Raw genomic sequence first — 440,475 nt, forward strand, 5'->3', positions numbered from 1 at the left:
GTGCTCGTCTTCGAGATATGTGACGTCGACCGGCGCGACCTCGTCGGCGACGATATCGGCGATTTCGGCTATCCGGTAGTTCCCGGCCGCCGAGCCGACGTTGTAGACGGGTTTATCCCAGGACTCGGGCTCGCATGCGGCCGCCGCGTAGGCGCGGGCGGCGTCCCGGACGTGGATGAACGGCCGCCAGTTCGAGCCGTCGCCGTAGACGGTGAGCGGGCGACCGGTGAGCGCGCGGAACACGAAGTAGTTCACGACGAGGTTGAACCGGATGCCCGGCGAGTGGCCGAAGTTCGTGGCCATCCGCAGGGCGGTGCCGGTCATGTCGAACTCCTCGCAGTACTCCCGGAGCAGCGTCTCGGACTCCAGTTTCGTCTCCGCGTATGGGTTGATGGGGTCAGGGTCAACCGTCTCGTCGATGTCGGTGCTGGTCGCGCGGCCGTAGACGTTACACGAGGAGGCGAAGACGACGTGATCAACGCCGAGCTTGCCCGCCGCGGTCAGGACGTTCTCGGTGCCGTCGTAGTTGATGGCGAACGTCTCATCACGGCGTTCGTGGGTGCTCGACGCGCCGGTGATGGCCGCGAGGTGGATGACGCGGTCCACGCCGCGCATGACGCTCTCCACGTCGCCGTACTCGCGGACGTCGCCCCGCCGAAATTCGAGGCCGTCCCCGAGCGTCCCCAGCAACGCGCGCGGCGACCCTGAGGAAAGGTCGTCGAAGACCACGACGCTGTCGACACGGTCGTCGTCGCGCAACAGCGGGAGCAGCGCGCTACCGATGTAGCCACAGGCTCCGGTGACCAGCACGTCCATCGTCAGTCCTCGCTGAGAACGCCCGGCAGGAACCGGTCCTCGTGGGCCTCGATGGTGTCGGCGTAGCGGGTCAGCGTCTCGAAGATGTCGGCGACGCCGTCCTCGAAGGACTGTGACTGGCCGCCGATGAGGTCGGCATAGCGGTCGTTCTCGATTTCCATCTTGTGGGTCTCGTCCTCGTCGCGGGGGTTCTCGAAGTGCTCGACGGCGACGTCGAGGTCGAACTCGCTGCCCACGTCCGCGATGGTCTCGGCGATTTCGACGATACTAATCGCGCGCGTGACCTGATTATAGACGGTCAGCCCGTCCGGTCGGTCGTCGGGGTCGGCCAGCGCGACTTCCGCCAGCCCCTCGACGGCGTCCTCCAGCGAGATGAACGGCTTGCGCTGCTCGCCCTTGCCGTAGACGGTGACCGGGTAGCCCGCAACCGCCTGCGCACAGAAGCGGTGCGTGACGGTCCCGAAGTAGTAATCGAAGTCGAAGCGAGTCTTGAGCCGGTCGTCCGCGCGGGTCTCCTCGGTCTCAGTCCCGTAGACGATGGCCGTGCGAACGTCCGAGATCGGGATGTCGAACTGCGTGTGGGCAAGCCGCATGTTCTGTGCGTCGAAGCCCTTCGTCGCGTGGTACCAGCTCCCGCCCATGTTGGGGAAGGGCACGTCGTCGCGCTCGTCCTGGTTCTCCATCGTCGCGCCGCCCTCGGGGATGGGGAACTCCGGCGCGCCGTAGACGCCGGTCGTCGTCGTCTCGACGAAGTGGGTGTCCGTGAGGTCGTGCTCGTCGAGGCCCCACAGGAGGTTCCGCGTCGCCTGAAGGTTGTTGTGCTGGGTGTAGTTCGCCCGTTCGCCGTTGATCTGGGAGTACGGCGCGGAGGGCTGGGCGGCGGTGTGGACGACGACCTCGGGTTCGTGGACCGCCAAGAGTTCGTCGACAAAGGACTTCTCGGCGAGGTCGCCCTCGACGAAGGAGAGGTTCGTCAGGCCGTGGACCTCGCGGGCCGCGTCGAGGCGCTCATCGATGCTGGCCACCGGTGTCGCGCTCGTCGCGCCCACGTCTTCGACCCACTCTCTTCGGGCGAAGTTGTCGACAAGCAGCACTCTGTCGTCCGTCCGGTCTGCGATTCGCAGCGCGGCCGGCCACCCGACGTAGCCGTCGCCGCCAGTGATGAGGATGGTCATGGTTACTCAGATAGTGAGTAACTGCGGCGCGTAATCAATCTTCTGTTCGGTTGCCTGCTAGTCTTGTACAGCCTGCCCGCTCATCAGACACGCATTCGTCCTCAAAACAGCAATTCCTCCTCTACTGGCCGACGTCGAACCGTTCGAAGTACTCTGTGACGTACTGGTTCGCGTCCGCCGGTGGTTCCGTGACGACGCGATAGGCGTCATGCTGGTCGTCAAGTGCTATCTCTGCTCCGTCCTCGGGTACGACTCGATACACAACCGGTATCGTGTGCCGGGAGGCGACGCCATCGACGGACGACGCGTCCCAGAAGTGTTCGCTGACGCCGAGCCGTTCCGTCGCAACCGATGTGAGACCGAGTTCCTCTTCGGCGATGCGCACCGCCGCGTCGTCCAGTCGCTCTCCTTTGTAGAGGCGACTCCCCGGCCAGAACCACTCGCCTTTGGCTGGTTCGTTCTGTCGCCGTGTGAGTAAGATACCCTCCTCGTACTCAACGACGAGGTCGACACAGGGCTGGGGCATGTTGTCGAGACAGGTGGCGAACGTCTCCGTCGGAATGCGTTCGTCGTGCCGGTCCATACTTCGCCCTTGCGGGCTACCGGTGAAACCGCTCCGCTTCTCGCTGTTTCGCAACCGTTAAAACCGACCCTGTCCTCTTTCCGATTGCTATCGCACGGGCCGGTGGGGTAGCCTGGTATCCTTCGGCCTTCGGGTGGCCGTAACCGCGATTCGAATTCGCGCCGGCCCACTTTTTCAACTACGGTACTGAGAAGCAAAGAGGTCACCACACTCGTATCAGCTGTCGACCCGGCCCCGCGTGGCCTCGTACGCCTGTCCGCGGAACTGGAACCGTCGACTGTTGGAATCGTATCCGAGAACGTCGTCCACAGCCCGCTCGTCAGTCTCGACAACGACCCGGGATACATCGTCTGTTAGGAACGGGAGTGCGTTGCGAAGCCCGCCGTCCGACGTGGCGAACCGATCGCTCGCCATCACCTGTTCGGCGAGAACCCGCTCGCCCGCGCTGTCGGTGCGAGTCAGCGAGAACGTCGCGTCGGCAGGACGCGCCCTATCGCCGTGATGGTCAGTCGTCACGGTGACAGTGTCGCCGTCGCGCGCCGTCGACACGCTGTCGGTTGGCGTCACGGTAGCGCGGTCGCCGACCAATTCGAACAGCGCACCGCTGTTGGCAGTCGCGTGGCCGTAGCCGGCGACGACGGCGTACTCGCCGCCGCCGAGGTAAGCCTGCGTGAGGCCGTCACAGTGGCAGTCGCCGGTGCTGCATCCGACTGCCTGGCCGTTGAACGCCCGGAGTCCCCACTGTTCTTGGCGGCCCGGTGACAGGAGGCGACAGTCCGTGGTGTGGACTGTTGGTGCGATGTGGAACCATTCGGCATCGACGAGTTTGTAGAGGTTCCAGTGGCCACATTGCAGTCGTTCGTGGCTGTTATTGACCATCTCGAAACCGACCTGTGCATCAAGTTCCGCCCGCTCAGTACTGGGCCGAACGAAGGCCGGGGTCGTCTTATCTGCGTTGTGGAACCACTGGATACCGTCGTCGTCGGGAAACGACGGGAGCGAGCGGCCAGTGAACCTGGACTCTGTTTCCGGGCCGGGTCTTTGCGTATCCCAGACGGAGAGCGAGAGTGGGCCGTCCCGGCCGCGGAACTCGTAGGTCCCGGTCGGCCGCTCGAACTGACCCGGCTCGCCGACAAGGGCGTACTCCAGTTGGACCCAGTCTCCAGGGGCCAGTCGGTGGGTGTCAGGCATCCACGGCCCGACGTCGTTGACGCGCCAGTATCCCTCGTCTGTTCGGCCGAGTGAGGGCACTTCGTCGGCGAGGTCGTTGTTATCCGTGGGCGCGAAATGGAGGCGGGCTTCGTGGCTGTAGCTGCCGGGCTGGCGGCTGAGTGTCTGTCCGACGCCCGGGATCCACTCAATCCTGAACGTGTTCTCGAACTCGTTGCCGTTCTGGAGCCAGCCGCGAATCGTGGCCGGATGGTCGTCGGTCGCCGTCTGGTCGAACCAGAGTCCGACTCGCGCCCCGTCGTCGGTGTGGAGTCCCGGCGAACTGAGGGCGTAGGTTCGCGGCCCGGTTTCCAGTTCGATGACAGTCGTCGGGTCGTCCGGTCGCGGCGGGTCGCCGGCGTCTGTCGGCGTCGCTGTCCCGCTGTCGTTCGCATCGGTCGCTGACTGCGTCGGGCGCGGGGCGGGCGTTACGTCACCAGTCTCGTCTGAGTCAAGAGTGCCGAACGAACAGCCGGTGAGTCCGGCCAGCGCTCCCGGGACCGACGCGAGGAGGGCACGTCTGCGCACAGGTAGCGATTCGCCGCTCCTGATAAACCCTTTCTGGACGCTTAGACAGCGTTTGTAGCGTTTCCGGTATCTGGATCCGTCGATACTCGCCCGCCGCATCGATGGCGAGGACTGTGACACTTCTCACTGACGTTACCTACAGTGCCCTCTGTGTGACCGCCAGACGGTGCGGCTTCGAAACACGTCGGACAGCGGTTGACCATGCTCGTGAGACGCTGTATCTCGCGGTACGGGTGGCAACACTGGACACAGACGTTCGCCTGCCTGTCGCCGGTCCAGCATGGGTGCCAGTCATTGCGACCGCTACGCGCTGGCTAGCTAAACGATTCCCACACCTCTCGACCTGTGACTGTCACCCTTCGGCGAACATCTCGACGACGCGGTCCAGGTCGGGCGACAGTTCCTGCATCACGTCTGTCGTCGTGAGGATACCGACGCCGTCGGTCTGTCCGTCGATCACGAGTCGCTTGATGCTATGCTCGACCATCGTATCGATTGCCTCCTCTAGCGGGGCACCAGCTTCGATGGTTTTCACGGGCGTTGTCATCAGGTCACCGACCGGCGTCGTATCCGGGTCGATGCCATCGCGGAGGCCGGTAATGATGTCCGTTTTCGTGAGTATGCCCTGCCCGTATTCGGTTTCGACGACGACAGAACCGACCGCCTCCGACGCAAGGAGTTTCGAAACGTCTCGGACGGAAAGCTCGCGGTCGACGGTTTTTACTGGCTTTGTCATCACCTGCTCGACAGATGTGTCAAGTGAATTCATACCATTAGTTAGCAAACGCACATCATAAGTCATTTGACTCCCGCAATCGGTGCCGAACTGGCCTTACCAGTCAAAGTCCTCGTGAATTGCCAGTCCTTCCTATTGACATATTGGCCCCACGACCTCGGTGACGCCGGAAAGAATTTACCCAGAGCGAACCGACACCTCGTGGCCGCTGAAACGGTTCATCTCCTCACTGCTGACGCTGTACACGACTTTGCCGAGGCCGGCGTACCGGAGTCCGCCGGCGCACATCGGGCACGGCTCGTGTACAGCACTCTCTTCGCGGGCTCGTCTGAGTCACACTCGCGCATTGCTCGGTGCGCCAGTTGGAGTTCCGGATGGCGTCGCACATCCGATTCAGTGCGGACGCGGTTCGACGCCTCCATGACGATCTCGTCGTCACGAACGAGCACAGACCCGAACGGCCGGTCGCTGCGGTCGACAGCGGCCCGAGCCCGCTCGAACGCGCGTTGCATATGCGCTTCGTGGTCGAACTCGTCGAACGCTGAAACGGGCATAACGGCGTTTCGACCCGCAGTGGAAAATCGGCACGGCAGGGTGACCTCAACAGTGGACACACGCGGTCTCTGACCCCTCGTCGACACGAATGGGTGCAGCCGGCTTCGCGGTCGATGCACGTAAGTCTCTGACCGGCTTCGGACCCGTATGCGCCAGTTCGTCATCATCGGCCACGACGCCCCGACGACGCCGGAGTTCTCGCTCGACGACTTGGCCGGCGCTGCCGGCCGGCTCGACGTGCTCTGTCGGTGTGTCACCAGCGCGTTCTTCCTGAGCCACGCCATCCGCGAAGACGTTCGAGTTCACCTGATCCTGGCGGATGAGTACACTGTCACGTTCGACGGGAGCGACCTCCGCCGGCTGAACCCCGACGAACGGTCCACGGCAGCGCTGATGCGCAAGGCCCTCGAAGAGCGCGCGGAAGCAATCGGTCACATCCCGGTCGAAACCTCGCCCGGCGTGTCGCTCACACGCCGGGGGTTCGAGGGGACACTCGACGACGTGGCACGCCGCGGAACCGTCGTCCAGCTGCACGAAGACGGCGACCCGGTCGTCGACGTTGCACCGCCGTCGAACCCGGTGTTCGTCCTCTCGGACCACCACGACTTCCGGGATGAGGAAGCGGCGCTGTTGGCCGACCGGGCCGACGAGCGCGTCTCACTCGGGCCACAGGCCCTCCATGCCGACCACTCGATTACGGTCGCGCACAACTACTTGGACACGGCGGGGTTTGAGCAGTACTGACTGGACACCGGGAGACCGCCAGAAGGGTTTTTATCCGCGGTTCGCTGAATGGCGTATGGAATTCTTGGGTTCGGAGACAGCGACGGGTCGCGCTGTCCGACGACGTATCGAAGCGGTGAGGGACCGATGACCGACCGGGAACATCTGTCCCGTCGTGCGGTTCTGCAGACCGTCGCCGGGACCGGTGTCGCGTCGGTCGCCGGCTGTTCGGCGCTCGAAAGCGAAAGTGACGACGCGGCCTCGACAGTCGAGGGCGACCGTGCCGCGGAGCTCGCCCAGCGGTTCGCGCCGACGCTATACTTCGACCGGGCGGAGCCGTGGTTCCCGACGGACCCGCGGCCCTACACCAGCGAACAGGACGGGGAGACCGTCGTCAACGGGTTCGACGCCTTCGACGGGTACCATGAGCGGATGACCGACGGCGAGCCGCCGGCCCCGACGGTGTTCTACCACGTCGTTGAGTACGAGCAGTCGCCGCTTGCCGTCGTCCAGTTCTGGTTCTACTCGGCGTTCGACCAGTTCACGACGAACTTCCACTGGCACGACTGGGAGGTCCTGCACGTGTTCGTCGACACGGAGACGGACGACCCGCAGCTGTACGTCGCCAGCTCCCACTCCCGGAAGGTGCCCAACAACGAGTTCCTGGACCCGGACCCGGAGATGGTGCCGCGCATCCTCTCGGAGCTGGGATCACACTCCAGCGCGCTGTCGGTCAACGACGCCCGCGACCGGTTCACCCGGCTGCCGGAGGGCGACCGGTTCGCGGACATCACGAACAGCGCCGTCGAGACCATCGAAGACCTCGCGGAGATTCCGGTCGCCTACGGGCTCCCGCGGGACGAGGGCTCGCGGCTCCCCTACCTCGTGCCGGAGTACGAGGGCGCGCCGCTGTACGAACACGAGCGGCTGCCGTCGGTCAGCCGCGAGGACCTCGTTCCCGAGCGGCTGACCCTCCGCTCGTTCGACAGCCTCTCGGCACCGCCGACGGACCTGCCGACGCGGGAGACCGGCCTCGTCTTCCAGCACACCGACCGCGGCGAGGCCGACCCGGACATCGAGTACGACCTCGTATCGAGCAGCGAACTGGAGCACATCGCCGATTTCACCGGGCCGCAGTTGAGCTTCGAGTTCGCCGTGCCCCAGTTCGCCGAGGACGCCGTCGCGGGCCACATCACGACGACCGGCGCGCCCTGGGACCAGCCCCGGTACGACAACCCCGCCGCGGACATCTCCGAGCCGAACCACCGGGCGGCGCTGGCCGAGCGCTACGACGCCATCGGCGCGCCGGCGGAGATACGCACCGTCGTCGCCAGCCTCTCGGAAGCTGTCTCGAACGACGACGCGCCCGAGAACGAGGGGCTTACGACCGAGGACACCGCCGTTGAGTCCGTCGCCCTACTGGAGAGCGACCCCGAGGCCGTCCCGACCTTCGCGGGCCTGGCCGTGGTGCAGGACGTGCCCGCGGGCGAACATCGGTTCACCGTCAACGGGGCCGGTGTCGCGCCACACAGCGAGTCGGTGTCAGTTCCGGAAACCGGCGACGCAGAGGGGCCGACGCGGGCCGGCGTCGACGGCGAGGTGCCGCTCGTCGCCCGCGAGAACGCCACCCGTCTCGAAGTCGACCCGTCGGGAGCCGACAGCGACCTCACGGACCTCGCCGTCGAGGACGACTTCGCCGGTCGGCTGTACGACGCCCCGCTGTCGGAACCCGACGCCGTCTACGTCCACGGCGGTGGCGCGTACACGACGGAGGTCCGGGACCGTGACGACGAGATCGGTGCGTTCCGGGTGAACCCCGACCCCGCCGCGGACGTTGCCGCCCGAATCGAACAGCCCCGGACTGGCAAAGCCTCGTTAGCGTCGTTCCTTGTCGACATCGCAGCGGAGACGCGCCAAGCGGTCCTCGACGAGATGGACGATGACGACAACAACGACGACAGCCCCGGGAACGGCGGTGGCTCCGAAAACGCTATCCAGGGCCTCGAACGGGCGCTCGCCGCTGTCGTCGAGGCTGCTCGGCGGGCGACGGAACGCGCCGAAGCGGGTGACCGCGGGAACGCTGACAAGCAACTCCAGACCGTTGCCGACCGGCTCCAGCGCGTCGCGGCCAGAATCGAGGACGCCAGCGACGACCTCTCGGACCCGCTGTCGAACGCGGCCCGGCGACGCCTCGAACAGGCCGACCGTCGGGCTGGGCAGGCACAGGCTGCCGACAAACTGTAAGCATCCGTCCCGTTCTCAGAGGCCGACCCACCGCGCTAGCGCGCCCGCGACGAGTACCAGTCCCCCGGCGATGAACGTGCCAGGCACTGGGAGAACAAACAATACGACGCCGAGCAAGAGGCCGATGGTCGATATCCTCATTTCAAATACATTGCCACACCACGCTGTATCGGTCTAGTGCCTGCATACTCGTGGACCCCTGCTGATTTTGGCGGTGGGGGTCACACTGCTGGTATGGACGACGAACTCACCTGGGAGACGCTCGATGCCGAAACCGCCTACGCCTGTCCGGGGTTCGATGTCATCCGTGAGGACGTGCGCCTGCCCGACGGCACGGAGGGAGAGTTCGATTACGTACAGCACGGCGAGAGCGTCATCGTGCTTCCGTTCACCGCCGACGGTGACGTGGTCGTTATCGAGGAGTGGCGACAGCCGGTCCACCGGGTCAATCGCGGCCTGCCGGCCGGGACGATGGAAGACGGAGATGACGACCCGAGCGTCGCCGCTGCCCGCGAACTCCGCGAGGAAACCGGCTACGAAGCGGCGTCGCTCGACCACCTCTACACAGGCGAACCGGCCAACGGAAACACCGACTACGTGTTCCACTACTACGTCGCACGCGGCTGTGAGTCCACGGCCGATCAAGACCTCGACCACAACGAATCGATTCGGGTCGACACTGCCGACTTCGACTCGCTGGTCCAGTCAGTGCGAGACGGTACGCTCCGTGACAGTCGGTCCGCCGTCGGTATCATGTACTATGCCCTGTTCGAGCGCTGAACTGACGACAGTTTGAAATCCTGTGGAGTGGTATCGTCTATCATATGGCTTCGATTGCACTCGACGAACAGACGGAGCGCCGGCTGGATAAACTGCGCGCGGCCGTCCGCCGTCGGACCGGGCAGCCGATTTCGCGGGCGGAGTTGCTCAACCAACTCGTCGAAGACGCCTACGCGTCCCGCAGTGAGGTGGTCGATATGTTCCGGACGTCACAGGCGTACGTCGCCGACGAAGACTCCGGGACCGTCTACCGGCCCGAGCGTGAACTGGTACCCGGCGGGGCGGAACAGCCCGACGAATAGCGGCGCTGTGCCAGCTGGGGCGTCGCTCGACCCTCCCGCCGTTCTGGCCGCTGCCAGCGACGAATAGCCAGTCACGGGCGAACACAACGCTTAGGCGCGCCGACCGACGACGACGTGTAATGACGAATTTCGAGGTCCGCCAGTACGACGCAGCGGGCCGGCTGGGCGAGCTAACGGTGCCACGGGCCGGCGTCACCGTCGAGACGCCGACTATCCTGCCGGTGGTCAACCCCCACGTCCAGACGGTCGAACCGGCGACGCTGGCGTCGGAGTTCGGGGCGGAGATACTCATCACGAACAGTTACATCCTGCATGGCTCTGACGACCTCCGCGAGCCGGTGCTGGAGCAGGGCTTGCACGGTCTGCTCGGGTTTGATGGGGCAATTATGACCGACTCGGGCTCCTTCCAGCTTGCCGAGTACGGCGACATCGACGTGACCACCGAGGAGATTCTGGAGTTCCAGCACGAGATCGGCTCGGACATCGGGACGCCGGTAGATATCCCGACGCCGCCCGATGTGGACCGCAAGCAGGCGACTGAGGAACTCAAAACGACACAGGAACGGCTCGAACACGCTGCCACCGTTGACACCGGCGAGATGCTCGTCAGCGCGCCAGTCCAGGGGGCGACCTACCCGGACCTGCGAGAGCGGGCCGCAGCGGACGCTGTCTCAACGGGACTTGACGTGTTCCCGCTGGGAGCCGTCGTCCCGCTGATGAACGAGTACCGCTACGCCGACCTCGCCGATGTCGTCGCGGCCTGCAAGCGCGGGCTAGGGGAGGTCGGCCCGGTCCACCTGTTTGGCGCGGGCCACCCGATGATGTTTGCGATGGCAGCGGCGCTGGGCTGTGACCTGTTCGATTCGGCGGCGTACGCGCTGTACGCCCGCGACGACCGGTATCTCACGGTGCAGGGAACGGAACTGCTTGACGAACTGAGTCACTTCCCGTGTCACTGCCCGGTCTGTACCGACCACACGCCGGCTGAACTCGACGCGATGGACGCCGACGGGCGCGAGGAACTGCTCGCCCGGCACAACCTGCATGTCACCTACGGCGAAATCCGGACGGTCAAGCAGGCGATTCGCTCGGGCAACCTCATGGAACTGGTCGACAGTCGCGCCCGCGGCCATCCGGCGATGCTCGACGGCTACCGCGCGCTGCTCGACCACGCCGAGCAACTCGAACGCACCGATCCGGTCTCGAAGGACGCGTTCTTCTACACCTCGAATGAAAGCGCTCGCCGGCCCGAGGTCCGACGCCATCAGGACCGACTGGAGCGCCTCCCGGTCGAGGGCGACGAGGTCCTGCTGACCGAAGGAAGCTCCAGTGCACAGTACGACGAGAGCTGGGGCATCCTGCCGCCGTTCGGCCCGTATCCCCGCGAACTCGCGGACACGTATCCCCTGACCGCGGAGGTCCCGGACCGGACCGACCGGGCGGCCTACGAGGCCGCGGCGGACGGTGTTCGGTGGCTGGTCGACCTCCACCCCGACGTGTCCTTCACGCTGGTCCACGACGACTGGCCGGCGACGGCGCTCGACCGCGTGCCCGACCGCGTCCGCCTGCGGGACCTGCACGCCCGCGACTGAGCGCCACCCGCCTCAGACTGTCGGCACGTCTACGTCTTCGTCGGCCGCCTCGCGCCAGGAACGGGTCGGCTCCCAGCCCAGCATCGCTGTGGCTTTCGCCGTCGCGTACGCTGCAGCGTCCCCCTCGACCGTGCAGTCGTCCGGAACCCTGCCGTAGTGCTCCCGCATGAGTTCGACCAGCGGCCGACCGAGCGCGTTGTCCGGGCCGACGCAGTTGAACGCCTCGTGGCCCTCGACCGCGCCCGCGAGCGCGGCCTCGACGAGGTCGACCACGTCCCGCACGTCGACGTACGACCAGTAGTTGCCCGCGCCGGCCGCCAGGTCGTCGACGTACTCCGGGGCCCGACAGGGGTACTCGCCGGGAATCTGTATCCACGAGGGGCGAATCGAGGCCACCGAGACGCCGTCACGGCGGGCGATTGCCTTCCCGATCTCCTCGGTGACGACCTTCGAGAGCCCGTAGTCATCTTCGGGTCTGCGCGCGTGGGCTTCGGTAATCGGAAGCTCGTCCGGCACAGGGGTCTCCTCGGCGAAGAAGAAGCCGTACGCGCCGTCGGAGGAGCCCTGGACCACGTCAGCGCCGACGCGGCCGGCCGCCGAGAGGACGGTGTGTGCCGCGAGCGCGTTGTTCCGGAACAGGTCGACGCCGGGGTGGGTCCCGGCCACCGGAATCGCCGCCCAGTGGACCACCGCGTCGGGGTCGATGGCGGTGAGCGAGTCGAAGACGCTCCCGGCGTCGGTGAGGTCAAGCGCCCGGTAGTCGACCTCCGGATGGCCCCCGCCGTCCGGGAGGCGGCGGTCGAGTACGGTCACGTCGTGCGGTTCGGCGAGCCGGTCGACGACCCAGCGCCCGGAACTCCCCCGGCCGCCGGTCACGACAACATCCATACCGGACTTGTCGTCGCTGGCATCCAAAACGTGGCGGTGTCGCCGTGTCACCGGGCACGGTGCTTATTTGACTCGCTACAGGTCGAGCCGGAACCGCTCACCGTGCGTGAACGTCGTCCAGCCGAGGATACGTTCGTCCCGATGCGGTCGGTCGGGGTTGTCGATTGCCGCCTGTTGCGCCGAGACGTACGTCGGGACGTTCTTGACCGGCTGGCCGCTCTGTTTGAGTGCTTCCAGATACGTGTCTTTCTCGTAGTACGAGTAGGCTACCTCGTACAGCGAGGACGCAGCTTCTTGCTTTCTGGCGGGGAAGCCGTCACTGTTGACGAACCGGTCGGGGTCGTCCTCGCCCATCGCCTCCCAGGCCGCCGGGTCGGCCACGTATGGCGCGTGGGCGTCGAGAATACGCTCGATAGCACCCCTGTCGCCTGCGAACTTCTGATACTCGTACAGTGTGGGCCCGTCGAGCCTGTCGGCATAGAGACGGCTGAGTTCCGCGGCGGTGACCAGTGCCTTCGCCGCGTACAGTGAGTACGCCAGGCTCGACGCGCGAATGATTTCGTTTTCCAGCAGACCGTCTTCGCGGAGCTGTCTGAAACCGTCTTCGCGGTTCCGCTGTATCGCGTCCCGAAACCGGTCCCAGTCCCGGAGATACACCGACCCGGCGGCGTGGGTCATCTCCTTCCAGTTGAAGATGTTCTGCTGGCCCATCGCCGTCGGGATGCCGTGGCCGACGTCGTCGAGGAACGTCCGGACCCACGCCCGCAGGTCGGCCTCCGTGCCGACGCTGTCGCTGTTCCACGCTTCATGGCCTCGAACGAGTTCCGCGCCCCACCACATTTTCGGGAGCGTGATGAACTGTTCGATGCCGTTCGTTTTCACCGGTGCCATGTAGGTCTCCGAACGCAGGAACCAGTGGTCCAGCAGCTCGATTGCCTTCTCGGCGTACTGGTCCGCGCCGGTGTACTGGTAGGCGAGGCCGAGGTCACGGATGCGGTCACCCGTCCTGATGGCGGCAACGTAGTCCTTGCGTTCCGTGGGGTCTTCGGGTCCTTTCGTTTTGAACTCGTGGCCGTCGCCGTTGTCCGTGACGCTCTCCGGGGCGGCGGCCATCGCCTCGCGAACGTCTTCCATGAAGGCTTCGTGGGCCTCCGTCCACGGGCTGTCGCCGTCCTCGACGCGGGACTGTATCGCAGACAGCGTGTCGAGGTGGACGAACATCGCGGGCCGGCTGTCATCTGTCGGTTCGGTGACCGCTGCCGGTTCGGTCGGCGTCGGTTCGGTCTCCTGCGGGGCGGCTCTGGCGTCCGTGTCTCCCGAGGAAAGGTCGGTCGAACAGCCACTCAGCGCCACGGCTGTCCCCGAGAGGGCGAACAACACGTCTCGTCGAGTCTGTCGCTGCACGGGTGTCCCACCGTCCCCGACATGGTTAGTTAGGATGCGGTTAATCGGCAGATAGCGCCCCGTTTGGGTGACGCGTGCCGACCGGGCTGACACGGCGACATGAGAGCTACGGGTCCCGTCGACGGCGCTGGCCCAAAGGCAAGATAGTTGGTTGCGCGTGGCCGACGCCATTGCATGACCGACTACTTCGAGGTCCACGAGCGCGACAGCGCCGCGCGAGTGGGTGCGTTGCGCCTCGCCGACCCCGTGACGACGCCGGCGCTGGTCGACGACGTGGACACGGCGACGCCGGGCGACTGTCGACACGTCCTCGATGACGCCGGCAGCCGCTGGCCGACGCCACAGGACGACCCCGAGGGCGACGAGTCCCTGCTCACCGTCCTCCCCCACCGCGGCCTGCCCGCCGGCACGCCGGACGAAGTCGCAGAGGCTTTCGCCGTCGACTATCCCGATGTCGCGTTCCCGAGCGCGGCCGTCGTCTCGCCCGACACCGCGGCCGACCACGGCAGCGACGCCTACGTGCTCGCCGGCGCACCCGGCTACGTCGGGCACGCGTCGGCGTTCGTCGACGCCGTCACGACCGTCCGGAACCGTATCCCGGCTGATACCGCGCTCTACCTGCCCGGCGTCGCCACGCCGCGAAACGTCGCGACACTCGTCTACGCCGGCGTCGACCTCGTGGACCCCGACCGCGCCGTCATCCGCGGGACCGAGGGCCGGTATCTCACGACTGACGAGGCGTATTTCCTCGAAGACCTCGATGAACTGCCGTGTACCTGTCCGGCCTGCCAGCAGCCACGCGAGGCGTTCGACCGCGAGGACTGCGTCGAGCACAACGTCAACGCCTTGGCCGCGGAACTCCGGCGCGTCCGCCGCCGGATTCGCGACGGTCGCCTCCGCGACTACGTCGAGGGACAGGCCAGACAGGACAACTGGCTCACCGCGACGTTCCGGCGGCTTGACCAGGAGTACGGCTACCTCGAAGAGCGCACGCCGCTCATCCGGCGGGCCGACCTCTCGGCGGCCAGCGACGACTCGCTCCGGCGGGTCGAAATCCAGCGGTTCGCCGAGCGGATCACCGACCGCTACGTCCCGCGGTTCGACGACCGCCCGCTCGTGCTGGTGCCCTGCTCGGCGCGCAAGCCCTACAGCGACTCCCAGAGCCACAAGCAGTACCACGACGCCATCAAGTGGCGCGCCCACGTCGTCTCGATGACCTCGCCAATCGGCGTCGTCCCGCAGGAACTCGAACTCACCTACCCCGCCCAGCACTACGACTCCGTCGTGACGGGTAACTGGACCGCCACCGAAATAGAGTTCGTCAGCCGCGTGCTCGAACGCTATTTAGAAGGCACTGATTACCCCGAGATTATCGCCCACGTACCCGGCGAGGGCTACCGCGACATCTGCGAGCGCGTCGCCGACTCGCTGGGCCGCGAGTTTACCTACACCGTCACCGACCACCCGACGACGGCCGACTCCCTCGGCAACCTCGCCGCCGAACTGGAGGGGTGGGACCGCTACCCCAAGCGCGAGCGCGAGCACAACACCATCCGCGCTGTCGCGGACTACCAGTTCGGCGAAGGCGCGGGCGACGAACTGTTCGACGACCTCTCGACGCAGGGCCGGTATCCCCAACTGCGGGCCGACGACGCCGACGGCGAGCAACTGGCGGCCCTGGCCCAGCAGTACGGCGTCCTCTCTTTGACCACCGCTGGGGCGCGCCGCTGGGTCGAGAGCGATGTGCCGACCAAAACCGTCGAAATCGAGCCGTTCGTGCCCCACGGTTCCGTGCTCGCGCCGGGCATCACCGACGCCAGCGACGACATCCGCGTCGGCGACGACGTGGTGATTCAGGGCGAGGCGGCCTTCGGCGTCGGCCGCGCCCAGATGAGCGGGCCGGAGATGCGCTCCTCGACGCGGGGCATCGCAGTGCAGATGCGCCACGTCGAAGAGCAGTGAGCGGCGGGCTGACCGCCCGACTTATCTGCCGAGCACCCCTCTCGCCGGTATGGAACGGTCGCGTCTGTGCCGGTACCGACGCTACCTGCCGGCGGCGGGGTTCGCGCTCGTCTTGCTTGCCACCTCGCTGCTCCCTGTTCCCGAGGGTGCGAGCGAGCAGGTCCCCGCGCTGCTCGGCGTCGCACTCGACAAGTGGGTCCACGCGCTGAGCTACGGGGTTCTGACGGCGCTGCTCGCGTGGGGCCGCCGCGCCCGCTCGGTCCCCCTCGTCGCGGCGCTCGTGGCAGTCGCCGTCTGCTACGGGGCCGGCATCGAACTCCTGCAGGGACTCGTGCCCTCACGCGGACTCAGCGGCGCTGACTTCCTCGCCAACGCCGTCGGGGCGGTGCTCGCTGGCGCGCTGTGGCTGGCGCTCGGGCGCGCCGACACCGCTCCGGACGGAAGCGAACCGACCGCTCGGCGGTAACGAAGCGGCTTTACGCGGCCGTCGGCTACCCCGCCCTAATGAGCAAGCCCAGTCCCGAGGTCTACGAGGAGGGCAAGGGCATGGACGCCCACAACTCCGTGATGCGTGACATCCGGTCGCGCAACGACTCGACGTACGACCCTCGCGAGCCGACCCGCGTGTGGCTCGACGAGGACAACACCCCCGACGGCGTCTACCAGAGCCTGACCATCATCCTGAACACCGGCGGCTGCCGGTGGGCCCGCGCCGGCGGCTGTACGATGTGTGGCTACGTCGCCGAGAGCGTCGAGGGCGGCAGCGTCGCCCACGAGGACCTGATGGCCCAGATTCAGCACTGCCTCGACCACGAGGCCGAGAACGCCGACGAGCCGTCGGGACTCATCAAAATCTACACCTCCGGGAGCTTCCTCGACGAGCGCGAGGTGCCGGCGGAGACGCGTCAGGCTATCGCCGAGACGTTCGCCGACCGCGAGCGCATCGTCGTTGAGTCCCTGCCCGACTTCGTCGACGAGGAGACAGTCGGTGACTTCGTCGACGTAGGCCTAGAGACCGACGTGGCGGTGGGCCTCGAGACCGCAACCGACCGCGTCCGACACGACTGCGTGAACAAGTACTTCGACTTCGCTGACTTCGAGGACGCTTCCGAAGCGGCACAGGCGGCCGGCGCTGGCGTCAAGGCGTATCTGCTGATGAAACCGCCGTTCCTCTCGGAAGCCGAGGCCGTCGAGGACATGAAGCGGTCGGTGCGTCGGTGTGCCGCCGTCGACGGCTGTCACACCGTCTCGATGAACCCCTGTAACGTCCAGCGATACACGATGGTCGAGGAGCTGTATCACGACGGCGGCTACCGACCGCCGTGGCTCTGGTCGGTCGCCGACGTGCTAGAATCGACCGCTGACGAGGACGTCATCGTCGTCTCCGACCCGGTCGGCCACGGCAGCGACCGCGGCCCGCACAACTGCGGCGAGTGCGATGACAAGGTCCAGCGGGCCATCAAGGACTTCGACCTCCGGCAGGACCCGTCGGTGTTCGAGCAGGTGTCCTGTGAGTGCGAGGCGACGTGGGACGCTGTCATCGAACGCGAGCGCAGCTACTCGCTTCCGCTCGCTCGATAGGGCCTCCGAGCACCGGAATCCGTGTGACGCCCTGTCGACCAACGCTTATCCGTCTTTCGCGCATAATACTGTTCGATATGACCCCGAACGGTGACCCGGACAGGCGCAGCTTCAACACGCGCGGGACGGTCACAGAGTGTGATCTGTGCGGTGAACAGCGACAGTGTATCGACGGCGATGGGATGGTCGCCTGCAGTACCTGTCAGTCCGACCTGCTGCCGTCCGGCTGGGGTCTCTGAGGCACCCGCTGGAGCCACCGCACCCCGCTCGCTCACGATGACCCATCCGCCCGTGACTGGTCGAGAGCGGAAATGACGCCAACGGTCGCGGTTGCTTTGAACGAGGCGACAAGCTCCGAGCCGGCAGTGATGTCGAGCTTCTCGAGGCTTGTGTCGGTCACAAGTGCCGACAGCGTCGTGTCGGGGTCGACGGCCAGATCGACCAGCGCGATAGCGGTTCCCTCGTCGATACGCTCGACGGTGCCCGCGAATTGATTCCTCGCACTCGTCCCCGCTGGCTCGGGAGCCTCGTGCGGTGCATTCAGCGTCACCGAGTCAGCGCGGATGCCGACCTCCACCGCGTCGCCGGGACCCGCCTCGGTGTCGACGATAGCCCGGACCGTCCCCGACGGGGTCTCGACGGTCGCCAGTTCCCCGTCCCTGTCTACGACCGTCCCCTGCAGGACTGTCTCCGCTGCCGTCGCTACCCCGTCGAACTCCGCTTGCAGTCGCTGAAAGCGGGCCAGCAGTTGCTCGGCGGCGTCCGTGAGTTCGCTGCCGCCACCCCCGCTCCCGCCGCGACTGCGGTCGACCAGCGGGCCGAACGCGTCTTCCAGTTCCACGATGCGGCGCTGGGCGTGGGCGTAGGACCGGCCCAGCGCGTCAGCGGCGGCGTTCAGCGACCCGTGGGCGGCGACCGCTTGCAGGAGCGTCCGGTCGCGGGCGGTCAGCGCCACGTCGCCCTGCCCCAGTTGCACTTCGACGTCCGCAGTCGCGTCCATATTTTGACATAGTCGTTCCCTGATAAAGGTATTGCCACCGATCAGCGCTGCCTCCCACCGGGGATCGGAGTAGGGTACGAAGCGGTCAGTAGACCAGTTCGCCGGAGATGAACTTCCGTGTGCGGTGGTCCGACGGGTTCTGGAAAATCTCTTCTGTCGGGGCAATTTCGGTTATCTGCTCGTTGAGTAGCACTGCGACCCGGTCGGCGACCCGCTCCGCCTGGTGCATATCGTGTGTCGCCACCACGACACCGATACCCCGGTTCCGAGCTTCTGCAATCGCGTCCTCGATAACTGCGGTGTTTCGCGGGTCGAGGTCCGATGTCGGCTCGTCGAGCAGGAGCAGGTCCGGGTTGTAGGCCAGCGCACGGGCGAACGACACCCGCTGTGCCTCCCCGCCCGAGAGTGAGTCCGCGTGTTGATCCATCTTCTCGCGTAGCCCGACAACATCGAGGGCCTCACAAACGGCGTCCGCGGTGCCGTTCGAGCGAACTACCGACTGGAGTTCGTGCCGGAGTCGGGCGGCCCACGACCGGCGGACTCGAAGCCCGTATTCGACGTTCCGAGCGACTGGCGCGTCGAACAAGCTCGCCTCCTGAAACACCATTCCGATGCGTCGGCGCAACGACAGCCGTGTCGCCTCGTCGACGGCCCACACGTCCGTGCCGTCGAAGGTGATCGTCCCCTGGTCCGGTTCCAGTGAGAACGCGAGCAGTCGGAGCAACGTCGTCTTCCCGACGCCCGACGGGCCGATGACGGCGACGACCTCTCCGGGATTGACCCCGACAGAGAGGTCTCTGAACACGTCGTTGGCCCCGTAGGCGTGGGACACGTCCGTGACTTCGAGCATTATCGCTGGACCCCCTGATCGCCGAGTCGGATGACAATAGCGTTGATCGTCAACACGAGCGTGACCAGCACGGCCCCGAGAATCATCGCCGTCTCGTACTGTCCCTGCCGGGCTTCGAGTTGAATCGCGGTCGTCAGCGTCCGTGTTTTCGAGATGCCGCTCGCGCTCGTGATGTTCCCGCCGACGATGAGCACGGACCCGACTTCGCTGATGGCGCGGCCAAAGCCCGCAAGCACTGCCGTTGCGATACCGTATCGGGCTTCCTTGAGCACGACCAGCGCCACGTCGAGGCGTGTTCCGCCGAGGACGTGTGCGGCGTCGCGGACGTTGTCGTCGACGCTACTGATGGCGGCGAGACTGATGGCGGTAATCGGCGGCGTCGCGAGGACGAACTGAGACATGATCATCGCCTCTTTGGTGAATATCAGCTCCAACTCCCCCAGCGGCCCCTGGTTCGAGACGGTGAACAGCACGACGAGGCCGACGACCACGCTGGGAAACCCCATCCCCGTGTTGATGACTGACTTCACGAACTGCTTGCCGTGAAAGTCGGACAGCCCCATCACGATAGCAATCGGGATGCTGAACAGCGTGCTCAGCGTCACAGCTATAATGCTCACGTACAGCGACACGTACGTGATACTCGACACGTAGCCGTCCCGGAACGGAAGGTCGACCACGGCCATCGGCAGGTATCCGACTGACTCGAGGGGCACGCTTACTCGTCAGACGAGTTGCTACTCCAGCCTTCTGGAACGTACTGCTGGAAGTCTGGGTTTTCGGAGACGGCTTCAGGGAAGAACAACTGCTCCCCGTTGACCTGATAGTTCGAAATCGCGTCCTGGGTGTCTGGGCTGGTAATCCACCCGATGTATGCCATCGCCAGGTCGTAGTTCGCGTTGTCGTGGATGCCGGGGTTGACTGCCATAATCCCGTATGGGTTTGCGAGGATTTCTGGTCCATCTTCGATTGGCCCCTGCACCAGAATAACGAGGTCGATCTCCGAGCGCTGGGAGATGTACGTCCCGCGGTCCGAGAGCGTGTACGCGCCTTGCTGGTTGGCGATGTTCAGTGCCTCCCCCATCCCAGTCCCGGTCTCCTGATACCAATCCCCGCCCGGCTCGGTCCCCGCGGCCTCCCAGAGATTGAGTTCCTTCGTATGGGTGCCGGAGTTGTCCCCGCGTGAGACGAACTGGGCCTCCGACTCGGCGATAGCAGTCAGCGCCTCGGTCGCCGAGCCCATGCCCTGAATCCCTGCCGGGTCACTTTCAGGCCCGACGATGACGAAGTCGTTGAACATCAGGTCTCGGCGGTTGACCCCGTACCCGTTGCGCATGAACTCGTCTTCGAGGCCGCGGGCGTGAACCATCACTATGTCCGAGTCACCGTTACGGGCCGACTCGAGGGCCGCACCGGTCCCCTGTGCGACCGCGTCGACGGACACCCCGTACATTTCTTCGAAATCGGGGTGAATCTCGTCAAGCAGGCCCGTGTCGTACGTGCTTGTTGTCGTCGTAAGCGTCAGGGTCTCGCCCGACACGCCTGGCTGACTGCCCCCTCCGGACTCCGCTGCCGCTTCGGTCTGGCCACTGCTTTCCCCGGACTGGGCGCACCCGGCGGTAGCTGCTAACGCCCCGGTCCCTATCGCCGCAATGAACTCTCTTCGTTGTATCGGCATAGATACATCGTTGACCTAATAGCAAATATAATTTATGCTGAATAAACCGTTGCATCCGTTCTGTTAGGTCCACCTGTGCGAAAGCGATAGCGGCCCCCCGTGGCTCGTCGTCCTACAAAGCACCTGCGACAATGTAGCCACTTGCGGTAGACACGAATCGAGTGGTGACCGCTGTTCCGTCAGCGATGAACAGTTGAGCAGAGCGGATGCGAGTGGCTGACGCACTCGACTGCCATCAACCGCAGCCAAATGCTTTGTCCGCTTGGATTTCACTTCCACTCCGGTACGCGTGTATTTATACGGCTTGACCTCCAAAGCCACTATAGGGGCCGCCGGACGATGTCACACGCTCCGCTGGTCCCTTCCCCTTTGAAACAACCCCAGATAGCTACACGGCTGTTCGAGCCCGGAACAGTCGCATCGGAAACCGTCGCGATGACAGGCGGGTCCGTGAACGTTACTCGGCGAAGCCCGCGAGCACGCCCTGGCCGTCAGTCCGACCGAGGTCCGACAGTGTTGCCCGCTCCGGATGGGGCATCATGACAGCGACGTGTTCGGCTTCGCCGGTGACGCCGGCCACACTGTGCTTCGAGCCGTTCGGGTTCGCCTCGGGTGTGACATCGCCGTTCTCGTCGCAGTACTTGAACAGGATCCGGCCCTCGGTTTCGAGTTCATCCAGCCGTTCGTCGGAAATCTCGTACCGACCCTCGCCGTGAGCGATGGGGAGCTCCACGACTTCTCCCTCTTCGTACTGGCTGGTCCAGGGCGTGTCGGCGTTCTCGACGCGCAGGTGGACGTGTTCACACTGGAAGCGAGCGCTCTCGTTCGTCGTGAACGCGCCGGGAGTCAGCGATGACTCACAGCCGATCTGTGCGCCGTTGCAGATGCCAAGCACCGGCGTTCCTTCGCTCGCGGCTTCGCGGACTTCTGCCATGATGGGCGAGCGGGCGGCCATCGCGCCGGCACGGAGGTAATCGCCGTAGGAGAAGCCGCCGGGGAGGACAACGCCGTCGATGTCCTCGGGAAGCCCGTCTTCGTGCCAGACGAGTTCGGCGTCGAAGTCCAGCGACTCTAGCGCTTGGACGGAGTCACGGTCGCAGTTCGAGCCGCCGAACTGGATGACGGCGATAGTCACAGTGACCACTCCGTGTGAGAACAGAGCATCGCCGTCAGTTGCGAGGCGATGCTCATTCTGTCTCAGTCACCTCGATGTCGTAGTCGTGGATCGTGGGGTTCGCGAGGAGTCGCTGGGCCATCTCCTCGGCGCGTTCGGCCGCGTCCTCGGTGCTGTCGGCGTCGAGGTCCAGTTCGAACACGTCCGCCGAACGGAGGTCGTTCAGCTCGAAGCCGAGGCGTTCCAGCGAGCGCTGTGTCGTCTCGGCCTCGGGGTCAAGGACGCCCCGCTTGAGCCGGACTGTGACGGTCGCGGTAAAGGCAGTCATTACTGGCAAGCGAGCGGGCAGTAGAGAAAACGCTTGTGTTCTCCCGACACTCAGGTCCCGGCACTGAGCGGCGTCCAGTCGGTCGACTGGTCGCGCAGGCCGGTCACGCGGAGTTCGAAGTCTTCCCGGTCGGCGCGAACGTCGACTCGCCCGTCGAAGAACTGTGCCACGCTTTCGACGACCTGCTCCCCGTGAGCGTCCGGGTCGAGCACGCAGACGCCGAGACCGTCTGCGGTTCCGATCCGACCGGTGATGGTGTTGAGGAACCGGTACACCGCCCGCACGTCGTCGCTGTACACGAGCAGCGGCGTCAGCGTGATGATACCGGTCCGGACCCGCGTGTAGCCGCTGGCGTACGTCGACTCGTACTGGCCGGAGTACTCGATACCGATGCCGGTCAGGTCCGCCGGCGTGTTGACCGCCGAAACGCTGTCTTCCGGCAGCTCGCCGCTTTCCTGTGCGCAGTCGATGACACGGACCCGGTCGCGGTCGAGGATGCCGCCGTGGCGCTCGAAATCCTCCAATATCGTCGTGGCGTCGCTGTCCGTCGCGACGAGGACGGTCCCGCCGTCGGCGTCGGAGCTACAGAGCAGTCGCAGTCCCATCTCCCGCGCTCCGCTCAGAACAGGGCCGGTTACGAGCAGGCTCGTCCCCGGTTCGACCGGATTCAGCGGCAGTCCGTCGAACGCGTACAGCTCGTTCTGTTGGTGTGACATCAGGCATCCCCCTGCAGCTGGCGTCGCAACAGCAGTTGTTCCTCGACCTCGTCAGCGAACCGCTGGAGGTCGTCTAGTTCTGCCTGCGTGTAGCGCCGTGGTTCGCTGTCGGTGCAACAGACGGCACCGATTGCATTCCCCTCCCTGTCTGTAAGTCGGACGCCGGCGTAGGACCTGATATCGAGCTGTTTCAGCGCGTCGACTTCGGCGAAGCGTGGGTCTTCGTGGGTGTCTTCGACGACCATCGTCTCGTCTGTGAGAATCGTGTGGGTGCAGATGGTGTCCTCGCGGGCGAGAGTCCGCCAGTTGGCTCCCTCACACGCCACGAACCGCTCCTCGTGTTCGTCCATGAGGCCAACGAAGGCCACGTCGATGTCGAAGTGGCTGGTCATAAGTGCCGTCAACCGGTCAAACGCGTCGGTCGCTGCCAGCTGGTCGACATCGTACCGCTGGACGGCTGCCAGCCGTTCGGTCTCGGTCTCTGGAACTGGATAGGCTGCCTGCGTTATCTCGGCGGCAGCCATGGCCGCAACATCTGCAAGCCGCTCTCGGGATTCTGGGACCGTTCGCGGAACGTATTCGACGACCTGCTCGGGACTGCCGCGGGGGAGGTCTGACGGTGCGTGTTCCGTATAGAGAGCCACTACACAGGCCGGGTTTACCGAACGGACCGCGTCTACTACGTCGAACCCGTCGCCGTCCGGGAAGTCGAAGGCCGTCACAACACAGTCAACCGACCGGTCAAGTGCTTCGGTCAGCGTCTCGACGGACCCGACTTCCTTGACAGCGAGTCCGGCGTCGGCAAGTGCGTCGGCCGTCTCTGCGCGCTCGCCAGCGTCCGGCTGGGCACAGAGAACGGTCGGCGAATCACTCATCACGACCGTACACTCACAGACGGATACACAAAGGATTGGTGTCCACGCTCGGTGGAAAACGAAGGCTTTTGCCGTGGGACTGCCGACTCTGCGTCAAATGAATCACGACGCTGTCCGGAGGTGGGTATCGTGACGCGCGATTTGACTGAGATTACGGTCGTCGGTGAGGACGACACGGGCCTCATCGCCGAAGTGACCTCGCTGCTGTTCGAGCGCAGTATCAACATCGAGGACCTCGACCAGGCTGTCCGGGAGGGGGTCTTCCGGATGACCATGCGCGTCGACACGTCCGAGATGGTGACAACGGAGGAGAAACTCCGCGAGGACCTCACAGAACTCGGCGACGAACTCGGCGTTGACGTGCAGGTCCGATTCCCGGCCGACCGCGAGACACAGACCATCGCCGTTCTCGTCACGAAGGAGTCACACTGTCTGGAAGCGCTGTTCGAGGCGTGGGCCAACGGTGATCTCGGAGCCGACATCGAGGTGGTCATCGGGAACCACGACGACCTCGAACCGCTGGCCGCGAAGTACGACGTGCCCTTCCACGACATCGGCGACGAGAAGGGCACGCCCGACGAGGACCAGTTGCTCGACCTGCTGGCGGAGTACGATGCGGACCTCATCGCGCTGGCCCGCTACATGCGCATCCTCTCGCCGGACGTGGTCTTCCGCTACGAGAGCCGCATCATCAACGTCCATCCGAGCCTGCTGCCCGCCTTCCCTGGCGCGTCGGCGTACATGCAGGCCATCGAGGAGGGCGTCCGCATCGCCGGCGTCACCGCCCACTACGTGACGACCGACCTGGACCAGGGACCGATTATCACTCAGCGAGCGTTCAACGTCCCCGACGACGCCACTGAGGCGGAACTCCAGCAGATCGGTCAGCCGCTGGAAGCTGAGGCGCTCATCGAGGCGATCAAGCTCCACCTCAACGATGAAGTGAGCGTCCACCGCGGCCGGACGAAACTGCGGGATCCCGAGGAAACCTCAGCCCAGCTCGGCGCGCCGGAGAAACTCGACCAGTTGAACCCTGACCGTCCCATCGACGGCCTCGGCGAGTTCATCGCCGAGGACGACGGCGAGATAGAGGCTGACGACTAAAAACGCGCTACCTTTTTAAATCACTCAGAGTTCGCTCGCGGCGCTGACGGCCTCGTCGAGTGATGGCGCGTCGAACACGCTCCCCCCGACATAGGCGTTCGTGCCGGCACAGTAGAGGTCCCGCGCGACCTGAATCACGTTCTCGTCGAGCGGCTGTGGCGACTCCGCACAGAGGGATTTCCAGTCGGCGACGCCGTCCGTGTCGGCTTGCTGTTTGGCATCGCTTACAGCCGCGACCCACTCGGGCTGTGTGCGCTTGTGGTACTGGCGGATGACTTCCTTCGAGACCTGCTGGCCCTCGTAGGAGAAGCGGTTCTCGTCGAACGTCCCGACCACGTCGGCGACGCGAATCTCCCCGTCGTAGTACAGGCACTCGATCTTCCCGTCTTCGTGGACCAGATCGGCCTCGGCGGCCTGCTGGGTGACGATGTGGTTGACCGCCCGGGCCAGTTCTTCCAGCCGATCGATGTCGGCCGTCCCGGCGATGCGGTCGGCCGCTTCGCGGTCGAGGTAGCGGTCCTGCTCCTCGTATTTCGTCGAGAACTCGACGATTGGCCTGTCCAGGTCAACGACCTCCTCGGGCCAGGTGTCGTAGTCGAGGCCGTGGTCTGCGGGCTCGGTCCGAGACCGAAGTGACGACCCGACGCCCACGCGGTTCCGGAAGACGATTTCCAGGGGAATGAGGTAGTTCTCGTTGGCCCCCCGGTGGTAGGCGTCGTAGTCGTAGCGACCGCCCTCGAACGGGAGGTCCGGGACCTGCGTGAGTTCGATGACCATCTCTTCGGGGGCGGCGTCGGCAGACAGCGCCTCGCCGAGGTCTACCACTTCGTCGTTGCCGGGGAGCCTGACGCCTTCGTAGTGTGTCGGAACGTGGTTCTCCTCCAGTAGCTGGAAGTTGTACGCGCCCATCGTACACAGCGACGCGCCCTTGTCGGGGATCTGGTCCGGCATCTTCCCCCAGTCGAATACAGAGTAGTCGTCCGTGAACACGAACGCACCGCGGCCCAGTTCCTCGGCCGTCGCCGGTTCGTCCACGCGGAAGTCCTTGACGCTCGTCATTGTGCCCGCCTTTCGCGCCGGGGACAAAGACGTTTCTCATACTGTTGGCTGTAACTATTTTTAAGGTATTCGCGGTAGCGAAATTCGCTACAGGCAGTATCACTCGCGCTCGGAAGGCAACGTTTTCCGTCGGGCCATCGACTGATTGGCTGATGGCTCCCAGTCTGTTGGTCGAGGCTGCGATCATCGTCGCCGCGACGGTCGCAATCTGGAAAGGCAGTGACTGGCTCGAATCGTCGAGCGAACGGCTCGCGACGTACTACGGCCTCCCCGAAGTCGTCCAGGGTGCGATAATCGTTGCTGTCGGGTCGAGTTTCCCGGAGGTCGCGACCGTCGTCGTCGCGGCGCTTGGCGGGTCGATGCCGCTCGGCGTCGGCGCAATCGTCGGTTCAGCTATCTTCAACATCCTCATCATCCCCGCTGCTGCGGGCATCGCCACGGACGACCAACTCGAAGCGAGCCGGACGCTCGTCTACAAGGAGGCGCAGTTCTACATGCTCGCCGTCTCGGTCCTGCTCATCACGATGGCGCTTGCGGTCATCTACTACCCCGGCGAGGCCACACTCACTGGCGTCATCACGCGGCCGCTGGCGGCGATTCCGCTCGCGCTCTACGGCCTGTACGTCTTCATCCAGTATCAGGATACGGCCGACCACGACCCTGAAAAGGACTGGACTGCCGACATCTCGGTCAGGCGGGAGTGGCTCTTCCTCCTGCTGGGCCTGGCTGTCATCCTCGTGGCCGTGGAGAATCTCGTCCACGCAGTCGGCGTCATTGGCCGGGCCGCCGGCATTCAGGAGTTTCTGCTCGGCGTGACGATTCTCGCGGCGGCGACGAGCCTCCCCGACACGCTCGTCAGTGTTAAAGCAGCCCGCGACGACCGCGGGGTCACGTCGCTCGCAAACGTGCTCGGCTCGAACACCTTTGACCTGCTCGTCGCCATCCCGCTTGGCGTTCTCATTGCCGGTACGTGGACCGTCGACTTTGCGATGGCCGTGCCGATGTTCGGCGTCCTGACCGGGGCGACGATTCTCCTGTTTACCGTCCTCCGGACCGACCTCGTGTTGAGCGAACTCGAATCGTATGCACTGCTCGGCGCTTATGCGGTTTTCGTCGCCTGGGTTATCGTCGAGACTGCGGGCTGGGTCGGCGGCGTGTTACCGACTTGATGCAGCGGTCCCGGAACCGCAGCCCCGTGTGGCCCGAAACACGGGGTCCTGCCGACCCTGTGGACCGTGTGCGTACCCATACGCTTTTGACCGTTCTTTCCCTCCTGTCCAGCAATGCCGGACGTCCCAGAGACCGTCGGTACCCCGGACGGCTCCACCGAGTTCGAGTACCGTCCGACGACTGACCAGTCGTTCGAGAACGCGCTCGCCAAGGCGAGAAACGGGACGCGACTGACAGTCGACGACGCAGTCGAACTCTTTACCACGGGCACCGACCGGGACGGCATCGACCACGACCGGAAAGAGCAGGTGCTCGAAGCGGCCGACCGACGCCGGGCCGAGGTCGTCGGCGACGAGGTCACCTTCGTCGCGAACCTCAACAACAACGTCACGACGGCCTGTAACACGGGCTGTCTGTTCTGTAACTTCAAGGACCGCTCCGAGCAGTTCCGGAGCGAGTATCAGGAGGACCACGGCGGCTTCACGAAGACGCCGAGCGAGTCCCGCGAAATCGTTCGGGACGCTCTCGACCGCGGCATCTACGAGGTCTGTTCGGTGTCGGGACTCCACCCCGCGCTCGCGCTGGACGACGAACACAGAGAGATACTGGAGACCAGCGACCGCGGCGACCTGAACTACCGCTCGCCGGCGGAGTACGAGAAAGACCCGGCCACCTACTGTGAACAACTCAGCGCGATGAACGTCGGCGACGTCCACCTCCATTCAATGACGCCGGAGGAGGCCTATCACGCCCGCCGCGGCACCGACTGGTCCTACGAGGAGGTGTACGGCCGGCTGAAAGAGGCCGGGCTCGACAGTGTCCCCGGCACCGCCGCCGAAATCCTCGTCGATGAGGTCCGTGACGTTATCTGTCCGGGTAAGATTGGGACCGACGAGTGGCTCGAAGCGATGGAGGCGGCCGCGTCGGTCGGTCTCGATATGACCTCGACGATGATGTACGGCCACGTCGAGAACGAACGCCATCGCGCGCTGCACCTGAAGCGTATCCGCGACCTGCAGGACCGGACCGGCGCGATTACGGAGTTCGTCCCGCTATCCTTTGTCCACGAGGAAACGCCGCTGTACGAGCGCGGCATGGTTGACGGCGGCGCAACGGTCGACGAAGACGAACTGCTGATTGCCGTCTCCAGACTGTTCCTCGACAACATCGACCACATTCAGGCCTCGTGGGTCAAATATGGCGACACGCAGGGACTGAAGATGCTCACCTGCGGTGCCGACGACTTCATGGGGACAATCCTCTCTGAGGAGATTACCAAGCGCGCCGGCGGCGACTACGGCGAGTTCCGCTCGTTTCAGGAGTACGCCGATATGATTTCCGCTATCGGCCGGACGCCCGTCGAGCGCTCGACGGACTACGAACAGCGCCGCGTCATCGACCCTGACGCCGACGTGCTCGGCCCGCAACTCGGACCACAAGCTGACGGAACGCCGTTACTCGACTGAAGTAGTAGACCACGGCTGGGCACTGGCCGTGGCCATTGTGGTAGAGTATTTTGCCTGGAACTGCTGTCAGAGGCACGTCCAGGCATGATATATATTGGTGTGCCAGTGTATGTGTAGCTATGGCCTAGACGACTAGGTGATTGGTGTCCGGGATCTGCTCCGACTGTAACGGCAGTTCACGCGAAGAAACCGACAGGCAGTCTCAGGAGGCTCCCGGATTCTCGCCCCGGTTCAGTATCGACCGGAACCGTTCGCCGGCGTCGGTATCAGCCTCGATGGCCGCCTCGATGGGATCCGAGAGCCAGCCGTTATCAACGAACCGGTCGTAGACCGGTAGCCGCTCTGTCAGTGGCACCTCGGCGGCCTCGGCGACGGCAGTCAACTCCTGTAGAGCGGGCCACTCGTACTCTGGGTTGATGTGGTCGACCGTCACTGGGGAGACGCCGCCCAGGTCGTCGATGCCACAGTCGGTCAGGTCACGGGCGGGCGCAAGGTTCGGGGGGACCTGAACGGACACCGCCTCGGGCAGGGCCGCACGGGCCATCGCCGTCACCCGGCGCATCGTCGCCAGGTCGGGGGAGCCGCTCCGCCATCGCTCGTTCTCGACGACAGGCTGGACGATAACCTCCTGAATGTGACCATACCGCTCGTGCATTTCGCGGATAGCGAGCAAGCTCTCGGCGCGGTTGTGCCAGTCCTCGCCGATCCCAACGAGGATACCCGTTGTGAACGGGACGCCGAGTTCGCCAGCCACTCGGAGGGTGTTGAGCCGCTGGCCGGGGTTTTTTGCTCGTGGACCGCCGTGGGCCTGCACCTCGGTGGTCGTCTCCAGCATGACGCCCATCGAGGCGTTCAGGTCGGCGACGTGAGCCATCTGGTCGCGCGTCTGGTCACCCGGGTTGGCGTGGGGGAGCAACCCCTCTTCCAGCGCGATTTTGCAGGCTTCGCGGAGATACTCGTGGATGGAGTCGTAACCCCACGCGGCGAGCTGGGCGTGTATCTCGGTGTAGCGGTCGTCCGGGTCGTCGCCGAAGGTGAACAGCGCCTCGGTGCAGCCGGCGTCGGCCCCCCGGCGACACGTCTCCCGGATTTCATCTGGGTCCATCAGTTCGGCCTCGCCCGGCGGATCGTAGTACGTGCAGTAGGTACAGGTGTATCGGCACGCGGTCGTCAGCGGCACGAACACGTTCCGGCAGTAAGACAGTGCTGACGCCGCCCCGACGTCCTCGGGCATCACCGACAGCAGGCGCTCGACGTCATCGTCCGGAATGTCGATGGCGATGTCGTACGCGTCCGTGCCGGGTATCACGTTCCGGGGTCTGCACCCTATGGATAAAAAGTTTCAGTCGTGTGTGATAGCCTGTGACAGTAGTTGTAGGCGGTCGAAACAGGGCGCGCGGCAACAGAATCAGTGTGTCGCTACACGCCGAGCACCTGTGAACCGGTATCCGCGCCGAAGTACCGCGTGGTCGACGATACCTCTGTGGTCGTACCTGTTCAGTCCGCCGGCGTTACTGTGGCGTCGCCCGACTCCCGAAGCAGTTTCGTGGCGAACACCTGCCGTCGGGCGTAAAAGAAGTACACGTAGGGGACCTTCGCCAGCAGGTCGAGGAATGCATAGGTGATGCTGACACCGACGTAGGTCGCGAACCCAAGTCCTTCGGGGCCAGCAAGCCAGACGAGCGGATACGCGATCCACAGCAGCCCGACGTGGTTCTTGAGGAGGCTAAACAGACCGATACGCTGTGGGTCGTCCGGAACTGAGCGCGGGAAGACGAGGTACAGGTAGGCAAACAGCGAGACGTGGAACATCGCCGAGACGCCGAACAGCGCCCATTTCAGTGTTCCAGCAGTGACAACCGCCCCGACGCCTGCAAGTATCATCAGGGCGTCCGCCGCCATAACCCCGACAATCGCCCGTCTCGACGCGCCCGCAGTATACCCGATAAATCCGACGAGCAACGGCGTCGTCACCACCCAGTCGAGATATCGGAACCCGACAAGCGTCGTCTCACCAATGGTTACGGTGCCGATACCGAACGCCATCGCAACGTACGAGAGGCCTGCAACTGCCGGTATAAGCGCCAACGCCCCCAGAACCGACCGTTCGTCGGACCCCTCAAGCGACGCATAGAGGAACCCGACGATAGCGACACCGACCGCAAAGCCCGCGGCGGTTATCCCGTACACGACTGCAACGGCGTCCATCAGTCGTCACCCCCGACTGACGGCGACCCTGCGACGCGTCTGTGGCTCGCCGCCGTAGTATCTGTGTCAACAGTAAATAGTCGCACCCGGGATTCGAGGTCGTCAACCGCGGTTTCGCGGAAGGAATCGAGTGAGTCGGAGATCGACTTGACGACGTCCCGCTGCCGACGGATCTGTGTCGACATTTCCTCTGCAGTAGTCGCCGTCTCCGCACTTGCTTCAGTGACAACCTCTATCGAGTCGGCCGTCGCCTGCACGGTGTCTGCCTGTTCCGAGGTCGTCTGTCGCATCTCCTCGATGGATGCTGAGATGTCGTCGACGGCCTCCGCGATTGTCGCAATCTCCGACAGGGCCGACTCAACGGTCTCAGTACCAGTTTCGACTCGCGTTTCGGTCGCCTGTATCGAGGCTGTCACCTCTTCTGTCTGCTCAGAGACCTCAGCGATGACCGTTGCTATCTCGTCAGCCCGTGACTGCGTCTCTTCAGCGAGTGACTTGACTTCGTCGGCAACGACGCTGAACCCATCCCCGTCCGCGCCGCTGCCCTGTCCACCAGCGCGAGCGGCCTCTATCGACGCATTCAACGCCAGCATATTCGTCTGCTCTGCGATCTCGGAGATGATGTCCGCGATGTCGGTTATCTCGGCCATTCGCTGCTGGAGGGTCTCGACCTGTGTGACAGCTTCAGCTGCATCAGCCTGTATCCGGTCCATCTCTGTCAGGGCTGTTTCTGAGGCTGCCCGGGCGTCGTTGCTGGCCTCCTCGACCTCACGGCTCCGGTCGGCAAGGTTGTCAATTGTCGCGGCGATTTCCTCTGCCGACGCGCTCACGTCCTGAATATCGGCTGCAGCTGATTCGAGCTTTGTCTGCTGATCGGTTGCCTGCGTCTGGATATCGGCAACCGTTTCCACAGCCGCGTCTACCTCCTGTTGGACTTGCTGACTCGTTTCGGTAATCTCGTCAGTTTCGGTTGTGATACGCTCGGAAACGGCGGTGACCGTCTCGATTGTCTCCTGTAGCTCGTCCATCATCCTGTTGAACGACTGGCCGACGGTTTCCATAGCGTCGTACTCAGTGGCCACATCGACACGCTGCGTGAGATCGCCGTCTGCGGCGTCTGCCATGACCGTCCCGTACGCTGTTGCAATTTCCTGGTAGGCTGTGGCGAGTTCCCGTGCTTCCTCCTCAGCGGCCTCTGCTTCGGCCTGTGCCTCGTTTGCGTCAATCTGTGCCTGTTCGAGGTCCGCCCTCGCAGCCTCCATCTCTGACAGTCGGTCGCGCAACGAGACGCGCATTTGCTCGATGGAGTCAGCAAGGTCACCGAACTCATCGGTCCGCGTCGAGACGATTTCGGTATCGAGGTCCCCGTCTGCCACCCGCTGTGTCTGTGCTGATAACTCGGTGATGCTCGCGACCGTTTCGGCTGCGTTGATCGAGCCAAGTGTCAGTAAGCCGGCGATGCCGGCGACGACTGTTGATGCGACATCTTGTGTTACCACCCCGACGGTAATAAGGAGGGTAGCCGTTGCGATGTACCCGACACCGAGCTTGGCCCCATAGCTCTGTTTGACACTAGAAACAGTCACATGTGGATAGTAGTCTGAAACTACCTAAATGTAAACTCGGGAGTATCAGGATTGATATTACGGCGGCGGAGACTGGTCCAAACTACCGAGATCGCTGCACGTCGACTCGCCCATCGGTGGCTGTCAGTTCGAACCCTGACTGTGTGAGCCAATCTGCGGCCGCGCCCTCGCTGTGTAACAGCACCTCTGCGAGATCATCCGGTTCGTCGATATCGGTCGCGAGCCGCCGCGAGTCAATTTCGGTAACGCTGGCTCCCACGTCGCGTGCGGTCTCTCGGTGGTCGCGGATAGACGCGCCGTGGTAATCGACCCTGAATTCGGGGTGCCGACAGACGAAGGCGTTCGTCCCGCCGCCCAGGCCCGGGGCCAGCACCACGTCGGCTTCGGGAGCGAGCAGTCGCTCGATGCTCTCACGAGTTACGAGCGGGAGGTCGGCCATCACGACGGCAAGCGCTCGTTCGCCGTCAGTCACTGTCGACGCGAGCAGGTCGTTGACGAGCGCGTCGAGTCCGCGGTCGTCGACGGTGACCGGCACGGCACAGTCAAGCGGTGCTGTCGAGATGATCTCGGGTTCGTGGCCCGCCGCTGTCACTGCGTCGACGACGTCTGAAAGCATGGCTTCAGTAAAATCACGGCGTTCGGCTGGAGACAGAACAGACGCAAGCCGCGTTTTGGGGGCAGACCCCGAGACGGGGACGACAAGACGCATTACAGCTTGGAGTACTCGTCCTCACTCATCTGCGTGTACGCGTAGTAGCCGCCACCGACCAGCAACAGGAGGACGACAAGTCCGCCGCCGACCAGCAGGAGCGTTCGCTGGGTCTGGGCGCTCTGCTGGGCCTGCTGTGCCTGACTCTCAGCCTGCCCGGCGAGGTCCTGGGCGTTCTGGAAGTTCCCGTTCTCGTATGAGGAGATGGCGCTACTGACCAGTTCTTCGGCGTTTTCGTTCCCACCGGCCGCGTCGATTGCAGCCTGTGCGTCGTCGATCGCTTGCCTCGCGGCCTGACTCTCTTCGGTGTAGTGGTGAGCGGTGTCGCTGCGGAACTCCTCTTCGTTGTTGCCGCTGATTCGACTGAGCGAGGCGACCTGATAGTTCTGTGCCGGGTCGTACGTGTAATTCGAGATGGCTGGCGTCGTGCCGACGAGTTCGACGCGGACTTGGTCACCGTTGTTATCGATTTCCAGATCCTGTTCGAAAGACTGGTCGCCGTAGGTCTCTTGATTCACCTGATTCCCAGCACGCAACACGGTGACCGTCCAGCTAACGTTCTGGAGTTCGGTCGAACCGGCAAGTGTCCATTCGTTCGGCGCATCGGTAAACGGGTCGTCTATCGTGTACGTCACCGACACCTCTTCGCCGACGGCACTCTCGGTCGGCACCCCGTCGGCAGAGACAGAGAACGCACTTGCTGTGCCGGCAGTCGCGAGCAGCGCGACAACACAGAGGAGTGCGACGGTCTTGTTAGAACAGCGGATCAAGTTCATCTTCGTCGTCTTCGACCAAGTCCTCTAAGTTATCTTCGCTTTGGTTACGGATGTCGTCGATGTTGTCCTGGGCCTCGATGGCGACCTGCTGGAGTTCCTTGATTCGCGGAACGTTGTGGACGCCGGCCAGCAGGATGGATGCGGCCACTTTCGGGGCGTTGGTCGGATAGTCGCCACCGCGGACCTCCATCGAACCGGTTTGCTCCTCAAGCCACTTCCGGCCGCGCTCAATTCCCTTCCGGTTCAGGTGCTCCGGCGGCCCTGCCATCACGAGGAGGGCACGCTCTGCACCCTCGATCTCACAGGGGAGTGTCAGTCGGCCGAGCGCGGCTTTCCGGACGAGCGACGTGATACGATTCGTGGTGTTGGCCGTATCCATTCCGTCGTCGGACGAGTCGTCGCCCTTGAACCGCGAGAGCAGGCCGCCGCCGCCAGAGGACACCTCGACGTCCTCGGAGGCGTAGCCGACGGTGGAGACGCCGCCGCCGTCGAGCGTATTGATGATTTCCGAGGAGTCGACGACACTTTCGGCGACGTTGTCGCCGGCCTCGATCTCACCGGCTCCGAACAGTACGCCGAAGCGGCGGACGATTTCCTCGTTTATGTGGTCGTAGCCCCCCTCAACGGACTCGCCGGTCTGTCGCCAGGCGTCGTTGTCGAACACCATGAGGTTGTCCACCTCGCGCACGAACGTCTGGAACGAGCGGGCGGCGTTGAGGGTGTAGATACCACCCTCGTCGCTGCCCGGCAGGACGCCCAGACCGTACACCGGTTCGGTGTAGATGCGCTTGAGGTGTTTTGCGACGACCGGCGACCCGCCCGACCCCGTCCCGCCGCCGAGGCCGGCGACGATGAGGAAGGCGTCGACTTCGTGGACGGGGATGTTGTCAATCGCACCCTGCACTTCGTCGATGTCCTCTTCGGCGATTTCCGCGCCGAGTTCGTTGTCCGCGCCCACGCCATGGCCCTTGACGCGAGCCTGGCCAATGAGCACTCGATTCTCTTCCGGAATGTGTTCTAGCCCAAGCAGGTCTGCTTTTGCTGTATTGACCGCAACAGCCGAGCGGACGATTCCCGAGCCGGTTTCCTTGTCGTACTCGAGGAATTTGTCCACAATTTTGCCACCGGCCTGCCCGAAGCCGATCATCGCCAGTTTCATTATATGGTTCTCCGCTTAAAGGGTCAAAGAGCGATGGCGAGTATAAGTGTTTTGCCCGGCTCTCAGCCCTGAAAGTCAGGATTGAAAATCAATACTATATAACACAATTCTCTTTAGGAAGTGGCTACTGCTGGCGCTTCTCCCCTGAGATATCCGCTGAGTGTCGTTAGAGAGTCACTACTGACACCGAATGCATCTATTTCGTTGGTCGCTGGCGTGTTATCGAATTTGAGTGACCGGTACTGGTCGGCACCCATCGGGAACCCGACACTTCCCAAGACAGAGAGCCCGACCTTCGCTAGTGGCATCGGAAGGGGGACGACGCTTACTGACGACCCCTCGGCATCGTACACCTGATTGGTCACGTCTCTGAGCGTCAGTACTTCCGGCCCACCGACCTCGTAGGTCTCGCCGACGTGGTCTTCGGATTCGATACTGTCGACGAGCATCGGCACGAGGTCACCGACCCAGATCGGCTGGAACGTCGTCTGTCTGCCGCCGCCGGGAAGCGGATACAGCGGGACACCCGGCGCGAACATCCCCTTGAGGCGCTTCGTGAAGGAGACAAACTCACCGCCCTCACCGAAGACGACCGACGGGCGGAAAATGGTCCAGTCCAGCGAAGACTCCGTAACAACCTGCTCAGCCTCTCCCTTCGACCGGATGTAGTGTGTGTCGCCGGTGGGGTCTGCACCCAGTGCGCTCAGCTGGACGAACCGGTCGACGCCGTGCTCTTCTGCGGCCTGTACGCTGTTTTCCGTCCCGCCGAGATGAATGCGCTCGTGCATCTTGTCGCCGCCGTCCGGTTTGAACAGGGGCGACAGTGCGACCAGATAATACACCGCGTCCTGATTTTCGAACGCGCTCTCGATACCCCCGTAGTCTGTGACGTCCCCGGAGACGGTTTCGACACCGTCCGGTAGTGTTGCGTCTTCTGGTGACCGAGACAGCGCAGTGACGGTGTGCCCTCGCTCGTCGAGCTCACGGCATAGGTGTTGTCCGATGAATCCGGTCCCGCCGACGACAAGTACATCCATGGACTCCAATACAGTTGGTAGAACCGTAAAGGTGAGCGTATTTGTTTGGTCGACGGGCCCGCAGTCCGGTCACTTGTGTCAGGCTACGGATGCACCGTTCAGGTCGGGGCGCTTACGTCCCCCCACACAGATTGTGAGGTATGCTCGTCACGCTCGAAGGACTGGACGGGAGCGGCAAGACGACCGTGTGGGAGCGGCTCCAGCGCGACAACGCCGTCCCCAGCGAGGCTGTGTTCACGCGCGAGCCGACCGATACCTGGTACGGCGACGCCGTCCAGCGCTCTATTAACGACGACGACGCGGACTCGCTGGCCGAACTGTTTCTCTATACGGCTGACCACGCTGCACACCTCTCGGACACGGTCCGACCGGCACTCAGCGAAGACCGGCTCGTTGTCTCCGACCGCTACAGCGACTCTCGGTACGCCTATCAGGGTGCGACACTCGAAGCGAGTGAGACCTTGGACGACCCGCTGTCGTACGTTCGCGAGGTCCACGCGCCCTGGACCCGGCCGCCGGACCGGACTGTGTATCTCGATCTCGATCCAGAAACCGCCGCACAGCGAAGCGGCGCGACGAACAAGTTCGAGACGGCAGAGTATCTCACAACGGTGCGTGACAACTACGAGCGACTAATCGAAGCCGACCCGGAGCGGTTCGTTCGCGTCGACGCAACCGCCGACCCGGATGCTGTGTACGAACAGGTCCGAGCAGCGATTCTCGATTAGTCCATCGACGCCGGTAGTTCGACTTCGTCGGGAGCGGGCATCCAGAAGTAATCGAACGTCATCCCGGTAGCGAGTGGAATAACGATAGTTACGAGGAGGACAGCGGTCTGACTCCCGAGGTTCGCACCGAGACTGAACACGCCACTCAACACCAGCAGGATGACGACCATGACTACCGGACAGAGGAGCAGCGAGTAGATGAGGCTCCCCCACCGAGTGTGCAAGCGGACGCGGAAAAAGCGCGTCATGAGCGCCGTCACAGCACTGTTGACCAGCACGATGACGAGCAGGCCGATAATACCGGCGACACTGACCATGTTCGCCGTAGGGCGGCAAGTCCCTTTGCGGTGTCGGAACAACGCGGGGCGCTCACTCCAAACAGATGTACGTGCGCGTGTCGTCGACGCCGTTGAGGTCTCGGATGTGACCCGAGACCGACTGCATGATGTCGTACACCTCGGTACCTGTCGCTTCGGCGATGATGTCGTACTGCCCGGCGACGATGTGTGCCTCAGTGATGCCTTCGGCGTCTCGAACTGCCGCAAGGAGGTCTTCGGATTTGCCGGCAGCCGTCTTGACCATAATGAACGCGCTAACCATATTATGGTGTGTCGTGTCATGGCACGAAAAAGGTTCCGTCAGGAAAAAACAACGGCTGTATTGTTTGACGGCGTGGTCAAGGCGTCTGGTGGTTCCACCGGGTGGGTACTTTTATTCACCCCCGCCCCATAGGAGGGTGTATGCGATTCGTTATCGTGGGTGCAGGTCGTGTCGGACTGCGGACGGCTCGCGTCCTGCAAGAGAGTGGCCACGAAGTTGTCCTCATCGAGCGCGATGAGAACGCAGTCGAGCGCGCGCGAACGGCTGGCTTCGAGGTGATTGCGGGCGATGGCGCTATCGAGGAGACGCTCGGCAGCGCTGATCTCGAAGCTGCCGACGCACTCGGCGCGCTCACCGGCGACCTGAACGACAACTTCGTTGCCTGTATGATCGCCAAAGAACACGGCTGTCGAACCGTCATGCGCATCGACGAGGACTACCGCGAAGAGATCTACCGGCGCTACGCTTCCGAGGTCGACGAGGTAATCTACCCTGAACGACTGGGCGCTATCGCCGCCAAGAATGCGCTGCTGGGCGGGAACATCCGCGCAGTCGCCGATATCGCACAGAACCTCCAGCTCGTGGAGTTTACCATCCAGCGGCAATCGCCGATGGAGGGGTACACGCTGTCGGAACTGGAACTGCCGTCGGATTCCCGGCTGATGGCACACGGGAAAGGCGAGGCCCCGCTCGCCATTCCCAACCCGGACGAAACGCTAGAGGCCGGTGACCGAGTCGTGATACTGGCCGACTTCGAGACGCTTTCGGATGTCCGAAGCATCGTCGTTGGCGAATCAGAGCGCGCAACCGCGCTTGGAGGTGCCTGAACATGGTCATTGCATACGTTATGGTCAAAGCCCACACCGGTGACGCGGACCGCCTGAAGGATGATATCGAAGCCGTCGACGGTGTTGTCGAGGCACACATCGTTGCCGGTGACGTCGACTTTATAGCGAAAGTGAACGTGGAGACGCCCGCTGAAGTCAAGGATGTCGCAGCGACGCACATCCAAGAAATTCAGGGCGTCGAAACGACACAGACGTATATCGCGATGGATTGAGACAGAGCGTTATCTGTATGCCGTACTCGGCACGGCCCCACTATAGCGGTGTCCCGCCACGAGAGCCGTCACTGCCACCGGTACTCGCCGAATTGAGCAGGTCAGCCACGACACCGACGTAGTCGTAACCGGGTATGACGCCCTCAACGTACGTCCCTTCGACGTACTCGACGAAGGTCTTTGCGACGTCTGCGGCCTGCCGTTCGCCACCCATTGTGTACTCGAACGCGACCACGACCTGCTCGCCGTCCTCGACGACGCTGTACTCGTCCAGTTCGACAGCAGTTCGGGTCGCTTTCGGCGCGTCCTCCAGCCGCCGCTCCAGCGTCTCAAGCCAGCCATCGACGACGGCAGCACCGACCTCGTCGCTTGTCGCGGCCTGCAGCGACGGCGCTCTGACCGTCACCTCGTAGTTCGTCCGCCACTCTTCGCCCTCGGTCGCAGTTACGCGAGCGTCGAAGTTCGTCGTCTCGACAGCGTAGCTATCCCCGGCCGGGACGAGCGCATCGTGTCGGTCGAACGCTTCGGCAACGTCGTCTGGCACGTCAGTCATTACGCCGGTATAGGCCACAGACGTGCAAAAACGCGTCGTGTCCGCCCTCTCTCCGTTCGAAGCATCTGTCATCGCCGCACCCGGATCTGTGACCGACACGGCTGTGCCACATAGACTGTCGAGTGTGTCACACATAAGCGGTCAGCGTTGCTCCTGTGAAGTCTGTGGCCAACTGTGCACAAGCCACAGCGTCCGGTGAACAGCGCACTCTCCTCACCCGAATCGCTCTCCCGTCCGTAGTTCGCATCCCGTTTGCACCGCTCCTCGTGTTCACTCGTCGCAGAATGCGAGGGATGGGATTCGAACCCACGGACCCCTACGGGAGCGGGTCTTAAGCCCACCGCCTTTGGCCAAGCTCGGCTACCCTCGCGCAGATTGAACTCTGCGGGGGCTAGTGAATGGTCCTTTCGGTCTTGGACTGCGAGGTGGGCCATCGTGTCCTATCGTAGGCACGCCGGTGAAGTTCGATAGCGACCGTGACACACTGTTCAACTGTCGCGTACTCTCTGACGCCTGTCCCTACTCCTCGACCGGGAGCCTGTCGGTCGGGAGGAACTTCGTCCGGTCTGCGTGGTCGAACGATGCGACCGGCGTCCCGTCCAGTTTCCTGAGCAACGTCTGGAACGTCGCCCCGTCGTTCGCAGCAGTCACCGCGTTACCGGCGTCCCGGAGTTCGTACGCGCCAGCGATGAACAGCGAAGCGGCGTCCGGATCGAAATACTCGACGGCCAGAAACACCTGCTCTCCGACTGTTCGCCGGTACACGTCGTACGCTTCGAGGGGATTCGATTCGACCAGTCGCGTCACGCCTTCGGCCTTGTTGCCCGGAATAACGAACACGAGTTCGAGGCTGTCACCGTCGTCGACTGTCCGTAGACCCGCATCCCCGGCGGGGACGACGACTGCCTCGCGGCCGTCAGAACGCCGCTGGTCCGCCAGCGCCTGTGTCTCCTCTAACGTCTGTTTCCACGATGCCTTGCGGGCGTCAGAACCAGCGGCAAGCCGTTCGAGGTCGTCTGTCCCCTCGCCACCTGTCTTTACCATACCCTGTCGTTACGCCCGCGGGAGGTAAATGGTGGTGTCACTGGACGCCGAAGATGACTTCCATGCTCAGGGAGAGCCCGAGGACGAACAGACTCGCAACGAAGAGCTTCACCGGCGGCGAGAGCCGGTCTTCGGGCGGAGCGAGCGTATCGAGGGGCGGGACGACACGAGCCAGCATCGACTCGAACGGTGTCCGCTCCCGTGCCGACACGCCAAACGACACGGCGGAGTCGTCCGAGTCGTCGGAATCGAGAGACGGCGCACGCCACAGCGTAACCGAAGCGTAGCCAAACAGCGCGAAGCCGATAAAAAACAGCACGAACTTCACTGTCACCCAGCCGCCGCCGCGAAGCGGTGAGAGTACGCCGCCGATAAGCGTCGCTGTGAGCGTTACGCCGATGGCGTACCACAGCAGATCGAGTACCTTTCCCGCCAGGTTATCCATCGTGCGTGTCGTAGCCACGTTGGCGCAGTTCGTCGCCAGGGGAGACGTGCTCCTGTGCGTGCCGGTGACAGAAGCTCATCCGTCTGTCGTCGACATCGTAGTACTGCGGTGTTTCGGTGTCACACCGACCGCCGAACACTTCCTTGAGGTACGCCCGTGCAGCATCGGGGTCCCCATCACTGAGATACGTCGCAGCCTGTTCGACGTGCTCTCGTACGTCCGGCGGGAGGTCCACGTCGCTGAACTCTTCCTCGACGATTTCCTCGCCGTCAGCCAACGCGGTGTCGAACCCGAGCCGTTCCTTGAGCCGCTCACCGAGCGACTGTTCCGCGCGGGACCGCTCGCGAATGACATCACGGAACTCTCGGATCCGGTCCCACACCGCATCGCTAGCGTCTATGTCTTCGGGCCGTATCCGGACGGGGCACCGCGTTGCGAAGGGACACCCTTCCGGTGGGTCCCGTGGACTCGGTGGCGAGCCGGGCAGGGTAATCCGGTCTGCCTGAACCGTCGGGTCCGGTTCCGGAATCGCCGACAGCAACGCGCGTGTGTAGGGGTTTTCTGGGCGCTGGAACAGCTGCTCCGTCGGCCCGACCTCCATGAGGTTCCCGAGGTACATCACTCCGACGCGGTCACAGATGTGCCGGACCACACTCAGGTCGTGCGCGATGAAGAGGTACGTGAGGCCGAACTCTTCTTGCAGGTCTTCCAGCAGATTGAGTATCTGGGCTTGGACGGACACGTCGAGCGCCGAAACGGGTTCGTCGAGGACGACGAACTCCGGCTCGAGTGCGAGCGCCCGTGCGATGCCGATACGCTGTCGCTGGCCGCCGGAGAACTGGTGGGGGTACCGGTAGTAGTGTTCCGGCATGAGTCCGACCTGATCGAGCAGTGTCCGCACCTTCTCCCGACGCTCGCGAGCCGTGCCCTGCTCGTGGACGTCCAGCGGTTCGCGGATAATCTCACCGACAGTCATCCGGTCGTTGAGGCTCGATTCGGGGTCCTGAAACACCATCTGGGCGTTGCGGCGCCACTCCTTGAGGTCGTCGCCGCTGAGTTCGGTTATATCCGTTCCATCGAAGGAGACTGTCCCGGAGGTAGCCGTTTCCAGTTGGATGAGTGTCCGACCGAGGGTTGTCTTGCCACAGCCGGATTCACCGACCAGCCCGAACGTCTCGCCGCGCGAGATCTCGAAGTTCACGCCGTCGACGGCTTTCACTGGGTCCCCGCCGAGCAGTCCACCGCCTTCGTAGTACGTCTTCAGATCCTGCACATCGAGCAATGTCTCGCCGGTCTGGTGGGACGCGGTCTCGACGACAGATTCACTCATCTGGGTCACCTCCCTCCCGCTGGCCGCCGGTGTCCACGGCACTGCTGCCGTGGCCACCATCAGCCCGTGCGTCGCTGTCTTCGGACCCGGCCGGGCCGGTGTCTTCACCGGCTGCTCGGCGCTCAACTGGCCAGTCGTCCGCCGACAGTGCTTCGTCTGCTTCGACGCCTGTCTGGTCCGCGTTCGCTTCGTGCTGTGTCACAGTGTCGTCGGTAGGCATATCTTCGGGGTACAGGAGACAGGCGGCCGTGTGGTCCGCTGATTCGCTGACTTCGACGTGGGCGGGATGGACCCGCTCACACTCGTCAAAGGCCTTCGGGCACCGGCTGACGAACCGACAGTACGACGCCGATTCGTGTGGCGTCGGCACGTCCCCTTCGATAGTGGGTAGCCGATCTGTACTGGGGTTCCGGCCGGGAATACTCTGCAAGAGTCCCTGTGTGTAGGGGTGGTATGGGTTCGCGAACAGTTCCTCTACGGGTGCCTGCTCGACGACTTCGCCAGCGTACATCACGGCGACGCGGTCGGCGACCTCCGCGATGACGCCCATGTCGTGCGTGATGAACATGATACCGATGTCACGCTTCGTCTGAATCTCCTGTAACAGGTCCAGAATCTGGGCCTGAATGGTGACATCGAGTGCTGTCGTCGGCTCATCACAGATGAGCAGGTCTGGGTCACAGGCCAGTGCCATCGCGATGACGGCTCGCTGGCGCATCCCGCCGGAGAACTCGTGGGGGAACTCATCGACACGGCGTGCCGCGTCGGGGATGCCGACTGCACGCAGCAGTTCGATGGCCTCCGACTTGGCTTCGGCCCCTTCCATACCGCGGTGGAGCTCCAGCGCCTCGATGATCTGGTTCCCGACAGTGTACACCGGATTGAGCGAGCTCAGCGGGTCCTGAAACACCATCGCGATGTCGCCGCCACGAACTGATCGGTATTGCTTCTCCGAAAGCGTCGTCAGCTCTCGCCCGTCTAACCGTATGGACGACTCCTCGCTGATTTCGCCCGGACTATCGACCAGTCCCATAATCGAGCGTGCGGTGACACTCTTGCCCGAACCGGATTCGCCGACGATACCGAGCGTCTCGCCGCGTGCAATATCGAATGAAACGCCGTCGACAGCGCGAATTTCCTCTTTGTCGCTGTGGAACACGGTCCGGAGGTTGTCAACGGCCAGCAGCGGCTCGCCGTCTTCGATGTGGCTCATCCGCCACCACCTCCGGCGGCCGCGCCAGTTGCACCGCCTTCAGCACCCTCGCTCTGTGGGTCAATCGCGTCCCGAATCCCGTCGCTCAACGCGTTGAAGCCGGTGACGACCAGCGTAATCAGGATACCCGGAATGAGCGAGATGTGCCAGGACTGACTGGCGATGTACTGTTGCCCGATGTTAATCGCCCGCCCCCACTCGGGAGTCGGGGCGGTAATCCCGAGTCCGAGGAACGACAGGGCAGAGACGGAAATAATGACGCCACCGAGCGTCAGGGAGGCGTAAACTAGGAGATAACCGAGGATATACGGTGCCATGTGTTTCCGCATAATCACAGTGGGTCGCTGGCCGTAGCTCTTTGCCGCGTCTACCCATTCCTGTTCGCCGACCTGTAACGCAGGACCACGTACCGCCCGCCACAGCCCCGGCCAGCGTATCAGCGCAAACAGGAGGATGAACAGCATCGCCCCGTTGTAAATCTCTGCTATCCAGTGGTTCTTGAACACCACTGTCGCAAGAATCACCAGCAGCAATGCTGGCATCGCCTGCACGGAGTCACTGGTCAGGACCACAATGAGGTCAGTTACCCCCTTGTAATAGGCGGTAACTAACGCCAGCGTCGTCGCAATAAAGCCCGCAATCGCCATCGATCCGAGGCCGATGAACAGCGACACCCGTGCGCCGAAGGCGAGGAAGGTGAACAGATCCTTACCGCTGACGAGCGTTCCGACAGGGTGGAATCGCCCGAAGTCGTCGTAACTCCATATCCCGACGTTGCTGTCCCCGCTCCCGCGCGACGCGGACCCGAGATTCGCCTCGCCGATGGTAATCGTTTCGACCGTCTCCGTGTCCTCGTTGAAGTACTGCATCTCGTGGGAGTACGGCCCCTGGATATTCTCTTCGGCTGTCGTTGGGCCGACAACGGGAGCGAACACGGCCATTGTGACGAAGAAGACGACGACAGCGAGTCCGAACAGGCCCCAGTAGTGACCTCGAAGCCGGTCGATGACGTCGTCAGTCGGCGTCCAGTCAGCAGCGCGATAGTGCCGTCGGAAGAGCACGTACCCGTACCACAGCCACGCCAACAAGACTGCGACGTATGCATACACCAGCAGGAAGCGAATGAGCCATGCGTACTTCGGCTCAAGGCCGAGGAACGTGCCCTGCCAAGCACTCCCGTCGTAGTACCCTCGGTTGGGTATCAGTTCTCGGCTCAGCAGATGCGGCAGGTCGCTGCAGAAGGCTGACGCACTGGCGAACGCCTCAGCGCCGGGCGACCCCGGGAATAACGCGAGCACGTAGCTTATCGCGCCGAACAACCCATCGAGGTACGTCGGTCCCTCAAGCAGTAACAGGGCACAGAGCACGACACCCCACAGTAGTGCCGGTCTAGGGTGTGCCTTGAGTCGGTCCCTCAGCGGCTGATCGATGTCTTCGGTGGGTTCTGTCTCTCTCATCCGTCGTACCCCACGCGTGGGTCGATGATTGTGTACGCGAAGTCCTGTACGATATTCAGCCCGACGATAAGAAGGATGAACAGATACATAAGTGTTCCAACAAGTGGGAGGTCACCCTGCTCCGCTGCCCGGAAGAACAGGAGACCGATACCGTTGATCGAGAAGACGGTCTCGACGAGCACTGACCCGCCGATCAAGATGAACGCCTCCGCAGTGATCACCGGTACGAGCGGAATCAGGGCGTTCCGGAAGATGTGCTTCCAGACCAGTACCCGCGGTGAGACGCCTTTGGCCTTGGCTGTTTCGACGTATTTCGAGTTGATCGTTTCGAGAACGGCAGTTCGGCCGATCCGCATCTCTGTGCCCATCGATGCGGATCCGAGCACCAGTGCGGGCGGCAGTATCTGTTTTGTCGCTTTCGCGAGGTTGGTCCATGCCTGTCCCGGATCGGTTATCAGTCTCGTGGGATTCTTGAGCACGGCGAGGTTCGGCGAGGTCACGACGTTGGTCTCGACAATAAAGCTGGTCCAACTGAACCCGAACAGCTGTTCCGTCTGTGACAGCACCGTCACCAGAATGACCGCGAGCCAGAAGTTCGGCATCGCCCGCCAGACAATCCCACCGAAGGAAGCGAAGTAATCCGAGAACGTATTGGGATTCAGGCCGGCGTAGAAGCCGAGCGGAATGCCGATCCCGAGGGCGATCAGGACCGCCCAGAATCCGAGCCAGATCGTCCGTGGTGCGTAGCTGATGATGAGGTCGATTGCCGGTGTCCCGGAGTTGACGACCCACGACTGGCCCAGATCGAACAGGAACAGGTCTCGCATAAAGTCGAAGTACTGTTCCCAGAGCGGTTCGTTCAGTCCCAACCGTTGCTCGATCTGTCGAATCGCACGAGCGTCACCTTGGGGGCCGAGGATCGCCGCTGCAGGACTGAGCGGCCCCAGCCGGATAATTGCGAACGTTACTGTCGTCCCGAATATGATAACAGGGATCGACAGTACCAAGCGCTTGAGCAGATACGTAGCGCGGCTCATGGCTTAGCTTGTCTCCGTTGTACGGGTACTTGTGAGTTCATAATCTCTGAGGGCTGCGAAGTCGTTCCCGTCACCAACCGTGGCGGGGACGATCACGCCAGCAGGGACGCGATTACTGTCTGTCTCCGAGCGACACGGTGTTCATCTTCTGTCGGCTCGGCCCCATTCCGGCTGGCGGCGTGAAGTCGACGTGGTCGTACCAGAACAGCTCAGTCAGCTCGTGATACACCGGCAGCATTGCGACGTCTTCCCAGTTCGCGTTCTCCATCTGGATGTACGCGTCGTTCCGGGCGGCCTGATCCTCCTCCGTCGGTGCCGGGTTGTCAGCAATCGACTGGTACGCCTCCGCGGCCTGCTGGGCAGCGTCGCCGTTCTCCGGCTGCCAGTTGACATACGAAATCGGGAAGTCAAGACTCGTATCGGTCTGTGGCGGGTTCAGCAGCTGGAGGAAGTTATCCGGCGCGGGCCAGTCAGCGACCCAGCCAAGCGAGTACATCTCTAGTTCGCCGTTGCGACCACGCTCGAGGAGCGTGTTGAACGGCGCCTGGTTGACTTCGAGGTCGATGTAGACGCTCTGCAGCTGGTCTCGAAGAATGCTTGCAGTTTCGCTCCAGACACCGGACTCGTAGATCGTCAGCTCGACGGCGACGCGCTCGTTTTCGCCGTAGCCAGCCTCTTCCATCACCGATCGGGCCTTTCCGAGCTGGCTGTCGTCGTAGCCGTACGGGTACTCGTTTTCGGCGCGGTCGTTGTAGTTCTGGGCACCACCGGGGAAGATGGATTTCGGCGTGAAATTGTACGCAGGCTCGCCGCGCTGCTTGAACACCTGCTCGACAACGGTGTGCTGGTTCATCGCGTACGCGACCGCCTGACGGACCGGCTTGGGTACGCTGGCCATGTTAAACCCAAGGTAGAACACCCCGATGTTCGACACGGCGGAGTAATTAGCCGTGTCGCCGTTGCGCAACTCGCCGTAGGTCCCGATCTGGCGACCCTCGTCGTCTTCCTCCTCAACGGACACCTTCCCGGGGTCGTACTGCGCCGTGGGGAGTTCGAAGATATCGGCGTTCCGGTTCATCGCATAGTTGTAATTGGCCGAGTCGTTCTCGATAACCGCAAAGTGGACGCCGTCGACGCTCGGACTCTCGCCATAGTAGTCGTCGTACGCGCTGACTCTGGCCTCTGTTCCGGAGTTCCACGTATCGAACTCGAAGGGGCCGTTTCCGATCGGGTTCGAACTGGAGAACTCGGCCTGGGTCATCTCGCCCTCGTACCCTTCGATGTCGCCAACCATGCCCTCAGGAACCGGTGAGAAAGATGAGTACGCGAGCATCTCCAGCGTGGAGGCAAACGGCGCGTCTAGCTGGATCTCGAGCGTTGTTTCGTCAACGGCCGTGACGCCGAGTGTCCCGGGCTTGTACACTTCCTGTTCCTCGCCGTCGACCGTCTCAGTCGTCGTCTCGTGTGTCACGCCCAGCGAATCCAGAACGAAGTAGGCACGACTAGAGTTGTCAGATGCAGTCAACCGCTCGAACGCGTAGACGAAGTCACTAGCGGTTACGGTGTCGCCGTTGTGGAAAGTCGCGTCCTTCAACTGGAACGTGTAGGTCGTGAAGTCATCAGATACCTCGTAGTCCGCAGCCATAAGCCCCTCTACAGCGGGCTGGCTGTCGGGATAGTTCATCAGCGGATCGAACATCTGCTGGATGACGATTCCCGACTGGGTGTCGGTCGCCTCGATCGGGTCCATCGTCGTCATCGTCCCCGTGTTGACCCGCCAGAGGTCCCCGTCCTGTTTCAGATCGGTCCCGACATCGCCACCACTGGAGTCTGTCGAGTCCGTGCCGCCGCCGGTCTCCTCCGCTGCGCCCTCAGTCTCGTCACTATCACTGGAACATCCCGCCAGCGCTGCGGCGGCCGCAGCACTGCCCGTTGCTTTCAGAAACGATCGCCGTTCCATGCTACTTGAACGTGGCATATTGATACCCAAATTGCCCCCCACAAATAGAAGTTATGTCATACAGTAGCTTGAAATATTAAACTGCTCGCATGAAGAAATTCAGTTTATTATCTATAGTAATCTTACATGATATATACTGCGACGGCTGTTTTCTGTATTCTGGAGCCTTGCCTTCTCGCACTGAATTCTCGGTGACATTGACAGCGCACATCGGTGTCTACGCGGACTGATAGGAGGTGGTAAAACTGCCGCTAGTAGGCACTGCGCTACCAGTCGACGGAGAGCGTCCCGTCGCCGTTCGGGTCCGGGGCGATCTCCTCGTTGGTCCGCCGGTCGACGACGTGGATGATGCCGCGGTCTTTCTTCGCCGGGCAGGCCTCGGCGGCCGCGATGTTATGATCGAGATCCGATTCGTCGATGAAGTAAGTCTCGGGCTTGGCGATACCAGTATCCAGGTCGAGCGTCCAGTTGCGCGACTTCTCGGCGCACTTGCCCGCCCCGAAGCATTTGTTGGCCTCGAAGATTATCTTGTAGGGCTTCTCCTCGACCGGGGGGCCGTCCTGTTCGCCGATTTCGCTCGGGTCGACGTGTTCGTCCGCGTCTGCCATCACTCCGTGTTCGTGGCCGACCGTCTTTCGATTGTCGGTCTCGCCGTCGGGGGTTCACTACGTTTCGGCCGCCGGCACGACTTCGACGGGGTCCCCGACGGCCAGTTCCGCGCCGCGGTCGGCCTCGGGGACGTGGGTGATGAGCATCACGGTATAGAAGTGATCGAAGGCGTCCTGGTCGGCCCACTCCGGGAACGTCGCCTGCCGGCGCTTGACGAACTGCTCCCGGAACCCCGGCGTTGCCTCGCCGGTGTCGGGGTCCCGCTGGGGGACGACACAGCGACCGCAGGGGGTCACTCCCTCGAACCGGACGCCGCCGGCCCGGAAGGCGGGGGCGTCCGCGCCGACAAATCGGTCCTCCCAGAACGCCGGGACCCCGCCGATTTCGACGTTCGCCCGGAGCCGCCGGCGCAGGCCGTCGACGGTCACGTCGTCGAACCACGACGCTACGGTTTCCAGCGTCGCGGTGCTGATGACCGACGGCCCCATCTCGCGGCGGTCGACGTAGCCCAGCGTCTCGTCGCGCTCGACGGTCAGGTCCACGCCGAAGAACACGCCGAGCCAGTCGGCCGCCCGCGAGCGGCCGCGCTCGTCCCGGAGGTCGAACGACGCGCTGTCGTCGTCGGTCGTGACCGACAGCGTCCCCGACTCGGGGTCGTAGCCGGTGTCGATGTCGTGGACGCGGCTGGTCCGCTTCCCGTTGACCACGTCTCCGGCGTCGTCGAACATGGCGAACTCGCGGTCGTGGGCCAGTGTGCCGCCCGGGCGGATCGATACCGATTCGCAGTCCATGCCGTCCAGCGCCTTGACGGGGTAGACGGTGAGTCGCTCGACGTGTGCCACTGCCATTAGCTTCGGCGGCCGGGCCTATAGCAGTGTCCCGTTCTCGGCCGCAGGCGAAGCCGACGCGGCGGCCGCCTGTCCGAAACCGGGGCGAAAACGAGGATATCCGGGGACGCGCCTGAACGATACTATTACGTATCGACTGGGGTAATCAGTCGCCAGACGAATGGTCGAACACACTCGAACGCTGGATTTCAAAATCGCGTTCGCAATCGGGCTGGGGACGATGATCGCGGCCGGAATCTTCTCGCTGTCCGGCACCGCCGTCGCAGCAATCGGATCGAGCGCCGTCATCGCGTTCGTCATCGCCGCCGTCATCGCGGGCGTCACCGCCGCCGCGTACTCCGAGTTCGCGTCGGTCTACTCAGAAAACGGCGGCGGCTACCTCTTCTGTTCGCGGACCTTCGAGGACCGGGACCTGCTGACCTACAGCATCGGGATGTCGCTGTTTCTCGGCTACACCGGCACGACGGCGTTCTACCTCGCGACGATGGACGAGTGGGTCGTCCGCTTTCTCCTTCCCGAGGCGCTTCACTTCCTGCCACACGGGACAGCCGGCGTGGCGACTGCGGTCCTGCTCGGCGTTCTCAATGCCCGCGGGACCGAGGAAAGCGGGAGCTTCCAGCTCCTCGTCACGGGCGCGAAGGTCGCCGTTCTGCTCGCGTTCATCGGCGGTGCGTTCGCCTTCCGCGGGCCGTCGGTGGCCGTCAGTAAGTTCGCTGGAAACTTCGGCGGCGGCCCCGTCGATATCCTGACTATCTCTGCGCTGGCGTTCATCACGTTCTTCGGCTTCTCGGCCATCGCGGCCAGCGCGGGCGAGATAATCGAGCCGAAGCGGACCGTCCCACGGGCCATCGCCGCGAGCATCCTCACAGTCACTGTCCTCTACGCGCTCGTCATCGTCGCGATGGTGAACTCCCCGATTCCAGCAGAGGTCATCGCACAGGAGGGCGAGACGGCGATGGGGCGGGTCGCCGCTTCGTTCCTCGGGAGCATCGGCGAGAGCCTCATTGTCGCCGGGGCCATCTTCTCGATGGTGTCGGCCTCGAACGCGTCGATACTCGCCGCGAGCAGCATCGGCTCGCTGATGGGGACCCGCGGGCAGGCCCCCCGGCGGTTCTCGCGCATCCACCCCGACTACGGGACGCCGTCCTGGAGTGTGGCGACCGCGACGGCGACCATCGTCGCGCTCATCGTGTTCTTCATCGCGCTGTTCCCGGCTGAGGGCGGCCTGTTCAGCGGGCTCGGCCTCCATCTCGGGCTGAACGCCCTGACCGGGTTCGCAACGCTGAACCTCCTGTTGCCGCTCGCCGTCGTCAACGTCGCGCTCATCTACTCCCGGCGGCGGTTCCCGGATATCACGCGGGGCTTTCGCGTCCCCGGCGTCCCGGTGGTCCCGGTCATCGGCGTGCTGGCGAACCTCGGGCTCATCTACAACCTCCCGCCGAAAGGCGTCGTGACCGGGCTCGTACTGACGGGCGCGATGGTCGTTGTGTACCTCGCCTGGGGCGGCGCGCCGGAGACCGAGGACCTGCTTCGGGAGGTGGTCCCGGAGACGCCGGCGTCGGGTGCAGCGGGGGCTGAAGCGGCCGCCGAGACCGGCGGCTTCCGCGTCCTCGTCCCAATCGCACGTCCGGGCCGGGCCGCTCGCTACGTCGAACTCGCCGCGGCGCTGGCGAAGGTGTCCGACGAGGACCCCGTCATCCACGTCCTCAACGTGACGCAGGTCCCCGACCAGACGCCCTGGGAATCCGTCCAGGACACCGCGAAAGCACGGACCGAGCGCATCCGGTCAGAACTGGGGGATGACTACGGCGTCGACCTCCTCATCGAGGGCCACACCTGCCGGGACGTGGCCTTCGATATCCTCCAGACGGCGCGCGACGACGACGCCGACCTCATCCTAATGGGGTATCCCGAACGCCATCAGGACGTGACCGAGACCGTCGAGCGCGAAGCACCCTGTGACGTGTTCTTCGCCGACAAGACTGCGTCTGCGGACGCCCTCGACGTTATTAACATCGGCGCAGGCGGCGGCCCCCACCATCAGGCCGTGCTCCCGCTGGTGAACGCGCTCGGGCAACTGGGGAGCGACCTCCACCTCATTAACGTCAGCACCGACGACGAGGGGGCAAACGAGGCGTCGGGGACGACGCTTGACGCGCTTGAGGGCGTCGAGACGACCCAGGTCCACAACGTCCGTGCCGGCACCGTCGCCGACGGCCTCGTCGAGACCGCGGCGGAAAACGGCGGCGTGCTGGTCATCGGCGCGTCGCGGGACCGCTGGCTCAGGCAGGCCCTGTTCGGCAGCACTCCTGACGAGGTCATCGCACTGGCCGCCGACCGGGATGTGCCGGTCCTCGTCTACGCCAGCCAGACCGGCGTCTCGGGCCGGCTGAGCGAGCGGCTGTTCCCGGTCACGCGGTACCTCAGAAAGCGGCTGTCGCGGTCGGGCCGGAAACAGGGGTCTAGCCCCGACTGGAACTAAGTCGTCTCGCAGCCGGCGCGCTTATCGGTGGATGTCGACCGATTCGAGCAGCATTTCTTGGGTCGGCGCGTCGTTGCGGTCGGTGTCGACGCTGCCAATGGACTCGACGACGTCCATCCCGTCGACGACCTTCCCGAAGACGGCGTGTTTGCCGTCCAGGTGGGGCTGGGCGTCGAGGGTGATGAAGAACTGCGAGCCGTTGGTGTTCGGGCCGCTGTTGGCCATGCTGAGGACGCCCGGGCCGTCGTGAGTGAGGTCGTCGTGGAACTCGTCGTCGAAAGAGTAACCGGGGCCGCCGCGGCCGGTGCCGGTCGGGTCCCCCATCTGGATCATGAAGTCCTCGATGATGCGGTGGATGTCGATGTCAGTGTACAGCGGATCGATCCGCTTCTCGCCGGATTCAGGGTCCTCCCACGCGCCGGTCCCCGGAGCGATTTCGGTCCCGTCGTAGTCGTTGGCGCCTTCGGCCAGGCCGACGAAGTTATCGACGGTGGTCGGCACGCGCTCGTCGTACAGTTCGACTTCGATGTCGCCCTCTGTCGTGTGCAGGGTCGCGGTCAGGTCGCTCATACTCGGTCGGAAGGAAGCCCGGCAGAAAAGCCTGCCCACTGACCGAGGGTTCTTGTGCCAGCACCGGACCACCCCCGCCGTGTCCTGACGACTGACCGCGTGGCGTCCAGCGGGTGTCCGACACGCCGCCACGCGCCGGTGAGTGTCGGCTGTTCGTCGTACCAGGCTACGGCAGGTGTGACAGCAGCAGGTCCGATACCTGCTCGGGGGCATCGAACTGGACCCAGTGGCTTGCCGCCGGGAGCCGCTCGACTCGACAGTTCGGGACCCACTCGCCGAGGTCCTGCGTCAGCGCCAGCGAGAGCGCGTCGTCTTGCACGCCCCAAATAAGGAGCGTTGGCGCTGTCACCGGGTTGTCGCCGACGCCGCCCACAGTGAGCGTCAGCTTTGCGTTCCGCCGGGCGAGCGCCCGGTAGTAATTAACTGCGGCCGTGCGTGCGCCCGGTTGCCCGAGTGCCCGCTTGTACCGCCGCACGTCGGTCTCTGTGAAGGCGTCGGGTCGGGTTGGCCCGTCAGTCAGGATACGCTCCAGCATGGCGAAATCGTTCCAGCGGAGGCTAGCCTCGGGAAGGACGGGGAGCTGAAAGAACAGCACGTACCAGGACCGAAGTAACTGGTCGACCGAGCGGCGGATCTCGCGCTCGTATGCTGACGGGTGGGGCGCATTCAGGACCGCGAGTTGGTCGACTACGTCCGGTCGGTCAATGGCGGTCTGCCAGGCAACGACGCCGCCCCAGTCGTGACCGACGATGTGGGCCTGCTCGCGGCCGAGCGCCGAGACGAGTCCGGCCACGTCGGCGACCAGTTCGTCGATGTGGTACGCGGCGACGCCGTCGGGCTTATCAGAGTGATTGTAGCCCCGAAGGTCCGGCGCGACCACACGGTAGCCGGCGTCTGCGAGCGCCGGTATCTGGTGTTTCCAGGCGTACCAGAACTCCGGAAAACCGTGCAACAGGACGACGAGGTCGCCGTCCGACGGGCCAGCGCTCACGGTGTGGAGCCTGATACCGTTGGCGTCGGCCAGCTCGTGGACTCCGGGCGTCTCCGATGCGGGTACCGTCCACGCAGTGCTGTCACGAGCGCTAGCGTGTTGTCCCATCAGAATGCCTTCGCCCGCTCGGTAGAAATCGGTTCCGCTCTGCTCGTCGTCGGATTAGAAGGCCCGGAGGTCGTCGAGTGTCTCCGCTGCACTGCCGTCGGCAATCGCGCCACGGGCCCGTTCAAGCCCGTCCTGAATGCTGTCGGCGTCCTCGCGGGCGTAGATCCGGAGCGCGGCGTTGAGCGCGACAGCGTCGGCGAAGCCGTCCTCGCGTTCGCCGGTCAGTACGGCTTCGGTTATCGCCGCCGACTCTTCGGCCACGTCATCGACCTGCAGGTCCTCGCTCTCGATGTCCATCCCGTACTCGCCGGTGCGGATCTCGAAGTCCGCGATGTCCTCGTCGTCGGATTCGTCGCCGGTGACGGGCCATTCGGCGACGATGGTCTCGCCGGGGCGGACGTCGTCGTAGCCCTCCATTCCCTGGAAGAACAGCGCCCGCTCGACGCTGCTGGTCTCGGACTGAGCAAGCGTGCGGACCATCTTCTTCGCGAAGGCCAGGTGGTAGAAACTGCCGAGGTGGACGCTGGCGTCGGCCGGGTTCGCCAGCGTCTCGACAGTGTTGACGAAGGTCCGGACGCCCATGTTGTCGCGGCGCTCGAACAGGGCGTCGATGCCGGGGTTGAACGCCGGCTGGTAGTAGAAGCCAAAACCGCTCTCGTCGACCATGTCGGCGCTCTCGCTCGGCTCGAGTTCGGTTCGGACGCCGAGTTCGTCCAGCACGTGCTTGTAGGCGTCCTGTTTCTGCGTCGGGACGCGGTCGCCGGAGTGGACGACGACGGGTGTGCCGGCGGCAGCGGCAACAACACCCGCGGCGACGCCGAGAATCGCCGACCGGCCCTTGCCGTCGTAGTTGGCCCCGCAGTCGACCGGGTCAGCGTCCGGCGTGGCTGTCTCGACCGACTCCTCGGACATCACGTCGACGTACGCACCCAGTTCCTCGGGGGTGTTGCGTTTCCAGCGGTTGGCGAGCCAGAACGCACCAAGCGTCGTGTGGTCGGGTTCGCCGCCGAGGATGCGCTGGAACGCCTCCCGGGCTTGCGTGCGGGACATATCGTCGGCAGATTTGTGACCGGAGCCGACGACTTCCGTCATGAGTCGTTTGAGCGGCCATTCGCCGTACTCCCGGGTCGCTTGCGCCATGGAAACGTGTTCGGGCCAGAGTTCAAAAGCCCCTGCGTTTCGTTCTCAATTTGTGGGAACTGACCGCCTTCCCGAAAGGGATACACGACTACGCTCCTAATCGTGTACAATGAGTCTCAAGTCGGGTGAGTGGCGCGAGCAGATCGACGAGGTAGACGCTGCGCTCATCGACGAGTTCCAGAGCGATTTCCCGATTCAGGAACGTCCCTTCGAGGCTGTCGGTGAAGCGTTGGGAGTCTCGGCGGGGGAAGCACTCGACCGGGTCAGAACACTCCGTGACGACGGTATCTTCCGTCGGTTCGGCCCAGTCCTCAATCCGCCGGTCATCGGCTCTTCCACGCTGGCGGCTGTCAGTGCACCGGAAGACCGGTTCGACGAGGTCGCAGAGATAATCAACGGGTACCGACAGGTGAATCACAACTACGCTCGCGACCACGAGTGGAATATGTGGTTCGTTGTCACTGCAGGCTCTCGACAGCGGCGCGACGAGATCCTAGCCGAGATTGAGGAGCGAACCGGTTGTTCGGTACTCGTCTTGCCGATGTTGACCGACTACTACATCGATCTTGAGTTCCCGGTTGTCAACGGGGACCGGTTCGCCCGGGAGAGTCTGGAGACGACCGACGCCACTGCGACCCGCATAAGCGAAGATGCCGCCGCGGACCTCTCGGAGCTGGACCGACAGTTGTTGCTCGAAATCCAGACCGGCTTCCCGCTTGTCGCAACACCCTACCGCAACGTGGCAGACGCTCTCGATGCCGACGTGTCGGACGTACTCTCGGCGATCAAGCGCCTCCAGCAGACTGGCTGTATCAAGCGTATCGGCTGTGTCGTGAATCACATCGTTACCGGGTTCGACAACAACTGCATGGTTGTCTGGGACGTGCCGGACGACGCTCTTGACGAGCGCGGGCAGGCAGTCGGCGAACTCCCCTACGTCACGCTCTGCTACCATCGGCCACGCCGCCCGGAGCAGGACTGGCAGTACAATCTCTTCACCATGATTCACGGGCGCGAAGCGGCCATTGTCGACCAGAAGATCGACGAACTCGCGACCGAACATCTGCCGTACGACCACGACCGACTGTACTCGACGGAGACGCTCAAACAGACTGGGGCACGATACGACGATATTGTCGGCCAGTAACCATTTTCAGTCAGGTCGTCTCGGGCAAGATGGCCGGAATCCTTTTGCAATTCTGTGGTATATATGCTAGCTAATGACAGAGAGGCGACGAGCGACGATCCTCGTTGTCGATGACGAGCCAGCGGTGGCTGACGTGTACGCGGACCAGTTACGTGACCGGTACGCAGTCGAAACGGTGTACAGCGGTGAGGCAGCCCTTTCGAAGCTAGATTCCACAGTCGACGTTGTCCTGTTAGACCGGCGGATGCCGGACCGCTCCGGCGACGAGGTACTGTCGGCGATCCGTGAGAAACGCTACGACACACGCGTGGCAATGGTGACCGCAGTTGACCCCGATTTCGACATCATCGAGATGCCCTTCGATGATTACGTCATCAAACCGGTGTCGAAAGAGGACCTCTTCGGGACAATCGAACAGTTGCTTCGGTACGCCGATTACGAGGAACGCCTGCGTGAGTGCTACTCGCTCACGGCGAAATACGCTGCACTGGAGTCGTCAAAACCACAGGCGGTCCTCGATGAGAGCGAGGAGTTCACTGCACTGAGAGCCGAGCTTACCGAAGTCCGTGCGGAACTTGACGAACTCACGGGTTCGTTCGACGCCACTGACTTCGAGTTGCTGTTCCGAAACTTTGAGACGGACGAGTCAATGCCGGACAGCACACAGTTTTGATCCGGCTCGGAGTGGTCGCTTCGGGACTCACGGCGACCCGCCCACCCTTTCGAAAGCACTAACCGATTCTCTTCCATAGAGAGGGCAATGAGTCAACAACTCCCGGACGTGCAGGCGTCGAGTCCGGACGTAACGGTCGGTCTCAATCGCGTCGGTGTGACGGGCGTCGAGAAGCTCGTCAAACTGGGGCGTCGTGACCGCGACCCCATCGTACTCATGGCGGAGTTCGAAGTGTTCGTCGACCTGCCGTCTTGGCGAAAGGGTGCCGACATGTCCCGCAATATGGAGGTCATCGACGAGACGCTGGAGACCGCCGTCTCCGAGGAGGCCTACCGGGTCGAGGACGTCTGTGGCGACGCCGCCGAACTCCTGCTTGAGAAGCACGACTATACGACGAAAGCGGAGGTTCGGATGGAAGCCGAGTACGTCACACACGAGAAGACGCCGGAGTCGGGGATGGCCACCCAGTCGACGGCCGATATCATCGCCTCGGCGACAGCGACCGAAGACGGGACGAGCGAGGAAATCGGTGCCCGCGTCACCGGGATGACCGTCTGCCCGTGTTCGCAGGGGATGTCAGCCTCTCGCGCCCGTGAAACACTCCAGCAGCTCAACGTCGAAGACGATGTCATCGAAGAGTTCCTCGAAACCAACCCACAGGCCGGCCACTCACAGCGCGGCCACGCCACGCTCACCGTCCAGAGCGACGGCGCGCCTGAGGTCGATCTGAACGAACTCATCGAAGTCGCCCGGGATTCGATGAGCGCCCGCATCTACAACCTCGCGAAGCGGCCCGACGAGGACCACATGACCTACGAGGCCCACAAAGACGCCAAGTTCGTCGAGGACTGCGTCCGCGCCCTCGCCGAGGGCGTCGTCGAGACGTTCCCGGACCTGCCGGACGACGCCGTCGTGACGATGAAACAGTCGAACGACGAGTCCATCCACCAGCACAACGCCCACGCCGAGCGCGTCGCGCAGTTGGGCGATTTGCGGCAGGAAGTCGGCGAGTAGCGAGGACTGAGCGAAGCGAAGTCCTCGGAACGTCGAGCGGGGAGCGTAGCGACCCGCGAGACTACCTTAGTTGTTGAACGAAGCGAAGTCCTCGAACCGTCGAGCGAGGTGCACGAGACGCGCCGCGTCTCGATTGCGAGCGGTGAAGCCGCGAGCGCCGTCTCGCGGTCGCTGTCTGTGACTCTGTTTCTCACTCACCGATGACCCAGTTACGGCGGGCCGACCGGCTTTGCTTCTGCCCAGTGTTCTTCGAACGCCTGGCTGATATCGGCAGTGAAATCGGAGTCCTTCATGTCGATGACGCCGAAGGTTTCCTCGCGGCCCAGCGGGTGCGGGACCTCGATACAGACCTCGACCCCATCGAGTAGCTCGAACGTGGTCCTGATGTTGGGGCTGGCGCGGGCACTGTAGTTGTCGTAGTGGAAGAGGCGCTCGTAGTACTCGCGGTTGGCTTCTTCAGGAAGGCTCTCGAACAGATCCGGCCGAACGAGCAGAGACACTTCGACGCCCCGTTCCAGCGCCGCTTCGAGTTCATCCACGATTCGCTCGGTCCCGGAGAGGATGTCGACCTGCCGGGCGGGTGCCGAGCCGACCATGATAATCTCGTCGTCGGCGGCGGCCAGCCGCTCAAGCAATAGGTCAAGCGAATTGTCGGGGCCAACGGCGGCTGTCCAGAACGGCTCCTCGACGGGCTCTGCCGACTCCAACTGTGTCGAGAGGTCGTCGACGATTTCCTCGTACTGGCCGACCTTCTCCTGGAGTTCCCGCTTCTTGTCCTCGAGCAGGCGGTCGAGAGCCGTGTCCGGTTCGACGGCGACGTATTTTTTGGGTCGGCTGGCGGTCTGGCTGCGGACGAGATTGTACGTTTCGAGGCTGTTTAGCACGTCGTAGATGCGGCCCATCGGAACGTCGCTGGCCCGCGATAGCTCCTTGGCCGTTGTCGGCCCTGTTTCCAGCAGTGATCGGTATGCTCTGGCTTCATATTCGGAGAGTCCGAGATCTCTGAGACTGGACATACCCATACATCAAGGTACGTGTGCAAAAACTTGTCGGGGGTTTACCGTTTGTCCACGTTTGCGGCCGTTGTTCGTGTCAGTGCTCGCCAGTGAGTGCGGCTTCGAGTTCGGCCGGGGTCGTCCCCTCGGCGACGATAGCATCCCCGTCGAGGAGTCGTGCCGTGCCGTCGCCGTCCGGCTCCGGGACGACGGTGATTTCGTGATCAGCCAGTCGAAGCGCCGCGCGGTGGAGATCGGTCCCTGCCTCGGTCCCGACCGTGAGCGTCTGGGGCTGCTGGAGACGCGCCGCAACACCGGCGTAACCAGCGACTTCGACGCCCATGCGCTCGGCCGCGCCGGCGAAGGACTCGACCGCTGAAAGCGCTGCGTTGCGGTATCGGTCCTCACCGGTGAGCGCCGCGAGGTCGACCAGTGCGTCGGCCAGTTCCACCGTCGCGTCGAGTGGGTGAAGCGAGCGGTCACAGAGCCCTGGCCCGCTTGCAGGCCCGTCACGGAACGCACCTCCGTCCTGCTGGCGGTTTTCGATCGTCCAGTCCGCGACAGCTTCGGCTGGCCCCGGCTCACCGAGGACCTGCCAGCTCGTCGTCAGCCCCTGGAGGAGCTGTGCCTGGTCCAGCAACAGGCCGGTGTCACTGTCCGTGCCGTCGTAGTGGGTTACCTCGCCGCCGTGGACGAGGGACTCACAGACCGCGTCCCGTGCGCGAGTCGCGTACTGCCGGGCGCGCTCGTCGTCGGTGTAGGCCGCCACCCACAGCAGGGCGTCGATGGCGAGGCCGTTGCGGTCGGCGAACACCGTGTCGTCGATGTTCGGAGGTACCGTTCCCTCCCGCTCGCTCGGTTCGAGCCGGTAGTACTCGTCGGAGCCGGCCTGGCTCGCGGCGAAGGCGTCGTCGGCCCACAGCGTCGTCGTGAGGTAGTCGACAGTCCGCTGGGCGGCGTCCCGGTACGCTTCGGTCCCGGTGTACCGGTAGCCGTGGGCGAACGCCCGGACCAGCGCAGCGTTCTCGTCCAGTAGTTTCTCCCGTCGCGGGTTCCCCCAGTTGCGCTCCGTGGCGTACCGAAAGAAGCCGCCGTCGTAGGTATCCAGCAGGTGGGTCCGAATCGCCTCCAGCGTCCGGGTCGCCTGGTCGCGCGCCCGGACGAGGGCGAACTCCACGGTCCGTGGCAGCGGGAACTTCACGTCGGTTCCCCAGCCGCCGAACTCGTCGTCGAACGCGCCTAGCAGTTGCTCGACCATGTGCTCCTCGATGCGCGGGCGGAGCTCGCCAGCAGGGGGTGATTCGTCCTGTAGCTGCCGTGGGACCGACCCCGCCGCCGCGCCTTGGGCGTCCCACGATTCCCGGACAGAGTCCAGAATACCGCGGAACCCGTCCGGTCCGAGGAACGTCGCGCCGGTAATGACCTCGCCTTCAGGTGTCAGGAACACCGTCGACGGGAACCCGCCCATCGTGTACCGCTCCCGGACGCGGGGATTGCGGTCGGCATCGACACGGACCGGGATGAACCCGTCGTTGATGTTGGCCGCGATGCGGGGCTCGCCGAACGTCCCGCGGTCCATGGCCCGGCACTCAGCACTCCACGGGACCGTCAGCGCCAGCAGCACCGGCTTCCCCGACTCGGCGGCGTCCTCGAAGGGGTCCGGTCCCCACTCGCGCCACTCGACCTTCGTGTCGCGTGCGTACTCGTCCATACCTGCCCTGGGCGGTGAGCGTACAAAGGCTCTCTCACTCGGCGAAAGACCGATTGTCGGGGCGACCCAAGCGTCGGCGATGGATACCCCGCAGGCGATTCCCGAAACACCGGAGCCGGTCACGCCGGGTGACCGGCCGCCCCGACTCGGCCGCGTCCCGTTCATCGACAACACCGCCGCGATGCTACGTGACCCGCTCGGGTTTTACGACCGTGCCGGGGCCCACGAGGCCGACGTGGTGGGGTACAGCGTCGCCGGGACGACGGGCTGTTTCGTCTGCCACCCGGACCTCGTCGAGCAGGTGCTGGTGACCGACGCCGACGCCTACGAGAAGGGGCAACTCCTCCAGGACACGCTCGGTCAGTTCATCGGCGAGGGGCTGTTCCTGCTGGAGGGCGAGGAGTGGCAGCGCCAGCGGACGGCGCTCCAGCCGGCGTTCTACCGGGAGCGCATCGCCGCCTACGGCGACACGATGACCGCGTTCGCCGACCGGACGGCGACGGGATGGCGCGACGGCCAGCGTCTCGACGTGCGCCCGCACATGCAGTCGCTGACGCTGAACATTCTCGGCAAGACCCTGCTCGACGTGGACATCGAGACCACTGCGGACGCGCTGGAACCGCTGCTGGACGCGCTGCGCGAGCGCCTGGACCCGCGGTCGCTGTCGGCGTACCTCCCGCTGTGGGTCCCGACGCGGACGAACCGCGCCGTCAATCGCTCGCTGTCCGAGTTCCAGTCCACGCTCGACGACGTCATCGCCGCCCGCCAGCGCGAGGCCGACCGCGCCCGCGAAGCCCGCGACGACGTTCTCTCCCTGCTGCTCTCGCTCGACGACGAGACGATGGACCGCGAGCGACTGGGCCACCAGCTGCTGACCTTTCTGGTCGCCGGCCACGACACGACGGCGCTGACGCTGACCTACGCCTGGTTCCTGCTGGCGAATAATCCGAAGCGCCAGCAACGCCTGCACGAGGAACTTGACGCAACACTGGGAAACAGACAGCCGACGCCCGAGGACCTGTTCGACCTGCCGTACCTCGACGCCGTGGTGAACGAGGTGCTCCGGCTGTACCCGCCCGCTTTCACCGTGTTCCGTCAGCCGACGGAGCCGGTGACCCTCGGCGGATACGAACTCTCGACGGACGCACAGCTCACCCTCCCGCAGTGGCTCATCCACCGCGACGACCGCTGGTACGACGCGCCCGACGCGTTCCGCCCTGAACGGTGGGACGACGACCTCGAAGCGTCGCTCCCGGACTACGCCTACTATCCCTTCGGCGGCGGCCCGCGCCACTGCATCGGCATGCGCTTCGCCCGGATGGAGGCCAAACTCGCGCTGGCGACCATCGCCCAGCGGTACGCCGTCGAAGCGGTCACCGAACCGCCGCTCTCACTGGCGATGCAGATTACGCTGAGTCCCGCAGAGCCAGTCGAAGTCCGATTACGAGAGCGGTGAGCGCCTGACCGGGCGGCCGACAGTCCGGTCTCGCTCTCGAAAGGCGTTTGGGGGCGGGCCTGCAAGCAGTCGTATGCTCCGGGTCATCGGGCTGTTGCTGCTCATCCCGCTGTTCGACATCGTGTTGCTGGTGACGGTCGCGATACCGTTCCTCGGCCCGCTCGTGACGGTCGCGCTCGTCGTCCTGACGGCGCTGGTCGGCATGCTGCTGGTCCGTGCCGAAGGCCGTGCGACGCTCCGGCAGATACAGCAGCGGCTCGCGGTCGGCGAACTCCCGACCGACGAACTCATCGACGGCGGCCTCCTCATCGCCGCCGGCGCGTTCTTCCTCACGCCCGGCCTGGTGACGGACTTCGTCGGCCTGCTGCTCGCGGTCCCGTTCACCCGCTACCCCGTCCGGGCCGCCACGCGCCGCTGGGTCGTCCAGCCCTACGTCGACGCCAAGACCGGCGGCTTCGCCAGCGGCCAGGTGTATGTCGGCGGCTTCCCCAACGACGAGAACGGGCCCACTGGCCCCGGCCCGACTGGTCCCGACGGCGGCTCCGGCACCGGCTCCAGCGGCGGCGGCTCCTTCGACCCCGACGAAGCCACCGACGTCGACTTCGACGACAGCGACGAAAACTGAAGCCCTGACGCGGTTTCACATCCCCAACCGGCCGCGAAACGTTACCCTTTTCAATACCCCTCGGGTACAACTGAATGCGTTGGGCCAATAGCTCAATCAGGTTGAGCGCTCGGCTGATAACCGGGAGGTTCGCGGTTCAAATCCGCGTTGGCCCACTATTCTCGAACCGTCCTGACACCGTGAGAGAGTCGACTGCGTCGTGACGGCGTCAGGCTGGCCGGGCTAGTCGGTGTACTCGTCGAACAGGTCGGCGACGCGCTCCGCTATCTCGTCTCGGATTTCCCGCACGCGCTCGACGGACTGACCGTGGGGGTCGTCCAGCGCCCAGTCGCGGACTGCCACGTCGGCATCGAGGTCGAGCGTCGAACACCCCATCGTCGCAACAACGGTGCAACTGTTGAGTTCGTCGTTCGAAACAGCTTGCGGGACCCGGTCAGATAGGTCGATGTCGAGTTCGGCCATTGCCTCGACGACTTCCGGATGCACTTCGTCTGCGGGGTCCGTGCCCCCGGTCAGGATTTCGACCTCGTCTTCGAGCCCGCGGCGGGCTCGCTCTCGTTCGGCGAACGCTGCGGACATCTGACTCCGGCCGGCGTTCTGGACGCAGACGAACCCGAATCGCAGTGGCGTAGTCATACCTGAGCGTTCCGGGCGAGCGGAATAACCCTTCCTAAGACCGCTATTGTGGGCTATATAGTCGGCGGCCACCGCCCGCTCTGGACCGGTCAGGCGGGAGGACTGCGAGCCAATGAGTGGGAGCCGTCCGGCCGGTGACAGGTCGGCGAACCTATATACCCTTCAGATTGAGGGGCAGTCCCTTCGGTCGTCCCCGTCCCTGCCTGCCACATGCCGGAGTACCGCTTCGCGTGTCCCAACTGCGGTGCGTGTACGACGGTCGACGGCGGCGTTCGGGAGCGCTTGCTGGCGGTCGGGTGTCCGGTCTGTGCCGAACCGGTCGACGCCCGAGCGTTCGTCGAAGTCCCGGCACACACCGACACCTGACGGGCGGGCCGCTAGAAATCGCTCAGTTGCGACTGGAGTCCGGCGACGAGTTCGGACTTGCGCCGCAACGCCCCGAGGCTGACGGGGAGTTGGTCGGCGATAGCTGTCAGCGTCTCCCGGAAGGACTGGGCGGTCCCGGGTTCACCGTCGAAGGCATTCCGGACCCCTTCGCGCACCTGCCAGACGCCGACGGGTGCCCAGTAGTCGTCGGTTATCTCCCGCAGCACCAGACACTTCGCCTGTCTGTCGCGCTCCTGCAGATGTTCGAGGACGCCGAGCCGCGCCGCGTAGTACGCCCCCGCAGTCTCCTCGACGTAGGCCGTCCGACCCTCGTAGCCCTCGTGGGCACTCGACATGTAGTAGCCAGTCTCCGGACGTGGGTTCCAGACGCTCTGAGGCGCTTTCATTTCGACGAGTTCGAACTCCCAGCGGCCGGGCGCGAGCACGACCCAGTAGCGGTTCCCCATGTACTCGTTGTACCACAGCTCCGGCTTGTCGATGGTGTCGGCGTTGCGCAGCGTCCCGCGGACGTACTGGCCGACCGTGTCGTCGACCGCCGTAATCGACCACCGCGTCGGCACCAGCGACCGTTCGCTGGCCTGGCCGAGCGCGCCCGCCGAGAGGATAGTGTTGATGTCGTAGACGTCGAAGCCCCGACGGTACAGGTACGCCATCGCGCCCTCCGCGCGCCAGTCGTCGTCCGACAGCGTCTTCTCGACGGGCCGGGGGACGTGGGGGTTCTCGGCCAGGTCGGCCCCTGTCGCGTGTGCCCGCGGCCCCGTCGGCGTACCCACGTCGTCGAACTCCACGTCCAGTTCCGGCGTGCCGTCGAGTCCGACCTCCACGTCGACGGGATGGTCCGCGATGGCGACCTCTCGTTGGACGCCGACGAAGCCGTTCCAGACGTCGTGGACGCCGCCGCCACGTCCGCTACCGGCGCTGACCGAGTCGACCGACGCCGTCTGCGTGGAGTTGACCATCCCGGTCCGGCGCTGGAGCACGTCCTCGATGCCCAGCCCCTCCTGGTACCACTCGCCGCTGGTCGCGAACCCGGCCGCGGCGGCGTCGGTGTCGACCGGGGAGAGCAGGCCCGTGGAAACGTTGGGGTATCCCGAGCGACCGACGAATATCTCCGGGGCCGTCGACCCGAACAGCGAATCGCCCTGCACCGCCGCCTCGAACTGGCGCTCGACGTCTTCGAGGTGGTCCGTGATGGCGTAGGACTTCTCCGCAGCGAGCCGCCGCCGCTGTGCGGCTTCGTCCTCTTCGAACCCCTCGATGAACTCGTCGAGTTGCATCTGTCACGCCTTCGGCCCTCCCCGATAAGAACCTTTCCGGGGGTCCGTGGGAGAGCAACTCTTACAGGGTTGGATTGAGTAACAACAGGTGATATAAATCATGGCAAATACAACGAAGTGGTTCCTCCTCGGCGCAACGCTGGTCAGCATGGTTGTCGTATTCGTCTCGGCGCTTATTCCGGTCGCGTACCAGCAGGCGCTGGTCAACCTCCTTGTTGGGGAACTTGCGGCACTCACGCTCGCCCATTCCACGTACCGCGTTTCGTCGGGGAAACAGGTAAGCCCAGCCGCAGCGGCGATAACCATTCTGTCCGGGATCGTTCTGTTTCTCTCACCCATTTTCATCGAGCCTGTCGACCCCATCCTGTCGATAATGTTTGCCGCCGGAGCCGTTGTCACCATCGGCGGGCTGGTCGGTGTCCTGGGTCGGTTCTTGGGCGGTGAAGAGGGCCGACAGACCGGTGCCGAACGCATCAGAAGCAAAGCCGGGAACTGATAGACCGACCACAACGTCTATATCGACGGGTCAGCCACCCTCGGACAATGCCGGTTATCGAATGTGACGAGACGACGGCCCGCGAGCGACTGTCGGATGCGGGGCTCGACATCCGACAGGGAAACACTGATCACGAGCGCTGGCGCGTCGAATATGGCGGCGCGACGGCGGTCGCCTATGACGGAAAAGTCGTTGTTCAAGGTGAGGGGACCGCACAACTTGAGGCCCTGCTGCGCGGCAATGACGGCGGGCGCGTCCATGCGTATTTTGACGGCGCATCGCGGGGCAACCCGGGACCGGCCTCGGTCGGCTACGTACTGGTCGACGACAGCGGGATTGTCACGGAAGGCGGCGAAACGATTGGCACGGCGACGAACAATCAGGCGGAGTACAAAGCGCTCATCCGCGCGGTCGAAGTCGCACGCGATTACGGATTCGACGACGTCCATATCCGAGGCGATTCTGAGCTTATTGTCAAACAGGTCCGCGGTGAGTGGGATACGAACGACCCAGACCTGCGCGAAAGCCGTGTCCGCGTGCGCGAACTGCTGACCGACTTCGACGACTGGCAGATCGAGCATGTTCCGCGGGAAATAAACGACCGTGCGGACGAACTAGCAAACGACGCACTCGACGATGACTGACCTGCCGACAGACGTGACCGAACGGGCCGAACGGCTGACCAGACTCGCTCGCGAGGCGGTCGACGATGCCGAGGCCGACGCCTACAGGACCGAACGCGACGAAATCCTCGCCGGGTACGACTACACTGCCCGCATCAGGAACGATGAGACGGGTGACGTGCTCGTCTGCCATCCCGTCGAATGGGTCGATGACGGCGTCATCCGTCCAGAGCGGGTCGACGACATCGACCGCGGCGTGGAAATACAGCTCTCAGGTCCCGGTGACCCGGACGAGTGGGCGGAGATCGACGCTGCAAACCGGGCTGTCGTCGAAGCTGTGACCGACGCACACGGTGAGACACACGGCGCGAACGCGGAGTTGCTTGCCGACTTCATGGGTAACCACTACGCGAAACCTATCTCCGAGGCGACGCCAGACGAAATCCAGGAGTTTCGGGACGAGTACGTCCGGCGAAATGCGTGGCCAACTGCGGAACAACAGTCGGTGCTCGAGCAGTCGATCCGTCTCACTGTCGAAGAAGCCGGTGGCCGCGTTCCCGATGCGTAACTGCTCGGTACACCTGTCGGTAATCAGTATTTATTCTGCGTTAAGAATTGATTAACAGTAGTTCGCAGGTGCCCAGGTGCGAGTCTACTGCTGTGCCGCGATCAGGTCACGGAGTTCGTCGGCTCGACCGTCATCGGAGATGAACTTTCCGAACACCCAGCCGAGCTGGTCAAGGACTGCGTCCTTGCCCGACTCTGTCAGGGAGTACTGGTTCGTTCGCTTGTCGAGTTCGCTTTTCTCGACGAGACCCATCTCGACGAGGTCGTCGAGATTCGGGTACAGGCGACCGTGGTTGACTTCGTCGTCGTAGTACTCTTCGAGTTCGCGCTTGATAGCGAGACCATACCGCGGCTCTTCAGCGAGTATTACTAGGATATTCTGCTGAAAAGCGGTAAGCTCTTTTGCGATGCCCGGACTGTCAGTAACTGTTTGTGCCTCTGACATAGTTGGGTAAATGTCAGCAAGCTATTTAACACTTGTTAACTCTGGTGCACAACGCCTGCTGTGGGGCATTAACCACCACACAACTAGCAGGTACAATAGTGTTATTTTCGTTATATTATGTGCTCTCGACCGAATGGCTTTTCCGATTAATTTGCTTTCAGATTGTCGTTTACAGGCGGTAAGTGTAATCTAAGAATATATCTGTAGTTAGATATTATTGGGTTATATAGCGCATAATACCGAATAGCTATGGCTATTACGAAAGGATTTTTTGACGGCGTCGCGCAGTCGGCGATGATGACGAACCTCTGGGAAGACCTCGAAACTGGACCGAACCCACCTGAAGAAATCTACGCTGTTGTTGAGTGCCTGAAAGGCGAGCGTAACAAGTACGAATACGAGAAGGACATCCCCGGTGTCGTCCTCGACCGCGTTCTTCACTCGAACGTTCACTACCCGTCTGATTACGGCTTCATCCCGCAGTCGTACTACGACGACGAGGACCCGTTCGACGTGCTCGTGCTTGTCGAGGACCAGACGTTCCCCGGCTGTGTCATCGAGGCCCGCCCCGTTGCCATGATGAAGATGGACGACGACGGCGAGCAAGATGACAAGGTCATCGCAGTCCCGACCGAGGATCCGCGCTACGACCACATTGAGGACCTCGACGACATCCCACAGCAGACCCTCGACGAGATCGACGAATTCTTCGCGACCTACAAGAACCTCGAAGAAGGCAAAGAAGTTGAAACGCTGGGCTGGGAGGACAAAGAAGCCGCAAAGGACGCTATCGTCCACGCGCAGGAACTGTACGACGAAGAGTTCAACTGACGCTCCCGGGACTACCTTTCGCGGTTTCGCTCCACTGGCAGTGTATTTCCAGAGGTAATACCGACAGGCGCCTCCGATTATGTATGAGCATGGGTAATTTTTTGCCCGTGTGAACACTATGAATACGCGTATGGCTACTGACGACACCGACACGGCGCTGGACCACACGACTGTCGTTCCGCGAATCGAGCGACGGTCTACACCCGGAATCGCACATCTAACCGTGGTTCCGGAGAACGCGGACCGGTCGTCCTGACCAGGCTGCTGTGACGATGATTTTGCCGCTTTCGGTGACGCGGTCCCGAAAAGAAGTTTCTTGTTCCTGACCTGACTAACGGGTCGTATGGGATTATTCGACCGGTTGAAGGGCGACGACGCACCGCGTGTTGCCTTCTTCGGCATTGACGGCGTACCGTTCAGCCTCATTGACGAACACCCTGACGTGTTTCCGAACCTTACGGAGATGGCGTCGGACGGAAGCGCCGGCCCCATCGACAGCATCGTTCCGCCCGAGTCTAGCGCCTGCTGGCCAGCGTTGACGACCGGCGTCAACCCCGGACAGACCGGCGTGTACGGCTTCCAGGACCGGGAAGTTGGTTCATACGACACCTACGTCCCGATGGGGCGTGACGTGCAGGCGACGCGGCTCTGGGACCGCGTCACCGACGACGGCCGCAACGCGACGGTGCTCAACGTCCCTGTGACCTTCCCGCCACAGCGCAACGTCCAGCGGATGGTGTCAGGCTTCCTATCGCCCGGCGTCGACAAGGCCGCTTACCCGGACGAACTCCGGGACCACCTCCAGGAAAACGACTACCGCATCGATGTCAACGCCAAACTCGGCCACGACGACGACAAGAGCGACTTCGTCGAAGACGCGCACAAGACGCTCGAAAAGCGCTACGAGACGTTCAAACACTACGTCGAACAGGACGACTGGGACCTGTTTTTCGGCGTGTTCATGACCACGGACCGGGTCAACCACTTCCTGTTCAAAGACTACGAGCGCGACGGCGAGAACCAGGAGGCCTTCTTTGAGTTCTACAAACAGGTCGACGCCTACCTCGGCGACCTGCGCGACCGACTCCCCGACGACGTGACAATGGTCGTCGCCTCGGACCACGGGTTCACCTCGCTTGACTACGAGGTCCACTTCAACGAGTGGCTCCAGCAGGAGGGGTGGCTCGACTACGCGGACGACGACCACTCTGAACTCGGCGATATAAGCGAGGGCACGAAGGCCTACTCGCTCATCCCCGGCCGCTTCTACATCAACCTGGAGGACCGTGAACCGAACGGCGGCGTCCCGCGGGACATGTACGAGTCCGTCCGCGCCGACCTCAAACAGCGTCTCGAAGAACTCGAAGGCCCGGACGGCAAGAAGGTCGCTGACCGCGTGGTCACCAAAGAGGACGCCTTCCGCGGCGACCACGACGACATCGCGCCGGACCTTACCGTCGTTCCGAACCACGGCTTCGACCTGAAAGCCGGGTTCAAGGGCTCCGAGGACGTGTTTGGCGTCGGGCCGCGAAACGGCATGCACAGTTTCGACAACGCGACGTTGCTCGTCGATGACCCGGACGTCCGCATCGACGACGCCGACCTCTACGACATCGCGCCGACAATTCTCGACCTCCTCGACCACGACTTCGACCGCGCCCAGTTCGACGGTAGCAGCCTCGCCTGAGGCCCCTGCTGCGGTCGGGTGATTCTGAGGCCCGGAGCAGTCAGAACAGGCCGTCCAGCTCGTCGTTCGTGAACTCGTCCGGATCGGTCGTTGCGCCCTGTGAGTTCGCTGCTTCTTTAGCGCGGTCCATAAATTCGTTAACCCGTTCGGACCGTTCGACGCCCGAAAGAACGATGAGCGACGCGACTTTATCCGAACCGAGTGGGAAATCCCCGCCCCGGACCTCCATACTCCCGGTCTCGTCTTCCACCCAGCGGCGCGCTCGTTCGATACCCTTTCGCGAGAGGCGTTCGGGGTCACCCGCGACGACGAGGAGGGCCGAGTCGGCCTTGACCGCGTTGGGCAGGCTCATGCTCGTAAGGAGGGCATTCCGTGTCACGCTGGTGATAGTATTGACGTTCTCGCCGGCGTCCTCGCTGGCCTCTGCGCTGGCGTACCCGATAGAGGCGATGCCGCCGCCTCTGAGCGTGTTGATGATTTCCGAGGAGTCGACGACACTTTCGCCGACCCCCTCGACTGCCTCGCCGGAGGCGAACAGCAGGCCGACGCGCTGTGAGATAGCGTCGTTGACGCGTTCGAAGCCGGCGGCGACGCTGTCGCCGCTGCCCCGCCAGGCGTCGTTGTCGACGAGCAGGAGGGAGTCTGCCTCGCGGGCAGCGGTCTTGAGCGACCGACCGGCGTTGGCCTGGTAGAGGCCACCCTCGTCCCGGCCGGGGAGGATGCCGAGGACGTACACCGGCTTCTCGTAGATACGCTTGAGTTCGCGGGCGAGCATCGGTGCGCCACCTGAACCAGTGCCACCGCCGAGGCCGGCGACGACGACGATGGCCTCGGCCTCGGTCGTGATGCGGCCGTCGAGTTCGTCGAGCACTTCAGTGGCGTTCTCTTGCATAATCTGGGCGCCGAGTTCGTTGTCACCGCCGACGCCGTGACCTTTCACGCGGTCCTGTCCAATGAGGGCCGTGTCTATATCGAGGTTCTGGAGGTCTGCTCGTGCCGTATTAACGGCGAGGGCTCCCCGAACAGCATTGAACCCCATGTCGTAATCGAACTGGGCAAGCGACTGGGTCACTTTCCCACCAGCCTGCCCGACACCAATCAGGACGACTTTCATACCAGATGTCTTGTGAGGCTGACTAATCAACGTTGTCCTCACACTGTGAACGGGCGACAAGGCAGGGTAAAGCGGTTCTTGACCCAGAATACAGGGTGCGCTTACTCGACCTGAAGCGTGTAGATCCGTTTGCGAGCGTCGGCGAAGGAAAACCGGGACTCGATGACGCCGACATCTTCGAGACGGGAGAGGGCGTACCGAACCGTCCGTGGCGGCAGTAGCGTCTCCTCGGCGAGCTGGCTCTGCGTCAGGGTCTCGTTGTACTCCAAGACTTTTGCGACGAGTTTCGCGCTCGGCGGGAGATCGCGGACGGCTTCCCATCCGCCACTCTCATATTCGCTGTCGGTATCAGCAGATTGGATATCGGATGCACTCATGGTACTACCACTGTACCCAATACAGGATGATAATATTTTCTGTTCGATATTATGCTCTGTGGAAATGTTACGGCAAAAATCGCTGCCACGGACCCGGCTCTATGCCCGAAAGTTTACGGTCAGTACATCCGGTGTCACAGACGTGGACGAAGTCGAGGTCAGCACAGTCGTGTATGTCCCACCCGAAGAAGTCTACGAGTTTCTGCTGGACTTCCCGGGCTACGCACAATACTCGGAGTATCTCGACCGCGTGGTACAGGACGGCGACGGCTCGCCGGGGACGAACTACGACCTCGTGTTTTCGTGGTGGAAGCTCTCTTACACTGCGCGCTCGGAGGTAACTGACGTTTCGCCGCCGACGCGCATCGACTGGCGGATCGTCAAAGACATCGACGCCGAAGGACACTGGGCAGTCGAACCGGGTCCGGACGGCGTCCCGGCGAACGTACAGTCGGCGTCACGGGTGCGGTTTCACGTCGCGTTCGACCCCGGGTCGGCCTCGAGCAGTGCCATCGACCTCCCCCGACTGGTTTCGATGGACTGGGTTATCGAGAAAGTCAAGCCGCTCATCCGCAAGGAAGCGACCAAAATCGTCGAACGTGTCGTGGAGGACCTCGAAGGACAGAAACGGGACGTCGATTTGGAGATTCACGCCGGCCCGGATTCGGTGTAACGCGGTGACGGAGCGTTACTCGGGCGTCTCGTAGTCGCCGCCGTACCGGATGAAAAAGTACGCGAGGCCGAGCGTCGCGACCATCACGAACGAGGTCGCGACACCGAGCGTTTTCGCGCTGTTTGGCACTTCCGGCGGGCCGGAGCTCCCACTACCACCACCGCCGCCACCGGAGGACTTCGTCGGGTAGTCGGTGCCGACGACGATAGCTCCTTTCATCCCAAGCCCTTCGTGTGGTACGCAGACGTAGGGATAGATGCCGTCCTCCTCGAAGGTGTGTTCGTAGTTGACGCCGGCGCTGGAGACAGCGCTCCCGGAGTCAAGCGGGCCCTCGCCGTCCGAGACGACGTTGTGGCCGCCGCCGTTGCCCGTCCACTCGAACTGGACGGTCGCGCCGTTGTCGACGTGGATCGCGGCCGGGCCGAAGCCGAAGGCGCCGCCGTTTGCCTGCACGCCGACTTCCACTGTCGCCGTGTCCTGTCCGGTCGCATCGACGACCGAGCCATCGTAGTTTCCAACCTGGTCGAGGAATCCGCCGAAATCCGGCGGCCCCCCGCCGCCACCGCCGTCGCCACCTTCGGTGCCTTCCTGTGCGGTCGCGGTGCCTGCTGCGGCCGACGCAGCCGTGGCCCCTGCCGCCGTCCGCAGGAAGCCCCGACGGGACACGTCCGCTCTACCGTCTGTCATACCTGACCGTTTGGGACTCCCCGTCCTGAATATGTCGGTTTCGAATCGGGGCAGAGCAATCACACACCAGTCACAGGTGCCGTGAAACATTTAACGCCGGTAGAACGAAACCACCGGTATGTCTACCGGAAGCCACGGGGTCGTCGGCGGGATTCGTATCGACCTCAATAGATTACACGAAACGTGGATGGAACTCGTGTATCCGCGTCAGCGAAACGCTAGCGACACCGTCCTCGGCACGTGGACGCCAGACACCTCTATCGGGGTGGCTCTCTATCACCTCTGGTCTGCGCTCGGGGTCCCAGTCATCGCGCTGGTGTATCCGCTAGTACTGTGTGGCGTCGTCCTGCGCTACCAGACCCGTCGCATCGACGGCACGGCGACCCGTCTGGGCGTTGTTGGTGTGGTTCTCCTTTCGGTCCTCGCCTGGGGCGGTCTGGCGGCTCTCGCGCGACTCGAACCGGGGAGCATCAACCTCGTGTCAGGTGGGTTCACCGCCGTCGCTGTCGCCGGCGGCGTTGCGACACTGTCGGCTGCACTGGCTGTCACGTTCCGGCGGGTCGGTGGCCGCGGGACGACCGTCGCGCTGGCGTATCCGTTCGCTATGACCGCTATCTTCCTGCCGCCGGTCGTCGCCGCGCTGTACTCGACGACTGTCGCCTCGGTCGTCATTCCCGCAAGCGACTCGCTGTCCCGGTGGTTCCTCTATGAGGTGCTGGCCGCCGTCGGCGTCGCGGAGTTCTTCATCGAAAACTTCGACCGGGAAGGCATCGCCTACGTCATCATCTGGCTCGGCATCTCCATCCCACTGGGCTGGCTGCTCGGCCTACTGGTGACGCTCGCGGACTTCGTCCGCCCGACTGAGTGACGGCAAAGCCACCGTGTAGACGACCCCGTCTCCAGCGACAGCCCGGTGTTACGTCCGACGAAGTACTTTCCGAAAATAATGTGGTTTTGTCGTCTGACAGAGGGTATTCAGACAGGCCTATACACCAGCCAACACGCAGCCCTGCCGGTAACCGAGTGGCGTTGAAATCGGAGGAACTCAGGCCGTTGTTCTGTGACCACGCGGACTGAGAGCGGCTGTTACGGACTGGCGCGGAACTCGCCGTGTTTCATTCCGAAGAAGAACGCGATGACCGAGAAGACGATCATCGAGGGCAGCACCATCATGAACACTGTCGAGGAAGTCATTACCCTCGTGAGCGCGACCGCCGCGACGGCAACAATCACGACGAGTGGGGCAACCGCTGACACGAAGTCAAAATCCATACGCCCGCTTGTGGCCGGACAAATATATTCTTTAAGAAAGCAACAGCGGCCTCCAACTGACTGCCGGGCGGTTCCGTCTCTTGTCCACACCAACACGGCGAGTGCCGCGTACCCGCTGAGGATATCAATGACGAACGTCCGCCCGGTTGCTACGACGGCGTCGCGTCGCCCGGTCGAACAACGATCTCCTCAGGTACGTTCCGGTCAGCAACAGCGATATCGGCTTCCTCGTCGCCGCCGAACACAACTGTCGCACCGGCCCGCATCGGCGCGAGCAATCCGGCGACGACCGCGCCTGCAGTCGTCATCGGTGCCCGAAGCGCGACAGTCGTCTCTGCGTCGATGTCGTAGTCGGCGACGACACGGCCGCTCTCGGCCATGAGCTCGCCGTGCGTGTAGGTCCTGTCGGCCGCCAGCACCGCGTCGTCAGGCGCGACCTCGCCCGGTGGCTGAAGCGGGTTCTCGCTCCACAGTTCTCGCTCGAATTGGGCGATTGTCGGGTCATCGACCGGACCACCGTAGGCCAGTCCCTTGGTTCCTGGTCCCTGCGTGTAGCGGTCGAACCACGCTGCCGGCGCGACGAGCGCTGTCGCGTCGACCGCATTCGGCGGGTCCATATCCACAATCGCCCCGTCGAGCGCCGCCGCGAGGAAGGCAAGTAGTGCGTCCGGGGCGTCTCGAAGGTAGCCCGGTCGGTCCCCGTCTGTCGGCTCTTTCGGACCCACGACGACGGCGACCCGCGTCCCGTGCCGGACGCCGTAATGCCGCAGCAGATTCCCGCCTTTCCAGGCGTTCGTGGCGAAATCGGAGTAGCTGTACGGCGTCGCCCGCTCCGGCGAACGAAAGAGGACGCCGTCGCGGTCGCGGGCCTGCGCGACAAGGTCACCGAGTACCTGCATACGTTGTCGTTCGGCTCCACCGATGAAAAACAGCGCGGCCACAAAGCGGATGTGGATAGGGTCCTCCACTGCCTATAAATGAAACGACAGCAACAAATCGCTGACGTACTCAGCCGGAGCGACATCGACACGCCGCCCGCCTACCGACTGCTCGATGTCGTGACTGAACTCGGTGACATTGCGGCCGCAGTCAACGAGACGACCGGCTACGGCACTGATTCGGCGGCACTGTCGGTACGGGAAGCGGAACTCGGCGACGCTCTATTTGCACTGCTTGCGCTGTGCGTGCAACTCGACATCGACGCCGATGCCGCGCTCTCGTCGGCGCTTGCGAAATACGAGGGCCAATCCGGAGCAAACGGGACATCGGCGAGCGACGGCTGACTACAGCGAGTTCTTCAGCTTCTCGAAGAAACCTTCCTCGACGTCGACCTCCTCGCCACCGGCCTCCGCGAACTGTTCGAGGGCCTCCTTCTGCTCGGCGTTGAGGCTGTCGGGCGTGACGACTTGCACCTGCACGTAGAGGTCCCCCCGGCCGCGGCGGCGGAGGCGGGGCATTCCCTTGCCCTCTAGGCGGAACACCTCACCGCTCTGGGTACCGCTTGGCACGTCGACCTCGACATCGCCGTCCAGCGTCGGGACGGTGATGGTGTCGCCGAAGACGGCCTGCGGGAATGAGATGGCCTGCTGGTGTTGCAGGTCGTCGCCGTCGCGCTCGAAGTTCGGGTGGTCGCGGACGTTCACCTCGATGAGCAGGTCGCCGTTCGGGCCGCCGTTCTCGCCGGGCGCGCCCTCGCGCTCCATCCGGAGCGTCTGTCCGTCGGCGATACCGGACGGAATCTCGACCTCGAGCGTCGCGTCGTTCTGGACCACGCCATTACCCCGGCAGGTCGAACACGTCTCATCGTATAGCGTCCCCTCGCCCTCACACCGGCGGCAGGTCGTCGTCTGCTGAACCCGACCCATCGGTGTCTGCTGGACCTGCGTCGTCTGGCCCTGCCCGTTACACTCCGGACAGGTCTCCGAGTCGGCCCCCGGCGGATGACCGGTCCCGCCACAGTCGTCACAGGCTTCCGGCCGAGTGACGTTCAGTTGCTTCGTCGCGCCGTTGTAGGCCTCCTCAAGGTCGATTTCCAGCCGCGTCTGGAGGTCCTGTCCCTGTCGCCGTCGACTGCCACCGCGCCCGCCGCGGCCGCCGCCACCGAAGAACTGGTCGAAGATATCCTGCATATCGAAACCGCCAGCGCCGCCACCGAAGGGGTCTCCACCCATCCCGCCGCGGCCGCCGCCACCGCCAGCGCCGCCGCGCTTCTCGGCCTGCTCGAAGCGCTCGTGGCCCATCTGGTCGTACATCTGGCGCTTCTCCTCGTCGGTGAGGACCTCCTTGGCCTTCTTGGCCTGCTTGAATTTCTCCTCGGCGTCGGGGTCATCGCTCACGTCCGGGTGGTACTCCCGGGCTTTCTCTCGATAGGCCTCCTTGATCTCGTCTTCGGAGGCGTCCCGAGAGACACCCAGTATCTCGTAGAAATCCTGACTCATTCGTTGTACAAGGCTTAGACGATTGAGCTACTTCAAAAGAACGGGTTGCCGACTAGTAGTGTTCGACCCGTACCGGGGCGCTTATTTCCGTGCCGAGGGAGGATTCTGGCAATGAGTCCTGAGTCGTCGCGCGGTCACCGGGGTCTCGTCACGGTCGAGCGAGTCGCAGTCTGGGGGCTCGCGGCGCTGGCCGTCGTCGGGCTGGTCGCCCTCGTCGTCGGCCCCGGCGCTGATCTGCGGACGGCGTCCCCGTCGGTTACCATTGAGGGTGAGTTCGACGCTGAGGCGGGAGCGGTCACGCTCACCCACACCGGCGGGGACCGGCTTACCGACACCAGTACGCACGCGCTGGAGCTTGTCGTTACCGACGCCGACCAGAACCGCTCGATAACGTTGACGTGGGCCGGGCCGGACCAATTGCCCGTCGACTCTAGCGATACGGTCGTCGTTGACGACCCGCGCGTGGACTCGAACGGTGACGGTAACTACCTTGATGGCGACGTCTCGGTCGGCTTCTACCTCGACGCTGGCGACACCGTCGCGGTCCGCTGGACCGGCCGCCCGCTCGGCGCGCCGGCCGAACGGACAACGACGCTCGATACAGTAACGCTCGGGAACGAGACCGGCTGACTGCTTCCTCACAGGGAGGGTCGCCAGAGCGTTTCGGAGATGCGTTTTTGGGCTTCGACGGTGGTGTTCATTCTCCCGCGCAGTCACAGACGGACAGACTCAGTGCGGACATACACGTCCCCGGTTCCGGTCATGGTTACTGCGTACTTGCCCAACTGAAACGAGAGTGAGACGGTACTGTCCGGCCCTGACGACTGAACAAATAGTTGATCGAGTGCGTCCGGATCGAGCGTTTCGATGAGGGGCGACAGCTCTGTTGCCTCTCGGTCAGCCGCGATCGCGACCGTTTGTACGACTGCTACTGACGGCGAGACTGCGTTCCAGTCGAACTCCGCATGGAGGGTGTCAGGGTCGTCAGATGGCCGGTCGGGCTGGCTGTCGGACCCACTCATTACTAGAACTGTGTTGGTCAAACGTATTAATTCTACGCTTAATTTACAGGTCAGGTTACTTATATATGGGTCGAAAACTCAGTTTGCTTGACTAGAACATCGGCCCTCTCGTCGAGGCTGTGGCTGCTTCGATGCAACGCCGTACGGACCGTGATATCCTACACGCAACTGTGCTCCTGTCGCAACTGGACTGGCTCCACAGCACAGTAACTTCTGCGGGGGCGTTCCGGTCAGACGATTCTCGCTCGTCAGTTCAACCGACGTGCAGACAGACGACGAACGGTCACTGCCGCCACTAAACTCTGTTTCGGCCACTCACCGTACGACATCGAACCGGCGTGACCGTTCAGTCGGTCACGGTTCGGGGATGGCCTGCCAGTTGGTCGGCTTCCGGTCCGCTGTCCCGACGCAAGCGATGTGATCTGCCCTATTCGTCTTCGTCAACGTCTTCGAAGTCGGCGTCGACGTACTCCTCGCCCTGCTCGGCCGCGCCGCCCGGTCCGGCAGCCCCACCGGGACCGGCTCCGGCCGCGCCACCCGGACCAGCGCCCGCAGCGCCGCCGGCGGCCTGCTGGGCCTGCTCCTGGTACATCTGCTTCCCGATCTCCTGCAGTTCCTCGCTCAGGGTCTCGGTGACTTCCTCGTAGTCTTCTTTCGTGGCGTCCTCGTCGTCGAGGACTTCCTCGACGTCCTCGATTTTGGCCTCGATGTCGGCCCGGAGGTCGTCGTCTATCTCCTCCTCGTTTTCGTCGAGGAGTGTCTCGGCGCGGCGGACGGACGCCTCGGCCTCGTTGCGGGCTTCGATACGCTCGCGGCGCTGTTCGTCCTCCTCGGCGTGCTGTTCGGCCTCCTGTTGCATCTCTTCGATCTGCTCGTCGGAGAGGCCGGCACCGCCTTCGATGGTAATGTCCTCCTTGTTGCCCGAGCCCTTGTCCTCGGCTTCGACGTTGACGATACCGTTCTCGTCGATGTTGAACGACACTTCAATCTGGGGCGTGCCCGCAGGGGCCGGCGGGATGCCCGAGAGCGCGAACGCGCCGAGCAGTTCGTTCTCCTCGGCGATTTCACGCTCGCCCTGGAAGACGCGAATCTGGACCTGCGTCTGGTTGTCCTGGGCGGTGGTGAATATTTTGGACTCCTCGGTCGGGATAGTGGTGTTCTTCTCGATGAGGCGCTCGAAGAGGCCGCCCTTGACCTCGACGCCCAGCGACAGCGGCGTCACGTCGAGCAGGACGATGTCGTCCACGTCGCCCGAAAGGACGCCGGCCTGGATGGCCGCGCCCAGCGCGACGGCCTCGTCGGGGTTGACGTTCTTCTTGGGCTCCTGGCCGGTCATCTCCTCGACCTTGTCCTGGACCTGGGGCATCCGCGTCGAACCGCCGACGAGGATGACCTCGTCGATGTCGCTTTTCGTGTAGTCGGCGTCGGCCAGGGCCTGCTCCGTCGGGCCGACGGTGCGCTCGATGAGGTCCTCAGTGAGTGACTCGAACTTCGCGCGCGTGAGTTTCTGTTCGAGGTCCAGCGGACCGTCGTCGGTGGTCGCGATGAACGGGAGGTTGATGCGGGTCTCCTTGCGCGAGGAGAGCTCGATTTTGGCCTCTTCGGCGGCCTCAGTCAGCCGCTGGAGAGCCTGCCGGTCGTCGCGCAGGTCGATGCCGTGTTCGTCTTCGAACTCGTCGGCGAGGTAGTCGATGATGGCGTGGTCCCAGTCGTCGCCACCGAGGTCGTTGTCGCCGTTCGTGGCGACGACCTCGTAGACGCCCCCGCCCAGGTCGAGGATGGACACGTCGAAGGTCCCCCCGCCGAGGTCGTACACGAGGACGGTCTGGTCGGACTCGTCGTCCAGCCCGTAGGCCATCGCGGCCGCGGTCGGCTCGTTGACGATGCGTTCGACCTCGAAGCCGGCGATCTCGCCGGCGTCCTTGGTCGCTTGGCGCTGGCGGTCGTTGAAGTATGCCGGGACCGTAATGACGGCCTTCTCGATTTCGTCGCCGAGGTACTCCTCGGCGTCGTGTTTGATCTTCTGCAGAATCATCGCCGAGACCTGTTCCGGCGTGTACTCTTCTCCGTCCAGTTCGACCGTGTAGTCGTCGTCGCCCATGTGGCGCTTGATCGACTGGATCGTCTCGTCGGGGTTCTTTACCGCCTGGTTCTTCGCCGGTTTCCCAACGAGTCGCTCGCCGTCGTCGAACGCGACGACGGACGGTGTTGTCCGCTCGCCTTCGCCGTTGACAATGATTTCAGGGTCGCCACCTTCCATGACCGCGAACGCGCTGTTCGTGGTCCCAAGGTCGATACCCAGAATCTTGTTGCTCGCCATCTTACCCGCTCATAGCGGATTGGGCCGGTTAAAAGTTGCTAGATGTACTGATTGGAAAAACGGACAAAGGGACCTCCTCCGGGCGGTTTTATACTCGATAGTCCCCTCTGACCGGTGATTATTTAATGTACCGCTATACGACCGCTATACCGTTGATATTGCCCGCTATTCCTCGCCCTCGCTGACTGTGACCTGTGCCTCGCGCAACACTTTGTCGGCCATCTCGTAGCCCGGCCGGTGGACATCGGCGATTGCTCCGTCGGGCTGGTCGCTGTCGACGCGGGCAAGCACCTGATGCTGCGTCGGATCGACGTCTCCGCCGGGATCGGGGTCGATAACCTCGACGTTCTCGGCATCGAGCACGTCGTCAAGCTGGCGAAGCGTGGACTCGACCCCGCCCCTGATATCAGTGTCCTCGTCTTGTTCGAGCGCGCGCTCCAGATTGTCCCGAACGTCGAGCAGGCGCGTTACGAGGTCTTCGGTGGCACGCTTCTGTTCCTGCTCGCGGCGCTTGTCCATCCGCTTTTTGTAGTTCTGGAACTCCGCTTGCTTGCGTTTGAGCTTTTCCTCCAGCTCCTCGATGTCGTCGTCCTGCTGTTCGACCTGCGATTCGAGGCTGTCCACGCGCGACCGTAGCGCGGAGAGTTCGCGGGCGATGTCTTCAGGATCCGATTCGGCGACCCGGTCGACCAATTCGTCGTCGATATCGAACTCGCCCAGGTCAACCTCATCCGCGTTGCCGCCCTCGGGCACGTCCTCGAAATCCGCGTCGCCGTCCGCTTGCGCCTCGCTCGCGGTCGACTCCTCGGTCGCGGCCGCGTCGTCGGCTGCGTCCTGCTCAGTCATACCCGATAGAAGTCGTCACGTAAATAAAAGGATTCAGAAACGGTCTGGCGGTGACACTGTCCACCGACACTGGTATCACAGGAGGAAGCTGACGACCATCAGGACGAGGAAAACGACCACAAGTATTTTCGCGATTCGCATGCTGAGCCCCGCGATACCGCCCAGACCAGCCAGTCCGGCGACGACGGCGAGGACGAGAAACAGCAGGGCCAGTTCGAGGAACCCGCCGCCGGCTTGGAGCGGGGCCGTGGTCAGTAGGTGCGTCATGACCGTAGCCAACGCCTTCTCCCCGGTTTATTATACAGCCACTAATCAGGGGTCGACAGCGAACGCCCCGGGGTCGTACTGGAACCGCGTGCGGTAGGCCTCCCACTCGTCGAGTTCCTCGAGACGGTACTTGCCGAAGGTGGGGTTCCGGACCAGCTCCAGTTCCGCGAGCCGTTCCTGAACCGGGTCGAACAGAGTCCCCCAGTCGAGCTCTCGGAGCGATTCGTCCGGGTTTTCGTCGTTCTCGGTGAACGTCAGGCCGTTATCGGTTCGCTCGATGGTCCCGTACTGGTACCGACTCCAGACGGTGTACTCTCCGAACGGAACGGTCTCAGTCGGCGGCGGCGGGCGGCGGTACTGTGCCTGGAACCGCTGGTGTGTCTCACCGCCACCCCACAGCACCCCGCGGGTAAGGAGCTTTATTCGTCGGTTGGCGTCTACGCCGCTGTTGTAGACGACGCGTGCGTGCTCGTACTCACTGGACTGAAACTGTTCGGCGACGTCGTCGTCGTGGTGAACGTCGACCTCGTGCTGATACGGTAACGGCGTCCGGAGGGCGCGTTCGAGCACCGAGACCGTCTCAGCGCCCCGGCGCAGGTCGTCGTACGGTCCTGTTCCACGCCACTGCGCCGGGTCGGCCTCGTCGGGGTCGACCCATCGGTCCATGCTAATACTATGTTGGAGACGGTCTTAGTTTTTCCCGCGACGTGCGCATCCCGCTCAGCACGACCGCCGCCGGCACCAGCACGCCCGCTCATACCAGCACGCGGTCGATTTCGACAACAAGGCCATCAGCTGCGTCCGGGTCGCCAACGAGCGTTCCGAGACAGACTGCAACGCCACCGGGAGTAATGGTGACGACCTGCGACCCCATCTCAGCCGTCGCGTCACCTACTTCGGCCGGGCCGGCTTCGATGACGCCCGGCGCGTACACCGGCGCACCCTCGGCGACTTCGCGGGCGGCGCTGGGCGCAATTATGACCTGCGGCAGGTGGACCAGCGCGCGTTCTGCAGGCTGGATAATCTCGCGCACCTCCGACTCGTCCCCCTCCTCGGCGAACGCGAGCGCGTCCACGAGGTCGTGCATCGTCGACAGCGACGCGTCGTCGAAGGTCCCCGTCGCCGTCCGTCGGAGGTCACCCATGTGTGCGCCGGTTCCCGCTGCCAGTCCGATATCGTGGCACAGTTTCCGGATGTATGTCCCCGACTCACAGCGCACCCGGAGAAGCAGGCGGCGCTCCTCGCGTTCAAGCACGTCCAGCGAGTGAATTCGGCGAGAGCGCAACTGGCGCTTCACCGCGCTTTTCCGAGGTGGCTTCTGGTAGATGTCCGTCTCGAACTCGGCGACGATGTCCGTGATGTCTGCCGGGGCCTGGTCGTGGAGCTCCAGCACCGTCACGTACTCCTTGACCGCGTCGTCGAACACCTGCGCCATCCGGGCGGCGTCGCCGAGCAACACGGGGAGACAGCCGGTCACCTTCGGGTCGAGCGTCCCGCCGTGAGCGACCCGGTCCTGGCCAGTGGCGTCCCGAATCCAGGCCGCGACCTGGTGGGCCGAGGGTCCCGGGGGCTTATCGAGGTTGACGACACCGAAGGACCGAAGCGAATCCAGATCCCGTTCGTCGGGCGGGGCACGGAGCGTCATCGGCTCAGAACTCGTACCGGATATTCTCGACCGGTGCCTTCCCTTCGTCGCCGTCGGGACTGTACGACTCGACGGCGTGCAGCGTCACGCTCAGGACGCCCTGCGGGTCCCAGCGGGCGGTGTTGACCGACAGGTCGTAGATAGAGAGGTCGTCGAAGTCGATGTCGTAGTAGTCGCTGTAGCGCTGGGCTTCGCTCTCGCCGCGCTCTTTCGTCTCGGTCTTGGCCTGCTCGAAGGGCTTGTTCTCGCGGGTCGCGATGCGGTCGGCGCGCACGTCCAGGGGCGCTGTCAGCCACAGTTTCATGTCGGCGTACTCGCCGGCCATCCAGCCGGCCAGACGGGATTCCAGCACGAGGTCGTCGCGCTCGGCGGCGATGTCCCTGAGTCGCCGGTCGAGGTCGCGGTCTATCTGGTCGTCCTCCTCGGCGGCCTTGTTCAGTTCCAGCGGCGTCATCCCGCGTTCCTCGGCCAGCGAGCGGAAGATGTCGCCGCCGCTGACGTGCTCGTAATTCAGTGCGTCGGCCAGACTCTTGGCAAGTGTACTCTTGCCGCTGCCGGCCGGCCCGGAGACGGTAATCAACATAGAGGTGTTCGGGTGGCCCCGATAGAAAGGGCTGTCTCTTCGCGCCTACCCGGTCGGCGTCGTCTCGACGTTGAGCGCCTTCCGGATGATCTGGGTGAACGAGAGCGAGCACAGGAAGTACCAGACAATCCACGCCTGTACCGGGCCGACGACGCCGTTGCGCCACGCCTCAACCTCCCCGAAGATGGGGAGCGTAATCACCGGGCTCGCCTCGACGCCGGCTCCGAAGACGATCCAGTAGAGCCAGAGGAACAACGGGATGTTGACCAGCATGATCCACACCATCGGGCGGAACTGCTGTTTGAACATCCCCATCTGGTCGGTCATCAGCTCCATCTGCTCCTCTTCGAGCCGGTCTAGCGCTTCCTGGTCGTCGCGTTCCTTTGCAGCTTTGCGGCGCTCTTTCAGGTCCTCCATCTTCTCCTGATGGTCGCCCATCCCCGACATGTCCATAAGGTTGTCCTGCAGAATCGTCGAGGTAGTCCCGGTAATAATCGCAAGCACCAGGATGACGACATAAAAGGGGAGCATATCGTTGAGCGGTCCGAGGACGATATCGATGACCCCGCCCGCGATAACGTCTCGAACAGACGTCATCGAGTAGCCGGCAAACAGGCCGAGCGTTCCGAGGCCGGCGAGCTTGTCCCACTTCGACCAGCCGCTGTCCTCGTCATCATCGCTCGGTGCCGCGTCGGACTCTTCGAGCGCCTCGCGGACGCCCTCGGGGTCGTCGATGACGAACCCCTCGCCATCGGCGTCGATGAGCAGGCCGGACTCGATGAGCCGTCCCCACTCACCGCTCGTGAGGTCGTCACTCACGTCACTCCAGGTGACGGTCCCGTTCTCTTCGGCCGCAGCGAGCACCGTCGAGAGCGCGTCAGTCATTGCCTCGCCGTCTTCGGCGAGTCGTTCTACCTTCGGCGCGGTACGTGCCATTGTGTGTGCTTGAGTTGCGACGGCATATCAACGTTTTACTCTGACTGTCTCGACGACATCGGCCTCGAACGGTAGTTCCGCCGGGTCTCAGGCCGTCTGTGCGTCGACAGCGTCCTGAATATCGCTCCAGACCTCGTCGGGCGTCTGCTCGCCATCGACAGCGACGAAGCCGTCGTGGTCCTCGTAGTGGTCGATGACCGGCGCGGTGTTGTCGTCGAACACGTCCAGTCGGTTGCGGACGGACTCCTCGTTGTCGTCGTCGCGCTGGATGAGGTCGCCACCACACTCGTCACAGACGCCCTCCTCCTCGGGTTGGTTGAACTCGACGTGGAAGTTCGCGCCACAGTCGTCACAGACGCGGCGGCCGGTGAGTCGGTCGACCAGTTCCTCGCGGGACACGTCTAGCGAGAGGATGACGTCGAGGTCGGTCATCCCTTCGAGTTCCTCGGCCTGGTCGAGGTTGCGTGGATAGCCGTCGAGCACGAAGCCGTCGGCCTGTGAGAGGGCTTCGTCGACAATAGCGTTGACTACCGCGTCCGGTACGAGGTCGCCCGCTTCCATGTACTCGCGGGGCGTGTCGTACTCGGTATCCATGTCGCTGATGTCCATGTCTTTGTTCGCCCGGAGCGCGTCACCGGTCGTGATGTGCTCGACGCCGTACTCCTCGGCGAGGTTGGCGCTCTGCGTTCCTTTGCCGGCTCCCGGCGGCCCGAGAATCAGGATTCGCGGATTCGACATGGTCTGGGTTTCCGAGGGGTCCGTTAAATGGTTGTCCAAATGCGTCTGTCGGAGCGAGACGCGTCAGGCGATGTCTAGAAGGGTGCGGGTACGCTCCCATCGCTGTCCGCGGTATAATATGGTCCGTCCGGAAACCGGAGTGGTTTTATGAATTAGGTCCACCTAAAAATATGCTGCGCCGGTGAGATGGCCAGATTGACCGATACAGCGCGGTTCGATAAGCATCATGTTTTTTGGCTAGCCTAAAATTCACAATCTATTTGTACTGTTTTAGGCATGCCTAAATCGCATGGTGAACAATGCCGATGATTCGACTAGTCCGACTCGACTTGACTCCCCGAACAGCGTGCGAAGCGCGCGGTGGAGACCGTCGGCGCGGACAGAGAGCACGACAAGAGTATCGCGAACAGCACCGACCGACAAACTCCGGAGCCTGTTTCTGACGGCGTTGGTGGTGGCGTCGGTACTCGTCGGTACCGTCGCCGCCTCCGGGACAGCGGCCGCCGCTGGTAACGTCAGCGTCGAGCAGGCTGTAGAGTACTCGGCAGCTAGCGGGGGCAGTACGATCGAACTGGCGCTGAACGAGTCCGTCACCAACGGACTCGACGGGACCGACGAACTCGCGCTTTACCTCGACGGCGACGAGGTTTCCGGCACGCTTGTCGACCGTATCGACGCGGACGGAACCGACGGCCGCGTCGAGATTGATCTCACACAGGACGTGGCGCCGAACCGGAATCTGTCGGTGAAGCTCACTGACTTCGGGAGCGGGTCCGTCACCGCGACGGACATCAGCGTGACCTCGAAGACGATCACACCGGCCTCTGACGGCGGCTCCGACGCGAACGTCTATCACGGCGAGGTCATTGCTGTCGAGGACAGGGACGCCAATGCCGACACAAACCTAGTCGTCGAGGCCGGCGGCGGGAGCGTCGTCCTCGACGGGAGCTACGCGGACAACAGCCAGGTCTACGTCTTCGACACGGACGACGTCGACGCGGGGGAGCGCTACGACGTCACGTCCGGTTCCGACGCGGCCGGGTTCCGTATCAGTGACCTCGAACTCGCCGTCGAGGTGAGCGACACCAACGTCACCGACGAGGACAGCATCACCGCCGACGTGACTGCCATCCGCGGGGGCACCACGGCGACCGGGACGCTGACCGACGGCGATGGTGATGAGGTCGCGACCGCGGTCGAGACTCTCGATGGCACGGAGGCCGTCGAGTTTGACTTCGGCAGCCAGTCGGCCGGCAACGGACCGTACACGGTCAGCGTCACGGATAACCAGAGCGGTCTCGCGGTCACCTCGACGGACATCACCGTCTCCGAATCACAGGAGGGAGAGGTGCGCTTCGAGGACAGCGTTGTCTCCGACGAGCGCGGCGATGTGGTTAGCGTCACGTACCAGTTAGAGAACACGGACGACGGCTACATCGTCATCGGCGACGAGGGCGAGGACAACTACGCCGTCTCCGGGCAGATCACCGACGACGACGGCGACGGCGAAGTCACCGTCCTGTTCAACAGCTACCTCGCCGGCGTTCCGAACAGCGGAAACGCGAGCATTGCGGCGAGCGATGTCCTCAGCGTCTCTGGCGACGACGAGATCAGCGGCGTCAGCGAGAGCGGGTCGTTCGCGCGAGCTGACCTCACGGCCGAGGCGCTTGACGCGGCCAGCTACACGATGAACGCGACCGCCGGCACAAGTCAGATTGACGACCCCGACGCTGTCGGGACGCTCCGGTTGGAAGCGCGTTCGACCGAACACGTCCAGAGCTGGGTCGCCCCGAAAGACGCCGACCTCACGGACGAGGACGTCGGCATCTACGACCGCGTCGGCACAACTCTCACGCAGTCGACCGCAGTCGCAGACGGTGACATTGTCGTCCACCGAGTCACCGCCTCCGGTATCGAGGGCGCGATCGACTACCGGACGGACGTCGGGGGCGCGAGCAACACCACGGCCGCGTTCCTCCAGGCCACCGGGGACGGGGACGCGTTCAACATCTGGGTCAACCGGACGAACGTCGGCGCGAACGCCGACGAGGACCCGCTACACCTCAACAACAGTAACGTGGTCGTGGTCGATGACCCCGACAACGACACGTACTTCGTCGCCGTCGAACTGTCGAACGTGAACTATCAGAGCGGAGCACCGGTCCGTGGAGACGGCGACGACGAGATCACGACCACCTTCTCGGTCTCGGGCGCCACCGGCCTGAGCGACGATGACGATGAGGAGACAGCCAACTACACGATTACGGAGCGCGACGCTGGCTTCGACACGACCGACGGACGCGTGACCGTCGAGGCCGCCGTGAACCAGTCCGTCTCGGGTACGACGACGATTGCGCCCGGTTCGGACGTCGAGGTCAGCCTCGCTTCCGAAAGTCAGGCGAACCCGTTTATCCATCGTCCTGGGGCGACTGTCACGTCGAACGGGACATTCACCGCTACAAGTGACATGAGCAAGTACGCCGCCGGCGTGAACTTCACCGCGGACGTTCTCGACGTGGATGGTGACAGCTTTGCCGCCGACAAAGACGGGCGCATCGTCTCGGCGGCCACGGCGAACGGCTCCGTCGAGTCTGCGAGCGCGAACGTCAACACCACCGGGGAGCCGACCGAGCAGCCGCCAGAGGAACCGAGCACGACGGTAGATGACGTCGAAGCGACCGCAACATCAATCGCGGACCAGACCACGGTTGCACGCACCGATACGGTGACAGAAGTCGCCACTACACCCGCGTCCGGCCCGGGCTTTACTGTAGCCGTCGCGCTCATAGCGCTCGTCGCCGCGGCGCTCCTCGCCGTCCGACGAAACGCCTGATCGAGACGGAGCGGCAGCGGTTAGAAGCCCCCTGCGCCGCGGCCGAGACGTAAGTAGACGCGGGCGTCGACTCCCGGGCAAAGGCGTCCAGCATCGTACTCGCAACCTTTCGGCGGTGTTCGAAATGAGCACGTCAGGGGAAGCTGACTCCCAGTCGTGGTCTCTCGGGTCGAGTCCGTCGCGGGCTATGCCCTGTCGCCGACCGAGGGGCGCGGCTACCGCTTATCGTCCGGCGGCTCCCGCGCAGGCAAATAGAAGAAGACGGCGTTCCCGTCGCCGTCCCGCTCGAATCGGAGTTCACCGCCGAGAGACTCGATACACCACTTCATCACGAACAGGCCGACGCCGGTCCCGTGTGCCGTCTCCGTGGCCTGTGTCGGATCAAAGAGCGCGCTGACCTCCGTGTCGGGAATCGGCGGGTTCGAATCGCGAATGCATATCTCCACCCGCCCGGTGTTCGGTGACGGGCCGATGTGTACCTCGACTGTCGGGGTGACAGCCTCGCTGTGGATGATTGCGTTCTCGACGGCGTGGGTGAGCGCGTACGTGAATGCGTCAGTGCTGTCAATCCACATCTCCGCCTGGTCGGTGACGGTAATCTCCGCAGCAGGGTAGTCGGTTACAATTGTGTTTACGATACCACGGACCCTGCGCGTTACGTGACAGCGAGTGTAGTCCGTGCCGGGGCGCGTGACCGCCCGTTCGATCTGTTTGACGGATTCGACGATATTGGTGAGGTTTTCGACCCGGGACCGAATCGTCTTGCTGGCGTCCCGCACGGACTCAGTCCCGGCCGCGGCTGTGATACGGGCCGTGTTACCGGCGATGACTGTCGCTTCGTTCCGCAGGTTGTGTCGCAGTATCCGCCAGAGGAGTTCCTCGCGGTGGTGTGTCTCGAAGTAGTCCGTGATATCACGTATCTCTGCACAGACGTACGTCTCCTCGGACGCGACTCGCTTCGAGAGGTGTATCCGAGCCCAGATGAGCTCGCCGTCCGCCCGCTTGATCCGCCACGTGAACTGGCGTGACTCGCCCGCGGCGCTGTCCTCCAGCCGGGACCTGAAATCGGCGACGGAGTGGACGAACGTGTTTGCGGTGTACTCCCCGATTGACCGCTCGCGCAACTCCGAAACCGAGTATCCGAATATTTCTGCCACTCGTTCGTTCCCGTCTAGGATAGCACCACTATCGGGGTCGTACAGTGCGATACCGATGTTGAGCGCGTCGTACGCTGCTGGAAGCGCGTGCCCCGTCTGAGATGCCATTGATAGTTCAGGTGGCGGAGCGAGACGCCTTGGCGTTACTAATAGCAGTACATAGCAGTATACCGCAGTACTGACATCTCGTCACCCGTCGGAGTACCTCTCTGTCGCGCTAATGAGACGATTTTCGGTATCCTCGACAACTGCCTTCGAAACGGAGCGATCTGCTCCTCGCAGAGCCCACTGATGCGGGCCTGCGGACAGTCTCAGAACACTTCTGCACCGCGGCCGATTCGGGTCTGATACACGCGGGCGTCGACGCCGCGCTCGCCGAAGGCGTCGAGCATCGTGCTCGCAATCCGGCGGCGGTCTTCCTCGGCACACGCGGCGATGACAGTCGGCCCGGCCCCGGAGATGGTGACGCCGGTCGCACCGGCCGCCAGGGCGGCCTCGCGGACCTGTTCGTAGCCGTCGATGAGCTTCGCGCGGGCCGGCGTCACCACGGTGTCGTGCATCCCCTGCCCGACGAGTTCGGGGTCGTCGCGGTGCATCCCCGTCGTCAGCGCTGCAGCGTTTCCGACTGTTTCCACCATCTGCTCGACCCTGGCGCTCTCGGGGACGACGTTGCGCGCGTCCCGCGTGGACACAACGATATCAGGGAGACACGCCACGAGCGGGATGTCGGCATCGACCTGCGTGACGCCCTTCTCGGTCGCGATGGTGAACCCACCCATGATCGAGGGGGCGACGTTGTCGTCGTGGGCGTCGCCAGAAACGACGGCCTCGCCCTTGGCGGCGATAGGGACCAATTCTTCGCGGGAGTAGCCGCGGTCGTACAGCTCATTCAGCCCGACGGCCGCTGCGGCGGCGCTGGCCGCCGAGGAGCCCAGCCCAGAGGCGGGGCGGACGCCCTTGTCTATCTGAATGCGTGCCGGCGCATCGAGCGCCTCGGCGACCGCACCGACGGTGTTCTTCTCGGGGTCTTCAGGGATGTACTGGCTGCCAGCGCCAGTCATTTCGATGGTGACCCGGTCGGCCTTCTCCAGACGGACGACGTCGGCCGGACGCTCCAGTGCGACACCGAACACGTCGAAGCCGCTCCCGAGGTTCGCACTGGTAGCCGGCGCCCGGACTGTCAGCATGCCTGCGAATTTCAGCAGTGTAGGCAAAAAGGTAGCGAACCGACACTGTGGCCGCGTCGCAGTACTGAGAACGCGGCCCAAAGGCATAATACAGGGAAACCTGACGTTGGAATAGGTATCGATATGGATGTCGACATCGCTACAGTCGCCATCCTCGGGAACGCGGGTGGGGCGCTCATCGGCTTCGCAATCGCTGTCGTCGCCGCCCGGAACCAGGATGTCCCCGGCGCTCGCCAGTACGGCTGGCTCGCGGCCGCTGGGGGTTGCTGGTGTGCGATCTCGATATGGCAGATAGTCGTTTCGGACCCTGCCGCTGTCAAGACAGTGTATCTGCTGTCGCGAACCGCCGCTATGCAGGTCATCGGGCTCTGGATCGTCTTCGCGCTCGTCTACACTGGCCGCCAGTCGTGGCTTCGGCCATCGTCGCTCGGACCGCTGTTTCTCGTGGTAAACGCGGACGTGCTACTACTGCTGACGGACCAGGCACACGACCTCGTCGAGGTGACAGCCGTCCCTGTCACTCAGCTCGGGACGACGCTGGTCGCCATCCAGCGCGGTCCCACGTTCGCGGTACTTCTCGCCGTCAGTTACGGGCTGTTACTGCTCGGATACGCACTCCTGATTGAGTTCTTGTTCCGGTCGCAGAACGTCTATCGGCGACAGACAGCGGCCATCATTATCGGAACCGGCCTTCCGATATTCGTCGCTGTGCTGTATGATTTCGGCTACACACCGCATCCGGCTATCGACCTTACACCGGTGGCGTTCTCGCTCAACGCGGTGCTCGTCGGGTGGGTACTATTCAAAGACGAATCGCTGTCTGTGACGACGCTGTCGGGAGATACGCTCGTTGACAACCTTCCCGACCCGGTCATCGCTCTCACCGACGACTGTGTAATTATCGATTACAACGCCGCAGCGGCCAGCGCGCTGGATCATCCGGACCCCGACGGAGAATCACTTGATGATCTTGCTCCAGGAATCGTCGAGCACATCGAGCGTGGCGAGGTGTTCTCGTTCGGTGATTCGTTCACGTACTACAACCCACAGACGACGAGCCTCACTGATCAGTCCGGGACAGAACGCGGCCGGCTCGTCGTTCTCAGAGACGTAACGGGCCAGCAGCGCCGACAGGACCGACTCGAAGCGCTACAAGCCGCAACACAGCAGTTCATCGAAGCAGAGACCGCCGAGGGAGTCGCTGAGATGGCTGTCGAGTTCGCGACGGCCGTCCTCGATAAGAACGCAGCAGGCGTGTTCATCGAAAACGATCGCGTTCTCGAACCGGCCGTCATCAGCGAGTCAATCGAACAGAACGTCGCGGAAGAGCTGCTGTACGGTTCGCCGACGGACGAGCCTGAAAACAAACTCTGGAAGACGTACGAGACAGGTGAGATACAGGCTGTCTCACTGGACCAGGATGGACTCGACCCGCTCGACAACGCCCTCATGCTGCCGCTCGGTTCCCACGGCGTGATGGCGATCACGTCACACGACAGCACCCTTGCCACGGAAGACAGGCGGTACGCTGCGATTCTCGCACAGACGACGCAGGTGGCCCTCGATCAAGTCGAACGCGAGCGCGAGCTCCGCCAGAGCCGCAGTTCTGTCCAGCGCCGCCGCGAGCAGATCGAGTTCTTCAATGGCGTCCTCAGACACTCGCTGCACAACGCGATGGTCGTCATCCGTGGCCGCGCGGAACACATCAGAGAAACCGTACCGCGGTCGAAACAGCGACATCTCGACAGCATCAGCGACTGGTGTGGGAAGCTCACTGAAATGAGCGAGACGATACGGGATATCAACAACACGGTGACAGCGAGCGAAGCCGAGCGGCTGGACGCCGTCGACCTCAACGCCACGCTCCGTCGCTCAATTGAGTCGCTCCGGGACGAGTACGATTCGGTAGCTGTCTCCTGTGAACTCGATGAGGACTACAGTGTGCAGGCGAACGAACTGCTCGAAGAGGTCCTCTTGAGTATCCTCCGGAACGCAGTCGAGCACAACGACGCCGACAGCCCGAAGGTGACTGTGTCGGTCCAGCAGGCCAGTGACTGGCTGCAGGTCCGCATCGCTGACAACGGCCCCGGTATGAGTGACGAACTGAAGACGACGGTGTTCGAACGCGGGCTCTCGCCCGATCAGACCGCTGGCGGGTTCGGGCTCTACTTCGTCTCGGTCATGATGGACCTGTACGGCGGGACGCTCTGGTTCGAGGACAATCATCCGACTGGGACCGTCGCGATCCTCGAATTCCAGCAGGCGGTGACAGGCGGTGCGGTCGATGATGACCAGCCTGTCGACACCAAGACGGCGGCGACCGAAGCGCAAACTAAATCCCACAACCGCGGATAGGTCGGGGTATGATTGGCGTCGTCGGCGGCGGTATCGCCGGCCTCTCGGCAGCGTACCGGCTCCAGAAACGCGGCCACGAGGTCCGAGTCTTCGAGGCGAGCGAGGACCTCGGCGGCCTGGCCGCGACCTACGAAACGGCCGGGGACCCCATCGAGAAGTTCTACCACCACCTCTCGAAGTCCGAGGAGACGATAGTCGAACTCGCCGAGGAACTGGGGCTGGGCGACGCCGTGGAGTGGCACATCGGACAGAACGCCTACTACGTCGACGGCGTCGTCCACCCGATGGACAAGCCCTGGGAAATCCTCACGTATCCGCATCTCTCGCTGTACGACACGTTCCGGCTTGGGATGCTCGTCCTCGACATCGACGTTCGCGGCGGCGTCCCCTCGTTTGACACCTACGAGCGACTGGAGGACTTCGAGGACGTGCCCATCGAGGAGTTCGTCGTCGAACACACCACGCGGGGCGTCTACGAGAACTTCTTCGAGCCGCTGCTGGACGCGAAGTTCGGCGACCGGAAAGACGACGTGAGCGCCGCGTGGCTACTCGGCCGGGTCAAGTTCCGCGGCGAACGGGACATCCTGAACGGCGAGATTCTGGGCTACTTCGACGGCGGGTTCGGCCGCCTGCTCGACGCGCTGGTCGAGGCCGTGGGCCGGGAGAACATCGAGACGGGCACGCGCGTGACAGCGGTCGATACGGGCGGCGGGGCCGTCTCGTCGCTGACCGTCTCCGACGGCACCGGGACGACGACACACTCGGTCGACGATGTCGTCGTCGCGGCGATGCCGAACGTGCTTGAGGACCTGACCGGCTACGCCTGCGACATCGACTTCCAGGGGACGGTGTGTTCGGTCATCAGCATGGACGAGTCCCTGCTAGATACGTACTGGCTGAACATCGCCGACGACGCCCCGTTCGGCGCGCTCATCGAGCACACGAACTTCGTCTCTCCCGAACGGTACGGCGGCGAGCATCTGCTGTACGTCGCTCGCTACATCCAGAACGAATCTGAGGCTATCTGGCAACAGAGCGACGACGAGGTCGCCGAGACGTGGCTCTCGGGCATCGAGTCGCTGTTCCCCGAGTTCGACCGCGACGCCGTCAACTGGGTGCGGACGGCCCGCAACCCACGGACGGCACCGGTTTACGAGCGCGGGTATCTAGATATGGTCATCCCCTACGACCTCGGCGACGCCGTCGCGGACGGGCTCTACTACGCCGGCATGGCCTCGCGGGCACAGTACCCGGAGCGGTCGCTCAACGGCGGTATCGTCGCGGGTTTCGAATGCGCCGACCGAATCGCGGACGGCTCGGCGGCGACCGATGCAGAATCGCCGCTCTCCGAAGCCCGGCGCTGAGACGTCCGCTAAAGTTCCGCGGTCCGAGACGCCGTTCGTCGCTCAGTCCCCGGCCGCGTTCTCCACGTCGTCCTCGTCGATGACCGGCGCGTCGGTCGCGCTCACATCGTCCGGTTCCTCGCGGCCGCCACCGACAATCATCTCGCCGTCCTCTGTTTCGACATACACGTCGTCGGCGAAGCCACCGACGGCATGGGGGTGTTCCGGCTGGTCCAGCCGCTCCGGCGTGGACGGCGCGTCGGCGACGCCGTCGGCCGGGCGGAAGGAGCCGAGCGGGTCGTCGATGGTGATGCCGTGGGTCTCGAAGAAGTCCGCGTACCGCTCGTAGTGGGCTTCCAGTTCCTCGGCCGGGAACTCCATCATCTCCGTCCAGCCGTGGTTGTAGAAGTCGAAGTTCGCCTGTATGTGGGTGATCTCCCGGGCCTCGGCTTCCGAGTAATCCGCCCGGAGCGCGGCCACGTAGGTGTCCATCGTGCCGTCGAAAAAGTCATCGAGGTGGTCGCGCCGCTCCTCTCGGTGTGCCTCGTCTGCCTTCCCGAGGAAGATCTTGGTGTGGAGTTTCACCAGCCCGTAGTTGGCCACCGACCGGACACCGGGTGTGGTCAGCGCCTTCTTACTCGCCCAGTGGCGCGGGTTCTGGTAGATTTTCATTTCAGAATCGAATACGGGCCCAAGCGCCTTCAAATCCCCGACTATCGGTGTGTTCAGTGCGCTATCGGAAACGATACACAGATAGCAATCCACATTAGGCCTGATTTCGTATCGGCCGTACATGAGCACGTCGCACGTAATCATCGGTGACGGCATCGCGGGTGCGTCCGCAGCCGAGACAATCCGGGAAGCGGACCCGGACGCGTCGGTCACAGTCCTGACCGACGAGGGGGAGGCACTGTATAACCGGATCCTCATCAAGGAGTTCGCCAAGGGGAAGCTGCCGGAAGCGCCCATCTCCATTCACGAGCCGGAGTGGTACGACGAGCGCGACATTGACCTGCAGCTGAACACCCACGTCACGGACATCGACCCCGACGCCCACGAGATCCAGACCCACGAGGGCGACACCTACGAGTACGACAAACTGCTCGTCGCGACGGGCGGGACGCCGGCACAGCTCCCGGTCGAGAACAGCGACGCCGACGGCATCCACCACTTCTGGACGTTCCAGGACGCGCGTGGCATCCGCGAGCACGCCGACGAGGCCGACCAGGGCATCATCGTCGGCGCGGGCCTGCTCGGCATCGACCTCGCCGCCGTGTGCGCCGCACAGGAAATCGACGCGAAGTACCTGATGCGTGGCAACCGCTGGTGGCGCTACGCGCTCTCGGAGGACGGCGCAGAGATCATTCACGAGGCGCTCGAAGAGAACGGTGTCGAACCCGTCTTCGAATCCGGCGTCGACCACTTCGAAGTCGATGACGATGGCAAAGTTACCGGTGCGGTCGACCCTGACGGTAACCACTACGACGGCGAATGGGCCGGCGTCGCTATCGGCCTCGATTTCAACACCGAGTTCCTCAACGGGACCGGGCTCGAACTCGACGACGGCGTCGTCGTCGACGAGTACATGCAGACCAACGTCGAGGACATCTACGCCGCGGGCGACCTCACCCAGTTCTACGACACCATCCTCGACTCCCAGGCGCAAAACGGCGCGTGGGGTTCGGCCAAGGAGCAGGGCTCGGTCGCCGGAACGAACATGGTCGCCGACGCCGAGGAGAAGGAGTTCCGCTGGGTCTCCTCGTACTCCATCACGCACTTCGACTTCCCGTTCCTCTCCTTCGGTCACCCGACCCGTGGCGACGACGAGGCCGAACGGAAGTACTCCGACAGCGAGTGGCGGCGGCTCGCGTTCGAGGACGGACAGCTTATCGGCGGCGTGCTGATCGGCGACCTCTCACAGCAGTCGGCGTTCAAACAGCTCATCCGCGAGGAGCGACAGGTCGCCGACAAGAAGGAACTGCTACTGGAGAAGGAAGTGGACCTCGAAGAAGTGAAGGCGCAGACGCCCGCGCCGGCCGAATAAGGCCAGTCGACACCGATATTTTTACGCACTGCTGACGTAGCGACGCACATGCGTGACGCTCTTCCCCGCGCCGTTGCCTGGCTCACCCGCCGGGGCGACCAGTCAGGTGAGGCAGACGAACCAAGCGACGACAGCGGCGGCTTTGCCGGCTCGTTGCTCGATGCGTCGGTCAATCATGGGCACGGTCAAGGCAACCCACAGGCTACCGGCGAGATGGCGGCGGTGCGAGAGGAGGCCGACAGGCTCGCGCAGGCGGACAAGAATCGTGAGTAACTGCCCGCGGGAGAACGACGCTCTTTTTTCGCCCTAAAGCGGAGAGTCGCGTATGGATGGCGGCAGCGGCGATATGACACTCGCGTTCGACCTTGACGCCCTCAAGCAACTGGCCTACCCTGACAGCGTGTTCAACGACGCGCGCCAGTGGTCCGAGTACGTCGGCGTCATCTCCGAACAGCCCACCTACGTCGTGACCAACTTCACCCGGAAACACCGGATCAGACAGGACTTCTTCTCCGGCCCGCGCGGCCGCGAGGAGAGTCTCGAAAACGTCAAAGAGCAGTTCGACACCGACCGGCACGTCTTCGTCGGTGCGGACGACGAGGACGCCGACCTCGCCGAAGCGGCGGGCTGGGAGTACCTCCCGGTCACGCAGGCCGCGGAGGCGGCCGAGTGGGACCTCGGCGACCCGGAGACACCGGACGCGACAACCGACGAGGACGAGGCGCGCGACGACTGGCCGTAGGCGACACACTCCCGCTGTCGGCGGGAATCTACGCTTCGACTAGTTTTATATTTTCCCGGAGAGCGACTGAAGATATGGCCCTCCAGATCGGCGATGCCTTGCGTAGCGGTCTCGATACCCTCCTCAGTGAGGACGGACTCCTTGTTACTGGCGTTTTCCTCCTGTTCAACCTCGGGAACACTGTCGCAAACTCTTCGTTCACCGAAGCGCTGTTCGACGAAGTGATGGACATGGGCGGTCCCGCTGGGCCGGGCGGCTCCGCCGGGGCAGGTGCACCGGGGTTTTCGGTGTCAGATTTCACCGGGCCGTTCAGTCTTGATATCGCATTGCCGGTTGCCGTCGTGATGGTCCTCCTGTTTCTGGTTGTCGGCCAGCTCGTCAAATTCTGGGGGATCAGGCTCTTCACCGAGCCACAGGAGATCATGGACGAGAATACGTCCGAGCGGGCCGTTATGGCCGCCGTCCTCGGTGGCGGCGTCGCAGTCGTCACGTTCGCAGCCTCGATGAGTTCGACCGCGCTGAACGTCAGCGGGCGTCTGCTGCTTGGGGGACTAGCTGGTCTTCTTGGCGGTCTCCTGTCTCTGATCGTCGGTCTCGCCTTCGTCTACCTGCTGCAGTCGATTGCCCTGTACGACGGCGGTTACGTCGACACGCTCAAGCACTGCGTCGCGCGGTTCATGGATGCCCCGGCACAGATCATCGTGCTTCTGTTTCTCCTGTTGCTTCTCGGGATCATCCCGGGCATCCCGTCTACGGCGTCAGTTATTTCGGTGTTCCTCCCCGGCTCGTTTGACTTACCGTCCCAGTCGGTGCTGCAGGTCGCGTCAATGGTGTTGAACGCACCAGTGCAGGCGTTCAGTCTCGCAGTGATTACGGACGCGTACCTGCAGGTGCGGGCGGACCGGGACGACGAGTTCTGAGAGCTGGACTCGCGTGCCCTCTTGATACTGGTTTCGGGCCGTCGACCGGGCGGTGTTTAGCTCAAAAACATTTATTCAGCTTTATGTCTCCCCCATCAGGGGTACTGTGTATGGCCCTCCAAATCGGCCGTGCCTTCCAAGACGGTATCGACGAACTCCTCAGTGAACGCGGGGCGGTGTTTGCCGGCGTATTCATCGTCTACGGATTACTCAGCTCTGTCGTCTGGGCGTCGCTTTCGCAGGCGTTCACAGAGCTGTTTCTGGGGCAATTGCCGAGCGATGCACAGGTAAATCAGGCGGCAATGGCTGGTGGGACACCACTGGCACTCGACCTGCCGCTTGCAGTTGCTGGCGTCGGTGCGCTCGTGCTGCTTGTCGTCAACGAGGCGCTGAATGTTGTCGCAATCCGTGCCTTTGCCAGCGGTGACCGTGAACCGATTCCCGACAATGTGGGCCGGCGGCTCGGGAAGACCGTTGCAGTCGCAATCGTAGCCGGCATTCTCACCACTATCGCAGTGGGGATCGGCATTATTCTGCTCGTCATTCCCGGACTGGTGTTTGCACTCCTGTTTTTCTTTGTCCGACAGGAAATTGCACTGAACGACAGCGGCGTTATCGAGTCTATCAGCAACAGTGTTAGTGTCGTCATCGACAACCTCCTCGCTACGTTTGTCCTGGCCGTTGTTCTCTCGGTGCTCGGACTCGTTCTTGGAGGCGGCTTCAGTTTCCTCCCGGTTCCGTTGCCGCCGATGGTCTTGACGACGGTCTCGACTGTCTTCTCAAGTGTCGTCAGCGTCTTCTCCATCGCTGTGACGACCGTGGCGTACCTCCAAGCAACGGAGTCCAGCTACACACAGGAAACAGCGTCTATCGGCGGGCTCTGAACCACTGTAGTTCGTATCGCGGCCTTTAACCACGCGAACGACCAATCTCAAGTAATGGCTGAACCGCGCGTGCCCGGCGGGCGCGAGTCCGAACTCGAACTGGCCTGTGGCGAACTTGTCGACACGCATGACCTCCATCTGGGCATGCGGGAGTTCGCGTGTGACTGCGGGAAGACACACGCCGTCGTGCTCGACCCGCACCCGCTGGCACGCTTCGTGCCGGAGTTTCTCACCGAGGTGCTGCACGCGACCATCGAGACCAACGACGACTACGACGAGTTCACCACCGTTCACCTGATGGGTGTCGTGATGGAGGAGTTCCCCGAAAAGGTCGTCGCCGCCGACACCAGTGAGGACGGGTCGGTCGGGTTCTCGCTTGCGTGGGTAAGCGACTTCGACTCCCGTCGCCTGCACGAAATCGTCGTCGAACTGCTCGTGGAACTGATGGAACACGCCATCAGCCACGCCGAGGACGACGAGGTGATGGCGGAGTTCGAGGAGCAGATGCTCCAGTTCGACGTCGACGCGTTCGTCGAGCAGTACCGCGACGAGCGTGACTTCGACGGCCGATCGGACACCGCTATCTGAAACAGACACCGACCTGAGTACTTAGTGTGGTGCACTCACACACCCACATATGGCAGGTCGTCTCGCGGTCCTGCTCGTACTCGTGCTTTTGACCGGCTGCGGAGCCTTCGGCGGGGCGGAACGACAGACGGTAACCCCGGTTCCGGTCCCAGAGCAGCCACAGGACAGCCGGGCCGTCCCCGCTGTGACCGAGAACGCTGTCGACGCTAGGCGACTCGCGGCGGGCCACCGGCGCGCGACCCGGAACCGCTCGTACGTGCTGGGGATGCGGCTCTCGCTGGAATGGGGGACTCAAATCGTCAGCTTCGTCGTCGAAGACAGGTATCGCTATCAGTTTCGGACCGAAATCATCAACAAAAATTACACCAAGCGAGTGTACAACACCCGGAATCGGCGCTATGTCTACGACGAACGTGCACAGGGTGCATGGAGCGCAACGAGGCGGCCAACCCCGGTCCGCGAGGTGCTCGACCCTGATCCCGCTCGGCTCATCGAAGCATATCTCGCAACGAACGTCAGCGTCAAGCGGCCGAGGGACGGCTGTGACACCTGTCCCGTGATACTCACAGCCACGGAGCCCCCTGCGGCGTTCGAACCGGCCGACAATTACAGCGTGCAAGCGACTGTCCGGCCGGACGGACTCGTCCAGTCGTTCACTGTCTCGTACTGGGATCGTTCCAGAAAGGCTCGGGTCAGTTACGAGATCAGGTACTCCGCGATCGGCGAGACAGCCGTCTCCAGACCGACGTGGGTCCGAAAGCGCTGGGGGAACGCGACAGACAACGACCCTGTCCTGTCCGACAGCCAGCGACGCGCCGCCGTCGGCTGATTTCCCGAAATCAGCCGTCTGACTGTTGTCTGACGGTGTTATATGGTAGTTGCGGTGTTGTGACTGTGTATGGCTATGCGTGAGGGAGAGTTCGAGCGCATCCTGACAGTGCTCGAAGAAGCCGACGCTGACAGCACACTGACGGCCCGCGAGATCTGTGACTTGCTGGAGGAACACGACGAGGCGGTCGGGAGCGCTCACCGCGTTGCGACAGTCCTGGGCCGTCGTGCCCAGTCCGGCGAGGTCGAGGTCATTCAGGGCCAGCCCTATCGGTATCGTGTTCCCGACCGCGACAACTGACCGGATTCAGCAACGCTACCGCTCGAATCCTCTCTTGGTACACATCTCTAAGAGTGTCTTCCGTGTGCCGCTCAGGTGTTACGATATTCGAAATTAGGCTTCGAGCTTCGCATCCTTTCGCCGGGCTTATTACGATGTATAGACTCCGCTCGTACAATGACAGCGGACGAGGACCGTACAATCCTGCTCATCGGCAGCGGCCCGATCAAGATCGGCCAGGCGGCCGAGTTCGACTACTCCGGCGCACAGGCGTGTCGCGCCCTCCAGGAAGAGGGTGCCCGCGTCGTGCTCGTGAACTCGAACCCGGCGACGATTATGACTGACCCGGAGATGGCGGACAAGGTGTACCTCGAACCCATCAACACCGAAGCCATCTCGGAGATTATCCGGAAGGAAGACCCCGACGGCGTCATCGCCGGCCTGGGCGGCCAGACCGGCCTCAACGTCACGGCCGAACTCGCCGAGGAGGGCGTCCTCGACGAGTTCGACGTGGACGTGATGGGGACGCCGCTTGATACCATCTACGCGACGGAGGACCGCGACCTGTTCAAACAGCGGATGGAGGACATCGGCGAGCCGGTGCCCCGCTCGACGACCATCACGCTCGACGAGGGCGAGTCGGTCACCGACTTAGACGAGGAATCGCTGGTCGACCGCGTCGAAGCCGCCGTCGACGAGGTCGGCGGGCTCCCCGTCATCGCACGCACGACGTACACGCTGGGCGGGTCCGGCTCCGGCGTCGTCGACGAGATGGACGAACTCATCGAACGCGTCCGCAAGGGCCTGCGCCTCTCGCGTAACAACGAGGTCCTCATCACCGAGTCCATCTCGGGCTGGGTCGAACTCGAATACGAAGTGATGCGCGACGCCGACGACTCCTGTATCATCATCTGCAACATGGAGAACATCGACCCGATGGGCATCCACACCGGGGAGTCGACGGTCGTCACGCCCTCGCAGGTCATCCCCGACGAGGGCCACCAGGAGATGCGCGACTCCGCGCTGAAGGTCATCCGCGACCTCGGCATCCAGGGCGGCTGTAACATCCAGTTCGCCTGGCACGACGACGGCACGCCTGGCGGCGAGTACCGTGTCGTCGAGGTCAACCCCCGCGTCTCCCGCTCCTCGGCGCTGGCCTCGAAGGCGACCGGCTACCCCATCGCCCGCGTGACAGCGAAGGTCGCGCTCGGCAAACGGCTCCACGAAATCGACAACGAGATTACCGGCGAGACGACCGCCGCCTTCGAGCCGGCCATCGACTACGTCGTGACGAAGGTGCCACGCTGGCCCATCGACAAGTTCCAGGACACCGAGTTCGAGCTTTCGACGGCGATGAAATCGACCGGCGAGGCGATGTCAATCGGGCGGACCTTCCCCGAGAGCCTGCTGAAGGCGCTTCGCTCCTCGGAGTACAATCCGGCCGCGGACTTCGACGAGATAGCCGACGCGGAACTGGAAACGGAGTACCTCGAGAAGCCGACGCCGGACCGCCCGTACGCGATGTTCGAGGCGTTCTGTCGCGGCTACACCGTCGAGGAAGTCGTCGACATCACCGACATCAAGGAGTGGTACGTCGAGCGGTTCAAGGAGGTCGCCGACGCCGCCGAGGCCGCCCGCGATGGTGACTACGAGACCGCTGCACAGGCCGGCTTCACCGACCAAGAGATAACCGCGCTGGCCGGCGGCGAGTTCAACGACACGCACGTCTCCTGGCTCCCGGCCGACCTTGACCAAGACGGCGGCGACGAGCCGGAAGTCGAGGCGGCGACCGACGGTAGCGGTGTGCAGATCGAGAACGTCGAGACGGACACGACCGACCGCGACTTCAAGCTCGTCGACACCTGCGCCGGCGAGTTCGAGGCGACGACGCCGTACTACTACTCGACGCGGGACCCGCTGTCGGGCATCGACCGCAACGAACTCCAGATAGACCCCGACCTAGAGAGCGTCGTCGTCGTCGGCGGCGGCCCCATCCGTATCGGGCAGGGCGTGGAGTTCGACTACTGCTCGGTCCACGCCGTCCGCGCGCTGGAGGAACTGGGCATCGACGCCCACGTCGTCAACAACAACCCCGAGACGGTGTCGACTGACTACGACACCAGCGACGGGCTGTTCTTCGAGCCGGTCACCGCCGAGGAGGTCGCCGACGTCATCGAGGCGACCGACGCCGACGGCGTGATGGTTCAGTTCGGCGGCCAGACCTCCGTCGACATCGGCCACCCGCTCGAACAGGAACTCAAGCGCCGCGACCTCGACTGTGAGATTATGGGCACGTCTGTCGACGCGATGGACCTCGCCGAGGACCGCGACCGCTTCAACAAACTGATGGACGAACTCGGCATCTCACAGGCCGAGGGCGGCTCCGCGACCTCCAAGGAGGAGGCGCTGGACCTGGCCCACGACATCGGCTACCCGGTCCTCGTGCGCCCGAGCTACGTGCTCGGCGGCCGCGCGATGGACGTTGTCTACAACGACGACGACCTCGAAACGTACATCGAGGAGGCCGTCCGCGTGAGCCCGGACAAGCCGATTCTCGTCGACGAGTTCCTCGCCGACGCCGTCGAACTGGACGTCGACGCTGTCGCCGACGAGGACGACATCCTCATCGGCGGCGTGATGGAACACGTCGAAACCGCCGGCGTCCACTCCGGGGACTCGGCCTGCATGATTCCGCCCCGCTCCCAGAAAATCAAGGACGTGATGCCCCGCATCCGCGAGGTCGTCGAGGACATCGCCGACGCGCTGGATACGGTCGGCCTGCTGAACGTCCAGCTGGCGGTGCGTGACGGCGAGGTGTTCGTCCTCGAAGCGAACCCGCGCTCCTCGCGCACTGTCCCGTTCATCTCCAAGACCGCCGGCGTCCCAATCGCCAAAATCGCCGCCAAGGTGATGTCCGGCGCGTCGCTGTCCGACCTTGACGTGCAGGAGCAGATTCCCGAGCAGGTCTCTGTCAAGGAGGTCGTCCTGCCGTTCGACCGCCTGCCGGGTTCGGACCCGCGTCTCGGCCCCGAGATGAAATCCACCGGCGAGGTCATGGGCACCGCCGGCTCCTTCGGCAAGGCCTACCAGAAGGCCCAGATGGCCGTCGGCAAGGCAATCCCGCTCGAAGGCACGGCCATCGTCGACCTGCCCATCCTCGGCTTCGAGGAGCACTTCGACGTGCGGGACTTCGACGACTACGAGGACACCGACGCCATCATCGACGCCATCCAGAGCGGCGAGGTCGACCTCGTCCTCTCCCGCGACCGCGACGTGCTTGAAGCCTGTGTCGAGGAGACGGTGACGTACTTCTCGACCCACGAGAGCGCTGAGGCGGCGCTTGAAGCGATCAACTCCGCCGACCAGCCACTCGCTGTACAGGCCATTGACGAGCGGCCAAAGACCCAGCGCGAGTGGGGCGCTGAGTAACCCGACCGCCCGTCAGGGACAGGTCGCTCATTGCGGTAGCACTGATTCCGATCACTCGAACAGACGGGCACAAATACTTATTCGTTGGACCCGCCCATGTATCATTCATGGCCGATGCCGTACGTGTCCTCCACGTCGAGGACGACCCCGAGTTCGCGTCGATGACGGCAGCGTTTCTCAGCCGTACCGACGACCGGTTCGACGTGGTCTCGGCAACGTCGGCGAACGAGGGACTCACCCGGCTCAGCGAAGAACCAATCGACTGTGTCGTCTCCGATTTCGATATGCCCGGGCAGGACGGCATCGAATTTCTGGAATCTGTCCGGGCTGTCGATGAAGACCTCCCGTTCATCCTCTTTACTGGGAAAGGTTCCGAGGAAGTGGCCAGTGAGGCCATTTCGGCCGGTGTGACTGACTATCTCCAGAAGCAGCAGGGGACTGACCAGTACACGATTCTCGCCAACCGCATCACTAACGCGGTCGAGCAGTACCGATCACAGCAAGCACTGGACGCGAGCCGGAAGCGACTCTCGCTGTTTATCGATAAGTCGCCGCTCGGCGTCATCGAGTGGGACGAGAGCTTTGAGGTGGCGCAGGTCAACGAGAAAGGCGAAGAAATCCTGCAGCGAGCGGAGTCGGCGCTCGTCGGCACGGGATTTGAGACGCTCGTTCCGGACTCGTCGCGGGATGCAGTCGAAGAGACGATCACGGCCCTGCAGGAAGGCAGCGGCGGCTACTATACGGTACTCGATATCGAGACCGGTAACGGTGAGCAGATTGTCTGTGAGTGGCACAACCGCATCATCCGAGAGAACGGAGAGACTGTCGCGATATTCTCGCAGTTTCAGGAGATAACGGAGCGTCGGCGGCGACAGCAGCGCATCGAGGCGTTGCACGACACAACGCGGGAGCTGATGCACGCCGAGTCTCGCGAGGATGTCGCCGCACTGGTCGTCGAAACCGCACGCGACCTGCTCGGACTGCCGCTCAGCGCTGTCTTTCTCGCCGACGAGTCAGCCGACCTTCTCAGACCGGCCGCGGCGACCGACCAGGCACAGGCGAGTATCGGCGAGCACCCGACGTTTAGCGAGGGTGACAGTCTCGTCTGGGAGGTGTTCGACTCCGGTGAACAGCGCGTCTTCGACGATATCTCCACTCACCCTGACCGCTACAACCCCGACACCGACATCAGCAGCGAGATACTACTCCCGCTGGGCGACCACGGCGTGCTGGTCGCCGGCTCGACTGACGCCGCCGCGTTCGAGGACGCATCGGTCTCGCTGATGCGAACCCTCGCTGCGAACACCGAGGAGGCGCTTTCCAGACTCGACCGGCAGCAAGAACTCAGAACGCTCACAGAGCGGCACGAACTCGCGCTCGAAGGTGCCGAACTCGGCGTCTGGGACTGGAACGTCAAGACGGACGCGGTCACCTTCGACGAGCGGTGGGCCGACATGCTCGGGTACTCGCTGGACGAACTCGAACCCACGGTCGACACCTGGGACGAACTGATACACCCGGAGGACCGCGAGCAAACATACGAGGCGCTGAACGCCCATCTCGACGGCGAGACGGAGATCTACGAATGTGACCACCGGCTCAGGACGGCCACCGGTGAGTACCGGTGGATCCGCGACATCGGCAAGGTGTTCGAACGCGACGAGAACGGCGACCCGGTCCGTGCAGTGGGGATCCATCAGGACGTGACCGACCACAAAGAGCGGAAACAGGAACTCGAAGACACGAGCCGCAAACTCCAGGTCATTCTCGACACAGCCCCGACCTACATCCTGATGAAAGACACCGATAGTCGATTTCTGTTCATCAACAGCGCGGCCCGTGACCTCTACGGGATCGACGCCGACGAGTCCGTCGTCGGAATGTCCGATTACGATATTCTCCCGGACCACATCGCGGAGCAGACCCACGCCGACGATCAGCGGGCCCTCGAACAGAAAGAGACCGTCGAAGTCGAAACGGTGATCCCTGTCGACGGGACAGATCGGACACATCTGACGCGGAAGACACCGATACTCGACGAGGACGGCGAGCCCTACGCTCTCTGTGTCGTCGCGACCGACATCACCGACCAGAAACGGCGCGAACAGGAACTGGCCCGACTCACTGACGAGTACGAGGCGGTGTTCGAGAACACGAACGACGCTATCGCGCTCGTCGACATCGAGAGGTCGGCAGATGGTCCAACGTTCCGCTACGTCCGGACGAACGAGGCCTACGAACGCCAGACCGGATTCGACACCGACTCGCTGACCGGGCAGACCCCGGTCGAGGCCGCCGGTCCGGACATCGGTCGGCGAATCGCTGACCACTACGAGCGGTGTGTCTCGGCTGGCGAGACCATCACATACGAGGAGCGGGACCTCGGCCCCACCGGTGTCTGGGAAACACAGGTAACGCCGATCTTCGCTGACGGGGCGGTAACTCGGCTTGTTGTCATTTCTCGGGACATCTCTGACCGGATCGAGTACCGCGAGGAACTGGAGCGACAGAACGACCGGCTCGAAGAGTTTGCGAGCATCGTCAGTCACGACCTCCGGAACCCGCTCGGCGTCCTCGAAGGTTCGCTCACCCTTGCCAGAGACACCGGCGAGGACGAGCAGTTCGACCGCTGTTTCCGCGCAATCGACCGCATGAAGGAGCTCATTGAGGACCTGCTAACCCTCGCCCGCGAGGGGGATACAGTGTCGGAGATGGAGCCGCTCGACCTCGAATCGACTGCACGGTCCTGCTGGCGGGCCGTCAAGACTGACGACGCTACCCTCGAAATCCCGGCTGAAAGCCCAATCCACGCCGACGAGAGCCGCGTTCGTCAACTCCTCGAAAATCTCATCAACAACGCCGTGACACACGGCGGCTCAGACGTCACTGTCAAAATCGGTGAACTCGACGGTTCAGGGTTCTATGTTGCCGATGATGGCGATGGTATCCCGCCAGAAAAACACGAAATGGTGTTTGAGAGCGGCTACACCACCACTGACGGAGGCACCGGGTTCGGGCTCGCTATCGTTAAGGAGATCGCAGAAGCACACGACTGGTCGGTGTCCGTGACAGAAAGCGACGACGGCGGTGCACGGTTCGAATTCAGAGGCGTCAGGCAGGAGTCATAGCGTGTCTGTGCTTTCGCAGCTTTTTCTGCGTATCGAAGCAAGTATTCTATCTCATAACTGTTGTGTCGATATTTTGGCTATAAATAGTAATGAATGGGGTATTGGTGACTACATGTCCTGTTCTGCGCCAATAATGGCACGTTCGTAACACTCATCTCCGGGGCTGTGACATTAGCTGTATGGATCGCGTTGCAATCGCTGTCGCTGCTCCGGGAAGTCGATGAGAGAGGACGTCATCAAGCGGGCGGAGACAGTCGCTGAGATGGCCCCCGGTGATTCGGTCACGGCGGGAGTCCTCGCTGGATACAAGAGTCGCTTCTCCGAGTCACCACCGCTGAACAACCCACCGCTGACGTACCTCGACGGGGCTGAAGCCCCGGCGTATCTCCTGACCAACGGGAAGCGCGGCATCGGACGCGGGACGAAACGCAAGACCGACTCACCGGTCGGCGACCGCCGGACAGTCATTCTGGTCACCGGCCGCCGGACCCTCTGTCTCATTGGGAAAGCCGAGGACGACGATGTCATCGAGATCCCACACGAGTCGGTCGCCGACGTCACCACCAAGTCCGGGTTCCGAGCGCACCGCCTCGCGCTCCGCACCCCACGGAAAATGTACCACTGCTGGGTACACCGCAAGACCGACAAAGCAACCCTCAACGCGGCCGCCGAGTTCATCGAGACACACCAGCAGGACCGTCCGGACGCAATCGACGGCGACGACACCGCCAACCGGGTGATGTATCGCGGCCGCCCCGTTGCACCGCAAGACACCACACACGAAACCGAAGACAGCGACCAGACGACGTACTATCGCGGGCAGCCAATCGACGACGACAGCGACTGAAAGACGTGGCTCAGGCGCGTGCAAACCGCGTTACTGTTCCCAGAGCACTTCGTTCCCCGCTCGGGCATTCGGAGACCCCTCGCTACGCTCGGGCTCTCCCCGCTCACGGCTGCGCCGTTCGCGTCTCGCGGTTCTCGCTCGCGTTGCTCGCTCCGAACCGCGCTATTCCCCCGCCATCCCCAGCACATCGTCGAAGAAGCCAAGCGAGTCGTGCGGGCCGGGGTTGGCCTCGGGGTGGTACTGGCGCGTGATGATGTTCAGGTCGTCGTTCTCCAGCCCCTCCGGCGTGTCGTCGTTGACGTTGACCTGAGTCACGTCCAGTTTGTCGCCGGGGTCGGCGACGGTGTAGCCGTGGTTCTGGGTCGTCATCACGACCTGGTTCGAGCGCAGGTCACGGACGGGCTGATTCACGCCGCGGTGGCCGAACTCCATCTTCTCGGTCTCGCCGCCGAGCGCGTTGGCGACGACCTGCTGGCCGAGACAGATGCCGGCGAGCGGCACGTCACCGACGTAGGTCTCGACGAGTTCGCCGGCCTGCTCGAAGTTCTGTGGGTCGCCCGGGCCGTTCGAGATGAACAGCAGGTCCGGGTCGACGGCGGCTACGTCGTCCTCGCTGGCGTCGTACGGGAAGACATGGACCTCGGCGTCGCGTTCGACAAGCGACTCGACGATAGAGCCCTTCGCACCGCAGTCGACCAGCGCGACCGTCGCGCCGTCGCCGCCCTCGTTGTGGACCTCCACCTCGTCGACGGAGACCTGCGCGCCGATGTCGGTGTGGTCGGACATGTGCTTGCACTCGTGGAGTTCGTCGAGCGCGTCCTGCTCGGTCACGTCCGGGCCGGCGGCGATACCGCATTTCATTGCCCCCTCGTCGCGGATTTCGGTGACGATGTCGCGCGTGTCGAGGTGGTCGACGGCGGGGACGCCCTCGGATTCGAGCCACTCGGCCACGTCGACGGTCATCTCGCGAGCGACGGCCGCACGCGGGTGTACGCGGTCGGACTCGAAGCGTTCCTCCCGGACGCCGTAGTTCCCGATGAGCGGGTAGGAGAACGTCAGGACCTGCTCCTCGTAGGACGGGTCGGTGAGACTCTCCTCGTAGCCGGTGTACGCTGTTGTAAAGACCAGTTCGCCGCGGGCCGTCCCCGGAGCGCGAGCGCGCGCCTCGATGACGCGGTCGCCTTCGATTGCCACGTATGCGTCAGCCATTACGAGATGCGTATACTATAGTCGGCCATAAGGGTTGCTTTCGAAGACGAGTTTCGAATTTCGCAATCCTCAAGTCACGACCGGTGATATTATCTCATCTCGATGGACGACCTCGACAGAGAGATACTTTCGATACTCCGCCGGGACGCCCGAACCCCGTACACGGAAATCGCGGACCGGGTCGGTACGTCGGAAGGGACTGTGCGAAACCGCGTCGAACGACTGGTCGACGACGGCGTTATCGAGCGTTTCACCGTCGCGACGCGGACCGGAAACGTGAAAGCGATGATCGAGGTTAGCGTCGACGTAAACGTCGACACGGCCGAGGTCTCGGACCGTATCGCCGATTGGCAGGAGGTCGACTTCGTCTGGCAGGTTTCCGGGGAGGAGGACATTGTCGTCGTCGTCGACGCCGCTGACACAGACGCGGTCAACGGACTCATTACGCAGGCGCGTGAACTCGAAGAGGTTGTCGGGACGAAGACGAGGTTGATTTTGAACGAGCGCGTCGGGTGAGCAGCGAGGTCGCTACGAGGCCGGACGTGACACCCTGATTTCATATCCGCTGGGCTACGAGAAACGGTATGCAGTTCCCGGCGGGTCTAGATATCGACATCACCTCGACGTACGGCCAACTCGCGACCGACGGGGCGCAGTTCCTCGCGGTCGCGGCGCTACTCTACGCTCTCGGCCGACTGATCGCCGTGCCGGTGGCCCGATGGCTGCTGACACGGATGGAGACTAACAAGACAGTTGCCAGTGCGCTGACCAGTGCTGTCCACCTGTTGTCGGTTGTCGTTGCGGTGGTAATCGGTGCTAGCGTTGCGGGCTTTCAGGGCGCGCTTGCGGGGTCGACCCTGCTGGCGGCAGGTATCACACTGGCAGTGGGACTGGCGGCACAGGACGTGCTCGGGAACTTTGTCGCCGGCGCGTTCATCGTGACTGACCCGGACCTGAACGTCGGTGACGTCATCGCCTGGAACGGGATGCAGGGGACGGTGGTCGATATCGACCTGCGGGTGACCCGGATTCGGACGTTGGACAACGAACGCATCATCGTCCCGAACACGGCACTGGCAACGAGCGCGGTGACGAACCAGACATCGACTGGCCCCGTCGGGATTTCTTACCAGTTCGGTATCGGCTACGAGGACGATATCGAAACGGTACAGGTTATCATCGAAAACGCCGCCCGCGACCTCGACCACGTCTCGGAGAAGCCAGCTCCGACAGCCAGGGTTACCGACCTCGCGTCGACGGCGATCATCCTGACAGGCCGGATCTGGATTCCCAACAAACGGCGGAACCGACTCGCGTCAGTCAAGGCCGCGTTCATCCGGCAGGTGAAGGAGGACTGCCACGCGGAAGGCATCGACCTCAGCGACACGAGCCAGCACGAACTCGCCGGCGAGATCGGCGTCCACGACAGCGTTAAGCCGACGCGCGAGCGACCCGAATAGCGCCGGTCCGAACAGGGTTCGACCCGCGCTGTCTGCGGGATTCCCGGCGCCCGTACGTTTATACTTATTCACAAAATGGTACGTATATGGACGAGAAGCGATTCGTCGTCGCCCTCTTTGGTCTCGCTGTTGCGGTGGTGGTCAGTGTCCTCGCATATCAGTTCATCGCGGCGTTGACCGTCTCCGTGTTCCTCTATTATTCGACGCGACGGTATTACAGTTCCTTGCGCAGGCTTCGCCTTCCGGCGCGGGTACGTGCGGTCGTCGTCATGGCTTCGTTGGCGATCCCCCTCCTGTTGCTCGTCAGCTATGCGGCCGTCCTCCTCATTGTCGAAGCCCGACAGTTCGTGACCCAGTACGCGCTCGTTGACGTGGCTGCAACGCACATCAGTTGGCTGGACGGGGCAGAGTCCGTGCCGGACCTCACCGTCGAGGGGCTGTACAGCGCCTACCAGTCGGGGCAGCTCACGCCGTTCGTCGACTTCCTCAGCGAAAACGCGATGGTGCTTACCTCGGTCGCTTCCCAGTTCGTTCTCAATCTGTTCATCACGACCATCGTCACGTACTACCTGCTGGTGGACGGGCGGCGTATCCGCGAATGGCTACTCCGGTTCGACGATGGGGCCATCATCCGTGAGTACCTCGAAGCCGTCGACGAGGAACTGGAAGCGGTGCTGTTCGGCAATCTCCTGAACGTGTTGGCGATTTCGCTTATCGCTATCGCTGCATTCACCGGTTATAACGTCGTCGCGCCAGCGGCCGTCGAGGTCCCGTATCCGACGCTCGCCGGCGCGCTGACCGGTATCGCGAGCTTGATTCCCGTCGTCGGGATGAAGATAATCTACCTCCCGCTGACCGGTATCACCGCACTCCCGGTGGTGCTTGACGGGCAGTCGTCGCTGCTCGTGTACGTCCTTGGGTTCCTCCTCGTCGCGGTGGTCGTCGTCGACACGATTCCGGACCTGCTGCTCCGGCCACTTCTCAGCGGCGAGAGCACGCACGTCGGGCTCCTGATGCTGGCGTATACGCTCGGCCCGGTCGTGCTGGGGTTCTACGGGCTCTTTTTTGCCCCTATACTGCTCGTCGTCGGCATGACGTTCGCGAACACGGCATTACCCCGTTTACTCGGTGCGAGCGAACCGGACGGTATCCACCCCGACCAGTTGCGACTGGAAGACTTCAGCTAGCCGCCACAGCGGTGACCAACAGCCGAACGTGTGTCGGGTTCGCGAGCGAGCAGTGAGTGACGGACACGTCGAGTGTGTCCTTGTGACATACAAAAAGAACATTTATATTCAAGTCAAAATAAGAAACTAAAAATGGGGTCAAACTCCGAGTCCGCTCCCCCCCAGGCGCCTCCAGCGGACCAAATCGAGGAGTTGCACGTGGCGATGCGGCGACTGATGGCCGCCGAGGACCAGTCTGAGGTCGCGGTAATCGCGGTCGAGACTGCAACCGCGATTCTCGATTTCCCGTTCAGCGTCTTCTGGGAGGCCACCGACAGCGCGCTCACAGCAGAGGTGATTTCTGACCCGCTTCGAGAGCACGTTCAGGTTCCAGACGACCCGGGAGAGGTCATGCGACACGAGCGCGGGAGCTGGCTGTGGGACCAGTATGAATCCGACGAGACACAGCGAGTCCTCGTTTCGACAGACAAAGCCGCATCGGATGCACCGCTGCACGGGGGTATCAGCGTCCCACTCGGCGAGTACGGGCTTTTGACTGCCGGGACGGATGAGCGAGCCGAACCGACCGAACGTGAGACGCAGTTGGCCGATATACTCGGGAAGAACGTACTCTCTACCCTCGAACGGATCGAGCGCGAGCGGGAGCTGAAACGGCAGCGCGACAACCTCGACCTGCTGAATCAGATCGTCCGTCACGACCTCACGAACCACCTGCAGACCATCAGCGGCCGGGCGGAACTGCTCCGGGACTACTGCAGCGGCGACGCCCTAGAACACGTCGACGGGATACAGGAGAGTAGCCAGTCGGCCGTGGAACTGCTTGAGACGGCTGGAAACCTCGCGGCGGTAATGCGACAGACGGACTGGGAGACCGAGCCGGTCGCCCTTGGACCAGTTCTGTCTTCGGTGACCGAGGATATCACAGCGACATACACCGACGCACATGTCACCGTCCCGGACGAGTTCCCGTCGGTACAGGTGCAAGCCGACGAACTCCTGTCTTCCGTGTTCCGGAACGTTCTCACTAACGCAATCCAGCACAACGATTCGGCAACGCCGTCGGTCGTCGTTGACGTGACTGACGACGGTGACGTGTTTCAGGTCACTGTCGCCGACAACGGCCCGGGAATTCCGGACGAGCAGAAACGGGCGGTGTTCGAACGTGGGGAGAAGCGACCGGACAGTGCGGGGACCGGCGTCGGCCTCTATCTCGTTCAGACGCTGGTCGACGCGTACGGTGGTGACGTCTGGGTCGAAGACAACGAGCCGCGGGGGACCATCGTCGGACTCACGCTACCGAAGGCCACGGACGACGCCTGAGTCGGCTCCAGAACTGGACGGTCCCGCTACCGCTCCAGCAGCCCGTTCAGTAGGTGTATCGCGCCGTGTTTGTCCAGCGGGTCGTTCGCGTTGCCACAGTGGGGCGACTGCACGCAGGCCGGGCAGCCGTCAGCGCAGTTACACAAGCGCAGCATCGAGAGCGTGGTGTCCATCAGCGGCCCGATGTCGTGATAGCCGGCCCGCGTCAGACCGATACCGCCGGGGTACCCGTCGTAAATGAAGATGGTTGGCTCGTCAGTGTGGGGGTGCCGGGGCGTCGACAGGCCGCCGATGTCGCCGCGGTCACAGAGGTACTCGAAGGGGAACATGGAAATCATGGCGTGTTCGGCGGCGTGAATCGCGCCCGGGAAGTCTCCGGCCTCGCCGCTGTCAGCAACTGCGTCGCCTGATAGACTGCCGCCGTCGCCACTGTCGGGTCCGTACTCGCCGCGGCGAATCTGCGCTTCCAGTTCCGACGGCACCGTGTAGTACAGCGCCTTCGTCTCCAGCGTCGTCTCGGGCAGGTCGAGGGCGCGCTGGCCGAGCACTTCCCCCGAGGAGCCGTCGCGGCGCTCGTAGCCGGTTATCTGCTTTCGCATCGTCACCGAGGCGAAGCGGACCGGCACGTCCCCGCGGGCCGGCAGTCGCCGCTCGTCGAGGTCGGCCTCGACGGTGATGGTCTTGTCGTGGAGGACCCGCGTGAAGTAGTCCGCCCACGTCCGGGACAGTTCGGCCACACCTGCGTTGAGGTCGAGGTCGGTCACCTCGTACCGCCGCCCCTGATGGTGATAAATCGCGCCGGGGTGGGCATCGCGTAGCGCGTCTTCCACGGAGAGTTTCGCTATCACGTCCCCGTTCGCCACGAGCTTTACCTCGCCGTCGTCGACGGTCCGCAGGCTCATCTCGTGGTGTGGGCTGCCGCTGCCGAGCCAGCGCATCCCCTGGTCGGTCTGGCGGCGGTCGAGCTTCCCGGCCGATTCGAGGCCGGAAACCACGTCGGGGAACGTCTCGCCGAAGTGGCGGTCGTCGTCGGGCGACAGCCAGTTCTCACAGGCGGCCGAGTGGACGTGAGACGGGAGCAGTTGCTCGTTTTCGGGATTGGTCACGGCCTGCTCGGCCCCCGTCTCGAACAGCGCGTCGGGGTTGCGAAGGACGTACTGGTCCAGCTGGTCCTCGCCGCCGACGAGCGCGACGAGCGCCGGGTCGGTCCCACGGCCGGCCCGTCCGGCCTGCTGGAAGGCTCGCATCCGCGTGCCGGGGTAGCCGTCGAGCAGGACGGCGTCGAGGCCGCCCACGTCGACGCCCAGTTCGAGCGCGCTGGTCGACCAGACGCCCCGGAGGTCGCCGGACTGGAGGCCCTGCTCCAGTTTGCGGCGGCGCTCGTCGGTCAGCGCGGCCTGGTACGCGCCGACGGCGTCCGCGAGGTCGTGTTCCCCGCGGTCGCGGAGTTCGTCGGCGCTGTCGCTGGCGTACCGTTCTGCGGTCTGGCGCGACCCGGCGAAGACGACCGTCTGGAGGCCACGCGCCACGAGGTCGACGAACAGCCGCTTGGTCTCGACGTGGTTCGACCGCCGCCGGCCGCTGCCCCAGCCCTCGCCCTCGTACTCGGGCGGGTTCCACAGCAGCCAGTGTCGCGGCCCGCTGGCGCTGGTGTCCTCGTCGACCAGCGCGAACGACGACTCGGGCTGGCCGGTGACCGCTGCCGCGTGCTCCACGGGATTCCCGATGGTCGCCGAGCAACAGACCCACTCCGGGCCGCCCGTGGTCCCGCCATCGCTTCCTGCGCCCCTGCTCCCGGCGTCGAAGCGCTCGGCGACCCGCTGGAGGCGGCGCATCACGAGCGAGACGTGGCTGCCGAACACGCCGCGGTAGCCGTGCACCTCGTCGATGACGACGGTTTCGAGCCGCTGGAAGAACCAGTCCCACAGCCGATGAGCGTGTGGGAGGATGCCGTAGTGGAGCATGTCCGGCGTCGTCAGCAAAACCGTCGGCTGGCGCTCCCTGATGGCCTCTTTCTCCGATTTCGACTGGCGGCCGGTGTACTGGGCGACAGCGACGCCAGAGGCGAAGCCGAGGCCCTGTGCCAAGTCCGACAGCGTCTCGGTCTGGTCGTTGATGAGCGCGACCTGTGGGGCGACGTATAGTGTCGTCGCCCGGCGGTCAAGCGCCCGCTCGAACGCCGGAACGGTGTAGGCGAGACTCTTGCCGCTGGCCGTCTCGGTCGCGAGCACGACGTTCTCGCCGCCGCGGACGGCCTCGATAGCGTCCACCTGATGGGTGTAGAGGTCCGTGATGCCCCGGTCTTCGAGAACGCCGGTGAGCCGGTCCGTCACGTCGCAGTCCGCGGTCCGCGCGTCCCGTCCGGGTACTGTCCGCTGGTCGACGATCTGTCCCTCGTAGTACGGACGGTTCCGGAGCCACGCAATCGTGTCGTCCACGGGCAGAATACGTGAACGAGCAGTATCGGTGTTGCTGTTCTCAGTCAGTGGTCGATTGCCTGAGCGTCGGTTTCGCATCGCGCTCCGGTGCGGCCGGCAAGGACGCGACCGCTGCGGGGAGCGCAGCCAGTGGGACGGTGTCGTGAGCGGCGCTTGTGCAGGTGCTCTCGTCCGGTTCGACAGCAAGACAGGTTCCGGCAGCCTCGACGACCGGGCTGTTGCCGTCACTGGTTTCGCCCGCCGTCACGACGGCGTCGGCGGCCCGGGCGAGTTCGACCGCACGCCCGCGGGTCGCGTCGTCAATGCCCGCGAAGGCCGGGACCGTGACCGTCTCACAGTCGAGGTCCTGCGCCCGCTCGGCGGCTATATCGCCGGCGGGCACAACGCCGACACTGACCTGACAGCCGGCACCAACGAGCGTCGAGACGGCGGACGACGCCGGCTTACCGGTGCCGACGACGTGGACGCGGCGGTCGACCGCCTCTTGTTCGGGCAGCGGTGTCACGAGCGGTGCGTCGGTGCCGGGCTGGGTCGTCACCAGCGTCTCCGCGTCGAAGGCGTCACGGAGCGTGTCGCTCGTTAGCACGTCCGCGGGACGGCCCGCGGCGCGGATGCCGCCGCCGGCGAGCAACACCAGTTCGTCGCAGTACCGGGCGGCCAGATTGAGGTCGTGAATCGCGGCGACGGCCGTCTTTCCGTCCTCGACCAGCGTCCGGACGAGTTCGAGGGTGCGGACGGCGTGGTTGATGTCGAGGTTCGCCGTCGGTTCGTCCAGCAGGAGCACTGGGGTCTCCTGTGCAAGCGCCCGAGCGAGGAGGACCCGCTGGCGCTCGCCGCCCGAGAGCGAGGTGAACGGCCGGTCGGCGAACTGGGCGACGCTCGCGCGCTCCATCGCCCGCTCGACGGCTTGACGGTCGCCCTCGTCCATCCGGTCGAACCGGCCGAGATGCGGTGTCCGCCCCATTTCAACGGTCTGTCTGACGCTGAAATCGAATGACAGCGCGGTACCCTGTGGCGTGCTCGCGACGAGGCGGCTCACCGCCTTCGCCGAGCGGTCCGAAATCGGTTCGCCGTTGACGCGAACCGTGCCGCGGTCCGGGTCGAGCGTCCCCTTGACTGTTCGCAGGACGGTCGTCTTGCCCGCGCCGTTGGGGCCGACGAGACCGACAAGCGACCCGCGGTCGACGCTGAAATCGACGTCTGAGACGACCGATTGGTCGCCGAATGATACCGCGAGGCCAGACACGTCGAGTATCGGTCCGGAGCGACCCCGTTCCGGGTCGGCACTGTCGGACCCAGCTCCGCCGTTCATAGCTCGTGCACCTCCCGCTTCCGGAGCAAGTACAGGAAAAACGGCGCGCCGAGGACGGCGGTGACGATGCCGACCGGGACCTCGGCGCTGCCTGAGCGTGCCAGCGTGTCCGTCGCTACGAGGAACGACGCCCCGGCGAGGGCCGCCGTCGGGAGCAGTATCCGGTGGTCCGGCCCGACGAGCAACCGCATCACGTGGGGGACGATGAGGCCGACGAAGCCGACGATGCCGGCGACGGCGACGCCCGCCGCTGTGATGACCGCCGACAGCGCGAGCAGGACTCGCTTGGTTCGTTCGACCTCGATACCGAGGCTCTGTGCGTCCTCCTCGCCGAGCAGCATGACGTTCAGGTCGCGTGCGTACGCCAGTAACACGGCGAATGGGATAGCAACGAGCACGACGCTGGTGGTCACTTCCGGCCAGGACGCACCCTTGAGATGTCCCATCAGCCAGTACAGCGCCCGGCGGATGCTCTCGCCGCTGTGGAGCAACAGGAAGGAAACGACCGCGCCGAGAAACGTCTGTATCGCCACGCCGGCCAGCAACAGCGTCGCGACCGGCGTACGCCCGTTCCGCGTCGCGATGAGATAGACGCCGAAGGCCGCGACCAGCGCCCCCGCGAAGGCTGCGCCGCGGAGCCCGAGCCCGAACGGGATGACGACCGGTGCGACGATGAAGCCCACCGCGCCGACGGCCGCGCCGGAGGACACACCGATGATAGAGGGGTCAGCCATCGGATTCCGGAAAATCCCTTGCATAATCGTCCCTGCGGCGGCAAGCGAGAAGCCGACGACCGCACCGAGCAGTATTCGGGGGAGCCGGACCTGCATCACAATCTGTGTCCGAAGGTCGCTTACGGCGTAGGAAAACATGTGGGCCGTGGTCACGTCGACCGTAGGGCCTGAGATAGAGATGCCCGTCGGGACGACAACGGCGTTGAGCAGCACCTTCCCGACGACGGCGGGCGGAATCCACACTGGACCGATGCCGGCGCTCGTCGTCACCACGGCACAGAGGACGGCGACGAGCCCAGCCGACCACCCGACGGTCCGACCCGCGAAACGCATGTATGAAAGCCCACTTGCAGTAGATAAGTATTTATTGCTCCTGACACCCGCATAGGGTATGCGACGACGTGCTCTCGTCTATGTCTTTGTCGTGCTCATCGGCTCCTTCGCGGGTATCACTCCGGCGTCAGCAGCAGCTGACACGCAGGCGGACGGCTGCTCGTTCCCGGTCACGGTGACCGACGCGACCGGGACTGAGGTCACGATCGAGGAGCGTCCGGAGCGGGTGACGACGACCAATCCCTCGGCCGCCCAGACGATGTGGGAGATCGGCGGCCGCTCCCAGGTGGTCGGGCTCACTCAGTATGCGAGCTATCTGGACGGCGCTGAGAGCCGAACGAACGTCTCCGCAAGCTTCGGTGTCAACGTCGAGCGTGTCGTCAGTACGAACCCGGACCTGGTGATTGCACCGAACGCCAGCGCCGGTGACGTGGCCCCGCTCCGGCAGGCTGGCCTCACCGTGTATCACCTCCCCGCCGCGACGACTATCGAGGACATACGGGCAAAGACAACGACCATCGGTCGACTGACCGGCAACTGCGAGGGCGCGACCGAAGCGAACGCCTGGATGGACGCGAACGTCGACGCCGTTCGGCAGGTCACCACGGGCGTTGCTGACCGACCGACGGCGCTGTACCCGCTAGGCGGAGGGTACGTGGCGGCGGGTAACACCTTCGTCACGTCGCTCATCGAACTCGCCGGCGCGGAGAACGTCGCCGCGCGCAACCACACGCAATACCCACAGCTCAACGACGAGGTCATCCTCAAGCTTGACCCGGATGTTCTATTCGTCACCGAGAACACGGCGACCATCGCGCAGACGGAACCATACGCCAGCACGACCGCGGGCGAGACCAACACGACGGTCTCCGTCCGGGTACGGAATATCAACCAGCCTGCGCCACGGAGTGTGGTCTCGTTCGCCCACAACGCTACCGCACAGCTCTATCCGGACCGCTACGACGCCGACAGCTACGTTCCCCGGTCGGCTGTGACGCCGGCCGCGACCCAGACGAGCGAGCCCACGCCCGCGGACCACACGCCGAACACTGACCAGCCCACGACCGACGCCAGCGGTCCCGGATTCACCGCCGTCGGGGCGCTTCTCGCAGTACTTGCCCTCGTCAGCACGCTCTCACGGCGGAGGCCATAGCGGCATGGACAAACAACGCATCCGTGAGACAGTCTGGGACGCGCTGGAAGAACGGGGCGTCGCCCGGTTCCCGTTCCCGCCCCACGACCGGATTCCGAACTTTGAGGGCGCGAGTGAGGCCGCACTGCGCCTGACAGAGACCGCAGTCTGGGACGCCGCCGAGACGGTCAAGGCGAACCCGGACTCGCCACAGCTTCCGGCCCGACGGGCGGCGTTGCGGGCCGGAAAGACGGTGTATATGGCTGTACCCCGGCTTCGGGACGAGCGGTGTTTCTACGAACTCGACCCCGACGACCTCGATGATATCGAGGCCGCGCCGGCCATCTCGAATGTTGCGGACCACGCGCGACAGGTCGGTCCCGAGGCGGTCGGAGGCGTCGACCTCGTCGTGTCGGGGTCGGTCGCGGTCACCGAAGACGGCGCACGAATCGGCAAGGGCGAGGGGTACAGTGACCTCGAATACGCTGTCCTCCGGGAACTGGGACTGGTCGACGAGACGACGCCGGTCGTGACGACGGTCCACGAACTCCAGATTGTGGGCGGTCCGGAGGGCGTCGTCGACACTACTGTTCCCGTCGACGACCACGACGTGCCGATGAACTGGGTCGTGACGCCGGACCGGACTGTCGAGACAGCCACTACGCACACGACGCCGACGGGCGTCGATTGGGACGCGCTTTCCGCGGACCGAATCGACGAGATTCCGGTACTTTCCTCGCGCCGTTCTGACTGACTTCACAGCCGCTGTCCCGGGTACGACCCTGGTAATGAAAGCTTACCGGCGGTACAACTTTATCCCCACATTCCCTGAAAGACGTATGGATACACCCGTGGCCACGCCGAACCGTCACGGGGCCGATGGAACTGCTGGACAGGTCCGTGTCCTCTATGTCGACGAGGACTGTGACGATATCACAGCGGTCAAAGAGACGCTGACTGATACCGCCGACGAATTCACTGTGACGGTGTGTGAGACGGCAACAGACGCCCTCAGTGCCCTCGAAGACGCGTCCTACGACTGTGTTGTCAGCGAGTATCGATTGCCGGCCCGGAACGGGATCGAACTGCTGGGCGCTGTTCGGGACCGGTCGTTTGACCTCCCGTTTCTGCTGTTTACTGATGACGGAGACGAGAGCGTGGCCAGCGAGGCCATTTCGGCCGGTGTCACGGACTACGTGACGAAGACGCCCCTCTCGGAACAGACGGAACTGCTTCGACAGCGGATCACCGCTGCCGTTGCTCGCTCCCGGGAGGAGTCGGACATCCTCGACCGGATGACCGACGCGTTCTTCGCTGTTGACGAGAACTGGGAGTTCACGTACGCCAACGAGCGTGGTCGGCGCATCATCGAGCGTGCGATGAAGGGGGACGGAGCGACGACGGACCTGCTGGGGCGCAACATCTGGGAGGTGATTCCGTCCCTAGAGGGGACGGAGTTCAGCAAGCGGTATCGGGAGGCGATGTCGAACCAGGAGCCGACATCCTTCGAGGCGTACTTCGAGCCGCTACAGACGTGGTTTGAGGTGTCCGTGTACCCGTCGTCGACAGGCATCTCGGTGTATTTCCGTGACATCACGGAGCGCCAGAAACACGAGGAGAAGCTCAGAGGGAGAGAGCGAACGCTCAGAGAAATCTATGCCGTCATCTCGCGCAAAGACATGGATTTCGAGGCGAAGGTCAAGCGCTTGCTCGAAATCGGCCAACACGTCCTCGGAACGGAGACGGCCGCACTCTCGCGTATCGACGGTGACAGATACGTCTTCGAAATCGTAACCGACCGGACGGGCACTACCGAAGCGGGCGATACGGTCCCGCTGGAGGCAACGAACTGCGAGCGGGCCGTCATCGAGGAGCAGACGCTGGTGCTGGCCGATATCGCTGAAGACCGGCCAGATCTGGCCGAAAGGGCTGGCTACACGGAGATGGGCATCTCTTGTTACCTTGGAACTCCTGTTATCGTCGACGGGTCAGTGTTCGGGACGTTCTGCTTCTACGGTACGGACCCCCGTGACTCATTCTCTGAGTGGGAAGTCACACTCGTCGAGTTGATGGGGAACTGGGTCAGCTACGAGCAAGAGCGCGAACGCCGCGAGCAGGAACTCACCCGCGAGCGGAACCGTCTGGAGGACTTCGCCAGCGTCGTCAGCCACGACCTCCGGAACCCGCTTAGCGTGGCGTTCGGCCGGCTCACGCTTGTTGAGGAAGAATACGACGGGAATCCGGAGCACATCGAGTCGCTCCACCGGTCACTCGAACGGATGGACGAACTCATCGACGACGTGCTCGCGCTCGCTCGCGGCGGCCACAAGGTCATCGACGCGAACGAAACGTCGTTAGACGATATCATCACCGCCGCTTGGGACACTGTCGAAAGCTCGGACGCGACGCTCGAACGAATTGAGACGGACGCGGAAATCACGGGCGACCAGACGCGCCTCCAGCAGCTGTTCGAGAACCTCTTCCGAAACAGTGTGGAGCACAGCGACGACCCCGTGACTGTTCGCGTCGGGACGCTCTCGGGTGGGCGGGGGTTCTACGTGGCGGACGACGGCCCCGGGATTCCCGAGGACGAGCGTGAGCAGGTGTTCGAGCGCGGCTACACAACGAGCGACGACGGGACCGGCTTCGGGCTGGCTATTGTCTCCGAAATCGTCGACGCACACGGTGGGCGAATAACTGTCGCAGAAAGCGATGGCGGCGGGGTGCGATTCGACGTGACCGGGGTTCAGGTCGACCGCCTATAACTGGTCGACGCAGTCCCGAATGAGTCCGTCGACGTTCTCCGGGAGCGTCGGATGGTAGGCCCGGTCCGGCAGGTCACGCACGTCAAGGCCGAGCTCGACAATGGTCTGGAACGTCTTGGCGAAGCTGTCCGCGTGGTAGTGCATCCCTTGCCAGCCGAGTACTGTTCCGTCCTCCGCGTCGACGACGAGTTTCGCAAGGCCCTCGGGCACGTCTTTCGATTTGAACACGCCGTCGTCGCTGGCCTGTCGCGTCGCCGTGACGATGTCGTAGCCCGCTTCTTTCGCAGTCTCCTCGTTGTGGCCGACGCGAGCGAACGGATAGACGCCGAGCCCGGAGAAGATAACGTGGTGGTGGACATTCCGGTAGTCTTCGAGCGAGCCACCGGACTCTTGCCGGACGATGTTCTCGGCGGCGGTGAAGCCCTGCTCCTTGGCGACGTGGAGAATCGGCTCCTTGCCGTTGACGTCGCCGACGGCGTAGATGTGGTCGGCGTCGCGGGTCTGCATCGTGTCTTTCGCCCAGTCGCCCTCCACTGAGATGGACGTGTTCTCTAACCCCAAGCCCTCGACGGTCGGGCGACGGCCGGTGAACAGGAACAGCTGGTCGGCCTCGAACGTTTCCTCGCCGCCGTCGTCGTACTCGACGGTGAGGCGGACGCCGCCGTCTTCTGTCTCCTCCAGTTCCTTCTCGTAGCAGTTCGTCGGAACGGTCACGTCCCAGTTGTCCTCGTAGATGTCGAGCGCCTCGTCGCCGAACTCCGGGTCGCCCTCGTCGATGGGCCGGTCGTCGTGCTCGATAACTGTGAGTTCCATCCCACCGGCCTCGGCGAGGTACGGCACCATCTCCATCCCGATGTACCCAAAGCCCATCACGATGCCAGAGTCGGGGAACTCAGTGGCATCGAGCACCTGGTCGCTCGTCATGAAGTCGACCTCGTTGATTCCGGGTGTGTCTGGGATGTTCACGCTGGAGCCGGTCGCGATGACGACGTAGTCGGCTTCGTGTTCCTCGCCTCCGGCCCGGACCGTATGCTCGTCGACGAACGTGGCAGTGTCGTGGATGAACGTCACGTCGTCGCGCTCGGCCATTTCGTGGATAGAATCCCGGCGGTGTCCCGCCCAGCCGAGGACGTGGTCGTCCTTCCGTTCGACGACGGCTTCCAGATCGACTTCGGGCACGTCGCCGACGAGACGGTCGTCGTGGCGCGCCTGGAAGCGGTGTGCACCTGCGGAGAGCACTTCCTTGGACGGCATACAGCCACGAAGGATACAGAGGCCACCGCCGGGCTCGCCGTTGTCGACGAGCGTGAGTTCGATGTCCTCCTCCTCGACAAGGTCGCCGGCGACTGCGGCCCCGGCACTCCCATACGCGCCGATGATAACGACGTGAGTCATACGAGTGCTAGAGCGACGGCATCAAATAAAGGCTTCAGTGGCGTGTTTCGCCCAGACACGACCGACGTGTGGTCGTCTGTCCTACTGACCCGGTCAGTCGTCGCCTTCGACGGGTGCGGGTGGCCGCGACCGCCCGAACCCGAGTATGCCACCGACCGACCAGTCAGCGTTGAACACCCGGTCCCAGACGACGAGCGCGGAGGGGATCACCAGTAGGGAAGCAAGGAACGCGTACCCGATCGACAACGCCGTCAGGATGCCGAACTGGCCGATTGCGGGGAACACAGCCAGCCCGAGCACACCGATGCCGAACGTCGTGGTGAGCATACTCCCGAACAGCGCCCCGCCGGTCCCGCGAACAGTCCGGTCTAGCGCCGTTTCGAGGTCGTTTTCCTCGAACTCGTCGGCGAACCGGTGGGTGACGTGGACAGAGTAGTCGACCCCCAGCCCGATGGTTATCGCCAGCATTGTCGCTGTGAGCGCGTTGAACGGGATGCTAAGCACCCGCATCGTGCCGCCGAGCCACGCCACCGTGACGACGACAGGAATGATGTTCACGAGACCAAGCGACGGCCGCCCTTCCAGCATATTGTAGATGAGAATGAGGAACACCGACGACCCGGCAAGCGCAATCGCCAGTGACTGTATGGCTGACTCCAGAATAAGGTCCGAGACGGCCTGGAACACGATGATTGAGCCGGTCGCCGTCGCCTCGTACCGGAAGTCCTCGGCAACGGTTCGCGTATCGGCGGTCACCTCGGCGTCGGTCGCGTCCGATTCAACCGTGTAGACGACGCGCGCGCTCCGGTAGTCCTCGGTGATGTACTCTAACGCCGTACTCCGGTCCGACGAGTCGAGCAGATACTCGTATATCTCCTCGAGGTTATCGTCTGGGACTCCGTTGTCGTTCTGGTCGTTACGCTCGACCATCCGGCGGAATTCGGGGTCCTCTGCTGCTCGGTCTTGAATGACCGTGACGATAGACGTCGACTCAGCGCGCCCGTCCTCTCGGACGAACGAATCCGGCGGGTTGTCACCCGCCCGATACATCTGCTCAAGCGCCGCATCGTTCCGCATTGGCCCCTCTACGTACACCGTCGCCTGACTGGACTGGGTCGTATCGAACCGGTCATCGAGGAAGTTCGTCACCTCCGTTACGGTGTATTCGCTCGGAGCGAACGGTTCCGGCAGGGATTCGACGAAGTCTGGATTCTCCTCGGGCGGCAGGAAGTCCTCCTGACTGAACGAGGTCGAGACGCCGGTGGCGTAGTAGCTGGCACCGACCGTGGATATCAGGATTAGCACGAGGAAGACGATCGGGGCGCGATTCGCGATGACGACACCGCCGCGCAACACGTCGCTGAGTGCTGAGTCTTCCGCGCCCAGCGGCGTCTCACTGAACGTCGGAATGGGGAAGCGCTGACGGAGCCGATCCAATTCTACCTTTGCGGCGGGTAGGAACACCCCGAAGATGAGGAAGGTAAACGTGATACCGACAGAGGCCACGTAGCCGAAGTCCTGAATCGGCGGCAGTGCACTGGTGAGATTCGCGGCGAACCCGATGACTGTCGTCCCCGTCACAATGAAGAAGGCGACGAGCAACTGGTCAGTCGTGATTCGCATCGACTTCTGGATAGACGCTCCGGTTTCGCGCTCCTCCCGATACCGGTTGACGGCGTGAATTCCGAAGTCGATACCGACCGCCAGCAACAGCGGCGGCACGGCGATGAGCATCTGCGAGAAGGGGATACCGGCAAGTCCCATGAAGCCGAACGTCCAGACGACGGCCATAAACAGCGCGATAAGGCCAAGCGCCATGTCTGCGAGGTCGCGGTAGGCAATCGTCAGGAAAAAGAGGATGAACAGCACCGCTGCGGGCACGGTCAGGATGAGCGAATCACTGACGACGTTCGAGAACTCGTCAGCGATGATGCCGCTCCCGAACAGGGTGATGCCACCGTTGTCAGCGCTGGAGACAGTGAATCCGGCCTGTTTCTGGATGCTCGTCAGCGGACTCGATCCGCCCTGGCCTGACCCGGACGAGATTCCGGCCGGAACCTCGTGCGTGACGACGCCGATCGTCGCCGACGCTGAGGCGGATTTGCGGTTGAAATCCTTGCTCAGTAGCGATTTGAACCGGGAGTTCCGCTCGGCCGCGCGCCCGACGGCAGCGTCGATTTCTCCCGGTGTCGCGGCTTCGACAGCATAGATCTGCTGTTCGGTCGTCTTCGCCTCCGGATCTAGCTGCTGGGCGACGATGGTAGCGGCGCTTGAGGTCGACGTGACACGGAGCGCTCCGTGCTCTTCCAACCGATGCTGTGACCTGAGCATCCGTAGCAGCGCCGGCTTCGCGAGCACGTTGTTCTCCCGCTGGATCAACTGCGTGCTCCCTGTATCCGGAGAGAAGGCCGGCGAGAACTTGTCGTTGACCTCCTGCAGTGCCTCTTCGGCCGGAAGCCCGGTCGTAAACTGTGACGTCCCGGAGTTGGTCGAGACGCTTCCGAGGCCGGCGCTGAAGACCACCGTCACGACCAGGAAGAGGAGCACCACCTTCCGTGAATCGTGGACGATGCGGTCGTCCGCCCAGTCGATGTAGCGCTGGTAATCCATGCGTTAGCGGAATCTGAAGTAGCCGCCGATGGCCAGGGCGGCCACGAGCGCGACGCCGATAATCGCGGTCAGTGGCGAACTGCCACCGCCGGAGTTGGTCACAGAGACGGGCAGTCGGTACGTGTCGGACACCGGCGTATCTCCGTCCGGCTCCTCGTACTGGAAGTCGAGCGAGACGGGATAGTTCTTCGTCATCGCGGCACCGCTCGCGCTGATACCGAACTCGATGGTCGCTGACTCGCCCTGGTCGAGGCTCTCGACGTACGCCTGGTCATCCGACACTGAGATGGGGTCTTCAGTGAACAGCTTCGCTTCGATGTCGGTTAGCCGCTCGCCCGCGTCGTTGGTGATCGTCACTTCGAGCGTGTTCGACCCGCCGACGTCGACAGACGCGTTCGTCGTCTCGACGATGAACTCGTCGGCGCTGCCGCCGACGCTCTGCCGGACTTCGAGCGTATCGCTCTCGCGGCTGTCGCCCTCGCTGTTACGGTAGTTGGCGACGAAGTCGAACTGCCGCGGGCCGGCGTTCGCGTTGTCCGACACTTCGGCGTCGAACGAGACGGTCGCCGACTCGCCCGGTCCGAGATCGCCGACCGCGTACTGGGTCTCCTTTGGCGAGATGTTGTCGTTGTCGCTGGCCCAGTTTAGGACGACGTTCCGAACCGTTCGGTCGCCAGTATTGGTGAGTGACGCCTCGATGGTCCCGTCGTCGCCCGCCTGAAGTGTCGATTCAACGTCCCCTAACTCGAAGGACTGTTCGGGCTCTGGCCGGATTCCGAGTGCGATATCGTCGTCAGCGCCGCTGTCGCCCTCCGGATCCTTGTAGCCGACCGTGGCTGAGATCGCATAGCCTCTGACGGACGCATCCTCGCTGGCGGACGCGTCAACGCTGACGGTGCGAGTCTCTCCGGGTTCCCACGTCCCGATGTACTGCTCGGCGGAGTCGGACTCGCCGAAGGCGATTTCGCTGCTCTGTGAGCGCAGGGAGACCGTGGCATCTCTGACAGCCACTGGCCCGTCGTTGTGGAGCGTGACGTTGTAGGTCCCCGAATCCCCGACGGCGACGTCACTGTCGACGCCCCGGACGCTGAACGTCTGCTCGCGGGCAGGCGTAATACCGAGCGAGGAGGCGGACGTACTCTTTCGTACCCCGTCCGTGTCGTCGAAGTCGACCTGAAGGTCGAACTGGTACGGTTCGGCTCTGGCGTCACCGCTCGCACCGACGCGGTACCGGAGCGTCCGCTGTTCACCAGCCTCCCAGGTGTCGATGAACCGGGAGCTACTGGTGTCGCTACCGACTGTGAGTTCAGGGTTCGTCGATTCCAGCGTTACCGAGGCTTCCCGGGCCGGTTCGTCACCAGTGTTCTCGACGGTGACCGCGACCGTCCCGACCGAGTCGACGCGCGCGCCGGAGTCGACGTCCACCACGTCGAAAGCCGCGTCGTCGTCGATTTCGAGTTCGAGTTCGATCCGTTTCGTCGTTGTCTCTTCGTCTCGTGCCCCGTCGTTTTCGGAGATATAGCTCGTGTACTCGTATTCGACGATGACAGGGACGGTGTAGTCGCCGGGACTTGCGTCGTCATCGACGCTGATGTCGAATGAAATGGGCTGTGTCTTCCCTTCCGGGACGGACCCGACGGCTTGCTTGCTCGTTGTCACCGTAATCGGGGCGTCTCCGTCGTTGACTTTGACTGTGGTCCCGCGAGCGGTCGTTACTTCGCTGCTCCGAACGGCCTGTGATGTCGGACCGGAGTCGACCGTCCCGCTGTTGACGAGCACAACGTCGAGTGTTGTTTCTTCACCGGGCGTAACGGTGTTATCGACGAACGTTGCGTCGAAGTCGGGACTCCCGGTCACGGCGCCGATCGCCGTTCCGGACGCCATGAGCAATGCGACAACAGCCAGCGTCAGTAATGTTCGTGGTTTCATGCGTAGGGACACTTCGGACATTTCTTGTCGTTGTTTCTGTCCGGAGCGGACGTCATGTCTGGGTAGTCGGGATATGTACCCACATACGTCTGTGCAGACTCCCGCCCGAACCGTGTACATCGAACGAACGTTCGGTCGCCTATCAACGTTGTGGTTCAGTAACAGTGGGAAGATATTTACAGCCCGAACGAATATTCGGTCGGGATGAGTGATGGAATTCCGTTTGCCGGGGAGCCGGCGGACTCGCACGAGGCGATAATGCGAGCCACGTTCCGCGCCCTCCGGGAATACGGGTATGCCGGACTTTCGATACAGCGAATCGCGGACGAGGCCGACCTCAGTAAATCGACGTTCTATCACCACTTCGATGGCAAGGAGGACCTCCTGTTGTCGTTTCAGGAGTTCATCCTCACGGAATTTAACCGCATCTTTCAGATCGAATCGACCGGCGACCCCGAACAGGACATCAAGACGTTTGTCAGTCTCGTTCTCGATGATTTTCCCGACTGCGTCGAAACGCCGGAAAAGAACGCCGTGCTCGGTTCGTACGTCGAGATGCGCGCCCAGGCCGTCCAGAATCCGGACTTCCGCGAAAAGTTCACTGAGACGGACGAACTGTTCACCCGGCAACTCGTACAGATCATCGAGGACGGCATCGAACAGGGGGTTTTCGCCGATGTCGATCCCGAGACGGTTTCGCGGTTTATGATCACGATACTCGACGGCGTGATTCTTCAGAGCGCGACACGCAACGACAACCCTGTCGCCGAGATTCGGGACACTATCGACGAGTACATCGAAGAGACGCTGCTTCTCGGCGCTTAGCTTCGGCTGATAGACTGGTACGTCTCTTTCAACTCCTCGAAATCATCGTTCTCGGCTTGCAGCACCCACTCCAGTTCTCTGGCACGCTCTTTCAGCTCCGTGTACTCGGTGCTCGATTCCAGTTGTGACGCGGACTTTTCACGTTCCAGCACGGAGAGCTTCGACGAAATCCGGAAGTACTCGTCGAGCCTGTCGTCTTCTCGGGGCCTGTCGAGATGTTGGTCGAGCGTCGACAGGAGCGTCGACTGGTCGACCGGCTTCTGAAGGTAGTCGTCGAAGGGCATCTCCAGAATGTTCAGGTCGGCATCGACCGCGGTCAGCATAATGATGACGCCGTCGTAGCCTCGCCCGCGCAACTGTGACAGCACCTCGTCACCGTGTACGTCGGGCATTCGTCGGTCGAGCAACACAGCGTCGAACTTCGGGCCGGCAGCGTCGAGCGCCGCCTGGCCACTGTACACGGCAGTCGCCTCGTATCGCTCGCCGAGTTTCAGGGCCTGCGTGTCGGCGACATCGTGTTCGTCGTCTACGACGAGTACTCGCGGCGGCCCACCTGTAGTTCTGGACACAATATTAAACCATTCTAGGGCTGGCAACTGTATATGTTTTATCGGCAGCCGCCTCTCGAAAAGCGTTAATTGCTGGCCCATTGAAGCTGAACCGATGAGCAAGTCGTCGGCGGACACAGGCGGTCGACACCGTCTTGGCAGCCTCGCGGCCGTGGTCGGCTGGATAGGGGCAGGCGCGGTCGTGCTCGCCACCGTCGCGCTGGTGGTGCAGTCAGTGTTCTCACTCGGGCTCTCGAAACAGGTCACTGTCGGCCTCGGTCTGGCGCTTGGCGGCGGACTGGGCGGCGTCTCCTACCTTCTGGTGACTGACTCGCCCGGCGAGACGACCGACGAAACGATGACAGTGTCGGCAGATGCCAAGCAAACACCGGAGCCACAGCCGGTCGACCTCTTCGACGGGCATCCGGACCCGGTGTTGTACTTCGCCGATGAAGGCCACGGCCCGGTCGTGCGTGCGGCAAACGACGCGTTCGGGACCGCGTTCGACGTGCCGTCCGACCGGCTCAACGGGACAGCCCTTTCGGAAGCACTGCTCGTGGCTGGTATCGATGAAGTGGACGCCGAGACGGTCAGCACAGCTGACCTTGATGTCGTCGCCCTCTCGACGGCACCCGACGAACCGAGGCAGTTTCGACTGCGGACGGCTGGTGCCCCATCCAGCGGCTACCTCCTGCTTACACCGCTGGGGACAGCGGGGGATTGAACGGCCGAACGCCGCCCGCACGTCGGCGGCGTAACGGAACTTTAAAGATTCCATCCCGGCGAGATTCTGGATAGGAATGCTCGCGTCACCGCTGCAACTCATCGATAGTTTCCTGCTGAACTACACCATCGGTGATGTCCTGCTACTCGGCTTTGTCGGTGGGCTCGTCGCAATTCTCCCGCAACGGTCGCTCCGGATGCTGGGGCTACACACGATTGCGCTGGGCGCACTGCTCGTGATTACGCCGGCGTCGGCGATGGAACCAAACAGTGGGAGCGTCCTTGCGTCGGCGTTCCAGTACAAACTGTTCGGGCTGGTGTTGCTCGTCCTCGCGCCGGTGCTGTACGCCGTCGGTCGGCGTTAGGCCAACTTGTCCAGTGCGGTGAAAAAGTCAAGCGGGGGTCCGGCAAGCCGGACCGGTTCGCCCGCACGCGAGATTGTAATTCGCTCCGGCGGCACTACGTCTTTTCTCACTCGCCCGTCACTGACGACGACGCCGCTGTCGGCGTCCGTGAGTTCGATGGCGATTTCGCTGTCAACGTCGACGACCAGCGGCGGCGTCCCCATCTCGTCTGCCATCCCCGTGATGATGAGACCGGCCACGTCGGGGTGGACGAGCGGGCCGCGTTCGCTGAGGTTATACGCCGTTGAGCCGGTGGGTGTCGCCACGAGCACGCCGTCGGCGTGGCCGGACGTGTACAGCGAGTCGTCGACGTACACGTCGAGCGTGGCCCCGCCGCCGTGGCCGCGGCGCTCGCCCTGGACGACGACTTCGTTCAGCGCCGGCGAGAGCTCCCACTCGTCGCCGCTGGCCTGGAGCCGCGGCTTGGCCCGTGTCCGGGCGCTGCCGGTCTTCTGGATGTGTTCGACCTCCGCGACAACCGTCTCGACGGCTTCTTCGGGTGCGATAGCGTTCAGAAAGCCGACTTCACCGAGATTGACGCCCAGTATCGGTGTCGACCCCGCGCCACGGGCCGCGTACAGGAAGGTCCCGTCGCCGCCGATGCTCACGACGAGGTCACAGGCGGACATCTCCTCGACTGGGGCCGAATCAGGCACAGCAGCCTCCCACGCGTCGTGGTCGCCTAACGCGCCGGCCGTCGTTTCGTCCACGACGACGGCCGCCGACGTGGCGCGCAGTCGGTCACACAGTGTACTCGCAAGCGACATGGCCCGGTCGTTGTCCCGCTGCGCGACGATCCCGACAGTCATTGCCGGACGTTCCCGCCGACCGTATATAAACCCTCTACGACGGCACTTATATCCGTCCCGACGCGTATCCCCTTCCATGAGCCGTTCGTGTGGCTGGTGGTCGTGCGTATGAGCGAGGACGACAAGTCCGACGACGACTGGTTCGAAAGCGCACTGGACGACGAGGACGGCGACAGCGGACCGGTGGAGGCCGACGACGCTTCGGCGACACCATCCGAGAGCGACGCCGCGGACTCGGCATCTACCGACACCGGGCCGTTTGAGGGCGATAGCGACGACGGCGAGCGCAGTGGTGATAGCAGTCCGTTTGCTGACGACGGTGGCACCGCGTCTGGCGGGGAGAGCAGCCCGTTCGACGACAGCAGTGGAGACCCTTTCAACAGTGAGGGTGGGTCCGCCGATGTCGAGTCCTCCGGCGACGACAGCGGCGGACTCTTTGACGACGACTTCGCCACCGCGTTCGAGTCTGCCGGCAGCGGTGACGGTGACAGCGGCAGCGACTTCGAGGCGGAGTTCGAGTCCGACATCCCGCGGGTCGACATCGGTATCGAGGGTCTCGACCAGATGATTCAGGGTGGGGTCCCACAGCGTCACCTCATCGTCACCATCGGTTCGGCCGGGACCGGGAAGACGACGTTCGGGCTCCAGTTCCTTCACCACGGCCTCCAGAACGGGGAGAACGCGGTGTTTCTGACGCTTGAACAGTCTCACGACGCGATACTGGACACCGCCGGCGACCGCGGCTGGGGGTTCGAAGAGTACGAAGAACAGGACCAGCTAGCAATCGTCGATCTTGACCCGGTCGAGATGGCAAATAGCCTTGACAACATTCGTGGTGAGCTACCGGCGCTCATCGAGAAGTTCGGCGCTGACCGGCTGGTACTCGACTCCGTCTCGCTGCTCGAGATGATGTACGACGACCAGTCCCGGAGACGCACCGAAGTGTTCGATTTCACCCGGTCGCTGAAACAGGCCGGCGTGACGACGATGCTCGTCTCTGAGGCCAGCGAGAGCAACCCCTTCGCGTCCAGACACGGTATCATCGAATACCTGACCGACGCCGTGTTCATCCTGCAGTACGTCCGGTCCGACACCGGCGAGACGCGACTCGCCGTCGAGATACAGAAGATACGGAACGCGAACCACTCGCGGGAGACGAAACCCTACGAGATAACGAACGACGGGATCTCGGTCTACCAGCAGGCAAACATCTTCTAAGCCGTCGCCGTTCCGACCGACTCCGGTTCGTCACGGTCGTCGAGAGCCGCGTTGTAGCCACCAGCCCAGAGGTCCGTCGCCACGACCAGCACGTAGAAGGTGGCGAACGGACTGAGAATTACAGCGACGAGCGAACCGAGGAACGGAATCACGTTGAGTAAGTTCACCACGACGTTGACGGCGATGAACAGCGCAATCGAGACCAGCCACGGTGTTGCGTACTCCGGGGACAGGACCAGCGTCCGCAACGTCCCGAAATCGAACCCGGCTCCGAACTCGCCGGTACAGGCGAAGTGGATGATGCCTGCCGTCGCCACGTAGCCAAACACCAGCGACAGGACGAACGATATCGCCAGCCCGCCGAAGAGGCCGGCCAGGCCCGCGCCCGCCCCGGCACGGGTCCCGGTTGCTATCGCGAACAGGCTGCCGCCGACGGTCACCCCGAACACGACGAGCGGGACGAGCATGTACACGATGCTGATGGCCCAGGCCTTGAGCCCGTCAACGAGCAGTTCGCCCCAGTCTTCGAACGCCGGTGGCTGTGTCGCTCCGTCGGCCCGTTCGCGGACCGCCTGCACGAGATAACCGTACACGAGTATGACTGGAACGACGAGGAACGAGAGCAGGCTGAGGACGCCGCCGATGAGGATGGTTACGGTCCAGTCGTCGTCTTCCATTGGATATCTGAGTGTATCTTCGAGCGACTCCATGGCCATTGGTCACACTCAACACAGTTAGTTACAGACACCTTGCCGGGGTATTCGCTCGGCTTACCGCGGGACTGCGATGTGTCGACTTCAGCACTAATCCTCAGCAATCACACCAGCTTGCGGAACCAATAAATCACAACCGGGCGACAGGTGGGATATGGTACTACTCGTGCCCTTTGACGGCTCGGCCCTGTCGAAAGCCGCGCTAACGCGGGCGATGGAGTTCGCGGGCTACCGCGACGAGGATATCACTGCACTGTCTGTTATTCCGAACGATGCGGCATACGCGCGTGAACAGGGCTGGGTCGACGACACCGAGGAGTTCGACGTCGAAGCTATCGCCGACCGGATGCGAGAGCAAGCTGAGTCGGTCGCCCCGACGGCGTCGTTCCGCTACGAGGTCCCGGAAGACGTGAGTTCGATGGCGTCAACGACGACGGATATCACTCGGACGATCAGAGAAGTCGCTCACGAGGAGGGGGCCTCCATCGTGTTCATCGGCAGTGAGAACGCTGGACGGGTGTCGACGCCGGTCTGTAGTGTCGGCTCACCGGTGTCCGAAGACCCGCAGTACGACGTCCATATCGTCCGACACTCGTAGCGCTATCTGACGACGGTTACAGGCACAGATGCCCGTCTGACGACGATTTCGGCAACGCTGCCCAGCAGGATGCGGGACATCCCCGAGCGGCCGTGACTCCCCATGATAATCTGGTTGATGTCGTGGTCGTCCGCGTACTCCACGATGACCTTCGTCGGTCGTCCGACCTCGATGACGTGTTCGACAGAGTCGACACCGGCCTCGGTCACTTCCGATTCAAGCTCGTCGAGCAGGCTCTCTGCTGTGGCTTTCTGTTTTTCGTACCACTCCTCGGAGAAGGAGGGGATCGATGCCTCCGCGCTGTAGCCGGCCTCTGCGGGGTTGATGACGTGTAGGAGAACGACCGTCGCGTCCGGATGTTCTTCGGCTGCGAACTCACAGGCTACCGATGCTTGATCTGAGCTATCGACCGGAACGAGGATTCGCTTCGCCATACGACCACTTCCGCTGGGGCCGATTTGAATCTTCGGCCCCCTGCAATCGGCGCGTTGGTCTGGGGTCTCTCAGTCCCGCCCGTGGCGAGTCACACAGGTCGACAGGCCGATGAGTTCCACCGGCTCGGAGTTGTCGGGCGAGTAGACGACCCGCTGGCCTTTCTCCATGTAGGGGACCTTCGATTCCAGATTGCTGGGGATGTTCACCGCGGAAATGGCGTCTTCGTCGCCGAGATTGAGCACCATCGTCGTGTTTATCTGCTTGAACACCGGGTCGGCGATGTCCTGCGGGTCCTGCGTGATGAGATACAGGCCGAGACGCTCCTTCCGGCCCTGTTTGGCGGCCTCGGTGAACTTTCCGATGACCTTGCGGCCCTGCACGCTGTCGGCGTCGGTGAGGAAGTTGTGGGCCTCGTCCATCCCCAGCACGAGCGGCGTCTCCTTGATGCGGTCGTAGTCCGGGTCGTTCGAGAGCTTCTGGTCGATGAGCAGGCTGGAGACGGCCAGCACGATAGTTGAGGCGGTCCGGGAGTCCGTGATGTGGTACGTCGGGATGACCGTCAGGCCGCCGTCGCGGACGAACTGGGAAATCTGGTCGGTGATGGGGCGGGCGTCCTGGTCGAAGACCGCGCCGAAGCCCTGCACGCGGCGCTTGACAGCGTCGAACGTGGCCTCGTGGACGTCGCCCGCCTCGTCCAGTTCCTCCTTGAGCGCGGGGTCCCCGAGGAAGGTCCGGAAGTCGCTGTAGGTCCCGCCTTCGCCATACTCCCGCTTGAACCGCGGGAGCAGCGTGTTTACCAGTGCGCCGTACTGGTTGTCGTTCAGGCTGGAGCCGGCGATGAGCCAGGGGTTGTCGTGGACGAGCGAGAACGGGATGGTGAACTCCACCTGTTCGGCGCGGTGGTGGCTGGCGTTGTAGTCGGCCCCCGCGACCTTCGGGACGAACGCGATGGTGTCGTCGTGGCCGCCGTAGGCGACGCCCTCCCGTTCACAGCGGCGCTCGAATTCGTCGGTCATCGCGGGGTTGTCGTCGTGCATCTGGGCGTACTCGTCCTGGGGGTCGAACTGGACGACGGCGAGTTCGGGCGTCCGGCCGTCGCCCATCTCGTAAGTCCGCCCGAGGTACTGCCGGAGGACGTTCTTGGAACTGTGAGTCTTCCCGGACCCCGTCCCGCCGGCAACGAGGGTGTGCCGGAACACGAGCGGGTCACCGGCGTCGTAGTCGTCTTTCAGCCGGTAGTCGATGGTCGGCGGCTCCGCGGCGGTGCGGACCTTTTCGCCGCCGACGGCGAGATGGCCCAGAAAGACACCGTCCTCGGGAATCTTCAGACCGGTTTTGATCTCGGATTTGTCGGTGGCCTCCCGGACGACGGTTTCGGGTTTTGGCACCCGGTCTGTCATCCGCCGCTTGAGGTCGCCGCTGTCGCCGGCACCGCCGGCTGCTGGCGACGTCTCCGACGTCGCGCCGTCGCTGTACAGCACCGCGACCGGCTCCAGTTCCGCGATGAACTTGAAGTCCCGCTCGTCGATGCCCCGCTCGCGCATCGCCCGCCGGGCGTGGATTTCGGTCGCGTCGTCGGCGTGAAACTCCTGTGCGTACTCCAGGGCCTTGATGCGACAGAACAGCCGCTCGCCGTCGGGGTACGGGACCAGCAGATACATTCCGATGCGCAGGCGCGAGCGGTTCCGCGCGGTGACATACGCCCGCAGGACCGTTTCCTCTGCTTCCTCGCTGATTCGGAGGCCGCTCGCTGCCGAGAGGACACCGAGGCCGGTGTCTGTTCCCGCCGGTGTCACGTCCATCTCTTCAAAGTCGGCATCCGCAGCTGGTGCTGTCGGGTCGGTGCCCTCTGTCGCGTCGACAGCCCGGTCACCGTCGTCGGTCGTCTCTGACGACTGTGCGGCCTCGTCGTCGGCCGCCGCGTCGTCGCCGTCGAAATCAGTGAAATCCCCGAGGTCGGACATACTCCAGTTCAGGGTAGCCGGGGATTAACACCTTTCCCCAGCGGTATGAATGTGAAACCTTACCCCGGTGGCTGTCAACGAACGCATATGAATCCGACGCGGGTGATGTCTTTCAATGTGCGGTACGACACCGCCGGAGATGGGGTAGACGGGTGGCCCCACAGGCGGCGGCTGGTCGCGGGGATAATTCAGTATCACAACCCCGCTATTATCGGGCTGCAGGAGGCGATGGCCCACCAGCTTCGGGAGCTAGAGGTGTTGCTGGACGGCTACGAGTGGGTCGGTGATCCGCGTGACCCCGTCGACGCCGGCGGGGAGCACACGGCTATCGGCTACCGGACCGACCGCTTCGACTGCGCGGCCACGAACACGTTCTGGCTCTCCGAACAGCCGGCCAAGCCGAGTAGCGTCGGTTGGGACGCCGCCTATCCCCGCGTAGCAACCTGGGCGCGTCTCCGCGACCGCGACACCGGTGAGGATTTGCTGTGCCTGAATACGCATCTGGACCATCAGGGGACCGCCGCGCGGACCGAGGGAATCGAACTGGCGCTCGACCATCTCGACTCCGTCGCTCGGGACGCGCCCGCGGTGTTGATGGGTGACTTCAACTGCGTGGTCGGCGAGCCGGCCTACGAGCGCGCTACGGGCCACGAACTCCCCGACGGCCGAGATCTCGTTGACGCCCGCGACACAGCGACCGTCACCCACGGGCCGACGACCAGCCGGACCGATTTCCACGACCTGCTCCCCGAGATGGGCATCGACCACGTGTTCGTTACCGAGGACGTGGCCGTCGACACCAGGGCGGTCATCGCCGACCGCGACGACGACCACTACGGCTCCGACCACTTGCCCGTCGTGGTCGACTGCCGACCCTGAGCCGGGGGAGAATCTTTTGCCGCTGGGGTCCCTACATGTGAGTATGTTGCTTATTCGGGGGACGGCAGGCGGGACGGCGCTGACCGGGACGCTGTACGAACCGGGCGAGGAGCCGCCCGAGTTCAACGGCGCGCCGGACGAGGGGACCCCCTACGTCTGGGTCTGTGACGCCTTCTACGAGGTCGAAAGCGGCGGTCAGGTCCAGTCCATCGGCGACCGCGAGATCCGAATCGCCTTCGAGTCCCCGATGCCCCGCGGCTTCGAGACGCGCGATGCGGCCATCGACGCGGCCAAGGAACACGTCCGAACCCAGTTCGCCCGACTCGGCGTCGCCGGTGAGACAGTGGATGTCACTGTCCAGCAGGCCGAGACGGCATAGCTGCACGGGCCTGTCGGAAGCCCCGTCCGTTTTCTGAGTCAGCGAACGACCGGTGAGTTATACCACGGTGCCGGGTGAACCCACTGCGCGTGGCCGAGGACCCGTCCCCGACTGAGGTGTTTGCCCTCCTCGATGACGAATACGCTCGCGCACTCCTTGCAGCCACGAGTCACAGACCGATGACTGCAACTGAACTCAGCAACGATTGCGACATGTCACTCTCGACCGTGTATCGCCGTCTCGGCGCGCTTGAGGACTGCGGCCTCGTCACTGCTCGAACGCAAATTGCGGATGACGGGCACCACGTCGACGTGTACGATGCACAGATGGACGAACTCACCGTACGCCTCACCGAAGGGACCTTCGACGTGAGTCTCTCCGTCGAGTCAAAGACACACGAGTTCGCTGATGCGCTGGTAGACCTCTGGGAGGGGCTCTAATGGAGGTTGCCGGCCTCTCCGCCGACACGTGGGTTACCGTGAACACCGCGTTCCACCTCGCACAGACCGGGGTCGGACTGCTCATCGCTGCATTGGCGCTCGTTGGCTACCGCCGACGGCGGACCCGCTCCATGCTCGCACTGGCTATCGGAATCAGCCTCCTCACCTTCGTCTCGTACCTCGTTACCCTGAGTGCCGTGCAGGTCCTCCCGCGAATGGTGTTTCCCCTTCCGGGCACTCTCACAGAACTCGTCGGTCTCCTTGTCTTGCTTTACGCTATCGTCTTGGCCCGCCGCGACTAGCCACTTCAGAACGATTCTTCGACGGCGCCCCACCGGATATCGTTGTACTCTCGTTCGCGGTCAGTCTCGAACGTCCGCTCGATGCGGCGGGTGAGTTCCTCGCTGCCCTGCCGGTCGATTTTGGCGAGCTCGTCGGCCTTCCCGATAGCCAGTGGCGGCCCCTGCTCTCGGGCCACGTCGTGGAGTATCTGCCGCGTGAGCTTGGCCCGGCACTCCGGGTCCTTGGTGAAGGCATAGGGGGCCTCGACGCGGAACACGAGGTCGGACCGGGGGTCGTAGAGAACGAAAAACGTCACCTCGTAGGCCTCGGGGTCGAGCGACCGCTCGATGCCCAGCGCGTCGCCGTCGGCGGCCATGATGCCGTCGGTGCCGCCCCGCGAGCGGAACCAGTTTGTCGCAGTGAGACAGCCGGTCTGCCGGTCGCCCCCATCGTCACGGCGCTCCAGTATCCGGCGGAAGAAAGCGGTGTCGTTCACCCACGGGGCGTTCGTTTTTCGGCGGAGGGCCCGCGTAAGGGCCTTCGTCGAGGAGTTTTTGATGAATCCGACCATCGGAACGTCCCGCTCGACGAACCGCTCGACGAGGTCGACGTAGTTGTTTACCACCGTCTTCGGCCGGTCGTCCTCCGCGAGCAGGTCGGCTAGTTCAGTGTCGCGGTCGGCCCATCGGAGCACGCCGGTCGGGTAGATGGGGCCATCGAGGATGAACAGGTCCTCGACCACATCGGCGTTTGTCAGCGCGTGCTGGCTCTCTGCGAGGTACAGCGCCAGGGCGTGGACGACCCGCTGTTCGTAGCGGTCGACCTGTGGCACGTCGAGGACCCGTCGCTTGGCGTAACCGCGGTCCCCACCCTGCCACTCGCCGCCGAACCCCAGTGTCGCGTCGTTCGAGTGCACGGCCATGATGATGGTCCGGCCCCGGTGGAGTTCGATGTCCGAGGGCACACTGCCCATCGCCGCCTGTGCCACGTCCAGTACCAGTCCGTTCTTGAACGTCGTCGGATTGATCGTCCCCGAGTCCAGGCCGTGCTGGGTCGGGAACGGCGGGTCCACCAGCGCGATGTCTTCAATCGGAACCTTCCGGCGGCGCTGCTCGTCCAGCGGCTCCAGAATCTTCGTTCCGTCCTGCCACAGCGGATCGAGGAAACTGTCCCACACCTCCTCTGCGGCCGCCTCCTGATCGCTCGTCTCGACGGTCTCGCGCACCTGCCCGGCGAGCTTGGCGATTCCGTCGACGTGCACCGGGTCCAGCGTCATGCCCGTGGGTTCGCCGGGACGGGTATAACCCTTTGGTCACTCGCCAATTCGGTGGTTACTCCTTGCCCGACTCCTCGCGAAGCAGGCGCTCGATGGCCTCGGCGATCTCCTCGTAGGACTGCATCGTCAGGCCGTCCGTGGTGATGAGCACGCCCTGTCGCTCGGTCGTCGCCCGCAGGAGGTAGCCGTTCGAGAACGCACGGACGGTGAAACGGTAGTCGCCCAGTTCGGACTCCTGGTAGGCGTTTTTCGTCTGCTTGTACCCCTGCCACTCGTGGCCGACGAAGTCGTTGAGGTCGGCGTCCTGTTCGAGGTCGTCCCGAAGATAGAGCTGCTCGAAGTTCGCACGTGTGAAATACGTCACTGAGCGAAGCGAGTCGCCTGTCGCTGTCCGGGCCGTCGTAACGATTGCGTCGGCCAGATCGTCCGAGAGGATGTTCCGAGTCATGCCCGACCGAAGGCGGGCCACCCTCTTAATTTCAGGGTTCCCGATACCAGCAACGATAGCAGGGGAATAGCACCACCAGTACTGCCGAATTTCGCATCATCGACCGTCACGTTCGGCGCTGACCGACAGTGTATTACGCCGGTCGCGTGACCCACCGGGTATGGACGTCGGACTCATCATTCTGGACGGCTGGGGGCTGAACCCGGACGACGATGTGCGGGACGCCGTCGCCGCCGCCGACACGCCGAACTTCGACCGCTACCGAGACGCAGGCGCAGCGTCGACGCTTGCAACCCACGGCCGCCGGGTCGGTCTCCCGGAGGGCCAGATGGGCAACTCCGAGGTCGGCCACCTCAACATCGGGGCCGGCCGCGTCGTCAAGCAGGACTCCGCCCGTGTCAGCGACAGTATCGCGCGCTCCCGGGGCGAATCGCCGCCCGGCGACGCCGCACAGGACCCGCCCTTCTTCGAGAACCAGACGCTGCTGTCGGCCTTCGAGTACGCCGAGGACCACGGCGGCCGGGTCCACTTCATGGGCCTCGTGTCGGACGGCGGCGTCCACTCGTATCAGGACCACCTCCACGCGCTCATCGAACTCGCCGGCGAGCGCGGGACCGACGCCGTCTCGCACGCCTTCACCGACGGTCGTGACACCTCGCCGACCGGCGGTGAGGGCTACCTTGCCGACCTCGAAGCCCACGCCGAGGCACACGGGACGGGCCACGTGGCCACTGTCTGCGGTCGGTACTACGCGATGGACCGCGACCAGAACTGGGAGCGGACCCGCCGGGCCTACGACGCCATCGTCCATCGAGAGGGCGACCACCACGCCGACGACGCCGTCACGGCGGCCACCGAGTCGTACGCCCGCGACACCACTGACGAGTTCATCGAGCCGACGACCGTCGGCGACCACGCTGGCCTCGAAGACGGCGACGCGGTCGTCTTCTTCAATTTCCGGTCGGACCGCGCCCGGCAGCTCACCCGAATGCTCGGCGATATCCGCCCGGACGCCTGGGGGGCCGACACCGAGCCGCCGGACACCCGGGTGGTGACGATGACGCAGTACGACGAGACGTTCGACCTGCCGGTCGCCTTCCCGCCGAACCAGCCCGAGGACGTGCTCGGCGAGGTGCTTTCTGCAGCCGGAAAGACGCAGATTCGGCTGGCCGAGACGGAGAAGTACCCCCATGTCACGTACTTCCTCAACGGCGGCCGCGAGGTCGCGTTCGACGGCGAGAGCCGCGAAATTGTCGACAGTCCCGACGTGGCGACCTACGACCTCCAGCCCGAGATGAGCGCGCCGGAACTGGCCGACACCGCCATTGAATTCATCGAGACCGAGGACCCCGACGCGATGGTCCTGAACTTCGCCAACCCCGATATGGTCGGCCACACCGGCGACTTTGACGCGGCGGTGACCGCCGTCGAGGCCGTCGACGAGCAACTGGGCCGCCTCGTCGAGGCGATTCAGACCGCCGGCGGGCACGTGCTGGTCTGTGCCGACCACGGGAACGCCGACGACATGGGGACCGAAGACGACCCGCACACGGCCCACACGACCAACCCCGTCCCCTTCATCTATCTGTCTCCCGACGGGACCGCTGGCGGACGGACTGCACGCGACGGCGGGACGTTGGCCGACCTCGCGCCGACGATGCTCATGCTCATGGGTATCGACCAGCCGGACGCGATGACCGGGACGCCGCTGGTCGAGTAGCGGGCGGCGCAATCACGCTAGTTTTCGACCAGTGAGAGATACTGCGGTGGCACGCGGGCAGTCGTGTACGTCTCGGTCCCGCGCTTGACAATCCGCCGGTCGTCGGCCTGCATCGCCGCGGCGTCGACGACGAACACGACAGGGTCGGCGGCGTGGCGACGCCCCACCTCGCGGGCTGTTGCGGCGGATTCGGAGAGGTGGACTCGCTGGCGGCCCATCGGCTTGAGCCCGGCTTCGCGTATCGAATCGGCGTTCTGCGGGGCGGTTCCGTGGTACAGCGTCGCCGGTACGGGGTCGTCGGTCGCGTCGAGAGTTACGTCGACGGAGTGCCCGTACGCCGCCCGGACCCGGCCGCCAGCGGCTGCCGCGCTCGACTCGTCACTGGCTCCCACCCGCTCGAATCGCCCTTTCGGGTCCGTGGCGAGAACGCCGGCCAGTGCCTCACCATCGGCCCAGTCGTACCGCCGCTTGACTGTCTCGCGGAGGGAATCGAACGTCGTCCACCCCGCTTCGTCTACTTCGATGCCTGCATCCTCGGGGAAATGCCTGAGCGCGCCCGAGACGAACTTCGAGAGCTGTCGTCGCCGTCCACCGTCGAGAACATGGCTGCCTCCTCTGTCACAGACCGGGCACGTGTCGCCCTCGAAGAAGCCGTCCTCGGGACACCGACGGACTGCGTCTGGCATGGGTAGGGATGCGTCGTGACCACACAAAAGCACCGGGTGGCCGGACTCGACGCCCCGGTATCGACAGTTTGCGCCACTGCCCTGTGGATTTATCATCACCTGCCGACAATCGGAGACATGACAGTTGCCGAACTGGAAGATTTCGGGATGCTCCAGATGGACAGCGAGGACATCGAAACGACCCTCGAACGGAAAAGTGTCGGCGTGCTCGGTGTCCCGACCGACTCCGCGCCGCTACTGCGCCCGCTCAGCTTCTGGTACGACGGCGACGCCGCGCTCTACTTCGTCTACGTCCTCGGTACCGACAGCCGAAAAGTGACGGCGAGCGACGACGCTGCTATTGCCCGGTTTCTCGTCTACGACATCGAGACGACGTTCAACTGGCGCAGCGTCCTGCTGACGGGTTCCATCGAGCGCATCCCCGACGACGAACGCAGAGCAATCGAAGAACAGATTGACACCTCCTGGAAGCCAGACGTGTTCGAACGCGCGGCCGAGACCGAGGCGACGGCGCTGTACCGGTTCCGAATCGACGACCGAGCCGGTATCAAGCAACTCGAACTCCCGCACGAACTCAGAACCGAATCCTCGTCGAGTCGGCCGGACTGATCGCTTCAGCCCGTTCGGAACGAGAAATCGAGCGTTGGCGCGGAGTGGGTCAGCGACCCCATCGAGATGATGTCCACACCCGTTTCGGCGTACGCCGGCACGTCCTCGACTGTGATACCGCCGCTGGCCTCCGTGAGTGCATCGGCGTCGGCTGCCGTCACGAGGGTGACCGCGCGCTCGGTCTCGGCGGGGGCCATATTGTCCAGCAAGACGATGTCTGCGCCGGCTTCCGCGGCTCGCGGTGCATCTGCTGGAGCTTCGACCTCTACGTCGAGTTTCGTGGCGAAGGAGACCCGCTCGCGGAAGTGTTCGACGGCCTCGACAAGTCCCAGCTCGGCAATGTGGTTGTCCTTGACCATCACCATGTGTGAGAGGTCAAGCCGGTGGGTGTCGCCGCCGCCGGCCGCTACCGCTCGCTTCTCGACGCCGCGCAGTCCGGGGGTCGTTTTTCGCGTGCCGGCGATGCGGGGCGTGGAATTCGTCGCAGCCGATGCCGCCGCATCGACGGCGGCCCGGGTCTTCGTTGCCACGCCCGAGGCGTGGCCGGTGACGTTCACCGCGACGCGTTCGCCGCGCAGCACCGACTGCGCGGGGCCGTCGACGCGAAGCACCACGTCTCCGGCGTCGACGGCAGCCCCGGAGTCGACCGCTGTCTCAACCGCACAGTCTAGATACTCGAACACTGCAGTGGCAGCGTCGAGACCCGCAACCACGCCGGACTCCTTGGCTACCAGTCGTCCCTCAGTCGTGCCGGGCACGTCGTTGGTCACGTCGTGGTGGCCCACGTCTTCCCGGAGCCATCGCTCGATGTCGCTGTCTGCGAGCATCAGTCGGCTGTGGACTCCGGCGGGTCCTCGCTCGCGTCCACGAGATTGTGCGTGCCGACGCTCTCTTCGTTTTCGGCGGCGTGGCGCGCGATCAACAGGGCGGTGACGCTGGCGTGGCGGAGTTCGTACAGCGAGCGGCTGGTACGCGTGCGGACGTACGCATCCACTTCGCCCTTGAGCCGGCGGAGGACGGCCATCGCGCGCTGGAGGTCCGCGGGGTCGCGCACGACGCCGACATAGTCGTCCATCACCCGGGTCAGCCGCTGGAACTTGTCGCTGGCGAACCGCTTGGGCAGGTCCGGGTCGCGTTCCAGTAGTTCCGGCGCTTCGATGGGCTCCGGTTCGGCCCCGGCCGCGTCTTCGCCGGCGCGCAGACCCCAGACGAGTCCCTCAAGGAGGGACGTACTGGCGAGTCGGTTCGCGCCGTGGACGCCGGTCCGGGAGCACTCGCCGACGGCGTAGAGTCGGTCAAGCGTCGTCCGGCCGCGGTCGTCGACGGAGATGCCGCCACAGAGGAAGTGCTCGGCAGGGGCGACCGGGATTCCCTCGGTCCAGTCGACGCCGTGGTCCTCACAGCGCTGTGCGAGGTCGGGGAACTCCTCTGCGAAATCGAGTGGCGAGACGTCCAGCGTGACCTCGCCGGTGGCCTCTCGCTCTGTTTTGACTGCCCGGGCCACCACGTCGCGGGGCGCGAGTTCGGCGTCGGCGTGGTAGTCTGGCATGAACCGCTCCCCGTCGCCGTTACGGAGCAAGCCGCCCTCACCGCGGACAGCCTCGCTGACGAGGAAGGCCACGTCGCCGTCACGCTCGCCGCCTTCCTGTACGCATGCGGTCGGATGGAACTGCACGTATTCCATGTCCTCGACCTCGGCCCCGGCGAGTGCGGCCATGCCGATGCCGTCCCCGGTGGTGTTATCGGGATTCGTCGTCCGCGGGTAGAGGTCGCCGATACCGCCGGTCGCCAGGACGACGCTGCCGGCGAAGTAGGGGTCGACCTCGCCGTCGGATTCGAGCATCGCGCCGTGAACGCGGCCCTCGTGGCGGATGAGTTCCAGCGCGGCGGTGTCGTCCAGAATCTCCACGCGGTCGTGGTCGTCGACGTAGTTCAGAAACGGGACGTGAATGTGCTTGCCCGTTGAGGCGTCCACGTGGAGGATGCGGTCCTCGCTGTGGGCGGCCTCGCGGGTGAAGTCGAACCCATCCTGACTCACGGGCGTCTCCGACGCCCGCTCGTCCGCTCCCGTCGAGCGTGGCTCGACGCTGTCAAATTCAACGTCCAGCGTCTCCAGCAGCACGTCCTCGACAGCTTCGTTGGCGTTCTCGACTAGCACGTCGACGGCGTCGGGGTCGGCAGTGCCGTCCGAAGCGGCCATGATGTCTTCTTTGAACTCCTCGGGTGTATCCCGGGAAATGGCAATGCCGCCCTGTGCCCACCAGGATGAGGACCCTTCGGGGCGGGTGGCCTTCGTGGCGAGCGTCACGTCGTCGCCTTCGCGGGCCGCGGCGAGCGCCGCCGCCAGCCCGGCGATACCGGAACCGATGACCAGCACGTCCGTCGTAATCGGGTCGTCCGTCATGGTTAGATTTCCAGCATGCGGTCCATCGCGACCTGTGCCAGTTCCTTCTCCTCGGGCGCGACTTCGATGACGTTGCGCTCGCGGCCCTCGACAAGCTCTTCGAGCACCCACGCGAGGTAATTCGGGTCGATCTGGCGCATGGCGTTGCAGTCCATGCAGGCATCGCCACACAGCGGCACGACGTTCACCTCGGGGTACCACCGCTGGAGATGGTGCGTGAGGTGAATCTCGGTGCCGATGGCCCACGTCTCGCCGGCGTCGGCCTCGGCAACAGACTCACAGATGGTCGACGTGGAGCCGGCCACGTCGGCGGCCTCGACGACCTCGCGGCGGCACTCGGGGTGGACGATGACGTTCGCGTCGGGGTAGTCCTCGCGGACGGACTCGATGTGGTGCTCGCGGAACCGCTCGTGGACCTGGCAGTACCCCTCCCAGAGGATGACGTCGTTCTCGACGGCGTCGGCGGCGTCGGTCCCCTCGGCGTCCCACGGGTCCCACTCGACGGTCTCGTCGGCCATGCCGAGGCGGTGGGCCGTGTTCTCGCCGAGGTGCTTGTCGGGCAGGAACAGGACTTTGTCGCCCTTCTCGAAGGCGTACTCGAAGGCCTTGTGCGCATTCGAGGAGGTACAGACCAGACCGCCCTGCTCGGCACAGAAGGCCTTGAGGTCGGCGTAGCTGTTCATGTACGTGATGGGGATAATTTCCTCGTCGTCGTCGAGCGCCGCGGTCAGTTCCGCCCACGCGGCGTCGACCTGCAGCGCCTCGGCCATGCCGGCCATCGGGCAGGACGCTTCCATCGACGGGAGAATCACGGACTGGTCGTCGTCCGTGATGATGTCCGCGGATTCGGCCATGAACGTCACGCCGCCGAAAATCACGTAGTCGGCGTCGGACTCGGCGGCCTCCTTCGAGAGCTGGTAGGAGTCGCCGATGAAGTCGGCGTGTTCGACTATCTCCCGGCGCTGGTAGTTATGGCCGAGGATGACCACGTCGTCGCCGAGGGTATCGAGCGCGCTCTCGATGCGCTCGGTCCGCTCGTCTGCCTCGAGATCCCGATACGTTGACGGGAGTTGCTCGAGGTTGTCGTACTTGAAGAGGCTGAGATCTGTCTCGAACGCGGCGGTTTCCATTTCGGGCACGATGTATCCACCTGTGGGTACTCACACTTCGGAACTACTTCGTGAAAACATTTTATCTTCAAAGAAGCAAGTTGGTGGTGGAAAGAATTGTATTTACAGTATTGGTGGCCAACTAAGTTCTGTTAGCAAAATTGGTGGCAACTATAATTCCGTTTCCGGTATTGGTAGTCCATCAATTTTTTATATCCGGATTTGGCGACCAATCCGGTTCTATATTCCGCATTGCCGAATCATGTTGTATGTTATTGAGTGACGAAAAAGGTTGATTCGACATCGCTGTCTGTTCGAGTCAGTCGCTGGCGTCAAACACTACGTCACCGTCGCTGACAGTCAACGTAACTGCGATATCCGAAATTTCGCCGCCAGGCACCGCCCACGGGGGGGCCGTCAGCACGGCGAAGTCCGCGACCGAGCCCGGCGTAATCGTGCCCATCCGGTCCTCGTCGAAGCCCGCGTACGCGGCACCGCTGGTGTACGCCCGCAGTGCCTCGTCGACCGTCAGCCGCTGGTTCGGTTCCGGCGCGGTCACGGCCTGCTGGACGCCATACAGCGGTGAGAGCGGCATACAGTCGCTCCCGAAGGCCAGTTGTGCGCCGGCATCAACGAGGTCGCGGAACTGGTTCGTCTGCGCGCGGCGCTCGCCGAGTCGCTCGTCGTACAGGCCACCGGGCGCTGCCCACCGATGGAAGTTCGGCTGGGATGACACGACCAGCGGCGATGCAGCCAGCCGCTCCACCAGGTCACCGGTCAGGACCTCGGCGTGTTCGACGCGGTGGCGCTCGCTCTCGGCGTCGACCGACTCGACGGCCGAAAGCAGTGCCTCGATGGCCGCGTCGCCGATGGCGTGGGCGGCGAACTGGAGGCCCGCGTCGTCGACTTCTGACACGAGTCTCCGGAGAGCATCCGGAGCCGTCCGCCACTCGCCGACGCTATCGCTGTCGGCGTAGGGGTCCCGGAGCCGCGCGGTTCCGGCCCCGAGCGACCCGTCGATGTACGTCTTGATCGCGCCCGTCCGGACCCGGTCGCTCCCGTGGTTCGTCACCAGACCGAGTTCCCTGACCGAATCAAGGTGATCGACCCAGTAGTTGAGCCGCACCCGCAGCGAGAGTGCGTCCTCGGCGTCTAGGTCGCGGTACACTCGCGGGGCGTGTGACTGCCGCACCATGTCGTGGACGGCGGTAATTCCCTCCGAGAGCGCCACTTCCTGCGCGGCCAGCAGATACTCCCGGGTCTGTGTGTAGTCGGGCGCGATAGCGTCGAAGACGGCCTCGGCGGCTTCCTCGACGAGTACGCCTGTCGGGGCTCCGTCCTCGGTCCGGACGCCGTCGTCGGGTAGGTCCAGTACGTCCAGCGCGGCGTGGTTCACCGATACCGTGTGGATGTCTTCTCGCGCGGCCGCAACGGGGCGCTTGGTACTTACTTGATCAAGCGTCGCCGCTTGCAACAGGTCGCCATTCCAGTCGCTCTCGTCGTAGCCAAAGCCCAGAATCCAACCCTCGCCGCCGTCAGCCGCCAGCAGCCGGTCGATGCAGTCGGCCGGGCCGTCTGCCCCGGCGAGGTCCGCCTCGACTGCACGCCGGCCGACGATGTCCAGATGCGTGTGGGCGTCGACGAAACCGGGCAGCAAGACGCCGCCGCGGCAGTCGACGGTCTCGGCACCCGCCGTCGAGAGTTCGTTCGGGTCGCCGACGGCGGTAACCGTGCCGTCCGCTACTGCAACCGCGGACGCCGGCTCGTCGCCGGACAGCGGTCGCACCTCACAGTTCGTGAATACGCGGTCGACCATACAGACTCCGGGCGCGGCGACTGCAAAACGCTTGGCCCGCCAAGAGCAACTGTTAGGAGCCCCGAAGCCACACCGGTCAGTATGACCGACTCCGAGGCTACGGCGCTCGCAGAGCGCGTTCGTGACGGTGAGTTGCGGCTCTACGAACTGGAAGACCACGCCGATCCCGACACCGCGGCAGCGGCCCGTAGACACCTGCTGGCCGAGGAGACCGGCGCGGACCTCTCGGCGGTCGGCGACTACACCTTCGACGCTGCCGACGCCGAGAGCAACATCGAGAACATGGTCGGCGCGGCGCAGGTCCCGATGGGCGTGGTCGGCCCCCTCCCGGTCGACGGCGGGGCCGCCAAGGGCGACCACCACCTCCCGCTGGCGACCAGCGAGGGCGCGCTGCTGGCCTCCGTCAACCGCGGCGTCTCCACGATTCGAAACGCTGGCGGCGCGACCGCTCGCGTCCTCAAGTCCGGGATGACCCGCGCGCCGGTGTTCCGCGTCGAAGACGTGGCCGAGGCCGGCGAAGTGTCAGCTTGGGTCCGCGAACACGTCGACGCTCTGGCTGACGCCGCCGAGTCGACCACGAGCCACGGCGAGCTACAGGACGTGACACCGTACGTCGTCGGCGACAGCGTCTTCCTGCGGTTCTCCTACGACACCAAAGACGCGATGGGGATGAACATGGCAACCATCGCGACGGAGGCGGCCTGCGACGTTGTCGAGTCCGAAACGCCAGCCGACCTCGTAGCGCTGTCGGGCAATCTCTGCTCCGATAAGAAGCCCGCCGCTATCAACGCTGTCGAGGGGCGCGGTCGGACCGTCGCTGCGGACGTGCTCATTCCCCACGAGCAGGTCGAGGACCGGCTCGATACGACCTCCGACGCTATCGTCGAGGCCAACACCCGCAAGAACCTCGTTGGCTCGGCGAAGGCCGGCGCGCTGGGGTTCAACGCCCACGCCGCCAACGTCGTCGCCGCCGCGTTCCTCGCGCTCGGGCAGGATATCGCACAGGTCGTCGAGGGGAGCAACGCCATCACCACTGTCGACGCCCGCGAGGACGGGCTGTACGCCTCCGTTACCATCGCGTCGCTGGAGGTCGGGACCGTCGGCGGCGGGACGGGCCTGCCGACCCAGTCCGAGGCGCTGGACGTGCTTGGCTACGCCGGCGGCGGCGACCCCGCCGGGAGCAACGCAGACGCGCTCGCGGAAGTCATCGCTGCCGGCGCGCTGGCCGGCGAACTCTCCTTACTTGCTGCGCTGTCCTCGCGCCACCTCTCCTCGGCGCACGCCGACCTCGGGCGGTAGTGCCGCTTTCGGGTCAGTGCGCTCTTACTGCCGGCTTTGACTCACCAGAAAGCCGGCACCCGCAACGAGGACGACGACGCCGGCGAGCAGGAGCGCTTCCTGTCCGAGTAGGGGACCCAGTACAAGCAACGCCCACGCCACGGCAAAGATACCGTGGGCGATTGCGAACAGTCGCTGGCCTCGGTGGGCGAACACGACCGTCCCCAGCGCGAACCCGAGCGTCAAGACGACCGCCGAGAGCGCGACCGTGCTCACCTGTAGTGAACCCACGGCAACTGGCTCAACGACCGGGGTGAGCAGAAACAGCAGTCCCGAGAGACCGACAAGAATCCCGACTGCGACCGGGCCGGGCTCCAGATCTAACGTCGCGGTCATAGCAGCCGGTACTTCCCCCGGCTCTCCGATACCTCGCCCGCCCGAACCAGTTTCTGCAGCGCTTTCCGGGTGTACGACGCCGGGACGCCACGCTCCTCGGCGTAAGCCACCACATCGCCTTCGGTGGGCTGGTCAAGGTTCCGCAACGCGCTCAGGACAGTCTCCTTGCGGCTCGACCCGCTGGCCGCCCCCTGTTCGACGCGCTCGGCGGTCGCCGACACGGCGTCAGTGTCGACTCCCGAATCTTCGAGATACGTCTCGTCGTCCACGCCCGCGTCGCCGACCTGTCGCTCCATCTCGGCGTAGGAGTCCAGTTCCGCGAAGGCGTCGCCCTCTCCCTGCCGGTTCGCCAGCATCGACGCCCGGATCTCGCGAGCGTGGGCCTCGTCGTCCGTTTCGACGAACTTCCGCCGCTTCTGGTGTTTCCGGCGCGTGCCACACCGCGGGCACTGCGTCGTCTCCGGCCGCCCCTCGGTGACCCACAGCGCGCTACAATTGCTACACCCGACGACCGCGTACATACCCCCCGTTCGGGGCCGGACGGTACTGAATCCACCGACGTCCGATGCCGGGGGACGAAGGCTTAGGTGCGGTGGACCTGACATAGCCGAGCATGGAAGAAGTGCCACAGGCGGCCTGTGAGACAGTCGAAGCAGTCGACGGCGTGCATCTGACACAGCTGGCCGTCGGAGAGCAGATGAGTGTCCAGCAGTTCCATATCGAACCCGGCGCGGCCGTCCCGGAACACAGCCACCGCCACGAGCAGGTCGGCTACGTCGTGAAAGGGACCTTCACTTTCCACGTCAACGGCGAAGAGTACGTCATCGGCCCCGGAGACTCCTACGTGGTCCCGAGCGAGGAACCACACGAGGCGCGCAACGACGGCGAGGAGCCCGTCCGCGGCATCGACGTGTTCAGCCCGCCCAGACCGAACCCGGACTGGCAGGACTAACCACAACTGTTTGAGTCCTGCGCCCGTATAGTTGCTAATGACGCGGGCAGTGGCTACCATCGTGACGCTCGCGCTCGTACTCGCCGGGTGTTCGGGGTTCGTCCAGTCGGACAGCCCCGAGACGGTCACGCCGGTAGCGGTGCCGACCGACGGGGTCGGCTATCCGCCGGGCGTGAGTGACGACGCAGTAGTTCCGTCAACGCTGGCCAGCGCCCACGCGCGGACACTTGCGACGACGAACTACACGCTGGTCACTCGCCAGCGAGTCACCGACAGCAACGGAACGGTGCTCCGGCGAACGAACCACACACGCTACGTCGCGGTGAACAAGACGACGTACGCAGGGCGGTTCCGGCAGAACGGGACGGAACTGAACACGTTCACCACCCGCATCGACTACTGGACCAACGGCTCCATCGTCGCGGCCCGGTACGACAATCGAGCGAACCGGCGGAATCAGGTCGCGTGGCCAGTCCGCGACGACGGCCCGGTCTCGGACCTCTCGGAGCGCCGGACGATACGCGGCGTCGCGGAAGCCGTTGCGCTTTCCGTTGCCGACCGGAGTGACGGCGGCGTCGCCCTCGTCGGGACCCGTTTCACCAACCCCGACAGACTCCGCACGCCGCTGTTCGTGAGTGACCCTCACAACGTCTCCGTCCGGCTTCGCGTCAATCACGACGGCACCGTTTCGGCGTTCCGGCTGGTTTTCGACGCTGAACGTAGCGACCAGCAGGTCCGTGTCACGCAAGAGATGCGGCTACAGCATGTGGGGTCGACGACAGTAGCACAGCCGGAGTGGGTCACAAATACGACCAAGCGGTCGCTTCGGGAATAACCGATCGCCCGCACAGACCAGACTCAGGCGCTACCGAATGCCGGCAGGACTCGGCGTGAGGTGAGCAGATAGCCGGCGTACAGAAGGACCAGCCCCATGTACACCTCCCAAGCAGCGAACGCGGAGATGCCGCCGGACAGGTCGGCGAGGGCGGCCTGTTCGGTGAGTGCCCCGCCGACGGTTAGCCCGACTGCGAGAACCGTCGAAAGTAGGAGTTCCAGTAGTTCCGGAATCGATTCTGTGGCCATGTGTGCCCAGATATCACTGCAAACCGCTTGTAGCTCTTTCGATCCGAGAGAGCTTAGTAGGTCCACAAGAACGGACCTGTATGAGCCAAAACTGGAACGCGGACTACGCGACCCTCGCAAAGCGCGGGTTCATGCTCGGGGCAGGGCTGTTCCTCCTCGGCATTGCGGGGGAGATCGCCGGAAGCGCCGTGTTCGGGACCCTTCCAGCTTGGGGCGACACGCTGTTGGTCGACATGGAACTGCTCGGTATCCTCGTCGGGCTCCTCTCGCCGCTCGTGTTCGGTGTGGTCCTGCCGCTGACCGAGTAACGCTTCTCGGACCGACTGTGCTCCACAAGAAACGCAACCCCCGAGCGATAGCTCTGTTCTCCCGATAGGACTCGCCTGTGCCGTCACTCTCAGGCTGTACCGGAATAAAAATGAAGCGTGTTGTAGCCAGCGCGACTCGCTTACGCGAGTTTCTCGATGTTCTGGCGGCGAAGCCGCCAGAGTCCAGAAGCTCTCTACGAGAGCTTCTCTATATTTTCGACGACCTTCTCGGCGAACTCGCTGGTGGCGAGCTTCGTGCCGCCCTCGATCTGGCGTTCGAGGTCGTAGGTGACGTTCCCGGAGGAGATAGTCTCCTCGACGGCGTCACGAACGAGCTGGCCGGCGTCCTTCCAGCCCATGTATTCGAGCATGAGGCGGCCGGAGAGAATCATCGCGGTCGGGTTGACCTTGTCCTCGCCGGCGTACTTCGGCGCGGAGCCGTGGACCGGCTCTGCGAGACAGCGGGCCGAGCCGAAGTTCGCACCGGGGGCGATGCCGAGGCCGCCGATCTGTGCGCCGGCGGCGTCGGACATGTAGTCCCCGTTGAGGTTCATCGTCGCGATGACGTCGTACTCGTCGGTACGGGTGAGGAGCTGCTGGAGCATGTTGTCGGCGATGCGGTCGTTGACGACCAGCGCGTCCTCGGGCGCTTCGCCGTCGTACTCGTCCCAGAGTTCGTCCTCGGTGATGACGTTCTCGCCGTACTCCTCGTCGGCGACCTCGTAGCCCCAGTCGCGGAAGGCACCCTCAGTGAACTTCATGATGTTGCCCTTGTGGACCAGCGTGACGCTGTCCCGGTCCTCTTCGAGGGCGTAGTCGATTGCCTCGCGGACGAGGCGCTTGGTCCCGAACTCGGTAATCGGCTTGACGCCGATGCCGACCGGGCCGTCGTGGATGGTCTCGTCGAAGTCCATCTCCTCTTCGACGAATTCCTTGACCTCCTCGACTTCGTCGGTGCCGGCCTCCCACTCGATGCCAGCATAGACGTCTTCGGTGTTCTCCCGGAAGGTGACCATGTCCATCTCCTCGGGGTCTTTGACCGGTGATGGGACGCCGTCGATGTGGTAGGTCGGGCGGACGTTCGCGTAGAGGTCGAGCGTCTTGCGGAGCGCGACGTTCAGCGAGCGGAAGCCAGCGCCGACTGGTGTTGTCAGCGGGCCCTTGATAGCGACGTTGAACTCTTTGATGGCCTCGACGGTGTCATCAGGGAGGTTCTCGTCGTACTTGTCCCGGGCGGACTGGCCGGCGTAGACGCGCATCCAGGAGATGTCACGACCGGTGGCGTTCGCGGCGGCTTCGAGCACCTTCTGTGCGGCCGGACCGACGTCCGTCCCGATACCGTCCCCGTGGATGATTGGGATGATCGGGTTCTCCGGAACGTCGAGTTCGTCGTCCTCCGTGACCTGAATCTGCTGTCCCTCGTCGGGAACCTCCACTTTGTCGTAATCGTAGCCCATATTCCGCCAATTGACAGTCGCCCCTAAAGGCGTGCCGCTTTGCCTCAGACGTGGTAACACAGTGCGTAAAGAAAGGACAACGACCGTTCGCGGGCACGTCACTAACCGCAACTGCCGGAGGTGATATGCCTTTCGTGTGTCAACGGGGCTGTATGCACGTCATCGTTCACGGCGGCGCGGGCAGTCCACCGGCGTCACCGGCTACTCGGCAGGCAACTCTCACAGACGCCGCTGAACAGGCAGCGAAGGCGGAGCGCCCGATGGAGGCGGTTCTGGCCGCGCTTCGGCCCCTCGAATCCGACCCGGCGTTCAACGCCGGCGTCGGTGGAGCCGTCCAGAGTGACGGTGAAGTCCGGACTGACGCCGGAATGATGACCCACGACGGCCAGACCGGGGCAGCGTGTGCAATGTCTGGCGTTGTACACGCTGCGGACGTGGCCCGTACTGTGGCAGCTGAGACGCCACACGTCCTTCTTGCTGGCGACGAGGCCGTGGCGTTCGCGGCGGGCTCCGGCGTCGAAACCGATCGCGACCTCACGACTGCAGAGACGCGACAGCGATACGAGCGCGCGAACCCGCCTGATGGTGGCCCTGCCGACCATCTCGACTGGGTCCGTGCGCATTTCAGCGGCACTGACACCGTCGGCGCGGTTGCGACCGACGGGGACCGGCTTGCGGCGGCGACATCGACCGCCGGGCGCTGGTTCGCGCTGGCAGGTCGGGTCGGCGACGTGCCGCAGATCGGCGCTGGCTTTTACGCTGATGACCGCGGTGGTGCGAGCGCGACCGGCGAAGGGGAGCCTATCGCCCGGTTCGGGTTAGCCCGCCATGCAGTCGAACAATTAGACACGTACGGCCCGCGACAGGCCGCCGAGGAGGCGATTGCGGACTTCGAGGACGCGACCGGCGGGCGTGCTGGCGTGATCGTTCTCGACCGGGCCGGCCATACCGGGGCCGAACGGAACACCGCCGCAATGCAGACCGCGCGGAGATAGCCAGAGGGAAACCCCTTTGCCCGCCACCGACTAACCGGCGTGCATGACTGACGTGGATTTCGATTCTGAGCAGTACGAGAAATGCCGCGAAGCGGGCGAGATTCTGGCACAGGTGCGCGACGAGGCGGCCGAACGCGTCGAGGTGGGCGTCTCCCATCTCGAAGTCGCACAGTGGGCCGAGGAGAAGATACGAGAGCTGGGCGGCAAGCCGGCGTTTCCGGTGAACATCTCCATCGACGAGGAGGCGGCCCACGCCACCCCCGAGCGCGACGACGACGCCACCTTCGGCGAAGAGATGGTCAACCTCGACATCGGCGTCCACGTTGACGGGTGGCTCGCCGACACCGCTGTGACAGTCGACCTGTCCGGGCAGGCCGAACTCGCCGAAGCGCCTGCCGAGGCCTTGGACGCCGCGCTGGACGTTGCCGGCCCTGGCGTCGACGTGGGCCAGATCGGCGCGGCCGTCGAGGAGGTCATCGAGGGGTACGGCTACAACCCCGTTGTGAACCTTACCGGCCACGGACTCGGTCACTGGGAGCAGCACACGTCGCCGAATATCCCGAACCGCGAAGTGGCACAGGGCGCGACGCTCGACGTGGGCGACGTGGTCGCTATCGAACCGTTCGCTACCGACGGCCGCGGCAAGGTACAGGAAGGGGCTGACGAGGAGATTTTCGCCCTCGAACGCGAGGGGTCGGTCCGGAACCGGCAGGCCCGACAGGTCCTCGAACAGATCACTGAGGAGTACCGCACACTGCCGTTTGCCGCCCGTTGGCTCGACTCGCCGCGAGCGGAGATGGCGCTTCGCCGCCTGAAACAGCAGGACATCGTCCACGGCTACCCAGTACTCAAAGAGCAAGACAATGCATACGTCAGCCAGAAGGAACACACCGTCATCATCACCGAGGACGGCTGTGAAGTAACGACGCGCTCGCGGTAGCGGACGCCGACTTCGAACTCGTGGGAGATACCGAACTACTGTTTTTCAACAGCGCTATCGCTCCGAGCATCGTGTGAAAGGGTGGGGGGTGTGTGGCCACGTAGTCAGAAACCACGTGGCGTATGGAAACGGTGGGGTGGGGGGTGTGTGGCCACGTAGTCAGAAACCACGTGGCGTATGGAAACGGTGGGGTGGGGGGTGTGTGGCCACGTAGTCAGAAACCACGTGGCGTACGGAAAGGGTGGGGTGTGTGGGATGGTCAGGCGTTGTTCATCCGCGTCGACGTGGTCATGCCACAGATTTGACATTCACTGACCCGGTACGGCTCTCGGGAAAACGCCGCGTTTTCGCGTTTATCTGACTCCGTCTGTATCTGGACACGCACGGCGTGTGGTGTCTCACGGTCACACGTCGAACAGTGTTCCGCCATGTCGACGCCGTCGTTTATCGCTGCCATCCCGTCTGGGACAAGCAGGGTAGAGAGTATAAAAACCACCTTCAGTTCTGGTCCGTTCAGCACTGTTTATCGCCAGACAGCGGCCGATTTCAGTCGATTACGGCCCCAGATTGAGCGAGAATGTTTAAACACTGCCCTGAAGCCACAGAAACCGGTCTATCCGCGTGAACGGCCAATACCTTTATATACCACTTCTGGAGTGTCAGTCCTGTCGTTTTTGCTGGTGGGTCGACAACTGGCGGTATGGACAAGGTGTTTGCGCCGTGGCGCATCGAGTGGGTCGAACGCGAGGAGCCAGACTCCGATGTCGACTGCGTGTTCTGTGCGTTTCAGGCACAGGACGACGACCGGGCGAACAACCTCGTGGCGCGAAGCGACCACGCCTTTGTCCTCCTGAACAACTACCCGTACAACCCCGGGCACGTGATGGTCATTCCGCACACCCACACCGGCGAGTACGGCGACCTCGACGACGAAACCCTGCTCGACCATGCCCGACTGAAACAGCGGACCTTCGATGCTCTCGAAACCGCGCTGTCCCCGGATGGGTTTAACGCCGGGCTGAACCTCGGCGGCTCCGCGGCCGGTGGGTCCATCGACGACCACCTCCATACACACGTTGTCCCGCGGTGGAACGGCGACACCAACTTCATGCCGGTCATCAGCGACACGAAAGTCATCGTCGAGGCTGTCGAAGAGACGTACGACCGGCTCTACGCCGCGTTCGCGTCACAGGACGGGACGACCACCCCCGACGAGGGGGCTGTCCGCATCAACTGAGGCGGTCGTGGGGAAGTTGACACGGAGACTGCGCTGGTGTCGAAGCGGCTTTGACGGCGGCCCGACAACGGGGGAGCAATGTCACGCCGCGCGACGCTCAGACGGGTTGGGCTGCTCGTTCTCGGCGTCAACCTTCTCCTCGTGCTGCTGAAAGCCGGCGTCTGGTTCACCACCGGAAGCTTCGCTGTCCAGTCTGAGGCGATCAACAGCGCCGCTGACACCGCCTACTCGCTGGTCATCGTTGCTGGGCTGTACCTGACGACACGCCCGCCGGACTTCGAGCACCCCCACGGTCACGAACGTATCGAGCCGTTCGTCTCCCTGTTCGTCGCCGCGGGTATCTTCGCCGCTGGTGGGTTCGTCCTCTGGAACGCCGGCACCGCCCTGTTGACCGGCAATATCTCGGTGTCACAGGGACCGGCTGCCGTGCTCGTGCTCGCGTTCTCGGCCGTCGCGAAGTACGCCCTCTACCGGTACTGTCTCCGCGCGGGCACGAACCGTAACTCCCCGGCGCTCATTGCGACGGCAAAGGACAACCGCAACGACATCCTCACCGCGGGCGCGGCGCTGGTCGGCGTCGCTGGTGCGATGGTCGGCTACCCCATCGCCGACCCGCTGGCCGCACTCGTCGTCGCCATCGGCATCATCTACACCGGCATCGAGGTCGTACAGGAAAACGTCACGTATCTCGTCGGCGGCGCACCACCGGAGGACCTTCGGCGCGAAATCCTCCGCCGCGCGCTCGACCACCCGAAGGTCCGCGGCGCACACGATGTCATCGCCCACTACGTCGGCCCTGAAATCGACGTGAGCCTTCACATCGAGGTGGAAGGCGACCTAACGCTGTTCGAGGCCCACGACATCGAGACGGCAGTCATCAAGTCCATCGAGGAGCTTCCGGAGGTCGACGACGCGTTCATTCACGTCGACCCGAAGGAACTCGGCGAGTGGAAAGACGACGAAGAAGTAGAGCGGCTTGCCGATCTGGAGTGACGTTTTAGTGGCTGCCGTGCTATCAGATAGCATATGGGTGACGACTCATCACGTAGCTGGCTCGCGCTCGGACGACTGTTGTTTGGCCTCGGCGTGGCCCTTCAGGCCGCTGAAGACTTCCGCGATATGGAGGACGCAATCGAGTACGCCGAGTCGGCGGGTGTCCCCGCGCCGGACCTGTTGGCCCCACTGGCCTCGGGGATGATGCTGGTCGGCGGGCTGGGGACGGCATTCTGGCGGCTCCCACGGGTTTCGACCGGTGCCGTTGCCACGTTCCTTGCCGTCGTCACGCCGACGATGCACGACTTCTGGAACGCCGAGCCGGATGACCGTGGCGGCGAGCGCCTGGCCTTCTTCGGGAACCTCGCGATGTTCGGTGCAGCGGTAACGTTCCTTCGCGAAGCCTACAGCGGCGACTGAGCACCCGGTCGCTCTGACTGAAAATTTGGGCTGCTGACCCGCTCAGTCCGCGACCTGCGCCCGCTCGATCGGGTCGCCGAAGGCGTACACGGTGTTGTGGCTCGTGACCTCTACCTCGACCATGTCGCCGATTTCGAGGCCGCGCTCCTGTGCGTCGGCGATGACGACCTGCCGGTAGGCCTCGTCGTAGCCCACCAGCGACTCGTCGGTGCCGTCCTCGACGAGCAGGACTGAGACCGTGCGCCCGACCATCTCCTCGTAGGCCTCGGCCATCAGTTCCATCTTCGCCTCGCTCATCTCCTTCGAGCGGTCCTTCTTGACCTGGCCGCCCAGACCCTTCATGTCGGCGGCGTCGGTGCCGGGCCGCTTGGAGAAGCGCGTGACGTTGATTTTCTCGGGACGGGTCTCACGAAGCAGCGCCATCGACTGCTCGTGGTCGGCCGGTTCCTCGGTCGGGAAGCCGACGATGAAGTCCGTCGATAGCGTCCAGTAGTCCAGCTTGTCGTCCAGCGTCTCGACGACCTCCAGATACTCCGAAACGGCGTGCTGGCGGCGCATATCTGCCAGCACGTCGTCACTGCCGGACTGGACCGGTGCGTGGATGAAGTTGTACAGTTCCTCGTGTTCGGCAAACACCGCCGCGAGTTCCTCGCGGACGCCGTGCAGGCCCTTCGGGTTCGCCATCCCGACGCGAACGCGGAAGTCGCCGTCGATGTCGGTGCAGATGCGGTCGAGTAGCTCCGGCAGCAGGCTCGTCCCCTGGTTCGTGTCCCAGCCGTAGACGCCGGTGTCTTGGCCCGTGATACGGATTTCCTTCGCGCCCGCGTGGACCAGCGCACGGGCCTTCTCGACGTTCTCCTCGACCGAGGGGGACTCGATCCGCCCGGTCGCTTGCTTTGTGATGCAGTACGAGCAGTCCGACATACACCCCCGGGCGATGGGAAGGATACCGACGACGCCGTTGAGGACCGTTTCGGTGTCCGGCGTAATCGTCGGGCACTCGCCGTTGAGGACGTACTGGGGCACGTCGTCCCAGTGGAGTACCTCGGCGTCGATGTCGGCGTTCTGGAACTCCTCGCCCTGTGCGAGCGCCATACAGCCCGTGATGACGAGGTCCGCCGGGGTTTCGTTATCGAGTTCTCTGGCCCGTGCGAGCATGTTGCGTTCGGTCTTCTCAAGCACCGTGCAGGTGTTGAGGATCGCCACGTCGGCGGACTCCGGCCCGTCAGCGGGGTGGTGCCCGCCCTCCCGGAGCGCCTGCTCGATTTGCTGGGTCTCACCTCTGTTCGAGGTGCACCCGTACGTCTCGATGTGATACCGGGCCATTCATCCAGATACTATCGCCAGGACGGCAAAAGGGCGACGGATTGGACCGGTCAGTAGCCGTCGGTTGCGTCTGTGTCGTCCGGGTCTGCCTCTGGTTCGGTCACGGTTTCACCCGCCGTTTCGGCCTGCCACTCCCGAACAATGGTATCACCGCTGGAGGCCCCGATTCGCTCGGCTCCGGCCTCGAACATCGCCCTGGCGTCGGCCCACGACCCGACGCCGCCGCTGGCTTTCACCGGGAGGTACTTGCTGAGAATCTCCACGTCGTGGACCGTCGCGCCGCCCTCGCTGAACCCCGTCGCGGTCTTGAGGTAGGCAGCGTCGGCGTCTGCAACGAGTTGCCCGACCCGCTCGAGTTCCTCGTCGGAGAGCAGCGGCGCTTCGACGATGACCTTCACCGGAACTGGGACGCTGGCGACGACCTCAGTGATGTGGTCCCGGACGGCGTCGTCCTCGCCGGCCTTGAGCAAGCCCACGTTGCACACCATATCCAGTTCGTCGGCTCCGGCGTCCCAGGCCAGTTTGGCCGCCTGACAGACGCTGTCGGTCTGACCCTGGCCGTGCGGGAAGTCGATGACGGCCGTAAGCGGGACGTTCGCGTACTCGGTCGCAAGCGGGAGCGCCCACGGCGGGATGCACGCCCGCATTCCGTACTGGAGCGCCTCGTCGAGGCAGGTTCGTACGTCGTTCGGTGTCGTCGTCGGACCGAGAACTGTATGCTCGATGCGGTCTGGTATCTCGTCCATACCGCGGGGTGACACGTGGTGCCCACGTAAAGACGGCGGGCGGCGGACGGTGGAGCTACTGTCGTGCCGTACTCGTGTTCGATGATTGCCGCTCAGGCTGCGACGGTATCGTCGGCCTCGTTCGGAAGGTTTTCCCTCATCGGAGTCGGCGTGGGGGACATGGTACTGCCCTCGGGGTTAGCGCTCCCGCCGCTTGAGTACACTGTGGCGCTGCTTGCGGGCACGCTCGTGGTGACAGCGCTGTTGTACGCCCTCGAACCACCGATCGACCAACGAACCGTAGTCGCCTTGACGCCGTGGATGGCCCTCGGCGGCGCGCTCCACGCGTTCCATCAGCCACCGATTGACGCCTACAGGCCCGTGGTCGCACCGCTGTTCGGCGCGCCGGCGGTGTATCTCACGACGTTCGTCACGCTGGCTCTCGTCTGGATCACGCTGACGCTGTTCAGCGTCCGACGCGGCCACAGCGAGACGATATCACGGAATCTGGGGTACATCGGTGTCGGATTTCTGACGGTATTGCTTGTCATCGCTGTCGTGATGGCACTGGAGTCCGGCCTGCTTGGACTCATCTGGCCAACTGTTGCTGTCGTCGTCGCAACCGTCGTTACTGCCGTGACGGTGCTTGCGGTCGCGCTGTGGCGGACACCGGTGGTCGTTCGGATGCGTTATGCGGCCCCGACGGTCGTGTTCGCGCATATGCTCGACGGCGTCTCGACGGCGGTCGGCGCTGATGTTATCGGCATCACGGAACGAACGCCGATCCCGGCCCGCATCATGGAGTTCGCTGGCACGCTCCCCACAGCGCCGTATCTCGGCAAAGGCTGGCTGTTCGTGTTCGTCAAACTGCTCGTGGCGGTTGCGGTCGTCTTTCTGCTGGACGACTATCTCGAAGAGGAACCCGTCGAAGCGAGTCTCCTGCTCGCGCTCGTAACCGCCGTTGGCATCGGCCCGGCCACGAACAACATTGTCCTGTTCCTGTTCAGCCCGGTCTGAGTGGGGCTACTCCGGCACCGAATCGCCGAATCCTTCCTGCCGTTCCCGTTCGAGCCGCTGACACCCAAACACGAGTGCGTCCGGCAGGTCCGTCGCATTCGATTGCAGCGATTCGAACACGGTGGCCACCTCACTGAACCGCGGTCCACGACCGGCAACCAGTGGCTCCTTTTGCCACGTTATGAACTCATAGTCGGACAGCAGCGGCAGGTGGCAGTGGTGCAGCTCCTGCCGAAGGATTTCCGCATCCTGCGGGACATTAGGGTTTACCGCACTCTCGGGGAGGGGGACTGTCGCGTCAGGGGGGGCATCTAACAATGCGACGATTAGCTGCCGGCGCGGCTCAGCGCTAACGGATTTGAAAACTTCGTTCCAGCGTCTTATCACCCGCTTTCCGTTCTGGTACCGTTGCTGTGTCATGATGTAACTTATACCATTTTTTCATACGACGACATATATATTGTCGTGGTGTACTATATTAGGTGAACTAAACCCAGAGGGTGCCTCTCTCCGGTCGAGTCGCCATGACCGGATGACACAATCCTCATGAGCATCGCGAGCAAGAGAGACATGTGCTTGATTACCCCATCACGCAGTGGGCGTCTGTCTGTGTCGTCGCCGGCGCGGTCGTCGGCCTGCTGTTGAACATCCCGATGGTGACACAGGACGAGGGGTATCTGCCGGCGTACGTCGCTGGGGCTGGACTTACTCGCGCCGACCCAGTCGCGGTGAGCCGGCCCCTCGCTGTTGCTGTGCATCACGGTACTGCCTTCGCTGCGGCGCTGTTGTACGGCGCGGTCGTTGCAGGCCTCTCGTCCGTGCTTCCGATGGCAGTCTCGCTCAACGGCGTCCCGCTGCTACCGCACATCGCTGGCGTTGCGGGCGTTTCCGCGTTCATCTACTACTTTTTCGCTCGCATCGCCATGCCTCGCTTCGGCGGCAGCGTTCGAGACACCGCTGACGAGATTATCCGACAGTGGGCACTCACGGCGTTCATCTTTGGGACAGCGCTTGCGCTGTTCGTCCCGGTGCTCGTCACCTGGCTGTAAGCTACGTGTCCCCGGCCCGCTTCGAGAGGTTCCTGTAGGCCCCGAGATACAGGAAGACGGTGGCAAGCAGCGCGAACGGAACGACGAGGGTCCACGAGGGGCCGTCCGGCGTTCCCGCGCCGACGGTGTAGCCAGTCAGCAGCCCGAGGACGACTCCGGCGACAATAGCGATACCCGCCGGTCCTCGCATCCGTCTGTCGAACAGCGAGATATCGTCTGCCATACGTCCCCTCTATCGGGCGTCCTACCTCACTGTTGCGACCGACGTGAATTCACTGACTACTAAATAGTTCCGTGCGACTGGCCTGTATGGCGAAACAGCCGCATCTACTCGTCGAACCGGGTGACCTGACAGATATCGCGCTCGTGCCGGGCGACCCCGGACGCGTCGACCGCATTGCGGGCCTCTGTGACGACCACGAAGTCGTCGCACAGAACCGCGAGTACAAACTCGTCAATGCGACCTACGACGGCCGCGAACTGACGATCTGTTCGACCGGCATCGGGTCGCCGTCGACGGCCATTGCCGTCGAGGAACTGGAAGCGGTCGGCGTCGAGACGCTCATCCGCGTCGGAACGACCGGCGCGCTGCAGGAAGGCATCGAAATCGGCGATATGGTCGTCGCCAACGGCGCTGCCAAGGACGAGGGCACGTCCCAGCGCTACGAATCCAAGTCCGTCCCGGCCGTCCCCGACTACGAGGTGCTCTCGTCGCTGGTCGACGCCGCCGAGGCGAACGACGAGGACGTTCACGTCGGTCCAATTGCGACGGACGACGCCTTCTACGCCGAGACGGACGAGTATATCAACGACTGGGAGGACGCCGGTCTGCTGGCCGTCGAGATGGAGGCCGCCGCGCTGTTCTCGCTGTGTCGTCGCAAGGGCCTGCGCTCGGGCGCTATCTGTACCGTCGACGGCAACCTCGTCGAGGGGACACAGAAGGGCGAAACCGAGGACGAGGAACTCCCCGAGAAAGCCAAGAACAACGTCGAGCGCGCTATCGAAATTAGTCTGACGGCGGCCGCGTCGCTGTAGGCACCGCCGCTGTTGACTCCGCACGAGCAGCTAACCCCGCAACTTCCCGGCGGAGGGCTTAACAGATGTTCTCCCGTGGGAACCTGTATGCTCGACCAGTTCCGGAAGTGGTTCCACGCGGCGGTCAGGCGACTCCGGCGGGTCGAGCGCCGCGAACTGCAGGACTTCAGGCGGTGGGCCGAGGTGACGGAAAACCTCGTTCACCTCTCTATGCTGGTGTTCGTCCCGCTCGCTATCGTGCTGGTGACGACGCTGGCAAACGCCGTTCCACGACTGAGTTTCCTGCTGTTCCCGCCGCTCGCGGCGGGGTCGTACACGCTCTTTGTTGACCCGACGAGCAAGTACTCCGACCCGAAGCGGTTCGTCGCGGGCCTCACCATCGGCGCGGTCTGTGGGCTGGGTGCACTCGCAGTCTCGAACAGCTATCTCACAGCGCCGGGCGGCCAGTTCGGCGTCAACGCGCTCGGTGCCGGCCTCGCCGTCTTCGCCACTGGCGTAGTCACCTGGCCGCTGGACATCGAGGAGCCGTCGTCGTACTCGACCGCGCTGCTGGCACTGCTGGTCGAACCGAGCCAGCAGGCGACGTTCGTCGCCAGTGTCTTCCTCGCCAGTTCGCTCGTGGCAGTCCTCTTTGTCATCTGGCGCGAGCAGTTCTACGAACAGCGAGCAACGTACCTGTACGAGTCGATGTCCGGTGACGACCACGTTCTGGTCCCGATGCGCGGCGACGCAGCGGGACAGACAGCGATGCTGGGCGCACGACTCGCGGCCGCTCACGAGGCCGGCAAAGTCGTCCTGCTGGACGTGGTTTCGGACAGCGACGCCGCCACGGCCCAGCAAACCCTCACACGGGACACGATACAGCTTGACATCCGGTCCGAGAACGGGGGCGAGCCGGCGTCGGCAGAAACCCGCCCGGTTGGCGACGGCGGTGACCCGGCAACCGCCCCGGCGTCGCCCGAGCAGACGGACCTCGAAGCGGAGATCGATTGGCTGGAGACCCACGCCGACCGGATCGAGACGCGGACGGGCGTCTCCTGTCAGGTCGTCGTCGCGAGCGACCACGGGTCGCCGGCGAAGACAACGCTGCAGACTGCGGCCGAAACCAACTGCGATCTCATTGTCGCACCCTACGAAAGCCAACACGGGGCGCTGACGCCGTATTTACAGCGGCTCTTCCGCAGTGAAAGCGATGTCGTCGTCCACCGCTCCCGGAGCGACCGGACCCGCTGGAAACAGGTCATCGTCCCCGTCCGTAGTGTCAGCGATGTGGCTCACAATATGGTCGACTTCGCCACACGACTGGCCGGCCGGAGCGGGCGGGTCGCCGTCGCGACCTGTATCGGCTCCCGTGGAGACCGCCGCCGGGCCGAAGAGATGCTTGCGGACCTCATCGAACCGTACGAGGGCGCGTTCGAGACGCGGGTTCCGCGGACGGATATCCAGACGTTTCTGTCCGATACGGCGTCGCAGTACGACCTCGTCATGATCGGGGCAAGCCGCGACCGGAGCAAGGCGTCGCGGTTCATCTCCCCACCGACGTTCGAACGGCTGGAGGACGTGGAAACGGATGTCGCTATCGTCGACCGCGGTCGAGCCTAAATCTCCGCGTCGTCCTCGTCGTTCACGTCGAGCAGGTGGTCGGCGATGTTCTCCATCCCCTCGCGGCCCAGCGCGGACTGGACGATGAGGTGGCCGCCCAGTACTGCGGGGCTGATGACCGTGTCCGCGCCCGCTCGCCGAAGCTTTTCGATGTTTTCGCGGTCCGTCGCCGCGGCGACGATGTTGACCGTCGGATTGAGCGTCTGGGCCGTCAGTATCGCCAGCGCGTCCTGCGCGTCGTCGTTCGTCGCCGCGACGACCGCTGCGGCGTCCTCGATACCGGCCCGTTGCATGGGTACTTCGTCGCTCGGGTCCGCAGTCAGGACGGCGATGTCCTGTTGCTGGAGCCGGGTGGCCGTCTCCGTGTCCGGCGTGATGACAACGAACTCGATTTCGCCGGTCAGCTCTTCGATAATCGGTTCCGTCAGGTCGCCGTGGCCGAGTACCAGTACGTGGTTCTCAAGCAGGTCCAGTTGTGCGTCAGTCATGTTTCCGAGTGCCTCCGAAAGCCGTTTTTCGATTGCCGGTCCCAGCAGCGACCCCAGCGCGATGGCGAAACTGGCCGTTCCGAGGACGACCACGGACATGCCGAACAGTTTCGCTTGCTGGCTCTGTGGGGTCATATCGCCGTACCCGACAGTGCTGGCCGTGACCAGCGTGTAATAGAACGCATCAGTCGCCGTCGAAAGGTTGGTGAATTCATCGCGGAGCGCGTACGACCCCGCCGTTCCGTACATGAGCGAGCCGAGGAGCGCCGCGCCCGCGGCCAGTTGCGCCGTCGAGAGGTCGATCGGTCGGTCGAACCGCCGTCGATTCAGGAGCATCGTCGGGAGCGAGAGCAGCGAGAGGGCGACAAGCGGAATCGAAACCGCCGAACTCGGCACGGACCCGACGAACGGAATCGACACCGCGGAGTTCTGTACCAGCCCCTGAACCGCTGCCACGGGGAGCAAGACGACGGTCGCGTACCACGCGATTCGCAGGCGACGGCGGAGTCCAACGACGCTGACGAGGAGCGTGAACCCCGTGAGTGCGCCGGTGAACCCGGCGGTGCGCTGGATGCTGCGCGGAATGAGGTCCCCGAGCGGCCCGCTGATCGACACGGCACTGATATTGACCACACCAGTGACGAACGACAGCACCGCTACCAACACCGGCAAGAGGATTGTCGCGCGCGCTCCCAGCCAGTCCCGCGGTCTGTCCATACCCATCCAGATTACATCGGTCGGTGTAAATGTACTGTCCGCGGGCCGGAAGCGATTTACTACCGGCCACGCAGGGTGTGGACATGGCTTCGCTCCCGGTCGAGGTGTTGATGGGGATCTATCTGGGGCTGTTGGTGGGAGTGATACCGGCGCTCGTCTCGTGGGCGCTGGGGTTCAGTTTCAAGTATTTCACCGGTATTACCGTGCCAGGGTTCGGTGTCGTCGTGCTCGCAATCGCACTTGCCGGCGTCAGCGGCGGCCTCATGGCACTGGCTGATAAGTCGATTACGCAGGCCCCCAACGCCGAACGAGTGATCACTGCAATCATCCTCGTCGGGATGGTGTCGCTGTACGCACACAGCAAGGGCGACCAGCTCGGGGCGACGTTCCCGAAGCGACTCTCTTTACAGGGGCTACGCGAAAAGAAACTCTCCGCGGACGTGGTTGAATTCGTCGGTGGCCGTGACGAGGTCCGTATTCGTATTGTCGGCGACGTGGCCGACATGGAGGGGTATCCGCCGCTTTCGGAGCCGCTTCGTGCCGACATCCGAAACGAGGAGTGGCGGTTTCCGGCCGACCTCCGCATCGGCGAACTCGAACGCCGGATGGAAGAGCGACTGAAATCCGAGTTCGACCTCGGTGACGCCGCCGTCTCAATCGACGAGCAGGGGCGGGCGACGGTCGTCGCCGCGCCGCCGTTTTCGGGGCTGTCGAAGCGCGTGGGCGATAATCGCCACGCCGTTTCGGTTGAGGCGCTGTTGCCGACCGGTCTGGCCCGCAACGACGAGGTGACAGTGCTGACTGAGGACGCGCAGGTACGGGGGACTGTCGTCAGTGCCCGGTCGGACCCGGTGGCCGACGAGACGCCCGCCGAGACGCCAACGGAACCGGAAATCGCCGACACCGAGCCACCTCCGACGCCGGTCCGGGCCCCGACGACCGACGGTGGCGAGGGGCGACTCACCGTCGCCGTGACCCGGACGGATGTCCAACCGCTCCTGCGCTCAGCCCGGCCAAAGGTCGTGGTCGAACCCCGTGGCACACATCGGGAGTACGAACTCGTTTCCCTTCTCCGGCGAGCCGGCAACCGCTTTCGCCGACTCACGGTTCGCACCGACGGCCCGCTTGACGGGACGACGCTCCGGGACGCCCGTGTTCGGGAGGCCTACGACGTTGCTGTCGTCGCCATCCGGACGCCGGACGGCTGGCAAGTCGCACCGCGCGGCGAGGCAGCCGTTGAGGCGGGCGACGAACTGTACGCGATTGGTCACCGAACCGACCTCGATGCCTTCGCGGAGGCGGTCGCATGATGCTGGTCGGCCCGACACTGCTCGCACAGGTCGGTGCGAACCTGCAACTGGGGACGGTGTCACGGGCGCTGGTCGAGGGTGTCGTCTGGCTCCTCGCTATTACGATTCTCGCCGCGACGCCAGCTGGTGCTATCGCCGTCTTCTACCGCTGGTACGTCCGTGAGCGCATTCAGACCGGGCTAGCGGTCCTGTTCGGACTGACTGCGGTCGTCCTCGTCATCGGCGCAACGACCGCGCTCAGTGAGGTCATCGCCCAGCGTGAGGACGTGCTGGCGGCCGGGGCGGTCCTGTTGAACCTCGCCGCGTTCCTCGCCGGCGGCGTCGGGGCCTACGGCGGGATGCGCATCGGAGACCGGCTGGGTGTCGACCTCTTTGCCGCGACCGGCGGCCGAAACATCGACGCCGACGTGAGCGAAATCGTCCAGACCGTCGGCCGCGTCACGTCGGTTCGTCTCCCCGAGGATATCGACGATATCATCGGTTACGACCCGATGCCCGACGAGACAAAAGAGACGCTCGCTGACCGCCGCTTTCTCTTCCCGCGGCGGCTGACGAAAGACGAACTCCGGGAGCGGCTGGTTGGCCGGCTCAAAACCGACTACGGCGTTGGCCACGTGGACGTCGAACTGGCCGACGACGGGAACGTCGACTACCTCGCCGTCGGCTCGCGGGCGGCCGGTATCGGGCCGACGTTGCCACCATCGACGAACGCCGTCGCACTCCGGGCTGACCCGGCCCACGCTGCGAGCGCCGGCGACCTCGTTCAGGTCTGGGAGCAAGCGCCATCGAAACGCGTACTCACCGGGGAACTCCGTGGCGTCGCAGACGACGTGGTGACGGTCGCTATCGACGCCGCCGACACGCCGAAACTCGACCCACAGACCGAGTACAAACTGGTCACGCTCCCGGTGCAGGACCGCTCTGACCGTGAGTTCGCCTCGCTGCTCCGTGCGGCCGACGAGACAATGGGCACCACCGCCGTCGAACCGGGGAGCATGCTCGACGGCGCGCCGGTCGGCAGTCTAGCAGTGTCAGTGGTCGCGATCACCCGCGACGACACAGCGCCGGAGACAATCCCGTCCCGCGAACGCGTCCTCGCGGCCGGTGACACAATCTACGCAATCGCTACCCCGGACGCGTTGCGGCGGCTGGAACAGGCCACGACAGCGGCGGTGGCGGACGAGCCGGACGACGGCGCGGCTGACGGGGACGGACAGTCAAGCGCGTCTGACTCTGCCCCCCGGAACGAGCGAGCGGACCGACCGGAAACAACGGCGGACGACGCGACTGCTGTCTCGGCTGCCGACAGCGCGCAGAATGTCGACGCGGTCGAGACTGCTGCCGATGCCGCGACCGACGCCGGCACGGACACGACTACGGTCGACACTGCCGACGAGTCAGCAGACTCCGCTGTTGAAGATGCGGCGGCTGAGTCTGCGCTGGCTGATGCCGGCGCTGGCGAGAGGACAACCGAGACTGGCGACGAGGCTCCCGACGACCCGCTGGAGGCACTCCGGAACATCGACACGGAGGAGCCAGGCGACGACCTGACGGCCGAGGAAGCGTTCGACGACGTGCCGGCAGACGACGCCGACGACACCGTCGAGGTGTGGGACCCGGAAGAGCGGATCGGCGAGGCTGACGACGAGTCCGCCGAGGCCGGCGACAGCGACTCGACGGACTCCGAAGCGCCAACCGGGGACGGAGACGGCGCAGACGACGAACCGACCGCTGGTGACGGTTCGGAGGACCGAGACTGAATTTCGAGTGTCGGTACCGCCGGATGCACGCTGTCTGTCTCCTGCCTCCGAACCGACCGGACACACCTCAGTCCGGAACCCTCTTTTGCCAGACGCCCGGAGTACGGCTATGGAGTGGAAACTGTTCGCACACCTCCGGGACGCAGCCGACGGCCAGTCGGTCAGCGTCGATATCGAGGCGGACGCCACGGTCGGCACAGCGCTCGATGCGCTGCTCGCGGCCCGACCGGCGCTCGCCGAGGAGGTGCTCGACGAAAACGAGGAGCTGGCCGACCACATCCGGGTGCTCGTCGACGGCGAAGACCCCTTCGCTACCGGCGATGGGCTGGCGACGGCAGTCGACGAGGAGACGGAACTTGCGTTGTTTCCGCCGGTCAGTGGCGGCTGATACGGATCGGCAGCGGGCTCAGTTTTCCAGCGGCCCCGGCGCCGTCACGTTCGAGATGACGATACGGACGCCGTCCTGATATTCAGTATCGAGTGTTACGTCCCAGCCGTGGGTCCGTGCAAGCATCCGCAAGTTCGGGAGCGTCATCCCGGCCGCAGCGTCCGGTATCGCGCCGCCGTACTCGAAAAAGGCGTCCGACGCTGTCTCGCCCGCCGGGGTGCCGTCATCGGTGATGACGATCTCGTCAGCCTCCCGTTTGACCGTGACCGTCGACGCGTCGTTGTGTGCCGCGAACGTGAACCCGCTCTCGAAGAGGTCTCGCAGGCGTGTCGGGTCGGCGATGACCTGTCCCTCTACGTCGGCCGCCATCGTGAGGCCGTTGGTGTCAGCACGTTCCCAAGCCCCGTCGACGATTGGCCTGAGGTCGACAGCCGTCGTCTCGTCGATTGTCTGTCCATGTCGAGCCAGCGTCGCGAGTCCGTTGACGATTTCGGACATCCGTTCGGCCGTCTCGGATGTCGACCGGAGGGAGTCTCTTGCCAGGTCCACCTCGCCGCGGTCCAGAGCGTTGCCGGCGACGGAGACACGACCGGTGATTATCTGGAGCGTGTTCAGAAGCTCGTGTCTGATTGCAGTGGCGAACCCCTCCAGTTGTTCGTTCTGTCTGTCAAGCTCGCGGCGACGCCGTTCGCTTTCGGTCACGTCGGTGAACACGAGCATCCGACCGATATTGACCTGTCCCAGCGAAAACGAGGTGTCGCTGACGAGGTAGTACTCTGCTCCGCCACCACGGTTTCGTTCGAGAATCTGCTCGTCCGTTTGCAGTATTTCGGTGACGGCCGGCAGCACCGTCTCAAGGTTCTGTCCGCGGCTCCCGGACAGGGCCGGAAAAAGCCGCTGTGCCTTGCCGTTTGCCTCCTTGATATAGCCGTCATCATCAAGATACACGACCGCTTCGTCGACGCCATCGGTCAACTGGACGGCGAGAAACGCCTCGTCGTACACGTAGAGGACACCGAGCGCGAACAGTGCCACACCGAGCGGTTCGTGGTTGATATCGAGGAGGAGGTCGCTGACGTACCCGACGATATCGAGGATGACCGGCAGCGCTGTAATCCCGACAAGAACCCCGAGCGGACGGGTGTCGTAGTCCGCTTCGAGGAACAGTTCGAACAGCATGAAGAAGCCGACAGTGACGAGCGCGTAGGAGAGCCCTGTCACCACCCAGTGAAACACGCCGTGTGTAATTGCCAGGTGCGGGAACGGGTCGGAAGCGAACTGCGTGGCGAAATAGAGCCCGTGAAACGGATTGGTCAGCTTTACCGCAACGACAGCGAGATACACGCTGACAGCGACCGCACGGTACAGTCGGTTCCGGTGGAATGCCCGCCCGGTGTACGCCGAACAAAAGTATAGCCACGCGCCGACCGTCGCGAGCCCGACGACGAGGCTGCCGAGGTAGAACGCGTATCCGAGCGTCCCGGGCGTGATCAGGAAGCCGAGTTGCAGCGCCGCCCAGCCGCCGCTACAGAGGAGGAGTCCGACCATCCCGCGGCGAGTATCCGGGTCTTCCATGCGAGCTGCTCTGTAGAGCCCGACACCGCATCCGGCTGCCGCGAGGGCGTATGCCGCGACGTACGCGAGAAATGCCGGAGAGCTCCCGATCAGATTCATCTACCTATGGTATGGAAAGTCTTTCAATGAGTGTTGTGTCCGCGTTATCGCCTATGATAACTCTCAGAGGTCGCGGATTTCGAACACGTAGTCCGGACACTCGCTGATGTCTCCGCCGGCGTACGCAGCCTGGGCCACGTGTCGCGGTGTCTCGGGGATGAGGACTCGTGTCCCGTCGACGCCGAGCCTCGCTGCATCGGCAGCGATCGCATCGAATAGGGCCCGTGCAGCGTCGACGTTGCTCCATACCCCGACTGCGTACTCTGCGAGCCGTTCGCCGTCAGCGTCGGTCGTCCGGGCGCGACACGCCATCCCCTGTGGCTTCTCGCCGACGGTCAGGACCGCCCGTTCAGTCGCTAGCCGGTCGAGCGTCTCCCGCGTCAGCGTCGAGAGCGCCCAGCTCTCTCCGCTGTCGAGCGCGAGCCCTGACAGGATATCCCGACCGTCGCTCCCCTGCCAGTAGCGCCACGCTGTCGTGGGGTCGTTCCCGACAGACATCTCGGGCGTTACGTCGGCCGGCTCGGGGTGTGCCCAGCGGAACGACGTGACCGCTTCGAAGCCAGCAGCCAGCGACTGGCCGAGCCCGGCCTCGTTCCAGGAAAACACCATGCTTCGACCGACTGACGCGCCGGCAGCGGCCGCCCATTCGAGGAGGTGGTCGGTCAGCAGCGACCCGAACCCCTTCCCCCGGTGATCCGAGTCGATGCGCATGCCCTGAAACCACGCCTCAGTCTCGGTGAGTCTGACGGCCTGCGCGATGCCAACGGCGTGGCCGTCAACGTCGACGACGAGGGTTTTCCGGTCCGGGCCGTCGTCGTCGACCCAGTCGTAGAACACGTCCGGGATGTAATCAGCCATCGCGCGGTCGGCCCAGACATCGCTGGTCAGGTCGACAATAGCCTCGTAGTCGTCGTGACAAGCCGTCCGAACAGTCGGCGACATACCGTTGGACTCGCCCGCGACAATAAAAAAGAGACGCTCCGCGGAGCCACACCGTGACTACTGCGCCGGTCCCAGCGCTACAACCAGGGTGTCGAGCACTGCTGAATCTCGCCGGCAAGGGGCTCTTGCATCGTATCGGCCACGTCGTCGCTGTTGGCCAGCGCCCACATGAGCTTGACCTTCGCTGTACCGGGGAGCATATCTTCGCCCTCAGTGACGCCGGCGTCAAGCAGGTCCCGTCCGGTATCGTAGACGCGGTCACAGACCCGGCCTTCGAGGCACTGGCTGGTCATGACGACCGGGATGTCCAGTTCCTCAATGGTCCCGATCCAGTCGGTGTTGACGTGGCCAAGCCCCGTGCCCTCGATGACAACACCCTCACTGTCCTCTGCGGCGGCTTCGAGCAGCGACGGGTCCATCCCCGGCGAGAACTTCAGGAGTTCCACGTCGGTCTCGATGTCGTCGTGCAGCGCCAGGTCGGCGGCGTCCCGTTCGGTGTACTCACGGTGGAACGTAACCGTGCTCTCGCCGTCGATGTCGTAGTCGACCTCGCCAAGCGGCTTCGCGCCGACTGTCTCGAAGGCGTCCCGGCGCGAGGTGTGGTTCTTCCGGACGCGGGTGCCGCGGTGGAGCGCACAGCGGTCGTCGGACTCGTCTGCGTGCATACAGACCAGCACCTCCGCACAGTCGCTCGTCGCAGCCTCGACCGCCGAAACAGCGTTCATCACGTTGTCCGAGGACGGGCGGTCCGCCGACCGCTGGCTGCCAGTAAACACGATTGGAACCGGCGTGTCGAGCATGAACGACAGCGCCGACGCGGAGTACTGCATCGTGTCGGTTCCGTGCATGACGACGATGCCGTCTGCGCCGGCCTCGATTTCCTCGTGGACCGCCTGCGCGAGGTCCTGCCAGACGGCCGGGGTCATGTTCTCCGAGAGAATATTCGCGACGACGCGGCCGCGGTAGTTCGCCATCCCGGCGAGGTCCGGGACCGCTCGCAGTACGTCCTCTGCGTCGAACTGGGCCGTCACTGCACCGGTACGGTAGTCGACGGTCGAGGCGATGGTCCCGCCGGTGGAGATGAGCGACACCGTCGGGAGGTCGTCGTCGAATTCGATTGCCGACTGACTCTGTTCGTCCTGCGCGCTCTCGACGTCGTACACGTCCGACTCCAGCACGTCGACGGATGCGCCCTCGCGGTCGATACCGACGTTGTACCCGCCGTCGAGTTTGACGACGAGGTGCTCGGGCGTACTCGATGGAAGCAACACGCCCTCGTATGTCTGGGCCGCGCGCTCGACGCGGACCCGGTCGCCTGCGTTCATGCGCGGCACTTTCCGCCGGTGGGACTTGAACCCACTCGTTTCGCCGAGCCTTTTCAGCTATACGCCGGACCTGACGACGACCCGCGGCTCCGGTGTGTGGGGCAGTTCGCAGTCGGACTCTCAACACACACGATACCAAACCACAATGTTATCTCACTCGACATGCTCCTAACACGTATGGCAGACAACAAGAACGGGCGCGAAGCGCAGGCTCGAAACGAGGAGCGCCGCCAGCGCGAGCGCGCTATCGCCGAGGAGCTCGAGCGCGCGGACGAGCCCGAGCCGCCAGTCGACTCGACGGAACTCGCGTCCTTCGAGACTGAACTCGACACGCTCGAATTCTCGGCATCAGCGGCTACGGTGGTCGATGCGGTTGGCGATTACGAGATCAAGTCGGCCGAGGGAACGCACACCGTTGCGGATCTCTTGCCCGATGCAGCGGTCGAGTCGTTCGACTCGCCGGCCGAGGTCCGGACCCGAGTCCAGCGGCCGACCGTAGCGGGGGCGATGAAACGGATTGTAAAGGCTGCCGACAGGTATCAAAACGCGTCGTTCGGTGCCTCACAGCGCGACGGGTACGAGCGGACGTTCCGGGCGCTGCAAGCTATCGATGCGGATGACGACGACGAAGGCATTCGCGCTATCGCCGACTGGATTATTGAGCACATTCACGAGAACGAGACGCTACCGGGGTCCCGCGACGTGCGCCGACGGGCGTCGGAGTTCTGCCGGTCGAACGGTTACTCGGTTCGCAACGACGACTGGCTCGGTATCTGAGCGACACACCGCCGTCTCCCTGACTGCCGACAGGCCCCAAAAGGACCATACTACTCGCCGTCCCATACTCAGTATGGCCGAACGAACCGAGGAGCGGACCCGCGACGCGGACGCGCAGTCGGACGGTGACCTCGGCGTCGATGTCGGCACGACGGAATCAGTAGAGACGGACGTCGCTGTCGGGGAATCACGCGACACGACGTCGTCTATCACCGAAACGTCCACCACAGACAGCGGCAGCTACTTCTCACTGCGGGCGCTGCTGTTCGCCTTCGGCGCGGTCGGCGGCGGGATGGTGCTTGGCGGACTGATACCGCTCGTGCCGTTCACCGAACTGCTCGGCATCGTACTCGGCGGATTCGTCTACGGACTGCTCGCTAGCGAGCGCCGATACGCCGAACTGGGGCTGGCGGGCGGTGTCAGCGGCGGCGCAACGGCCGTTCTGTCCCTCCTCCCACAGCTTGCTGCGGGACTGAACGGTACCAGACTGTTCGCCATCGCCGGTGGGGTCGGTCTCGTCCTCGCGCTCGTCGGACACTACTTCGGCCGGGACCTTCGCAGTGGGCTGACGAGAGACCTGTAGCTTTTCAGGCGACTGTGCCGGTCAGTATCGCGACCGTGCTTGCTGCATTTGCTGCAGTGCATTCCACGGTCCCGTCGCTCGGACTGCAATAGAGGTATCAGACAAACGCTGTTGAAATCTTCTGCCCGTCTTTCGTTTGTGACGGCTCGCTACGATTTCGGCGTGAACGGACGTTTTCGGTGCGACCGATTGTCTCCGTCTTGTCGAACACATCTATAACTTGTTCAATAGTCCAAAAAACAAATAATAATATGATTATACGTTGTTTTCTATGGCCATCTAACCACAATATCTTGAGTTGACAACTCTTATAACTCTCGTATGTAAATCCCGGACCAGAACGTATGGCACCAGAGACATACGGGCTTATCAGCCTGTTCCCGGCGATGCTCGCGATTGTACTGACGCTGTTCACTCGCCAAGTACTCCTCTCGCTGTTTGCAGGCATCTGGATCGGCGCGACGGTGCTCGTCGGCTGGAATCCAGCCGCCGGAGCCGCCCGGAGCCTCCAGTTCGTCGTGGATAACGTGACTGAGCCGTTCAACGTCAAGCTGCTCCTGTTCACGTTCCTCATCGGGGCAATGCTGGGGATGATCTTCCTCTCCGGCGGGATGAATGCGCTGGCGTCACAGATGGTCAAGCGTATTCGGACTCGTCGTCAGGCGGCGCTTGGCACGTCGCTACTGGGAATGACGATCTTCGTCGACTCGTACGCCTCGACGATGATCACCGGGTCTGTCATGCGCCCGATCACTGATAAATTCGACATCAGCCGCGAGAAGCTGGCGTACATCCTTGACTCCACCACTGCACCGACCGCGTCGATATCGGTCGTCTCGACATGGCTCGGGTTCGAGGTCGGGCTCATCGCCGAGCAACTCACCACGATTGGGGTGGAGCGAAGCGCGTTCCTGCTGTTCCTCGAGTCGATACCCTATCGGTTCTACAGCCTGCTCGCACTTGCGATGGTTTTCATCGTCGTCATCGCGGACTTGGACTTCGGGCCGATGGCGAAGGCTGAACGCAGAGCAAAGGAAGAGGGCAAAGTCCTCGGTGACAACGCGGACCCACTCATGGAAACGCAGGAGGACGATATCGTCACGCCCGACCACGTAGAGCCACGGTGGTGGTACTTCGCAGCACCAATTGCCGCACTCGTGGGGGTGACCGGGTTCTCGCTGTATTACTCTGGTGGCGGGTTCGCTGGCCGGAGTCTCACCGATGCACTGTCGAACGCGGCCACCGCTGACGCAATCGTCTGGGCCTCGTTCTCGGCCTGTCTGGTCATTCTGACAATTCTGGTCGGACACGCACGGATTGCGGTCGATAAAGTGAGCGATGCCATCTTCGAGGGATTCAAAATGGTGATGTTCCCCGTTGCGGTGCTCTCGCTCGCGTGGTCCATCGGTGCTGTGAGTCAGGCACTCGGTGTCGGTCCCTACGTCGTCGCTATCAGCGAGGGAATTATCACAGCCGGGATGCTGCCCGCCATCATCTTCCTCAGCGCGGTCATTATCAGCTTCAGCATCGGCACGTCTTGGGGGACGATGGGTATCCTGTTCCCTGTCGCGATACCGCTCGGACACGCTCTCGGCGCGCCGCTTGCCCCAGCTATCGCAGCGATCCTGACCGGCGCGCTGTTTGGCGACCACTGCTCGCCCATCTCCGACACGACAGTGATGTCGAGCATGTTCGCCGCGAGTGACCACGTCGACCACGTGAACACCCAGATTCCCTATGCAGTACTGGCCGGCATCGTCGCAACCGGGCTGTTCCTGCTGGCCGGCTACGGCGTTTCGGCGTACATTGCGCTCCCCGCCGGACTGGTCGCTGTCGGGTCTGTGACGTACCTGCTCTCAGAACAGCTCTCGGTCGAAGTCCCCAGTTCGTACGGTTCGAACGCGGACTGAGACGGTCCGCTCTCCGAAACACCGTTTGGCTCAGACGATTTCCCAGCCGTCGTCGGTCCGTTCGACCACGTCGTCCTCCGCCAGCCGCGTGAGCGCTTCCTCGACGATTTCGGGCGGGGCCTCAATCTCTCGGGCCAGCGCTGGAACGGTATCGATACCGTTTGCGAGCCCGCTGACCAGTTCTGCGTACAGTCGTCCGTCGCCGTTCTCGAAGCCGGAGTCGATGCGGTCCCGTACGTCGGTCATGCGGGCTTGCACCCATCGCTGAGCCAGCGACAGTTCGTTCTCTAGCTGCTGGAGATGCTCCAGTTCGCGCGCCAGGTCGTGAAAGTCCCCGTCAGATGTGGCCCCAACGTCTATCGAGAGGTGGCGACAGGAGGGCATCTCGAACTCGGGGTTTGCCGGATAGGCGCTTTTGGTACCAAACTCGTACGGAGAGACGCGGACCTCCAGACGGAGGTTCCGGGCGATAGAGAAGTACTTTCGGCGTTGGTCGTCCGTCCGGGAGTCGACGAGGCCGGCGTCTTCGAGCTTCTGCAGGTGGTCGATGACCGCTTTCGGACTGACACCGATGTACTCGCTGATTTCGGTGACGTAGCAGGGTTTGTGTGCGAGTAGTTTGAGAATCCGCCGGCGATTGGCGTTTCCAAGGAGATTGAGTAGCTCGGCGGAGTCCATCGATACGTAGGTAGCGGGTCACGGTTCAAAAGTATGACTCTCGTCGGGCGGTTTGCTGGTGTGTCCCCCGCTCAGCGACCGGGTAGGCCCGCGACCCCTATGCGCCGCCGTTCCCGTTGCCCTGACTGCCGCCGTTTCCTCGGTCATTGTCCTGGCCGTTGCCGCCGTCGTTTCCTTGGTCACTACCCTGGCCGCTTCCTTGGTCACCGCCGTCGTTGCCCCCGTCGCCTCCGTTATTTCCCTGGTCCCCGGCCTGGTCGTTTCCGCTATCGTTTCCCTGCCCCTCCCCGCTGTCGTTCCCCTGGTCGCCTTCGTTACCGTTCTGGCTGGTATCGCCGTCGTTGCTCTGGTCGTTTCCGTTATTTCCCCGGTCTCCTTCGTCACCGTTTCCCTGGTCCCCGGCCTGGTCGTTGCCCTGCTCACCCCCGTCGCTGCCTTGGTCGCTCCCGTTACCGTTTCCCTCGTCGTTGCCCCCCTCGCCCGCATCACCGTCGGAATCCGTCTCGGACGAGCCGTCGGCCCCGTCGTTTCCGGATTCGTCGGCGTCAGAACCGTTCTCCCCGCCAGCGCCGTTTCTGGCATCGTTGCCGCTGTCGTCGCTGTCCTCGGTGCCGGACGCTCCACGCTCCCCGTTTTCGTTCCCGTTGCCCCGTTCCGCCCCCCTGTCAGACTCGTTTCCCTCGTTCCCGGCCGCGCCGTCTGCCCCCTCGCTATCGCCGTCGGTACCCCTGTCAGCGGGTGGGTCTCCCTCGGTCTCGTTTTCCTGCTGTCCGGGGGCATCGTCAGGTGGGCCTCGCTCGCTACTGTTTCCCTGCTGTCCGGGAGCCTCGCCGGGCGGGCCTCGGTTGCTCTTGTTGGCACCCCGGTCGGGCGTCTCGGCTGGCGGCCCCCGGTCGCTATCGTCGACTCCGGCGCCGTCGGGCGGTCCTGCTTCGCTCCGGTTGACGCCAGCGTCGTCGGGCGGTCCCTGTTCATCCGGGCCAGCGGTCCCCGGCGGTCCGGCGATACCCCGAGCAATCGATGCGACCTGCTGACCGGAAAGCTTGCTTGCGTTTTGTTTCAACCGTTCCAGTGCAGTGTCGTTTACACCGGTCTGTTCGGCCGCTGCATCGGTATCGTTAATCGCGGTCTGCAGGCCCGCAATCTCTGCGGTGAGTCGGCTCTGCTGTGCCACGTAGGCCTGCTCACTGATGCTTCCGTTCTCGTATCGCTGTTCGAGCGTGGCGTTTCGCTCCTGTAGCCGTTCGAGCCGGCGTTCGAGCGAGCCCGCCCGCTTCGTGACCAGCTCGGCTCGTTCAGTGCCGTTCGATTGGTTGTATGTCGACCGCCACATCCCGTTCTCGACCGTGTCGTTCGCGGCGGCAGCGTTCGACTGGAGGAACGCCGTGAGTTGCGTTCCCATTCCGCTGGCAGACTCGTTCTGCGTGGCCACTGTCTCCGTTGCGGTCTCCTGCGCTGTCACGGCTGGGAGGCCGACAGCGACAGTCCCGACGAAGACCAGCACTGTGAGGAGCGTGGCCTGGCGTGGGCTCATTCCTATTCCTACTTCGACCCTCCCACATCAAAAAGAAACGCCTTCGTTCGTGTCGTTCATCAGCCCCTGAAACAACCGCAGATAGTCCAAGAGTGTTTACGAACGTATTTAACGCGGCTTCCCCGACGGGAGCAGTCGCCAGGCGAGTCCCACCGACAGCACGGACAGCGCGACGGTGGCGACCGGCAGCGCGAGGCCGGGCTCGTAGCGCAACGGCGGATGATATCCGAAGGCGTAATCGAGCACGTCGTTGCACAGGGCCAGCACCAGCGCGGTCACGAGCGCGCCCCTCGTCGTTCGGGCGTAGTGGGGAACTAACAGCCCTTCGGCGATGAAGCCGAGGTGGGTGATGATGATGCCGAAATACGCCCACGGCGCGGGGAAGTACGCGTCGAAGCCGATATTTAACGCCACGACAGTCCACAGCCCCATCTTTACCAGCCAGACCAGCGCAATCGTGTGGAGGTACGCAAGCGGGACCGTCAGCGGGACCTCGTCGAGCGACTTGCCGAGAAAGGGCAGAAGGGTAGCGACCGACAGCGTCATCAGGAACAGTGCGGCCGGCGAGTCGGCGTACAGCGGCCAGAGGAACGTCGACACCTCGGGCATCGTCTCGACGTAGTACCGGATGCCGACGAGCATCGCCACGGCGTTGACGACCAGCAGCCACACGAGGCTCGGTGTCTGTTCGAGGTAGTACCGCGCGTACCGACGGGGCAACGGCCCCCGCTGCTCGCTCATGGGTCGACTCGGGACCGCTCGCGGCAAAGCCCTGTCGGACGGGAGTCGCTATCGAGCCACCGACTGTGCGTTGCCGCTGTTTGCACGGCGGCAAAAGGCTGCCGGCGAAGACTTATGTATGTGAATGGCACACATACACCTGCACCGATGTTCGAACAGTTTTCGCGTGGATACTACCTCGGCCGCCTCTACGTCGAACCGAGAGATGACGCGGCGGCCGCGATGTGTCGCGAGCAGCACGAACGAGTGAACGAACAGTTGTACGCCTCCGGCGAAGGGGTCGAACGCACAGACTATCCGCTGGTAATGAAACTCGGCTCCCAGCACTTTGCCGTCCACGGAGATGCACAGGTCCCGGCGGACACACTCGTTGTTCCCGAACCGATGCTCGAAGACGCCAACGTCCGGAACCCGCCCAGCCTCGAAGAAGTATTTCTGGCGAAAGCGGACCACGCCGCACAACTGCTCTCTCTCTCAGAGGGCGCGACGATACTCCCTGACACTGCTGTTTGAGCGGGTGAAACTCCGCTTCACTGCGTTCTCATTGGCTACCGGACGGACCGGAATTTTGAAACGTGGGATAAGTAGGTTATACGCTTAAGCTACAGAGCAATGCGGTTCGGGGGCCTCTCTTCACATGTATGTCACAGCGAAACCACGCTGAGGAGCAGGATAGCGCTACTGACTCCAAATTCTACCTCCCCGCCGGCGTATCTCCATCGCATGGTGCCGGCTGGCCCGAACGTCTCTGGGCGCTGCTGTTCAGCCATCGCGTCTGAACCGGTGACACCGCCGTACGGGAACCCGCCGGCTCAGCGGGCACGTATCCCGCTCGGACCGGCCGGACGAGACACGGAAATCGGGCCGACTCGGCCCTCACGGCCAACCGACTCAGTTAAATTAGCGCACGACTACCCTCAGCTAGTACCAAGAGTTTGGGACGGATTTCCGCCGACGTGTCCACCACGTAATTGCACGCGCTGGCACACACCACTCTACAGACACATGACCGATATCAAGGCGGTCGTCCGAGCCGAACATCCCGACATCGTCCTCACACAGACCGTTTCCCACGACCGGAGCTCGAAAGTCAGGTCCGTGTCTGAGGCGGGCACGGACCCGACGTCGGGCAAGTTCTTTTACCACATTGAATCGTCCGACTTCCAGCAGTTCGAGGACGGATTACGGAACGACAGCACTGTCGGGGACTTCGAACGCGTCATCGAAACCAGAGACGACGAGGCCATCTACAGCTTCGAGTACACGGACGAAGCAAAGATCCTCTCCCCCGTCATCTCGGCCGCGAACGGGGTTATCCTCGACATGGAAAACGACGGGAGCGCGTGGATACTGACGATATGGCTGCCCGAACGGACGGCTCTCGCTCAGCTGTGGGACTACGCTCAAGAGAACGACATCGACATCGATCTGCTGCGCGTGAACGAGTACGCCAGTCTGGGAAACACGGACGCAGGGCTGACTGACAGCCAGCGGGAGGCGCTCCTCGTCGCACTCGAAATGGGGTATTTCGAAGAGCCGCGGAACGCGACTCTCAGCGATGTCGCCGCCGATCTGGATATCTCTCAACCCGCGGCCGGCGGTCGCCTTCGGCGCGGCATCAGGCGGCTCATCATCTCCTCGCTGAGAGACGACGACGAACCGCCGGACTGAGTGGTAACGCTTCGATGCAGTTGCGGTCCGGGAAGTCACTTTTAAGCCTGTCCCCGTCTGCCATCCAGTCGATGCTTGACCGGTTGCTGGGACGAGCGTCGCTGAAAGAGCGGGTCGCCGAACTCGAGGAGGAGAACCACCACCTCGAACGACAGCTCGACGCCGAGAAGGAGCGCCGTGCCGACGCAGCGACCGAGCGCCAGCGGGCCGAGGCCGAGGTCAATCGGCTGGAAGACCGGGTGGCTGAACTCGAAGACCGCGTCGAGCGCCTGCAGGACGAGGAGGGCGAATCGACGTTCCGGGCCGAGGAGACGCTCAGTCGGGCCCGTCTAAGTGAAGTACTCACTCGGCTGGAATCCTTCGAGACAGAGCCGGAAGGCGTCTTTACTGCCTATATCGACGCGGAGCGTTCCCTGCCCGGGCCAGTTCGGGACGCCTTCGGCGACCGCGCATCGCTGGTCGCCAGCGCCGCGCCGTGTCTAGCTGTGACGGATGACGCCGGCCTCCTGTCGGCGTGCCTGTCGGTCCCTTCGCCGCCGTCGCCGTTCACCGGGTGGGGCGACACCGTTCGGCTGGAGCGGTCGTGGTTCGAACCGACCGGTGAGCACGTCGTCGCGCTGGTCCGCTCGGACCTGTTCGCCATGGGCGAGTACGACGGCCGCGAGCGGACGGCGTTCCACGGCTTCGACTCGGAGCTGAAAAGCCAGCACTCCAAAGGCGGCTTCTCACAGAGCCGGTTCGAGCGGCTTCGGGACCAGCAGATCGACTCCCATCTCGACCGCTGTCGGGCCGCTATCGAGGAGGTGTCCCCCGACCGGCTGTACGTCGTCGGCGAAGGGTCAGTCATCCACGAGTTCGAGGACCTCGCGACGGCGACGAAGCCGGTCGACGCGACCGGGGAGCCTGCCGAGGCACTGGACGACGCCGTTCGGTCACTGTGGACTGTTCGGTTGCGCGTTCCGTAGCTCAGGACCTGTTCAGCCCGGCCCCGTCGGTACCGGTTCCGTAGCTTTTTCGCGGGGCGGCGACTCTGTCCGGCTATGGCCGTAGCCATTTTAACACACGACGCCTTTCCCGACCGGGCCAAGACAGCGGTCGGGTTGTTGCGGTACGGTGACCGAGCAGTACACGCTCTCGTCGACCGCGAGCGGGCCGGACAGCGCGTCAACGACACGCTCCCGGACGTGCAGGACGCCCCTATCGTCGCGTCGATGGCCGACGCGCCCGAGGTGGACGCGCTCGTCATTGGCATCTCTCCAATCGGCGGTGAGTTCGACGAGTCCTGGCGAGAAGACGTTCGCACAGCGCTCGAACGCGGCTGTGACGTGTACGCTGGGCTGCACGACTTCCTAGCCGACGACGAGGAGTTCGCCCGCCTCGCCGAGGAACACGACGCCGAACTCCACGACCTCCGCAAGCCACCAGAGGACCTGACTGTGGCGGCGGGCACCGCCGGCGATGTGGATGCGACAGTCGTCACAACTGTCGGCACCGACTGCTCGACGGGGAAGATGACTGCGTCGTTCGAGATCCGCGATGCGGCCCGGGAGCGCGGCCTCGACGCCGCCGTCGTTCCGACGGGTCAGACCGGCATCGCCATCACTGGCTGGGGCATCGTCATCGACCGTGTCATCGCCGACTACGCCGCCGGCGCGGTCGAGCGGCTGGTCGAAGAAGCGCAGACGGCGGACCTCCTCGTCGTCGAAGGGCAGGGTGCGCTGGCCCATCCAGCCTATTCGGGCGTGACGACGAGCATCCTCCACGGGTCGGTCCCGGATGCGCTCGTTATGTGCCACGAAGCTGGCCGCGAGGCCATCCACGGCTACGAGTCGTTCGATATTCCGCCGCTCTCCGAGTACGTCGACATCTACGAGCGCCTGGCCGCGCCCATCTCGGACGCGTCCGTCGTCGCGGGCATGCTGAACACCCGCCACCTCGACGACGGTGCGGCCGCGGATGCTGTCGCAGGGTACAGTGACGCTCTGGACGCACCGGCGACTGACCCGGTCCGCCACGGCGTTCCGGACGAGGTACTGGACGCCATCCTATGAACTGGCGCGTCGACCGCCTCGAACTGCCGCTGTCGAACCCGTTCGGTATCTCGCGAGAGACCAGCGAGACCAGCGAGACCGTCGTGGTCGAACTTACCCACGAGGGAACTACAGGTACCGGGGCCGTCACGCCGTCAGCGTACTACGACGAGAGTGCCCAGTCAGTGGCCGAAACGCTCCCCGAACTCTGTGAGACCGTCGACCGCATCGGCGACCCACACGCGCAGCAACGCATCGAGCGGGACCTCGACGAGCAAGCGCCGGGTCAGCCTGCCGCACGGATGGCACTCTCTATCGCTGTCCACGACCTCGCCGCTCGGCAGCTGGACCTGCCGCTGTACCGGCAGTGGGGCCTCGACCCCGATGCGGTCCCGCCGACCACCTACACAGTCGGCATCGACTCGCCCGAGCGGATGGCCGAGAAAGCATGGGAGGCGGCCAACAGCGGCTTCGGTCACCTGAAGGTCAAACTCGGGACCGACGACGACCGGGCGCGACTGGACGCGGTTCGGGATGCCGTCCCCGACGCCGAGATACGGGTTGACGCCAACGCCGCCTGGACCGTTCACGAGGCTATCAACAAGGCGGACTGGCTCGCCGACGCTGGTGTGACGATGCTGGAACAGCCGGTCGAGGCCGACGACATCGACGGCCTCCGCCGCGTGACCGACGCGACTGAGATTCCCGTCGCCGCCGACGAATCCTGTGTGACAGCGTCAGACGTACCGCGGGTCGCTGACGCCTGTGACATTGTCAACGCCAAACTGGTCAAATGCGGCGGCCTCAGGCCCGCAACACGGCTGCTCAACGCCGCTGCGGCCCACAATCTCGACCTGATGCTCGGGTGTATGGTCGAGTCCAACGCCAGCATCGCCGCGGCGGTCCATCTCACACCGCTTGTCGACTATGTCGACCTCGACGGGGCGCTCTTGCTGGCATCAGACCCCTACGACGGCGTGCCGCTCGACGGTGCCGTGTTCGACCTCACTTCGGTGTCGGCCGGCACCGGTGCTCGGCGGGCGCGAGACGCGTAGCTGCGAGACAGTACCGATAAAAATCCGGTTCGGAGTGTGATGTGGCCCGCTTATGCCGATTCGACTGCATTTAGCAGCTCATCGTAGTCCGGCTCGTTGGTCGGGTCGTCGGCGACCCAGCTGTAGGTGACTTCGCCGTCGTCGTCGACGACGAACACGGCGCGGTTGGCGACGCCGAGCAGCCCGAGGTCCTCAATGTCGATTTCGAGGCCGTAGTCCTGAATCGCCGACCGGCCCATGTCACTGAGCAGGTCGAACTCCAGCCCGTGCTCGTCGCGGAAGGAGTTCAGCGAGAACGCCGAGTCGGCGCTGACGCCGAGGACCGTCGCGCCGGCGTCGTGGAAGTCCCCGAGGTGTTCCTGCAGGGCCACCATCTCGTTGGAACACGGCGGCGTAAACGCGCCCGGGAAAAACGCGAGCACGACCGGCCCGTCGCCCAGGTGGTCGCTCAGTTCGAAGTCCTCTACCTCACCGTTCGCGATTGTCGCCGAGATGTCCGGCGCGGTGTCGCCTGTGGAAACCATCACCCGAATATAACGGCGTCGTCCGAATAAATACCCGCCATCCGGCAGGGCGACCCCGACTCCCTGCCGCCGCTGACCGGCCGCCTACAGCCACTCTTCGAAGGCGTGGTGTTCACGGGTCGCATTGATGTAGTCCCGCTGCATCGACGCGATGGCTGCCGAGAGGTCGTCGCCGTCGTCGAGGGACTCGCGAACGCGGGCGATCTTCCAGTCGCTCGGGGTCGTCCCGGCGTCGTATCGGGCTTCGATAGGCCCGAGGTACTCGTCAATGCGGGCCTCCGGGACGCCTTGCTCTGCCAGTCCCAGACGGGCGTACTCGAAGACCTCGTCGTAGATGGCCGCGCGGTCGGCCGTCCGCTCGCCCTCGGCGGTCACCCACGACAGGTCGGCCTCGAAGCCGTCCTGTGCGGCGTTGTAGAAGCTCCGCCTGGCTTCCTGCCACGGTAGTTCCGCGGCGGGGTGGTCGGCGGCGACCAGCCCGCGGATGAGGCCGACCGTCAGCGCCTGCAGCCCGATCATATCCTTGGCGTGGGGCTGGGTCGGGAGGGGACGGTACTCGATGCGGAGCGACTTTTCAGTGCTTGCTCCCTCGACCGGCGTTCCGCCGGCGACACAGCGGAGCCAGCGCCAGTAGGTCCCGCGCTTGTGGTCGAACTCCCAGAACTCGTCTTCGAACGCCGCCCGGTCGTCGTCGTGCAGGAACTCGCGGAGGAACGGCGCGAACAGGTCGTCGTCGACGACGCGGCCGACAACGTCCGTCGTATCGTCGAGGTCCCGTGGGACCCGGACCTTCGGGTTCTCACTGGTGTTGACAGACTGCTCGAAAGCCGCGATGCGGAGTTCGTGGTGGGTGTTCGCACAGAGCCACTCGCCGTCGGTGTCGCCGTACATATCTGCCGGGAGGAACGGCGAGTTCACCGATAGCGCAAGCAGCGGTCCGAGCGTCCGAATCGCGGCGTTGTAGTACTCGGGGAACGCCTCGGCGTCCGGAACCTGAAGGTGGGGCTGGATCGAGGTGGCCAGGGACTCGAACAGAATCGTTGGGAACGACCCGCTGTACCCCGGCACGTCGAACTCAATGGTGCCGCCGGCGTGGTCCAGCGCCTCGTTGTCCAGTGCCACGTATCTGGGGGCCTGCCGCATGTTGTCCGCGAGGACAACCCCGTCCCTCGTCTCGTGTGCCGAGAGGTACGCCTCGCTGCCCTCCTCGGGCGGGACGGTCCACATCGCATCAAGGACGAGTTCGCAGTTGTGTTTGCTCGCCTGCTGGCGGGCCTGTTTCGTCTGCATCTCTACCGCCGTCGTCTGGACCTCCATCCCGGTCTGGTCGAAGCTGTTTGGCTCGGTGTTGACCTCGGCGTTGTGCACGCCCAGTTCCTTGTTGGCCTCGCCCTCGAACACCACGTCGGGCAGGCGGGTCAGCCGTCCCTCCCAGTCCTCGGGGTCCATGTACGGCTCGTCGTCGTCCTCCTCGACGGACGACTCGACGGCCGGCTCGGCCTCCTCCTCTGGCGTCTCCGGTTCGTCCTCGGCCAGCGGACTGTCCGGGTCGATGTCGAGCGACGGCCCCTCTCCGGGGCCGAATGAATCCTCGGGCTCGTCAGCGGTTTCGGCAGCGTTCTGGTCCGATGGTTCGTTTCCAGCGGGTTCGAGAGAATCGCCCTCGTCTGGCGCAAGGGGCCCTCCGTCACCGTTTGGTTCCAGCGATGCGCCGCCGCCACCTTCTGGCTCTGCCGGCGCGTCGAGCGACCCGCTCCAGGCCGCTTCGCCCGATTCGCTCAGGTCGTCGTTCAGACCTGCTTCGGCGGTTTCCTCGCTATCCTCCGCATCGTCCGGTTCGGGCGGGTCCGGCTCCGCGTTGATGGCGTACAGTTCGATTTCCAGACCGACGGAGAACGCCTCGTTGTCGAACTCCCCGGCCTCGATGGCCCTCCGGAGCTGCATCGCCTGTTCGTCGACCCGTTCAGTGAACGCCGCGGCAGTCTCGTCAGCGAGCGACCGGGTCACTAGGTCGACGATATCGTCCATGCTCGGTACTGTGTGGGTTCTTCCACTATAAGTGACCCGTCGTTGTCCGACGGGGCGTTACTCGAAGAGGTCCTCGTGGCGGGCGGCGAGGTTGGCGTAATCGCCGGAGCTGAACGCCTCGAACACTTCGTTGGGGTCGATGGTGGTCTCGGACAGCGGTGTCACTGTGGCCGGGCTCCCGCGAACAAAGGACTCTGCTGGAACCTCGTAGCCCGGCGGAACGACCGTTCCCATCGCGACGATAGAGCCCTTCCCGATGGTGGCGTCGCTAACCGTCGAATTGAATCCGACGAGCGCCCCGTCCTTGACCGCTGCATCGTTGAGAACGGCCCCGTGGCCGACCATCACCTTCTCCCCGACGGTCGAGGCGTGGACAATGGCTCCGTCACCGATGGCCGATTCGCGGCCCACTTCGACGGGGGCCACGTCGCCGCGCAACACGACGCCGGGCCAGACGTTCGCGTTCGGGCCGACGGTGACATCTCCCACCAGCGTCGCCTCGCGGCTGACGTGGGCGTATCCGTGGATATCTGGCGTGGCTCCTTCGAAGGCGTACTCTCGGCTGTCCATACTGCTACCATCGTGTCGGCCACTCGAAAAGATACCGGTCAGAACGGGGCGCACCGGTCGTATAGCCGCTGTCGAGCGCGTCCGTACCGCAACCGCCAGCCGCACCTGAGCTATTCGATGTGGACGACGAGGACGGGGACGGGCGCGCTCTCGACGACGCGCTCGGTAACGCTCCCGAGATTGGCGACCCGGTCTCGCCCGGTTCGACCGTGGGTCCCCATTACGATGAGGTCGATGTCCTCCTCTTCGGCGTAGTTGGTGATTGTCTTGTGAGGAATCCCTTCCGCCATGGTCGTGACGACCTCGACGCCGGCCTCCTCGCCGCCGACCACGATGTCGTCGAGCGCGACCTCGCCCTCTTCCTCCAGCGACTGACGCACCTCGTCCTGATTGGCCTTGTCGGCCGCGACGTACAGCCGTCTGTCCACGACGTACAGCCCATGGAGGGTCGCGTCGTTGTCGCGCGCGATGGAGGTGGCGTGTGCGAGCGTTTCAGCCGTTCCCGAACTCCCGTCTGTGGCTACGAGCACCGAATCGTACATATCCGGCTTCTCATGCGAACTGTGCCCACATAGTACTCCCTATCACACTGATACGAGCCGTGACTGTCCAACCGACGGTGAAACCGTTTGATTCAGCTTCCGTCGTTCAGTGTATAACCGTTCTAACCATTATTTGTCAACAGGAATACTTTTGCCGGTTGCTGTCCATTCATTTCTATACGATGCAGGGGAGCACGCAGCCAGACGGTACACGGGCAGAACTGTACGTTCGTTCACTACTGCCCGACGGGCACACGCAGCAACAGGCTGCGGTAATTGACCGGCTCCAGGGGCTGTCGGACGACGGTGTTCTGTCAGATATCACTGTTCAGGTCATTGGACGGCAGATACCGTCCACGCCAGCGGAGGCGCGGACCGAACTCGGGCTGTTCGCACTCAACCGAGTTAGCGTCTTTCAGGAGTGGGCAAAACGCAACGAATGTTCACTCGAACCCGCGTTTCAGGTGCGCTCGGTAGACGCTGAAATATCGGGGGAGCAGTACCGGGCGCTCGTGTTTCCAGTCCAACTATTAGCCGAGTACGTCGGATCGAAACTCAGGTGCGTAACGCCGCACACGGCCGACGGGGAGACCGTCACTGTAACGGACCGGCTCACAATGCTCGAAGGCGAGGAAGAACTGACGCTCTCACCGCTCGAACGGGCAAGCGCGGCACGGCCACCAGCCCAGTCTGAGCTGCCAGCGGCCGACACTGCCGACGAGGATTCGGACCCGCCGTTACCAGAGTAACGCCAGCATCGCCCGCGTCTCAATACACTTATCCCCGGCCGCCGTCGTATCCTCGGATATGAGTACGGTCACGGTCACGCTGCCCGACGGGACTCCCTTAGAGGTCGAGCGAGGCAGCACGGTCGAGGATGTCGCCTACGAAATCGGGCCAGGGCTAGGTGACGACACGGTCGCCGGCGTCGTCGATGGCGACCTTGTCGACAAACACGCGCCGCTGACAGACGATGTCAGGCTCGAAATCGTCACCGAGAGCAGTGACGAGTACCTCGACGTGCTTCGTCACTCGGCCGCTCACGTCTTCGCGCAGGCCCTGCAGCGCCTCCACCCTGACGCGAAGCTCACAATCGGGCCGTGGACCGACAACGGGTTCTACTACGATATCACCGGCGTCGACATCGACGAAGACGATCTTGAAGCCATCGAGGCCGAAGCCGAGGAGATCATCGAGGAGGACCTCGACATCGAGCGCGAACTCGTCGACCGCGACGAGGCCTTCGAACGCTACGAGGACAACCCGTTCAAGCAGGACATCCTCGAAACCGAGGCCGCGGACGACGAGGAAGTCTCGTTCTACACGCAGGGCGAGTTCGAAGACCTCTGTCAGGGCCCCCACGTCGAATCGACCGGTGAAATCGGCGGTTTCGCCCTGCTGGAAATCTCGGCGGCCTTCTGGCGCGGCGAGGAGGACAACGAGACGCTGACCCGCGTGTACGGAACCGCCTTCCCGACAGAGGACGCGCTCGACGAGTTCCTCGAACAACGCCGCAAGGCCGAGGAACGGGATCACCGCAAGATCGGCCAGGAGATGGACCTGTTCTCCATCGACGAGACGACCGGGCCGGGCCTGCCGCTGTACGAGCCAAACGGCAAGAAAATCCTCAACGAACTCTCCGAGTACGTCGCCGGGCTGAACCGCGACGCGGGCTACGACGAGGTCGAGACGCCCCACGTCTTCCGCACCGAGCTGTGGAAGAAGTCGGGCCACTACGAGAACTACGTCGACGACATGTTCCTGCTCGACGTCAACGACGAGGAGTACGGCCTGAAGCCGATGAACTGCCCGGGCCACGCCACCATCTTCGAGCAGAACTCCTGGAGCTACCGCGACCTGCCGGTGCGGTACTTCGAGGACGGGAAGGTGTACCGCAAGGAGCAACGCGGCGAACTCTCCGGGCTCTCCCGGACGTGGGCGTTCACCATCGACGACGGCCACCTGTTCGTCCGCCCGGACCAGATCGAGGAGGAGGTGCTGGCGACGGTCGACATCATCCTCGACACGCTTGACACGTTCAACCTCGACTACACCGTCCAGTTCGCCACCCGGCCGGAGAAGTCCGTCGGCGGCGACGAAATCTGGGAGAAAGCCGAGTCCCAGCTGGAGTCGGTCCTCGACGAGCAGGACATCGACTACGTCGTCGAAGAAGGCGACGGGGCCTTCTACGGCCCGAAGATCGACTTCGCCTTCGAGGACGCGCTCGGACGGCACTGGGACGGCCCGACCGTCCAGCTGGATTTCAACATGCCCGAGCGGTTCGACCTCTCCTACACCGGCGAGGACAACGAGGAGCACCGCCCGGTGATGATTCACCGCGCGCTGTATGGCTCCTACGAGCGGTTCTTCATGGTGCTGACCGAACACTACAACGGGAAGTTCCCGCCGTGGCTCGCCCCCGAGCAGATCCGCCTGCTGCCGGTCAGTGACGACAACATCGCCTACTGCGAGGAGATTCAGGACGAACTTGAGGACTTCCGTGTCACCATCGAGGACCGCTCCTGGACCGTCGGCAAGAAGATACAGCAGGCCCACGACGACCGCGTCCCGTATATGTGCGTCATCGGCGACAACGAGGAGGAAGCCGGGACCATCTCGGTCAGGGACCGCAAGGAACGCGAAGAGAAAGACATCGACATCGCCGCGTTCCGCGACCACCTCGAAACCGAAGTCGAGCAACAGCGGACCGCCGTGACGTTCCTCGCCGGCCGATAGCTGCTGTTTGTTCGGCCGATTCTCGCTGCCGCTGTATTGGCACTCCGGAATGCGCCGGGCGCGCCCTTTTATCCCCAGCGGGCGAGCCGACCTGTATGACCACCGACAGCGGGGAGTCGAGCGACACCATGCGGGAGCGCGCCGCGGGCGACACCCGACTCCTCTGGCTCCTCCTCGATGCGGACCGCTGGCTCGTCACCGCCCTCCTCTCGGGCGTTCTGTTCTGTGGCATTCTCGCGGTCGGCCTCCTCCACCCCACGCCGGCCCTAGCGCTGCTGACCCGCGGCGACCCGGTGGAAACGCTGTTCCAGGCGCTGATTACGGGGACGATAACCGCAGTTACGCTGGTCCTGACGCTGAGCCAGCTCGTCCTGTCACAGGAACTCGGCGCGGCCGGCGACCAGCGCGAGCGGATGGACGGGGCGATGCAGTTCCGCGCGGACGTGGCCGACGCCGTCGACGCTCAGGTCAGTCCCGCGGAGCCCTCGGCGTTCCTCCGGTCGCTGGTCCGCGGGACCGCCGAGCGGGCCGAAACAGCCCGGGACGCCGTCGACGACACCGCGCTCGACGACGACCTGACGGCGCTGCTGTCGACGTATCTGGAGGACGTGACGAGCAACGCCGACAGGGTCACCGACCAGCTCGAAGGCGGGACCTTCGGGGAGTTCGACGTCATCAAGGCCGCCCTGAACTACAACTACTCCTGGAAACTGTACGTCGGCCGGCGCATCAGGGAGACCTACGCCGAGGAACTCACCGACGACATCGACGACTCGCTGGCGGAACTCGTCGAGACGCTCGAACTGTTCGGCCCGGCCCGGGAGCACTTCAAGACGCTGTACTTCCAGTGGGAGCTGTCGAACCTCTCCCGGACGCTGCTGTACGTCGCGGTTCCGGCGCTCACCGTCGCGGTCACGTCGCTGCTGTTCCTCGATACGCAGGACTTCGTCGGCCTCACGGCCGGCGTGCCCGACGTGCTGTGGCTCGTCGCCGTGGCGACGACGGCGGCGGTCCTGCCCTTCACCGTCCTGCTGTCGTACATCCTCCGCATCGTCACGATAACCAAGCGGACCCTCGCTATCGGCCCGTTCATCCTCCGGGAGACTGACCGGAGCGCCGACGTCGACTGGGACTGACGGCGACACATCACCACGGTATAAGTGCCGCTCCGGACTCGGTAGTAGTATGCAGATTGGCTCGCGCCGGTGTATCCTCAACCCCGTCAGCGGCGACGGCGAGCACGCCGACTACGTTCCGCGGCTGCTGGAAGCACGCGGGTTCGAGGTGTACGAGACGGCGGCTCCGGGCGACGCCGTCGCGTTCGGCCGCGAGGCGGGCCGGGCCGAGGCTTCCGAGGTCGCCGTCTGTGGCGGCGACGGGACGGTAAACGAGGTCGTCCGCGGCCTCGACGACGCCGGCCACCTCTCGGACGTGACGCTGAGCGTCGTCCCGGCCGGGACCGCGAACCTTCTGGCCGGGAACGTCGGCATCAGGGACATCGAACACGGCGTCGAAATCGCCGACACCGGAACGAAGCGGACCGTGGACGTGGGCGTCGCTGGCGGCGAGCCGTTCCTCGTCTCCTGTATCGCGGGCCTCCCAGCCGACGCCAGCGTTTCGACCCCGGGCGACCTCAAAGAACGGTTCGGCACGCTGGCGTTTCTGCTCACCGGCGCACAGGAGGCGCTGCGTTTCGACGGGCTCGACATCACTATCGCGGCTGTCGGCAAAGACGGGCCGTTCACCTGGTCCGGCGAGGCCACGTGCCTGCTGGTGGGCAACGCCCGCAAGTTCGTCGCCGAAGGCGGGCAGGCCGACATGGAAGACGGCCTGCTCGACGTGGCTATCGTCGAACAGATGCCGACGGGGAATCTCGTCGCGGAGGCTATCGGCCAGCGACTACTGGCACTTGATACCGACGGTGTAACCCACGTCCGAGCGGACGAGATCACCGTCGACGGACACGGTGAGACACTCACCTTCAGCCGCGACGGCGAACTCAGCACCCACGAGACGCTGTCGCTGTCGGTGCGCACGCAGTCGCTCACGCTCCGCGTAGGACCGGGATACGAGCCGAACCCGGAGTGACGGCTTGGACCGACGGTCAGCGGTTCCGCGCCCGAAACCCCGGCGGCGTCCCGGACGCCTTTGTCACCGTCCGTCGAGAGAGGTGGTATGGCCCCGCTCTCGACGGGCGCGCTCGTGGTATTCGCGCTCGTCGCCGCCGCGCTGGCGCTGTTCGTCACCGAATGGCTCCCGCCGGACATGACCGCCGTCGCCGTCCTCGTCGCCCTGGTCGTGCTGGAACCGTACACCGGCGTCCCGGCACGGACAGCCATCGACGGGTTCGCCAGCCCGGCGGTGGTCACTATCGTCGCGATGTACATCCTCAGCGCCGGCGTCGAATCGGCTGGCGTCGTCGACTGGCTGGCCGGGCGACTCGCGGCGCTGGACCTGCTTCCCATCTACATCGCCGCGCTGGGCGGCGTCGTCGCCACGGTGGCGACGGGCACGCTGAGCGCGTCGCAGGCCTACGACGCGGTGAGCTGGAACGTCGTGTTCCTGCTTGCCGGCCTGCTCCCGCTGGGGCAGGCGATGCAGGCCACAGGCGGGGCCGCGTTCGTCGGCGCGCTCCTCGTCGACGCCGCCGGGGTCCTTCCGCCGCTTGCGCTGCTGGCGCTGGTGTACCTCCTCACGGCCGTCCTCGCCAGCGTTATTACTCCGCCCGCAACCGTCGTGCTGATGATTCCGATTGCCGTCGCCACCGCCGCCGAGATCGGCGTTTCCGGGTTCCCGTTTCTCGTTGTCGTCACGTTCGCGGTCGCGACGGCCTTCCTGACTCCCATTGGATACCAGACGAACCTGATGGTCTATGGTCCCGGCGGCTACCGCTTCACCGACTTCGCACGCGTCGGCGGACCGCTCCAGCTGCTTCTGTGTGCCGTGACGACGCTCTCGGTGTCGGTTGTCTGGCCGCTGTAAAGTTCCGGGCCGCCGCGTTACTGCTCGTCCTCTTTCAGCTCGTCAAGCTCCGACTCGACCTCGCTCTCGTCGACGTCGACCTGCGTACTCTCGTCGGCGAGTTCCTGCTCCAGTTCGGCCTCGGAGACGTCCGCGTCGGTCGACCCGCTATCGCCGTCCTCGGCTTTCCCCATCTCGGCTTTCAGCGTGTCGAGTTCGGCGTCGACTGAGCCTTTCTGTCGGACTTCCTCAAGCTCCCGCTCCAGCGAACTCTCATCCGATATCTGACTTTCGAGGACGCCGTCCTCGCGGAGTTCGTCCATCGCCTGCGAGCGGGCTTCCATGTCCTCGGTGCGTTCCTCCGCACGCTCGATAGCCTGATTGATGTCCTGCATCTCGTCGCCCGCGCCGGTCATTGCCTCGTTGACGCGCGCCGACGCCTTGGCGGCCTCGTGGCGGGCCTTCATCGTCTCCTTCTTTGTGCGGAACTGCTCGATCTGTTTCTGGAGCTCGTCTTTCTGCTCGACCAGCTGGTCCTGTTGGTTCTGCAAGTCCTGTATCTGGCCTTCCAGATCCTCTATCTGGCTCATTTTCTGCTTTTTCTTTTCCAGCGCCTGACGAGCGAGGTCTTCACGGTCCTGCTCGACGGCTTGACGCGCCTGTTCGTTGTGCTTCTCGACGTTTTCTTCGAGGCGGCGCTTCTGGATCTCCAGTCGCTTCTTCTGGGTCGTCAGGTCCGCGATGCCCTGTTTGACATCCTGCAGTTCGTCACGCAACTGCTCGTAGCTGTAATCGAGGGTCTCTGTCGGGTCCTCCGCTCGGTTCAGGACGGCGTTGAGTTTCGAGCGGATGACGTACGACGCGCGCGAGAGGATTCCCATGTATGCGCATTGGTCTCTCCAACCTTAAATTTCTTACAGAGGGCTGGCGAGTGAACACGTATGACTACCGTCGGGATTCCGGGCGGGCGAGACGTCACCGCGACGCTCGACCGACCCGGGTCGGACGCTATCGTCGTTGCGTGCCCGCCCCATCCACAGTACGGCGGTAAGCGGTCGGACACGCGCCTGAACGCGGTCAGCGACGCACTGGCCCCCGATGTCGGCTGTCTCCGCTTCGACTACGGCGCGTGGGACGAGGGCCGCGGCGAACGGGTCGACGCCGAGAACGCCCTTGCATGGGCCGGCGAACGAGCAGACGCCGTCGGCCTGTTTGGCTACAGTTTCGGCGCAGCTGTGGCGCTCTGTGCGGCCGCCGAACTCGATAGCGAGTCCGAGCCGTCGGTCTTCTCCGTCCTCGCCCCGCCGGCCGGACTGACCGCCCATCTCGATGCTGTCGCCGCGCTCGACGCTATCGACTGCCCGGTCCAGGTCGTGGTCGGCGAGCGCGACGACACTGTGGACTGGGAGCCGGTCGTCGACCGGGCCACCGAACTGGGACAGGCCGTCGAGCGTCTGCCGGCCGATCACCACTTCGTCGGCCAGAGCGGTCGTGTCGGTGAGACTGTTGGGCCGTTTCTCCGTGGCCATCTGTAGCCGGTGTCGAATCCGACTGCCGGGACCCGAGACTACCGGACAGTATCGAAAGACAGAGGCACTGTGGGTCCGAGTCCCGACCATGAACCGCCCGCTCGCGTTCGCTGCCGTGTCGTTTGTTGCCACGCTGGTGACGCTGTTAGTACTGATGCAGACGGCACTCGTCGCAGGCGGCCCGCTCCGGGCGCTCGTGCTCGCCTCGGCTGGTGCCATCGGGACCTACGTCGCTATCAGGTCCGGCGTGCTCAAGTCCTGACTCTCGGCCGAAGGTACATTTATACTATATACTGATAAATAGTGATGTATGTCAACGCGAACCAGGGAAGCGGCGTCTCACTCGACACGGCACGGCATCGTCTCGCTTCTGGGTGGGTTCGTCGCTGGCTATCTGTTGTTTATCGCCATCGGCTCAAGTCCCAGTGATGCGGTGTTTTCGGCGCTGTCACTCGCCGCGCTCGTGGCCGCGTGGCGTGTTCTCACGCTGCCCTCACTGTAGCCGCGTTGACACTGCGACGGGGTGGCGAACAGTGCGCGCTCCGAAACCGTTTAGACTACGCGGGGTTCACCGTCGGTATGCCGACCGAACCCGAAACGGACTACGACCCGGAACTGGGTCGGAAGTTCATCTTTGTCACCGGTGGCGTGATGTCTGGCCTGGGGAAAGGCATCACCGCCGCCAGCACAGGCCGATTACTCAAAAACGCCGGGTTCGACGTTACAGCGGTCAAAATTGACCCGTATCTGAACGTCGACGCCGGTACGATGAACCCGTTCCAGCACGGCGAGGTGTACGTGCTGAAAGACGGCGGGGAGGTCGACCTCGATCTGGGGAACTACGAGCGGTTCCTCGACATCGACATGACCTTCGACCACAACGTCACGACGGGCAAGACCTACCAGCACGTCATCGAGAAAGAGCGCGCCGGCGACTACCTCGGTCGCACGGTCCAGATTATCCCGCACATCACCGACGACATCAAACGCCGCATCCGCGAGGCCGCCGAGGGCAACGACGTCTGTATCATCGAGGTCGGTGGCACTGTCGGCGACATCGAGGGGATGCCCTATCTCGAAGCACTCCGGCAGTTCGCCCACGAGGAAGACGAGGACGACATTCTCTTTACCCACGTCACGCTCGTCCCCTACTCGAAGAACGGCGAACAGAAGACCAAGCCGACCCAGCACTCTGTGAAGGAACTGCGCTCTATCGGCCTTCAGCCGGACATCCTCGTCGGTCGCTGTTCGGACAAACTCGACATCGACACGAAAGAGAAAATCGCACTGTTCTGTGACGTGCCGACCGAGGCGGTGTTCTCGAACCCGGATGTCGACGACATCTATCACGTCCCGCTGATGGTCGAAGAAGAAGGTCTCGACCAGTACGTGATGGAGGAACTCGACATCGCGTCGGAGGCCCTGCCCGAGGACGAGCGGGAGAACCGCTGGCGCGACCTCGTCACGCAGCAGACCGAAGGCGAGGTCGAGGTCGCCCTCGTCGGCAAGTACGACCTCGAAGACGCCTACATGTCCGTCCACGAGGCGCTGAAACACGCTGGGTTGGAGAAGAACGTCGACGTGAACGTCCGGTGGGTCAACTCCGAGAAGATGAGCGACCACCACGCGGACCGGATGCGCGAGGCCGACGCCATCGTCGTCCCCGGCGGGTTCGGCGCGCGCGGGACCGAGGGGAAGATCGAGGCGATCCGCTACGCCCGCGAGAACGGCGTTCCCTTCCTCGGGCTGTGTCTCGGCTTCCAGATGGCTGTCGTCGAGTATGCCCGCAACGTCCTCGACCTGGCGGGCGCTCACTCCGCTGAACTCGACGAGGACACGCCACACCCGGTCATCGACATCCTGCCCGAACAGTACGAGATCGAGGACATGGGCGGGACGATGCGGCTGGGTGCTCACGAAACCGAAATCGACGCGAATACGCTCGCCGCGACGCTGTACGGCGGCGAGTCCTGTACCGAACGGCACCGCCACCGCTACGAGGTCAACCCCGAGTACATCGACGACCTCGAAGCCGCCGGGCTGAAGTTCTCCGGCCGCGCCGGGAACCGTATGGAGATACTCGAACTCGGACCCGAAGACCACCCGTACTTCATCGGGACGCAGTTCCATCCGGAGTTCCGCTCCCGGCCGACGCGTGCTAGCCCGCCCTTCGTCGGACTGCTCGAAGCCGTGCTCGGTGAGGACCCACACGCTGCGACGACCGAGGAGGTGAGCCACTGATGGTGAACGTTGACGAGTTCATCGAAGAGGCCAAAGCCGAAATCGCCGAGGAAATCGGCGACAAACACGCCGTCATCGGACTCTCCGGTGGCGTCGACTCCTCGACCGCCGCCGCGCTGGCCTACGAGGCCATCGGCGACCAGCTCACCGCCGTCTACGTCGACACCGGGCTGATGCGGAAAGGCGAGACCGACGAGATCCGCGAGACGTTCGACTACATGGACTCGCTGCGGGTCGTCGAGGCCCAGGACCGCTTCCTTGAGGAACTCGAAGGCGAGACCGACCCCGAGGAGAAACGCCACATCATCGGCGAGCAGTTCATCCGGGAGTTCGAGACGGTCGCCCGCGAGGTCGACGCCGACTACCTCGTCCAGGGGACCATCTACCCCGACCGCATCGAGAGCGAGGGCACGATAAAGAGCCACCACAACGTCGGCGGCCTGCCCGAGCGCATCGACTTCGAGGGCATCGTCGAGCCGATGCGGGACCTCTACAAGGACGAGGTGCGGGAAGTGGCCCGCGCGCTCGACCTCGAAGAGATAATCTCCGAGCGGATGCCGTTCCCCGGTCCCGGACTCGCGGTGCGTATCATCGGCGAGGTCACCGAGGAAAAACTGGAGGTGGCCCGCGAGGCTAACCACGTCGTCGAGGAGGAACTGGAGGAGTACGAGCCCTGGCAGGCCCTGGCCGCCGTCATCGGCAAGGCCACCGGCGTCAAGGGCGACAACCGCGTCCACGGCTGGGTCGTCGCTGTCCGCTCGGTCGAGAGCCGTGACGGCATGACCGCCCGGGCGCAGGAACTCGACTGGGACACGCTCCAGCGCATCCAGTCGCGCATCACGGGGGCCCACGAGAACGTCGCCCGCGTCGTCTACGACGTGACCCACAAACCGCCGGCGACCATCGAGTACGAATGAATGTCGTTCTCGTCGGCACGGACCCCAACGGCCTCACAGACGCCCTCGACGCCGAGGGCCACACCGTGACAGTCGCCGACGTCGGCAACCGGCCGGGCCTGGAGGAGGCCGGCGTCCACGAGGCGGACGTGTACCTGCTGACGGAGATGTCCCAGGCCACCTCAATCGCCGTCGCCAAGGACCTCAACCCCGACCTGCGGGTCGTCGTCTACGCCGAGGGCTCCTTGCCGGACTTCGCCAGCCGGCAGACCGACCTCGTCGTCGACCCGGACCTGCTCGGTCCCGACGCGGTCGCCGAGGAACTGGACTGATTACAGCGTCACCGCCAGCCGGTCGAGCCGCTCCGAGCCGCTTTTTTTGAAGGGAACTCCGTGGCCCGCGACCGCGACCTCGAAGGCGGGCGACCGGTCCGCGAAGTCGCTGATACTCCGGGCGACGGCGTCGGTGTCGTAGCTCACCAGCCACGGCGAGGGTTCGAAGCGGCCGCCGTCCTCCCGGACGAGGTCACCCAGCAGTCCCAGCGACAGCGACTCACTGACGTAGCAGACGTGGCCCGGCGTGTGGCCGGGCGTCTCGTAGACGGTGAAACTGCCGACGGTGTCGCCGTCGGCGAGGGGGACCACGTCGTTGGTCGGCGCGTCCAGAAACGGCGAGACGAGCCGCTGGAACGCGCCCTTGTGATTGCCCAGCGGCGGGGATTGCTCGCCGGTGACCAGCGGGGCGTCCCGTTCGCCGACGTAGATGGTCGCGTCGATGCCGTCGAAGGCCGCCAGTCCGCCGACGTGGTCGAAATCGAAGTGGGTCAGGAGAATGCGGTCCAGATCCCGGAGCTCGTAGCCGGCGTCGCTCAGGCCAGCGATGAGTTCGTTTCCGTGCCAGGGCAGCCCCGTATCCACGAGCGTGAGCGTTCCGCCGTCGTCAACGAGCGTCGCGTTGACGCCCGTGAGATCGTACCACCAGCTATCGTCGGCGAGCGCCGTTACCATACCGCGGCGTTGGTGTGGCGGTTCCTAAACTGTCCCGTCTCAGTCGAGTGCGACCGGCGCGGCCTGTCGGACGTCGTCCTGGAGCCGGTCGGCGTGTTCCAGGCGAATCTCGCGGGCCTCGCCTTCCGTGACCGGTTCCGCCCTGTCGAAGGTCGGCGAGACCGGGTCGTAAGCGTCCACGTCGAAGCCCATCCGGTCGAGGTACGCCGCCACGTCGGCGCTGACCCCGTCCCGGATAGCGTCGTTGGCGTAGTCGAGGACGGCGTCGAACTCCGGAAGCACGATTTCTTCGTCGGTCACCCCGCCCGTCGCCCCGCCGATTCGCACCTTGGTGCCCCTGAGGTGGTCCATCAGGGACGCCACGTCGTCGGCCAGCCGCAGGACCCGGCTCGGGAGCGCGGCGTCCGGCGACCGCCACTCGACGGTGCCGAACTCGTCCCGGAGCTGGACCGGCGTCCAGATGGCACTCTCGGGGTCGAAGTTGGCCGCGACGGTCCGACGGTCGATACCGGCGTCGATGGCCGCGGTCACGAAGTCGTCGTAGCGCCGTTCGAGCCGGCGGTCCCACTCCTCGGCGTCTTCGAGGTACGACCACAGCCACCCCTGGTGTGGCACCGAGTTGTACGCCATCCAGCGGTACAGTTTCGAGCGGGCGCTGTCGGCCAGCCGCCGGCCGCGGAAGTACGGCGACGACGAGACGAGCGCCAGCGCGGGGTCGACGGCGATGAGCGCGTTCAGCTGGTCGATGGCCCGCCCCGGCTGCTGTTCGACGTGGATGTGCGTGCCGGCACAGTGGCGCACGTACTCGAAGTCGTCGCCGACGACGCGGTTCTGAATCCGGGTCCGGTCGCTCGGTAGCTCCGATATCTCGTCGGCGTTGACCGGGGTCGAGAGCGGGACGAGGCGCTTCCCGAGGTCGTCGGCCCGCCGCAACACGTCCCCGAGCCGGTCGAGGAGTTCCTCGTGCAGTTCTGTGGCTGTCTCACACGGCGTCGTCTTGACTTCAAGCAGCGGCTCGACGAACTCCCGCTCTGCCCCCGGAGTTGCGTCGACGAGCGCCCCCGGCTCGACCAGCCGGCCCGCCTCGTCGACGACCCAGTACTCCACTTCGACGCTCCGTCGTATCGGTTCGGATTCGTGTACTGACACAGTGACCTCGCTGTGGGTTCGGCGGTGTGTTCCCCCGCTGTAGTTCAGTGGTAACACACCACACGAAAACTGCGGCCAGACGGGTTATGATAGTTACGCGATTAGTAATATTTGCCCCCACGAGCGGCAACGATTATCCGAATAGCTGCCGGCAAACCGAACAGACATATCACAATCGGGCGAACACCCGTCATTACTGGTTCGGCATGGCGCTCAGAGCGGCAACTGCGACCGGACGAACTGCATACCGGTCTTGACCTTCGACGGGTCCCGAATCCGCTCTCTCTCCGCGTCGGTGAGTTCGAAATCGAACACCGCGAGGTTCGCTTCGAGATGGTCGCGGCTGGATGCCTTTGGAATTGCGGCCACGCCGTCCTGCTGGAGGAGCCACCGGAGCGCGACCTGTGCCGGGGACTTGCCGTAGCGGTTCCCTATCTGAACGAGCGCGGGGTCGTCGAGGACGCCGCCGCGGGCCAGCGGGCTGTAGGCGGTCAGGAGCACGTCGTGGATGCGGCAGTAGTCGAGCAGCTTGCGCTGGTCCCAGTAGGGGTGGTACTGCACCTGGTCGGTCAGGACGGGGGCCGTGGAGATGTCTCGGGCCTCGTCAAGCAGCGACGGCGAGAAGTTGCTGACGCCGATGTGGCGGACCAGCCCCTCCTCGACGAGGTCGTTCATCGCGCCGAGCGTCTCCGACAGCGGGGCCATCCACGGGGTGTTCGGCCAGTGGATGAGCAGGAGATCGAGGTAGTCTGTCCCGAGTTTGTTCAGGCTCTCCCGCGTCGACCGGCGGACGCTTCGCTCGTCGCGGTTGGACCCGTCGAGCTTCGTCGTCAGAAACACGTCTTCGCGGTCGACCGCGGCGGCCTCTATCCCCAGTCCGACCTGCCGCTCGTTGCCATACGCCTGTGCGGTGTCGATGTGGCGATAGCCCATCTCCAGAGCCGTTTCGACGGTTTCACGGCAGGACTGGCCGGTGAGCTGCCACGTCCCGAGGCCGAGTGCGGGGACCGACGTTCCCTGGACCTGAATGTCGTCCATGCACGGTGTTGGAGGGGACCGGTGAAAAGTCAGTGGCTCCGGCGCACCGCGGTCTCGAACCGGCCTGCGCTACTGTACCGTCGCTATTGCTCTAGGATAGTCCCGCCCGAACCGACCGCAATGTCGGTGCCGCCGCGGACGACGGCCTTCAGGTTCTCGCCGGCGGGGGTCTCCTCCTGGGTCCAGTCACCGCCGCCGAAACCGTACACCTTGCCGCCGCCGCCGACGGTGTAGCCGGCGCTGTCGTCGTCGGTGACCTCGATGTCGCGCAGGCCGGCGTCGCCCGTGTCGGTCGGCGTCCACTCGGAGCCGTTCCAGTGGAATATCATGCCGCCGCCGCCGCCGGATATCCACACGTCGTCCGGGCCGTCGGAGTCGACGCCGTAGAAGTTGACGTTGGCGTCGGCCAGCCCTATCTTGTCCCACGTCGAGCCGTCGTCGGTGACGAAGACGCTCTTGTTGCCGTCGACGATGTGGCCCGAGCGGACGCCGTGGAAGTCAACGGCGTTGATGGCCGACCCGGAGCCGGGCGTGGTGTAGTCCCACGTCTCGCTCGCGCCGTTCTCGAAGCTGAAGTACATCTTGCCGGAATCGCCGGCGACGTAGACGTTCGCCTCGCCGGCCGCCCCGGTCACGGACACGTCGTTGAAGTTGTTGGTGACGTCCATCGGGGCGCTGTGGTCGGTGAGCACGCCCGACTCCACGTCGTACTCGCCGATAGCGCCCGAGGCCCCGACGAACCAGAGGGCCTTCCCGTCGTCGGTCACGTCGGCCCCGTAGAGGCTATTTCCGTTGCCAGTCGGGCCGCCGCCGATGACCTTCTGCCAGCCCTTGCTGGTCCGTTCGAGGACGATGCCGCCACCCGCCACCGCGTACGCACCGGCCGCGGTGTATTCGACGTCGTGGAGGGTGTTCCCGGTCGGGGACTCGACGGACTCCCAGGGGCCGGCCGCCGCAACCGTCCCGGAGAGGGCCGCCCCGCCGAGTGCGGCTGCAGCTGTCGTGCCGATACCCTTGAGTACGCCGCGTCGTGTCGCGTTGCGATCGGACATGACACCCGGTCCTGTGGACTGTCTCCACTTCAATGGGGGGCGCAGTTAACGACCTTTCACAGCGATTTAAACGTTTAAACGGCCGATATTCGAGGGAATAGCCCGTCGGACATAGAAAATTGGCGGCCCGAACCGAACCGATAAAATATCAGGTTAAGTCGCGTAAACGGACACAAGACTGATACCGCGAATCCATCCCGTCGCCTCAGGACAGGTCGGCGACGAGAGACGGGGCTTCCGCCGCGATGATCTCGTCGATGGCGACACGGGCCGCCGCCGGGTCCGCGGGCAGACAAAACACCGGCGTTTCGTCAGCGATACCTGCCGTCGCACGGATGGAGATGACACCGGCCCCCTGTTGCTCGAAGAGCAGTGCTCGGTACACCTCTTCAAATCCCGGGAGGGCCTTCTCGAACAGCGGGTGGACTGCTTCGAGGGTCTGCTCCGACCGCGCGACGCCGAGACCGCCCGCCGTGACGACGACCTCCACGTCGTCGCGGCCGACCAGCCTGTCGATGGTCCCCTGGATACCGTCATAGTTCCCTCGCAGTCGCTCACGGGCTGTAACCGTCTGTCCGGTGGATTCGAGGGCCGCTTCCACCGCCTCGCCCGTCGGGTCGCCTTCTTCGGTCGCCGTCCCGACCGTGACGACAGCGGTGGTCACCGACTGTTCCTGTGACGTGTCGTCTTGGCTTCCTGTCTGTGCTGTCGGCGTATCCGTTGTCTGAACCGCCGCTTCCTCTGGTGTATCTGCCGATTGGGTCGCTGCCTGTGCCTCGCCGTGGCGTTCCCTCTGTGCGTCCTCGTCAGGGCTCTGTGTCGTTGCAGCAGTCACTTCACCGTCCTGCGTTTCGGCCGCTGACTGGTTGTCCGAACTTTGGGCTGTCGCCTCGTCGATTTGTTCCGCCACAGAACTGTCGGCTTCGGCCGCCGTGGTGGGTTCGTCGCGGTTCTCAGCGGTATCATCCACTGCAGCAGTCGCTGTGCTGTCGGATTCTCCTGTCGCTATGTCATCGTTTCCCGACTCTGTGTCGGCCGCTTCGGTGGGTTCCGAAGCGGTGGCCTCGGTGTCAGTATCGACGGCCGCGGATTCCTCGTCGTCCCCTGTCTCACCCTCTGCTGTCTCGTCGTCCCCGTCAGTCGGACCGCGGCGTGTGTCACGGGACTGGAAATCCACCATACTCGTTCAACGGTCGGGGTGAATAAATACCCTGACGACCGTTTGTGTGCTTACTATTGATATAATATTTGAAACCGATAGCCTTAAAATATAGTAAGAAGGACAAAAATGTATGGCTGGGAGATACCACGTCGTCTGCCATGAGTGTGCGTTCGAGGGACTGTACGAAGAGTCGTCGGTCGCGGAGGGGCAGCGGGACGCACACGCTTCTGCCAGCGGGCACCGGATGAGTCTGGGTGACATCTCGAGCCGGGAAACGCCCGGGCTGTCACAGTAGCGGGACCGTTAGCGTTTTGCGCACGCTTGCCTGATTCTGACCTATGCAGCGACGTTGTTCCGTCGGTATTACTGGAGGGTGTCCATCGTGACGCACCGTTCGAGCGGGCGCGACGGGGTGGATGTCGATGGCTGACGACGAGTCCGGCTACGTCCACCGTCCCGACACGGAGCCACAGTCCACAGACCGCTCTCGCACAGACGGTGAGACAGGCACGGACCCCACCGACGGTCCCGAGTTCGGGACGAGCGGCTGGATTCTCGTCGGGATGATCGGCGTGGCGTTCCTCCTCGTTCCCGGCGCAATTTTGCTTTTGCCGTCCGCACAGGGCGTCATCAGTAGCTTCGGCCTCACACTCAGAGACGCCTATCTCACGCTCCCGCTCGTGCCGGCGTTCGTCCTCGGTGCGCTCGCGGTGTGGTCCGCAGTTCGCTCGCAGTCTGAGTGACCGAGAATAATTATATCAGGGACGCCTTTGCTAAGCTACTGAATGGTCCTGTCGCCGCTTACTGTCGTTTTATTGTCGGGTGTCGTCGGCATGGGCGTCGCCTTTCTCGTGTGGCTCCACCGGGACCGGCCGGGTGCAGGACCGCTGGCAGTGTTCGTCGTTGCGGCGAGCCTCTGGGCCGTTACGTACGGTATCGAGCTTGCTGTGCCGGGGCTGGCAACCATGGAGCGACTCGTCCAGGTGCAGCTGACGCTCTCGGTAATCATCCCCGTCGCGTGGCTCGTGACGGTTATCGAGTACACGGGACATCCACACTGGCTCACCCAGCGCCGAACAGCGCTGTTGCTTATCGAACCGGCGGTGTTTGTCACGCTCGTGTGGTCGAATCACGCACACGAACTCATCTGGTCCGGTCGCGGGACGCAGTACGTCTCGGCGTCGTCGGTGACGCTCGTGCCCGCGTACGAAGTCGTGTACTGGGGCCACATGTCCTACATACTGCTGTTGATCCTCGCCGGCGGTGTCCTCCTGTTACGAATGCTGTTCCGGTCGAATCAGGTATTCCAGGGCCAGGGGCTCGCACTGCTGCTCGCCATCGCCGTCCCGACGGTCGTCCAGACGCTGTTTGTGCTCGGTGTGCTGCCGACCGCCTTCGACCCGACGAGTCTCGGGTACGTTGCATCGGGAGCCGTCCTCTCGGTCGCTATCCTCCGCGGGCAACTGCTCGACGTGGCACCGGTGACCCGAGAACTGGGGCGAGAAGCTATCTTCACCGAAATGGACGATATGGTCATCATTGTCGACGACGAGCGCCGCATCGTCGACATCAACGCGGCCGCCACGGCGTTGCTTGACGGTGACCAGACCGCGGTTCTGGGCCGCTCGCTCTCTCAGACATCACCGACACTCGCCGAGACGGTCCCCGGCCCTGGCGAGCAAACACAGACCGAGATGGCTCTCGACCGTGGCGGGAGTGTGCGGTACTACGACGTGCGCGTGATACCGCTGTACCGCGCGTACGGCGTTGTTTCGGGCCATCTCATCAGCCTCCGGGATATCACAGACCGCCGACAGCGCGAACAGCGGCTGGACGTGCTCAACCGCCTGCTCCGACACGACATCCGAAACGAGATGAACGTCGTCAAGGGGAACGCGGACCTGCTCAGGGATACAGCCGACACCGACGAGCGCGAGCGACTCGACCGCATTATCAGCACAGTTGACGACATCGTCGACCGAAGCAACAAAATCGGGCGAGTCACCGAGGCGTTAGAGACCGAACAGCACAGCCCGACAGCGCTTCGCCAACTACTGGAATCGGTCGTCAGCGATGCCCGGGACCGCCACCCTGACGTGGCGATCACGCTCACCTGCGAGGATGATATCTGGATTCGGGGTGGTCCGTCGGTCCTCATCGCGCTGGAGGAGCTAGTCGAGAACGCTGTCGAACATCAAGCAGCCGATGCGGACCGAGTTACGGTCGAGATTACGGCGACGCGGGCCGGTGGAACGCCGGGCGCGCGTGTGGCCGTTCACGACAACGGTCCCGGTATCACCGACCACGAGCGCGAGGTCATCCGTTCGGGGACCGAAACGCCGCTCAAGCACGGCTCCGGCGTCGGACTGTGGCTCGTCAACTGGATCGTCCGGAACCTTGGCGGTCAGATGTCGTTCCCCGATACGGACGAATCGGGAACGACCGTAGAGCTGCAACTGCCAACGGCTGAGCCCGCCCACGCGACGGACGACCCAGTGGCGGCCCACAGCGAGAACGCTGACTGACCGTAGCCGCTACCACTCGATTTCGGCCTTGTCGCGCCAGAAGCGTCCGCTTGGTGCGTCGGGTCGGAAGCGGGCGAGCCAGACCGGCGTCTCGGCCCCCTTCTCCGGCGTCCGCGGGGCGCTACCCTCGGTCATGTCCGTCTGGACGTAGCCCGGACACACCGAGTTGGCGACCAGCCCGTCGGCCGCGTACTCGCCGTCGAGGTACTTTGTCAGTCCGTTGACGCCCGTCTTCGAGATTCGGTAGGCCGGCGTGCCACCCGACTGGCTCTCGGTAATGGCTCCCAGCCCGGACGACATGGTGACGACGCGGCCGCCCTCCTCGGCCAGCAACAGCGGAAGGGCGTATTTCGTCATGAGGACTGCCCCCCGGAGGTTCGTATCGAGGGTGTGGTCGATGATGTCGGTCGGCATCTCGTCCAGCGGGTCACGTGAGTCCATCACGCCGGCGTTGTTGACCAGCACGTCGAGGTGACCCTGTTCGCGCTCGATGCGGTCGACGGCGGCGACCATCCCCTCGTCGTCGGTCACGTCGAGTTCGACGGCGTGGCGGTCCGTGGCCTCGATGTCGTCAGTATCGCGTGCGCCGGCGTACACAGTCGCGCCGAGGTCGACCAGCCCGTCAGCGATTGCCTTTCCGATGCCCCGCGTCGCTCCGGTAACGAGGGCGACCTGCCCGTCGAGGGAGTCATAGAGCGGAACGTCCATACCCGAGGTTGGGCGGCCGAGCCGAAAAGAAGGGGGGTCGTGGCGAGGCCGCCGCGGCGTCGGGGCCGACCTACCGTTCCTCGTCCCGGCGCATCGCAATCTCGAACCAGGGACAGAGGCGCAGTTGCCGGTAGTACTCGGGGTGCTCGCGTAGTCGCTCGTAGGGAACCCACATGAGACCGTCGACCTCCTCGGGGTTCGGTTCCAGCGACGTGTCGTGGAGTGTGGCCTGTAGGACCGCACAGACCTCCCATTCGAGGCCGGCGTTCTCATAGTAGCGCTTGTACTCGAACCGGTCGGTCACGCGGAGGTCTCCGTACTGCGAGGGGTCGATACCCAGTTCCTCTTCAAGCCGCTCCTCGGTGGCTTCGACCTGCGTCTGGCCCTGGACGGGGTGAGAGGCGACGGTGCCGTCCCAGTGGGTGTCCCAGAGGCGTTTGTTGGCGGCGCGCTGTGCGAGCAGGATTCGGTCGTCCTCGTCGAACAGCAGGGCGGTGAACGCGCGGTGGCGAACCCCGTCGCCGGTGTGGGCGTCGAGCCGATTGACCAGCCCCTCCTCGTTGTCGTCGGCGTCCACCGCGACGACCTCTTGTCGAGCGTTTTCGTGCGTCTCGTCGACCGCGTCGGAACTCATATGTCGTACCTCTCACAGAGGCGCGTATTACGCCCTTCGACTTCCCGTCACCGCGCCGGGTGGTCCGACACGAACTGCTTGAGTATCTGCTCTTCCGCTCGATGGAGCGTTTCACTGCAGGTCGACTTCGCGATACCGACTCGGTCCGCAAGCTCTGTTAGCGAGCACTCCCGCGGCGTGTCGTAGTAGCCCGCCTCGATGGCCTCCTCGACCAGTTCGAACTGGCTCTCGGTGAGCACCTGTTCGGTTTCGAGGTGTTGCCGGATGCGGTCGACGCTGAAGGAGATACCGAACTCCTCCAGCTGCTCGCCGAGTTCGGAGAGCCGCTCCTGTGGCGCGGAGATGTCCCAGACGGCCTCCCCATCCGAGAGCGTAAACGGCATCTCCAGCGGGACGCCCGACCCCTGGACCGGGAACAGCAGGAGCGGCATCGACGTCTCGAACTGCACCAATGCGCTGTCGTCGCGGTGGGAGAGGATTTCGAGCGTGGTGACCGACTCCTGGCCCTCGATGTCGCGGAGCACCGCCGGGAGGTCGTCGGCTGTGATCTCCGCCAGTCCGACGCCGGAGTCCTCGCCGGGGAGCGCCGAGAGGATTCGGAACGTCGCATCGTTGTACGTGCGCGACACGTCGCCGATCCAGATTTCGTCCGGAATCGTGAGTGTGAGTTCAGCGTGTGGCATTGGTGTATCCGAATATATTCGCCCAACCTCTGCGGCCGTAATCCCGAACATGTTCGTCTACCCATGGCTCGGACAAGAACCTTGGGGGACCTGTCGTGTGCTCTCGGCGCGAGCGTCGGGCATGCAAGACCGACGGGCCGAACATCTACGGGTATGGCGAACGCTTATTTCGCCGGCCACTGGCCGTCTGGTATGGAGCGCGTCTCGCTGACTCGGACAATCCCGGCCGATCCGGAAACAGTCACTGATCTGATAACCGACGTGGAGCCGTTCATGATCGCGGCAGGATTCGACGAGGTGACGCTGGACGGGGACGACCTCGGCATCACGAACCGCGTCGGTCTCTTCGAAATCGAACTGGACCTCGAAATCGTCGAGACTGACGCAGTGCTGCGGTACGAGCAGCGTCAGGGCATCTTCGAGTCGATGATGACGGAGTACACGGTCGAAACCGTCGATGAGGGGACCGAGGTGACGGCGATGACGGAGTACAGCGCCCTCGACCTCCCCGTGCTCGGCGAGATGCTCGACTCGACCGTCATCTCCCGACAGCGCACGAAGGAACTCAACAGGCAGTTCGACTGGCTCGTCGAACAAGTATCATCGCGGTAAACACGAGTGTGACTGTTCGAGTGACCGCCTATCTGTTCTCTATTAATATCCCGAACATATTCGGGAAAGGACCGAGGGACACCCGCCGGTAACGGGTACCTATGAGCCACTCCCACGAGGACCTGCCGCCGGTTACGACCGAGGTCCACGACAACTCTTGGTCGGCGAACCTAGAGACGCCCGCACACGCCGATGACCTCGACGCCGTCGTCGAGCAGGCCGTCGACGCCGTCGAGATGACGACGGCTGGGAACCACGTCAATCTGGTGAGCCACGCCGATCACGGCCATCCCGAGACGTACCTATTCGACGCGCTTGAGGCGGCCTTCGGCGACAGCGTCTCAGTGGAGTACGTCCAGCAGTGTGGCTGTGGGGGCCACGTCACCCGCGTCCACCGGGAGGCATAGATGCACGGGAACCTCGACCTCGACCAGCAGCCGCTGGTGCTGATCTGGGAGGTGACGCAGGCCTGCGAACTGGCGTGCAAGCACTGTCGGGCCGATGCCCAGCCGCGCCGCCACCCCGACGAACTCTCGACGGCGGAGGGGAAGGCGCTGCTTGACCAGGCCCGCGAGTTCGGCGAGGGCCAGCTGGTCGTCCTCTCGGGCGGGGACCCGCTGACCCGCGAGGACCTCCCGGAACTCGTCGCCTACGGGACCGAGCAGGGCCTCCGGATGACGATGACCCCGAGCGGGACGACCTCGCTGACGCGGGACCGGCTGGCCGAACTCGACGACGCCGGGCTCCGGCGGCTGGCGCTGTCTATCGACGGCGGCGACAGCGACGCCCACGACGCCTTCCGGGGCGAGTCCGGGAGCTTCGAGGCGACGATGGAGGCCGCCGAGGCGGCCCGTGACCTCGACATACCGCTGCAGATAAACACCACCGTCTGCGCGGAGACGGTCGAGCAACTGCCGGCGATACGGGACCTCGTCGCGGACCTCGACGCGGTGCTGTGGTCGGTGTTCTTCCTCGTCCCGGTCGGCCGCGGGCGGGTACTGACGCCGATTCCCCCCGAGCGAGCCGAGCGCGTGCTGGAGTGGCTCCGCGAGGTCAGCGACGAGGCGTCGTTCGGCCTCAAGACGACCGAAGCGCCCCACTATCGGCGCGTCGCGATGCAGAATCAGGACGAGGGTGCTGCCGGGCTCAAACGGCGGATGGGTATCCGCGCTGGCAAGGGGTTCGCCTTCGTGAGCCACACCGGCGAGGTGTATCCGTCCGGATTCTTGCCTGAGTCGGCCGGCAACGTTCGAGAGGAAAGCGTCGTCGACATCTACCGGGAGTCGTCGCTGTTCCAGCAACTCAGAGACGACGACGCGCTGACGGGCAAGTGCGGCGCCTGCCGGTACCGGTCGGTCTGTGGCGGCAGCCGGTCGCGGGCCTACGCGACGACGGGGGACCCGCTGGCGGCGGACCCGCTGTGTGACTACCAGCCCGAGGGGTTCGACGGGACGGTTCCCGACCAGCACCCGGCAGATTGAGGGGATTTTTCACTCCGTGGGAACGCGCCTCGCCCGTTTTGTAACACGGTGTCACAGTATTCGGTATGAGCGACTCCGGCATCAGAGTGGAGCTATCGGTCGATGCCCCGGGGGCCTGTCCGGTGGCGAGCGTCTCGGACGAGGCGGGCGCGGCCGTGACCGATGTTGCCCGAAGCAGCCCAGATGCAGACGGGCAGGTCATCGAAGAGTTCACCGCGACGGGCACTGACGGAGGGGAAATCGAGACACGGGAAGGCATGGACAAGGTGTTCTCGACGGGCACCGGCGCCCGCTACCAGTTCTCTCGGTCCCGAACCGAGTGCGTCTGTGAAGCGGTCGAAACGTATGACTGTCCGGTGGCAGATATCCGCGCCGAGGGCGGACAGCTCCACCTGACATTTCACGCTCCCGATGTCGATCGGGTGCGCGCCATCGTGACGCGGCTGAAAGAACTGTACGACGGCGTCTCGCTCCGGTCGATGCGTCGAAACGGTGACGTGGACCCGGCGGACTCGATACTGGTCGACCGGAGCAAGCTCACCGACCGGCAACAGGAAGTGCTCGAAACGGCCGTCGAGATGGGGTACTTCGAATACCCCAAAGGGGCCAACGCCGGCGACGTGGCGACGGAACTGGATATCTCCGTTTCGACGTTCGCGGAACACCTCGCCGCCGCCCAGACGAAACTGCTTGACAGCATCATCACGGAATAGGTCTCTGGTGGGTCGCCACTACTGCCAGCGGCGAGCGAACGCTGCTACCAGGAGATACGTATAGAGGAGCGCGCCGAGACCGCCAGCCGCTGTGCCGACTGGTCTCATCCAGCCGATACGGCCGACAAGACCGAGTAGCTGTATGCCGAGTCCGCTCCCAAGCAGTGCAATCGACAGCAGTGCCGTCCGGTCATCTGCACAGGGCCAGACGCCGACTGCCGGCGGGTAGAACTGGAACGCTGCCCCGACCACAGTGAGTCCGAGAAAGCCCGCCAGCATCGCCCGATAGTGCGCGGTGACCAGCGCCGGGCTCCGACCGGTTACGGCGACAGTCAACCCGAGTCCGATACCGACGACTCCGGCCACGACCGCCAACAGGACCGCGTAGAACCCCACGCGGCGGCGCTCCGACCGCAGAAAGAGGGCCAGATACGACAGCGCGAACCCAGCGACTGCGACGGCCTCGACGACGCCACCAATGAGGAGGAGCGTGCGGTCGAACAGCCCGAATCCGAGCAGCGCGGGACCGACGGCACCGGCCGCGACGACGACGGCGACGACCGGGCGCGGCACTGCCGCGACCAGAAACCGGGGGAACAGCCGGAAGCCGACGCCGAAGACGAACAGCGCGGCCGTCCCCGCGGCCAGCAGGTGCGACAGTTGCTGGGGGTGGACCGACCCGAAGCCGGCGGTCGTGGCGAGCGCGCTCCCCGCGGCGAGCGCGAGGTAGCCGAGCGCAATCGGGACCGCGACGTTGGCGGTTCGGTCGACCGGCTCCCGGTGGGCGTTCGCGCCGCCGGTCCCCGTCGCGGTGCCGGTGACGTTTCCGGCAATCGTCCACCCAAGCGTCCCGAGAAAGACCCCGACGCCGCCGACCCAGAGAAGGGTTCCCACTGGTCGGAGCCACGACGGGCCAAGCGGCGCGAGCGCCAGCCCTGTTGTGCCGAGGACGGACAGCGGGAACTGGACGGCTGGCCCCAGTTCCCACGCGAGGTCCCGTTCGAAGTACGGCGGCACGAGCGCGTAGGCCTTCCCGAACAGGACGTGCAGGACGAACCCGTAGAGACCGAGCGTGACGACGACTCGCCGGGGGGCGGCGACCGCCATCGCGGCGTGAAAGCCGACGAAAAACAGCGCGCTGGTGGCGACGAACCACCGCGAGGCGCGCTCGGTCCGCATCTCAGTCCGGCCGTATCGTGATGTGCCACTTCTCGTCGGCGACCTGCTCCGCGGCGTACTGATACCCCTTCTTCGTGAGAACGTCGTACAGCGGCACCGGCTCGAAGCTGTTCACCAGCCGGAGCGCCTCGTCCTCGCTGACCGAGTCGAGCGCGTCCATGATGTGCTCGAACGGTTCCCCGTCGATGTCTCGAACGTCGAGTTCGCGGACCGCGTCCTGCTGATCTGTGCTCATACGTCCGATGATGGTCCACGCCAGTCAGGCGTTTGTCCCGAACCTGTTCGGGCGACAGCACAGTGTCACTCACGGACAGTCCGGAAACGGGCCGTCGCTGCCACCCGCGGTTACCGAAGCGTCGTGTAGCTCAGTCCGACAATGGCGATAAACTGCAGTGAGCGCAGGACCAGTACGGCTTGCTGGACGTGTGGGTCGCCGGCGTAGAAGCTCTGCATCGAGAAAAAGAAGTAGACGGCGATGGCGTTCTCGGCGAGCATCGCGACGGCGAAGGCGATGAGGCCGGCGACGAGTCCCGTCCGGAACGTCGCGTAATTACGGACCCAGACGCCCAGCAGCGGGAGCAACAGCAGGACGTTCAGCCCCGCGAGCGCCGCCGCGGCGGTGATGAGCGGTCCCATCGCCATCAGCGCCGCCCCTCCCGTCGGCCGGTCGCGGCCCGGGTGATTTGTTCCCTCATTCGTCCATTTTCTCCACGATCTCCTCGAAGGTGTCGCGGTAGTTGTCGAACCGGTCGGTCAGGAAGTAGAGTTTGGCGTACTCCTCGTCGCCGGATTCGACCACGCCGTGTTCTTCTAGCTGTTCCATATGATGTCTGATCGTCTTGTAGCCCACGTCGAGTTCGTCGGCGAGTTCGTTTGCGTTCATCGGTCGGTCCGAGAGAGCGTCGATGATACGCGCCCGGTTGGCGCCGCCACGCGTCGCCGTCAACAGGTACCAGAGCGCTTTCTCCATCCCACTGTCCTCCCGGGACCTGCGTCTGCCGGTCGTATAGTCCTGTCTCTCCCCGCCGACGGGCGCGCTGGACTCGGATGCATGTGCCACGATGGGATACCGGAGTCCAGACGGCCGACCGATAAAGGGTTTCTTCGCACTCTCCCCCGAGACTGTTCCAATTTCGGGGCGACTGGTCCGGTCCGACGACACCTGCGAGTGTCCGCGTCGGCCGCGCTGACCCCCGCTCAGCGGAGCGCCGCCGTCGCGTCGGCCATGACATCGATGGCCTCTTTCAGCGTCTCCGTGTCCGTCGCGTAGGAGATGCGAGCGTAGCCCGCGCCGTGTTCGCCGAAGGCGTCGCCGGGGACGACCACGACCCCGCGATCGATGACCTCGTCGACCCACCCGTCGGGGACCTTCGGCATCGCGTAGAACGCGCCCTTGGGCGTCGGGCAGTCCAGTCCCATCTCCTCGAGGCCGTCCAGCAGCACGTCGCGGCGCTCCTGAAAGGCCTCGCGCATCTCCGCGACCGGCTCTTGAGGGCCGGTCAGTGCCGCCTCGGCGGCGTACTGGGCCGGGGCCGACGCACAGGCTTGTGCGTACTGGTGAACGCGCAACATTCGCTCGATGCGGTCCGTCGCGCCGGTGACCCAGCCGAGCCGCCAGCCCGTCATCGAGTAGGCCTTCGAGCAGGCGTTGACCACGACGACGTTGCCCGAGTCGCTGAACTCCGCTGGTGACCGGTGCTCGCCCTCGAAGACCTGGTGTTCGTACACCTCGTCGGAGATACACAGCACGTCGTGCTCGTCGGCGATACGGGCGAACGCCCGCATGTCCTCGGGGGTCTGAACCGCGCCGGTCGGGTTGGCAGGCGAGTTCACGACGAACGCCGCCGTGTCGTCGGTAATTGCTTCCTCGACCGTCTCGGGGGCCATCGTGAGGTCCTCACGCAGCGGCACCGGTCGCGGCGTCCCACCGGCTAAATGGGTCAGCGCGTCGTAGGAGACGAACCCCGGGTCCGGAAAAATAACCTCCTGTCCTGCATCAACGTGGGCCTCCAAGGCGATGTGCAGCGCCTCGCTCCCGCCCGACGTGGCAATGATGTCTCCGGGGTCGACGTCGAGGTTGTTATCCCGCTCGTGCTTGGCGGCGATGGCGTCTCGGAGTTCCTCGGTCCCTTTGTTCGACGTGTAGGCGTCGACTTCCCCCGTTTGAATTGCCTCGACGGCCGCTTCGCGTGCGTGCTCCGGCGTCGGAAAATCCGGTTGGCCGAGGCCGAGGTTAATCGCGTCTTCGCCGGCCGCCTCGAACACTTCACGGATGCCCGAAATCGATACCTGCTCTACTCGTTTAGAGAATTCGGTCATACTCTGTTTCGGGGCGGCTGGCCCGATAATTCTTCCTTGTGCTTCGGTAGCATTGGAATCGTCCGTCTGTTCTGCTGGACCCACTGACTAAAGAAACTAATAACAAGTTTATTTCTATCCCATTATATATCAGATATCAGAATAAACACGTATTCATAATGCAGTTTATGTTATTCGGTTTATTGAATAACGGGCTGCATGAGGAATTATATATTAGTTTTATAACTCACCCATATTTAGTGGGAGTCGGATGTCTCGACATACTCTGCCGAAACCGTCCAGAAGATCAGTCATCAAGATGCTCGGTTCCGCTGTAACGGTCGCAGCCTTTGGTGGAGAAGCCAGTGCATCACAAAATTCTGATACAAAAGAATATCTGATCGGTGTTTCAAATGATAAAAACGCATCAGATGTTCATAGCAAAATAAAGGAGCGATCCGACCTCGAGCAGCTCGATATTATCGACGTGAACGAGTCGCTTTCGTACCTTCGCTCAGCAGTCCCACAGAAATTCACGGAAGAACTTCTTCCGACGGTCGAAGCAATTGAGGGAGTCAAGTACACGGAGTTCAACCACGTTCGCGAGCCGATCGCCACGATTCCAAACGATCCGAAGTTCGACAGCCAGTACGCGCCACAACTTGTCAATGCTCCGAAAGCCTGGGATGTTACCTTCGGCAGCAAGGATGTCACCATCGCTGTCATAGACACCGGTACGGATTACACTCATCCCGACCTTGACGGACAGTTCGGGAACCAGAAAGGACGGGACTTCGTCGACAACGACAGCGACCCCGCACCACAATCCGCTCAGCATGGGACACACGTTTCCGGCATCGCTGCCGGCGAAACGAATGACGAAACCGGTATCGCAGGTGTCAGTAACTCACGGCTTCTGAGTTGTCGTGCACTCGGCCCAAACGGGGGCCGAACCGCCGATATCGCTAACGCTGTCGAGTGGGCGACTGATCAGGGGGCGGACATTATCAACATGTCCCTCGGTGGTGGCGGCTACAACCAGACGATGAAAAACGCCGTCTCGTACGCATGGAATCAGGGTGTCCTCCTCATCTGTGCAGCCGGTAATCACAAGGATGGTGACCCGCCAAGTCAGCAGGACGTGTCGTACCCAGCAGCCTACGAAGAGTGTGTCGCCGTCGGTGCCGTCGATCAGAACAAGAGTCCCACCGAGTTCTCGAACTACGGTGAGAAGGTCGACATCGCAGCTCCGGGCAATGATGTCCTCTCATCCGTTCCGGGAGGAGACTACGCGCAGTTCCCCGGAACGTCAATGGCGTGTCCTGCTGTCGCCGGCGTTGCGGCGCTCGGACTCGACAGACACGAATGGCCCGTCAGTCAGACCCGACAGAACCTTCTGGACACTGCCCAGCCACTGAGTGAGGACAGCCAGTTCGTCGGTGTCGGTCTTGCGGATGCATACAACTTCGTCACTGCCGGCGGGGGCTCGAAAAACGAACCGCCAATCGTGACGCTCAACGACGACTCGCGAACTGTCACTGTCAACAGAGAGATTATCTTCGATGCCAGCGGCTCCCGTGACCCCGACGGCTCGATAACGAACTACCGCTGGGAGTTCGGCGACGGCTCTGACCCTGTTGAGGGGTCGGACGCAGCAGAGGTCAGCCATACGTACACCGACACTGGCGATTACACTGTTACCGTCACTGTGACCGATAATGACGGTGCCGAGGCAACCACGTCAGTCAACGTCTCTGTCTCTTCTGAAGCAAAAGACCGCATCACCACTGATTCGTCCGGCTCGCTCAGCGGGATGCTTGACTATGATACGTACACGTACTCCCTGAAGACGGACTCGCCGCTGCAACTGATCCTCAGCCTCAATGGGCCGTCTGATGCTGACTTCGACCTCTATGTTTCCTTCGACGGTCGCATACCCACGCCGAACGACTACGACCGCGCGTCCTACACGCAGGACAGCAACGAACAGATAATCATCGACGACTTCTCACAGGTCAGCGAGATCGGTATCCTCGTGTATGTCTACAGCGGACGCGGAGACTACACACTCTCACTGGAGGAAATCGGAAAAACAAGCTCGTAATCTAACTGTTATCCTCTCCTTTCGGCTGATTTCGTGCGGCGTGCCCGCTTGCCCTTCCGCTTTCAGTTCGTGGCGTTTCGCGCCGCCACCGCCGACGCTCACTCGCCTCGTCGCTGGCGAGTCCTTACCGAACCACAGACATCGCGATTGCGCCGCCACCGCCGACGCTCATCCCCACGATGCCGCGGTGATGGTCTTCTCGTTCCATCGCGTACAGCATCGTGGTCGTGAGGATGCCGCCGCTGGCCCCGATAGGGTGGCCGAGCGCCACCGCGCCGCCGAGCGGGTTGTGTTTCTCGGCGGGGATGTCGAGTTCGTCAGCGACGTACACCATCTGCGCGGCGAACGCCTCGTTGAGTTCGAAGTGGTCCACGTCGGCGACGGCGAGGTCGTTGCGCTCAAGTAGTTTTTCGACGACGTCGCGGACGGCGATAGAGAATTCCGACGGGTCCCGGTAGGCAACCGCGTAATCTTCGACGTGGGCCATCGGTCCAAGCCCTTCGCGCTTGACCGTCTCGGCGTCGGCCAGCACCACTGCACCCGCTCCGTCAGAGAGCTTCGAGGCGTTGCCGGCGGTGATCGTGCCGCCCTCGACGAAGGCCGGCGGCAGCGTCGCCAACTGCTCGACGGTCGTGTCCGGCCGCGGCCCCTCGTCCCCGGTCACGAGCCCGTCGGCCGTCTCGACGGGGACCAACTCCTCGGTGAACTTCCCCGACTCGATGGCGTCGCCGGCCCGGTGGTTGCTCCGCCGTGCGTACTCGTCTTGCGCCTCACGACTGATATCGTGCTCTGTGGCGAGTTCCTCTGTCAGCGTGCCCATGTGCGCGTCGTAGTGTTTGTCCCACAGCGAGTCCCAGATCATCGCGTCGACGAGTTCGCTGTTCCCGTGTCGGTGACCGCCGCGCATATCTGGAACGAGATACGGCGCGTTCGACATCGACTCCATACCGCCGGCGAAACACACCGACGCCCGACCGGCCTCGATACGGTCGGCGGCAGTCGTGATCGCCCGCAACCCGGACCCCGATGCCTCGTTGAGCGTCGTGGCGGCGACATCGTCAGGGAGCGGCGACTCGACGACGACTTGTCTGGCCGGAACCTGGCCGACGCCCGCCTGTACCGCGTTTCCGAGGCCGACCCAGTCGACACTGTGTTTATCAATTGCGGTTCGGTCAAGCAGTCCCTCGACGGCTGCCGTACCCAGCTCTATCGCGCTTCGTTCTGCGAGGCCACCCAGCAGTTCACCGTGTGCAGTGCGTGCGCCGTCTACCAGAACCACATCCGTCATACGGACTACATGAATCTGAGACTACAATACTGTTCGCCCGACGATGGACGGCGTCCTACTCCTCGGCCGCCGTCCGCAGTTCCTCGATAGCCGTTTCCAGCCGGCGGAGCGTCGCATCAGCGTCGGTGTACCCTTGCTCGTACTCGCCGTAGGCGTCGTCGGCTTCGTTCAGGAACGCCTCGACAGCATCATGGATATCGTGGTCGCTCATGGGTGTCCTGACGGCAGCCGAGCGGAAAAGTCCCGCTACTCGCGGGTCACTGCGTCACGTCGTAGTCGACGCTCGCGTCGCGAAGCGCGTCGGTCACACGGCCGACAGTGTCCTGTGTCGCGACGACGACGGCATTGAGTCCCCGTGATGCGGCGGCGGCAGCTACCTCGCCAGCCGCGAAATGTGTCGTCGGTTCGATGTCGGCATCGCGGAGCGCGACGACGGACTCGACGCCCGCTGCGGTGACGATGGGGACATCTGCACAGGCTGTGGCGATCTCGTCAATGTTCTCGACTGGCCCCGACCGGACTGGCGGGACCTGGATGACGCTGACGTGGCCGGGGTCGAGGTCGATGACGCCTTCGAAGCCGGTGACGCCGACGACATCGCCCGCCGCGGCGCTCGTCGTCGTCACGCCCGTCGCGTCGCCGCCGCCGGGATGGGCGTGCAACAGCCCGTCCGACAGTGAGAGTGTCACCGTCTCTCCTTCTTCCAGATCCGCCGTGGCGATGGCGGCGTCCTCTTGCACGCTCCCGAGTACGTCGTCGGTGACGTGGTCGGCGAACCGCCGAACGTCGGTCGCAGACTGGAACACCCAGTCGACGCCCTCCTTGGTGACCCGGTAGCGGGACCGGCCTTCCTTCTCAACGAGTCCGTCGTCGACGAGTTCGCGGATGTACTCGCTGACGGCCTGGCTCGTCACGCCGACGGCATCGGCTATTTCGCCCTGACTCACTGCGGGCTGGCGCTCGGCGATCTCCACGAGGACCCGAAACCGCGTCGCGGCCCGCTTGTTCTCCAGGACGTCGACCATACAGGAGTCACGGGAGTCGCAGGTAAAAATACCACCGACACTGTCAGGCCCGGATACACGGGCGGCTCCGCACCGACCATCCGCGTGACCGACAATATAAGCGTCACCAGCGCCGACCTCACGGCGATGACAGCCAGCTACGACGACCGGTCGCTCCTGCTCGACGGCACGCTCGTCGTCGCAGACCTCCACGTCGGCCGGGGCACCGGCGGGACCCTCGAACTCCCGGTCGGCTCCGGTTCGGACATGGTCCAGCGGTTCCAGTCGCTCGTCGAGCGCCACGACCCCGACGAGGTCGTCGTCGCGGGCGACCTGCTGCATTCGTTCCGGACCGTCCCCCGGTCGGTCGAGAGCACCGTCGCCGGCCTCAGGGAGGCCTGCCGGACGGCCGGTGCACGGCTGCTCGTGACGCCGGGCAACCACGACACGATGCTCGACAGCGTGTGGGACGGGCCGACCGAGACGGCCTACCGGGTCGGCGACACCGTCGTCTGCCACGGCCACGAGGCCCCCGAGGCCGACGCCGACCGCTACGTCGTCGGGCACGACCACCCCACCATTGCCATCGAGGGCCAGCGCCGGCCCTGCTACCTTGTCGGGTCCGGCCAGTACCGTGGCAGTGACGTGGTGATGCTCCCGTCGTTCAACAGGCTGAACGCCGGTGTCGAGGTCAACGAGATGCGAGCCAGCGACTTCCAGTCCCCGCTGGTCACCGACGCCGACCGACTTGAGCCAGTGGTCTGGGACGAGAGCGGGCGCGAGACGCTGTCGTTCCCGCCGCTGGGGGAGTTCCGTCGCATGCTATAACGGTAAGTATTTGAGCCGCGACGGTGGACGCTGGAATATGGTTCAGACAGAAATCGCGCTGGGTCTCATCGCGATTACGCTGCTCTCGCTACTGCTGCTGTACTTCGCGACAATAAAGTACGTTTCTGAAGTCCTCGAAGGGGAGGGGCCAGACCACGAGGGAAACACGAATAGCGGCGGTCCAGCCGCATAGACCGCCGTCTCTTCGGAGCTGTCTCAGCAGTTCTACTATCGTAACAGATCAGCGGCGACCTTGCCGCTTTCCAGCGCACCCTGTATCGACGACCAGCGGGTGTAATCGCCGGCCAGCACCGCGTTTCCGTCCGGCGCTGTCGGGTCCGGGAGCGACTCTCGGTACCCCGGCGGCTGAGCGAACTGTGAGAACGGGACCCGGTCGGTCCGGAGGTGTTCGAGCGCCTCGAAGCTCGCGTTCGGGTACCACGACCGGAGCGCGTCCCGGACCTCGGCGGCCAGGTCCGCGTCGCTCGCGTCGGGCGTCCCGAGGAACGTGGCGCTGTACAGCTCCATGCCGGCGGGCGCGTACTCGCTGGCGACCGCCGACAGCGGCGCGACGGTGTTGGGCCGGTCGTCGGCCGCGTTGAGGATGATGCGCTGGCCGGTCGTCGGCGCGCGGTTCGTCGGGAGCGCGAAGTACTGCGTGACACAGCCGACCGGCGCAGTCGGAATCGCATCAATATCCGTCAGCTCTGCCGCTGTCTCCGGGTCCGTCGCGACGACGCAACTCTCGGCCGTCACCGTCTCCGTGCCCACCTCGACAGTGACCTCGCCGTCGTGGGTATCTATGTCAGTTACGGCCGCGTCGGTCTCGATGGTCGCGCCGGCCGAGCGAGCGCGGTCGGCGAGCTGTCGCGGCATCGCCTGCATCCCGTCGGCCGGGACGAATATCTCGCCCTCGCTCAGCATCTTGTATGTGTACTCGAAGATGCTGCTGTCGGTCCCCAGCGAGCGGTCGAGCGTGATGCCGCCGTAAAAGGGTGCGGCGAACCGCTCGACGAACCGCCGCGAGAACCCGTAGTCGGCGAGGTACTCCCGGATGGTCCGCCCGCCGCGGGAGAGCAGTTCGACCGGCTCGACGCCGGCCAGCTCGCGCTGGAGCCGGAACAGCCTGAGCTTGTCGGCCGTGCGCACGTCGGTGTTGAGCAGCGTCTGTGGCGCGGCCGTGGGGTTGCGAAGCGGGTCCGACAGCACCGAACGGTGGTTCGGACTAGCGATAGTGGCCCCCGGCGTGAATGTCCGGGGCGAGAGCGCCTCGATGTCGAGTTCACGCTTGGCCGCGGGGTACGCAGTGAACATCACCTGGAACCCGCGGTCGAACGTGTAACCGTCCTCGTGGACCGTCCGGACGCGACCCCCGACCTCTGAGGCCTGTTCGAAGACGGTCACGTCTCGGCCCGACTCCGCCAAGTGCCGGGCGGCGACCAGCCCGGCGAGTCCGCCTCCGGCGACGACGACATCTGTCATACCCTCAGGTTCGACCGCCCCGGACAAGAGCGTGCTGAAGCGGGACCGGACCACACTTGGTCGTCCCGTCCACAGGGGGAGACATGGAGACGACTGCGGCGTTTCGCGGCCTCATCTGCACGGCGTGTGGCGCAGAAACCGACAGCACGGCCGACCGCTGTCCCGACTGCGGCGGGGTCCTCGTCGGCGACTACGACGTTCCGGAGCTGACGCCCGCGGCGCTGCCCGACGCGACGGGGCCGGGCCGGTACGAGCCGCTGCGGCCGTTCCCGCGGGACGCGACGGTGACGCTGGGCGAGGGGGCGACGCCGCTGGTCCCGGTCCCGGACCTGGCCGCGGAACTCGGCGTCGACTCGGTGTACGTCAAAGACGAGGGGCGCAATCCGACGGCCTCGCTGGGCGACCGGAAGCTCTCGCTCTCGGTCACCGCCGCCACCCAGCGCGGGGCCGAGCGCGTCGTGACGCCCTCGACGGGCAACGGCGCACAGGCCAGCGCCGCCTACGCGGCCCGCGCCGGCGTCGACTCGAAGGGCTTCGTCCCCTCGCGGTGTCCGTTCCTGAACAAGGCGATGGTGAACGTCCATGGCGGCGACATGCGCGTCGTCGAGGGCCGGTACGACGACGCCGTCTCAGCCTTTGAGGAGGAACTGGCCGAGGCCGCTGAGGGCTGGGTTCCGGTCGCGCCCGGACACCCCTTCCGCGTCGAGGGGGCCAAGTCCGTCGCCTTCGAGACCGCCGACGACCTCGGCTGGGCGGCCCCCGACGCGGTGGTCCACCCAACCGGCCACGGTGAGACAGTTGTCGGCCTCGAACGCGGATTCCAGGCGGCGGTCGACAGCGGCCTCGCGAACGCAGTCCCGCGAATCTACGCCGCACAGCCCGACTCGGCGGCCGCCATCGCCGACGCCGCACGCGAGGGCGACGACGAGCCGGCGACGGTCGAACACCCCGACACCATCGTCGGCCCGCTCGAAGTCCCCGACCCCGCCGCCGGCGCTGCGGCGCTCGACTCGCTGGAGCGCTCGGGCGGGGGCGGCGTCGCCGTCCCGGACACGGACATCCTGGCCGGTGCCGTCGACGGCTGCGAGATGGGGCCGGAGACGGGCGCGACCGGCGGGACGGCCGTCGCCGGCGCGCGGGCGCTGGCTGACGACGGTGCCTTCGACAGCGACGACGTGGTCGTCCTCGTGAACCCCGTCGCCGGCAGCAAGGAGGCGGACCTGCTGCGCAGTCACCTCATGAGCCAGGGCATCTGAGGCCGCCGTCGGCCGGAGTGGGGGACGCCGTGACACAGCACCGCACACTTCGGTGTCGTTTAGCCCGTCGTGGCACAACACTGGCCTGATGCGCGCCGCAGCGTTCAGCGAACTCACTGGCCCGGACGGCGTCTCGATTGTCAACCGACCGACCCCCGAACCCGGACGCGGCGAGGCGGTGGTCTCCGTCGAGGCGTGCGCAATTAACCGCCACGACCTCTGGATTCTCGAAGGCGATTCCGCGATGGTCGACGCGGACGACCTGCCCTTTGTCACCGGTCTCGATGTCGCTGGGACCGTCGACGCCGTGGGCGAGGGCGTCACCGCCGTCGAACCCGGAGACCGGGTGGTACTCTGCCCGAACGAGACCTGCGGGACCTGCCACTACTGTCGGGAGGGGCCGGAGAACCTCTGTGCGAACTTCTCGCTGTACCACGGCGGCCTCGCCGAGGCGGCCCGCGTGCAGGCCGACCGCCTCGTCGCGCTCCCCGACGGCGTGGACACGGTCGAGGCGGCCGCGCTGCCGACGGCCTACATGACGGCCTTCCACATGCTCCGGCGGGTCGAGGCCGGTCCGGGCGACCTGGTGTTCGTCCCGGGCGTCACCGGCGGCGTCGGTGTCGCGGGCGTGCAACTCGCCGACGCGCTCGGCGCTGACACTGTCGGCACCTCCTCCTCTCAGGACAAACTGGACCGCGTCGAATCGCTCGGTCTGGACCACGCAATCAAGAGCACCGACCCGGACGAGATTCGGGCGGCAGTCGACGATGTCGGCACAGTCGACGGCGTGCTCAATCACCTCGGTGGTGAGTACACGCAGGTCGGCCTTGACGTGCTGCGACGCGGCGGCCGGATGGCGGTCTGTGGGCGGACGGCCGGCGGCACGTCCGAAATCGACATCCCGGACCTGTTCCTCGGGCATAAACGTGTCATCGGGAGTACGATGGGGACGCAGGGCGACCTAGAGCGACTCGTCGGCCTCGTTGCTGACGGCTCGCTCTCCCCCGAAATCGAGGAGACGTACTCGCTTGAAGAGACCGGTACGGCGTTTGTGGCAATGCAGAATCGCGATAGCGTTGGCAAGCTCGTCGTGACGCCGTAGTCACTCTTGCGACCCGCAAGACTTTCGAAACTAACTCTGGCACAGACGGCCGGTGTCCCGTCGCTGTCGGTGCTTAGGGCAGTCTGTCCATCGGTCGCAGCTGCCACCACTTATCGGGCGATAATGACTGGAACAGGCGAGTTACGGAACACTTTCTGAGCGACGTTCCCGACGACCAGCCGATCGGCTAAGGAGCCGCCGTGCGTTCCGAGTACGACCGCATCGAAGTCGTCAGCTCTATTCAGAATCGCCCGGACCGGGTGGCCCAGTTGCACTTCAGTGGTTATTTCGACATCGTACTCGGCGGCGCGCTCACGAGCCTCGTCGAATACTCCTTCCGCACGCCTCTCGGCAGCCGCTTCGACATCATCCTCAAGAGCAAGTGAGGTGGCCGCTCCCCCCAACGGCGACGGTCCGCCCACGACGTGTAAGACAGTAATCTCCGCGTCAGGATGGTTCTCAAGGGCGTACCCAAGCGCTCGCCGGGCCATTTCCGAATCGTCCATCGGAACGAGAATCCGTGCGATCATACCGTGACTACGGTCAGCCTGTGGATAAAATGGTGGTGCGCCTTGTTCGGAGACACGACGCAGTCCCGTCGGCTGTGAACGCCTCTCGGTCTTGCCGGCGGCAGCTGGTCGGTTCGCCGTCCGTTGACCGAGGCGTGCAAGATGCAGTACACCTACGAGCACAGAGCGGTCGTAAACTCACTCTGCAACGTGGCGGGAATCGAACGTAGTGTTAAATCAATAGCCTGTCAAACCGTGGCTATGAGCCACACGATCAACTCGATTCTCGTGCCGACCGACGGCAGTGACGGGGCACGAATAGGGGCTCGGCGAGCTATCGATCTCGCAGCTACAATCGGTGCCGACCTCCACGTACTGTCAGCAGTTGACGCCCGTGACATCGAACCGGAGCTGAATTCTGACGGGCAGACCGACCGGGAGCGTCTCCTCACGGAGGCGGCTGAACGGGCGGTAGACTCCATCGCGAGACTCGCCAGGGCGCATCTCTCCGGGCAAATCACTACCGCCGTCGAGTCGGGGATTCCGTTTCAGGCGGTCAACGACTACGTCGATGCTCACGACATCGATCTCATTGTTATGGGGACGCAGGGACGGACAGGGTTCGAACGGGTTGCACTCGGGAGTGTTGCAGAAAAGACGCTGCGGACTGCCGCTGTCCCAATCGTCACGGTCACTCCGGATGGGGATATCGTCGAAATCGGCGAGCAACGGTATGAAAACATTCTCGTCCCGACTGACGGCAGCGAGGGGGCAACACTCGCAATCGAATGGGGGGTCACGCTAGCGGAGCTGTATGACGCAACCGTACACACGCTCTACTCTGTCGACACGAGCCGGTTCGGCGGCGCTGAAGGATCAGCAGAGATTCACGAGGCGCTTGAGCAAACTGGCCAGGAGGCACTTGCGACGGTCCATGAGCGTGCCAGCGACGCAGATGTCAGTGTCGCAGGTAACATCGCAAGCGGCCCGGCTGCACGCGCGATTCTCTCCTACAGCGAGGAACACGATATCGACCTCATCGCGATGGGAACACACGGCCGCTCCGGCCTCACGCGATACCTGACCGGAAGCGTCACCGAGACCGTTGTCCGTAATGCGTCTGTCCCGGTCTGCTGTGTCCCGATGCAGTGAGGGGCCTTCAGTCTCCGCTTACGACGCTCGCTGTCGCGATGCCCCGGACGCGTGCTGTTTCGCAGTGGTGTATGCCTCCCGGACGCGCTTGAACTCGTCCTCGTTGCCGCCGTGGTCCGGATGGACCTCCTTGACGCGCTCGCGGTAGGCCGATTTCACGTCGTCCAGCGACGCGCTCTGTGTCAGTCCCAGTTCGCTGAACGCCTGGACTGTCGGGTGTGGTTCCTCTTCGGGATCCGGGCCGAGGTCAACTTCGGGCGTTTCGAAGGGCAGGCGTGCGCCGAGATAGACGCCCGGCATCTCGTGTTCGACCAGTACGGGAATAGTCGGAGACCGCTCGATGCGGTAGTACGCTCGGGCGTCGAACGTGATTGCCACGTCCCGCTTGGGGAGATAGAAGGCGACGTGTTGCCCCTCGACGAAGTGGTTCTCGGCGAACTGCTCGTCGATAGCGGTGAGGTACTCGCGCAGCTCTGCCCGGCGTCGCATCTCCCCGCCGTCTGTCGCCTGCCGGTTCGGCCGCTCGGCCGGAAACACGCGATTCGCGAGGACGAATAGTCCGGCGACAACGAGGGTTCCGGCGATGCCGAGGGCGAGCCCGAGGACCAGCCACTCCGGCGGCATACCCGGTTGTGTCTGCACGGCCACGAATTAGGGTCCAGTGGTAAAGAAATTCCCGCTCTCCGGCAACAGGTGACTGCTTCAGGCGGGCTCCCACCAATCAGTTTCGGAGGGTACCGGCTCCGCCGTCGGTGACAGCCGAGACACGGGGACAGAAATCCGTCTTAACCGATGTATCTGAGGTCCTCGTCGGTGGGCGACGGGGAGTTCTGCTGTTCCATCTCCTGAATCTTCCGGACGACCTCCTCCATCTCGTCGGCGCGGTCCTCCAGCGAACTGTAGTCGACCTCGAACCCGATGACGTCTTGGAGGATTTCGAGAACGGCCTGCGCGCTCTTGGGATCGACCAGATAGCCCGAGGTCTCGCCCATGAGGCAACTGGCCGGCACGTCGCGGCGCTTGCTCAGGCCCAGCAGCAGGCCGGAGACGCCGACGATGCCGCCCGCAGGTTCGTCCTCGCGGAAGGCCACGCCAGCGTCTTCCAGCGTTTCCTTGAAATCCTCGGTTGTCGTCGCGCCGAGCACGTCGTACTCCTCGATGAGTTCGCCGGTCGGGACGCCGCCGAGAGCGAACACCCGCTGAACGCCGAACTCGTCGGCGATGTCGAGGAACGTGTCGGTCAGGCCATAGTGGCCCTGGTTGTCCTGGGCCTGATGATTCCCGGAAAGCACGAGCAGGTCTTGGCCTTCCTCCGGCGTCACGGCGTGGAACTCTGCGCAGGCAAGTTCCGCCTGTCCGTCGTCAATGCTGACCTGTGGCGGGAAATGTGTTGAGTAGACACGCCGAACGAGCTCGCTTTCGAGTTCCTCCAGTAGGTGTTCGGCGGCGAGTTTGCCGACGTGGCCGACGCCGGGCAGCCCCTCGACCAGTACCGGGTCGTCGAGGTCGGGGTCCGCTACAGTCTCGATGTCGAATTCGTCCATACGGCTTATTCGCGGCTGCGGCGCTTAAGAGAACGTCGATACTCGCCGTAGCTGTCTTCAGGCGAGAACGGCGCGGGTACGCTGTTGACTGCTTCGGCCCCGCAGTCCGGACAGGTGTCGTCCAGCGTGTACACCGGCCGGGCGTGCTCGGACTTCCAGGCAGTGCAGACGCGGATATCCGATTTCATCGGTAGTGACTCACTGAACGACAACCGGCTTACTCGTCGTCTTCGCTGCGCTCACGGTGGAATTGTCCCGTTCCACCGTGTTGCTGGACGACCGCCGCGGCGCGGTCCGCGCTCTCTTCGAGCGCGTCCTCGGCGGTCTTGTAGTCGGGCGCTTGCACCTGGATGCGGTACTCAGGTGAGCCGACGTAGGTCACTTCGAGTTCGATTTCGTCGGGGACCTCGCCGTTGCCCTCGGCGGCCTGCAGTGCTTCCTTGATGATGTCGACGCCGTCGCTTTCGGGACAGGACAGGTCGACATAGCCGGTGACCTGAACGTACGGCACAGAGACGTTGTTCCGAGCCGTCTGCACGATGGCGTCGATTTCCTCCTCGGAGAGGTCGACCTCTTCGAGGGCGTCGTTGCCGTGGATTGCCGCTGATTCGAACCCGTCGTACATCGAGCCGAACTCAGCCAGCAGTTCGTTTGCGATGGCGGCGTAGGTCTCGTCGTCTAAGTCCTCGCCGAAGGCCAGTTCCATCCAGTTGTCGGCCTTCTGCTCGTTTTTCCACTCCTGAATCTTCTCCTTTCGCTGGTGGTCGTTGACGTCCTTGATCGAGAGGTCGATCTGCTGGGCGCTCTCGTCGACGTCAAGCACCTTGGCAACGACTGTCTGCCCTTCGTTGACGTGGTCGCGGACGTTCTTGATCCATCCGCTGGCGACCTCGGAGATGTGACAGAGGCCGCGCTTGCCCTCGTACTCGTCGAGGTCGACGAACACGCCGAAGTCCTCGATCTCGTCGATCTTGCCGACGACGAGTTCGCCCGGTTCGGGCCAGCCGCTGTATTTCATCCTATCGGGCCTCGACGACGGCGGTCACTTCGCCTTCGATGTCGGCCTTGCCGCCCGTCGGGCGGGCGATTGTGTGGCCACAGACGGCACACGAAACTTCGCTCGCGGCCTTCTCGAAGAGAGTCTGTTCGTTCTCGCAGTCGGGGCATTCGACGGTAATGAAGCTTCCTGCCATCGTTACTCCTGGAACTCCAGTCGGCCGGCGCGCCATCCCTCGCGGAGGTGGGCCTTCCCACACTCGCCACAGCGGTACTTGAGGTCCGTCTTCTTGGTGGGCTTGTCGCCACCCGGGACCTTCGAGAACTTCCCGTCGTTCCCGATGCCGGAGTTGCGTTCGCGCTGGCGGTCGATCCACTTCATGCCGGTCTGGCGGCCGCTCCGGACTTTCTCGACCTCGTGTTCCTGGTGCTCGTTACAGTGCGGACAGTACGTATTGAATCGTCGTGGCATCTGCATAGATATCGGCCTTACCGAGCGATTTGACGTGACCGCTTAAAACCCGTTTGGTTCGCACCTGCCGTTTGCCCCACTTCCCGCGTCTGTCCGCCCGACCCACCCCATGACAGCCTACTGGAACCGCGCGGCGGGACCGGTCGCTTTGATGCGGACCGCGCCGAACACGTCAGCGGCGTCCGTTCCAGCCATGAGTTCGAGATTCACCGCTTCGCCAGCGGAGAGTGACCTCAGTTTCTTTGCCAGTTCGTCGTCGATGTAGTCCACGACCTCGTAGGTCTCGTCGGCTTCGACATCTCGGAGTTCCATCCGTCCGTCGTCGTCCATCGGGCTGACGACGACTGAGGCCCGCTCGCACGACCGCTGGTGTTGTTTCAACATACACGACTGTCATCTATTCGGATATATAAATCTCCGCTATCATGGTGTTAAGCATCTAACCACAATCGGCAAGAATATAAGGACATTCTAGTTACAGGCCGGTTCACGGTCGCTCTCTGTCGGTTGGTGCGCTGTGTCGCAATCGGCTTCGAAGTCACTAAGTACGCTGTTGGCAAAGGAACGCGCATGAAGAAGCTCATTATCCACGGCGACCCGGGGCTGCGCAAGGGTGGCCGCATCGAGTACGACGACGAGGAGTACGAGGTGTTCTCGGTCTCACGGCAGGGCGACTGGCACGGCCCGGACCGGCCACAGCTCTGGTGTACTATCGGCTCGGAAGACGAGGAGGAGACGTTCAAAACCCAGGAGTACATCCCGATGCACCTAGATACAGACGACATTGAGGCAGAAGCCGTCACCGTCCTCCGCGAGCGCGCACCGCCGAACGCCGAGTCCTGATCGGCCCGACACTGCGCGCTGAGTAACTGCCGTTCGCCCGCAGCAATCCGCTCTCCGTTTTCAGAAGTACTCCGGTCGCACCTGATAGATAGTGACGCCGTCGGCCTGTTCCGCCACGGTCACGCCCTGTAGCTGGTCGACAGTTACGTCGCCGTAGCGGGCCCGCTCTGCGGGGCCGACGTAGACGTAGCGCACGTCGTAGGCTTCGAGGAGGCGACGCTGCTCGGCCGGCTCGCCCGTGTAAATCGTCGCCACGTCGTCGACGCGGCGGTCGTACACCGTGTCGTTGCGGTACTGGGCTTCGTGGGTCCAGCCCGCGACGGTCGGCAGCCCGGTCAGGCTCGACGGCGCGCTCGCGCCCTCGCCCTCGGCGGCGTCCCACTCGTAGTCAGCGGGGGCGGCCGTGACGATGGTCGGCCGTCCGGTCGTCGTCTCGTCGAGCCACCGGATTGCCTCGGCTTCCGCGGGGTGGTCGTCGTCGAGGTACGCCAGGCCGTCCAGCGTCGGGTCGCCGGCGTACTCGACGTGGTTCGAGAGCGCGAACACGCCGTACAGGGATGCCGAACAGACAAGCAGGGCGACGAACGCTCGGACGCCGATGTTGGTCCATTCTCGTGCCTGCTTGCCGGCCGGCCGCCAGCGGGTAAGCAGCCACGCCAGCACGGGGCCGGCGGCGACCCCCCAGAGCACCCACACCTGCATATACGTCTTGAAGACGGTGTTCATCCGGCCGATGTTCTCCCTGACGAAGACAAACTCGACGAGCAGGACCAGACCCGCACCGGCGAGAATCAGCACGGACTCGAAGCCGACAGGTCGGTCGCCACCGTCAGCGAGCGCCGGGACCGCATCGACTGTTCTGGCAAGCGTCGGTGAGCGCGCGAACAGCCACGCGCCCAGCAGTAGCGGACCAAGCAGGCCGACCGCCGCGATGTCAAGCGTCGCCGCCAGCGCCGCCGTGCCAACGGCCACGAGACCGACAATTCGGGCCGTACTTCGCTCGACGGCTCGCCCGGTCTGGGCGTACAGGTACAGCCAGAACGGGGCGACGAACAGGCCGTGGACGGCCAGCAACTCCAGCAGCGAGGTCCGGTCTGGCAGGACGGCGATCTCGCGTCCGCTCGCCGGGCCAAGCCAGAACGGCAGCGACCAGAGCAGTCCCAGCACCAGAACGACAGCAGCGACGCCCAGTCCCATTCCGATCCGGACACCCTCTTGCCCCGACCCGTTCAGCCGGAGTCGCTGTCCGATGGCCTCTGGTAGGAGCGTCGTTGGGTCGGCCGGCGCGACGGTTACTGTCAGCAGCGCCAGCCCGCCCGCCGATGGGAACGACCACGTGTTCGTCACGGCCATGATGCCCGCGACGGCCGGGAGCGCAGCGAAAAGTAGTCCGAGCCGCCGCCGGCGTTCGGCGGCCGGCGTCTGGTAGTAGCTGAAACAGAGCGCAGCAGCAAGTAACAGGAATCCCGTGCTCATCATGTGGGCGTGCATATCGCCGTTGAGCCAGGAAAACAGCGGGAACTCATCGATGACTAGCGCCACACTGGGCTCGTATGTGCCGAAATCAGATGCCGTGTCTTCGATGACGCGGCTCGCGTCCCAGTAACTGAACGAGTCTGGCCCCGCCGCGAGCCCTTTCAATTCGTAGCCGGCCCGTTCGGCGACGCTCTGGCCCAGCCCTCCGGGCAAGAGCCAGATGACGAACTTGACCGGTGTCGATAGGTTGCTGGCAAACCCGACACAGAACGCCGTGAGGCCGGCCGCTAGCCGTCGCGGGAGGCCGCGTTCGCTCGCGACAGCGCCCGCCAGTCCGTACGCCGCTGTGACCAGCGTGGCGTAAAACCCCGCTAGCGCGAGATTGTACGCGAACTGCCCTTCGGTCCCCGTTATCCTGGTGAGAATCGCTGTGATGAGATGCCCGCCGTAGTAGTACGCGACCGGTTCGCCGGCGAACCACATGTCCTCCAGCGGGAGGCTGTCAGCCCGCACGAGCGACTGTAATAGTCCAAAATCGAGGAACTTCTCGCCGCCGATGGGGACGATTGCAGGGTCGAACGCTCGGATGCCAACAAGAAACAGGAACCCGACGGTAAACACGCCCGCCGTTTCGGCGTACGTTCGGAGGTCGAGTGCGCCGTCGACCCGCCGGACAGCTACCGTACTCGTCGCGAGCACGGCGACGCCGAGCCAGACGCCAAGCGTCAGCGAGAGGCGACCGACGAAGTAGGTGACCAGCCATAGTATCGAGACGGCGACCGGGACGCCGAAGGCGAGTCCACGGTCGGCAAAGCGGGGAAACAGCAGTCCAGCGACGGTTCCGCCAGCGTACAGTAACAGGAGGTAGAGGGCGAGCCAGGTGGCGAGGAGCCCGTATTGCATCAGTGAAGGGACCGGTTCGCTGGCCTATACGCTTTTTTGTTGCTCCCGCGATTATCGACTGGTTAGGAACCGGCAGCTTCGAACTGTTTTTAGTTCCGCCTGTCCCACTATTCGGCAATGTCGCGTTCCGTCGGGGTAGTTCTCCCCGCCTACCGTCCCGACACAGAGCAGTTCGGGACCTATATCGCCGCTATCGACGATGCTCTTGAACCGCAGACTATAGTCGTTGAACTTGATGCACCCCGGGACGGTGTTCCCGCACGGCTCCGCTCGCTCCCAGCCGAAGTCCACACCGTGCCCTATCGCCGCGGGAAAGGTGCAGCTATCACTGCCGGGTTCGAGCGGATGGAGACCGACGTGCTGGCCTTTGTCGACGCCGATGGATCGACACCGGTCGCCTCGCTCGAACGGATACTGGCCCCGGTCACCGAGGGGCGGACGGACCTCGCCGTTGGCTCCCGTCGCCACCCGGATGCCATCGTCGCCAGCCACCAGACGTTCGCTCGCCGATTCCTCGGCGACGGCTTCGCGTGGCTGGCCGGCCAGTTGCTCGACGTACGGCTGTATGATTACCAGTGCGGTGCAAAAGCCATCGATGCGGCCGCCTGGGACCGCGTCCGCGACCATCTGTACGAACCCGGCTTCGCGTGGGACGTCGAACTGGTAGCCATCGCCGCGGCGCTGGACCTGTGTATCGAGGAGGTCCCCATCGAGTGGGAGGACAAGCCCGGCTCGACGGTGTCGCCGATACGAACGTCGATAGACCTGCTCGAAGCGCTGTTGACGGCTCGCCACCGCTCGAAGCAACTGCGCGACGACGGGTTCCACACCGCCCTGGCCGAGCACCTCGACGAGCCGACCGCCCTCGTCGAGAAGGACCGATGACGGACCTCGAACGGCGGGTCCGACGCCTCGTCCCGGACCGGTTCGAGTCGCTGGTCTCGGGCGTCCGGTTCGGCCAGTTCGTCTCCGTCGGCGTCGTCGGCGCGATAAGCGACAACACCGTCCTCGCCGTGCTCGGCCTGGCATTCGGCGTCAGCGACATGTGGGCCAAAGCCGCGGGCGTCGAGACGGCGATTCTCGTGATGTTTCTGGTCAACGAACACTGGACGTTCGCGGGTCAGGGTGAGACCGGTCGCCGGTCGTTCGCAAAGCGCCTCGGCAAGTCCCACTTGGTCCGGTCCGGCGGCGTCGCGGTCCAGCTCGCAGTTTACTGGCTACTCACGCAGTGGCTGATGATCGAACTCGTTGTCGCTGGAACTGACCTGTGGTTCATCGCCGCGAGCCCGCTCGCGATTGGGGTCGCGATGCTGGTCAACTATGTCGCCGAGAGTCTCTTCACCTGGCAGGTCCACGCGGACGGGTGACCGTAGCGCGTTACTAACTCACGGACGGCACTCGAATCACAACCCTTAATGAGGGGACCGAACTACGAGAAGGTAGCGGGATGGGATAGCCAGGAGATTCCGGCGGGCTCATAACCCGCAGATCGGTAGTTCAAATCTACCTCCCGCTATCATTTTGCCGAACTCACTCCTCCAGCGAGGCGTTTCATCGCCGAGCGTCGCTGAGTTCGGCAATTATTGGCCAGTAGATTTGAACGAGAGAACGCCGAGCGGTAGCGAGGGGCTCGCGTTGTTCAAATCTACCTCCCGCTATATTCTGTCGCTCATAAATCCGTGAGCGACTGGAGTGGTCCAGTATGCCTGATGCGCCTCGCGAGCTGCTGGAGCGTGTGGCCTGAACGGGTTCAAGTCTTCTGTCATACGCTACGACGCTGTCGGCTGCTCTGAGTATCCCGCCGCCGTGTCTCACCGCTCTGGAGGGACGCTCCCACGGCTGTGAGTACTGGTGCGACCTACAGGAACCGTATCAACAGCCGTTCTAGTCGTCGCCGTGCTCGTCGACGATAGTGACCTCGCCGTCGATGACCTGGACGTTGATCAGCGTCTTGGCGTCGTAGCCCGCCTCGTCAAGCTTGTTCGTCCCGTCGGCCTTCTTGATGACACAGACGATGTCGCGGATGTCAGCGCCAATGTCTTCGAGCGCGCCCGTGAGCCCGGCTAGCGTCCCGCCGGTCGAGAGCACGTCGTCGAGCACGAGCACCTGGTCGCCCTCGTACACGTCGTTGACGTACATCTCGCTCTCGGAGTAGCCAGTTACCTGTGACAGTGATACTTCCCCATCAAGCCCGTACTGGCGCTTTCGGACGACGACGAGTGGGATATCGGTCATCAGCGAGACGGCTGTCGAAATATGGATACCCATCGCCGCCGGTGTGACGATCTTGTCGACGTCGTCGAGTTCTGCCTTCCGGATGATCTTGATGACGATTTCACGCAGAAGTTCCGGTCGAAGCATCGGGACCCCGTCGCTGATGGGGTGGACGAAGTAGTGATAGCCTTCCTTCTCGATGATTGGCGCTTCGAGTAGGGACTTCTTGAGTCGGTCCATGCTGGCGGTACTACAAGCCCGTACTAAAATTCTCCGTCACCGACTCAGTAGAGCGTCAGCAGCTCACCGAGTGCTCGCATCATCGGCAGGAGGTGTGCATCACCCAGTGCGTAGTACTCGACGGTGGTTAGGAGTAGAAACACAGCCGCTACACCCGTTGCAGCACCGAGAAGCGCTGCACCGACCTGCCCGGCTCGACCTTTGGAGCGACCGCACAGCGCCCAGATACTGAGTGGGACAGCAACGCCAAGCGCGAGCAGCGCGTGCAACTGGAACGCTTCGCCGATACCGTTCACCGTCAGCGCAACGAACACTACGGTCAGCTGCCCGCCGATCAACACTGTTCCTGCAACTGCCCAGAGGAACATGTGCCAGTGGTCTGCGAGAGTCTGGCGTACCGCTGGAAGCCGCACAAGCAGATACACGCCGAGTGGGTAGAGGGGGAACAGATACCGGGCAGTCACCTGCGCGTGCAGTGGCAAGCGGTTGTTGTACAGCAGGATAACGCCGACGAATGCCGCTATGGCAAACGCGTCCACGACGCGGTCGGCACTGAGTGTTCGGTCAGCTATCGACGATGGCAAACGCAATCGTCGGACGACCGGGAGTGTACCGGCGATGGCGACGAGAACCGGCGCGGATTCGAGCACTGAGAGGTTGACGGATTCCTCGCCGGTCTTATCAAGCGCACCGCCTGCACTTCCTGACCGGACGAAGGCGTGATACACGTCATCTGGTTGCTGCTGGAGCGCTTTGAATCCTGACGCGAGTTCGCCGCCCAGCAACAGCAGTGGACGCATTCCGCTCTCTATGGGCCCAAGCAGAGGTGCCAGCGGTGTAAGCAATCCACCAGAGGCACCACTGCCGCCGCTACCGCCGCCACCGCTTGCACTGCTCGCAGTACCGCCGCCCAGAGAGCCACCGCGGGCAATCAATCGCGGGGGCTTAACCGGAGAGCCCGAGATAACGATGTTAGTGATAACGAACGGCAGCAAGGAGAGGCCGAAAACGACGCCGATACGAGCGAGCGTTCGCGGACTGTTGTCCGGTGCTGTCGGGATATCGACCAGCGCGAGGGCGACACAGAGCAGGAGTGCTTCCGGCGCATGCACCCACGCGTACAGTCCTACCAGCGCGTAGGCGAGCGCGCGGAAGGTCTGTGGCTGCGTAATAACTCCTCCGTCTGTTGGCTTGCGGCTCCGATAGAGGCAGTACGCGATGCAGACCACCACCGTCCCGGTGACGGCGTGGCGCTTCGGCACGGATGCCCAGAACGCGAGTGGTGTCCCGGCCGTGAGTACCACGGTGCCCAGGAGCCCCTGCCGACGTGTTTGCATCCGGCTGAGGAGCCGATAGAGAACCACCGGCGTGAACGCCGCAATAAGGAGATGCGTCAGTTGCAGCGCGTACAGATGGATTCGACCGGCGTCGAGTGGCTGTGCCAGTATCACGTTCAGCCCGAACAGTCCCAGAACGGCGACAGTACCGCCGTAGAGAATCCAGTCGTCGTCGGTGTAGTAACTGCACTGGACCACCAGCGCCAACAGCGCGAGCGACCAGAGCGCGACCAACGCAATGCGGAGCTCGACGATGGTGGTGAGCAGGTCAAGCACGAACACGAGCGGTAGCGAGAGGACAATGACGCCGTAGTTTCGCGCGTGCCACTGGCCGCCGTAGTTATTTGCCCCCGGCGTGTTGAGTCCAGGGCCGTAGGCAGCTTCAGTCATCGCTAGCTGTCCGTTTGAGAGGCTGTACAGCCCATTCGCCAGCGTGTAGGAATCGTTTATCAGGAACGCCGTCCGCCACACCAGCCCGAACAGCACGACTGTCGCGAGAAACACGATCAGGCCGAGCCGGTCGCCAAACAGCACAGCGTACGCTGTCTCGCGAGTGTTTGAGAGGGCGGGCGTCCGCCGTCGAAGACGTCCGACAAACTCTGTTGCCGTCATTTGACCACCGATATCGTGACGTTGCGCGTCGCCACCACGCCGTGGCCCGCCCCGTCGCGCTTGCTCACGGTCACCGTGCCGTTGTACTGTTCGCGCTTGATCTCCCCGTCGGTGAACGTGTCCGACGCCAGCGTCAGGTCGTACGTGTCACCGGTCGAGTCGTCCAAGAAGTGATTCGTCGTCCGCGTGTACCCCAGTTCCTCGATTGTGAGTTCGTAGACGAGTGTCGGCTGTCCGGTTCGATTCGCGAACTGTATGCGGACCGGTGGCGCATCGAGGTAGTAGCTCGCCGCCCCGTAGGACCCTTTCTCAAGCGTTACTTTCTCAGGCATTTCGACTGCAGAAACCGTGACGTTGCCAGTTTCTAGTGCGACTGGCTCCGGCTCCGTTGCCAGTGTTACGCCGGGGACCAGCGGGCCGGAAAGCAGTGTAACGCCGAGTATAATGGCGATTACACTGGTGGTAATGGCCCGCGTTTTTTCCATTGTTACCAGTCACTAGATATCTGGCAATAAAAGTGTCGTGGAGAGAATGCTGCAGCTTGTTACCTTGATAAAACAAGAATAGAGACGCAGTTATGCGTCAGGTCCGCTGTCGGAACCCAGTGTTGCAGACGAATCGCCTTCAGGTGGTTCATACACGACATTGACATCGTAGTTGCTATACACACCAACATCCAGAGTTGAGCCGGCTGAAACCTCGCTATCCTTGGCACCGTAAGCCGACGTACTGGACCATGCTCCATCATCAGCATCGTAGTCTGCCTGATCCGGGCTGGAGTCTAAGCCTTCAGTTGAGAGGTCTGAGTCTGTCACCATGTTCTCTCCTCGGATATACAGGCTGCCTGCCTCAATGGTATCGCCACCATCATGCGAGACCGTTAGGAGGCCAGAATCGGAATTTGAACCTGCACTTGCGTCATACTCAAAACTGAAACTTGCCTGCGGCGTGGCCTGCTGCGCCTGGTCACCGAGACCAAGCACAAAGGAGGCGATTACTGCGGCCAGAATGACCGTGATTGCGACCATCAGGATGACCCCGATGACCGGCGACACTGCGTCGTCGTCGTGGATGAGTTGTTTGATATCCATGGTTTGTTCGACGCACACCGCGAGCGTGACCCGAGTAGGAAACCCCTATAGTTTGAAGGATTTCCTTACTGGCTCGCGGGGTGTGCTGCTTCAACCACATGAGAGGGGCCCACTTATACACACAGCACGTTTTAGCCGTTCAACGTTGCCTTGAAAGCCTTCAAGGGTGGCTGTACCGCCGAAATTTGATATAGCGCTGCATGAATAGTTCAGCGCTAACCAAGACAAACGAAACAATGAACACCGTGAAATAAACAGAAGTTTAGTTGTCGGACTCGGCTTCCTCTGCCACATACTCAGTCAGAGTCATCTCACGACCAGCGTAGGTGTGATAGCCTGCGGAGACGCTGAGCACAATCGCGATCAGCGTGGCCCAGACCAGCGGTGGAATGACCGTGAACGGGTAGACGCCGACCCAGAGAATCGTCACGATTGCTAGACTGACCGCGCCGAGCGAGAGATAGTACTCGCGCCAGGGGAACTCGCTTCCCGGCACGATTTCGAGATAGACAGTGAGTTCCTCCGTGTGTGCCGTCTTGGAGATCGTCCCGTTCTCGTCGTCATAGTCGATGATACCCGTCTCATGCATCCGCGGAAGATGAGACTGCTGTAACGTGGTGTAGACACGCTTCCGTTGGGCGCTCGTGACAGCCGTGTTCGGGCAGTCGTACTCCTGTGCCGCGACGTGTGACGCAAGGTCGCCGAGCTGTACTGGCCCGTCGTGTTCTCGTAGATACTGAAGCGTGTACCGACGCCGCTCATTCTGCAGTACGTCGAATATTTCGCCTTTTGAAAGATCGTCGTCCCCAGCGGAGTCCGACCGTTCTACCTGCTTGCTCATATTATTCTCTCCAGTCCCCACCACCCATCGCAGGGAATACAGCGAACATCAGGGTGTCCATCAATTATAAACTCACGGGTTTCGGTGCCGGAAAAAATGAGATACCGCGGGCTTATGCGTCCGGTCCGGATGCAGTGGCGAGTGTCGCAGAGTTGTCGCCGGTAGCCGACTCGTAGACAACGCTGAAGTCGTAGCTATCGCCAGAGACCATGACAGCGACTCTGTCACCTGCAACGACTTTGCTGTTACTGCTGGCGTTGGCACTCGGCCACTGCTCGTTATTGCTATCGATTTCATTAGTAGCAGCAGCACCGGAGTTGAATCCGCTCCCTCTGAAGTAGAGGTTGCTTGCCTTGATCGAATCACCACCGTCGTGAGTTACCGTAACCTCGCCCTTATCTGAGTCGTAGTCCGTACTGAAGCTAGCCTGCGGTGCCGTGTTGCTGACCTGATCGCCCAGACCGAGGACGAATGTTGCGATAACGGCCGCGAGGATGACCGTAATTGCGACCATCAGGATGACCCCGATGACCGGCGACACAGCATCGTCGTCGTTGAAGAATCGTTTGAGTTCCATTGTCTTGTCCGCACGCATCAACAGGTTCCCCTGTTATGCCGTGCTTACCGAATCGTGGCTATGGAGCTATATAAGTCTGCACCTGTATTATCAGAAACTGTAATTACCCTGTCTGTTAACAGCTATTCTTTGGGTGTTTGAAACCAGATACGGCCGATCTAGTACGCAATTATCGCAGAAGATGTTTTTGAATCTTCATGAAAGGGCCAGCAGCGCTACCGTAACGAATACTGCAAGAATGAGGATGCTGAGTCCGATGCCGGCCCGCATCGGATGCACGAGACTATCGTCGTCACGGAGCCGCTGAATAACGTCGTCCGGGGAAGTCACTGTCTGCGTGACGATGCTCGTGGCCCGAACCACTACGCGGTCTACGGCGGCGTACAGTTCGGTCACTCCAACAACGAGACCACGAGACCCGTAGAAGATAGCCGGGTTGTACAGCGAATCGACGTCCGGGACCCGTCCGAGCTTCGAGAGGGGCTTCTTTGTCACCGCGAAGCCGATCAGCCCGAGGACAGCGAGCACGACTCCCTCGATGAGATGGGGAATAGTGTAGGTCTTGTAGACGTGGTCGACGACTGCTCCGCTCGTCACGTCGAACGGAAGGATGGTGAACAGTGCCGTGTCGTACACACCGTAGATGATACAGAGCGCGGCTACGGACACCATTGCGACGCTCTGCAGACGGTTCGCGTCCGGGACGCTGCTGTCGTACTCGCCGTGGAAGAACGCGTAGTAGCCGAACTTGATGAACGACATGAATGTGCCGACGCCGCCCAGCAGCAGCATCCACTCGAGCGTATAGAACTCACCCACCGGGAGCGGTCCTTTGCTGAAAGTATAGTGGCTCCCGGAGATGATAATCCCTTTGCTGACGAACCCGTTGAAGCCGGGGAAGCCAGCGATAGATAGCGCAGCGACGGAGAATGCACCTGCCGTGATTGGCATCTCTCGCCAGAGACCGCCGAGTTTCTTCAGGCTCTCCGTCCCGGTCCGGTAAATAACAACACCGGCGGTCATGAACAGCAGGCCCTTGTAGAGGATGTGGTTGAACACGTGGGCGAACGCGCCAGCCTGAGCCAGTGACGACCCGATCCCGACGCCGGCGACCATGTACCCGACCTGCGACTGGATGTGATACGAGAGGAGCCGCCGCATATCGTTCTGGAACAGTGCGAACAGCGCGCCGAAGATAGCCATCCCGCCGCCCATGTACGCGATGGCTTCGTGGCCGTTGGGGAACGCGCGGTACATCCCGTAGACGCCGGTCTTGGTTGTGAACACACAGAGGAAAACGCTAGCGGCGATGTGCGGGCGCGGATAGGTGTCTGGTAGCCACGCGTGCAGGCCAATGAAGCCGACGTTGACGCCGATACCGATGGCTGCGAGCGCGGCGGCCAGTCCGGACGTGATGCCGGCCGTTTCCGGACCGCCCGGCACTGACGCGAACAGGAACGTCTCCACCGCGACGTAGTGCCGGAGGATAGCGGCCATCAACAGCGTGCCGCCAAGTCCGTGTAGCAGGGCGTACCGGAAGCCGGCCCGGACCGCCCTGCCGCCGTAATGCCACACCAGCAGCGTACTGGTGATGGCCATCAGCTCCCAGAAGAAGATGAGTGTCAGCCAGTCGCCGGCGAAGACGGCTCCAAAGCTGGTCGCGACGTACGAGAGCGCGTACCCCGTCTGTGTCGTGTCCGCCTCGCTGGCGTAGGAGTAGAGTACAGCAACCGCGGCGATGAGCCCGAAGATGATCCCCATCAGCCGCGAGAACGGGTCGACGTTCAGCAGGACGGCTTCGAACCCGAGGAAGCTGTCTACATGGAGATGTGCACCTTCAGGGACCATGACCGCCCACGGCACCGCGAGCGCTGGTACGAGCGCACCGACCGCGTGACCGGCACGCCGCGGGAGTCGGGACACGACGATTGCCAGCGCCAGTAGGACGACGACTGGCGGAACCGCTGTAAGCATCGACATCAGGCCATCACCCCCGGAAGATTACCGACGATGGTGTCGACGATCCGCAGGAAGACAGCGGTGTACGGCACTGTCCCCAGCAGGAGCGACAGCGTGGCCGCAGTGAGAATTGGCCCGAGCATAAACCACGTACTCTCGCCGCCGCGCCAGCCACGGTCGTCCCAGCCCCCTGCGGGGGGGCCGCCGTGATGTTCGTGCTCCTCGTCGTGTTTCCCGAGGTGGTCAACGTGTTCCGGCTTCGGCACCTCGTCCTCGTCGGAGTGACCGCCGGTAGCGTCCGAGTCGTGGTCCTCACCGCCGTCGGCCCGAATCTCGTCTCGTCCGCCGAATGGTCCCTCGATGAGTGGCTTCTCGTCGTGGCTCTCCGGCGACTCGAAGTACGCCTGATAGACGATGGGCCAGAAGTACGCGATGTTGAGGACGCCCGAGACCAGCAACGCAGCGGCGAATACGAGCCCACCGCTTTCGAGACTCAGCGCACCGATGACGAGATACCACTTGCTGACGAAGCCAGCGACCAGCGGAATCCCGGCCATCCCGGCCGCGGCGACGGCGAAGGCGGCCATCGTCAGCGGCATCCGCTTCCCGATTCCGGCCATGTCGCTGATGTCGTCGGTGTGGGTCTCGACGTGAATCGCGCCAGCACAGAAGAACAGGGTGAGTTTCATGAACGCGTGGGCGGGGATGTGAAGCAGTCCACCGGTCAGCGCCTGTCCGTGGAGCAGCCCCAGTCCCAGCACGATATACGATAGCTGGCTGATCGTCGAGTACGCCAGCCGGCGCTTGAGGTTGTCCTGCCTGAGTGCGATGATACTCGCTGTCAGGAGAGTAAAGGCCGCAATCGCGGCGAGCGGGAGGCCGACGCCGAGTTGCTCCATCGTCCCGGTTCCGTACACGTCCAGCACCACGCGAGCGATGCCGAACACACCGCTCTTGACGACTGCGACGGCGTGGAGCAGACCCGACACCGGCGTCGGCGCGACCATCGCGTCCGGGAGCCAGGAGTGCATCGGCATCAGGGCAGCCTTGACGCCGAAGCCGGCCGCCAACAGGGCGAACGCCGCCCGTGCCAGCGTCGGGTCGGCTGTCGCGAGACCTTCGAGCCCGCCCGGCGTGAACGCGGTCGTCCCAGCGAGGACGAACACGAGGACAGTCCCACCGAGGACTGCGACCCCACCGCCGAAGGTATACGCGAGGTACTTCCGGCCGGCGGCGCGGGCCTCGTCGGTCTCGTCGTGGGTGACGAGCGGGTACGTCGACACCGTCAGTAGCTCGTAGCAGACGAACAGTGTCAGCAGGTTCGACGCGAACGCGACGCCGACCGCCGATGCGAGACTGGCGGCGAACGAGGCGAAATAGCGCGTCTGGGCGTGTTCGTCCAGCCCGCGCATGTAACCGATGCTGTAGAAGCTCGTGACGATCCACAGCAGGCTCGCAAGCAGGCCAAAGAGCAGCCCAAGCGGATCGACGGTGAACGCCAGTTCAATACCAGTGGCGAACTGTCCGATGACGAATTCGTACTCCGTTCCGCTCAGGACGCCGGGGACCATGCTCGCAATGATCGCGAACTTCGCAAACGCGACGGTCAGGGTCACCCCCTCTCGCAGATTCGGCCGTCGTTTGAGCGAGAGAATCACGGGGATAGCCACCGCCGAGACGAGGATTGCCAGGATTGGGCGTAGCGACTCAGTCATTGGTTTAGAAGGGGTGGAAGCGTTTCTTCGAGCACTCTCTGCAACTCCGGTACGGCTGCGGTCAGCGCGACTGCGAGTGCGGCCGCGACGACGACGACGGCGATCATCCCGAACGAGACCGCCTGTCCGCTCCCGTCTGTGACGGGTGCCTCGTCGGGTTCCGCGTGGATGGTCGGCTCGGCGAAGTAGAGCCGCTCGACGAGGCGGGCGAAGTACGCCAGCGTCAGGAGCGTACTCGCGAGCAAGACGGCCACGACGGGCCAGTTCTCGGCGTTGACCGCGCCGAGGACGATGTACCACTTGCCGACGAAACCGACTGCTGGCGGAACGCCGACCATCGCCAGCGAAAGCACGGCGAAGGCAAACGCCGAAACCGGGACGCGGCTCCCCATCCCAGCGTAGCCGTTCACCGTCGTCGCACCCGTCTTGCGCTCGATAATGCCCGTCGCAGCGAACAATCCACCCTTCATCACTGCGTGGCCGAGCAGGTGGACAGTCGCGCCGACGACGGCCAGCGGGGTGGCGATGGCGAACCCGGCGACGACGAGGCCGAACTGTGACACTGAGGAGTACGCCAGCATCCGCTGAACGCTGTCCTGCGAGACGGCGAGCGCGCTCCCCGCGATGATGCTCACGCAGGCCAGCCCGACCAGCGCCCAGCGAGCGACGGGCACAGCCGTCAGGAACTCAACAGTGAACACAGAGAACAGCAGGCGGGCGAGCGCGTACGCCGAGACCGTCGAGACGAGCGCGGAGATGAACGCACTCACCGTGTCCGGCGCGTTCGCGTAGGCGTCGGGCTGCCAGGTGTGCAAGGGGAACAGGGCGACTTTCACCGTCAGTCCGCCGACCATCAGCCCGAACCCGGTCAGGACGAGCGTCGAGTCGTACGCCGCCATCTCCCCGAGCTTCGCCGCAAGGTCGGCCATGTTGAGCGTGCCTGTCGCCGCGAGCAGGTAGCCGATGCCAAGCAGGTACAGTGAGGCCCCGACGGTCCCGATGATGAGGTATTTCAGCGCCGCGACGGCGGCACTGGCGTCCCGGCCGCTCGCCACGAGGCCGTACGCCGCAAGCCCCGTGATTTCGAGGAACACGTAGAGATTGAACACGTCGCCAGTGACCGTCATGCCCGTCAGGCCGGCGACCAGAAGCAGGTACAGGCCGTAGAAGGGACCCGAATGTGGGCCGGCCTGTCGAGCGTACGCGAGCACGCCCAGTGACACGACGGCCACGAGCACGGCGACGGCCCCTGAGAGGCCGTCGACGACGAGTTCGATACCGTACGGGGCGGCGAAACCACCGACCGCGTAGGACACAGTCCCGCTCGTGCTGACAGTCCACGCGAGCAGTCCGGCCAGGCCGGCCTGGACGACGAGCGTCAGCGTCGCGACTGGCCACCCTGCCCGCTCGCTGACAAGGCTAGCGACCAAAGGTATCGCGCCGCCGACGATGGGCAGGACCACCAGCAACACAGGGATTTGTTCAATCATAGTAGAGCTGTTTGAGTTTGTCTTCGTCCAGCGTGCCGTACTCGGCGTAGATGCGGATAATGAGCGCAAGCGCCACCGCGGTCAGGCTCACCCCGACGACGATAGCGGTCAGAATGAGCACGTGCGGGAGCGGGCTGACGTAGGGGCCACCACCATCCTTGATAATTGGCGGGTTCCCGCCGGCCCGGAACGCGAGCGTGATGAAAAACAGGAAAATGCCTGTCTGGAAGATATTCATCCCGATGACCTTCTTTACTAGGTTCCGAGACTCAATGAGCATATACAGGCCGATGCCAAGCAGCAGCATCACCGCGAAGTAGTTGTAATGTGAGTTCAGCAGTTCAAACATCAGCTCTCATCCTCCGGTGAATCGACGGCGTGGCCGAATCCCGCCGCGAGCAGGAAAAAGAGGCCGATGGCAACGCTGGCGACGATACCACCGATGGCCAGTTCGACAAGCTCGATGGCGTAGGCGACCACATGCGAGATGAACTGCTCGTACAGGTGATACTCGAGGAAGTTCCCGCCCAGAACTATCGTTCCCAGCCCGATGGCTGCGAACGTGAGCACACCACCGGACGCGAGCGCGGCAACGACGCGAACGTCGAGCCACTCTCGAGCCGCGTCAATACCGTAGGCGAAGGCGAGCATCATCACGACCGACCCGGCGATGACTCCGCCCTGGAAGCCGCCGCCGGGGGAGTTCGCCCCGTGGAACATCACGAACAGAGCGAAGGTGAGTACGAACGGCGCGACGACCCGCACCGTCGTCATGATGATGGTACTCTCGACGTAAAGCCCGGTACGCTCGTCGCTACTCATGCGAACACCTCCTGTCTGAGGACGGTCAGCGCCGCGACGCCGGCCGAAAAGACCACCACGGCCTCGCCCAGCGTGTCGAACCCACGGTAGGCCGCGAGCACTGCCGTCACACCGTTTTTCACTTCCGTGTCTTCGTAGGCGTTTTCGAGGTAGTACTGCGTTACGTCGCCGCTGACAACGGGGTTCGCAGCGCCATCCGCACCGACGGCAGGCAGCGACGGCACGGTCGCAACCATGACGATGACGAACGCGCCGACCAGCACGACGGTTCGAACGCTGATCGACTCGAACAGGCCGTTCTCCTGTGGCCGCACGGTGTTTGCCAGCGCCAGGATGAACAGTATCGTCATGATTCCGGCCCCGACAGCCGCTTCGGTCAGCCCCACGTCGGGGGCCTCAAGCATCACCCAGATAATGGAAATACCGAGGCTGTAGGCAGCAAACGCCATCAGTGACGCCAGCACGTCACGGAGTACGGCCGCACCGATAGCACAGCCCAGCACGAACACCAGCAACAAGCCCTCGATGAGTGAGAGTGTCATGACTTCCCCTCCTCATCGCTGGTGGTCCACGGCTCGATACCCTGGTCCTGTGCCGCCCGGGCGATAGCGTGGGCGGCGGTGGGGTTCGTCAGAAACATAAACACCAGCAGGAAGACGGCCTTGATAGTCGCGAGGTCGGTCTGAATCGCGAGCGCGGCGGCAGCAATACTGAGGACGGCTCCCAGCGTGTCGCTTTTCGATGCCGCGTGAGCGCGCGTGTACACGTCAGGCAGCCGCACGATTCCGATTGAGGCGACGCCGCCGAAGAACGCCCCGACAAGCGCGAGCGCGACAATCGCCCACTCTGTCGGCGTCATAGCACACCTCCGTGCTCGACGTTGAACTTCGAGAACGCTATCGAGAGCAGGAAGTTCAGCAAGGCGTACACGAGCGCGATATCGAGGAACAGCGGCTTATCGAGCGCGCCGGAGACGAGCGCAATTGCGATGACGGTGTTCGTCCCCATCACGTTGACCGCGATAACTCTGTCGTGGTCTGTCGGCCCTGCGAACACACGGTACAGCGCCACGATAGCGAACAGGACGAACGCGCCGGCGATAGCCAACAGTGCCGCTTCGAACTCAATCATCGTCGGCCACCTCCGGGTCGCCGATATCGCCCTCGACCGCGCCGTCGTCCCCCTGTCCTCGCTCGCGTGGCGAGGGAATCGCTGCTGCCTCCCGGCCGTAGAAAACGAACCGGACGGCTCGTTCGAGGCCGCCGTCGAACAGGTCCTCTCGGGCACTGCCGGTGAGCGAATGGATATCGAACGCCTGCTCAGAGACGCTGACGGTGAGTGTCCCGGGCGTCAGCGTGATGCTGTTTGCAAGCGTCGTCACTGGTCCGTCTCCCCAGATGGCGGCCTCCAGTTCGACCATCTTCGGGTCGATAGGCAGTGACGGGTGCAAGACGACGTAGGCGATTTCGAGGTTGGCGACGGCGATTTCCTTGAGCAGGTACGGAACGTAAATCGCCAGCCGTGCGAGCTGTCTCGGAACCCGTGTCAGCGACGGCTGGCGGCTGAACGCGATCGGTGCAAGCAACGCAGTGACAATCGTCGCCGTTATCGCGCCAGTGAGGAAATCCAGCGGTTTGTACGAACTCAACAGCATGTAAAACAGATACGAGGTTCCGAAAATGGTGAGATACTTTGGGAGCGTCGCGGCGCGAGCAAGCGCGGTCGACCGCGCTGGCCGCTCGACGGGCGCGGTCTCGACCTCGATATCGCCCCGGACGAGTTCGACTTCGAGCGGCCGAAGCATCGGCGTCGTGCCGCCCGGGTTGAACTCCGGATCGAGGACGACCCGTTCGATGCTGTGTTCGTCGGCGTAGGTCAGAATTGCGTCGGCGTAATCACCGGGGCTGAACAGGTAGCGGTCGGCACCGATGACGCCCAGTTCAACGTCGAGATTCGACGGCGGGACAGCACCCAGGTCTTCGTCGAGCCAGACCTCGATTCGGTCGAGCAGGTCCTTTGCCTGGCCAAGTTCCGTCTGGGCGTCAGGGTCAACAGCGCGCGTGCTTGCGACGGCGACGAGGTGCAGCGATATCTGTTGTTGTCCCTCTTTGGCCGCCGATTCGGCCTGTTCAACGGCGTAGGCGACGGTGTTACGGACCGTCACCGAATCAGCTACTGGCACGAGCAGGCGACGGGGTGGTGGTACAGTCACAGTCTCTGTTTAGAAACTCCGAATAGGCGGTTCGTCGGGCAGTACTGTCGTTATCGGACCGGAGCAACGGAACACGCAAAACTATTTCGTAATCGGTTACGCTCTCAGTCACGACTGGACAGATGGTCACCGAGTTCGTCGGCGACACGGGCACCCAGCCCCTGCTTTTCCCCGATGTACTCCGTGGCCGAGTCTCCGTCGACAAGTATGGCACGCGTCTCGTCGCCACCCATCACGCTCGCGTCGTTAGCGACCACGAAGGTCAGCCCGGTCCGCTCCCGTATCTCGCGGGCGCGCTCGATTAGCGTCCCGTCGTCGCCCTCTGTCTCGACTTTGAACCCGACGATAGGGAGGTCGGGGTGATCCGAGCGAACGGTGTCGATGAGTTTCGGCGTCGGCTGCAGCGTCAGCGTCAGCTCCGCCTGCCCGCTCTTGATTTTCTCGGGGGCCTCCTCGACGGTGTAATCCGAGATGGCGGCCGCGGAGACCAGCGCGTCGGCCGCGTCGGCGACCCGCCGGGTAGCCGCCGTCATCTCCGCGGCCGACTCGACCTGCTCGACGGTCGCGTAGGGAACGTCCGGCCCGTCGTGGACGAGCGTCACGTCGGCCCCGCGGGCGTAGCAGGCCCGCGCGACGGCCCGCCCGGTCCGCCCCGAGGACCGGTTCGAGAGCGTCCGCACCGGATCGACTGACTCTGTGGTCGCACCCGCAGTCACGACGACGTGCTTGCCTGCAAGTGGTCGGTCGCCCGCTGCCCGGGCGGTCGCCGTGACGATGGCCCCCTCGGTCGCGATTTTGGCCTTCCCCTCCTCGATTCGCGGGTCAACGAACTCGACGCCCCAGGACTCGACGCGGTCGATTGCCTCCAGTACGCCGGGGTGGTCGTACATCGGCTCGTGCATTGCCGGTGCGACGACGACCGGCACGCCCGCGCCGAGAGCGGTCGTCACACACGTCGTCACGGGCGTGTCGTCGATTGCCGCGGCGACCTTGCCGACAGTGTTTGCCGTTGCAGGCGCGAGCAAGAATACATCGCCCCAGCCCGAGCGCCCGCAGAGGTCGACGTGTTCGACGTCGCCCGTGATTTCGGTAATCACCTGATTGTCCGTCGCGAACGACAGCGCCCACGGATGGATGATACCCGTCGCGCTGTCGGTCATCACCGCCCGGACGGACGCCCCCTGTCGTCGGAGTTCGTGTGCGAGTTCAACCGTCTTGACGGCCGCGATAGACCCCGACACCCCCAGAACGACGTTGACTCCGGTCAGCATACCTGCCGGTTCGCGGTGCGTGGGTAAAAGCCCCTGTCTCTCCGGCGGCACTAGTCGCTGTCGCCCGCGATCTGCTCACTCCGATTGCCGCTCTCGTCACTGCTGATACGTGGCCTCCCGTCGTGCGCGTTCAGTGCGAGGCTGAACGCGGCTATCGCCAGCAGAACCAGCCCGAGTGCGACTACCGAACTGAACGAGAGTCCGGTCGACGGAGTCGGAACCGCGACCGGGATGAGTACGTATCGAACGACCAGCACAAGGAGAACGGCCCCGGCGAGGATCGCCGCAGTTCCGGTGACGTGGACGAACTGGCTGTCGGTCGTGTCGGCGTCCCGGCCCAGTTGTTTCCCGATACTGCTTGCGTGCGCGCCGGTGTCCCAGACCAGTAGCGCCGCCGCGCTCCCGACGAGGACGAGTATCGGTGCGAGTCCGCGCTCAGCCCCGAACAACGTCACAATGAACAGGAGCGCGCTTCCAGCTGCGAACCCTGCCGTCTGCCGGGATAGCAACTCTGAATCGACCAGCTCAGCCAGTAGTGTGACGAGTCCACGGAGGACGACGACCGAAATCAAGACGCCGAGGAGCAACACAGTAGCCGAGCCGTAGTGGCCGCCCCCGGCATACGTGGGCGCTATTCGCCGGGTCACGCCAGCGGCTGTAAGGATCAGCGCGCCCAGCAACAGCACCACAGGGACCATGATACTACCGGTCTGCCGCGCCAGCAACCGTCCGGGGTTGTCCCCCAGCCACTGTAGCAGCCATTGCCGGAGCCGTTCGACGACGAGAATACACAGTACGGCCAGGAGCCCGACTGCAAGAGGGAGATGGAGCAGGCCACTGAAGGCGACCCGCAGAGCCGGCCCGAGCACCGGGAGACTGTGGAGAAAACGGTCGAACAGTCCCTGTGCTGTCGGTATAAACGCCACGAGCAACTGCAGGCCAACGGCGGCTTTGAGCGAGATGTCGATATCCCACCAGCTTCGTCCCAGCAGGTCCAGCCGCCCAAGCGCTCGGTCTGTCGTCGCCGCGGGTGCCGGAATCCACGACTCCAGCGTCTCCTTCGCCCGGTCCAGCAACAACAGGGCGGTCAGGATCCCGGCCTGTAGCGTCACGAAGCCCACGAGCGGATGGAGAGAGAAGCCGGTGACGACATGTACGAGCACCCGGGGCAGCCTGACGGCAGCCGCGACGGCACAGACGATTGTGATGAGGATGCCGGCCACCAGCATCACGAAACTCTCGTCGAGCATTGTCGAGAGTTCGTCCGATGCCTCAGCCGGCGGCACTAACCCGCTACTCGCGTCGATAACGACGAGCGTGGCGGCCAGCGGGAACCCGAGCGCCGCAACGAGTGACCGGTAGTCAGCCGCCAGCAGCGCGGTCCCACAGAACACGCCCGCACCGATGACGATGGCGACGCTGCCGCAGGCGATACGCTTGTGGGCCTCGCTGCGGAGCGCCCAGACTCCGGCCGCGATGCAGAGTCCGCCGACGAAGCCGGCCAGCACTGGTATCGCGTCCGCGACAGCGAGGCCGAGGACGAGCGAAACGAGCACCGCGACTGTCCCGGCCAGCGCCGCGCTCGATGCCGCCGGTCGACTGTCGAGTTCCGTCATGCCCACCGCTCCGTCGCGCGAATGAGGGCTTTAGCGAGCGGTTCCGTGGGCGTCCAGTCGACGACCCGGACTGAGCCTCGAAGAGCGTCGAGGCGGGCTGTTCGGTCGATTTGCTCGACGGTACTTCCCGGACTGTCGCCGGTCGTTATATCGGGACTGACGACCGTAACCGCGTGTCCGTACGCGGCGAGTCGTTTCGCCGAATCGGCCGCCCGGTCGTCGAGCAGGGGTGTACAGAATACGATCTGTGATTCGCTCGGTATCGAGCGGTCGAGCGTCGCCACCGCGTCCCCGCCGTCAGTGATACCGTACCGGTCTGCTGTCTCGGTCGGCGACTGCATTCGCCGAGTGCGGGTGTCGGTGTCGAGCAGCCACGACTTACGGGTCCCCGTCGGCCTGTCGGCCGACCCGTCCACAACCGCTTCCAGAAACGCCTCTAATCGCTGCTCCTGTGCCCGATTAGCCGATGGCTGCAGCGTCTCGCAACTGTCGTAGACGGCGGCCCCGACGCGGTTGTCCGTCGCCAGAAGCGCCGCGCCGACCTGCTGGGCCGCGTAGACGCAGAACTGGACGGCCGTGGGCGCGCCTGCGTTGCCTGCAACGGGATGTCTCGAATCTACCAGCGTGACAACGGTGGCCGCTCGTGTCTCCTTGAACTCGACTGTCGCCAGTTCATTCGTCTTCGCGAAGCGGTTCCAGTCGACGCGGCTCATCGGGTCCGAGGACTGATGCTCGCGGATCGCGTAGAACGCGAGCCCGTTCCCCCCGGCGTCCGTCGGCACACGCCCCGACTGTGAAAGGGTCTGGCCCGAAAGCGGAACGGTGTCCACACTGGCACTGCACGAGAGCGTCGTCTCGGCGGTGACCTGCTCGGCGAATTCGACGGTCCCGGTCAGGTTCCGGCAGGCGATTGCCACGTCGGTGAACGCGTGGTCGCCACGCCGGGCTTCGACGGTGTAGGTGACCGAATCCGACGCACCGGCTTCGAGGTGGGTCCCGAACCGCGGTGAGCCGTCGATGACCTCGAGCCGCTCCGGGACGCCGTCGAGGACGCGAACGTCGGGCAGGGTCGCGCCCCCGTCGTTCGTGAGCGTCAGCGTCACTGTCACCTCTGTGCCGGGGAGCGGGTCGGTCGGCTCGATGCGCCGCTCGACTGTGAGCGTCGGTTCGGGGTCGCCGATAGCCGTCTGATAGGCCGCATACACCAGCGCCACTGCCGCGACCATGAAAACCGCCGGGTTCCCGGTGACGATGCCGGCTCCGCCGGCAACCAGCGCGGCCGAGACGCCGACGTTGCGCTGTGTAGTCTCGCGCGTGCTCACGACTGCTCACCCCGCTGGAGCCGTCGTATCTCTGTTACCGCCGCCTCGACCTTTCGGTCGAACCCCGCACCGCTGGCCCAGTCCCGTAGCTGCATCTCGATAGGTGGGTCAGGTGCGTCCGGGCCGCCGAGGAAGGCTATTGCCCGGCGGTCGTCCGTCCACGACCCAGCCCGAACCTCTCGGGCTGCTGCCTCTGTCGACAGCTCCGCCGTTTCGACCAGCACCTGTCGCGCGGCCTCGCGGAGTCTGTTCCTGATTTCCGACGCGTGACTCGCTTCGAGGCCGTTGTAGGGGTCAACACGCCCGTCGATTTTTTCGAGCAATTCGTCGATGTCGTCGCCGACCAGCGCGCCGGAGTCTGCCTGTGTCGCTTTCGGTTCCAGTAGCTCATCGAGCAGCTCTGTCGACTCGTCGCCCGAACCGTCGTGATACGGCTCACGCGGTTGTTTCCCTCGTACCGGCGGCAGCGTCGAGTCCTGTGTCCGAACAACAGTGTACAGGCCAAAAAGTCCGATGGCGGCGGCGCTGACGCTTGCGACGAGCTGTAGTTGCCTGGCCGACCCGCTCCCGACGTTCGGAAGTACTGATGGGAAGGTGACGACGAACACAGCGCCGGCAAGTGCAGCGAGTCCCAGCAGGGTGTATCGGACGAACCTGGACCCCGGTGTCGGGCGGTTGACGCTGACATCGATGGTCGCCCGGGCGGTTCCCGCTTGCTCGTTCCGCGATTCCGCGCCATTCATCAGTTGTCACCTCGGTTGAAGAGGTCTCTGAGGGCGTTCCGAGCCGATTCTGTTCGCTCTCCGGTCGCCGACCGCCCGCCGTATTCGACTTCCCGGAAGAGGGTCGTTAGCTGGCGGACGGGCGCTTCCGGAAGCCCGCTGTCGATAGCCCGGCGAGCGTACTCCCCTGGCGTCGCCGTCTCGGGGTCCGGGACTGACACACGGTCAGCCAGCAGCGCCCATGCCTCCCGCACCGACAGTGAATCGATGTCCGGCCCCTCGTCCGCCTCTGCCGTCGATTCGGCGGCCGCTGTCCGCCCGGACGCTGTATCCGACGACCCAAACAGCGACGGGCTGTCGACGCCACTCCGAACTGAGGCAAGGAAGCCGCTGGACCCACCGAAGCCGCTCAGCGCTCTGAACGGCGCAACTGAGAGCGACCCGAGCGCGCTCGGCAGACCGGCGACGCCCCGCAGTGACATCGTGCCGACCGACCCGAACCCCGTCGCCAGTCCGGACAGGATACCGCCGGAGACGGCAGCGAGACCGGCCCCGACTCGTGCGAGCGCCGACGATCCCGAGAGTAGCGCGGCGGTCGTCACCTTCGGAATCCGGGCGAGAGTCCGCCCCACCGCGCCGTCCGAAACTGCTGAGACCACTGTCCCGAACAGCGAATCCAGAATCGGATGCAGGTGGAGTCCAGCCGCTGTCGACCCGTCACCCTCGGCGTCCGATGCGGCACGAATAACACTGACTGCGACGACGCCGAACCCGCCGATAAGCGCCAGCCCGAGCAGTTTCACCAGCACTGGAGACCCGCTGTCTTCGCCTTCCCCGGCTCCCGGCGTCTCTGTCGCCGTCTCCGTCGGTGTTGGCGTCGCTGTCGCCGATGGAGTATCGCTCGTCGCTCCCGGCGGCGTCTCTGTCCCATCACTGGTCGCTACCGGTGTCGGCCCGCCGTCGACTTCGCCGGGGGCTGTTCCGTCGGGCGTGACCGGCTCGCTCGCTCGACTGTCGAGGGGGCCGCTCGACTCGAATTCGACGCCGAGCGCGCCGGGAAACAGCGCTGTGCCGAACAGGACAGCGACCGCACAGAGGAGGGCGAGGGCGGCACGTACCAGCTTTGTTGACACTACGGCCCCGTTCCCGGCGGCAGAGTAAATACTTTCCCTCACTGCTAGACTGTCTGAGCAGAAAACCTTTCATCCGCTGTGGGTATAGCAGAACTACCACTATGCGGACACTGACCCGCCGGATGCTGTGGACCCTCCTGCTCCTCCTTGCCGTCGACATCGCTGTGGTCGCTACCGCGGCGGTGCTTCTGACACCCTGGCTTGCGCCGGTTCGGGACGCCGTTGCCACCTCCCTCCCGTTCGGTGGGGCGTCGGCACGCATCGCCTGGTGGGTGGCTGTTCTCGTCCCCGCACTCGTGGCGTTTGTCTGGGCTCAGCTTCGATACACCAGTGCCCAGACGATGGCTGAAGTCGACGCTCGCATCGTCGGCCCCGAGGAGTACCCCGCCCTCCACGAGCGAGTACAGCGGCTCGCGCAACTGGCCGACCTCACGCCGCCACGGATTGCCGTCACAGACGCCGAGGTACCGAACAGTTTCGCCATCGGAACGTTCGGTGGCGCAACGGTGGTCGTCAGCGAGGGACTGCTGTCGGTTCTTGACGGCGACGAACTCGACGCCGTGCTGGCCCACGAACTCATGCACGTCGCCAACCGCGACGCGACTGTCATGACGCTGGCCAGCTTCCTCCCGTCGCTGACAAACGGCGAGTACGACCCGCTTGCGGACCTGCTCCCGGGCGAGAGTCGTTACGCGCCCGGATTGGTCGCGCTCGGTCTCGCATATGTGTGCAGCGCCCGGGTGCTTGAGGCCCCGTTCGGAAGCCTCTCGTTCACGCTCGGGTTCCTGTTCCTGTTCGCGGTGACAGTCCTGTTCGGCGGCGTCGCGCTGGGCGTGTTCACCGCTCCCGTCGTTGTTCTGGGGCGGTCGCTGTCGCGCGCTCGGGAGTTCGCCGCCGACCGGAGCGCGGCACAGTTGACCGGCGACCCCGCCGCGCTCGTCGGGGCGTTAGAGACGCTCGACGGAGATGACGACCGCCCGAGGACCGACAAGCGCTCGGCGCACGCGGGCGTCCGCGGCCTGTGTTTCCTCCCGTACGGGTTCGATTCCGACGGGCCGACGGACTCGCTGGCCATCGAAACACGGTCCCACCCACCGACAGCCGAGCGGATCGAGCGACTGCAGGCGGTCGCACGCTCGCTCGAACAGGGTCAGTCTGACTCCTGATCGACGCTCGGGTGCATCGTCGGCTCGCCCGGCATCGGCTCCTCGAAGTACCGCCGCATGACCTCCAGTGACTCCTGTTCACGTTGCTTGCGCTCTGTCTCGTCGATTTCTTCACAGCCCGGCGGAACCGGTCGGTCGCGGCCGGTGAAATACCCCTCCGGGGCGGTCCAGTCGTGATAAAAGTCGACGTCGGAGTCCTCTATCAGTGTAAGCCCGACTTGTGCGCCGTGGCCCGCGGCGACGATGGTCTGGTGATGCTGCTCGGCCAGCCGGCCGGCCGCGTACAGCCCCTCGATATCGGTCCGGCCCTGCTCGTCGGTCGAGATGAACTGCTTCGACCCCCGGTCGACGAGCGAGATGTCCAGCCCGTTCAGATACGACGGGTCCGACCAGGACGCAGCGATGAGGTATGTCGCGTTGTATGAGTCGCCACCGGCACAGGTCACGTCGAACCCTCCCGCAGTCTCCGCCACCTGCTCGGCTTCGCCGTCGATGAACCAGACGCCGGCGCGCCGCGCCTGTGCCCGAATGAGTTCGAGCAGGAGCCGGGGGTTGATTCCCGCCGGAAATCCGGGGTAGTTCTCCAGATGTGCGTTGCGGTTCAGTATCGACTCGCCGGTCGAGATGATCCGGGTCGACAGGCCGGCGCGAGCGGTGTAGATCGCCGCCGACAGCCCGGCGACGCCCCCGCCCACGATGATGACTTCTTCGCGGTCGGTTGGCATAGACAGATGTTTCCAGTGGGGGCAAAGAAACGTGCCGGTTTGAGACCTATAGACGGGGAGCGGCCAGTAACAGCCCCTACAGGGCACACACCGGGCGGTACAGTTTCTGAGGTGACCCGAAGCCTCATAACGATACACCCACTAAAGGCGTCGTAATGACCGACACCGTCGACGAGGTCGATATGCCGTACGACGATGACGCGTCTCAGCAACAGAAGATCGAGGCGCTGCAGGAGCGGCTAGAGGTGCTCGAATCGCAGAACGAGGAGATGCGCGACAAACTGCTGGACGCGAACGCGGAGAACAACAAGTACCAGCAGAAGCTCGAACGGCTCACACACGAGAACAAGAAGCTCAAACAGTCACCGCTGTTCGTCGCGACCGTTCAGGAACTCTCCAGCGATGGCGTGATTATCAAACAGCACGGCAACAATCAAGAGGCCCTGACAGAGGTCACTGACGAGATGCGGGAGGAACTGGAACCCGACGACCGCGTCGCCGTCAACAACTCCCTCTCTATCGTCAAGCAACTGGACGACGAGACCGACGTTCGCGCCCGCGTGATGCAGGTCGACCAGTCGCCGGACGTGACCTTCGCCGACATCGGCGGCATCGAAGAGCAGATGGAGGAGGTCCGCGAGACCGTCGAGATGCCGCTGAAGAGCCCTGAGATGTTCGAAGACGTGGGTATCGACCCGCCGAGCGGTGTTCTGCTGCACGGCCCGCCCGGCACCGGGAAGACGATGCTGGCGAAAGCGGTCGCCAACGAGACCGACGCCACCTTCATCAAGATGGCCGGCTCCGAACTGGTCCACAAGTTCATCGGCGAGGGCGCGAAGCTCGTCCGGGACCTGTTCGAACTGGCCCGGCAGGAGGAGCCCGCCGTCGTCTTCATCGACGAGATAGACGCTATCGCGGCCAAGCGGACGGAGTCGAAGACCTCCGGCGACGCCGAGGTCCAGCGGACGATGATGCAACTGCTCTCGGAGATGGACGGCTTCGACGACCGCGGCGACATCCGCATCATCGCGGCAACGAACCGCTTCGATATGCTCGACCGCGCCATCCTCCGCCCCGGTCGCTTCGACCGTCTCATCGAAGTCCCGAACCCCGACCTCGAAGGTCGCAAACAGATTTTCCAGATCCACACTCGCAGCATGAATGTCTCCGACGACGTGGACTTCGAGGCACTGGCCGAAGAGATAACGGACGCCTCCGGTGCTGACGTGAAAGCCATATGTACCGAGGCTGGGATGTTCGCCATCCGCGACGACCGGACCGAGGTCACCATGGCGGACTTCCACGACGCCTGGGAGAAGATTCAGCAGGAGGAGACCGACGACGAGGACGTCTCCCGGACGTTCGCCTGATTTCGGCAGCGTTTCCATCCGGTTCTCCACGCTTTTGTAGGTCTGTAGTCACCGCTGTGACGCGCAACTGCGCTGTCGTCTCGCCCGTTTCAGAACACAGTTACCACTCCGGTCCTGACCTGCTAGTATGGCCGTCGCAGATACACTCCAGTCGCGTGCCCGCGCTCGTCCGCGGCTCGTCACCGCCGTCGTCTCGGTCGTTGGCTACGCGCTCGTGTTCGGCGCGTTCGGTGGCGTATTACCCCTCCCCGAGCTCTCGAACGGCATCGTCATCCTGCTTGGCGACGCAATCGCCGTCGTCAACAGCGTCGCGCTGCTGGCAATCGTCGCCGGCGTCTACTTCATCAAGAACGACCAGGTCCAGAAACACCGCGCGGCGATGCTGACGGCGTTTACCCTCATCATGGTGTTCCTGACGCTGTACATCCTCAAGGTCGGTGGCGGCTTCGAGAAGGAAATCGTCGCCGAAGGGTTCGTCTGGACGGCGTACATCGTGATGCTGGCTATCCACATCCTGCTGTCCGCGGTGTCCGTGCCGGTCGTCGTCCACGCGGTCGTCCTCGGGCTGACCCACTCCCCGGCGGAACTCAGGGAGACGGTCCATGCTCGTGTGGGCCGCATCGCCGTCTCCGCCTGGGGGCTGAGCCTGTTCCTCGGGCTCGTGACCTACGTGATGTTGAACCACATCTACGGCTGGGTGCCCCGGTAGGCGACCCCGCGCCGCCCGTGCGGTGGCGAACGATTTTGCCGGCCGCCGTCGTAGACTACGGCGATGACCACAATCAAGGACAGCGTCCACGACCACATCGAGGTCCAGGGCGTCGCGGCGGCGCTGCTCGACACGCCGCCGGTCCAGCGGCTCAGACACATCTCACAGCTCGGCACCGTGACGCTCGTCTACCCCTCGGCGAACCACACCCGATTCGAGCACTCGCTGGGGGTCTATCACCTCGCCGACCGGGCGCTGTCCCACCTCGGCATCGAGGGCCAGCAGGCCGAACGGGTCCGCGCCGCGGCCCTGCTCCACGACGTGGGGCACTCGCCGTACAGCCACAACGTCGAGGCGCTCATCCACCGCCGGACGGGCAAGTACCACGACGACGTGGACGAACTCCTCGGCGACGGCCCGGTCGCGCGGGTGCTGTCCGAACACGGGCTCAACCCCGACCGCGTCGCCGGCCTAGTCGCAGGGGAGGGCGAACTGGGCCAGCTCGTCTCCGGCGAACTGGACGTCGACCGGATGGATTATCTGGTCCGTGACGCCCACCACACCGGCGTCCCCTACGGCACTATCGACCACGAGCGGCTGGTCCGGGAACTGAGCTTCGTCGACGGCGAACTCGTCTTGGACGAGGGGAACGTCCAGACGGCCGAATCGCTCCTGCTCGCGCGGGCGCTGATGAACCCGACCGTCTACCAGCACCACGTTGCCCGCATCGCCAAGTCGATGCTGCGCCGCGGAACCGAGGAACTGCTCGCCGCGACCGACACGACCGCTAAGACGCTGCGCCGGTGGGACGACAACGACCTGCTCGTGGCGCTGCGACAGTGCGACGCAACGGCGGCCTACGCCCGGCGGCTGAGCCAGCGGGACCTGTACAAACGCGCCGTCTGGGCGGAGTGGCAGGCCGTGCCCGAGGAGGTTCTGACGGCCGACCACGAGGCGGTCGGCGCGATGGAACGGGCCATCGCCGACGGGGCGAACGTCGACAGCGACGCCGTTATCCTCGATATCCCGCCGGAGCCGTCGATGACCGAGTCGAGCAGCCGCGTCCTCGTCAACGGCGAAGTCCGCCGGCTCGGCGAGCAGTCGACGCTTGTCAACGCCATCCGCGCCGCCCAGCGCGACCAGTGGCGGCTCGGTGTCTACGCGCCAGAGGGCGAAAGCGAGCGGGTCGGCGCGGCGGCCATCCGCGAACTGGGACTGGACCTCGACGGGGCCAGGGTCCGGGACGTGCGGCCCGGCTTCCACGCGACCCTCGATGAGTTTAACTGAGAGAGCGGGCGAACAGGGAACATGATTGTTGAAGGGACGATTCTGACGGGACGGTCGTTCGAGGCCGTCGAGGGCCGCGTCGTCGTCGAGGACGGCGAGATAGCCGCCATCGAGGAGACGGCGGTCGACAGCGACGACATCGTGGTGCCGTCGTTCGTCAACGCCCACACCCACATCGGCGACTCGATTGCGAAGGAGGCCGGCGAGGGGCTCTCGCTCGAAGAACTGGTCGCGCCGCCGGACGGTCTGAAACACCGGCTGCTCCGGGATGCCGACCGGGACGAACTGGTGGCCGCGATGGCGCGGTCGCTGTCGTTCATGCAACAGGCCGGGACCGGCGCGTTCGTCGAGTTCCGCGAGGGCGGCGTCGAAGGCGTCGAGGCCATCCGGGACGCGCTGGCGGATTCGTCCCTGGAGAGCGTGATTCTCGGCCGCGAGACGACCGACGCGATGGAACTGGCTGACGGGTTCGGCGCGAGCGGGGCCAACGACAGCGAGTTCGGGGCGGAGCGCCGCGCCACCCGAGCGGCCGGCAAACTGTTCGGCATCCACGCCGGCGAGGTCGACAGCTCCGATATCAATCCCGCGCTTGACCTTGACCCGGACTTTCTCGTCCACATGGTCCACGCCGAACCGCTGCACCTCCAGCGGGTTGCCGACAGCGAAATCCCGGTCGTCGTCTGCCCGCGGTCGAACGTCGTCACCGACGTGGGCCGCCCGCCGGTCGAGGAACTGGCCGACCGGACGACGGTCGCGCTCGGGACGGACAACGTCATGCTCAACAGCCCGTCGATGTTCCGCGAGATGGAGTTTACCGCGAAACTGTATGACCTCTCGGCCCGCGAGGTGCTGCGGATGGCGACAGTCAACGGGGCCGAGATCGCGGGTCTCGGCGGCGGACTCGTCGAGCCCGGCCACCCGGCGCGCCTGCTCGTCCTCGACGGCGACTCCGACAACCTCTCCGGCGTACAGAACCCCGTTCGGGCGGTCGTTCGTCGGGCAGGGTTGGCCGATGTCCGACGAGTCGTCCATCCGACGACGGACTAATTCTTATCACTGCGGAAATAGTATGTACGGGCAATGCCCTCCACCACTGACCGCGCCCTGAGCACACCGCTGAAGATACTCCTGTACGGGCTGCTAGGGCTTGTCTCGTTCCTCGTTGTTATCGCAGCTGTGAGGTTTGCGTTCGGGCTGTTCGTCGGTCTCATCGGTCTCGTTCTGGGACTGCTCTCGCTGGCCGCCACCATCGGGGTTCTGGCGGCTATCGGCTATGCTGTATACTGGGCCGCGTCGACCGTCTTCAGTCAGGACGAGGCGACGGCGTCGGCGACTGACGCGTCACGAACGCAGGCCGCACACGCAACAGATGCGGCCAGTGCCAGCGAGATAGACCCCGTCGAGCGGCTCTCAGAGCGCTACGCCAACGGGGAAATATCCGAAGCCGAACTCGAACGACGGCTCGAACAGGCTCTCGACGAGCCGTCGCTGGACGGCTCCGGGGCAACAGAGGCCGAGCGGAACCGAGAGTTGAACTGAGCCAGCGTCTGTTCGGCTGTTGTGTGCTACCTGTTACCAAACTATATCTGTTCAGCCAGTCAACAGTACAGTATGTACGACAGGATACTGGTGCCAACGGACGGGTCGCCGGGGACACGGGCGGTGCTCACACACGCTGAAACGCTTGCAACAACTCACGACAGCGAGATTCACGCGCTGTACGTCGTTGATACCGGCCGATTTTCGACGCTCCCGAACGAGCCGACGTGGGAGAGTGTCACCGACTCGCTCCATCGCGAGGGCGAGATGGCGCTGGACATGGTGAAGCGTCTCGTTGCCGACGATTTGACTGTCACACGGGCCACGGCCGAGGGAAGCCCGAGTCGAGAAATCGTCGACTACGCGAGCCAGAACGACTGCGACCTCATCGTAATGGGGACCCACGGACGCGGCGGTATCGACCGCCTGCTACTGGGGAGCGTCGCCGAACGGGTCGTCCGGTCAGCCCACGTCCCCGTTGTCACTGTTCCGGTAGAGACGACGACGCAAGATGTCTCGGAAGACGAGCAGCCTGCCGGCGTCCCACAGTGACCCGTCTTTCGCCGTCGCGCTCACTCCGTAATCGGGCGGAGGTGTTCACAGTCGCCCGCGGAAACGATTTCTGTCCCAGAGTCTGTCTCGATGACGAGCGCACCCGGAAACTGGATGTCTACAGCTTCACCCTCGATGGTGCCACCCGGCGTCTCGACCCGGACCTGTTTGCCCAGCGTCGTGGCGGACTCCCGCCACGCCTCGACGACGTTCGCCGGGTCCTGTCGGAGCGTGTCGAACTCCTCCAGCAGCCGCTGGGTGAACAGCCGTCTGTCGACCGGATCGCCTCGCTCAGCGAGCAGGCTCGTCGGCTCCGCCTCTGCGGGCAAGTCCGCCGGATCGACGTTCGCGTTGACGCCGATGCCGACGACGACCCACGAGACTCGATCGGCCTCACCTTCCATCTCGGTGAGGATGCCGACCAGTTTCCGCTCCGCGTCGCCGTGGCGGACCAGCACGTCGTTGGGCCACTTGATGCTTGCCTCGACCCCGGCCTCGCGTGCCGCCCGGGTCACCGCGACAGCGGCCGCGAGCGTGAACACCGGCGCGTGGGCCATCGGCACGTCGGGTCGGAACAGCACCGAGAGCCAGACCCCGCCGCTGGGCGAGTGCCAGTCGCGGTCGAGCCGTCCCCGGCCGCCGGTCTGTTCGTCGGCCAGAACGACGGTGTCTGACGCCCCATCTGCCGCACGGTCACGAGCGCGTGCGTTCGTGCTCGGAATGCTGTCGTGGTACTCGACAGAAAACGGTGCGTCCAGGCCGTACTCGACCGCGCTCGCCCCGAACTCCGGCACCGAATCGAGGGTGTAGCCCGCGTCGCTGCTCCCGATTTCGAACCCCTCCTCGCGGAGGGCTTCAACGTGTTTCCAGACCGCAGAGCGGGAGATGTCCAGTTCGTCGGCGAGGGCCGGCCCCGAGACGGGGCCGTCGGCCAGCGCGTCGAGCACCCGGTGGCGCGTCTCGTTCATACCCGGCGTAGCACGGCGAGGGTACAAAGCAGTTGGCAGAGTTGGGCGACTGCTGTTGCAGTAGGACTGCTTTCAGTGTTTGTCGACATCCTCAGCAGCGGATATATCCGGACTCGGTGTGGTCAGTGCAGGTAGTCTTTCAATCGGTGCCCTGTGACAACAGATTGGGCTTAAGTCCGATTACCAGAAATACAATCGCCGCCAAGAACTGCAATCCGGCTACGGCAACATACCCCCTTTCGAACCCGAAAATCGCCGGCATAGAACTGTCAAGTCCGACATATAGAATGAAGATTGTAGAGCAAAGGATGATCGGCACGGCTATCAGGGCCACAATTCTCGATACTGTCCTGAAGAGCATACTAATACGAATCGCCAGCATAAACAAATAGAGTTTGCAACCGACCTGCGGCACTCGCAACCCTGATTGACGGCTGTTTCACGCGAGAAGGTGTGTGAAGAATAGGGTTTAAACAGAGCCTTTTTTCCGAAAGCCCCCTCGCTGCGCGCGGCCTGCGGCCGTGCTTGCGTCGGTTCGGCTCACGAGCGCTCGGCCCCTTTTCGATTTCCCACCCTACAGTGGCTAACCAGTCGGTTTTCGCGTAGCTAAAGGCAACCATTGCACAGAGTAGGAGCAGTAGCGGAGCGGTGAGCAGCATACCGCGAGCGCCGACGGCGCTCGGAGCAGTTTTGTACTAAATGTTACAAGGAGCGGTTCGAGCGCGCCCAAAGAGCGCGACTCGAACCCGACGCAGTAAGATTTAGCCGATAACGAACAGCAGGTCGCCCATGTCGACTGATTCGCCCTCGCTAACGGCCACGTCGTTGACAGTGCCGCCTCGTTCGGCGACGATGTCGTTTTCCATCTTCATCGCTTCGAGCACACAGAGAACGTCGCCGGCCTCGACCTCGTCGCCCTCCTCGACGTTGACCTCCAGAATTGTCCCCTGCATCTCTGCGGCGACTTCCTGACCCTCGGCGGTAGAGGCACTGCCGCCGCCGCTGTCGGAACTACTGCCGCCCCGCGGCCGCTGTGGCTGATTGCCGCCGTCGGCGTCCACGTCGCCGACGTTGATGGGCGGTGCGCCGCGCTCTTCGAGGTCGACTTGGAATCGCTTGCCGTTGACCTCAACGGTGAACTCACGCTCGACGACCTCCTCGTCCTCGTCGCCGTCGGACTCGGTGACGGTGCCCCACTGCTCTTGGGCCTCCTCGATGCGCGAGCGGTCGAGTTGCTCGTCGAGGTACTTCGTGGTGTGGGTGCCGCCGACGAACCGGTCGTCGGTGAGCATCAGGCGGTGGAACGGGATGACGGTCGGGATCCCCTCGATGTCGAAGTCCTTGAGCGCCCGTTTCCCGCGCTCGATGCACTCCGCGCGGTCCCCGCCGTAGGTGATGAGCTTCGCTATCATCGAGTCGTAGTCGGTGACGAGGTCGTCGCCCTGTCGGAGCGCGTCGTCGAGGCGGACGCCGATGCCGCCCGGCGGGTCGTAGGTGTCGAGGCTGCCGCCCGTCGCGGGGGCGAAGTCGTCGGCGGCGTTCTCGGCGTTGATTCGGAACTCCATCGCGTGGCCCTCTATCTCCACGTCGTCCTGTGCGAAGGTTATCTCCTCGTCCATCGCCACCCGCAGTTGCCACTTGACGATGTCGATGTCGGTTATCTCCTCGGTGACGCAGTGCTCGACCTGGATGCGGGTGTTCACTTCGAGGAAGTAGAAGTTCGCGTCCTCGCCGAGCAGTTCGCCGGGCTCGCGGTCGGGGTCTTCCTCGACGAGGAACTCGACGGTCCCGGCGTTGTAGTAGTCGGACTCGCGGACGCCACGGCGGGCGGCGTCACCGATTTTCTCCCGGAGAGCGTCGTTCAGGGCCGGCGACGGTCCCTCTTCGATGACCTTCTGGTGGCGTCGCTGCAGCGAGCAGTCGCGCTCGCCCAGATGCCGGACGTTGCCGTGGTGGTCGGCGATAATCTGGACCTCGATGTGGCGGGGGTTCTCCAGATAGCGTTCGAGATAGACGGAGTCGTTCGAGAAGTACGCCTCTCCCTCCCGCTTTGCGCTTTCGAGTTGCTCCTCAGCCTCCTCCGGGTCGTGGACGATTTTCATCCCGCGGCCGCCGCCGCCCCCTTCGGCCTTGATGGCGACCGGGAAGCCGTTCTCCTCGCCGAACTCGACGACCTCCTCGGGATCCTCGACCGGGTCGGTCGTTCCCGGGACGATGGGCACGTCAGCCGACTGCATGATCTTGCGGGCCTTCGTCTTCTCGCCCAGTGCCTCCATCGACTCGCTCTCGGGGCCGACCCAGGTGACGCCGTCCGTTTGCTGAACACGCGCAGCGAAGTCGGCGTTCTCCGCGAGGAAGCCGTACCCGGGGTGGATGGCGTCGGCATCGGCCTGTTTGGCGGCGTCGATAATCGCTTCCTGGTCGAGATAGGAGTCGGCGGCACGGGCCGGGCCGACGTTGTACGCCTCGTCCGCGTACCGGACGTGCCCGGCGTGCTTGTCAGCGTCAGAGTAGACGGCCACTGTGCCGATGCCCAACTCCTCGCATGCGCGCATCACGCGCACCGCTATCTCCCCGCGATTAGCGACGAGCACCTTATCGAACATACGCCCTCATACTGAGAGTCGGCCCATAAAACTATGCGCAGATAGCGGCCAATCTTACACATATAATCATGTTAGTATGGAACATGGCCACAAACCCGTTCAGGGCGTCGTCAAATAACTGACGGACGGACTGACCACCATTAGAACCGCTCGGCGCGGCCGGCGGCACTCCAGGGGTCAGTCGGCGCGTCCGAGCGGACTCGAACGGACCGTTTCTGCGTGGCTTCCACGCGCCCGGAGAACGACCACTGCTTGCCGTCCCAGGAGTCGCCGTCGTCTGCCGCTGCAGCCGCCGCGGCCGCTGCCGCCGCGCGCTGGCGGTCGGTGAGGTGTGCGCCGATAGCAACGGCGATCGCAGCCGCCTCGTCCGTCGACGCGTCGTCGAGCTGTGCAGCGATCTCCGCGACAAGTTCGGCGTCGACCGCCGAGTCAGTGTCTGCCGCCATCGTCACAGTGGGATGTTGCCGTGCTTGCGGTCGGGCTGGTCCTTGCGTTTCCCCCGCAGGAGGTCCAGGTCGTCGATGAGCCGCGGGCGGGTCTCCTGCGGTTCGATGACGTCGTCGACGAAGCCGCGCTTGGCCGCCGTGTAGGGGTTCGCGAAGGCGTCGCGGTACTCGTCGATGAGTTGCTGGCGGCGGGCTTCCACGTCGTCGGCGTCTTCGAGTTCGTCGTCGTAGAGGACGTTCACCGCGCCCTGTGGCCCCATCACGGCGATTTCGGCGGTCGGCCAGGCGTAGTTCATGTCCGCGCCGATGTGCTTCGACGCCATCACGTCGTAGGCCCCGCCGTACGCCTTCCGCGTGATGACGGTCACCAGCGGGACGGTGGCCTCGGAGTAGGCGTACAGGAGCTTCGCGCCGTGGTTGATGATGGCGTTGGTCTCCTGGTCCTTGCCGGGCATGAACCCGGGCACGTCGACGAACGTGAGAATCGGGATGTTGAACGCGTCACAGAAGCGGACGAAGCGCGCGCCCTTCCGCGAGGCGTCGATGTCGAGCGTGCCGGCGTTGACCCGCGGCTGGTTGCCGACGACGCCGACGCTGTGGCCGTCCATGCGGGCGAACCCGATGACGATGTTGCGCGCGAAGTCCTCGGCGACCTCGAAGAAGGAGTCCTCGTCGACGATGCGCCCGACCACGTCCGTCATGTCGTAGGGCTTCTGTGGCGCATCAGGAACGGCCGTCTTCAGCCCCTCGTCCCGGCGCTCGGGGTCGTCCCAGGGCTCGACGCGGGGCGGGTCCTCGACGTTGTTCTGTGGCAGGAACGAGAGCAGGTAGCGGATGTCGTCCATCGCGTCCTTCTCGTCGGCGGCCGTGAAGTGGGCCACCCCGGACTCGGAGGCGTGGGTCTTCGCGCCGCCGAGTTCGTCGAAGCCGACCTCCTCGCCGGTCACCGTCTCGATGACGTCCGGCCCGGTGATGAACATGTGGCTGGTCTCCTCGACCATGTAGACGAAGTCCGTGATGGAGGGGGAGTACACCGCGCCGCCGGCACACGGCCCCATGATGGCCGAAATCTGCGGGACGACACCGCTGGCCTGCTGATTGCGGTGGAAGATGTCGGCGTAGCCCGCCAGCGAGTCGATGCCCTCCTGAATCCGCGCGCCGGCGGAGTCGTTCAGGCCGATGATGGGCGCGCCTGTCTCGATGGCCTTGTCCATCACCTTACAGACCTTCTGTGCGAAGGCCTCGCCCAGCGAGCCCCCGAAGACGGTGAAGTCGTGGGCGAAGACGTACACCTGTCGACCGTCGACCTTGCCGTAGCCGACGACGACGCCGTCTCCCGGTACTTTCTTGTCGGCCATGTCGAAGTTCGTCGAGCGGTGTTCACGGAGCGAGTCGATTTCCACGAAGGTGTCGTCGTCGAGGAAGTAGTCGATGCGCTCACGCGCGGTGAGTTTCCCGCGGTCGTGTTGGGCCTCGATTCGTTCTTCGCCACCGCCCCGCTTGGCCTCGGCTTTTCGTTCTCGAAGGTCCTCGACACGGTCGTCGTGGCTCACGCCACATCACTTCTCCCGGACCGGAGCATATCCGACTCCTTGCGGGCATCCGAGAAAAGCGTTATCAAACTTAACCATTATTTCCCGTATTCGGTGGCCGAAACCGGCGGAGTTTTGAGCGGCGACCTGCTGCTATCGCGCGTGAAGAACGTCACGGCCCGCCAGCACAACCCCTTCGGCTTCGACGCCCCGTGTGAGCCGTTTGTACCGGGGTACGGCGATGCCAATGCCCACTTCCACGTCATCGGCGACCACCCCGGCGTCCACGGTGGCGAAACGTCCGGCATCCCCTTTACCGACAATCCCGCGGGCGAACGTCTCCAGCGGGCGCTCGTCGAGGCCGGACTGCTCGCCGAAGTCGGCACTCCGCCGACCGTCGAGAAGACGTACCTGTCGTATCTGTATATGTGCGGCGGCGAGCCGCCGACGGACGCTGACTACGAGGCCCAGGAACCGCTGTTCGACACGGAACTTCGGGCTATCACCGCGCACGTGCTCCTGCCCGTCGGCGAGCGCGCCACGCGGCACGTGTTCGCCAACACGACCTCGGAGCCGACCAAGCCGATAGACATGGACGCCCGCCACGCCACGGAAGTCCCCGGGAGCGGCTGGCTCGTCGTCCCCATCAAGGAGCCGGCGGAGTGGACCGACGACGACGAGACCGCCCTCGTCGACGCACTGACGGCGCTGCTGAAGACCGACTATCGCCGCGAGGCGGACCTCGGGCGGTTCCTGCCGAACGACGACCCGTATCTGGTCCGGTAGCGACTCGACTGATTCTCACACGGCTCTGACAACCAGAAACAGTAGCTACAGCGACCACTCGTCCGAGAGCGGCTCCGCGGACGCCCAGTACGTGTCGAACGTCTCGATCGCCCACTCGCGGACGGCCGGCGCGGTCGTATCGACTGACGCCTGTAGCACGCCGTTGTCGTCCCGCAACAGCAGATGCACAACGTCGTCGGCGATCATCACCGCGAGTGGCACACCGTCGTTTCGTACCCGGACCGACGCGTTCGGTTCGGAACGCAGCGATTCGAACCGACTCCGGAGCCGGTCGTCTGCTGCCAGTGCGTCTATGGCGCTGGGCGAGAACACGCCCGAGAACCGCTGTTCGCCGGCGGTGGCTCGATCCTGAACGACTCGGATCGCCTGGTCATTGAACGCATGGGAGAACGTCCGGACCTCCTCGGCGTCCCGAAGCAGGTCAAGGAGTCGCTGGACCGGCGCGTTCGGGCGCGTCTGGCTCGGGACAGTTATCGTCGCGTCGGCCAGGTGTTGCAGGTCGAAGTCCATCGCATCGGTGGGCGGATACTGGACGATGTCGCGCAGTCGCTGCTCGGTTTCGAGGCTGTCGAGCAGGTCGGTGAACCCGTCAGCGACGATGCGCCCCGTCGCCGTGGCGACGTACTCGCCCCCCGTTCGGCGGATCCACGACCGGTCCTCGAAGTCCGCGATGATACGCCCGAGCGTCGCCTGCGACGCGCCGGTTTCGGTCGCGAGCTCCCCGCGCGAGTGGGGTTCCGCCGCCAGGAGCCGCAAGACCTCGACCCGGTTCGACGAGAGCGCGAGGAACTCGATCTCTTCGAGCGCCGATTCCATACCGCCGCGTTGGGGGTTCCGTGCTAAAGCGCTTTCGTACTATGAAATAATTTCATACCGTGAATATCAGCCACGGGTATTCAGCTGTTTCGCGTCATGTAATATTTTCTAAACGGAACTATACGTCCGGATATCATACTATAGAGTACGATGACTCAGGTCTCTCCCCGTGTTCTCTCTGTCGGCTGTGCAGTTATTTCAGAAAACACATACGAGGTGGTGGCATGATTTCGCGCCGGACGTTCGCCCTCGCTGCCGTTGCCAGTGTCCTGCTTGGCGGGACCTTCGTCGGCGCGAAGGCCGGGCTGTCGTACCTCCCGCCGCTTCTGTTCGTCGCCCTGCGGTTCGATATCGCCGCCGTCGTGCTCCTCGGCTACGTCGTCGTGACGCGGTCCCGGGACGACCTGCTCCCACGGACCCGCGGTGACGTGCTTGGGATTCTCTCGACGGGTCTGTTCGCGCTGGGTCTCACGAACGCGCTGATATTCGTGGGCCAGCAGTCCGCCACCAGCGCGGTCGCCGCTATCGTGTTCAGTCTCAATCCGATACTGACGCCGGTGTTCGCTGCGCTCCTGCTCTCCGACGAGCGACTTTCGGCCCGCGGTGGTCTCGGCATGGTTATCGGCCTGCTCGGCGTCGGCCTCGTCGTCAGTCCCGACCCGGCGATGCTCTTGAGCGGGGGCATCGGCAAAATCATCCTGTTCGGCGGCGCGACCAGTGCGGCGCTTGGCAGTGTTCTCATCCGCTGGTCCGACGGTGGCCTGTCGAGTACGGTCCGGACCGCGTGGGCGCTCCCTGTCGCCGCCGCGTTCTGTCACGCGCTGAGCGTCGGTATGGGCGAATCGGCAGCTACGGCGGTCTGGTCGCCGACCGCGGTTGCGGCCCTGCTGTACGTCGGCATCTTCGCCGGCGCAATCGCCTACATCGCCTACTTCGGCCTGCTCGATGTCACCGGTGCAATCCAGGCCAACCTCATCTTCTACGTGGTCCCCGTCGTGTCGACGCTCGGCGGGTGGGCCTTACTTGGCGAGGCGATCACCCCGACCGCAGTGGCGGGTTTCCTGACTATCTTCACTGGGTTCGTGGTGCTCGGCAGCGAGTCGGTCGACATCCACGCACTGCTCTCGGGTACTACCGACGAGGCTGACACTGTGTCGGACAGTCTGGGGATTACGGACGAACCGTGCGGGTTCGAATCGGACTGACATATACTCTGGGTGTCGTATGCCTGCTGGCAACCGCCCAGACGATTCGTGAGAGTCGCACCATCCCGTGAAAAGATGGCTGGCCTTCTGATGGGCTACTGTCACTGCGACGACCACACACTGGGCGGTCACTACAGACCGTCGCGAAGAATGTCTGCGGGAAACCGATGTCGTACGTCGGTTATATCGGCGGGATGATTGCGGGGTCCTCAGCGAGGAGGAGCGTCTGTAGTCCGAGGCCCAGCGTCAGGATGACACCGAGGATGACTACTGTCCGGACCATCCAGAGCCAAGCCGGGCCGAACGCCCGGAGCCCACCCGTCCCCTGTCGGAGCTCGGCAACCGCGTTCGAGGAGAGCACCCAGCCGACGAACACGAGGATAAGCAGCACTGACAGCGGGAGGAACAGCTTGTACGCGAGCGTGTCGAACCAGCCGAACCACGCCAGGTCCCAGGCTGACGGGAATCCGAGCACGAACAGCACGGCCCCGAGCATCGCCGACAGCGACACCCGCGAGTAAGGCGTGTTGTCGACGCCGTAGGAGACTGCAACTTCGAGCAGGCTAATGGCAGAGGAGATTGCGGCGATGAGGACGACACCGAAGAAGACGACGCCGAGGAGCCGTCCTCCCGGGAGCTGTGGGAACGCCGATGCCATCGCGACGAAGATAGCTGACGGGCCGCTGGTGTCGGGACTGATGCCGATGGCGAAGAGAATCGGGAACACGACCAGCCCCGCCAGCACACCGACGAGCGTGTTCGTCACGACGATGATTCCACCATCGACCGGGAGACTCTCGTCGTCACCGATGTACGAGGAGTACGTAATCATGGCTGCCATCCCCAGCGAGAGGGTGAAAAACGCCTGACCCACTGCGAACGGAATCAGGTCGCCAGCGTTCGCTGCCAGCGTGGAGAAGTCCGGGGAGAGGAAGTAGCTGTAGCCAGCCCCCGCTCCCTCGAGGGTGGTGACCCAGGCCGCCATCCCGAGCATGAGGAGAACGATGCTGGGGACCATCACCTTCGTCGCCTTCTCGATCCCGTCCTCAACACCCACTGCGACGATGCCGACACAGATGAGCAGGAACAGCGCCTGTCCGACGACGGCTTCCGGGCCACTGGAGATGGCTCCGAAGTACTCTGCGGAGTTTCCGAAGTATGCGCCCGTTGCGCTACCGAGAATATACCGCATGACCCATCCGCCGACGACGTTGTAATACGAGAGAATCCAGAACCCCGTGAAGACGCCCAGGCCACCGACGACCCGCCACTGCTTGAATCCGAGTTCAGCGAACGCGTCGACGGCATTACGGTTCGTTCGCCGTCCGATGATGAACTCTGCTAACATTGCCGGGAAGCCGATGAGCAACACGGCGACGAGGTAGAAAACGAGGAACACTGCGCCACCGTTTGTCGCGGTCTTGAACGGGAACTGCCAGATGTTTCCGAGACCGACTGCGCTACCGATCGCTGCGAGAAGGAACCCGAGCCGTGAGGCCCACGTTTCTCTGTCACTCATTGTGATGCGGCATATTATGTTGGGGTATAAAAACCACCGTGATTCCAGTTCGCGATACGGGCCGATAGTGTCTGGATTGAAACACGCCTTCAGAAACTGCGTGGCAGCAACTTGGCGAGCCGTCTTGTTGATTTTTGACTGTTTTTCGGGTGTGTGACCGTGCGATATGAAGGGCTGGCCCGAACCGATTGCGGGTCAGACCTCGCCGTACACCGGAACCGCTGCGCCGCTCGTCACGGTTGCGGCGTCCGAACAGAGAAACAGTATCACCGCTGCGATGTCTCTCGGGTCGACCCACGACTCGGTGTCGGCGTCGGGCATCATCTCGCGGTTCATCGGGGTATCGATGACGCTCGGCATGACAGCGTTAGCCCGGACGGATCCGAGGTTCTCTTCCGCGATAGTCTCGGTCAGGAGTCGGATGCCGGCCTTCGTCGCCCGGTAGATGCCGTCGCCCTCACCACCCTCAAGTGACGTTCGCGCAGACACGGAGACAATCGCGCCTTCTGTGTCCCGCAGGTGCGGAATCGCGTGTTTCGACGCCAGGAACATCGTCTTGAGGTTCACGTCGAACAGGAAATCGAACGTGTCGAGGTCCGTCTCGTGAATCGGCGTGCCGCCGCGCCAGGTGCCGGCGACGTTCAGCAGGTAGTCGAGCCGTCCGTGTTCGTCGACGACCGCCTCGACCGTCTCGGCCACGTCGGCCTCGTCGCTGAAATCCGCCTGGTAGAAGTCGACGCGCTCGGGTTCAGCCAGCAGGAAGTCCTCGGTGTTCGGTTCGATGATGTCGCTGCCACAGACGGTCGCGCCGGCGTCGAGGAAGGCGTCCGCGACCGCGCTCCCCAGCGCTCCGCCGACGCCCGTGATTAGCGCTACCTCGCCGCCGAAGTCAAAATCGGCTGACATGTATGTGACAACGGCTAGCAGGGAAATAAATCTCCGTCCGCGAGGCACCGGGTCCGGTTTCGCGAGCACCAGCGGTCGCTCGGCTACGGTGTGACGACGAGTTTGCCGAGGAAACTGTCGTTCAGTACGTCGTCGTGGGCGGCCGCCACTTCGTCTAGGTCGTAGCGGCGGGCGACGACCGGCGACAGGTCGCCGTCGGCCATGAGGGTCGCTAGCCGGTCCAGTACCGCGCCGAACTCGGGCGTGTTGAACATCGAGACGTGGTGGACGCTGAGGGCCTTCGCCCGGCAGCGCGGGACGTTCTCGAACGTCGCCGCGAGGTCGGTGTTCCCGATGGCGGCGATGCGAGCGCCCTGTGTGGCCACCTCTGCGTCGAACGCGAGGTAGTCGTCGAGCCGGTGGTCGAGAATCACGTCCGGCGCGCCGGCCTCGACCACGGCGTCGCTGAGGTCGTCACGGCGGTAATCGAACACGTCGTCCGCGCCGAGGTCGGCCAGCCGGTCGTGGTAGTCCGGCGACGCTGTCGTCGTCACCTGCGCTCCGTTCGCCGCGGCCAGTTGGACCGCGACGTGGCCGACGCCGCCGCTCCCGCCGTGAACCAGCGCTCGCTCGGCTGGCTCCAGCGAACAGGCTGCGACGAGGGTCTGCCAGGCGGTGACGCCGACGAGCGCGACGGCTGCGCCCGCCTCGGCGGAGACGCCCTCGGGGAGCCGCGCCAGATGCGACTCGGGGACGGTGGCGTACTCCGCGCAGGTCCCCTGGAGCCAGTTGCCCAGCCCGGTGGCAAACGCCCGGTCGCCCTCGGCGAAGTCAGCCACGCCCTCGCCGGTCGCGGCGACGGTCCCGGCGCAGTCGGAGCCGGGGACCCAGGGCAGTTCGCCGGGTTCGTAATCGCCTGTCCGGAAGTACGTATCGACCGGATTGACCGCCGCCGCCTCGACTTCGAGCAGGACCTCCTCCGGACCCGGTGTGGGTCGTTCGACGTCGTCGACACGGAGTACGTCTGTCGGGCCGTATTCGTGGAATCGTACAGCACGCATTGGCGTATGCGTCTGGTGGTACCGGGAAAACCTTTCCCCACAGCCTGGGTGAGTTCAACTCCGGTTCTCTGCACATCGCGGGCCGGGATGCGACATCGCCGACAGTGAACGGGTCAGGTCGGTGCTCAGTCCGGTAACTGCAGTGTACACTATCCAAACGCCAGATCTTACACCGTTAGCTGTGCCGGGGCGACGGATTACCACAGTTGGCCATGTCGTTTATCAACGGTGAAAATTGCGCACCAACCCTTTATTAGGATGTTTGCATAGCATTGGATGATGGAACCAGATAGGGACTCGCCGCTCCCGAGTTTTATTGCTGGCAGTTACGCTGCCAGACTCGGGCTGGCACTTTCATTTGCGATAATTGTCATTATCGCTGTTGGGGTCCTGACAAGCGTGCAGGCGTCCGCCACTCTCGAGGAAGACGTGGCAGACGACATTACGGCGCTGTCAGAGACGCAAGCCGAACAATTGGACGAATGGTTGACAACATCGCGCCGGAATGTCCGGTCGGTGTCACGACTTCCCGTGTTCACTGACGGAACGGCCACGGAGAAACAGCAACGACTGGAGGAGCTACGGTCCAACGAGGAACTGCCACCCGGTGTCGTTGCAGTGCACTACTTCGACACCGAGACAAACGAGATTCGCGCCAGTTCGAATCAGGACTTCGTCGGGGTCAACGCTGCCGAGCAGGGGGCTCCGTTCGCGACGGACCCGCCACAGTTCAACGACGCCGATGATACCCACGTGACAGAGCCGTTCTCTGTCTCGGTCGTCGACCATCCGATAGTTGCTGTCGTTTCGCCCGTTCCCGGAGACGATGACAGGGCGCTCGTGTATATGATCGACCTTCGAGAGAAGGCCGATCAGATATCGAACCAGCGCGATGGGTCATTTACCACGGTCGTCAACACCGAGGGCGAGTTCGTTTCCCACCCCAACATCTCGATGATCGGGTCGACAGCACCGATTTCACAGATGGAGTCGAACCCGCTGGGGACACTTGAACCCGGCGAGAGCGCCTTCCACGAAACAGACCGTATGTTGATGGGGCTGAACCGCCTCGAATCGAAGGACTGGGTCGTCATGGTCCACTCCGACCCGGAGGTCGCCTACGCGCTGAGCGATCAGATCAACTCCGACCTCATCGCGCTCATACTACTCGCTGTCGTCAACCTCGGGCTCATCGGGGTCACGATCGGTGGAAACACGATTGCGTCGCTACGGCGGCTTTCGGTGAAGGCCGAATCGATGGCCGATGGTGAGCTTGACGTCGACCTCGATACGTCGCGCGAAGACGAGTTCGGAACGCTGTACACGGCCTTCGACAACATGCGGACGAACCTCCGAACGCAGATTTCCGAGGCCGAAACTGCCCGGCAGGAGGCCGAAGAGGCCAAAGAGCAAGCACAGGCGGCTCGCGAGGAAGTCGAATCCGAGCGCAACGAGATGGAGGCGCTGACCGGCCACCTCGAACTCAAGGCCCAGCAGTACAGCGACGCGCTGGAGGCCGCCGCCGATGGCGACCTCACCGCGCGGGTGGACACCGACAGCATGAACGAGGCGATGGCCGAGGTCGGTGAGGATATCAACACCACGCTGGATGCGCTCGAAGACACCATCGCGGACATGAAGGCGTTCGCGGCCAACGTCATCCAGTCTAGCGACCGCGTCAACTCGAACGCGGAACGAGTTGACCAGGCCAGCAAGCAGGTGTCGAAGTCGATAAACGAGATTTTCGAGGGCACGACCGAGCAAAACGAAGGCCTCGAATCGGCGGCTGCCGAGATGCAGAATCTCTCGGCGACCGCACAGCAAGTCGCCTCCTCTGCTCAGCAGGTCGCCGACACGTCCCAGTCGGCCGCAGAGGTCGGCGAGGACGGCCGCGAAGCCGCACAGGAAGCTATCTCGGAGATGAGTGCCATCGAGGACGAGACCGGCGAGACCGTCGCGGAGATCAACGCGCTTGACGAGGAGCTCGACGAGATCGGCGAAATCGTCGGCGTCATCACAAGCATTGTCGAGCAGACGAACATGCTCGCGCTGAACGCCTCCATCGAGGCCGCCCACGCTGACGGAGACGGCGACGGGTTCGCCGTCGTCGCGGACGAGATCAAGGGCCTCGCTGAGGAGACCAAAGAGGCCGCCGCCGACATCGAACAGCGCATCGAGGGCATTCAGGAGCAGGCCGGCGACACCGTCGAGACGATGGAGTCGACCAGTGCCCGGATCACCGAAGGCGTCTCGACGGTCGAGGAGACCGTCGACGCGCTGGAGACCATCGTCGAGTACACCGAGGAGGTCGACACCGGCATTCAGGAGATCGACCGGGCGACCGAGGAGCAGGCCCGGACTGCACAGGACGTGATGGGGACCATCGACGACCTGACGACGATCAGTCAGCAGACGGCGACGGAGGCCGACACCGTGGCCGGTGCCGCACAGGACCAGTCCGCGTCCATCGACGAAGTGTCAAACTCCGCGACAGAGCTCCGACAGCGGGCTGACGACCTCGAATCGCTACTGGACCGCTTTACCGTCGAGAGCTCCGCCGGGACGGGTTCTGATAGCACGGCCGCAGTGGGGGACGACTAACAATGGCAACGATAACGACCTGGTTCACACTGGGACTACTGGGTGAACTGCTCGGGACGGCGGTGCTGGCGTACGGCTACACGCTCGTCCCAGAAGAGACACGGAAGCGGTACCTGCTGTTGATCGCAATCCCGGGTATCGCCATCGTCGCCTACGCGCTGATGGCGCTTGGCTTCGGGTCGATACAGAGTGGTGGCCATACGGTGTACGTGATCCGTTATGTCGACTGGCTATTGACGACGCCGCTCAACGTCTGGTTCCTGGCACTGCTCGCTGGCGCGAGCCGGCAGGACACGGTGAAACTCGTCGTCCTGCAGGCGTTGACTATCGTCTTCGGCTTTGCCGGTGCCATCACTGCGTCGCCAGTGAGCTACCTGCTGTTCGCGGTCGGCGCAGCGCTGTTCGGTGGCGTCATCTACCTGCTCTATGGCAACATCGCGGTGGCTGCGAAGTCGACTCTGTCCGACATCGAGATCAGCCTGTACCGCACGCTCCGGAACTTCGTCGTCGTTCTCTGGCTGGTGTACCCAGTTGTGTGGCTGCTCGGTGCGGCGGGACTGGGGCTAATGGACGTTGAGACTGCGACGCTCGTGATCGTCTACCTTGACGTGGTAACCAAAGTCGGCTTCGGCGTCATTGCTTTGCTGGCGATGATTGATCTCGGCTCAGTCGGTGAGACTGCCGAGGAGCCGACAGCGGTTGCGGGAGACTAGCGAGAGCGATCACTCTGAAAGACACGCACGGAGAACCCGGGAGGCGTGTGCGGTAAACGGCTCCCGAAAATGCGAACGCCGACGGGGTTGTGTGGTCCTCGTTCTGCGAGAGAGTCACTCTACGTCGTTGTAGCGCCTCAGAGTGGGTGCCAGTCAGGATTGCTCCTCACTGACGGTCCCGCTGGTCTCTGTGTCGTCAGTCGCGCCGGCGACCTCGGTCTCGTCTACGGTAGCAAGTGCGTCTGGAAGCCGGTCTTGGATCAGCCAGAACGTCAGCCGGTAGACGCCGTACCCGAGCAGGACGAACAGCACGAGGTCGATAAGATACAACTCGACGAATTCGAGGAGCGAAATATCGCTGAGCGCGAGGTTGCCGGACAGGATGAGAAACTCAAGTGTCGCGAGGACAAACAGCGCGGGTGCAAAGAGGATCACCAGCCCGATGACGAGGAGTGCGATCCGTTTCTGCGAGGGGGAAACAGGCATACCGACAGTTCGCTGCCCAGACAGATAGCTCTACACGTTCCGTGCTACTGTACCGACTGCCTGTGCCGTGCTACAGCTGGCAGTACCGTACGAACAGCGGAAGCGAGACCATCGAGTGAACAGAGCGCGGCCAGTCAGTGGATGCCCATCGCTTCGATCTGCTCCTGATACCGGTTCCGGATGGTGACCTCCGTCACCTGGGCCACGTCGGCGACCTCGCGCTGGGTCTTCTTCTCGTTACAGAGCAGCGAGGCGGCGTAGATGGCCGCAGCAGCGTAGCCGGTAGGTGATTTCCCCGAGAGCAGGCCCTGCTCGGCGGTAGTGTCGATGATTTCGTTGGCCTTCGACTGGACCTCCTCTGAGAGTTCCAGCTCGGACGCAAACCGCGGGACGTACTGCTTGGGGTCGACCGGCTCCATCTTCAGTTCGAGTTCCTGGGCAACGTACCGATAGGTCCGCCCGATCTCCTTCTGCTCGACCCGGGAAACGTCCGACACCTCTTCTAAGCTGCGTGGGATGCCTTCCTGACGACAGGCCGCGTACAGGCAGGCGGTGGCGACGCCCTCGATGGAGCGTCCGCGGATGAGGTCCTCGTTGAGCGCGCGCCGGTAGATGACCGAAGCGACCTCCCGAACCGAGCGAGGAACGCCGAGTGCGCTGGCCATTCGGTCGATTTCCGACAGCGCGAACTGCAGGTTCCGCTCGCCGGCGTCTTTGGTCCGGATGCGTTCCTGCCACTTCCGGAGGCGGTGCATCTGGCTCCGCTTCTCTGAGGAGAGCGACCGACCGTAGGCGTCCTTGTCCTTCCAGTCGATCTGTGTGGTCAGCCCCTTATCGTGCATCGTCTGGGTCGTGGGGGCTCCGACGCGTGACTTGGACTGGCGTTCAGAGTGATTGAATGCCCGCCACTCCGGCCCGCGGTCGATGTTCTCGTCTTCGATGACCAGGCCACAGTCCTCGCAGACGAGCTCTCCACCGCCGTCGCTAGATATGGACTCCGACTCACACTCTGGGCAGGTCTGCTGGCCCGTGCTCTCGGACTCCTCCTCGCGTTCCTCCTGTTCAGAATCCCGCTGGCGCGTCGGCCGTTCCATGTGTTCTTTTACGGAGAAAAGCCAATCACGTATAAATGTTTGGGCGGGCTTGATACTTTTGCCTGATTTGGACGCCGATTGCGAATGCTAGGTCGAATAATTATGTTAAATTTACCTAGAACTGTCTACGTTTCGAGTCACCACAGCGTGTAACCGGTTCGGGCACCCGTCTCACACCCCGGGGCTACGATGAAGCGCGGACGGGCCGGCACTGTTCGTCCGACACATCGCGCTCTTTTAGTCTGGGACTCTCCCATCTTGAGATATGGGCAAAGTCAATATCGGGCTTCGGGGCTGGCGTTTCGACGAGGACGTGCTCGGGTCGGACGGACGGGTCCGGCCGCTCAAGACGATGGAACCGGAGACCCGACAACGGTTGCTGGTGCTCGCAGAACGGGTCGTCGACCCCTGTGACGCCTGCTGGCTGATTCACGGTGACGAAGACATCGAACAGTGCAACGTCGCGGACGCGATTTACGGCGAGCCGATGGGCGAGGTGGTTGTCTGCTCGGACCACGAGACAGACTTCATCTACTGGTTCCGCGAGGCGGGTGGCGAGACCTACGCCGGCGATACTGAGCTGGCCTCGGCCTTCCACGAGTGGTTCCTCGACGGGAATCGCGCCCCGGAGGGGTACGTCGGCCTCGAACACGTCGATGAGGAGCCGACAGCGCTGCCGGAGGCCCCCGACAGGGACGAAGCGATTCCGGGGCTCGAAGAGGAGGTCAAGCAGATGGACGAAGCGGACCTCGACACAATCGACATGGACCTCAGCGACCTGGACGTATGATATCTGTCGCTGTCGTCGACGCGGAGACGCCGGGCAACGTCGGCACCATCGCCCGCTCGATGAAGAACTTCGGCCTCTCAGAGCTGTTGCTCGTTGACCCACCGGAGCTAGACCCGGACGGCGAGGCGTACGGCTTCGCCGGGCAAGCCCGTGACGACATTCTGCCGAACGCCCGGACAGTGACGTTTGACGACATCGTCGAGAACTACCACACTGTCGCCTGCACGGCGACGACGAACGAGGACCCGGCCAACCACGTCCGGTATCCGGCGACGACCCCGGCCGACTTGGCTGACTCGCTCCGGGATGTCGAAGGAGACATCTGTGTCGTCTTCGGTCGCGAGCGTGTCGGACTCTCCAACGACGAACTCGCACAGCTGGATGTTATCTGCTCTATCCCGGCCAGCGCGTCGTATCCGGTGTTGAACCTCGGGCAGGCGGCCACCATCGTTCTCTACGAACTCCGCGAACTGACTGTCGACGCGAACCAGCACCCCGAGGAACTGCACACCCTCGCCGAGACGCCGGCCGTCGAGGGACTACACGAGGAGTTCGACCGGTTCCTGCGGGCTATCGGCCACCCCAGAGAAAAACAGCACAAAGCCCGCCGGCTGTTCCGTCGGGTACTCGGGCGTGCGCAACCGACCGGTCGGGAGACGAAGACGCTCCGGGGCCTGTTTCGGCAGGCCCGGCAGCGAATCGAGCGTGCCGAAGACGACTAATCTTCAGTCGAGTGTCTCGGGGCCGCTTCCGGAGTCAAACAGCGCCCCGATGACGGCGTCGTGGGCTTTCCGCAACCGGTAGTGCAGGGTCGGCGCAGAGATGTCGAGCGTCTCGGCCAGTTCCTCCGCGGCGCTCCCTCGCGGCCAGTCGTAGTAGCCGCGTGCGTAGGCGGTTTTGAGCGCGGCGGCCTGTTTTGGCGTCAGCCGGTCGCGTATCCGTGTCCGGAAGTCCGTCACCGTCGAGACCGGCTGGTCGACGTACTGCTTGCTCCGGAGCTCCGTCCCGGGCGTTACCTCTTGGACCGCTTCAACGACGGCGCGGACGTTGATATCCGGTGCCATCTCTGCTGTGAACTGCAGGTCGCCGTCCGCCGCCACGGCCTGCCGCACCGCCCCGCCGTAATCTATGAGAGTGTCAAGCGGCGATGCGGATATCTTGTCGAGCGTGACTTCAAGCAGGGGCGCTCGGTTCTCCGACGCAGTCTCGACGACGGCACAGGATTCGACCGACGGCAGCCCAGTGAGCGCCTGGCTCACCTGGTCAGTGCCGACCCCGCTGACGCGAACGTAGTGGAGGCTGCGTCCGGAACTGGTCGGGACGCGCCGTTCGAGTGTGAACGAACAGTCAAGCATCGCGGAGAGGCTGGCGAAGATGTCGTCGGAATCTGGCGTCAGGAACTCTAGCTCGACGGTCGTCGCCGACTGCAGCGACTGCTGACTGTGGACGCGCTGGATGGACAGTGCGATAAGCCGCCCCAGATCGCCAAGGATGTCCGACTCACGACAGCCAATCGTGGTGTCGGTCGATGCGTACACCATCAGGACGCCGTACGTGGTCTGGCCAGTTGTCAGGGGAACTGCCGCGACGGAGCAGTGGGCTGCGATTAGCGGGCGGTCCATCTCGGTGTCCGACTGGGTCGACACGTCGGCGATGTCCGCAACGACCTGTACCTCACCGGTCTCGATAGCATCTATGGCAAGACTGTGCTCGCCGGGCGAAATCTGCTCCGGCGTCGCCGTGGCAATCCCAGCGGCGGCACCCAGTGTTATCTGGGTTGCACTCCCGCGGCTTCCGGCCCACACGGCCTGGTACAGGTCTGATTCAGTGAGGTGTGCACACACCGCCGATTCGATCTCCTCGCGCGTCTGTGTGTCCTGTAGCGCTTTCGCAATTTCTCGACCCAGTACGTTGAGCCGCTGTGCCTGTCTGAGTTCGTCACGCTGGCGTTCGAGTTCGGCCTCGCGGTCTTTGTGAGCGGTGATGTCCCGAGCGACGAAGATGACAGTATCGAGGTCGTACGCGCGACTTTGCAGCGGTGCAACCCGCGCTTCGAACCATCGCTTGTCACCGGGAGTCTGCAGTCTGTACTCCACGGACTGAAACGACCCGGTCCGCAAGGCTACACGAACAGTCGCCAGTAGCGAATCAGCGGTGTCGCGGGGAAGAAACTCGTGTAGCGTCTGGCCGACAAGCGTGTCCGTCTCATCTACCTTCAGCATCGTCTCGGGGTCGGTCAGACAGTCGAGAAATCGCCCCTCCGCGTCGATAATGTAACTGGGGTCCGGAAGGGCGATGTTCAATGCATCGCGCTGTTCCGCGTGGCGCTGTCGTTCGAGTTCGTAGCCCGCCCAGTCGGAGAGCAACCGGACGAACGTCAGGTCCCACTGCGTGTACGGCGCCGCGCGCGGCTCCAGTCCGTAAAAGCAGAACGTCCCGTACACGGCCCCGTCAACGACGACGGGCGCGCCAATGTAGTTCTCAATGCCCCACTCCGAGTCAGCGAGCGCCGGGGCGTCCGCTGCAACATCGCCGATAGCGAGCGGTTCGCGGTGTTCGACGACGTGTCTGCAGTTCGGGAGTGTCTCGATGCTGGTTGTTCTGCCGGCTTCGAGGTCGGCAGACGACGGTGTAGTGACTGCTTCGAACACGTACTCGTCGCCGTGGACCCGGGAGAGGGTCCCGAACGGCGAACCGAGCGTTTCACAGCCGAGTTCTAACAGCGCGTCGAGCTGGTCAGTGAACGTCCGGTCCGAGTCGGTACAGACCTCGTAGGCCGATTCGAGGGCCAACTCCCGCTGTTTCCGGGCTGTGATGTCGATATGTGCGATGGACGCAAACGTCGCACCGTCGATAGTGAACGGAGCGGCGTACAACCGGAACCACCGTTTCGCCGACTCAGTGTGACACGGGTATTCAAGTTCGAACGAGGCCTGCTCGCCAGCGAGGACGGCCCTGATGCCGTCCGCCGCCTGTTGCCCGGTCGTATCGTCGGCCGTGTCAGCAACGTCGAGATAGTTCCTGCCGAGCGTACTCGGCGTCAGCCCTGTTCCGTTTGCCCGACCAAACTCGTGCCACGTCTCGTTCGTCGAGAGGATCACCCCGGACGAATCTACAATCGCAAACATGAGCGGCAGTGTATCGATGGCTGGCCCGTACAGGGCAGGGATATCGTGGCCATCCACGACACTTGGAACCATGCATCAACTGTAGCGGCGAGCTACTTAACGCCCGGTGTCTAGTTAGATTGTTAATATTTCTTCCGAACACATGCACGCGATGAATACATCTCGAATAACGGTCTATCGGGCTACGAAAAGCCGTAACTGAATTCCGACCTGACAGAGAAAGTACCACATATTCATATACTAACTACTAATCGAGTGGCCCGGATATATCAGCCATGGTTCGGGTTTGCTCCGATTTATTCTAGGGGCCTAGAGAGAGTACTTAGGACAGTTACCGCTGTAGCGATCCACAGGATACGCACTACCTCACTATGGATTCCACTGTCAATCCTGTTCGCGTCGAACTGTTCTTCCGGTCCCTGTGTCCGGAAGACGCAAGACAACACCAGCACTACGTGCTCGACCGGTTACAGGCTCTCGAAAGCGCTGGCCGTATCGAGGACCTGTCGATACTGATCTGGGGACGCCGGATCGAACCACGACTCGCACAGCGGACTGCGGAGGGCCGACACCTGCTGGAGCGCCTTTCGATGTTCGAACAGTGGGAGCGCGACTCCGATGCCTCGCTTGACGCCTTCGACTGGCAGCACCCGGTGACGAACATGGTTTCCGACGAGTCGGTCAATGTCATCACGCTGCCGACGCTTGCCCTCGCTGAATACGCTGACGGAGACCTCCAGCACGTCGCACCCTGCACGCGAGATGGAACGGTCCACCGCGTCGTCGACCGTGTCAACGCCCTCGCGGATACCGGAGACGTTGCCGACGACCGTGAGCACGAGCGTACCGTGGCCCAATAGCATTCGAACCACTCCAAACCTGACACGATACCTGTCCCCATCCAGTTCCATACCAGACAAAATGAATACGAAACAAACCGAGATTCCCGACTCGCTTCCGCTGGACGACCGACTGTCGCTCCTGTCGTCGCACTATCGGCGATACCTTCTGTACGGGCTGTCACAGTACACGACACCGGTTTCACTGGCTGTGCTCGCGGACACGGTGACCGAGTTCGAACACGGAACACCGGCTAAACAGTACCGCGACGAGCGGCTCACGATTTACACGGCACTCTATCACAACCACCTTCCGCGGCTGGTCGATGCCGGTGTCGTCCAGTACAACCAGTCGGAAGATATCGTCGATATCGGGCCGAACGCGCCGGCTCTCGTTCCGCTGCTCGAATCGACACTCGAGCACGACCTGTCGGCAAGCGGTAACGGACTGACCTCGAACGCCGTCGATATCGACTCCTTGCAGCCCGAGCGAAGCAATTAAGCCCGCTTCTGTATCTCCGAACGCAACACGTCGCTCACCGTATCGCCGTCAGCTTTGCCGCGGAGTGCGCCCATGCACTCGCCCATCAGCGCCGAGAACGCGCCCATTCCCTCCTCAGCGACCTGGTCTTCGTGACGCTCGACGACATCGACAACGGCGTCCCGGACCTCCGACTCGTCGACGCCGCCCAGTCCCTCCTGTTCGACGGCTTCCTCGGCCGTCAGCGACGGGTCCTCGGCGAGCGCCGTCAGCAGGTCCTCGATGCCCTCTCGGGGCACGTCACCGCCGTCGACCAGCAGAATCGCCTCTCGAAGGTGCTCGTCGGTGAGGTTCTCAACGGGCACGTCGTCGCGACGGAGTTCGGTCAGCGTCGACTCCAGCGTGCCGGCGGCCAGCGTCGGGTCGACACCCTCACCCTCGACCAGCGCCTCGAACAGCGGCCATCGCTGGCCGTAGGCGACCTGCTCGGCGAGGCCGGAGCCGAGGTCGAACTCGCTTTCGTACCGGTCGACCTTCTCGGTGAGCAGTTCCGGCGTCTCGACTTCGGTTACGTCGGGCTCGACCGGGGGCACGTCTGTCTCGGGGTACATCCGCGCCGCGCCCGGGAGCGGGCGGAGGTACCGCGACGTGGCGTCCTCGTTCGCATCTCGCGTTTCTTCGGGGACGCCTTCGAGCGCGGTTTCGGCTCGCTCGGCAACGGCGTCGATGGCCAGCTCGGCGGTTTCTGGGTCGTCGGCGACGATGGCGACGGCGTCCTCGGGACCCGCGCCGACGGCGTCCCGCAGGGCCTCGACCTCTGCCTCGGTGACGCCGTAGGCCGGGAGTTCGTCGGTGTGGAAGATGCCGCCCGCGCCGTGGCGCTTGGCGTGGTCGGACAGTTCTGTCCCGAGCCGCCGGTCGGGTTGAATCTCGCGGCCGACGAGGCCGTCAAAGCCCGAAAGCAGGAGGCCCTGTACCTCGCCGCCCGAGGAGAGTGCGCCCTCGATAACGCCTGAGTCCGTATCCTCGAACACGTCGGTCACGTCCTGTGGCTCACCCACCGAAGCGTCGCGCGCAGTGAGTTTCTCGGCGATATCCAGCAGTTCGACCTGCCGGCGGACCTCGTTGCGGACGAGGTCGTCGATGTCGTCGAGGCTCTGGACGCCCTTCAGTTCGATGCGCGCGCCCTCGGCGATGGAGACGTTCACGTCCTGGCGGATGGTCCCGAGGCCGCGCTTGACCTTCCCGGTCGATCGGAGCAACATCCCGATACGCTCGGCGGCCTCGCGGGCCTGTTCGGGCGAACTGATGTCCGGCTTGGTCCCGATTTCGACCAGCGGGATGCCCAGGCGGTCCAGGGAGAAGCGCACGCCGTCGTCGGTCTCCTCGACGCGCTGGCAGGACTCTTCCTCCAGCAGTATGTCCTCGATGCCGACCGGGCCGGCGCTCGTCTCGATGGCTCCGTCGTTGGCGACCAGCATCGAGCGCTGGAACCCCGTGGTGTTCGAGCCGTCGACGACGATTTTCCGCATGACGTTCACCTGGTCGACGACGGACATATCCAGTAGCTGGGCGATTTCGAGCGTCGTCTCCATCGCCTCACGGTCGACGCGGTGGGGTGGCTCGTCGTCCTCCTCGACGAGGCAGGTCGTGTCATAGGCTAGGTACTCGAATTCGCGGTCGACCATGCTCTCTTCTAGCGCCGCCTCGTCTATCTCCCCGAGTTCGCTCTTGGTCGGGTGCAGATAGCGGGTAAAGGAGCGCTCGCTCTCCTCGGGTTCGCGGGTCGTCGTCGGACAGTCACAGAACAGTTTCGTCGCGGTGTCGAGTTGCTGGTGGATCTCCAAGCCGGCGACAAGCCCCAGCTCCTCGTAGTCGTACTCAGTCATTGTCGGGGTGTCCGGGACCGGGGGCCAAAAAACGCACCCTTCCCGCGCTCGCCGCCGCGCTTTTGACCGTGTCTCCCTCACTGTCAGTATGCGCTGGCTGTCGACAGCTGCGGTGACTGTCCTGCTCCTGACAGCCGGCTGTAACGCCTTTGTCGATGCTGACAACGCCGACCGGCCCACTGTCACGCCGGCCCCGGTTCCGACTGCGGCGGAGTCGGACACGGTACCGACGCTGGACCCGCCGCCCGGCGTGACTACCGACCGGCTCGAAAACATCGCCCTCTTGGCGGCGGCTCATCGGCAGGCGGTCAACGGCACTACATACACGCTGAACGAACGCTACAGCGAGTTCAGGATCGGGAACGACAGCAGTTCCGTCCGGCGCGCCGAAACTGTGACCGTCGAATCGCCAACGCGGTACCGCGACGAACTGGTCAGGATGACGACCGACTCGAACGCGACTGTCGAGCGGTACGAACAGTCGACCTACGCCGACGGCACCAACTGGTATGAACGCCGTGACAACGGCACTGTTGAACGCCAGCGCGGTGAGGTGCAGTTCAGCCGAGACAAGTACGCCTACCGGACAGCATTCTACCTGAACCGCTACGCGGTGGTCAACCAGAGTACCACGACCGTCGTCACGCGGGACGGCAGCCGAGCCTACCGGATTCGTGGGTCCGGCGGCGATATTCCGGCGACCGAACAGCTGACGGAGTTTCGTGTCGAACTGCTGGTCGAGCCTGCCGGCCTCGTCCGCCGATTCAGCGTCTGGTACCGAACCGAAGATCGCATTGTCGAATACAGCTTCTGGTACGAGGACATCGGCGAGACGACAGTGCAGCGGCCGACGTGGCTCAACGAATCGACGCCAGCGAACTGAGTGCGGACAGCACCCGACACCACAGCCCAGCGGCTACAGACGGTCTGTCTCGGTTCGAACTTCGTCAGTTCCGGACGTGCTCCCGGCCCGGTCGTCGTAGTACTTCCGGCCGATGAAGTCGTCGTCCAGATTCCCGACCAGAGAGTTGTACAGCCCCTCTGGGGACTGGTAGGTGGCCTCGCTGGTCCGGGCCAATACTTCACTCATTTCGACCGAGTCGCCGTTCTGGGCGACCAGTTCGACGTCGCCGAGTTGCTGAACGACAGCGGCGTGGTCAGCGGGGAACTCACAGGCCTGGTCGAACAGCTGCAACGTTTCGGAGTAACGCATTTGTCCCACAGTTCAGAATCTCCAATCAAAAAATATTATGAATACATATGTCCAGCACCCGGTTTTGCCGACCATACCCAGTCGGTGAGGCAAGACCTGCTATCTCGCACCACTTGACGCGGGAAAACATTTCACAGACTATGACATACGTTTTCACATGACAATCAGACTGGCAACTCCGGACGATGTAACGGCCATCAATCAGGTCGCGACAGCGGCCTGGAAGACGGATTACCCGGATATCCTCACCCGCGAGACGGCCGAGGACGGCGTTCGAGACTGGTATTCGACCGAACAGATCGAATCGGAACTGGTCGAATCGCAAACCATCCTGCTGGTCGCAGAGCGCGAAGAGCGCGTCGTCGGGTTCGCACACGCGACGTGGCACGAAACCGACCGTGCGGGGTATATTCTCCGGCTGTACGTCCATCCCGACTACAGGCGCGAGGGAATCGGCCGGTCGCTGCTAGAACGGACCTGCGAGGAGCTGTTCGAGCACGACATCGAGCGGGTCAACGCGATGGTGCTCACGGCGAACGAGCCGGGAGCCGAGTTCTACGAGGGATTCGGGTTCGAGTTCGCCGACCAAAGCGAAACCGAGATCGGCGGCGAGCGCTACCCCGAGAGCCGCTACGTCCTCGACGACGAGTCCCACGTATAGACATCGGTCGCGGTGGCCCGATGCTGGTTCCCAGCCGTTCGCGTTATCGAGGGCCGCTCCCTCCGGTTGCGCCGCTCGCATTTTCGAGGAAGCTCCCTACGGTCGCTTCCTCGCTACTCGTCGCCGAGGATACCACGCTTCGTCATCTTCTCGGGGTCGAGCACGTCGTCGACCTCGTCCTCGTCGAGATAGCCCTCTTCCAGAACAACCTCGCGGATGGTCTTCTCCTCGGCGAGTGCTTTCTTCGCGACCTTGCTCGCCTTGTCGTAGCCGATGGCAGGGTTGAGCGCCGTCGCCAGCGCCATGCTCTGTTCGACGCGCTCGGCGCAGTGGTCGGCGTCGGCCTCGAGCTTGGCGACGAACTTCTCGCCGAACACCGCGCTGCTGTTGGCGATGAGCTTGGCCGACTGCAGGAAGTTCGATGCCAGCACGGGCTTGTAGAGGTTCAGGTCTATCTGGCCCTCGGCCGCGCCGGCCGAGACGGCTGCGTCGTTGCCGACGACCTGTTTGTGGACCTGATTGACCGCCTCAGCGACGACGGGGTTGATCTTCCCGGGCATAATCGAGGAACCGGGCTGGTTCTCCGGCTGGTCGATCTCGCCGAGGCCGTTACGCGGGCCGGAGGCGAGCAGTCGGAGGTCGTTGGCGATCTTGTTCAGCGAGCCGGCGACCGTCCGGAGCGCACCGTGGGCTTCGGACATTGCGTCGTGGGCGGCCTGGGCCTCGAAGTGGTTGTCCGCTTCGCGGAACTCCAGCCCGGTTTCCTCGCTGATGTACTCGGCGGCCTTCGCCGGGAACTCGGGATGCGTGTTCAGCCCGGTCCCGACCGCGGTCCCACCGAGCGCGAGCTCGGAGAGGCGACCGTGAACGTCTTGAACGCGGGAGATGCCTTTCTCTACCTGCGTGCGGTAGCCGGAGAACTCCTGACCGAGCGTCACCGGGGTCGCATCCTGCAGGTGGGTCCGGCCGGTCTTGACGACGTTCTCGAACTCGTCTTCCTTGGCTTTGAGTTCGTCGCGCAGCGTCTTCAGGCCGGGAATTACGTCTTTCTCGACCGCCTCCAGCGAGGCGACGTGCATCGCCGTCGGAATCACGTCGTTGCTGGACTGGCCGAAGTTGACGTGGTCGTTCGGGTGAATCTCGCGGGTCCCGATGTCGCCGCCGTACAGTTCGGTGGCGCGGTTCGAGATGACCTCGTTGGCGTTCATGTTCGAGGACGTGCCCGACCCGGTCTGGAACACGTCGACGGGGAACTGGTCGTCGTGCTCGCCGGCGATGACCTCGTCGGCGGCTTCAACGATACAGTCCGCTTTGTCCTCCGGAATCGTTCCGAGGTCGCGGTTCGCCTGTGCGGCCGCCTTCTTCACGACGCCGAGGGCGCGGATGAACCGCCGCCCGAAAGTAACGTCGCTGATTGGGAAGTTCTCGACGGCGCGCTGGGTCTGGGCCCCCCAGTACGCGTCGGCTGGCACCTGCATCTCACCGAGGCTATCCTGCTCTGTCCGGTACTCGTCGGTCATACGTCCGGGGGGTGGTCCGCCCGGTCGTAAAACCCACCGGTACGAGTCGGGACAGCACTCGGTACAGCCCCGTAACCGCCGGGACAGTCACTCACGGGCTGCACCGAGTCCCTAGTCAGCCAGCAGAGACCGTGGGGTTCAGAACTCAGGACTTGGATAAACGTGTATTATCATTCGGAAATATTAAGTAGAATCTCTCTCCACTTACCATGAGTTCGACGCCACAGAGACGTTCATGACCGATGCCCCACGACATCCGGTGACTGCAGTGTGTTGCTGCCGTCGTCGGCTGTCGGGGCCAATGGGACACCGACGGACGTGACCCTCGCGATCGCTCGCAGCCGGTGTACCCGCCGCGTTGCAACTGCTCGCCCGTCCGGCACGACGACGGGATGGCACACCCGTCACCCAGCGTACCCACGTCGGCCGCCAGCCTGTGTTGGTGCGACAGGCTGTGCGGATCGCGTGGTTTCCGCGCGTGCTGGCTGGCGAGCCTATGTGACTGACGACACATCCGTCGGGACGATGGACGGCGAACTCACGTCGGCGAACCACTGACAAACCATGCGCGAGATACTCAGTAGACTCCTCGCCACCGGGGGTCGGCTCCGGTCGGCGGTATCGAGAGACGAATCGGACGGCGATCAACTGGCAACAGACGGCGGAGCGACGGTGAAAACGACCCGGAGAGACTCGATCCGGAACTCACTGCCGGTCGAGTGGGAACTCATCGAATCCGCCCCGTTCTGGCTGCCGCCAGTCCTGTTTGCGGGCTTTTTCGTCTACGGCGCTATCGCCTGGAACTTCCTCCTGTCGCTGACTGACTACAACGGTCTTGGCGGTGCGCAGTACGAGACTTTCGACTTCAGCATGTACAGCCGTCTGCTGAGCGATGGGGCGTTCTGGCAGGCGGCACAGAACACGGTAGTGTTGCTTGTCGTGTTCACCGTCCTCTGTCTGGCGCTTGGCCTGTTCGTGGCCATCCTCATCGATCAGCAGATACGTTTCGAGAATACGTTCCGGACCATCTACCTGCTCCCGATGAGCCTCTCGTTCGTCGTCACGGCGACGATGTGGGCGTGGGTGTACAACGCCCGCAACGGCGTGCTCAATCAGTTCCTCCGGTTGTTCAACCTCGAAGGAGCCATCGTGGGACTGCTCCGCCCGGCCGGGGTCAACGCCGAGGTTATTCAGTGGCTCTCCTGGAACACGACCGCGCTGGCGGCGGTCATCTTCGCGCTCATCTGGCAGTTCAGCGGCTACGCGATGGTCGTCTTCCTCGCTGGCCTCCGAGCGATTCCGACCGAACACTACGAGGCTGCGCGGGTCGACGGCGCGTCCACAGTGCGGCTGTATGCACGGGTAATCATCCCGCAACTCCGCGCCTCCGCCGTGTCTGCGTCAGTGGTGCTGATGGTGTTTGCGCTGAAAGCGTTCGACTTCATCTACGCGCTCCGTGGCTCACAGCCGGGGGCGAATATGGACATTCTGGCGACGATGATGTATCGGGTCGCGTTCGACAGCCTGCAGTGGGCGTACGGGTCCGCCGTCGCTATCGTGCTGTTTGCTCTCGCACTGCTGGTCATCGGACCGTACCTCTACAGCGAATACCGACGGGGTGAACTATGAGCATTAGAGACGGAGGTTTCATCGACGAACTCCGAAGTACAGAGAATAGCCGTCTCGGCCTGTATGCCCTCCTGCTGGCGGGCATCGTCTTCTACCTCTTCCCGGTGGAGACGGCCGTGATGACGATGTTCAAGACCGAGAGCGCGTTCGCCCGAACGCTCCCGTTCGCGCCGCCGGGCGGTGACGGCTTCACACTCAGTGCGCTCGCCACTGCCTGGAACACGCTTCGGCCGGGACTGCTGAACTCGCTGCTGATGGCGATTCCCGCGACGCTCATGTCGGCGCTGCTCGGGAGCCTGACTGCGTACGGACTGACGACGATTAGCTGGCGCGGCCAGGTCGGCGTGGTCGTCCTCATCATCGCGGGCATCTTCATCCCCTATCAGGCCGTGCTGGTCCCGCTGTCACAGTTTTGGTTCCAGGTGCTTCCGGGGCTGCTCAACGGCTTCGTCAACACCGTCTTTGGCTTCATCACGGGCGGTAACTGGCAGTATCCGAGCCGTAACGGGTACGTACAGCTGCTGCAGCTGTCGATCACACACGCGGCGTACGGTATTCCGATCTGTACGCTGCTGTTCCGGTCGTACTATCAGACCATCTCCGACGAGATGATTGAGGCCGCTCGCCTCGACGGCGCGAGCGCGTTCAGCATCTACCGCAACATCATCCTCCCGCTGTCGCTGCCGATGTTCGCGGTGACGCTCATCTACCAGTTCACGCAGGTGTACAACGACCTGTTGTTCGCGCTCGTACTCGTCAACGAACCGGCTTCGCAGGTGGCGACCCAGCGCCTCGCGGCGCTCACTGGCGGGGTCGTCCAGTCGTTTAACACCACGATGGCAGGGGCCATCGTCGCAGCACTTCCGACGCTGCTCGTCTACATCCTGTTCGGCGAACAGTTCGCGAAAGGCGTCGCTGGAGAATAATCACGGAGACATTCACAATGGCACAACTCACACTGGACGAGGTAACGAAGACGTTCCAAGACGACGACGGCGAAATCATCGCGGTTGATGAGGTATCGGTCGACATCGAGGACGGCGAGTTCCTCTGTGTCGTCGGTCCATCTGGCTGCGGGAAATCGACGACGCTGCGGATGATTGCCGGGCTCGAAGACATCACGCGCGGCGAGATCCGGCTGGACGGCCAGATCATCAACGACCAGCCGCCGGCCCGCCGGAACGTGGCGATGGTGTTCCAGTCCTACGCCCTGTACCCCCACATGACCGTGCGGGAGAACATGGCGTTCGGGCTGGAGGAATCGACGGACATGCCTGACGACGAGATCAACGAGCGCGTCGAGCAGGCGTGTAAGGACATGGATATCTTCGACCTCATCGACCGCAAGCCCGGCGAACTCTCGGGCGGCCAGCAACAGCGCGTGGCGCTGGGCCGCGCGATTGTCCGGGACCCCGAAGTGTTCCTGATGGACGAGCCGCTGGCGAATCTTGACGCGAAGCTCAAAGCCGAGATGCGGACCGAACTGCAGGAGCTCCAGCACGACCTCGACGTGACGACGGTGTACGTCACCCACGACCAGACGGAGGCGATGACGATGAGCGATCGCATCGCCATCCTCAACGACGGCGTCCTCCAGCAGTGTGCGACGCCCCTGGAGTGTTACCACGAGCCGAACAACCTCTTCGTCGCCGGCTTCATCGGCGAGCCGTCGATGAACTTCTTCCCGATGACGCTGGAGGGGTCGACGCTCAAAGGCGAGTGGTTCGAGTACGAACTCAGCGACGAGACGGTCGCTCAGGTGGAAGGAACGACTGACATCACGCTCGGCATCCGACCCGAAGACATCGAGTTCGTTCAGAGCGACGCCGGTCCGAACGTGTTCGACTCGACGGTCCACGTCGTCGAGCCACGCGGGAACGAGAACACGGCCCACCTGCAGTTCGACGAGTCGATGGACGACCAGTTCATCGCGACGGTCGGTGGAATGAAACAGCTCAAGGCCGGCCAGCGCGTCAAAGTCCGGTTCCCCGAGAACGCGATTCACCTCTTCGACACGGCCAGCGGCGAGGCCATCCGGAACCGCACGCTCGACGAGATCGAAACGGTCGAATCGGTCGTCTGAACTGAAATCGTCCGGAGTCGTTTTTAGTGCGCTACTGGTCGGCCGTGGCTTTTCGCTGTCACGCCCACCGGTCCAGCCCGGTCTGGACGACCGAGTCGTCGATGCGCTCGAACCCGCGGGCGACCTCGTCGGCGTCGACCTCCCACTGCTCGGTGACGAACGCGCGGGCGGCGTCGATGTCCGGGTCGAGGCTGTCCGGAATCTCGTAGTCGTCGGTGACGGCGGGGTCGAGAAACAGGTCCCGGATGCGGTCGGCGTGGTCGATGTGGTCGCCGCGGGCGTCCAGCACGGCGTAGAGGTCGCCGTGCTCGCGGAGTTCCTTGACCGCAGTCTTCGGTCCGATGCCGGAGATGCCCTCGTTGAAGTCCGTCCCCATCAGGATGGCGGCGTCGACCAGTTGCTCCCAGGTGAGGTCGTGGGTTTCGAGCGTGGCCTCGAAGTCCATCAGCTCGGGGTCACCCTTCGACGTAATCTGGCGGAGTGTCATCGGCGCACCGAAGAGCAGGGCGTCGTAGTCCTCGGTCCCGACGTAGTCCACGTCGCCCCGCCGGGCCATCACCGACGCCTGCCCCTCGCCTTCCGCCGGAGCGTCGACAATCGGGACATCGAGTAGCGCAAGCAGGTCCCGCGTCGTATCGACGATAGTGTCGGTCAGTCGCTGGGTTCGCGAGTCGAGCTTGGCGACACGGGTGCTGTCACCCGCTTCGCGGGCCGCTTCGAGTTCGGACTCGTACCGCTCTCGCTGTTCGCGGCGCTTCTCGACCTCATCGTCTTTGAGATCGGTGACTGCCCCGTCGAAGACGAACACCGGCGTCATGTCGTGTTCGAAGAACTTCGGCAGGCCCTGAACGACGCCGATGAGGTTTGCCACCTCCTCGCCGTCGCTGGTGGTGTATTTCGACTCACTGGTGAACTTCACTGTCGTCGTCAGATAGCGATAGAGCCAGTTGTGGGCGTCCACCGCAACGACGCTCCCGCCGAGGTCGCCGAACGACACGTCCGACAGCGCCGCAAGCGACCGTAAATCAGCGTTTCCCATTGACTGGCCTTCGGCCGACAGCCGCTTGAATCTCCCGGAGATGGGACGACTCCAAGCCGAGATGATACGGGTCGAGCGGCTCAGTCAGTCCGTGCGGCCGACCGGTCGGCCCAGTCATCGAGGATAGACGGCGGGTCGGCGTCGGCCTTCGCCGCGAGGAACGACTCCTCCTCCGGAGAGAGGTCGCGCTCGCGGAACAGGTCAAGCCCGGCCTGATACCGACCGGTACTGCGGTTGCCCGGCCAGACGAGGTCGAGTTCGGCCATCCCCGACTCCGCGCCGCTGAAGCAGAACCCGGCCCGGTAGGCGGCCTGATACGAAAAGGGGTTGTTGACGCCGATAGACACCCGTTCGAAACCTCGGTCCGTGGCCCGTTCCCGGACGAACCGGAGGAGACGGGCACCGAGCCGGTCCCCCTGCCGGTCCTGCCGAACGGTGATGTACCGGACACAGAGCGTGTCGGGGTCCGTCCGGTCGGCATCGAACGCAGCCGCGGCCACGACCCCATCGTCTCCGACGACGGCCTTTCCGGTCGAAGTCATCACGAACTTCCCCGCGTACGCGAACTGCTCGTGGTCCAGTCGGAGTCGGTGCCCGTCCTCGGGCCAACTGAGCAGTGTGAACTCCATGGTACAACTGAACGGCCCGCCCAGTGTAATCAGTACTGGTCCCTATTCCAGGGAACCAGCCGCCGTCGTCGAATCCGGGAGAGCGAAGTGTCCGGAGCCGGAACGTCCTGTATGAGCGTCTCGACGGTGGGGAACGGTCGTATCGAACTGTCCACTCGGACGGCACTGCTCGCTGTCGGCGACCTGCTGGCGATTGCCGTGTTCGTCGGCGTGGGCGAGGTGACCCACGGTATCAATCCGATACTCAATCCCGGTCGGTTCGCCGGGACGCTGACGCCCTTTTATATCGGCTGGCTCATCGTCGCGGGATTTGGGGGACTGTACACCGCCGCCGCAACCGCGACGGTTCGAACCGCTCTCGGGCGCACTATCGTGGGGTGGACGCTGGCAGTTGGGATCGCACAGGGCCTTCGGTCAACGGCGCTGTTCCCCGGTAATGCGGCGCTGACATTCGCACTCGTATCCGTGCTCGTCGGTGGCGTGCTGCTGGTGCTCTGGCGGGGCGCGATTGCAATCGCAAAATAAGGGCTCGCAGCGGAGATGCGGTGCCGATGACGGACTATCGCAGGTCGGCGACTTCAAGCGACTCTGTCGACTGGATCCATGCTTGGTGGTTCTCTCGGTCGTAAATTACGAATTCCTCGTCCCCGATGTTCAGTTCGGCGTATCGTCGTTCTTCGTCGTCGGTCGCGGCGTCCGTCGTGTTGTCCGTTGCGTTCGTGCTCATTGTCTCGTTTGGAATCGGTGTTCCGTTTTTCTCCGATTTAACGTATCCTTGCGTACCTAATAAGCACATGGACCCAGTTATCATCGGAGAAAATAGGCGGCATTATCACGGCACTAATCCGCTAATCTAGTTCTCAAATTCTGAAAAAAGGCGTGTAGGTGGGTTTTATCCCGAGAAACAGATAGCTGGTACAACGGTTACTGTATACTGGTTCGTAGCCACTTAGTTTCGTTTTTGTGTGAAGATACCACTGGCAGACTGTGGCCGCGGACTAGCGATACCTGCCCGCTTTGTCCTTATATTGTGAACCGTACACAGGAATTATAATACATATACTTTCCCCTGCTATCCCACTCATAACTTATGAGATTGTTACCTGACGGGTACTGAGTAAATTTGTAGGGGCCATTGTGTGCATTATCCCGTGTTTTAGGGAAACATTCATATACTCCGCTGCCCTAAAATAGCTTATACTTATGACGGGTTATTACGACATCATTCTCGGGCTCATTCCGCTCGCCATGGCTGGCATCACTGCCTCTCTGCTCGTTGCCGGCTTCGAACTGACGACGGCGATTCCGATGGCGTCTGTCGTAACAGTTGGCCTCATCGGCCATGCGATGTTCGTCCGTGCCCCCGTCGACCCGGTCTCAAGCGACGCGTCGACCCAGCAAGGCGCGCAGTCAGACCCGCTACAGACAGCGGATTAGACGGCACCCCGTCGATAACTTCTCCTGTTTTTGATAGACATCCGCTGACCGTGCGCCGCTCGAACAGATTGGTCACCGCCGGACAGTATAAGAGTCGGTCGCCCAAACGACGGAGTATGACAACAGATGCGACAGCGCTGTTCCTGCAGAGCGACGAGGTTGCCGACCTCGCTGAACCCGCCGAGTACGTCGATGTCGTCCGGGAGGGGTACCGCCAGCGTGGCGACGGTGCCCCGGCGACGCCCAGAACAACGCTGTTTTCGGACGAACCCGCCGGTATGTTGACGGGCTATCTCGCGATTCTCCCCGACACCGGTGCGATGGGTGGGTACACCTACGCGGCCGGCTTCAACGGACGGGATGCACACTTTACGCTCCCGATCTTCGACGCCGACAGCGGCGACCCGCTTGCTGTCCTTGACGGTGCAAGTATGAACCCTCACAAGACCGGCGCAGCCGGGGCCGTCGGTGTCGACGCACTGGCCCGCCGCGACGCCAGCGACCTCGCGGTCATCGGCAGCGGTGCACAGGCCCGCGGCCAAGTCCGTGCGACAGCGACGGTCCGCGACTTCGACCGCATCGAGGTGTACTCGCCGACGGCCAGTAACCGGGAGTCCTTCGCCGCGGAAATGAACGACGCGCTGGACCCGACAGTGGCGGCCGTCGCGTCCCCGGCCGCAGCAATCGAAGGGGCCGATGTCGTCATCACGGCAACCAACGCGAGCGAACCAGTGTTCGACGGCGACCTGCTCGAACCGGGAACCCACGTGACTGCGATGGGCCAGTATCACCCCGAAAAGAACGAACTTGACGCGACGACAATCGAACGCGCCACGTACGTTCCGGACTTGCGCGAACGGGTGACACAGGATGCCGGGTCGTTCATCAACGCCCTCGACGCGGGAGTTGTCGACGAAGACCACGTCCATGCTGAACTCGGTGACATCGTTGCCGGAAACGCGCACGGGCGGCAGTCACCTGAGGAGATTACAGTCTTCGACTCCGGTGGTACAGCCATCGAAACCGTCGCTGCCGGTCATCTGCTGTACGAGCGGGCGAAGGCAGAGGGCCGAGGCGAGGAGATCGAATTCGCACCTGCGAGCAAAGCCCTGACCGGTCGGTAACAGTCGCAGGACTTAGAGGTACGGACCAAGTCCGAGAGCGTCGACCAGACTGATGCCGGCGGCGAGTGCGCCGATGACGTAGCCGGCGATAGTTCCACCGTTCAACAGCGGGAGGCCTGCGTGTGCGCGCCCTTTCAGCACCATCCACAGCAGTATCGTCAGGCCGACGTAGGACCCGACCATCGCGGTCAGCGCCGGTAGCGGGATGCCAAGTACCGTCAGTACGTCCGACGAGGCGAAGAACGCGGCGCTGGCGACGAGTATCGACGGGATGATGGCGTCACCGAGACCGATAAACAGCGCGTCGCGCTCCAGCGGGTCGGCGTGACCGTCGGCACTCTCGTCTGCTTCGTCGGGATGTTCCGCCGGCTGGCTCCCATCCGCAACTGCTGGACTATCCGCGCCGGCCCCGGACTCCGCGGTCGCCGGCCCCCCGGCCGTATCGTCCGCCGTTTGGGACCCGTCACTCGTCTCGTCTTCTGCCATCGGGTCCGGTGTCGTTGCGTCGAGATAGGAGTACGACAGCGTCATCGGAATGACGAGGACAACGGGGACCCTGAGGTCCATAACGCCCGAGGCCAGCGTGAGCATGTGCTCAGTCCCGTAGACGCTGATCGCATCGTACACTGCGAGAACAGTTAGCAGGACGAGCGCTGGCAACACCCCGAAACTGATACCGAACAGGCCGGCGGCGCCGGCCCCCATCACCGCACCGGCACCGTCAATGACGTACCACTCGGGATAGACCAGCAGCGCCGTCCCCAGGCCCAGCGCTAACAGGCCGGCAACGACGTTGATGCCGCCGAAGGTGACCACCGGTGGCACCAGCACCTGAAACACGTACAGAGAGAGCCAGGCTGCAGAGAAGATGATAAGCCCGCGGATAAGCTGGTCCACGTCGTAGCGGAAGGCAAGCAACATAACGGCCGTCGCGACCAGAATCGCCCCGATGTACATGAGGCTGTTCGTGGGGTCAGACGGGTCTTCGACGGCCTGGTAACCGGCCGATTCGAAGGGCTGGACCAGCGCCAGCGCACCGAGCTGGACGAACAGGAAGATACCAGCGATGAGGCCACAACCGCCGAGGATTCGCCACCGTCGCTCCATGCACACACGTCCTGCAGGAACCGGTTTGAGCGTTACGAAGCAGGTGTGGACAGGTCAGAAAATATCACCTCGCGTACAGGACCGTACCGACCAGCGCTGGAAGATGTACGCCATCGTTCGGCGAAACTGCGAGATACGGGCGTTCGACCGGACCGAACACGTCGACAACGGAGCCAACGGCCTGGAGTTCCTCGTCGACCACGTCGGTTCCAACGGATGCGTACTCGTCGTCAGGTGCCCGGACGACGGCCAGCCCCTGTGCGACCCGCGAAACGGTGCCGAGACGCTTCATTCACGGAGCGCCTGCATGTAGGCTGCCACAGCCCCGAGCAGGTCGCTTTTCGTCGCATCGTCCGCGTCCTTAACGACGACTCGCCCGCGGGCCTCGTACTCCCGTGGATACGCCTTGTCTCGCTCGATGACCGCGTCGTACCCGACCTGCTGGACAGCTTTCGCGATCTCGTCGACAGTCGGCTCCTCGACGGCCAAATCCAGTGCCACACGACGCCCGTCGCTTCGCGAACGGTTGGCGTCAAGCGCCGCCGGCCAGATAACGTTCTCGACCATACCGGCAGTGGCCGCCCGTGGCATATATGGGTTATCGTCACCGCCGACAGCGGGAAGGTGATAATTGAATGAAATATATGAAGAATCAAGCTTACATACCTCTGTAATCTACCCGTGGCATATGGTAAAGAAAGGGTTACTCGCTATTGCTGCCGTGGTGCTCCTCGTGGCTCTAGGGACAGGCGTTCTTATCGGAGCACAGTTTGCAGGCGGGACAGCGGACACACCGACACAGACAACGGATTCACAGAGCGATACCGGGGGTAGTAATGGCGGTAGTTCAACGGCGACGGCGACAGCCGGTAACAGTACGACGCCGACAGCAACGCCGGAATCAAATGGGACACTGACCGAGACAGCGACCCCACAGCAGGAGTCGATCCCGGCACGGGAGTTCAACGAACAGAACGTCTCGAGCTACATCCGGCAGTTCCTCAACGAGGAACGCGAAGCCGCGGGTGTCCCACCGTTCGAATCTGGGCTTCGGACCGAAAACGACCTCAATGAGATGGCAAAGAACCACAGCAAGCAGATGGCCATCGAAGGGAAGGCAATCCACAAGGTTGACGGTGTCTCCAGTAAGGACCGATACGAGAACACCGGCCTCTACGACCGGTGTACGTTCGACTCCGCAGAGGGCGAGTACATAGAGCAACCGGATCGGAACCGGTTTGAGGCGGTTGAGAAGACAGTCGCCGGCCAAACGTACGAGGAGAACGGCGAGGAGCAGTTCCACGCCACCGACAAGGAAGTCGCAAGGCAGATTGTCGATGACTGGATGGCGTGGCCGGACTACCGCGAACGGCTCACGCTCCGCAACGCCAACCTCGTCGGCATCGGCGTGGAGATAACCGACACCGGCAACGTGTACGCGACTGCCAACATCTGCGGATAGAGGCCGGTCTGGACGACCGACGCGGCAATTGTTCTGACCGCCGGGCTGCTCGTGAGTGCTGTCTTGCTGCCACCGTTTCCTCTCTGTTCAGATTCTACGCTTCCGTCCAAATGCAAGCAGTGCCGTCGCTGTCCCGTTGTTCTCTGCGATCGGTTGGGAACTCGCTGGTGGCAGTACTCAATCAGTCTATAGCGTTCCCCGGCATGCTGGCCTCTCATAGCGTGGCTAAACCAGTAGCTGTTCTCCTGCCCCTCACAAGACACTTACACAACCGGTCTCACCAGCTATCATGAATCGCCGACAGTTCCTCTCAATCTCTCTCCGGTTGTGGCGGGTGGACCTTTGACGGTACAACCGAAGACGACTCTTCAGCACCGAAGGCGACAGAAACGCCGAGCAACACCGACACTGAAACCGGGATGCCGCCTTCCGAGGTAGCGACAGCGGAACGCTTACTATCGATGTGTGCCGGATCGAAACTCGTGACAGTCCAAGTCGCAGGTGCTTTTTCGGGCGACGTTGTGCTAATCCGCACCTGCGAAAAAAGGAGGTTTCAATACAGCAAAGCGAATCAGTCCGGACCAACCGCGAGGTAGACACTGAGACCTGTCGAATCAGCCTATCTGCCGACAGCAAGGAAGTAGTCAGTGAGAGGTCACCAGCCACCAAAGCGTGAATCTGACAGCGGACTCAAACGGCGAAGTAACTGAAAGATGGAGCGTTCAGTGACAGAATGGCAGGTCGGCTCAGTCGTCTCTGCCTTCGATTTCGTCTGACCTATATTCACCGTCACCGTGCCGGAAATTCGCGGTTTTTTGGATGAGCGTGATACTCCGTGACTCGGCAGCTCTCGAAACAAAAAGCCGCTCAGTTACCGCGTTACTCGCTGCTGCCTTCGGAGTCGCCGCCGCTCTTTTGTTCTGCCAGCCAGTCCTCGTACTCGTCCTGCGGGACGACCTCAACGGTTCCGAGCATCTGTGAGTGACCCGAGCCGCAGTACTCGGCACAGTAGAGCTGGTATGTGCCGGTATTACTCGCGCTGGTTCGGAGACGGTTGTACTGACCGGGGAACGCATCGGACTTCAGTCCGAGTCCGGGAACGTGGAACGCGTGTAGCCAGTCAGCCGATGTCACGCGCAAGGATACGTCCTGGTTAGCCGGTATCTTCAGGTCCGTTCTAGTGGTCACTTCCGCCTCGCCGTCCCAGCTCGATTCGTTGTAGTAGAACGTCCAGCCGTACCGCTGGGCCTCGACGGTAATGAGCTCAGTGTCCTGTTCCTGCAGTGCAGCCTGATCACCGGCCTCAGCGGTGACGTACGGGCTGGCCATCACCTGATAGGAAGCGACGCCGACGAACAGGAGAATGATTGCCGTCGCGATGGTCCAGGTCACTTCGAGTCGGCGGTTCTCCTGTGTGGGAAGCGCCTCCTCCTGGTTACGGAACCGCCAGACGGTGTAGATCAGAATCCCTTCGACAAGGACCGTAATTGGGATAGCGACGTACAGGAGATTCATGTTCAGCCCCCAGATGAGGCTATCCGTTGTCGAGTCCTGAATCTGTGCGGCGGCGGCCGGCTCGGCGGCGAGTGCGAGCAACGCAGCACCGAACAGAGCGACCAGACCGGCGCGTTTCCGGGTCATGGGTGCGGCTTAGGATTTCGGAGATAAATAACTGCTGTCTTCTCCGCAGCCCCTCGATTTGCAGCAATAGGGAAGCAGCACCGCTCCGGATAGAGACAGCGGAATCGCGAGGTCTAAGTGGCCAGCATCGAAGGATACAATAATGGCAGAGAGCCGGACCTTTACCGGGCTGCTCGCCGCGACCGCTGTCGGCGTGTACTTGTTAGTCCTCGCCGGCGCGACAACAACGCTCACGGACGCGGCAGCAGCCTGTACGACCTGGCCGCTGTGTGACGGACCGGTCGACGTGACGAACACGGCCCTGCTGGTCGCCTGGGGCCACCGACTCGTCGCGGCCGCCGTCGGCCTCCTCGTGGTGGCCGTCGCCGTTATCGGGCTTCGCTCCGGCTGTCGTGGCCGTGTCAGGGCAGCTATCCTCCTCGGCACTGCGCTGTACCCGGTCCAGATTGCGCTGGGAGCTGTCGTCGCGACGAGCACCGAGACGGCACTCCCCGGTGCCCACCTCGCGCTGGGGATGGGCATCTTCAGTTCGTTCGTGCTGGCTCTGGCGTGGCACCTCGAAGCTGAGACGGGCAGTGACGACGAGACTCCGGTGAAGAACCCGACACCTGCGCCGGAACCGACCGGAGGCGAAGCCGCCGGCCGGCCCACGACACTCTCCCTCCGCGAACGCCTCGTCGGGACCGCGTCTGCGTACTTCCGCCTGATGAAGCCCCGGCTGATGTGGCTTCTGTGCTTGGTCGCCGCCGCCGGGATGGCGCTCGCGGCGGGCCAGACGCTCACCGTTCGGACGGTGCTACTCACCCTCGGGGGCGGCGTCCTCTCTATCGGCGCGTCGGGGACGTTCAACCACGTTCTCGAACGCGATATCGACAAGCGGATGGACCGGACCTCGGACCGTCCTATCGCGACCCACCAAGTGCCGGTCCGGAACGCGCTGGCGTTCGGACTCCTCCTGTCGCTCGCCTCGCTGTGGCTGTTCTGGCAGGTGAACGCGCTCGTGGCCCTGCTCGGACTGACCGCGATTGTGTTCTACAGCGTTATCTACACGCTCGTGCTGAAGCCTAACACCGTCCAGAACACTGTCCTTGGCGGGGCTGCGGGTGCACTGCCGGCACTTATCGGCTGGGTCGCCGTCGACGGGTCGGTCGGCCTCCCCGGCGTCGTCCTCGCGGTGGTCATCTTCCTCTGGACGCCGGCGCACTTCTACAATCTCGCGCTCGCGTACAAGGACGACTACGAGGCTGGCGGCTTCCCGATGATGCCGGTCGTCCGCGGCGAGACGGAGACGCGCAAGCACATCGTCTACTATCTCGGAGCGACGCTCATCGCAGCAGGTGTTCTGGGCGTGCTCACGCCGCTGGGCTGGCTGTACGCCGTCACGTCGGTGTTGCTTGGTGCAGTGTTCCTCTGGGCAGTTATCTTGCTCCACCGCGAGCAGACTGAAGCGGCGGCGTTCCGGGCGTTCCATGCGTCGAACGCCTATCTCGGAGCGGTCTTGATAGCCATTGTCATCGATGCACTGGCCCTATGAGCACCACGACAGCGACCCTCCGAGACGCGATACCGGACACGCGCTCGCTGGTCATCTTGGCGGCCGTCTTGAACGCGGAGGTCATCCTCATTCTGGGCTATATCGTCAACACGGCTCAGCCCGCGACGGACCCGTTTCTGCTGGCGTTCCCGTTCATCTGGCTCAACATCGCCGGCCTCGTGTTCCTGCGAGTGCGTCCGGAACTGCCCGGCCGCCGTCGGACGGTCGGCAGTGTAGTTATCGCTCTTGGCTATCTGTTCGTGCTGGGGTACGTCGGCGGCGTGTACGGAACGGGCGGTCAGGGAACCGGTCTCCGACTGGTCACGCAAGCCCCGCCCGGGTTCTCGCCGACGGTGGTGTTCAGCGGCGCGACCCTCAGCGTGGTGCTCATCCCGTGGAAGGTCGCCGGCTACCTGACGCTCTCGTATCTGGTATTCGTGACCGCTGTCGACGCGAGCGGCGGTGCGGTGGGCGGCATCGTCGGTCTCTTTTCCTGTGTCTCCTGTGTCCTCCCGATTATCGCGTCGATACTGGGCGGGTTCGTGGGTGTTGGCGCAACGCTGTCGCAGGCGGCGCTGTCTCAGTCGTATGGGCTCTCGACGGTGGTGTTCGTCACCTCGGTCGGTTTGCTGTACGGCGTCCATCGGTTCGACGTGACGCTCGTCGGGCGACTCCGAACGCTGATCGGCCGACGATAGAGCTTTCAGGCCGACAGGCGTGGAAGACGGTATGAGTACTGTCGAAATTGAATACTGCGTTCCCTGTGGCTTCCGTGAGCGGGCAGTACGTGTCCAGCAGGCGATTCTGTCGGGACTCGAGCGGGAACTCGACAGCGTCCGACTGGTCATGGGTGACCACGGCGTGTTCAGGATCAGTGTCGATGACGAGACTGTCTACGACAAGGCCGAGGCCGGCGACGAGTTCGACGTGGACGCTATCGTGCGTGAGATACGGTCGCACGTCACGTAGCAGGCCACAGTAAGACCGGTAATAAACACTGCGGCGAAGCCACCACCTGTTTGTGAAAGAGTGCCACACAACAAGCTATTTATTGTTCTGCTGTGACACTTCCGGCACATGGCGACGAAAACCGAATTCTGTGACCACTGTGAAACCAGCGTACCAGTCGTCACGGACAAGCCGTGGCTCCCCGCTGTCTGTCTGGAATGTGGCCGCAACGTGTAGCCCTTAGTCGCACGAGAACGGAACTGCTTTCGGCCACCCGACCGGACGAGGGCGCATGGACGAGGTACTGGTCGCGTCGGATGTCGGGCGGCGCTACGGCGATACGGTCGCACTCGACGGTGTGTCGCTGACGGCGACCACTGGAGAGGTGCTCGCGCTGGTCGGTCCCAACGGGGCTGGCAAGACCACCCTGGTACGGGCGTTGACCGGAACGACGGACGCGACTGGCGACGTACGACTGTTCGGCCAGTCGCCCAGAACGGTCGCTCGCGACCGAATCGGCCTGTTACCACAGTCGTTTTCGCCCCACGAGCGGCTGACGGCGCGGGAATTGCTGGAATACTACGCCGGCCTGTACGACGGGACCCGCGATGTCGATGCCGTGCTTGACGATGTGGGGCTGGCCGACACCGCCAGCACAACATACGAGAACCTCTCGGGTGGGCAGCAGCGGCGAACCTGTGTCGCGACGGCACTGATAAACGACCCGGACCTTCTCGTACTGGACGAACCGACCACCGGTATCGACCCGGCCGGTCGGCGGGACCTCTGGCGACTGCTGGAAGGGCTCGCCGACCGCGGCGTGACGATACTCGTCACGACACACTACATGGAGGAGGCCCAGCGCCTCGCGGACCGCGTCGGTCTCCTCGCTGACGGGACGCTCATCGCACTCGACTCTCCGGACCAACTCGTGGCCGAGCACGGCGGTGACAGCCAGCTCATCGTTGATGGGTCTTTCGACGAAACTGCCGTTTCAGCCATTGACTACCCAGCGGAGACGGCAATCCGGAACGGTCGGCTGGTCGTCTACGGCATCCGTCCGGAGTCTATCGGAAACATCACCGAGGAACTGGGGCAGGCGGGTATCGAGTACGACAGCCTGACCTGGAAACAGCCTGACTTAGAGGACGTGTACCTCGAACTCACTGGGACGGCCGTCGGCCAGCGCGGTGAACCACAGCAGACGGGACCGGTCGCGGGTGGTGCCCAATGAGCCGACTGGGGCGACTCACAGCGGAGACGCGTGCGGCGTCGCTGGCCTTCCTCCGGCGACGGACAGCCGTCTTCTTCACGTTCTTCTTCCCGGTTATCATCGTCGTCATCTTCGGCGTGCTGGTCCAGACCCAGCCGGGCGGTGGCGGGCTGTTCACCGAGCCGCCGAGCTTCTATGCGCCGGGGTATCTGGCCGTCGTCGTCCTGTTTACGCCGCTGTCTCGCGTCGGAAGCGAGGTAGCCCGTCATCGGGACGGGAACCGCTTCGAGAAGCTGGCGACGACACCGCTGACCCGGACCGAGTGGTTGCTGGCACAGACACTCGTCAACGTCGTCATCATTGGTATTGCCGGTCTCCTGATTCTGGGCCTGATGGTGTGGCTCACCGGCGCGACAATCCGCCCATCCGGTCTGTTGCTGCCCTTCGTCGGCCTTGGTGTCGCGCTGTTCTGTGCCGTCGGCGCGATGCTGGGGAGCCTTGCGGACTCACAGGATGGCGTCATCGCGGCGAGCAACGGTCTCGCGCTCCCGCTGCTCTTTCTTTCGGAGACGTTCGTCCCGCAGACGCTTCTGCCCGCGTGGTTGCCGACGTGGCTCTCGCCGCTGACGTACTTCTCGCGTGGCGTCCGTGCGGCGACGACCGGCACTGGCGATGCGCTCGGCCCGCTGGCTGTTCTCGCAGTCTGTGCCGCCGTCGGCTTTGCGGTCGGTGCGCGTCTCCTTCCGCAGACAGATTGAACTCCGACGCTCTCTTCTACAGGCGTGCGACTGATGATAGCAGATCGGACAGTTCTGCTTCAGTCGCGTTGCCCGATTTAATAGCATCTCTGGGGTCGCGGCCCATCTCCTGTGCGGTCTCGATGGCGCGGTCGGGACCGTAGTCGTAATGATACACCAGCCAGGCAGCGAGTACCTGGCCGGTGCGACCGATACCGGCCAGGCAATGAACGACGACCCGTTCCTCTGTCTCGCAGGCGTCAACCAGGAACGGCAGGATATCGTCGTGGAGGCGGTCTTGAGAAATAAGTCGGTGGTCGGGAACCGGTACGTGGCGGACTGATGACGCTCCGAAGGCCTCCCGATAGCGCTGAATATTGGCCCCAGCGTCGTCGAGTTGTTGCCCGGGAAGCAGACAGCAGACCCGCTCGATGTCGTGTGCCTGCATGTGTGCGACCCACTCATCGAGGGCGTCCTGATGCGTGGCGGCCGTATGCCAGCCCGGCGCACAGGAACCGTAGACGTACTCTTCGTTGGAGGCTGCAGGCGCGAAGCGGTGTGGATTCACGATGGGCATAACACCCGTTACCCTGCCTATCCTACCGACCCTCTTCATTCTACCCACCCAGTTCTCAGCTGTGATTCTCTGAATAGAAGGGTATTCCTAGAAGGTCGCTTTCCAGACCTCATCAGTGTCAGTGACCACGTTTATACTGTCAGTTCCCTCTACGTCGAGACATGGTGACGTTTCTTGCCGGCGGGACGGGAACGCCGAAGCTCCTCGCTGGTGCCGACGACGTGTTTGCGGCGGCGGCGACGACTGTCGTCGCCAACACCGGCGACGACATCGAACTGGGAGGCCACCTCGTGTGCCCGGACCTCGATACTGTCCTGTTCTTGGAGGGTGACGTCCTCGACCGGGAGACGTGGTGGGGTATCGACGGCGACACCGCCGAGACACACGCCGAACTAACGCGGCTCGCTGACGCTGCCGAGCTTGACGGCGGGCCACGATACCTCTCCGACGAGGCACAGACAGCGGGGCGTGACATCGCTCGCTGGCGGCGCTTCTCCGGTGTCGCGGAGTTCATGCACATCGGCGACCGCGACCGCGCGATCCACGTCACGCGCACCTCGCTGCTTGATGAGGGCCGATCACTGACCGAGGTTACGCACACGCTCGCCGACGCGTTCGAACTGGACCGGACGCTGCTCCCGATGAGCGACGACCCGGTCGCTTCCATTATTCACACGCCGACCGGGCCGATGCACTTTCAAGAGTGGTGGGTCGGCCATAACGGGGAACCGCCGGTCGAGGACGTGGTGTTTCGTGGCTCAGACGCGGCCAGCGCGACGGACGCCGTTCTGACCGCGCTCGACGATACTGTTGTCATTGGTCCGTCGAACCCTGTAACTTCGCTCGGCCCGATGCTGGCCATCAACGACATTGAGCAGGCACTCCACGAAACAACGGTCGTCTCTGTCTCCCCATTCATCGAAGACACGGTGTTCTCGGGGCCAGCGGCGGACCTGATGGCCGGCGTCGGACTTGAGCCGAGTACCGCTGGCGTGGCCGAGGCATACCCCTTCGCTGACGCGTTCGTACTGGACGACGACGACTCAACGCCGCTTGACGTGCCGGTCGTTCGGACCGACACCACCCTTGACGACGCGGCCGACGCCGAGCGGGTGAACCGCGCCGTCGAGGAGGCGCTCGCGGAGGTGACCTGATGTTCGAGCCGCGAGTCGCCCTCGCGAGTCTGAGCGGCGAGGCCGACGTATCGTGGGCGTGTGCGGTCGAGTCCCACGTCGGGTGTGCGTTCCTCGGCGGCATCGCACTCGACGAGCAGACCCGCGACGCCGCCCGGGCGATGGTGGACCGCGACCGCTCCGAGTTCCTGCCCGACGACCCGGTTGCGTTTGTCGACGACCAGTTGGCTTCGCTTGTAGACGCACCGCTTCGTCCCGCGTTCAACGTCCGGAGCACGACACTCGGCCCCGTCGAACGTACTGCTACTGTTTGTCAGCGCCACAACGCAATCATCGAGATCAATGCCCACTGCCGGCAGAACGAGATGTGCGCCGCCGGTGCTGGCGAGTCACTACTCCGGGAGCCGGACCGACTGGCGACGTTCGTGGAAGCAGCAGCGTCGACAGGGGCGACGGTCTCGGTGAAAGGGCGTGCAGAACTCGACGGTGTCTCACTCCCGGGTGTTGCACAGGCAATCGAAGAGGCCGGTGGTGACCTGTTCCACGTCGACGCGATGGATTCAGAGTCCGTTATCGACGAGGTGACCGACGCGACCGACCTGTTCGTCGTCGCGAACAACGGCGTTCGTGGGGCAGAAACCGCACGGGAGTACCTCTCGTACGGCGCCGACGCCGTCAGCGTCGGTCGCGCGAGCGACCGGCCGGCGGTCCTCGACGAGGTCCGGGCGACGACAGCGGAGTGGTTCGCATCGGAGGTGTCACCGTGACAGAGCGGTCGGTCGGACAGAACGCCCAGCTGGCGCTGCTGCTGGAGGTCTCCGGCACGCCGAAGCCCGGCAACGTCGACCGCGAGCGGGAGTACGACGATCTCCGGTTCGAGCACTTCGTCGCCGGGGCTGTCGGAGCGCGACCGGGGCTCGACCGCGCGGCCGCGGGCGACCCCATCGGTCCCGCCTTCGAGGCCGCGGTCGAAGGGATGTCGGGCCAGTCCGGCGGAAATACCCAGTTCGGAGCCCTGCTGGTGCTTACGCCGCTTGCCGCCGCAGCCGCGGACGGGCGACTGACGCCGTCGGGCGTCGACGCCGTGGTCCGCGAGACGACCGTCGAGGATGCGGCGGCGTTCTACCGTGCTTTCGAGCACGTCGACGTAGCCGTCGACGACCCGCCGGACGGACTGGAGCCGCTCGACGTTCGCCGCGGAAGCGACGCCGTCCCGGAACTCCGAGCGCGCGAGATGACGCTGTTCGACGTGATGGCGTCCAGCGCTGATGTCGACGGCGTGGCCGCAGAATGGGTCTCCGGTTTCGAGCGCGTGTTCGACGCCAGCGAGACGATACTGGCCGGCTCCGGCCCGGTCGCCGACCGCGCATCCGACGCTTTCCTCGAACTGCTCGCGGCGGACGTAGACACTTTCGTCGTCACGCGACAGGACCGCGAGACCGCCGCCGAAGTACAGCGCCGGGCGCAGGCCGTTCTCGACGGCGAGGAGGACGCCACGGCGCTGGCCGAGGAGTTCGTCGAGCGGGACATCAACCCCGGGACGACCGCCGACATCGTCGCGGGCGCGCTGTTCGTCGCGCTGGAGCGGGGGCTGGACGTGTGACCGGGGAACCGTCGGCGGGTGACGGGGGTGACTCCAGTAGCTCCGTGACGGCATGGCCCGTCGCGCTCGCTGGCGTCTCCGAGACCGTCGTGACCACGCTGGGACCGAACGAGCGCTGGAACGTCGCCGCCCTCGGTGTCCACGCGCCCGACGGCGAAGGGCCCGCCACGGCGACGACGTGGGGCCGGACCCGGACCTGGCGGAACTTCCGGGAGCGTGGCGGCGGCTACGTCCAGTTCACCCGGGACCCGGTGGACTTCGCCGAGGCGGCGCTGTCGGTTCGGGAAGCAGACGAGCCGATTCTGGACAGCGCGGACGCGTGGGTCGAAGTGACCGTCGTCCGGCGAGACGCCGGCACGGAGGGCGACACCCAGTGGGTCGAGTGGGCGCTCGAACCCGTTGACAGCGCCGTGGAGCGACGCGTCGTGCCGACGACGAACCGCGGCCACGCCGCCGTCGTTGAGGCGACCGTCGCGGCCTCGCGGCTGGACGTGCCGAGCTACGACCGCGAGACGCTGCTGGACCGGATCGCGTACTTCGAGTCAGTTGTCAAAACAGCTGGTAGCGAACGCGAACAGGTGGCTTTCGAGCGGGTCCGCGATCTGGTCGATGCCGAGTGGTAGGTGGGCAAGCAGGCGACACACGCTATGTCATGACAGGCTGTGTCGCACTTCCGCGGGACCTGCCACGGCGACAGTCAGCGCACGGTCCCGGCTCGCTCCGTTCCTCCTGATAAACGTTCGCGTGCGTGGTCCGTTCCGAACCCTTTTTGAGTGCGACCAAGCAAGTAGCGCGCATGGCAATCAAACCCGCCTACGTCAAGAAGACCGGGACGCTCCTCATGGAGCGATACCCCGACGCCTTCGGCGCAGACTTCGAACACAACAAAGACGTCGTCGAGGAACTGACAAACATCGAGTCCAAGGGCGTCCGCAACCGCATCGCCGGCTACGTCACCCGGAAGATGAACAACCCAGTCGAAGCGTAACTCGGTTCTTTCTCTCTGTCTCCCGCGGCATCTGAGCGGCCGCTCTCTTCAGTTACTGCCCGCTACTGTTCTGGCTGTGCACGCTGGCTGTCACTCTGGCGTTTCCGGTGGATGATGCCCTGCATATTCGCCGTGCGGGCGGCGATATCCCGGAACGACTCGCCGACATCGCTGTTCTCGTCGAGGACCAGCGGCTCCCCGGTCGTGCCCCCTTCCCTGACTTCGGGGTCGAGCGGAATCTCGCCGAGGAACGGCATCTCCGTCTCGTCGGCGAACTCGCGGCCGCCGCCGCTGCCGAAGATGTCGTGCGTGCCGCCACAGTCCGGGCAGACGAACGACGACATGTTCTCAACGATTCCCAGCACGGGAGTTTCGTGGCGGCCGAACATCCGAAGCCCCTTCCGGGCGTCGTCGAGCGCGACCTCCTCCGGCGTGGTGACGATGACGGCTCCTGAGACGGGCACCTGCTGGAGCATCGTCAGTTGCGTGTCGCCGGTCCCGGGCGGCAGGTCCACAATCATGTAGTCGAGTTCGCCCCAGAGCACGTCGTCCCACAGCTGGGTGAGGACGTTGTCGACCATCGGGCCGCGAAAGATGACCGGGTCGTCCTTGCCGACGAGGAAGTCCATGCTCATCAGCTTCATCCCGTGTTTCTCCACAGGGATGATCTCCTCGTCTTCTGTCGCACGCGGCTGCTCATCGGCGTCAAGCATCCGGGGGACGTTCGGGCCGTACACGTCGGCGTCGAACAGGCCGACGCGGGCACCGAGCCGCGCGAGACCTGCAGCGAGGTTCACCGCGACGGTCGACTTGCCCACACCGCCCTTGCCCGAGGCGACCGCGATGACGTTTTTGACTTTCGGAAGTGGGTCCTCCGCTTCCGGGACGCCACGGTCGACGCTCGCCGAGAGATCTATTTCGCGGTCGGTGTCGCCCAGCGCCTCGCGGACCTCGTTCGCGATGCTCGTCTCAGTCGGCGAGTACGGCGCACCGAGCGCCAGGTCGATGCTGACCTCGTCGTCAGTCACGTCGATGCTGTTGATCAGCCCGAGTGAGACGATGTCGGCTCCCAGATCCGGGTCCTCGACCGTTCGCAGGCGCTCGCGTACGTCGTCTGTATTCATGCACAGGAGTAGGTCCCGGAGGTGCGATAAGGATTGTGACACCGCCGGACACGGCAGCCGTCGAACGACGCCGGCGGTGTGACAAAGATTTCTGTCGCGCATGCAGGCATGCGATTAAGTGGGACGTACAGCGGCGATGTTGGATCAGGGGCGTCGAAACACGTAGACGCCGCCGTCGTCAAGTTCTGCGCGTAACTCGCCGCTATCGTGGTTGAACACGAGCCGCTCCGGCATCCCGTCGAACGAGTGTAGTGGCATTCCGGTGTCGATTGCTCCGTCGGGAGTCACTGCGATGTGTGTTCGGCCACTGAATTCAGCCCGGAGCGTTCCGTCGTCTGCCTCGGTCACGGCGGCAGGTCCTGCGAACTGTTCCAGCTGGTCGCGGACCGCCGTTCGGTTGGTCGGGTCGACGGTGCTGCCGCCATCGGCGACGCGCCGGTGCATGTGTGGACGCACGCAGTCCCACAGGGAATATCTTAGGCCGCCGTCTACATGGTGGGACTTGGTATTACATGTCTCAGTGGCCATGTTGAACACTCACGCGGCAGACCACCTTCGTTGCGTTTAAATACAACCCCGGAATAGAGTCGGATAGACTCGTGTAGGGGGACCGGCCCCCGAGTCCGCGTGCCGCGGGCGCGAGTGTCATAGAACGCGTGTCGTGGTAGCCAAGCCTGGCCCAAGGCGCAGGGTTGCTAACTCTGTGGCGTACAGCCTCCGGGGTTCGAATCCCCGCCACGACGCTCACCCATCAGTACCTACATATGAGTGCAGAAGACCCCAACGCGGGCGAGGACGCGGATGCCGAAGAGGAGGAAGACATCCGCTATTTCGTCCGTATCGGACAGACAGACCTCGACGGGACGAAATCCGTCGAGCGAGCACTGACAGAACTGAACGGTATCGGCCATCGGGCCGCCCGAATCATCGCCCAGAAAGCGGATGTCGACCGGCGCGCTGTCTTCGGCAAACTCGACGACGACGTCATCGAGCGCGTTGTCGACCACGTCGAGAACTTCGCCGACGAGGTGCCCGAGTGGATGGCCAACCACCAGAAGGATTACTTCACTGGTGAGACCACCCACGAGACCGGCAACGACCTCCAGCTTACCCGCCGGCAGGATATCAACCGCATGAAAATGATCGACTCCTACCGCGGTATCCGCCACAAGCGCGGCCAGAAGGTCCGTGGACAGCGAACCAAGTCCACTGGCCGGACGGAGGGTACCATCGGCGTCAACGTCGAGGCGATCAAAGAAGAGCAGGCCGAAGATGCCGCCGCGGAGGATGACGAATAATGGCACTTGGCTCAAACACGAAGTTCTACGAGACGCCGAACCACCCCTTCCAGGGCGAGCGCATTGCCGACGAGGCCAACCTCATCGGCCGCTACGGCCTGAAAAATAAAGAAGAGCTCTGGCGCGCACAGTCCGAGCTTCGTGGCTACCGTCGTGAGGCCCGGAAGCTGCTGGGCAGCGCCGGCGAGCACGAGACTGAGTCCGAGGAGTTCCTCGCTCGGCTCAAGCGCTACGGCATCCTCAACGAGCAGGACCAGCTCGACGACGTGCTGTCGCTCGACGTGACCGACGTGCTGGAACGCCGCCTGCAGACGGTCGTTTACCGCAAGGGCTACGCGAACACGCCCGAGCAGGCCCGCCAGTTCATCGTCCACGGACACATCGTGCTGGACGACGCTCGAGTTACCCGACCCGGAATGACGGTGGAGACCGCCGTCGAGAGCTCGGTCGGCTTCGACGAGCACAGCTCGCTGTCGGACGAACTCCACCCTGAGCGCGCGGAGGCCCAAGAATGAGCGAAGACACCGAAGACATCTGGGGCATCGCCCACGTGCACGCATCGTTTAACAACACGATCATCACCATCACCGACCAGACCGGGGCAGAGACGCTCGCAAAGAGCTCCGGCGGGACGGTCGTCAAGCAGAACCGCGACGAGGCGTCGCCGTACGCGGCGATGCAGATGGCTGAGGTCGTTGCGGAGAAGGCCCTCGACCGTGGCGTCGAAGGCGTCGACGTTCGGGTCCGCGGTCCCGGCGGCAACCTCCAGACCTCGCCCGGCCCGGGTGCGCAGGCGACGATCCGCGCACTCGCCCGAGCTGGTCTGGAGATCGGTCGCATCGAGGACGTCACGCCGACCCCGCACGACGGTACTCGTGCACCCAAGAACTCCGGATTCTAACCAATGACACAGGACTACGAGGTTGAGTTCGTCGAACGCGGCGAGCGCGAGGCCCGCATCCTCGTGCGCGGCATCACGCCAGCTTTCGCCAACGGCATCCGGCGAGCGATGGTCGCGGACGTACCGACGTTCAGTATCGATACCGTCCGCGTCATCGAGAACACCAGCGTGATGTTCAACGAGCAGATCGGTCTCCGACTGGGACTGGTCCCGCTGACGACCGACCTCGACGACTTCGAGATCGGCGACGAGGTGACGTTGTCGCTGTCCGTCGACGGGCCGGCCACGGCCTACTCCAGTGACCTCGTTTCCTCGGACCCGATGGTCGAGGCCGCTGACGACAACATCCCGATCATCGATCTCAAGGAGGGCCAACGTCTTGAAGTCGAGGCCGACGCCGTCCTCGACACCGGTCGGGAACACGCCAAACATCAGGGTGGCGTGGCCGTCGGCTACCGACACCTCCAGCAGGTGGAGGTCGTCGGCGACCTCGGCGAGTTCGAGGACGACGATCCGAACATCCTGCGTGGCGTCATCGAAGAGCAGGCGGCCGAACACGCCGCCGGCGACGCCACCAACGGCGAACTCGTCGCGACAGACGAGTTCGACAACGACCTCCGGAACCGCTACCCCGGCAAAGATGTCGAGGTTTCAGACGTGCCGAACGCGTTCGTGTTCCACGTCGAGACGGACGGGTCGTTCACCACCGAGGAACTGGTCCTGCGCGCGGTCGAGACGCTGCGTGACCGCGCGACCGAACTGAAAGACGCAGTCCAGCTGTAACGATACAATGCCCCGATACACCCCACCACGGCCGATGACCGCCCGCTCCCCGAGCGCGAGGACCGAAAGGGGTTTTACGGGGCACGCAAAACGAACAATCGCGCGCAGGGATAGCCAAGTTTGGCCAACGGCGCAGCGTTCAGGGCGCTGTCCCGTAGGGGTCCGCAGGTTCAAATCCTGCTCCCTGCACTTTTCCCACAACGGAGGAATCATATGAGTAAGACGAACCCGAGACTCAGTAGTCTCATCGCCGACCTGAAGTCAGCCGCCCGCAGTTCGGGCGGTGCTGTCTGGGGCGACGTCGCCGAGCGCTTAGAAAAGCCACGGCGCACACACGCGGAAGTCAACCTCGGCCGTATCGAACGATACGCCCAGGAAGACGAGACCGTGGTCGTGCCCGGCAAGGTGCTTGGCTCCGGTGTCCTGCAGAAGGACGTCACCGTCGCCGCTGTCGACTTCTCCGGAACCGCCGAGACGAAGATCGACCAGGTTGGAGAGGCTGTATCACTCGAACAGGCAATCGAAAACAACCCAGAAGGCTCCCACGTCCGGGTGATCCGATGAGCGTCGCAGAGTTCGACGCGGATGTCATCGTCGACGCCCGCGACTGTATCATGGGCCGCGTCGCATCACAGGTCGCCGAACAGGCACTCGACGGCGAGACGGTCGCCGTCGTCAACGCTGAACGCGCCGTGATCACCGGCCGAGAGGAGCAGATAACGGAGAAGTACAAGAAACGCGTCGACATCGGTAACGACAACGGGTACTTCTACCCCAAGCGACCGGACGGCATCTTCAAGCGCACCATCCGTGGCATGCTGCCCCACAAGAAGCAGCGTGGCCGCGAGGCGTTCGAGAACGTCCGTGTCTACCTCGGCAACCCGTACGACGAGGACGGCGAGGTTCTAGACGGCACGTCGCTTGACCGACTGTCGAACATCAAGTTCGTCACGCTGGGCGAAATCAGCGAAACGCTTGGAGCGAACAAGACATGGTAACGAACACGTCTGGCAAGAAGAAGACCGCCGTCGCCCGCGCGACCGTACGCGAGGGCGAGGGCCGCGTGCGTATCGACTCGCAGCCGGTCGAACTCGTCGACCCCGAGCTGGCGCAGCTCAAGATGCTGGAACCGTTCCGCATCGCCGAGGACGACCTCCGCGGCGAAGTCGACGTCGAGGTGTCCGTCGAAGGTGGCGGCGTCATGGGGCAGGCAGACGCCGCCCGAACCGCCATCGCTCGCGGCCTCGTCGACCACACCAACGACGCCGAACTCCGCGACGCGTTCATGGAGTTCGACCGCTCGCTGCTGGTCAACGACGTTCGCCAGTCCGAACCCAAGAAGTGGGGCGGCCCCGGTGCGCGGGCCCGCTACCAGAAATCGTACCGCTAAGGTGATACAGGTATGATGGTACCGGTTCGGTGTTTCACGTGCGGTAACGTCGTCGGCGAACACTGGGAGGAGTTCAAAGCACGCACCCGCGAGGCCGAGGAGCCAGAGGACCCGGAGAAGGTCCTCGACGAACTCGGCGTCGAGCGGCACTGCTGTCGCCGGATGCTCGTCTCGCACAAAGACCTCGTCGACATCGTCTCACCCTACCAATGAACGCACAGGAAAGCCGCTACGAGAAGGCCCGCAAACTCGGCGCACGAGCGCTGCAGTTGGCCCACGGTGCTCCCGTGCTCATAGAGACGGAACACACCCAGCCGATACTCATCGCCGCCGAGGAGTACGACGCTGGCGTCCTACCGTTTACGGTCAACAGGAGTGACTAACGATGACGCTCATCACTGACATCCGACTCCGCCGCGTCCTCGACTCCCGCGGGAACGCGACCGTCGAGGCCGACGTTCTCACCGAGAGTGGGGGCTTCGGTCGTGGCAAGGCACCGAGCGGCGCAAGCACGGGCGAGTACGAGGCCATCGAACTCCCCGCCAACGAGGCCATCGCCAACGCCCGCGAGGAAGCACTCCCGCGGCTCATCGGCGAAGTCCACGCCGGGAACCAGCGCGACGTCGACGCGGCGCTCCACGCCGCTGACGGTACCGACGACTTCTCCGGTATCGGAGCCAACAGCGCCGTCGCCATCTCTATGGCGGCCGCGAAGGCCGGTGCCGACGTGCTCGGCGCGCCGCTGTACCAGCACCTCGGCGGCACATTCCGGGGCAACGAGTACCCGACGCCGCTGGGCAACATCATCGGTGGCGGCGAGCACGCCGCGGACGCGACCAACATCCAGGAGTTCCTCGCGGCCCCTGTCGGCGCACCGAGTGTCGAGGAGGCCGTCTTCGCCAACGCTGCGGTCCACCAGGAGGTCCACGACATTCTGGCCGACCGCGACCTGCCAGCGGGCAAGGGCGACGAAGGCGCTTGGGCACCGTCCGTCTCGGACGACGAAGCGTTCGAGATCATGGACGAGGCCGTCGAAGCTGTCGCCGACGACTTTGGCTTCGCAATCTCCTTTGGCCTTGACGTCGCCGGCGCGGAACTCTACGACGACGAGGCGGACGGCTACGTCTACGACGACGGCGTCAAATCCACCGAAGAGCAGATCGAGTACATCGCCGGGAAGGTCGAGGAGTACGACCTCGTCTACGTCGAGGACCCCCTCGACGAGAACGACTACGAGGCCTTTGCGGACCTGACCGCACAGGTCGGGGACCAGACGCTCGTCTGTGGCGACGACCTGTTCGTTACGAACGTCGAGCGCCTGCAGGCCGGTATCAACGCCGACGCCGGGAACTCCATCCTGATCAAGCCGAACCAGATCGGGACGCTAACCGACGCCGTCGACGCCATCGAACTGGCGACGGCAAGCGGCTACGAGTCCGTCGTTTCCCACCGCAGTGGTGAGACGGAAGACACGACAATTGCACACCTCGCTGTCGCCACTGACGCACCGTTCATCAAGACCGGCGCGGTCGGCGGCGAGCGCACAGCCAAGCTGAACGAACTAATCCGTATCGAGGACAACGCAGTATGAGCGGCAACGAAAAAGAAGGTCTCGACGCGTCCGATTCCGACTTCGACCCGTCCGAGGAGGACGACGAAGCGGTCGACGCGGAGACCGAAACGGAAGCCGAACAGCCCGCCGACGACGCCGAAGAGGCGACAGAGGCCGAACCAACTGACGAAAACACAGACGCCGACGAAGCGGCTGACGAGGCCGCCGGTCCACAGCTGGACGAGGACGTCATGCCCGACGAGCAGTCGGAGGCCGACCTCCTCATCCCCGTCGAGGACTACCTCGGCGCTGGTGTCCACATCGGGACCCAGCAGAAGACCCAGGACATGGAGCGGTTCATCCACCGCGTCCGGACCGACGGGCTGTACGTGCTGGACGTCTCGATGACCGACGAGCGTATCCGCACCGCCGCGGACTTCCTGGCCAACTACGAGCCGGAGCAGATTCTGGCCGCGTCGTCGCGCCAGTACGGCCGGTTCCCGGCCGAGAAGTTCGCCGAAGCCATCGGGGCGCGCGTCCGCACCGGCCGGTTCATCCCCGGCACGCTGACCAACCCCGACTACGACGGCTACATCGAGCCGGACATCGTGGTCGTCACTGACCCCATCGGTGACGCCCAGGCCGTCAAGGAGGCCATCACGGTCGGCATCCCGGTCATCGCGATGTGTGACTCCAACAACACCACGTCGAACGTCGACCTGGTCGTCCCGACGAACAACAAGGGGCGCAAGGCGCTGTCGGTCGTCTACTGGCTGCTGGCCAACGAGACGCTCGACCGCCGCGGTGCCGAGCCGACGTACGGACTCGACGACTTCGAGTCCGACCTCTAACGTCGCTGAACTGTTTCGTTTTCCGGCCCGCTGACCCACGAGTGACAACGCCGGTGTCGCCAACACAAGACCTACCACGGGGCCCGGAGTACCACCGGGAAATGGGAGAGGGAGACACGTTCGTCAACGCCGTCATCGGTGCCGTCGCGACCGCACTTCTGAGTGGGTTCGTCCCGCTCGCGCCGCTGCTCGGCGGTTGCATCGCCGGCTATCTTGAAGGGGGTGAGCGAGACGACGGAGTCCGCGTCGGACTGCTCTCGGGCGTCGTCGGGCTGGCGATTTCGCTGGTCTTCTTCGTTGTCGTGTTCGTCTTCCTGGCCGCGTTCCTGGCGGTCGTTCCCGAGGCGCTCGGTGTGTTCGGCGCGGCGGGCTTGTTCGTGCTCGTCCTGGGAACGATCACGGCGGCCGCGTATTTCCTCGGATTGAGCGCGGTCGGCGGCTGGCTGGGCAACTACGTCAAGTATGACACGACGTTCGGCGACTGACAGCCCGAAACTGTCGGTAACTACATCAATCGAGAGCGCACTACGAGCAACGCGTATGCGTGAGTCGGTGACCAACGCTGGTATCGGGGCACTCGTCACGATTGCGCTGTCGTTCGTTCCCTTTTCGTCGGTGGCTGGCGGCGCAGTGGCCGCGGCGAACCACGGCAGCGGCGGCTACCGGACGGGGCTCTGGCTGGGAACGCTTGCTGGCGTCTGTGCGATGGTTCCCTTGCTCGCGCTCTTCCTCCCGGCGCTGTACATCGCCGGCCTCCTCGGGTTCGGGATTCCACCCGGCGCACCGGGGTACGACCTGTTTCTGGCGCTCGTGTTCAGCTTCTTTCTGCTGTACACTGTCGGGCTCAGCGCCCTCGGTGGCCTCGGCGGCGTCTGGGTATCGGTACACACCAGCTGGGACATAGACGCCGACCGCTGGCTCTGAACCGCGCGCTTCCAGCCATTTGGCACACCATTCAAGCGTGTTCGACACTAACAGTAGTCGATGTCAAAGACGCCGCCCGGACCGAAGGGCGAACCGCTGTTCGGCAGTAGTCGCACGTACGCTCGGGACCCGTTCCGGTTCATCTCAGCGCTGGAGCGGGCCTATGGTGATGTTGCCCGCTTCGACATGGGGCCGATGGATACGGTCATGCTGTGTGACCCAACGGCAATCGAGCGGGTACTGGTTTCAGAGGCCGAGCGGTTCCGCAAACCCGACTTTCAGGGAGATGCGCTCGGGGACCTGCTGGGAGACGGACTGCTGTTGAGTGAAGGCGAAACGTGGGAGCAGCAGCGAAAGCTCGCCAATCCAGCGTTCTCGATGGCTCGACTTTCGGGGATGGCTGACCGCATCACCGGCCACGCGGAGGACCGCATCGCCGACTGGTCTCACGGCGATGTTATCGACGCCGAGCAGTCGATGACCCGAGTGACGCTGGACGTGATCTTGGACCTGATGATGGGCGTCGAACTCTCCGAACAGCGAGTCCGCACAATCGAGGAACAACTGTTGCCACTGGGCCAGCGGTTCGAGCCCGACCCCATTCGGTTCGCCATGCCACAGTGGATGCCGATGCCTGACGACGCCGAGTTCAACCGCGCCGTGCGGACGCTGGACGAGGTGCTGGACGACATCATCGAGGTCCGCGAGGACTCGGTCGGGACAGCTGAAGACGGTCCGATGGACTTCCTGTCGGTACTCCTGCGTGCCCGCGACGAGGGGAATCAGTCGCCCGAGCAACTGCGTGATGAGATGATGACAATGCTGCTTGCGGGCCACGACACGACGGCGCTGACGCTGACCTACACCTGGTTCCTGCTGTCGGAACACCCTGAAGTCGAACAGCGAGTCCACGAGGAACTGGACGATGTTGTCGGCGACGACCGGCCGGGGATGGAACACGTCCGCGAACTGGACTACCTCGAATGGGTAATTCAGGAAGCGATGCGACTCTACCCGCCCGTGTACACCATTTTCCGGGAGCCGACAGAGGACGTGACGCTGTCCGGCTACGATGTCGAGGCCGGGACGACGCTGATGGTTCCACAGTGGGGCGTCCACCGATCCGAACGGTTCTACGACGACCCCGAGTCGTTCGACCCGGAGCGCTGGAAGCCCGAGCGAGCGAGCGAGCGGCCGCGGTTCGCCTACTTCCCGTTCGGTGGCGGCCCGCGTCACTGCATCGGGAAGCACCTCGCAATGCTCGAAGCACAGCTCATCACCGCAACGACGGCCAGTCAGTACCGACTGGAGTTCCAAGGCGAGACGCCGCTGGAGTTGCTACCGTCGCTGACTGCCCATCCCCGGCAGGAAATGTCGATGCGAGTGCAGGAGCGGTAGCGCGGACTCCGACGGGACTACTCCGACGTCACTGTTGCTTCCCGCAGTGGGCGCTCTACGTGACCGTCGGCGAACTGTCCGGCGGCGGCATCCGCCTCGACTTCGCCGATGTCGACACCGTTTCTGCATCGTATTCCGACAGCCGTCCTGACCATCGACTCCGAAAACGCCTAACGCCCTGGGTGCACACGGGCGGGTATGGTCACGTCGAGCGCTCCCGGAAAAGTGTATCTGTTCGGGGAGCACGCAGTCGTCTACGGCGAGCCGGCGGTGCCCTGCGCCATCGAGCGGCGGGTGCACGTGACGGCAACTGAAATCGACGAGGGGTTACGCATCCACGCAAATGACTTGCAACTGGACGGTTTTACCGTCGAATACTCCGGTGACGGAGAGAGCCATCCAGACGTGGACGTCGCTGAATCGCTTGTCGAGGCTGGCATGGGATACGTCAACGAGGCGGTGGCACAGGCCCGCGACGCGGCCGACGCGCCGGATGCGGGCTTCGAGATCTCTGTTGAGGGCGACATCCCGCTCGGCGCGGGGCTGGGGTCGTCGGCCGCGCTCGTCGTCGCGGCGATAGACGCGGCAACCAGAGAACTCGGCGTCGAACTGCCGGCGAGCGGAATCGCCGACCGCGCCTACCAGGTCGAACATGAGGTACAGGACGGGCAAGCCTCGCGGGCGGATACGTTCTGCTCAGCCATGGGCGGGGCGGTCCGCGTGGAGGGCGACGACTGCCGGCGGCTGGACGGCATCGACACGCTCCCCTTCGTCATCGGTTACGACGGCGGGGCCGGCGACACCGGGGCGCTGGTTGCCGGCGTCCGAGACCTCCGCGAGGAGTACGACTTCGCCGCCGACACCGTCGCGACAATCGGCGATATCGTCCGCGAGGGCGAGGCGGTGCTGGGAACGGGCGACTACGAACGGCTCGGGGAGCTGATGGATTTCAACCACGGCTTGCTTTCGGCGCTGGGCGTCTCCTCGCGGTCGCTGGACTCGATGGTGTGGGCGGCCCGCGACGCTGACGCACACGGCGCGAAACTCACCGGGGCCGGCGGCGGCGGCTGTATCGTCGCACTGGACGAGACGGACGACGCACTCACGGCGCTGAAGTACACGCCGGGGTGTGAGGATGTCTTCCGGGCCGAACTGGACACCGACGGGGTCCGGCAGGAATGACGGTCGTCCTCAAACTCGGGGGGAGTGTCATCACACAAAAAGACGAGCCCGAGACGGTCGACCGGGCCGCCCTGTCGGACGCGGTGTCTGCCGTCGCCGAGTCGGCGGTCGGCGACGACATCGTCGTCGTTCACGGCGGCGGGAGCTTCGGTCACCATCACGCCGCCGAATACGGCGTCAGCACGACCGAAGGGACCCACGACGGTGACGGTGTCCGGGCTATCCACGGGGCGATGTGTCGGCTCAACGCCGCTGTCGTTGAAGCACTCACTGACGCGGGTGTGCCGGCGGTTCCGGTCCACCCGTTCTCGGCGGCCGCACGCGACGCCGACGGCGGCCTCTCCCTGCCGACGGCACAGGTCACGACGCTTCTCGGTGAGGGGTTCGTCCCGGTTCTCCACGGTGACCTCGTCGCACACGCCGGTGCGGGCGCGACGGTCCTGAGCGGCGACGAACTGGTCGTCGAACTCGCGCCGGCCGTCAACGCCGACCGCGTCGGCGTCTGCTCGACTGTTTCCGGCGTTCTCGATGACGACGGGACAGTCATCGACCGTATCGAGACGTTCGAGGCCGTCGCATCGGCACTGGGCGAGAGCGAGGCGACGGACGTGTCGGGTGGGATGGCCGGCAAAGTACGTGCGCTGCTTGCGCTCTCCGCCCCTGCCCTCGTGTTCGGTCCCGATGCGTTGCCTGCCTTTCTCGCCGGCGAGAGTCCGGGGACGACCATCGCTGGTGGAGACGCCGACTGACTTGTGGTCAACAGCCCCGTCCCAGAGCACGCTGTAGTCGATGTCGACCCAAGACTTGCTGCTGAAGTGGTATCACTGCTTGACTCCGGAAGACTGGTAGCTTAAATATCACTTCAGCAACTGTCGTAACATATTTGTCCTCTGTTAGCAATTATGCGACTATGTCTGCAGTAGGTCTGACCGACGTCTATCGATACGGAACGAGGTTTCTTGGGACATTGCTTGTCGTCGCCGGCGTCGGTGGCGGCCTCATCGCTGCAGGGTACGTGTTGATACAGAACGGCTCGCTCCGCTCACTTTCGGGGACCGCGGGCTATCGTGCGGTACTCGGCATTGTCGTCGGTGCGCTCGGTGGGCTCCTGTTGCTCTCCGGCTTGCTTGGCCTGACTCACAAGCTCATCGCCGACGCGACGATGGCGGGTACGCTCGCGGCACAGACAGCACAGCGTGATGCGGGCGATGTGCCAGCTGCCAGTTCCTCAGCGAGCGACCAGACAGCGACTGGCACTGTCGAAGGTAACGCTGCGCCCGCTACCGAATCGACTTCGAAGTCCGACGAGCCCACGCCGGAGCCGGCTGAGTCTGATCCGGCGGTTTCACAGAGCACCGGTCCGGCTGCTGACCCGACGGCTGTCGAGCCGGCGACTGACCAGTCCGAAGTGTCGGAACCGGTCGCTGACTCCGAGCCAGACGCCGACCCAGCCGGTGAATCGGGAATCCACGCGCCCGAACAGCACCACTCCGACCAGTCTGACACAGCAGCGCCGTCTGCTACGTCCGAGACTGCGGCGACCGGGACTGATGACACTGCGGTGTCGGCGGCCGACGAGAATCCGCCGGCGGATGCTGACTCGGTGACGGCCGCTGAGCCGGTGGCAGACGATGTGCCGGCGACAGATACGGACCGTCGTGATGCCGATGACACTCCGGAACCACCGTCGGCCGACGAGACGATGGCCCCGGCGACAGATGGAGAGACAGCCCCGGCAGCGCAGGATGACCAGATATCGGAGCCACAGCCAGCTGAAAACGCTGCCGGACCAGAATCTCAGACAGTGGACGACACCACTGCGGAGCCATCTCCGGCGGAGTTCCCCGACGATTCGGACCCGGTCGCACCTCAGTCCGAACCCAGCGAGCAGTCGGACCGTGATTTGCTCGCTGAGGACGCCACCGAAGAACCCGAGCCGAGTACGGAACCACAGGAATGGACGCCGCCGGACCCTGCGGAGTTCGACACGCAGAGCGAGGACCCCGCGGCGGCTGACGACTGGGAAGGGGACGAGCCAGCACCGGCCGACGACTGGGAAGGGGACGAGCCAGCACCGGCCGACGACTGGGAAACTGAACCCGAAGCCGATACCGAACCCACTGGCGTCGACTCAGCCGGTGCTGACGAAGCGGATCAGCACGACGCCGTGACTCGAGACACCCGACTACTCGATGAAGCTGGTGAGACGGACACGTCCGGTGGCCCACGGACGACGGACGACCTGTTCGGTGGCGCTGATACCGAACACTCTGGAACCGACGCTGACGAGAGCGTTCAGGGCGAGTCGAAGTCACAGGACACAGAGACGACCGCTGATGATGACTCGACGCTCGCGGACGACGGTGTCACTGGCTTTGATGTCTCCGGTGATGACGACCCGCTCTCGGACCCCTTAGACGACGAGTAGCGACGAACCCACACCGTTTTAAGAAGCGCCGTTGTAGACCGACGTAACCGAGCGCACGGCCGCCCGTGGACTGCGGTTCGGCGGCCGGCAGACGGCGGATGTAAGTTGCGGGACGGAAGTCCCTCCCACTGCGGTTGCACAGGCTACGGGCGTACCCGACTGGCCTGGAGCGCCGACGCGGACGAAGTCGCCTACATTGCAGATACCGTCGTTGCCGTGCCCCACCGGATGCCCGCGGCCGGCTTTCCACTCGGAGCTACAACCATGGAAGTCGAAATTGCGACAATTGGCGGTTACGAGGCTGTAGGCCGACAGATGACGGCCGTCCGTGCAGGGGACGACGTCGTCATCTTCGACATGGGCCTGAACCTCTCGAAGGTACTGATTCACGACAACGTCGAGACGGAACGGATGCACTCGCTGGACCTCATCGACATGGGTGCCATCCCGGACGACCGGGTCATGTCCGACCTGGAGGGCGACGTGAAGGCTATCGTGCCGACACACGGTCACCTCGACCACATCGGCGCGATATCCAAGCTCGCCCACCGCTACGACGCACCTATCGTCGCGACGCCGTTTACTATCGAACTCGTCAAACAGCAGATCAAGAGCGAGGAGAAATTTGGCGTCCAGAACGACCTCGTCAAGATGGACGCCGGCGAGACGATGTCCATCGGCGAGCGCAACGAGCTTGAGTTTGTCAACGTCACTCACTCCATCATCGACGCCATCAACCCAGTCCTCCACACGCCGGAGGGTGCGGTCGTCTACGGACTTGACAAGCGGATGGACCACACGCCGGTCATCGGCGACCCGATCGACATGAAGCGGTTCCGAGAGATCGGCCGCGAAGGCGAGGGCGTCCTCTGTTACATCGAGGACTGCACGAACGCGGGCAAAAAGGGCCGCACGCCCTCCGAGTCCGTCGCGCGTCGCCACCTCAAGGACGTGATGGACAGCGTCGCCGACTACGACGGCGGCATCGTCGCGACGACGTTCTCCTCGCACATCGCCCGCGTGAAGAGCCTCGTCGAGTTCGCCGACGACATCGGACGCCAGCCGGTGCTGCTGGGCCGCTCGATGGAGAAGTACTCCGGGACAGCGGAGCGACTGGACTTCGTCGACTTCCCGGAGGACCTCGGGATGTACGGCCACCGCAAGTCCGTCGACCGGACGTTCAAGCGCATCATGAACGAGGGCAAGGAGAACTTCCTCCCCATCGTCACCGGCCATCAGGGCGAACCGCGCGCGATGCTCACACGCATGGGCCGGGGCGAGACGCCCTACGAGCTAGACGACGGCGACAAGGTCCTGTTCTCGGCCCGGGTCATCCCGGAGCCGACCAACGAGGGCCAGCGCTACCAGTCCGAGAAGCTCCTGGGCATGCAGGGCGCACGCATATACGACGATATCCACGTCTCGGGCCACCTCCGCGAGGAAGGCCACTACGAGATGATCGACGCGCTCCAGCCGAAGAACATCATCCCGGCCCACCAGAGCCTCGAAGGGTTCGCACCGTACGTCGACCTCGCGGAAGACATGGGCTACAAAGCCGGACGGGACCTCCACATCACCCGCAACGGCAACATGATAAAGCTCACCGAGTAAATCGATGTCCGAACGCCATCAGCAGGTCGAAGACGCGATTGTCGCCCGACGAGACCGGGTCAACGACGCCCTCCCGGAGGACCTCCCGGTGCAGAAACCGGACCACCTCTACGAGGCGTCGCGGTACCTGTTGGACGCGGGCGGGAAACGGCTCCGCCCGACGGTCCTGCTGCTGGTCGCGGAGTCGCTGCTCGACGTCGACCCGCTGACGGCAGCCTACCGTGACTTCCCGACGCTCGAAGGCGGGCGGGCCGACGTGATGTCGGCCGCGCTGGCCATCGAGGTCATCCAGACGTTCACGCTCATCCACGACGACATCATGGACGACGACGCGCTCCGGCGCGGGGTGCCCGCCGTCCACAAGGAGTACGACCTCTCGACGGCGATTCTCGCCGGCGACACGCTGTACTCGAAGGCGTTCGAGTTCCTGCTCGATACGGGCGCGGCCCCCGAGCGGACCGTCGACGCGAACAAGCGGCTCGCGACGACGTGTACCCGGATCTGTGAGGGCCAGTCGCTCGACATCGAGTTCGAGCAACGCGACGTGGTCACGCCCGAGGAGTACCTGGAGATGGTCGAACTCAAGACGGCCGTGCTGTACGGCGCGGCCGCCTCGATTCCGGCCACGCTGCTGGGGGCCGACGAGGAGACTGTCGACGCCCTGTACAACTACGGGCTCGACGTGGGGCGGGCGTTCCAGATTCAGGACGACCTGCTGGACCTGACGACCCCCTCGGAGAAGCTCGGCAAGCAGCGGGGCTCTGACCTCGTCGAGAACAAGCAGACGCTCGTGACGCTGCACGCCCGCCAGCAGGGCGTCGACGTCGGCGAACTCATCGACACGGACTCCGTCGAGGCGGTCTCGGAGGCCGAAATCGACGCCGCCGTCGAGCGCCTGCGGGAGGTGGGCTCCATCGAGTACGCCCGCCAGACCGGGCAGGACCTCATCGCGAGCGGGAAGCAGAACCTCGAAGTCCTGCCGGACAACGAGGCCCGCTCCCTGCTCGAAGGCATCGCCAACTACCTCGTCGAGCGCGACTACTGAGGGCCTTCACTGGCCCGTTCTCCGGTCCGGTCGTCTACCCGACCTTGATAGCTGCTGGTCAGCAACTAAGACGCGTCGCTCCCTAGCGACGCCCGTGACTCGATTCGTCCTCTACGGCGGCAAGGGCGGCGTCGGCAAGACGACGGTGGCGGCGGCGACCGGCCACCGGTTGGCAGCGGCGGGCCACGAGACGCTCGTCGTTTCGACAGACCCCGCACACTCGCTTGGCGACGCCGTCGAGGCCGAGGTCAGCGGCGACCCGACGGAAATCCGGCCGGGGCTGTGGGGCGTCGAGGTGGACCCACAGACCGGCATCGACCGCTACCGCTCGCTGTTCGAGGCGCTGGCGGCGGAGTTCTCCGACGCCGGCATCCGGATGGACGAGGACGAGGTCGCGGAGCTGTTCACCTCCGGCGTGATGCCCGGCAGCGACGAACTGGCGGCCATCGAGGGCATGGCGACGTACGTCGAGAGCGACCGCTGGGACCGCGTGGTGTTCGACACCGCGCCGACCGGCCACACGCTCCGCCTGCTGGACCTCCCGTCGGTGCTCGACCGCGGCGTGGCGACGGCGATGGACCTCCGCGACCAGGTCCGTCGAAAGGCCAACACCGCCCGGACGATGATGTTCGGCCCGATGGCGCGTCGCCGCGACGACGGCCCGGACGACTTCACGGCGATGCGTGAGCGGATGGAGCGGGTCGGCACAGTGTTGCGGGACCCCGACCGGACCGCGTTCCGCGTCGTCACCATCCCCGAGACGATGGCCGTCCGCGAGTCCGAGCGGCTGGTCGAGCGACTCCGCGAGTTCGAGGTCCCGGTGACGACGCTCGTGGTGAACAAGGTCATCGAGGACGCCGGCGACTGCGAGCGCTGTCGGGGCAAGCAAGCAGTACAGGACGAGGCCATCGAACAACTGCGGACGTCGCTGCCGGACCTGGACCTGTGGACGGTTCCCGACCAGTCCGGCGAGGTGACCGGGGTTGAGGCGCTGGAGAAGATAGGGGCGCATATAGCTGGGTAAAAGAAACGATGGGTGGAGACGAGCATCCGCCGGCGAAGCCGGCGGTTCACGGGCCCGAACAGCGTGGGGGCTCCGCTTTTTCGCCCACGTTTTTCGAGGAGCGGTTCGCGCGGTCAGCGCGAACCCGACGCTGAAAAAGGTGGTCCGACGGCGTTTTGACCCTCCCAGTCGCAGGTCCCGGTAATGGACGACGAGCTGCGAGACCGAATCACGGAGGCGGCGGAGACGAACGCCCTCCTCAACGCGGTCAAACACGATAGCGAGGCACAGGTCGGCGCAATAATGGGCCCGCTCATGGGCGAGAACCCCGAGTTCCGCGAGTACGGCGACGAGATTCCGGGCGTCATCGCTCCGGTCGTCGAGCGGGTCAACGGCATGGACGCCGACGAGCGCCGCGAGCGACTGGCCGAACTCGCCCCCGCGAAGCTCGAAGAACTGGAAGCCGAAGACGAGGGTGAGGACCACCCGCTGCCGGACCTGCCCAACACAGAGGAGTACGACACCGTGCGGATGCGGGTCGCGCCCAACCCTAACGGCCCGTGGCACATCGGCCACGCGCGGATGGCCGCCGTCGTCGGGACGTACAAGAAGCGCTACGACGGGGAGTTCATCTGCCGCTTCGACGACACCGACCCCGAGACCAAGCGGCCGGATCTGGACGCCTACGACGCGATACTGGACGCAATCGACTATCTGGGCTTCGAGCCCGACGATGTGGTGAACGCCAGCGACCGCGTCGAGACGTACTACGAGCACGCTCGCGACCTCATCGAGTTGGGCGGGGCCTACACCTGCTCGTGTCCCCAGGGTGAGTTCTCCGACCTGAAAAACAGCGGCGAGGCCTGTCCTCACCGCGAGAAGGACGCCGAGACCACCCGCGAGGAGTTCGAGGCGATGGTCGACGGCGAGTACGAGAGCGGCGAGATGGTCCTGCGGGTCCGCACCGACATCACCCACAAGAACCCGGCGCTCCGGGATTTCGTGGCCTTCCGGATGATCGACACACCACATCCACGCGAGGCGGCCGAAGAGTACCGCTGCTGGCCGATGCTGGACTTCCAGAGCGGGCTGGACGACCATCTGCTCGGCGTGACCCACATCATCCGCGGCATCGACCTCCAGGACTCCGCGAAGCGCCAGCAGTTCGTCTACGACTACTTCGGCTGGGAGTACCCCGAGGTCATCCACTGGGGCCACGTCCAGGTCGATGCCTACGACGTGCCGCTGTCCACGTCGAGCATCGCTGAACTCATCGCGGACGGCGACCTCGCGGGCTGGGACGACCCCCGCGCGCCGACCGTCGCCAGCCTCGAACGCCGGGGCATCCGCGGCGAGGCCGTCGTCGACGCGATGATTCAACTGGGCACGTCCACCTCGAACGTCGACCTCGCGATGTCCTCCATCTACTCGAACAACCGCGACCTTGTCGACGACGCCTCGGACCGGGCGTTCTTCGTCCGGGACGACGAGGCTCACGGCGGCCTCGTTGAGCGCCAGGTCGTCGGCGGTCCCGAGGCCGGTGAACCGCCGCTCCACCCCGACTTCGAGGGGCGTGGCCGCCGCGAGATTCCGGTGACCAGTGGTGTTGCCGTCGAAGGCGACGACTTGCCGGGACACGGCGAACGGGTCTGGCTCAAGGGATACGGCTGCGTGCGCCACACTCGTGACGCCTTCGAGTACACCGGCGACGACATTGACGCGGTCCGCGAGGAGGGCGTCGACGTGATTCACTGGGCACCGGCCGACGGCCCACGCCTCCGCCTCCGGACAATGGACGGCGACGTGTCAGGTGTGGCGGAACCCGGCCTGCTCGATTACGACGCCGACGAGGTCGTCCAGTTCGAACGTATCGGGTTCGCCCGCCTCGACGAGGTCGCGGACGACCCGGACGCGGAGTCCGTCGCGTACTTCGCACATCCCTGACACGCGCGAGTCGCCGGTCCCGCTGGCCTGACTCCGGCCTCTGTACCGTAACGGTTCGCTTACGTTCTAGCTGTTGTGTGTTATCATTTATCAAAATTAGTAAGATTTTTTACGAACCACAACACTAGTGTCAAATGGATACGAGGTGATGGCCAATGGCCCTGCCAACGACCACACCGAGTTCCTGGATGCGCAGCTTTGACCTTCCGTCCCGCTTGTTCGAAACAGGTAGCGACGACTACGAACTGTACGAAGAGGACGACGAGTTCGTCCTCAACGTCGAACTCCCGGGTTTCGACGTCGGGGACATCGACGTCTCCTGGGACGACGGCATGCTGAACATCGCTGCCGAGCGCGAGGACGAACAGCGCGGCGAGCGTCGGACGTACCACCGACGCTTCCGGTTCCCGAAGCGCATCGACGACGAGGGTATCGCTGCGAACTACACGAACGGTATCCTCGAAGTGCGTCTGCCTGTCGAGGCAGGCGCGACGGCCCGCGGCAAGCAGATAGAGGTCGAAGGCTAACCGTCGGGCCACAGGCGTACCGCTCGATAACCGAGTTTTTTGTTCCACTACCGATGCAACTGACTGTCAAGCCACTCAAGAACAGAGAGCCGGGGAGTGGGATGGCAGTCATCGACCGGCAGGTCCTGGAGGACAGTTCGCTAAGCAGCGGTGACTTCGTCCGCATAGAGGGACGCACAAGCGACCGGTCGGCCATCGCCAGAGCATGGCCGAGTGACCGCAGCGACGCCGGCCGCGGGTACGTCCGTATTGACGGCCAGTTGCGGAACACGGCTGGCGTCAGCGTCGACGACCGCGTGACCGTCGAACCGACCACTGTCAGTGAGGCCGAGCGGGTCACCCTCACCCTGCCCGAGGGGCTCCGGATACAGGGCGACCTCGGTCCCCACGTCCGGGAGCAGCTGGCCGACCAGGCCGTGACTGTCGGCCAGACCATCGCGCTCCCGCTCGGATTCGGGTTGCTTTCCAGACAGTCTAACCGACGGGTGCCCGCCCAGGTCGTCGACACCACGCCGTCCGGGCCGGTCGTCGTGACCGGGTCGACCGCGGTCGACCTCGCGGACCAGCCCGCCGACACCGTCGACGTCGAACGCGCGGACTCGCCCGAACCGGAGATGCCCGGCGTCACCTACGAGGACGTCGGCGGTCTCGACGACGAGCTCGAACAGGTCCGGGAGATGATCGAATTGCCGATGCGCCACCCCGAACTGTTCCAGACGCTCGGTATCGAGCCGCCGAAGGGCGTCCTGCTGCACGGCCCGCCCGGCACCGGCAAGACGCTCATCGCCCGCGCTGTCGCCAACGAAATCGACGCACACTTCCAGACGATATCTGGGCCGGAGATCATGTCGAAGTACTACGGCGAGAGCGAGGAGCAGCTCCGCGAGGTCTTCGACGAGGCCGAGGAGAACGAACCGGCCATCGTCTTCATCGACGAACTCGACTCCATCGCGCCCAAACGCGAGGAGGTCAGCGGCGACGTCGAGCGCCGGGTCGTCGCCCAGTTGCTCAGCCTGATGGACGGCCTCAAAGAGCGGGGCCAGATTACCGTCATCGGGACGACCAACCGCGTCGACAGCGTGGACCCGGCACTGCGCCGCCCCGGCCGCTTCGACCGCGAAATCGAAATCGGCGTCCCTGACCGCGATGGCCGCAAGGAAATCCTACAGATTCACACCCGTGGGATGCCGCTGGCAGAGAGAATCGACCTCGACACCTACGCCGAGAACACCCACGGCTTCGTCGGGGCCGACATCGAGAACCTCGCCAGGGAGGGCGCGATGCACGCGCTGCGCCGGGTCCGTCCCGAACTGGATTTAGAAGAAGACCGCATCGACGCCTCGGTGCTCGACGCTATCGAAATCACCGACGATGACTTCCGTGCAGCGCTTCGCAGCATCGAGCCCTCGGCGATGCGCGAGGTGTTCGTCGAAGTGCCCGACGTGACGTGGGACGACGTCGGCGGCCTGGCCGAGGCCAAGGAGCGCCTGCGCGAGACCGTCCAGTGGCCCCTGGAACACGGCGACGCCTACGACCACGTCGGCCTCGAACCGGCGAAGGGAGTCCTTCTCTATGGCCCGCCCGGCACTGGGAAGACGCTGCTTGCCAAGGCCGTCGCCAACGAGGCCCAGTCCAACTTCATCTCCATCAAGGGGCCCGAACTGCTGAACAAGTACGTCGGCGAGAGCGAAAAGGGGATCCGTGACGTGTTCAGCAAGGCCCGCGAGAACGCCCCGACTGTGGTGTTCTTCGACGAGATTGACGCCATCGCGGCCGAGCGGACCGGCGGCGTCGGCGACTCCAACGTCGGCGAGCGCGTCGTCTCGCAACTCTTGACGGAACTCGACGGCCTCGAAGAACTGGAGGACGTGGTGGTCATCGCCACCACGAACCGCCCGGACCTCATCGACGACGCGCTCTTGCGCCCCGGGCGACTCGACCGCCACATCGCCGTGGAAGAACCCGACGAAGACGCGAGACGCGACATCTTCGCGGTCCACACCCGCGACAAGCCCCTGGCCGACGACGTAGACCTCGACGACCTGGCCGAGCGGACCGAGGGTTACGTCGGGGCCGACATCGAGGCCGTCTGTCGAGAGGCGGCGGCCGCGGCCGTCCGCGAGTACGTCGGGTCCGACGGCGAACTCGACGACGTCGCTCTGACGATGGCCCACTTCGAGGACGCCCTCGCGGAAGTCGGGGCCGGCGGGGCCGAGGCGTCGCTGGCCGCTGGCGGTGTCGACACAGCATTCAACCCCGACTCAGAGGGGGTCGAGAGCGAATAGCGTCGGGCTTAAGCCCGTGACGGCCCGACCGTTGCCCGTGACAGACCCCGCTCCCGAGTCGGTGACCGTCCAGCGCGACATCCCGTTCCAGGAGGTCGACGGCGAGACGCTGACGCTCGACCTGTACGACTCGCCGGCGGCCAGCGGCCCGAAGCCGGTCGCCGTGCTCGTCCGCGGCGGCGCGTTCGCGTTCGGCGACAAGGGCGAGTTCGCCCGGCACGCGCTCGACCTCGCGGCGGACGGCTTCCTCGTCGTCGAACCCCAGTACCGCCTCGCACCCGAGTGGACCTTCCCCGCGGCGCTGGTGGACGTGAAGGCCGCTATCGAGTGGGTTCGGGCGGAGGGCGAGAGCTACGCCGCTGACACCGACCGAATCGTCGGCGTCGGCCACTCTGCCGGCGCGAACCTCGTCGTCCTGGCCGCGCTGACGGCCGACGAGCCCGGGTTCGAACCCGAGCTGTACCCCGGCGCGTCCTCCCGCCTGTCGGCCGCCGTCGGCTACGCCGGCGTCTACGATTTCCGCGCGCTCGACGCCGAGATGGGGGAGGGACAGCGGTTCCACCGCCAGTACCTCGGCGGCGGGCCCGACGACGAGCCCGCGGCCTACGACCTGGCCTCGCCGGTCGCACAGGCCGACACCGACGCGCCCCCGACGCTGTTGCTCCACGGCACCGAGGACGAGACCGTCCCGCCGTCCCAGTCCGAACTGCTGGCCGACGCCCTCGGACCGATGACCGACGTGGCTCACGAGTCGGTGTCGGCGGACCACGGGTTCCCGTTCCACGGCGCTCACTACGACGACGTATACGAGCGGACCGTCGAGTTCCTCCGGGGAGCCGTCGCCGGGCCAGACGCCGCCGACGCGGTCGACGACACCGGAGTGCCTGGCGGCGACCTGCCGGACCCGACCGACCGCATCGGCGACCCCGGGCCGGCGGGCGGCAGGGGTCTGGATCGCTCCGACGGCCCCGGATTCTGACGGTCAGGTCGAAAAGTTAAGTAGCTTTCAAAAGTGAGATAAGATACCAATGGCCATAGACCCGGAGTTCGAGGAGAACCGCGACGTTGTCGAACAGCACGACGGACACGACGTCTGGGGACCGGTCGACGAACCCGAGGAACTGGGTATCCACGGGACACACGTCGCCGTCGATTTCGACATCTGCATCGCCGACGGCGCGTGTCTGGAAGACTGCCCCGTCGACGTGTTCGAGTGGGTCGACTCGCCGGATCACCCGGAGAGCGAAATCAAAGCCGACCCCGCTCACGAGGACCAGTGCATCGACTGTATGCTCTGTGTCGACGTGTGTCCGGTCGACGCTATCGACGTGGACCCGGGCCGCGCTGGTCGTATCTGAGTTCCCGAATCCGCCTGTTTTCACGGGTTTGCAGTAGCCATGTCATGAACATAAACGGCCCGTAGCTGTCAGTCCGCGGGTTCCTTTGGGTTGCTGGACTCTCTGCCCGCTGAGACCTGTCACCGAGAATTGTAAACATACATTTATTATATATTCTTGTGTGACATTCACTTACGAGGACCATACTGCCATGCACTCAGTCGTTATGACCAAAGGCGTCCCTGATTTCCGCGAGGGACAGGTATCGTTCGACGAAGACGGCCATCTCGAACGGGGCAAGACACCGACGGTGATGAACCCTAACGACAAGCACGCGTTACGGGCCGCGTTCCAGACGAAAGTCCGTAACGGCGGTCACGTCTCACTGATGAGCATGGGGCCGCCGGGGTACAAAGAGGTGTTGCAGGAAGGGATGGCAGACGTGTACGCTGACGACCTGTATCTCCTCTCGGACCGGGAGATGGGGGCGGCGGACACCTGGGCCACCGCGATGACAGTCGCTACCGGCCTGCAGAACCTCGACGAGCAGCCCGATCTGGTGTTTGCTGGATTCAAGACGGCCGACGGCGAAACGGGCCACACCGGCCCACAGACCTGCTGGTGTCTGGACTGGCCGATAATTACCCACGTTCTCTCGCTCGATATCGACGAGGATGGTGGCACCGTCCGGGCGAAGCGGCTGGTCGACGGCGACATCTCCGAAATCGAGACCGTCGAAGCGCCGATGCCGTGTTTCATCGTCGCCGACCCCGAGTTCGAACCGACCTACCGGCGGGCCAGCCACCGGCTGAAACACAAGGACCTCCGCGCCGAGACCAAAGAGCGCGCCGAGGAGTACGAGGACCATCTGACGGTCTGGGACCACGAGGACCTCAACCTCGACCCGGACTACATCGGCCTCGACGGCTCGCCCACCATCGTCGCCGGGGTCGACCCGATTCCGAAGGCCCCCTCGGAGCGGGAGGCCACGGTCATTGAGGCAGACGAACGCGAGGCACTGGGACCGGTGCTGGACGAACTCGCGCCGTACGCGGCGGGTGACTGACAATGGTCGAAATCGACCCCACAGAGTACGAAATTGCCGACCTCGGACCGAAAATAAAGGACGTCGACGACGCCGACGAACTGCGGGCGATGCTGGAACTGGAGGAAGGCGGCGAGGACCGTGTGCCGGTCAAGACACTCATCGAGGACCGCATCGAGAAGGTCGAAGACGAGGGCGACGGAGAGATAGACCCGGAGACCGTCGACCTCGGCACGCTGACCGTCGCCGACGTGGCGAACATGGTCCGGGACATCGACGACGCCGCGGTGCTCCGGGACCTCCTGGAGCGCGAGCAGGCCGGCGAGGACCGCAAGACGGCGAAGTCCCAGATAGAGAGCCGCATCGAGTCCGTCGAGGGAACCGACGAGGAAGAGACCGATGAGGCCGAGTACGTCCCGCCGGAGGAGAAGTACCCCGACCTCGACCACCCGACCAACGACAAGCAGTGGGTCGAGGGGACCGTCGGCGCAGAGTACCGCGACATGTGGGTCTACTGCGAGACGCAGGCCGACGACCTCGTGGACGTGTCAAAGGAGATGCTCGGGAAGGCCCGCGACCTGATGGACACCTACAACTCCGAGTACGATGCCGACGAGCGCGTCGTCGCGGTGCTCATCGGAGCCGACGCCAGCGACCACGTCGACGACGTCATCGCCTACGGGGCCGACCTCGTCCTCTATCACGAGGACGACCGCCTCGAACGCTTCCGCCACCAGCCCTACACCGAAATCTTCTGTGACATGGCCCGCGCGGGCGGCGACCTTGCCTCCGAGGGCCGCGAGGAAGTCGACTGGAAGGACTACCACGAACCGCGCTACACGGTCTTCCCGGCCACGAACAACGGCCGCGACCTCTCGGCGCTCGTCCAGGGCGAACTCGACTCCGGACTAGCGTCGGACTGCTCGGGGCTGTACATCGAGAACGCGATGATATCCAACCCCGCGAAGGTCGGCACGGCCGGCGACAAGAAGGAGTTCGAGCGCGTCCTGCACATGAAGCGCCCGGACTTCTCGGGCTTCGAGTACTCGACCATCCTCTGTATCGACAAGCCCAACCGGGATTTCCACCCGCAGGGGGCGTCCGTCATCCCGGGGAGCTTCGAGATTCCCGACCCCGATTACGAGCGCGACAGCGAGGTCGTCGACTACGAGATGGACCTCGAGGATGCGTGGTTTCAGGTCGAAGTCGAGGAGTACGACCGCCTCTCCGGCGGTGTCGACCTCACCGGCCACGACGTTATCGTCGCCGTCGGTCGGGGCATTGGCGACGACCCGACGCGGGGCATCGAGCAGGCGCTGGACCTCGTCGACGCCTTCGAGGACGCCGACCTTGGGCTGTCCCGCGGGGTCATCACCTCGTCGTACTCCTTCGACAGCCACGTCGAGCAGTACGTCACCGAGGAGCGCCAGATCGGCGAGTCCGGCCAGGCGGTCGAACCCGACGTGTACATCGCGGCGGGCATCTCCGGCGCGATTCAGCACAAGGTCGGCTGTGACGAGTCCGACACGATAATCGCCGTCAACACCGACCCGGACGCCGACATCCGCGACTTCTCGGACTACCTCATCGAGGGCGACCTGTTCGAGGTCCTGCCGCGCCTGACGGAGGCGGTCGAAGCCGGCGACCTCGGCGCGGTCGTAGGGGAGGTCAGCGATGACTGACGCCTACGAGGAGTACGAGGCGGTCGTCGTCGGCTGTGGCCCCGGCGGGGCCGCGGCGGCGGCGAACCTCGCTCGAAACGGCGTCGAGACGCTCGTCCTCGAACGCGGCGTCGACGCCGGGTCGAAGAACGTCTCCGGCGGCCTCATCTACGCCGAGGAGTCGGCCGCCTACACCATCGACGGGCTGTTCCCGGACTTCCGCGAGGCGGCGACCGAGCGGCCGGTCACCGAGAACTACATCCACAACGTTGCCGGCGAGAAGGTCAAGACCTTCGACATCGGCGACCTCCACCACCACGACACGGCGTGGGCCGACGCGGTGCTGCGCCGGAAGATGGATTCGTGGCTCGCCCAGCAGGTCCACGAGCGCACCCGCGAGACCGGCGGCGGCCTGCTGACCGAGGTCCACGTCACCGGCCTGCTGCGCGAGCGGGGGGAAATCGTCGGCGTGACGACGGAGGAACTCGACCCGATCAAGGCCGACCTCGTCGTAGCCGCCGACGGCGTCAACTCCGAACTCGCGCGGGACGCGGGCCTGATGGACTGGGAGGAACCGGAGGAGTGGTTCCAGGGCGTCAAGGCCGTCGTCGACGTGGAGCCGGATGTCATCAACGAGCGCTTCGACGTGGACCCGGACGACGGCGCGGCCCACCTGTTCTCGGGCGACCTCTTCGACGGCGTCCGGGGCGGCGGCTTCCTCTACACCAACGAGTCGTCCCTTTCCATCGGCACCGTGTTCCACCTCGACTCCATCGCGGCGGAGAAGGCCGAGCCCCACGAACTGCTCGACAGCCTGCTCACCCACCCGCTCATGGCCCAGTGGCTCGGCGACGAGTACGACGAGCGCGAGTACAGCGCCAAACTGGTCCCGGACTCGAAGAAGGCCGCCCATCCGTCGCCCTACAAGGACCGCCTCGTCCTGGTCGGCGACGCCGCCGGCCAGATGCAGGCTCAGGGCCCCATCATCAAGGGGATGAACCACGCGGTCACAGCGGGCGCGCTGGCCGCTGAAGCCTTCGCCGACGCGCGCTCGCGCAACGAACCCCACCGCGCCGGCGAACTGTACGAGAAGAAGCTGCACGACGAGGGCGTGATGGACAAGCTTCGGCCGACCCGCTACGAGGTGTTCGGACGGCTCGGCGAACTCGGGCCGGTCGACGACGTCGCGAACGGCGTCGCCGAGTCCGCCGTCGGTCGCTTCGGCGTCCGGGCCGCGTCGGGCCTGCTCGAACGGGCCTACGCCTCGCCGACGCTGGTGTCGATGATTCCGGACACCAAACTGCCCTACGTGACGCTGCCGACGGTCATCGCCGAGGAACTCGGCGAGCGAGTCGAGGACGAGAACACCGTCTCCCCGCCGGACCTGGCCGACCGCATCGGCGACCTGACCTACGACGTGGGCGACCCACACATCGAACTGGTAGACAAGTCATTCGAGGCGTCGGGGACCGCTGTCACGGCCTGCCCGGTCAGTGCCGCGGACTTCGGCGGGGGCTGTTACCGCGACGAGATGGTCCAGACCAACGGCAGCAAGGAACACCTCGTGAGCCTTGACACCCAGCCCTGCGTGGAGTGTGGGACCTGCGCGGTCGTCGCCGACACCGAGTGGGAACACCCCGCCGGGGGCAAGGGCGTCGAGTTCGAGCAGGGCTGAGAGCCGTGAGCCACCAGTATCACGACCGGATACGCGCGCTTGCCCGGCGCGCCGAGACGGCCCGCGAGTCGCTGGACCCGGACCCGCCGGACGACGAGCGCGCGATGGCCCTGCTCCGGGAGGGTTTCGGTCCCACCGTCGCGCTCTATTGTGAGGCCCGCACCGGCGGCACCTGGGTCCGGTTCACCGAGTCCGAGTTCGAGCGCCTGGAGGCGACGATGAACGACTGGCTGGACTGCTACGCCGCCTGCTACGGCGTGGAGTTAGCCGGTTCCTACGCCATCAGGGAGGCCGCGGAACTGCTCGTCGACACCCACAACGCCCGCGACGTGGCACAGGTGCTGACCGGCGTTCCGGAGCGGTAGCGACCGTTTACCGAGACGTACATTGTTTATGATAAAGGATTAAGTACTGTGTCGTGGTAGCAGATACCATGGAGTTGACAGAGCCACTGCAGTTCGACCACGAGGACCGACGGGATATCTACGAGTACGTCGAGTCACACGGATCGGTGGAACCGAGGGCTGCCCGGTCGGCGCTACAGATGGACCCACGACCGTTCGGCCATCACGTCGCGATACTCAAACGCGACGGCGTACTGGAGGAGATCGACGGCGAACTCCGCGTCGCCTACAACGACACCGTCGAGGAGGAGTTCGAGGCCGACGACATCGAGTTCACCATCCGCCAGGCGCGACAGGAGGATCTGACTGGCCTCGTCGGGGCCATCCGGGCCGCTATCGGCGGCGGCGAGTACGTCGACGCGGAGACCGTCGCCGACGTGGTGGACAGCGAGGGTGTGCTGCTCCGGCACAATGAACTGGAGTCGCGCATCTTCTTTGTCGCCTGCATCAACGACGACGTGGTCGGGTGGGTCCATCTCAAGCACCCGGAGGTCGAGAAGCTCAGTCACACGGCAGAGCTAACGCTGGGTGTGCTCGAACGGTATCGGGGCCACGGCATCGGCTCGCAGTTGCTCGCCCGCGGGACCGAGTGGGCGGCGTCGAACGGCTACGAGAAACTGTACAATTCTGTCCCATCGACGAACGGTGACGCAATCGATTTCCTCGAAGGCCACGGCTGGGACACTGAAGCCGTCCGCGAGGACCATTACAAGTTCGGCGACGAGTACGCCGACGAAGTGATGATGGAGATCGATCTCTAGCTCGGTCCCAGCGCGCGAATCGTCGTCCGAGCCAGTTCCCCGTCGACCTGCTGTGGCACAGTTAGCAGAAGGCGGTCGATGACATCTCTGTCCGCAATGCTATCTCGTTTCTCCCGCGCCTGTGCTGGCGTCCCTGCGATGCCGAGGTCAGTCGTCATTTCGTCGGTGACGAGTTCTGTTGCTTCGCCCCGGTCACCCGCCTGCCAGGCGTCGGCGATGCGTTCCGCCCGGTCCGGATACGTCTCTGCGACCGCCCGGCGGTAGCCCTCGCCGCTGCCGACGTAGTAGGCGATGTGCTGCCGGAGTTCCTCGCGCGCTCGCTCGGACTCCTCGTGGACCACTGCCGGCACGTACGGCGCGACCGTAATCTCGCTCGGGTCGCGGTCGGCATCGCGTGCGGTCCCGGCGATGTAGTCGAACGCCGACTCCAGTTCGGAGAACGGAATCATGTGCGGGAGCCAACCGTCGGCGAGTCTGGCGACGACCCGCCTGTTCGCTGGCCCGAGGGCAGCGTGGTACACCGGCACGTCACGGTCTAGCGGCGGCACGCCCCTGACCGAGACCACTTCGCCGTCGTATGTCACGCGCTCGTCGCTGGTCATGAGCCGTTTTACGATGTCGATGGTCTCATGGGCGCGACGGACGGGCCGCTCGAACTCCATGCTGTGCATGTTCTCAATGGACCGGGCTGTACTCGTTCCCAGACCCAGCACTGCCCGCCCGTCCGAGACCCTGTCGAGGGTCGTCGCTGTCATCGCCAGTACGGCCGGTGACCGCGAGAAGACGTTGAGTATCGCGCTGCCGATCTCGATGTCGTCGGTCCGGGTTGCGATGTCTGTGAGTTCGACGACGGAGCTAGCACCCCACAGTTCGTTCAGCCAGACCGAGTCGTAGCCGTGGTCTTCGGCTTCGACGGCCAGGTCGATTGTGCTGTGGTCCTCGACGCGTGGCACGACGACTCCCAGATGCATGGTGTGACCGACTGTTGGAACGCTAATAAAGAATCGTCTAATACTGTCCCGGCGCTCCACAGCCACCGCCGCGCTTACTCCTGGCCGATCATCCGCTCTTGTTCCTGCCAGTACTCCTCGCGGAGCTCGTATTTCTGGATTTTTCCGGTCGCCGTTTCGGGGAGCGAGTCCCGGAAGTCGATGCCTGAAGGGACCTTGTAGCTCGCGACGCGCTCTCTGAGGAACTCCAGAATATCCTGTTCGGTTGCATCGCTGTCGGCCGTCGGGACGACGATTGCCATCGGGGTCTCGCCCCAGTCCTCGCTCGGGGCCGGAATGACCGCGGCTTTCAGCACATCGGGGTGGTCGTACAGCTCGTCTTCCAGTTCTATCGAGGAGATGTTCTCGCCGCCGGAGATGATGATGTCTTTCCGGCGGTCCATGATCTGTATCATCCCGTCGTCGTCCCACGTCGCGAGGTCGCCGGTGTGGAAGTACCCCTCGACACGGTCGTTGAACGCCTCCTCGGTGATTTCGGGTTTGTTGAGATAGCGGTCCATCACCTGATTGCCCTGCACCACGATCTCGCCGATAGTCGCCCCGTCGCGTGGCACGTCGGTGCCGTCCTCGTCGACGACCCGGATGTCGGTACACAGCGTCTCCGAGCCTTGCTTCACCTTGAGTTCACGGCCCCGCTCGGCGATGCGCCGCGGGGAATTGCTGGTCGTGATGATAGGGGCTGTCTCGGTCAGGCCGTAAATGTGGATGATGCGCCAGCCGAACTCGTCTTCGACGCGCTCGATGGTCGCCGTTGCCGGGGCGCTGCCGGCCGTCGCGATTCGCACGTCGCGGTCGCCCTGTGTCACTACGTCGCCGTCGCTGGCCCGGTAGTGCTGGATGAGTTTGTTCAGCACCGTCGGCGCGCCGCACATGAACGACACGTCGTACTCACGGACCCGGCGGAAGGTGTCCGCGGCGTCGAAGGTACGCTGACAGACGTGGGTCCCGCCGGTCCCGGTGATGGCGTAGGTGTGGCCCCAGCCGTTGCAGTGGAACATCGGCAGCGTCCAGAGATACGTGTCGTCGTCGCGTATCTCCATGTGTTGGTTGAGCACCAGCGCGTGCCAGCTCTCGGTCCGATGGGTCCTGACCACGCCCTTCGGGTCCCCCGTCGTTCCGGACGTGTAGTTGATGCTGGCGTCGTCGTCCTCTGTCAGGTCTGGTCGGTCCGGTTCGGCTGTCGGTTGCCCGTCGAGAACATCGCTGTACCCCTCCCATTCCCCGTCGATACGGTCCGGCTTGTAGCCGATGAACGTCTCCGCTGGGATGTCGTCTCGTACCGGCTGGACTTTCTCCGCGAAATCGTAGTCGGCGATGACTGTTGCGGCTTCGCAGTCGTTCAGAATATACTCGATTTTCGCAGGGTCGAGCCGGTAGTTCAGCGGGACGAACACGGCACCGAGTTTGTTTGCTGCGTACAGCGTCTCGATGAAGTAGTGCGTGTTCGGGGCGAGGAGAGCGACGCGACTTCCCTTCGAGACACCGCGGTCCGACAGCGCGTGTGCCAACTGGTTGACCCGCTCGTTTACCTCCGCGTACGTGTACTCGGTGCCGTCATGTGCGACGATACCGGTCACGTCGTCATAGATGTCCGCTGCACGGTCGATGAAGTCGGTGGTGAGCATCTCGCGTTTCATGATAACACGCCTCACTTGCCGTATTCAAACCCAATTATTATTATATTTTCTTCGAGAACAGTTGACAGCCTGCGAATTAAATACCTTCGTGTGAACTAATACGGCTATCGGGAGAACAACAGTCTACGGCCACTCGTCCTCGTGGCCGTCCATCGGCGCTGGGACGACGCCGTCTTTTTGCGCCCAGACGCGGGCATGGTCCGGACACACCGCTCGGTTCGCGTCCCATGGGATGTGGAGTTCGACCGCGGCCTCGGTTTCGCAACCGTCCACCGCGCACTGTGTCATAGGAGCGCGACAGCGACCATGGTGACCAGTATCGATGCCGTCAGCAGGGCCTGCACAACGCTTGAGGCCAGCATCCCAGCGGTCGTCACGAGGGCAGCCTTCGCGCTCCCGCGAGCGTCCTCTTGCCGGTAGAACTCGACGACGAACACCGTGCCGGCGACGCCCAGCAGGATGCCGAGCGGGCCGGTAACAAAGAAGAGAACGAGTGCGACGACGCCAGCGAGGGCCGCTGTCCAGTTCGACGCCCCGCCGACGCGTGCAGCGACGGCCCCACCCGCGACATCGACAGCCCACGTCAGCAGCCCGACCAGCGTCAGCAGGGCCAGCAAGAGTGTGCCGGGGTCGGACATTCCGCTTGCAATCCAGTAGAGATAGACGCCGGCGAGCGAGACGAGCGCGCCGGGGACCTGGGGCGTGAGACTGCCGACGACGCCCCCGACCAGCAGGGCGAACGCGAGTACGAACAACAGCGTTTCGAGGCCAAGCAGGCTCATTGGTGTCTGTCGAGTTCCTCCTGTACCCAAAGGTCGCCGTACAGACTCGTCAACCTTTCGACTATTCCACCGAGTGTCCGCATGCACTCACGCTCAGAGACGAATCCCAGTTCCTCGGCGACTGTCGGCCACGGCTGTGCTTGCAACACCTTCTTGACCAGCAGGCGTTCCTCCCGCGGCGCGAGCGCGGTCGCGTCGGCGGGGGCCGACAGGTGCCGGCGGGCGAGTTCACGGAACGGCTTCGGATTCGTGTCGAGAACCGACGCGCCGCCGGGGACGCCGGCAACCAGTCGCCACTCCCACTCGGAGAGGGAGAGGGACGGCTCTCCGTGGGTCGCTCGAAGCACTGTTCGAACCACGTCAGGGTCGCAGTCGTCGAGCGGGTCCGACAGCACTGCGGCGATGCGGTCCTGAAACCACGCCCCGTGCCGCGCCGCGAGCGCCGCCCCGTCATCGGAACACGGGTCCACCATCACGACAGAGTACTCGCCGCTCGTCGCGTTCCGCGAGGTGGCGAGGTGTACCGTCTGATATCCGTTATCAGCCCAGAAGCGGACGAGTTCCGGCGTCGCGCCGTACCCGACGCCCAGCCAGTCCACGTGGTCGGCGAACTCCGCTCTGATTTCCGAAAGGAGGTGGGAGCCGAGCCCGCGGGACCGGACCGCGGCGTGGGTTGCGATGCGGAGGACCCGCTGGCCGACCGGGATTCCGGCGGCCTCGTCACGGAGCTGCGTCGACAGCACGTCCGGGAGCATATTTCCCCGCACCCGTCCACCCTCGTACATCGCAGCTCGCGTATCAGCCGAGAGCCCGCCCTCCTGTGCCAGCAACGCCACAGCAACGACGTGGCCCTCGTGGGTCAGCGCCCGGACAGCGAGATTGGGTGCGTCGAGCAGTCGGGCCAGGTCCGAGGGTTCCGTCCGGTAGTGCGCCAGCACGAGCAGGCCAAACACCTCTCGGAGCAGGTGTTCGTCGGCGAGCAGGTCTGCCGCCGAGAGCCGGCGGTACTCGACGGTCTCCGGCGTCGAACCGTCGATGAGCTGGTCGACCGGCGGGCGGGCATCCAGCAACAGCGCCCGGAACGCCCACACCTCCACGGGGTCGGCGTCGCCGTACCGAATCGGTGTCGTCATCGACACGTCGGTGACGGCGTGGTCGCTTTCTTCGAGCCGGTCGCGGAACCGGACAGAGAAGCCTCGGCCCGCCCCCTCGTAGCCGTGGACAGTCGTGGTGAAGGCGACTGCCGGGGCGTCGAGGAACTGTTCGAGCCGTCTGACCGGCAGGGCCGCAGCCTCATCCACGATGACCACGTCTGGGCCATCCGGAAGCAATGCAGCTTGCTCCGGCGGCGCATACCGCACACAGCCCGCCCCGGAAACGTCGAGCCGCTGGGGGTTCGACGCCCGGTCTCGCGCGAAGTTACTGCCGAGTACCTCCAGCAGGTGTGCCGCCCGCGTAAACACCTCGCCGGCGCTCCGGTACTGTGGTGCGGTCACCAGCACGTCCCGCCCTTCGACAGCGAGGGTTCCAGCGGCCAGCCCGGCAGCGCCTGACTTTCCCCGGCCCCGGTCAGCCTCGACCACGAGTGCCTCGCTGGCGGTTCGTAGCGACTCGAACGCCCGGACCGCGTCCCGCTGGTCGTCGGTGAGACACTGAGCGTAGGTCTCGGGGCGGAACTGCGCGTCGGCGGGCGGGGTCGGGCTCTGAACCGGACGGCTCGGTGGCGGGTCCGTCAGCCCGTCTTGCTCGACAGTGCCCGTGTCGGCGTCGACGATGGCGATACCCCGGTGTACCCGGAGCGTCTCGACAAACCGACGGCGGAAGTGACCGGTCACGTCCTCGACCTCGAACGGCGGGACTGCGAGCGAGGCGTCGAACCCGTCGCGACCCTCCGGCCACGTCTCCAAGGGCGGCGCGAGGAGGACGTAGAGGCCGCCGCCGTCGACGGCACCGACGGTCCGCCCGAGCGCGTCGGGTCGCAGTTCCTCGTGTGCATCGAGGACGACAGCTGTCCGAGTCCGGCCCAGAAGCTCCTCGGCGCGGGACTGTTCGTGCTGCTCACACGCGAGGAACGGCTCCGGACCGACTACTGTCGTCTCCGCGCCGGGAACGTCCGCCGCGTCGAGCGCTGCTCTCGCTCGCTCCCGCGTGCTTTCAGGGTCGCCCGCCAGAACGAGGAGCCGCCGCTCGTTTGCGCGGCGGGCCTCCGCTCGGAGCGACCGCGCGATGTCCATACCGGTGGTGGACGGTGCGCCGACATGGGCCTGACGGTCACAGCGCTCCCCAAGTGCGCTTTTCACTGGACCGGACACAGTCGCCGGTGTGTCTCCCCGCCAGACCCCGCTCTGCTCCGAGCGGGTATCGATTATCCAGTCGTCCAGACAGCGATTGGGCGCGTCTCGACGACGGCCCTGACCGCAGCAGTCGCAGACGTGCGGGCCGTGCTGGCCGACGCGTCGGCGGCCGCAGAACAGGCAGACCCCCGACAGCACCTGTGTGGCGGGCTGGCACGCGATTTCGGCTTCGAAAGCGCTTTTAGGGCCGGTAGCACAGAATGGGGTACAGCCTGCGCCGAGTTGATGATGCTCCCAGCCTTTTCAGGATACACACCACCACGGTGTGACGGGCCTCGCGGCCCGGACACGGCGGGGGAGCCTGAGCTCGCGCGCAGGAGGTGAACATACAAATGCCAGTATACGTAGATTTCGACGTTCCCGCGGACCTCGAAGACGACGCCCTCGAGGCGCTCGAGGTCGCCCGGGACACAGGCTCGGTAAAGAAGGGTACAAACGAGACGACCAAAGCTATCGAGCGCGGCTCCGCCGAGCTCGTCTTTGTCGCTGAAGATGTCCAGCCCGAGGAGATCGTCATGCACATCCCGGAGCTCGCCGACGAGAAGGGCGTCCCCTTCATCTTCGTCGAGCAGCAGGACGACCTCGGTCACGCCGCCGGGCTCGAAGTCGGCTCGGCCGCCGCAGCCGTCACCGACGCCGGTGAGGCTGACGCCGATGTCGAGGACATCGCCGACAAGGTCGAGGAGCTTCGGTGAGGTGACCTCGGATGAGCGCTGAGGAATCCGAAAGCAGCGGTTCCACGCCCGCCGAGGTCATCGAAGTCGTGGGCCGGACGGGGATGCACGGCGAGGCCATGCAGGTCAAGTGCCGCATCCGCGAAGGCGAGAACCAGGGGCGCATCATCACGCGCAACGTTCTCGGCCCGGTCCGCGAAGGTGACGTGCTCCAGCTCCGCGAGACGGCCCGCGAGGCCGACACCATCGGAGGGCAGTAACCATGCCCCGGACACGCGAATGTGACTACTGCGGCGCCGACATCGAGCCCGGCACGGGCACGATGTTCGTCCACAAGGACGGCGCGACGACGCACTTCTGTTCCTCGAAGTGTGAGAACAACGCCGACCTGGGCCGCGAGGCCCGCAACCTCGAATGGACCGACACCGCCCGCGGCGATGCCGGTGAGGACGAAGCCGAAGCCGAAGAAGTCGAAGCTGACGCCGACGAGGCAGAAGCTGAGGCCGAGGCGGCTGCGGACGAGGCTGACGAAGACGCCGCTGCCGACGAGGCCGACGCGGAGGCTGAGGACGAGGCTGACGAAGAAGCTGAGGAGGCTGAGGCCTGATGTCCGAGCACGAACGCACCTTCGTGATGGTCAAGCCTGACGGCGTCCAGCGTGGTCTCATCGGGGACATCGTCTCCCGCTTCGAGGACCGCGGCCTGAAGATGGTCGGCGGCAAGTTCATGCAGATAGACCAGGACCTCGCCGAGGAACACTACGGCGAGCACGAGGACAAGCCGTTCTTCGACAGTCTCGTGGACTTCATCACGTCCGGCCCCGTGTTCGCGATGGTCTGGGAAGGCCAGGACGCGACCCGGCAGGTCCGAAACATGATGGGCGAGACTGACCCAGCCGAGTCCGCGCCCGGTACCATCCGCGGCGACTACGGGCTCGACCTCGGTCGGAACGTCATCCACGGCTCCGACCACGAGGACGAGGGCGCAAACGAGCGAGAAATCGAGCTGTTCTTCGACGAGGACGAACTCGTCGACTGGGACCAGATCGACGCGTCCTGGCTGTACGAGTAACGCCAGGTCGACTGCCGCGTTTTTTCGAGCACAACCACCTTGAGGACAGCGTCCGTAACGCCAGTATGAGCCTGACGCTCTACCAACTCGACGGCTGTCCGTACTGTGAGACGGTCGCGGACCGACTGGACGAACTCGGTATCGATTACGACAGTGTCTGGGTCGAGGCGCTGCACTCGAAGCGCGACGAGGTAAAACGGGTCTCCGGCCAGCGCGGCGTCCCGGTGCTGGTCGACGACGACCGTGGTGTCACAATGGCCGAATCCGGGCGCATCCTCGAATTTATCGACACGACCTACGCGCCAGAGGTCCAGTCGGCGTAGAGATACCGAGCGGCCGCGCCGAGACTCGCAAATACGAGCGGGAAGAAAAACAGCAGGATGAGGAGCCACAGCACTGCCGGTGCGGCCTGTCCCTCGGCCCCGCTGTCGAACATGACCGTCCGGACGAACACGAAGCTCCCCGCGAACCCCGTTGCGACATAACCGAAGCCGATGCTGGTACCGACGAGCGCCGCCTCTTCGAGCATGCTGTCCGACCGGGTATCGCCGCGATAGCGTTCGAACAGCGCGCCGACGACGAGCAAGGCGACAATCGGAATCAAGAAATAGACGAGCGGCGGGACGCTCGCACCCTGTGCGCCGTACAAGACGTTCCGGGCGGCCGAGCCGTACACCTCTGCGTCCGACGCCGTCACCAGCGTCGGCACGTGGTGGGCGTTGTACAGCACGAACCCGTACTGGATTAGCCGGTCCGACAGCTCCGGGAAGTCGACCGACGACGGGCCGACGAGAAAGAGCAGTGCGACGAGCAAATACTCGACAGCGAGCGTCCCGATTGCGACACCGGCCGCGCGGAGCCACGGAAACGTCCGGAGGCTCTCAGCTAGCAAGTGGCTCTCCGGCTGTGGCTGTTCGGCGGTGGCAGTCGGCGGCTCGTCGACTAGCGACTCGTCGACCGGTGGTCCGGCCCCCTCGTCGCCGGCCTCGTCGGTCCCGTGTTCAGTCACGTCTAGCCGTATCAACTTCAATGACGGAAAAAAGGGTTCCGGTGGTCGCTACTCCGACTCGAAGTCAAGCGCCGCACCGTTGATACAGTACCGCTTCCCGGTCGGCTCCGGTCCGTCATCAAACACGTGACCCAGATGACCGCCACACTCGGCACAAACGACTTCTGTTCGCTGCATCCCGTGGCTGTTGTCCGCCCGTGTCTCGACGTTGCCTTCCTGATACACGTCCCAGAAGCTCGGCCAGCCGGTCTCTGATTCGAATTTTCGGTCGCTATCGAACAGTTCCGTCCCACAGCCGGCACAGGTGAACACACCCTCGCCTTCTACGTCGATGAGGTCACTGCTAAACCGCGGCTCCGTTCCGGACTCGCGGAGGATTCGGTACTCCTCGTCAGAGAGTATTTCGCGCCACTCCTCGTCGCTGCCCGGCAGTTCTTCTTCGGATTCACTCATACCCTACCGTACGCCCTCCAGCGGTAAAAACGTAGACCCATCTGGCAGTCTCACCCACGCTGGGGGTCCAGCGATGCGACATATCTGGGCCGTCAGTGAAGGCGCACAGTGGTTGCCAGTGTGGCAGTCACAACTTCTCGTCGCGGGGTTCCGTGTCCGGTTCCGGACCGAACTGGCGAAGCCAGGGGTGGGATTTGAACCCACGAACTCTCGATTACAAGTCGAGTGCTTGGACCACCCAAGCTCCCCTGGCGCGGTTGCATACCAGCGTTGTGTGGGGACCATTTAGAGAGTATCGTTTTCGGTCGGCTTTTCGAGCTCGATTCGATGTGGTGTGTAGCCGTGTGCGCGATATAACTGTCGGGCGGACTCGTTGTCCGCCATTGCTTCCAGCGCGAGGATGTCCGCACCAGCCTGGCGGAGTAGTTCTTCCGCCGTATCGAGCAGTTCGCTGCCGATCCCCCGGTTTCTGTGGACCGGTTCGACGAAGATGTTCTCGATGATGCCCCGTGTCTTATCTTGTTCGTACCGGCCGCTGTCGATAGTCACCATGACGAACCCGACGACGTGTCGGTCTATACGGGCGATACAGACGTTTTCGGCGACGATTCGCTGTACGACAGTCTCCCGGACCGCGGTCCGGTTCCGGTCCCCGAACAGATGTGACCCGTGTGCACGCTGGCTCTCCGCCAGTCGGACCCACAGGTCGACGATGGTGTCCACGTCATCCATCGAGGCGGTGGCAATCTCCACGGTAGTACTCCGTGGCGTACGGTCAAAACAGTTCGGCCACGCCGCCGTCTCTGTCTGCTGTGAGCGCAGAGGCCCGCCAGCGCGGCTCAGACATCACGACAGTCCGAACAGAGGAGTTGCCCGTTGAACGACGCTAGATCCCGTGTAAACGTGCTGCAGGCAGAACAGATACCCTGATTATCGAACGAATCCTCGGCGGCGGACTGCATCCCATCGGTGGTGGCTTCTTGACCGGTCGTTGCAACCGGCGAGGGCTGCTCGACAACGCTCGTCGACTCGCTCTCTAGTCTCGCGGTCGAGAGGATGTCATGCTCAGTCAGCGTTCCGAGCGGTTCACTGTCCGCCGTGACCAAGAGGAACTCGGCGGACCGCGTCGCCATTCGGTCGCGGGCCTCCGGAAGCCCGGCGTCAGGGTCAATCGTTGGAATGGACTCGCGCATCACGTCGCCGACTGTGGCGGTGTCCGGGTCGCCCCCATCGACGATGTATGCCAGCACGTCCCTGTCCGTCGCGACGCCGACCGGTTCGTTCCCCCGCAATACGAGAATCGGGTGCTGGTCCTCACGGATCAGCAACTCCGTCGTTTCGAGGAGGTCGTCGGACTCGCTCGCACCGACGTACTCTCGGTTCATAACCTCCCGCACAGTGACCTCACCGTTCATGTGTGTGGTTACCACACGACCGGTCTAAAAGATACCTCCACTACGTTTATATCGCGTGACTCACAAATTACTCAGTTGTTTCGGTTTCGATGGTGACGGCCTCGCCGGTCGCTCGACAGGTCTCTAACGCGTGCTTGGCGTCCATCCCGGCCGTAGCTGCCGTCCGTCCGCGTCCGACGCCGACTTTCAGCTCCACATCGACGGCGTCGCGGACGTGGTTGATTGCATCGTGGTAGTCCGCCTCGTCCAAGTCCGGGCAGACTGCGATGACGTTATCACCGCCGACGAAAAACGATAGCGAGTCGTGGGCCTCACGCATATACTTCATGAGTGCCGCGTACCCCTGCTCTATCTGGATGAAGGTGTCGAACTCATTGAGCTGGTCTGTGTACTTCTCGGTGGCGTCGTCGACATCGAAATGCGCGAGTTGTACGTCTGTGGGCTTCCGGAACTCATCGTCGATCGTCTGGCCGCGTAGCACTTCTCGCCGCCCCTTGTCCTGCGCACTCCCGGCCTCCTGAAGTTGTTCCGTTGCCGTCCCCAGCGCCGAGACGGGTGTCGTTCCCGTCGCGACAGAGAGGCTCATCGTCACCGGGTAGCGGTTACCGACAGACTCCTGAATGAGTGCGTGTGCCGCCTCGTCCAGTCCGTTCGTCACGGCAATCATGTTGTCGAACCGCGAGAAGAAGATGTAGCCGTCGCGGTTCCCGAACAGTTGTGCGAGGTCAGCGTACAGCCGAGATTGGAGTGTTTGAAGATCGACTTCACGGCGGGGTTCCGGCGTCACGGTCCACGGGCCGTAATTGTCTATCTGTATATGGGTTATCTGGGTGTTAGTCACTGTCCATCGACAGTTTGGAAGCAACGGGTATTGCTCTATCGAAATGCACTGGCAGCGGGGACTGTGACCCGGTCCGATCGGTGTCGGAGTCCGGACGCGCGACCCAGTATCAACAGTAGTCAGTCGGTACTACGTCGCGTTGCTGTATCTCGACAGTCCCGACCATTGAGTTGTACGCAACGATGTCTGTCGCCGTCAGCTTTGGAAGGTGCTCGGTGAACAGTTCCTCGGTGAGTTCGGCTTTTGCAGTGTCCGGGACTGCTGCCGGCTCGATGTCACGCTCGGCCGCCAGAACCGACGCGGCGAGGTCCGACACGACGACCGACTCATCGCGGTCGGCCAGTATCGACAGCGCGCGACGGCGAGTGTCGTTCGACAACAGGTCAGCAATAACGTCTTCGGGAAGCCCCTGTCCGGTACGGCCACCGTTTGAAGATGTCGTCGCCATACGCGATGCTACACCGGCCACCCACAAGTATGTGTCGTGCCCACACACTACACAGTCAGGCCTGTTCGAGTCTGTACGGCCACCAGTCCGCCTCGCGCAGCGCGCGCCCGAGCGATTTATGAAAGTCCGGGAAGTCCTCGAACTCCTCTTGGTCGACATATTCGAAGATGTCCGCCACGCTAACGACGGTCTCGTAGTCGATCCGAACCGGGTGGTCGCCGTACTGTTCGACGTATTCCTCGGCGGTCAGTGGGAAGTCCTCGTCCTCATCGACTTTCTTCGCCAGCACAGCGTGACCGTACTTGCGCCGGCCCTCGCTTCCTTCCTCACCGTCCGGATCGTGTGGCCAATCCATACGCGGTTCTCTGGACACTGGCATAAAAAGGGTTTCTCTCCCCGTCTACAGTTCGAAGCCGCTGTCGTTCCGGCTGCCGCTCCGTCGGAGAATCGCGATGACGACGCCGAACAGGAGTAACGCACCGAGCAGCCCGCCGATGATCAGCATCGTACTGATACCCATGACTGTCGCCGGGAGCGGCCCGAGTCCGTCGCCACTACCGACTGCGGGTTCAGTCTGGACTGCTGGCTCCGTGCCTGTCGGTTCCGCCTCTGGTTCGGCACCGCCGTTTCCGTCGGTCTGGACCTCACTCTCAGTCACCCGAATGTCGCCGGCGTTGACATCGTTGAACTTGATCTGGAACTGTCCCGGTGTCGTCACGACCGTCGACAGCGTGACTGTCCGCTCGCCGTCTGCTGGCACAGTTACCGATGTCCGATTGACGACGTCACCGTCCACCTGCATCCGTGCGTCGTAGGTTCCTTCGATACCGCCGCTGTTGGAGACCGTTGCTTCAACGACGACCTGCTGCCCCTCAGAAACTTGCTCGCTGACAACCGCGGTTCGCGTGATGCTGAATGCAGGCTCGATCTTCCCAATCGCGTAGGCCGATGCCCCCGCCGTGTCCGCCTCGTAGACGACTTGCTCGGTTCGCTCCTCGACAACGCTCGTTTCGGCGGCTCGCCATGACCCGTTCACACGGTGATACACGCGGACCGCCGAAGCGTCGATGCCAGCCGACTGGAGATTCGAGCGGTTCAACACGAACTGCATTGACGACGGCTGGACCCCCGCCGACGATCCGACGGTAACCACGCCGAACACTGATGCGTCGTCACCGGATGGCACTGGGATGTTTGCCGAGCTGGGATCGGTGTACTCCGTCACGTCCTGCGTGAAAGCCTCTTGTGACGCGTTGACCGTCCAAGACTGAAGCGTGAATGAGCGATTCGCTGGCCCCGAGACGTTCATCACGTATGGTTCGTTCGTCGGGACCATCCCACCGCGTATTTTGAGTTGCCGTGTAGCCGGGTCCATCCGAGTTGGCTCCACAATTGCGGGCTTGACTTTGACTCGTCCGGCGGACTTCCCCGGGCTCTGGACCTTAATCCTGTACGTTCCAGGACTATCCAACTTCAATGCCTGTGTTCGCTCAACTGAAGAACCGGCGTCGACGACGACTCGCTCAGTCACTCTAGTTGTACCGTTTACTACATACTCAATGTTCATTGCACCGCCCGAGCTGCCGGTGTTTTGGACTGTCGCGGTGACGTTCACCGAGTCACCGGCAAGTATCGTATTTGTACCTTTTGACGCCCCGGACACAAATAGACTCGGTTCAGCAACAGCGGGCCCTGCCGCCGACACTGCGAGAAGGAGAGCGATGATACACACCGTCAAGAGGCCCGAAAAGTGCCGTCTTGTGGACCTATCCTCACGTACCATTATACGGATATAATCCGGACCATCGACATAAAACCGCCCGATTGCCTCGGTTCAGTAAACTGTCCTTACGACTCAGAAAGATGCGAATTCTGTGGTTCCCCGTTGCGGTGTTGTTGCTCGCGCCGTCTGTTGATTCAGGCCCGACGCACTCCAGAGCAAAGCGATCACACTCACTGCGTTCGGGCGACGGGACTTGCAGGGTTCAAATCACAGCTGGCGTACTTGCCACTCACGGTTTGTTCGTGGCAAAATACGGTGGGACTGGGATTTGAACCCAGGAATCCGTGAGGATACCTGCTTTCAAGGCAGGCGCAATAGGCCGCTCTGCCATCCCACCGCAGTCAAGCATATTCGGTGGGCCTTCTAAGGCCTGTCGGTCTCTCGGACCACACTCGGCTCGTCATCGTCGTCGATAACGCGTATTCCGAGGTCGTCGAGAAATGCCATCGTCCGTTGCGGTACGACCCGACCAGCCCGGTTTCGGGCGCGTAGCAGCGGCACGATGGTCTTGAGATCGGCTCGTGTTTCGAGAGTGGGTGTCGATGGGAGAAAGTCTACATCGAGACCGGCGTCGGCAGCACGCTCACCGATAGTTTCGATTGCCGGGGTAGCGTAACTGTCCTCGAAATCTATCGGTTCGCCGAAGCCGGCGTAGTAAACGCGGCCGCTCGAAGCAGGGCCGAGAACCACGCCGCTGGACCGAAGTTTCATCGCCGCACTGTCGATAAGTTGGCGTGTCAACAGCGCCGCTGTCGGTTCGACGGCGGCGACAGTTGCGACGTCTTCCCGGTCAAGGAGGTGCGTCACTGTGTTCCCGACCCGACCCGCGAACGTCGAACCGACCTGTACCTCGAACCGAGCGTTGCCCGGTGATTCGAGCGCCTCCGTCACCGGCTCTCGCACCGCGGCCTCGGGGTCGACGCCGTCCGGGACCTGTTCCGAGGGTCGGTAGTTCACCAACAACTCGGCACCGCTGATCTCCACTGCACGACAGACGTCGAGCAACATGGCCTCGTATAGCTCAGCAGCCTCGGCGTCGTCTACAATGCCGCCAGCCAACTCCTGTAACACGAACCCTTCAACTGGCGGGTCAGCCAGCACAGTTACCGTAGTCATACTGTCTTCTCGGCCCGACTGTGATTAGTCCCTTGTGTTCCCGTGCAGCGACAGAACAATTATAAGATGTGAGTAGTATTTGATAACTAAGAGAAACTATATGGAGCAATCCCAGACCTACAAATGTGATGGATGTGGGTCGGAGTACCGTGTTCTTGGGGAGTCGCAACCGAAGATTGTGTGCCGCGACTGCGAACGCGAAGCCACGCTGTCCGGGACCGCAGCGGCACAGCGGGCGTACCATGTCGGCTACATCCGGTATCGTGAGGCGCGCCGCCAGCTATCCGACGCACTGGAGACTGTCGAAGACGGAGAGATGGCGCTCGCTCGGGGCGGGTTCGACAGTGCCGCAGCGGACTTCGAGGAAAGCGTCGAGGAGTTCACAACGGCTGTCCGTGAAGCAGACGATAACGGGCTGGCCGAGTTGTCGGAACGCGCGCGTAAGAAGGCGACCTGTCTCTGGCAGGCCGCCGAGTGGCTCAGCGGGATGACCTACGCCAGCGAACAGGGTGAGTCGACACAGGCGAGCCAGTACCGCCACGACGCCGAAAACCGGCTACAGGCAGCAACAGAGTACGGGACAGTGTCGAGCCCGGACGAGTTGCTTCAAGACGTTGACACCGAAGTCCGGTCTGACACCTGACTACCGCCCGCGTCGGCCTTTCGTCTGCCGGTAGTCCTGTCCGAGCGTCTCGCTGAAGTGGTCCAGAAATGCCGTCCGTTCCGCGTCGGTCTGTTCGGCGGGCGGGAGCATCGGCAGGATTTCGAACCCGCGACCGCGGATCGTCGTCGCATGCCGGTCTTCAATGTCGAGTTCGTCTTCACTCATCGTCGTGTACTCGAAGGCTAGCTCTTCGAGGGGTCGCTGCCCAACTGGCAGCAGAATCTCGGGGTTTATCATCCGTATCTCGCTGTTGAGATAGGGTTCGCAGTTGACGACCTCCTCGTCGGTTGCCGCTCTGTCTGGATGGCGACAGCGGGTCACGTACGTCAGGAACGTGTTCTCCAGCTGCGGCCTGTCGGCGTCCGGGTCCGAGCACATGTCGACCGCCGCGAGAATGTCGAGCAGTTCGCGCTCGCGCTCGTCGGTGAAGGGGATGCCAGACTCGTCCGTGCCGACCGAGGGCGAGTCACCGAGGACGATGAACTCGGCACCCACGTCGCCGTAGCCGTGGACGACGTTCTCGCGCGTCTCACAGAGTGCGGGGCAGTTCTGGCACTCCTCGTCCATCCCGAACGGGTTCGACTTGGACTCCTGATGTGCGTCCATCTTACTCGTCGTCGATGGTTTTCGCGTGGGTGTCCGCGTCCTCGGGGTCGTTCTGCGGGCTGGACGGATGGTAGTCGGTGTCGTACTCGCCCGGCCGGTCGTCGAGTCGGTCGGGGTTGATGCGCCCGCCGAGCAGCATGAAGTCCAGTATCGTACAGGCGAGCATGGCCTCCACGACCGGGACCGCCCGCGGCGGCAGAACTGGGTCGTGGCGGCCCGTGACCGTTATCTCCTTTTCCTCGCCGGTCTCCCAGTCGACGGTCTTCTGGGTCTTCGGGAAGGAGACGGGCGCGTGCCAGGTGACCTCGCCGTAGATGGGGTCGCCCGTCGTGATACCGCCCTGGAGCCCGCCGTGGTCGTTGCCCACGGGGACCGGGTCGCCGTCGGCCGAGAACTCCCAGTCCTCGGTGTACTCCGACCCGGTGGCGGTGCGGGCCTCGCGGCCGATGCCGAGTTCGAAGTCGGTGACCGCCGGGATGGAGTACATCGCCTGGCCGAGCCGCGAGGGAATCGAGTCGAAGCGGGGCGCGCCCAGCCCGCGGGGGACGCCGCGACACTCGAAGTAGATGGCCCCGCCGATGGAGTCGCCCTCCTTCTGGTACTTGTCGGCCAGTTCCCGCATCTCCTCGGCGGCCTCGGGGTCGCCACAGCGGACCTCGTTTTCCTCGCTGTGTTCGAGCATCTCCTCGAAGGTCACGTCGTCGGCCTCTACGTCGCCGATCTGGCAGACGTGGGCCTTGATCGTCACGTCGTAGTCGGACTGTTCGAGCACCTGCTTTGCGACGCCACCGGCGGCGACCCAGTTGACCGTCTCGCGGGCCGAGGAGCGGCCGCCCCCGCCCCAGTTCCGGGTCCCGAACTTCGCGGAGTAGGTGTAGTCGCCATGTGAGGGCCGCGGAGCCGTGATGAACGGCTCGTACTTGCCCGAGCGGGCGTCCTTGTTCTGGATGACCATCCCGATTGGCGTGCCCGTGGTGTAGCCGTCCTGAATTCCGGACTGGATGCTCACCTTGTCGGGTTCTCCCCGCGAGGTGGTAATCATCGACTGGCCGGGCTTGCGCCGGTCGAGGTCCTTCTGTATCTCCTCCTCGGAGAGTTCGACGCCCGCCGGGATGCCGGAGACGGTACAGCCCATCGCATCCCCGTGAGACTCGCCGTAGGTCGTCATGCGGAACAGACGACCGAACTCGTTGCCGTTCATTACAGTGGTGTCGGGGTTCAGGGCATTTGAACCTTGTAGATGCGCCCCTCAGTCGTCGAGCCACCTGACGCGGTCGAGTAGCTGTATCGTCCCTGTCGGCTCGACCTGCTTTTCGAGGACCGAATCGAACACCTCGCCCGCGCCGTCTTCTCCGGTCTCCCAGGCGTACCGTACCAGCGACGTGTCGGGATATGTCGCCTGAACCTCGCGGGCGAATCCGTGCGCTGACGTGATGGTGCGCTTGCCACCGACGACGACGTACTCGAACTCGCTGTCGTCCAGCAGCGCCTTCGCCCGGTCGGTATCCGGCGTCGTCGCTAGTTCGATTCCCTCGCGTTCGGCGGCGATGTCGGCCTGCAGGTCGAGCAGCAACTGGTCGTCGTCGAGGTAGAGAACTCTCGTGGTGTCCGTGGGGGAGTGCGCACCGTCGTCTAATTCGTTCACAACGCTCGTTGTAAATATTCTTCGCGGGTGATAAGGGCACTTATCTGTTAGCTACCTACCAATTTTTTATGGCAAAACTCTGTGCGTCCTCAGCCCTGTGATTTACCGCCCGACGGCCGCGCCCAGCGATTCGAGCACGTCGAAGAAGTCCGGGAAGGACACGTCGACGTGTTCCGCGCCGGTCACCGTCGTCTCGCCGTCGGCGACGAGGCCGGCGACGGCGAGTGACATGATGATGCGGTGGTCCGCCCGGCCCTCGACGGTCGTGCCGACGAGGTCGCTGTCCCCGCCGTAGACGAACAGTTCGTCCTGTTTCTCTTCGACCTCGGCACCCATCTTCGTCAGTTCCTCGGCCATCGCGCTCACGCGGTCGGTCTCCTTGTACCGGACGTGCTCGGCGTCGGTAATCCGGGTGACGCCGTCGGCGGCGGCCCCCAGCGTCGCGATGGTCGGCAGGAGGTCCGGCGTGTCCTCGACGCCGACCTCGATGCCGGTCAGTTCGGACTGCGAGACGGCTATCTCGCCGTCGTCCTCGTCCCAGTCGAGGTCGGCCCCCATCCGGTCGAGGACCCCGATGATGGCCGAATCGCCCTGGGCGCTCGGGTAGGCCGACGTGACGCGCAGGCCGTCCTCGGCGGCGAGCGCGCCGGCCGCGAGCAGGTAGCTCATCGACGAGAAGTCGCCGGGGACGCTGTACTCGCCGCCGGTCGGCGCGTAGGACTGGCCGCCCTCGACGGTGAACCCGGCGTCGGTCTTCGCGGCGTCGACGCCGAAGTCGGCAAGCACCTCAAGCGTGATATCGACGTACGGCGACGACTTCAGCTCGGTCGTCAGGTCCACGTCGATGCCCTCCGGCGAAACGGCCCCGGCCATCAGCAGGGCCGTGATGTACTGGGAGGAGACGTCGCCAGGGATTTCGACCGCGCCGCCGTCGACGCCGCCCCCGACCACCAGCGGGGCCTGCCCGTTCCGGCGGGTCGACTCGGCGTCGCCGCCCAGCTGTTCGATGGCGTCGAGCAGCGGCCCCTGCGGGCGCGACCGGAGGGACTCGTCGCCGGTCAGCACTGTGAGATCGTCCTGCAGCGCAGCCGTCGCGGTGACGAGTCGCATCGTCGTCCCGCTGTTGGCACAGTCGATGACGTCGTCCGGGGTCTCCGGCCGGCCGTCGAAGCCCGTCACCTCGACCGACGATTCGTCTTCGGCCAGCGAGACGCTGCCCCCGTAGGCCTCGACTGCGCGCATCGTGGCTTTCGTGTCCGCGCTCACGAGCGGGTCGCGGACGACCGCGCCGCCGGCGTAGCCCGCGGCCAGCACCGCCCGGTGCGTGTAGCTCTTCGACGGCGGCGCTTGCGCCGTCCCCTCGACCGTCGACTCGGCAATGGTGATGTCCATGCCCGGTCGGTAGCGGGCGTTCGACAAGAGACTACCGCTCCCACCCAACCGAGGGTGAGAGCAACGACCTTGTGGCTGGCAGCGGTACCCCCGCTATGGTCCCAGCGATGGACAGCGCAACCGCTGTCGTCACGGGTGCGAGTAGAGGCATCGGCGAGCAGATAGCCCACGCGGTAGCGGATGCGGGCGCACAGACGGTCATCTGCGCTCGTGACGCCGAGGCGCTCGACGCGGTCGCAACCGACATCCGGGACGCTGGCGGCTCCGTGACTGCGATTCGGACGGACGTGCGCGACGAGTACGACGTGGAACGGCTGTTCGAAACTGCCACGCGCGCCGGCAACGGTGCAATACAGTACGTCGTCGCCAACGCCGGCGTCTACCACGGCACCGCCGGTGAGACACCGCTTACCGAGGAGTCCTACGCCGCCTTCGACGACCACCTCCGGACGAACGCCCGCGGCGTGTTCTCGACGATTCGCGAAGCCGTTCCGCACCTCGGTCCCGACGCCCGCATTGTCGTCCCCACGGGCGTCGTCGCCCGCGAGGGGATGCCCGGATACGGCTCCTACGCCGTTTCGAAGGCTGCTGCGGAGGCTGTCGCCCGCGGGTTCGCGGCTGACCTCGATACGCCGGTCGGTGCAGTCGACCCCGGACAGGTCGCGACGGACCTCTCCGGTGACGGCGGTCGTGACCCGGAGTCAGTCGCCGAAATGGTTCTCTGGGCACTCCGCGAAGCGGACCCGACCGCGCTGGACTCCAGTGTCCTTGACTGGGGCGACTATCGGTCAGCGACCCGATAACCGCCATCGATGGGTTTATTAGCAATAGGCCGGTGATTGTAGATAATGTCTATTAACTCAAACCCGATTTTTAATAACACTGGCAGTGTGTCCGCGACTGGCCTCGCGAGCGTCGTCGGCCTGCTGATCCTGTCGGCTGTCGCAGTCACTGGCGGAGCGAGCAAAGTACTCGTTATCTCCTGGGTTGCGTTCGTTGCAATGGCATTGGGCGCGTGGCTCGGTGCGCGGGCCGACGAAACGAATCCCTACCGACTGGTCTGGGGCTACGGGCTCGCGAGCGGGGCAATGGTCACGTCGGCAGCCATGTTCCTGGTCCCGCAGGCGATGGGGCTTGGCGGGCAAGCCGGTGCTGCGCGAATCGGCGGCGTCGGTATCGCCGCCGGACTGGTCGTCGGCTACGGCACCCACACCATCGGTCACCGGCTCACCCACGTCGAAACGTCCTTCGACATGACGACACTGGCTATCGCGGCCCACGCGCTTTCGGCCGGGCTGGTCATCGGGCTGGTCTACGCCTCAATGCCGGAGCTGGGTATCCTGCTCGGGCTTGCTATCGTCTCGCACAAAGGGCCGGCCGGCTACGCCGCCGCCCGGCGACTCGGACGTAGCGACAAGTCCGCCACGGCACTGTTGCTTCCCGCGGCCGGCGTCGGTCTGACGGCGATCCCGTCCGCGCTGCTTCCGGTTCCGGAGTCTGCGCTCCTCAACGCAGTCATCTTCGGGTTCGCCGCCGGCATCTTCCTCCACGTCGCGATGGATTTCCTTCCGAACTGCGAAGCCGGCAGCGAAATTGACGAAGTCTGTGAACTCCACGACCACTCCCACGACCTCCTCGACGAACTCCGGACGCACGCTGTCGGCTCAACGGCGGTCGGGGCTGCTATCATTGTGCTGGCATGGGTCGCTATCTGACGCCCGCGGTCACCGAACGGGGATAGTCACGGCGATTCTGGTCCCGTCACCATCGGTCTGGATGTCGATATCGCCACCGACGTAGCTGATAAGCCAGTACGCGAACCACAGTCCGAGCCCGGACCCGTGTTCGAGCGGCTTTTCGTCTGCGGCTTCGATGACCCGCCGCTCTTGATCTGGGATCCCCGGTCCGTTGTCCGCAATTGTCACCGTTGCTGTCGAGCCGTTGCGCTCCGTCCGGACGTCGACCCGCGGTGCCGAGGCGTCCGAGTGCTTGATACCGTTCTCGATGAGTTCCTGCAACGCCGGGACGACCTTTGCGTCTATCGTCGGCGGCTCGGAGCCGCTTTCGACGACGAACTCGGCGTCGGGGTACGCTGCGGCCAGCCCGTCCGTGATGTCACTGAGCACGTCTTCGAGTTCCCGTTCGACATCGTTGGTCAGCGAGTCCGCGAGCAGTTCCTGAACATGGTGGGCTTTCTCGCTGATATCGAGCAGGGACTGTACGTTCGCTTTGATCGTCTCAAGATGGCCAAGAGCGTCGTCGTCCTCGACTAACTCTGACAGGATATCTGCGCGCCCGCTGATCGTCGTGCCGTTGTTCCGGAGATTGTGCCTGAGAATCCGATGAAAGACGGTGAGTTGTTGCTCGCGCAGCCGACGACCAGTGATTTCGTCCTGCATCCCGACAAATCCCTGAATCGTTCCATCCGCATCCTGAATCGGGGCGATGGTCTGGTTGATGATGAACCGCTCGCCGGACTTTCGCTCGTTTACGATCTCGCTCGTCCAGACCTCGCCGCGACAGATCGTGTCCCAGAGCCGTTCGTAGAACTGTTCGCCCTGTTCGCCGGATTTGAGTATCCGCGGCGTTCGGCCGATTGCCTCGTCCGCGCTAAACCCGGTGAGTTCCTCGAACGCGGGATTAACGTACTCGATAATACCGTTCGTGTTCGTTATCAGAATCGCGTGGCCCGCGTGTTCGACGGCGTTTCTGAACCGCCGGAGTTCGTTGTTCTGCTCTCTGAGGTCCTCGACGAGGTCCTCAGTGCGACGGCGGCGCGCGAGGAGGTTCACGATGGTTCGAAAGAGCGCCTGCGTGTCAATCGGTGCTGTCACGATGTCGTTCACGACGAGTGGCTGCTCGGCAGCGTCGATGTCTGGGAGGTCAACCCTTGCTCGGGACCTCTCGCGGCGGACCAGAATCACGGGACAGAACACCGGATCTGCCCGGTGTTTGTACGCCTCTATCGCCGCTCTGTACTTTGGAAACGATGACTCGTCGACAATGTGGAGGTCGGCCTCCTGGAATTCGTCGTCCGTGAGCGGCGTGTGGTGTTCGGCGACGACGGAGGCGAGTGCCTCCCGATTGCCGTCGCCAGCTAGTAGTAACTGGATGTCAGCCATCAGTAGTTAGCGAGTGGGCGAGCGTCCGTCGCTGTCTCCGTGCTGTTCAGGAACGCCCTCGAACACGCCGTGCATCCCTGAGACGGGGTCACCGACCTGCAGGCCGTCGGCGGTTATCTCGAAGCGGCGCGGGACCGCCTCGAACCCGCCGACGCGCTTTTTCAGCGCGCCGACGACGCGCTGGAGTTCGCCCTCGACCTCGATGTAGTTCTCAAAGAGGATGTTGTCAGCGAGGTAGCTGACGTTCTCGCTCGTCGGTTCGCGCAGGCCCGTCACATCCCTGCGCTGGTCGATCAGAATTACTGCGGTGTTCCTGCGCGTGAGATGCTGTGTCAGGGCGTGGAGCCGCCGGCGCAGTTCCACGTCGTCATGTCCGTGCTTGATCGCGTTCTTGTAGCCCGCGATGCCGTCGATTACGACGAGTTCGGCTCCACGCTCCTCGGCCTGGGTCTTGACGCGGTTGGCGAACTCCTCGGGTGACAGCGCCAGCGACTCGACCTCCTCGACGAGCAGTGTTCCCTCCTCACGCAATCGCGAGAGCGGCATCCCGAACGTCTCACAGCGGTGCGTGAACGTGTCGATTGATTCGTCGAACAGGTAAGCGAGCGCCGGGGACCCGTCCGCCGCTGCGGAGGCGAGGAACTCCGTCGCCGTCGTCGACTTGCCGACGCCGGAGGGGCCGCTGAGAATCGTCACCGTCCCGCGTTCGAGTCCGCCGTCGAGCAGCGAGTCCAGTTCCGGTATCCCGGCGGAAAACTGCGTTGGGTCGAACGACCGCGTCCGCTGTTCCGGTTCGAGCGCCGGGTAGACCTCGACGCCGGACTCGCGGATTTCCATCCCGTGTGAGCCGTCCTGCTGGCCGATACCGCGATGTTTTCGCAGTCGAATCCGCCGCCCTGCCTTCTCGTCGCCGTAGCTGAGCGAAATGATGCCGTCGCTGAGTGACCTGAGCTGGCTGTCCATCTGATTGCTTGGCGTCTTGGTCGCCAGCACGGTCGTCTCCCTGTCCTGCAGAAAGCGTGCGAAGGAGATGACGCGCTTGCGGAACTGGTACTCGGTCGGTTCGAGGTACTGGAAGTGCGTTATCGGGTCGATGAGAACGCGGTCCGGGTCGACCGTCTCGATGGCCTCGCGGATGTCGGAAATCAGGTGGCCGTCTTCGACATCCCGCGGCTTGACCACGTCGTACGACTCGGCCTCCTCGAAGAACTCCGAGTCGGGGCCGACGTCGAGAAACGTCGCCTCGCTGATGTCGATGCCGAGTTCGGCGGTGTTGGCAAGCAGGTCCGTGGCCGACTCCTCGGCGTGGATGAACAGCACGTCGTCGCCGGCCTCAAGCCCTGCTTCGAGAAACTGCGTGCCCAGCAGTGTTTTACCGGTTCCGGGCGGCCCGATAACGAGATAGAGTCGCCCTTCGACCAGTCCACCCCTGAGAAGCGAATCAAGGCCAGAGATACCGCTAGAAAGCTGCGTGAACTGCCGCTCGAAAGAGGACATAGAAGGAGTATCGGACGGGGAGTAATAAGCATCTCGCGAGAAACCGACGCGTGATAACGGCGGACGCCGCGGCTACGTTAGTCCTCGCCGAGCAACTGCTCGGCCAGAATCGGGACGAACATCCGCAATCCACCTTTTTCGGCGTCGGGTCGCGCCCGCCGGCCGCGACCGCTCCTTGAAAAACGTGGGCGAAAAAGTCGACCACTCGCTCTGCTCGTGGTCGCGCTACTCCTCGTCGAGCAACTGCTCGGCCAGAATCGGGACGAACATCCGCAATCCACCTTTTTCGGCGTCGGGTCGCGCCCGCCGGCCGCGACCGCTCCTTGAAAAACGTGGGCGAAAAAGTCGACCACTCGCTCTGCTCGTGGTCGCGCTACTCCTCGTCGAGCAACTGCTCGGCCAGAATCGGGACGAACGTACCGATGTCCGTCACCATCCCGACGGCCTGCGCGGACCCGCGGTCGAGGAGTTGCGTGACCGTCGCGGGGTTGATGTCGACGCAGACGACCCGCGTCGTCGACGGGAGGCAGTTCCCGACGGCGACGGAGTGCAACAGCGTCGAGAGCATCAGCACCATGTCGGCCTCGTGGGCCTGCTCGCGGATGGCGTTCTGGGCCTCGACGGCGTCGGTGATGGTGTCGGGCAGCGGGCCGTCGTCGCGGATGGACCCGGCCAGCACGAACGGGCGGTCGTTGTCGACGCACTCGTACATGACGCCGGACTCGATGGTCCCCGACTCGACGGCCGCCTCGATGCCGCCCTCGCGGATGACCTCGCTGATGGTGTAGATGTGGTGCTTGTGGCCGTGGCGGGGGTGGTCCAAGCTCTCGGTGTCCATCCCGAGCGACGTGCCGTAGATGTCTCGTTCGATGTCGTGGACGGCGAAGCCGTTGCCGGCAGACAGCATGTCGACGTAGCCCTCGCGGACGAGCCGCGCGAGGTCCTCTCGCGCGCCGGAGTGGATGAGCGCCGGGCCACAGACGGCAAGCACTTTGCCGCCCTCCTTTTTCGTCTCGCGGATGGCGTTGGCTATCTTTCGGATCGTCGACTCCGAGGGCCGCTCGGACGAAACCCCGCCCTGCATAAAGCCGAACGCGCCACCGGCGTCACGGGGCCGCTCCGGCGGCTGGACCTTGATGCCGGTTTCGTCGGTGACGACCAGATCGCCCTCTTCGATAGCGTTGAGGACCTTGGTGTAGGCCCGAGTGGAGTCGCCGTCCTCGACAACGACGGCGCAGTCCATCTCCATGTCCTCGACTTCGACCCACTCGCCGTCGTGACGGATGTATGTGGGGTGGTTCGTCGTCGAGTAGAAGCCATGCGGGACGACCTGGTCGTCGGGCGCGGGGACGAGCGTGGCGTCTTTCGGGTCCGAGGGGTTGACGCCGTGCTGGTGGAGTTCGTGGACAATCGACTGGAGCTGGTCTTCGTCGTCGGCCTCGACGAGCATCCGGGCGTATGACTCCTCGTCTTTGTGACGGCCGATATCGAACTCCTGAACGGAGAAAGAGCCGCCCAGGTCCATGATGATGCCGAAACAGGACTGCATCATCCCGGAGTCGATGATGTGGCCCTCTAGCTCGACTTCGCGAGAGACGGTCATGGCGAACACATGGAGGCAGGTGTGTAAGACGGTTTTGGGTCTGCACTCTCTCGGCCGTCCGGCTACTGCCCGTCGACGTGTCGCTGCACCGTCCACGACCCCTCTGTGCAGGTTTCACACAGGCGCTCGAAGAAGCGCTGTAGCCCGGCAGACTCCGTGGTGGGCAGGACGTGCAGTCGCACCGTCCCGTCTCGGACTGCGACGCGGAACACATCGGTCGTCTCCTCGTCGCGGACCAGCCACAGCGGCATCGGCAGGTCGTGGAAATCACCGAAGCGGTAGGGCCCAGCCTCAAGCATATTGGCGACCGTCTCGGCGAGGGCTGGCGTTGCCCGCTCCTGTTCCGGGATGAGTCGGAACTCCGTCCCGCCCTCGTATTCGACCCCGTTCCCGTGTGGAAAGCGCCGCTGTGGGTGTGCGGGGATGCTGAACGAGGGGTCCGTGGTCATCTGTCACGTAATTGGGCGCTGTCGGATTTAAATTCGCGGGCCGTGCAGCCCTCGGTTGTCTCTGCCCGCCTCGTGGCTGTGGTACCCCCACGCGGTCTAGCATGGCCGGCGGCGAACTAAAGTCATGAGCGTGACTTGACGTACGCGTGAGGAATCAGTATGCGCGTTAGTCTGGCGGTGGTAGACCGTCTCGTCGCGAACGGTATCGATACCGTCTTTGGAATCCCCGGAAAGCAGTCCCTCCCGCTGAACGAAGCCATCGGCAAGCGAGACGATATCCGCTTTGTCGTGGCACGACACGAAACTGCGGTCTCACACCAGGCCTGGGGCTATGCAGAGACGAGCGGAGAGATAGCGAGTACTGTCGTCGTCCCCGGCCCCGGCGATATGAACGCGATGAACGGCCTGAAAAACGCGCTGAACGACTGCACGCCACTGGTGCATTTCGCTATCGAAACCGAGCCGACGCTCCGGGGCGGTGATGCGATTCACGAAACCCCACCGGACACCTACGACAACGTCGTTAAAGAGAACATACTGCTGAAAAACCCCGAAACGACAGCGGCGACGATTGACCGGGCGGTGCAGGTCGCTCAAACACCCCCAAAGGGGCCAGTCAGGGTCGGAATCCCCAAGAATTATCTGCAGATGGACGTGCCGCTCGCTGGTGCAGGCACACCTTCGGCTCCGTCCGCAAGCACCGTTCCGGAACAGGAAGTTTCGACAGCCGCCGAGCACCTGCTCGCGGCCGAGCGGCCGCTTATTCTGGCCGGCGGCGGTGTGCGAGTGGCGGACGGCTCGTCGGCGCTCCGAAGCCTCGCCGAGCGGCTTGCTGCACCCGTCGTGACGACGTACAAGGGTAAAGGCGTGCTCCCCGAGGACCACGCCCTCAGCGCCGGCGTGTTGGCCGGAAGCGCGAGCCCAGAGCTACTGGACTGCCTCGCCGACGCCGATGCCGTGCTCGCCGTCGGATCCGACCTTGACGCACACGGGACACGCGGGTGGTCCGTCGAACTGCCTGAGACGCTCGTTCACGTCACCATGGACGCTGACGACCTCGGAACGGGCTATAATCCGACCGTCGGTATTCTCGCGGATGCCGCAGAGACGATGGCGGCGATTGAGGACAAAATTGCGGCGGCTGACACCGCTCCCGCCTCGAAGGCGGACGGCACTGAACGCGCACAGGCTGTCCGTGCTGCCACTGCACGTCGAATCGACCCACTCGTGGATTCGGAACCGCCGTTGACCTCCGTCCACGTGTTGCAAATCCTTCGAGACGCACTTCCTTCTGATGCTATCACGGCCGTCGATGCCGGGGGGTTCCGCGTCTGGGCGCTGAATACGTTTGAGGCGCACGGGCCACGCAGCTACGTCAACCCCGGGTCGTGGGCGACGATGGGGACGGGACTGCCGTCGGCGATTGGAGCACAGCTAGCGAACCCGGACACGCCCGTCGTTGCGCTGACTGGTGATGGCGGTCTCATGATGTGCGTACACGAACTCCATACTGCGGTCGCAGAGGACCTCCCGATCACCGTCGTCGTCCTCAACAACGACGATTACGCGATTATCAGCGAGGAGGCCGGGCGCAGCTACGACCTCGACCAGCAGGCATACGGATGGGACACGACGCCGATTGACTTCGGAACTGTCGCTGCCGGAATGGGGATGGAAGCCATGCAGGCCGACACGCCGTCCGAAATCCACACGGCGGTTCGCGAAGCGGTGCAGACGGACGCGCCGACGCTCGTCGAGGTCAGGACCGACCCGACGGAGCCACAGGCGAGCGAGTGGATGAGCGAGTAGTGGATTTATCCAGTGGGAACGCCAAAAGCAGGTCATGTGTGGCCGCTACAGTTTGTTCTCTCCCCGCGAGGAAATTGAGACGCGGTTCGACGCCGAGTTTTCCTTCGACTACGAGCCGCGATACAACGCCGCTCCGAGTCAGGACCTGCCAGTCATCACCGGCGAGTCGCCCAGCACCATCCAGCGGCTAGAGTGGGGACTGATTCCGAACTGGGCAGACAGCCGAACGGACCATGGACACATCAACGCCCGCGCCGAGACCCTGTCGAAAAAACGCTCGTTCGCTGAGGCCTACGAGTCCCGGCGCTGTCTGGTTCCCGCTGATGGATTCTACGAGTGGGTCGAGACGAGCGACGGCAAGCAACCGTATCGCGTGGCGCTGCCGGACGACGACCTGTTCGCGATGGCGGGGCTGTACGAGCGGTGGGAGCCGCCACAGCGCCAGGCCGGACTAGGTGAGTTTGGTGCAAGCGGCGACGATTCGGGCGGCGAAGACGATCTCGTCGAGTCGTTCACGATAGTGACAACCGAGCCAAACGAGGCCGTCGCTGACCTCCATCACCGGATGGCCGTCATCCTCGACCCCGATGAGGAGTCGACGTGGCTCCGGGGTAGCGCCGGTGACGTATCGGCACTGCTTGACCCGTACGACGCCCCCATGCAGACCTATCCGGTTTCGTCAGCGGTCAACAGTCCGGCCAACGACTCGCCGGAACTCATCGAACCGGCCGGGTGATGACGGCGTTACTCGCTTGGCGTGTTCTGGCGCTTGAACTGGTGCAGCATTTTCCAGAGCGTCTCTTCGTCGACCTGATTTTCCGCGGCGGATAGCTGTCGGTACAGGCCTTCTGAGACGGTAATCTCGGGCATTACTGGACACATCGGACGGGGCCGACATAAGCTTCTGGAGACTCGGAATCGAGTGAATGTCTTCAACCCACAGTATTCTGGGTACTCCGTTACGGGGGCCACTGGCCTTCTCCCGATGTATGCAGTCGTACGCCCAGCGAGATGACGACGGCACTGTCGCGGCCAGCGTGACCGACCTTATCGGCGATACGCCGCTGGTCTGTCTCGACGGCTTCGCAGACAACCTACTCGGGAAGGTCGAAGCGGCAAACCCCTACTCGGTGAAGGACCGCATCGCGCTGTACATGGTCGAGGCGGCCGCGGAGTCCGGGGCTCTCGCCGACGACGGGACGGTCGTCGAGGCGACCAGCGGTAACACCGGTATCGGACTGGCCGCTGTCTGCGCTGCACGGGGGTACGACTGCGTGCTGACGATGCCAGAGTCGATGAGCGAGGAGCGCCGGCAGTTGCTGTCGGGGCTGGGCGCAGACCTCGAACTCACGCCGGCCGACGACGGAATGAGCGGCGCTATCGAGCGGGCGAACGAACTCGCAGACGCCCCTGGCACCGTCCGCGCCCGGCAGTTTGAGAACGAGGCGAACCCGCGCGCCCACCGCGAGACGACGGGGCCGGAGATCTGGTCGGATACGGGCGGTGACGTGGACGCCGTCGTCGCCGGTGTCGGGACCGGCGGGACGATCACCGGCATCTCGGAGTACATCAAGGAGGAGGTCGGTACGGACCTCACCTCGGTCGCCGTCGAGCCGGAACAGTCGCAACTGCTCTCGGCAGATGACCCGGACAGCCACGACATCCAGGGCATCGGGCCCGGGTTTGTTCCGGACGTTCTCCGGCGTGACCTCATCGACGAGGTGCGGACCGCGAGCAAGGCGGCCTCCACCGACGCGGCCCGACGACTCGCCAGTGAAGAGGGCATCATGGTCGGTATCTCGTCGGGCGCGGCGCTGCACGCGGCGACTGAGTACGCGACCGAGAACCCCGCGGAAACAGTCGTCGTCATCCTGCCGGATACCGGCGAACGCTACCTCTCGACGGATCTCTGGAACGGCGACTGAGTGGGCTTCACCGGACGAACTCGTGGGGGTTCGTGTCCTCGGTCAGCGCCCGGGCGTCGTCAGCCGTCTCGAACGCTTCACCCGCCAGCAGAAGGTACAGCGCACACCCGGTAGCGAGGAGGACGCCCGCGAGTGGGATCGCGAACGTGGCGCCCGTCACGAGGGGGAGCAACTGGACGACGGCGATACCGCCGAACGCGACGACGCCGACCCAGCGGCTCCAGGGTTTCCGGAGCGCGAGCGCGACGCCGGTTGGAATCAGGAGCAGTCCCAGCACGGCCTGACTGCCCGCACGGATGAGTGTCCCTGCCGACCCGAGCGAGGAGACGAGTGTCAGTCCCCCGAGGGTGTGGACGCCACCAAGAGCGAGCGCTAGTACTGCGACGGCGTACAGGCCCGCCTCGCCGTGGTTATCGAGCATACTACGGCACTGAGCAGGCGAAATAAATGCTTTCTGTGGTGTCTCCCGTCCGGTGAACGGTCTACTGAACGCGACCGAACGCCAGCGTGCCGCTGATGCTCTCGATGTAGGCGTCGACGACCTGGCCTTCGCGTGCGCCGGAGACGAAGATGGTGTACTTCCCTTTCTCTGCGACGCCGTCGCCTTCACGGCCGGTCCCGGTGATTTTGACCTCGTAGGTCTCGCCCTCTTCGAGCGTCGGTCGGTCCTGCTGGGTGTTCGAACTCGCGCCCTTGGCGACCGGGCGGAACGCACCGCAGGCCTGACAGCGAAGCATGTCGACGCCGTCCTCGTTCTTGAGGACGGTGTCGGGCAGGCCACACTCGGAACAGGTGACGTACTCGGCGACGTACGCGTCGATGGCGGCCTCGAAGTCAGCAGTGTCGAACGAACCGTTGTAGCGGGCTTCGCCGCCGTCGAACTGGCCGTTGGTCCCGAACTCGCGCTGGATGGCTCGGTGGAGGTGCTGGGCGTCCCGCGAGACGGCGTCAGCGACTGCCTCCAAGTTTGTCAGGCGTGTGAACGCACCGTCAGTTTGGCCTTCGGGGTCCGGAATCGAGAGCCGTTCACCGGCTTCCCGGGGCTGGTCTGGTAGCACGTCATACGCACGCTGTAGGGCGGACTCGTAGTTCATACGTTTTAGACGGCACTGACACGTAAATGGATTCCGTCACATCTGCGATTACCCAGCGGCCAATGACGTTAATACTGAGAGTGGATAATTGTTTGACATGGATCAGCACGAACAGCCTGCGGAGACGCCGGGACTCACGTCCGAGCGACTCGATACGCTATTACGGGCGCTGGCAGCCGAGCCCCGGCGGATGATATACACTTACCTCACCGAACACGACTCGGCCTCGCTCGCGGAACTCACTGATGTGGTCATAGGCTGGACGAAAGCGCGTGGGCGAGCCACCGACGCCTGCAACTGGGACGATACCCGCACGTCGCTCCACCACCGCCACCTCTCGGTTCTCGATGACGCTGGCATTGTTAGCTACGATGCTGACCAGCAGACCGCGACGCTGGTGTCGCTGCCGCCCTCAGCGACCGAGGTTCTTGCAACGATAATCGATCTGGATGGTGGGACAGACCGCGGAGACTGACGAGAGGCGATGACAGTCAGCACGCTTCTTCGACGGTTCGAGCGCTCGGACGTAGCGGTGACTGTGTATGGCCCGTCCGAAGCGACCGCTGTGGTTGAGCGTCTCGAAAGCCAGGGTCTCACCGCCACTTGGCGGAGGCTCCTGACCGGCCAGCAAGATGCGTTTGCCGTCATCCGTCGGGACGGCGTGTTCGCCGAGGCAATCCCCCTCACCGCGCTGCAGGCATTTCTGTGCAAGCTGACGGTCCGCTCCGGCGATAGCGGACCGCCTGACAGTGACCCGGGCAGACAGCTTCTCTACTCGGCGCTTGCGAACACGCTCCTGTCATCGCTCACGCCGGCACAGTTGCTTGAAACGTCCCACGAGTTCGAGGACAGAGCCTACCGTGTCGGGGAAGGTACCCTTCGAGTGAGCTTCCAGTCGCTGTCGATCTTCCGCTCTCAGCGCGCCCGGTATGAGACGCTCGCCAGCGACACGACCCTCGATATCCACGTCTACGGATAGGACGACTGGGAGCCGCCGAGTTGCGGCATTACCTTCCATCCGCTCACAGGCACCGCCCTCGAACAGGTGTGGTTGCTGGCATTCGACGCTGCCGGTGACAACCAGAACAAGTGTGCGCTTGTCGCCGAAGAAACGGATGATGGCCCGTTCCGGGGCCTCTGGACGTACAGCCCACGGCTCGTCGACGAAATAATGGCCGCGGTTGTGGCTGTTGATAGGTAGCAGCCGAACCCGCACCAAGTCGGAAACACACAACAGATGTTATGCCGGACACGACAGCGGAATCCGGAGTCTACGGCCGGCACGGTCGATAGCTGTTCCGAAGGGCCGAGAGCGCTCTCGTACTGTCTCACGAAGCCACGCCGCTACCGCGCTGTCGGCGCGTCTGACCTGCGTGTACGCGTTCTCGACCGGCGTGAGTTCGAGCGCGGCCACCTGCCCGGCCTCGATGTGCAGTTCGAACAGGAAGCTCCGGTCGTTGCGATAGCCGTCCTTGACCGCGTAGTCGTCGACGAAGTTGCCGGTGTCGTACATGATGGGGCGACCGCGATACACCTCGATCCCCTGAATAACGTGGGCGCTGTGGCCGTGGACCACGTCGGCCCCGTTGTCAATCAGCCAGCGGGCGAACGCCTGCTGTGTTTCGGCTGGCTCTGTCACCCAGTTTGGTCCCCAGTGGGTAGTGGCGACGAGCAGGTCCGGGTCGGCGTCGCGAGCCGCCGCCAGCGCGCTCCCGACGCGGCGGCGAGTCAGCGGGTGGCTCGGGTCAAGCGGTGCGTAGGCCGTGCCGGGGCTGTCCCGTCCGGCGGCGTAGCTGGGCGACTGGTCAGTGACGGCCACGACGGCGACAGAGAGACCGCCGATTTCGACGGTTGCTGGCTCGAATGCCGTCTTTCTACCGGCCCCAGCCCCGGCTGAGGCGATGCCAGCGTCGGCGAGGTGGGTCGGCGTGTCCACGAGCGCTGCCGGGCCGAAATCGAGCAGGTGGTTGTTCGCCAGTCCGACACACGAGACGCCGACGCGGTCTAGCGCGGGTACGGCCCATCCCGGGCTCGCTCGGAAGTGGAACCTACGGCCGGGCCGCGGTTCGCCACGGTCCGAGAGACAGCATTCGAGGTTCGCCACCAGCCCATCGAGCGACTGGAGCCGGTCGAGCATCGACCCCCAGACGGCGGTCGGTCCGTCGGGGGCATCGCGCCAGCGTTCGTCGACGCTCCGGCCCAGCATGACATCGCCGACGAAGCCGATGCGCAGCGACGCGTCGGTCGGGACTGAGGGCGGACACGACACGTCCGCGTCGCCGGCACCCAGACAGCCTGAAACGGCGGTGAGACTCCCGAGTGCGGGACCACCGCTGGCGAGGACGGTCCGGCGAGTCGGTGCCACAGTGAATAGAGCGTCGGCGGGGACCGTCTTGAATCTCGGTGACATAAAAAGCCACCTGGAGTGTGCCGTGTCGGGACACACTCCAGCTGATTACTTTCAGTTACCGACACTCTGTTAACGTATGTCAAGCGATACTGCACGCGACCACGACAAGGACGAGGAGTGTACGACCACGGAGTCGTTTGCCGATCACGGCCTCAAGGACGGCAGCGTCCTCATCAGCCGGACGTACAACCGAATCGCGGCGGACGGCGAACCCACGTTCGAACCGACTCCGGAGTTCTTCGACACGCTGGAGGCGGCGTTCATTTGGGCCTACATCGGTACGATTGACGAACCCGGAGTTCCGCCGCACGTCGACGCGGCCATCGAAGACGCGCGCGAGTTCACGCGTCAAGAGTTCGCGGACGACCCTGACGCGGACCTTAGAACAGACGTGATTCCGACGTTCTACCAGCAGGTCGCCGGCTTCCACTGCGCCTACCGGGATTAACAAAACAATCGCGAACAGACTGCGTAACGGACCGGCCTATTCGAGGTGGTGGTAGTCGAGTTCGTAGCCGACATCGACTGCCTCGCTGACTTCGTCGCTCGGCTCGCCGACGCCGCGAGTCGTCAGTTCGAGCCCGGTGTCGCCGCGGTTCACGAGGATGTTTCTCCGCCAGTCGGGGTCCACGTCGGAGGCGTCGGTGCGGTAGTGTGCGCCGCGTGACTCGTCGCGCTCGCGCGCGCTCAACAGCAACGCCTCAGCGACCGTGAGACTGAACGAAAGGTCGACAGCGAGTTCGAACGACAGGCTGGTTCGGTCGCCGTCGACGCCGATGTCCCCCGTCCGCTCGCGCAGGTCCCGAAGTTTCTCCAGCCCGGCCGACAGCGAGTCCTCGGTGCGGAGGATGCCGGCATGCTCCCACAGCAAGTCGCCGAGGTCCGCGAGGAGTTGTTCGGGAGTCTCATCGCCGTCCGAGGCTGCCAGTTCCCGCAGCGACCGGAACTCGCGCTCGGCGACGGCACGCTGTCCGTCCGGCAGGGCGTCGTCGCGGTCGTCATCTGTTACCTGCGCCGCGACGTGGTCGCCGACGAGCGCTCCGATGGCGACCGTCTCCGCAAGTGAGTTCCCGCCGAGGCGGTTCGCACCGTGAACGCCTGCGACTGTCTCACCGACAGCGTAGAGTCCACCAACGCCGGTTTCCCCGGTCTCGAAGTCGATATCGACGCCACCCATCGAATAGTGGGCTGTTGGCGCGACTTCCATTGGCTTCTCTGTGATGTCGACGCCGAGGTCCATGAACCGCTCGTACATCCGCGGGAGCCGCGATTTGATGTACTCGTCGTCACGATGGGAGATATCCAGATAGACGCCGCCGTTCTCCGTTCCACGGCCTTCGCGGAGTTCCTGTGCGATGGCGCGGGCCACCACGTCCCGCGCGTCGAGTTCCATCTGGTCCGGGGAGTACTCCTCCATGAACCGCTCGCCCTTGGCGTTGAGCAACCGACCGCCCTCGCCGCGGACCGCTTCGGTGACGAGTCGGCCGTCCCAGTCCTCGCCGTAGCGGTCGCCGACCATCCCCGTCGGGTGGAACTGGACGAACTCCATGTCCATCAGCGACGCACCGGCGTCGAGCGCCAGCGCCGGGCCGTCGCCGTTGTTCTCCTCGTCGCGCGAGGAGTGGCGGTTGTACAGTGCGGAGGAGCCACCCGCCGCCAGGACGACGTGGTTCGATTCGAAGAGAATGAACTCGCCGCTCTCCATGTCGTAGCCGGCCGCGCCGTAGACGCGGTCGCCGTCCGAGAGCAGGCGCGTAACCATCACGTTGTCGCGGTAGGGAATTTCGAGCGACTGGGCCCTGTCGACGAGCGTGTCCAGCATCGCCTCGCCCGTGCGGTCGCCGACGAAGCAGGTCCGCCGGAACGACTGCGCGCCGAAGTACCGCTGATTTATCTTGCCGTCTTCGGTGCGGTCGAACGGCATCCCCCAGTCGTCGAGTTCCCGGATGCGGTCGGGCATGTGCTTGGCGGTTAGCTCGACCGCTTTCGGATCGTTGATGAAATGCCCTTCGTCCAGCGTATCCGCCGCATGGATGGTCCAGTCGTCTTCGGGGTCCAGCGACCCCAGCGAGGCGTTGATACCGCCGGCCGCCCACGTCGTGTGGGCGTCGCCGTGGTCCCGCTTGCCGATGACCAGCGGCTCGACACCGTTCTCGGCAAGTCCGATGGCAACCCGCGCCCCGGCAGCGCCAGCGCCGATGACCAGCACTGGAACCGACACCGTCTCGTAGTCGACTGCCGGGCCTGCGTCGCTCGCCCGACCGTCGGCAGCCTGCTCGCCGTCAGCGGATGGCTTCTGTGGTGTCATCATGTCGTGTAAGGGCTGTGCACTTATCAGGGCTTCGCGCGCACGCGCACGCGGAGCCGCCGAAGCCTGCCCTTACTGTCGGTGGTCAGGGCCGTTAGTCCTCGCCAGCCGTCACCGACCCAGTGCCACCGGACTGCATGGCCGTCTCGTCGGCGTCAGCTCGGTCCGCAGAGACAATCTGCCAGCCGGTGACCCCCATGAACAGCAGTACGAGCGGCGAGAGGAAGCCAAAGAAGTAGTACGGTGCGTATTCAAGCGTCGGGACCCCGAGCGTGCCGGCCATGAACAGCCCGCCGCTGCTCCACGGAATAAGCGCACTCGTCGTCGTGCCCGACGCTTCGATGGCCCGGGAGAGGTTCTGACTATCGAGTCCCTGTTCGTTGTACAGATTCCCGAGCGTCATCCCCGGGACCACGATACTCACGTACTGTTCCGCCGCGAGGATATTCATCGAGACGGCGGACACAGCGGTCACGCCCGTGAGGCTCGCAACGCTGTGGCAGAGTCGGCCGAGATGGTGGGAAAGGACCGCCAGCACACCGGCCCGTTCGAGCAACCCGCCCAGCGCGAGCGCGGCGATCGCGATCGTCACAATCCATGCGCCGCCGGTCAGCCCGCCGCTCTCTAAGAGTCCGTTCACGAGTTCCATGCCGGTTTCCGGGGCTGTCCCGGACTGTGCTGCCGACCAGGCAGCGCCGAATCCGGTTCCCTGCACGAGCATCGCGGTCCCGACGCCCGCGAAGACGCCTGTTCCGAGCGTCGGCAGGGCGGGGATCCCACGCAACGCAAGCCCAAACGTCACAACAATCGGCAGAAACACGAGCGGCGAGACGACGTACGTGCTTTCGATGGCCGCCTGAATGGACGCAACGCGGTTAGCGGGAATGGCCCCAGCGGCCCGCAGTCCGAGGCCGGCGTACAGGAGGACGGCAATCGTGAACGCGACGAGCGTGCCGGCCCGCATCGCGTTGATGTGTTCGTACAGGTCCGTGTCTGTCACTGCGGCGGCCAGATTCGTCGTATCCGAGAGCGGGGACTGCTTGTCCCCCGTGTAGGCCCCGCTGAGGATCGCGCCGGCGGTCATCGGTTCTGAAATGCCCAGCCCCGACCCGATACCGATGAGCGCTACCCCGAGCGTGCCGGCCGTTGTCCACGAGGAGCCAACGGCGAAGGAGATGATCGCGGAGAGGATAGCCGCCACCGGGAGAAACACCGTCGGTGTGAACAACTCCAGCCCGAAGTACATAAGACTGGGAATCGTGCCCGCCTGAATCCACGACGCGATGAGCGCGTACACGGTGAACATGATGAGAATCACACGCATGCCCATGAGCAGGCTGCTGGCGATCCCGTCGTACAGGTCTTCCCACGTCAGCCCGAGGTGATACCGTGCGAACAGGCCGGTGAAGGCAATCCCCCAGAACAGCGGGAACTGTGGGTCCAAGTCGAAGGCAATGAGGCCCACACTGAGGAACACGATCATTCCCGCAATCGGCACGAGCGCGGCACCCAGCGACGGGCGCTCAGACGGGTCGATATCGTCGAAAAGCCGGGGTTCGAACTCGACCATCACCGCCCCCCGTCGCGCCTATCCGGCAGGACTCTGGCGTGGCTCTGGTCTGGAACCGGTGCTTCCCGCCAGCCCTGTCGAGACGCTCCGATACGCCCGTTTCGAACAGTTGCGACGGCACCGCGTGTCATACTGATATCGGCGATAGCCACAGGTGGGTTAAAACAGACTTCATTCCGGTGCCGGCGTGTGGATTGGTAGCTTACGACTGCCTGTCGACGATGTGGGTGTCTGTCGGGGCAAAACCGACAGTCACGGTGCCGGTCGGCGGGTCTTCGGCTCGCAACAGGAGTTCTCGGCCCTTCCAGTCGAGGTGCACACGCGTGGTCTCCCCGAGGAACTCCGCGCTCGTGACGGTCGCCGTCAGCGCGTTTCGGTCGGCGTCGACAGCAAGCCGCTCCGGCCGAACGCAGAACGTGAGTTGGTCCCCGGACGAGACCGTCGCCGGGTCGCCGTCACCTTCCAGAGCAACTGCAAGCGTCGTCCCGTCGACCGTCACGTCCGCGATGGGTTGGCCACTCTCAGCACCAGAATCGCCGACATCATCGGTCGACCGCACCGTGGTTACCGCACCACTGAGAACGTTGTTGTCGCCGACAAAGGTGGCGACGAACTCAGTCGCCGGCTCGCGGTAGATGGTCCGCGGTGGCGCGACCTGTTCCGGTGTCCCGTCGCGCATGACTGCCACGCGGTCGGACACGGCCAGGGCCTCCTCCTGGTCGTGGGTGACATAAATCGTCGTAATACCCAGCTCCTGCTGAATCTCGCGAACCTGCACACGCAACCGTTCCCGGAGCTTCGCATCGAGGGCGCTCATCGGCTCATCGAGCAAGAGCACGTCGGGGCCGGGAGCCAGTGCGCGGGCCATCGCTACTCGCTGTTGCTGACCGCCGGACAGCGTGTCGGGGTCCCGGTCAGCCATCCCGCCGAGGTCCACCAGTTCAAGCAGCTCACGCACCCGGGCCTCGTCGCTGCCGCCGCCCGGCGGGTCGGTGAAGGAGAGTCCGTAAGCGATGTTCTCCCCGACGGTCATGTGCGGGAACAGCGCGTAATTCTGGAAGACGACGCCCACGTCGCGGTCCTCCGGCGGGACGCCGGTGGCTGACGTGCCGCCGAATCGGACTTCGCCCTGTGTGGGGTCTTCGAACCCGGCGATAAGCCGGAGTGTCGTCGTTTTCCCACAGCCGGAGGGACCGACCAGCGTGAAGAACTCGCCGTCCTGAATCGACAGCGAGAGGTCGGAGACGGCGGTCGTCTCGCCGTAGCGTCTGGTGATGCCGTCGAGTTCGACCGCCGGCGGGGCAGTCCGGTTCACGGCAGCACTGTCTGATCGGGGTCCCTTAGAACCCAACGTCGTCACCTCCCAGCCGGTCGATGAGCAGGAAGCTCGCGCTGGTAACCACGAGCAAAACGACACCCATCGCTGTCGCGGGACCGAGGCGGCGACCGATGAACCGCTCGATGGCGATTGGCATCGTGAACTGGTTCGTCCCCGAGGCAAGCACAATCGTCGCCGAGAACTCCCCGATAGAGATAGCGAACGCGAAGGCGGCCCCAGCGATAACGGCTGGCCACACGAGCGGCAGTTCGATGTCCAGCAGCGCTCTGGCACGCGGCGCGCCGAGCGCGCGGGCCGATTCGACCAGCGTGTGGTCGATGCTTTCGAGGCCGGGCGCGACCGTCCGAACGACGAACGGGTAGCCAGCGACGGCGTGGGCGGCGATGATAGCGAGACCGCCACCGACGGCGAGACGGGTGCCGCCGATTTCGAAACCGAAAACGAGGCCCCGGAGCAGGCCGAGGCCGACGACGATGCCCGATACGGCGAGCGGCGCCATCGCGACGGCGTCGACGACCTTTCGGCCGCGGTAGTCCCGCGTCGTCAACACGGCCACGACGACGCCCATCGGCAGGGCGACGGCGAGGGAGGCGACCCCGAACAGCAGCGAGTTCCGAACGGCGTCCCACGGCTGAACCTGGAACGACGCGCCGGTCGTCTGCCGCTCGACGAGGAACCGGTAGTTCGACAGCGTCAGCCCCTCCGGCCCGCTGAGGCTGGCCAGCACCATGCTCGCTATCGGCGCGACGAACACCGCCAGCGCGACGACGGCGTAGGCGGCGAGCCCGACTCTGGGGAGCAGTTCGCGGGGCGAGAGCGACGGCGGGACCAGCGGCCGGCGCGGCAGCGGCCGAATTCCCCGCGACCGGACGGTATGCTTGGCTTCGTACTGGAGATACGCGTACAGCAGGCCCAGCGAGATGCCGAGTTCGATGAGCGCGAGGGCGGCCGCTTCGGCGTACTCCAGATCGCGGATGAGCCGATAGACGAACACTTCGACGGTCGCCAGCTGGAAGCCGCCCAGCGCGAGGACGATGGGAAACGTGCTGAAGGTGAACACGAAGGTAAGCGCCCCGCCCATCAGCACCGACGGGTACAGTTGCGGGGCGACCACGTCGCGGAACGCACGGAGCGGGCTCGCGCCGAGGCTCCGGGCCGTCTCGACCGCGCTGGCGTCGACGGACTCCCAGGCGGCGGTCGTCACCCGTGCCACCAGCGGCGCGTTGTAGAACGCGTGGGCGACGACGACGGCTTCGAGCGTGAACAGGAGATTGACCGGCCCGAGGCCGAGCGCGCCGAGAACGGCGTTGAGCGTCCCCCGCTGTCCGAACGTGGCGACGAAGCCGACGGCGACCATGATGGACGGGAGGACGAACGGGAGGATGGTCAGCGACCGGAGCGTCCGCCGGCCGGGGAACTCGTAGCGGGCCAGCAGATACGCCGCCGGAAGACCGAGTGCAACGCTGGCGACCGTCGACAGCGCCGCCTGGTACGCCGTGAAGCCGATGACGCCCAGCCGTCGGCCCGGCGAGCGGACGCTCTCGATGACGGCTCCGACTGGCTCGCCGGCGAGCACCCGCGCCGGCTCGCCGAGGTAGAACGGGTCCCGGAGTATCGAGACGAACACCCGCGCTGTCAGGCGGCCGTCGACGAGGACGCTGTCGACGAACACCGTCGCCACCGGGTAGTAGAAGATGCCGAGCAGCAGGGCGACGGTCCCCGCCGCGAGCGCGACGAGGGCGCGGCGTTCGACGCTGTCGCGGATAGCGCGGCGCCGAACGCCGTCGCCACTGCCGCCAGCCTCGCCGTCTCCGCCGCCGTCGGAATCTCGGGCCACAGTCCGTGGTCGTTAGTTCGAGGCGAACTGCCGTTCCCAGTCGGAGATCCAGCCCGAGACGGAACCCTTGAGTTCGTCGTAGCCGAAGGTGACCGGCTCCGGGGGCTCCTGTGCGAGCTCGGCGTAGTCCGCGGGGAGTTCGGCGGATTCCGTCGCCGGGAACTGGACGTTCCGGACGGCGATTTCGCCCTGAATCTCCGGCCGCAACAGGAAGCCCATGAACTCCCGGGCGAGGTCGGGCGTGTCCGCGCCCTCGAAGACCGCCATCCCCTCGGGGTTGGCGTAGCCCTGGTCGTTCAGGAAGCGAATCTGGTGTTTCGCCAGGTTGGCGTCGTTCTGGTCGGCAAACACTTGGTCGGTGGAGTAGGAGACGACCATCGGCGCTTCGCCGCCCGACCACGCGCTGTATGCGTCACTCCAGGAGCCAAGCACCCGAACGTCGTTGTCCTGCAGGTCGCTCCAGTAGTCCAGATAGCCGTCCGGGCCGAACTGCTTGATTGTGTGCAGCAAGAACGCCCGCCCGGTCGCGGAACTGGCGGGGTTTTGCGTGATGAGGTCGCCAGCGTGTTCCTCGGCCAGCAGACCGTCGAACGTCTCGGGTGCCGTAGTGGCTGTGCCGTCGAACACCAGGCTGATGTAGCCGGTGTCGTAGGGAATCGCCCGCCCGTTGGGGTCGAACTGTAACCCCGGCTTGATGTCGTCCTGCCCGGCAACGTCGCCGACCTCGGCGAACAGCCCGTCATCGAGATTCTCGTCGACCCGGACGAGGTGGTCCGTGTTCAGTCCGAGGTACATGTCGGCCTCGATGTCGACGCCGGCGTTGCGGCGTTCGATGTAGTGGTTGACCTCGTTGCTCGGCGTCTGCCAGATCAGGCGGGCGTCGAACTCCTCCTCGAAGCGCTGTTTCACCCACGCACCCGGACTCGTCGACGGCGAGTCGACGAACGCGCTGTACGTCCCGACGACCAGCGTCTCGTCGGCACTCCCGGCGTCGCTGGTGCTCGTCCCGGTGCCCGTCGACTCGTCCGTGCTCGATTCCTCGCCACCGCCGCCCAGCCCGGCACAGCCGGCCGACGAAACCGACACCGCCGCGCCGGCCGCTGTCAGGAAGGAACGCCTATCCATTACTCCGTGGTCACACCCAGTGGTACTTAATCTCGGTGTTCCTGAATTCTAAGGTCTCAGACGTTCAAATACCTGCAGCGGCCGTTATTATCCCGCGGTACTGCAGGATGGCGATTGAGTTGTAGGCGACGACCGCGAGCGTCACTACTGCGAACAGGGCGAGAAAGACCGTCGCGTTGCGCTCGGAGAGCAGTCGCCACCCGGCGACCAGCCACAGCATCGCCCCGAACTTCACGACCCAGAGGCCCGCCAGCCCGAACTCCGCAAGCATCGTGCTGACGACGACGTTGCCCTCCTGCAGGCCGACCGTGAGGCCGGTCATCGTCAGGAGGACGTCACCGACTGTTGCGACGAGGATGACTGTCCAGAGCACCGCATGCGTAGGCGACAGGTGGTGTTCTCGCCAGAGTGTCCCCCTCTCACTGTCTGCCTCCGGACCCTCTTTGCCGAGCATCATGGCTATGTTGGGCGGAAATGGCATGAATACTCGGGCCAGATTGTCGGTGCGTGCTGGAGTGGCTTGACTGACCAGAGCCGAACACAGCTTTTTGACGGTCCTCTCCGAGGGTAGAATACGAAATGACACAGGACGTTCTCAACCGAGCGCCTGACGACCGTATACAGGCGCTCGATTCAGAGGGTGAGATCGTCGACCCGGACCTCATCCCGGACCTGTCTGATGAGGAACTGGTGTCGATGTACCGCGATATGCGCTTTGCCCGCCGGTTCGACGAGCGGATGATAAGCCTCCAGCGACAGGGTCGGCTCGGCACCTACTCATCGCTGGCGGGCCAAGAGGGGGCACAGGTCGGGTCGACGTACGCGCTGGCCGACGAGGACACCATCTTCTACCAGTACCGGGAACACGGCGCGCTCGTCGCCCGTGGGCTCCCCTGGGAGTACGTTCTCTACTGGATGGGTCACGAAGCGGGTAACGCCGCTCTCGGCGACGTGAACGTGTTCCCGCTGAACATCTCCATCGGCGCGCATCTGCCCCACGCCGTCGGGTGGTCGTGGGCGGCGAAAAAAAATGGCGACGAGCGAGCGGGCGTCGTCCACTTCGGCGACGGGGCCACCAGCGAGGGGGACTTCCACGAGGCGATGAACTTCGCCGGCGTGTTCGAGACGCCGACGGTGTTCTTCTGTAACAACAACCAGTGGGCCATCTCCGTGCCGCGGGAGCGCCAGACCGCCAGCGAGACGCTCGCGCAGAAAGCCGACGCCTACGGCTTCGACGGCGTGCAGGTCGACGGCATGGACCCCCTTGCGACCTACACCGTCACCGAAGCCGCCAGAGAGCGGGCTGTGGGAGCCGACGGCGGGGAGCAGGAGCCCATCTTCGTCGAAGCCGTCCAGTACCGCTTCGGTGCGCACACGACCGCCGACGACCCGGACGTGTACCGGGACGAGGCGGAGGTCGAGCAGTGGCGCGAACGCGACCCGCTGGACCGCATGGAAGCGTTTCTCCGGAACTGCAGTCTACTGGACGACAGGAAACTCGACGTGATGGACGACACCATCGACGAGCGCCTCGGCGAGATTATCGACAACGCCGAGGCCCACGCCGCGGACCCGACGGACCTCTTCGCCGACGTGTACGCCGAGTCGACGCCGAATATCGACGAGCAACGCGAGTACTTCGAGAGGCTCCGAGAACGCCACGGCGACGACGCGCTACTGGAGTCCGAGTAGCCGACCGAGCCTGTTATTGCCGTCCCCGCGCTCCCGTCTACTGTGACTGAGTGGCCACCGGCGGACCCCGCCGACGCAACGGCCGTTGCACAGCAGCGTGACGAACTGGTCGCGGCGGTCCGCGACCACGCCGGACAGGTCGCCTACCAGCTCGCCCGGCTGGAGGGCGGCGACTACGGACAGGCGGATATCGAGACCGACCGCGGCGAGTGGACCGTAAAATACGAGGGCGGCGACCTGGAGTATCTCCGATTCTCGCCCTCGCGGGGCTCGGACACGTACGTCATCTCGACCAAACAGCCACCGGAGCCGGAGCCGCTGGCTGACGCGCTCGCAGACTACGACGCCTTCGTGGCGGGGTTCAACGACTACGTCGCGTCGCTCGACGGCGTACTCGATGATGTGTCGACAGAGTTCCCGGACATCGCAACGACCGACGGCGTCGTGGCCGAGCGGGACCGTGTCCTCGGGCGAATCCGTGAAATCTGTGACCAGATCGCGCGGGAACTCCAGCGCTACGAGGGCGGCGACTACGGGACCTTCACCAGCCGCATCGGGGGCACGCGCTGGGAACTGAAGTGGGACACCGACGGGGCGTCGTATCTCCGGGTCGGCGGGAGCAGCGGGCTCTATCTCCTCTCGCAGTACGAGCCCCCCTCGGCAGCCGACATCCGCGAATATGCCCCACAGTTCGCGGATTTTGTCGACGCGTACAACGACCACGTCGAGGAACTGGAATCGGACCTCAGAGCCGTCGACCTCTGACCGGCCGGTCCCGCTTTCGACATTGCCTCCGCCGAGCGGCCGGTGTGTCTCTCGATTAACACCAGTCTCGAATAATCGCCATACAGCGACCGGATTACTGCAGAATACCACCGAAAGATATGTCGGCAGAGTTTTCAGGTGGCCTCACCCAAGCCGGAGGTATGAGTTCGACCGAGACCGTCGATAATTCGGCCGTGAGCAAGGGCACGATTGGTGACTACGTCGAGGCGATGGGGCCGTCTTGGATCGCGGGGGCAATTGCCGCTGGTCCGGCGACGATAGCCAGCCTCGTCACCGCGGGCGGCGCGTTCGGCTACAGCCTCCTCTGGGTCGTCGTCCTCTCCGCCGGGGCGGGGGCGCTGGCCCAGTATCTCGCCATGCGGCTGGGACTGCTGACCGAGCGGGGCATCGTCGGCGTCGTCGAGGACCACCTCGGTGAAACGTGGGCGTGGCTGCTTGTCGGCGACGCAGTACTTGCCGCCGGCGTGGCACAGTTGGTCATTATGAAGACCGTCGCCACGGTCTCGGCGACGGTGACCGGTATCGATGCGCGGGTCTGGGGCGTCGTCTGGGCGCTACTGCTCGCCGTGGGGCTGGCCGGCGGCGGCTACCGCTTTCTGGAACTGGGCGCGAAAGTCCTCGTCCTGCTTGTTGTTGTCGCGTTCGTCGCCAGTCTGTTCGTCGTGCCCATCGACGCCGGCGCGGCGGTGACCGGACTGATACCGTCCGTCCCCTCCGGGAGCGCGCTGGTCGCGGCCGGCATCCTCGGCGGTGCGGTCCACATCACGCTCATCACGATGCACTCCTACACGATGCGGGCGCGGGGCTGGACTCGCGAGGACTACGACATCGCGACGGTCGATGTGGGGGCGTCGATGTTCGTGGCCTTCGGCGTCTACAGCCTCGCCATCTTCCTGGTGACCGCGAGCGTGCTGACCTCCGGCGACCTCACGACGGTCGGCGCTGCGCAGGCGCTGGGCCCGCTGGTCGGCGACAGCGCCCGCTGGCTGTTCCTGCTCGGTCTGTGGGGCGCTGCCGTGTCGACCCTCGGCGGCAACACCATCGTCCCGCCGTTCCTGCTGGCCGACAAGCTCGGCTGGGGCACCACCATCGAGGACAGCCGCTACCGCGGACTGCTGGTCGCCGCTGCGCTGCTGTCCGCGCCGGGGGCGTTCATCGGCGGGAACGTGCTGGGCCAACTCGTCCTCGTGCTCGCGCTCGGGACCGTCGGCACGCCCTTCGTAATCGCCGTCGTCCTCTATCTCCTCAACTCCGACGCGGTCCCGGAACCGAACTCGACGCTCGCCAACGTCGGCGGGCTGGCCCTGCTCGCGGTCTCCGGCGGGCTCGCCGGGAACTTCGTCGTCGAACAGCTCGGCGGCGGCGTCGGTCCGCTGTCCGGGTTCGTGCTGGCCTTCGCCGTCGCGCTCGGCCTCGCCATGGCCGGCCTCGGCGGGAAGTTCCTGCGGGAGGAACTCCTCGCGTGACCGGCGTCGAGGTCCCGCTCTCGGGGTCGACGCTGGTCGTCGGTCCGTCGAACGTCGGCAAGACGCGGACGACCGCCATCGCCCTCGACACCTGGCTCGACCGTGAGGGGTCCGACGGCGTCGTCGTTCTCGATTTTGCGCCCGAACTCCAACGCGACGGGACCGTCCTCGGCGGTCGCCTCGACCGATTCACCACCGTGCCGGAGTCGGTCTGGGTCGGCCGCATCGACGCCAGCGCCCCCAGAGCCGAAAGCGAGACGGCCGACGGGGCGGTCGCGCTCGCCCGGGAGAACGCCCGGCGTGCCAGGCGACAGATGGATGCGCTCCCGGCCAACCCGCGGGCAGTGTTCGTCAACGACGCGACGATTCCGTTCCAGCACGAGGCCGCTGCGGTCGACCGGCTCACCGCGTACTGCGACGGGGCGGACGCCGCCGTCCTCAACGCCTTCGACAGCGACGAACTGGGCGTCGACGACCCGGTCTCGCGGGCCGAGCGGGACGCCCTCAACCGGCTCCGGCGCTGGGCCGACCGGATCGTCGATCTGTCGTAGCGTCCCGTCGAACGGTGACCGGACGCGTCAGCGGCTGGCTACGGCCCGCCGCGTTTCCGGAACCAGACGCGCTCGCCGACCGGATCTTCGTCGTCGCCGATGTCCAGCCGACTGATAAACAGGTCGCGAACGGCCATGGTAACGACGAGTTCAGTTGGCTCGCCGGACTCGTTTTCGACGGTGACGACACAGTGGCCGTCTCGCTCCGCTAGCTCGGCAATTGTGCCGACCGTCCAGCGGTCGCGGTGGTGTGACGGTTCCTGGGCGTGAATTCGGTCGTGATTCATGAGGGCTGCTCCGAGTTATCTCAGCGGTTCCACTCGTAGAACCACCATGCTCCACCGAGCACCATCAGGCCGATTCCGAGTGTCGACGTCGCAGGCTCCGGGATGATAAACAGCACGAGTCCGATGAGCACCATCCCGACCGGTTCGAGTTCGTCGAGATACTGGGTGATGTCCATACGCGGTGGTTCACCCGCCTGCCGTATAGAGGTTCGTCTGGCTATCGGGGAGTGAGAATGAACCGGAAACAGCAACTGGCTCAGCGGAAGCGGAACGTTTCGAGGTTCTCCGGCGCGAAGGTCCGAATGTTCTGGTCGTGGTACAGCGACGAGGAGAGGTCCTGTGTCGCCGATTCGTCGCCGTGGACACAGAGGATTTTCTCGGGCCGAGGGTTCATCGTCTTCACGAAGTTCTCTAGCCCCTGGCGGTCGGCGTGGCCGGAGAAGCCGTCGACCGTCTCGACGGTCATCTCCAGCGGGACCGTTTCGCTGCGCCCGCTGCGACCGACGGGCACCTCGTCGACACCGCGCTGGACTCGGTTGCCGAGCGTCCCCTGTGCCTGGTAGTCGACGAAGGTAAGCGCCGAATCCGGGTCGGGGCCGAGCTGTTCGAGCCAGGACATGACCGGGCCGCCGGTGAGCATCCCGGACGTAGAGAGTATGATACAGGAATCGCCGTCAGCGATTTCAGCCCGTTCCTCGTCGCCGCCGTCGATCGGGTTGAACTGGTCTGCCAGAAACGGGTTCTCGTCTTCGTCGAAGATGCGGTCCTGCAGGCCGTCGCGGAGATACTCGGGGTAGGTCGTGTGAACGGCTGTCGCCTCCCAGATCATCCCGTCGAGATGGACCGGCATCTCGGGGATGTCGCCGTTCCGCATTGCCTCTTCGAGGACGAGCATGAGTTCCTGCGACCGCCCCGCAGCGAAGGTCGGAATGAGGACCTTCCCACCACGGTCGTAGGCGTTCTGGATAATCTGCTTGAGCTTTCGCTCCGAGTCCTCCTGGTCGGTTTGGTAGTCGTTGCGGCCGCCGTAGGTCGACTCCAGCACGAGCGTCTCCACTCGCGGGAAATCGTTGACAGCGCCGTCGAACAGGCGCGTGTCGTCGTAGTGGATGTCACCGGAGAAGGCGACGTTGTACAGGCCGTCGCCGACGTGGAAGTGACACACCGACGAGCCGAGGATGTGGCCGGCGTTGTGCAGCGTCAGCTTGATATCGGGCGCGATGTCGGTCACGTCGCCGTACTCTAGTGGGATTGTGTGTTTGATCGCCTCGCGGACCATCTCGGAGTCGTACGGCGGGGTCCGGCCGTCGTCCGCGGCGGTGTCGAGGTAGTCGAGCGTCAGCAGTCCCATGAGGTCCCGCGTCGGCTCGGTACAGTAGATGGGCCCGTCGTAGCCGTACTCGAACAGCAAGGGGACCAGCGCGGAGTGGTCCAAATGCGCGTGGGTCAGGACAACGGCGTCGATACCGTTGGTCCCGGCCCCGAACGCCTCCGGAATGTCCAGATACGGCTGCTCGCCGTTCGCGCCGGGCTTGTTCCCGCAGTCGATGAGGATTCGCGTATCCGGCGTCGAGAGGATAAACGCGGTGCGGCCGACTTCACGACAGCAGCCAAGCGTCGTGATGCGGACGTACTCGTCGTCGGACATCGGCTCGCGGTGGATCTGCCGGCCGACGCGTTCGAGGATGTCACGACGGTCTTCGCGCTCTTGCTTGAGGAAGTTCCGGACGTTCTCGACCGTCGAGGACTCGATTGGTGGCGTTCGAACGACTTCGGGCGTCCACCCGACCTCCTGTGTGATCTCACGCAGGGTCGCGCCGCGCCGGCCGATGACGACGCCGGGCTTCTGTGCCTGAATGACGACTTCGCCGGTATCAGCGTGGAAATTCAGGTCCATGACGCCGGCCTCCTCGGGGATAAGTTCCCGAATCGCCGCCTCGGCCTCGGCTGGCGGGGCCAGAACGTCCGGGTCCGGGCGAACTGTGATGCGTTTGCGGAGTTTCGACGCGAGCCGGCGAACGAGGTCGCTGTTCGCGGCGAACTCCTTCGGGTCCCGCGTGTATATGACGAGTTCCGGTCCCTCGTACGTGACATCCGAGACGGAGATACGGCGCGGGACTTCCTCGTCGATCGTTGCTTTCACGTCTTCGAGTTGCTTGTCTACAGTGCTCATAGCTCAAAACGGGGAGTCATCCCGGTAGCGGGGCCGTCCACGGCTGGCGCGGGCCGACCTGGTGCCGCGGGATGTACGCTCTCTAATAAAGTCATCAGTTATCGGTGAGTTGCCTCCGGACGTGGAGAGATGTCCGGAAAACCGTCCTCTATTTCTCAGTATTCCCCTCGTGTTATAAAAGCCTTCGCAATACGGAGGTCGGACCTGTCCCACAGTCGCCGTTGCGCGCGCCCACAAGCGGTAAGCGGCCTCCACGTCAGATGCCGACATGCGACTGACACCTGAAACCGTCGACGAGGAGTACAAGCGGGTGCAGGACCGGGCCAGCGATGTCGTCCCGCTGATAAACGACACGCGGGCCCACCTGGGTTCGCAGTTCGGCGTCGACGTTGACATGCTCACAGACGACGCTTACACGGCCGCCATTGACGAGGTGTTCGCCGACGGCGACCGGGCGGTCAACGTCGCCGCGCTGGTCCGTTTGCTCCGAACACTGGACGTTACAGGCGATTACCCGGGCTTTGTTATCGACGAACTCCTTGGCCGCGAGTTAGCGGCGATGATTGCCGGCGAGCAGCCGCTCCGACTGCTCGCGGAAGCGACCTTCCACGTCGCGGACGTGCGAACCCACGGAGCCGATACAGCGACCGCAGGCGCTGACGATCTCGATGCCGCGCTCGCGGCCGGGGTCCAGACGCGAGTCCCGGGCTGGCCGTGGCAACAGGCCGAGAGTCCGTTCGGTGTCGAATGAGGTCGGCCTTGTTGCGTGTGTCCCCATCAGGTATTGCCGTCATTTGCGCCGCACGCTACTGAGATTGACTGAGGGAAACTATCTTAGTGATAGCTGAGAATTATATCTCAAACAGATAATAGCCTCTGATGTCTAACTCCAAAATCCCTGGACAGTGCCCGAGGTGTGGCTCGGTGAACGTTACCGTAATCAAGGTGGCACCGTCGGACCACGACCGCGGTGACGGATGGGCGACCCGCACGGAATGCGACGACTGCCAAGACTACGTCGAATGGATTGACTGATTGTGGTCAGGCACCCGAAAATGAGAACGACGGCGTTGTCAGGAACGCCGTCTCGTACCCCTCGTGACGGGACACCTGCGGCGGGGCGACGACGTCGACGCCGACGGACGGTTCCTCCACTGTCGTCTCGACGACCGCGCCGTAGTGGTACCCGAGGTCGGGGTGGACCGCGGCGGTCAGCGCGTCCTCGAACACCGTGTCGCCGTCGGCCTCTACGGTTCCGTCGAGAGACATCATCGGCAGGGGAACGCGGTTGTACGGCGTCCGGGCGGACACGGCGAGATACGACTGCCCTTCGGTGAGGAACGCGGCGTCCTGCAGCCACATGACGGCGTAGACGCCGTCGCTTCCTTTGTTCGTCCCAAGCACGGTCCCGGGCAGAGCAGACACTTCAGGGACCTGCGAGGTTGGCATCATGTCCATGTTCATCAGGTCGACTGCTGCGCGTTCGCCCTGTGAGTCCGGGAACTCATCGAAAGCGAGCTGGTCGCGGGTGCTCTGTGCGAAGTCGAATTCGACTGTTGCCTCGCCGGCCTCGTCGAATCGGCCGTCGAAGGCTCCGAGCCTCCGCTCGTTCATGCCGTTGACGCGGACCGAGAGTTGATAGACGCCGTCGCCGTCGAGCGCGTAGTTGTCGCCGTAGTGAAAGCCCATGTTCTGGGAGATCATCGGCCACGGGGACTTGTCGGTGACCGTCTCGCCGTCACGCTCGATGGTGATGGAGAGGCCGGCGGACACCGGGAGGACCGTCTCCGTCTCGGGGTCCCAGACAGTCGCCATCAGGTGGATGCTGTCTTCGCTCCGGATGGTGACCTTTTCGGCCGTCGTCCCGGTGACCGTCCAGAAGCGGTGAGGAAAAGAGTAGCTCAGTCCGACCATGTACTCACCCGCCTGTGCCATCCCGGCCATTCCCATCCCCTCGGCGTGGGTAGGGCGGTACGTGGCATCGGGTCGGTTTTCGACCAGCGGTGGGGCGCGTGTCGACTGGGAACTCAGCGAACCACACCCCGCCAGGACCGTCGTGCCGGCGAGGCCGGTACTGGCGAGGAACTGTCGGCGATTCATGAACCGCCTTTCGGTCCTCATCTGAAAGACCGTTCTGGTACGGCGGCCGAAAGCCGGACTGTGTGGCTCCGCCTCCCGCTCACGCGTCCGGGTTCGCTGGCGGCAGGGACCGTAGCGACCGCGGCGGGAGCAGGTAGTTCCCGCGCCGCGTGACTGTCATGTACTGGAGAATGCCGTTGTTCACCTGCTGACCGACGGCGGACTCGTTAGCGACGTCCGTTCCGTTCATCGCCTGTTTCGTGGCGACGAAGTCGGCGATAGAGCGCTGCAGCGAGAGGAAGTGCAGTCCCGCTTCGCCGCCGTCGGTCGAATCGAAGTCCCGGCGGAGAATGGTCGGTGTCCCGTCCTCTCTGACGCGGGACATCTTCTGTGCGTGACCGACGACGCCCTTCCGACGGCCGCTGTCGACCACGTCGTCGGGACACTCGCCGGCACCGTTGTCGGTGCCGAGGTTCTCGCCGACGCCTTCGACCTTGTCCTCGGCGGCGTGGGCCGGACAGAACATCTTCGAGACGCGCTGGTCCCGGGAATCCTGTTCGTACCACTGCTGGAGTTGCAGCCGGATCTTCGAGAGGTGCTGTGTCGCACCGCCGGCGAACGGTCCCGAATCGACCGTCACTCGGTCCTCGGAGGCCTGGTTTTCCTTGAACCCGGACTTGAACCCCATGAACAGCGGAGCCTCGTCGGGGACCGGTTCGGAGTCCGGAATCCCGTCGACGTCCTGATTCTCGGCGGGCAGGCCAGCCCCGACGAACCCCGTGCGGCGCTCCGCCTCACGGAAGACGCCCTCGAAGGTCGCGCTCATGTCCTGGTCGTTGGCGCTGTCGCGGTTGCCTTTCAGCGCCTCCTCGGCCTCGATGACGACTCGCTCGTCGTCACTGGCGAGATGTAGTAGCGCGTCGGGCGTGTCGAGTTCGGGGTCTTCGAAGGGGGCAAGCGCCATCGGCTCTGGCAGGTCGACGCCGGCTACGTCGGCGTCGAAGCGGTCGAAGTAGGCCGGGCTGTACCCGAGCGTGAACAGCAACCCTTCGTTGCTCCATTCGTAGGCCCGCTCGAGGTCCCGGAGCGCCGCTTCGACCTGCTCGCGGTCGCTATCCGACGGCATCCCGTCCTCAGTGTAGTCCAGTAGCAAGAGGACGTGGTGTCGCGACAGCCGATGGTTCCCCGCGTCGTCGGTCGCCAGCGACGCGTCCCATGCGTGCTGGCGGTCCGGAAGCGACGCGGGGTCGTCGGTTCCCTCGGGTATCGTCCCTGACCCGCGGTCGAGACAGGCGGCCAGCGCCGCGGTGCCGCCGATGGCGACGGCGCTCTTGGCGAACTCGCGTCGGGAAATCCCGCGTTCAGTCATCACCCACTCTATGGCCTGCTTGTCCAATTGGATTGTGGTACGGGACTCGAAAGCACCCCTGTCCGGGCAGTTGAGCTAGCCGCCCTCGAAGAGGCGGTCGAGTAACCGGGTGAAGCGGTCCGACAGGCGGTCCGAGGCCGTGGGGTCGACCGCCGCGAGCAGTTCGACAGTCGAGTCCGGCCGGCAGAGCGCCAGCGTCACTCGTCCCTCGCTCCGGCGCTTCTCGACGATATCGTGCTCGGTCAGGCTGCTGAGATGGTGTTCGAGCGTACTCCGCGCGATGTCGAGGTGGTCAGCCACCTCCTCGGGGCGAGCGGTTTCGCACTCCATGAGCGCGACGAGAATATCTCTCGCCGTCTCCCGCTGGAAGAAGGCGATGGCGTGGCGTTCCCAGGGGTCGAACGACGTCGTGTAGTAGTGTGTCCGTCCGTTGACCGACTCGCTGTGTACGCGGTCGAGCCGAGCCAGATGGTACTGTACCTGTCCTGTTGCGAGGTCCAGCGCCCGCGTTAGCTCTCGGAAGTGGACACCTGGATTGGACTTGATATGCTGGTAAATCCGCGCTCTGGTATCGTTCATAACCCCTCCTCGTCGAGGCGCTTCTCGACTGTTCGCGCGTAGTACACTGCACCGAGGACGAGGGCGACGAAGAGGGTATCGAGCACGTGTTCGAGGAAGTGGTGTGTCGGTCCCGAGACCAGCGAGAACCCCGACAGCAACGCGACGAGCGGGCGGGCAAACAGCGCGGTGAGCGCGAGCGAAATCAACAGATACGCACGCGTCCCGCGCTGTCGGTACGCGGCCAGGGCGAGCCCACACAGGACTGCTCCGGCCACAGCAGAGAGGACAACGACGGCGGCGATGTCCCAGCTCCCGGTGCCGAGGTGGCCCCAAGTACTGAGCAGTTGCATCAGATATCCACTTCGGAGCCACGACGCCTCAGTCGTTCGGTTTTGCGCGACTTTTTTATCGGACCGCTGAGATGTGGCGGTATGGACTGCATCGGCTTCATCTGCGAGCCTGAACACCCGGTGTTCGGTGCCGTCGCAGAGCGGCTCTCCGCCCGGGGGTTCGATGTCCAGTTTCTCCGCCCCGGAAATCCGGTGGCCAAAGCCGATATCGACGACCTGGCTGCGCTTGTCAACACGACGCTTCGGCCCGAGTCGTTCAGCGCACTGTGGTACGCTGACAGAACCGGTACCGAGACGTGGAACGGCTTCCTGCCGACGACGGCGCTCGCCTGTCGGCTCGTTGCCCTGCACGGACTGGAGCAGGTCGGCTGTCGGGTCCCGGCCGTCTGGTTCGAGAAGCCAGACTGTGACTACACTGCCCGGACTCGGTACTCGTGGGACGGTGTGCCAGCGGACAGCGACGAGGGCGATTTCTATCAGGCCTGTGTTCGGGAGGAACCGGTCGAGTACAAGTACTTCGCCGTCAATGATGGCCGCGAGACGCACCTGCGGGCGATTCGGGTCCGGTCGGAGGTCACCGGGCTGGACCGCGTCGTCAGCGAGGAGACCGTCGAGGTGACGCTCGCGGCCCGGGTCCGGGAGCTGCTGGACCGCTTCGGCGCGCGCGCACTCAGCGTCGAGTTCGTCGAGGGCGAGTCGAAAGTCTACGCACAGGCCGTCGACCCCGTTCCGGGATTCACCGGGACTGGTATGGAACGCCGCGTCGCCGACTCCATTGCCTCGTTGACGACGATTGGTGCCTGAGCGGGCGGTGGCGCCGGACACATTCGACACTGTCTCCCTGTTATCAAGGCACAAGACTCTACAGGCGCACCGACGTGGTAGCGACCGGAGCTTCACATGAGCACGTTCGTTCATCTCATTGCGGACTACGGCCCGGCTGACCCGGCCTTCTCGGAGGTCGTCCACCGTCTCACTGCCGCCGACCCGACGATGACTGTCCAGTCGAGCGAGGTACAGCCGTTTTCGACGGTCGCCACCGGCTTCTGGATCGCGCAGCTCGGTGTCCACAACCCCGCCTTCGACGACCTGCTGATTTACTCGAACACGGCACCGCGAACGACGGAATCAACGCCAGAACGGGCCGATACCGGCGGCCCACTGTGCTATCTCGAACTGGACAACGGCGTTCCTGTCGTTGCCGTCGACGCCGGCTACAACCTCTCGTTTGTCGCCGACCACGCCACGACCGTCCGCGAGGTCGAACTGCCGGCCGACACCGGCCAGTTCCGATCACGAGACCTGTTCCCGCGTCGCGTCGCCGAGATAGCCAACGGGGACCGCTCGTCGCTGGGCGCGGAGCGGTCGCTTGCGGACGTGCCGGCCCCGCCCGAGTCCGTAGTCTGTCACGTCGACGGCTACGGGAACGTCAAGACCTCGATTCGGACCTCGGTGTTTGACCCGGGAAGCGACACGGTCGTCGTCGAACTCAACGGCGAGTCCCGTGAGGTCGTCGTCAGAGAGGCCGTGTCGGACGTTCCGGAGGGGTCCCTCGCTATCGTCCCGGGGTCGGCCGGCGGTGGCGACCCGTATCAGGAGCTGTTCCTGCGCGGCGGCTCCGCGGCGGCGGCCTTTGGCCAGCCGGAGTCGGGCGACGAACTCACAGTCCAGTCGGTGCGGGATTGAACCCTCGCTGGCACACGGCACGGTGCGGACCCGCTCCGGTCGGTGTGCCAGCGGCTCACCACCCTTCGGGGAGTTTATTAGCGCCCTGGGCCAGGACACACCTAATGAGTGGCGAGCAGGAACTCGGTATCACCGAGAGCAAGGAGCATTCACCCGGCGAGTGGTACGCCGAGGTCGTCCAGAAGGCAGGCCTCGCGGACTACGCCCCCATGGGCGGGTTCATTGTCACGCGTCCACGCGGCTACGCTATCTGGGAGCGTATCCAGAACAACCTCGACGGCTGGTTCAAAGACACCGGCGTCCAGAACGCATATTTCCCGCTTTTCATCCCTGAGAGCTATCTGGAGAAAGAGAAGGACGTGGTCGAGGGGTTCGACCCCGAGGTCGCGTGGGTGACCCACGGCGGCCACGACGAACTCGAAGAGCGTCTCGCTGTCCGGCCTACCAGCGAGTCTATCATCGCGCCGTTCATGGCGCAGTGGACCCGCTCGCACCGAGACCTCCCGATGCGGCTGAACCAGTGGTGTTCGGTCGTCCGGTGGGAGGCCACCGAGACCAAGCCGTTCTTCCGCACCAAGGAGTTCCTCTGGCAGGAGGGCCACACCGCCCACGCCGACGAGGACGGCGCGTGGGAGGAGACGATGACCCGGCTGGACCAGTACGCCCGCCTCTACGAGGAGGTCATGGCGATGCCGCCGCTGAAGGGCCGCAAGCCGCCCCACGACAAGTTCCCCGGGGCGCACACGACGACGACCATCGAGACGCTGATGCCCGACGGCAAGACCGTGCAGGCGGCCACCTCCCACTACCTCGGGACCTCCTTCGGCGAGGCCTTCGACATCACCTACGCCGACGCCGACGAGGAGGAGAACACCGCCCACACCACCTCCTGGGGGCTGTCCTGGCGCGCGATGGGCGCGCTCATCATGACCCACTCCGACGACCAGGGGCTCGTGCTCCCGCCCGCGCTCGCCCCCGACCAGGTCGTCGTCGTCCCCATCTGGCAGGAGGACAACAAGGACGAGGTCGTCGACTACGCCGCGGACCTCGCCGCAGAACTCGACGAGGCCGGCGTCCGCGTCGAACTCGACGACCGCGAACATCGCAATCCCGGCTTCAAGTACAACGAACACGAACTCCACGGCGTCCCGCTCCGCGTCGAAATCGGCCCCCACGAGGTCGAGGACGGCGAGGCGACGCTCGTCCACCGCCCCGACGGCGAGAACGCGACCGTCGACCGCGACGGCATCGCCGAGACGGTCGAGGAGCACCTCGACACCGTCCACGCGAAGCTCTACGCCGACGCCGAGGAGACGCTGGAGGGCGAAATCCGCGAGGCTGAGTCCCGCGAGGAGATTCTGGGGACCATCGGCCAGCACGGCGGCTACGTCAAGTGTGGCTGGTGTGGCGACGAGGACTGCGAGGAGCCCATCAAGGACGCTATCGCGGCCGAAATCGTGATGGTCCCGCTGGACCGCGACGAGGAGCCGATTCACGACGAGTGTGCCATCTGCGGCGAGGAGGCCGAGGAGACGGCGTACTTCGCCAAGAGTTACTGACTAGGCGGTTCAGTTGCGTCTTCCGGCACCTCATCCAGAAACGCGTCGGCTTCGGCGCGGCCCGTTTCCATGAGCTCCTCGATGAACCGAGGGTCGCGGTCGCGTTTCGAGGCCGCTGTCAGCGTCGTATCAAGCACCAGTCGACGTATTTCCACGTGTTTGAAAGCCTCCGGGAGATACCCCTTTTCGACCCAGTCGTTGACTTTCCGGACGAAGAACAGTTCCTGATTCAGCGAGAGATTCCCGGCTAGTTCCTGCCGACGGTCGGTGATCTCTGCCAGCGATGTCGGACGGTCGTTGCGGGTCTGTGGCTCGATCTGGATGACCCAGATCTCGTCCGGTTTCGGTCGGTCGCTGGTCAGGAACTCCCGGATCGGTGGGTTCTGTGAGAACAGGCCGTCCCAGTGCCAGTGACTGTTCAGTTCGACAGCTTTGTACAGCAGCGGGAACGCGGCCGAGGCAAGCACTGCCTTCGACGTGGCGGTAGCATCGGTGAACGTCTCGAACACGCCGCTGTTGACGGTGACCGTGCCGATGGTTACGTGTGGCGGTGCCTCGTCGGTGAGGTTGTCGAACTCGTCGAACGCGATGTGGCGGTCAGCAGTGACAGGTACCAGTCGTGGCCGACCGCGCCAGGCGTCGCGTAGGGCGAGATATCGGCCGCGGGGAGCATCCGGTTCTGCAGTCGCTTGTGCCACACGAGAGATTCGTTCAGCAGGAATGAGGGCGGTGTTGTTGCGGCGACATCACACCAGACATCCTCGAGTAGCTCCCCGGCATGGCCGGGGCCTTCACTGAGCAGGCCGTACCAGGCCGTGACCGCACACAGAGCACCGCCGGAGGTGCCACTCAATCCCACGAGATTGTACTCGGTGTCGACCGCTGGCAGGAGTCGTTGCAGCGCACCGGCGGTAAACGCACTGTGGCTGCCGCCGCCCTGACAGGCGATGGCGACGCTGGGGCCATGACCAGACATGGTTTAATTCATATACGAAGAGCTTGCATAGATAACTGCCGGCCCACCGATACTGCCGGCTGTGTGCCCGTGAAATATGTTGCTACCGAGAGGTGGCACGTCTCTTCATGACGGCACAGCCAGTAGTATGAAGGAAGGATGGGGTCGGGGAGCGTGTGACATTTTCCTCCGTGCCCCCGATGACCACTGCTGGCCCTATGTATATAAATCGCCGTCAGACTAGGGTCATACAAACGCCAAACGGCGAACAGATACCGTCGTGGGAACTACGATTCAGCCGACCGCTTGCGACGGCAACGGGACCTCGACAGCCCCGTGATGGTCGAGCAGTCGGCACGGGCAATCGGAGATAGCTGGCAACTTCTTGAACGGCGGATTCATCGCAGTGACCGAGCATATTAAGACCTTATATATTCCTCAGGTGGTGGAATCGACAGATATCCGGAACCAACACGGTTATATCACGGCCCATGTTATCGACTGGCATGGAAGACGTGTTTGTCGGACGGATTATGTCATCGCCAGTCACCACTGTTGCCGCCGATGCGAACGCGAAAGCGGTCGCCAAGCGGATGCTCGACGAAAGCATCAGTTCTGTTGTTGTCGTCGACGCTGACGGAGAGTTGCGGGGGATTCTCACCTCCACAGACTTCGTCGAGATCGCCGCGGAGGGCGGCGATACGACGGGGCTAGCCGTATCTGACTACATGACGACGGACCTGGTTACAGTAACAGCAAACGACTCCGTCGAGGCGGCCGCAAGTCTGATGCTGGACCATACTGTCCACCATCTCCCGGTCGTCGACGAGGCGGAAGGTGTCGTCGGAATGCTGACTACAACTGACATGACGGCATACGTTTCGGGCATCGAGCAGTCATCTGCACCCGTGCTCGGTTGAACACCGTGTAAACCGACATCCATCGGACAACGGTTTATAAATGATGATACAGTTCAAACAATCATGATGAATATATACTCCCTAATGTGGGGTTAAACAACACTAATACCATTAGGATTACCCTCTTATAGTGGCATCCCCAGTCGTGAAACACATGGTTGAGCGACAGACAGGTCTCTCTGCAGGCGACGCCGGGCTTGCAGATCCCACGGACGAACGGTCGAACTGTGGTGTCGGGGTCGTCATGGACCTCGACGGCGACAGCGACCACTGGGTTGTATCGGACGGACTCGAACTCCTCGACAACCTCGAACATCGAGGGACAACAGGGGCCGAGCAAGATACGGGCGACGGGGCGGGCATCATGCTCCAGATTCCACACGAGTTTTTCACTGCCGAAGTCGACGCCGACCTGCCGCCCGCTGGCGAGTACGCCGTTGGCACGCTCTTTCTCCCGCAGGACGACGAAGTCGCCGACAGTCTGAAAGACCTCGTTGAGACGGAACTCGCCGCTGAGGGTCTCGATGTCATTGACTGGCGCGACGTTCCCACGGACAACAGCGACCTCGGCGCGACGGCGCTTGAATCCGAGCCGGACATCGTCCAGTTCTTCGTCACCTCCGCGACGGGCAAGACCGGCGACGCCTTCGAGAACCAGCTGTACGTCGGCCGCCGGGCGCTCGAAAACACTGTCGAGGAAGAGAAACCGGCGGGCCACGAGCGGTTCTACGTCGTCTCCCTCGCCACCGACGTCGTCGTCTACAAGGGCCTGCTCAAGGCCGAACAGCTCGAAGACTATTACCCTGACCTCGAAGACGAGCGGATGCAGTCGACGTTTGCGATGGTCCACGCCCGGTTCTCGACGAACACGCTGGGCGCGTGGCATCTCGCGCACCCGTATCGGCGCGTCATCCACAACGGCGAGTTCAACACGATTCAGGGGAACATCAACTGGATGCGCGCTCGGGAGACTGACATCCAGAGCGACGAGTTCGAGGGCGACTTAGAGAAGATCAAGCCCATCATCGACGACCCCGAGCAGTCAGACACCGCGAGCGTCGACAACGCGCTCGAACTCCTGCTTCAGGGCGGCCGCGACCTCCCCCACGCTCTGCGGATGCTCATCCCCGAAGCCTGGCGCGGCGAGATGAACGACGTGACCGGCGACCGGCGCGACTTCTACGACTACCACGCCTCGCTGGTCGAGCCGTGGGACGGCCCGGCGCTCGTCGCCGCGACCGACGGCGACCGTATCGGTGCGGTGCTAGACCGGAACGGCCTCCGCCCCTGCCGTTACGACGTACTTGAGGACAACACGCTCGTGATGTCCTCGGAAGCCGGCGCGCTGGAACACGACGCCAGCGAGATTCAAGAGCGCGGCCGCCTCCAGCCGGGCCAGTGCTTCCTCGCCGACCCCGAGGAGGGACGGGTCATCCCCGACGCGGAAGTCTTCGACGACATCACCGACGACAAGTACGGCGAGTGGGTCGCCCAGGAGCAGGTCGACATCGACGACGTGGCCGACCGCGAGGACAACGCGCCCCGGAATCCATCGGACGCGCTCCGGAGCCACCAGGCGATGTACGGCTACACCTACGACGAGGTCGACCACCTCATCGAGCCGATGGCCGAGAAGGGCAAAGACCCCGTCGGCTCCATGGGCGATGACACGCCGCTATCGGTGCTGTCGCAGTTCAACCGCCCGCTTTTCACCTACTTCAAGCAGCTGTTCGCCCAGGTGACGAATCCGCCGCTTGACTACATCCGCGAGGAACTCGTCACCTCACTGGAGTCTCGCCTGGGCCATCAGCGAAACATCCTCGACGAGAGCCAGGACCACGCCCGCCAGCTTGTCCTGGACTCGCCGATCCTCACCGACGAGGAGACGGCGTGCATCAAGGACCTGGACGAAAACGGCATGTCCACGAAGGTCATCGACATCACCTACGAGAAGGGCGGTGACCTCCGCCAGGCCGTCGAGGACGTGCGGGCCGAGGCCGACGCCGCCGCCAAGGAGCACGACGTCCTCGTGCTCTCCGACCGTGGCGCGGACGAGGACCGCGTGCCGATACCGAGCCTGCTGGCAGTCGGTGGCGTCCACCACCACCTCGTCCGCAACGGCCTCCGCAACCACGTCGGGCTCGTCGTCGAGTCCGGCGACCCGCGAGCCGTCCACCACTTTGCGACGCTCATCGGCTACGGGGCCGGTGCCGTCAACCCCTACCTAGCCTACCAGACCATCGAGGACCTGGTGGCCGGCCCGGACGGCGCGGACCTCCCCGACGCCATCGACGCCTACATCACCGCCGTCGAGGACGGCCTCCTGAAGACGATGGCCAAGATGGGCATCTCCACGGTCGAGTCCTACCAGGGTGCCCAGATCTTCGAGGCCGTCGGCCTCTCTTCGGACTTCGTCGCCGAGTACTTCGAGGGGACGACCTGCCGGACCGAGGGCATCGGCATCGAGGAAATCGAGGACGACCTCACCCAGCGCCACGAGGTCGCCTGGAGCGAGGAGGAACCCGACATGCCCCGCCAGGGCGAGTACGAGTTCCGCTCGAACGGCATCCACCACCAGTGGAACCCCAACACGGTCGGCAAGATTCAGCAGGCCGTCCGGATGGGCGACTACGACACGTACAAGGAGTTCGCCGAGCTGGTCAACGACCAGAACGAGGAGCTCCAGACCCTGCGTGGGCTGCTCGAGTTCGATTCCGATCGCGAGTCCATCCCCATCGAGGACGTGGAACCGGTCGAGGACATCGTCGAGCGCTTCGAGACCGCGGCGATGTCGCTCGGGTCGCTGTCGCCCGAGATGCACGAGAACAACGCCATCGCCATGAACCGGCTCGGGGCCAACGCCAACACCGGCGAGGGCGGCGAGCCGCCCGAGCGGTTCGACACCGAGAAGGAGTGTACGACCAAGCAGGTCGCCTCCGGTCGCTTCGGCGTCACCTCGGATTACCTCGCGTCGGCCGACGAACTCCAGATCAAGATGGCCCAGGGCTCCAAGCCCGGCGAGGGCGGCCACCTGCCCGGCAAGAAGGTCAACGAGATGATCGCCCACGTCCGGTACGCGACGCCGGGCGTCGGCCTTATCTCGCCGCCGCCGCTGCACGACATCTACTCCATCGAAGACCTGAAACAGCTCATCCACGACCTCAAGGCCTCGAACCCGGAGGCGGACATCAACGTCAAACTGGTCTCCGAGGACGGCATCGGGACCATCGCGGCCGGCGTCGCCAAGGCCAACGCCGACGTGGTCCACATCTCGGGCCACGACGGCGGCACCGGCGCGTCGCCCAAGACCTCCATCAAGAACGCCGGCCTCCCGTGGGAACTCGGCGTCTCGGAGGCCAACCAGATGCTCCGGGCCACCGGCCTGCGCTCGCGCATCAAGGTGACCACCGACGGCGGCATGAAGACCGGCCGCGACGTGGCCGTCGCCGCCCTGCTCGGTGCCGAGGGGTACACCTTCGGGACCGCCTCGATGGTCACCTCCGGCTGCGTGATGGCCCGGCAGTGCCACGAGAACACCTGTCCAGTCGGCATCGCCACCCAGAACGAGAACCTCCGCGAGCGGTTCCCCGGCGAGCCACAGCACGTCATCAACTACATGACGTTCGTGGCCCAGGAACTCCGGGAGATCATGGCCGAACTCGGCTTCGAGACGATCGACGAGATGATCGGTCGGCCGGGCGTGCTGGCACAGCGCGACGACGTGTCCCAGCCGAAGGCCCAGAAGCTCGACCTCTCGTCTGTCATCGCAGAGCCGGCCGACAACGACGGCCGCTACAAGCAACGCGAGCAGACCCACGAGGTCGACGAGCAACTCGACTGGGACCTCATCGACGCCGCCGAGGACGCCATCTACCAGGGCGACCCGGTCGCCATCGACGCCGACATCACCAACGTCGACCGCGCGGTCGGGGCGACGCTCTCGAACCGCATCTCCCGCGAGCACGCAAGCGACGGCCTCGCGGACGACACCATCCGGGTCGACTTCGACGGCACGGCCGGCCAGTCCTTCGGCGCGTTCCTCGCACAGGGCGTGACGATGGAGCTGACCGGGACGGCCAACGACTACGTCGGCAAGGGGCTCTCTGGCGGGAAGCTCGTTCTGAAAACGCCGGACAACGCTCCCTTCGACCCGACCGAGAACATCGTCATCGGCAACGTCGCGCTGTACGGCGCGACCCAGGGCGAGGCCTACGTCAACGGGATGGCCGGCGAGCGCTTCGCCGTCCGCAACTCCGGGGTCAAAGGCGTCGTCGAGGGCGTCGGCGACCACGGCTGTGAGTACATGACTGGCGGTGCCATCGTCGTGCTGGGCGAGACGGGCAAGAACTTCGCGGCCGGCATGTCCGGCGGCGTCGCCTACGTTTACGACCCCAACGGCGAGTTCGAAACGAAGGCAAACACCGGTATGGTGTCCCTGTCCGACACGCTGGAGGGTAAGGACCGCCAGATGATTACCCGACTCGTCGAAAACCACGCCGCCTACACCGACTCAGACCGAGCGGCGGAACTGCTTGAGGACTGGGACGCCGAACTGGAGAACTTCACGAAGGTGATGCCCGACGCCTACGCCGAGGTCATCAGCGACCGTGAGCGAGACGACGTGCGCAACGAACCGCCGGCCAAGGCCGCGCCGAGCGCTGAAGCCGCTGAGGCTGACTTCATCGCCTCCACCGACGACTGAAGCGCCGCCGGTCGGCACTTTCGTCCACGCAGTCGCCATCGCTACTTTTCTTGTGATCGCGTTTCGAAGGAGCTCCAGCAGCCGCGATGTGAGGCCGTGGCACGCAACCGCTGGCTCTATAGCTGTCGGGCCAAAGTGCTGGACATGGTCCCCGTACAACCACCCGCCGTATCACATCGGAGCACAGCATGAGTGACATCCCCGGTCCCGATCCCGATTCCGGGTCGGACATCGACGTCGACGTCGGCCGCGGCCTCCGCATCGCCGCCAGTGTCGTTGTCGCCCTCGCCGTCGTAACGGCGCTGTTTGGCGGCTATCACCAGGTTCCCGAAGGCCACGTCGGCGTCCAGAAATCGTTCGGTGCGGTAACCGGCGCTGAACTCCAGCCGGGCGCACACATTATTGTGCCTGTCAAGGACACCGTCCAGGACGTGGAGATCCGGCCACGGACCTACACCATGGCCAACACCGAGGGCGAAGGCGACAGAGCGGCACAATCCGACGCCGTGACGGTCCAGACGATCAACGGAACGACGGTCGATATCGACATCACTGTCCGGTACAAGGTGGACGAAGCAGACGCGTCAGGGTTCGTTATTCAGTGGCGGACCGTCGAACAGGCAGAAGAACGACTTATCCGACCGTCCGTCCGGTCGCAACTCCGCGACGAGGCTGCCGGTATCCAGACAAGTGAGATATACACCAGCAGCGGCCGCGAGCGGCTTGGCGAGGCAGCACAGCAGAAACTTAAATCTGCGTTCGAGGGCGAAGCGCTCGTCCTCGAAGAGGTGCAGGTCCGTGACGTCGACCTCCCGGACTCGTACGATCAGGCGCTCAACGACAAAGAAATTGCAAAGCAACGCGTCGAAGAGAAGAAATTCGAGATTCAACAGGCCGAACGCGAAAAGGAACGACAGGAGATTCGGGCCGAAGCCGACGCCCGGGTCATCGAAATCCGCGGTGAGGCGCTGCGGGACAATCCGGTCGTGCTGAAACAGCAGTACGTCCAGAGCATCGACGACTCGGATAAGATCATTCTGGCGACTGACGACGAAGGGACACCGATCATCCTGCAGACTGGCAGGCACAGCGGTGGAAACACTTCCAGTGCCGATACTGGGTTCTCGACAAACGTGACGAACGCGACGGGCGGCAACTGACTGCAGACGCGAGGGTACGCCTCGTTTCGTATTTTATTTCGCTGTGTCACCTGTCGTAGAGGACGACCATCCGTGCACAGCATGGTAGCGATATCGGGACAGGCCGTGCAGAGTCCCTGCCGAATCAGGCCGTTAACTGCTGTCGAATAATAACCGCGTTTGATGGGGTGTGCACAACTCGGACGGTCACTGTGTCGCCCGGCCGCAAGTCACAGTCCCCGCCTGCGATCCGGAAAACGATCACGTCTCCGGGGCGGAACTCATCTGTGACCAGTGCCCCGGTAGTATCGGCACCGCGTTCCGTGAGCGAGCCAGTGCTCTCGTCGAAGATATCGTCGCCCTCGATATTGTCACCCTGTGGCCGATCGCCGGATTTCGCTGGGAGATTGACTAACCGCCCGTGCTTTTCAGTTCCGTCGCCGCCACAGTCAGCACTGACAGCCACTTCAATCTCCGAGACACGAATGACATCCCCGGCAACGTGTGTGATACGGACGATGCCTCCGCCGAACCCATCCTGTGGGGTAAACGCACCGTCGGATTGGCCGACCACGGGCGCTGTGTCATCCAACTTCTCTGCGAGGCCAAGCGTCGCCGCTGACAGCACTGCTGTGAGAACGACAGTGACCGCCACGAGGAGGATAACCGAAATCACCGAAGAGACAGCACGGGACTGATCTGTCACTGGGCCTGCTACTGTCTGGGTATACAAAAATATCCGCAACAGGAGCGCTACGAGATGTCGTCCTGAACCATACATGGCCGCCCCTCCCGCCCTGTTCTTCAGCGGGGCATCGGTCGTGATGTATCTCCAGCCAAACACTTGGCGTCAACTGTCGGACCCGCGGCAGACGCCCACGGTGAGCCACACTGTTTTGCGGATTCCGTCCGAGCACGGTGTATGGACAGTGTCCTCGTCATCGGCGGTGGGCGGTTCATCGGCCGGCACACAGTCACAGAGTTCCGAAACGCAGGCTACGACGTGACGATGCTCACCCGCGGCCAGCACCCGAACCCGTTCGCTGACACCGATGTCGCCCACATCGAGGGCGACCGAAACGACCGGGAGAGACTTGAAACCGCACGCGAGCGGGTCGACCCGGACGCTGTCGTCGACTGCGTCGCGTACTTCCCGCGCGACGTGCGAGAAGCGACCGACGTGTTCGCCGACGCCGAGGCGTACGTCTACGTCTCCAGCGGCGCGGCCTACGGCGTCGAGCGGACGCCCAAGCGGGAGGGCGAGACGCCGCTCGCGGGCTGTACCGACGCGCAGGCGACGACCGACAGCCGCGAGACTTACGGCCCGCGGAAAGCCGAGGGTGACCGCGAGGTATTCGCCGCCGCGGCCGACGGCGTGCGGGCGATGAGCGTCCGGCCGACCGTGGTGTACGGCCCCCACGACTACACCGAACGGTTCGCCTACTGGGTGGACCGCGTGGCCGAGTACGACCGAATCGTCGTCCCGAGCGACGGGCTCAGTCTCTGGCAGATGGCCTACGTCGAGGACGTGGCAAGTGCGCTCCGCCTCGTCGCGGAACGAGGGACGGCCGGCGAGGCGTACAACGTCGGCGACGAGCACGCGCCGACGCTCCGTGAGTGGGTCGACCTGCTCGCCGGCGTACACGAGACGGACGTTGAGACAATCGGCGTCGGCGAGCGTGAACTCGCGACCGCGGGGCTGGAGCCAGACGACTTCCCTATGTACCGCGATTCGCCGCATCTGCTATCGACGGCCAAGCTCCGCGACATAGGCTGGTCGTCGACGCCGCATGAGACGGCACTGGCCGTGACCGTCGCTGAACATCGGGAGAACGACCGAACCGGCCGCGAGTTCGGCCCTGACCGGGACACGGAGACTGCGCTCATCGACCGTCTGACCGAGTGACCGCTACGCTCGACGCAGCCGTCGTGTGCTTGACCTCGTAGTCCTCCAGGAACGCGCCGTAGCCGCCGACGGTGATGCGTTCGCGCCCGGTGTCGACGACCAGCGAGTTCTCGAAGCCGAAGTCGCTGTCGTGCGGCTCGGCGAGGTTCTGCCGGACATCGACGATCAAGCCGGTCATCACCTTGAAATCGGCGTCGGACCCCGTCGCCCGGGCGTAGAGGTCGGCGACGAGAGCGTCGCCGGCCCGGAGCGCGAGCGCGGTCGTGAACACGACTGTGCGGAACATGTCGTACCGGACCGGGAGCGAGGGGGCCGCGAGACCAGCACCTCCTCGCCGATGGGCCAGTAGTTGCCCAGGTAGGACCCGACGAGCACCGCCGCGACGGCCTCCTGTGTGAACGTTATCGCGTTCGTCTCGTCGTGGTCCCAGCTGGGTATCGTCGCCCGACAGGGTCAGGAGCACGAGGATGCCACGCTCGCGGGCACGGCGGAGCGTGTCGCGGATGTCGGGGAGCAGGTCGGCCGGGACCTGGAGCACGACCTCGCAGTCGGCGGCCTCGATGTGCCGTTTCAGGCGCTTGATGATGGTTGGTCTGGACTTGCTGACCTCGAAAGAGTGGTCGCCGGGCGAGCCGTCCTCGTACCGGGTCTGGACTGCTGTTTCGAGCGTGTCGAGTTCGCGTTTCAGCGCGTCGAAGGTCTCGAAGGAGCTAATCGCCACCTGCGTCATCTGGCCCGCCTTCTGTCCCAGCGTGAGGTCGTCGACGAGCGACCCGGTGTCCGGTTGCGCCGCGGCGGTGCCAACACCCGCGCCGGTCGCGGCCGCCGCGCCGGCTACCCCGGTCGCCTTCAGAAATGTCCGCCGAGACGCCCGCATGCCGTCGTCAGTCGTGCCACTCCCATGACAACCCCACCCAAACCCCGACCTTAATAATCGTTTTCGGAAAGCTGGTGTGTGATAGTTGTCAAAACGTTTGCCGGAACATCCCACGCATCTAAACTGTTTTCACGCGTGCCCGGGGACAGGCAACCATGTTCGAGAAACGTACCTGGATTCGCCTGCCCCGAAACGTCGTGGTTGGGCATGGTGTCCTCGGCCGGACAATCGAGGCCGTGAGCGAGCTTCACCTGACCGGTCGGCCGCTCGTCGTCTCCAGTCCGACGCCACACGAGGTCGCTGGCAAGCGGGTCGTCGAACAGTTCGAGGACGCGGGGTACCACCCCTCGGAAATCGTTATTGAGGAGGCCAGTTTCGACGCCGTCCAGCGGGTCATCGACCACGCCGCCGAGATAGACGCGGGCTTCCTGCTGGGCGTCGGCGGCGGGAAAGCCATCGACATCACGAAGATGGCGGCCGACGACCTGGGCCTGGGCTTCGTCTCGGTGCCGACGGCCGCGAGCCACGACGGCATCGTCTCCGGGCGCGGCTCGGTCCCCGAGGGCGATACGCGCCACAGCGTCGCTGCCGAGCCACCGCTGGCCGTCATCGCCGACACCGAGGTGCTGGCGGAGGCCCCCTGGCGGCTGACCACCGCCGGCTGTGCCGATATCATCTCGAACTACACCGCCGTCCGGGACTGGCAGCTCGCCCACCGGCTCAAGAACGTCCCCTACTCCGAGTACGCCGGCGCGCTCTCACAGATGACCGCCGAGATGCTCGTCGAGAGCGCCGATTCGATAAAAAAGGGCCTGGAGGAGTCGTCCTGGATTGTCGTGAAGGCGCTCGTCTCCTCCGGCGTTGCCATGTCCATCGCCGGCTCCTCGCGCCCGGCCAGCGGCGCAGAGCACCTGTTTTCCCACCAGCTGGACCGGCTCGTCCCCGACGGTGCGCTCCACGGCCACCAGGTCGGCGTCGGCTCCATCATGACCGAGTACCTCCACAGCGGCCAGAAGGGGAAGTGGAAAGACGCCAGGGACGCCCTGGCCGCCATCGGCGCGCCGACGACCGCGGACGAACTCGGCATCGACGACGAGACGGTCATCGAGGCGCTGACGACGGCCCACCAGATACGCGACCGCTACACGGTGCTCGGCGACGGGATGAGCGAAGAAGCGGCGATAGAAGCGGCGACGGTCACCGGCGTTATCTAAACCAGTTCTGCGACCGCGACGTCGCTGGCGTCGTCCCATCGAATCGACGCTTCTGTCTCGTCGACCGCCTCGGTACCATCGCCGTCGTTGAGCGCAGCACCGTTGATTTCGGCGTCGAACACGATACTGAGTCGGTACACCGTCTCGGCGTTCGAGTCCGACTCGTTTCGCACGCCGCAGATGGTCGCCCGAACCGCGTCCCGAACCGTACACTCGACGCCGGCGGTTTCGGTGACGACCCGCCTGACCGCTGCCGCCGGCCGCTCGGCCCCCTGTGTCTGGCCCTTGGGGACTTCCCAGGATCCGTCAGTGTCCCTCAGCAACACGTCACCCGACTCGTTGTGGACGAACGCGTGGACGTCCACCTGCCCCTCTCGTGAGCGCTCGACAGCACGCTGGTACGCTTCCCCACCCACCGAAAAGGTGGTCTGGTCCACCGGTGTCGAGCCGAACTCCTGTTCGAGGCGGGCGAGGCGCTCTTGGACCCGCGCTCGCGAGCGCTCGGCTATCTCCATACGAAACGCTGCTTCGGCAGCATCATAAAGCCGCCTGAACGTTTTCGTCGCTTGAAACGCCCTTTTAAAAACGCCGTGCCGTCGCCGTCGCCGGGTTTCTGTCGTAACGCTCAGACGTGGTCGTCGAGGAATTCGACGACGGCGGTGTACGCTTCGATTCGGTTCTGGCGTTTGCTGATGCCGTGGCCTTCGTCGTCGAAGACGAGTTTCTCCACGGGAACGCCCCGCTCGGCGGCCTGCTCGGCGATCTGTTCGGCCTCGCTGACCGGGACGCGCGGGTCGTTTGCCCCATGGAGGACGAACAGGGGCGCGTCGATGCGGTCGACGTTGTTGATCGGCGAGATGGATTCGAGGAACTCCCGATCCGTCTCGAGAGACCCGTATTCGGCCTCACGGAGTTCCCGCCGCCAGTCGCCGGTGTTCTCCAGAAACGTCACGAAGTTGGCGATGCCGACCACGTCGACGCCGGCCGCCCAGAGGTCCGGGTACTCGGTCAGCGCCGCAAGCACCATGAACCCGCCGTAGGATCCGCCCATCGCCACAATTTTGTCGGGGTCGACGGCCGGCTGGTCGTGGAGCCAGTCGACGCCGGCCCGCAGGTCTTTCACCGAGTCCATCCGTTTTTCCACGTCGTCGAGGTGCGTGTAGGCCTTCCCGTAGCCGGTCGACCCCCGGACGTTGGGCTCGAAGACGGCGTAGCCCCGCGAGAGGAAGTACTGGGTCAGGCCCGAGAACGACGGGCGGCGCTGGCTCTCCGGGCCGCCGTGGATGTCGACAATGACCGGGGTGTCTCCGCCAGCCCCGGTCCCGCCGGCTGCACCGTCCGGCAGCGAGAACAGCGCCGGAATCTCTCGCCCGTCGAAGGATTCGAACCGGACGACGTCTGGCTCGATGAACGTCTCACGCGGGATGCCGGCCGTCGAGGCGGCCGTCCACTGCTCGCTCTCGCCGGTCTCGGCCTCCACGACGAACACGTTAGTGTTGACCGTCCGCCCGGTGACGCTGACGGCGAACCGTTCGGCATCGGGTCCCCAGGAGACGCCGCCGGCCAGCCCGCCCGGCAGGTCCGGCGTCGGGAACGTCTCGACCGTGGTCGGCCCCGTCAGTTCGCCGACGGTGAGTTGGTTGAAGCCGTCGACGTTGCGTGAGTACACGAGGCGACCGCTGTCTTTGTCCAGTGCGACGCCGTCGATGTTCCACTGGTCGTCCGAGCGCACGATGTCGAGGTCACCCTCAAGCGAGAGGCGGGCGAGTTCGAGCGTGTCGCTCTCGGCATCGGTGACGAGATACACCGCCTCGCCGTCTGGTCCCCACGACGCGCTCGTGTAGCGGATCGTCCCCTCGTGTGGCGTGAGGTGCGTGAGGCTCTCGCTGTCGATGTCTAGCACGTAGATGTCCTGGTCGAAACTGGAGTGGGCTTCGCTGACTAACAGTCGCTCGCCGTCGGGCGAGAACCCGCCCACGGAGAGCCAGCCGTCGCCCTCCCAGACCAGCTCCGCGTCGCCGCCGGTCGCGTCGCGGTCCTGGACGTAGATGTCGAAGACGGACTCGTCGCGGCGGTTCGAGGCGAAGGCAAACTGCTCGCCGTCCGGCGACCAGCCGCCCCAGCGGTGTTTCGCGTCGGGCATCCCGGTGAGTTCGTGGACGCGCCCGTCGTCGTCCAGACGGTACAGCTGGGCCCGCTCGTTGCCGCCCTCGTCCATGCCGAAGACGAGTTCCTGGCGCTCGGGCGAGTAGTCGACGAAGCTCACGGTGTCGTCGTAGAACGTCAACTGTTCGGGCCAGCCGCGGGGCTCCGACAGCGACCAGAGCTGGGCGACGCCGGTCGTGTTCATCAGGAAGGCGAGCGTTCCGTCCGGCGCGAACGAACTGCCGTAGGCGCTCCGGACGTTCAGATAGCGAGAGAGGTCGTACGCGGTCACACCGGGAGGGAGGGTAGCGACCGGCAAAACCCTTTGTGGCGGCCGTGGTCTGATTCAGCTGAACGCGGCGGCTGTTATCCAGAGAGTCGCTTGAGTGGCTCCTCACCCTGCCAGCGGGCGTACGCGTACGAGGCGACGAGGAGGATGCCACCCAGTACGAGGAACGAGAGGGTCCGGGCGAGCGTATCGAGCCCCTGCGTGTCGTAGAGGAACACCTTGGTCGTCACCAGGCCGAGGACGACGACGCCCCGGAGCCGACGACTGCGGTCGTCCAGCGCGAGGCCAACCCCGACGAACGCGAGCCCCAGGACGGCCCACGCAACCGACAGCCCCGCCCCCGAAAGCTCCAGTCCCAGAAGCACCACCGCGAGCCCGGTCGCCGTCCAGGCGTACGGCGCAGCCACCGAGAGTTCGCGGTCAGTGCTTGGCACCGTCGCCGATACGCCGCCGAACCACCGACCGAGCGCGTAGAAGACCGCGATTCCCAGCAGGTATGCGGCTGGTCGCCCCATCGCGGTCGCCAGCGGGTCCGCGAGCGAGAACGGCGGTAATTCGGTCGCGTCCACGGCGAGCAGTTTGGCGACGGTCCCGACGGCGACGAGGTGCCCGCCGAGCCGAACCGCTCTCGCGTCGCGGCGGGACCCGACTGTCAGCGCTCCACAGAGCAGGCCGAGAAGCCCGGCGGTCGCGAGGAACGGGTCGGCCGCGAGGACGACGCTGACGGCGAGTAGCACGACGGCCAGCACCCCAGCCACGCTGTCTTGCTGTCCGAGGCGTGACTCCGTGACGGCGTAGACGCCGCCGAGGGCGAGTCCGACTGCGCCGACAGCCACCCCGTCTGGCGCTGTCGGAATGAGTCGACGAACGACGTCTTCCAGCAGGATTACGACGAACACGGCGTTGAGCCCGGTCGTCGCCTCCACCAGTCGGCGGTGCCATCGGTCCGTTCGGTCGCTCGCACGGAGCACGTACACACCAGCGGCGTAGACGGCGAACGTCGCGACGAGAACAGCGGTGGCGACTGCCTCTGGCGGCTCCAGCCGCTCCAGCCACGCGAGGTGGAGCACGTAGGCCGGGAGGACGCTGCCGAGGACGAGCCGGCTCCACGGCCGGACGACGGCGATGGTCACCAGCCCGGCCGTGAGAAGCACGACGTAGGCCGGCGAGACGACGAAGGATGCGGCGTCGAGTCCGACGTAGGCCGTGACGTATCCCAGCAGGAACGCCTCACCGGCGACAGCCGGTGCGTGGTCCCGCACCGAGACAACCGCTGTGGCGGCCACGAGAGCTGTCAGAACCAGCAGAACCACCCACAGCGGCGCTCCGATGGCGGCTCGATACGACTCGAAACCGTAGGCCGCGTAGACGCTGAAATACGCGATGGCGAGGCCGGTCCCCGCGACGAGCCGACCCCATCGGCCGTAGCCCTGCCGCTCGGCGGCGTATCGACCGCCTGCGAGCAGTATGAGCCCGCCTGCTGTGCCGGTGAGCACACGCCCGAGCGGGCCGAGGTAGCCCGCTTCGATGGCCAGACGAATGAAGAAGACAACGCCGACCACCAGCGCGAGCCCGCCGACCCCGCCGAGCCACTTCATCCCGATGTCGCGCTCCCAGTTCCGCTCGTCGACAGGCGCGTCGCTGACGGCTGTCTCGCCGGTCTCTGGCGCTGTCCCCGAATTTTCTGTGGGCTCCGATCCGGGAGCCGCTGTGTCCGCTTCAGTGGTTGCAGTTTCGTCCCCGACAGACGGAGGCGGGTCGGTGTCCAGTTTCGATTCCAGGGCGGTGATGCGTGTCTGGAGGGCATCGACCTCGGCGCGGAGGTCCCGTACTTCCGCTTCGAGGTCGTCATCATCGCTCATACACTGACACGTTGCAGAGTCGCTGTAATAAACATCCAGTCGAACGACAGTTCCGACGGCTAATCCGCCATCTGTCGTCGTCAACCGCGAACGGGTGGATTTTTGAGCGGCCACGTTGTCGCTCCTGTATGCGTGTCGCGGTCGTCGCCATGGAGACGAGTCAGTACCGGGACACAGTGGGCCGGACCCGGCTAGAGCGGGTGGCTACCGAACTCGCCGCTGCCGGCCACGACGTGACAGTGTTCTGTTCGCAGTGGTGGTCGGGATTCGATAATCAGCGCGAGCGCGACGGCGTCACCTACCGTGCCGTCACCGTCTCGCCGACCACCCCCTCCTTCTGTGTCCGCCTGCCGGTCATGCTCGCCCGGTTCCGTCCAGATGTCGTCCACGTCCACCCGACGCCGTCGTCGGTCGCACTCGCGGCCAAGGCCGGTGCAACGCTGTCTCGCGCGCCGCTTCTCACGGAGTGGTATGGGGACGAGGACGTGCCCGAGAGCCGCCGGGCCGACCTCGCGCTCCGCGCGTCGGATTGCCTCGTCACACCGTCCGAACTCGTCCGCACGCGAGTCCGCGAGCGGGGAGCGACGGCGGACCAGACCACGATTCTCCCACAGAGCATCGACATGGACCTCGTTAGAGAGACCGATGCCGGCGAGGAGATCGACGTGGTGTACGCCCACCGACTGGACGGCAGCGCGAACGTCGAGTCGCTGCTGCTCGGGCTGGCGGAACTCAGACAGAAGGGCTGGTCGGCGACGATCATCGGCGACGGCCCCGAGCGAGCGTACTACGAACAGGAGGCCGCCGACCTCCGCATCGACGACCGCGTGACCTTCGTCGGTGCGTGCGACGTAGAGGAGCGCGTCTCGATTTACAAGGGCGCGCACGTGTTCGTCCAGACGGCGTTTCGCGAGTGTTTCGCTACCGACCTCCTCTGGGCGATGGCCTGTGGCTGTATCGGCATCGTGGAGTACCAGGCTGAGTCATCAGCCCACGAACTCATCGAGCAGCGCAACCGTGCGTTCCGAGTGACGAACCCGCAGGAAATCGCCGACAAAATCGCTGAATCAGCCGGATTCGAGCGCCGGACGGTCGACGAATCCTGTGCCGAGTTCGACCACGCGCAGGTCCGAGCAGAGTATGAGGACCTCTACGAGAAGCAAATCGAAGATACCGGTCTTTTCTAATCGGAACGTCGCTCAGACGCGCTGGCGACGTGGACAAATTGCCGCCAGTCAGTACGGGATGACGCGGAACCCTTCGGGAAGCACCAGCCCGAACACGAGGAACAACACGGCCGCGATACCAGCCGCGATGAGGGCATAGGGTGCTTGACTTCTGACGTGAACCATGTGGTCGCTTCCGCTCGTCGACGACGCCAGCACGGTCGTGTCGCTGATGGGTGAGGTATGGTCGCCGAAGATGCCGCCGCTGAACACCGCGCCGAGGACGAGCGGGAGGTTCGCACCCGTCGAGAACGCCAGCGGGATGGCGATGGGGAACATGATCCCGTAGGTCGACCACGACGACCCGTCTGAGAAGCTGACAAACGAGGTTACGAGGAAGACACCGACCGGAATGACAAACGCAGGCACGCCGCCGAAGACGTTCGTCACGAACGACGAGATGCCCAGTATCGTCACCGCGTTCTGGATGGAACTGGCGAACATCAGGATGACAGCCGCGAGGAGGATGCCTTTGAAGCCGACCATCATCGCATCGGTCGCGTCGTCGTTGGACGGGATGTCGCCCTTCCAGCGATACAGCAGGAAGGCGACGATGAGCGCGGAGAACGAGGCCAGACCGAGCTGGACGCCGCCGATGTTGAACGCCCACGGCCCGCTCGGCGGCGTGATTAGCTGCCAACTGCCGAGCTGGAGCAGTGTGGTCCCCATCCCTTCCTTCCCCTTGACGTAGATGACGGGGCTGGCTCGCCAGAACATCGCGCCGAGGCCGACGACAATCATCGTGAGGATCGGCCAGGCGAAGTTCCGCCAGTCCGGTGTGGCGGTTTCGGACACCTCGTATTCGTCCATCTCTGCGGAAATCATCGGGTCTGCGTCGTCTCCGACGACCTTCCCTTCGCTTCTCGCCCGGGTCTCTTCGGTCCCCATCCCGTAGATGTTTGGCACGACCTGCCACGCGACAAGGCCAGCGAGGCCGAGCGCAATCCACGAGTAGAAGCCGGTAAACAGCGTGTTGAAAAACAGCGGCCAGACAGCCCCGGTCGCCGCAGTGACCTGCTCGCCGCCGGTGTTGACGAAGTTGGTCATGCCCGACGGGAGCGTCCCCTGCTGCTGTGCCTCGACGAGACCGCCACCGATGAAGCCGACCATCGCCGCGCCCCACGTCGAGTAGAACGCGAGCCGTGACGCTGGCGACCCCGCTGAGTCGACGTAGTAGGCCAGTTTAGCCCGCGAAACGTCGAACTTGTCGGTCAGCGGCCGCATCATCGAGCCGACCACGAGGCAGTTGAAGTAGTCGTCGATATGGATGGCGATACCGGCCAGGAAAGCGGCCTTCTCGGCGTCTGCGGCGGAGTCGGCCCGCGCCACCAGCGACTCCAGCACGCCCTGTATCGCCCCAGCTCGAATCATCAGTCCGATCAGCCCGCCGATGGCGAAGATGGCGAGGAGGACGTTCTTCACGTACCATTCCCCGAACAGCGGGGCCGTGGCGATGATTTCCGGCACGAGCTTCAGCCCGAAGATCGCTCCGAGTACGATGCCACCGACGCCGACTGTCCAGGGACTCCCGTCCTCGGCCTGTGGCTGGACGGTGGCCACCTCACCGCCAGCGGTGATCAGGTCCGACGGGACCCCGACAGCCTGGGGGTGTAATGCGCCGACCAGCACGCCTGTGATGACGATGCCCACGAACAGCCCGATAAGGGCGTCACGGGTGTACCAGGCGAGACCGATGGCGACGAGCGCAGGGACGATAGACCACGGTCCAGCCGCGATTCCCTCAACCATGCCGGCACGTCTAGGTGGCGCTATATTAAGGTATGTATTCGCAGCCGCGTCAGGGATTGTCCAGACGAAACCCGTTTGAGCGTCGGTCCCCTCCACTCGGTAGTGACAGTCGAGGAGCCAGCTGACCGAGACGACGACTCGGATGCCACCACGGAACTCGAACTCGACGCCGTCTACGACGCCATCGATGCTGTCGGCCGCCCACATCTGACGGCGACGGAGCTCTCCCGCAAAACGGATCTGACGCCCGACGAGGCGCGGGCGGCACTGGAGGGGATCGCCGACGACGGCGACATCGAGCGCCAGGACGTGTCCGAAGTCGAGTCTGTATGGTATCCGACGGACATCGCAGAAGTGACCGACCGCGAGCGCGTCGTCCTGTTTCCCGACCGCCGTGAAGTGGTGGTCGAACACCCCGACCAGTTCACGCGTGCGCAACTCTCGCAGTTCGCCCGACTGCAGGACACCAACCGCTCGGGCGGCTACGTGTACGAACTCCGCGAGGAGGACATCTGGGCTGCACCCCACGAGTCTCTGGAGGACCTGCTCGCGACGATGCGAGACGTGCTGGGCGAACGCTCGCCACACCTCGAAGAGTGGGTGACGAGCCAGTGGGAGCGCGCCCGGAAGTTCCGCCTGAAGACCCACGAGGACGGCTACGTCGTGCTCGAAGCCGAAAGCGACGATCTGATGGGCAACGTCGCCCGGCCGAAACTCGACGACGACCACCTCCGAGCCCCCATCTCCGACTCGGAGTCGTGGGTCAACGAGGACGCGACCGCCGAAATCAAGCGCACACTGTACGAGGCGGGCTATCCGGTTCGGGACGACCGCGACCTCGAAACGGGCGACGCTATCGAGATGGATCTGCGCCTGCGCCTGCGGGACTACCAGCAGGACTGGGTGGAGCGGTTCACCGAGCAGGGCTCGGGCGTGTTCGTCGGCCCGCCGGGGTCGGGCAAGACCGTCGCCGCGATGGGTGCGATGGCCGCTATTGGCGGCGAGACGCTGATTCTCGTCCCCTCGCGCGAACTCGCGACCCAGTGGCGCGACGAACTGGTCCGGCACACCTCGCTCACTGACGACGACATCGGCGAGTACCACGGCGGCGAGAAGTCCATCTGCCCGGTCACCATCGCCACCTACCGCACCGCCGGCATGGACCGCCACCGGAAACTGTTCGACCAGCGCAAGTGGGGGCTCATCGTCTACGACGAGGTCCACCACGTCCCCTCGCCCATCCACCGGCGGAGCGCGGACCTCCAGACCAAACACCGCCTGGGCCTGACCGCGACGCCGACCCGCGAGAGCGACGACGAGGAGGAGATATTCACGCTCGTCGGCCCGCCAATCGGGACCGACTGGGGCAAACTGTTCGACGAGGGGTACGTCTCCGAGCCGGAGGTCGAAATCCGCCTCGTGCCGTGGGGCAACGAGACCGAACAGTCAGAGTACAGTTCCACGTCGGGCCACGACCGCCGGCAGGCCGCCGCCAGCAACACCGGGAAGGTAGACGAGATTCGCTACGCGCTGGCCGAGAACCACGCCGCGAAGGCGCTGGTGTTCATCGAGTATCTCGATCAGGGTGAGGCCATCAGCGAGGCCATCGACGCACCATTTATCAGCGGTGAGACGCCACACGCCCGCCGAGAGAAGCTGTTCGACGAGTTCCGCCGGGGCGAACTCGACACGCTGGTCGTCTCCCGCGTCGGCGACGAGGGTATTGACCTGCCGGACGCCGAACTCGCCATCGTCGCCTCCGGGCTTGGCGGGTCCCGCCGCCAGGGCGCACAGCGGGCCGGTCGAACGATGCGCCCCGCCGGCGACGCCCGGATGGTCATTCTCGCGACGCGAGGGACGACTGAAGAGGACTTCGTCCGCCGGCAGATGCGCCACCTCGCTTCAAAGGGCATCCGCGTGACAGAGACGGAGGCCGAGGCCGTCGAGCCGCCGGCCGAGACGGAGTGAGCAGAGATGGGATTACGCTCGCGCCCGGAAAAACGCGAACACCCCACCGAGTTCGTCGTCGACGGTTTCGACACCGGTGACGGAGAAGCCGGCCTCAGTCAGTAGCTCGCGATTGCGACTGCGCCCGTAGAAGCTCCAGGCCATCTCGGTATCGGTCCCCAGCCAGTTCTCGTTGGTGCCCGCCCACTGTTCGTCGCCCAGCGCGGCCAGGAGTCGACCACCCGGCTCGAGCACGCGTTCGAACTCGGCGAAGACGGCAGCGTGTTCCGCTCGCGGAACGTGGATGACCGCGTGCAGTGAGACGACCGCATCGAACGTGTCTGCTGGGAACGGCAGCGCTGCCAGGTCCCCCTGACAGAGCCGCGGTCCGGGGACCCGCTCGCGCGCCGTTCGTAGCTGCTCGCGAGAGATGTCCAGTCCGGTGACAGTGTGCTCGGCTGCGAGACTGTCCATCGCGGGCGTTCCGGCGCCACAGCCGGCATCGAGAACCCGGCTTTCGGCAGGCAGGCGATCCGCGAGGCTTGCGACCAGATCGCGCTCGCGACCCTCACCGTCACGCTCGGTCGCGTAGGTCGCGGCGATATCGTCGTAGCCCTCGCGGACGATGTCGCGTCGATTCATACGCGGTGCTCTCGACAGTCCGGAATAGCTCTTTGGGTGGTGTGGGAGCGGGTACAACCCGGGCACCACAACACTACGTGGCTCAGCGGGAATCGAAGTTGCGCCGTTCGGTGTCGAGTCGACGAGCGGTCTCGGCCACGTCCTGTATCTTCTCTGTCTGCCGTTCGTTCGTCGCTGCAAGGTCGTCGAGCTGTGCCGACATATCGTCGATACCGCTCGACAGCTCGTCGATCATGCTGGCGACTTCTTCTGTCGACGCCGCCTGGTCGTCGGTCGCCGCAGAGACCTCCTGAATGCCCTGTGACGCCTCGTTGACCGCCGAAACAATCTCTTCGAGCCGTTCAGCTGCCGTCTCGACCTGATCGATGCCCTCCGTCACCTGTTCGGTCACGGTTTCGAGGCTCTCGACGGCGTCGACGGTCTCGTCCTGAATCTCCGTGACGGTGTCTTCGATCCGGTTCGCGTGTTCCTGTGAATCCCCGGCGAGCGTCTTGATTTCGTCGGCGACGACGGCGAACCCATCGCCCGCCTCGCCGGCGCGTGCGGCTTCGATGGAGGCGTTCAGCGCGAGCATGTTCGTCTGGTCCGCGATGTCGTTTATCACTTCGACGATGTCATCGATTTCGTCGGCCTGCTCCTGTAAGCCCGCGATATCTTCCGAAACCGTATCGACGGCGTCGTCGACGTCGTTCATCATGGCCGCAGCCTGCTGTGCGGATTCGTTCCCACGTGCAGCCTTCTGTTCAGCTGACGTGCTGGTACTCGCGACTTCCTCGGCGGTCGACGCAATCTCCTCGATGGTCGCGCTCATATCCGCGACCTCGCCCGCCACCTCGTCCATCGACTCGGATTGGGTCTCGGCTGTCGCAGTGATCTGCTTGTTCGTCTGAGCGACCGCCTCAGCGGAGGTGCTCAGTTCGTCGATGGGTTCCTGGAGCCCGCTCTCGACCTCCTCCATCAGCGCCTGCTGGTCATCGATTGCCGATTCGAGCCGCTGGCTGTACGAGTCGATGTAGGTGTCCATCGCGACCTGCTGGTCGAGATTGAGGAGTTTGAACACGGAGAGCGCCCGCGACTGCATTTCTTCGAGCGCTTCGTCCCGGGCAGCGTCGCCCGATTGCAGGTCCTCGACAATTGTCCGCAAGAAGTGCTCGAAATAGATGCTGTAGGCCCCGAGATAGATTTTCGGCCCGAGGTCGAGCATATCGTGAATCTTCCCGATACGGGCCCGGTTCTCGAAGTACTGTTTGTCGTAGCTCCCGGCGACGAGGTCCCGGAGGTACTGCGTCTGCGTGTTCTTGAGTTGGTCGACTGACTTGGTGGACCGCCCGAAGATCTCGACGGTTTCATCGTACGACTGGAGATGATCGTAGAAATCGTCGACGACAGATTCGGCCCGGGCGTTCGTCTCGTCCGCCATCGCGGTGAGATTGTCGACATCCGACTCGTCAAACCCAGTGAACTCCTTTCGCCAGCGTATCTCCCCGGCGTCCAGTCCGATACGGTCTGTCAGTGTCCCGCCATCGACGCCAGCCCTATCAGATTTAGTGATCCGTTTTCGAGAGCTTGTACTTTCGCTCTGAAATGCCATGGCGAGGAGTCAACAGACATAAGGGTTATATGTTCGCCCCTAATTCTCATCGTTGAGAAACATAAATAATTGGAGGGAATATCCGGGTATGGCGGTATAGTCTGGCGGTTGTCCGACTGTCTGTTTGGCTGGCCGACTCAGTCCTCGAACTTCTGTGGATCACGGGCCGCCTCGGCGACGCGAACGGCAGCAACGTTCTCCGGGACGTCGTGGACACGAACGATATCGGCCCCTCGTTCGGCCGCCAGCGTCGTCCCGGCGATGGTCGCCTCCAGACAGTCGCCCGCTTCCTGTCCGGCCAGCCTGAACAGCGACTTGTGAGAGTGTCCGACCAGAATAGGGCAGCCAAGCGCCTCGAACTCTGGCAGTCGGTCGAGTAGTTCGAAGCTCTCTGTGGCCGACTTTCCGAAGCCGATGCCCGGGTCGACGATAATCTGGTCGCGGTCGAGTCCGGCCTTTTCGGCGAGCAAGACACGCTCGGTCAACTGGTCAATACAGTCCTCGACCACATCGTCGTAGTGGATGTCGCTATCCGGGTCGACCGGCGTCTCGATGGAGTGCATCACGACCACCGGCACGTCGTACTCGGCGGCGACGAGTCGCATCTCGGGGTCTTCCAGCCCGGACACGTCGTTCAGGATGTCTGCCCCGGCGTCGAGTGCCGCCCGCGCGACGGGGGCCTTCCGCGTGTCGACGGAGATGGCGACGTCCAGCTCCGAAAGCGCCTCGATAACCGGGACGACGCGGTCAATTTCCTCCTCGACCGGGACCGGTTCGGCACCGGGTCGGGTCGACTCCCCGCCGATGTCGAGAATGTCCGCGCCGGCCTCGACCATTTGCTCGGCGCGGGCGACAGCGTCCTCGACGGCGTTGTACTCGCCGCCGTCGTGGAAGGAGTCCGGCGTGATATTGCAGATGCCCATGACTGCCGTGCTGTCGTCCCAGGGATACACTGTCGACGTATCCGGCTCGGGCTGCTGGATAGACAGCGCGGCCCGTAGCTCGTCGGCGAACGACGCGAGCCCGTCGGACTGGCCGTCCAACTTCTCCGCGAGGCGTCTGTACTGCGCCATCGTCGCCATCATGACCACATCGATGGCTTCCTCGTCCTGACCGCTCAGGCCGGAAATCGCACATTCGCCGCCCAGCGACAGCAGTTCCTCCTTGAGATACTGGGCCTGTCGCGGCTGGACGCGGGTGCGCAGGACGCGGTGGACGCCCTTGCCTCGCATCCGCTGGGTCCCGGCCGCGGTAACGTGGGCGCTCTCCATGGTCTCGCGGGCCTCGGCCAGCGAGTCGACCTGTTTGGGGACCAGCGAGCGCGACCAGTTGGTCCGGGCCTCCCGCACAGCGTACAGCGACCCAACCACGAGGACCGCATCGCCTGCTTCCGCGGCGTCGAGTGCGATATCCAGCGCCCCCGCAACGTCGCTGCGCGTCTCGACCGTCGCGTCGGTCGCGTTCTCCACTGCGGCCGCGACAACGCGGTGAGACTCCGCCCGGTCGACGTTGGGCTGGCAGGCGACGACGTGGTCCGGGTCCGGTAACGCCGCGGCGATGCGCTCGTGGTCCTTGTCGACCATCGCGCCGATGACGACGTGGAGGTCGTCGTAGTCGAACGAGGACAGCGTCTCCGCGGTGCGCTCGATGCTCCCGGGGTTGTGTGCCCCATCGAGGACGACCAGCGGCGACTCATTCATCACCTCGAACCGACCGGGCCAGTGGGCGTTTCGCAGGCCCCGTTCGAGGTCCGTCTGTGAGATGTCCGCGACTTGCTGGCACAGCGTGGCTGCGATTCCGGCGTTCTGCGCCTGGTGTGCGCCCAGCAGCGGGAGGTAGGTATCGACGCTCCAGTCGGAACCGTCGACCGAGACCGACCCTTCCAGTCCCTCGCGACCGTTATACGTCGCCGTCACGCCGTCGTCGCCCTCTCCGACAGTCACAACATCGCCGGCAACCTCGCGGACGGCCGCGAGCGCGTCGCCGGTCGTTCCGGTCACCAGTGGAGCGTCTTCGGGGGCGACGTGGGCCTTGTCGTGGGCGATTTCCGCGACAGTATCGCCGAGAATGTCTGTGTGTTCGAGCGTTACGGACGTGACAGCGCTGGCGACTGGGTCGACCACGCTTGTAGCGTCGTACCGACCGCCGATACCGACTTCCAGCACCGCGACGTCTACGTCCTGACGGTCGAACTCCCACAGCGCCATCGCGGTCATCGTCTCGAAGAAGGTAGGCGAGTCGTTGGCCGCGCCCTGTTCGGTCACGTACGTCCGGATCGCTTCAACGAACTCGACGAGGGCGGCCTCGGAGAGTTTCCGGCCGTTGATACGAATCCGCTCGCGCACGTCGTCGAGATGCGGCGAGGTGTACAGCCCGACATCGAGGCCGGCTTCCCGCAACGTTCGTTCGACCATCCGCGCGGTGGACCCCTTCCCGTTGGACCCCGCAATCTGGACGCAGCGAAGTCCCTCCTGTGGGTCACCGAGCGACGAGAGCAGGTCCTGCGTGGCATCAGTACCGGGTCGTGGGGCGAACCGGCGCAACTCGAAGAGGAAGTTCGCGGCCTCGTGGAACTCCATGGTCGGGCTATCAGAGCCGTTCGCTTTAGCCTGTCGGACTGTTGCGTGTCTCCGGCGCGAAGACGCCCCGAACGCCCGCTTCCCAGACTAGCGCCACGGCCTCGCAGCGACAATTACGCCTGTTCGCTCCGGTCGCGCGTGGCCCACCGACCGAGCGCGCTCGACAGAATCAGGAACGCGGCACCCAGCAGCGGTGCCGGGTCGATCTTCGCACCTGGTCGGTCTGCCGTGTCCGTCTCCTCTGGCTCCCCCTCCGCTGGTGTCTGGGTCTCCGGGCCGGTGACGCCAGCCGGCTCGGTCTCTTCCTCGCTGTACTGCTGCCGGTACCCGGACTCCGTCTGTGGCTCCTCTCCGGCCAGCGCAGTTTCCTGTGTCTCCGGAGTCGGCGTGTCCTCGGCTTCTGCGACCGCTGCTGGCGGCTCGAACTCCGTGTCGACCGGCGATGGCGTGTCGACGGTCGGCTCAGCCGGTGGTGGCGTCTCGCTTGCACGTTCCGCGGCCCATCCCGACGTGTCCTCATCGGTGCTCTCGACAGCAGTTTCATCGGCATTTCGGCGGCGGTACCACCAGAGCCCGGCCGTCGCTGCGCCGAGCGCGATAAGCGACACCCCAGTGCCGAGCAGCCCCCACTGTCGCCATAGCGACCCGAGACGGTCCGTGAGACTGGGACCGGAATCCTCGGCTCCATCCGGCCCTTCCAGTCCAGATACGGGGACAGCAGTGGCGTCGTCGACAACAGCGACGCCGGGGACGGCGTCAAGCACCGAGGCGACGGCGTCCCGCTCCACCTCGACCTCGAGAAACGTAGGTGTGTCCATATTCGACCAGTCGTCGGGCGAGCATGTAAAACCCGCTCAGTATTACTCCCGGGCCGGTTCGTACTCGGCATCGGTCGCCGTGGTCCGCGATAGGTCGGTTTCGATACCGGCGGCGTCTTGCGGTTCCCTCCCCGGGTCCTCGTCTTCGTCGAGAAGCGTCCGCAGTTCCCGCTCGTATTCGGCCTCAGAGAGTTCCCCCTCGACGTACCGGCGCGTCAACACCTCGTGTCGCTCCTCGACGGTCGGCTCCGGCGGCGCGAACACGTCCGAGAGACTGAACGACGCGAGCGGTGGGACGACGGCTTCGAGACGGGCGAGTCCATCAGCGACGCGCTGGCTCTTCGGCACCGACGCCCGCCGGGCCAGCGCACGGACCAGCGCGACTGAAAAAACGATGTCGACACCCACAAGTAACAGTGTGCCAAGCAAGAATCCGGCGACGGTCTGGACAACCGCGCCGCCGCCGAGAAGCGCTCCGACTGTCGCGACGACACCGACGATTCCCACCCCGACAGCCCCCAGTGTCGTCAGAACGACAGCGGCAAACAGAAGCAGCAGGCGGTTATCTCTCACCCAGTTCACACATACGATAGCCGGAGGGCGTTGAAATGGTTTGTGTCAGCGCTCGTTCTCTCGCGATTCCGGATCGCTTCGGGGGATCTCCTCAGTTGCCGGCACGTACGAGCGGCCAGAGGCGGACCATCCGCCCCATATCCACTCCCGGATGGTGAGCTGGCGCTTGGACCCTTCATCCCGCGCCGTTTCGAGTCGTCGCTCGGTCGTGTGGAAGTAGTTGACGACGGTCACGAGGACGACACCACCGACGGAGTTACCGATGAGTACCGGCAGGACGAACTGCCAGAGACCGACGGACAGTGCCAGTTCGCCGATGAACACCAGGTAGAACATCTCCGTCGCAGAGACGACAACGTGGTAGAGGTTTCCAAACGGGATCGCAAGGAACGAGATGTAGATCAACATGAGCCGCGAGATGCTGTCCCGTAGCGAGTAGTCGACCCAGACGACGCCAGCGACGATGAGGCCGGCAAACACCGCCTTCGAGAACAGTGTTATCTGGGATGTCTCGATGGCCTTCTCCGCGAAGCCGGCGGCGGCCGCCGCCGCGTCGGCGGAGAGAACGTTCGTCGTCGCCAGTGCGAGTGCGCCGAGCATGCCGCCGAAGACGTTTGAAAGCAACACGACACCCCAGATGCGAAGCAGCGACGGGAGGCTCGATAGCCGCTCGAGGACGAGCGCGACCGGCGGGAGCGTGTTCTCGGTGTACAGCTGGTAATCCCCGAGAATAATAAATATGAACCCGAGTGGGTACAGCAGCGCACTTAGTATCGGGTCGCCACCGGTCGTGCCGTACAGCGACGCGTACAGCAGGAACGTCACTGTGATAGCGAAGCCGCCGGCGAGTCCGCTGAAAAAGAGCTCCCGGGTTCCGGACGTCACCTCCTCGTCGGCCGCGACGATGATACGCTGGAAGATTTCGTCGGCGGAGAACCGGTCACGGATGACGCTGCCACCTGCCGGCGCACCGCTTCGAGAGACGTCCACGGCATCGCGGACAGCCTCCTCCCTGTCGTCGTTGTCTGCCATCAGTCGCCCGTTCAATAGCCGGTATGAAACCTCTTTCGTTGCCGACAGTCAGCCCGGCGACACATCATAAAAAGTCCGCCCTCAGCCGTGAGCCGCCGATAGCCTTGCAGTACTTGTCACTGAGGTTCAGACACTCGTTTCTCTTGGTCAGTCGTGTCTGAACGACCGCTGACCGGTGAACACCATCGCCATGTCGCGTTCGTCCGCGGCCTCGATGACGCTCTCGTCGTTCTTCGAGCCGCCGGGCTGGATAACCGCCTCGATACCGGCGTCGGCGGCCTCTTCGATACCGTCAGGGAAGGGGAAGAAGGCGTCGGAGGCCATCACCGCTCCGTCCGCGTCTTTCCCTTCGGCGTGTTCGTCGGCTTTCATCGCGGCGAGTCGGACGGCGTCGACACGGGAGACCTGCCCCATGCCGATGCCGACCGTCTCCGTCCCGTCGGCGAAGAGGATGCCGTTCGATTTGACGTGTTTGAGCGTGTGCCAGGCGAACAGCATCGACTCGATCTGCTCGTCGGTCGGATCGCGCTCGGTGACGACTTCGAGGTCGTCAGCCGAGAGGTGCTGGGTGTCACGCTCCTGGACCAGTCGACCCCCGACGAGGGGCTTCTCAGTCAGCGTGTCCGTAACCTCGAAGTTGTCGTTCACGTCAAGAACCCGGAGATTCTCCTTCTCGAAGAGGACGTCTAGCGCGGCGTCGGTGTAGCCGGGCGCGACGACGACTTCCTTGAAGGAGTCGATAATCTGCTCGGCGGTGGCGGCATCGCATTCGCGGTTCAGCGCGACAATACCTCCAAAAGCGCTCATTGGGTCCGTCGACAGCGCCTTCGCGTAGGCGTCGGCCACGGAGTCAGCCGTCGCACAGCCGGCCGGGTTGGTGTGCTTGATGACCGCCGCGGCGGGCTCCTCGAACTCCTTGATGAGATTCAAGGCACCGTCAGCGTCGTTGTAGTTGTTGTACGACAGCGCCTTCGCGCCCTCGTTGAGCTGGTCGGCGTGGACGACGCTGGCTTCTGAGACGGTCGTATCAGTGTACAGCGCGGCGTCCTGATGTGGGTTCTCCCCGTAGCGCAGGCTCGCGGCGAGATCGTCTGAGACGACGCGGCGGGCGGGGAAGTCGCCGCCGTCGTCGCCCTCGACTGAGACCGTGCCCTCGTCCCAGTCGATACTGACGCGGCCCTCCGCGAACCACTCGATGACCCGGGGGTAGGCGGTGAACTCACCCTCGTAGAGCACGCGCTCTTTGAGGCTGTCCTCGTCGTCACCTTCGAAGACGGGAATGGGTTCCTGCGTGACGATGGGGCCGCCGTCGACGCTCTCGTCGAGGACGTGGACGGTACAGCCCGTCACCTTCACACCGGCGTCAAGGACCTGTTCGTGTGCGTTCGCTCCGGTGAAGTTCGGCAGGAGACTCGGGTGGATGTTCAACGCGGTCGGTGTCTCGTCCAGGAACGTCTCGCTGAGGACGCGCATGTAGCCGTCCAGCGTGACGAGGTCGAAGTCGTACTCCGAGAGCGCGTCGAGAACGCGCTCTTCGTGGGACTGGCGCGACTCGTCACCGTCGCGCTCGACGACCTCGGTTGGGATGCCGCGCTCGGCTGCTGCTTCCAGTACTGGCGCGTCCGCGTCGTTCGTCAGAACGACAGCGAAGGACGCCCCACCCGGGGCGCGGTCCGCGATGTTCATGAGGTTCCGGCCGCGGTTGCTGGCCATACCGGCGAGTTTCATGTGCGACCGACGGACCGGCCGGTGCAAAGTTGTTGCGAAACCCCCTTCGGAATATTGTGGTATGCGACCGAGCCACGCTATTTATGTCCATGGTGTCGGTGTCTATCGGTCCGGTGCGCATTTGTAGCCCGCCGCCAACTCGCCCGTATGGCGAAGCTTCGGTGTCAGCGCGCTGGCGCGGTCGCTGCCGTTGGCGGTATCGTCTGGATCGGCTGGGCCGCGGCGCTGTCCGCGACCGGCCAGACAGCCACGAGCCTGCCGATTATCGCTGGAACCATCGTCTCCGCACTCGGCGTCGTGGCCGGCCATTATGCCATCGAGGATTTCTACGGCGCACGGATGAAACGACCCGGGACCGTCGGCGCGTGGGCCGGCGGCCTCGGCGGTCTCGTCTTCGCGGCCGGGCAGCTGGTCCGTCTCCTCTCCGGCGGCGGCGAGGCAATCATCGGAATCGGCGTGCTCGTGCTGGTCAGCGGGTCACTGCTGGTCGCCGTCGGTCTCGTCAGGACGCGGATTCAGCCGCCGTGGCTTGGCGTGGCGCTGGGCCTCGGGACTATCGCGTTCCTCGGATTCGAGGTCCAGCCTGCGACGGCAACTGCATACGGCCTCGCGTGGGTCGCACTCGGACAGGACCTCTACCGCTTCGATCCGCCGGACGGCCGCTTTGGCGATGCCGATGGCGACTACGGCTGGCTGAGTTGAAGCTTACCCGCTAGTGGGACCAGGTCCTCACTCTCTCGAAGGTATTTCGGCGTGAGCGACCGTCGAAACTCCTGACACGTTGTATCGGAGCTGGCCGTTGTATGCGTAGAAGTAAACGGAAATTAGACTTATTTATAGAGCACTATATTCCTCAAAACTGGCGCTTCAGTAGCTCCGTCGCACGTTAGTTATGTAGTTTAAAAACCATAATGTTCATTAGTAAGATAACCAATGTTAATACTGTAATGCAGGCAGTACTACTAGAAGAGTTCCAGGAGCCGCTAACAGTACAGGACGTCGACCGCCCCGAGCCGGAGCCGGACGGCGCTGTCGCAGAGGTCATCGGCTGTGGTATCTGTCGGTCCGACTGGCACTGCTGGCAGGGGGACTGGGACTGGTTCGGCTACCGGCCTGACCCGCCACACGTCCTCGGTCACGAGCCGACAGGCCGAATCGTCTCTGTCGGCGAGAACGTCGAAAACATCGAGGAAGGACAGGAGGTCGCGATCCCGTTCAACTTCGCCTGCGGGAGCTGTGACCTCTGTCGGAACGGACGCGAAAACATCTGTGAGAACCACATCGGTCTCGGATTCATGAATCAGGCGCCCGGCGCGTTCGCGGAGGAGGTCCACATTCCCAACGCCGACCTCAACGCCGTTCCGCTTCCGGACGACATCGACGCCGAATCGGCCGCCGGGATGGGCTGTCGGTTCATGACCTCGTTCCACGCGATGGCCCACCGCGCACCGGTCAGTGCCGGCGACGACGTGGTTATCCACGGCTGCGGCGGCATCGGGCTCTCGGCGGTTCACATCGCGAACGCCCTCGGCGGCAACGTCATCGGGGTGGACCTGATGGACGAGAAACTGGAGCGCGCGGAAGACCTCGGCGCTGTCGCCACTGTCAACGCACAGGAGGTCGATGACCCCGCGAAAGAGGTCAGAGATATCACTGACGGCGGGGCCGACGTATCCGCAGATGCCCTCGGTATTGCAACGACGTGTCAGAACGCGGTGAACTCGCTCCGGAAAGGCGGTACGCACGTCCAGATCGGACTCACTACCAGCGAGGAGGAGGGGATGGTGCCGCTCCCGACCGACGAGTTCGTCGCCAAAGAAATCGACTTTAAAGGGTCGCTCGGCCTCCAGCCGTCGCGGTACAGCGAAATGCTCGATATGGTCGAATCGAGCAAACTCGACCCGACCGCGCTGGTCGAGGACACGGTGGATATCCATCAGGTGCCCGACGAGCTGGCCGCGATGAGCGACTACAATACGGTCGGTATCCCGGTCTGCAACGAGTTCAGCAACTGACGGCGCGACTGCCCCCTCACCCGAACCCCGACTCTCTCTTTTTCGCCGTCACGCGTCGCTGCCGCAGCGCGTCACGGTTGCAGGAGAACGACACGCTTTTTCGCGCCTCCCGCGCACACTCGGGTATGACCGACAGAGGGCCACTGGCCGCCGTCTCGCCGCTCGACGGCCGATACGCCCGCTACACCGAACCGCTCGTCCCGTACGCCAGCGAGCGGGCGCTGATGTCCGCCCGCGTGGAAGTCGAAGTCGAGTATCTCATCGCGCTCGCGGACCTCGACGCCACGCCGCTTTCCATCGACGACGACCAGCGCGCGACGCTCCGGGCGCTGTACGAGGAGTTCGACGACGAGGACGCCGCCGTCGTCAAGCAACTGGAGACGGAAGGGTACGGCGAGTACGCGGCGACCAACCACGACGTGAAGGCCATCGAGTACTTCATCCGGCTGGGCATGCCAGAGGGGCTGGACGCCGACAACTGGATTCACTTCGGGCTGACCAGCGAGGACGTGAACAACCTCGCCCAGCGGCTGCTCGTCAAGCCCGCCGCCGAGGACGTGCTCGTCCCGGAACTCCGCGAGATTCGGGACGCGCTCGTGGAGATGGCCCACACCTACGCCGACGTGCCGATGCTGGCCCGCACGCACGGCCAGCCCGCGACGCCGACGACGTTCGGCAAGGAGATGGCCGTCTACGCCTCCCGACTGGGGCGGGCTATCACCCGCGTCGAACGCGCTGCAGAGGGTCTTTCCGGGAAACTGGCTGGCGCGTCGGGGACCTACGCGGCCCACGTCGCCGCCTACCCCGACGTGGACTGGCCGGCGTTCGCCGAGGACTTCGTCGCCGACCTCGGCCTAGAACACGAGCCGCTGACGACGCAGGTCAACCCCTGTGACGACCTCGCGGTCCTGTTCGACGCCCTCCGTGGCGCGAACAACGTCCTGCTGGACCTCGACCTCGACGTGTGGCTGTACGTCTCGGACCGCTACCTCGGGCAGGAGGCCGTCGAGGGCGAAACGGGGTCCTCGACGATGCCCCACAAGGTCAATCCCATCGACTTCGAGAACAGCGAGGGGAATCTCTCGAAGGCGAACTCCGATCTCGTGTTCCTCGGGGACTACGTCACGAACTCCCGGCTCCAGCGGGACCTCTCGGACTCGACGGTCAAGCGCAACATCGGGGCCGCCTTCGCCCACTGTCTCATCGGCTACAGTAAGTGCCAGAACGGGCTGGCGAAGGTCGTCCCCAACGAGCAGGTGATGGCCGACGACCTCGCGGCCACGCCGGAAATCATCGGCGAGGCTGTCCAGACGATCCTCCGGCGCGAGGGGTACGCCGACGCCTACGAGCAGGTCAAAAAGGCAACACGGGGCCGGGAGGTTACCATCGAGGACTTCCACGACATGTTCGCGGACCTCGACGTGAGCGACGACGTGCGGGCGGAACTGGAAGCGCTGACGCCGACCGACTACACTGGCATCGCGGAGCAGCAGGCCGACGACAGCTGAGAATCGCTACTCTGCCGCCGTTTTCATGTTGTCACGTCCCATCGCGGCGAACGCAACTATCACGAGTGTGGCCGCCTTCGTCAGTGATAGATGGTTCTCGGCACTGACACGCGGGTCCTGACGCTGGCGTTCGCCCGGATGGCAGACGCGCTCGGCAACTCGTTTCTCATCATCGTCCTCCCCCTGTACATCGCCAGTGGTCAAGTGTCTCTCGCCGGCATTGCCGGCCAGCAGATATTCGGATTCACGCTCCAGACAGAGACGCTCATCGGGCTGGTGTTGTCTCTGTTTGGCCTGCTGAATAGCTTCGGCCAGCCCGTCACCGGGCGGCTCTCGGACCGGACCGGCAAGCGCCGGGTGTTCGTCCTCACCGGACTGGTGCTGTTCGCCATCGGTAGCGCGGCCTACCCGTTCCTCTCCTCGTACTGGACGGTGCTTGCCGCGCGGGCGTTCCAGGGCCTCGGTGCAGCCTTTACGATTCCGGCGACGGTCGCACTGGTCAACGACTACGCGGCGAGTGACGCCGAGCGCGGCGGGAACTTCGGCGTGTTCAACACTTTTCGGCTCATCGGCTTTGGCTTCGGACCGATTATCGCCGGTGTCGTCATCACCGGCGGACTCGCGGCGAACGACGTGGTGACCTACCGAATCGCCGGCACTGCGGTATCTGGCTTCACCGCCGCCTTCGCTATCGCCGTACTGGGCGCCGTTGTGAGCTTTGCCCTCGTCTGGGCGCTGATTCGGGACCCGCCGTTCGAGGCCGACGCGGGCAAGGACCTCTCGATAGCCGTCTTCGATCGGGAGGGCGGGGGGCTGGATTCGGTGTTCGTCCTCGGCGTTGGGACGTTCATGATGGCATCCACTATCGCGCTGTTTGCCACCCTCGAAGGCCCGATTCGGATGCGACTGGACGAGTCGACGCTGTTCTTCAGCGTCCAGTTTGCTGCCGTCGTCATCGCGAACGTCGTCTTTCAGGTCCCCATCGGCCGAGCGAGCGACCGGTTCGGTCGGCGACCGTTCATCGTCGCCGGGTTCGTCATCCTTGTTCCGTCGGTGTTTGCACAGGGTGTCGTGACAGGACCGTGGAGCATGCTCCTGGCGCGGTTCGTTCAGGGCATCGCCGTCGCGCTCGTGTTCGCTCCGTCCCTTGCCCTTGCCGGTGATCTGGCCGGCGCACGCGGGTCCGGAACGACGCTGTCGGTCCTGACGATGGCGTTCGGCCTCGGCGTCGCTATCGGGCCGCTGGCGTCGGGCCTGCTGTACAACGTCGGCTCGTTCAGCACGCCCTTCACCGCCGGGGCCGCGCTCGCGTTCGTTGGACTCGTCCTGACGTACACACAGGTCGATGAGACGCTAGACCTTGGGCCGGAGTCAGACCAGCCGGCACCGCAGGACTGAGCCCGAGAGCGCCACTGACTGCTCACCCGCCAGTCACGGTGACCACTGACCGGAATGATTAGGATGTACGACTCCATATGATGAGGTATGTTCACAGACCGCTCGGATGCGGCGCAACAGCTCGTGGCTGCGCTGCGCCGGCGGGATGCCGTCGCCGATATCGTCGTCACGCTCGCACCGGACGGTGTCCCTGTCGGCACCGTGGTCGCTGACGAAACTGGGCTCCCGATGGACGTCATTGTAATACAGCGCATACAGGCCCCAAACCATCCAGAACTGACTATCGGGGCCGTTGCGCCGGGTGGCTTCTCGTGGATCAACAGCCCGATGATGCGGTTTCTGGACGTGAACTGGGAGTACATTCAGGAGGCGAAGATTCACGCGAGCGACACTGTCGAGTCACGAGCGGTCGACTACGGCGAGACGTGGGGGCCGCTTGACGTGGCCGGCAAACGGGTGTTGTTGGTCGATGACGGGATTCCGACGGGTGCGGCGATGCGCGTCGCAATCCAGCGTCTCCGGAAAGGAGGTGCGAACGAGGTTATCGCCGCTGCCCCTGTCGCGCCGCCGGACGTGCTTGAGGAGGTCCAGCGGTGGACGGACGACGTCATCGTCCCGCTGAAACCGACAGCGTTTCAGGCTACTTCAGACTACTACGAAGAGTTCGATAGCGTGACAGACGAAGACGCGACGACAGCGCTCCCTGACCTCGTCCAGCGACGGTCGGCGTAGGTCCTAATTTGCCGCCTCAGACAAGTCGTTCGACCGTCTCCCGCACGGCTCGTGCGGCAGTTCGCACATCGGAGAGGCGGACGTACTCGCGTTTCGAGTGAGCGACAGCACCCAGTTCGTCGCCCAGGTCGCCGGGGCCGAACACCACGGTCGGGCCGTGTTCGGCGAAGTACGAGGCCTCCGTCGCGGCCCCGAACTGCCGAACTGCGCCGCCGCTGGCGTCCTGTAGTGTGCGGACCAGTTCCGCATCGGTGTCGGTCGCAAACGCCTCGGGGAACGGCGTGTCCGGGCGGATGAGGTCCACGGTGAGGCCCATGGACTCCGGAAGCCACTGTTCGAGGTGGGCCTGCAGGTCGCCACAGAAGGTCTCGCTCGTCTCCGGCGGGACGCTGCGCCGGTCGAATGTGATGGTACATTCGGCCGGGACCTGATTGGTCGCCTCGCCGCCCTCTATCATCGACGCCGTGAGGATGGGGTGGCCGAGCGTCTCGTGTTCACCTGGCCCTTTCTTTTCATCGTATGCCTCCATCGCCTGCAGAACCGGCGCGGCGGCCCGAATCGCGTTCTGCCCGCTGCCGGGGTCGGCGGCGTGGGCGCTCTCACCGTGGATAGTGACGGTCCCCTCGAACTGCCCGCGGGCGGCCGTACACACGTCGAGCCCGGTCGGCTCGCCGACGATGTAGCCGTCGGCGTCGACGGTCTCGGCGAGGTGTGCCCCGCCGGTCTGGGTGGTCTCCTCGTCTGTCGAAACCGCCAGCGTGACCCGGCCGTCGTCGGGCGTGACGGTGAGAAACCCGTCCAACAGGGCCGTGAGTGGCCCTTTCGCGTCACAGGCCCCGCGGCCACAGACGATGTCGCCGTCACCGTCGCCGCCGGTGCCGTCGACGGCTTCGCCCGGCCCCGGCGGCTCCGTCCGCCGCTCGTAGGGCAGATGCGGCGGCACGGTGTCGATGTGCGTGTTGAGGAGGATGTGGGTCCCGTCGGGATCGCCTCGCGAGGCGATGACGTTGCCGAGGTCGTCTATCTCCGGGTACTCGCCGGCGTCTTCCAGCGTGTCGACCAGCAGCGAGCGCATCTCGTCGACGCGCTCGTGGGAGGGCGTTTCGACGGCCCGCCGGTGGAACGAGGGGATGTCGAACGACATTACTGTTCCATGCGGGTCACGTCCGCCAGTGTCTCGCGCTTCCTGACAACTCGCGTCTCGCCGCCCTCGAAGCCGACCTCCGCTGGCCGGGGCTGGGAGTGGAACTGGTTCGCCAGTTCGTAACCGTATGCGCCGGCGTTGCCGATTGCCAGCAGGTCGGTCCGCTCGGGTCGGGCGACGGGCCGGTCAGTGCAGAACACGTCGGCGCTCGTACAGCAGGGGCCGCCCACGGACACCGGTTCGGCCTCGCGGTCCGGCGCGGTGACGTTCCGGATCGGGTGGTAGGAGCCGAACATCGCCGGCCGGATGAGCGTCGCCAGCGAGGCGTCGACGCCGACGACCGTCGCCGCGGGCGTCTCCTTGATCGTGTTGACCTCGGTCAGAATCAGTTCGGCGTCGGCGACGACGTAGCGGCCGGGTTCGAGTTTGACCTGCGCGTCGAGATCGCCGACGGCCTCGCGGACCTTCTCGCCGACCACGTCCATGTCCAGCGGCTCGGTCGTCTCGCGGTACGGGACGCCGAAGCCGCCGCCGAAGTCGACAAAGTCTAGCGCCGCGCCGTCGGCGATGACCTCCCGACCCATGTCTGCGACCTTCCCGATGGCCCGGCAGTGGTCGTCTAGGTCGTCGTGGAGGACGCCGCTGCCGGCGTGGGCATGCAGACCGACGAGATCGAACCGTTCGCGTACGTCCGCGGCGACCTCGGGGACCTCGTCGTAGGGGATGCCGAACTTCGCGTCCTTGCCGGTAGCGACCTTCTCGTGGTGGCCCGTGCCGATGCCGGGGTTGATGCGGATGGCGACCCGTCCGTCGTAGCCCCGCTCTTCGAGGCGGTCGAAGGTGTCCCGCGCACCTCCTGTAATCGTCAGCCCGGGATTCTCGGTGGCCAGCTCGACGGCACGGTCGAGGTCGCGATCCGGCGGGTTGACAGCCGTGTACTGGAGCGTATTCGGGTCCGCGCCGGCGTCGATGGCCCGCTGGAGTTCGCCCCAGGCGGCACACTCGATGTCGGCCCCGGCTTCGAGCAGTTTCGAGAGGACGGCCTGCCCAGTGTGGGCCTTCGCGGCGTACATTACGTGGGCGTCGGGAAACGCCGCAGCGAACCGCTTGTAGTTTGCTGCGACCCGGTCGAGGTCGACGACGTACAGCGGCGTGCCGTACTCGGCGGCGACTACCTCCAGGCGCTCGTGGTCCCAGTCCGCGAGACGGCGGACTGGCGGCGAGTCGTGGGTCATTGAGGAAACAACGGTGTCGGCGGCTAACAAGGGTTCCGTTTCGAGACCCAACGACGCCGGCCAGCGGCGACGAAAGCGGCGACGCGCCGGCTTCGTGCCCGTCGGCCGACGGCACGTCGGCCACTGTCAGGCCCCGCTCGCCACGCGCTCCGGGTCGTCGCGCGCCCTGACCGCGGTGTAGGTCTAGCCGAGCAGCAGGCCGTACACGAGATGGGCGACGCCACGACGAGGAAGTTCCCGAGCAGGCCCGGCAGCGGGACCAGCGGCTCGGTAAACGACTGGACCCCCAGCGCGCTCATCGACACCGGAAGCAGGAGTCCCGTCGAGAGCAGGCCGATGGCGGCGGCGAAGACGACGCCGGCCGCGACGCTCTCACCGACGGATGCAATCTGGCCGTGAAACACCGGCCGGGAGACGACGAACGCGAACAACAGGCCCGCGAAGACGCTGTGCAGCAGGTGGACGACCCACCCGCCGACGACGGTCGGCCAGCCGTACAGCGCCCCGACGAACGGCATGAGGTTCGCCCCGCGTGGAACACGACCCCATGCCGACGCCGGCGACCAGCCCGCTTGCACTGCCAGCGACCCATCTGTACCTCGCCACCGCCGAGACGCGAGAGACGGTGTGTCCCTGGCTCATGCGACAAAGTTTGTAATATGGAAGCAAATATACAGACGATTGTTCACGCCGCGGTAACCGGTGCTTGTTCGCATGGCCACAGCAGCACGCCCGGTGAGGGTACCCATCCTCACCCAGATACGGCACGTCACGGCTCACGATGGTCGCCCGTCGTCTACCGAGAACCGCTCCCGACGGTCGCGCCTCACGGCTTCGCCGTTCATCCCGTTACTCCACGGTTCGCTTCGCTCACCGTTCCGTCGAGGCTCGCTCACTGCGTTCGCGCGCCTCGCTACTCCCGAAGCGCGTCCTCTCGCTCCGTCGCTTCCAGCGTCTCCTCCTCCACGTCAGTCGCCACGACAGCGGGCTTGTACGCGCCCCCGGGGATGAGGTCGTTCTCGCCGACGGAGGAGTCGACGAACCGCTGGAATGCGCGCCGCTCCGGCGGGAGTTCGCCGTACAGCACCTCGCCCTCGACGAGGTCGTACACCGGAATCCGCGGCGTCAGGAGCGTGTTCTCGCCGACAATCGAGCCCTCACCGACGACAAAGCCGCTGGTGACGCGACAGCCAGCACCCAGCGATACTTCGTCCTCGACGATGACCGGCGCGTTCTCGACCGGTTCGAGGACGCCGCCGATGAGCGTGTTTGCGCCGAGCTTGACGTTCTCGCCGATCTGGGCGCAGGAACCGACGGTGTCACAGGAGTCGACGAGCGTGCCGTCGCCGACGTAGGCCCCGATGTTGACGAAGGAGGGCGACATCATGATGCAGTCCTCGCCGAGGTACGCGCCCCGGCGGATGGCGGTCCCGTCCGGCGTGTTGCGGGTCCCGCGCTCGCCGAGGTCCGCGGTCTCGCGCAGCGGCAGTACGTCGTGGTAGTCGACGCCGCCGTACTCGCGGGCCACCGTCTCGCGGAGGCCGAAGTTCAGCAGAATACCCTGCTTGACCCAGGCGTTTGCTTCCCACTCGCCGCCGGACTTCTCCGCGGCGCGGACCTCGCCGGCTTCCAGGGCCGCGAGGAACTCGTCGAGGATGGCGAGGTGGTCGTCGGTCGCGTCGGCCGCTGAGAGGCCGTCCTGTTTCCGTTGCCAGAGGTCGTCGATATCGGCTTTGAGGCTCATGAGAGTCACTATTTCTCGGATGGTATTACTTGTCGGGGTTTCGACTCGGGGCGACCGCTTCTGCACAGTACTGCCGGGGTCGGAAAATGGTTTTAATGTAACATAACCGCCAGGATGCACGACTGTCAGCTGACCTGGAAAAAAGTTTATTAAGATTATTGTAAATTTACAACCCGGATGACTGACGACGATTGGCACGATCGTTCGGTGAATCGGCGTGACTTCCTCAGCGGTCTTTCAGGGCTGGTGGCAGCCGCAGCGTACTCCAAGGAGGTCCCCGATGCGGTGGCAGCGCAGGTAACCGCTGGTGACGCTTCCGATACCCAGCAGGTGACATCTCCAGATGGCACTATTACGGTGACTATCGATGTCTCCTCGGGCGTCCCGCAGTACGAGGTTGCGTTCGGCGGGACGACGTACATCGCTCCGTCCCCGATCGGGTTCGAGTTCGCGGACCAGGCGGCCTTTGGCACAGCCGTCAGCGGGTCTGGACCGGACATCACTGTCACGGGAAGCGAGAGCGGAACCACCACAGAGACGTGGGAGCCGGAATGGGGTGATTTCGCGACAGTCTCCGAGGAGTACAGCTATCTCCGGGTCGGCCTGGAAGAAACGGCGAGCCCCGGCCGGTCGGCGAACATCGAAGTGCGTGTGTTCAACGACGGCCTCGGCTTCCGCGTCGCGTTCGACGACGACTTCGGCGACTTCACCATCAGCAGCGAGACGACGGAGTTCAATTTCAGCGGCGATTACACCGCGTGGTGGATCGAGAACGAGTACGTCAATCCCCGCTTTGAGCAGGAGTACACCGAAAGCTCGCTCAGCGACATTCCGGCCGGGAATAAGACGATCCGTCCCAACGACAACGTCGTTCGAGCCGGTGCACACACCCCGCTGACGATGGCGGCCGGCGACGGGACGTATCTCAGCGTTCACGAGTCGAACCTCGACGACTACGCGTCGATGGCACTCGCCTCCCAGTCCGACAGCGGGAGCAAGGAGATGGCCGTCGACCTGGCCCCGCTCCCGGACGGAAACAAGGTGTCGGCGTCGGCACCGCACGTCACGCCCTGGCGGACTGTCCAGATCGGGACCTCGCCCGGCGATCTCGTCGAATCACAGCTGGTGCCACTGCTCGCTGACCCGCTGGATGAGAGCGTGTTCCCGACGAATTCGGACGGTACAGCCGACACCAGTTGGCTGGAAAGTGGCCGGAAGTACACCGGTATCTGGTGGACCATGATCGCAGGCAGCGCCAACTGGGAGTACAAAAGCGACAGTGAAATCGAGAGCAACGGCAACAACCCCGCCGAATACGTCCACGGAGCGCGGACCGAGCGGATGAAGCGGTACATGAAGTTCGCCGACGAGCACGGCATCGACAGTGTGCTCGCCGAAGGGTGGAATCAGGGGTGGGACACCTACCCCGGGGACGGTACCGGGCTGGAGATGGCCGTCGACGAATCCTATCCGGATTTCGACGTTCAGGAGGTCACCGACTACGGTGCAAGCCGCTCGAACCCCGTCGAGATGACGATGCACAACGAGACGGCCGGAAACATCGTCACTTACGAGGACGAAATCAACACCGACAACATCTTCTCGGGCTACGAGAACGCCGGCATCCGGTCTATCAAGAACGGCTACGTCTCGGACCCCGGACTGGGCTTCGATGGCGACGGCTCGACCCCGTCGCACAACCAGCACTGTCAGACTGCGGTCAACCACCATCGCTTTGTCATCCAGCAGGCCGCCGCGAACCGGCAAATGCTGGAGATTCACGAGGGCATCAAGCCAACCGGGGAACTCCGGACCTACCCGAACGTCGCGGCCCGCGAAGTCGTCAAGGCGCAGGAGTACGACGGGTTCGACTCGCTGGGTGCGAACGTCGGTCGGGACCACCACGTCCTTCTCCCCTTTACCCGGATGCTGGCCGGTCCGACGAGCTACCAGCCCGGCATCTTCGACATCACGTTCAACGACAGCGAAGGCGACCAGATTCAGACCACGCGCGCCAAACAGCTCGCGATGTACCCGAACTATCTGGGCGGCATCCAGATGGCCGCCGACCGGATGGAGGCATATATCGACGAGTCGTTCGGAGTCGGTGAGTTCGTCCAGGCCCAATCAGGGACACTGAACGGCATGATTACTGCCGACCGCTGGCGCAATGCCTTCGGCGCGCACTACGTTCCAGTCGATCCGAACCGCGAGCCAGAGGGCGCGACGGTGCGTTTCACCGTCACAGATGTCCCCAGTGCCGGAACCTACGACCTCCACTTGCGCTATGCCGCCGACCAGGAAGACAATTCGACAGCGGTTCAAAACAACGGGAGTCCCGAAGCAACCCTCGTCGTCAACAGCACAGAGCAGACACTTACGCCGTCGTTCACCGCGTACTGGGACACCTGGGACATCCACACAGTCTCGGTCCAACTCGACGCGGGCACGAACAGGCTCGCTATCAAACTCGGGCCGAACGATGTCGGTGGCTTCAACCTCAACACCGTCGGCGTCACCGAGCAGGGTGCCGGCGCACCGTTCCCGGCTGCCTACACCGACTTCACCGACAGCGTCGCCGCCGCCGAGAACTACGACACCGAACCGGAGTTCGACTTCATCGAGACCGTCCCCGTGAGCTGGGACGAGACGGTCGCTGTCGACGGCCAGGTCGGGGACTACGTTGTCACGGCCAAGCGCAGCGGCAGCGAGTGGTATCTCGGCGCGATGACCGACGGAACTGCCCGCGACGTAACCGTCTCACTCGATTTCCTGTCGAGTCAGACTGACGGCTGGACTGTCACCGAGTACGCCGACGCTGCCGAGGCTGGTGTTGACAACAACCCGACAGCGGTCGTCATCAGCGACTACGACGTGACCGCAGGTGAAAGCGTGACCCTCTCGATGGGCGCAAGCGGCGGGACCGCGATGCGAATCGTCCCGTCCGACGGCAGTGACACGAACGACATCGTCTCCGGTGAAGCGTACGTCCTCCGGAACGAGAACAGCGGGAAAGCGCTGGATGTCGAGTTCGCTTCGACCAGTGACGGCACGAACGTCCACCAGTACGAGTACAGCGGCGGTGAGAATCAGCAGTGGGTCGTCACTGACCTCGGCACCGGCTACTACAAACTGGAAGCCGTCCACAGCGGGAAGGCGCTGGACGTCGAGGCGGCTGCGACCGGCGATGGCGCGAACGTCCACCAGTACGAGTACAGCGGCGGCGAGAATCAGCAGTGGGCCATCACGGAGAACGCCGACGGCACCTACCGACTGCTGGCACGCCACAGCGGAAAGGCGCTGGATGTCGAGGCAGGCGCAACGTCTGACGGCGCGAACGTTCAGCAGTACAGCTACGTCGGTGGTGACAACCAGAAGTGGACGTTCGAACAGCTGTAACCCTCGTATCGCCGCCCGCCGACACGTAATCGTCCTGTTCGCAGTTCTGTTTCGATGCGGTCGACCGCGAGCAGTGCAACCGAACCGGTTCGCGGCCAGGTACCAGGACCTCGGCGCGAGCTAATCCCGCTTCAGTCGGCCCCGTGGCCGGGAATGTAGCCGCACTCCGGGCACATACTGATTCGCAGAGCCGTTACTTCGAACGAGGTTGCACATCGGGGACAGTCAGACGCGGGGAGTCGAACGGATTGGTTCGTAGCCATGCGAAATTGTCGCACAGACCTACATATAAGTATGCTTCTAATATTTATCGCAGTGTACTAGTCCATATAATTAGATATGTACTGTGCAGCGTAGCCCGTATTACGCGTCTACAACGTCGCCGAAGGCGTACCAGCCGGCATCACGGCCGACGAGCCACGCCGCCGCATCGAGTGCGCCGGCGGCGAACACGCCGCGGTCTTCGGCCCGATGCGAGAGCGAGAGGACTTCGTCGTTACCGGCCAACACGAGTTCGTGCTCGCCGCGGACATCGCCGGCACGGCGGGCGAACACGCCGATTTCGTCCGCCTCGCGCGGGGCGTGTCCCTCCCGGCCGTACACCGGCTCAACGTCGCGCTCTTCCTGAATCACGTCGAGGATACTGGTGGCTGTTCCCGACGGGGCGTCGACCTTACGGTTGTGGTGGGTCTCCATGAGTTCGAGGTCGTAGTCCTCGAGCGTGTCGACAGCCTCGCTGACGAGGCGCTGGAGGACCTGAATCCCCTGCGAGAAATTGGTCGCCTTCAGCAGCGGAATCACCTCGCTTGCGTCTTGCAGGCGAGCCAGTCCGTCCTCGTCGAAGCCGGTGGTCCCGACGACCATCGGCACGCCTGTTTCGGCGCAGGCCTCGGCGACGGTCAGCGCGCCCTCGGGGACGGCGAAGTCGACGACAACGTCCACGTCGTACTCCCGGAGCGCCGTGGCGGCGTCGGCCGAGTCGACGACCGGGACGCCCTCGACGGCATCCGTCTCGCTGGTGGCGAAGCCGACCACGACCTCGCTGTCGGTGGCGGCCTCGATGACAGCGCCACCCATCTGGCCGGTGACGCCGTTGACCGCCACTCGCGTCATCGCTCGGCCTCCGCGTACTCGTCTTCGAGGTCCTCGGTTTCGAGCGTGGCGAGTACGTCACGCAGGTGGTCGAGGTGTTCGTCCGAGAGGCGAGTCAGCGGCGAGCGGAGATGTGCCGGGCCGTAGCCCCGGATCCGCATGGCCTCCTTGACCGGAATGGGGTTGGTCTCGACGAACATCGCGCGGAACAGCGGACCGAGTTCGTGGTGGATCTGGCGGGCGCGCTCGAAGTCGCCAGACAGCGCTGCGCCGACCATCGCGCAGGTGCGCTCCGGTTCGATGTTGGCCGAGACGGAGATACAGCCGGTGCCGCCGACCGACAGCATCGGCAGCGTCATCCCGTCGTCACCGGACAGCACCGCGAAGTCCTCGTCTCGTGTGCGCTCGATAATCTCGGAAATCTGGTTCATGTCGCCGCTCGCGGCCTTGTACGCCCGGATGTTCGGGTGCGACGCGAGCTCGACCGCCGTCTCGGGTTCGATATTCTGGCCCGTCCGCGAGGGGACGTTGTAGACGATCTGTGGCAAGTCGACGGCGTCGGCCAGCGTCGTGTAGTGGTCGATGAACCCCTGCTGTTCGGGCTTGTTGTAGTACGGCGAGATAAGCAACAGAGCATCAGCACCGGCTTCAGCGGAGCGCCGGGATAGCTCCAGCGCTTCCTTGGTGTTGTTCGAGCCCGAGCCGGCGATGACTGGCACGTCGTCGACGGCGTCGATGACCGCCTCGACGACCTCAATGTGTTCGTCGTGTGAGAGCGTCGCCGACTCGCCGGTCGAGCCGACAGGAACGAGGCCGTCGACACCAGCGGATTCGAGCCGCTGAGCGTCCTCTCTGAGTGTTTCGAAGTCAATACTGCCGTCCTGGTGAAACGGCGTGCACATCGCCGGGAACACGCCGCGGAAGTCGATAGCTGTCATTGCTGTGTGTCGAGTGTCGCTGTGGGTTCGGTTCTCCGGTCGGAAACGGTGCGACGGCCGGCCGAGACGGCCGGCTGTTGGTTGTCAAACGACCCGACCCGAGACGGAGTCGCCACGTCCGCCACGAGTCACTAAAACGTTGGCTTGCGCTTTGCGCGGACGACGCCCTCACCGGGGAGCCATGAGGCGGTTCCGGACTGAAGGCGTTGTCGCATGGTCGAGTAACTGCGTGTGACCGACTTAGCTTTTGTGTTCTCGCTGCCGCCGTTCACGGTCCAGCTAAAGTGCTATCGGGGCGTTGACGGAGCGACTACGGTTTAGTTATCTCACTGTTGTCTGAAACAACCGGTCAGTGGGCAGGTATCTTACTGAAACCCGATTACTCGCGTTCAACCCCAGATTGATTCTGGAACAGAGACGAGGAGAATCACGAAGAGAACGAGGGTGCCGAGACCGAGGGTTCGCAGCGCGCCCGCTGCACGCCGTCGGTCCGAGGGCAGGAACTCAGCGAATCCAGAGAGTCCGAACGCGATGCCTAAAAAAAGCATATTGTGAGGGCCGTCGAGTACAATCCCGAAATACACCCACCCAAGGATGCAGATGAGTGAGAAGAGTGAGAAGAGGAGACCCTGCTGCCGCCCCTCTGGCTCACGAAATACCATTCGTTGAATTGTCACCATACGTACTGACAGACGGTTGACCCAATAAATCGTTCGGCTGCACTACCGTATATCCGGTCCGTAGATTGATACATTCGGGCCGCGAGTATAACTGCTGAATCTACAACAACTGGGTAGTTGGGGCATAAATGCGCCGCTGTTTCACGTTTGTATCCCGAAAGCATATTCGGGCCGATAGCCAATACCTGATATGACAGTTTCCCAGCCGGGACAGCGCGTGGCCGTACTGGCCGACGCGCAAAACCTCTACCACACTGCCCGGAGTCTTTACTCGCGGAACATCGACTACGAGGCACTACTGGAAGAGGCCGTTGACGGCCGCGAACTGACTCGTGCTATCGCCTACGTCATCCGGGCAGACTCGCCCGAAGAAGAGACGTTTTTCGAAGCGCTCGTCGACATTGGCTTCGAGACGCGCATCAAGGACATCAAGACATTTCAGGACGGGTCGAAGAAGGCGGACTGGGATGTCGGAATGAGCCTCGACGCGGTCTCGCTGGCGAACCACGTCGATACGGTAGTGCTCTGCACCGGTGACGGGGACTTCGCCCGTGTCTGTCGGTATCTCCGCCACGAAGGCTGTCGCGTCGAAGCGATGGGCTTCGAGGAGTCGTCCTCCGAAGACCTCAAAGCGGCCGTTGATGGGTTTATCGACATGAGCGCCGATTCCGACAGGTTCCTGCTATAGCTACGCCAGCATGTGGGCTGCCGCTGTGACCACTGCTGGTTCACCCACGAGCGACATGCCCTCCCGCGGCTTCCCGTGGCTCGACAGACTCACAGCTACGGTGTTTGGGTTGTTATCGAAAAAATCGGCGGTTAGACCGGGCGACCGTCTTCTGACGTTCCAACGAGGAGGGCACCGGCGGCCAGTCCCAGTGCAGCAAGCGCTCCGGCGGCGGCCGGGATGCCGATGTCGATTGCCCCTGTACCAAGGATGAGCACAGTGCTGATCACCAGCAGTGCAGCACCCAGCATCACTTTTCGCGTGTCAGTAGCCATATCACCCGTTTCTAGGAAGTCATCCGGTATAAATTTCCCCAAAACCGACGGAGGAAAGTATGGCACAAGGCAGCAATGCACATTTTTCTGCGATATCGCCGCCGCTCTAGCATGATAATTTCGGCCCACCTTCATGACTGAAGCAGCAAACACATCCCCTTGTAGTGCCCCCAACCAGTTGGGTCACAGAGACGGTATGTTGCCACGCGCTGAGGATAGTCGAGACACCTCGCGGCTGCTCGTCACGAGCCAGGCGCGAGACGGAGACCCACTGCAGTTCCAGGCATCGTAGTCGGCCCTCCGACCACGGATTGGATACAGAGGCACGCGCCCCGTGTACTCGGGCCGGGGCGACTGACGGAGCGAACCAATGGCATTCCGGTTCGGGGCCGTCACCCGTCGGGCTGGACCGTTGATTCGGAACGGATCGGGGGGTGTGGCATTCTCATTGCCACACGATTTTGCCGGCCGTGGTCCGGGCAGCCACGGTCGGGCACACATCTCATTTCGAACTGCGCCGGATAGTGGGGCAGACAGAACCGAAAGGCGGTTTATGACCCGGCATCGAACACGAGCAATGAGTGACGACGAGTTCCGGGGGCTCCGGCGTGCGGCCGACTACCAGTTCGGCGGTGGCGGCGGGACGGCGCTGTTCGCAGGCCCTGACGCCCTCGACGTAACACACACCAGCTCCGGCCGTCCGCGACAGGTCCATGCCACGGACGGCCGCATCGCCACGTACGGTGCCGACGGCCGCTTTCGACTCGGGCTCGCCGGCGGGACCCGGCTCCTCGATGCGTTCGACACGCCGCGACACCGCGTGGTCGTCGGCGACGAGAGCGAGCCGTTCATCCGCGAGGGCCGCAACGCCTTCGCCAAGTTCGTCCAGTCGGCCGACCCGACGCTCCGACCGGGCGACGAGGCCCTCGTCGTCCACGAGGACGGCTCTCTGCTTGCCGTCGGCCGCGCGGAACTGCCCGGCAGCGGCATGGACGACTTCGAGACGGGGATGGCCGTGAAGGTCAGGCAGGGCGCAACGGACTGAGACGGAGTCTGTAGCGCCTCCCGGTACGTGTCGACCTTGGAGTTGGCACGCTCCGGCCCTGCTCGACACCGTCTCGTGTGACAGAAAGCATTTGCTGCTCCCGTCGGGACGAGCGATATGCGCCGCCGTACGCTCCTCGCCGCGCTCGCGCTCTCCCCAGTCGCCGGCTGTGTCGCACCCGGTGACGACACGGCGATGAACGGCTCGACGCCATCGACAGCGACAGCGACGCCAACAGCACAGTCGACAGCACCGACGACTGGAACATCACAGGACACACCGACAGTAACGCCCGCTCCTGACGACCCAATCCTGTTTGTCGTCGACAACGACACGGGCAATGAGCAGACCGTCACGCTCACGATCACACGCGACGAAACGACGCTCCTCGATGAGACGGAGACGCTGGCCGCTGGCGACTCGGTCGAGTACGACCCGATGATCGGTTCGACCGGGACGTACACGATTACCGTCGCGGTTGCTGGCGGTCCCAGCCGGACTCTCGAACGGACTATCGGCCGGTTTGCGGTCAGCAGCGGCTCGAACCACTTCGTTGACATCACCGCTGGCGAGATCAGGATATACTGGGAGGAGTAGTCACAACACGAGCCCGGACTGCAGCAGCCACACCAGCAGCGTGACTGTCACCGCGCTGGCGACGGTCGTCAGGAACACCGTCGCGCTGACGAGCTCACCCGGCGAACGGTCCCCGGTCCCGTGGCTGAACGCACCGACGAGGATGATGGTCGTCACGCCGGTTGGCGTCGCGAGCAGGAGCACGACCACCCGCGCGACTGTCTGGTTCTGGAACCCGACGGCAAGTACTGCGGCGAACGCGAGCACCGGGGCCAACAGGAGTTTCAATGCGCTGGCGATACCGACGGACTGGAAGTCGCTGTTCCCGTCGACGTTCGAGAGCTGTATCCCGAGGATGAGCAACATCACCGGAATCGAGGCGTTGCCGAGCAGTTCCAGCGTCTGCATCACCGTCGACTCCGTCGGCGGGACCGCGCCGAGCCAGCGGAGGCCGAGCGCGACGACGACGGCGTAGACGAGCGGCACACCGAACACGCGACGCATATCCGCCAGCGGACTGCTCGCACTGCCTCGGGCGGCGATGTAGATGCCGACGGTGTAGAGCAACACGCCCTGCAGCGCGGTCACGAGGACGGCGGTGCTCCGTCCTGTCGCACCAAAGGCGAAATCCGCCAGGGGAATGCCGTAGTTCCCAGTGTTGGGGAAGATAGAGACGAGGACGAACGCGCCCAGCAGCGGTTCGGAGTGTCCGGTCAGACGGCCGACGCCTTCCGCGAGGAGGAGCATCGCGGTGGTAAACAGCACGACAGCGAGGACGACGCTCAGAATCGTCCCGCCGGCCAGCGTCGACGTGGCCAGGCTATGGACCACCAGCGCCGGCGCGAGGACGTACACCGT

At 64.2% G+C, this 440,475-nt stretch carries 453 protein-coding genes, 8 tRNA genes and 3 pseudogenes (2 of these 464 cut by a window edge); 225 read left to right on the forward strand and 239 right to left on the reverse strand.

What is annotated here, in order from left to right; all coding sequences use genetic code 11:
* The 3 genes from DVK01_RS08370 to DVK01_RS08380 form a co-directional block, all read right to left on the reverse strand.
* A protein-coding gene (locus DVK01_RS08370) for an NAD(P)-dependent oxidoreductase (RefSeq protein WP_101349212.1) crosses the window boundary here: on the reverse strand, window positions 1-816 show its 5' portion. The gene continues 117 nt to the left of window position 1, outside the view; the window shows 816 of its 933 coding nt (coding positions 1-816); its start codon is at window positions 814-816; the stop codon falls past the left edge of the window.
* 2 nt (window positions 817-818) lie between these two features.
* Window positions 819-1,991, reverse strand: a complete 1,173-nt coding sequence (locus DVK01_RS08375) for an NAD-dependent epimerase/dehydratase family protein (RefSeq protein WP_101349213.1) — start codon at window positions 1,989-1,991, stop codon at window positions 819-821.
* A 121-nt stretch (window positions 1,992-2,112) separates the two neighbouring features.
* Window positions 2,113-2,574: a GDP-mannose mannosyl hydrolase gene (locus tag DVK01_RS08380; protein WP_101349214.1), complete on the reverse strand. Its 462-nt coding sequence runs from the start codon at window positions 2,572-2,574 to the stop codon at window positions 2,113-2,115.
* Window positions 2,575-2,670: 96 nt separating this feature from the next.
* Between DVK01_RS08380 and DVK01_RS08385 the strand changes: the two genes are divergently transcribed.
* Window positions 2,671-2,743 (forward strand) — tRNA-Pro (locus DVK01_RS08385).
* A gap of 47 nt (window positions 2,744-2,790) precedes the next feature.
* Here the strand turns inward: DVK01_RS08385 and DVK01_RS08390 are convergent.
* The 3 genes and pseudogenes from DVK01_RS08390 to DVK01_RS22930 form a co-directional block, all read right to left on the reverse strand.
* Complete coding sequence (locus tag DVK01_RS08390; protein WP_121536330.1) at window positions 2,791-4,311, reverse strand: hypothetical protein; 1,521 nt, start codon at window positions 4,309-4,311, stop codon at window positions 2,791-2,793.
* Between the two features lie 352 nt (window positions 4,312-4,663).
* Complete coding sequence (locus DVK01_RS08395; protein WP_121511228.1) at window positions 4,664-5,080, reverse strand: cyclic nucleotide-binding/CBS domain-containing protein; 417 nt, start codon at window positions 5,078-5,080, stop codon at window positions 4,664-4,666.
* A gap of 99 nt (window positions 5,081-5,179) precedes the next feature.
* Window positions 5,180-5,601, reverse strand: a pseudogene (locus DVK01_RS22930) (nucleoside deaminase).
* A 148-nt stretch (window positions 5,602-5,749) separates the two neighbouring features.
* On the opposite strand from DVK01_RS22930, the gene trmY reads away from it, so the two are divergent.
* Complete coding sequence (gene trmY, locus DVK01_RS08405) at window positions 5,750-6,346, forward strand: tRNA (pseudouridine(54)-N(1))-methyltransferase TrmY (RefSeq protein ID WP_101349229.1); 597 nt, start codon at window positions 5,750-5,752, stop codon at window positions 6,344-6,346.
* A 126-nt stretch (window positions 6,347-6,472) separates the two neighbouring features.
* Window positions 6,473-8,569 carry a hypothetical protein gene (locus tag DVK01_RS08410; protein ID WP_199722326.1) on the forward strand — a complete coding sequence of 699 codons (2,097 nt, stop codon included), beginning with the start codon at window positions 6,473-6,475 and terminating at the stop codon, window positions 8,567-8,569.
* 15 nt (window positions 8,570-8,584) lie between these two features.
* Here DVK01_RS08410 and DVK01_RS22820 read toward each other — a convergent pair whose 3' ends face one another.
* Window positions 8,585-8,710, reverse strand: a complete 126-nt coding sequence (locus tag DVK01_RS22820; RefSeq protein ID WP_255410211.1) for a hypothetical protein — start codon at window positions 8,708-8,710, stop codon at window positions 8,585-8,587.
* A gap of 93 nt (window positions 8,711-8,803) precedes the next feature.
* Here DVK01_RS22820 and DVK01_RS08415 point away from each other — a divergent pair, with 93 nt between their 5' ends.
* The 3 genes from DVK01_RS08415 (at window position 8,804) to tgtA (ending at window position 11,243) form a co-directional block, all read left to right on the forward strand.
* Window positions 8,804-9,349 carry an NUDIX hydrolase gene (locus DVK01_RS08415; protein WP_101349231.1) on the forward strand — a complete coding sequence of 182 codons (546 nt, stop codon included), beginning with the start codon at window positions 8,804-8,806 and terminating at the stop codon, window positions 9,347-9,349.
* Between the two features lie 44 nt (window positions 9,350-9,393).
* On the forward strand, window positions 9,394-9,651 hold the full coding sequence (locus DVK01_RS08420) for a hypothetical protein (protein ID WP_101349232.1): 258 nt from the start codon (window positions 9,394-9,396) through the stop codon (window positions 9,649-9,651).
* 119 nt (window positions 9,652-9,770) lie between these two features.
* Window positions 9,771-11,243, forward strand: coding sequence for a tRNA guanosine(15) transglycosylase TgtA (gene tgtA, locus DVK01_RS08425; RefSeq protein WP_101349233.1), 1,473 nt, complete (start codon window positions 9,771-9,773; stop codon window positions 11,241-11,243).
* A 12-nt stretch (window positions 11,244-11,255) separates the two neighbouring features.
* Here tgtA and DVK01_RS08430 read toward each other — a convergent pair whose 3' ends face one another.
* Both DVK01_RS08430 and DVK01_RS08435 read right to left on the reverse strand, forming a co-directional pair.
* Window positions 11,256-12,131 carry an NAD(P)-dependent oxidoreductase gene (locus tag DVK01_RS08430; RefSeq protein WP_121536333.1) on the reverse strand — a complete coding sequence of 292 codons (876 nt, stop codon included), beginning with the start codon at window positions 12,129-12,131 and terminating at the stop codon, window positions 11,256-11,258.
* Between the two features lie 75 nt (window positions 12,132-12,206).
* Window positions 12,207-13,352 carry an alginate lyase family protein gene (locus tag DVK01_RS08435; RefSeq protein WP_198560234.1) on the reverse strand — a complete coding sequence of 382 codons (1,146 nt, stop codon included), beginning with the start codon at window positions 13,350-13,352 and terminating at the stop codon, window positions 12,207-12,209.
* 357 nt (window positions 13,353-13,709) lie between these two features.
* Between DVK01_RS08435 and arcS the strand changes: the two genes are divergently transcribed.
* The 4 genes from arcS to DVK01_RS22180 all read left to right on the forward strand — a co-directional run bounded on the left by arcS (window position 13,710) and on the right by DVK01_RS22180 (window position 17,317).
* Window positions 13,710-15,497 carry an archaeosine synthase subunit alpha gene (arcS, locus tag DVK01_RS08440; protein WP_121536335.1) on the forward strand — a complete coding sequence of 596 codons (1,788 nt, stop codon included), beginning with the start codon at window positions 13,710-13,712 and terminating at the stop codon, window positions 15,495-15,497.
* Between the two features lie 49 nt (window positions 15,498-15,546).
* On the forward strand, window positions 15,547-15,963 hold the full coding sequence (locus DVK01_RS08445; RefSeq protein ID WP_121536337.1) for a VanZ family protein: 417 nt from the start codon (window positions 15,547-15,549) through the stop codon (window positions 15,961-15,963).
* 38 nt (window positions 15,964-16,001) lie between these two features.
* Window positions 16,002-17,078 carry an archaeosine biosynthesis radical SAM protein RaSEA gene (locus tag DVK01_RS08450; RefSeq protein ID WP_101349238.1) on the forward strand — a complete coding sequence of 359 codons (1,077 nt, stop codon included), beginning with the start codon at window positions 16,002-16,004 and terminating at the stop codon, window positions 17,076-17,078.
* Between the two features lie 77 nt (window positions 17,079-17,155).
* Window positions 17,156-17,317 carry a hypothetical protein gene (locus DVK01_RS22180; RefSeq protein ID WP_198560215.1) on the forward strand — a complete coding sequence of 54 codons (162 nt, stop codon included), beginning with the start codon at window positions 17,156-17,158 and terminating at the stop codon, window positions 17,315-17,317.
* A gap of 32 nt (window positions 17,318-17,349) precedes the next feature.
* Here the strand turns inward: DVK01_RS22180 and DVK01_RS08455 are convergent, their stop codons facing one another.
* The 8 genes from DVK01_RS08455 to DVK01_RS08490 form a co-directional block, all read right to left on the reverse strand.
* Window positions 17,350-18,078, reverse strand: coding sequence for a TOBE domain-containing protein (locus DVK01_RS08455; protein WP_101349239.1), 729 nt, complete (start codon window positions 18,076-18,078; stop codon window positions 17,350-17,352).
* Between the two features lie 85 nt (window positions 18,079-18,163).
* On the reverse strand, window positions 18,164-18,928 hold the full coding sequence (locus tag DVK01_RS08460; RefSeq protein WP_101349240.1) for an amino acid ABC transporter ATP-binding protein: 765 nt from the start codon (window positions 18,926-18,928) through the stop codon (window positions 18,164-18,166).
* Complete coding sequence (locus DVK01_RS08465; protein ID WP_101349241.1) at window positions 18,928-19,614, reverse strand: ABC transporter permease; 687 nt, start codon at window positions 19,612-19,614, stop codon at window positions 18,928-18,930. Before DVK01_RS08465 ends, DVK01_RS08460 begins: the two co-directional genes overlap by 1 nt.
* Window positions 19,615-19,646: 32 nt before the next feature.
* Window positions 19,647-20,606 carry a substrate-binding domain-containing protein gene (locus DVK01_RS08470; RefSeq protein WP_101349242.1) on the reverse strand — a complete coding sequence of 320 codons (960 nt, stop codon included), beginning with the start codon at window positions 20,604-20,606 and terminating at the stop codon, window positions 19,647-19,649.
* Between the two features lie 457 nt (window positions 20,607-21,063).
* Window positions 21,064-21,741: a phosphoribosylformylglycinamidine synthase I gene (gene purQ, locus DVK01_RS08475; RefSeq protein ID WP_101351395.1), complete on the reverse strand. Its 678-nt coding sequence runs from the start codon at window positions 21,739-21,741 to the stop codon at window positions 21,064-21,066.
* Window positions 21,742-21,793: 52 nt separating this feature from the next.
* Window positions 21,794-22,048 carry a phosphoribosylformylglycinamidine synthase subunit PurS gene (gene purS, locus DVK01_RS08480; protein WP_101349243.1) on the reverse strand — a complete coding sequence of 85 codons (255 nt, stop codon included), beginning with the start codon at window positions 22,046-22,048 and terminating at the stop codon, window positions 21,794-21,796.
* A gap of 50 nt (window positions 22,049-22,098) precedes the next feature.
* Window positions 22,099-22,764, reverse strand: coding sequence for a hypothetical protein (locus DVK01_RS08485; RefSeq protein WP_121536339.1), 666 nt, complete (start codon window positions 22,762-22,764; stop codon window positions 22,099-22,101).
* Entirely contained in the window at window positions 22,764-23,639 is an 876-nt protein-coding gene (locus DVK01_RS08490; RefSeq protein WP_101349245.1) for a GAF domain-containing protein, read from the reverse strand. The genes DVK01_RS08485 and DVK01_RS08490 overlap by 1 nt, the downstream gene beginning before the upstream one ends.
* Window positions 23,640-23,759: 120 nt before the next feature.
* Here DVK01_RS08490 and DVK01_RS08495 point away from each other — a divergent pair, with 120 nt between their 5' ends.
* On the forward strand, window positions 23,760-24,743 hold the full coding sequence (locus DVK01_RS08495; RefSeq protein ID WP_121536341.1) for a formyltetrahydrofolate deformylase: 984 nt from the start codon (window positions 23,760-23,762) through the stop codon (window positions 24,741-24,743).
* Window positions 24,744-24,767: 24 nt separating this feature from the next.
* On the opposite strand, the gene DVK01_RS08500 is transcribed toward DVK01_RS08495, so the two are convergent.
* Window positions 24,768-25,802: a phosphoribosylaminoimidazolesuccinocarboxamide synthase gene (locus tag DVK01_RS08500; protein WP_101349247.1), complete on the reverse strand. Its 1,035-nt coding sequence runs from the start codon at window positions 25,800-25,802 to the stop codon at window positions 24,768-24,770.
* Window positions 25,803-25,954: 152 nt separating this feature from the next.
* Between DVK01_RS08500 and DVK01_RS08505 the strand changes: the two genes are divergently transcribed.
* Together DVK01_RS08505 and cofH are read left to right on the forward strand one after the other, a co-directional pair.
* Window positions 25,955-26,971: a sodium:calcium antiporter gene (locus DVK01_RS08505; RefSeq protein WP_101349248.1), complete on the forward strand. Its 1,017-nt coding sequence runs from the start codon at window positions 25,955-25,957 to the stop codon at window positions 26,969-26,971.
* Window positions 26,972-27,085: 114 nt separating this feature from the next.
* Window positions 27,086-28,438: a 7,8-didemethyl-8-hydroxy-5-deazariboflavin synthase subunit CofH gene (cofH, locus tag DVK01_RS08510; RefSeq protein WP_121536343.1), complete on the forward strand. Its 1,353-nt coding sequence runs from the start codon at window positions 27,086-27,088 to the stop codon at window positions 28,436-28,438.
* 202 nt (window positions 28,439-28,640) lie between these two features.
* Here the strand turns inward: cofH and cofG are convergent, their stop codons facing one another.
* The 7 genes from cofG to DVK01_RS08545 form a co-directional block, all read right to left on the reverse strand.
* Window positions 28,641-29,747, reverse strand: a complete 1,107-nt coding sequence (cofG, locus tag DVK01_RS08515; RefSeq protein ID WP_101349250.1) for a 7,8-didemethyl-8-hydroxy-5-deazariboflavin synthase subunit CofG — start codon at window positions 29,745-29,747, stop codon at window positions 28,641-28,643.
* Window positions 29,748-29,935: 188 nt separating this feature from the next.
* Entirely contained in the window at window positions 29,936-30,646 is a 711-nt protein-coding gene (sop1, locus tag DVK01_RS08520; protein ID WP_101349251.1) for a sensory rhodopsin I, read from the reverse strand.
* Entirely contained in the window at window positions 30,646-32,232 is a 1,587-nt protein-coding gene (gene htr1, locus DVK01_RS08525) for a sensory rhodopsin I transducer Htr1 (protein ID WP_101349252.1), read from the reverse strand. Before htr1 ends, sop1 begins: the two co-directional genes overlap by 1 nt.
* An 82-nt stretch (window positions 32,233-32,314) precedes the next feature.
* The gene (gene cofC, locus DVK01_RS08530; RefSeq protein WP_121536345.1) at window positions 32,315-32,941 is read right to left on the reverse strand and encodes a 2-phospho-L-lactate guanylyltransferase; all 627 of its coding nucleotides are present in this window, start codon (window positions 32,939-32,941) and stop codon (window positions 32,315-32,317) included.
* Window positions 32,941-33,717: a hypothetical protein gene (locus DVK01_RS08535; RefSeq protein WP_101349254.1), complete on the reverse strand. Its 777-nt coding sequence runs from the start codon at window positions 33,715-33,717 to the stop codon at window positions 32,941-32,943. Before DVK01_RS08535 ends, cofC begins: the two co-directional genes overlap by 1 nt.
* Complete coding sequence (locus tag DVK01_RS08540; protein ID WP_005536054.1) at window positions 33,695-34,876, reverse strand: tubulin/FtsZ family protein; 1,182 nt, start codon at window positions 34,874-34,876, stop codon at window positions 33,695-33,697. Before DVK01_RS08540 ends, DVK01_RS08535 begins: the two co-directional genes overlap by 23 nt.
* Before the next feature lie 113 nt (window positions 34,877-34,989).
* Window positions 34,990-35,913, reverse strand: a complete 924-nt coding sequence (locus DVK01_RS08545; protein WP_121536347.1) for a complex I NDUFA9 subunit family protein — start codon at window positions 35,911-35,913, stop codon at window positions 34,990-34,992.
* A gap of 140 nt (window positions 35,914-36,053) precedes the next feature.
* Here DVK01_RS08545 and tmk point away from each other — a divergent pair, with 140 nt between their 5' ends.
* Window positions 36,054-36,641: a dTMP kinase gene (tmk, locus tag DVK01_RS08550; protein WP_121511207.1), complete on the forward strand. Its 588-nt coding sequence runs from the start codon at window positions 36,054-36,056 to the stop codon at window positions 36,639-36,641.
* Here the strand turns inward: tmk and DVK01_RS08555 are convergent.
* Window positions 36,638-36,958 (reverse strand): hypothetical protein, encoded by a 321-nt coding sequence (locus DVK01_RS08555; RefSeq protein ID WP_121511206.1) that lies wholly within the window; start codon window positions 36,956-36,958, stop codon window positions 36,638-36,640. The genes tmk and DVK01_RS08555 overlap by 4 nt on opposite strands.
* Window positions 36,959-37,010: 52 nt before the next feature.
* A complete protein-coding gene (locus DVK01_RS08560) occupies window positions 37,011-37,241 on the reverse strand; it encodes an Lrp/AsnC family transcriptional regulator (RefSeq protein WP_101349258.1) in 231 nt (76 codons plus the stop codon).
* Window positions 37,242-37,381: 140 nt separating this feature from the next.
* Here DVK01_RS08560 and DVK01_RS08565 point away from each other — a divergent pair, with 140 nt between their 5' ends.
* The gene (locus tag DVK01_RS08565) at window positions 37,382-38,068 is read left to right on the forward strand and encodes a TrkA family potassium uptake protein (RefSeq protein WP_101349259.1); all 687 of its coding nucleotides are present in this window, start codon (window positions 37,382-37,384) and stop codon (window positions 38,066-38,068) included.
* Window positions 38,069-38,070: 2 nt separating this feature from the next.
* Window positions 38,071-38,301, forward strand: a complete 231-nt coding sequence (locus DVK01_RS08570; RefSeq protein WP_004593869.1) for an Lrp/AsnC family transcriptional regulator — start codon at window positions 38,071-38,073, stop codon at window positions 38,299-38,301.
* 40 nt (window positions 38,302-38,341) lie between these two features.
* On the opposite strand, the gene DVK01_RS08575 is transcribed toward DVK01_RS08570, so the two are convergent.
* The 11 genes from DVK01_RS08575 to DVK01_RS08625 form a co-directional block, all read right to left on the reverse strand.
* The gene (locus DVK01_RS08575; protein WP_121511203.1) at window positions 38,342-38,854 is read right to left on the reverse strand and encodes a DUF5813 family protein; all 513 of its coding nucleotides are present in this window, start codon (window positions 38,852-38,854) and stop codon (window positions 38,342-38,344) included.
* A 285-nt stretch (window positions 38,855-39,139) separates the two neighbouring features.
* A tRNA-Leu gene (locus DVK01_RS08580) sits at window positions 39,140-39,224 on the reverse strand.
* Between the two features lie 149 nt (window positions 39,225-39,373).
* Window positions 39,374-39,898, reverse strand: a complete 525-nt coding sequence (locus DVK01_RS08585) for a hypothetical protein (protein WP_101349261.1) — start codon at window positions 39,896-39,898, stop codon at window positions 39,374-39,376.
* Between the two features lie 37 nt (window positions 39,899-39,935).
* On the reverse strand, window positions 39,936-40,343 hold the full coding sequence (locus tag DVK01_RS08590; protein ID WP_101349262.1) for a hypothetical protein: 408 nt from the start codon (window positions 40,341-40,343) through the stop codon (window positions 39,936-39,938).
* Window positions 40,336-41,673: an ABC transporter ATP-binding protein gene (locus DVK01_RS08595; protein ID WP_101349263.1), complete on the reverse strand. Its 1,338-nt coding sequence runs from the start codon at window positions 41,671-41,673 to the stop codon at window positions 40,336-40,338. The genes DVK01_RS08590 and DVK01_RS08595 overlap by 8 nt, the downstream gene beginning before the upstream one ends.
* Window positions 41,666-42,886 (reverse strand): ABC transporter ATP-binding protein, encoded by a 1,221-nt coding sequence (locus tag DVK01_RS08600; protein WP_121536349.1) that lies wholly within the window; start codon window positions 42,884-42,886, stop codon window positions 41,666-41,668. Before DVK01_RS08600 ends, DVK01_RS08595 begins: the two co-directional genes overlap by 8 nt.
* A complete protein-coding gene (locus DVK01_RS08605; protein ID WP_121536351.1) occupies window positions 42,883-44,343 on the reverse strand; it encodes an ABC transporter permease in 1,461 nt (486 codons plus the stop codon). The genes DVK01_RS08600 and DVK01_RS08605 overlap by 4 nt, the downstream gene beginning before the upstream one ends.
* Entirely contained in the window at window positions 44,340-45,380 is a 1,041-nt protein-coding gene (locus DVK01_RS08610) for an ABC transporter permease (protein WP_121511198.1), read from the reverse strand. The genes DVK01_RS08605 and DVK01_RS08610 overlap by 4 nt, the downstream gene beginning before the upstream one ends.
* A gap of 112 nt (window positions 45,381-45,492) precedes the next feature.
* Window positions 45,493-47,340 carry an ABC transporter substrate-binding protein gene (locus DVK01_RS08615; RefSeq protein WP_101349267.1) on the reverse strand — a complete coding sequence of 616 codons (1,848 nt, stop codon included), beginning with the start codon at window positions 47,338-47,340 and terminating at the stop codon, window positions 45,493-45,495.
* Window positions 47,341-47,606: 266 nt separating this feature from the next.
* Window positions 47,607-47,948 carry a ferredoxin gene (locus DVK01_RS08620; RefSeq protein ID WP_101349268.1) on the reverse strand — a complete coding sequence of 114 codons (342 nt, stop codon included), beginning with the start codon at window positions 47,946-47,948 and terminating at the stop codon, window positions 47,607-47,609.
* A 57-nt stretch (window positions 47,949-48,005) separates the two neighbouring features.
* Window positions 48,006-48,791 (reverse strand): MOSC domain-containing protein, encoded by a 786-nt coding sequence (locus DVK01_RS08625; RefSeq protein ID WP_101351396.1) that lies wholly within the window; start codon window positions 48,789-48,791, stop codon window positions 48,006-48,008.
* A gap of 166 nt (window positions 48,792-48,957) precedes the next feature.
* Here DVK01_RS08625 and DVK01_RS08630 point away from each other — a divergent pair, with 166 nt between their 5' ends.
* On the forward strand, window positions 48,958-51,279 hold the full coding sequence (locus tag DVK01_RS08630; RefSeq protein WP_101349269.1) for an amino acid permease: 2,322 nt from the start codon (window positions 48,958-48,960) through the stop codon (window positions 51,277-51,279).
* A gap of 21 nt (window positions 51,280-51,300) precedes the next feature.
* Here DVK01_RS08630 and DVK01_RS08635 read toward each other — a convergent pair whose 3' ends face one another.
* The 3 genes from DVK01_RS08635 to DVK01_RS08645 all read right to left on the reverse strand — a co-directional run bounded on the left by DVK01_RS08635 (window position 51,301) and on the right by DVK01_RS08645 (window position 54,088).
* Window positions 51,301-51,849 (reverse strand): peptidylprolyl isomerase, encoded by a 549-nt coding sequence (locus DVK01_RS08635; RefSeq protein ID WP_121536353.1) that lies wholly within the window; start codon window positions 51,847-51,849, stop codon window positions 51,301-51,303.
* Window positions 51,850-52,015: 166 nt separating this feature from the next.
* Window positions 52,016-52,948, reverse strand: coding sequence for an alpha/beta fold hydrolase (locus DVK01_RS08640; RefSeq protein WP_121536355.1), 933 nt, complete (start codon window positions 52,946-52,948; stop codon window positions 52,016-52,018).
* A gap of 54 nt (window positions 52,949-53,002) precedes the next feature.
* Complete coding sequence (locus DVK01_RS08645) at window positions 53,003-54,088, reverse strand: anthranilate phosphoribosyltransferase (RefSeq protein ID WP_121536357.1); 1,086 nt, start codon at window positions 54,086-54,088, stop codon at window positions 53,003-53,005.
* Window positions 54,089-54,197: 109 nt separating this feature from the next.
* Between DVK01_RS08645 and DVK01_RS08650 the strand changes: the two genes are divergently transcribed.
* The 3 genes from DVK01_RS08650 to mptA all read left to right on the forward strand — a co-directional run bounded on the left by DVK01_RS08650 (window position 54,198) and on the right by mptA (window position 56,922).
* Window positions 54,198-55,235 carry an AsnC family transcriptional regulator gene (locus tag DVK01_RS08650; RefSeq protein ID WP_121536359.1) on the forward strand — a complete coding sequence of 346 codons (1,038 nt, stop codon included), beginning with the start codon at window positions 54,198-54,200 and terminating at the stop codon, window positions 55,233-55,235.
* A gap of 73 nt (window positions 55,236-55,308) precedes the next feature.
* Complete coding sequence (locus DVK01_RS08655) at window positions 55,309-55,908, forward strand: response regulator (RefSeq protein ID WP_121536361.1); 600 nt, start codon at window positions 55,309-55,311, stop codon at window positions 55,906-55,908.
* An 87-nt stretch (window positions 55,909-55,995) separates the two neighbouring features.
* Window positions 55,996-56,922, forward strand: coding sequence for a GTP cyclohydrolase MptA (gene mptA, locus DVK01_RS08660; protein ID WP_101349275.1), 927 nt, complete (start codon window positions 55,996-55,998; stop codon window positions 56,920-56,922).
* A 209-nt stretch (window positions 56,923-57,131) separates the two neighbouring features.
* Here mptA and DVK01_RS08665 read toward each other — a convergent pair whose 3' ends face one another.
* Window positions 57,132-57,938: a TrmB family transcriptional regulator gene (locus DVK01_RS08665; RefSeq protein WP_053966348.1), complete on the reverse strand. Its 807-nt coding sequence runs from the start codon at window positions 57,936-57,938 to the stop codon at window positions 57,132-57,134.
* A 76-nt stretch (window positions 57,939-58,014) separates the two neighbouring features.
* The gene (locus DVK01_RS08670; protein WP_121536363.1) at window positions 58,015-59,628 is read right to left on the reverse strand and encodes a DUF255 domain-containing protein; all 1,614 of its coding nucleotides are present in this window, start codon (window positions 59,626-59,628) and stop codon (window positions 58,015-58,017) included.
* A 79-nt stretch (window positions 59,629-59,707) separates the two neighbouring features.
* Between DVK01_RS08670 and DVK01_RS08675 the strand changes: the two genes are divergently transcribed.
* The 3 genes from DVK01_RS08675 to DVK01_RS08685 all read left to right on the forward strand — a co-directional run bounded on the left by DVK01_RS08675 (window position 59,708) and on the right by DVK01_RS08685 (window position 61,864).
* Window positions 59,708-61,084, forward strand: coding sequence for a cytochrome P450 (locus DVK01_RS08675; protein ID WP_121536365.1), 1,377 nt, complete (start codon window positions 59,708-59,710; stop codon window positions 61,082-61,084).
* 73 nt (window positions 61,085-61,157) lie between these two features.
* Window positions 61,158-61,709 carry an FxsA family protein gene (locus DVK01_RS08680; protein ID WP_101349278.1) on the forward strand — a complete coding sequence of 184 codons (552 nt, stop codon included), beginning with the start codon at window positions 61,158-61,160 and terminating at the stop codon, window positions 61,707-61,709.
* A gap of 81 nt (window positions 61,710-61,790) precedes the next feature.
* Window positions 61,791-61,864 (forward strand) — tRNA-Ile (locus tag DVK01_RS08685).
* Window positions 61,865-61,931: 67 nt separating this feature from the next.
* Here DVK01_RS08685 and DVK01_RS08690 read toward each other — a convergent pair.
* Window positions 61,932-62,345 (reverse strand): low molecular weight phosphatase family protein, encoded by a 414-nt coding sequence (locus tag DVK01_RS08690; protein WP_101349279.1) that lies wholly within the window; start codon window positions 62,343-62,345, stop codon window positions 61,932-61,934.
* Between the two features lie 210 nt (window positions 62,346-62,555).
* On the opposite strand from DVK01_RS08690, the gene DVK01_RS08695 reads away from it, so the two are divergent.
* Window positions 62,556-62,711, forward strand: a complete 156-nt coding sequence (locus DVK01_RS08695) for a zinc ribbon domain-containing protein (RefSeq protein ID WP_121511190.1) — start codon at window positions 62,556-62,558, stop codon at window positions 62,709-62,711.
* Between the two features lie 11 nt (window positions 62,712-62,722).
* Here the strand turns inward: DVK01_RS08695 and nreA are convergent, their stop codons facing one another.
* Window positions 62,723-64,009, reverse strand: a complete 1,287-nt coding sequence (gene nreA / locus DVK01_RS08700) for a DNA repair protein NreA (protein WP_101349280.1) — start codon at window positions 64,007-64,009, stop codon at window positions 62,723-62,725.
* 100 nt (window positions 64,010-64,109) lie between these two features.
* Between nreA and DVK01_RS08705 the strand changes: the two genes are divergently transcribed.
* Genes DVK01_RS08705 through DVK01_RS08715 form a run of 3 tightly spaced genes read left to right on the forward strand, consistent with a single transcriptional unit; the run spans window position 64,110 to window position 65,696 of the window.
* Window positions 64,110-64,505, forward strand: coding sequence for a hypothetical protein (locus tag DVK01_RS08705; RefSeq protein WP_101349281.1), 396 nt, complete (start codon window positions 64,110-64,112; stop codon window positions 64,503-64,505).
* A gap of 47 nt (window positions 64,506-64,552) precedes the next feature.
* Window positions 64,553-65,149 (forward strand): ribonuclease HI, encoded by a 597-nt coding sequence (gene rnhA / locus DVK01_RS08710; RefSeq protein WP_101349282.1) that lies wholly within the window; start codon window positions 64,553-64,555, stop codon window positions 65,147-65,149.
* Entirely contained in the window at window positions 65,142-65,696 is a 555-nt protein-coding gene (locus tag DVK01_RS08715; RefSeq protein ID WP_101349283.1) for a rnhA operon protein, read from the forward strand. The genes rnhA and DVK01_RS08715 overlap by 8 nt, the downstream gene beginning before the upstream one ends.
* An 84-nt stretch (window positions 65,697-65,780) precedes the next feature.
* On the opposite strand, the gene DVK01_RS08720 is transcribed toward DVK01_RS08715, so the two are convergent.
* Window positions 65,781-66,140, reverse strand: a complete 360-nt coding sequence (locus tag DVK01_RS08720; protein WP_004518536.1) for a PadR family transcriptional regulator — start codon at window positions 66,138-66,140, stop codon at window positions 65,781-65,783.
* A gap of 297 nt (window positions 66,141-66,437) precedes the next feature.
* On the opposite strand from DVK01_RS08720, the gene DVK01_RS08725 reads away from it, so the two are divergent.
* The 3 genes from DVK01_RS08725 to DVK01_RS08730 all read left to right on the forward strand — a co-directional run bounded on the left by DVK01_RS08725 (window position 66,438) and on the right by DVK01_RS08730 (window position 68,658).
* Entirely contained in the window at window positions 66,438-66,971 is a 534-nt protein-coding gene (locus DVK01_RS08725; RefSeq protein WP_101351397.1) for an inorganic diphosphatase, read from the forward strand.
* 130 nt (window positions 66,972-67,101) lie between these two features.
* Window positions 67,102-67,227 carry a hypothetical protein gene (locus tag DVK01_RS22825; RefSeq protein WP_255410212.1) on the forward strand — a complete coding sequence of 42 codons (126 nt, stop codon included), beginning with the start codon at window positions 67,102-67,104 and terminating at the stop codon, window positions 67,225-67,227.
* Window positions 67,228-67,314: 87 nt separating this feature from the next.
* Window positions 67,315-68,658 carry an alkaline phosphatase family protein gene (locus DVK01_RS08730; RefSeq protein WP_101349284.1) on the forward strand — a complete coding sequence of 448 codons (1,344 nt, stop codon included), beginning with the start codon at window positions 67,315-67,317 and terminating at the stop codon, window positions 68,656-68,658.
* A 40-nt stretch (window positions 68,659-68,698) separates the two neighbouring features.
* Here the strand turns inward: DVK01_RS08730 and DVK01_RS08735 are convergent, their stop codons facing one another.
* Entirely contained in the window at window positions 68,699-69,772 is a 1,074-nt protein-coding gene (locus DVK01_RS08735; protein WP_101349285.1) for a tubulin/FtsZ family protein, read from the reverse strand.
* 101 nt (window positions 69,773-69,873) lie between these two features.
* Entirely contained in the window at window positions 69,874-70,149 is a 276-nt protein-coding gene (locus tag DVK01_RS08740) for a helix-turn-helix domain-containing protein (RefSeq protein ID WP_121511184.1), read from the reverse strand.
* Between the two features lie 142 nt (window positions 70,150-70,291).
* On the opposite strand from DVK01_RS08740, the gene DVK01_RS08745 reads away from it, so the two are divergent.
* On the forward strand, window positions 70,292-70,822 hold the full coding sequence (locus tag DVK01_RS08745; protein ID WP_101351398.1) for a type II toxin-antitoxin system RatA family toxin: 531 nt from the start codon (window positions 70,292-70,294) through the stop codon (window positions 70,820-70,822).
* A 15-nt stretch (window positions 70,823-70,837) separates the two neighbouring features.
* Here the strand turns inward: DVK01_RS08745 and DVK01_RS08750 are convergent, their stop codons facing one another.
* A complete protein-coding gene (locus DVK01_RS08750) occupies window positions 70,838-71,509 on the reverse strand; it encodes a halocyanin domain-containing protein (protein ID WP_101349287.1) in 672 nt (223 codons plus the stop codon).
* Between the two features lie 118 nt (window positions 71,510-71,627).
* Here DVK01_RS08750 and DVK01_RS08755 point away from each other — a divergent pair, with 118 nt between their 5' ends.
* Window positions 71,628-72,377: a hypothetical protein gene (locus tag DVK01_RS08755; protein WP_121536367.1), complete on the forward strand. Its 750-nt coding sequence runs from the start codon at window positions 71,628-71,630 to the stop codon at window positions 72,375-72,377.
* 218 nt (window positions 72,378-72,595) lie between these two features.
* Here the strand turns inward: DVK01_RS08755 and DVK01_RS08760 are convergent, their stop codons facing one another.
* Together DVK01_RS08760 and DVK01_RS08765 are read right to left on the reverse strand one after the other, a co-directional pair.
* A complete protein-coding gene (locus tag DVK01_RS08760) occupies window positions 72,596-72,781 on the reverse strand; it encodes a hypothetical protein (protein WP_101349289.1) in 186 nt (61 codons plus the stop codon).
* 149 nt (window positions 72,782-72,930) lie between these two features.
* Window positions 72,931-73,680: a hypothetical protein gene (locus DVK01_RS08765; RefSeq protein ID WP_121536835.1), complete on the reverse strand. Its 750-nt coding sequence runs from the start codon at window positions 73,678-73,680 to the stop codon at window positions 72,931-72,933.
* A 78-nt stretch (window positions 73,681-73,758) separates the two neighbouring features.
* On the opposite strand from DVK01_RS08765, the gene DVK01_RS08770 reads away from it, so the two are divergent.
* Window positions 73,759-74,064, forward strand: coding sequence for a MazG-like family protein (locus tag DVK01_RS08770; protein WP_101349290.1), 306 nt, complete (start codon window positions 73,759-73,761; stop codon window positions 74,062-74,064).
* Here the strand turns inward: DVK01_RS08770 and dnaJ are convergent, their stop codons facing one another.
* The gene (gene dnaJ / locus DVK01_RS08775) at window positions 74,065-75,219 is read right to left on the reverse strand and encodes a molecular chaperone DnaJ (protein ID WP_101349291.1); all 1,155 of its coding nucleotides are present in this window, start codon (window positions 75,217-75,219) and stop codon (window positions 74,065-74,067) included. It abuts the gene before it with no gap.
* Window positions 75,220-75,330: 111 nt separating this feature from the next.
* Here dnaJ and DVK01_RS08780 point away from each other — a divergent pair, with 111 nt between their 5' ends.
* Window positions 75,331-75,849 carry a hypothetical protein gene (locus tag DVK01_RS08780; protein ID WP_101349292.1) on the forward strand — a complete coding sequence of 173 codons (519 nt, stop codon included), beginning with the start codon at window positions 75,331-75,333 and terminating at the stop codon, window positions 75,847-75,849.
* An 83-nt stretch (window positions 75,850-75,932) separates the two neighbouring features.
* On the opposite strand, the gene DVK01_RS08785 is transcribed toward DVK01_RS08780, so the two are convergent.
* From DVK01_RS08785 to DVK01_RS08825, 9 genes are all read right to left on the reverse strand, one after another.
* Complete coding sequence (locus DVK01_RS08785) at window positions 75,933-76,241, reverse strand: HalOD1 output domain-containing protein (RefSeq protein WP_101349293.1); 309 nt, start codon at window positions 76,239-76,241, stop codon at window positions 75,933-75,935.
* Between the two features lie 427 nt (window positions 76,242-76,668).
* On the reverse strand, window positions 76,669-78,561 hold the full coding sequence (dnaK, locus tag DVK01_RS08790) for a molecular chaperone DnaK (RefSeq protein ID WP_121511181.1): 1,893 nt from the start codon (window positions 78,559-78,561) through the stop codon (window positions 76,669-76,671).
* A 165-nt stretch (window positions 78,562-78,726) separates the two neighbouring features.
* The gene (locus DVK01_RS08795; RefSeq protein ID WP_121511180.1) at window positions 78,727-79,407 is read right to left on the reverse strand and encodes a nucleotide exchange factor GrpE; all 681 of its coding nucleotides are present in this window, start codon (window positions 79,405-79,407) and stop codon (window positions 78,727-78,729) included.
* 75 nt (window positions 79,408-79,482) lie between these two features.
* Window positions 79,483-79,674, reverse strand: coding sequence for a DUF1328 family protein (locus tag DVK01_RS08800; protein ID WP_101349296.1), 192 nt, complete (start codon window positions 79,672-79,674; stop codon window positions 79,483-79,485).
* Window positions 79,675-79,719: 45 nt separating this feature from the next.
* Complete coding sequence (locus tag DVK01_RS08805) at window positions 79,720-80,340, reverse strand: hypothetical protein (protein WP_101349297.1); 621 nt, start codon at window positions 80,338-80,340, stop codon at window positions 79,720-79,722.
* Between the two features lie 88 nt (window positions 80,341-80,428).
* Window positions 80,429-81,319, reverse strand: a complete 891-nt coding sequence (locus tag DVK01_RS08810; protein ID WP_101349298.1) for an RNA-guided pseudouridylation complex pseudouridine synthase subunit Cbf5 — start codon at window positions 81,317-81,319, stop codon at window positions 80,429-80,431.
* Window positions 81,320-81,323: 4 nt separating this feature from the next.
* Complete coding sequence (cmk, locus tag DVK01_RS08815; protein WP_053966311.1) at window positions 81,324-81,902, reverse strand: (d)CMP kinase; 579 nt, start codon at window positions 81,900-81,902, stop codon at window positions 81,324-81,326.
* Between the two features lie 45 nt (window positions 81,903-81,947).
* Window positions 81,948-82,838 (reverse strand): DUF106 domain-containing protein, encoded by an 891-nt coding sequence (locus DVK01_RS08820; RefSeq protein WP_101349299.1) that lies wholly within the window; start codon window positions 82,836-82,838, stop codon window positions 81,948-81,950.
* A gap of 87 nt (window positions 82,839-82,925) precedes the next feature.
* Window positions 82,926-83,576, reverse strand: coding sequence for an adenylate kinase (locus DVK01_RS08825; protein WP_101349300.1), 651 nt, complete (start codon window positions 83,574-83,576; stop codon window positions 82,926-82,928).
* Between the two features lie 454 nt (window positions 83,577-84,030).
* On the opposite strand from DVK01_RS08825, the gene DVK01_RS08830 reads away from it, so the two are divergent.
* On the forward strand, window positions 84,031-86,409 hold the full coding sequence (locus DVK01_RS08830; RefSeq protein WP_233562757.1) for a BGTF surface domain-containing protein: 2,379 nt from the start codon (window positions 84,031-84,033) through the stop codon (window positions 86,407-86,409).
* Window positions 86,410-86,624: 215 nt separating this feature from the next.
* Here DVK01_RS08830 and DVK01_RS08835 read toward each other — a convergent pair whose 3' ends face one another.
* Window positions 86,625-87,674 (reverse strand): PAS domain-containing sensor histidine kinase, encoded by a 1,050-nt coding sequence (locus DVK01_RS08835; protein ID WP_121536371.1) that lies wholly within the window; start codon window positions 87,672-87,674, stop codon window positions 86,625-86,627.
* Between the two features lie 203 nt (window positions 87,675-87,877).
* Entirely contained in the window at window positions 87,878-88,753 is an 876-nt protein-coding gene (locus DVK01_RS08840) for a homoserine kinase (RefSeq protein ID WP_101349303.1), read from the reverse strand.
* Window positions 88,754-88,876: 123 nt separating this feature from the next.
* On the opposite strand from DVK01_RS08840, the gene DVK01_RS08845 reads away from it, so the two are divergent.
* Together DVK01_RS08845 and DVK01_RS08850 are read left to right on the forward strand one after the other, a co-directional pair.
* A complete protein-coding gene (locus tag DVK01_RS08845; protein WP_121536373.1) occupies window positions 88,877-91,108 on the forward strand; it encodes a histidine kinase N-terminal 7TM domain-containing protein in 2,232 nt (743 codons plus the stop codon).
* Between the two features lie 8 nt (window positions 91,109-91,116).
* The gene (locus tag DVK01_RS08850) at window positions 91,117-92,472 is read left to right on the forward strand and encodes an NAD(P)/FAD-dependent oxidoreductase (protein ID WP_121536375.1); all 1,356 of its coding nucleotides are present in this window, start codon (window positions 91,117-91,119) and stop codon (window positions 92,470-92,472) included.
* Window positions 92,473-92,514: 42 nt separating this feature from the next.
* On the opposite strand, the gene DVK01_RS08855 is transcribed toward DVK01_RS08850, so the two are convergent.
* Entirely contained in the window at window positions 92,515-93,123 is a 609-nt protein-coding gene (locus DVK01_RS08855) for a DUF6149 family protein (protein WP_121536377.1), read from the reverse strand.
* 121 nt (window positions 93,124-93,244) lie between these two features.
* Between DVK01_RS08855 and DVK01_RS08860 the strand changes: the two genes are divergently transcribed.
* From DVK01_RS08860 to DVK01_RS08910, 11 genes are all read left to right on the forward strand, one after another.
* Window positions 93,245-94,495: an NAD(P)/FAD-dependent oxidoreductase gene (locus DVK01_RS08860; protein WP_101349307.1), complete on the forward strand. Its 1,251-nt coding sequence runs from the start codon at window positions 93,245-93,247 to the stop codon at window positions 94,493-94,495.
* A gap of 48 nt (window positions 94,496-94,543) precedes the next feature.
* On the forward strand, window positions 94,544-94,768 hold the full coding sequence (locus DVK01_RS08865) for a hypothetical protein (RefSeq protein WP_101349308.1): 225 nt from the start codon (window positions 94,544-94,546) through the stop codon (window positions 94,766-94,768).
* 52 nt (window positions 94,769-94,820) lie between these two features.
* On the forward strand, window positions 94,821-95,237 hold the full coding sequence (locus DVK01_RS08870) for a hypothetical protein (RefSeq protein ID WP_101349309.1): 417 nt from the start codon (window positions 94,821-94,823) through the stop codon (window positions 95,235-95,237).
* A gap of 74 nt (window positions 95,238-95,311) precedes the next feature.
* Window positions 95,312-96,157, forward strand: coding sequence for a hypothetical protein (locus tag DVK01_RS08875; protein ID WP_101349310.1), 846 nt, complete (start codon window positions 95,312-95,314; stop codon window positions 96,155-96,157).
* Window positions 96,158-96,267: 110 nt separating this feature from the next.
* The gene (locus DVK01_RS08880; protein WP_101349311.1) at window positions 96,268-97,041 is read left to right on the forward strand and encodes a hypothetical protein; all 774 of its coding nucleotides are present in this window, start codon (window positions 96,268-96,270) and stop codon (window positions 97,039-97,041) included.
* A 54-nt stretch (window positions 97,042-97,095) separates the two neighbouring features.
* A complete protein-coding gene (locus tag DVK01_RS08885) occupies window positions 97,096-97,629 on the forward strand; it encodes a DUF5815 family protein (protein ID WP_101349312.1) in 534 nt (177 codons plus the stop codon).
* Window positions 97,630-97,678: 49 nt separating this feature from the next.
* The gene (locus DVK01_RS08890) at window positions 97,679-98,458 is read left to right on the forward strand and encodes a hypothetical protein (RefSeq protein ID WP_101349313.1); all 780 of its coding nucleotides are present in this window, start codon (window positions 97,679-97,681) and stop codon (window positions 98,456-98,458) included.
* A 69-nt stretch (window positions 98,459-98,527) separates the two neighbouring features.
* Entirely contained in the window at window positions 98,528-98,758 is a 231-nt protein-coding gene (locus tag DVK01_RS08895) for a hypothetical protein (RefSeq protein WP_101349314.1), read from the forward strand.
* Window positions 98,759-98,914: 156 nt separating this feature from the next.
* Entirely contained in the window at window positions 98,915-102,166 is a 3,252-nt protein-coding gene (gene carB / locus DVK01_RS08900) for a carbamoyl-phosphate synthase large subunit (RefSeq protein ID WP_121536379.1), read from the forward strand.
* 107 nt (window positions 102,167-102,273) lie between these two features.
* On the forward strand, window positions 102,274-105,294 hold the full coding sequence (locus DVK01_RS08905; protein WP_121536381.1) for a PAS domain S-box protein: 3,021 nt from the start codon (window positions 102,274-102,276) through the stop codon (window positions 105,292-105,294).
* A 220-nt stretch (window positions 105,295-105,514) separates the two neighbouring features.
* On the forward strand, window positions 105,515-106,141 hold the full coding sequence (locus DVK01_RS08910) for a PH domain-containing protein (RefSeq protein ID WP_101349317.1): 627 nt from the start codon (window positions 105,515-105,517) through the stop codon (window positions 106,139-106,141).
* Between the two features lie 162 nt (window positions 106,142-106,303).
* On the opposite strand, the gene carA is transcribed toward DVK01_RS08910, so the two are convergent.
* Window positions 106,304-107,350 carry a glutamine-hydrolyzing carbamoyl-phosphate synthase small subunit gene (carA, locus tag DVK01_RS08915; RefSeq protein ID WP_121536383.1) on the reverse strand — a complete coding sequence of 349 codons (1,047 nt, stop codon included), beginning with the start codon at window positions 107,348-107,350 and terminating at the stop codon, window positions 106,304-106,306.
* A 102-nt stretch (window positions 107,351-107,452) separates the two neighbouring features.
* Between carA and DVK01_RS08920 the strand changes: the two genes are divergently transcribed.
* The 4 genes from DVK01_RS08920 to DVK01_RS08935 all read left to right on the forward strand — a co-directional run bounded on the left by DVK01_RS08920 (window position 107,453) and on the right by DVK01_RS08935 (window position 111,317).
* Window positions 107,453-107,866, forward strand: a complete 414-nt coding sequence (locus DVK01_RS08920; protein WP_004518577.1) for an Lrp/AsnC family transcriptional regulator — start codon at window positions 107,453-107,455, stop codon at window positions 107,864-107,866.
* 68 nt (window positions 107,867-107,934) lie between these two features.
* Complete coding sequence (locus DVK01_RS08925; RefSeq protein ID WP_121536385.1) at window positions 107,935-108,810, forward strand: mechanosensitive ion channel family protein; 876 nt, start codon at window positions 107,935-107,937, stop codon at window positions 108,808-108,810.
* Window positions 108,811-108,896: 86 nt separating this feature from the next.
* The gene (locus DVK01_RS08930) at window positions 108,897-109,997 is read left to right on the forward strand and encodes an AI-2E family transporter (RefSeq protein WP_101349320.1); all 1,101 of its coding nucleotides are present in this window, start codon (window positions 108,897-108,899) and stop codon (window positions 109,995-109,997) included.
* A gap of 132 nt (window positions 109,998-110,129) precedes the next feature.
* Window positions 110,130-111,317 (forward strand): sensor histidine kinase KdpD, encoded by a 1,188-nt coding sequence (locus tag DVK01_RS08935; protein WP_121536387.1) that lies wholly within the window; start codon window positions 110,130-110,132, stop codon window positions 111,315-111,317.
* 26 nt (window positions 111,318-111,343) lie between these two features.
* On the opposite strand, the gene DVK01_RS08940 is transcribed toward DVK01_RS08935, so the two are convergent.
* From DVK01_RS08940 to btuC, 3 genes are read right to left on the reverse strand one after another with little or no spacing between them, the layout of a single operon-like run.
* A complete protein-coding gene (locus tag DVK01_RS08940) occupies window positions 111,344-113,755 on the reverse strand; it encodes a DEAD/DEAH box helicase (RefSeq protein ID WP_121536389.1) in 2,412 nt (803 codons plus the stop codon).
* Between the two features lie 40 nt (window positions 113,756-113,795).
* Window positions 113,796-115,067 carry an ATP-binding cassette domain-containing protein gene (locus DVK01_RS08945; protein ID WP_121536391.1) on the reverse strand — a complete coding sequence of 424 codons (1,272 nt, stop codon included), beginning with the start codon at window positions 115,065-115,067 and terminating at the stop codon, window positions 113,796-113,798.
* Window positions 115,064-116,134, reverse strand: a complete 1,071-nt coding sequence (btuC, locus tag DVK01_RS08950) for a vitamin B12 ABC transporter permease BtuC (protein ID WP_101349324.1) — start codon at window positions 116,132-116,134, stop codon at window positions 115,064-115,066. Before btuC ends, DVK01_RS08945 begins: the two co-directional genes overlap by 4 nt.
* A gap of 58 nt (window positions 116,135-116,192) precedes the next feature.
* On the opposite strand from btuC, the gene DVK01_RS08955 reads away from it, so the two are divergent.
* The 3 genes from DVK01_RS08955 to DVK01_RS08965 all read left to right on the forward strand — a co-directional run bounded on the left by DVK01_RS08955 (window position 116,193) and on the right by DVK01_RS08965 (window position 120,031).
* Window positions 116,193-117,287 carry a PGF-CTERM-anchored ABC transporter substrate-binding protein gene (locus DVK01_RS08955; RefSeq protein WP_101349325.1) on the forward strand — a complete coding sequence of 365 codons (1,095 nt, stop codon included), beginning with the start codon at window positions 116,193-116,195 and terminating at the stop codon, window positions 117,285-117,287.
* 4 nt (window positions 117,288-117,291) lie between these two features.
* A complete protein-coding gene (locus tag DVK01_RS08960) occupies window positions 117,292-118,020 on the forward strand; it encodes a 5-formyltetrahydrofolate cyclo-ligase (protein WP_121536393.1) in 729 nt (242 codons plus the stop codon).
* Between the two features lie 85 nt (window positions 118,021-118,105).
* Entirely contained in the window at window positions 118,106-120,031 is a 1,926-nt protein-coding gene (locus tag DVK01_RS08965) for an ATP-binding protein (protein WP_121536395.1), read from the forward strand.
* Here DVK01_RS08965 and DVK01_RS08970 read toward each other — a convergent pair.
* The 3 genes from DVK01_RS08970 to DVK01_RS08980 form a co-directional block, all read right to left on the reverse strand.
* Entirely contained in the window at window positions 120,026-121,426 is a 1,401-nt protein-coding gene (locus DVK01_RS08970) for an NAD(P)/FAD-dependent oxidoreductase (protein WP_101349328.1), read from the reverse strand. The two genes, DVK01_RS08965 and DVK01_RS08970, sit on opposite strands and share 6 nt — an antisense overlap.
* A gap of 93 nt (window positions 121,427-121,519) precedes the next feature.
* Window positions 121,520-124,036 (reverse strand): RND family transporter, encoded by a 2,517-nt coding sequence (locus DVK01_RS08975; protein WP_121511155.1) that lies wholly within the window; start codon window positions 124,034-124,036, stop codon window positions 121,520-121,522.
* A 3-nt stretch (window positions 124,037-124,039) separates the two neighbouring features.
* The gene (locus DVK01_RS08980; RefSeq protein ID WP_121536397.1) at window positions 124,040-125,965 is read right to left on the reverse strand and encodes a COG1361 S-layer family protein; all 1,926 of its coding nucleotides are present in this window, start codon (window positions 125,963-125,965) and stop codon (window positions 124,040-124,042) included.
* 204 nt (window positions 125,966-126,169) lie between these two features.
* Here DVK01_RS08980 and DVK01_RS08985 point away from each other — a divergent pair, with 204 nt between their 5' ends.
* Complete coding sequence (locus tag DVK01_RS08985) at window positions 126,170-126,790, forward strand: TetR/AcrR family transcriptional regulator (protein ID WP_121536399.1); 621 nt, start codon at window positions 126,170-126,172, stop codon at window positions 126,788-126,790.
* On the opposite strand, the gene DVK01_RS08990 is transcribed toward DVK01_RS08985, so the two are convergent.
* A complete protein-coding gene (locus DVK01_RS08990) occupies window positions 126,787-127,359 on the reverse strand; it encodes a response regulator (RefSeq protein WP_121536401.1) in 573 nt (190 codons plus the stop codon). The genes DVK01_RS08985 and DVK01_RS08990 overlap by 4 nt on opposite strands.
* Before the next feature lie 94 nt (window positions 127,360-127,453).
* Here DVK01_RS08990 and DVK01_RS08995 point away from each other — a divergent pair, with 94 nt between their 5' ends.
* Both DVK01_RS08995 and DVK01_RS09000 read left to right on the forward strand, forming a co-directional pair.
* Window positions 127,454-128,062, forward strand: coding sequence for a hypothetical protein (locus DVK01_RS08995; protein WP_101349333.1), 609 nt, complete (start codon window positions 127,454-127,456; stop codon window positions 128,060-128,062).
* A gap of 76 nt (window positions 128,063-128,138) precedes the next feature.
* Window positions 128,139-128,426 carry a hypothetical protein gene (locus DVK01_RS09000; RefSeq protein ID WP_053966276.1) on the forward strand — a complete coding sequence of 96 codons (288 nt, stop codon included), beginning with the start codon at window positions 128,139-128,141 and terminating at the stop codon, window positions 128,424-128,426.
* Here the strand turns inward: DVK01_RS09000 and DVK01_RS09005 are convergent.
* Entirely contained in the window at window positions 128,423-129,274 is an 852-nt protein-coding gene (locus tag DVK01_RS09005; RefSeq protein WP_101349334.1) for an NAD(+)/NADH kinase, read from the reverse strand. The two genes, DVK01_RS09000 and DVK01_RS09005, sit on opposite strands and share 4 nt — an antisense overlap.
* 108 nt (window positions 129,275-129,382) lie before the next feature.
* Here DVK01_RS09005 and DVK01_RS09010 point away from each other — a divergent pair, with 108 nt between their 5' ends.
* Window positions 129,383-130,492, forward strand: a complete 1,110-nt coding sequence (locus tag DVK01_RS09010; protein ID WP_121536403.1) for a KaiC domain-containing protein — start codon at window positions 129,383-129,385, stop codon at window positions 130,490-130,492.
* Here the strand turns inward: DVK01_RS09010 and DVK01_RS09015 are convergent.
* Window positions 130,489-131,202, reverse strand: a complete 714-nt coding sequence (locus DVK01_RS09015; RefSeq protein WP_101351400.1) for a DUF4013 domain-containing protein — start codon at window positions 131,200-131,202, stop codon at window positions 130,489-130,491. The two genes, DVK01_RS09010 and DVK01_RS09015, sit on opposite strands and share 4 nt — an antisense overlap.
* 157 nt (window positions 131,203-131,359) lie before the next feature.
* Here DVK01_RS09015 and DVK01_RS09020 point away from each other — a divergent pair, with 157 nt between their 5' ends.
* A complete protein-coding gene (locus DVK01_RS09020) occupies window positions 131,360-131,803 on the forward strand; it encodes a universal stress protein (protein WP_101349336.1) in 444 nt (147 codons plus the stop codon).
* Window positions 131,804-131,805: 2 nt separating this feature from the next.
* On the opposite strand, the gene DVK01_RS09025 is transcribed toward DVK01_RS09020, so the two are convergent.
* Window positions 131,806-132,237, reverse strand: a complete 432-nt coding sequence (locus tag DVK01_RS09025) for a universal stress protein (RefSeq protein ID WP_121536405.1) — start codon at window positions 132,235-132,237, stop codon at window positions 131,806-131,808.
* Between the two features lie 69 nt (window positions 132,238-132,306).
* Window positions 132,307-134,202, reverse strand: coding sequence for an ATP-binding protein (locus DVK01_RS09030; protein WP_121536407.1), 1,896 nt, complete (start codon window positions 134,200-134,202; stop codon window positions 132,307-132,309).
* A gap of 87 nt (window positions 134,203-134,289) precedes the next feature.
* On the opposite strand from DVK01_RS09030, the gene DVK01_RS09035 reads away from it, so the two are divergent.
* The 4 genes from DVK01_RS09035 (at window position 134,290) to DVK01_RS09050 (ending at window position 136,202) form a co-directional block, all read left to right on the forward strand.
* Complete coding sequence (locus tag DVK01_RS09035) at window positions 134,290-135,081, forward strand: endonuclease/exonuclease/phosphatase family protein (protein ID WP_121536409.1); 792 nt, start codon at window positions 134,290-134,292, stop codon at window positions 135,079-135,081.
* A 43-nt stretch (window positions 135,082-135,124) separates the two neighbouring features.
* Entirely contained in the window at window positions 135,125-135,460 is a 336-nt protein-coding gene (locus tag DVK01_RS09040; protein ID WP_101349340.1) for a hypothetical protein, read from the forward strand.
* Window positions 135,461-135,549: 89 nt separating this feature from the next.
* Window positions 135,550-135,900 carry a winged helix-turn-helix domain-containing protein gene (locus DVK01_RS09045; protein WP_101349341.1) on the forward strand — a complete coding sequence of 117 codons (351 nt, stop codon included), beginning with the start codon at window positions 135,550-135,552 and terminating at the stop codon, window positions 135,898-135,900.
* A complete protein-coding gene (locus DVK01_RS09050) occupies window positions 135,900-136,202 on the forward strand; it encodes a hypothetical protein (RefSeq protein ID WP_101349342.1) in 303 nt (100 codons plus the stop codon). Before DVK01_RS09045 ends, DVK01_RS09050 begins: the two co-directional genes overlap by 1 nt.
* Before the next feature lie 5 nt (window positions 136,203-136,207).
* Here DVK01_RS09050 and DVK01_RS09055 read toward each other — a convergent pair whose 3' ends face one another.
* Together DVK01_RS09055 and DVK01_RS09060 are read right to left on the reverse strand one after the other, a co-directional pair.
* Complete coding sequence (locus DVK01_RS09055; protein ID WP_101349343.1) at window positions 136,208-137,458, reverse strand: DNA double-strand break repair nuclease NurA; 1,251 nt, start codon at window positions 137,456-137,458, stop codon at window positions 136,208-136,210.
* Between the two features lie 55 nt (window positions 137,459-137,513).
* A complete protein-coding gene (locus tag DVK01_RS09060) occupies window positions 137,514-137,906 on the reverse strand; it encodes a hypothetical protein (protein ID WP_053966265.1) in 393 nt (130 codons plus the stop codon).
* A 160-nt stretch (window positions 137,907-138,066) separates the two neighbouring features.
* Between DVK01_RS09060 and gpmI the strand changes: the two genes are divergently transcribed.
* Window positions 138,067-139,626, forward strand: a complete 1,560-nt coding sequence (gene gpmI, locus DVK01_RS09065) for a 2,3-bisphosphoglycerate-independent phosphoglycerate mutase (RefSeq protein WP_121536411.1) — start codon at window positions 138,067-138,069, stop codon at window positions 139,624-139,626.
* 17 nt (window positions 139,627-139,643) lie between these two features.
* Here the strand turns inward: gpmI and DVK01_RS09070 are convergent, their stop codons facing one another.
* On the reverse strand, window positions 139,644-140,312 hold the full coding sequence (locus DVK01_RS09070) for an RNA 2'-phosphotransferase (RefSeq protein WP_121536413.1): 669 nt from the start codon (window positions 140,310-140,312) through the stop codon (window positions 139,644-139,646).
* Window positions 140,313-140,429: 117 nt separating this feature from the next.
* On the opposite strand from DVK01_RS09070, the gene DVK01_RS09075 reads away from it, so the two are divergent.
* A complete protein-coding gene (locus DVK01_RS09075; RefSeq protein ID WP_101349346.1) occupies window positions 140,430-140,921 on the forward strand; it encodes a pyridoxamine 5'-phosphate oxidase family protein in 492 nt (163 codons plus the stop codon).
* Window positions 140,922-140,926: 5 nt separating this feature from the next.
* Here DVK01_RS09075 and nadC read toward each other — a convergent pair whose 3' ends face one another.
* From nadC to DVK01_RS09095, 4 genes are all read right to left on the reverse strand, one after another.
* Window positions 140,927-141,748, reverse strand: a complete 822-nt coding sequence (gene nadC / locus DVK01_RS09080; RefSeq protein WP_121511143.1) for a carboxylating nicotinate-nucleotide diphosphorylase — start codon at window positions 141,746-141,748, stop codon at window positions 140,927-140,929.
* Entirely contained in the window at window positions 141,748-143,325 is a 1,578-nt protein-coding gene (locus DVK01_RS09085; protein ID WP_121536415.1) for an L-aspartate oxidase, read from the reverse strand. Before DVK01_RS09085 ends, nadC begins: the two co-directional genes overlap by 1 nt.
* Before the next feature lie 2 nt (window positions 143,326-143,327).
* The gene (gene nadA / locus DVK01_RS09090; protein ID WP_199722328.1) at window positions 143,328-144,455 is read right to left on the reverse strand and encodes a quinolinate synthase NadA; all 1,128 of its coding nucleotides are present in this window, start codon (window positions 144,453-144,455) and stop codon (window positions 143,328-143,330) included.
* Between the two features lie 298 nt (window positions 144,456-144,753).
* The gene (locus DVK01_RS09095; protein ID WP_101349350.1) at window positions 144,754-146,250 is read right to left on the reverse strand and encodes an amidohydrolase; all 1,497 of its coding nucleotides are present in this window, start codon (window positions 146,248-146,250) and stop codon (window positions 144,754-144,756) included.
* Between the two features lie 81 nt (window positions 146,251-146,331).
* Between DVK01_RS09095 and hmgA the strand changes: the two genes are divergently transcribed.
* Entirely contained in the window at window positions 146,332-147,549 is a 1,218-nt protein-coding gene (hmgA, locus tag DVK01_RS09100) for a hydroxymethylglutaryl-CoA reductase (NADPH) (RefSeq protein WP_121536419.1), read from the forward strand.
* A 24-nt stretch (window positions 147,550-147,573) separates the two neighbouring features.
* Here the strand turns inward: hmgA and DVK01_RS09105 are convergent, their stop codons facing one another.
* Both DVK01_RS09105 and DVK01_RS09110 read right to left on the reverse strand, forming a co-directional pair.
* Complete coding sequence (locus tag DVK01_RS09105) at window positions 147,574-147,924, reverse strand: hypothetical protein (protein ID WP_101349352.1); 351 nt, start codon at window positions 147,922-147,924, stop codon at window positions 147,574-147,576.
* A complete protein-coding gene (locus DVK01_RS09110) occupies window positions 147,921-148,445 on the reverse strand; it encodes a DUF5817 domain-containing protein (RefSeq protein ID WP_121536421.1) in 525 nt (174 codons plus the stop codon). The genes DVK01_RS09105 and DVK01_RS09110 overlap by 4 nt, the downstream gene beginning before the upstream one ends.
* A gap of 92 nt (window positions 148,446-148,537) precedes the next feature.
* On the opposite strand from DVK01_RS09110, the gene DVK01_RS09115 reads away from it, so the two are divergent.
* Window positions 148,538-148,876, forward strand: coding sequence for a cupin domain-containing protein (locus DVK01_RS09115; protein ID WP_101349354.1), 339 nt, complete (start codon window positions 148,538-148,540; stop codon window positions 148,874-148,876).
* 37 nt (window positions 148,877-148,913) lie between these two features.
* Window positions 148,914-149,711: a hypothetical protein gene (locus DVK01_RS09120; RefSeq protein ID WP_101349355.1), complete on the forward strand. Its 798-nt coding sequence runs from the start codon at window positions 148,914-148,916 to the stop codon at window positions 149,709-149,711.
* 23 nt (window positions 149,712-149,734) lie between these two features.
* Here the strand turns inward: DVK01_RS09120 and DVK01_RS09125 are convergent, their stop codons facing one another.
* Window positions 149,735-149,959 carry a hypothetical protein gene (locus DVK01_RS09125; protein ID WP_101349356.1) on the reverse strand — a complete coding sequence of 75 codons (225 nt, stop codon included), beginning with the start codon at window positions 149,957-149,959 and terminating at the stop codon, window positions 149,735-149,737.
* Window positions 149,960-150,039: 80 nt separating this feature from the next.
* Here DVK01_RS09125 and DVK01_RS09130 point away from each other — a divergent pair, with 80 nt between their 5' ends.
* The gene (locus DVK01_RS09130; RefSeq protein ID WP_101349357.1) at window positions 150,040-150,267 is read left to right on the forward strand and encodes a hypothetical protein; all 228 of its coding nucleotides are present in this window, start codon (window positions 150,040-150,042) and stop codon (window positions 150,265-150,267) included.
* 194 nt (window positions 150,268-150,461) lie between these two features.
* Here DVK01_RS09130 and icd read toward each other — a convergent pair whose 3' ends face one another.
* Entirely contained in the window at window positions 150,462-151,724 is a 1,263-nt protein-coding gene (gene icd / locus DVK01_RS09135) for an isocitrate dehydrogenase (NADP(+)) (RefSeq protein WP_121536423.1), read from the reverse strand.
* A gap of 152 nt (window positions 151,725-151,876) precedes the next feature.
* Between icd and DVK01_RS09140 the strand changes: the two genes are divergently transcribed.
* Both DVK01_RS09140 and map read left to right on the forward strand, forming a co-directional pair.
* Window positions 151,877-152,719: an isoaspartyl peptidase/L-asparaginase gene (locus DVK01_RS09140; protein WP_101349359.1), complete on the forward strand. Its 843-nt coding sequence runs from the start codon at window positions 151,877-151,879 to the stop codon at window positions 152,717-152,719.
* A 43-nt stretch (window positions 152,720-152,762) separates the two neighbouring features.
* Window positions 152,763-153,659 carry a type II methionyl aminopeptidase gene (gene map / locus DVK01_RS09145; protein WP_101349360.1) on the forward strand — a complete coding sequence of 299 codons (897 nt, stop codon included), beginning with the start codon at window positions 152,763-152,765 and terminating at the stop codon, window positions 153,657-153,659.
* A gap of 259 nt (window positions 153,660-153,918) precedes the next feature.
* On the opposite strand, the gene DVK01_RS09150 is transcribed toward map, so the two are convergent.
* Window positions 153,919-154,116 (reverse strand): hypothetical protein, encoded by a 198-nt coding sequence (locus DVK01_RS09150; protein WP_101349361.1) that lies wholly within the window; start codon window positions 154,114-154,116, stop codon window positions 153,919-153,921.
* A gap of 243 nt (window positions 154,117-154,359) precedes the next feature.
* On the opposite strand from DVK01_RS09150, the gene DVK01_RS09155 reads away from it, so the two are divergent.
* From DVK01_RS09155 to DVK01_RS09165, 3 genes are all read left to right on the forward strand, one after another.
* A complete protein-coding gene (locus DVK01_RS09155; RefSeq protein WP_101349362.1) occupies window positions 154,360-154,896 on the forward strand; it encodes an HIT domain-containing protein in 537 nt (178 codons plus the stop codon).
* Between the two features lie 78 nt (window positions 154,897-154,974).
* A complete protein-coding gene (locus DVK01_RS09160) occupies window positions 154,975-155,889 on the forward strand; it encodes a cation diffusion facilitator family transporter (RefSeq protein WP_101349363.1) in 915 nt (304 codons plus the stop codon).
* Between the two features lie 33 nt (window positions 155,890-155,922).
* Window positions 155,923-156,309: a DoxX family protein gene (locus DVK01_RS09165; RefSeq protein WP_101349364.1), complete on the forward strand. Its 387-nt coding sequence runs from the start codon at window positions 155,923-155,925 to the stop codon at window positions 156,307-156,309.
* Between the two features lie 42 nt (window positions 156,310-156,351).
* Here the strand turns inward: DVK01_RS09165 and DVK01_RS09170 are convergent, their stop codons facing one another.
* Window positions 156,352-157,635, reverse strand: a complete 1,284-nt coding sequence (locus tag DVK01_RS09170; protein ID WP_121536425.1) for a tRNA (N(6)-L-threonylcarbamoyladenosine(37)-C(2))-methylthiotransferase — start codon at window positions 157,633-157,635, stop codon at window positions 156,352-156,354.
* Between the two features lie 50 nt (window positions 157,636-157,685).
* A complete protein-coding gene (deoC, locus tag DVK01_RS09175) occupies window positions 157,686-158,381 on the reverse strand; it encodes a deoxyribose-phosphate aldolase (RefSeq protein WP_101349366.1) in 696 nt (231 codons plus the stop codon).
* Between the two features lie 159 nt (window positions 158,382-158,540).
* On the opposite strand from deoC, the gene DVK01_RS09180 reads away from it, so the two are divergent.
* Window positions 158,541-159,377, forward strand: coding sequence for a DUF63 family protein (locus tag DVK01_RS09180; protein WP_121536427.1), 837 nt, complete (start codon window positions 158,541-158,543; stop codon window positions 159,375-159,377).
* Window positions 159,378-159,383: 6 nt separating this feature from the next.
* On the opposite strand, the gene DVK01_RS09185 is transcribed toward DVK01_RS09180, so the two are convergent.
* Complete coding sequence (locus tag DVK01_RS09185) at window positions 159,384-159,797, reverse strand: hypothetical protein (RefSeq protein ID WP_121536429.1); 414 nt, start codon at window positions 159,795-159,797, stop codon at window positions 159,384-159,386.
* A gap of 152 nt (window positions 159,798-159,949) precedes the next feature.
* Between DVK01_RS09185 and DVK01_RS09190 the strand changes: the two genes are divergently transcribed.
* Window positions 159,950-160,426, forward strand: coding sequence for a hypothetical protein (locus DVK01_RS09190; protein WP_121536431.1), 477 nt, complete (start codon window positions 159,950-159,952; stop codon window positions 160,424-160,426).
* Between the two features lies 1 nt (window position 160,427).
* Here DVK01_RS09190 and DVK01_RS09195 read toward each other — a convergent pair whose 3' ends face one another.
* Window positions 160,428-160,649: a hypothetical protein gene (locus tag DVK01_RS09195; RefSeq protein WP_101349370.1), complete on the reverse strand. Its 222-nt coding sequence runs from the start codon at window positions 160,647-160,649 to the stop codon at window positions 160,428-160,430.
* An 86-nt stretch (window positions 160,650-160,735) separates the two neighbouring features.
* Here DVK01_RS09195 and DVK01_RS09200 point away from each other — a divergent pair, with 86 nt between their 5' ends.
* Window positions 160,736-161,461 (forward strand): nucleoside phosphorylase, encoded by a 726-nt coding sequence (locus tag DVK01_RS09200; protein WP_121511127.1) that lies wholly within the window; start codon window positions 160,736-160,738, stop codon window positions 161,459-161,461.
* Between the two features lie 87 nt (window positions 161,462-161,548).
* Entirely contained in the window at window positions 161,549-163,063 is a 1,515-nt protein-coding gene (locus DVK01_RS09205) for an HPP family protein (protein WP_101349372.1), read from the forward strand.
* On the opposite strand, the gene DVK01_RS09210 is transcribed toward DVK01_RS09205, so the two are convergent.
* The gene (locus DVK01_RS09210) at window positions 163,060-164,268 is read right to left on the reverse strand and encodes an NAD-binding protein (RefSeq protein WP_101349373.1); all 1,209 of its coding nucleotides are present in this window, start codon (window positions 164,266-164,268) and stop codon (window positions 163,060-163,062) included. The genes DVK01_RS09205 and DVK01_RS09210 overlap by 4 nt on opposite strands.
* Window positions 164,269-164,297: 29 nt before the next feature.
* On the opposite strand from DVK01_RS09210, the gene DVK01_RS09215 reads away from it, so the two are divergent.
* The 3 genes from DVK01_RS09215 (at window position 164,298) to DVK01_RS09225 (ending at window position 167,726) form a co-directional block, all read left to right on the forward strand.
* On the forward strand, window positions 164,298-165,578 hold the full coding sequence (locus DVK01_RS09215) for a potassium channel family protein (RefSeq protein WP_121536433.1): 1,281 nt from the start codon (window positions 164,298-164,300) through the stop codon (window positions 165,576-165,578).
* Window positions 165,575-167,338, forward strand: coding sequence for a TrkA C-terminal domain-containing protein (locus DVK01_RS09220; protein WP_101349375.1), 1,764 nt, complete (start codon window positions 165,575-165,577; stop codon window positions 167,336-167,338). The genes DVK01_RS09215 and DVK01_RS09220 overlap by 4 nt, the downstream gene beginning before the upstream one ends.
* 109 nt (window positions 167,339-167,447) lie before the next feature.
* Window positions 167,448-167,726: a ubiquitin-like small modifier protein 1 gene (locus DVK01_RS09225; RefSeq protein WP_101349376.1), complete on the forward strand. Its 279-nt coding sequence runs from the start codon at window positions 167,448-167,450 to the stop codon at window positions 167,724-167,726.
* An 18-nt stretch (window positions 167,727-167,744) separates the two neighbouring features.
* Here the strand turns inward: DVK01_RS09225 and DVK01_RS09230 are convergent, their stop codons facing one another.
* From DVK01_RS09230 to gatD, 3 genes are all read right to left on the reverse strand, one after another.
* Window positions 167,745-169,400: a histidine kinase N-terminal 7TM domain-containing protein gene (locus tag DVK01_RS09230; RefSeq protein WP_121536435.1), complete on the reverse strand. Its 1,656-nt coding sequence runs from the start codon at window positions 169,398-169,400 to the stop codon at window positions 167,745-167,747.
* Window positions 169,401-169,463: 63 nt separating this feature from the next.
* Entirely contained in the window at window positions 169,464-170,342 is an 879-nt protein-coding gene (locus DVK01_RS09235; protein ID WP_121536437.1) for a GNAT family N-acetyltransferase, read from the reverse strand.
* A 77-nt stretch (window positions 170,343-170,419) separates the two neighbouring features.
* Complete coding sequence (gene gatD / locus DVK01_RS09240; protein ID WP_121536439.1) at window positions 170,420-171,667, reverse strand: Glu-tRNA(Gln) amidotransferase subunit GatD; 1,248 nt, start codon at window positions 171,665-171,667, stop codon at window positions 170,420-170,422.
* Window positions 171,668-171,844: 177 nt separating this feature from the next.
* Here gatD and DVK01_RS09245 point away from each other — a divergent pair, with 177 nt between their 5' ends.
* The 3 genes from DVK01_RS09245 (at window position 171,845) to DVK01_RS09255 (ending at window position 174,937) form a co-directional block, all read left to right on the forward strand.
* Window positions 171,845-172,444, forward strand: a complete 600-nt coding sequence (locus tag DVK01_RS09245) for a hypothetical protein (RefSeq protein ID WP_121536441.1) — start codon at window positions 171,845-171,847, stop codon at window positions 172,442-172,444.
* A 73-nt stretch (window positions 172,445-172,517) separates the two neighbouring features.
* Window positions 172,518-173,027, forward strand: coding sequence for a hypothetical protein (locus DVK01_RS09250; RefSeq protein ID WP_101349381.1), 510 nt, complete (start codon window positions 172,518-172,520; stop codon window positions 173,025-173,027).
* A gap of 344 nt (window positions 173,028-173,371) precedes the next feature.
* Window positions 173,372-174,937 (forward strand): Na+/H+ antiporter NhaC family protein, encoded by a 1,566-nt coding sequence (locus DVK01_RS09255; protein ID WP_101349382.1) that lies wholly within the window; start codon window positions 173,372-173,374, stop codon window positions 174,935-174,937.
* Between the two features lie 30 nt (window positions 174,938-174,967).
* On the opposite strand, the gene DVK01_RS09260 is transcribed toward DVK01_RS09255, so the two are convergent.
* The 3 genes from DVK01_RS09260 to DVK01_RS09270 form a co-directional block, all read right to left on the reverse strand.
* Window positions 174,968-175,615, reverse strand: coding sequence for a metalloregulator ArsR/SmtB family transcription factor (locus DVK01_RS09260; RefSeq protein WP_101349383.1), 648 nt, complete (start codon window positions 175,613-175,615; stop codon window positions 174,968-174,970).
* A gap of 97 nt (window positions 175,616-175,712) precedes the next feature.
* Window positions 175,713-177,149 (reverse strand): hypothetical protein, encoded by a 1,437-nt coding sequence (locus DVK01_RS09265; protein WP_121536443.1) that lies wholly within the window; start codon window positions 177,147-177,149, stop codon window positions 175,713-175,715.
* Between the two features lie 108 nt (window positions 177,150-177,257).
* On the reverse strand, window positions 177,258-177,890 hold the full coding sequence (locus DVK01_RS09270) for a DUF1405 domain-containing protein (protein WP_101349385.1): 633 nt from the start codon (window positions 177,888-177,890) through the stop codon (window positions 177,258-177,260).
* Window positions 177,891-178,037: 147 nt separating this feature from the next.
* Between DVK01_RS09270 and DVK01_RS09275 the strand changes: the two genes are divergently transcribed.
* From DVK01_RS09275 to DVK01_RS09295, 5 genes are all read left to right on the forward strand, one after another.
* Window positions 178,038-178,403 carry a DUF5802 family protein gene (locus DVK01_RS09275; RefSeq protein WP_101349386.1) on the forward strand — a complete coding sequence of 122 codons (366 nt, stop codon included), beginning with the start codon at window positions 178,038-178,040 and terminating at the stop codon, window positions 178,401-178,403.
* 492 nt (window positions 178,404-178,895) lie between these two features.
* Entirely contained in the window at window positions 178,896-179,561 is a 666-nt protein-coding gene (locus tag DVK01_RS09280) for a helix-turn-helix domain-containing protein (protein ID WP_101349387.1), read from the forward strand.
* Window positions 179,562-179,632: 71 nt separating this feature from the next.
* Window positions 179,633-180,526: a Vms1/Ankzf1 family peptidyl-tRNA hydrolase gene (locus DVK01_RS09285; RefSeq protein ID WP_101349388.1), complete on the forward strand. Its 894-nt coding sequence runs from the start codon at window positions 179,633-179,635 to the stop codon at window positions 180,524-180,526.
* A gap of 75 nt (window positions 180,527-180,601) precedes the next feature.
* Window positions 180,602-181,612, forward strand: a complete 1,011-nt coding sequence (locus DVK01_RS09290; RefSeq protein WP_101349389.1) for a DUF1611 domain-containing protein — start codon at window positions 180,602-180,604, stop codon at window positions 181,610-181,612.
* On the forward strand, window positions 181,609-182,646 hold the full coding sequence (locus DVK01_RS09295; RefSeq protein ID WP_101349390.1) for a dipeptide epimerase: 1,038 nt from the start codon (window positions 181,609-181,611) through the stop codon (window positions 182,644-182,646). The genes DVK01_RS09290 and DVK01_RS09295 overlap by 4 nt, the downstream gene beginning before the upstream one ends.
* 50 nt (window positions 182,647-182,696) lie before the next feature.
* On the opposite strand, the gene DVK01_RS09300 is transcribed toward DVK01_RS09295, so the two are convergent.
* From DVK01_RS09300 to DVK01_RS09315, 4 genes are all read right to left on the reverse strand, one after another.
* Window positions 182,697-183,170: a peroxiredoxin gene (locus tag DVK01_RS09300; protein ID WP_101349391.1), complete on the reverse strand. Its 474-nt coding sequence runs from the start codon at window positions 183,168-183,170 to the stop codon at window positions 182,697-182,699.
* A gap of 84 nt (window positions 183,171-183,254) precedes the next feature.
* On the reverse strand, window positions 183,255-185,198 hold the full coding sequence (locus tag DVK01_RS09305; protein ID WP_121536445.1) for a hypothetical protein: 1,944 nt from the start codon (window positions 185,196-185,198) through the stop codon (window positions 183,255-183,257).
* Window positions 185,199-185,255: 57 nt separating this feature from the next.
* Window positions 185,256-185,768 carry a gamma carbonic anhydrase family protein gene (locus DVK01_RS09310; protein WP_121536447.1) on the reverse strand — a complete coding sequence of 171 codons (513 nt, stop codon included), beginning with the start codon at window positions 185,766-185,768 and terminating at the stop codon, window positions 185,256-185,258.
* Between the two features lie 110 nt (window positions 185,769-185,878).
* On the reverse strand, window positions 185,879-186,310 hold the full coding sequence (locus DVK01_RS09315) for a universal stress protein (protein WP_101349393.1): 432 nt from the start codon (window positions 186,308-186,310) through the stop codon (window positions 185,879-185,881).
* A gap of 182 nt (window positions 186,311-186,492) precedes the next feature.
* Between DVK01_RS09315 and DVK01_RS09320 the strand changes: the two genes are divergently transcribed.
* From DVK01_RS09320 to DVK01_RS09340, 5 genes are all read left to right on the forward strand, one after another.
* Complete coding sequence (locus DVK01_RS09320) at window positions 186,493-187,059, forward strand: HTH domain-containing protein (protein WP_101349394.1); 567 nt, start codon at window positions 186,493-186,495, stop codon at window positions 187,057-187,059.
* A 58-nt stretch (window positions 187,060-187,117) separates the two neighbouring features.
* Entirely contained in the window at window positions 187,118-189,046 is a 1,929-nt protein-coding gene (thrS, locus tag DVK01_RS09325) for a threonine--tRNA ligase (RefSeq protein WP_101349395.1), read from the forward strand.
* 95 nt (window positions 189,047-189,141) lie between these two features.
* Window positions 189,142-190,182: a hypothetical protein gene (locus tag DVK01_RS09330; protein ID WP_101349396.1), complete on the forward strand. Its 1,041-nt coding sequence runs from the start codon at window positions 189,142-189,144 to the stop codon at window positions 190,180-190,182.
* Window positions 190,183-190,231: 49 nt separating this feature from the next.
* Window positions 190,232-191,134, forward strand: coding sequence for a diacylglycerol kinase family protein (locus DVK01_RS09335; protein ID WP_121536449.1), 903 nt, complete (start codon window positions 190,232-190,234; stop codon window positions 191,132-191,134).
* A gap of 87 nt (window positions 191,135-191,221) precedes the next feature.
* Window positions 191,222-192,028 carry an SLC13 family permease gene (locus DVK01_RS09340; RefSeq protein ID WP_121536451.1) on the forward strand — a complete coding sequence of 269 codons (807 nt, stop codon included), beginning with the start codon at window positions 191,222-191,224 and terminating at the stop codon, window positions 192,026-192,028.
* 17 nt (window positions 192,029-192,045) lie between these two features.
* Here DVK01_RS09340 and DVK01_RS09345 read toward each other — a convergent pair whose 3' ends face one another.
* The gene (locus tag DVK01_RS09345; RefSeq protein ID WP_101349399.1) at window positions 192,046-192,888 is read right to left on the reverse strand and encodes a PspA/IM30 family protein; all 843 of its coding nucleotides are present in this window, start codon (window positions 192,886-192,888) and stop codon (window positions 192,046-192,048) included.
* Between the two features lie 60 nt (window positions 192,889-192,948).
* Here DVK01_RS09345 and DVK01_RS09350 point away from each other — a divergent pair, with 60 nt between their 5' ends.
* The 6 genes from DVK01_RS09350 (at window position 192,949) to DVK01_RS09375 (ending at window position 197,005) form a co-directional block, all read left to right on the forward strand.
* Window positions 192,949-193,542, forward strand: a complete 594-nt coding sequence (locus tag DVK01_RS09350; protein WP_121511108.1) for an alpha/beta hydrolase — start codon at window positions 192,949-192,951, stop codon at window positions 193,540-193,542.
* An 82-nt stretch (window positions 193,543-193,624) separates the two neighbouring features.
* Window positions 193,625-193,798, forward strand: a complete 174-nt coding sequence (locus DVK01_RS22185; protein WP_198560216.1) for a hypothetical protein — start codon at window positions 193,625-193,627, stop codon at window positions 193,796-193,798.
* A 48-nt stretch (window positions 193,799-193,846) separates the two neighbouring features.
* The gene (locus DVK01_RS09360) at window positions 193,847-194,038 is read left to right on the forward strand and encodes a hypothetical protein (protein WP_101349402.1); all 192 of its coding nucleotides are present in this window, start codon (window positions 193,847-193,849) and stop codon (window positions 194,036-194,038) included.
* 77 nt (window positions 194,039-194,115) lie between these two features.
* Window positions 194,116-195,777 (forward strand): CTP synthase, encoded by a 1,662-nt coding sequence (locus tag DVK01_RS09365; RefSeq protein WP_101349403.1) that lies wholly within the window; start codon window positions 194,116-194,118, stop codon window positions 195,775-195,777.
* Window positions 195,777-196,694 carry a glutamine-hydrolyzing GMP synthase gene (guaA, locus tag DVK01_RS09370; RefSeq protein WP_101349404.1) on the forward strand — a complete coding sequence of 306 codons (918 nt, stop codon included), beginning with the start codon at window positions 195,777-195,779 and terminating at the stop codon, window positions 196,692-196,694. Before DVK01_RS09365 ends, guaA begins: the two co-directional genes overlap by 1 nt.
* Window positions 196,691-197,005, forward strand: coding sequence for an NAD-binding protein (locus DVK01_RS09375; RefSeq protein WP_121536453.1), 315 nt, complete (start codon window positions 196,691-196,693; stop codon window positions 197,003-197,005). The genes guaA and DVK01_RS09375 overlap by 4 nt, the downstream gene beginning before the upstream one ends.
* Here DVK01_RS09375 and DVK01_RS09380 read toward each other — a convergent pair whose 3' ends face one another.
* From DVK01_RS09380 to DVK01_RS09400, 5 genes are all read right to left on the reverse strand, one after another.
* Entirely contained in the window at window positions 197,006-197,680 is a 675-nt protein-coding gene (locus tag DVK01_RS09380; protein WP_101349406.1) for an MBL fold metallo-hydrolase, read from the reverse strand. It abuts the gene before it with no gap.
* Window positions 197,681-197,719: 39 nt separating this feature from the next.
* Entirely contained in the window at window positions 197,720-198,829 is a 1,110-nt protein-coding gene (locus DVK01_RS09385) for a glutamate-cysteine ligase family protein (RefSeq protein ID WP_233562758.1), read from the reverse strand.
* Window positions 198,830-199,042: 213 nt separating this feature from the next.
* Window positions 199,043-199,867 carry an aldo/keto reductase gene (locus DVK01_RS09390; protein ID WP_121536455.1) on the reverse strand — a complete coding sequence of 275 codons (825 nt, stop codon included), beginning with the start codon at window positions 199,865-199,867 and terminating at the stop codon, window positions 199,043-199,045.
* Window positions 199,868-199,950: 83 nt separating this feature from the next.
* Window positions 199,951-200,919: a hypothetical protein gene (locus DVK01_RS09395; RefSeq protein WP_121536457.1), complete on the reverse strand. Its 969-nt coding sequence runs from the start codon at window positions 200,917-200,919 to the stop codon at window positions 199,951-199,953.
* Window positions 200,920-201,124: 205 nt separating this feature from the next.
* Window positions 201,125-202,099: a molybdopterin-binding protein gene (locus DVK01_RS09400; RefSeq protein WP_101349409.1), complete on the reverse strand. Its 975-nt coding sequence runs from the start codon at window positions 202,097-202,099 to the stop codon at window positions 201,125-201,127.
* 112 nt (window positions 202,100-202,211) lie between these two features.
* Here DVK01_RS09400 and DVK01_RS22190 point away from each other — a divergent pair, with 112 nt between their 5' ends.
* The 3 genes from DVK01_RS22190 to DVK01_RS09410 all read left to right on the forward strand — a co-directional run bounded on the left by DVK01_RS22190 (window position 202,212) and on the right by DVK01_RS09410 (window position 204,606).
* Window positions 202,212-202,376 (forward strand): hypothetical protein, encoded by a 165-nt coding sequence (locus DVK01_RS22190; protein ID WP_198560217.1) that lies wholly within the window; start codon window positions 202,212-202,214, stop codon window positions 202,374-202,376.
* A 127-nt stretch (window positions 202,377-202,503) separates the two neighbouring features.
* On the forward strand, window positions 202,504-202,824 hold the full coding sequence (locus tag DVK01_RS09405) for a hypothetical protein (protein ID WP_101349410.1): 321 nt from the start codon (window positions 202,504-202,506) through the stop codon (window positions 202,822-202,824).
* A 42-nt stretch (window positions 202,825-202,866) separates the two neighbouring features.
* Window positions 202,867-204,606, forward strand: a complete 1,740-nt coding sequence (locus DVK01_RS09410; RefSeq protein ID WP_121536459.1) for a histidine kinase N-terminal 7TM domain-containing protein — start codon at window positions 202,867-202,869, stop codon at window positions 204,604-204,606.
* 9 nt (window positions 204,607-204,615) lie between these two features.
* On the opposite strand, the gene DVK01_RS09415 is transcribed toward DVK01_RS09410, so the two are convergent.
* From DVK01_RS09415 to DVK01_RS09425, 3 genes are all read right to left on the reverse strand, one after another.
* Window positions 204,616-205,314, reverse strand: a complete 699-nt coding sequence (locus DVK01_RS09415; protein ID WP_101349412.1) for an SDR family NAD(P)-dependent oxidoreductase — start codon at window positions 205,312-205,314, stop codon at window positions 204,616-204,618.
* Between the two features lie 70 nt (window positions 205,315-205,384).
* The gene (locus DVK01_RS09420; protein ID WP_053966195.1) at window positions 205,385-205,948 is read right to left on the reverse strand and encodes an NUDIX domain-containing protein; all 564 of its coding nucleotides are present in this window, start codon (window positions 205,946-205,948) and stop codon (window positions 205,385-205,387) included.
* A 47-nt stretch (window positions 205,949-205,995) separates the two neighbouring features.
* Window positions 205,996-206,631 carry a helix-turn-helix domain-containing protein gene (locus DVK01_RS09425; protein ID WP_121536839.1) on the reverse strand — a complete coding sequence of 212 codons (636 nt, stop codon included), beginning with the start codon at window positions 206,629-206,631 and terminating at the stop codon, window positions 205,996-205,998.
* Between the two features lie 192 nt (window positions 206,632-206,823).
* On the opposite strand from DVK01_RS09425, the gene DVK01_RS09430 reads away from it, so the two are divergent.
* The 4 genes from DVK01_RS09430 (at window position 206,824) to DVK01_RS09445 (ending at window position 209,437) form a co-directional block, all read left to right on the forward strand.
* Window positions 206,824-207,243: an SRPBCC family protein gene (locus DVK01_RS09430; RefSeq protein WP_232794520.1), complete on the forward strand. Its 420-nt coding sequence runs from the start codon at window positions 206,824-206,826 to the stop codon at window positions 207,241-207,243.
* 101 nt (window positions 207,244-207,344) lie between these two features.
* A complete protein-coding gene (locus tag DVK01_RS09435; protein ID WP_101349415.1) occupies window positions 207,345-207,650 on the forward strand; it encodes a CGCGG family rSAM-modified RiPP protein in 306 nt (101 codons plus the stop codon).
* Window positions 207,651-208,724 carry a radical SAM protein gene (locus DVK01_RS09440; RefSeq protein ID WP_121536461.1) on the forward strand — a complete coding sequence of 358 codons (1,074 nt, stop codon included), beginning with the start codon at window positions 207,651-207,653 and terminating at the stop codon, window positions 208,722-208,724.
* A 65-nt stretch (window positions 208,725-208,789) separates the two neighbouring features.
* Entirely contained in the window at window positions 208,790-209,437 is a 648-nt protein-coding gene (locus DVK01_RS09445; protein WP_121536463.1) for a helix-turn-helix domain-containing protein, read from the forward strand.
* An 18-nt stretch (window positions 209,438-209,455) separates the two neighbouring features.
* Here the strand turns inward: DVK01_RS09445 and DVK01_RS09450 are convergent, their stop codons facing one another.
* From DVK01_RS09450 to DVK01_RS09470, 5 genes are all read right to left on the reverse strand, one after another.
* Window positions 209,456-210,616: a hypothetical protein gene (locus tag DVK01_RS09450; RefSeq protein WP_121511100.1), complete on the reverse strand. Its 1,161-nt coding sequence runs from the start codon at window positions 210,614-210,616 to the stop codon at window positions 209,456-209,458.
* A 1-nt stretch (window position 210,617) separates the two neighbouring features.
* On the reverse strand, window positions 210,618-210,851 hold the full coding sequence (locus DVK01_RS09455; RefSeq protein ID WP_121511099.1) for a DUF2249 domain-containing protein: 234 nt from the start codon (window positions 210,849-210,851) through the stop codon (window positions 210,618-210,620).
* A 110-nt stretch (window positions 210,852-210,961) separates the two neighbouring features.
* The gene (locus tag DVK01_RS09460) at window positions 210,962-211,258 is read right to left on the reverse strand and encodes a hypothetical protein (protein ID WP_121536465.1); all 297 of its coding nucleotides are present in this window, start codon (window positions 211,256-211,258) and stop codon (window positions 210,962-210,964) included.
* A gap of 49 nt (window positions 211,259-211,307) precedes the next feature.
* Window positions 211,308-211,586: a winged helix-turn-helix domain-containing protein gene (locus DVK01_RS09465; RefSeq protein WP_101349420.1), complete on the reverse strand. Its 279-nt coding sequence runs from the start codon at window positions 211,584-211,586 to the stop codon at window positions 211,308-211,310.
* A gap of 227 nt (window positions 211,587-211,813) precedes the next feature.
* The gene (locus DVK01_RS09470) at window positions 211,814-212,935 is read right to left on the reverse strand and encodes a pyridoxal phosphate-dependent aminotransferase (protein WP_101349421.1); all 1,122 of its coding nucleotides are present in this window, start codon (window positions 212,933-212,935) and stop codon (window positions 211,814-211,816) included.
* 466 nt (window positions 212,936-213,401) lie between these two features.
* Here DVK01_RS09470 and DVK01_RS09475 point away from each other — a divergent pair, with 466 nt between their 5' ends.
* On the forward strand, window positions 213,402-215,018 hold the full coding sequence (locus DVK01_RS09475) for a S8 family serine peptidase (protein ID WP_304999845.1): 1,617 nt from the start codon (window positions 213,402-213,404) through the stop codon (window positions 215,016-215,018).
* A 124-nt stretch (window positions 215,019-215,142) separates the two neighbouring features.
* Here DVK01_RS09475 and DVK01_RS09480 read toward each other — a convergent pair whose 3' ends face one another.
* From DVK01_RS09480 to DVK01_RS09485, 3 genes are read right to left on the reverse strand one after another with little or no spacing between them, the layout of a single operon-like run.
* Window positions 215,143-216,306, reverse strand: coding sequence for a thiolase family protein (locus tag DVK01_RS09480; protein WP_121536469.1), 1,164 nt, complete (start codon window positions 216,304-216,306; stop codon window positions 215,143-215,145).
* A gap of 55 nt (window positions 216,307-216,361) precedes the next feature.
* Window positions 216,362-216,517 (reverse strand): hypothetical protein, encoded by a 156-nt coding sequence (locus tag DVK01_RS22195; RefSeq protein ID WP_198560218.1) that lies wholly within the window; start codon window positions 216,515-216,517, stop codon window positions 216,362-216,364.
* A gap of 46 nt (window positions 216,518-216,563) precedes the next feature.
* A complete protein-coding gene (locus DVK01_RS09485) occupies window positions 216,564-217,331 on the reverse strand; it encodes a MarR family transcriptional regulator (protein ID WP_101349424.1) in 768 nt (255 codons plus the stop codon).
* 126 nt (window positions 217,332-217,457) lie between these two features.
* Here DVK01_RS09485 and DVK01_RS09490 point away from each other — a divergent pair, with 126 nt between their 5' ends.
* Both DVK01_RS09490 and DVK01_RS22200 read left to right on the forward strand, forming a co-directional pair.
* A complete protein-coding gene (locus DVK01_RS09490; RefSeq protein WP_101351402.1) occupies window positions 217,458-218,138 on the forward strand; it encodes a metallophosphoesterase in 681 nt (226 codons plus the stop codon).
* Window positions 218,139-218,175: 37 nt separating this feature from the next.
* Complete coding sequence (locus DVK01_RS22200) at window positions 218,176-218,331, forward strand: hypothetical protein (protein WP_004518693.1); 156 nt, start codon at window positions 218,176-218,178, stop codon at window positions 218,329-218,331.
* Window positions 218,332-218,366: 35 nt separating this feature from the next.
* Here DVK01_RS22200 and DVK01_RS09495 read toward each other — a convergent pair whose 3' ends face one another.
* A complete protein-coding gene (locus DVK01_RS09495) occupies window positions 218,367-219,620 on the reverse strand; it encodes an NAD(P)/FAD-dependent oxidoreductase (RefSeq protein WP_198560219.1) in 1,254 nt (417 codons plus the stop codon).
* 83 nt (window positions 219,621-219,703) lie between these two features.
* On the opposite strand from DVK01_RS09495, the gene DVK01_RS09500 reads away from it, so the two are divergent.
* Window positions 219,704-220,876: a pyridoxal-phosphate dependent enzyme gene (locus DVK01_RS09500; protein ID WP_101349426.1), complete on the forward strand. Its 1,173-nt coding sequence runs from the start codon at window positions 219,704-219,706 to the stop codon at window positions 220,874-220,876.
* A gap of 88 nt (window positions 220,877-220,964) precedes the next feature.
* Entirely contained in the window at window positions 220,965-221,978 is a 1,014-nt protein-coding gene (locus tag DVK01_RS09505; RefSeq protein WP_121536471.1) for an alcohol dehydrogenase catalytic domain-containing protein, read from the forward strand.
* Between the two features lie 110 nt (window positions 221,979-222,088).
* On the opposite strand, the gene DVK01_RS09510 is transcribed toward DVK01_RS09505, so the two are convergent.
* Window positions 222,089-222,508, reverse strand: a complete 420-nt coding sequence (locus tag DVK01_RS09510; protein ID WP_101349428.1) for a universal stress protein — start codon at window positions 222,506-222,508, stop codon at window positions 222,089-222,091.
* A gap of 240 nt (window positions 222,509-222,748) precedes the next feature.
* Between DVK01_RS09510 and DVK01_RS09515 the strand changes: the two genes are divergently transcribed.
* Window positions 222,749-223,639: a universal stress protein gene (locus DVK01_RS09515; protein ID WP_121536473.1), complete on the forward strand. Its 891-nt coding sequence runs from the start codon at window positions 222,749-222,751 to the stop codon at window positions 223,637-223,639.
* An 18-nt stretch (window positions 223,640-223,657) separates the two neighbouring features.
* Here DVK01_RS09515 and DVK01_RS09520 read toward each other — a convergent pair whose 3' ends face one another.
* The 7 genes from DVK01_RS09520 to DVK01_RS09550 form a co-directional block, all read right to left on the reverse strand.
* Window positions 223,658-224,281, reverse strand: a complete 624-nt coding sequence (locus DVK01_RS09520; RefSeq protein WP_101349430.1) for a J domain-containing protein — start codon at window positions 224,279-224,281, stop codon at window positions 223,658-223,660.
* A gap of 143 nt (window positions 224,282-224,424) precedes the next feature.
* Window positions 224,425-225,183, reverse strand: a complete 759-nt coding sequence (locus DVK01_RS09525; protein WP_101349431.1) for a proteasome assembly chaperone family protein — start codon at window positions 225,181-225,183, stop codon at window positions 224,425-224,427.
* A gap of 5 nt (window positions 225,184-225,188) precedes the next feature.
* Window positions 225,189-225,371: an RNA-protein complex protein Nop10 gene (locus DVK01_RS09530; protein ID WP_121536475.1), complete on the reverse strand. Its 183-nt coding sequence runs from the start codon at window positions 225,369-225,371 to the stop codon at window positions 225,189-225,191.
* 29 nt (window positions 225,372-225,400) lie between these two features.
* Entirely contained in the window at window positions 225,401-226,201 is an 801-nt protein-coding gene (locus DVK01_RS09535) for a translation initiation factor IF-2 subunit alpha (RefSeq protein WP_064288280.1), read from the reverse strand.
* Between the two features lies 1 nt (window position 226,202).
* Complete coding sequence (locus DVK01_RS09540; RefSeq protein WP_004518703.1) at window positions 226,203-226,376, reverse strand: 30S ribosomal protein S27e; 174 nt, start codon at window positions 226,374-226,376, stop codon at window positions 226,203-226,205.
* Window positions 226,377-226,378: 2 nt separating this feature from the next.
* Entirely contained in the window at window positions 226,379-226,657 is a 279-nt protein-coding gene (locus tag DVK01_RS09545) for a 50S ribosomal protein L44e (protein WP_004593654.1), read from the reverse strand.
* A gap of 111 nt (window positions 226,658-226,768) precedes the next feature.
* The gene (locus tag DVK01_RS09550; RefSeq protein WP_121536477.1) at window positions 226,769-227,035 is read right to left on the reverse strand and encodes a hypothetical protein; all 267 of its coding nucleotides are present in this window, start codon (window positions 227,033-227,035) and stop codon (window positions 226,769-226,771) included.
* A gap of 186 nt (window positions 227,036-227,221) precedes the next feature.
* Here DVK01_RS09550 and DVK01_RS09555 point away from each other — a divergent pair, with 186 nt between their 5' ends.
* Window positions 227,222-227,494, forward strand: a complete 273-nt coding sequence (locus DVK01_RS09555; RefSeq protein WP_064288282.1) for an HAH_0734 family protein — start codon at window positions 227,222-227,224, stop codon at window positions 227,492-227,494.
* Window positions 227,495-227,554: 60 nt separating this feature from the next.
* Here the strand turns inward: DVK01_RS09555 and DVK01_RS09560 are convergent, their stop codons facing one another.
* Complete coding sequence (locus DVK01_RS09560) at window positions 227,555-229,873, reverse strand: DUF2298 domain-containing protein (RefSeq protein WP_121536479.1); 2,319 nt, start codon at window positions 229,871-229,873, stop codon at window positions 227,555-227,557.
* A gap of 117 nt (window positions 229,874-229,990) precedes the next feature.
* On the opposite strand from DVK01_RS09560, the gene DVK01_RS09565 reads away from it, so the two are divergent.
* The 3 genes from DVK01_RS09565 to DVK01_RS09575 all read left to right on the forward strand — a co-directional run bounded on the left by DVK01_RS09565 (window position 229,991) and on the right by DVK01_RS09575 (window position 231,389).
* Entirely contained in the window at window positions 229,991-230,758 is a 768-nt protein-coding gene (locus tag DVK01_RS09565) for a glycosyltransferase (protein WP_121536481.1), read from the forward strand.
* Window positions 230,755-231,240, forward strand: coding sequence for a GtrA family protein (locus DVK01_RS09570; protein WP_101349436.1), 486 nt, complete (start codon window positions 230,755-230,757; stop codon window positions 231,238-231,240). Before DVK01_RS09565 ends, DVK01_RS09570 begins: the two co-directional genes overlap by 4 nt.
* 74 nt (window positions 231,241-231,314) lie before the next feature.
* Window positions 231,315-231,389, forward strand: a tRNA-Met gene (locus tag DVK01_RS09575).
* Window positions 231,390-231,757: 368 nt separating this feature from the next.
* On the opposite strand, the gene hpt is transcribed toward DVK01_RS09575, so the two are convergent.
* The 20 genes from hpt to DVK01_RS09675 all read right to left on the reverse strand — a co-directional run bounded on the left by hpt (window position 231,758) and on the right by DVK01_RS09675 (window position 251,047).
* Entirely contained in the window at window positions 231,758-232,327 is a 570-nt protein-coding gene (hpt, locus tag DVK01_RS09580; protein ID WP_004518711.1) for a hypoxanthine/guanine phosphoribosyltransferase, read from the reverse strand.
* 44 nt (window positions 232,328-232,371) lie between these two features.
* Window positions 232,372-234,276 (reverse strand): hypothetical protein, encoded by a 1,905-nt coding sequence (locus DVK01_RS09585; protein ID WP_121536483.1) that lies wholly within the window; start codon window positions 234,274-234,276, stop codon window positions 232,372-232,374.
* On the reverse strand, window positions 234,273-234,761 hold the full coding sequence (locus DVK01_RS09590) for a hypothetical protein (RefSeq protein ID WP_121536485.1): 489 nt from the start codon (window positions 234,759-234,761) through the stop codon (window positions 234,273-234,275). The genes DVK01_RS09585 and DVK01_RS09590 overlap by 4 nt, the downstream gene beginning before the upstream one ends.
* A 90-nt stretch (window positions 234,762-234,851) precedes the next feature.
* Complete coding sequence (locus tag DVK01_RS09595; RefSeq protein ID WP_121536487.1) at window positions 234,852-235,367, reverse strand: type IV pilin; 516 nt, start codon at window positions 235,365-235,367, stop codon at window positions 234,852-234,854.
* A 262-nt stretch (window positions 235,368-235,629) separates the two neighbouring features.
* Window positions 235,630-236,208 (reverse strand): hypothetical protein, encoded by a 579-nt coding sequence (locus DVK01_RS09600; protein WP_101349440.1) that lies wholly within the window; start codon window positions 236,206-236,208, stop codon window positions 235,630-235,632.
* A gap of 112 nt (window positions 236,209-236,320) precedes the next feature.
* Window positions 236,321-236,785 (reverse strand): type IV pilin, encoded by a 465-nt coding sequence (locus tag DVK01_RS09605; RefSeq protein WP_064288288.1) that lies wholly within the window; start codon window positions 236,783-236,785, stop codon window positions 236,321-236,323.
* A gap of 195 nt (window positions 236,786-236,980) precedes the next feature.
* Window positions 236,981-238,765: a Na(+)/H(+) antiporter subunit D gene (locus DVK01_RS09610; protein WP_101349441.1), complete on the reverse strand. Its 1,785-nt coding sequence runs from the start codon at window positions 238,763-238,765 to the stop codon at window positions 236,981-236,983.
* Window positions 238,765-240,459: a cation:proton antiporter gene (locus tag DVK01_RS09615; RefSeq protein ID WP_101349442.1), complete on the reverse strand. Its 1,695-nt coding sequence runs from the start codon at window positions 240,457-240,459 to the stop codon at window positions 238,765-238,767. The genes DVK01_RS09610 and DVK01_RS09615 overlap by 1 nt, the downstream gene beginning before the upstream one ends.
* On the reverse strand, window positions 240,456-241,949 hold the full coding sequence (locus tag DVK01_RS09620; RefSeq protein WP_101349443.1) for a monovalent cation/H+ antiporter subunit D family protein: 1,494 nt from the start codon (window positions 241,947-241,949) through the stop codon (window positions 240,456-240,458). Before DVK01_RS09620 ends, DVK01_RS09615 begins: the two co-directional genes overlap by 4 nt.
* The gene (locus DVK01_RS09625; protein WP_053966163.1) at window positions 241,942-242,298 is read right to left on the reverse strand and encodes a cation:proton antiporter subunit C; all 357 of its coding nucleotides are present in this window, start codon (window positions 242,296-242,298) and stop codon (window positions 241,942-241,944) included. The genes DVK01_RS09620 and DVK01_RS09625 overlap by 8 nt, the downstream gene beginning before the upstream one ends.
* Complete coding sequence (locus DVK01_RS09630) at window positions 242,298-242,771, reverse strand: Na(+)/H(+) antiporter subunit B (RefSeq protein WP_053966162.1); 474 nt, start codon at window positions 242,769-242,771, stop codon at window positions 242,298-242,300. The genes DVK01_RS09625 and DVK01_RS09630 overlap by 1 nt, the downstream gene beginning before the upstream one ends.
* On the reverse strand, window positions 242,768-243,313 hold the full coding sequence (locus DVK01_RS09635; protein ID WP_101349445.1) for a DUF4040 domain-containing protein: 546 nt from the start codon (window positions 243,311-243,313) through the stop codon (window positions 242,768-242,770). Before DVK01_RS09635 ends, DVK01_RS09630 begins: the two co-directional genes overlap by 4 nt.
* Window positions 243,310-243,630, reverse strand: coding sequence for a monovalent cation/H(+) antiporter subunit G (gene mnhG / locus DVK01_RS09640; protein ID WP_101349446.1), 321 nt, complete (start codon window positions 243,628-243,630; stop codon window positions 243,310-243,312). Before mnhG ends, DVK01_RS09635 begins: the two co-directional genes overlap by 4 nt.
* Window positions 243,627-243,902 carry a cation:proton antiporter gene (locus DVK01_RS09645; protein WP_004518724.1) on the reverse strand — a complete coding sequence of 92 codons (276 nt, stop codon included), beginning with the start codon at window positions 243,900-243,902 and terminating at the stop codon, window positions 243,627-243,629. Before DVK01_RS09645 ends, mnhG begins: the two co-directional genes overlap by 4 nt.
* Window positions 243,895-244,935 carry a monovalent cation/H+ antiporter subunit E gene (locus tag DVK01_RS09650; RefSeq protein WP_232794549.1) on the reverse strand — a complete coding sequence of 347 codons (1,041 nt, stop codon included), beginning with the start codon at window positions 244,933-244,935 and terminating at the stop codon, window positions 243,895-243,897. The genes DVK01_RS09645 and DVK01_RS09650 overlap by 8 nt, the downstream gene beginning before the upstream one ends.
* 152 nt (window positions 244,936-245,087) lie before the next feature.
* Window positions 245,088-246,254 (reverse strand): bifunctional phosphopantothenoylcysteine decarboxylase/phosphopantothenate--cysteine ligase CoaBC, encoded by a 1,167-nt coding sequence (coaBC, locus tag DVK01_RS09655; RefSeq protein ID WP_101349447.1) that lies wholly within the window; start codon window positions 246,252-246,254, stop codon window positions 245,088-245,090.
* 50 nt (window positions 246,255-246,304) lie between these two features.
* On the reverse strand, window positions 246,305-247,870 hold the full coding sequence (locus DVK01_RS09660; RefSeq protein ID WP_121536489.1) for a hypothetical protein: 1,566 nt from the start codon (window positions 247,868-247,870) through the stop codon (window positions 246,305-246,307).
* Window positions 247,867-249,192 (reverse strand): DUF58 domain-containing protein, encoded by a 1,326-nt coding sequence (locus DVK01_RS09665; RefSeq protein WP_121536491.1) that lies wholly within the window; start codon window positions 249,190-249,192, stop codon window positions 247,867-247,869. Before DVK01_RS09665 ends, DVK01_RS09660 begins: the two co-directional genes overlap by 4 nt.
* The gene (locus DVK01_RS09670) at window positions 249,189-249,935 is read right to left on the reverse strand and encodes a hypothetical protein (RefSeq protein ID WP_101349450.1); all 747 of its coding nucleotides are present in this window, start codon (window positions 249,933-249,935) and stop codon (window positions 249,189-249,191) included. Before DVK01_RS09670 ends, DVK01_RS09665 begins: the two co-directional genes overlap by 4 nt.
* Window positions 249,935-251,047 carry a DUF4129 domain-containing protein gene (locus tag DVK01_RS09675; RefSeq protein WP_121536493.1) on the reverse strand — a complete coding sequence of 371 codons (1,113 nt, stop codon included), beginning with the start codon at window positions 251,045-251,047 and terminating at the stop codon, window positions 249,935-249,937. Before DVK01_RS09675 ends, DVK01_RS09670 begins: the two co-directional genes overlap by 1 nt.
* Window positions 251,048-251,148: 101 nt before the next feature.
* On the opposite strand from DVK01_RS09675, the gene DVK01_RS09680 reads away from it, so the two are divergent.
* On the forward strand, window positions 251,149-252,213 hold the full coding sequence (locus tag DVK01_RS09680; RefSeq protein WP_121536495.1) for a M48 family metalloprotease: 1,065 nt from the start codon (window positions 251,149-251,151) through the stop codon (window positions 252,211-252,213).
* Here DVK01_RS09680 and DVK01_RS09685 read toward each other — a convergent pair.
* Window positions 252,198-252,938 (reverse strand): NAD(P)/FAD-dependent oxidoreductase, encoded by a 741-nt coding sequence (locus DVK01_RS09685; RefSeq protein ID WP_121536497.1) that lies wholly within the window; start codon window positions 252,936-252,938, stop codon window positions 252,198-252,200. The genes DVK01_RS09680 and DVK01_RS09685 overlap by 16 nt on opposite strands.
* A 155-nt stretch (window positions 252,939-253,093) precedes the next feature.
* Between DVK01_RS09685 and DVK01_RS09690 the strand changes: the two genes are divergently transcribed.
* The 6 genes from DVK01_RS09690 to DVK01_RS09715 all read left to right on the forward strand — a co-directional run bounded on the left by DVK01_RS09690 (window position 253,094) and on the right by DVK01_RS09715 (window position 258,395).
* On the forward strand, window positions 253,094-254,308 hold the full coding sequence (locus DVK01_RS09690; RefSeq protein ID WP_101349454.1) for a proteasome-activating nucleotidase: 1,215 nt from the start codon (window positions 253,094-253,096) through the stop codon (window positions 254,306-254,308).
* A gap of 127 nt (window positions 254,309-254,435) precedes the next feature.
* Entirely contained in the window at window positions 254,436-255,017 is a 582-nt protein-coding gene (locus DVK01_RS09695) for a DUF420 domain-containing protein (RefSeq protein WP_121511077.1), read from the forward strand.
* Between the two features lie 63 nt (window positions 255,018-255,080).
* Complete coding sequence (locus tag DVK01_RS09700; RefSeq protein ID WP_121536499.1) at window positions 255,081-256,304, forward strand: HD domain-containing protein; 1,224 nt, start codon at window positions 255,081-255,083, stop codon at window positions 256,302-256,304.
* A gap of 21 nt (window positions 256,305-256,325) precedes the next feature.
* Window positions 256,326-257,351, forward strand: a complete 1,026-nt coding sequence (locus DVK01_RS09705; protein WP_121536501.1) for an amidohydrolase family protein — start codon at window positions 256,326-256,328, stop codon at window positions 257,349-257,351.
* A 33-nt stretch (window positions 257,352-257,384) separates the two neighbouring features.
* On the forward strand, window positions 257,385-257,843 hold the full coding sequence (locus DVK01_RS09710) for an SHOCT domain-containing protein (RefSeq protein ID WP_121536503.1): 459 nt from the start codon (window positions 257,385-257,387) through the stop codon (window positions 257,841-257,843).
* A gap of 72 nt (window positions 257,844-257,915) precedes the next feature.
* On the forward strand, window positions 257,916-258,395 hold the full coding sequence (locus DVK01_RS09715; RefSeq protein WP_101349459.1) for a universal stress protein: 480 nt from the start codon (window positions 257,916-257,918) through the stop codon (window positions 258,393-258,395).
* Between the two features lie 20 nt (window positions 258,396-258,415).
* On the opposite strand, the gene DVK01_RS09720 is transcribed toward DVK01_RS09715, so the two are convergent.
* The 4 genes from DVK01_RS09720 to DVK01_RS09740 all read right to left on the reverse strand — a co-directional run bounded on the left by DVK01_RS09720 (window position 258,416) and on the right by DVK01_RS09740 (window position 263,968).
* Entirely contained in the window at window positions 258,416-259,363 is a 948-nt protein-coding gene (locus tag DVK01_RS09720; protein WP_101349460.1) for a biotin--[acetyl-CoA-carboxylase] ligase, read from the reverse strand.
* A 761-nt stretch (window positions 259,364-260,124) separates the two neighbouring features.
* Window positions 260,125-261,969, reverse strand: a complete 1,845-nt coding sequence (locus tag DVK01_RS09730; protein WP_121511071.1) for an acetyl-CoA carboxylase biotin carboxylase subunit — start codon at window positions 261,967-261,969, stop codon at window positions 260,125-260,127.
* 140 nt (window positions 261,970-262,109) lie between these two features.
* The gene (locus tag DVK01_RS09735) at window positions 262,110-262,415 is read right to left on the reverse strand and encodes an acc operon protein (RefSeq protein ID WP_101349462.1); all 306 of its coding nucleotides are present in this window, start codon (window positions 262,413-262,415) and stop codon (window positions 262,110-262,112) included.
* A 2-nt stretch (window positions 262,416-262,417) separates the two neighbouring features.
* The gene (locus DVK01_RS09740; RefSeq protein ID WP_101349463.1) at window positions 262,418-263,968 is read right to left on the reverse strand and encodes an acyl-CoA carboxylase subunit beta; all 1,551 of its coding nucleotides are present in this window, start codon (window positions 263,966-263,968) and stop codon (window positions 262,418-262,420) included.
* A 141-nt stretch (window positions 263,969-264,109) separates the two neighbouring features.
* Between DVK01_RS09740 and DVK01_RS09745 the strand changes: the two genes are divergently transcribed.
* Window positions 264,110-264,733 (forward strand): uracil-DNA glycosylase family protein, encoded by a 624-nt coding sequence (locus DVK01_RS09745; RefSeq protein ID WP_101351405.1) that lies wholly within the window; start codon window positions 264,110-264,112, stop codon window positions 264,731-264,733.
* A gap of 45 nt (window positions 264,734-264,778) precedes the next feature.
* On the opposite strand, the gene DVK01_RS09750 is transcribed toward DVK01_RS09745, so the two are convergent.
* Window positions 264,779-265,570, reverse strand: a complete 792-nt coding sequence (locus DVK01_RS09750; protein WP_121536507.1) for a winged helix-turn-helix domain-containing protein — start codon at window positions 265,568-265,570, stop codon at window positions 264,779-264,781.
* A gap of 224 nt (window positions 265,571-265,794) precedes the next feature.
* On the opposite strand from DVK01_RS09750, the gene DVK01_RS09755 reads away from it, so the two are divergent.
* Complete coding sequence (locus tag DVK01_RS09755) at window positions 265,795-266,775, forward strand: DMT family transporter (RefSeq protein WP_121536509.1); 981 nt, start codon at window positions 265,795-265,797, stop codon at window positions 266,773-266,775.
* A gap of 181 nt (window positions 266,776-266,956) precedes the next feature.
* On the opposite strand, the gene DVK01_RS09760 is transcribed toward DVK01_RS09755, so the two are convergent.
* From DVK01_RS09760 to DVK01_RS09770, 3 genes are all read right to left on the reverse strand, one after another.
* Entirely contained in the window at window positions 266,957-268,294 is a 1,338-nt protein-coding gene (locus DVK01_RS09760; protein ID WP_101349466.1) for a sodium-dependent transporter, read from the reverse strand.
* A gap of 195 nt (window positions 268,295-268,489) precedes the next feature.
* Window positions 268,490-269,200: an SDR family oxidoreductase gene (locus tag DVK01_RS09765; RefSeq protein WP_101349467.1), complete on the reverse strand. Its 711-nt coding sequence runs from the start codon at window positions 269,198-269,200 to the stop codon at window positions 268,490-268,492.
* An 83-nt stretch (window positions 269,201-269,283) separates the two neighbouring features.
* On the reverse strand, window positions 269,284-270,240 hold the full coding sequence (locus tag DVK01_RS09770) for an NADPH:quinone reductase (protein ID WP_101349468.1): 957 nt from the start codon (window positions 270,238-270,240) through the stop codon (window positions 269,284-269,286).
* A 399-nt stretch (window positions 270,241-270,639) separates the two neighbouring features.
* Between DVK01_RS09770 and DVK01_RS09775 the strand changes: the two genes are divergently transcribed.
* Together DVK01_RS09775 and sop2 are read left to right on the forward strand one after the other, a co-directional pair.
* Entirely contained in the window at window positions 270,640-272,841 is a 2,202-nt protein-coding gene (locus DVK01_RS09775; RefSeq protein ID WP_121536841.1) for a methyl-accepting chemotaxis protein, read from the forward strand.
* Window positions 272,842-272,843: 2 nt separating this feature from the next.
* Window positions 272,844-273,554 carry a sensory rhodopsin II gene (gene sop2, locus DVK01_RS09780; protein WP_121511067.1) on the forward strand — a complete coding sequence of 237 codons (711 nt, stop codon included), beginning with the start codon at window positions 272,844-272,846 and terminating at the stop codon, window positions 273,552-273,554.
* Between the two features lie 153 nt (window positions 273,555-273,707).
* On the opposite strand, the gene DVK01_RS09785 is transcribed toward sop2, so the two are convergent.
* Complete coding sequence (locus DVK01_RS09785; protein WP_101349470.1) at window positions 273,708-274,040, reverse strand: hypothetical protein; 333 nt, start codon at window positions 274,038-274,040, stop codon at window positions 273,708-273,710.
* 134 nt (window positions 274,041-274,174) lie between these two features.
* Window positions 274,175-275,134, reverse strand: coding sequence for a transcription initiation factor IIB family protein (locus DVK01_RS09790; RefSeq protein ID WP_004518753.1), 960 nt, complete (start codon window positions 275,132-275,134; stop codon window positions 274,175-274,177).
* A 265-nt stretch (window positions 275,135-275,399) separates the two neighbouring features.
* On the opposite strand from DVK01_RS09790, the gene DVK01_RS09795 reads away from it, so the two are divergent.
* The gene (locus tag DVK01_RS09795) at window positions 275,400-275,924 is read left to right on the forward strand and encodes a hypothetical protein (RefSeq protein ID WP_101349471.1); all 525 of its coding nucleotides are present in this window, start codon (window positions 275,400-275,402) and stop codon (window positions 275,922-275,924) included.
* Window positions 275,921-276,646: an RNA methyltransferase gene (locus DVK01_RS09800; RefSeq protein WP_101349472.1), complete on the forward strand. Its 726-nt coding sequence runs from the start codon at window positions 275,921-275,923 to the stop codon at window positions 276,644-276,646. The genes DVK01_RS09795 and DVK01_RS09800 overlap by 4 nt, the downstream gene beginning before the upstream one ends.
* A 3-nt stretch (window positions 276,647-276,649) precedes the next feature.
* On the opposite strand, the gene DVK01_RS09805 is transcribed toward DVK01_RS09800, so the two are convergent.
* A complete protein-coding gene (locus DVK01_RS09805; protein ID WP_121536511.1) occupies window positions 276,650-279,124 on the reverse strand; it encodes a bacterio-opsin activator domain-containing protein in 2,475 nt (824 codons plus the stop codon).
* 299 nt (window positions 279,125-279,423) lie between these two features.
* Between DVK01_RS09805 and DVK01_RS09810 the strand changes: the two genes are divergently transcribed.
* The gene (locus tag DVK01_RS09810; RefSeq protein ID WP_101349474.1) at window positions 279,424-279,912 is read left to right on the forward strand and encodes an HTH domain-containing protein; all 489 of its coding nucleotides are present in this window, start codon (window positions 279,424-279,426) and stop codon (window positions 279,910-279,912) included.
* 61 nt (window positions 279,913-279,973) lie between these two features.
* On the forward strand, window positions 279,974-280,393 hold the full coding sequence (locus DVK01_RS09815; protein ID WP_101349475.1) for a hypothetical protein: 420 nt from the start codon (window positions 279,974-279,976) through the stop codon (window positions 280,391-280,393).
* Here DVK01_RS09815 and gatE read toward each other — a convergent pair.
* Window positions 280,390-282,261, reverse strand: coding sequence for a Glu-tRNA(Gln) amidotransferase subunit GatE (gatE, locus tag DVK01_RS09820; RefSeq protein ID WP_101349476.1), 1,872 nt, complete (start codon window positions 282,259-282,261; stop codon window positions 280,390-280,392). The two genes, DVK01_RS09815 and gatE, sit on opposite strands and share 4 nt — an antisense overlap.
* An 88-nt stretch (window positions 282,262-282,349) precedes the next feature.
* Here gatE and DVK01_RS09825 point away from each other — a divergent pair, with 88 nt between their 5' ends.
* Window positions 282,350-283,144, forward strand: a complete 795-nt coding sequence (locus DVK01_RS09825; protein WP_101349477.1) for a hypothetical protein — start codon at window positions 282,350-282,352, stop codon at window positions 283,142-283,144.
* Window positions 283,145-283,177: 33 nt separating this feature from the next.
* Here the strand turns inward: DVK01_RS09825 and DVK01_RS09830 are convergent, their stop codons facing one another.
* Window positions 283,178-283,474 carry a hypothetical protein gene (locus tag DVK01_RS09830; protein ID WP_101349478.1) on the reverse strand — a complete coding sequence of 99 codons (297 nt, stop codon included), beginning with the start codon at window positions 283,472-283,474 and terminating at the stop codon, window positions 283,178-283,180.
* 157 nt (window positions 283,475-283,631) lie between these two features.
* On the opposite strand from DVK01_RS09830, the gene DVK01_RS09835 reads away from it, so the two are divergent.
* Window positions 283,632-284,135 (forward strand): GNAT family N-acetyltransferase, encoded by a 504-nt coding sequence (locus tag DVK01_RS09835; RefSeq protein WP_101349479.1) that lies wholly within the window; start codon window positions 283,632-283,634, stop codon window positions 284,133-284,135.
* Between the two features lie 113 nt (window positions 284,136-284,248).
* Here DVK01_RS09835 and DVK01_RS09840 read toward each other — a convergent pair whose 3' ends face one another.
* Entirely contained in the window at window positions 284,249-285,655 is a 1,407-nt protein-coding gene (locus DVK01_RS09840) for a class II fumarate hydratase (RefSeq protein WP_101349480.1), read from the reverse strand.
* Between the two features lie 270 nt (window positions 285,656-285,925).
* On the opposite strand from DVK01_RS09840, the gene DVK01_RS21590 reads away from it, so the two are divergent.
* Genes DVK01_RS21590 through DVK01_RS09855 form a run of 4 tightly spaced genes read left to right on the forward strand, consistent with a single transcriptional unit; the run spans window position 285,926 to window position 289,367 of the window.
* Window positions 285,926-286,213, forward strand: a complete 288-nt coding sequence (locus tag DVK01_RS21590) for a hypothetical protein (RefSeq protein ID WP_147435160.1) — start codon at window positions 285,926-285,928, stop codon at window positions 286,211-286,213.
* 6 nt (window positions 286,214-286,219) lie between these two features.
* Window positions 286,220-287,284, forward strand: a complete 1,065-nt coding sequence (locus DVK01_RS09845; protein ID WP_121511063.1) for a carbohydrate ABC transporter permease — start codon at window positions 286,220-286,222, stop codon at window positions 287,282-287,284.
* Window positions 287,281-288,210 carry a carbohydrate ABC transporter permease gene (locus tag DVK01_RS09850; RefSeq protein WP_101349482.1) on the forward strand — a complete coding sequence of 310 codons (930 nt, stop codon included), beginning with the start codon at window positions 287,281-287,283 and terminating at the stop codon, window positions 288,208-288,210. Before DVK01_RS09845 ends, DVK01_RS09850 begins: the two co-directional genes overlap by 4 nt.
* A gap of 17 nt (window positions 288,211-288,227) precedes the next feature.
* Window positions 288,228-289,367 carry an ABC transporter ATP-binding protein gene (locus DVK01_RS09855; RefSeq protein ID WP_121536513.1) on the forward strand — a complete coding sequence of 380 codons (1,140 nt, stop codon included), beginning with the start codon at window positions 288,228-288,230 and terminating at the stop codon, window positions 289,365-289,367.
* A 58-nt stretch (window positions 289,368-289,425) separates the two neighbouring features.
* Here DVK01_RS09855 and fen read toward each other — a convergent pair whose 3' ends face one another.
* Both fen and DVK01_RS09865 read right to left on the reverse strand, forming a co-directional pair.
* Entirely contained in the window at window positions 289,426-290,406 is a 981-nt protein-coding gene (gene fen / locus DVK01_RS09860; RefSeq protein WP_121536515.1) for a flap endonuclease-1, read from the reverse strand.
* A gap of 80 nt (window positions 290,407-290,486) precedes the next feature.
* Window positions 290,487-291,035 (reverse strand): GNAT family N-acetyltransferase, encoded by a 549-nt coding sequence (locus DVK01_RS09865; protein ID WP_121536517.1) that lies wholly within the window; start codon window positions 291,033-291,035, stop codon window positions 290,487-290,489.
* Between the two features lie 111 nt (window positions 291,036-291,146).
* On the opposite strand from DVK01_RS09865, the gene DVK01_RS09870 reads away from it, so the two are divergent.
* On the forward strand, window positions 291,147-291,560 hold the full coding sequence (locus DVK01_RS09870; protein ID WP_101349486.1) for a DUF3054 domain-containing protein: 414 nt from the start codon (window positions 291,147-291,149) through the stop codon (window positions 291,558-291,560).
* 34 nt (window positions 291,561-291,594) lie between these two features.
* Here the strand turns inward: DVK01_RS09870 and DVK01_RS22205 are convergent, their stop codons facing one another.
* Window positions 291,595-291,762 carry a hypothetical protein gene (locus DVK01_RS22205; protein ID WP_170083836.1) on the reverse strand — a complete coding sequence of 56 codons (168 nt, stop codon included), beginning with the start codon at window positions 291,760-291,762 and terminating at the stop codon, window positions 291,595-291,597.
* A 476-nt stretch (window positions 291,763-292,238) separates the two neighbouring features.
* Here DVK01_RS22205 and DVK01_RS09875 point away from each other — a divergent pair, with 476 nt between their 5' ends.
* Together DVK01_RS09875 and DVK01_RS09880 are read left to right on the forward strand one after the other, a co-directional pair.
* Window positions 292,239-292,472, forward strand: coding sequence for a hypothetical protein (locus tag DVK01_RS09875; RefSeq protein ID WP_121536519.1), 234 nt, complete (start codon window positions 292,239-292,241; stop codon window positions 292,470-292,472).
* Window positions 292,473-292,588: 116 nt separating this feature from the next.
* Window positions 292,589-293,596: an ornithine cyclodeaminase family protein gene (locus tag DVK01_RS09880; RefSeq protein ID WP_121536521.1), complete on the forward strand. Its 1,008-nt coding sequence runs from the start codon at window positions 292,589-292,591 to the stop codon at window positions 293,594-293,596.
* A 12-nt stretch (window positions 293,597-293,608) separates the two neighbouring features.
* On the opposite strand, the gene DVK01_RS09885 is transcribed toward DVK01_RS09880, so the two are convergent.
* The 3 genes from DVK01_RS09885 to srp19 all read right to left on the reverse strand — a co-directional run bounded on the left by DVK01_RS09885 (window position 293,609) and on the right by srp19 (window position 295,270).
* Window positions 293,609-294,703: a presenilin family intramembrane aspartyl protease PSH gene (locus DVK01_RS09885; RefSeq protein ID WP_121536523.1), complete on the reverse strand. Its 1,095-nt coding sequence runs from the start codon at window positions 294,701-294,703 to the stop codon at window positions 293,609-293,611.
* Window positions 294,704-294,767: 64 nt separating this feature from the next.
* Window positions 294,768-294,995, reverse strand: a complete 228-nt coding sequence (locus tag DVK01_RS09890; protein WP_101349490.1) for an H/ACA ribonucleoprotein complex subunit GAR1 — start codon at window positions 294,993-294,995, stop codon at window positions 294,768-294,770.
* Entirely contained in the window at window positions 294,992-295,270 is a 279-nt protein-coding gene (gene srp19, locus DVK01_RS09895) for a signal recognition particle subunit SRP19 (RefSeq protein ID WP_101349491.1), read from the reverse strand. Before srp19 ends, DVK01_RS09890 begins: the two co-directional genes overlap by 4 nt.
* A 121-nt stretch (window positions 295,271-295,391) precedes the next feature.
* On the opposite strand from srp19, the gene DVK01_RS09900 reads away from it, so the two are divergent.
* On the forward strand, window positions 295,392-296,165 hold the full coding sequence (locus tag DVK01_RS09900) for a CAP domain-containing protein (protein WP_101349492.1): 774 nt from the start codon (window positions 295,392-295,394) through the stop codon (window positions 296,163-296,165).
* Between the two features lie 879 nt (window positions 296,166-297,044).
* Here the strand turns inward: DVK01_RS09900 and coxB are convergent.
* The gene (coxB, locus tag DVK01_RS09905; RefSeq protein ID WP_053966110.1) at window positions 297,045-297,806 is read right to left on the reverse strand and encodes a cytochrome c oxidase subunit II; all 762 of its coding nucleotides are present in this window, start codon (window positions 297,804-297,806) and stop codon (window positions 297,045-297,047) included.
* Window positions 297,807-297,948: 142 nt separating this feature from the next.
* On the opposite strand from coxB, the gene DVK01_RS09910 reads away from it, so the two are divergent.
* From DVK01_RS09910 to DVK01_RS09930, 5 genes are all read left to right on the forward strand, one after another.
* Window positions 297,949-299,340, forward strand: coding sequence for a heme o synthase (locus tag DVK01_RS09910; RefSeq protein ID WP_121536525.1), 1,392 nt, complete (start codon window positions 297,949-297,951; stop codon window positions 299,338-299,340).
* Window positions 299,337-300,038, forward strand: coding sequence for an ABC transporter ATP-binding protein (locus DVK01_RS09915; protein WP_101349494.1), 702 nt, complete (start codon window positions 299,337-299,339; stop codon window positions 300,036-300,038). Before DVK01_RS09910 ends, DVK01_RS09915 begins: the two co-directional genes overlap by 4 nt.
* A 31-nt stretch (window positions 300,039-300,069) precedes the next feature.
* Window positions 300,070-300,309, forward strand: a complete 240-nt coding sequence (locus tag DVK01_RS09920) for an Rdx family protein (protein ID WP_121536527.1) — start codon at window positions 300,070-300,072, stop codon at window positions 300,307-300,309.
* A gap of 271 nt (window positions 300,310-300,580) precedes the next feature.
* Entirely contained in the window at window positions 300,581-301,522 is a 942-nt protein-coding gene (locus tag DVK01_RS09925) for an ABC transporter ATP-binding protein (protein WP_101349496.1), read from the forward strand.
* Entirely contained in the window at window positions 301,519-302,259 is a 741-nt protein-coding gene (locus tag DVK01_RS09930) for an ABC transporter permease (RefSeq protein WP_101349497.1), read from the forward strand. Before DVK01_RS09925 ends, DVK01_RS09930 begins: the two co-directional genes overlap by 4 nt.
* Before the next feature lie 16 nt (window positions 302,260-302,275).
* Here the strand turns inward: DVK01_RS09930 and DVK01_RS09935 are convergent, their stop codons facing one another.
* Complete coding sequence (locus DVK01_RS09935) at window positions 302,276-302,815, reverse strand: dual specificity protein phosphatase family protein (protein WP_121511050.1); 540 nt, start codon at window positions 302,813-302,815, stop codon at window positions 302,276-302,278.
* A 161-nt stretch (window positions 302,816-302,976) separates the two neighbouring features.
* On the opposite strand from DVK01_RS09935, the gene cofD reads away from it, so the two are divergent.
* The 5 genes from cofD (at window position 302,977) to DVK01_RS09960 (ending at window position 306,539) form a co-directional block, all read left to right on the forward strand.
* Entirely contained in the window at window positions 302,977-303,969 is a 993-nt protein-coding gene (cofD, locus tag DVK01_RS09940) for a 2-phospho-L-lactate transferase (protein ID WP_101349499.1), read from the forward strand.
* Window positions 303,969-304,715, forward strand: a complete 747-nt coding sequence (locus DVK01_RS09945; protein WP_121536529.1) for a tRNA-dihydrouridine synthase — start codon at window positions 303,969-303,971, stop codon at window positions 304,713-304,715. The genes cofD and DVK01_RS09945 overlap by 1 nt, the downstream gene beginning before the upstream one ends.
* The gene (locus DVK01_RS09950; RefSeq protein ID WP_101349501.1) at window positions 304,688-305,551 is read left to right on the forward strand and encodes a triphosphoribosyl-dephospho-CoA synthase; all 864 of its coding nucleotides are present in this window, start codon (window positions 304,688-304,690) and stop codon (window positions 305,549-305,551) included. Before DVK01_RS09945 ends, DVK01_RS09950 begins: the two co-directional genes overlap by 28 nt.
* Window positions 305,548-306,174, forward strand: a complete 627-nt coding sequence (locus DVK01_RS09955; protein WP_101349502.1) for a DUF447 domain-containing protein — start codon at window positions 305,548-305,550, stop codon at window positions 306,172-306,174. Before DVK01_RS09950 ends, DVK01_RS09955 begins: the two co-directional genes overlap by 4 nt.
* A gap of 173 nt (window positions 306,175-306,347) precedes the next feature.
* Window positions 306,348-306,539 carry a 30S ribosomal protein S17e gene (locus tag DVK01_RS09960; RefSeq protein ID WP_004516807.1) on the forward strand — a complete coding sequence of 64 codons (192 nt, stop codon included), beginning with the start codon at window positions 306,348-306,350 and terminating at the stop codon, window positions 306,537-306,539.
* Window positions 306,540-306,601: 62 nt separating this feature from the next.
* Here the strand turns inward: DVK01_RS09960 and DVK01_RS09965 are convergent, their stop codons facing one another.
* Window positions 306,602-307,663 carry an Mrp/NBP35 family ATP-binding protein gene (locus DVK01_RS09965; protein WP_121536531.1) on the reverse strand — a complete coding sequence of 354 codons (1,062 nt, stop codon included), beginning with the start codon at window positions 307,661-307,663 and terminating at the stop codon, window positions 306,602-306,604.
* Between the two features lie 144 nt (window positions 307,664-307,807).
* Entirely contained in the window at window positions 307,808-308,107 is a 300-nt protein-coding gene (locus DVK01_RS09970; protein WP_101349504.1) for a hypothetical protein, read from the reverse strand.
* A gap of 214 nt (window positions 308,108-308,321) precedes the next feature.
* Between DVK01_RS09970 and DVK01_RS09975 the strand changes: the two genes are divergently transcribed.
* The 32 genes from DVK01_RS09975 to DVK01_RS10130 all read left to right on the forward strand — a co-directional run bounded on the left by DVK01_RS09975 (window position 308,322) and on the right by DVK01_RS10130 (window position 335,668).
* Window positions 308,322-308,406 (forward strand) — tRNA-Ser (locus tag DVK01_RS09975).
* A gap of 21 nt (window positions 308,407-308,427) precedes the next feature.
* Window positions 308,428-308,961 carry a 30S ribosomal protein S13 gene (locus DVK01_RS09980; protein WP_053966998.1) on the forward strand — a complete coding sequence of 178 codons (534 nt, stop codon included), beginning with the start codon at window positions 308,428-308,430 and terminating at the stop codon, window positions 308,959-308,961.
* On the forward strand, window positions 308,961-309,476 hold the full coding sequence (locus tag DVK01_RS09985; protein WP_004593562.1) for a 30S ribosomal protein S4: 516 nt from the start codon (window positions 308,961-308,963) through the stop codon (window positions 309,474-309,476). Before DVK01_RS09980 ends, DVK01_RS09985 begins: the two co-directional genes overlap by 1 nt.
* Window positions 309,473-309,862, forward strand: a complete 390-nt coding sequence (locus tag DVK01_RS09990) for a 30S ribosomal protein S11 (RefSeq protein WP_005535604.1) — start codon at window positions 309,473-309,475, stop codon at window positions 309,860-309,862. Before DVK01_RS09985 ends, DVK01_RS09990 begins: the two co-directional genes overlap by 4 nt.
* A 3-nt stretch (window positions 309,863-309,865) precedes the next feature.
* A complete protein-coding gene (locus tag DVK01_RS09995; RefSeq protein WP_004593560.1) occupies window positions 309,866-310,645 on the forward strand; it encodes a DNA-directed RNA polymerase subunit D in 780 nt (259 codons plus the stop codon).
* A 104-nt stretch (window positions 310,646-310,749) separates the two neighbouring features.
* Window positions 310,750-310,834: transfer RNA gene (locus tag DVK01_RS10000), tRNA-Leu, on the forward strand.
* Window positions 310,835-310,858: 24 nt separating this feature from the next.
* On the forward strand, window positions 310,859-311,209 hold the full coding sequence (locus tag DVK01_RS10005) for a 50S ribosomal protein L18e (RefSeq protein ID WP_004516800.1): 351 nt from the start codon (window positions 310,859-310,861) through the stop codon (window positions 311,207-311,209).
* Window positions 311,206-311,643 (forward strand): 50S ribosomal protein L13, encoded by a 438-nt coding sequence (locus DVK01_RS10010; protein WP_008310363.1) that lies wholly within the window; start codon window positions 311,206-311,208, stop codon window positions 311,641-311,643. Before DVK01_RS10005 ends, DVK01_RS10010 begins: the two co-directional genes overlap by 4 nt.
* Complete coding sequence (locus DVK01_RS10015; protein WP_004516798.1) at window positions 311,637-312,035, forward strand: 30S ribosomal protein S9; 399 nt, start codon at window positions 311,637-311,639, stop codon at window positions 312,033-312,035. The genes DVK01_RS10010 and DVK01_RS10015 overlap by 7 nt, the downstream gene beginning before the upstream one ends.
* A 12-nt stretch (window positions 312,036-312,047) precedes the next feature.
* Window positions 312,048-312,248, forward strand: a complete 201-nt coding sequence (locus DVK01_RS10020) for a DNA-directed RNA polymerase subunit N (RefSeq protein WP_004516797.1) — start codon at window positions 312,048-312,050, stop codon at window positions 312,246-312,248.
* Window positions 312,245-312,418: a DNA-directed RNA polymerase subunit K gene (locus DVK01_RS10025; protein ID WP_004516796.1), complete on the forward strand. Its 174-nt coding sequence runs from the start codon at window positions 312,245-312,247 to the stop codon at window positions 312,416-312,418. Before DVK01_RS10020 ends, DVK01_RS10025 begins: the two co-directional genes overlap by 4 nt.
* A 2-nt stretch (window positions 312,419-312,420) precedes the next feature.
* Entirely contained in the window at window positions 312,421-313,626 is a 1,206-nt protein-coding gene (gene eno, locus DVK01_RS10030; RefSeq protein WP_101349505.1) for a phosphopyruvate hydratase, read from the forward strand.
* Window positions 313,623-314,438: a 30S ribosomal protein S2 gene (rpsB, locus tag DVK01_RS10035; RefSeq protein ID WP_101349506.1), complete on the forward strand. Its 816-nt coding sequence runs from the start codon at window positions 313,623-313,625 to the stop codon at window positions 314,436-314,438. The genes eno and rpsB overlap by 4 nt, the downstream gene beginning before the upstream one ends.
* Window positions 314,439-314,539: 101 nt before the next feature.
* A complete protein-coding gene (locus DVK01_RS10040) occupies window positions 314,540-314,923 on the forward strand; it encodes a DUF5518 domain-containing protein (RefSeq protein ID WP_101349507.1) in 384 nt (127 codons plus the stop codon).
* Window positions 314,924-314,978: 55 nt separating this feature from the next.
* Window positions 314,979-315,362, forward strand: a complete 384-nt coding sequence (locus tag DVK01_RS10045; protein ID WP_101349508.1) for a DUF5518 domain-containing protein — start codon at window positions 314,979-314,981, stop codon at window positions 315,360-315,362.
* Window positions 315,363-315,422: 60 nt separating this feature from the next.
* On the forward strand, window positions 315,423-316,760 hold the full coding sequence (locus DVK01_RS10050; RefSeq protein WP_101349509.1) for a cytochrome P450: 1,338 nt from the start codon (window positions 315,423-315,425) through the stop codon (window positions 316,758-316,760).
* A 198-nt stretch (window positions 316,761-316,958) separates the two neighbouring features.
* Complete coding sequence (gene mvk / locus DVK01_RS10055) at window positions 316,959-317,942, forward strand: mevalonate kinase (protein ID WP_101349510.1); 984 nt, start codon at window positions 316,959-316,961, stop codon at window positions 317,940-317,942.
* Window positions 317,939-318,691, forward strand: coding sequence for an isopentenyl phosphate kinase (locus DVK01_RS10060; RefSeq protein ID WP_121536533.1), 753 nt, complete (start codon window positions 317,939-317,941; stop codon window positions 318,689-318,691). The genes mvk and DVK01_RS10060 overlap by 4 nt, the downstream gene beginning before the upstream one ends.
* A 161-nt stretch (window positions 318,692-318,852) precedes the next feature.
* Complete coding sequence (locus tag DVK01_RS10065; protein WP_121536535.1) at window positions 318,853-320,370, forward strand: hypothetical protein; 1,518 nt, start codon at window positions 318,853-318,855, stop codon at window positions 320,368-320,370.
* Between the two features lie 264 nt (window positions 320,371-320,634).
* Entirely contained in the window at window positions 320,635-321,981 is a 1,347-nt protein-coding gene (locus DVK01_RS10070) for a ribonuclease J (protein WP_101351407.1), read from the forward strand.
* A 4-nt stretch (window positions 321,982-321,985) separates the two neighbouring features.
* The gene (idsA3, locus tag DVK01_RS10075) at window positions 321,986-323,026 is read left to right on the forward strand and encodes a geranylfarnesyl diphosphate synthase (RefSeq protein ID WP_121511041.1); all 1,041 of its coding nucleotides are present in this window, start codon (window positions 321,986-321,988) and stop codon (window positions 323,024-323,026) included.
* 94 nt (window positions 323,027-323,120) lie between these two features.
* Entirely contained in the window at window positions 323,121-324,050 is a 930-nt protein-coding gene (locus DVK01_RS10080; RefSeq protein WP_121536537.1) for an ArsA family ATPase, read from the forward strand.
* Window positions 324,051-324,233: 183 nt separating this feature from the next.
* Complete coding sequence (locus DVK01_RS10085; protein WP_121536539.1) at window positions 324,234-325,973, forward strand: glutamate--tRNA ligase; 1,740 nt, start codon at window positions 324,234-324,236, stop codon at window positions 325,971-325,973.
* Window positions 325,974-326,128: 155 nt separating this feature from the next.
* Complete coding sequence (locus DVK01_RS10090) at window positions 326,129-326,500, forward strand: Hsp20/alpha crystallin family protein (RefSeq protein ID WP_101349516.1); 372 nt, start codon at window positions 326,129-326,131, stop codon at window positions 326,498-326,500.
* Between the two features lie 53 nt (window positions 326,501-326,553).
* Window positions 326,554-328,785: a CDC48 family AAA ATPase gene (locus DVK01_RS10095; RefSeq protein WP_121511037.1), complete on the forward strand. Its 2,232-nt coding sequence runs from the start codon at window positions 326,554-326,556 to the stop codon at window positions 328,783-328,785.
* A 37-nt stretch (window positions 328,786-328,822) separates the two neighbouring features.
* Complete coding sequence (locus tag DVK01_RS10100; RefSeq protein ID WP_121536541.1) at window positions 328,823-329,764, forward strand: alpha/beta hydrolase; 942 nt, start codon at window positions 328,823-328,825, stop codon at window positions 329,762-329,764.
* Window positions 329,765-329,813: 49 nt separating this feature from the next.
* Window positions 329,814-330,143, forward strand: coding sequence for a ferredoxin family protein (locus DVK01_RS10105; RefSeq protein WP_101349519.1), 330 nt, complete (start codon window positions 329,814-329,816; stop codon window positions 330,141-330,143).
* Between the two features lie 190 nt (window positions 330,144-330,333).
* On the forward strand, window positions 330,334-331,188 hold the full coding sequence (locus DVK01_RS10110) for an electron transfer flavoprotein subunit beta (RefSeq protein ID WP_101349520.1): 855 nt from the start codon (window positions 330,334-330,336) through the stop codon (window positions 331,186-331,188).
* A 2-nt stretch (window positions 331,189-331,190) separates the two neighbouring features.
* On the forward strand, window positions 331,191-332,849 hold the full coding sequence (locus DVK01_RS10115) for an electron transfer flavoprotein subunit alpha/FixB family protein (RefSeq protein WP_121536543.1): 1,659 nt from the start codon (window positions 331,191-331,193) through the stop codon (window positions 332,847-332,849).
* Window positions 332,842-334,503 (forward strand): FAD-dependent monooxygenase, encoded by a 1,662-nt coding sequence (locus tag DVK01_RS10120; protein WP_121536545.1) that lies wholly within the window; start codon window positions 332,842-332,844, stop codon window positions 334,501-334,503. Before DVK01_RS10115 ends, DVK01_RS10120 begins: the two co-directional genes overlap by 8 nt.
* A 5-nt stretch (window positions 334,504-334,508) precedes the next feature.
* On the forward strand, window positions 334,509-334,868 hold the full coding sequence (locus tag DVK01_RS10125) for a hypothetical protein (RefSeq protein WP_101349523.1): 360 nt from the start codon (window positions 334,509-334,511) through the stop codon (window positions 334,866-334,868).
* A 68-nt stretch (window positions 334,869-334,936) separates the two neighbouring features.
* On the forward strand, window positions 334,937-335,668 hold the full coding sequence (locus DVK01_RS10130; RefSeq protein ID WP_101349524.1) for a GNAT family N-acetyltransferase: 732 nt from the start codon (window positions 334,937-334,939) through the stop codon (window positions 335,666-335,668).
* Here the strand turns inward: DVK01_RS10130 and DVK01_RS10135 are convergent.
* The 5 genes from DVK01_RS10135 to tmcA all read right to left on the reverse strand — a co-directional run bounded on the left by DVK01_RS10135 (window position 335,665) and on the right by tmcA (window position 341,331).
* The gene (locus DVK01_RS10135; RefSeq protein ID WP_101349525.1) at window positions 335,665-336,639 is read right to left on the reverse strand and encodes an LLM class flavin-dependent oxidoreductase; all 975 of its coding nucleotides are present in this window, start codon (window positions 336,637-336,639) and stop codon (window positions 335,665-335,667) included. The two genes, DVK01_RS10130 and DVK01_RS10135, sit on opposite strands and share 4 nt — an antisense overlap.
* Window positions 336,640-336,713: 74 nt before the next feature.
* Window positions 336,714-338,315 carry a class I adenylate-forming enzyme family protein gene (locus DVK01_RS10140; RefSeq protein ID WP_101349526.1) on the reverse strand — a complete coding sequence of 534 codons (1,602 nt, stop codon included), beginning with the start codon at window positions 338,313-338,315 and terminating at the stop codon, window positions 336,714-336,716.
* 123 nt (window positions 338,316-338,438) lie between these two features.
* Entirely contained in the window at window positions 338,439-338,603 is a 165-nt protein-coding gene (locus DVK01_RS22210; protein WP_199722322.1) for a hypothetical protein, read from the reverse strand.
* Window positions 338,600-339,097, reverse strand: coding sequence for a DUF456 domain-containing protein (locus DVK01_RS10145; RefSeq protein WP_121536547.1), 498 nt, complete (start codon window positions 339,095-339,097; stop codon window positions 338,600-338,602). The genes DVK01_RS22210 and DVK01_RS10145 overlap by 4 nt, the downstream gene beginning before the upstream one ends.
* Window positions 339,094-341,331 carry a tRNA(Met) cytidine acetyltransferase TmcA gene (gene tmcA, locus DVK01_RS10150; protein ID WP_121536549.1) on the reverse strand — a complete coding sequence of 746 codons (2,238 nt, stop codon included), beginning with the start codon at window positions 341,329-341,331 and terminating at the stop codon, window positions 339,094-339,096. The genes DVK01_RS10145 and tmcA overlap by 4 nt, the downstream gene beginning before the upstream one ends.
* A gap of 452 nt (window positions 341,332-341,783) precedes the next feature.
* On the opposite strand from tmcA, the gene rpl7ae reads away from it, so the two are divergent.
* The 5 genes from rpl7ae to DVK01_RS10180 all read left to right on the forward strand — a co-directional run bounded on the left by rpl7ae (window position 341,784) and on the right by DVK01_RS10180 (window position 343,519).
* A complete protein-coding gene (rpl7ae, locus tag DVK01_RS10160; RefSeq protein WP_101349529.1) occupies window positions 341,784-342,146 on the forward strand; it encodes a 50S ribosomal protein L7Ae in 363 nt (120 codons plus the stop codon).
* Window positions 342,147-342,157: 11 nt separating this feature from the next.
* Entirely contained in the window at window positions 342,158-342,385 is a 228-nt protein-coding gene (locus DVK01_RS10165; RefSeq protein ID WP_004516764.1) for a 30S ribosomal protein S28e, read from the forward strand.
* 2 nt (window positions 342,386-342,387) lie between these two features.
* Complete coding sequence (locus DVK01_RS10170) at window positions 342,388-342,732, forward strand: 50S ribosomal protein L24e (RefSeq protein WP_121536551.1); 345 nt, start codon at window positions 342,388-342,390, stop codon at window positions 342,730-342,732.
* A complete protein-coding gene (gene ndk / locus DVK01_RS10175) occupies window positions 342,732-343,196 on the forward strand; it encodes a nucleoside-diphosphate kinase (protein ID WP_121536553.1) in 465 nt (154 codons plus the stop codon). The genes DVK01_RS10170 and ndk overlap by 1 nt, the downstream gene beginning before the upstream one ends.
* A gap of 65 nt (window positions 343,197-343,261) precedes the next feature.
* Window positions 343,262-343,519, forward strand: coding sequence for a glutaredoxin family protein (locus tag DVK01_RS10180; protein WP_101349532.1), 258 nt, complete (start codon window positions 343,262-343,264; stop codon window positions 343,517-343,519).
* On the opposite strand, the gene DVK01_RS10185 is transcribed toward DVK01_RS10180, so the two are convergent.
* The 11 genes from DVK01_RS10185 to DVK01_RS10235 all read right to left on the reverse strand — a co-directional run bounded on the left by DVK01_RS10185 (window position 343,492) and on the right by DVK01_RS10235 (window position 350,261).
* A complete protein-coding gene (locus tag DVK01_RS10185; RefSeq protein ID WP_121536555.1) occupies window positions 343,492-344,205 on the reverse strand; it encodes a hypothetical protein in 714 nt (237 codons plus the stop codon). The two genes, DVK01_RS10180 and DVK01_RS10185, sit on opposite strands and share 28 nt — an antisense overlap.
* Window positions 344,206-344,253: 48 nt before the next feature.
* Window positions 344,254-344,658 (reverse strand): peptide-methionine (R)-S-oxide reductase MsrB, encoded by a 405-nt coding sequence (gene msrB / locus DVK01_RS10190; protein ID WP_121536557.1) that lies wholly within the window; start codon window positions 344,656-344,658, stop codon window positions 344,254-344,256.
* A gap of 179 nt (window positions 344,659-344,837) precedes the next feature.
* A tRNA-Thr gene (locus tag DVK01_RS10195) sits at window positions 344,838-344,911 on the reverse strand.
* 32 nt (window positions 344,912-344,943) lie between these two features.
* Window positions 344,944-345,411, reverse strand: coding sequence for an N-acetyltransferase (locus DVK01_RS10200; RefSeq protein ID WP_198560222.1), 468 nt, complete (start codon window positions 345,409-345,411; stop codon window positions 344,944-344,946).
* An 86-nt stretch (window positions 345,412-345,497) separates the two neighbouring features.
* The gene (locus DVK01_RS10205; RefSeq protein ID WP_101349534.1) at window positions 345,498-346,073 is read right to left on the reverse strand and encodes a CBS domain-containing protein; all 576 of its coding nucleotides are present in this window, start codon (window positions 346,071-346,073) and stop codon (window positions 345,498-345,500) included.
* 67 nt (window positions 346,074-346,140) lie between these two features.
* Window positions 346,141-346,914, reverse strand: coding sequence for a GTP cyclohydrolase III (locus tag DVK01_RS10210; protein WP_121511023.1), 774 nt, complete (start codon window positions 346,912-346,914; stop codon window positions 346,141-346,143).
* 109 nt (window positions 346,915-347,023) lie between these two features.
* Window positions 347,024-347,362: a hypothetical protein gene (locus DVK01_RS10215; protein WP_121536559.1), complete on the reverse strand. Its 339-nt coding sequence runs from the start codon at window positions 347,360-347,362 to the stop codon at window positions 347,024-347,026.
* A gap of 55 nt (window positions 347,363-347,417) precedes the next feature.
* Window positions 347,418-347,717 carry a DUF5785 family protein gene (locus tag DVK01_RS10220; protein WP_004593490.1) on the reverse strand — a complete coding sequence of 100 codons (300 nt, stop codon included), beginning with the start codon at window positions 347,715-347,717 and terminating at the stop codon, window positions 347,418-347,420.
* Between the two features lie 45 nt (window positions 347,718-347,762).
* Entirely contained in the window at window positions 347,763-349,025 is a 1,263-nt protein-coding gene (locus tag DVK01_RS10225; protein WP_121536561.1) for a PGF-pre-PGF domain-containing protein, read from the reverse strand.
* 373 nt (window positions 349,026-349,398) lie between these two features.
* Window positions 349,399-349,482, reverse strand: a tRNA-Ser gene (locus tag DVK01_RS10230).
* Window positions 349,483-349,508: 26 nt separating this feature from the next.
* Window positions 349,509-350,261: a hypothetical protein gene (locus tag DVK01_RS10235; RefSeq protein WP_101349538.1), complete on the reverse strand. Its 753-nt coding sequence runs from the start codon at window positions 350,259-350,261 to the stop codon at window positions 349,509-349,511.
* 100 nt (window positions 350,262-350,361) lie between these two features.
* On the opposite strand from DVK01_RS10235, the gene DVK01_RS10240 reads away from it, so the two are divergent.
* Window positions 350,362-350,904, forward strand: a complete 543-nt coding sequence (locus DVK01_RS10240) for a hypothetical protein (RefSeq protein ID WP_101349539.1) — start codon at window positions 350,362-350,364, stop codon at window positions 350,902-350,904.
* On the opposite strand, the gene DVK01_RS10245 is transcribed toward DVK01_RS10240, so the two are convergent.
* The 4 genes from DVK01_RS10245 to aroA all read right to left on the reverse strand — a co-directional run bounded on the left by DVK01_RS10245 (window position 350,905) and on the right by aroA (window position 354,568).
* Window positions 350,905-351,531, reverse strand: a complete 627-nt coding sequence (locus tag DVK01_RS10245; protein WP_101349540.1) for a uracil-DNA glycosylase family protein — start codon at window positions 351,529-351,531, stop codon at window positions 350,905-350,907.
* A 1-nt stretch (window position 351,532) separates the two neighbouring features.
* Window positions 351,533-352,732: a chorismate synthase gene (gene aroC, locus DVK01_RS10250; protein ID WP_121536563.1), complete on the reverse strand. Its 1,200-nt coding sequence runs from the start codon at window positions 352,730-352,732 to the stop codon at window positions 351,533-351,535.
* 48 nt (window positions 352,733-352,780) lie between these two features.
* Window positions 352,781-353,176: a hypothetical protein gene (locus tag DVK01_RS10255; RefSeq protein WP_101349542.1), complete on the reverse strand. Its 396-nt coding sequence runs from the start codon at window positions 353,174-353,176 to the stop codon at window positions 352,781-352,783.
* Between the two features lie 102 nt (window positions 353,177-353,278).
* Window positions 353,279-354,568: a 3-phosphoshikimate 1-carboxyvinyltransferase gene (gene aroA / locus DVK01_RS10260; protein WP_121536565.1), complete on the reverse strand. Its 1,290-nt coding sequence runs from the start codon at window positions 354,566-354,568 to the stop codon at window positions 353,279-353,281.
* A 95-nt stretch (window positions 354,569-354,663) separates the two neighbouring features.
* Between aroA and DVK01_RS10265 the strand changes: the two genes are divergently transcribed.
* Window positions 354,664-355,371: an SDR family NAD(P)-dependent oxidoreductase gene (locus tag DVK01_RS10265; protein ID WP_198560223.1), complete on the forward strand. Its 708-nt coding sequence runs from the start codon at window positions 354,664-354,666 to the stop codon at window positions 355,369-355,371.
* Window positions 355,372-355,416: 45 nt separating this feature from the next.
* Window positions 355,417-356,283, forward strand: a complete 867-nt coding sequence (locus DVK01_RS10270; RefSeq protein WP_121536567.1) for a ZIP family metal transporter — start codon at window positions 355,417-355,419, stop codon at window positions 356,281-356,283.
* A 9-nt stretch (window positions 356,284-356,292) separates the two neighbouring features.
* Here DVK01_RS10270 and DVK01_RS10275 read toward each other — a convergent pair whose 3' ends face one another.
* Window positions 356,293-357,690 (reverse strand): PAS domain S-box protein, encoded by a 1,398-nt coding sequence (locus DVK01_RS10275; protein WP_101349546.1) that lies wholly within the window; start codon window positions 357,688-357,690, stop codon window positions 356,293-356,295.
* A gap of 6 nt (window positions 357,691-357,696) precedes the next feature.
* On the reverse strand, window positions 357,697-359,187 hold the full coding sequence (locus DVK01_RS10280) for an ATPase domain-containing protein (protein WP_121536569.1): 1,491 nt from the start codon (window positions 359,185-359,187) through the stop codon (window positions 357,697-357,699).
* Between the two features lie 50 nt (window positions 359,188-359,237).
* On the opposite strand from DVK01_RS10280, the gene DVK01_RS22830 reads away from it, so the two are divergent.
* A complete protein-coding gene (locus tag DVK01_RS22830; RefSeq protein WP_255410213.1) occupies window positions 359,238-359,366 on the forward strand; it encodes a hypothetical protein in 129 nt (42 codons plus the stop codon).
* Between the two features lie 194 nt (window positions 359,367-359,560).
* Here the strand turns inward: DVK01_RS22830 and DVK01_RS10285 are convergent, their stop codons facing one another.
* Both DVK01_RS10285 and DVK01_RS10290 read right to left on the reverse strand, forming a co-directional pair.
* Window positions 359,561-360,790 (reverse strand): TIGR00300 family protein, encoded by a 1,230-nt coding sequence (locus tag DVK01_RS10285; protein WP_101349548.1) that lies wholly within the window; start codon window positions 360,788-360,790, stop codon window positions 359,561-359,563.
* A gap of 62 nt (window positions 360,791-360,852) precedes the next feature.
* The gene (locus DVK01_RS10290; RefSeq protein ID WP_101349549.1) at window positions 360,853-361,239 is read right to left on the reverse strand and encodes a hypothetical protein; all 387 of its coding nucleotides are present in this window, start codon (window positions 361,237-361,239) and stop codon (window positions 360,853-360,855) included.
* Window positions 361,240-361,398: 159 nt separating this feature from the next.
* Here DVK01_RS10290 and DVK01_RS10295 point away from each other — a divergent pair, with 159 nt between their 5' ends.
* Both DVK01_RS10295 and DVK01_RS10300 read left to right on the forward strand, forming a co-directional pair.
* Complete coding sequence (locus DVK01_RS10295) at window positions 361,399-363,048, forward strand: thiamine pyrophosphate-binding protein (protein WP_101349550.1); 1,650 nt, start codon at window positions 361,399-361,401, stop codon at window positions 363,046-363,048.
* A gap of 34 nt (window positions 363,049-363,082) precedes the next feature.
* Window positions 363,083-363,784: an SOS response-associated peptidase gene (locus tag DVK01_RS10300; protein WP_101349551.1), complete on the forward strand. Its 702-nt coding sequence runs from the start codon at window positions 363,083-363,085 to the stop codon at window positions 363,782-363,784.
* A gap of 8 nt (window positions 363,785-363,792) precedes the next feature.
* On the opposite strand, the gene DVK01_RS22835 is transcribed toward DVK01_RS10300, so the two are convergent.
* Window positions 363,793-363,918: a hypothetical protein gene (locus DVK01_RS22835; protein WP_255410214.1), complete on the reverse strand. Its 126-nt coding sequence runs from the start codon at window positions 363,916-363,918 to the stop codon at window positions 363,793-363,795.
* 119 nt (window positions 363,919-364,037) lie between these two features.
* Between DVK01_RS22835 and cysK the strand changes: the two genes are divergently transcribed.
* Entirely contained in the window at window positions 364,038-364,973 is a 936-nt protein-coding gene (cysK, locus tag DVK01_RS10305; protein ID WP_121536571.1) for a cysteine synthase A, read from the forward strand.
* Between the two features lie 7 nt (window positions 364,974-364,980).
* Here cysK and DVK01_RS10310 read toward each other — a convergent pair whose 3' ends face one another.
* Both DVK01_RS10310 and DVK01_RS10315 read right to left on the reverse strand, forming a co-directional pair.
* Entirely contained in the window at window positions 364,981-365,394 is a 414-nt protein-coding gene (locus tag DVK01_RS10310; RefSeq protein WP_121536573.1) for a hypothetical protein, read from the reverse strand.
* Between the two features lie 61 nt (window positions 365,395-365,455).
* Complete coding sequence (locus tag DVK01_RS10315; RefSeq protein ID WP_053968592.1) at window positions 365,456-366,067, reverse strand: translation initiation factor IF-2 subunit beta; 612 nt, start codon at window positions 366,065-366,067, stop codon at window positions 365,456-365,458.
* Window positions 366,068-366,164: 97 nt separating this feature from the next.
* On the opposite strand from DVK01_RS10315, the gene DVK01_RS10320 reads away from it, so the two are divergent.
* Entirely contained in the window at window positions 366,165-366,542 is a 378-nt protein-coding gene (locus DVK01_RS10320; RefSeq protein WP_101349554.1) for a transcriptional regulator, read from the forward strand.
* A 9-nt stretch (window positions 366,543-366,551) separates the two neighbouring features.
* Window positions 366,552-367,046, forward strand: coding sequence for a DICT sensory domain-containing protein (locus tag DVK01_RS10325; RefSeq protein WP_233562759.1), 495 nt, complete (start codon window positions 366,552-366,554; stop codon window positions 367,044-367,046).
* A gap of 261 nt (window positions 367,047-367,307) precedes the next feature.
* Here the strand turns inward: DVK01_RS10325 and DVK01_RS10330 are convergent, their stop codons facing one another.
* Window positions 367,308-368,432, reverse strand: a complete 1,125-nt coding sequence (locus tag DVK01_RS10330) for a CapA family protein (RefSeq protein ID WP_121536843.1) — start codon at window positions 368,430-368,432, stop codon at window positions 367,308-367,310.
* A 121-nt stretch (window positions 368,433-368,553) separates the two neighbouring features.
* Here DVK01_RS10330 and DVK01_RS10335 point away from each other — a divergent pair, with 121 nt between their 5' ends.
* Window positions 368,554-368,925 carry a hypothetical protein gene (locus DVK01_RS10335; RefSeq protein ID WP_101349556.1) on the forward strand — a complete coding sequence of 124 codons (372 nt, stop codon included), beginning with the start codon at window positions 368,554-368,556 and terminating at the stop codon, window positions 368,923-368,925.
* A 36-nt stretch (window positions 368,926-368,961) separates the two neighbouring features.
* On the opposite strand, the gene DVK01_RS10340 is transcribed toward DVK01_RS10335, so the two are convergent.
* From DVK01_RS10340 to DVK01_RS10365, 6 genes are all read right to left on the reverse strand, one after another.
* On the reverse strand, window positions 368,962-370,785 hold the full coding sequence (locus DVK01_RS10340) for an L-aspartate oxidase (protein WP_101349557.1): 1,824 nt from the start codon (window positions 370,783-370,785) through the stop codon (window positions 368,962-368,964).
* 94 nt (window positions 370,786-370,879) lie between these two features.
* Window positions 370,880-372,355: a Na+/H+ antiporter NhaC gene (nhaC, locus tag DVK01_RS10345; protein ID WP_121536575.1), complete on the reverse strand. Its 1,476-nt coding sequence runs from the start codon at window positions 372,353-372,355 to the stop codon at window positions 370,880-370,882.
* 202 nt (window positions 372,356-372,557) lie between these two features.
* Window positions 372,558-373,670, reverse strand: a complete 1,113-nt coding sequence (locus DVK01_RS10350) for an ABC transporter ATP-binding protein (protein WP_121536577.1) — start codon at window positions 373,668-373,670, stop codon at window positions 372,558-372,560.
* 25 nt (window positions 373,671-373,695) lie between these two features.
* Window positions 373,696-375,531 (reverse strand): iron ABC transporter permease, encoded by a 1,836-nt coding sequence (locus DVK01_RS10355; RefSeq protein ID WP_121536579.1) that lies wholly within the window; start codon window positions 375,529-375,531, stop codon window positions 373,696-373,698.
* A gap of 12 nt (window positions 375,532-375,543) precedes the next feature.
* Complete coding sequence (locus DVK01_RS10360; RefSeq protein WP_101349561.1) at window positions 375,544-376,656, reverse strand: thiamine ABC transporter substrate binding subunit; 1,113 nt, start codon at window positions 376,654-376,656, stop codon at window positions 375,544-375,546.
* A 64-nt stretch (window positions 376,657-376,720) separates the two neighbouring features.
* Complete coding sequence (locus tag DVK01_RS10365) at window positions 376,721-377,113, reverse strand: hypothetical protein (protein WP_101349562.1); 393 nt, start codon at window positions 377,111-377,113, stop codon at window positions 376,721-376,723.
* A 122-nt stretch (window positions 377,114-377,235) separates the two neighbouring features.
* Here DVK01_RS10365 and pdhA point away from each other — a divergent pair, with 122 nt between their 5' ends.
* From pdhA to DVK01_RS10385, 4 genes are all read left to right on the forward strand, one after another.
* Complete coding sequence (gene pdhA / locus DVK01_RS10370; protein ID WP_121536581.1) at window positions 377,236-378,348, forward strand: pyruvate dehydrogenase (acetyl-transferring) E1 component subunit alpha; 1,113 nt, start codon at window positions 377,236-377,238, stop codon at window positions 378,346-378,348.
* 42 nt (window positions 378,349-378,390) lie between these two features.
* Window positions 378,391-379,113: a hypothetical protein gene (locus DVK01_RS10375; RefSeq protein ID WP_121536583.1), complete on the forward strand. Its 723-nt coding sequence runs from the start codon at window positions 378,391-378,393 to the stop codon at window positions 379,111-379,113.
* A 161-nt stretch (window positions 379,114-379,274) separates the two neighbouring features.
* A complete protein-coding gene (locus tag DVK01_RS10380) occupies window positions 379,275-380,600 on the forward strand; it encodes a divalent metal cation transporter (protein ID WP_121511002.1) in 1,326 nt (441 codons plus the stop codon).
* Complete coding sequence (locus DVK01_RS10385; RefSeq protein ID WP_121536585.1) at window positions 380,597-381,151, forward strand: hypothetical protein; 555 nt, start codon at window positions 380,597-380,599, stop codon at window positions 381,149-381,151. The genes DVK01_RS10380 and DVK01_RS10385 overlap by 4 nt, the downstream gene beginning before the upstream one ends.
* A gap of 38 nt (window positions 381,152-381,189) precedes the next feature.
* Here the strand turns inward: DVK01_RS10385 and DVK01_RS10390 are convergent, their stop codons facing one another.
* From DVK01_RS10390 to DVK01_RS10395, 3 genes are all read right to left on the reverse strand, one after another.
* Complete coding sequence (locus DVK01_RS10390) at window positions 381,190-381,438, reverse strand: hypothetical protein (protein ID WP_121536587.1); 249 nt, start codon at window positions 381,436-381,438, stop codon at window positions 381,190-381,192.
* Between the two features lie 20 nt (window positions 381,439-381,458).
* The gene (locus tag DVK01_RS22215) at window positions 381,459-381,614 is read right to left on the reverse strand and encodes a hypothetical protein (protein WP_170083780.1); all 156 of its coding nucleotides are present in this window, start codon (window positions 381,612-381,614) and stop codon (window positions 381,459-381,461) included.
* Between the two features lie 80 nt (window positions 381,615-381,694).
* Window positions 381,695-383,611 (reverse strand): beta-CASP ribonuclease aCPSF1, encoded by a 1,917-nt coding sequence (locus DVK01_RS10395; protein WP_101349568.1) that lies wholly within the window; start codon window positions 383,609-383,611, stop codon window positions 381,695-381,697.
* Window positions 383,612-383,879: 268 nt separating this feature from the next.
* On the opposite strand from DVK01_RS10395, the gene DVK01_RS10400 reads away from it, so the two are divergent.
* Window positions 383,880-384,362 (forward strand): hypothetical protein, encoded by a 483-nt coding sequence (locus tag DVK01_RS10400; protein ID WP_101349569.1) that lies wholly within the window; start codon window positions 383,880-383,882, stop codon window positions 384,360-384,362.
* 290 nt (window positions 384,363-384,652) lie between these two features.
* On the opposite strand, the gene DVK01_RS10405 is transcribed toward DVK01_RS10400, so the two are convergent.
* From DVK01_RS10405 to DVK01_RS10420, 4 genes are all read right to left on the reverse strand, one after another.
* Window positions 384,653-385,711 (reverse strand): hypothetical protein, encoded by a 1,059-nt coding sequence (locus tag DVK01_RS10405; RefSeq protein WP_121536589.1) that lies wholly within the window; start codon window positions 385,709-385,711, stop codon window positions 384,653-384,655.
* Between the two features lie 79 nt (window positions 385,712-385,790).
* Window positions 385,791-387,059: a Tat pathway signal protein gene (locus DVK01_RS10410; RefSeq protein ID WP_121536591.1), complete on the reverse strand. Its 1,269-nt coding sequence runs from the start codon at window positions 387,057-387,059 to the stop codon at window positions 385,791-385,793.
* 75 nt (window positions 387,060-387,134) lie between these two features.
* Window positions 387,135-387,638 carry a helix-turn-helix domain-containing protein gene (locus tag DVK01_RS10415; protein WP_101349572.1) on the reverse strand — a complete coding sequence of 168 codons (504 nt, stop codon included), beginning with the start codon at window positions 387,636-387,638 and terminating at the stop codon, window positions 387,135-387,137.
* Window positions 387,635-387,970, reverse strand: a complete 336-nt coding sequence (locus DVK01_RS10420) for a hypothetical protein (protein ID WP_121536593.1) — start codon at window positions 387,968-387,970, stop codon at window positions 387,635-387,637. The genes DVK01_RS10415 and DVK01_RS10420 overlap by 4 nt, the downstream gene beginning before the upstream one ends.
* An 81-nt stretch (window positions 387,971-388,051) precedes the next feature.
* Between DVK01_RS10420 and DVK01_RS10425 the strand changes: the two genes are divergently transcribed.
* The 3 genes from DVK01_RS10425 (at window position 388,052) to proS (ending at window position 391,215) form a co-directional block, all read left to right on the forward strand.
* Window positions 388,052-388,774 carry a hypothetical protein gene (locus DVK01_RS10425; protein ID WP_121536595.1) on the forward strand — a complete coding sequence of 241 codons (723 nt, stop codon included), beginning with the start codon at window positions 388,052-388,054 and terminating at the stop codon, window positions 388,772-388,774.
* A gap of 96 nt (window positions 388,775-388,870) precedes the next feature.
* Complete coding sequence (locus DVK01_RS10430) at window positions 388,871-389,656, forward strand: S-adenosyl-l-methionine hydroxide adenosyltransferase family protein (protein WP_101349575.1); 786 nt, start codon at window positions 388,871-388,873, stop codon at window positions 389,654-389,656.
* 104 nt (window positions 389,657-389,760) lie between these two features.
* Window positions 389,761-391,215 carry a proline--tRNA ligase gene (gene proS / locus DVK01_RS10435; RefSeq protein WP_121536597.1) on the forward strand — a complete coding sequence of 485 codons (1,455 nt, stop codon included), beginning with the start codon at window positions 389,761-389,763 and terminating at the stop codon, window positions 391,213-391,215.
* Here the strand turns inward: proS and DVK01_RS22985 are convergent.
* Window positions 391,209-392,191: pseudogene (locus DVK01_RS22985) on the reverse strand (patatin-like phospholipase family protein). The gene proS and the pseudogene DVK01_RS22985 overlap by 7 nt on opposite strands.
* Before the next feature lie 485 nt (window positions 392,192-392,676).
* On the opposite strand from DVK01_RS22985, the gene DVK01_RS10445 reads away from it, so the two are divergent.
* The 3 genes from DVK01_RS10445 (at window position 392,677) to DVK01_RS10455 (ending at window position 398,952) form a co-directional block, all read left to right on the forward strand.
* Complete coding sequence (locus tag DVK01_RS10445) at window positions 392,677-393,090, forward strand: CBS domain-containing protein (protein ID WP_121536599.1); 414 nt, start codon at window positions 392,677-392,679, stop codon at window positions 393,088-393,090.
* Between the two features lie 154 nt (window positions 393,091-393,244).
* Window positions 393,245-397,792: a glutamate synthase large subunit gene (gene gltB, locus DVK01_RS10450; protein WP_101349578.1), complete on the forward strand. Its 4,548-nt coding sequence runs from the start codon at window positions 393,245-393,247 to the stop codon at window positions 397,790-397,792.
* A 188-nt stretch (window positions 397,793-397,980) separates the two neighbouring features.
* On the forward strand, window positions 397,981-398,952 hold the full coding sequence (locus DVK01_RS10455) for a prohibitin family protein (RefSeq protein ID WP_121536601.1): 972 nt from the start codon (window positions 397,981-397,983) through the stop codon (window positions 398,950-398,952).
* 124 nt (window positions 398,953-399,076) lie between these two features.
* Here DVK01_RS10455 and DVK01_RS10460 read toward each other — a convergent pair whose 3' ends face one another.
* Window positions 399,077-399,637, reverse strand: a complete 561-nt coding sequence (locus DVK01_RS10460) for a type IV pilin (protein ID WP_232794524.1) — start codon at window positions 399,635-399,637, stop codon at window positions 399,077-399,079.
* Between the two features lie 216 nt (window positions 399,638-399,853).
* Here DVK01_RS10460 and DVK01_RS10465 point away from each other — a divergent pair, with 216 nt between their 5' ends.
* Window positions 399,854-400,837 carry an NAD-dependent epimerase/dehydratase family protein gene (locus tag DVK01_RS10465; RefSeq protein ID WP_101349581.1) on the forward strand — a complete coding sequence of 328 codons (984 nt, stop codon included), beginning with the start codon at window positions 399,854-399,856 and terminating at the stop codon, window positions 400,835-400,837.
* Here the strand turns inward: DVK01_RS10465 and DVK01_RS22990 are convergent.
* Window positions 400,815-401,714 (reverse strand): annotated as a pseudogene (locus DVK01_RS22990) (TrmB family transcriptional regulator sugar-binding domain-containing protein). The gene DVK01_RS10465 and the pseudogene DVK01_RS22990 overlap by 23 nt on opposite strands.
* A 155-nt stretch (window positions 401,715-401,869) precedes the next feature.
* Here DVK01_RS22990 and DVK01_RS10480 point away from each other — a divergent pair.
* Window positions 401,870-402,928 carry an NAD(P)-dependent glycerol-1-phosphate dehydrogenase gene (locus tag DVK01_RS10480; protein WP_121536603.1) on the forward strand — a complete coding sequence of 353 codons (1,059 nt, stop codon included), beginning with the start codon at window positions 401,870-401,872 and terminating at the stop codon, window positions 402,926-402,928.
* Here DVK01_RS10480 and DVK01_RS10485 read toward each other — a convergent pair.
* From DVK01_RS10485 to DVK01_RS10495, 3 genes are all read right to left on the reverse strand, one after another.
* On the reverse strand, window positions 402,925-403,443 hold the full coding sequence (locus tag DVK01_RS10485) for an NUDIX domain-containing protein (RefSeq protein ID WP_101349583.1): 519 nt from the start codon (window positions 403,441-403,443) through the stop codon (window positions 402,925-402,927). The genes DVK01_RS10480 and DVK01_RS10485 overlap by 4 nt on opposite strands.
* Before the next feature lie 110 nt (window positions 403,444-403,553).
* Window positions 403,554-405,365, reverse strand: coding sequence for a S9 family peptidase (locus DVK01_RS10490; RefSeq protein WP_121536605.1), 1,812 nt, complete (start codon window positions 405,363-405,365; stop codon window positions 403,554-403,556).
* 74 nt (window positions 405,366-405,439) lie between these two features.
* Window positions 405,440-407,224, reverse strand: coding sequence for a DUF2339 domain-containing protein (locus DVK01_RS10495; RefSeq protein ID WP_121536607.1), 1,785 nt, complete (start codon window positions 407,222-407,224; stop codon window positions 405,440-405,442).
* Window positions 407,225-407,352: 128 nt separating this feature from the next.
* Between DVK01_RS10495 and DVK01_RS10500 the strand changes: the two genes are divergently transcribed.
* On the forward strand, window positions 407,353-408,411 hold the full coding sequence (locus DVK01_RS10500) for a glycosyltransferase (protein WP_121536609.1): 1,059 nt from the start codon (window positions 407,353-407,355) through the stop codon (window positions 408,409-408,411).
* 48 nt (window positions 408,412-408,459) lie between these two features.
* Here the strand turns inward: DVK01_RS10500 and DVK01_RS10505 are convergent, their stop codons facing one another.
* On the reverse strand, window positions 408,460-410,199 hold the full coding sequence (locus DVK01_RS10505) for a Na+/H+ antiporter NhaC family protein (RefSeq protein WP_121510986.1): 1,740 nt from the start codon (window positions 410,197-410,199) through the stop codon (window positions 408,460-408,462).
* A 102-nt stretch (window positions 410,200-410,301) separates the two neighbouring features.
* On the opposite strand from DVK01_RS10505, the gene DVK01_RS10510 reads away from it, so the two are divergent.
* Window positions 410,302-412,167, forward strand: coding sequence for a DEAD/DEAH box helicase (locus DVK01_RS10510; protein ID WP_101349588.1), 1,866 nt, complete (start codon window positions 410,302-410,304; stop codon window positions 412,165-412,167).
* A 12-nt stretch (window positions 412,168-412,179) separates the two neighbouring features.
* Here DVK01_RS10510 and DVK01_RS10515 read toward each other — a convergent pair whose 3' ends face one another.
* The 7 genes from DVK01_RS10515 to purH all read right to left on the reverse strand — a co-directional run bounded on the left by DVK01_RS10515 (window position 412,180) and on the right by purH (window position 421,109).
* Window positions 412,180-412,788, reverse strand: a complete 609-nt coding sequence (locus DVK01_RS10515) for a class I SAM-dependent methyltransferase (RefSeq protein WP_101349589.1) — start codon at window positions 412,786-412,788, stop codon at window positions 412,180-412,182.
* 82 nt (window positions 412,789-412,870) lie between these two features.
* Window positions 412,871-414,379 (reverse strand): globin-coupled sensor protein, encoded by a 1,509-nt coding sequence (locus DVK01_RS10520; protein ID WP_121536611.1) that lies wholly within the window; start codon window positions 414,377-414,379, stop codon window positions 412,871-412,873.
* Between the two features lie 137 nt (window positions 414,380-414,516).
* Window positions 414,517-416,958, reverse strand: coding sequence for a dihydropteroate synthase (gene folP / locus DVK01_RS10525; protein ID WP_121536613.1), 2,442 nt, complete (start codon window positions 416,956-416,958; stop codon window positions 414,517-414,519).
* A 113-nt stretch (window positions 416,959-417,071) separates the two neighbouring features.
* Entirely contained in the window at window positions 417,072-417,776 is a 705-nt protein-coding gene (locus DVK01_RS10530) for a hypothetical protein (protein ID WP_101349592.1), read from the reverse strand.
* A gap of 42 nt (window positions 417,777-417,818) precedes the next feature.
* Window positions 417,819-418,358 (reverse strand): hypothetical protein, encoded by a 540-nt coding sequence (locus DVK01_RS10535; protein WP_121536615.1) that lies wholly within the window; start codon window positions 418,356-418,358, stop codon window positions 417,819-417,821.
* A gap of 36 nt (window positions 418,359-418,394) precedes the next feature.
* Window positions 418,395-419,381 carry a formate/nitrite transporter family protein gene (locus DVK01_RS10540; protein WP_101349594.1) on the reverse strand — a complete coding sequence of 329 codons (987 nt, stop codon included), beginning with the start codon at window positions 419,379-419,381 and terminating at the stop codon, window positions 418,395-418,397.
* 147 nt (window positions 419,382-419,528) lie between these two features.
* Window positions 419,529-421,109, reverse strand: a complete 1,581-nt coding sequence (purH, locus tag DVK01_RS10545) for a bifunctional phosphoribosylaminoimidazolecarboxamide formyltransferase/IMP cyclohydrolase (protein ID WP_121536617.1) — start codon at window positions 421,107-421,109, stop codon at window positions 419,529-419,531.
* Window positions 421,110-421,256: 147 nt separating this feature from the next.
* Here purH and DVK01_RS10550 point away from each other — a divergent pair, with 147 nt between their 5' ends.
* The 5 genes from DVK01_RS10550 (at window position 421,257) to DVK01_RS10570 (ending at window position 426,762) form a co-directional block, all read left to right on the forward strand.
* Window positions 421,257-421,811, forward strand: coding sequence for a hypothetical protein (locus tag DVK01_RS10550; RefSeq protein ID WP_121536619.1), 555 nt, complete (start codon window positions 421,257-421,259; stop codon window positions 421,809-421,811).
* Between the two features lie 245 nt (window positions 421,812-422,056).
* Entirely contained in the window at window positions 422,057-423,124 is a 1,068-nt protein-coding gene (locus tag DVK01_RS10555) for a zinc-dependent alcohol dehydrogenase family protein (protein WP_121536621.1), read from the forward strand.
* A 125-nt stretch (window positions 423,125-423,249) separates the two neighbouring features.
* The gene (purB, locus tag DVK01_RS10560) at window positions 423,250-424,632 is read left to right on the forward strand and encodes an adenylosuccinate lyase (RefSeq protein ID WP_121536623.1); all 1,383 of its coding nucleotides are present in this window, start codon (window positions 423,250-423,252) and stop codon (window positions 424,630-424,632) included.
* Between the two features lie 90 nt (window positions 424,633-424,722).
* Window positions 424,723-426,030, forward strand: a complete 1,308-nt coding sequence (locus DVK01_RS10565) for an MFS transporter (protein WP_121536625.1) — start codon at window positions 424,723-424,725, stop codon at window positions 426,028-426,030.
* A gap of 87 nt (window positions 426,031-426,117) precedes the next feature.
* On the forward strand, window positions 426,118-426,762 hold the full coding sequence (locus DVK01_RS10570; protein ID WP_121536627.1) for a phosphoribosyltransferase: 645 nt from the start codon (window positions 426,118-426,120) through the stop codon (window positions 426,760-426,762).
* Between the two features lie 16 nt (window positions 426,763-426,778).
* On the opposite strand, the gene DVK01_RS10575 is transcribed toward DVK01_RS10570, so the two are convergent.
* From DVK01_RS10575 to DVK01_RS10585, 3 genes are read right to left on the reverse strand one after another with little or no spacing between them, the layout of a single operon-like run.
* A complete protein-coding gene (locus DVK01_RS10575) occupies window positions 426,779-427,906 on the reverse strand; it encodes a M20 family metallopeptidase (RefSeq protein WP_101349601.1) in 1,128 nt (375 codons plus the stop codon).
* A complete protein-coding gene (gene lysA, locus DVK01_RS10580) occupies window positions 427,906-429,141 on the reverse strand; it encodes a diaminopimelate decarboxylase (RefSeq protein WP_121510974.1) in 1,236 nt (411 codons plus the stop codon). The genes DVK01_RS10575 and lysA overlap by 1 nt, the downstream gene beginning before the upstream one ends.
* Before the next feature lie 23 nt (window positions 429,142-429,164).
* Entirely contained in the window at window positions 429,165-429,659 is a 495-nt protein-coding gene (locus DVK01_RS10585) for a hypothetical protein (protein ID WP_233562761.1), read from the reverse strand.
* A 14-nt stretch (window positions 429,660-429,673) separates the two neighbouring features.
* Between DVK01_RS10585 and DVK01_RS22840 the strand changes: the two genes are divergently transcribed.
* Window positions 429,674-429,799 carry a hypothetical protein gene (locus DVK01_RS22840; protein ID WP_255410215.1) on the forward strand — a complete coding sequence of 42 codons (126 nt, stop codon included), beginning with the start codon at window positions 429,674-429,676 and terminating at the stop codon, window positions 429,797-429,799.
* A 255-nt stretch (window positions 429,800-430,054) separates the two neighbouring features.
* On the opposite strand, the gene DVK01_RS10590 is transcribed toward DVK01_RS22840, so the two are convergent.
* Window positions 430,055-430,885 carry a 2,3,4,5-tetrahydropyridine-2,6-dicarboxylate N-succinyltransferase gene (locus DVK01_RS10590; protein ID WP_121536629.1) on the reverse strand — a complete coding sequence of 277 codons (831 nt, stop codon included), beginning with the start codon at window positions 430,883-430,885 and terminating at the stop codon, window positions 430,055-430,057.
* A 177-nt stretch (window positions 430,886-431,062) separates the two neighbouring features.
* On the opposite strand from DVK01_RS10590, the gene DVK01_RS10595 reads away from it, so the two are divergent.
* Window positions 431,063-434,284 (forward strand): glycoside hydrolase family 97 catalytic domain-containing protein, encoded by a 3,222-nt coding sequence (locus DVK01_RS10595; RefSeq protein ID WP_121536631.1) that lies wholly within the window; start codon window positions 431,063-431,065, stop codon window positions 434,282-434,284.
* 363 nt (window positions 434,285-434,647) lie between these two features.
* Here DVK01_RS10595 and dapB read toward each other — a convergent pair whose 3' ends face one another.
* The 3 genes from dapB to DVK01_RS10610 form a co-directional block, all read right to left on the reverse strand.
* Complete coding sequence (dapB, locus tag DVK01_RS10600; protein WP_121536633.1) at window positions 434,648-435,397, reverse strand: 4-hydroxy-tetrahydrodipicolinate reductase; 750 nt, start codon at window positions 435,395-435,397, stop codon at window positions 434,648-434,650.
* The gene (dapA, locus tag DVK01_RS10605; RefSeq protein WP_101349606.1) at window positions 435,394-436,314 is read right to left on the reverse strand and encodes a 4-hydroxy-tetrahydrodipicolinate synthase; all 921 of its coding nucleotides are present in this window, start codon (window positions 436,312-436,314) and stop codon (window positions 435,394-435,396) included. Before dapA ends, dapB begins: the two co-directional genes overlap by 4 nt.
* A 389-nt stretch (window positions 436,315-436,703) precedes the next feature.
* Window positions 436,704-436,994, reverse strand: coding sequence for a hypothetical protein (locus tag DVK01_RS10610; protein ID WP_233562762.1), 291 nt, complete (start codon window positions 436,992-436,994; stop codon window positions 436,704-436,706).
* 190 nt (window positions 436,995-437,184) lie between these two features.
* Between DVK01_RS10610 and DVK01_RS10615 the strand changes: the two genes are divergently transcribed.
* Window positions 437,185-437,682 (forward strand): NYN domain-containing protein, encoded by a 498-nt coding sequence (locus DVK01_RS10615; RefSeq protein WP_053968536.1) that lies wholly within the window; start codon window positions 437,185-437,187, stop codon window positions 437,680-437,682.
* Between the two features lie 131 nt (window positions 437,683-437,813).
* On the opposite strand, the gene DVK01_RS10620 is transcribed toward DVK01_RS10615, so the two are convergent.
* The gene (locus DVK01_RS10620) at window positions 437,814-437,996 is read right to left on the reverse strand and encodes a hypothetical protein (RefSeq protein ID WP_053968535.1); all 183 of its coding nucleotides are present in this window, start codon (window positions 437,994-437,996) and stop codon (window positions 437,814-437,816) included.
* Between the two features lie 577 nt (window positions 437,997-438,573).
* On the opposite strand from DVK01_RS10620, the gene DVK01_RS10625 reads away from it, so the two are divergent.
* Window positions 438,574-439,041, forward strand: a complete 468-nt coding sequence (locus tag DVK01_RS10625) for a PUA domain-containing protein (RefSeq protein ID WP_101349607.1) — start codon at window positions 438,574-438,576, stop codon at window positions 439,039-439,041.
* 117 nt (window positions 439,042-439,158) lie between these two features.
* Window positions 439,159-439,638, forward strand: coding sequence for a hypothetical protein (locus DVK01_RS10630; RefSeq protein ID WP_121536635.1), 480 nt, complete (start codon window positions 439,159-439,161; stop codon window positions 439,636-439,638).
* Here the strand turns inward: DVK01_RS10630 and DVK01_RS10635 are convergent, their stop codons facing one another.
* On the reverse strand, window positions 439,639-440,475 hold the 3' portion of the coding sequence (locus DVK01_RS10635) for an AEC family transporter (protein WP_101349609.1). 114 nt of this gene lie beyond the right edge of the window; 837 of the gene's 951 nt are visible here — the last part of the coding sequence; its start codon lies off the right edge, out of view; its stop codon occupies window positions 439,639-439,641.

The sequence above is a fragment of the Haloarcula sp. Atlit-120R genome, assembly GCF_003665885.1.
In the GTDB taxonomy this organism is placed as follows: domain Archaea; phylum Halobacteriota; class Halobacteria; order Halobacteriales; family Haloarculaceae; genus Haloarcula; species Haloarcula taiwanensis.

What these genes read in the sequence shown, in the direction of transcription:
- DVK01_RS08375 (WP_101349213.1), bottom strand. Translation starts at nt 1,991, where the DNA reads ATGACCATCCTCATCACTGGCGGCGACGGCTACGTCGGGTGGCCGGCC.
- DVK01_RS08380 (WP_101349214.1), bottom strand. Translation starts at nt 2,574, where the DNA reads ATGGACCGGCACGACGAACGCATTCCGACGGAGACGTTCGCCACCTGT.
- DVK01_RS08395 (WP_121511228.1), bottom strand. Translation starts at nt 5,080, where the DNA reads ATGAATTCACTTGACACATCTGTCGAGCAGGTGATGACAAAGCCAGTA.
- trmY (WP_101349229.1), top strand. Translation starts at nt 5,750, where the DNA reads ATGCGCCAGTTCGTCATCATCGGCCACGACGCCCCGACGACGCCGGAG.
- DVK01_RS08410 (WP_199722326.1), top strand. Translation starts at nt 6,473, where the DNA reads ATGACCGACCGGGAACATCTGTCCCGTCGTGCGGTTCTGCAGACCGTC.
- DVK01_RS22820 (WP_255410211.1), bottom strand. Translation starts at nt 8,710, where the DNA reads ATGAGGATATCGACCATCGGCCTCTTGCTCGGCGTCGTATTGTTTGTT.
- DVK01_RS08415 (WP_101349231.1), top strand. Translation starts at nt 8,804, where the DNA reads ATGGACGACGAACTCACCTGGGAGACGCTCGATGCCGAAACCGCCTAC.
- DVK01_RS08420 (WP_101349232.1), top strand. Translation starts at nt 9,394, where the DNA reads ATGGCTTCGATTGCACTCGACGAACAGACGGAGCGCCGGCTGGATAAA.
- tgtA (WP_101349233.1), top strand. Translation starts at nt 9,771, where the DNA reads ATGACGAATTTCGAGGTCCGCCAGTACGACGCAGCGGGCCGGCTGGGC.
- DVK01_RS08430 (WP_121536333.1), bottom strand. Translation starts at nt 12,131, where the DNA reads ATGGATGTTGTCGTGACCGGCGGCCGGGGGAGTTCCGGGCGCTGGGTC.
- DVK01_RS08435 (WP_198560234.1), bottom strand. Translation starts at nt 13,352, where the DNA reads ATGTTCGTCCACCTCGACACGCTGTCTGCGATACAGTCCCGCGTCGAG.
- arcS (WP_121536335.1), top strand. Translation starts at nt 13,710, where the DNA reads ATGACCGACTACTTCGAGGTCCACGAGCGCGACAGCGCCGCGCGAGTG.
- DVK01_RS08445 (WP_121536337.1), top strand. Translation starts at nt 15,547, where the DNA reads ATGGAACGGTCGCGTCTGTGCCGGTACCGACGCTACCTGCCGGCGGCG.
- DVK01_RS08450 (WP_101349238.1), top strand. Translation starts at nt 16,002, where the DNA reads ATGAGCAAGCCCAGTCCCGAGGTCTACGAGGAGGGCAAGGGCATGGAC.
- DVK01_RS22180 (WP_198560215.1), top strand. Translation starts at nt 17,156, where the DNA reads ATGACCCCGAACGGTGACCCGGACAGGCGCAGCTTCAACACGCGCGGG.
- DVK01_RS08455 (WP_101349239.1), bottom strand. Translation starts at nt 18,078, where the DNA reads ATGGACGCGACTGCGGACGTCGAAGTGCAACTGGGGCAGGGCGACGTG.
- DVK01_RS08460 (WP_101349240.1), bottom strand. Translation starts at nt 18,928, where the DNA reads ATGCTCGAAGTCACGGACGTGTCCCACGCCTACGGGGCCAACGACGTG.
- DVK01_RS08465 (WP_101349241.1), bottom strand. Translation starts at nt 19,614, where the DNA reads ATGGCCGTGGTCGACCTTCCGTTCCGGGACGGCTACGTGTCGAGTATC.
- DVK01_RS08470 (WP_101349242.1), bottom strand. Translation starts at nt 20,606, where the DNA reads ATGCCGATACAACGAAGAGAGTTCATTGCGGCGATAGGGACCGGGGCG.
- purS (WP_101349243.1), bottom strand. Translation starts at nt 22,048, where the DNA reads ATGACTGCCTTTACCGCGACCGTCACAGTCCGGCTCAAGCGGGGCGTC.
- DVK01_RS08485 (WP_121536339.1), bottom strand. Translation starts at nt 22,764, where the DNA reads ATGTCACACCAACAGAACGAGCTGTACGCGTTCGACGGACTGCCGCTG.
- DVK01_RS08490 (WP_101349245.1), bottom strand. Translation starts at nt 23,639, where the DNA reads ATGAGTGATTCGCCGACCGTTCTCTGTGCCCAGCCGGACGCTGGCGAG.
- DVK01_RS08500 (WP_101349247.1), bottom strand. Translation starts at nt 25,802, where the DNA reads ATGACGAGCGTCAAGGACTTCCGCGTGGACGAACCGGCGACGGCCGAG.
- DVK01_RS08505 (WP_101349248.1), top strand. Translation starts at nt 25,955, where the DNA reads ATGGCTCCCAGTCTGTTGGTCGAGGCTGCGATCATCGTCGCCGCGACG.
- cofH (WP_121536343.1), top strand. Translation starts at nt 27,086, where the DNA reads ATGCCGGACGTCCCAGAGACCGTCGGTACCCCGGACGGCTCCACCGAG.
- sop1 (WP_101349251.1), bottom strand. Translation starts at nt 30,646, where the DNA reads ATGGACGCCGTTGCAGTCGTGTACGGGATAACCGCCGCGGGCTTTGCG.
- cofC (WP_121536345.1), bottom strand. Translation starts at nt 32,941, where the DNA reads ATGCGTCTTGTCGTCCCCGTCTCGGGGTCTGCCCCCAAAACGCGGCTT.
- DVK01_RS08535 (WP_101349254.1), bottom strand. Translation starts at nt 33,717, where the DNA reads ATGAACTTGATCCGCTGTTCTAACAAGACCGTCGCACTCCTCTGTGTT.
- DVK01_RS08540 (WP_005536054.1), bottom strand. Translation starts at nt 34,876, where the DNA reads ATGAAACTGGCGATGATCGGCTTCGGGCAGGCCGGTGGCAAAATTGTG.
- DVK01_RS08545 (WP_121536347.1), bottom strand. Translation starts at nt 35,913, where the DNA reads ATGGATGTACTTGTCGTCGGCGGGACCGGATTCATCGGACAACACCTA.
- tmk (WP_121511207.1), top strand. Translation starts at nt 36,054, where the DNA reads ATGCTCGTCACGCTCGAAGGACTGGACGGGAGCGGCAAGACGACCGTG.
- DVK01_RS08555 (WP_121511206.1), bottom strand. Translation starts at nt 36,958, where the DNA reads ATGGTCAGTGTCGCCGGTATTATCGGCCTGCTCGTCATCGTGCTGGTC.
- DVK01_RS08560 (WP_101349258.1), bottom strand. Translation starts at nt 37,241, where the DNA reads ATGGTTAGCGCGTTCATTATGGTCAAGACGGCTGCCGGCAAATCCGAA.
- DVK01_RS08565 (WP_101349259.1), top strand. Translation starts at nt 37,382, where the DNA reads ATGCGATTCGTTATCGTGGGTGCAGGTCGTGTCGGACTGCGGACGGCT.
- DVK01_RS08570 (WP_004593869.1), top strand. Translation starts at nt 38,071, where the DNA reads ATGGTCATTGCATACGTTATGGTCAAAGCCCACACCGGTGACGCGGAC.
- DVK01_RS08575 (WP_121511203.1), bottom strand. Translation starts at nt 38,854, where the DNA reads ATGACTGACGTGCCAGACGACGTTGCCGAAGCGTTCGACCGACACGAT.
- DVK01_RS08585 (WP_101349261.1), bottom strand. Translation starts at nt 39,898, where the DNA reads ATGGTAAAGACAGGTGGCGAGGGGACAGACGACCTCGAACGGCTTGCC.
- DVK01_RS08590 (WP_101349262.1), bottom strand. Translation starts at nt 40,343, where the DNA reads ATGGATAACCTGGCGGGAAAGGTACTCGATCTGCTGTGGTACGCCATC.
- DVK01_RS08595 (WP_101349263.1), bottom strand. Translation starts at nt 41,673, where the DNA reads ATGAGTGAATCTGTCGTCGAGACCGCGTCCCACCAGACCGGCGAGACA.
- DVK01_RS08600 (WP_121536349.1), bottom strand. Translation starts at nt 42,886, where the DNA reads ATGAGCCACATCGAAGACGGCGAGCCGCTGCTGGCCGTTGACAACCTC.
- DVK01_RS08605 (WP_121536351.1), bottom strand. Translation starts at nt 44,343, where the DNA reads ATGAGAGAGACAGAACCCACCGAAGACATCGATCAGCCGCTGAGGGAC.
- DVK01_RS08610 (WP_121511198.1), bottom strand. Translation starts at nt 45,380, where the DNA reads ATGAGCCGCGCTACGTATCTGCTCAAGCGCTTGGTACTGTCGATCCCT.
- DVK01_RS08615 (WP_101349267.1), bottom strand. Translation starts at nt 47,340, where the DNA reads ATGGAACGGCGATCGTTTCTGAAAGCAACGGGCAGTGCTGCGGCCGCC.
- DVK01_RS08620 (WP_101349268.1), bottom strand. Translation starts at nt 47,948, where the DNA reads ATGGCAGACGCGGACGAACACGTCGACCCGAGCGAAATCGGCGAACAG.
- DVK01_RS08630 (WP_101349269.1), top strand. Translation starts at nt 48,958, where the DNA reads ATGGTCGAACACACTCGAACGCTGGATTTCAAAATCGCGTTCGCAATC.
- DVK01_RS08635 (WP_121536353.1), bottom strand. Translation starts at nt 51,849, where the DNA reads ATGAGCGACCTGACCGCGACCCTGCACACGACAGAGGGCGACATCGAA.
- DVK01_RS08640 (WP_121536355.1), bottom strand. Translation starts at nt 52,948, where the DNA reads ATGGGACAACACGCTAGCGCTCGTGACAGCACTGCGTGGACGGTACCC.
- DVK01_RS08645 (WP_121536357.1), bottom strand. Translation starts at nt 54,088, where the DNA reads ATGGCGCAAGCGACCCGGGAGTACGGCGAATGGCCGCTCAAACGACTC.
- DVK01_RS08650 (WP_121536359.1), top strand. Translation starts at nt 54,198, where the DNA reads ATGAGTCTCAAGTCGGGTGAGTGGCGCGAGCAGATCGACGAGGTAGAC.
- DVK01_RS08655 (WP_121536361.1), top strand. Translation starts at nt 55,309, where the DNA reads ATGACAGAGAGGCGACGAGCGACGATCCTCGTTGTCGATGACGAGCCA.
- mptA (WP_101349275.1), top strand. Translation starts at nt 55,996, where the DNA reads ATGAGTCAACAACTCCCGGACGTGCAGGCGTCGAGTCCGGACGTAACG.
- DVK01_RS08665 (WP_053966348.1), bottom strand. Translation starts at nt 57,938, where the DNA reads ATGTCCAGTCTCAGAGATCTCGGACTCTCCGAATATGAAGCCAGAGCA.
- DVK01_RS08670 (WP_121536363.1), bottom strand. Translation starts at nt 59,628, where the DNA reads ATGGACGAGTACGCACGCGACACGAAGGTCGAGTGGCGCGAGTGGGGA.
- DVK01_RS08675 (WP_121536365.1), top strand. Translation starts at nt 59,708, where the DNA reads ATGGATACCCCGCAGGCGATTCCCGAAACACCGGAGCCGGTCACGCCG.
- DVK01_RS08680 (WP_101349278.1), top strand. Translation starts at nt 61,158, where the DNA reads ATGCTCCGGGTCATCGGGCTGTTGCTGCTCATCCCGCTGTTCGACATC.
- DVK01_RS08690 (WP_101349279.1), bottom strand. Translation starts at nt 62,345, where the DNA reads ATGACTACGCCACTGCGATTCGGGTTCGTCTGCGTCCAGAACGCCGGC.
- DVK01_RS08695 (WP_121511190.1), top strand. Translation starts at nt 62,556, where the DNA reads ATGCCGGAGTACCGCTTCGCGTGTCCCAACTGCGGTGCGTGTACGACG.
- nreA (WP_101349280.1), bottom strand. Translation starts at nt 64,009, where the DNA reads ATGCAACTCGACGAGTTCATCGAGGGGTTCGAAGAGGACGAAGCCGCA.
- DVK01_RS08705 (WP_101349281.1), top strand. Translation starts at nt 64,110, where the DNA reads ATGGCAAATACAACGAAGTGGTTCCTCCTCGGCGCAACGCTGGTCAGC.
- rnhA (WP_101349282.1), top strand. Translation starts at nt 64,553, where the DNA reads ATGCCGGTTATCGAATGTGACGAGACGACGGCCCGCGAGCGACTGTCG.
- DVK01_RS08715 (WP_101349283.1), top strand. Translation starts at nt 65,142, where the DNA reads ATGACTGACCTGCCGACAGACGTGACCGAACGGGCCGAACGGCTGACC.
- DVK01_RS08720 (WP_004518536.1), bottom strand. Translation starts at nt 66,140, where the DNA reads ATGTCAGAGGCACAAACAGTTACTGACAGTCCGGGCATCGCAAAAGAG.
- DVK01_RS08725 (WP_101351397.1), top strand. Translation starts at nt 66,438, where the DNA reads ATGACGAACCTCTGGGAAGACCTCGAAACTGGACCGAACCCACCTGAA.
- DVK01_RS22825 (WP_255410212.1), top strand. Translation starts at nt 67,102, where the DNA reads ATGGCTACTGACGACACCGACACGGCGCTGGACCACACGACTGTCGTT.
- DVK01_RS08730 (WP_101349284.1), top strand. Translation starts at nt 67,315, where the DNA reads ATGGGATTATTCGACCGGTTGAAGGGCGACGACGCACCGCGTGTTGCC.
- DVK01_RS08735 (WP_101349285.1), bottom strand. Translation starts at nt 69,772, where the DNA reads ATGAAAGTCGTCCTGATTGGTGTCGGGCAGGCTGGTGGGAAAGTGACC.
- DVK01_RS08740 (WP_121511184.1), bottom strand. Translation starts at nt 70,149, where the DNA reads ATGAGTGCATCCGATATCCAATCTGCTGATACCGACAGCGAATATGAG.
- DVK01_RS08750 (WP_101349287.1), bottom strand. Translation starts at nt 71,509, where the DNA reads ATGACAGACGGTAGAGCGGACGTGTCCCGTCGGGGCTTCCTGCGGACG.
- DVK01_RS08755 (WP_121536367.1), top strand. Translation starts at nt 71,628, where the DNA reads ATGTCTACCGGAAGCCACGGGGTCGTCGGCGGGATTCGTATCGACCTC.
- DVK01_RS08760 (WP_101349289.1), bottom strand. Translation starts at nt 72,781, where the DNA reads ATGGATTTTGACTTCGTGTCAGCGGTTGCCCCACTCGTCGTGATTGTT.
- DVK01_RS08765 (WP_121536835.1), bottom strand. Translation starts at nt 73,680, where the DNA reads ATGCAGGTACTCGGTGACCTTGTCGCGCAGGCCCGCGACCGCGACGGC.
- DVK01_RS08770 (WP_101349290.1), top strand. Translation starts at nt 73,759, where the DNA reads ATGAAACGACAGCAACAAATCGCTGACGTACTCAGCCGGAGCGACATC.
- dnaJ (WP_101349291.1), bottom strand. Translation starts at nt 75,219, where the DNA reads ATGAGTCAGGATTTCTACGAGATACTGGGTGTCTCTCGGGACGCCTCC.
- DVK01_RS08780 (WP_101349292.1), top strand. Translation starts at nt 75,331, where the DNA reads ATGAGTCCTGAGTCGTCGCGCGGTCACCGGGGTCTCGTCACGGTCGAG.
- DVK01_RS08785 (WP_101349293.1), bottom strand. Translation starts at nt 76,241, where the DNA reads ATGAGTGGGTCCGACAGCCAGCCCGACCGGCCATCTGACGACCCTGAC.
- dnaK (WP_121511181.1), bottom strand. Translation starts at nt 78,561, where the DNA reads ATGGCGAGCAACAAGATTCTGGGTATCGACCTTGGGACCACGAACAGC.
- DVK01_RS08795 (WP_121511180.1), bottom strand. Translation starts at nt 79,407, where the DNA reads ATGACTGAGCAGGACGCAGCCGACGACGCGGCCGCGACCGAGGAGTCG.
- DVK01_RS08800 (WP_101349296.1), bottom strand. Translation starts at nt 79,674, where the DNA reads ATGACGCACCTACTGACCACGGCCCCGCTCCAAGCCGGCGGCGGGTTC.
- DVK01_RS08805 (WP_101349297.1), bottom strand. Translation starts at nt 80,340, where the DNA reads ATGGACCGATGGGTCGACCCCGACGAGGCCGACCCGGCGCAGTGGCGT.
- DVK01_RS08810 (WP_101349298.1), bottom strand. Translation starts at nt 81,319, where the DNA reads ATGACGCTCCGTGCCCCGCCCGACGAACGGGATCTGGATTCGCTTCGG.
- cmk (WP_053966311.1), bottom strand. Translation starts at nt 81,902, where the DNA reads ATGTTGATTACCGTCTCCGGGCCGGCCGGCAGCGGCAAGAGTACACTT.
- DVK01_RS08820 (WP_101349299.1), bottom strand. Translation starts at nt 82,838, where the DNA reads ATGGCACGTACCGCGCCGAAGGTAGAACGACTCGCCGAAGACGGCGAG.
- DVK01_RS08825 (WP_101349300.1), bottom strand. Translation starts at nt 83,576, where the DNA reads ATGTCGAATCCGCGAATCCTGATTCTCGGGCCGCCGGGAGCCGGCAAA.
- DVK01_RS08835 (WP_121536371.1), bottom strand. Translation starts at nt 87,674, where the DNA reads ATGGCATCTCAGACGGGGCACGCGCTTCCAGCAGCGTACGACGCGCTC.
- DVK01_RS08840 (WP_101349303.1), bottom strand. Translation starts at nt 88,753, where the DNA reads ATGCTGACAGTCCGGGCGCCGGCTACCAGTGCGAACCTCGGGAGCGGC.
- DVK01_RS08845 (WP_121536373.1), top strand. Translation starts at nt 88,877, where the DNA reads ATGGATGTCGACATCGCTACAGTCGCCATCCTCGGGAACGCGGGTGGG.
- DVK01_RS08850 (WP_121536375.1), top strand. Translation starts at nt 91,117, where the DNA reads ATGATTGGCGTCGTCGGCGGCGGTATCGCCGGCCTCTCGGCAGCGTAC.
- DVK01_RS08855 (WP_121536377.1), bottom strand. Translation starts at nt 93,123, where the DNA reads ATGAAAATCTACCAGAACCCGCGCCACTGGGCGAGTAAGAAGGCGCTG.
- DVK01_RS08860 (WP_101349307.1), top strand. Translation starts at nt 93,245, where the DNA reads ATGAGCACGTCGCACGTAATCATCGGTGACGGCATCGCGGGTGCGTCC.
- DVK01_RS08865 (WP_101349308.1), top strand. Translation starts at nt 94,544, where the DNA reads ATGCGTGACGCTCTTCCCCGCGCCGTTGCCTGGCTCACCCGCCGGGGC.
- DVK01_RS08870 (WP_101349309.1), top strand. Translation starts at nt 94,821, where the DNA reads ATGGATGGCGGCAGCGGCGATATGACACTCGCGTTCGACCTTGACGCC.
- DVK01_RS08875 (WP_101349310.1), top strand. Translation starts at nt 95,312, where the DNA reads ATGGCCCTCCAGATCGGCGATGCCTTGCGTAGCGGTCTCGATACCCTC.
- DVK01_RS08880 (WP_101349311.1), top strand. Translation starts at nt 96,268, where the DNA reads ATGGCCCTCCAAATCGGCCGTGCCTTCCAAGACGGTATCGACGAACTC.
- DVK01_RS08885 (WP_101349312.1), top strand. Translation starts at nt 97,096, where the DNA reads ATGGCTGAACCGCGCGTGCCCGGCGGGCGCGAGTCCGAACTCGAACTG.
- DVK01_RS08890 (WP_101349313.1), top strand. Translation starts at nt 97,679, where the DNA reads ATGGCAGGTCGTCTCGCGGTCCTGCTCGTACTCGTGCTTTTGACCGGC.
- DVK01_RS08895 (WP_101349314.1), top strand. Translation starts at nt 98,528, where the DNA reads ATGGCTATGCGTGAGGGAGAGTTCGAGCGCATCCTGACAGTGCTCGAA.
- carB (WP_121536379.1), top strand. Translation starts at nt 98,915, where the DNA reads ATGACAGCGGACGAGGACCGTACAATCCTGCTCATCGGCAGCGGCCCG.
- DVK01_RS08905 (WP_121536381.1), top strand. Translation starts at nt 102,274, where the DNA reads ATGGCCGATGCCGTACGTGTCCTCCACGTCGAGGACGACCCCGAGTTC.
- DVK01_RS08910 (WP_101349317.1), top strand. Translation starts at nt 105,515, where the DNA reads ATGAGAGAGGACGTCATCAAGCGGGCGGAGACAGTCGCTGAGATGGCC.
- carA (WP_121536383.1), bottom strand. Translation starts at nt 107,350, where the DNA reads ATGGCTGACGCATACGTGGCAATCGAAGGCGACCGCGTCATCGAGGCG.
- DVK01_RS08920 (WP_004518577.1), top strand. Translation starts at nt 107,453, where the DNA reads ATGGACGACCTCGACAGAGAGATACTTTCGATACTCCGCCGGGACGCC.
- DVK01_RS08925 (WP_121536385.1), top strand. Translation starts at nt 107,935, where the DNA reads ATGCAGTTCCCGGCGGGTCTAGATATCGACATCACCTCGACGTACGGC.
- DVK01_RS08930 (WP_101349320.1), top strand. Translation starts at nt 108,897, where the DNA reads ATGGACGAGAAGCGATTCGTCGTCGCCCTCTTTGGTCTCGCTGTTGCG.
- DVK01_RS08935 (WP_121536387.1), top strand. Translation starts at nt 110,130, where the DNA reads ATGGGGTCAAACTCCGAGTCCGCTCCCCCCCAGGCGCCTCCAGCGGAC.
- DVK01_RS08945 (WP_121536391.1), bottom strand. Translation starts at nt 115,067, where the DNA reads ATGAACGGCGGAGCTGGGTCCGACAGTGCCGACCCGGAACGGGGTCGC.
- btuC (WP_101349324.1), bottom strand. Translation starts at nt 116,134, where the DNA reads ATGCGTTTCGCGGGTCGGACCGTCGGGTGGTCGGCTGGGCTCGTCGCC.
- DVK01_RS08955 (WP_101349325.1), top strand. Translation starts at nt 116,193, where the DNA reads ATGCGACGACGTGCTCTCGTCTATGTCTTTGTCGTGCTCATCGGCTCC.
- DVK01_RS08960 (WP_121536393.1), top strand. Translation starts at nt 117,292, where the DNA reads ATGGACAAACAACGCATCCGTGAGACAGTCTGGGACGCGCTGGAAGAA.
- DVK01_RS08965 (WP_121536395.1), top strand. Translation starts at nt 118,106, where the DNA reads ATGGATACACCCGTGGCCACGCCGAACCGTCACGGGGCCGATGGAACT.
- DVK01_RS08970 (WP_101349328.1), bottom strand. Translation starts at nt 121,426, where the DNA reads ATGACTCACGTCGTTATCATCGGCGCGTATGGGAGTGCCGGGGCCGCA.
- DVK01_RS08975 (WP_121511155.1), bottom strand. Translation starts at nt 124,036, where the DNA reads ATGGATTACCAGCGCTACATCGACTGGGCGGACGACCGCATCGTCCAC.
- DVK01_RS08980 (WP_121536397.1), bottom strand. Translation starts at nt 125,965, where the DNA reads ATGAAACCACGAACATTACTGACGCTGGCTGTTGTCGCATTGCTCATG.
- DVK01_RS08985 (WP_121536399.1), top strand. Translation starts at nt 126,170, where the DNA reads ATGAGTGATGGAATTCCGTTTGCCGGGGAGCCGGCGGACTCGCACGAG.
- DVK01_RS08995 (WP_101349333.1), top strand. Translation starts at nt 127,454, where the DNA reads ATGAGCAAGTCGTCGGCGGACACAGGCGGTCGACACCGTCTTGGCAGC.
- DVK01_RS09000 (WP_053966276.1), top strand. Translation starts at nt 128,139, where the DNA reads ATGCTCGCGTCACCGCTGCAACTCATCGATAGTTTCCTGCTGAACTAC.
- DVK01_RS09005 (WP_101349334.1), bottom strand. Translation starts at nt 129,274, where the DNA reads ATGACTGTCGGGATCGTCGCGCAGCGGGACAACGACCGGGCCATGTCG.
- DVK01_RS09010 (WP_121536403.1), top strand. Translation starts at nt 129,383, where the DNA reads ATGAGCGAGGACGACAAGTCCGACGACGACTGGTTCGAAAGCGCACTG.
- DVK01_RS09015 (WP_101351400.1), bottom strand. Translation starts at nt 131,202, where the DNA reads ATGGAGTCGCTCGAAGATACACTCAGATATCCAATGGAAGACGACGAC.
- DVK01_RS09020 (WP_101349336.1), top strand. Translation starts at nt 131,360, where the DNA reads ATGGTACTACTCGTGCCCTTTGACGGCTCGGCCCTGTCGAAAGCCGCG.
- DVK01_RS09025 (WP_121536405.1), bottom strand. Translation starts at nt 132,237, where the DNA reads ATGGCGAAGCGAATCCTCGTTCCGGTCGATAGCTCAGATCAAGCATCG.
- DVK01_RS09030 (WP_121536407.1), bottom strand. Translation starts at nt 134,202, where the DNA reads ATGTCCGACCTCGGGGATTTCACTGATTTCGACGGCGACGACGCGGCG.
- DVK01_RS09035 (WP_121536409.1), top strand. Translation starts at nt 134,290, where the DNA reads ATGAATCCGACGCGGGTGATGTCTTTCAATGTGCGGTACGACACCGCC.
- DVK01_RS09040 (WP_101349340.1), top strand. Translation starts at nt 135,125, where the DNA reads ATGTTGCTTATTCGGGGGACGGCAGGCGGGACGGCGCTGACCGGGACG.
- DVK01_RS09050 (WP_101349342.1), top strand. Translation starts at nt 135,900, where the DNA reads ATGGAGGTTGCCGGCCTCTCCGCCGACACGTGGGTTACCGTGAACACC.
- DVK01_RS09055 (WP_101349343.1), bottom strand. Translation starts at nt 137,458, where the DNA reads ATGACGCTGGACCCGGTGCACGTCGACGGAATCGCCAAGCTCGCCGGG.
- DVK01_RS09060 (WP_053966265.1), bottom strand. Translation starts at nt 137,906, where the DNA reads ATGACTCGGAACATCCTCTCGGACGATCTGGCCGACGCAATCGTTACG.
- gpmI (WP_121536411.1), top strand. Translation starts at nt 138,067, where the DNA reads ATGGACGTCGGACTCATCATTCTGGACGGCTGGGGGCTGAACCCGGAC.
- DVK01_RS09070 (WP_121536413.1), bottom strand. Translation starts at nt 140,312, where the DNA reads ATGCCAGACGCAGTCCGTCGGTGTCCCGAGGACGGCTTCTTCGAGGGC.
- DVK01_RS09075 (WP_101349346.1), top strand. Translation starts at nt 140,430, where the DNA reads ATGACAGTTGCCGAACTGGAAGATTTCGGGATGCTCCAGATGGACAGC.
- nadC (WP_121511143.1), bottom strand. Translation starts at nt 141,748, where the DNA reads ATGCTCGCAGACAGCGACATCGAGCGATGGCTCCGGGAAGACGTGGGC.
- DVK01_RS09085 (WP_121536415.1), bottom strand. Translation starts at nt 143,325, where the DNA reads ATGACGGACGACCCGATTACGACGGACGTGCTGGTCATCGGTTCCGGT.
- nadA (WP_199722328.1), bottom strand. Translation starts at nt 144,455, where the DNA reads ATGGAAACCGCCGCGTTCGAGACAGATCTCAGCCTCTTCAAGTACGAC.
- DVK01_RS09095 (WP_101349350.1), bottom strand. Translation starts at nt 146,250, where the DNA reads ATGGTCGACCGCGTATTCACGAACTGTGAGGTGCGACCGCTGTCCGGC.
- hmgA (WP_121536419.1), top strand. Translation starts at nt 146,332, where the DNA reads ATGACCGACTCCGAGGCTACGGCGCTCGCAGAGCGCGTTCGTGACGGT.
- DVK01_RS09105 (WP_101349352.1), bottom strand. Translation starts at nt 147,924, where the DNA reads ATGACCGCGACGTTAGATCTGGAGCCCGGCCCGGTCGCAGTCGGGATT.
- DVK01_RS09110 (WP_121536421.1), bottom strand. Translation starts at nt 148,445, where the DNA reads ATGTACGCGGTCGTCGGGTGTAGCAATTGTAGCGCGCTGTGGGTCACC.
- DVK01_RS09115 (WP_101349354.1), top strand. Translation starts at nt 148,538, where the DNA reads ATGGAAGAAGTGCCACAGGCGGCCTGTGAGACAGTCGAAGCAGTCGAC.
- DVK01_RS09120 (WP_101349355.1), top strand. Translation starts at nt 148,914, where the DNA reads ATGACGCGGGCAGTGGCTACCATCGTGACGCTCGCGCTCGTACTCGCC.
- DVK01_RS09125 (WP_101349356.1), bottom strand. Translation starts at nt 149,959, where the DNA reads ATGGCCACAGAATCGATTCCGGAACTACTGGAACTCCTACTTTCGACG.
- DVK01_RS09130 (WP_101349357.1), top strand. Translation starts at nt 150,040, where the DNA reads ATGAGCCAAAACTGGAACGCGGACTACGCGACCCTCGCAAAGCGCGGG.
- icd (WP_121536423.1), bottom strand. Translation starts at nt 151,724, where the DNA reads ATGGGCTACGATTACGACAAAGTGGAGGTTCCCGACGAGGGACAGCAG.
- DVK01_RS09140 (WP_101349359.1), top strand. Translation starts at nt 151,877, where the DNA reads ATGCACGTCATCGTTCACGGCGGCGCGGGCAGTCCACCGGCGTCACCG.
- map (WP_101349360.1), top strand. Translation starts at nt 152,763, where the DNA reads ATGACTGACGTGGATTTCGATTCTGAGCAGTACGAGAAATGCCGCGAA.
- DVK01_RS09150 (WP_101349361.1), bottom strand. Translation starts at nt 154,116, where the DNA reads ATGGCAGCGATAAACGACGGCGTCGACATGGCGGAACACTGTTCGACG.
- DVK01_RS09155 (WP_101349362.1), top strand. Translation starts at nt 154,360, where the DNA reads ATGGACAAGGTGTTTGCGCCGTGGCGCATCGAGTGGGTCGAACGCGAG.
- DVK01_RS09160 (WP_101349363.1), top strand. Translation starts at nt 154,975, where the DNA reads ATGTCACGCCGCGCGACGCTCAGACGGGTTGGGCTGCTCGTTCTCGGC.
- DVK01_RS09165 (WP_101349364.1), top strand. Translation starts at nt 155,923, where the DNA reads ATGGGTGACGACTCATCACGTAGCTGGCTCGCGCTCGGACGACTGTTG.
- DVK01_RS09170 (WP_121536425.1), bottom strand. Translation starts at nt 157,635, where the DNA reads ATGGCCCGGTATCACATCGAGACGTACGGGTGCACCTCGAACAGAGGT.
- deoC (WP_101349366.1), bottom strand. Translation starts at nt 158,381, where the DNA reads ATGGACGAGATACCAGACCGCATCGAGCATACAGTTCTCGGTCCGACG.
- DVK01_RS09180 (WP_121536427.1), top strand. Translation starts at nt 158,541, where the DNA reads ATGGTACTGCCCTCGGGGTTAGCGCTCCCGCCGCTTGAGTACACTGTG.
- DVK01_RS09185 (WP_121536429.1), bottom strand. Translation starts at nt 159,797, where the DNA reads ATGACACAGCAACGGTACCAGAACGGAAAGCGGGTGATAAGACGCTGG.
- DVK01_RS09195 (WP_101349370.1), bottom strand. Translation starts at nt 160,649, where the DNA reads ATGGCAGACGATATCTCGCTGTTCGACAGACGGATGCGAGGACCGGCG.
- DVK01_RS09200 (WP_121511127.1), top strand. Translation starts at nt 160,736, where the DNA reads ATGGCGAAACAGCCGCATCTACTCGTCGAACCGGGTGACCTGACAGAT.
- DVK01_RS09205 (WP_101349372.1), top strand. Translation starts at nt 161,549, where the DNA reads ATGCTCGACCAGTTCCGGAAGTGGTTCCACGCGGCGGTCAGGCGACTC.
- DVK01_RS09210 (WP_101349373.1), bottom strand. Translation starts at nt 164,268, where the DNA reads ATGGACAGACCGCGGGACTGGCTGGGAGCGCGCGCGACAATCCTCTTG.
- DVK01_RS09215 (WP_121536433.1), top strand. Translation starts at nt 164,298, where the DNA reads ATGTACTGTCCGCGGGCCGGAAGCGATTTACTACCGGCCACGCAGGGT.
- DVK01_RS09220 (WP_101349375.1), top strand. Translation starts at nt 165,575, where the DNA reads ATGATGCTGGTCGGCCCGACACTGCTCGCACAGGTCGGTGCGAACCTG.
- DVK01_RS09225 (WP_101349376.1), top strand. Translation starts at nt 167,448, where the DNA reads ATGGAGTGGAAACTGTTCGCACACCTCCGGGACGCAGCCGACGGCCAG.
- DVK01_RS09230 (WP_121536435.1), bottom strand. Translation starts at nt 169,400, where the DNA reads ATGAATCTGATCGGGAGCTCTCCGGCATTTCTCGCGTACGTCGCGGCA.
- DVK01_RS09235 (WP_121536437.1), bottom strand. Translation starts at nt 170,342, where the DNA reads ATGTCGCCGACTGTTCGGACGGCTTGTCACGACGACTACGAGGCTATT.
- gatD (WP_121536439.1), bottom strand. Translation starts at nt 171,667, where the DNA reads ATGAACGCAGGCGACCGGGTCCGCGTCGAGCGCGCGGCCCAGACATAC.
- DVK01_RS09245 (WP_121536441.1), top strand. Translation starts at nt 171,845, where the DNA reads ATGGCAGACAACAAGAACGGGCGCGAAGCGCAGGCTCGAAACGAGGAG.
- DVK01_RS09250 (WP_101349381.1), top strand. Translation starts at nt 172,518, where the DNA reads ATGGCCGAACGAACCGAGGAGCGGACCCGCGACGCGGACGCGCAGTCG.
- DVK01_RS09255 (WP_101349382.1), top strand. Translation starts at nt 173,372, where the DNA reads ATGGCACCAGAGACATACGGGCTTATCAGCCTGTTCCCGGCGATGCTC.
- DVK01_RS09260 (WP_101349383.1), bottom strand. Translation starts at nt 175,615, where the DNA reads ATGGACTCCGCCGAGCTACTCAATCTCCTTGGAAACGCCAATCGCCGG.
- DVK01_RS09265 (WP_121536443.1), bottom strand. Translation starts at nt 177,149, where the DNA reads ATGAGCCCACGCCAGGCCACGCTCCTCACAGTGCTGGTCTTCGTCGGG.
- DVK01_RS09270 (WP_101349385.1), bottom strand. Translation starts at nt 177,890, where the DNA reads ATGAGCGAGCAGCGGGGGCCGTTGCCCCGTCGGTACGCGCGGTACTAC.
- DVK01_RS09275 (WP_101349386.1), top strand. Translation starts at nt 178,038, where the DNA reads ATGTTCGAACAGTTTTCGCGTGGATACTACCTCGGCCGCCTCTACGTC.
- DVK01_RS09280 (WP_101349387.1), top strand. Translation starts at nt 178,896, where the DNA reads ATGACCGATATCAAGGCGGTCGTCCGAGCCGAACATCCCGACATCGTC.
- DVK01_RS09285 (WP_101349388.1), top strand. Translation starts at nt 179,633, where the DNA reads ATGCTTGACCGGTTGCTGGGACGAGCGTCGCTGAAAGAGCGGGTCGCC.
- DVK01_RS09290 (WP_101349389.1), top strand. Translation starts at nt 180,602, where the DNA reads ATGGCCGTAGCCATTTTAACACACGACGCCTTTCCCGACCGGGCCAAG.
- DVK01_RS09295 (WP_101349390.1), top strand. Translation starts at nt 181,609, where the DNA reads ATGAACTGGCGCGTCGACCGCCTCGAACTGCCGCTGTCGAACCCGTTC.
- DVK01_RS09300 (WP_101349391.1), bottom strand. Translation starts at nt 183,170, where the DNA reads ATGGTTTCCACAGGCGACACCGCGCCGGACATCTCGGCGACAATCGCG.
- DVK01_RS09305 (WP_121536445.1), bottom strand. Translation starts at nt 185,198, where the DNA reads ATGGACGATATCGTCGACCTAGTGACCCGGTCGCTCGCTGACGAGACT.
- DVK01_RS09310 (WP_121536447.1), bottom strand. Translation starts at nt 185,768, where the DNA reads ATGGACAGCCGAGAGTACGCCTTCGAAGGAGCCACGCCAGATATCCAC.
- DVK01_RS09315 (WP_101349393.1), bottom strand. Translation starts at nt 186,310, where the DNA reads ATGTACGATTCGGTGCTCGTAGCCACAGACGGGAGTTCGGGAACGGCT.
- DVK01_RS09320 (WP_101349394.1), top strand. Translation starts at nt 186,493, where the DNA reads ATGCAGGGGAGCACGCAGCCAGACGGTACACGGGCAGAACTGTACGTT.
- thrS (WP_101349395.1), top strand. Translation starts at nt 187,118, where the DNA reads ATGAGTACGGTCACGGTCACGCTGCCCGACGGGACTCCCTTAGAGGTC.
- DVK01_RS09330 (WP_101349396.1), top strand. Translation starts at nt 189,142, where the DNA reads ATGACCACCGACAGCGGGGAGTCGAGCGACACCATGCGGGAGCGCGCC.
- DVK01_RS09335 (WP_121536449.1), top strand. Translation starts at nt 190,232, where the DNA reads ATGCAGATTGGCTCGCGCCGGTGTATCCTCAACCCCGTCAGCGGCGAC.
- DVK01_RS09340 (WP_121536451.1), top strand. Translation starts at nt 191,222, where the DNA reads ATGGCCCCGCTCTCGACGGGCGCGCTCGTGGTATTCGCGCTCGTCGCC.
- DVK01_RS09345 (WP_101349399.1), bottom strand. Translation starts at nt 192,888, where the DNA reads ATGGGAATCCTCTCGCGCGCGTCGTACGTCATCCGCTCGAAACTCAAC.
- DVK01_RS09350 (WP_121511108.1), top strand. Translation starts at nt 192,949, where the DNA reads ATGACTACCGTCGGGATTCCGGGCGGGCGAGACGTCACCGCGACGCTC.
- DVK01_RS22185 (WP_198560216.1), top strand. Translation starts at nt 193,625, where the DNA reads ATGAACCGCCCGCTCGCGTTCGCTGCCGTGTCGTTTGTTGCCACGCTG.
- DVK01_RS09360 (WP_101349402.1), top strand. Translation starts at nt 193,847, where the DNA reads ATGTCAACGCGAACCAGGGAAGCGGCGTCTCACTCGACACGGCACGGC.
- DVK01_RS09365 (WP_101349403.1), top strand. Translation starts at nt 194,116, where the DNA reads ATGCCGACCGAACCCGAAACGGACTACGACCCGGAACTGGGTCGGAAG.
- guaA (WP_101349404.1), top strand. Translation starts at nt 195,777, where the DNA reads ATGGTGAACGTTGACGAGTTCATCGAAGAGGCCAAAGCCGAAATCGCC.
- DVK01_RS09375 (WP_121536453.1), top strand. Translation starts at nt 196,691, where the DNA reads ATGAATGTCGTTCTCGTCGGCACGGACCCCAACGGCCTCACAGACGCC.
- DVK01_RS09380 (WP_101349406.1), bottom strand. Translation starts at nt 197,680, where the DNA reads ATGGTAACGGCGCTCGCCGACGATAGCTGGTGGTACGATCTCACGGGC.
- DVK01_RS09390 (WP_121536455.1), bottom strand. Translation starts at nt 199,867, where the DNA reads ATGGACGACATTCAGGTCCAGGGAACGTCGGTCCCCGCACTCGGCCTC.
- DVK01_RS09395 (WP_121536457.1), bottom strand. Translation starts at nt 200,919, where the DNA reads ATGTCCGATCGCAACGCGACACGACGCGGCGTACTCAAGGGTATCGGC.
- DVK01_RS09400 (WP_101349409.1), bottom strand. Translation starts at nt 202,099, where the DNA reads ATGGTGGATTTCCAGTCCCGTGACACACGCCGCGGTCCGACTGACGGG.
- DVK01_RS22190 (WP_198560217.1), top strand. Translation starts at nt 202,212, where the DNA reads ATGGCTGGGAGATACCACGTCGTCTGCCATGAGTGTGCGTTCGAGGGA.
- DVK01_RS09405 (WP_101349410.1), top strand. Translation starts at nt 202,504, where the DNA reads ATGGCTGACGACGAGTCCGGCTACGTCCACCGTCCCGACACGGAGCCA.
- DVK01_RS09410 (WP_121536459.1), top strand. Translation starts at nt 202,867, where the DNA reads ATGGTCCTGTCGCCGCTTACTGTCGTTTTATTGTCGGGTGTCGTCGGC.
- DVK01_RS09415 (WP_101349412.1), bottom strand. Translation starts at nt 205,314, where the DNA reads ATGGACGTTCCGCTCTATGACTCCCTCGACGGGCAGGTCGCCCTCGTT.
- DVK01_RS09420 (WP_053966195.1), bottom strand. Translation starts at nt 205,948, where the DNA reads ATGAGTTCCGACGCGGTCGACGAGACGCACGAAAACGCTCGACAAGAG.
- DVK01_RS09425 (WP_121536839.1), bottom strand. Translation starts at nt 206,631, where the DNA reads ATGCCACACGCTGAACTCACACTCACGATTCCGGACGAAATCTGGATC.
- DVK01_RS09430 (WP_232794520.1), top strand. Translation starts at nt 206,824, where the DNA reads ATGGAGCGCGTCTCGCTGACTCGGACAATCCCGGCCGATCCGGAAACA.
- DVK01_RS09435 (WP_101349415.1), top strand. Translation starts at nt 207,345, where the DNA reads ATGAGCCACTCCCACGAGGACCTGCCGCCGGTTACGACCGAGGTCCAC.
- DVK01_RS09440 (WP_121536461.1), top strand. Translation starts at nt 207,651, where the DNA reads ATGCACGGGAACCTCGACCTCGACCAGCAGCCGCTGGTGCTGATCTGG.
- DVK01_RS09445 (WP_121536463.1), top strand. Translation starts at nt 208,790, where the DNA reads ATGAGCGACTCCGGCATCAGAGTGGAGCTATCGGTCGATGCCCCGGGG.
- DVK01_RS09450 (WP_121511100.1), bottom strand. Translation starts at nt 210,616, where the DNA reads ATGCGGACCGAGCGCGCCTCGCGGTGGTTCGTCGCCACCAGCGCGCTG.
- DVK01_RS09455 (WP_121511099.1), bottom strand. Translation starts at nt 210,851, where the DNA reads ATGAGCACAGATCAGCAGGACGCGGTCCGCGAACTCGACGTTCGAGAC.
- DVK01_RS09460 (WP_121536465.1), bottom strand. Translation starts at nt 211,258, where the DNA reads ATGGCGATGGGACCGCTCATCACCGCCGCGGCGGCGCTCGCGGGGCTG.
- DVK01_RS09465 (WP_101349420.1), bottom strand. Translation starts at nt 211,586, where the DNA reads ATGGAGAAAGCGCTCTGGTACCTGTTGACGGCGACGCGTGGCGGCGCC.
- DVK01_RS09470 (WP_101349421.1), bottom strand. Translation starts at nt 212,935, where the DNA reads ATGACCGAATTCTCTAAACGAGTAGAGCAGGTATCGATTTCGGGCATC.
- DVK01_RS09480 (WP_121536469.1), bottom strand. Translation starts at nt 216,306, where the DNA reads ATGACGGATGTGGTTCTGGTAGACGGCGCACGCACTGCACACGGTGAA.
- DVK01_RS22195 (WP_198560218.1), bottom strand. Translation starts at nt 216,517, where the DNA reads ATGAGCGACCACGATATCCATGATGCTGTCGAGGCGTTCCTGAACGAA.
- DVK01_RS09485 (WP_101349424.1), bottom strand. Translation starts at nt 217,331, where the DNA reads ATGGTCGACGTCCTGGAGAACAAGCGGGCCGCGACGCGGTTTCGGGTC.
- DVK01_RS09490 (WP_101351402.1), top strand. Translation starts at nt 217,458, where the DNA reads ATGACAGCCAGCTACGACGACCGGTCGCTCCTGCTCGACGGCACGCTC.
- DVK01_RS22200 (WP_004518693.1), top strand. Translation starts at nt 218,176, where the DNA reads ATGGTTCAGACAGAAATCGCGCTGGGTCTCATCGCGATTACGCTGCTC.
- DVK01_RS09495 (WP_198560219.1), bottom strand. Translation starts at nt 219,620, where the DNA reads ATGACAGATGTCGTCGTCGCCGGAGGCGGACTCGCCGGGCTGGTCGCC.
- DVK01_RS09500 (WP_101349426.1), top strand. Translation starts at nt 219,704, where the DNA reads ATGGAGACGACTGCGGCGTTTCGCGGCCTCATCTGCACGGCGTGTGGC.
- DVK01_RS09505 (WP_121536471.1), top strand. Translation starts at nt 220,965, where the DNA reads ATGCGCGCCGCAGCGTTCAGCGAACTCACTGGCCCGGACGGCGTCTCG.
- DVK01_RS09510 (WP_101349428.1), bottom strand. Translation starts at nt 222,508, where the DNA reads ATGATCGCACGGATTCTCGTTCCGATGGACGATTCGGAAATGGCCCGG.
- DVK01_RS09515 (WP_121536473.1), top strand. Translation starts at nt 222,749, where the DNA reads ATGAGCCACACGATCAACTCGATTCTCGTGCCGACCGACGGCAGTGAC.
- DVK01_RS09525 (WP_101349431.1), bottom strand. Translation starts at nt 225,183, where the DNA reads ATGGACGAATTCGACATCGAGACTGTAGCGGACCCCGACCTCGACGAC.
- DVK01_RS09530 (WP_121536475.1), bottom strand. Translation starts at nt 225,371, where the DNA reads ATGAAATCGGATATCCGCGTCTGCACTGCCTGGAAGTCCGAGCACGCC.
- DVK01_RS09535 (WP_064288280.1), bottom strand. Translation starts at nt 226,201, where the DNA reads ATGAAATACAGCGGCTGGCCCGAACCGGGCGAACTCGTCGTCGGCAAG.
- DVK01_RS09540 (WP_004518703.1), bottom strand. Translation starts at nt 226,376, where the DNA reads ATGGCAGGAAGCTTCATTACCGTCGAATGCCCCGACTGCGAGAACGAA.
- DVK01_RS09545 (WP_004593654.1), bottom strand. Translation starts at nt 226,657, where the DNA reads ATGCAGATGCCACGACGATTCAATACGTACTGTCCGCACTGTAACGAG.
- DVK01_RS09550 (WP_121536477.1), bottom strand. Translation starts at nt 227,035, where the DNA reads ATGTTGAAACAACACCAGCGGTCGTGCGAGCGGGCCTCAGTCGTCGTC.
- DVK01_RS09555 (WP_064288282.1), top strand. Translation starts at nt 227,222, where the DNA reads ATGAAGAAGCTCATTATCCACGGCGACCCGGGGCTGCGCAAGGGTGGC.
- DVK01_RS09560 (WP_121536479.1), bottom strand. Translation starts at nt 229,873, where the DNA reads ATGCAATACGGGCTCCTCGCCACCTGGCTCGCCCTCTACCTCCTGTTA.
- DVK01_RS09565 (WP_121536481.1), top strand. Translation starts at nt 229,991, where the DNA reads ATGTCGCGTTCCGTCGGGGTAGTTCTCCCCGCCTACCGTCCCGACACA.
- DVK01_RS09570 (WP_101349436.1), top strand. Translation starts at nt 230,755, where the DNA reads ATGACGGACCTCGAACGGCGGGTCCGACGCCTCGTCCCGGACCGGTTC.
- hpt (WP_004518711.1), bottom strand. Translation starts at nt 232,327, where the DNA reads ATGGACCGACTCAAGAAGTCCCTACTCGAAGCGCCAATCATCGAGAAG.
- DVK01_RS09585 (WP_121536483.1), bottom strand. Translation starts at nt 234,276, where the DNA reads ATGACGGCAACAGAGTTTGTCGGACGTCTTCGACGGCGGACGCCCGCC.
- DVK01_RS09590 (WP_121536485.1), bottom strand. Translation starts at nt 234,761, where the DNA reads ATGGAAAAAACGCGGGCCATTACCACCAGTGTAATCGCCATTATACTC.
- DVK01_RS09595 (WP_121536487.1), bottom strand. Translation starts at nt 235,367, where the DNA reads ATGGATATCAAACAACTCATCCACGACGACGACGCAGTGTCGCCGGTC.
- DVK01_RS09600 (WP_101349440.1), bottom strand. Translation starts at nt 236,208, where the DNA reads ATGAGCAAGCAGGTAGAACGGTCGGACTCCGCTGGGGACGACGATCTT.
- DVK01_RS09605 (WP_064288288.1), bottom strand. Translation starts at nt 236,785, where the DNA reads ATGGAACTCAAACGATTCTTCAACGACGACGATGCTGTGTCGCCGGTC.
- DVK01_RS09610 (WP_101349441.1), bottom strand. Translation starts at nt 238,765, where the DNA reads ATGTCGATGCTTACAGCGGTTCCGCCAGTCGTCGTCCTACTGGCGCTG.
- DVK01_RS09615 (WP_101349442.1), bottom strand. Translation starts at nt 240,459, where the DNA reads ATGACTGAGTCGCTACGCCCAATCCTGGCAATCCTCGTCTCGGCGGTG.
- DVK01_RS09620 (WP_101349443.1), bottom strand. Translation starts at nt 241,949, where the DNA reads ATGATTGAACAAATCCCTGTGTTGCTGGTGGTCCTGCCCATCGTCGGC.
- DVK01_RS09625 (WP_053966163.1), bottom strand. Translation starts at nt 242,298, where the DNA reads ATGTTTGAACTGCTGAACTCACATTACAACTACTTCGCGGTGATGCTG.
- DVK01_RS09630 (WP_053966162.1), bottom strand. Translation starts at nt 242,771, where the DNA reads ATGAGTAGCGACGAGCGTACCGGGCTTTACGTCGAGAGTACCATCATC.
- DVK01_RS09635 (WP_101349445.1), bottom strand. Translation starts at nt 243,313, where the DNA reads ATGACACTCTCACTCATCGAGGGCTTGTTGCTGGTGTTCGTGCTGGGC.
- mnhG (WP_101349446.1), bottom strand. Translation starts at nt 243,630, where the DNA reads ATGACGCCGACAGAGTGGGCGATTGTCGCGCTCGCGCTTGTCGGGGCG.
- DVK01_RS09645 (WP_004518724.1), bottom strand. Translation starts at nt 243,902, where the DNA reads ATGATTGAGTTCGAAGCGGCACTGTTGGCTATCGCCGGCGCGTTCGTC.
- coaBC (WP_101349447.1), bottom strand. Translation starts at nt 246,254, where the DNA reads ATGCTGACCGGAGTCAACGTCGTTCTGGGGGTGTCGGGGTCTATCGCG.
- DVK01_RS09660 (WP_121536489.1), bottom strand. Translation starts at nt 247,870, where the DNA reads ATGACGGAACTCGACAGTCGACCGGCGGCATCGAGCGCGGCGCTGGCC.
- DVK01_RS09670 (WP_101349450.1), bottom strand. Translation starts at nt 249,935, where the DNA reads ATGAATGGCGCGGAATCGCGGAACGAGCAAGCGGGAACCGCCCGGGCG.
- DVK01_RS09680 (WP_121536495.1), top strand. Translation starts at nt 251,149, where the DNA reads ATGCGGACACTGACCCGCCGGATGCTGTGGACCCTCCTGCTCCTCCTT.
- DVK01_RS09685 (WP_121536497.1), bottom strand. Translation starts at nt 252,938, where the DNA reads ATGCCAACCGACCGCGAAGAAGTCATCATCGTGGGCGGGGGCGTCGCC.
- DVK01_RS09690 (WP_101349454.1), top strand. Translation starts at nt 253,094, where the DNA reads ATGACCGACACCGTCGACGAGGTCGATATGCCGTACGACGATGACGCG.
- DVK01_RS09695 (WP_121511077.1), top strand. Translation starts at nt 254,436, where the DNA reads ATGGCCGTCGCAGATACACTCCAGTCGCGTGCCCGCGCTCGTCCGCGG.
- DVK01_RS09700 (WP_121536499.1), top strand. Translation starts at nt 255,081, where the DNA reads ATGACCACAATCAAGGACAGCGTCCACGACCACATCGAGGTCCAGGGC.
- DVK01_RS09705 (WP_121536501.1), top strand. Translation starts at nt 256,326, where the DNA reads ATGATTGTTGAAGGGACGATTCTGACGGGACGGTCGTTCGAGGCCGTC.
- DVK01_RS09710 (WP_121536503.1), top strand. Translation starts at nt 257,385, where the DNA reads ATGCCCTCCACCACTGACCGCGCCCTGAGCACACCGCTGAAGATACTC.
- DVK01_RS09715 (WP_101349459.1), top strand. Translation starts at nt 257,916, where the DNA reads ATGTACGACAGGATACTGGTGCCAACGGACGGGTCGCCGGGGACACGG.
- DVK01_RS09720 (WP_101349460.1), bottom strand. Translation starts at nt 259,363, where the DNA reads ATGAACGAGACGCGCCACCGGGTGCTCGACGCGCTGGCCGACGGCCCC.
- DVK01_RS09730 (WP_121511071.1), bottom strand. Translation starts at nt 261,969, where the DNA reads ATGTTCGATAAGGTGCTCGTCGCTAATCGCGGGGAGATAGCGGTGCGC.
- DVK01_RS09735 (WP_101349462.1), bottom strand. Translation starts at nt 262,415, where the DNA reads ATGGCGGCAGACACTGACTCGGCGGTCGACGCCGAACTTGTCGCGGAG.
- DVK01_RS09750 (WP_121536507.1), bottom strand. Translation starts at nt 265,570, where the DNA reads ATGGAATCGGCGCTCGAAGAGATCGAGTTCCTCGCGCTCTCGTCGAAC.
- DVK01_RS09755 (WP_121536509.1), top strand. Translation starts at nt 265,795, where the DNA reads ATGATTTCGCGCCGGACGTTCGCCCTCGCTGCCGTTGCCAGTGTCCTG.
- DVK01_RS09760 (WP_101349466.1), bottom strand. Translation starts at nt 268,294, where the DNA reads ATGAGTGACAGAGAAACGTGGGCCTCACGGCTCGGGTTCCTTCTCGCA.
- DVK01_RS09765 (WP_101349467.1), bottom strand. Translation starts at nt 269,200, where the DNA reads ATGTCAGCCGATTTTGACTTCGGCGGCGAGGTAGCGCTAATCACGGGC.
- DVK01_RS09770 (WP_101349468.1), bottom strand. Translation starts at nt 270,240, where the DNA reads ATGCGTGCTGTACGATTCCACGAATACGGCCCGACAGACGTACTCCGT.
- sop2 (WP_121511067.1), top strand. Translation starts at nt 272,844, where the DNA reads ATGGCAACGATAACGACCTGGTTCACACTGGGACTACTGGGTGAACTG.
- DVK01_RS09785 (WP_101349470.1), bottom strand. Translation starts at nt 274,040, where the DNA reads ATGCCTGTTTCCCCCTCGCAGAAACGGATCGCACTCCTCGTCATCGGG.
- DVK01_RS09790 (WP_004518753.1), bottom strand. Translation starts at nt 275,134, where the DNA reads ATGGAACGGCCGACGCGCCAGCGGGATTCTGAACAGGAGGAACGCGAG.
- DVK01_RS09795 (WP_101349471.1), top strand. Translation starts at nt 275,400, where the DNA reads ATGGGCAAAGTCAATATCGGGCTTCGGGGCTGGCGTTTCGACGAGGAC.
- DVK01_RS09800 (WP_101349472.1), top strand. Translation starts at nt 275,921, where the DNA reads ATGATATCTGTCGCTGTCGTCGACGCGGAGACGCCGGGCAACGTCGGC.
- DVK01_RS09805 (WP_121536511.1), bottom strand. Translation starts at nt 279,124, where the DNA reads ATGGTTCCAAGTGTCGTGGATGGCCACGATATCCCTGCCCTGTACGGG.
- DVK01_RS09810 (WP_101349474.1), top strand. Translation starts at nt 279,424, where the DNA reads ATGGATTCCACTGTCAATCCTGTTCGCGTCGAACTGTTCTTCCGGTCC.
- DVK01_RS09815 (WP_101349475.1), top strand. Translation starts at nt 279,974, where the DNA reads ATGAATACGAAACAAACCGAGATTCCCGACTCGCTTCCGCTGGACGAC.
- gatE (WP_101349476.1), bottom strand. Translation starts at nt 282,261, where the DNA reads ATGACTGAGTACGACTACGAGGAGCTGGGGCTTGTCGCCGGCTTGGAG.
- DVK01_RS09825 (WP_101349477.1), top strand. Translation starts at nt 282,350, where the DNA reads ATGCGCTGGCTGTCGACAGCTGCGGTGACTGTCCTGCTCCTGACAGCC.
- DVK01_RS09830 (WP_101349478.1), bottom strand. Translation starts at nt 283,474, where the DNA reads ATGCGTTACTCCGAAACGTTGCAGCTGTTCGACCAGGCCTGTGAGTTC.
- DVK01_RS09835 (WP_101349479.1), top strand. Translation starts at nt 283,632, where the DNA reads ATGACAATCAGACTGGCAACTCCGGACGATGTAACGGCCATCAATCAG.
- DVK01_RS09840 (WP_101349480.1), bottom strand. Translation starts at nt 285,655, where the DNA reads ATGACCGACGAGTACCGGACAGAGCAGGATAGCCTCGGTGAGATGCAG.
- DVK01_RS09845 (WP_121511063.1), top strand. Translation starts at nt 286,220, where the DNA reads ATGCGCGAGATACTCAGTAGACTCCTCGCCACCGGGGGTCGGCTCCGG.
- DVK01_RS09850 (WP_101349482.1), top strand. Translation starts at nt 287,281, where the DNA reads ATGAGCATTAGAGACGGAGGTTTCATCGACGAACTCCGAAGTACAGAG.
- DVK01_RS09855 (WP_121536513.1), top strand. Translation starts at nt 288,228, where the DNA reads ATGGCACAACTCACACTGGACGAGGTAACGAAGACGTTCCAAGACGAC.
- fen (WP_121536515.1), bottom strand. Translation starts at nt 290,406, where the DNA reads ATGGGAAACGCTGATTTACGGTCGCTTGCGGCGCTGTCGGACGTGTCG.
- DVK01_RS09865 (WP_121536517.1), bottom strand. Translation starts at nt 291,035, where the DNA reads ATGGAGTTCACACTGCTCAGTTGGCCCGAGGACGGGCACCGACTCCGA.
- DVK01_RS09870 (WP_101349486.1), top strand. Translation starts at nt 291,147, where the DNA reads ATGAGCGTCTCGACGGTGGGGAACGGTCGTATCGAACTGTCCACTCGG.
- DVK01_RS22205 (WP_170083836.1), bottom strand. Translation starts at nt 291,762, where the DNA reads ATGAGCACGAACGCAACGGACAACACGACGGACGCCGCGACCGACGAC.
- DVK01_RS09875 (WP_121536519.1), top strand. Translation starts at nt 292,239, where the DNA reads ATGACGGGTTATTACGACATCATTCTCGGGCTCATTCCGCTCGCCATG.
- DVK01_RS09880 (WP_121536521.1), top strand. Translation starts at nt 292,589, where the DNA reads ATGACAACAGATGCGACAGCGCTGTTCCTGCAGAGCGACGAGGTTGCC.
- DVK01_RS09885 (WP_121536523.1), bottom strand. Translation starts at nt 294,703, where the DNA reads ATGGAGCGACGGTGGCGAATCCTCGGCGGTTGTGGCCTCATCGCTGGT.
- DVK01_RS09890 (WP_101349490.1), bottom strand. Translation starts at nt 294,995, where the DNA reads ATGAAGCGTCTCGGCACCGTTTCGCGGGTCGCACAGGGGCTGGCCGTC.
- srp19 (WP_101349491.1), bottom strand. Translation starts at nt 295,270, where the DNA reads ATGGTCGAGAACGTTATCTGGCCGGCGGCGCTTGACGCCAACCGTTCG.
- DVK01_RS09900 (WP_101349492.1), top strand. Translation starts at nt 295,392, where the DNA reads ATGGTAAAGAAAGGGTTACTCGCTATTGCTGCCGTGGTGCTCCTCGTG.
- coxB (WP_053966110.1), bottom strand. Translation starts at nt 297,806, where the DNA reads ATGACCCGGAAACGCGCCGGTCTGGTCGCTCTGTTCGGTGCTGCGTTG.
- DVK01_RS09910 (WP_121536525.1), top strand. Translation starts at nt 297,949, where the DNA reads ATGGCAGAGAGCCGGACCTTTACCGGGCTGCTCGCCGCGACCGCTGTC.
- DVK01_RS09915 (WP_101349494.1), top strand. Translation starts at nt 299,337, where the DNA reads ATGAGCACCACGACAGCGACCCTCCGAGACGCGATACCGGACACGCGC.
- DVK01_RS09920 (WP_121536527.1), top strand. Translation starts at nt 300,070, where the DNA reads ATGAGTACTGTCGAAATTGAATACTGCGTTCCCTGTGGCTTCCGTGAG.
- DVK01_RS09925 (WP_101349496.1), top strand. Translation starts at nt 300,581, where the DNA reads ATGGACGAGGTACTGGTCGCGTCGGATGTCGGGCGGCGCTACGGCGAT.
- DVK01_RS09930 (WP_101349497.1), top strand. Translation starts at nt 301,519, where the DNA reads ATGAGCCGACTGGGGCGACTCACAGCGGAGACGCGTGCGGCGTCGCTG.
- DVK01_RS09935 (WP_121511050.1), bottom strand. Translation starts at nt 302,815, where the DNA reads ATGCCCATCGTGAATCCACACCGCTTCGCGCCTGCAGCCTCCAACGAA.
- cofD (WP_101349499.1), top strand. Translation starts at nt 302,977, where the DNA reads ATGGTGACGTTTCTTGCCGGCGGGACGGGAACGCCGAAGCTCCTCGCT.
- DVK01_RS09945 (WP_121536529.1), top strand. Translation starts at nt 303,969, where the DNA reads ATGTTCGAGCCGCGAGTCGCCCTCGCGAGTCTGAGCGGCGAGGCCGAC.
- DVK01_RS09960 (WP_004516807.1), top strand. Translation starts at nt 306,348, where the DNA reads ATGGCAATCAAACCCGCCTACGTCAAGAAGACCGGGACGCTCCTCATG.
- DVK01_RS09965 (WP_121536531.1), bottom strand. Translation starts at nt 307,663, where the DNA reads ATGAATACAGACGACGTACGCGAGCGCCTGCGAACGGTCGAGGACCCG.
- DVK01_RS09970 (WP_101349504.1), bottom strand. Translation starts at nt 308,107, where the DNA reads ATGCACCGGCGCGTCGCCGATGGCGGCAGCACCGTCGACCCGACCAAC.
- DVK01_RS09980 (WP_053966998.1), top strand. Translation starts at nt 308,428, where the DNA reads ATGAGTGCAGAAGACCCCAACGCGGGCGAGGACGCGGATGCCGAAGAG.
- DVK01_RS09985 (WP_004593562.1), top strand. Translation starts at nt 308,961, where the DNA reads ATGGCACTTGGCTCAAACACGAAGTTCTACGAGACGCCGAACCACCCC.
- DVK01_RS09990 (WP_005535604.1), top strand. Translation starts at nt 309,473, where the DNA reads ATGAGCGAAGACACCGAAGACATCTGGGGCATCGCCCACGTGCACGCA.
- DVK01_RS09995 (WP_004593560.1), top strand. Translation starts at nt 309,866, where the DNA reads ATGACACAGGACTACGAGGTTGAGTTCGTCGAACGCGGCGAGCGCGAG.
- DVK01_RS10005 (WP_004516800.1), top strand. Translation starts at nt 310,859, where the DNA reads ATGAGTAAGACGAACCCGAGACTCAGTAGTCTCATCGCCGACCTGAAG.
- DVK01_RS10010 (WP_008310363.1), top strand. Translation starts at nt 311,206, where the DNA reads ATGAGCGTCGCAGAGTTCGACGCGGATGTCATCGTCGACGCCCGCGAC.
- DVK01_RS10015 (WP_004516798.1), top strand. Translation starts at nt 311,637, where the DNA reads ATGGTAACGAACACGTCTGGCAAGAAGAAGACCGCCGTCGCCCGCGCG.
- DVK01_RS10020 (WP_004516797.1), top strand. Translation starts at nt 312,048, where the DNA reads ATGATGGTACCGGTTCGGTGTTTCACGTGCGGTAACGTCGTCGGCGAA.
- DVK01_RS10025 (WP_004516796.1), top strand. Translation starts at nt 312,245, where the DNA reads ATGAACGCACAGGAAAGCCGCTACGAGAAGGCCCGCAAACTCGGCGCA.
- eno (WP_101349505.1), top strand. Translation starts at nt 312,421, where the DNA reads ATGACGCTCATCACTGACATCCGACTCCGCCGCGTCCTCGACTCCCGC.
- rpsB (WP_101349506.1), top strand. Translation starts at nt 313,623, where the DNA reads ATGAGCGGCAACGAAAAAGAAGGTCTCGACGCGTCCGATTCCGACTTC.
- DVK01_RS10040 (WP_101349507.1), top strand. Translation starts at nt 314,540, where the DNA reads ATGGGAGAGGGAGACACGTTCGTCAACGCCGTCATCGGTGCCGTCGCG.
- DVK01_RS10045 (WP_101349508.1), top strand. Translation starts at nt 314,979, where the DNA reads ATGCGTGAGTCGGTGACCAACGCTGGTATCGGGGCACTCGTCACGATT.
- DVK01_RS10050 (WP_101349509.1), top strand. Translation starts at nt 315,423, where the DNA reads ATGTCAAAGACGCCGCCCGGACCGAAGGGCGAACCGCTGTTCGGCAGT.
- mvk (WP_101349510.1), top strand. Translation starts at nt 316,959, where the DNA reads ATGGTCACGTCGAGCGCTCCCGGAAAAGTGTATCTGTTCGGGGAGCAC.
- DVK01_RS10060 (WP_121536533.1), top strand. Translation starts at nt 317,939, where the DNA reads ATGACGGTCGTCCTCAAACTCGGGGGGAGTGTCATCACACAAAAAGAC.
- DVK01_RS10065 (WP_121536535.1), top strand. Translation starts at nt 318,853, where the DNA reads ATGTCTGCAGTAGGTCTGACCGACGTCTATCGATACGGAACGAGGTTT.
- DVK01_RS10070 (WP_101351407.1), top strand. Translation starts at nt 320,635, where the DNA reads ATGGAAGTCGAAATTGCGACAATTGGCGGTTACGAGGCTGTAGGCCGA.
- idsA3 (WP_121511041.1), top strand. Translation starts at nt 321,986, where the DNA reads ATGTCCGAACGCCATCAGCAGGTCGAAGACGCGATTGTCGCCCGACGA.
- DVK01_RS10085 (WP_121536539.1), top strand. Translation starts at nt 324,234, where the DNA reads ATGGACGACGAGCTGCGAGACCGAATCACGGAGGCGGCGGAGACGAAC.
- DVK01_RS10090 (WP_101349516.1), top strand. Translation starts at nt 326,129, where the DNA reads ATGGCCCTGCCAACGACCACACCGAGTTCCTGGATGCGCAGCTTTGAC.
- DVK01_RS10095 (WP_121511037.1), top strand. Translation starts at nt 326,554, where the DNA reads ATGCAACTGACTGTCAAGCCACTCAAGAACAGAGAGCCGGGGAGTGGG.
- DVK01_RS10105 (WP_101349519.1), top strand. Translation starts at nt 329,814, where the DNA reads ATGGCCATAGACCCGGAGTTCGAGGAGAACCGCGACGTTGTCGAACAG.
- DVK01_RS10110 (WP_101349520.1), top strand. Translation starts at nt 330,334, where the DNA reads ATGCACTCAGTCGTTATGACCAAAGGCGTCCCTGATTTCCGCGAGGGA.
- DVK01_RS10115 (WP_121536543.1), top strand. Translation starts at nt 331,191, where the DNA reads ATGGTCGAAATCGACCCCACAGAGTACGAAATTGCCGACCTCGGACCG.
- DVK01_RS10120 (WP_121536545.1), top strand. Translation starts at nt 332,842, where the DNA reads ATGACTGACGCCTACGAGGAGTACGAGGCGGTCGTCGTCGGCTGTGGC.
- DVK01_RS10130 (WP_101349524.1), top strand. Translation starts at nt 334,937, where the DNA reads ATGGAGTTGACAGAGCCACTGCAGTTCGACCACGAGGACCGACGGGAT.
- DVK01_RS10135 (WP_101349525.1), bottom strand. Translation starts at nt 336,639, where the DNA reads ATGCATCTGGGAGTCGTCGTGCCACGCGTCGAGGACCACAGCACAATC.
- DVK01_RS10140 (WP_101349526.1), bottom strand. Translation starts at nt 338,315, where the DNA reads ATGAAACGCGAGATGCTCACCACCGACTTCATCGACCGTGCAGCGGAC.
- DVK01_RS22210 (WP_199722322.1), bottom strand. Translation starts at nt 338,603, where the DNA reads ATGACACAGTGCGCGGTGGACGGTTGCGAAACCGAGGCCGCGGTCGAA.
- DVK01_RS10145 (WP_121536547.1), bottom strand. Translation starts at nt 339,097, where the DNA reads ATGAGCCTGCTTGGCCTCGAAACGCTGTTGTTCGTACTCGCGTTCGCC.
- tmcA (WP_121536549.1), bottom strand. Translation starts at nt 341,331, where the DNA reads ATGGACATCGCGCGGTCGCTCCGAGCGGAGGCCCGCCGCGCAAACGAG.
- rpl7ae (WP_101349529.1), top strand. Translation starts at nt 341,784, where the DNA reads ATGCCAGTATACGTAGATTTCGACGTTCCCGCGGACCTCGAAGACGAC.
- DVK01_RS10165 (WP_004516764.1), top strand. Translation starts at nt 342,158, where the DNA reads ATGAGCGCTGAGGAATCCGAAAGCAGCGGTTCCACGCCCGCCGAGGTC.
- DVK01_RS10170 (WP_121536551.1), top strand. Translation starts at nt 342,388, where the DNA reads ATGCCCCGGACACGCGAATGTGACTACTGCGGCGCCGACATCGAGCCC.
- ndk (WP_121536553.1), top strand. Translation starts at nt 342,732, where the DNA reads ATGTCCGAGCACGAACGCACCTTCGTGATGGTCAAGCCTGACGGCGTC.
- DVK01_RS10180 (WP_101349532.1), top strand. Translation starts at nt 343,262, where the DNA reads ATGAGCCTGACGCTCTACCAACTCGACGGCTGTCCGTACTGTGAGACG.
- msrB (WP_121536557.1), bottom strand. Translation starts at nt 344,658, where the DNA reads ATGAGTGAATCCGAAGAAGAACTGCCGGGCAGCGACGAGGAGTGGCGC.
- DVK01_RS10205 (WP_101349534.1), bottom strand. Translation starts at nt 346,073, where the DNA reads ATGAACGGTGAGGTCACTGTGCGGGAGGTTATGAACCGAGAGTACGTC.
- DVK01_RS10215 (WP_121536559.1), bottom strand. Translation starts at nt 347,362, where the DNA reads ATGGCGACGACATCTTCAAACGGTGGCCGTACCGGACAGGGGCTTCCC.
- DVK01_RS10220 (WP_004593490.1), bottom strand. Translation starts at nt 347,717, where the DNA reads ATGGATTGGCCACACGATCCGGACGGTGAGGAAGGAAGCGAGGGCCGG.
- DVK01_RS10235 (WP_101349538.1), bottom strand. Translation starts at nt 350,261, where the DNA reads ATGACTACGGTAACTGTGCTGGCTGACCCGCCAGTTGAAGGGTTCGTG.
- DVK01_RS10240 (WP_101349539.1), top strand. Translation starts at nt 350,362, where the DNA reads ATGGAGCAATCCCAGACCTACAAATGTGATGGATGTGGGTCGGAGTAC.
- DVK01_RS10245 (WP_101349540.1), bottom strand. Translation starts at nt 351,531, where the DNA reads ATGGACGCACATCAGGAGTCCAAGTCGAACCCGTTCGGGATGGACGAG.
- aroC (WP_121536563.1), bottom strand. Translation starts at nt 352,732, where the DNA reads ATGAACGGCAACGAGTTCGGTCGTCTGTTCCGCATGACGACCTACGGC.
- aroA (WP_121536565.1), bottom strand. Translation starts at nt 354,568, where the DNA reads ATGGACATCACCATTGCCGAGTCGACGGTCGAGGGGACGGCGCAAGCG.
- DVK01_RS10265 (WP_198560223.1), top strand. Translation starts at nt 354,664, where the DNA reads ATGGTCCCAGCGATGGACAGCGCAACCGCTGTCGTCACGGGTGCGAGT.
- DVK01_RS10270 (WP_121536567.1), top strand. Translation starts at nt 355,417, where the DNA reads ATGTCTATTAACTCAAACCCGATTTTTAATAACACTGGCAGTGTGTCC.
- DVK01_RS10275 (WP_101349546.1), bottom strand. Translation starts at nt 357,690, where the DNA reads ATGGCTGACATCCAGTTACTACTAGCTGGCGACGGCAATCGGGAGGCA.
- DVK01_RS10280 (WP_121536569.1), bottom strand. Translation starts at nt 359,187, where the DNA reads ATGTCCTCTTTCGAGCGGCAGTTCACGCAGCTTTCTAGCGGTATCTCT.
- DVK01_RS10285 (WP_101349548.1), bottom strand. Translation starts at nt 360,790, where the DNA reads ATGACCGTCTCTCGCGAAGTCGAGCTAGAGGGCCACATCATCGACTCC.
- DVK01_RS10290 (WP_101349549.1), bottom strand. Translation starts at nt 361,239, where the DNA reads ATGACCACGGACCCCTCGTTCAGCATCCCCGCACACCCACAGCGGCGC.
- DVK01_RS10295 (WP_101349550.1), top strand. Translation starts at nt 361,399, where the DNA reads ATGCGCGTTAGTCTGGCGGTGGTAGACCGTCTCGTCGCGAACGGTATC.
- DVK01_RS10300 (WP_101349551.1), top strand. Translation starts at nt 363,083, where the DNA reads ATGTGTGGCCGCTACAGTTTGTTCTCTCCCCGCGAGGAAATTGAGACG.
- DVK01_RS22835 (WP_255410214.1), bottom strand. Translation starts at nt 363,918, where the DNA reads ATGCCCGAGATTACCGTCTCAGAAGGCCTGTACCGACAGCTATCCGCC.
- cysK (WP_121536571.1), top strand. Translation starts at nt 364,038, where the DNA reads ATGCAGTCGTACGCCCAGCGAGATGACGACGGCACTGTCGCGGCCAGC.
- DVK01_RS10310 (WP_121536573.1), bottom strand. Translation starts at nt 365,394, where the DNA reads ATGCTCGATAACCACGGCGAGGCGGGCCTGTACGCCGTCGCAGTACTA.
- DVK01_RS10315 (WP_053968592.1), bottom strand. Translation starts at nt 366,067, where the DNA reads ATGAACTACGAGTCCGCCCTACAGCGTGCGTATGACGTGCTACCAGAC.
- DVK01_RS10320 (WP_101349554.1), top strand. Translation starts at nt 366,165, where the DNA reads ATGGATCAGCACGAACAGCCTGCGGAGACGCCGGGACTCACGTCCGAG.
- DVK01_RS10325 (WP_233562759.1), top strand. Translation starts at nt 366,552, where the DNA reads ATGACAGTCAGCACGCTTCTTCGACGGTTCGAGCGCTCGGACGTAGCG.
- DVK01_RS10335 (WP_101349556.1), top strand. Translation starts at nt 368,554, where the DNA reads ATGTCAAGCGATACTGCACGCGACCACGACAAGGACGAGGAGTGTACG.
- DVK01_RS10340 (WP_101349557.1), bottom strand. Translation starts at nt 370,785, where the DNA reads ATGACACCACAGAAGCCATCCGCTGACGGCGAGCAGGCTGCCGACGGT.
- nhaC (WP_121536575.1), bottom strand. Translation starts at nt 372,355, where the DNA reads ATGGTCGAGTTCGAACCCCGGCTTTTCGACGATATCGACCCGTCTGAG.
- DVK01_RS10360 (WP_101349561.1), bottom strand. Translation starts at nt 376,656, where the DNA reads ATGGATAGGCGTTCCTTCCTGACAGCGGCCGGCGCGGCGGTGTCGGTT.
- DVK01_RS10365 (WP_101349562.1), bottom strand. Translation starts at nt 377,113, where the DNA reads ATGATGCTCGGCAAAGAGGGTCCGGAGGCAGACAGTGAGAGGGGGACA.
- pdhA (WP_121536581.1), top strand. Translation starts at nt 377,236, where the DNA reads ATGACACAGGACGTTCTCAACCGAGCGCCTGACGACCGTATACAGGCG.
- DVK01_RS10380 (WP_121511002.1), top strand. Translation starts at nt 379,275, where the DNA reads ATGAGTTCGACCGAGACCGTCGATAATTCGGCCGTGAGCAAGGGCACG.
- DVK01_RS10390 (WP_121536587.1), bottom strand. Translation starts at nt 381,438, where the DNA reads ATGAATCACGACCGAATTCACGCCCAGGAACCGTCACACCACCGCGAC.
- DVK01_RS22215 (WP_170083780.1), bottom strand. Translation starts at nt 381,614, where the DNA reads ATGGACATCACCCAGTATCTCGACGAACTCGAACCGGTCGGGATGGTG.
- DVK01_RS10395 (WP_101349568.1), bottom strand. Translation starts at nt 383,611, where the DNA reads ATGAGCACTGTAGACAAGCAACTCGAAGACGTGAAAGCAACGATCGAC.
- DVK01_RS10400 (WP_101349569.1), top strand. Translation starts at nt 383,880, where the DNA reads ATGCGACTGACACCTGAAACCGTCGACGAGGAGTACAAGCGGGTGCAG.
- DVK01_RS10405 (WP_121536589.1), bottom strand. Translation starts at nt 385,711, where the DNA reads ATGAATCGCCGACAGTTCCTCGCCAGTACCGGCCTCGCCGGCACGACG.
- DVK01_RS10410 (WP_121536591.1), bottom strand. Translation starts at nt 387,059, where the DNA reads ATGACTGAACGCGGGATTTCCCGACGCGAGTTCGCCAAGAGCGCCGTC.
- DVK01_RS10415 (WP_101349572.1), bottom strand. Translation starts at nt 387,638, where the DNA reads ATGAACGATACCAGAGCGCGGATTTACCAGCATATCAAGTCCAATCCA.
- DVK01_RS10420 (WP_121536593.1), bottom strand. Translation starts at nt 387,970, where the DNA reads ATGCAACTGCTCAGTACTTGGGGCCACCTCGGCACCGGGAGCTGGGAC.
- DVK01_RS10425 (WP_121536595.1), top strand. Translation starts at nt 388,052, where the DNA reads ATGGACTGCATCGGCTTCATCTGCGAGCCTGAACACCCGGTGTTCGGT.
- DVK01_RS10430 (WP_101349575.1), top strand. Translation starts at nt 388,871, where the DNA reads ATGAGCACGTTCGTTCATCTCATTGCGGACTACGGCCCGGCTGACCCG.
- proS (WP_121536597.1), top strand. Translation starts at nt 389,761, where the DNA reads ATGAGTGGCGAGCAGGAACTCGGTATCACCGAGAGCAAGGAGCATTCA.
- DVK01_RS10445 (WP_121536599.1), top strand. Translation starts at nt 392,677, where the DNA reads ATGGAAGACGTGTTTGTCGGACGGATTATGTCATCGCCAGTCACCACT.
- gltB (WP_101349578.1), top strand. Translation starts at nt 393,245, where the DNA reads ATGGTTGAGCGACAGACAGGTCTCTCTGCAGGCGACGCCGGGCTTGCA.
- DVK01_RS10455 (WP_121536601.1), top strand. Translation starts at nt 397,981, where the DNA reads ATGAGTGACATCCCCGGTCCCGATCCCGATTCCGGGTCGGACATCGAC.
- DVK01_RS10465 (WP_101349581.1), top strand. Translation starts at nt 399,854, where the DNA reads ATGGACAGTGTCCTCGTCATCGGCGGTGGGCGGTTCATCGGCCGGCAC.
- DVK01_RS10480 (WP_121536603.1), top strand. Translation starts at nt 401,870, where the DNA reads ATGTTCGAGAAACGTACCTGGATTCGCCTGCCCCGAAACGTCGTGGTT.
- DVK01_RS10485 (WP_101349583.1), bottom strand. Translation starts at nt 403,443, where the DNA reads ATGGAGATAGCCGAGCGCTCGCGAGCGCGGGTCCAAGAGCGCCTCGCC.
- DVK01_RS10495 (WP_121536607.1), bottom strand. Translation starts at nt 407,224, where the DNA reads ATGAGCGATGATGACGACCTCGAAGCGGAAGTACGGGACCTCCGCGCC.
- DVK01_RS10500 (WP_121536609.1), top strand. Translation starts at nt 407,353, where the DNA reads ATGCGTGTCGCGGTCGTCGCCATGGAGACGAGTCAGTACCGGGACACA.
- DVK01_RS10505 (WP_121510986.1), bottom strand. Translation starts at nt 410,199, where the DNA reads ATGGTTGAGGGAATCGCGGCTGGACCGTGGTCTATCGTCCCTGCGCTC.
- DVK01_RS10515 (WP_101349589.1), bottom strand. Translation starts at nt 412,788, where the DNA reads ATGAATCGACGCGACATCGTCCGCGAGGGCTACGACGATATCGCCGCG.
- DVK01_RS10520 (WP_121536611.1), bottom strand. Translation starts at nt 414,379, where the DNA reads ATGGCATTTCAGAGCGAAAGTACAAGCTCTCGAAAACGGATCACTAAA.
- folP (WP_121536613.1), bottom strand. Translation starts at nt 416,958, where the DNA reads ATGGAGTTCCACGAGGCCGCGAACTTCCTCTTCGAGTTGCGCCGGTTC.
- DVK01_RS10530 (WP_101349592.1), bottom strand. Translation starts at nt 417,776, where the DNA reads ATGGACACACCTACGTTTCTCGAGGTCGAGGTGGAGCGGGACGCCGTC.
- DVK01_RS10540 (WP_101349594.1), bottom strand. Translation starts at nt 419,381, where the DNA reads ATGGCAGACAACGACGACAGGGAGGAGGCTGTCCGCGATGCCGTGGAC.
- purH (WP_121536617.1), bottom strand. Translation starts at nt 421,109, where the DNA reads ATGAAACTCGCCGGTATGGCCAGCAACCGCGGCCGGAACCTCATGAAC.
- DVK01_RS10550 (WP_121536619.1), top strand. Translation starts at nt 421,257, where the DNA reads ATGGCGAAGCTTCGGTGTCAGCGCGCTGGCGCGGTCGCTGCCGTTGGC.
- DVK01_RS10555 (WP_121536621.1), top strand. Translation starts at nt 422,057, where the DNA reads ATGCAGGCAGTACTACTAGAAGAGTTCCAGGAGCCGCTAACAGTACAG.
- purB (WP_121536623.1), top strand. Translation starts at nt 423,250, where the DNA reads ATGACCGACAGAGGGCCACTGGCCGCCGTCTCGCCGCTCGACGGCCGA.
- DVK01_RS10565 (WP_121536625.1), top strand. Translation starts at nt 424,723, where the DNA reads ATGGTTCTCGGCACTGACACGCGGGTCCTGACGCTGGCGTTCGCCCGG.
- DVK01_RS10570 (WP_121536627.1), top strand. Translation starts at nt 426,118, where the DNA reads ATGTTCACAGACCGCTCGGATGCGGCGCAACAGCTCGTGGCTGCGCTG.
- DVK01_RS10575 (WP_101349601.1), bottom strand. Translation starts at nt 427,906, where the DNA reads ATGTCGTTCGACATCCCCTCGTTCCACCGGCGGGCCGTCGAAACGCCC.
- lysA (WP_121510974.1), bottom strand. Translation starts at nt 429,141, where the DNA reads ATGACCCACGACTCGCCGCCAGTCCGCCGTCTCGCGGACTGGGACCAC.
- DVK01_RS10585 (WP_233562761.1), bottom strand. Translation starts at nt 429,659, where the DNA reads ATGCCGTTCGTCGGGGCGCTGTACGGCTGGCCGACCGTCGTCGGCGGG.
- DVK01_RS10590 (WP_121536629.1), bottom strand. Translation starts at nt 430,885, where the DNA reads ATGAGCCTCAAAGCCGATATCGACGACCTCTGGCAACGGAAACAGGAC.
- DVK01_RS10595 (WP_121536631.1), top strand. Translation starts at nt 431,063, where the DNA reads ATGACTGACGACGATTGGCACGATCGTTCGGTGAATCGGCGTGACTTC.
- dapB (WP_121536633.1), bottom strand. Translation starts at nt 435,397, where the DNA reads ATGACGCGAGTGGCGGTCAACGGCGTCACCGGCCAGATGGGTGGCGCT.
- dapA (WP_101349606.1), bottom strand. Translation starts at nt 436,314, where the DNA reads ATGACAGCTATCGACTTCCGCGGCGTGTTCCCGGCGATGTGCACGCCG.
- DVK01_RS10610 (WP_233562762.1), bottom strand. Translation starts at nt 436,994, where the DNA reads ATGGTGACAATTCAACGAATGGTATTTCGTGAGCCAGAGGGGCGGCAG.
- DVK01_RS10615 (WP_053968536.1), top strand. Translation starts at nt 437,185, where the DNA reads ATGACAGTTTCCCAGCCGGGACAGCGCGTGGCCGTACTGGCCGACGCG.
- DVK01_RS10620 (WP_053968535.1), bottom strand. Translation starts at nt 437,996, where the DNA reads ATGGCTACTGACACGCGAAAAGTGATGCTGGGTGCTGCACTGCTGGTG.
- DVK01_RS10625 (WP_101349607.1), top strand. Translation starts at nt 438,574, where the DNA reads ATGAGTGACGACGAGTTCCGGGGGCTCCGGCGTGCGGCCGACTACCAG.
- DVK01_RS10630 (WP_121536635.1), top strand. Translation starts at nt 439,159, where the DNA reads ATGCGCCGCCGTACGCTCCTCGCCGCGCTCGCGCTCTCCCCAGTCGCC.